Below are 461,373 nucleotides of genomic sequence, written 5' to 3' on the forward strand. Positions count from 1 at the left end.
TTATTTGAACGAGGTTTGCGTCATGATCGTGCAATGAAGATGCTAGTGGATGCGAAGCCTTACCCTGCGCAATTATTATATGAGATAGGATGGGCTATGCGTGTTTTTGAAGGCTCAAAAGAAGATGCCTTGAACGATTTTATTGAACATATGCGAAAAATTCATCCTTCTGTTCATAAAGCTTATAAGGAGATTGAGCTGCGAAAGTGGCGTGAACGAAATATGTATGAGCGTGTGATGGAAGAAGTTCGTACCTGTGCAAAGTTGTGGGAAAGTGAAGCACACCATCAAGCGGTTAATAATTTCTTGACAAAGAAGAATAATAAGTAATGTATAAAGACAGTGATGAGAGTAAAAACATCATCTCTGTCTTTTTTCATGCAATGATTCTATTTTGTTTGCTTTTGCATATAGTAGTAAAAAATGCGAGGGTGATAGATTATGGAATTGAAAAAAAGAAAAGATCAATGGACAAAGGAAGATGATGAAAGACTAGCAGAAATCGTATTGCATAATGTGCAAAATGGCAAAACACAGCTAGAGGCCTTTGAAATGGCGGCCATAGAACTAGGTCGTACAAAACAAGCGTGTGGTTTCCGTTGGAATAAAACATTGCGTGGTCAATATAGCCAGTCACTATTAGCTGTGCGAAATCAGCCCCAACAATCTATGCGAAGTCATTTGAAATTAGCGTTGACAAGTTTTGATGAATTAACGGAGGCTTATCAAACGCTTGAAATGAAGCATCGTGAATTGCAAAATGAGCATGAGAAGCTAGTGAAATGGCTTCAGCAAGGTTATTCATTAATGAAAGATTAAAATTATGATTACGTGGCTTTTGGAACATGAATTACATTGCTTTTCTTTTATGGACATAAAACCCTTTCTGTATATCGTCAATAATCAGTCTATCCTGTATAATAAAAGAACCTGCATAGAAGGTGCCTTAGATGTATTCTAAGGCACCTTATTCTTATAGTTTTAAGAATATATGCTATTCAGAGGTGAAGCATCAGATGGGGGTTTTAAAGTCTGCTGATTTAGGGGGCGTGCCAAAAATGCGTCACCCTCTTTGATGGTGTGAATAATAGCGTGTTGCTCCGAAGTATCACAGCGTGTCTCCAGTATTTTTGGAACAAACTGGATGTAATGACGTCGAGGTAACATTGATCAGTAAAGTTGGAAAGGGTGTAGACAATGAAAGTAGCAATAATTGGGGCAGGGGCAGTTGGTCAATTAACAGCAAGTTTTTTAGCGGAGTCTGGTGTATTAGTAACGTTGGTTGCCAGAAGGCAGGAACAAGTAAATGAACTAAATGCCAAAAAGTTAACACGTATCAACGTTGATGGAACTAAAGCTGTGCAAAGAATTGTTGCTACGACAGATTTGACTAATCTACCAAAGCAAGATTTATTAGTGATTGCTGTTAAATACGGACATTTGCAAAAGCTCTACAATCAATTAGCCTTATTCTCAAGTGATATGCCGTTGCTTTTTATGCAAAACGGCTTAGCGCATTTTGAGGAGGCGCTACTTTTGCCACAAAAAAATATCGCCTTTGGTTCAGTGACCTTTGGAGCTCAATTGTTGGACCAATCAACGGTTCAGCATAGAGGAGTAGGACTATGTAAAATAGCGATAGAACGAGGAGAACACTGGGCCTTTCAACAGTTATTACAATTACAACATTCCTTATTTCCTATTGAATTGGCTAGTAATGCAGAGCAAATGCTTTTTGCAAAAGCGGTACTTAATAGCTTAATTAATCCATTGACAGCTGTTTTGCAAGTAAAGAACGGAGAGTTAGTGGCTAATCAACAAGCATTTTTACTGCTAGAAAGTATTTATCGAGAACTTACGGAAGCTTTTGAACTCACCATATCTTTTAGTGATGTGATAGACTTATGTAGGAAAACGGCCAACAATACTTCGTCTATGCTAGGGGATCGTCTGCAGGGGAGAAAAAGTGAAATCGAAACAATTGTTGGTGTCATTCTAAATAAAGCTTTAGCAAACGGTCATAATTTACCTACTTTGCGTACTTTATATCATCAAGTGCTTGCAATAGAGGAGAGCGGTGAAAGAAGTTGAAAGACCTTTTACATATAGTTATTAGTATCATTATTTTTTGTCCAATTGTTCTTTTCATAATTGTTTATCTGGTTGGCAGGAAAGTTAAAATTCGTGGCACACATGCATTTGGTGCAGCCTCTGATGTTACGACATTGTGCTTGTTTTTTTCTGTTCCGTTAGCCGTCGGCGTACTTTGGCGTGTGAATGTTGGGGCTCTTTTGGTGATACTCGCGATAATGATGGCCATGATTTTTACATATATTGATTGGCGAACTAAAAAGGAAATAGAAGTAAAGCCGTTATTAAAGAAAATTTGGCGTTTTTTATTCTTAGTACTTAGTACAGCTTATCTAGTCATATGTATCGTGGGTGTTATTCAATCCATTATGGAATATTTACAGGTTGTCTAAGCATTTTCTTTTCATGTTGAAGCTTTAAGCGTTAAAATAATAGCATTAAAATAGTTATAAAAATCATTCTATGGGGATGAGAATATTGATTGCATTCATAAACCTTCGTAACTAGAAGCGTAGTTCAGTGACATGAGGAAGTGAACCAGCACATGTTTTTTGTACCGAAAGCAAAGTTAGGTATAGAAAATCCTTCTCGAGGGAGAGCGATGGCTTTTAAATCGAAATGTCTGCTGCAAAATTGTTGCCTCAAAGCCGCTAATAGATGCCGCAGATTTTTTTGAGCAATTTGAATGTCAAGGCGACATTGAAAGCCTCATGTGCATAGTATGAATGAAATTCAATTTCTTGTTATGAGTAAGGAAATGATTTAGTGAGTAGAGGAGTTTATGTTAAATGAAACTGGAGTCAATCCAAGTACCTATAAAAAATCATGTACTAGCAGATTACTGGTCGCCAAATACTGCCATACATCAATTTTTTGAGTATGAATACAATGATCAAGCTTTTGAGAAAAGAGCGGAGCATTTAGCGCGAAATTCCCGTGATCAAAAAGAATTAACAACAATCATCCGTCAATTTATGGAGCCACTGGGGTTATCAAAAAAAGCGAATGAACATTTAGAACAACTAGAGCAAGGAGCTATGGTAATAGTTGGTGGACAACAAGCAGGTATCTTAACAGGCCCTCTTTACTCCGTTCATAAAGCTATTTCAGTTATTGCATTAGCGAAAGAGCAAAGTACGAAGCTTCAACAGCCTGTTATTCCTGTTTTCTGGATCGCTGGAGAAGATCATGACTTAGAAGAAATTAATCACACCTATACGGTTCATGGGGAATTGCTGAAAAAAAGAGCTTATGGAGAGCGATCTAGACGTAAAACGATGGCTTCTGCAACAGCCCTAAACAAAGAGTCGATGACGCAATTAATTAATACTATTATTCGTGATATTGGAGAAACAGAGTATACAGAAACGCTGATTAAGCAGTTAGTTGACGCATTGAATAATAGTGAAACATTTACAGATTTCTTTGCCTGTCTAATGAATCAATTGTTCAAAGAGGAAGGTTTATTATTAATCGATGCCGCCAACTTTCAATTCCGTCAATTTGAACATAAATATTTTGCTCAAATCATTCAATCCAATGAAGAAATTGCTAGAGTAGTAACGGAAAAGGAGCAAGAGCTTGAACGTGCTGGCTATGGTAAGCCTATTTTAGCAACATATGAAGCCGCTAATTTATTTTACGTAGAAGATGGGGAGCGACATCTTTTAGAAAGAAAAAATGATCTGTTTGTTAATTTAGCGGCAAACCTTAAATTTACACAAGAAGAGCTATTAGAAGTGGCGCATAATCATCCTGAACGTTTAAGTAATAACGTAGTAACTCGCCCTTTGATGCAGGAGATGACATTACCAGTATTAGCGTTTGTCGGAGGTCCAGGAGAGCTAGCTTATTGGGCGACACTGAAAAATGCATTTTCAGTGTTAGATTTGCAAATGCCGATTTTTGCTCCGCGCCTACATATTACTATTATCACTCGTCATGTAGAGCAATTATTACGTGAGCATCAACTAACTGTTACTGACGTATGGGAAGGGAAAGCATTACAACTGAAAGAACGTTTTATTGCAGATGTTCAGGACAGTGAAGCCAAACGTCAAATCCAAGCTATGCAGCAGTTGTTAGTAGAAAAATATGAAGAGCTAGCCTCCTATTTAGAGAACCAGCATCTGCAATTAGATAAGATTCTTGAGAAAAATCATGAAAATCATGCGAAACAATTTGACTATCTACAGCAAAAAATTGAACAAACTGTATTAGGTAAGCATGAAACGACGATTCGTAAATTTATGACACTGCAAAATGAATTATATCCTAATGATGGTTTCCAAGAGAGATCCTTTAATCCATATCAATATTTCAATGAGTTTGGACCTATGTTAATTACTGAAATGCTGAAGCAAAATTATAGCATCGGTAAACACCACTATTTACTTTATTTATAAAATTAATAAATAGATACTTTTTACCTAAGTAGTAATTTGATATCCTGTAAATTTGATGAATAATGTCGACATAAATAGTATTTAAAGAGCTATCCTACTAGGGGTGGCTCTTTTTTTATATCATTTAGCATATGTCGAAAAAATTCCTAAAGGTCTAATTGCATATTAAGCGATAAAATGTCAAGTTTTTTTTAAAAAAAGTGGAGGAAAGTGGGGGGATGTGGTACATTATTTAATAAAGTGGGGTGAGTAGTATGTTCATGGGAGAATATCAACACTCCGTTGATGCGAAAGGGCGATTAATCGTACCGGCAAAATTTCGTGAAGCTTTAGGCGAAACGTTTGTTGTCACAAGAGGTCTCGATAACTGTCTATTTGGCTATCCTATGAATGAATGGCGAAAACTCGAAGAGAAATTAAAAGGTTTACCAATGACCAAAAAAGATACACGAGCATTTGCGAGGTTTTTCTTTTCCGGAGCAACAGAGGTAGAGATAGACAAGCAGGGGCGTATCAATATCCCAGCTACCCTTATGCAACATGCGCATCTAGTAAAAGAATGTGTGGTGCTGGGTGTTTCAAATCGAATCGAGATTTGGGCTAAGGATGCTTGGGAAGCTTACTTTAGTGAGTCTGAACAATCTTTTAATGAAATTGCAGAAAATATGATTGGCTTTGATTTTTAACTTGTAATAGGCATTACAACGTGATAGTTGAATGAGGTTAAGGCCTGAGAGGAGCGAGTGGTATGTTCGATCATACAACCGTGTTATTAAAAGAAACTGTTGATGGGTTGAACATAGATCCTGATGGTGTATATGTGGACTGTACACTTGGCGGTGCGGGACACAGTGAATATCTAGTACAACAATTATCAGATAAAGGCCGTTTAATTTGTTTTGATCAAGATATGACGGCTATTGAAAATGCGAAAATTCGATTAGCACCTTATATAGAGCGTGTTACATTTATCCATTCGAATTTCCGTTACTTAAAAGAAGAACTATTAGCTCATGGCATTAAGCAGGTTGATGGTATTTTATATGACTTAGGCGTATCTTCTCCACAATTAGATACACCTGAGAGAGGCTTTAGTTATCACCACGATGCACCACTTGATATGCGTATGGATCAAACTGCAACTCTGACAGCATCAGATGTTGTTAATCAATGGGCATACGAAGATCTTGTTCGTATATTTTTCCGTTATGGAGAAGAAAAGTTTTCTAAACAAGTTGCCCGTAAAATTGAAGAGGCTCGAAAAATAGCACCGATTGAAACAACTGGTCAACTTGTAGAATTAATTAAAGAGGGTATTCCAGCAGCGGCACGCCGAAAAGGTGGACATCCGGCAAAGCGCATTTTCCAAGCAATAAGAATTGCTGTTAATGATGAGCTAGGCGCAGCAGAGGATTCATTAGTCGATGCGATTGATATGATTAACGTAGGGGGGCGCATTAGTGTCATTACGTTCCATTCATTGGAGGACCGCCTATGCAAGACAATCTTTAAGGAAGCGTCATCATTACCGGAATTACCACCAAATTTACCTGTAATTCCTGATGACATGAAGCCAACTTTAAAGCTTATTACTCGAAAGCCTATTATTCCTTCTGATGAAGAATTGGCAGTTAATAATCGTGCGCGGTCAGCGAAGCTTAGAGTGGTGGAGAAAATTAACGACAAAGGGCGTGAGTAAATGGCAGCAGTTCGTGTAAGGCAACAGCACCAACATCAACAAGTGCAACAACCGATAACACCACCTAGTCCACAACCCACTATCATACGTCGTAAAAAAACGAACCAGAAGTTTGAAAAGACAATGCTAATTGTTTTAATTGGCATTATTGCTGTACTAGGAATACTTGTATTAAATAAACAAGCAGCGATTCAAACAACAAGTATAGACATTCAAAAAATCGAATCAGAAGCAGAAGAGATTGCGAAACAGAATGTTGACTTAACGGTTCGTGTAAGTGAACTTTCTACATACGAAAACATATGGAAAAAAGCCAAAGAACTCGGTTTAACTCAAAATGAGAAAAATGTAAAGGTAGTGCCGGGAGAATGAAAAAAAAGAGATTTCGATTCCAATGGGGAGCCTTTCTATTATTAATTTTTTATGGAGGGCTCTTTTTTCTATTATTCACAAGAATGGTGACATTACAGGCTACAGGTGAAGTGGAAGGACAAGAGCTTGCAGCGAGAGCAGCAGCTAAGTATGGTAAGGAAAGTGTAATTACAGCTAATCGTGGAAAGATTTATGATCAAAATGGACAAGTAATTGCAGAAGATACATTAAGTTATCGCATGATTGCCATTGTAAGTGAAAAGGCTACAACAGATCCTAAGAATCCCCGACATGTAGTGGATTCGGAGAAAACGGCAAAAGTACTAGCGAAATATATTCCAGCGATGAAAGAAAAGGAAGACGAGATTGTTAAAAAATTGAACAATCGATATAGAAGTGATGGTGAACCTTTATATCAAGTTGAGTTTGGTAGTGCAGGCCGCGGCATTAGTCACGAGGTCATGAGTAAAATAAAGGAAGAAAAATTACCAGGGATTCTCTTTGTGAGTGACTTAAAACGGTATTATCCAAATGGTGTATTTGCTTCTCATTTAATTGGCTATGCTCTCAAAAAAGATAATGAAGATGGCACGGTTACGACCAAGGGAGAAATGGGTCTAGAATATACGTATGATAAAGAATTAACAGGCGTTAATGGCAAAGTGGAATATGAGACAGATGCTTTCCGCTATTTGCTTCCAAACAGTGAGAAAATGATTACACCTGCAAAAAATGGGGACGACATTTATTTAACACTTGATAAAACAATCCAAAGCTTCTTAGAGGAAGCAATGACAAAGGTTGAACAGGAATATAATCCTGAGTCCATGACCGCGGTTGTAGCAGATCCGAAGACTGGAAAGATTTTAGCAATGTCACAGCGTCCTACATTTAACCCAGAAACACGTGATAGTCAAAATATGAAGTGGCTGAATGAAGTGATTGAGGAGACAATTGAGCCTGGCTCTACGATGAAAACTTTCACGCTTGCTTCAGCTATAGATACGGGAAAATGGACACCGAATGACCCATTTAAATCAGGTTCATATACAGTATTTGACCGTACGATTCGAGATCACAATAGATATGGTTGGGGTTATATCACTTATTTACAAGGGTTCCAACGCTCTGCTAATACTGCTATGGCCCATTTATTAACAAAGATTGGCGATGATGTATTTATTGATTATCTGGACCGCTTTGGTTTTGGGCACAAAACGGGTATTGATTTACCGAATGAAGCAACAGGTACTATTTTAACAAAGTACCCTATTCAACGAGTAACAACTACCTACGGTCAAGGTTCTACAGTAACACCTATTCAGCTAATCCAAGCGATGACTGCTATCGCGAATGATGGCAAGATGATGCAGCCGTATGTTATTGACCGTATTGTTGATTCTTCTACAGGGAAAATTATTCAAAATCATGAGCCTGTTGAAAAAGGACAGCCGATTAAAGCTGATACAGCGAAACAAGTACGAGAAATCCTAGCTTCAACGTTAACATCAGAATATGGTACAGCTAAGGATTTTATATTGGAGGATTATGAGGTTGCAGGGAAAACGGGGACTGCCCAAATTCCAAAAGCTAGTGGTGGATATCTTTCAAACCAATACCTTTATTCATTTTTAGGCTTGGCTCCTGTAGATGATCCACAGCTAATTGTATATGTCTCAGTGAAAAAACCTAAGCTGAACAATGAGCTTGGATCGGTACCAGTATCAAAAGTCTTTAATCCAGTTATGTTAAATAGCTTAAAGCACCTTAATATCAACCCAGACGATGTTCAACATGTCAATAAAGTCAGCATTCAGGACTTTACAGGTCAAAGCGCTGAAGCGGTTGAAGTAGAATTAGCCAATGATGGCTTACAACCAATTGTTGTTGGTAATGGTGGTAAAATTATTGAACAATATCCAATGAACACTCAAAAACTGGTAAAAGGTAGTTTTGTATTTTTAAAGACAGATGGCGAGGTAACATTGCCAGACTTTACGAATTGGTCATTACGTAATTTACTAGTCTTCAAATCTATGACTGGACTAGAGATGGAAATATTCGGCGAAGGTTTTGTAGCAAGTCAAAGCGTTTCAGCTGGAACCGTCATCACTGATAGTTCCCCGATTGTTGTTAAGCTTAAAACACCTGCCGAAAGCTTTGTACAAGACGTGGAAGCTGCCTCTGAGGGTGAAGTTGAAGAAGTAGAGGATGAATAATACTGAATAGAAGTCCACTTTATTTCATACGTTGTAAAAAACAAGGTGTGATGTCGAATGAAGTGGATTTCTATCCATTCTAAAAAGCGTTTACGTATTTTATATGTGTTGTTTATGTGTGTAGCATTGGCAATTGTTGTTAGGTTATTCTTTTTGCAAGTGCTAGATCAAAAAGAATTGACTACCAAGGCAGAGGAGAACTGGGACAGGGAAATTCCATTTGCGAATGAACGAGGACATATAACAGATCGAGACGGAGAGAGTATTGTAACTAATAAGCTAGCGCCTACATTATATTTCATGCCTTCACAAAGCAATGATATTGAAGGAGCTGCTGAAAAAATTGCCCAGGTTCTCGAAGTGGATAAGGCGAAGCTATTAGAGAAAATGCAAAAAAAAGCTTACTTAGTGAAACTAGCACCTGAAGGCAAAAATATACCTTATGAAAAAGCAGTAGAATTACAAGGCATGCAAATTGAAGGGTTGTATAGTGGTGTTGATTATTCTAGGGATTATCCTTACGGCACGCTATTATCTAGATTTTTAGGTTTTACAGGGTATGATGCCCAAGGATTAGCTGGAATTGAATATGAATATGATAAATTTCTGCAGGCTAATTCTTCTGCGATCCGTCTCTTTACAGATGCAAAAGGTAATAATTTGCCTAATGTTTCAAGTGCTTGGAAAGCAGGAGAGGATGGTGCTACGATCGAGCTAACAATTGACGTTGATGTACAGCAAGTCGTGGAGCGTGAAATATCGCAAGCAATGAAGCGCTATGAAGCTGACCAAGCACTAGCGATTGCGATGAATCCAAACACTGGCGAAATTTTGGCATTAGCCTCTTATCCTACTTTTCATCCAGCTGAATATCAATTAGTAGAGCCAGCCATCTACAATCGAAATTTACCTGTATGGATGACGTATGAGCCAGGTTCTACTTTTAAAATTATTACCCTTAGTGCTGCGTTGGAAGAAAACCTAGTGGATTTGGAGCATGAAACCTTTTATGATCCAGGTTATACAATGGTGGCGGGAGCAAAGCTTCGCTGTTGGAAACGTGAAGGACATGGGCATGAAACATTTTTAGAGGTGGTTGAGAACTCCTGTAACCCAGGCTTTATAGAATTAGGACAGCGTCTAGGCAATGAGCGACTACTACAATATATTAAAGACTTTGGTTTTGGACAAAAGACAGGGTCTAATATTGCTGGTGAAGCATCTGGTATTTTATTTTCTAAGGATGCCTTTGGTCCTGTTGAGCAGGCCACCACTTCATTCGGGCAAGGGGTAGCCGTGACACCTATTCAACAAGTTCAAGCAGTAGCTGCTGCCATAAATGGAGGCAAGCTTTATACGCCATATGTTGTGAAAAAGGTATTTAATCCAAATACAGGAGAAGTCATACAGGAAACGCAACCAGTTGTTAAAAATCAGGTAATTCGTGAAGAAACCTCTGCTAAGGTTCGAGGTGCTTTGGAATCAGTAGTAGCGAATGGTTCAGGTCGACAAGCCTTTCGAGATGGACTGCGAATTGGTGGTAAAACTGGAACAGCACAAAAAGTTGAAAATGGCCGTTATAAAAGTGGAGAATACATCGTATCTTTTATTGGCTTTGCACCAGCAGACAATCCGCAAATTGTTGTCTATGTAGCTGTTGACAATCCGAAAAAGACAACCCAGTTTGGTGGTGTTGTAGCAGCACCTATAGTGGGGCAAATTATTGAGGATGTTGCGCCTTTTGTAGGTATTGAAAAATCGAAGGAACAACTGGAAAAGGATTATCGTTATGGTGACCCAATTACTGTGAAGGTACCTAATTTTATTGGTCAAACAAGGGATGATATTGCCAAGCAATTTTATCCATTCCGTATTGAATGGCATGGGGAAGGGACTAAAATTGGCAATCAATTACCTGAAGTGGATAGTGTTATCAAACAAGATGGTACCATTCATTTATATTTGGAGAACTAAAATAACTTTACCTTTAAAAAATGGGAAAGAACCACTATTATTATGAAGGGTAGTAATAATAAAATGAAAGTTAATGCTTTTTTCTTAAAGAAGAAAGTGAAACAAGATTTAAAGGAGATTTTTCAATGAAACTCGCAACAACACTTACCATTTTAGCTCTTGCTTTTATAGTAACAGTTATCCTGGCACCAATTAGTATTCCACTTCTTCGTCGTCTAAAGTTTGGGCAAAGTATTCGAGAAGAGGGACCAAAATCACATATGAAAAAAGCTGGTACACCAACAATGGGAGGAATCATTTTCTTAATATCCATTCTCCTAACAACTGTTGGTGTAGGTAGCTTTTTAGATTTATTAACGACACATACCGTAGTACTTTTATTAGTGTTAGCAGGATTCGGCTTAATAGGTTTATTAGATGATGGTTTAAAGGTTGTATTTAAAAGAAATTTAGGTTTAACCTCTCTTCAAAAATTGATTGGTCAAATTGTTATTGCTATTCTTGCGTATTTCCTTCTACATGTAGGATCGTTTGATACAACGTTAGCTATTCCATTTACGGAGTGGACAATTGATCATGACGTATTCTATGTAGCCTTTTTAATTTTCTGGTTAGTAGGCTTCTCCAATGCAGTGAATTTGACAGATGGTCTAGACGGGCTAGTGGCAGGTACTGCCTCCATTGCCTTTGCAGCATTTGGTGTTATTGCGCTATTCCAAAGTCAGGCAGATATTGCACTATTTTCGTTTGCTGTAACAGGTGCTTTATTAGGCTTCTTATTATTTAATGCAAATCCTGCAAAGGTATTTATGGGGGATACGGGGTCATTAGCATTAGGTGGAGCATTGGCTATGGTATCTGTCTTAGTAAAAGAAGAATTCTTGCTTTTACTAGTTGGCTTAGTGTTTGTTATAGAAACACTTTCCGTTATTTTGCAGGTAGGTAGCTTTAAGCTTCGAAAAAAGCGTATTTTTAAAATGAGCCCTATTCATCATCATTTTGAATTATCGGGTTGGTCAGAATGGAAAGTAGTGCTTGTCTTCTGGTCAACTGCCTTAGCAGTAGCATTAATTGCAGTCTTATCGGAGGCGTTCTAATGAAAAACTATACAGATTTACAACATAAAAAAGTACTTGTGTTAGGTCTAGCAAAAAGTGGTGTGGCCGCTGCGGAAATTTTACATGAGCTTGGTGCATTTGTAACAGTAAATGATTCAAAACCATTTGATGAAAGTCCAGATGCACAAGGGTTATTACAGAAGGGGATTACAGTAATTTGTGGTCGCCATCCTGAAGATTTACTTGATGAAGGCTTTGAGTTAGTGGTAAAAAATCCAGGTATACCTTATAGCAATCGAATTGTGGCTGATGCCCTTAGTCGAGAGATTCCAGTCTGGACAGAGATTGAGCTAGCTTTTTTAATTAGTGATGCACCATTTATTGGTATAACAGGCTCAAATGGCAAAACAACGACGACAACTTTAATATTCGACATGTTAAGTAAAGGAAGTAAAAATCCGTTAATTGCTGGAAATATTGGGACAGTTGCTTGTGGCGTCGCAAAAGAAGCGAATCAAGATGACATCATTGTAACAGAACTGTCCTCATTCCAATTGATGGGGATCAAAACGTTTAAGCCTAAAATTGCTATTTTGACGAATCTTTATGATGCGCATTTAGACTATCATGGAACATTTAATAACTATGCTGAAGCGAAGTTTGGCGTAACTCGTAATCAAGATGACAGTGATTATTTTATTTATAATGCCGACCAACCGATTGTGGTTGGATATGCAGCACAATCTCATGCACAGAAGATTCCATTCAGTTCGAAGGGACGTACTGCAAATGGGATTAGTGCAGATGAAACTACAATTTATTGGCAAGGGGAACCATACATGGATCGCGCGAACATTGCCTTGCCTGGTAAGCATAATTTAGAAAACATCTTAGCAGCCGTGGCAGCCTGTATTTTAGTTGGCTGTGACAAAGAGAAGATGGAAGAGGTTTTAGCGACATTTGGTGGAGTTAGACACCGTACACAATTCGTACGTGAATGGAACGGTCGAAAGATTTACAACGACTCTAAGGCAACCAATTGTTTAGCGACAAAGAGTGCTTTAGATGCTTTCCAAGCTCCTGTCATTTTACTCGCAGGTGGCTTAGATCGTGGACATTCTTTCGAAGAACTTCGCCCTTGTATGAGTCATGTAAAGGGTGTTGTTGCGTTTGGAGAAACTGGCTTACGATTTGTAGAATTTGCAAAATCGTGTGGTGTCCAACAAACCGTCATTGCTCAAAATGTAGAAGACGCTGTTCAATATGCAGCACCGATGTCTGCAGAAGGAGATGTTATTTTACTATCTCCAGCATGTGCAAGTTGGGATCAATATGACAGCTTTGAAATACGTGGAGATGTTTTTATTGATGCTGTAATGAAGCTGTAATGAGCCTGTAACTATTTTAGAATATACTTGACTTGGAAGGATGGCATTACTGAGAGGTAAAGAAAGCTACTTATTGCTCGTCACAACTTTGATGCTATCAATAATCGGCATTATTTTCGTCTATTCTGCAGGTACCTACTGGAGTGCCGTTCATTATAGTGGAAAAATGCCGTTTTATTTGAAGCAAAGCGTATACTTTGTGGTAGCCATTGTCGTATTTTTAATCACGATTCGATTAAATATTTTGAGAGAGCAGTCCTTTTGGAAAATGGCCTATATATTTTCGTTAATTTTACTCGTTCTCGTACTGATTCCTGGTATAGGATTGGTGCGAAATGGTTCGCAAAGCTGGATTGGTGTAGGTCCATTAACAATACAGCCAGCAGAGCTAACGAAAATTACCGTCATTGTGTACTTGAGCCATATATTAGCCCAACATAAAACGGGCACTCCTGTTGTTAACTGGCGACATGGTTTTATCCTGTTACTTCCTGTTGTTCTTATCATGTTGCAGCCGGATTTTGGCTCAGTATTTATTCTCGTTGTATCTGTGTTTTTATTGTTTTTTGTCGCTGGCTATCCTCTAAAACTATACGCCATGATTATGCTAGCTGGTGTCGCTGGATTAGTAGGTCTCATAGCGACAGCACCATATCGTCTAAAGCGTATAGAAGCATTTCTTGATCCATGGGCTGATCCCTTGGTTAGTGGGTTCCAAGCGGTGCAATCTTTAATGGCTATCGGTCCAGCAGGGATTTTTGGGCATGGCTTTGGACAAAGCCGACAAAAGTTTCTGTATTTACCAGAGCCTCAAAATGATTTTATTTACGCCATTATTTTAGAAGAAGTCGGATTGATTGGTGGCCTCGTTATTTTAGCGCTTTTTATACTAACGATCTATGCAGGCTATAGATTTGCTGTACAGGCTAAAAACCGAACGTCCTATTATGCGATTATCGGGCTAGTCACAATGCTTATGGTGCAGGCTTTTCTAAATATAGCTGTAGTAATAGGTTTAGTGCCAGTAACGGGTGTTACATTACCTTTTATTAGCTATGGTGGAACATCTTTAGTAACAATGTGGTTAATAATAGGTATTATTTATCAATTAGCGAAATAAATATAAAGGAGGAGTACTTTTATGGAGAAAGTAATTGATATAGAAGAACGCATACCTACGCTAAAAAAGCGACGAAAAAAGCGTACAAACCGGAAATTTATAGTGCTAATATTACTTTTCTTTATTGTGTTAGCAGTACTCCTTTATTTTCAATCTCCATACAGTAACATCAATAAAATCACTGTCAATGGTGCTAAGCTAGCGAATGACCAATATTATTTGGAGGCAAGTACTCTTGCACCAGGAAAATCAATGTGGAGTTTCAAAGTGGAAGATATTGAGCAGATTTTATTAAAGGATAAATGGGTAAAAGAAGTACATGTTAACCGTAACTGGTTACAAGGCGTAGCAATTGATATTAAAGAGTGGAAAAAAGTTGCGTACTTAGCTGGAGACGGGACTTATTATCCTTTGCTAGAAAACGGTAAGCGCTTTGAACAAAAGGGAAATGATACACCCATTGATGCACCTGTTTTTATCGGGATAACCGGTGAAAAGACAATTAATAAGCTTGTTGAACAGCTAGCACAATTAAAGCCCGAAGTATTAGCTTTAATTTCTCAGGTTAACACGAATAGTAATGAAGCAAATCCAAATGCAGTCAAGCTTTATATGAATGATGGCTACGAAGTACGTGCTGTTATTCAGACACTAGCGGAAAAGTTAAATTACTACCCCTCTATTGTCGCACAAATTGCTAACTTAGAAAAAGGTGTGATTGATTTAGAGGTTGGTTCATACTATCGTCCTTTTAACGAGGAATACAACAAGATTAGTATTGACATGGAAGCAAATGCAGATGGTGAAATGGTTAACCAGGAAGTGACAGAAGATGAACAACAAGAAGACGAATAGCAAAGGTAGTTTTTTTACTAGAAAACAATTCGAATTACTAATTGTTTGTATAACAACAGGATTTATCATCGGCTATTCATACAACCAGGCGAAAGATAATCGAGAGGCAGGCACTATTAATTCTGAGCTTTTTGAGCAAGAAGATTCTTATCGTGAGGAGTTAATCACTCAACAAGAGCGTAATAAAGAACTCACGGAAGAAGTAAATAATTTACAAGAACAAATTCGAAAGTATGAAAAATCCTTTGCATCAAACGAAAAGGACTATAAGAAGCTTGTTGAGCAAGCAGAAGATTTACGGTTTTTACTCGGTGAACTAAAGAGTGAGGGGAAGGGCATACGCATAACCCTTCAAGATGGAGACTATGATCCAAAATCCTTAAATCCAAATGACTATATTGTTCATGAAAGTCATGTATTTAAATTGTTAAATGAACTAAAAATTTCAGGCGCGCAAGCTATTGCTATTAATGGACAACGTGTATTAGCGAGTTCTTATATTCGCTGTAATGGCCCAGTAATAACAATTGATGGTACACAACATCCAGCTCCGTTTGTGATCGAAGCGGTTGGTGATTCAGATACATTAATAGCTTCTTTAAACTTAAACGGGGGCGTTGTAGATCAATTATTAAATGACAATATTGTGGTGTCACTTGAAGAAAATCAGAAGCTTACCATGCCAAAAGTAAAAATAGAAAGTTAGGACAAGTTCTATACTTTAAACTTCATGTTTAATTTAGCCTCCAGTTATATAGTCGATTGTAGAAAATTATACAATTCAAAGTCGTATTCTGAGGGGCATACGATACGTCTAGGAGGGGCTATTTTGAAAAGAAATATGTACACCCGAATAACGATCGTGCTATTTATTATCGGTTTGATGATAGCGGTACAATACAATACCATACAAAAACCAGCTGAGCGAGATACACGAGATATTTGGGCAATAAGAGAGGAATTAGCACAAGAAAAACAAAGACATTCCGCACTACTGGCAGAAATTCGCTCACTTCATGAAGTAGTGGATCGCTATGAGCAATCTGAAAAAGTAAATCAGCAAGCAGCCTTAAATGAAACATTAAATCGTTTAAAGCTACAAGCAGGATTAACAGAAGTTATAGGGCCAGGTGTTGTACTTCGAGTTGAACCTGCACCTGAACTGATAGAAATGGGCTATGAAATTAAAGAGATTTCACCCGATTTGTTAACTCAATTATTGAATACCCTTTTTAAGAACAATGCTACTAATGTCTCAATTGATGGTAACCGTGTAGTACAAACAACAGCCATACGGGATATCAATGGTAAGACAACAGTAAACAGTATACCACTGTCTTCGCCTTCATTTGAGATATTTGTTGGGACAAGCGATTATAAAGCAGCGCAAAAAATGTATAATTCCTTGCAGGCCTCAACATTTATAGACTCATTTTATTTAGACAATTTTAATTTAGTAATCGAAGAACCAATTGAACAGTTACAACTTCCAGCATTTGATCAGCCGTTGACAAATGATTATTTAGCAGAGGTAAAAAAAGGAGATTAATATATGTGGCTACCATTTTTAGGTTTGATATTTGGACTTGCCCTTGGCTTGTTAACAAATATACAAATCCCCTCTATGTATGAAAATTATCTGTCAATAGCTGTTTTAGCAGCTTTAGATACATTATTTGGAGGTATTCGTGCTCAATTACAGCAAGTTTACGATGATAAAGTTTTTGTATCAGGATTCTTTTTTAATATAGTTCTAGCAGCAGGATTAGCTTTTATAGGAGTGAATTTGGGGATAGATTTGTATTTAGCAGCGATTTTCGCTTTCGGAGTACGTTTATTCCAAAATATAGCAATCATTAGGCGTATATTACTAACTCGGTTAGATGAGAAACGTCACAAGCGGAAAAAAACTTCCATAGAATGAGAGAAAAATTGACCAAAATACTCGATTTGCTTAGACATTATGCCAAATTTACAATAGAATGAAAATAAGAGCATTTTTCAAGGAGGTGCAGCGAATTGAATCAGCAAGATTTATACATTTCCCTTGATATTGGATCCTCCTCTGTCAAGGTATTAATAGGTGAAATGAGTGACGGGCAATTACATGTAATTGGCGTCGGAAATGTAAAGTCGAATGGAGTTCGAAAAGGTGCAATTGTTGATATTGATGCAACAGTACAATCTATTCGAAAAGCAATAGAACAGGCCGAACGAATGACTGGTTATCAAATCCATGAAGTCGTTTTAGGCGTTCCAGCTAACCAGACGATGTTACAGCTAGTTAAAGGTGTTGTCGCTGTAAATAGTGAAAATAGAGAAATTACAGATGATGATTTAGACAGAGTGGTAGAATCTGCACAAGTCATGTCAATACCTCCTGAACGTGAATTAGTTAACATCATTCCAAGACAGTTTATTGTGGACAACCTTGATGAAATTAAAGATCCTCGTGGTATGATTGGCATCCGTCTTGAAATGGATGCAACAATGATAACGACATCCAAAACGCTTTTACACAATGTTCTTCGCTGTGTTGAGCGAGCGGGTTTAAGTATACGAGAAATATATTTGCAGCCATTAGCATCAGGCTACTTTGCATTAACAGAAGATGAAAAAAACCAAGGAACTGCCTTTATTGATTTAGGTGGCGGATCTACAACAATTGCAGTTTTTGAAGAGGGATTATTAACGCATACGGGTGTCATACCAGTTGGTGGTGATCATATAACGAAAGATATTTCAATCGTTTTAAAAACACCAACAGAACAAGCAGAACAAATTAAACACCAGTTTGGACATGCCTTTTATGATGACGCATCAGATGACGAACTCTTTGAAGTGCCTGTCGTGGGTACAGATTCTACTGATCAGTACAGCCAACGTTATATATCGGAGATTATCGGTGCTAGATTAGAAGAATTACTAGAGTTAGTTATAGATGAATTAGCACGTTTAGGTGTTAGAGATTTACCAGGCGGTGTAGTTTTAACTGGTGGTGTTGCAAAGCTTGAGGGGATTGCCCAATTAGCACGTCAAATTCTACAAACGCGTGTTAGAATCTATACACCTGATTATATCGGTGTTAGAGAGCCTTCATTTGCGACGGCAGTTGGACTTATTCGTTACGCCTATTTAGAAGATGATTTTTACGGTAAAAGTACGAATACGCAGCCTGTTGAATATGCAGTTGTAGGGGCTCAACCAGCTATAAGCAAAAAGCAAGAGTATTCTGCACCTTCAGAACCAAAAGAAAGCGTAATTGGGAGAGCAAAAAAATTATTTGATAAGTTTTTTGATTAACTAGAATGCGTAATGAATGATACAGAGTCGAGTTACCGTGGGAGGAAAAAGAGATGTTAGAATTTGATACAAGTGTTGATGAACTTGCAGTAATAAAGGTCATAGGTGTTGGTGGCGGCGGTAACAACGCTGTCAATCGAATGATAGAACATGGTGTACAGGGTGTTGACTTTATCGCAGTTAACACGGATGCACAGGCATTAAATTTATCCAAAGCGGAAGTAAGGCTACAAATTGGGGCTAAATTAACGCGTGGATTAGGTGCAGGTGCAAATCCAGAAGTAGGAAAAAAGGCTGCTGAAGAGAGCAGAGAACAGCTAGAAGAGGTTTTACGAGGCGCCGATATGGTATTCGTGACTGCTGGTATGGGCGGCGGAACAGGTACTGGTGCAGCTCCAGTGATTGCACAAATTGCGCGTGAATTGGGAGCCCTAACAGTAGGTGTTGTTACACGCCCATTTACTTTTGAAGGTCGTAAACGTCAAACCCAAGCAATCGGTGGCATTGGCGGTATGAAAGAAGCAGTAGATACACTGATTGTGATACCAAACGACAAGCTACTACAAATAGTTGATAAATCAACACCTATGTTAGAAGCCTTTAGAGAAGCCGATAATGTATTACGTCAAGGTGTACAAGGTATTTCAGATTTAATTGCTACGCCTGGTCTTATTAACTTAGACTTTGCAGACGTGAAAACGATTATGTCCAACAAAGGTTCAGCTTTAATGGGAATTGGTATTGCAACAGGTGAAAACAGAGCTTCTGAGGCTGCAAAGAAAGCTATTTCAAGTCCATTGCTTGAATCATCCATTGATGGTGCTAAAGGTGTCCTTATGAACATTACAGGTGGTTCAAATCTTAGCTTATTTGAAGTACAAGAAGCAGCAGATATCGTAGCTTCGGCATCAGATGAAGAGGTAAATATGATTTTCGGTTCTGTAATTAATGAAAATCTTAAAGATGAAATCATTGTTACAGTTATTGCGACAGGCTTCACAGAGGAAGCTTTACAGCAACAACGACCTACAGCAAAACCGACACTTAATATGAACAGACAATCTGCTCCACAGCAACAAGCACCTATTCGTGAACAACGACAAGAAATGCATGTTCAACATGAGCAGCCACGTCAAAATCAGCAAAATTATGCACAGGATGACATGCTTGAGGTTCCGGCATTTTTACGTAATCGCAAAAATCGTGGTTAATTAACTTCTAAAAAGCTCGTATTTTACATATGTAAAATACGAGCTTTTTATATTGACTGCCATAATGTTCAAATGTGTAAGGAAACCATGTTTTTTGTCAAAACATTTTTAGGAAATGATGCGATTGTTTGACAATATTTGTGGGAGTAACGTGCTAACTTTGTATGTAGGAGGCGGCTGTTATGTATGGAGAATGGCTGGTGCTCATTAATACGCTTTTTAATCTAGCGATACTCACGTTTACGGCAAGAGTAACAGGAGTCCTTGTAAAAAATTCAAGATTATTAATGAGTTCTATTTGTAGTAGTTTTGTAGCTGTCATTGGCGGTCAAATGCTGTGGACGACAATTCTTAGTTTTATATTGTTAATTGGTATAGCGTTTCACTTTAAGATTCGAAGCTTTCAGAAGCAAGGACCGATTGTGTTAACAGCAACGATCGTTATTGGCGGATTGTTAACAGCTCTACAACCTTTTTTAAAAAATCTTTCTGCCACCCATTTCATAATGATTTGCTTTTTGCTTGCAGTTTTAAATCTTATTGCATTTTATAAGCAATGGGGTTTTGTAAAGTTAGAACGCTTAAGTGGTCAATTTGTATTTGATACAACTTTAACAATCTTTGGGGCAAAGATACCGCTTTCGGCCTTTGTAGATACAGGAAATCAAGCCATTGAGCCATTATCAGGAAAGCCGGTTCATTTTGTTTCCTATACTGCTTTGAGACCACATTTACCTTCAGCGTTCCGGGAATCATTAATGGAATGGCAAGAAACAGATCCGTACAATGTATCTATGTTTTCAGAAGATTATCAGCGTTATATACGATTTATTCATGTCAATACAGTACAGCAGCAAACCGTTGTCCTTGGTTTTCGCTTTGATGAGTGGCATATAAAGGGGGAGCCTTCGCAAGTGAAAATAAATGAATATATCGTATTAACCAAAAAAGCTAAAAATTTTCCACATAGCACAGCAGCAATTTTACATTTTTCAGCGCTTTCAAATAACTCATAGAGGGGGAGAACTATTGCTTCTTAGGCTACTTGCTAGCTTGAAAAAATTATGGAGTAAGTTTCGGAGTCGTGAAACGTACTATATAGGGGGAAATGATTCATTGCCAGTGCCATTAAGTCGAGAAGAAGAAGTTACAGTCATTGCATCCTTTATGAATGGTGATTTACGAGCTAGAGACACACTAATTGAACGTAATTTACGTCTTGTTGTTTATATTGCTAGACGTTTTGATAATACGGGAACGCCAATCGAAGACTTAATTAGTATTGGCTCCATTGGTTTAATAAAGGCAATTGAGACGTTCAATACCGATAAAAATATTAAGCTTGCAACATACGCATCACGCTGTATTGAAAATGAAATTTTAATGCATTTACGAAAAACAAGTCGTATGAAGGGTGAAGTATCCTTAGATGAGCCACTAAATTCTGATGCAGATGGAAATGAATTACTACTGTCTGATATTTTAGGAACAGAAGAGCATATTATTTTAGATAATGTGGAGAAAAAAATTGAACGTCAGCATATGTTCCACGCTATTAATTTACTAGGTGCGCGTGAACGTTATATTATGGAATGTCGCTTTGGTCTCAATGGAAAAGTTGAAATGACACAAAAAGAAGTTGCAGATCATTTAGGCATATCGCAATCATATATTTCCCGTTTAGAAAAGAAAATTATTCAAGATTTACGTGAAAATTTAAATCAACCAATTTCTTAGAAAGGGAAATTTATCCTACCTAAAATTGGTCGCAGCTTTTGTGCATATTCTTGTTTCTCTCGGACAAACTGATGTCACGGTTTAGTCAGAGAATAACATCCGGAGGAATCGAATATGCGAACAAAAGTAGATCTTTGCGGCTTAGATACATCGACTTTGCCAATTCTAAAGCACGAGGAAATGAAGGAACTCTTCATCCGATTACAAGCTGGAGAAACAGAGATTAGAGAAGAGCTTGTGATGTGCAATTTAAGGTTAGTGCTTAGTATTGTCGGTAGATTTGCCTATAGAGGTGAACAGGCAGATGATTTATTTCAAGTAGGCTGTATTGGCCTCATGAAAGCCATTGATCATTTTGATTTAAAGCATAATGTACGATTTTCGACATATGCTGTACCAATGATTATTGGTGAAATTCGTCGCCATCTGCGTGATCATCATGCATTACGTGTATCTCGCTCTTTAAGAGATATAGCTTATAAGGCAATGCAAGCAAAAGAACAATGGATAACCGATAATTTGCGAGAGCCAACGATTGAAGAAATTGCTGAGATGATTGACATGAAAAAGGAAGACGTTTTATTTGCTTTAGATGCCATTCAAGATCCAGTTTCGTTACAGGAACCCATTTATTCAGATGGCGGAGATGCTGTTTATATGATGGACCAATTACGTGATGATGATGTATCAGAGGATCAATGGGTTGCCTATGTGTCGGTAAAGGAAAGCTTGCAAAAGCTAGATGAACGTCAGCAAATGATCGTTGCCAAACGATTTTATTATGGAGAGACCCAAACTGAAATTGCCAAAGAACTAGGGATCTCTCAAGCACAAATTTCACGTCTTGAAAAAAATGCAATTGAAACAATGCAAAAAGATTACAAATAAAAAAGTGCGCATCGTATAATTCGGTGCGCATTTTATCTTCATTCAATGAACAAATGATACATAAATATAAAGTAACTGCAAAATTTGATGGTAGTAGAAATGATTATACGAAAGTAAACAATAGAGGAGGTATGTCATTGCGTTTTTCGATGTTACAACAAAAAGAAGTCATAGAAGCAGGAAATGGACGATTTATAGGCTTTGTAATAGATGCTGAAGTATCAAAAGAAACAGGCTATGTGACAGCATTTTTGATTGCAGAGCCTCGCAAATATCTTGGTTTTTTTAAAGGTGAAGAGTCTGTGAGAAAAGTGTATATGAAGGATGTGCTTGTTGTTGGTAAGGATGTCATTTTAGTCAAAGCCCTTTCCTAAGACATAGGCTCATTGAAATTGTGAAATTGTATGCTGACATAGGTCAGGCTATTCATTGATAAATCAAGCATTGCTTGTTACAATAAAAGAAACTATTGTTGTAAAGTTGGGAAAAACAGTGACAAAAATCTTAACAAATTTAAACAAACTAAATGATTTAATAACAGCAGCAGAAAAAAAAGGGAATCGTGAGGGCGAAAAAGTCCAAATAATTGCCGTGACGAAGGAAGTTTCTGTTGAAAGAACACAAGAAGCAATTGAAGCAGGGCTCATTCATTTAGGTGAAAACAGACCAGAGGGCTTACATCGTAAAATTACTGATATTCATGCTAATGTTCATTGGCATTACATTGGGTCGCTTCAAACACGTAAAGTAAAGCAAGTGATTAACAGCATTGATTATTTACACTCCTTAGATCGTTTGAGTTTGGCAGAAGAAATTGAAAAAAGAGCCGAACAACCTGTTAAATGTTTTGTACAAGTAAATGTTTCTGGTGAAGAATCAAAACATGGTTTAACTATCGAAGAAGTCTTGCCTTTTGTAGAAGCATTAAAAGGTTTTACGAAGATTCAAGTTGTAGGTTTAATGACTATGGCACCAAACACCGAAAACGAAGCAATTATTCGCTCTGTTTTCAAGCAATTAAAACAATGTCAACAGCAAATAGCCGAGCAAGGATTCGCACACGCACCTTGTACCGAGTTATCAATGGGCATGTCTAATGACTTTGAAATTGCGGTAGAGGAAGGGGCTACTTTTGTTCGAGTCGGAACGGCTCTTGTTGGAAATGAAAGAGGGGAACAGGATGAGCATGAAAAATAAGATTAAAAACTTCTTTTACCTTGAAGAAGAATTAGAAGAAGAAATCACGCAAGCTCCTATTCAGCAACAACAACCCATACAACAACAGCAACCGATTCATTCAGTTAAGCCAAAAAAAATGATGAAAGAACGCAAAGCACCTATTCATGAAATTATGCCACAAAGCACAGCAACTCCTAATAACATAGTCAGTTTACAGGCAGCTATGAGTTCTAAGGGAGCAAAAGTTGTTTTAATAGAACCGAGAGTTTATGCAGAAGCACAAGATATCGCAGAGCATTTAAAAAATAAACGTGCAACAATTGTCAATTTGCAACGTATCGAAAGAGAACAAGGTAAACGCATTATTGATTTTTTAAGTGGCACAGTTTATGCTCTTGCTGGAGATATTCAACGTATCGGTAAAGATATCTTCCTTTGTACGCCAGATAATGTAGAAGTGACTGGTGAAATTACAAACTTTATTTTAGACGATAATTAATAGCGAGGATTGTAGTTTATATGACTTTTTTTATTATACTTGGTTATGTATCATTAGCATTTAAGATTTACTCATTCATGCTAATTGCATATATCTTAATGTCTTGGGTGCCTGCCGCTCAAAATTCAGCCATTGGTCGCATGCTTGAAAAAGTTTGTGAGCCATATTTAGGGATTTTTAGGAAGTTCATTCCTCCTCTTGGTATGATTGATATTTCGCCAATTGTGGCCATCTTTATGCTGAATTTTATTGAAAGAGGGCTTTATATAGTCATTCAGAAAATATATTTTATGTTCGCTTAGAAATAAATCCTCACGTTTTGGTGGGGATTTTTTATTTATTTTAATGATCTCCGCTATTAAAGCGACTAATAAAAAATTTTAAAACAATGAGGTACAAACGTCATTAATTGGGAATACTAAGTTTCCAACTAACAAAGCAAAAAGGAACAGTGAAAGAGGAGACAACAAGATGGAACACTTAATCCAGCATTTTCGCAAAGATGAACAGCCCTTTATTGAACAGGTAATAAGCTGGCAGCGTGAGGTTGAAGATCGTTATGCGCCTAAGCTGACAGATTTTCTTGATCCAAGACAACGTTTTATTGTGACATCGATTATCGGGCAAAATGATACCCTAAAAACTGCATGCACAGGTTTATTTGAAGAGGCGGAGAGGCAGCGTATGCTTATTTTTCCAACTTACTATGAAGCGATAGAAGAAGACTTTCAGTTAGTGGCATTTACGATTCAATATCCAGTGAAATTTGTCCAATTACGACATCCTGATGTTTTAGGTGCGTTGCTTTCATTAGGTTTAAACCGTGGCAAATTTGGTGATATTCGTGTAAATGATCAGCAGGTGCAATTTGTTGTAGCTCAAGAGGTAGCAGAATATGTTCGGTTACATTTAACAGGTATTGGTAAAGTTAAGGTGCATATTGAGTCTTTAAAAGAAGCGGATTCCCTTATTGTAAATGAGGAAGAATGGTTGGAGGAATCTCATACAGTATCTTCCATGCGCTTAGATGTAATTATTGCGACTGTATTAAATGTATCACGCCAAAAAGCTCAAGCTTTAATTACTGGGAAAAAAGTTCGTGTAAATTGGACAGAAAGAGATACAGTTGCTTTTGAATTACAAGAGGGAGATATTTTATCGATACGTGGAAGTGGTCGGGTGAAAATTATTATGACTGAAGGCCGAACAAAAAAAGATAAAATCCGTCTTCAAGTCGGTCGATTGGCCCAAAAAAGCTGAAAGTGAAGTAAATTTCATTAATTTTTACTGCTAAGTTGTCGGAACAATTGTATAATAGGAATTACGAATGTACATGTAAAGGAGAGAAGGATTGTATGCCATTATCACCTATTGATATACATAATAAGGAGTTTACAAAAGCCTTCAGAGGTTATGCTGAAGATGAAGTAAATGAATTTTTAGATCAGATTATTAAAGACTATGAAATTCTGCTTCGTGAAAAAAAAGAGGTTGATAAGCAATTAGAGATGGCTTTAGAACAAGCGAGACATTTCAACACCTTAGAAGAAACTTTGCAGAAATCTATTGTCGTTGCACAAGAAGCGGCTGATGAAGTGAGAAGAAATTCTCAAAAAGAGGCAAAGCTCATTGTAAAAGAAGCTGAAAAAAATGCTGATCGCATTGTCAATGAAGCGTTGACGAAGGCTCGTAAGGTGACGATTGAAATTGATGAGCTTAAAAAGCAATCTAAGGTATTTCGTAATCGTTTCAAGATGCTTGTAGAAGCACAGCTGGATTTACTTAATGCAGATGACTGGGATCATTTGCTGCAATATGATATCGATTTAACAGAAATTCAAGCATCTGTTGAAGAAGCACAGGATTCTGAGGATATTTAACTTTTCTTTTTAATTGCTGTAATTGACAAATGAAACTTGACGCGATTGTTTGAATTTCATATACTTTGTAATAGTAATTATTTTGAACAGATATGCATAAAAGCAGAGACGAAGACAGTATTTGTTAGGCGTTGTTAAGCGATTTGGGGACAGTGAGAGCCCAAACATACAACTAGCATTGAACATCACTTCTGAGCTAAATAACTGAAAAAAGTAGGTTATTTCGTGATGCACGACGTTAAACGTGCTTTTAAGAGGTAGTGCAAATTTTTGTACTACAATTAGGGTGGTACCGCGAGTAGAAGCTTCTCGTCCCTTAGTGGGATTGAGGGCTTTTTTTGTTTGTTTCCGAATCGTTTTAGATAATTTTGCCAATAACTGTCTTATGAGAAAAATGTCTACCTGTTTGTGTAAAATAAAGGAGGAATTTTAATGGTTGAATACAAAGATACTTTATTAATGCCAAAAACAGATTTCCCAATGCGTGGAAATTTACCGGCAAATGAGCCAAAAATGCAAGAAAAATGGAATGGTATGGATATTAACAAATTACAGATGGAGCGTACGGAAGGTCGACCAGAATTTGTTCTACATGATGGTCCTCCCTATGCAAATGGTGATATCCATATCGGCCATGCTTTAAATAAAGTATTGAAGGATATGATTACACGTCATCGCTCCATGACTGGCTACCATGTCAATTATATTCCAGGTTGGGATACACATGGTTTACCAATTGAGCAAGCATTGACTAACAAAGGTGTAAAACGTAAAGAAATGTCAGTAGCAGCATTCCGCCAACTTTGTGAAGAGTATGCTTATGAGCAAATTGACAATCAACGTACCCAATTCCGCCGTCTAGGCATTCGAGGTGATTGGGAAAATCCATATATTACATTAAAGCCTGAGTTTGAAGCTCGTCAAATTGAAGTATTCGGTAAAATGGCGGAAAAAGGTTATATCTATAAAGGGTTAAAGCCGGTTTATTGGTCTCCTTCTTCTGAATCTGCTTTGGCGGAAGCTGAAATTGAATATAAGGACATCAAATCTCCATCCATTTATGTAAGCTTTGCAATTAAGGATGCGAAGGGTGTTGTTCCAGCAGATGCTAAATTTATCATTTGGACAACAACACCATGGACATTACCAGCAAACTTAGGGATTTCTTTGAATCCTGAATTTATCTATGTAGTAGTTGCAGTGGCTAATAAAAAATTCATCATTGCCAAAGAGTTATTAGAGTCAGTGGCAACTACGCTTGGATGGGTAGACTATGAGGTTGTACAAGAAGTAAAAGGAGAGGCATTAGATCGTATTGTAGCACAACATCCATTCTACGATCGTGAATCGCTTATTATGGTAGGTGAACACGTAACTGCTGAAGCGGGTACAGGTTGTGTTCATACAGCCCCAGGGCATGGTGAAGACGATTATCATATTGGTAAACAGTATGGTTTAGGTATTCTTAGCCCTCTTGATAATAGTGGGTGCTATACAGATGAAGCGCCTGGCTTTGAAGGCGTGTTTTATAATGATGCGAATAAACTCGTCACAGAAAAACTAAAAGAAGTAGGAGCGTTAGAAAAGCTTGATTTCTTTACGCACTCCTATCCACATGACTGGCGTACGAAAAAGCCTGTTATTTATCGTGCGACGCCACAATGGTTTGCATCTGTTGAAGCATTCCGTGGGGAGCTATTAGAGGCTGTAAAAGCAACAGCATTTACACCAGCTTGGGGAGAAACTCGTCTTTATAATATGATTCGTGATCGCGGAGACTGGGTAATTTCACGTCAACGTGCGTGGGGTGTGCCGATTCCGATTTTCTACGCTGAAAATGGTGAACCTATTATTACGCCTGAAACAATTAGTCATGTCTCAGCATTATTCCGTGAGAATGGATCAAATATTTGGTTCCAAAAAACAGCAAAAGAGTTATTACCAGAAGGCTTTACACATCCAGGTAGCCCGAACGGCGAATTTACAAAAGAAAATGATATTATGGATGTATGGTTTGATTCCGGTTCATCACACCAAGGTGTACTAGTAGAGCGTGGTATGAAATATCCAGCTGATCTCTATTTAGAGGGCTCTGACCAACATCGTGGTTGGTTTAATTCATCTCTTATTACATCTGTAGCTATTAACGGCTATGCACCATACAAAGGACTTTTAACACATGGTTTTGTTCTTGATGGTGAAGGACGTAAAATGAGTAAATCTTTAGGGAATGTGATTATTCCACAAAAAGTAATGGATCAGTATGGAGCAGACATACTTCGTTTATGGGTTGCTTCTGTTGACTATACAGCAGATGTGCGCATCTCGATGGATATGTTAAAGCAAGTATCTGAAGTGTATCGTAAAATTCGTAATACTTTCCGTTTCTTACACGGCAATATTGCTGATTTCGATCCTAAGAAAGATCGTGTAAGTTATGCTGAGCTTCGTGAAATGGATCAATATGTATATATGCGCTTACAGGATGTCTTAAAAACTGTGCGTGCTGCCTATGATCGCTATGATTTTGCTGCTGTCTATCATGTAGTCAATAATTTTGTTGCTGTAGAGTTATCTTCATTCTATCTTGATATTGCCAAAGATGTAGTCTATATCGAGGGTCATGACAATAAGGATCGTCGTGCGATGCAAACAGTTATTTATGATACATTGATGACATTGGTAAAAATCATGACACCAATTATCCCACATACAACGGATGAAATGTGGTCTTATCTACATGCTCAAGGTATTGTAGAAGAAGTTTCTGTGCAATTAACAGATTTCCCAGAGGTAGATGTTCAAGCCAATTTTGACAGCCTACGTACAAAATGGGAAAAAATTATTGATGTACGCGATGATATTTTAAAAGCATTAGAGGAAGCACGTAATGCGAAAACAATTGGTAAATCACTTGAAGCAAAAGTCACTGTCTATGCGAAAGAAGATGTTGTCGCATTATTGAACGATGCCAACATTGACTTTGCACAACTTTCCATCGTTTCAGCTTTTGAGGTAGCTGCCATCGAAGAGGCACCTGCTGAAGCTTTAACACTTGAGCATGTTTCCATCGTTGTTGAGAAGGCTACAGGTGAGAAATGTGAGCGTTGCTGGTCAATTTCTGAAACAGTTGGTTCAAATCAAGCACAACCTACAGTATGTGCTCGCTGTGCAGAAGTTGTAGAAAAGTATTACGTTTAATCTATAAATAACAAGAATCTGCATTTTAATGTAGAGGATGTGCAAGTCTCCTTGATGGAGGCTTGCTTTTTTCATGGAAGTTTTTTGCAGATTCTTTTCTATTATTTAAATAAAATTTCTGTCGTATTGCGATAATCTGTTGGAGAGATACCTACATATTTTTTAAATGTTAAACTATAGTAATTTGGTGTATTGAAGCCACAGGTGGAGGAGATTTTTTCTATGGTGTAGTCGTACTTACGTAAAAAAGGTAAGGTTTTGATAATGCGTGTATAAGCAACATAGTCAACAAAATTGCGACCTGTTTCTTTTTTAAATAGTCTACTAAAATGAGTTGGGCTAAAGTTAATATATTTTGCAACATCACGAATGGTCAGTTGTTCGTCGTAATGTTCTTCAATATACTGAATAGCTTTTTGAAGCTGCTCATGCTTTGTTAAATCTTCGTAATATCTGATGTGTATATTATGGATAGGTGGTTTTCTACGCGCTTTTCTAGCCTGACTATAGGATTCCTTCACTTGCATAGCATCCTGAAATACACCTCCAACCCCCATAAAAAGATGAATAGAACAATCCCTTTTTAGGGTCTCGATAACCTCTAATAAACTGGCTTCACCCTCGGTCCAATGTTTGAAAGAGTTGTACTCACTAGGAATTCGCATAAGAAGTAATAAATAGCGTTCAAAATGTAAAAAGGATAAGGAGGCTTTCTCAGCAAAGTGCTGACGAAAAACAGTTGTAATACTACTACTTGCATCGTATGGGACAGCTTTCTTATTAGCCCCATCAATATAGCCTTGAATTAAAAATACAATATTAGGTATACAGCTTGTCGATAAAAATGAAGCAGATTGTATTATTTCTTGTTCATTGTCAATTTCTCCACGGATCAGGCGTTTTAAAAATGCTTCTCTAAATGGAGAGGTATGTTGTTGGGATACTTGTTGTGATAGCTCAAGCATTGTAAGTGTACTCGCCTTTTTTTCCTGATAGAACGTATACAGCTTTTTTACGATTCGTAAAAATTTTGATTTTTGTAATGGTTTTATGAGAAGTGCAGGTAAAGCTAATTCAATTGCTATACCAGTCGAGTAGGTAAGGTGTTCTGTAACAAACGGGACAATAATACTATTAGGATAATTTCTTTTTAATCGATTAATCTTTACCCAATCAAATAACCGATTGACTTCATAGACAATAATGACCTCATCTTCTGGCTTTGGCACTTTACACTCCTCTAAAGCGTTTGGTAAAACCTCTTTTAACCATTCACTCATTTGCTGCTTGTCAAATGAGCTTTCCATATACCATACCACCTTTAAAATGCTATCAGCCCCCTACGAATAAAAAGATAAAAATATTTTAACTTAAAATAGCAATTTTTTGTACTAATACAGCAATATTTTATATCTATATTGAAGTTGAAATAGAATAGAATAATTGTAGTGAATAATAATTTGAAATTTCAGACAATTATTCATTTATCAGAAAAGGGGGAGTTAGCTTATGGCGGAAGTAGGCAGTCATGATTATGACTATGTAGAAGCAGGAACAATTGATGTGAAAGATCTACCACCTTTAGATGCAACAACAAACAAAATTATGAAAGATGAATTTACAACAGGTTTAGGTTTATCGATATTTTACTTTATTTTGATTTTTAGTATCCCTGTTATGAATTGGTTTGCGCCAGCATTTGCGTTTAAGAAGATGTGGGGTGGTATGACAGTCACATGGTTTGTGACAACGATTGTAATGATGGCTATGGCATTTATTATTGCATATGTTCATACGGCCATGTACGAGAAACGTCTAAAAAAATACGATATAGCAAATAAGTAGTTGGAATAAAGGGGGAAATGTTGAATGATGGAAGCTCTATTAGAACCAAAGATGTTAATGACCATTGCTTTAATGGGAACAATTGTATACATTACGTATTTAACAAAAAGAAATGCAACAGCATCGGATTTCTTTGTAGGTGGCCGAAGTTTCGGATGGTTTACAAATGGTTCTGCCATTGGTGGGGATTACTTAAGTGCAGCAACATTCCTGGGCATCGCAGGGTTAACATTTCAACTTGGATATGATGGTGCTTATTATGCGTTTTGCTTCTCCATTGGGCTAACATTATTAGCGATTTTTGTGGCAGGTCCTTTAAGACGCTTTGGTGCATTTACCGTTGCAGATTTTTTAGGCTATCGTTTTCATAGTAGACGAGCACGCCTTGTAGCGGTAGCGGTGGTTTTAGCAATTTCTGGATTTTATGCAGCTCCCCAATTATTAGGTGCTGCACAAATTTTAAGTATGTTTTTCGGTACTTCTTATGAATTCGGCATTATATTTACTTGTGTTGTTATGATTTTTTATGTGGGTATTGGTGGTATGAAAGGAACAACTATCAACCAAGCACTAGAGTTGTGGATTCGTCTTGGTGCGTTTATCGTGATGTTAATTGCAGCAGTTTATGGCGGTTTACATTATGATAAAGTTTTAGCAGCCATCCATTCATTTAGTGGTCCAATCACAGGCACTTCACCATATGCTTTAGATGGCAATGATATCAATTTTGATGGTGCTGCTTGGACAGGCACTGGCTTCTATTTCCCCACGTTCTGGCAAACAATTAGTATGACGATTGGGCTAGCGCTAGGAACAATTGGACTTCCACATATATTATTGCGCTTTTATACAAATCCAAGTGCTAAAGCAGCCCGGAAATCTGCACTCATGGCTATTGGGATTGCAAGCGCGTTCTTCTTGTTAGCTGTTTATTTAGGTGTTGTAGGTCGATCTATTTTCATTTCTGGGACAGCTAGTGAGGAAGTTATGCGTGATTTAGTGCTGGGTGGGAATAATATGGTGATTCCTACTACAGCCCTTGCACTAGGTGGCAAATGGCTACTTGGATTAGTTATTGCAGGAGCATTTGCAGCTATTTTCTCCAATCTTTCAGGATTGTTTATTACAAGCTCAGGTGCACTAGCTCATGATTTATATGCCAATATCATGAAAAAGGATATTACACAAAAACAACGAGTGATTGCTGGGAAAGTGGCTATTGTATTATTAGGTATTTTATATGGAGCATTGGGTTTACTTGTAAAGGATGCATCCATTGGTCATTTAGTGGCGCTCGCTTTTACTGTCGCTGCAAGTACATTTACCCCAATATTCATTTTAGGTATTTGGTGGAGAGGCATGACAGAGAAAGGAGCCATTGCAGGATTATTAATAGGACTTGGCGTGTCTATGTGGATGATCTTTTTACCAGGAACATTACCAAGCTTCTTGCAGTTTAAAATTCCAGGTATTGTGACAGTGCCTGTGGGCTTTTTATCTGTTATTATCGTGTCATTAATAGATCGCAAAGTTCCTGCTGATGTTAATGACTTCATGAAGCGAGTACATTCAAAAGAATCTGAAACTGTCTAACCAATAAGTTATGGCTATTTCTATTGCTTAAACGTAATAGGGATAGCCTTTTTATATTTCTTGGAGAGATTTAGAATCAGCCATATTTAGATATGATATTAGTTATTGTGAATGGTACTGTTATGGTAGAATAGGTAAGATGTTGAGTGAACGGAGGAATGTCTGTGTATAAATATTATGGATTAGCTGCTTTTGTCGTTTTACTGGATCAATGGACAAAATGGCTGATTGTGAAAAATATGGAATATGCTGAACGCATTGCTATATGGGACCCCTGGTTTGGTATTTTGTCTCATCGAAATAGAGGGGCAGCATGGGGGATGCTAGAGGGGCAAATGTGGCTGTTTAGTATTGTCACAGTTGCTGTTATCTGTGCGATTGTCTATTTCTATCATAAAGAAGCAAAGGGAAAGCCTATTTTTCAAGTTGGCTTAATGCTCTTGCTTGGTGGTGCAGTAGGAAACTTTATTGACCGTTTATTTAGAGGAGAAGTGGTCGATTTTGTAGATGTTTTAATTCCAATTATTAATTATGATTTCCCTATTTTTAATGTGGCAGATGCTGCATTAACAATAGCAGTTGTCGTGCTGATGATTGGCTTAATTATGGAAGATAAAAAAGAGAAGAAACAGGTGAAACAATGACGCAAGTAACATATACAATCGAAGAACAGCAGCAAGGAGAGCGCATTGATAAAGCACTTTCCAGCTTACAATCTGAGTGGTCACGTACGCAAATTGGGAACTGGATTAGTGATGGAGTCATTAAAGTAAACGGTGATGCTGTAAAGGCAAAATATAAGGTTAAAGCTGGTGACATCATCGCTATTGATGTACCAGAAGTGGAAGAATTGGATGTTGTCCCGGAAAATTTAGATTTAGATATTGTTTATGAGGATGCAGATGTTCTTGTTGTGAATAAACCAAAGGGTATGGTGGTACATCCAGCACCGGGCCATATGGGAGGTACACTAGTAAATGGGTTAATGTATCATTGTAAAGACTTATCCGGGATTAATGGTGTACTACGACCAGGGATTGTGCATCGTATCGACAAAGATACATCGGGTTTATTGATGGTGGCTAAAAACGATACGGCTCATGAATCATTAGTCAATCAATTAGTTAATAAAACAGTTACTCGTAAATATATTGCTCTTGTCCACGGGCATATTGCACATGATAAGGGGACAATTGATGCACCAATTGGACGTGACCAAAAAGATCGCCAAAAACAGGCAGTTGTCGATAATGGTAAACATGCTGTCACACACTTCCAAGTTGTTGAACGTTTTGGTGACTATACGCTTGTGGAATGTCGTTTAGAAACGGGACGTACACACCAAATTCGTGTGCATATGAATTATATTGGTTTCCCACTTGTTGGAGATCCAAAATATGGACCTAAAAAGACAATCGACTTTGGGGGACAAGTTTTACATGCAGCGACTTTAGGATTCGATCATCCTTCATCTGGAGAATATTTGGAGTTTGAAACACCACTTCCAGCTGATTATGAACAATTATTAAACGATTTACGAAATAGGCATTGACGTATACGAAAAGAAAGTCTATACTAACGACAGTGAATGAACAACATAACTAAATATTCACCTTTAATGGCAGTCCAGAGAGGCTGAGAAGGGACATGTGATAGTGTTGTGAAAATTTGTGCTGCAAATTTTTCCAACATGCTTTTTCGACACGTATACAACCCTCTCAGGCTATTCGCCTCGAGAGGTTTTTTTATGGACACATGGCCGATAATAGATTGAAGAGAGGAGGATACGAATATGGCACAAAATGAATTATTAGATGGCCCATCAATGACACGAGCATTAACACGCATTGCCCATGAAATTATTGAACGTAATAAAGGAATCGATGAATGTATTTTAGTTGGCATTAAAACACGAGGTGCCTTTCTAGCCAGACGTTTGGCGCAGCGAATTGAAAAAATTGAAGGTAAACCGATTCGTACAGGGGAACTTGATATTACACTTTACCGAGATGATTTAACAACGAAACATGAAAACGAACAAGCACATGTAGAACAAGTTGATATCGAGTATCAAGTGAAAAATCAAAAAATCATCTTAGTGGATGATGTACTTTATACAGGTCGAACAGTACGTGCAGCTCTAGATGCTGTAATGGATTTAGGAAGACCTGCACAAATTCAGCTAGCTGTTCTAGTAGATAGAGGACATCGAGAGCTACCAATTAGAGCAGACTATGTGGGAAAAAACGTTCCAACTTCTGGCTCTGAGCGCATTGTTGTCAATTTACAAGAAGTAGACGGAGAAGATTGCGTCATTATTTACAAAGAAGACGAACAATAAAGTGAGGAAACAGTATGTCAAATGCAGTTTTAGATATTAAGGATAAACCGACCCCGCTCCAGCTAGTGACATTAAGCTTCCAGCATATGTTTGCGATGTTTGGTTCAACGATTTTAGTACCGCAGTTAGTAGGTCTTAGTCCAGCGATTGCCCTTTTAACAAGCGGAATTGCTACATTATTCTTCCTATTAATTACGAAATTCCAGGTACCAGCTTATTTAGGCTCATCCTTCGCCTTTATTGCACCAATCCTACTTGCTGCAGGTGGTTTAAATGAAGACGGTTCGAGTGTAAACCCAGGCAATGCCATGATCGGTGCTATGGCTGTCGGCATTACGTACGGAATTGTATCCTTAATCATTTGGAAAAGTGGTTATAAGTGGATTATGAAAATCTTGCCACCGATTGTGGTAGGTCCAGTAATTATGGTAATTGGGCTTGGACTTTCTGGTACGGCTGTGAATATGGCAATGAACATTAATGGAGAGTATAGCTTTTTACACTTCTCAGCTGCTTTAGTTACGGTCTTTACAGCTATCATCTTTACGATTTTCTTTAAAGGAATTTTAAGCACTATGCCAATTTTGATAGGCCTAATTGTAGGTTACATTTACTCCATGATAATTGACATAGTAGACTATACACCGATTGCCAAAGCAAAATTCTTCGCTTTGCCTGATTTCTTAATACCGGGTGTGCATTATGAGTTTGAAATAACAACAAAAATTCTACTTATCATGGTACCGATCGTTATTGTAACAATTTCAGAACATATTGGTCATCAACTGGTATTAGGAAAAGTAGTAGATCGGGATTATATTAAAGAGCCAGGACTACACCGTTCGCTACTAGGTGACGGACTTGGCACATTTGTGAGTGCTTTAATCGGAGGCCCTCCGAAAACAACGTATGGTGAGAATATTGGTGTACTAGCTATTACGCGAGTATACAGTATTTACGTTATTGCAGGTGCAGCAGTGGTTGCTATCTTACTATCATTCTTCGGGAAAGCAATGGCAGTAATTGCAACGATTCCAACCGCAGTACTTGGTGGAGTTTCCATCTTACTCTTCGGAATTATCGCGGCAAGTGGCTTACGTATGCTAGTGGATAATCATATTGATTTTGGTAACAGTCGTAACCTAGTAATTGCTTCGGTGATTCTAGTCATTGGTATTGGCGGTGCCAAATTTGTTATCTCAGAATCATTGAGTGTTGAAGGAATGGCACTAGCGGCGATTATTGGTGTGCTATTGAATGCGATTCTACCAGGTAAAAAAGAAGCTGATATACCCGTACAATACAATCAAAATAAAGATTCATAGTAGTACCTTTTAATGAATTGTCCAGAGAGGCAAAAAAAGGGAAGTTGTGGACAGGCTGAAGTAGGATATATGTCTTGCTGTAGTTTGTCACGCCTCCTCATGCCTCGTTGATGACATCAACGGGGCTTTTACTTTATATACAGAGAACGTCATATATAGACGTTCACGATTCACAACCTAATGGAGGTCACATGATGAAGAACTTATTATCGATGGAACATTTAACAACAGAAGAGATTAACCAAATCCTAGATCTTGCGCAAGCATTTGAAAATGGTGAAACATCATCGTTATCTCGCACACACAAAGTGGCCAATTTATTTTTTGAACCAAGTACTCGCACAAAAACAAGCTTTGAAATGGCAGAATACAAAATTGGCTGTCATGTTATCCCTTTCGATGCAGGGTTTTCGAGTGTTACGAAAGGGGAAACGATGTACGATACTGTCAAAACATTGGAAATGATTGGTTTAGATGCTGTCATCATTCGGGCGTCAGAAGATGAGTATTACAATGAGCTGCTGGATGGTATTAATGTAGGGATTATTAATGCAGGGGATGGTGCTGGGCAACACCCTTCACAATCCTTATTGGATCTTTATACCATCAAAAAGGAGTTTGGCTATTTCGAAGGGTTGAATGTCACTATTGCAGGAGATATCTCCCATAGTCGAGTAGCGAAATCAAATGCAACAGCATTACAAAATTTAGGGGCAAATGTTCATTTCCTTTGTCCAGAAGAATGGTCTGGCGGTTTTGAAGCCCATCATTCATGGGATAATCTGATCGAAATAAGTGATGTCATTATGTTACTACGTGTGCAACATGAACGTCATAAAGTAAATAAAAGCTTCTCAAAGGAAGGTTACCATCAAGAGTTTGGTTTAACAATTGAACGAGAAAAGCAAATGAAAGAATCAGCCATTATTATGCATCCAGCACCCGTCAATCGTGATGTTGAAATTGCCTCTGAATTAGTTGAGTGTGAGCGCTCTCGGATTTTTGAACAGGTGCGGAACGGTGTTTACACACGGATGGCTATTATGGAAACCATTTTAAAGGGGAGAGAATAACATGACAAAGGTACTTCAAAATGTACAAATGCTAGATGAACAAGGTGAATTGAAGACAGTCAATATTGCAATGGCAGACGGAAAGATTACGGCTATTGGTCTAGACGTGACTGTAGCAGGTGCAGAACTGATTGAAGGACATGGTTTAATCGTAGCACCAGGCTTTATCGATGTTCATACACATTTACGAGAGCCAGGATTTGAGCATAAGGAAACCATTGCAACAGGCTCGGCTTCAGCAGCAAAAGGTGGCTTTACGACAATTTGCGCAATGCCTAATACAAAGCCAGTACCTGATTCGGTTGAAAACATGCAACTCATCAATGGGCTCATTAAGGACAGCGCGGTTATTCGAGTACTCCCATACGGTTCCCTAACAAAGGATATATCAGGTGAGGTTCGAACAAATATTGAAGAACTAAAAGCACATGGAGCAGTGGCATTCTCAGATGATGGTGTTGGTATCCAGCTAGCCTCAACGATGTATGAGCAAATGAAAGATGCGGCCCAGCACGATATGGTCGTTGTAGCCCATTGTGAGGACAACTCATTAATCTATGATGGTGTGATGCATGAAGGAACGCGTAATAAAGAGCTAGGCCTCCCAGGAATACCTTCCATTTGTGAATCCGTACAAATTGCACGAGATGTCCTACTTGCAGAAGCAGCAGGCGCTCGTTACCATGTTTGTCACGTATCAACGAAGGAATCTGTGCGTGCGGTAAGAGATGCAAAGGCTGCAGGAATCCGTGTCACAGCAGAAGTTTGTCCACATCATTTATTACTAGAAGAAATGGATATTCCATCTGATGATGCTAATTGGAAAATGAACCCACCATTACGCGCAGCGGATGATAAAGATTCTCTACATGCAGCACTACTTGATGGCACAATCGACTGCATTGCAACAGATCATGCGCCACACACAATAGAAGAAAAATGCTGCGGTATGGTTGGCGCACCATTTGGTATTGTAGGTTTCGAAACAGCTTTCCCACTACTTTATACACAGTTTGTAGAAACAGGAAAGTGGACGTTAAAACAATTAGTTGATTGGATGACAGTGAAAGCAGCTGAGATTTTTGATCTGCCATATGGCACATTAGAAGTGGGTGCTTCAGCGGATATGATTTTAATTGATATTCAAAAAGAACAAACGATTGATGCAGAAGGCTTTGTATCAAAAGGTCGTAATACACCATTCAACGGCTGGGTGGCAAAGGGTTGGCCAGTACTAACGATTTTTGAAGGCAATATCGTATATCAGGAGGCAGAGTAATGAAAAAACGTTTACTAGTTTTAGAAGATGGCACAGTATTCACAGGTACAGCATTTGGTAGTGAGCGCGCTTCACAAGGTGAGGTTGTATTCACAACAGGGATGACGGGTTATCAGGAAACGATTTCAGATCCTTCATTCTATGGACAAATTGTCACTTTAACTTATCCTTTAGTTGGTAATTACGGCATTAACCGTGATGACTTTGAATCGATTACGCCAGCCATTCGTGGATTTGTTGTACGTGAATTAGCTAAAAATCCTTCAAATTTCCGCTGTGATTTAACTTTAGATGACTATTTGACATCAAAGGATATCCCAGGAATTGAAGGGATTGATACACGAAAATTAACACGTATTATTCGTAGTAAAGGTTCAGTAAAAGCGATTTTGACAGCTGCTGATGAAGAAGTAAATGTAGATGAAATAGTGGCACAATTACAAGCAACGCCAGCCATTACGCACCATGTTCGTGAAGTATCACCAAAAGCGGCCTACCCATCTCCAGGACGTGGTAAACGAGTTGTCCTAATTGATTATGGAATGAAGCATGGGATTTTACGTGAATTAAACAAACGTGATTGTGATGTGCTAGTAGTACCTTATAATACGTCAGCTGAGGAAATTTTAGCTTGGCATCCAGATGGTATCATGCTGTCGAATGGACCAGGAAATCCTGAAGATGTTCAAGAAGGCATTGAAACAGTACGTAACTTAATTGGAAAAGTGCCAATGTTCGGTATTTGTTTAGGCCATCAAATCTTTTCTTTAGCAAGTGGTGCGAAAGCCTTTAAATTACCATTTGGTCACCGTGGTGGTAACCATCCAGTAAAAGATTTACGCACAGGTCGTACAGATTTAACATCTCAGAACCATGGCTATGCCATCGATATTGAATCATTAAAAGATACCGATTTAGAATTAACACATATCGCGTTAAATGATGGAACATGTGAAGGTGTGCGTCATAAAAAATATCCAATTTTCACAGTGCAATATCACCCAGAAGCATCACCAGGTCCAGAAGATTCAAACCACTTATTTGACGAATTCATCGAAATGATGGAAGTAGAAGCAGGGAAGGGGAAACAACATGCCTAAACGTACAGATATTGAAACTATTTTAGTAATCGGCTCAGGCCCAATTGTTATCGGACAAGCAGCAGAATTTGACTATGCAGGAACACAAGCATGTCTTTCATTAAAAGAAGAGGGCTACCGCGTTATTTTAATCAACTCAAACCCTGCTACAATCATGACAGATACAGAAATTGCAGACAAAGTCTATATTGAGCCAATTACTCTTGATTTTGTATCGCGTATATTACGTAAAGAACGCCCAGACGCGATTTTACCAACACTTGGTGGTCAAACGGGCCTAAATATGGCGATCGAATTAGACAAATCAGGTATTTTAGATGAGCTTGGGATTGAAATCCTTGGTACTAAATTAGATGCCATCCATAAAGCAGAGGACCGTGATTTATTCCGTAATTTAATGTATGAGTTAGGAGCACCAGTTCCTGAATCTGATATTATTCATAACTTAGATGAAGCGAAAAGATTTGTTGCGAAAATTGGCTATCCTGTCATTGTTCGACCTGCCTTTACACTTGGCGGTACAGGGGGCGGTATTTGCTATAACGATCAAGACTTAGAAGAAATTGTGACATCGGGTTTAAAATATTCACCTGTAACGCAATGTCTATTAGAGAAATCAATCGCAGGCTATAAAGAAATTGAATACGAAGTAATGCGTGATGCAGCTGACAATGCCATCGTTGTATGTAATATGGAAAACGTTGACCCAGTTGGAATTCATACAGGTGACTCAATCGTTGTTGCACCAACGCAAACACTATCCGATCGCGAAAACCAAATGCTACGTAATATTTCACTCGATATTATTCGCGCATTAAAAATTGAAGGTGGCTGTAACGTACAGCTTGCACTTGATCCATATAGCTTTAATTACTATGTGATTGAAGTAAATCCACGTGTCTCTCGTTCATCTGCTTTAGCATCAAAAGCAACAGGTTATCCAATTGCTAAGCTAGCCGCTAAAATTGCAGTAGGCTTAACGTTAGATGAAATTAAGAACCCTGTAACTGGCTCAACATATGCTTGTTTTGAGCCTGCACTGGACTATATCGTAGCAAAAATTCCTCGCTGGCCATTCGATAAATTCGAATCTGCTAAACGTAATCTTGGTACGCAAATGAAAGCTACTGGTGAAGTAATGGCGTTAGGTCGTACTTTTGAGGAAGCTATGCTAAAAGCGGTTCGTTCTCTTGAGACAGGTCAAGTACACTTAGAGTTAAAACATGCTGAAGAAAATTCAGATTCTTGGATTGAAAAACGTATACGCAAGGCTGGGGATGAACGTCTATTCTTCATCGGTGAAGCTTTACGTCGAGGTGTAACAATTGAACAAATTCATGAATGGTCAGCAATCGATCTATTCTTCTTAAATAAATTTAAAAATATTGTGGATATGGAACAAACGCTTGCCGACAATAAGAATGACCAAGATGTACTACGAACAGCTAAACGTTTAGGCTTTGCAGATAAGAAAATTGCTGAGCTTTGGGAAACAACACCAGAAGAACTGTATGCTTATCGTAAAGAGCATAGTATTATGCCAGTCTATAAAATGGTGGATACATGTGCAGCAGAATTTGAATCAGAAACACCATATTTCTATGGCACATATGAAGACGAAAATGAATCGATTAAGTCAGAAAAACCTTCTGTGGTGGTACTTGGTTCAGGTCCAATCCGTATTGGCCAAGGGGTAGAATTTGACTACGCCACAGTACACTCAGTATGGGCGATTCAAGAAGCGGGTTATGAAGCGATCATCATTAACTCAAATCCAGAAACAGTGTCAACAGACTTCTCAATTTCCGATAAATTATACTTTGAACCACTAACAATTGAGGACGTTATGCATATTATCGACTTAGAACAACCAATTGGTGTAGTTGTTCAATTCGGTGGTCAAACGGCTATTAACCTTGCTGATAAATTAGCTGCTAATGGCGTGAAAATCTTAGGTACGTCTCTTGAGGATATAGATCGCGCAGAAAACCGAGATAAATTTGAGCAGGCGCTACGTGAATTAGATATTCCACAACCTCAAGGAGAAACAGCGGTTTCTACAGAGGAAGCTCTTGTCATTGGTGAGCGTCTAGGCTTCCCAGTGCTTGTTCGCCCTTCTTATGTACTTGGTGGACGTGCAATGGAAATTGTTTATAACCAAGAAGAATTACAGCACTATATGGAAAATGCGGTAGAGGCATCTCCAGATCATCCAGTATTAGTAGACCGTTACTTAACAGGACAGGAAATTGAAGTAGATGCTATCTGTGACGGTGAAAATGTGTTAATTCCAGGAATTATGGAGCATATCGAGCGTGCAGGAGTTCACTCTGGTGACTCGATCTCTGTTTACCCACCGCAAAAATTAACACAAGCACAAAAAGATACATTAGTTGACTATACAACTCGTCTTGCGAAGGGGCTAGGCATCATCGGCTTAATGAACATCCAATATGTGATTTCACAAAACGAAGTATTTGTTATCGAGGTGAATCCACGTTCATCACGAACAGTACCGTTCCTAAGTAAAATTACAAATATCCCAATGGCTAATATTGCAACAAAAGCAATCCTGGGCAAATCCATTGTAGAGCAAGGCTATCCAACAGGCTTAGCAGCTGAGCAAAAAGGCGTATTTGTTAAAGTACCAGTGTTCTCATTCGCTAAATTACGTCGTGTAGACATTACATTAGGACCTGAAATGAAATCTACTGGTGAGGTAATGGGGAAAGATGCAACATTAGAAAAAGCCCTTTATAAAGGCTTAGTTGCAGCAGGTATGGAAATTCGAACTGAAGGTACAGTATTATTCACTGTATCTGATAAAGATAAAGAAGAAGCAATCGCATTAGCAAAACGTTTCTCAACAGTAGGGTATCGCATTGTAGCTACTGAAGGTACAGCAAAAGCATTTGAAGCAGCAGGCGTACGCACAGATGTTGTCGGCAAGATTGGAGCGAAAGGACAAACATTGATTGACCTTATTCAAAATGGAGAAGCTCAGCTTGTTGTCAACACATTAACAAAAGGCAAGCAACCAGCTCGTGACGGCTTCCGAATTCGTCGTGAGTCTGTAGAAAATGGTGTACCTTGTCTAACATCTTTAGATACAGCAGAAGCAATGGTACGTGTTATCGAATCTATGACATTTACAGCAGAACAAATGCCAAAAGCGGAGGTAGTACACTAATATGATACGTCAAGAGAAAATGACGGTCGTCTCTCAAAAGCAAATTGCGACAAACATTTTCGAACTGACACTTCATGGTGAACTGGTTCAGGAGATGACTCCTGGCCAGTTTGTCCATGTAAAGGTGTCGGATTCACTGGAGCCGCTTTTACGTCGACCAATTAGTATTGCAAATATTGATAAAGACAACAATGAGTTTACAATGATCTATCGTGCTGAGGGGCGTGGTACGAAAGTTCTGGCAACAAATCGAGAAGGTCAGCTGGTCAACGTACTTGGACCAATTGGGAATGGTTTCCCAGTAGAAGCGGTGCAAGAGGGAGGTACTGCACTACTAGTTGGTGGTGGCATTGGTGTCCCTCCATTACATGAGCTAGCTAAGCAATTGAATGCACGTGGTGTGAAAACAATCCACGTCTTAGGCTTCCAAACAAAAGACGTTTGCTTTTATGAGGATGAATTTAGTGCACTTGGTGAAACGCATTATGTTACGGTGGATGGCTCGAAAGGTACAAAAGGCTTTGTAACAACGGTTTTAGAGTCGCATGCTCCTGAATTTGATGTTTTTTATTCCTGCGGACCCTTACCAATGTTAAGAGCATTAGAAGGCTTTTATCCTGAAAAAGAGGGCTATTTATCATTTGAAGAACGTATGGGCTGTGGTATTGGAGCTTGTTTTGCATGTGTATGCAAAACAACTGATCAGGTTGAAAAAGACTATGTTAAAGTTTGCTCTGATGGTCCAGTTTTCCCGAAAGGAACGGTGGCACTATGAGTCGTTTAACTATTCAAATACCAGGCTTAGATTTAAAAAATCCTATTATGCCAGCCTCAGGTTGCTTTGGCTTTGGTCGTGAATATGCACAGCTTTATGATTTATCTATACTAGGGGCTATCATGATTAAGGCAACAACGGTTGAAACGCGTGCAGGTAACCCTACGCCACGTGTTGCCGAAACAGCAGCGGGGATGTTAAATGCCATTGGTCTACAAAATCCAGGCATTGAAAAAGTGATGAATGAGGAATTAAAATTTTTAGAGGATTATAATGTGCCCATCATCGCCAATGTCGCTGGAACAGAGACAGCAGACTATGTAGAAGTAGCACGCCGTATTTCAACAGCTTCAAATGTTAAAGCGTTGGAGCTGAATATTTCGTGCCCTAATGTGAAATGTGGTGGTATTCAATTTGGAACAGATCCTGCCACTGCACGTGAGCTTGTCAAGGCTGTCAAGGCTGTGTCAGAAGTGCCAGTCTATGTAAAGTTATCACCCAACGTGACGAACATCGTTGATATTGCCCTAGCTGTTGAAGCAGGTGGAGCAGATGGAATTACCATGATTAATACATTGGTTGGTATGCGTTTAGATGAGCGTACAGGTAAGCCAGTCATAGCTAATGGTACAGGTGGACTGTCGGGTCCTGCTGTAAAACCTGTAGCAATACGAATGGTTTATGAGGTGTACAAGGCTGTCAATATTCCGATAATTGGTATGGGCGGTGTAACGGAAGCACAGGATGTCATTGATTTTATGTCCGCAGGTGCTTCAGCTGTAGCAGTAGGAACAGCTAACTTTGTTGACCATTTCGTTTGCCCGAACATTATTGAAGAATTACCAGCAAAGCTGGATGCATTAGGTGTAGAACATATAACAGAGATTATTGGAAGGAGCCATCGTTGATGAATACGAAACCTATACTAGCTCTAGATTTTCCAGGAGAAAAAGAAGTATTCGATTTTCTTAAAAAATTCGATGAGCCTCTTTTCGTGAAAATTGGAATGGAATTATATATGCAAGAAGGACCTGATATCGTACGCAAAGTAAAGGATTTAGGTCATGATATTTTCCTTGATTTAAAATTACATGATATCCCAAATACAGTAGGCTCTGCGATGAAGGGGCTAGCAAAATTAGGGGTAGATTTAGTCAATGTCCATGCTGCAGGCGGACGTGCTATGATGGAAGCAGCTCTAGAAGGACTTGAAGCAGGAACACCAACAGGCAAAGAACGTCCTGCACTAATAGCCGTTACGCAATTAACATCCACAACAGAAGAACAAATGCAAGCAGAACAAAAAATTGCTCTTTCATTGCAAGAGTCTGTCCTACACTACGCAGGGCTGTCAAAGGAAGCTGGCTTACAAGGTGTTGTTTGCTCTGTCCATGAGGCCAAGGCGATTGCTGAGGTGTGTGGAGATGGGTTTCTACGTGTCACACCTGGAATTCGTTTAGCTGGAGGTGCTGCACACGATCAAAAACGTATAGCAACACCTGATGGGGCAAAGCGTGATGGTTCATCACTCATCGTCGTTGGCCGTGCTGTAACAGGTGCACAGGATCCAGTAGCAGCATATAAAATCGTAAGTGAATTATGGGAGGCATAAATTATGACATTACAAAATGAAATTGCACACGCTATGTTAAAGGTTGGAGCAGTAGAATTAAATCCTACAGAGCTATTTACATGGGCTTCTGGTATTAAATCACCTATATACTGTGATACACGTTTAACAATTTCCGATCCAGTTATTCGTAAACAATTAGCAAATGGTTTAGCCTCTGTCATCAAAGAAAACTTCGGAGCGACAGAAATTGTAGCAGGAACAGCTACAGCAGGTATCCCACATGCGGCGTGGGTAAGTGATATTTTAGAATTACCAATGGTTTATGTACGCTCTAAAGCGAAGGAGCATGGCCGTGGTAATCAAATTGAAGGAAAATACGCAGCAGGACAAAAAGTAGTGGTTGTGGAGGATATCGTCTCTACAGGTGGTTCTTCCATTACAGCAGTAGAAGCATTGCGTGCAGCAGGCTGTGAGGTGCTTGGAGTTGTTTGTGTTTACACCTATAATCTTCCACGCGCTGAACAAGCATTTGATGAGGCTGGCATCCAATACATTTCATTAACAAATTTTGATTATCTGATTGAAGCAGCAAATGAATCAGGCGCTATCAAAGAAGAAGATATTCCATTCTTAAAAGAGTGGCATGGAAAGTTAAAGGCTGGAGAGCTGTAATTGCAAACTGTTCCATAGGTCATAGTTGATGATCTATGGAACAGTTTTTTCTTCCTATTAAATAGGAAACAAATAAGTTAAAATTGGATACTAAAGCCATTAAAGTGGTGAATTCCTGTACCAAATCGTACAAGGTTATTTTTACGTAGCATTTTAACTGCCGTTTTTACTTCTAATAAGATAGAAGGATCAACTCCTAGTGTATGATGTGAGCCGAAAATTTTTGTTAGAGAAGATAAGTTAGCGATTCTTTCTAAAGACTGAACTAAGTCCTCTGGGCTAGTTGTCGGGAAAAAGGCATAGATAGGCGCTTGATCATATAGTAAATCTCCCGTGAATAAATAACCATATTTATAATCCAAAAGCGCAATATGTCCTGGAGAATGCCCTGGGGTATGTAGTACAGTAAGCTTTCGGTTTCCTATATCCAAAACATCTCCATCTTCTAGAACACCAGAAGGCTGCCCTTGAAAAGGTTGGTAGGTCGATGGATCGAACGTTATTGGTGTAGGTAACGTGATGTTACGGCCAACATCTCTTCTAATCTGGTCGATAGATAGTTTAGGTATTCCATTAATTAGCCAATCTACTTCATCTTTATGAACATAAATATCATCAAACTGCCCATGACTACCAATATGATCCCAATGAACATGAGTTGTAATAACTGTAATAGGCAAAGAAGTTAATTGTAGGATAATTCTATTAATATTATCAATTCCCAAACCTGTATCAATCAGAATCGCACGGTTGTCTCCTAACAATAAAAAGGAATGCACTTTTTCCCAATGTCCATACTCACTTATAGCGAATGTTTCATTGTTTATTTCTTCTACTGTAAACCAAACATCATTAATTTTTACCATAACTGACACCCCCCTTTTCTATATCCGTAAACTGATACAATATTTGATAATACTATTTTATTGAAAATTTTAACATAAAAACATGTAATTGCCTCATATAATATTCTAAATAGTATTTCTATATTTGAAATTAAAGAAAAAAGTAAACAACTTGAGATATTAAGAAGTATGTAAGATAGCAATAAATTATAATTGTTAAATTATTTTTTTAAAGTAATTTGAAATACTAGCACTTTAAAGCCTAAAATTATTTATTGAAAACAAAAATGAATAAAATATAACTTTTTCATAAAAAGTAATTTTTAATTTTAGCTTTAAAATACTGAATTTATTGAATTTTTGGGTATTTAATTTCTGTAAAAAATATAGTAAGAAATTCTATTTATTATATTTATAAAATATTTATTTGAAGGAAATGTAACTTTGAGAATAAAAAGTAAAATGTTTCTGAAATCGAAATAATAAAATTACTATTTTTTTGAGAGAGAGGTATGGTGGAAATTTATATTTTGGTTTGTAATAATTTGAAAAAGGTACTTGCGTTTATACATGTTTTCTAGCTAAAATAATATCACGGTTTAATTTTCAGATAATTCTATCAGTGATTTAATGATTTAAAGCAAAAAAAATATTAAATTCACGCTTATCTAATAGAAAAGGAGTGGATAGGAGAGAAAAGTTAAATATGATTCTGATATAAGTATCAAGTTTTATTTTCAGAATATTGAATAATAGAGGAGAGATTGTTTGAATACAGCAAAAGACTTATTAACAATATCTAATTTGACTACAAGTTTTCGAATTAAAGATACATACCACGCTGCTGTAGATGATGTCTCACTTTCGCTAAAAAAAAATGAGGTATTAGCAATAGTTGGAGAATCTGGTTGTGGTAAAAGTACTTTAGCGACTACAATTGTAGGCTTGCATAATGAAGTAAATACAAAGGTATCTGGCGATATTTTTTATAATAACCAAAATTTAGCTAAATTGAATGAACAACAATTTAATAACTTACGTGGAAATGACATAGGATTTATCTTTCAAGACCCACTTTCAGCACTTAATCCATTAATGAGGATTAATGAACAAATTGAAGAAGGATTAATCTATCATACTAAGCTTACAAAACAACAGCGTGAAGAGAGAGTTTTAGAACTATTAAATCAAGTTGGTATCGCTAACCCAAACCGTGTGGCTAGACAATTTCCACATCAGTTATCTGGTGGTATGCGTCAGCGGGTCATGATTGCTATTGCCTTATCATGTAAGCCTACTATTTTAATTGCAGATGAACCGACAACAGCTTTAGATGTTACGATTCAGGCTCAAATTTTAGATCTATTAAAAACATTGCAGACTGAAACGGAGACAGGCATTATTCTCATTACTCATGATTTGGGTGTTGTAGCAGAGATGGCTGATCGAGTTGTAGTTATGTATGCAGGGGAAGTAGTTGAAGAAGCTCCAGTTCAGGAACTATTCAATAATCCAAGACATCCTTACACTCGTTCGCTATTAAATTCAATTCCACAAACACATAGCGAAAATGAAAGACTAGAAGTCATTAAAGGGATGGTACCATCTTTAATAAATTTACCTCGAGAAGGTTGTCGTTTTTCAGGACGAATCCCATGGATTGATGCATCTTCACACGAGACAAAACCACAATTACATGAAATTGCACCAGGACATTTTGTGAGATGTACCTGCTGGAAACACTTTCATTTTGAAGGTGAAGAAGGGGGCGGGACTGTATGAGCTTTATGCAAATTAAGGATTTAAATGTTCATTATCCAATACGTGGTGGATTTTTTAATACCATTGTTGATCGAGTTTATGCAGTAGATGGTGTGACAATGGAGTTTGAAAAAGGGAAAACCTATGGACTAGTAGGAGAATCAGGATCTGGAAAGTCTACTACAGGCAAAGCAATTATAGGTTTAGAAAAAATTACCTCTGGGCAAATCGTTTATGAGGGCGAAAATGTGACAAATCAACAGAGAAAACGCGATTCTGCCTATAACAGAGATATTCAAATGATTTTTCAAGATTCTCATTCGAGTATGAACCCTAGAAAACGCGTTCTTGATATTCTAGCAGAGCCCATTCGAAATTTTATGAAGCTTAGTGATCAAGAGGAGCGCAAACGTATTAAAGAGTTGCTTGCAATTGTAGGGATGTCAGAGGACGTTTTACTCAAATATCCCCATGAATTTTCAGGTGGACAAAAGCAGCGACTTGGCATTGCACGAGCGGTTGCATGTAACCCTAAAATGATTATCGCTGATGAACCTGTTTCTGCGTTAGATTTATCTGTACAAGCACAGGTCTTAAATTTTATGAAAGATATCCAAAATGAATACGGTCTTACTTACTTATTCATTTCTCATGATTTAGGTGTTGTTAAACATATGTGTGATTATATTTCTATTATGTATAAAGGACGCTTTGTGGAAACTGGTACAAGACATGATATTTATAAGAATCCTCAGCATATTTACACGAACCGCCTTTTATCAGCCATTCCAAATATCGAACCAGAGACTAGGGATGAACGTAAATTAATTCGACAAAAAGTAGAAGAAAATTATCAAAAAGAGCAACATAAATATTATGATGAGCATGGAAAAGTCTACCCACTGAAATCCATTTCAGACACACATATGGTTGCAATGTCAGGGGGAATGTGAAATGTGGAAAACAATTGTTAGAAGAGTAATTTTAATGATCCCTCAAATGTTTGTACTAAGTTTAATTATTTTTGTTTTAGCAAAACAAATGCCAGGTGATCCTTTTACAGGGTTAATTACTCCAGAAACTGACCCTGCACGAATCGAAGAACTAAGGATTCAAGCGGGTTACTATGACCCTTGGTATATTCAATATTACCATTGGGTAATCAATGCCTTTCAGGGGGACTTTGGACAAAGCTATACATATAAACTTGCAGTGTCCACATTGATAGGTGAGCGTGCATTAAACACATTCTGGCTCGCTTTGCTTAGCACTATTCTTGTTTATTTAATAGCTATTCCATTAGGAATGATAGCGGGACGTAAACAGGATACTTTGTACGATAAGTCGATTACTTTGTATAGCTTCATAAGTTATGCAATACCTACCTTTGTGTTGGGTTTAATTTTCTTATATATTTTTGGATATCGTTTAATGTGGTTTCCGACAAGTGGAACTGTTGATGTAGGTGTAGAGCCGGGAACGCTCGAGTATTATTGGAATCGCTTGTATCATTTAATATTACCTGCGATGACATATGCAATACTAGCTACAACTACAATTATTCAGTACTTACGTTCAGAAATTATTGATGCCAAGACACAGGATTATGTTAAAACAGCACGTAGTAAAGGTGTACCAATGAAAATAATCTATAGAAGACATATTTTCCGTAACTCCTTATTACCAATTGCAGCCTTTCTTGGCTTTACAATAACAGGATTATTGGGTGGCTCAATATTCATAGAGACAATTTTTGGCTTCCCAGGTATGGGGCAATTATTCATCCATTCTGTAACAAGTCGCGATTATAGTGTTATTACCGCTCTTGTCATGCTTTATGGCTTCTTAGCGTTATTAGGTAGTCTATTGTCAGATATAATTATGAGCATTGTTGATCCACGTATCCGCATAGACTAGCAGCTAAATTGAACGCATAAGGAGAGGTGAATAAAATGGAGCAAAAAAATGATGTAGTGAAAGTTGAAAGTAATCCACCAACAGGAATTCAAGTTGTAATACGTGAATTCAGAAAAGATAAATTAGCATTATTTTCATTTATAGGTATAACTTTACTTATAGTTGTGATATTAATTATGTCTGCTTTTATGAATCAGGATGAGATATTACGGATTAAATTATTAGAGCGATTTACAGAACCCGGTGTTAATGGATATATTTTAGGGGCTGATGAAGCTGGGCGTGATATGTATGGACAGCTTATTATTGGTGCCAAAAACTCTATTTTAATTGCAATTGCGATCACGCTTATTGCAAATGCTTTAGGAATTGCACTAGGAATAATAATGGGCTATTATGGTGGCTTTATTGATAACCTATTTATGCGTATCATTGATTTCCTTATGACATTACCAACATTAATGATTATCATTGTATTAGTTACAATTATTCCGAAATATGGTGTTTTAGAGTTGATTTTGATTTTAAGTGCCTTTCAATGGATAAGCACTGCGCGCCTCGTTCGAAGTAAAGCTTTATCCGAAGGGCGTAGAGATTATGTGAGTGCCTCGAAAACAATGGGGACTAGTGATTTTGCCATTATGTTTAAAGGGATACTACCAAATTTAAGTTCGTTGCTAATAGTAGAGTTAACGTTAAACTTTGCTGGAAATGTGGGTATTGAAACAGGTCTATCATTTTTAGGCTTTGGATTACCCCCTTCTACACCTAGCTTAGGGACATTAGTAAGCTATGCAACAAACCCGATAGTATTATCTACAAAATGGTGGATTTGGTTGCCCGCATCATTATTAATTTTAGTTTTGATGCTTGGTATAAATTATGTTGGTCAAGCGCTAAGACGTGCGGCTGACGCAAAACAACGATTAGGATAAAAGGGGAGGATTTACACATGAAGAAGAATTGGTTATTCCTATCTATACTTTTTGCATTCATGCTAATTTTAGCAGCCTGCAATGGTGGTGGAGGCAGTGGGTCTGATAAAGGCTCAGGAACAGATAACACAGAAAAGTCGGGTGAAACAGAAAAATCCGGTGAATCTGAGGCAACTAATGATTCATTACTTCCAATGGAGGTAACAAATGAAGGAGACGCAATCCAAGGTGGTACATTACGTGTAGGACTTGTAGCAAGCTCTCCATTCCAAGGGATTTTCAACTATGAGCTTTATGAAGATGCCTATGACTCAGATATTTTAGCATATATGACAAATTCAATATTTGACGTTGATGGTGACTTCCTTATTACTGATAAGGGCGCTGCAAAATTAGAAGTTGACACTGATGCTAAAACAGCAACAGTCACATTGCAAGGTGATTATAAATGGTCTGATGGTACACCAGTAACAGCAGAAGATTTAATATATCCTTACGAAATTATTGGACATCCTGATTATACAGGTGTACGTTACGATGATGACTTCAGAAATATTGTAGGGGCAGAAGAATATCATAATGGCAAGGCTGATACAATCTCAGGTATTACAAAAGTAGATGATAAATCAATTAAAATTCAATTTAAAAAAGTATCACCTGCAATTTATTATGGTGGGGATGGCTTATGGGGTTATGCAGAACCAAAACATCAATTAGAGTCAATTCCAGTAAAAGATTTACTAGCTTCAGATGCAGTACGAAAGAATCCGGTTACTCTTGGCGCATTTAAACTTGATAAAGTTGTTAATGGTGAATCTGTACAACTTGTAGCTAACGAACATTACTTTAAAGGAAAGCCGAAAGTTGATAAAGTTGTAATCGAAGTTGTTCCACCAACTTCAATTGGTGAGGCGTTAAGAACAGGGAAATATGACCTAGCAACATCTTATCCAACTACTCAATTTGATAGTATTAAATCTTTAGAAAATATTTCTGTACTTGGTCGACCAGAATTGTCATATTCTTATATCGGCTTTAAGTTAGGAAAGTATGATACAACAGCAAAAGTAAACGTGTTTGATGAAAAATCAAAAATGAACAATGTAGAGTTACGCCAAGCAATTGCCTTCGCAACAGATGTTGAGGGAGTTGCTGAAAAATTCTATCAAGGCTTGCGTGTACGTGGCAACTCTTTAATTCCACCAGTATTCTCATTCTATGATGAAACATTAGAGGGTTACCATTACAATCCAGAAAAAGCAAAAGAGTTATTAGATAAAGCTGGTTTTAAAGATGTTGATGGTGATGGAATTCGTGAAGATAAGGATGGTAAAAAATTCTCTATTCGTTTAGCTTCTATGGCTGGGTCAGAAACGGATGAAGCAATTGTTGAATACTTCCGTCAAAATTGGAAAGAAGTTGGTTTAGATGTACAGTTAACAACTGGACGTCTTATCGAGTTCAATGCATTTTATGATAAAGTACAAGCAGATGATCCGGAGATCGATATGTTTATGGCAGCTTGGAATACAGGAACAAATCCATCTCCAGCGGGTTTATATAGTGTAGGTGCTGAATTCAACTTTAGCCGCTATGTATCACCTGAGTTAACAAAATTATTAGCAGCGATCGACTCAGAAGATGCTATGGATCAAGAAAAACGCTCTAAAGCTTTCCGTGAATGGCAAGAATATATGAGTGATAAAGCAATGGTAGTTCCAACATTCTTCAGAACTGAAGTTATTCCTGTTAATAAGCGCGTGAAAAATTACAATGTTGATTATGCAAATCCTACACAATTACAAGATATTGAATTAACAGCAGATGCTCCAATAAAATAATAGGTATCAAAGAAGCAGTCTTTCTTGATAGAAGAAAGGCTGTTTTTTCAAAACCTATTTCAGGATGCTGTGAATGAAAGAAGAAAAGTTAATAAAATTTACTGTAAACATTCAATAACAATTATGAAAGTCTGGTATAGATGCCTTATATAGAGAATTACTTATTATGCAGGTTTAGACTACAGTTAAATGAGGGTATAAATTAAAAAAACTCCCATCACAGTTTTTATACTGTCGATAGGAGTTATAGCTTTTAGCGATTACCAACCCAAGTTTTTACTAGATCAGCAGTACCATAAACATAATGCTGGTCACCTACTTCATGGTAGGTTGCACTTTCGTCAACCTCTGTATGCTTGTACTGAATACGTTGACGGCGCTTCTCTGACATTGGATCAGGAAGTGGGATAGCTGATAATAAAGATTTTGTATACGGATGAACAGGGTGATTGTAGATATCATCTGCTTTACCGATTTCCATGATTTTACCGCGGTACATTACAGCAATACGGTCACTGATGTATTTTACCATAGATAAGTCATGGGCAATGAAAAGATATGTTAAGCCACGTTCTTTTTGTAGTTGTTTTAGTAAGTTAACAACTTGCGCTTGGATGGATACGTCTAGCGCAGATATCGGCTCATCCGCAATGATAAACTTAGGATCTAAACTTAGTGCACGGGCAATCCCAATACGTTGACGTTGACCACCAGAGAATTCGTGTGCGTAACGATTCGCGTGCTCTTTGTTTAAACCTACAGCTTCAAGTAACTCTTGGATTTTTGCACGACGTTCTTTTTTATCCTTGTAAAGGCCATGAATATCAAAGGCTTCACCAATGATCTCACCAGCCGTCATACGAGGGTTTAAAGAAGCATAAGGATCTTGGAAAATCATTTGCATTTGACGGTTAAATTTCTTCAACTCAGTTTTGGATTTTTTTCCATGGACATTTTCACCATCGAAAACAATCTCGCCACCTGTAATATCATATAATCGAATGATTGAACGACCAGTTGTTGACTTACCACAACCTGATTCACCCACAAGACCAAGTGTTTCACCTTCGTAAACATCGAAGCTGATACCATCTACAGCTTTAATAGGATTACTTGGCGAACCAAAATGCTGCTGTAAATTTTTGATTTCAAGAATTTTTTTCGCACCAGTTTTAGTCATTTTCTTGTGCCTCCTTTGCTAAATACCCTTCAATACGTTTAGCAACCGCATCTGGAAGAGGAATCTTTGGTGCATCAGGATGCAACAACCAAGTCTTTGCAAAATGTGTTTCACTTACTTGGAACATTGGTGGCTCTTGTTCATAATCAATCGCCATAGCATACTCGTTACGAGCTGCAAATGCATCACCCTTAGGTGGATTCGTCAGATCTGGTGGTGAGCCTGGAATCGTACGTAATAGCTCATCCGTATCATTATCTAAATCTGGCATTGAACCAAGTAAACCCCATGTGTAAGGATGCTTTGGATTATAGAAAATATCATTCACAGTACCATATTCAACGATTTGTCCAGCGTACATTACTGCTACACGGTCAGCGATATTCGCCACTACACCTAAATCGTGTGTAATGAAAATGATAGATGTTTTCGAGTTTTTCTGAATTTCTTTCATTAATTCTAAAATTTGCGCTTGAATGGTTACGTCTAGAGCTGTTGTCGGCTCATCTGCAATTAATAGCTTAGGATCAGCTGCAAGGGCAATGGCAATAACAACACGTTGACGCATACCACCTGAAAATTCATGAGGGTATTGGTTATAGCGTTTTTCAGGGAAGGGGATACCTACCTGTGTTAAAAGCTCAATCGCACGTTTTTTCGCTTCATTTTTAGAAACTTTTTTGTGTTGCAAAATGACTTCAGTTATTTGACGTCCGACCTTCATTGTTGGGTTCAAACTTGTCATAGGGTCTTGGAAAATCATTGCAATTTCATTTCCGCGTACTTTAGACATTTCTTTATCAGTTAATGGAACTAAATCACGACCATTAAATAAAATTTGTCCTGACTCATAAATACCAGGTGGCTGTGGAATTAGTTTCATTAATGCATTACTCGTAACACTTTTACCAGAGCCTGATTCACCTACTATAGCGAGTGTTTCACCCTCCTTTAAATCAAAGTTAACACCACGCACAGCATGGACAAGTCCTGCATAAGTTTTAAAGTTAATTCTTAAATCTTTTACTTCTAGAATTGTTTTACTCATTTCGGCCACCTCCTTATTTACGTAGTTTTGGATCTAGAGCGTCACGTAAGCCGTCACCAACTGCGTTAAACGCAAAGATTGTTAGTGAGATAAATACTGCTGGGAAAATCAAGCGCCATGGAGCATTGGCAATAGCTTTATTACCATCAGAGGCCATTGTACCCCAAGAAGCTGTCGGAGCAGGCACTCCAAGACCAAGGTAGCTTAGGAATGATTCAGTGAAAATAGCAGATGGAATTGTTAACGTCATCGTTACTAAGATTGCACCAAGAGCATTCGGAACTAAGTGTTTAATAATTAAATGGCCTGTACTAGCACCTAATGTACGAGCGGCAAGAACATACTCTTGATTTTTAATAGATAGTACTTCACCACGAACGATACGTGCCATGTTAATCCATCCAGTGATGGACAGGGCAATAATCATAGGAATTAAACCAGGTTGCATAACAACTAAAAGTACGATTACTACTAAAAGGTAAGGTACAGCTGTTAAAACGTCAGCAATACGCATCATGATGTTATCAACGCGACCGCCTGCTAAGCCTGAAATACTTCCCCATAAAACACCGATAATTAAGTCAATAATCGCTGCTGCAATTCCGATAAATAGGGAAATACGAGCACCTTCCCATATACGAACGAAAATATCACGACCAAGGTCATCCGTTCCAAACCAAAATTGTGCAGAGGGTGGTGCATTGTAAACACCTAGCTGATCACTTGCTTTATATTGAGAAAGCATTGGTACGAATGTAGCCATTAAAATAACAATGATTAAAATGATTATCCCAATGATGGCTAATTTGTTATGAGAGAAACGGAGAAATACTTCTTTCCAAAAGGAGACTGATTTATCAGCTAATTTTTCCGTTGCTTCATGATTTCCACCAACAATTTTAAACTTATCTTTTTCAATTTGTTGCTGTGTCATTATTTTTTCGCTCCTTTCAGTTTAATACGCGGATCAATCACACTGTATAGAATATCAACGATTAATACCGCAAATAAAAGGATGATGGAATAGAACACCGTCGTACCCATAATTACTGTATAGTCACGGTTTGTAATACTTTGAACGAAGTGCTTCCCAAGTCCAGGAATAGCGAAAATTTGCTCAACAATGAAACTACCTGTTACAACACCAGCTGTTAATGGACCAAGGTATGTTACGACTGGCAGAAGGGCATTTCGTAATGTATGACGGAATACGATTGTCCATTTACCAATACCTTTTGCACGAGCCATTTTTACATAGTCACTATTGTTTTGTTCAAGCATACTTGAACGTGTTAATTTTGCGATAAAGCCCATGTGTGAGAAAGCGATTGCAAGGGCTGGTAAAATACTATAAATAAAGCCCTTCCACCCACTAATAGGGAACCAGCCTAGCTTAAAGGCTAAGAAATACTGCATTAAACCTGCTAAGATAAATGAAGGTACTGATATACCAAGCACCGCAAAGGACGTTGCCAAATAATCCGGGAACCTATTATGATATAGCGCGGAAACTACGCCAATTAATACACCGAATCCAACTGCTAATAGCATAGCTTCAATCCCTAATGTTAATGAAACAGGGAAACTTTCAGAAATCATATCATTTGTAGAACGCGCTTTATATTTCATTGACTCACCGAAATTGAATGTGGCCGTATCGATTAAATAATCTTTATATTGAATATACCAAGGGTTATTTAATCCATACGTTTCGTTTAACTTCTCCTCAATTTGAGGTGGGAAATTACGTTCACTCGCGAAAGGACTACCAGGAGCGAGACGCATTAAGAAAAACGTAACCGTTACGATGACGAAAAGCGCGAGAAGTATATACATCAGCCTTTTCAAAATATATTTAATCACATAAAACTCCTCCTTCTATTTGTCAATTTTCAGACAAATATATGCCTTCGTATTTTAAAAAGAGCTGACTCGCGCCGAAGTGGCTACGAGGCAGCTCTTCGCTGTAGAGCTAAATAAGCGAATTATTGTTGATTATTTCTCTACTTTAACCTCTTTAAGAGAGATGTTACCAAGGATGTCTGCCTTCATGTTTTTCACATAATCTTGTACTACAGATAGGTTCGTGTAGTAGTAGATTGGAATAACTGGGAAATCATTCACAGCAACTTTTTCAGCTTGTTTTAAAAGCTCAAGACGTTTAGCAGGATCTGCTTCAACGTTAGATTGATCTAATAATTTTTTGTATTCTGCACTTTCCCAACCAGTATCGTTGTTACCGTTTGCAGCAGTGTCATACATCTCTAAGAATGTATAAGCATCGTTGTAGTCACCAACCCAGCCCATACGGCCAACTTGGTAATCTAATTGGTTAAGTTTTTCTAAATATACTTGCCATTCAGAGTTATCTAGACCTACAGTGATACCAAGGTTTTTAGTCCAGCCCTCTTGAACGTATTGAGCGATAGCAGCGTGTGCTTCACTTGTGTTGTAAGAAAGGTTAATTTTGATATCTGCTGGGTTTGTAATTCCAAGTTCTTTCATACCAGCTTCAAGTGCTGCTTTAGCACCTTCGATATCGTTATCTTTGAAGTAACCACGGTCTTCTTCAAAGCCATGAACGGCGATAGGAACCATACCTAATGCAGGTTTTTGCTCACCTTTAGTAATGTTGTCAATTAAACCTTGACGATCAACTGCTAAAGCTAACGCTTTACGGATGTTAGCGTTTCCAGTGATTTTATCTTTTGTATTAAGCTTGTACCAGTAAACAGAAGCTTGGTCATTGATATTTAATGAACCATCAGCTTTGAATGCATCGATTGAATCAAGTGCCACAGATTGGAATGGTGCACCTAAGTAGTCAATTTCTCCAGCTTTGAAGCTTGTTGCTGCAGTTGCTTCAGACTCAACCATACCGATATTAACAGTTTCTAAAGAAACTTTATCAGCATCCCAGTACTCTGGGTTTTTCTTTAATACGATTGTATCATTGTGTCTCCATTCAGCTAATGTGAAAGGACCGTTTGTTACATAGTTTTCACCAGCATCTGCATACCACTCATCATTACCTTCAACTACTTTTTGGTTTAATGGTGCATATGTTTTGAATGCTGTTAATTCTAAGAAGTAAGGTGTTGGGTTTTCTAAAGTTACTACTAATGTTTTTTCGTCTTGTGCTTTAACGCCTACATCATCAGCAGAACCTTCACCGTTGTTATATGCTGCAGCACCTTTAATTGGGTAAAGGATTGAAGCATATTCAGAAAGATTGTCTGGGTTTAATGCCCATTTCCAAGCGTATTCGAAGTCACCAGCTACTACTGGATCTCCGTTTGACCATTTAGCATCACGTAATTTGAACGTGTATGTTTTTAAATCTTCACTAACTTCCCAGCTTTCAGCAGCAGCTGCAACTGGACGAGCGTCTGCATCAAGTGTTGTTAATCCTTCAAAAGTATTTGTAAGAATAACACCAGAAGTTGTATCTGTTGCTAATGCAGGATGAAGTGATGGCGGCTCAGAAGCTACTACAACATTTAATTCGCCACCTGATGAAGTTGTTTCTTCTGAAGAACCAGAATCTTTTCCTTCGTCTTTTGATTTGTCAGACGAATCTCCACCGAAGCCACATGCAGCAAGTACTAAAGAAAATACTGCAAGAACTGTTAATAATAAAAACTTTTTGTTTTTATTCATGTGAATCCCCCTTATACAATTTTTAAGCCTTTTGTGAAGCTCCTATTTAATATACCAAAAAAATCATTGTGTACAAAATAAAAAAGATTCGAATTTATATAGTATTATCTGACATTTAGGAGAATAATAAATTTTTCCGATTTATCACACTAAAGAGGGAAAGTGTATATATATTAAAAATTTGATATTTACTTATTATGAATATCAAAAATAAAGTAAAAACAAAAAAATGATTTACTATACGGAAAATTCCTATTTTTTTGATAATATTATGGATATTTGAAAAATGAATCAAAAGTCATGGATGTAATACCTTGAGGAATTTGTATAGATTTGTAGAAAATCTATGTAAAACTCAGTGAATTAGTTTCTTTTACAGGTAATTTCTTGTAATTTACTATCGCAAAACATGAATATTTATATCTATTAATGATATATAAGAAACTTGTTTTGTATTTTTCTAAGATTATCCATTTGTGGGGAAGGAAAAGAAAAAAATGAGCATTTGTATGAAAAAAGGTACCCATACTAAGAAAAAATTGGATTTAGTGACAAGCTAGTTTATGAGATTAAGTTTTTTTGAAATAATTTTAGAACCAGTTGTATATACATGCATATATGCAGTTGGTTACTGTTTTATTCATCAGTCAAAAAATAAAAGGAATGCTTCAATTCGTCCTATATTCTTCCAAAGAGAACCGTTTTAATCATATTGTTTTTTTGAGGATGTCATTTGTCTTACTGAAGAGGATTGATCATGCAAATAATTACTAAAAATCTGTTTATTCATCGAATGAAAACGTTATCAATAGCTATTCAGAAGGATATTCTTCCACTTTTTAAGTGGTGTACTATGAAAAAAATATAAAAAACAGTGCATCCCATCTATAAAATGCACTGTTTTCTATTTAAAGTTTAAATTGATTGATTTGATTCTGTAAATCTAAGGACTTTTCGCTTAAATCTGCGGCAACTTGGTTTACTTGTTGTACTGTTATAGATTGTTCTCTTGTTGCTGAAGCTACAATTTTTGTATTATCCGCGCTCGTTGAAGCACCATGGGCGATTTCTGCAACTGACGCTGCAACCTGTTCAGCACTAGCTGAAATTTCTTCAGAGGTAGCTGATATATCTTCAATCTGATCTGTCATCGTATTAATGGCTTTCACAATTCCTTCAAAGGCTTGTCCAGCATGTCCGATGATTTTAACGCCCTCTGTGACAGAATGAAGTCCATCAAAGACTGCCTTTTCTACATTATGTGTATCCTGTTGAATATCTAGCGTTAAGGCAACGATTTGGTTGGCTGATTGTTTGGATTCCTCAGCTAACTTACGAACCTCATCTGCTACAACCGCAAATCCTTTACCATGCTCTCCGGCTCTAGCCGCTTCAATTGCTGCATTGAGTGCCAGTAAATTTGTTTGATCTGTAATGGCTGTAATGACAGCTGTGATCTGACTAATCTCATCTGATTGCTTACTCAATTTTTGAACAAGATTATTAATCATTTGTGTTGATTCATGGATAACATTCATTTGTTGCTGAGCTTCTTCTACCGTCTCGTTTCCATTTGTTGCTAATTCTGAAGTTGTGATAGCATTCTGATGTAGTTGTTGAGTTGCCTCAGCTATTCGTTGAACACCTACAGCCGTTTCATCCATTGCGTGTGCGCTTTCGTTAGCTGCTACTGTAGCTGTCACTGCAGCATCAGCTGTTTCATTAATCCGTATTGTTATTTCATCAGCAGTGGCAGTTATTTCTTCAGTGGAGGCAGAAAGTTCCTCTACTGAAGCTGTTAAATGCTCTGCATTGTCCTGTATATGCGTTAATAAATTTTTCAGATTACCCTTCATGGCATTAAAAGCTGTTGAAAGCTGACCAATTTCATCTTTTGATTGATGGGTGATATCTGGATGAATTAATTCACCATTAGCTACATGGCTGGCTGCCAGAACGACAGATTTTAAAGGGCGTGAGATTGTCCGTTGTATATAGAAAATAAGGAAAATACCTAGAGCGATACCAATAATGATTGCGATAATGGAAATAAGTTGGGAATTAAATACAGCCTGTTTAGATTCTTTTGTCACAATATCTAGTTGTTCCTTTTGATAGTTTCCAATTTTATCGGATACATCTTGTATACCTTTATTCGTTTGTTGTACTTCACCATTTACCTTTTGCAAAGCACCTTCTAGATTACCAGCTTCAAATAGAGCTATTGCTTCGGTTGCTGCCTTGTTAAAAGTATCATTATGAACTTTTAATTCCTGTGCATATGTTTCCATTTCAGCTGAATTTGATTTTTCAATGATTTCTTCCACATGTGTGTCGAGCATACTTGCATATTTTGAGAAACTCTCTTTGTTAGCAGGTTTGTCTTCGATGATGATGGCACGAATGAAAAGACCTTGCATAGCCATTTCGTATTGAATATCATCTGCTAATTCTACAAGGGCAACATGTCCTTCTAATGCATTTTCAATCTTTTTTTCAATGTTTGAAAATAACAGAAACATAATGAACAAAGAAATGATTAATGTGAGAATAATTGCAAAGAAACCAAAGCTTAATTTTTTACCTACAGACATATAGATACGCCCTTTCCTTAAATGCTCTATAAAATTTTTTATACTTTAATTTAGCGTTTCTCAGTAGTAGAAGTCAATATTCGTTGAAGGAAACAGTGCAGATTATTCATGTGCTTTTATATTGTTATTATAATAAGGAAGATTGTCTGTAAAAATCAATCAAGATAAGGTTGTTTTCATCGTTTTATAGTACGGATTACGTGTACGCGTTATAAAAAAGAAGAGGCTGGGACATAACTAGCTTCAATAAATGAGAAATCCTAATTTGAATGAATTCAAATTAGGATTTCTCTATTTTTTATGCCGTCTCCATACTTACTGGCTGTGAACTTTCTTAAATTCACGGCCAGTAATGCGAGCCCCATTTCATTTCCTACCCTCGATTTCCCTCGTACAGAAAATCGAGTGAAACCCAAATTAGCCTTCAAGAATCCAAAAACTGGTTCCACGTCAATTTTGCGTTGACGATAAATGGTACTCGTTTTTTCTTCTGAAAGCGTTGTTCTTACATATTCTTTTTGCTGTTCCCACTTCTCATTCACTAGTAACTTACGATTATTTCCTTCTTTTGCTTTTGTACATAATGAACGGAATGGGCATCCGGAACAGTCTTCACATTCGTATACCTTAAACTCTCGCGTAAATTCATATTGATCCGTTTTCATGGTACGATATTTAAATACAAGGTGTTGTTGGTTCGGACAAGTGTATTGATCATTTTCTTCATCATAATCCCAGTAGGCTGTATTGAATTCGTTTTGTTTATACTTTTTCTTTTGTTCTTTTAAATACAAGTTATACGTAATTAAGGCTTCTCGTTTACGATTCAAAAGAATATCATCATAATTTTGTTCGCTGCCATATCCAGCATCTGCGACGATGTGTTTTGGTAAATCAAAATAATGTTGTTCGATTTCATCTAAAAACGGGATTAAGGTACGTGTATCCGTTGGATTCGAATAGATACTGTAGGCAAGCACATATTGACCTTCTGTTGCGACTTGGATGTTATAACCTGCTTTCAATTGACCATTGTTCATATAGTCATCCTTCATTCGCATAAATGTGGCATCTGAGTCCGTCTTGGAATAACTATTTCGCATGCCAAAGATTTCAAAGTCTTTTTGATATTTTAGTTTACGTACAATATAGTCGATTAATTGTTTGCGAGCGTGCTTTGGGAATTTCCGTTCGGCTCTTAAAGCTTTTCGCTCAGCTACATCCGATGAATCCTCTATTTTTTGATCATACTCAGAAATCACTTCGTCTACTTTCTCTACCATCTGGGCGAGTTCTTCTACTGCTAATTCTTCTACATTTTCGCGTTCAATTTCGGGTATGATTTCTTTCTCGAGTAGCTCATCATATAACTGGTTTGATTTTTCAATTAATCCGTTATGATATTTCTCGATGGATTTTTTCCACACGAAAGTAAATTTGTTCGCATTGGCTTCGATCTTTGTTCCATCAATAAAAATAGCTTCCTGATCAATTAATTCTTCTTGGACCAACTGGCAACGGAATTGGACGAAACATTGGCGGATCAACTCTTTCATTTCTGGTTGAACACGGAAACGGTTGATCGTGCGATAGCTTGGTTCATACCCTTGAGCTAGCCACATCATCCGAAGACTATCTTTTAATAGGGCTTCAATTTTACGCCCTGAGAAGACAGATTGTGTATAAGCACATAAGATAATTTTAAGCATCATGCGTGGATGGTAGGCGGGACAGCCCTCATTTCGAAGAAATGGTTCAAACGCTTCTGACGGGATACTTTCAACTAAATGGTGGACATGGAAGGAGATATCACTTTTTTGTATTGTTACTTCTAAATCTAAAGGCAAAACTAATTGATTCATGTTATAATTTTTAAACATAAGGATCCTTCTTTCTGTATAATTTTGTTGTGGTGACTTAATTTTATCAGAAGTGATCCTTATTTTTTATGAAAAAATTTAAAGCCTGTGAAATTTTACTGATTGTAAAATTTCACAGGCTTTTTAATTTAGAGGTGGGTTTTGTCCCAGCCTCTTCCTTTATGACTGTTTCTTTAACTGTAAAATGACTGTCTCATCAGGGTCAATATACAGTGTCTTTTGTTCAAAATAGATGACGAAACCAGGTTTGGCACCATTTGGTTTTTTGACCTGTTTTATTTCGGTATAATCTACAGGCACAGAAGAGGATTCTCTGGCCTTAGAAAAATAGGCGGCTAGTGTGGCAGCTTCTCGCAACGTCGTTTCATCTGGTTCACTTGAATGAATGACAACATGAGATCCAGGAATATCTTTTGTGTGTAACCAAATATCAGTCCGCTTTGCTAGTTTAAATGTCAGCATGTCATTTTGTTTATTGTTTTTTCCAACAGAGATTATTACACCTGTAGAAGAAACATAGCGTTCTGGTTCAGGTTTCGCTTGTTTTTTCTTTTTCTTCGCATGACGTAGTTTTAAGTAACCTTGCTCTGCTAACTCTTCACGAATTTCCTCAATATCTCCAGGAGAAGCCTGCTGAACTTGCTGTGCCAGCATTTCGAAGTAAGAAATTTCATCAGTCGTTTTTTCTAGCTGCTCTTGAACCATGACCAAGGCATTTTTTGCCTTTGTGTACTTTGTATAATAGCTTTGGGCATTTTCAATCGGTGTTTTACGTTCGCTTACTGGAATCGTTATTTCTTCGCCAGTTTCACTATAGTAATTTGTGACAGTAACTTCCTTGACTCCTTTTTCAAAGGCATAGATATTAGCCATTAATAGCTCACCATATAGTTGGAATTGATCGAGCTTGGAGGCACGTTCATAATCTTTCGTTAACTTTTTTGTTTTTAAAGCTAGTTTGTCAATCTCATTTTGTAGCCAGCGCTCTAAATCGCCTGCTTGTTGTTTTACACGATCTCGCTCTGCACGTGCAAAAAATACACGATCAAGAAGCTCATGGACATTAGGATAGATTGTTATATCCCCATCGTGCAAGTGCGTTAATTCGATAGGGGAAAAGTGTACTTTATGATTGAAGAGTACGTACATTGGCTTCATTCCACCGTTAGCAAAGGAGGTCATAAAATCCTTGAAACAAGCTAGCGTATTTGAAGTCTTTTTCATTCGATACAATAATTCTTCCGCGTGGAGAGGTGAAAAACCAGCTAATTGTTGCACTAGCTCTTTAGAGGTTTTCCCTTCAGCAAAAAATGCTGTTAGCTCTTCATCTGTCACTGTTAAAGGATTCCATTTGTTTTGTGAGGGTGGTGCAATATACGGTTGCCCTGGTAGTACAGTACGGAAGCTATTGACTGAAGGCGGTAGATGTTTTAGGCTGTCAATAATTTTTCCCTGCTCTTGATCAATCAACAGTAGATTACTATGTCTACCCATAATTTCAGCATGTATTTCTCTTACAATTGGATCTCCAATTTCATTTTTACTTTCAATTTCTACTATTATAATGCGATCAAAATCACGCTGTTTTATGGAAGCAATAAAACCACCCTCTATATGCTTACGCAAAAGCATACAAAACATTGGCGGCTCTGCTGGATTTTCAATCACGTGTTCAGTAAGGTGTACACGTGCATAAGAAGAGTGGATGGAAAACAGTAATTTATGATTCTTTCCGTTCGCTCGCACATGTAAAATAACCTCTTGTGCATTAGGTTGGTGTATTTTGGTAATCCGACCAGTGACTAGCTGTTGTAAGTCGGCAGTTATTGAATAAGTAAATAAGCCATCAAATGCCATATGAATTCCTCTTTCCAACGATATCAAGCATCTTGGTACTTTCGTATTTTTTTCTTAATGTATCTGCATTCACTATTTTTAAGCTTCTGCAAATACTCTTTTGGTATGTTTATCATAGCATTTTTTAGGTGAATATTAAAATATAGCTTCAATTGTGGTAGAATTAGCTTTTACTTTATCCAAATTTTTTTGGAGAGTCGTCATAATCGACAAAGCTTATGTTATAATAATCCCAGTATGCAAAGAAAGGTGTGACGAACCTTGGTGCGTAGTATGACTGGTTTTGGCAGAGGTGTCACAACAACTAGAGACTTTCAATTAACCGTGGAAATGCGCTCGGTCAACCATCGTTTTTTAGAAATTAATGCAAAATTTCCGAAAGAATGGCTTGAAGCTGAAATATTTGCAAAGAAACTAATTTCTCAAGCTTTGTCACGCGGCAAAATTGATGTGATGGTATATGTGAAGGACTTAGAGAACGTAGAGCAATCTATTGAGATTAATTGGTCATTAATTGAAGCGTATCGTAAGGCAAAAGAGCAATTAGCAAGTAAAGTACCACTTGAAGAAAAATGGACGATGCAAGAGCTTTTATCGTTAGAGCAGGCACTTGTACAGCAAAAACCCCAGCTTACACCAGAGGATTTGCTCAGTGCTGTTGAACAAGCGATTTCACAAGCGATTGAACAGCTCGTTCAAATGCGTGAGCGTGAAGGGCAAGAATTACAAGAGGTTGTTGTACAATATAAAGAACAGTTAATGGAGCAAGTCAATCAGATTCGTTTGTGTTCTTCGCTTGCTGTTGAAAAATATCGTACACGATTAATAGAGCGAATTAATGAAGTTGCAAATGGCACATTGCTAGAAGATCGTTTACTAGCGGAAGTAGCAATTTTTGCAGAACGAGTAGACATCTCCGAAGAATTAGACAGATTAGATAGTCACTTCAATCAACTGAAGGAAACATTACTTGAAAAGATTTCGGTTGGGCGTAAATTGGACTTTTTAATGCAGGAAATACATCGCGAGATTAATACGATTGGTTCAAAAAATCAATCTACAGAAGCAGCGGTTGCTGTTGTTCAGGCGAAAACAATTTTAGAAAAGATGCGTGAGCAAGTGCAAAACATCGAATAACTTGCACGTATCTGTTATAAATTAAGGGAGATATAGAGAATAAATGATAAAAGAACGTGGATTATTAATTGTTCTGTCTGGCCCCTCTGGTGTAGGTAAAGGGACAGTGCGAAAAGAATTATTTTCTCAGCCGAATACGAATTATGAGTATTCCATCTCGATGACAACACGAAATCCTCGCGAAGGTGAAGTAGATGGTGTAGACTATTTTTTCAAGACACGTCATGAATTTGAAGTGTTAATTGAACAAGGTGGCTTGTTAGAGCACGCTGAATTTGTCGGTAACTATTATGGAACACCATTAGCTTATGTAAATGAAACACTTGATGCAGGTCGTGATGTATTTTTAGAAATCGAAGTGCAGGGTGCAGCACAAATTCGTAAAAAAGCACCAGATGCCTTATTTATTTTCTTAGCCCCTCCAAGTTTAACGGAATTAAAAGATCGTTTAGTTGGACGTGGGACAGAAACGGAGGATATCATTGCCAAACGAATCGCTACTGCAAGTGAAGAGCTTGAAATGATGAGCTTGTATGATTATGTTGTGGAAAATGATGAAGTGACGAATGCCTGTGATCGTATAAATGCGATTATTAAAGCCGAGCATTGTCGTAGAGAACGTGTTGAAAAAAGATATTTGTCAATGTTGAGAGGAGAATAAAACAATGCTATACCCATCAGTAGACGCTTTAAAAAAAGAAATCGATTCAAAATATTCATTAGTGAGCCTTGCTTCTAAACGTGCTCGCCAAATGCAAGAAGAGCAAGACACAGAACGCTTACACAAGTATGTTTCCCATAAATATGTTGGGAAAGCACTTGAAGAAGTAGCGGCAGGTGTACTTACGAAAGTATCACAGGATGAGTCAACTGTGTATGAGGACGAAATCTAACATCATGTAAAGAGCTTTACTATGTTTACATGCATGCTAGTCTAGTTAGCAGTAGATTTTGATTATACAGAATGCCGAAAGCTCCCAGGGAATCCTTCTTTGGGAGCTTATCATTTGAAAGGACGACACCTAGCATGAATAAAAATATTTTACTTTGTGTTTCAGGCGGGATTGCCGTATATAAGGCTGTGGCACTCGTAAGCAAGCTATCACAAGCAGGAGCCAATGTAAAAGTCATCATGACAGCCTCTGCTAGACAGTTTGTAAATCCATTAAGTTTTCAAGTGATGTCCAAAAATGATGTTTATTTTGACACGTTTGATGAAAAAGATTCAAGTGTGATTGCTCATATAGACTTAGCAGACTGGGCTGATTTAATTTTAGTAGCGCCCGCTACAGCAAATATAATAGGAAAAATGGCCAATGGTATAGCAGATGATATGATCACAACAACCCTGCTTGCTACGACAGCACCTGTATGGATTGCACCAGCCATGAATGTACACATGTACGACCATCCAGCGGTAAAACGTAATTTGGATAGGCTATCAGCTGATGGCTACAAATTTATTGAGCCTTCCGAAGGTTTTTTAGCATGTGGCTATGTCGGGAAGGGCCGTCTAGAGGAGCCAGAGAAAATCACTGCACTTGTTCAAGATTTTTTTTCGAGAAAAACAAAACCACTAACAGGTAAAACAGTCATAGTGACTGCGGGTGCCCTGCATGTACCATTGGATGAACAGCATGTAATTAGTCCACAGGCAAATGGAGCCATAGGCCGAGCTTTAGCACATGAAGCAAGAATGCTAGGCGCACATGTAATTGAAATAGAAAATTCTAATTTGTTTGATGCTATACAGCAACTGGAGGCTTATAAAATCCAATACCCTCAGGCAATATTAATCCATGCAGCAAATGTGCCGACTATAAAGGAAACGCCGATCATTTCGGTAGAAGGCATAAAAGCGATCACTTTCGGGCAAAAAGTGCAAGGAACACCAATGCTTAATATACTTTCTGAGAGATGGATTGATTTTAGCGAAAAAGCGCAGCTTAACGGACAGTTTTTGGCGACAATGAACCCACAACTTTTTGCTCAGGCATTATGGTCATATATTATAAAGGGTGAGGAACAATGAGCTTCTTGATAGCAGAGGTCATTGTAGATGTCTCTACTTACCATGTAGACCGTCCATTTGATTATCAAGTACCTGTAAAATGGATTAGTGTTATCGAGTTAGGAAGTCGTGTGAAAGTGCCATTTGGTCCAAGGAATGTCCTGGGTTTTGTTGTTGGATTGAAGCAAGAAACAGATGTACCGTTAAATAAACTAAAGGCAATCAATCAAATTTTAGATATGGAGCCAGTCCTGACAGAAGAGATGTTGCGAATGGCGAAGTGGTTGAAGAACGATACGATTTGCTATGAAATAGATGCCTTGCAAGTGATGTTACCATCTGCACTTCGAGCCAAGTATGAAAAAATGATTAAGCTACAACAAGGTCAACAATTGCCACTAGAGGTACAGGCTATATTCGGGAAGCGTCAACGAGCAAATTTTAAAGAATTTGAGCGAGCAGGTTTACTACCCTTATTGAAACAATTGGTTGCAGATAACATTGTTACAATCGAAAATGTTGTGAAGCAACAGGGAAATGTGAAAGAAATTCGAATGGTTCAAATAACAGCAGACCCACAACTTATTGAACGTGCCTTAGAGCAGTCATCCAGGGCAGTTAAACAACGGCTATTATTGCAATGGATGTGCCAACACTTAGGAGAGGTTTTTACTCCCCAACAAATTTGTGACGAAGCAGGGGTCTCTATATCAGTATTAGAGGCAGTAATTGACAAAGGAGCTGCTCAATTTATTCAAGAGGAAGTATTTCGTGATCCATTTACGAAGGAAGTTTCACGTACACAAGCCTTACAATTAACGGATGAGCAGCAGGTTGCTCTCCAAGCTATTACTACAGCTATGGATCAGCAAATGGCGCAAACCTTTTTATTACATGGTGTGACCGGGAGTGGCAAAACAGAGGTTTATTTGCAGGCTATTCAAAAGGTATTAGAAGAAGGAAAAGAAGCCATTATGTTGGTACCTGAAATCTCTTTAACTCCACAAATGACCGAACGATTCCGCAGTCGCTTTGGTGAGATGGTTGCTGTGATGCATAGTGGATTATCTGTAGGTGAGAAATATGATGAATGGCGTAAAATTCAACAAGGCAAAGTGAAGGTCGTAGTTGGAGCTCGTTCAGCTATTTTTGCTCCCTTTACGAATATAGGGCTTATTATATTGGATGAGGAACATGAATCAACTTATAAGCAAGAAGATTCACCGCGTTATCATGCAAGAGATGTAGCCATCTGGCGTAGCGAATTTTATAAATGTCCTATTATTTTAGGGAGTGCAACACCAGCATTAGAATCATTTGCAAGAGCTAAAAAGGGAGTATATAAGCTACTCTCCTTAAAACACCGTGCTTTACATCAGGCTTTGCCGACTGTTTTTATTGCAGATATGCGTGAAGAGCTGAGACAAGGTAATCGTTCGATGTTTTCCCAATCATTGATAGAAGCAATCCGTTTAAGACTTGAGAAAAAAGAGCAAATGGTGCTGTTTTTAAACCGTCGTGGCTATTCATCATTTGTACTCTGCCGAGATTGTGGAACAGTTGTCCAATGTCCAAATTGTGATATTTCATTAACCTATCATCGAACAACTGAAAAATTGAAATGTCATTATTGTGGTTACGAGGAACATGTTCCACAAATATGTCCGCAATGTCAAAGTGATCATATCCGTTATTTTGGTACAGGTACACAAAAGGTGGAAGAGGAACTGTATAAGTTGTTTCCTGAGGCAAGAGTATTACGTATGGATGTAGATACTACGAAGCATAAAGGGGCACACGAAGAAATATTGGAGATATTTGGGGCAGGGCAAGCAGATATTTTGCTTGGTACTCAAATGATTGCAAAGGGTCTAGATTTTCCAAATATTACGCTAGTTGGTGTACTTAGTGCTGATACATCCTTACATTTACCTGATTACCGCGCAGCAGAGCGAACATTTCAGCTATTAACACAGGTAAGTGGACGTGCTGGGAGACATGACAAGCTAGGGGAAGTCATCATTCAAACGTATACACCTGAGCATTACGCAATTGAATTAGCTAAATCCCAAGAGTATGAACCATTTTATGAACGTGAGATGTTTTTACGTCGCAGATCCAACTATCCACCTTATTATTTTGTAGCTCTTATTCAATTATCCCATGAAGATGTCATGATGGCTGCTGAATATGCTGGCCGGGTGGCTGATTGGTTACGAGGAAACTTATCGAATCAAGTCGCAATAATAGGACCAACAACTGCGAGTATTGCTCGTCTCCAAAATAGATATCGTTATCAATGTTTGATAAAATATAAAATTGAACCAAATCTAATTCCTGTGTTACAACGTCTACTTGCCATGTATAGAGCAGAGTGGATTAAGCAAGGAATATTAATGACGGTAGATTTAGATCCATCTACTATATAGTTAGCGTGTAATAGTAGCACGATTTTTAATAAAAGTATCAATTAGCTAGTGGACTAGCTTTAAAGCAGAAATGAGGAAATAATCATGGCTATAAAAAAAGTAATTGAAAACCCTGCAAAGGTACTATCAACACCGTGTGCTGAAGTGACAGAAATAAATGATGAAATAATTACGTTACTTGATGATTTATATGACACAATGGTGGAATATGATGGTGTTGGAATTGCGGCACCACAAATAGACGTAGGGTTACGGGTAGCAATTGTTGAACTAGGTGAAGAACGTGATATTTTAGAAATGATTAATCCAACTGTCGTTGAAACGGACGGAGCAGAAGTAGATATTGAAGGATGCCTGAGCTTTCCAGGTTTATATGGAGAAGTAGAACGTCCTAGCTATGTCAAAATTGAAGCATGTGATCGTGAAGGACGTGTTTATGAATTAGAGGCAGGTGGCTTTGATGCACGTGCGATCTTACATGAAATTGATCATTTAGATGGTGTGCTTTTCGATTCAAAAATCAAGCGTATTGTCACAGCAGAAGAACTAGAAGAAATGTACGCCGAAGAGGAGGAATAAAATGACATCTATCGTTTTTATGGGGACACCTGACTTCTCCGCACCTATTTTGCGTATGCTACATGATGAAGGATATGCTATTAAAGCAGTTGTAACACAACCAGATCGTCCAGTTGGGCGTAAACGAGTACTAACACCGCCGCCAGTAAAGGCAACAGCGTTGGAACTTGGCTTGCCAATTATTCAACCCGAAAAATTACGTGGCTCCGAGGAGTTACAGCAGATTCTTGCTCTACAGCCTGATCTAGTGATAACAGCAGCATTTGGACAGATACTACCCAAAGAATTATTAGATGCACCAGCTCTAGGCTGCATTAATGTCCATGCATCACTATTACCAAAATATCGTGGAGGTGCTCCAATTCACCAAGCCGTCATGGATGGTGAAAAAGAAACAGGAGTAACGATCATGTATATGGCAGAAAAGCTTGATGCGGGAGATATTATCTCTCAAAAAGCAATCCCTATTGAAGAAGATGATCATACTGGTGGACTTTTTGATAAGCTAAGTATGGTTGGCTGTGAATTACTCAAGGAAACACTTCCTTCTATTATAAATGGTACAAATAATCGTACAGTTCAAGATGAAGAACAAGTTACCTTTGCAAGTAATATTTCAAGGGAACAAGAACGGATCGATTGGACAAATGATGCTATTACTTTATACAATCAAGTGCGCGGTCTTCATCCGTGGCCTGTTGCTTATACCACTTTTGAGGATGGTAATTTTAAAATTTGGTGGGCAACGATTGGCAAAAGTAAGCATGAGGCGAATCCAGGTACAGTTGTTGCCATTGATAAAGATCATTTTGAGGTAGCAGCTGGCAACGGGACAACTTTAGCATTATATGATGTGCAACCAGCTGGGAAAAAGCGCATGACCACAGAGGAATATTTACGTGGGACAGGTTCTAAATTACAGATTGGGGACCAATTCAAATGAGTAAAAAAAGTGTAGTGATTTGGGATGGCAATGTACGAGATGCCGCATTGTCAATTCTATTAGCAGTTGATAAAAATCAGGCTTATAGCAACTTATTGCTAAATGAAACAATTAAACGACATAAAATTGAAGCAAAAGATCGTGCTTTATTGACTGAAATAACGTATGGAACTTTACAGTATAAAATGACACTTGATTATTACTTAGAGCCATTTATTCGCAGTTCAATTGATCATTGGGTTCGCTGGTTATTAAGAATCTCGTTGTATCAAATCCATTATTTAACACGTATCCCTCCTCACGCTGCAGTAAACGAAGCAGTAGAAATTGCCAAGCGTCGAGGACATCGTGGAATTGCTTCTATGGTCAATGGCATCTTAAGATCCGTGTTACGCAGTGGTGTCCCTTCAACAGATGATATAGCAGATCCAATTGAGCGTCTTTCTATAGAAACAAGTCATCCAATGTGGTTAGTTCAAAGATTTGTTGATAACTACGGTCTTGAAGTAGCGACTGAAATGTTGCATGAAAATAATAGACCGCCTGTGCAGACTGTGCGTGTTAATACAACAAAAGCAACTGTAAAACAAGCAATTGCTGAGTTAGAGGCAGAAGGATTAACGGCTATTCAAAGCGATGTTATACCAGAGTGTTTATACATTACAAACGGTCAACCAGCTCGTACAAAAGCCTTCAAAGAAGGTATGATTACTATTCAGGATGAAAGTTCAATGATACCTGCTAATGTGCTAAATCCATCTCCAGGTATGCGTGTCTTGGATATGTGCGCGGCACCTGGTGGAAAAACAACACATATTGCCGAAATAATGCAAAATGAAGGATCTATTTTAGCAACAGACCTTCATCCACATAAATTAGATTTAATCGACCATAATACAGAGCGTCTAGGGCTTGATATTGTTGAAACAGCCCCAATAGATGGACGGAAAGCACCAGAATTTTTACAAGCAGCGTCTTTTGATGCTATCTTAGTCGATGCACCATGTAGTGGACTAGGCGTTATGCGACGTAAGCCAGATATTAAATATACAAAGCGAGAAGAGGATTTAGAAAGTCTTCAAAAAATCCAATTAGCTTTACTTGATGCAGCAACGAAAGTTTTGAAAACAGATGGTAAGCTTGTATACAGTACGTGTACAGTAGACATACAAGAAAACGAAGGCACTGTGAAAGCCTTTTTAACAGCACATCCAGAAATGGAAGCTATACAACTAGAATCTTTACCAACAAAATTAGCGGAAAAGCAAGCTAATGGCATGCTTCAAGTCTTTCCACAAGACTTTGGCAGTGACGGTTTCTTTGTCGCCGCCTTTCGTAAAAAAGGAGAATCCAACTAATGGTGGATCAAGAGAAATTTAATGAACGTATTAACGATTTAGTCGAAGAAGCAGAAGAAAAGCCCGTTCGACGCGTAAAAAAAGAAAAGCCAAATTTAAAAGAATCCATTTATTCGTTACAACCTCATCAATTAGAAGAATGGCTAACGGAAAATGGCGAAAAGCCTTTCCGTGCTGCTCAAATTTTTGACTGGCTGTATAATAAACGTGTAAAGACATTCGAAGAAATGTCAAACCTTTCAAAGGGATTACGCGAAAAACTAACTGCAAATTTTGCATTATCCACACTATCAACCATTATTAAACAAGAATCTAAAGATGGTACCATTAAATTTTTATTCCAATTACAAGATGGCTATTCTATAGAAACTGTGTTAATGCGCCATGAATATGGAAATTCTGTCTGTGTAACAACACAAGTAGGCTGCCGAATTGGCTGTACGTTTTGTGCATCCACTTTAGGTGGTTTGAAGCGACATTTATTAGCAGGAGAAATTGTGGAGCAAGTTGTCAAAGTACAGCAAACATTAGATGAATTGGGCGAGCGAGTATCTCATATTGTCATTATGGGTATTGGTGAACCTTTCGATAACTATGATGCAATGATGAATTTCTTAAAAGTGATCAATCATGAAAAAGGTTTAAATATCGGAGCACGTCATATCACGGTTTCAACATCGGGTATTGTACCTAAAATTTACCAATTTGCGGATGAACAATTACAAATTAACTTTGCTGTTTCTCTGCATGCGCCAAACCAAGAAGCACGTCAAAAGCTAATGCCAATTGCCCGTGCTTATAAATTGGAAGAATTAATGGATGCTGTGCGATACTATACAAAAAAAACAGGTAGACGAGTGAGTTTTGAGTATGGGCTGATGTCTGGTGAAAATGATTCAGTAGAAATAGCAGAGGAACTATCTGCTTTAATTAAAGGAATTAAATGTCATGTCAACTTAATTCCTGTAAACTATGTACCGGAACGTGATTATGTTCGTACATCTCGTAGTCAAATTTTTGCTTTTGAAAAAACATTAAAGAAAAATGGTATTAACGTAACGATCCGCCGAGAGCAAGGTTCAGATATCGCTGCTGCGTGTGGTCAATTACGTGCACAAGAGAGATCTGAAGAAACGAGGTGACCAGTATTGGAATACACAGTCGAAAGTGATATTGGTTTAAAACGATCCATTAATGAGGACCGTGCTGCATTCTTTAAACGTCCAGATGGGCTTGCACTAGCACTTGTAGCGGATGGCATGGGTGGTCATAATGCTGGTGATGTAGCAAGTGATATGGCAATTCAACAAATGGAATCCTTTTTTTTACAGGCAGACACACATCATTTTGAATCCACAACATCAAAAAAAGAATGGTTATTACAAACAGTTAAGCAATTGAATAAAACAATATATGACTATTCTTTATCACATGAAGACTGTAAAGGAATGGGCACGACATTTATTGCAGTGTTAATCGAAGAACAACATTGCTTCATTGCACATGTGGGGGACAGTCGTGTGTATTATTTCTTTGAAGATGGTGCACAACAAATAACAAGAGATCATTCATATGTGAACGTCTTGGTCGAAAATGGTGAGATAAGCGAAGAAGAGGCTTTGACACATCCAAAGAAAAATTTCATCTTAAAAGCGGTTGGGACAGAGGACACAATCGAACCAGACTTTTATGAAGTAGATTTAGCATCAGAATCGTATTTACTCATTTGTTCAGATGGATTAAGCAATAAACTAACTGTTTATGAAATGGCATCGATAATTACGTATCCAGACTCCATTAAGGAAAAGGGACGTAAACTTGTAGAATTAGCAAATGCCAGCGGGGGAGAAGACAATATCTCCCTCGTGCTATTAACAAAAAGGGATGAGGAGGTGTAAGAATGCTTGTAGGTAAAAGAATTAGTGACCGTTATAAAATTTTAGAACTCATTGGTGGCGGAGGTATGTCCAATGTTTATTTAGCACACGATATGATCTTAAATCGTGATGTAGCCATTAAAATATTACGCTATGATTTTTCCAATGAGGATGAATTACATCGACGTTTTCAACGTGAGGCACTGTCTGCTACAAGTCTTACACATCCAAATATTGTTAGTGTTTATGATGTAGGTGACGATGGAGATCTACACTATATTGTGATGGAATATGTTCAAGGAAAAACATTAAAGCAGTACATACAAGAATTTGCACCAATTTCTCCTGCTAGAAGTGTGCATATTATGAAGCAATTAACGTCTGCCATTGCTAATGCCCATGAAAACCATATTATCCACCGTGATATTAAACCGCAAAATATATTAATGGATGCGGAAGGTAATGTGAAAATTACGGATTTTGGTATTGCGATGACGTTAAGTGCTACATCATTTACTCAAACAAATTCTGTGCTTGGTACAGTCCATTATTTATCACCGGAGCAAGCTCGCGGCGGTACAGCTACAAACAAATCAGATATTTACGCTCTCGGTATTGTATTATATGAATTATTAACAGGTGAACTTCCATTTTCTGGTGAATCTGCTGTTTCAATAGCACTTAAGCATTTACAAGCTGAAACGCCTTCTGTCCGTGCTTTTGATGCAACGATTCCCCAAAGCTTGGAAAATGTAGTATTAAAGGCTACTGCCAAAGATGCATCCCATCGTTATACGACAGTGGAAGAAATGTATGAAGATTTGGAAACCGTACTAACACCATCTAGAATCAATGATCCCAAATTTGTCATACCTGTGGATAATGATGTAACGAGAGCTATTCCCATCATTAAAGAGCAGATGCATAAAAAAGACGAAGATCTAACTAAAACAAGAGTTATTGAACCGATTATGGAAGCTAAAGCACCTTCTCAACCACAACCTAAAAAGCCTGTAGAAAAGCCAGTTCCTGTAAAGGCAAAGAAGAAAAATTGGCCCAAATATGTTGCAGGACTATTCATTGCAGCGGTTGTCATTTTCTTATTCTTTATTTTTGCAAAAGATTTATTTAGCCCGAAAAAAGTGGCTATACCAGATGTAGCCAATTTAACAATAGAGGAAGCGACAAAAAAATTAGAAGCAGATGGATTTGTTGTTGGTGAAGAGCATCAGGAGCGAAATCATGAGGAAATAGAGAAGGGGAAAGTTATTGAAACGGACCCATCAAAAAATTCATTACGTGAAAAAGGCTCAGAGGTAGACTTAATCGTTAGTTTAGGTGTAGAGATGACGACTGTTGATAATTATGTAGGACAAAATTATAGTCAAGTTGAAGCTTTAATAAAAGGAAAGTATAAAGACGTAATAAAAGAGGATGTCCCTTCTAATGAGCCAGAAGGAAGAATTATTGAACAAAGCATACCGCCAAATTCTGAGGTAGTAGCGAAAGAAGAAACAATCACGTTTAAAGTTAGCCAAGGAGTTAGAATGGTAAGGGTTGAAAATGTTGTAAATTATACGAAAGCTGATATGGATGACTATGTGAAAAGAGCAGGTCTCAATTGGCGTATATCTCGTGAAGAACATCATGAAACCATCCCAGCTGGCAGTGTAATTTCGCAATTGACAAAAGCGGGTACTATGGTAGAAGAAGGTTCTATGATATCGGTTGTAATCAGTAAAGGGCCAGCAAAACAGCCCGATAAACTACGTCTCATACCTGTAGTCATTGAGTATAAACCTACAGAAGAGGGAATAGCTCAAAATATTCGAATTGAAATTCAAGATAAAAATCATACATTGTCTGAACCTGTTGAAGTATTTGAAATTTTAAGTGATACGCCATACAACATTCAGCTTACAATTGAAGATGGCAAAGATGCGAGTTATAGAATAATTCGTGACTCAGAAATAATTTTAGAAGGCAAAGTTAATTATAATGATGTCGATTAAGGAGGAATTGGATGGCGCAAGGCCAAATAAGAAAAGCATTAAGTGGTTATTATTATGTATTTGATGGACATCAACTGATTCAATGTCGAGGACGTGGGGTATTTCGTAATCGTGGCGAATCCCCACTCGTAGGCGATATTGTAGAGTATACAATGGAAACTGAAGGCTCTGATGGGACAATACAAAAGATTTTTGAGCGTCAAAATGAATTAGTACGTCCGCCAATTGCGAATATTGATCAAGGTATTTTGGTGTTTTCTGTAAAGGAACCGAATTTCAATACCATTTTACTGGATCGTTTTTTAGTTGTGTTAGAATCCTTCCATGTACACCCGATTATTTGTTTAACAAAAATGGATTTGCTAGAAAATGATGAACGTGAGGAATTACAAAATTATATAGCAGATTATGAAAGCATGGGCTATACAGTTTTGCAAACATATAAAGATGAAGAAGAATTAGTAGAACGATTACGTCCTATTTTAAAGGGAAAAACCACTGTTTTAGCTGGCCAATCGGGCGTTGGGAAATCAACTTTACTTAATACGCTCATTCCAGAGTTGAATTTAAAAACGGGTATTATATCCCAAAGCTTAGGACGGGGGAAACATACCACTCGTCATGTTGAACTGATAGAGGTCTGTGATGGTTTATTGGCAGATACGCCTGGGTTTAGTTCCTTAGATTTTGACGAAATTGAGAAAGAAGAATTGGGGGTATGTTTTCCTGAGATGGCAAGAGTGGCGGATGATTGTAAATTTAGAGGTTGCTTACACTTGAAAGAGCCAAAATGTGCAGTAAAGGCAGCGGTAGAAGCAGGGGAAATTCGAGACTACCGCTACAAGCATTATGAACAATTTATGCAAGAAATTATGGATAGAAAGCCGAGGTATTAATGATGATACAAATAGCCCCATCAATTTTAGCAGCAAATTTTGCAAATTTAGGTGAAGAAGTAAAGGAAGTAGAGCAAGCAGGTGCACAACTTATTCATATTGATGTAATGGATGGTCACTTTGTACCGAATATCTCATTTGGTTCCATTGTATTGGATGCTATCCGTCCATTAACGAAGTTACCATTAGATGTGCATTTAATGATAGAAAATCCAGATCAGTATATCGAACAGTTCGCAAAAGCTGGAGCAGACTATATTACGGTACATGTAGAAGCATGCCATCATTTACATCGAACAATTCAATTAATCCGTTCTTTTGGTGTAAAAGCGGGTGTCGTATTAAATCCACATACACCGATAGAATCAATTCAACACATTTTAGAAGATATTGATATGGTATTATTAATGACTGTTAATCCTGGATTCGGTGGACAAAAATTTATCCATTCTGTTGTATCTAAAATTGAAGCATTATCAACAATAATTAAGGAGCGGGGCTTAGATATTGCCATTGAAATTGATGGTGGTATTACTGCTGAAACAATTGTGCCATGTGCACAGGCTGGAGCGACAATTTTTGTAGCTGGGTCAGCCATCTATAGTAAAGAAGATCGAACAGCTGCTCTTCAAGAAATTTTATTAGCTGGCGAGGCAGCGATTAAAGGATGACGACAGTCGTTGTTTGTGCAGGTGGTCCAAAAAATGAGCTTTGTTCATTTTCATCGTTTCAGCAACAACAGGATGTTGTGTTTATCGGGGCTGATCGTGGCGCCTTATATTTAATTGAGCACGGAATAACGCCCGATGCCATTGTAGGTGATTTTGATTCTTTAACAGATGAAGAATATCGACAAGTGATGGCACAAACCAATAATCAACAACGCTTCCAAGAAGAGAAAAATGAAACAGACACGGATTTAGCATTGCTGAAAGCCTATACGTTTGAACCACAAGAAATTATTTTGACAGGTGTGACGGGTGGGCGTTTAGATCATTACGAGGCAGCTGTCCGTTCTATTTATCGGTTACAAAAAGAGCATCCTCAAATTGAGTTAAAGATAATCAATCATACTAATATGTTGCAATTTTTACTACCAGGCACACATACAATTTATGCAGATGCTCGATACCGTTACTTGTCTTTTTTTGCTCACGAGGAGCCTATTCAAGGTGTAACATTACGACAAGTAAAATATGAAACAACGAATGAGGAAATTTCCTTAGGAACATCTCGATTTACAAGTAATGAAATAATAGGAACTTCAGGGTCTATATCTTTCTCGCAAGGCATATGTTTAATGATAAGAAGCATAGATTAGCGTAAGGGGGAGAGAGTCCTGAAAGTATATACGTTCCAATTGCCGAAATTCGTGAGTAGTATCACGCGTACGTGTATTAACCTATTTAAAAAAGATAAGAAAGTAAAAAAATCCGACTAGTGTTAGTCGGATTTTTTACTTTCTTATAGAATACTAATCAAGAAAAAAATCGATTGCGCTCAATGCGAAATCGATTTTTTAGAAGCAGCGATTAAACGCGCTCGATTTTACCTGATTTTAATGCACGAGCAGAAACCCATACACGTTTTGGTTTACCGTCAACTAAGATACGAACTTTTTGAAGGTTAGCACCCCAAGTACGTTTGTTAGCGTTCATAGCGTGGGAACGGTTGTTACCAGTACGAGCTTTACGTCCAGTGATTACACATTGTTTTGGCATGTTGTATTCCCTCCTTACTGTTGATGCTGAAAGATTATTATTTCAGTTCGGTATTTCACATACCATAATAATTTAACATACGATGGCGTTCAGTGCAACAGTTTTCACATAACCTTTCAAGAAAAAAACCTTTACAGACATAAAACGTTTATGAAAAGTAGTGAAGTTTAAAGGAGAATAGTTCTCTTATCCTTTTCCTCGATAACCAAGTTTTAGCGATACACGTCTACCAGTATCAACTAATCGCTCAATTAATGTATTAATATGATCTTGAGAGACATTAAAGTTTACAAAACCAATACTAACTGCTCCTATCACTTCACCAAAACCATCTAAAATAGAGACAGCAATGGATGAAGTACCTGCAGTTCGTTCTCCATGACTTATTGCATAGCCTTGTTGCCGAATTTGATGAAGCTGCGCCTCTAATTCGGCCATTTCATCTTTAGTTACTAGTTGCTCTAGAATTTCTTTGGATTGTATTGCTGACATTGAGGCAAGTATGGCCTTATTGGCCGCTCCGATATGCATAGGTATGCGGATACCCAATTGATCATAAATACGAATCGGATTTGCTGCACTGTCTATCCGTTCTATAATAATCGTATCTAATCCAGCTGGTTTACTTAAATAAACGCTTTCTTCAACCTCCCTGGCTAATCGTTCTAACTCAGGTCTAATTTTGCTAATATAATCCATCGTATCATACACTTGTAAGCCAAGTTCCATCCATATGGTTCCAAGCCGATAATATTTTGTCTGTTCATCTTGCTCAATCATCCCTTGTTTAATCATGGCTTTTAAAATTCTATGTAAAGTACTTAGCGGTAAATCGCATTTTGTAGAAAGCTCTGAAATGGACAAGCTACTGTCGTTTGCATCAGCAGCTAAAACCTTGGCAATTGTCATTGCCCGCTCTAATAATTGCAATTTGTCCCACCTCCCTTCATCCTATTTTATTTTTATTCTCCACCTACGTCTAGTTCCAATATTCCCGTACAAATCAGAAGTCTAAACAAATGCTTTATTTTTAATACACGAAAGCTACAAAAAGATCCTTTAAGGCCTATTTAATAAATGTTAATACAGCTTTTTTTCCAAGGGTGAATGCAATCTAGATTGAAAGAAAAATAAAAGTTTTCTAAATATATTGACAGTATAGCATAAAACGAATATATTCTTCATATAAACTTTCCTCTTAACGGAAACGTTTTCCACTACACGGAAATGAGGTGAAAGGAATGCATTATTGTTCATCAATGTATGCGCCTTTGAAACACGTTATTGTAAAAGATCCAAAAGATGCTTTCCAAAGCCAAACACATCTTAGTGAGGAATGGAAAACATTTAACTACTTATCTGAGCCTAATTATGAAGAAGCTCTAAGGGAATACGCTGAATTTATTGGGATTCTTGAAAAGTATGTGGAGACTATTGAATATCTGCCTATAGCAGATGAAGTAGGATTAGATTCTCTCTATGCACATGATCCAGTTAAATTCACACCAAATGGTGCCATTATACTGAAGTCAGGCAAAAAATTAAGACAACCAGAAGCAGCAGTATACAAGGACTTTTTACAGCAAAAAGGTATTCCAGTAATTGGTGAACTTACTGGAGAGGCAGTTTCAGACGGTGGAGATATTGTTTGGCTAGATAATCGAACGCTCGTTGTGGGTAGAGGTTATCGAACAAACGATGAAGCCATTCGTCAGTTAAAGGAAATGACAGCCGATATGGTAGATGAATTTATAGTTGTACAACTACCACATGATCTTGGTGAAGCTGAATGTTTACATTTAATGTCTTTCATAAGTATGGTAGACCGAGATTTAGCTGTTGTGCATTCGCGTTTAATGCCAGTATTTTTCAGACAACTGCTAATTGAGCGTGGCATCCAGCTAGTAGAAGTACCTAAAGGTGAATATGATTCGTTAGGCTGTAATGTGTTAGCGCTTGCACCAAGGGTATGTGTGATTCCTCAAGGCAACAAAAAAACAAAGCAACAGCTACTTGATGCTGGAGCAACTGTGTACGAATATAAAGGCGATGAAATTACTGTTAAAGGAACAGGTGGGCCGACTTGCCTAACTTGCCCAGTAGTAAGAGGATAAAGGAGAAGATGAATATGTTTAAAAATGTTATTGTTAAAAATCCAGGAAATAGTTTTGTAAACGGTTTAACAACTAGTGATTTAGGAAAGCCCATTTTAGAAAAATTATTTGAACAACATGAACACTATGTAGAGGCTTTAAAAAAATGCGGTGTAGAAGTTACACAATTACCAGCAAATGAAGCATTTCCAGATTCAACATTTGTAGAGGATACAGCTGTATTAACGCCTGAATTTGCTATTATCTCGAATCCTGGAGCAGCAGCTCGTAACCGCGAAATTGAAGAAATCGAACCAGCTGTAAAGCAATTCTATGAAAAAATTTACTATATTAAAGGTTCTGGAACACTTGATGGTGGAGATGTACTACAAGCAGAGAAAAAGTTTTACGTAGGGATCTCAGAGCGCACAAATGAAGAAGGCGCTCAGCAATTTAAAGAGATTGTTGAACAAGAAGGTTATGAAGTAACTATTATTCCATTAAAAGAATTCTTTCACTTAAAAACTGGAATTGCCTATGTTGGGGAAAATCGTATGGTGCTAGCTGGTGAATTTGTCGATCATCCTGCATTTGAATCTTACGAAAAAATCGTGATTCCTAAAGAGGATGAATATTCAGCTAACTGTATTCAAGTAAATGATTATATTATTATTCCAGCTGGCTATCCAGAAACAAATCGTAAATTACTGGACCTTGGCTATCAAACAATTGAACTTGATATGTCTGAATTTAGAAAACATGATGGTGGTTTAAGCTGTTTATCATTACGTTTTTAAGTAAATCTACCAATACCCAATCAATTTAAAAGAGAAAATTGATTGGGTACTTTCATTCTTGAAAAATCAGAATATTTAATATTTTTACATTATATGGGAAGTAGGGATGGATGTTGAATAAAGGGGATCAGCTTCACGATAATCAATTAAAACGTTCGATGAAAAGTCGCCACTTGTTAATGCTTTCACTTGGTGGTGTTATTGGAACAGGCTTATTTTTAAATGTAGGCTATACCATTAATCAGGCAGGACCCGGAGGCGCACTGATTGGTTACTTATTTGGTGGCTTAATTTTGTTTATGGTCATGAATTGTCTTGGGGAATTGGCTGTTTACATGCCTGTTACAGGCTCTTTCCAAACATATGCAACACGTTTCATTAGTCCTTCAGCTGGTTTTTCATTAGGTTGGATGTATTTTGTCGGGTCTGCTGCCACAGCAGGCGTTGAATTTACGGCTGCAGGTATTTTAATGCAACATTGGTTTCCTAGTGTACCAATTTGGATATGGTGTGCTGTGTTTATGGTTCTTTTATTTGTCTTAAATGCTTTAACAACGAAGGGCTTTGCTGAAGCAGAGTTCTGGTTTGCTAGTATAAAAGTTGTTGCAGTGATTGCATTTATCATTATTGGTGGAGCGGCAATCTTTGGTTTAATTCCATTAGCAGATCGTCCTACTCCACATCTCACAAATTTAGCACCTTCTGGTTTATTCCCAGCAGGTATTACGATTATTTTTGTAACAATGATGAATGTAATTTTTTCTTATCAGGGATCAGAGCTGGTGGGTATTGCAGCAGGGGAGACCGAGAACCCTGAAAAAAATATTCCACGAGCGATTCGTACAATTCTATTCAGAATCATCGTTTTCTATATTGCTTCCATTATTGTATTATCAGCAATATTCCCAGCATCAGAGCTTGGGCTTATGGAAAGTCCATTTGTCACGTTAATGAATTTAGCTGGTGTACCATATGCCGCTGGTATCATGAACTTTGTTATTTTGACAGCTATTTTATCAGTCGGTAATTCATGTTTATATGCATCAACACGTTTATTATTTTCCATGTCACAAGAGGGGATGGCGCCCAAGTTATTTGGTCGATTAACGAAAAACAAAGTACCATTAAATGCGCTTATTTTTACGATGGTATTCTCACTCTTATCTTTATTAACTAGTGTAATGGAAGCCGATGCTGTATTTGTATTACTAATGTCAGTAGCAGGTATATCTGTCACAATTTCATGGATGGGGATATGTGCTTCTCAGTTAATGTTCCGTTATCGCTATGTGAAGTCGGGAGGAAATGTGGCTGATCTAAAATTTAAAACACCACTATTCCCGTTGATTCCAGTATTTTGTATAATCTTTTGTGTTTTAATTTTAGTATTTTTAGCGTTTGATCCAACACAAAGGATTGGTTTACTATACGGGATTGGCTTCTTTATTGCCTGTATGATCTTTTATCAATTGAAATTAAAAAAAGCCGCGACTGCTGCTACAGATAGCAAAAATGAAGAAACACTAGAAGTTCGTTAATCGTACCTCTAACGAATGTGAGTAAAGGAGAATTTTATGAATACTTTTATGTGGGATACACCCGAAAAACTACGTGCCCTATTATGTGAACTTGTGAGCTGGGAAAGCCGGACATTAACGGAGGGCGAAAATAAATTTGCCTTTCGCTTAAAAGATAAATTGTTAACGCTTCCATACTTTGAAAAGCATCCAGACTTGATTGAATTACATGATGCAGGGCTTGGCAGAAATGCAGTGACAGCCTTCTATAAGCATCCAACGGCAACAGAAACCGTTGTGTTAATCAGTCACTTCGATACCGTGCATACGGAGGAATATGGTGAACTAGAGCCGTTAGCCTTTTATCCAGAAGAACTAACGAAAAAGCTAATGGAACCTAAATACCTAAAAGATTTACCAGAGGCAGCTCGGATTGATTTGGCGTCTGGTAATTATTTATTTGGTCGCGGCACAATGGATATGAAAATGGGTCTTGCCTTACACATGCAGTTGATCGAAAAGGCAAGCTTAGAGCAATGGCCGATTAATTTGATTTTAACGACGGTTCCTGATGAGGAAGTCAACTCTGCTGGTATGAGAGCGGCTGTTGTGGAACTGGTGAGACTGCGGGAACAGCACGGTTTAACTTATAAATTATTTTTAAATAGTGAGCCATCGTTTTCACAAGGGCCATCGGATACGAATGAATATATTTATTCAGGTACAATTGGTAAAATCATGCCTGCTGCTTTGTTCTACGGAAAAGAGACACATGTTGGTGAGCCATTAAAAGGGATGACGGCTCCCTTTATCGCTTCCTATATGACACAGCATATGGAGTGGAATCCCCTTTTCCGTGAAACAGATTTAGGTGAAAGTACACCACTACCTGTTTCTCTACAATTAAAAGATTTAAAAATGGAGTATTCTACACAAACACCATACCGTGCGGCGGCACTTTACAATGTCTTTTTGTTAAAACGGACAGCGGCAGAGGTAATGGCTATTTTTGAGGAAGTTGCGTTACAGGCAATGGCTGCTTGCAATGCGCACTATCAAGACATTTGTACAAGAGAAAATGTGCAGGGTGTGGGCAAGGTAAAGGTCTTACGCTACGAGGCATTATTGGAGCATGCGATCCGTAAATTAGGTGCTGAGGAAGTACAAGCGATTAAGCAGCAGGTTCAGCAGCATCGTGTATGGGATGATCGTGAAAAATCCATTCGTATTGTGGATCAGCTCATGATTCGCTGTCAGGAATTAGCACCTGCCACAGTCCTGCTATATGCACCCCCTTACTATCCAGCCATTAATTCATCCAATCACCCATTAGTGAAACAGTCGATTGAATTAATGAAGCAAACAGCTCAAACATTTGATATTGAGGTGGAGCAGATCCACTACTTTAACGGAATTTGTGATTTAAGCTATGTCAACTATTCAGATGCATCCAATGAGTGGCTAGCATTTGAACGGAACACACCTGTATGGGGCGATACGTACCATATTCCATTCAAAGAGATGGCAGCATTACAAGGTCCTGTATTAAATGTCGGACCATTTGGTAAGGATGCCCATCAAAAAACAGAGCGATTGCATGTGGATAGTGCGTTTAAAGAGATGCCTGTTATGATTGACACGCTTATTAAAAGTCTATTTTAGCCATATAAATTTTTCGATATTTAATTGAATACAATGTAAAAAGTTGATGCTATAAAGGTATCAACTTTTTTATTTATCAGAAAAATTTAGATTGACTTGTATTTTTCGTTATCATGACGATACATATAGGACATTATAATTATTTGAAAGTGGACATGAGGAGAGAGCATGATGGAAAATCAAGAAAAATTAGCTTTTTCTATTCGCGAAGAAATGGTTCAGTCGAATTTAAAAGGGATGAGAATAGTTGCTTGGACACTCATGTATGTATCAGCCATTATTTCGTTAATACATTATGGAGAGGTATTTTTTGTGAAGGCGGAAAGAGCCATGGTTCCCGTCTATATTGCCATTCATATCGCCTTGTTTTATATAGATGTTGCAGTATTATTATTTATCCGAGAAAAGCGAATTCATATTACTCCTGTTACTATACAGAAGTATGAACGGTTGGTTGTTGTTTATATTTACGCAATAATGCTTTTGATTACTGCGATATCGGTACTGGATGTTTACTTTTTCCGTCATGCAGCACTGTATGAGGTTATTTTAATCATTATTTGTACAGTGTTCGCGTTACCTTTACGAAAAATTGTTTGGATTATTTTGCTTTCTGCATCAGCCATTATTGTGAGTGCATATATGAGTGCTGGAATAGCGAGTGAAAATATAAAAATTATATTACCCATGTCATTATTAATACCTATTGGTGTAATGATTCAATATCAGACCTATAAGGTTCGTAAACAAATCCACACCCAGCATATTTTATTGAATGAGGAAATGACCAAAACGAAGCGACTATCAAAATTGTTGGCAATTAAAAATAATGAATTAGCAGAGCAAGCATTAAAAGATTCTTTAACGAATCTACCTAATCGACGTGCATTTAATCAAAAATTGAATAAGATAGGACAGCAACTTTCTCAAACACAGCCTTTAACAGTCATAATGATTGATATTGATTGCTTTAAAAAATTTAATGATTATTATGGTCATTTGCAGGGAGATGCTGCAATTGTCAAAGTCGCATCTCTATTGGAGGAAATTGCAGGGAAATATAATGCATTTGTTGCCCGTTGGGGTGGCGAGGAATTTGTTATGATAAGCCAGCATACTCATAAGGTTGCTGAACCCGTATGTGAAGAAATCTTAGAAGAAATTCGACAACTTAATATCCCACATTTACAATCTACTATTGCCCAACAAGTTACTGTTAGTATTGGAATGTGTCAAGCTAAAATCGCAAAATATGAGCATTTACAAACATGTTGTGAATTAGCTGACCAAGCGCTATATTTGGCAAAGCAAAACGGACGAAATAACTATTTCTGCAAAATGGCAATTTTTGATGAAGAAGCAAATGCGTCTATTTGAAGTCAGAAAACGTTGCTACGAAGCCCTTCAATACCCCCTTAGGTTGCTTAAATTATAATGAAAGTGTTACAATATAGTTTAGTCAAAAAGAGCCAAGGGGGCATTTCTATGTCAATTGAATTAAACAATGAATTCGGCCAAATTGATATTTCAACAGATGTACTTGCACAAATTGCTGGTGGAGCTGCTGTAGAATGCTACGGTATTGTTGGCATGGCATCTAAACATCAAATTCGTGATGGTCTAACTGATATTTTACGTAAAGAAAACTTCGCAAAAGGTGTTGTAATTCGACAACAGGACGACGATTTACATATAGATATGTACATTATTGTTAGTTACGGGACAAAAATTTCGGAAGTGGCTTATCAAGTACAATCGAAAGTGAAATATACAGTAGATAAAACATTAGGTATGAGCGTAAAATCTGTCAATATCTTTGTACAGGGCGTTCGTGTAGCGAATTAAGAGGAGGAACTAAATCGAATGCAGTCTTTAGACGGTATAAAGTTTGCTGAAATGGTACAAATGGGGGCGCATCACCTATACCAAAATGCAAATTATGTAGATTCATTAAATGTTTTCCCCGTTCCAGATGGTGATACAGGTACAAATATGAACTTATCAATGACATCTGGTGCAAAGGAAACAGAGCATGCTGCTTCAGAGCATATTGGTAAAACAGCACAGGCATTATCAAAAGGCTTGTTAATGGGAGCGCGTGGGAATTCAGGCGTTATTCTATCTCAGTTATTCCGTGGTTTTGGGAAGTTTATTGAGAAGGAGTCAACAATTGATGCAAAGGGCTTTGCTGGAGCATTCCAAGCGGGTGTTGATACGGCATATAAAGCTGTTATGAAGCCAGTAGAAGGAACAATTTTAACAGTGGCACGTGAAGCTGCGAAAAAAGGTGTAGAAGTAGCAGAAACTGAAAACGATATCATTGCCGTAATGGAAGCTTTTACAGCAGAGGCAAAGGCATCGTTGGATCGTACACCTGACCTACTGCCTGTTTTAAAAGAAGTGGGTGTGGTAGATAGTGGTGGTCAAGGCTTACTATTTGTGTATGAGGGATTTTTAGCTTCCTTAAAGGGGGAGGCTCTTCCGGAGAAAAATGATGCGACGCTAGATGATTTAATCAATGCAGAACATCATAGAGCCCAAGATTTCATGAACACGGCTGATATTGAATTTGGTTACTGTACAGAAATAATGGTACGCTTAGAAGAAGGAAAAGAACCTTTTAATGAAGAACAATTCCGTAATGAATTAAATCCTTTAGGTGATTCTTTACTTGTTATTTCAGATGAGGAAATTGCGAAGGTTCATATCCATTCCGAGCAACCAGGTTCTGTTCTATCAATTGGCCAAAAATACGGTAGTCTTATAAAAATTAAAGTTGATAATATGCGTGAGCAGCATTCAGCAATCGTTGGCGAGGAACATAAAGCCCCTACGCCTGCTAAAAAAGTAGAAAAACATCCATATGCTATTGTAACGATTGCTATGGGTGAGGGTGTGGCAGAATTATTGCGCTCTATCGGTGCTTCCTATGTCATTGAAGGCGGTCAAACAATGAATCCTTCAACTGAAGATATCGTGAAGGCTGTACAAGAAATCGGAGCAGAGAAAGTATTAATCTTACCGAATAATAAAAATATAGTGATGGCAGCGGAGCAAGCGGTTGAACTATTAGAAATTGATGCAGCAGTAGTTCCTACGAAGACGATTCCTCAAGGAATGGCAGCGATTTTAGCGTTTAACCCAGAGGCGGCTGTTGATGTAAATAAAAGAACAATGTCAGAAGCATTTACAAATGTGAAGACAGGTCAAGTTACCTATGCAGTGCGTGATACATCTATTGATGGTGTTGAAATTCACAAAGATGATTTTATGGCATTGGCAGAAGGAAAAATTGTCCTTTCTACACCAGCACTAAAGGATGCAGCTGAAAAAGTAATTAAGGATTTAGTCGATGAAGATGCTGAGATAGTTACAGTGATCTATGGGGAAGATACAACTGAACAAGCTGCCTCTGAGTTGGTAGCTTTCATAGAAGAGAACTATCCGGATGTAGAAGTTGAATTATTTGATGGTAAACAAGGGTTATATCCATATATTATTTCAGTAGAATAATTACATGCTACTTTGCTATTCCGTAAAGAAAGCAGTGCACAAAACGTGTACTGCTTTTGTTTATGCTACAAAGAGAATGTTGGATTAAATTTATTAAAAACGTACTAAATATGAATCATTCAATGTACGTATCCACAGGATATAAAATTTGGAAATATTGAAATAGCATAGCTTTCATAGTTGTGTATATATGGTGCGGACAATAAATAAGCATAAATATTTACTATAAATTATAGTAGTGGTAATTTTCTGAAAGTTGATAAATTAAATGCTTTACTTTTATAGTACCTATCAAGCATGATATAAATAAAATTAAATATTATTATACGGATAGAATAGAGGGGTGTTTGTATGAAGTTTACTTCAGTATTTGATATTATTGGACCAGTCATGATTGGGCCTTCCTCCTCTCATACGGCAGGAGCAGCTCGCATCGGGCGTGTTGCAAGGGATTTATTTGGTAGACAACCTAAATGGGCAAAAATTCATTTATATGGATCATTTGCAGAAACGTATAGAGGGCATGGTACAGATGTTGCAATTGTAGGAGGCTTATTAAATTACGATACATTTGATGATCGTATTAAAACGGCATTTGAAGATGCCAAAAAAGCAGGATTAGAATACGAATTCATTCCTGAAACAGCTAATACCGAGCATCCAAATACGGCTCGACTTGTCATTGGAGACGATGAAGGGGAAATGTCAGTAGTCGGTATTTCAATTGGTGGCGGAAAAATTGAAGTCAGTGAAGTCAATGGCTTTAAGTTACGTTTAACTGGTGGTATGCCAGCTATTCTTGTTGTTCATGACGATCGTGCTGGCTGTATTGCCAATGTAGCCAATTGCTTGGCGATGCATGAAGTCAACATTGGGCATATGGAGGTATCACGTATCGAACGTGGTTTAACTGCTTTGATGGTGATTGAAGTTGATCAAAACATTGAGGATAAGGTGCTACAGCAAATATCTTTAATTCCATATATTACAAAGGTCTCAAAAATTAATAACTAAGGAGGTGTCCCGTGATGGACGTTTTATTTCATAATGTTCGTGAACTTGTTGAACGAGCAGAGAAAGAAGATAAATTAATATCAGAAATTATGATTGAACAAGAAATATTGATAACTGGTAGAACGCGTGAAGAAATCATCCAGCAAATGGATCGAAATTTAACAGTGATGGAAGAAGCAATTGAACGTGGATTACAAGGTGTGCAATCAGTAACAGGTTTAACTGGTGGGGATGCCGTATTACTTCAAAATTATATTGCACAAGGAAAGTCACTTTCAGGTGATTTATTATTAGATGCAGTAAGTAAAGCGGTTGCAACTAATGAAGTAAATGCTGCAATGGGAACAATCTGTGCAACACCAACAGCAGGTTCAGCAGGTGTAGTACCAGGAACACTGTTTGCAGTAAAAAACAAACTAAATCCAACTCGTGAGCAAATGATTCGTTATTTATTTACGTCAGGAGCATTTGGATTTGTGGTAGCCAATAACGCTTCCATTTCTGGGGCTGCTGGTGGTTGTCAGGCAGAGGTTGGTTCAGCTGCAGGTATGGCTGCAGCTGCTATTGTCGAAATGGCTGGAGGTACACCACAGCAATGTTCAGAAGCGTTTGCCATTACACTAAAAAACATGCTAGGTCTTGTTTGTGATCCAGTGGCAGGCTTGGTTGAAGTGCCTTGTGTCAAACGTAATGCAATGGGTGCATCTAACTCCCTAGTAGCGGCGGATATGGCACTTGCTGGTGTAACAAGTCGTATTCCATGTGATGAAGTAATTGGTGCTATGTATCGCATTGGACAATCTATGAGTCCTAATCTTAAAGAGACGGCACGAGGCGGTCTAGCAGCAACACCAACAGGGAAGGCGATCAGTAAAGCCATCCTTGAAAATGGTGGCTTACAAAGCATTAAAGCACTTCAATAAAAAATAAGAAACATGCTATCTAAATAGGTAGCATGTTTTTATGTTGGTTGATAACTTACTGGAAAGAAAAAACCTCTTACGTACATAGTCGATTTAAGTATAATTAAATTTTAATAAGGAAATGTATTTATCTTAATTATATAGCAGGGACGTGAATAGAGATGGATTTGCGTAATTTGAAAACATTTCATGTTGTTTCAACTTACCTCAACTTTACAAAAGCGGCTGAAATTCTTAATTATAGCCAGCCTACAATTAGCCAACAGATTAAAGCGTTAGAGGAAGAGTTAGGGCATATCTTAATTAATCGAATGGGTAAGAAAATGTTTCTTTCTCAAGTAGGAAAAATAGTAAAGGAACATACAGATCAATTATTTGGGATTATTGAGGAAATGGAACAGGATTTGAAGAATTTCGAAAAGCCATTTGGTCATTTGACAATCGCTGCACCAGAGTTTTATTGCGGCTATTATTTATCACATATTATCGGCTCGTTTTTAAAACAGTACCCTCAGGTAAACCTAAAACTTCTTTGTGCCAATAGTAAAGAAACAGCCAAACTTGTGAGTTCAAACCAAGCAGATATAGGTTTTGTAGCTGGATCCCCTAGTTACGCTGGTGTAGAGGGGATTTTATTGGAGGAAGAGGATTTAGTATTGGTTGGAAATCCGCTTATTATAAAGGATCATACTGTGCAGGAAATATTTGATGACTATCCCTTTATAACCTATGGAATGGATGACTGTATTGTCAGTTGCCTGCAAGAAATTAAGTGTAAGCCACAAACAATAGTGGAATTTGGAAGCGAGGAAGCAATTAAAAGAGCAGTATTGGAACAAGTAGGTCTAGCGTTGTTGAGTGATATTATTATTCAAAAAGAGGTAACCAAAGGGAGTCTTCAAGTTCTGTACCGATTCCCTAAAAAGTTACCTACTTATTTAATTTTTCCTCAAAATGCTAAAACATTTAGTAATGTAAGCACATTTATTGATTTAGTTAAAGACACATGGAAAACAATTTAATTAGTTTGTATATCGAAAAAATGAAAAGAATGTTACAGCCTGGTGAAACCACAGGGATGTAACGTTCTTTTTCATTTTTGGATGTATCCCGATGAATTTATATGTAAATTTATCAATAGTAACTATTCAAAATAGTAATTTTTTATTTATTTTTTTATCAATTACAATGAATAAGACGGAAATTTCAAAAAAAGGGGGTGGCTTTTTATGTTGGAGAGATATGTTACGTATTGATAGTGGTCATAAAATTTATTTCTATTCAATGATTCAACTAAGGAGGATGGCGGATGAGTAAATTTATAGCTAATAAAGAAATAGAACAACAAAAAGGAATTAATGTTTATGTGTTAATCTTTTGCCTTATTGTTGTATCATCCATTTTAACGTATTTTATTCCAGCTGGTTCATTTCAACGGGAAGAAGTTAATGGACGTCAAGTGATTCAACCTGGGACATTTAGTTTTACAGATATGAACCCCATTGGCTTTTTAGATATTTTTAGCAGTGTACATTCTGGCATGATGCAAGGAGCAAGTATTATTTTCTTCGTATTGATAGTAGGAGGTACCTTTGGAATACTATCAGCCACAGGAGCATTAGAATCCTTTATCGCCATGCTATCTGTAAAAATGGCTAAACGCGAAATGTTAATAATACCAGTATTAATGTTGTTTTTCGCCTGTGCTGGGTCATTAATGGGGATGTCTGATGAAACGATTGTATATGTAGGGATTCTTGCACCGCTTGCTGTTGCCCTAGGGTTTGATGCAATTACGGGTTTTGCTATCGTTATTCTAGGTGCATCTGTCGGATTTTCGGCAGCTGTTATGAATCCGTTTACAGTAGGAATAGCACAAGAGGTTGCAGGCTTGCCATTATTTTCGGGAATTGCTTTTCGAATTGTCATTTTTATTGTCTTATACACAGTAGCAACAATATATGTTTATCGCTATGCAAAAAAAGTGAAAAACAATCCTGAACTTGGCTTTTATGGGAATTTCCGCAATGATGAGGGTGATTTCGTACAGGGGAATGCGAAAATGGAAATCAGACATAAGCTTGTTATGGGTACATTTCTTTTGAATTTTATCGTATTGATGTACGGGGTTGTAAAACTAGGTTGGTACATTACTGAAATAGCTGGTTTATTTTTATTGTTTGGTATTTTAATGGGGCTTATTGGAAAATTATCACCTTCGCATATTGCTAATTCATTTATGAAGGGTGCAGGGGATTTAGTTGGTGGCGCTCTTATCATTGGATTAGCTCAGTCTATTTTAGTGATTTTCAATAACTCAGGATTGATTGATACAATTCTCTTTTACACATCTGCATTGCTTGATTCAGTTCCACCTGCACTAAATGCAGTAGGGATGTTTATTTTCCAGTTATTTTTAAATTTTTTAGTACCATCAGGAAGTGGACAGGCTGCCTTAACGATGCCAATTATGGCACCTTTATCAGATATGATTGGTGTTACAAGACAAACAGCCGTACTTGCCTATCAATTTGGAGATGGTATGTCGAATATTATTTTCCCAACAGTAGGTTTTTTAATGGCGGGATTATCAATTGCGGGTATTCCTTGGGGTAAATGGATAAAGTGGATTTTTCCGTTTATGCTTATTCAAGTAACAGTTGCGGTAATATCGCTCATTATTGCACAAGTCATACAATACGGACCTTTCTAAAGGAGTTTAACAATGGAAATAATGAATATAAAAAAATTAACAGAAAAGGCAATAGAAGATCGCCGTCATCTGCACCAATACCCAGAGCTTTCAGGTGAAGAATATGAAACAAGTGCGTTTATTCGCAAAAGACTAGAGAAGTTAGATATAGAAATTCTAGATTACGAACCTCCAGGTGTAGTGGCATTTATAAAAGGGACAAAGGGAACAAAAACTATCGCATTACGTGCCGATATAGATGCCTTACCTATAAAAGAAGAGGGAGACAAACCGTATATTTCAGATAGGCAAGGTGTTGCTCATATGTGTGGCCATGATGGTCATACTGCGATTTTATTAGCAGTTGCAACATGGGTAAGCTTAAATAGAGAGAAAATCGAGCCGAATATCAAGCTTATATTTCAATCGGCAGAGGAAATCACCCCAAGTGGTGCTGATTTATTAATTCAAAAAGGTGTGTTGGAAGATGTAGATGCTATTTTTGGCATTCACTTATGGCAAGGTTTAGAGAAAGGAAAGATAGGTTTAACACATGGGCCGATGATGGCCTCTATTGATGATTTTGAAATTATAATTCAAGGGTATGGTGGCCATGGATCAATGCCACATGAAACAATTGATCCTATTTATATAGCCAGCCATTTAATGCAAGCTTTTCAAAGTATCATAAGTAGAAATGTCAATCCTATCGATGCGGGTGTCATTACAGTTGGTAATATACAGGCGGGAACCACTTATAATATTATTCCTGATACAGCAAAATTAACTGGAACGATCAGAGCATTGACACCGAACACTGTAAAAATCATTAAAACGAAAATGGTAAGTTTAACAGAAGGAATTTGCAGAGCATTTGGAGCAGAAGGAAAAATCGATTTTATTTTAGGAACACCTCCGCTCGTCAATGATCCAACACAATCGCGATTTATTGAATCGATTGTACGGGAACAATTTGGAGATACCGCATTTAAGATAGTCGAACCAGTCATGGGTGGTGAAGATTTTTCTTATTATTTACAACATAAGCCTGGAGCATTTGTTTTTGTAGGTATGGGTGGTGAAAAAAGCCAATATCCACACCATCATCCACGATTTGATCTAGATGAAGATGTTTTCCCTGATGCGATTCAACTATTTATAAATATTATCTTGCAACATAAATAATCAGACTATTTATTCGAAAAGGAGTTTTACATCGTGATAAAAAAGATTGAAGTGTTTGCAGCACGTTTACAATTAAAGGAACCATTTGTTATTTCTTATGTTCATTTAGATGATATGCCAACTATTCTTACCAGAATCGAGACGGATGAGGGTGTAGTTGGCTGGGGCGAAGCTGTGCCTGATCAAAATGTGACGGGTGAAACTTGGGAGAGCACGTATCACGTTATTAAACATGAACTAGCACCATTACTGATTGATGAAGATCCATTTGCAGTAGACCGTATTCATAAAAAGTTTAATGAAAAAATTGATGGAGTCCCTTCAGCAAAAGCCGCATTGGACATTGCACTCTACGATTTGATGGGGAAAATGACTGGTCAACCAGTTTATCAATTAATTGGTGGAAAAGCACATGAGGAATTACAGGTGCCAAGAGTAATTAGTATTAAGAGTCCAGAGGAAATGGCTCAAGATGCAAGCGAATTTGTAAAAGCGGGTTTCCGTAATATTAAAATTAAGGTTGGTACAAATGCTGATTTAGATATTGCTCGTATTCGTGCTGTAAGAGAAGCAATAGGTGAGGAGGTGCAACTGCGAGTAGATGCCAATCAAGGTTGGAATAGAATGGAGACACTAAAAGTAATAAGAGAAACTACGGCTTGTCATGTAGACTGGTACGAGCAACCAGTAAAAGCACATGATTTAAGAGCGTTAAAAGAAATCAGAGTCCTTTCACCTTGTAGTATTATGGTAGACGAGGGTGTTCATAGTATTTATGATTTAGTCGATGTCATAGAAATGCGTGCTGCGGATATGCTAAATATAAAATTAATGAAATCAGGTGGAATCTATCCAGCTCTAGCTCTTGCAAGTCTTGCGGAGGCTGCAGAGATGCCTTGTCAAGTAGGCTCTATGGTTGAATCAGCAATCGGAACAATGGCTGGGGCTCACCTAGCCATCAGTAAGTCGATTATCCATACAAACGAGATGGTCGGACCATTAATGTTTGTAAAAGATGTGGCAAATGTTACATACTATAAGGACATCCTGCAGTTAAGCGATAAAGCTGGATTAGGAATAGAGGTTGATGAGCAATATGTAAAAGAAATTACATGTTTCTCCTGTGAAATTAAATAATCAAAAGTGTAACCCTATCAATCATTGGTAGGGTTTTTGCTTATGTGTAGGGTTAGGGAAATAATTTATGGTACATTAGATAGAGAGAGTATACCACTACATAAACAATCAATGAAGGGAGTTGTGGGATAAGATGACTGAATTATATGGACCCGTCAATGAATTAAAAGGCGTCGGGAAAGAAACAGCAGCCCATCTTGAATCACTAGGAATCAATACAATAGCTGATTTATTATGGACGTTCCCACATCGACATGAAGATTTTCGTTTAAAAGATTTAGCACAAACACCACATAACGAACGGGTTACAGTTGAGTGTAAGGTGGAGCGGGAGCCTACGATTTTATTTTTAGGTCGCAATAAGTCAAGACTCCAAGTAACTGTTTTAGCAGGAAGACATTTAGTGAAAGTCGTATTTTTCAATCAGGGCTATTTAAAGCAAAAGCTTGTACCTGGTTCCATTATTACGGTGACTGGTAAATGGGATCGTGGTAGACAAGTAATCAATGGTACTGCAGTTACATTTGGTCCTAAAACAGATCAAGTTGACTTTGAGCCTGTCTATAGTCTGAAAGGTTTGATTCCCCAAAAAAGATTTCGAAAATATATGCGACAAGTGTTAGACGATTGTGGGGAAGTACTGCCAGAGACCATTCCATATTATTTACAAGAGTCGTATAAACTTGTTTCAATAAGAGAGGGCTTGGAGGGTATTCATTTTCCACTGGATGCTGAACATGCTAAACAAGCAAGGAGACGCTTTGCCTATGAGGAGCTATTAAATTTCCAATTGCGTATTCAAGCTTTACGGAAAATAAGGAAGGATAGTGAACACGGTACAGTTATTCAATTTAATGTGCATAAGTTACGAGATTTTATCGCTTCCTTACCCTATGAATTAACGAATGCTCAAAAGCGCGTGGTGAATGAAATTTGTAAAGATTTGAAGGAGCCTCATCGAATGAATCGCTTGCTACAAGGGGATGTAGGTTCAGGTAAAACCGTCGTAGCAGCAATAGGGCTATATGCGGCCGTAACAGCAGGTTTTCAAGGAGCCTTAATGGCACCAACTGAAATATTAGCAGAACAACACTTAGAGAATTTGAAAGAATGGTTCCAGCCATTTGGCGTTCGTGTTGCACTCTTATCCGGATCCACTAAAACAAAAGAGCGACGTGCGATATTAGCTGATTTGGCAAATGGAGATCTTGATATTGTTATTGGTACACATGCTCTAATCCAGCCAGATGTTATTTTTCATAAACTTGGCTTTGTCATCACGGATGAACAGCATCGCTTTGGTGTGGAACAACGACGTATTTTGCGTGATAAAGGGGAGAATCCCGATGTGCTTTTTATGACAGCTACCCCGATACCACGAACATTAGCTATTACTGCATTTGGGGAAATGGACGTATCAATGATTGATGAAATGCCAGCAGGGCGTAAGCAGATTGAAACACATTGGATGAAGAAAGAACAATTCGGCTCCGTTTTATCTAAGCTAGAATTAGAATTAGCTGCTGGAAGACAAGCCTATGCGATTTGTCCGCTTATCGAGGAATCCGATAAGCTTGATGTTCAGAATGCTGTGGAAATTTATGAGCAGCTAGCGACTTATTTTAAAGATCGTTATCATGTTGGTTTAATGCATGGGCGTTTATCAGCTGATGAAAAAGATGCGGTTATGCGTGCTTTTAGTGAAGGGACTATTCAAGTTTTAGTTTCTACAACCGTTGTAGAGGTAGGAGTAAATGTACCAAACGCTACCTTTATGATTGTCTATGATGCTGAACGCTTTGGCTTAGCACAGTTGCATCAGCTTCGAGGTCGCGTTGGTCGTGGTGAGCACCAATCATACTGTATTTTACTTGCTGATCCTAAGTCTGATGAGGGGAAAGAACGTATGCAATCGATGACAGAAACAAATGATGGTTTCCGTTTAGCTGAAAAAGATCTTGAATTAAGGGGGCCAGGAGACTTTTTTGGTAGAAAGCAAAGTGGTTTACCTGATTTTAAAGTAGCTGATTTAGTACATGATTATCGTATTTTGGAGACCGCTAGAAAAGATGCCTCAGAAATGCTTGAAACAAAAGTATTTTGGCAGGATGACGACTATCAATACTTGCGTAAAATGTTAGAAGATACTGGTGTTTTACAAGGAGAGCGCTTCGATTAATGGGGAAGCTTGTTAGCAAAGAAAGAATGTAAGTACTTGATTTCAAAACAAGTCTTGCATTCTTTTTTTATACTCTATATACTGATATTAGTACCAAGTGCTAATAACAACTCAAAAGGTGGCGAATGAAGTTGAGACGAACGAAAAAAGAGCGACAGCGACTACTATCTGAAACGATAGCTGAAAATCCATTCGTCACAGATGAACAGCTAGCAACACAGTTTCAGGTAAGTGTCCAAACAATTCGTTTAGACCGTATGGAATTATCAATACCAGAATTACGCGAGCGAATTAAAGACGTTGCTTCAAAAAGCTATGAAAATGAAGTAAAATCTCTCCCGATTGATGAGGTCATTGGGGAGATAGTAGATATTGAATTAGATCATCGAGCACTCTCGATTTTTGATGTACAAGAAGAGCATGTTTTTCAGCGTAATGGCATCGCGCGTGGGCATCATTTATTTGCGCAAGCAAATTCATTAGCGGTTGCAGTAATTGATGACGAACTAGCATTAACCGTACATTCCAATATTACGTTTGTGAAACCTGTACGAGCTGGAAATCGTGTTATTACAAAAGCGATTGTAATCGGACGAGATGAACAAACACATCGAACAAAAGTTGAGGTAACATCTACCGTTAATGGTGAAACCGTTTTTGTTGGTGAGTTTGATATGTACCGCACGAAAGGTAAAGGTGAATAACAATGAAATTAGCGCTTGATGGAATGGGTGGAGACAATGCACCAAAATCAGTTGTTGAAGGTGCACTTATAGCATTAGAGCAAATTCCGAACTTAGAAATTCAACTATATGGTCATCAAGATAAGCTGGAACCATTTTTAAAACAACATGATCGACTAAAGGTTATACATTGTGAGGAAGCAGTAGAAGGAACTGATGATCCTGCCCGTGCTGTTCGTAGAAAAAAGGATTCTTCCATGGCACGTATGATGGATGCAGTAGAGGAGGGTAAAGCAGATGCTTGCCTTTCTGCAGGGAACACAGGGGCCCTGATGGCGGGTGGCCTATTTAAAGTAGGTCGCATTGAGGGAATAGCTAGACCAGCATTAGCTACAACGCTACCAACATTAGACGGTAAAGGGTTTTTAATGCTTGATTTAGGGGCAAATGCAGATGCTCGCCCAGAGCATTTAGTGCAATATGCCATTATGGGTGATATTTATGCTAAAAAGGTTGGAGGTTTGCAAAAACCACGAATTGGCTTATTAAATATCGGTACCGAGGATAAAAAAGGGAATGAATTAACAAAAGCTGCCTTCGAATTATTGAAGGAAGCAGATTTGAATTTTATTGGAAATGTAGAAGCACGTGATTTACTTGAGGGAGTAGCTGATGTTGTTGTAACAGATGGCTTTACAGGAAATATGGTGTTGAAGTCTATTGAAGGGACAGCAGGTGCTTTATTTTCTATGTTAAAAGAGGCCTTTATGTCTTCAACGAAAACGAAAATTTCAGCAGCGCTCATGAAAAATAATTTACGTGACTTGAAAAATAAAATGGACTATACAGAGTATGGTGGCGCAGGATTGTTTGGCTTACAAGCACCTGTTATTAAGGCACATGGATCATCAAATGCGAAAGCGATTTTCAGTGCCATTCGACAAGCCAATACGATGGTGGAGCATACGGTTATTTCGACGATTACGGAGACAGTACGCCACATAGAAATTGATTAAGCAAAGGGGATTATTCAAATGACAAAAATAGCATTTATTTTTCCAGGACAGGGTTCACAAGTAGTTGGAATGGGTCAAGAGTTTGTTGAAAATGCTGCAGAAAGTAAAGCATTTTATGATCGCGCAGATCAAGCTCTTCAATTTGAATTATCTAAATTAATGTTAGAAGGTCCAGCAGAAGAGTTAACACTGACATATCACGCACAGCCAGCGCTACTTACTACTGGTGTAATGGTGGCTGAAAAGTTACGCGCAGCAGGTATTCAACCACACTACGCAGCGGGTCATTCACTTGGAGAATATGGTGCATTGGTGTTAGCAGGTGTTATGTCATTTGATGATGCTGTGTCAATCGTGCATAAACGAGGTCTTTATATGAATGAAGCTGTGCCAGCAGGTCAAGGCGCAATGGCGGCAATTTTAGGAATGGAACTAGAGGCATTGAACGAGGTAACAGAGCAGGTATCAGCATCAGGTGACTCTGTTCAGGTGGCTAATGTGAATTGTCCAGGACAAATTGTTATTTCGGGCACTAAAGAAGGTGTGGATAAAGCAAGTGTTGCTGCCAAAGAAGCTGGTGCAAAACGAGCAATACCTTTAGTTGTAAGTGGTCCCTTCCACTCTGATTTAATGCGTCCATCTTCAGAGAAACTGCAAGCAGCATTGGCAGAGATTTCTTTATCTGCACCTGAAATTCCTGTAATTGGCAATGTGATGGCGAAGGAATTAAAAGATGTAGCAGCAATACAACAAGAGCTAGTTGAACAGGTATACAGTGCTGTTCAATGGGAAGCTTCTATGCGTGAAATGCTTGCGCAAGGTGTTGACGTCTTTATCGAATGTGGACCTGGTAAAGTATTAAGCGGTCTCCTGAAAAAAATTGATCGCTCTGTTGCAACTTATTGTGTTTATGATGAAGCTTCGTTAGAAGCAGTTTTAGAAGCGTCGAAGGAGTGGTCAATTAATGCGTAAATTAGAAGGAAAAGTAGCTGTTGTAACAGGAGCTTCAAGAGGGATTGGACGTGCTATTGCTTTAAAGCTTGCAGAAGAAGGTGCTAAGGTTGTTGTGAACTATAGCGGCTCTCAGGCAAAAGCAGAAGAAGTAGTAGCGATGATTCAAGAAAACGGTGGCGAAGCAATTGCTGTACAAGCTAGCGTCTCTCAGACAGAAGAAGTGACAGCATTAATGGATGCTGCTGTGAAAACATACGGCTCCCTTGATATTTTAGTGAATAATGCTGGTATTACAAGAGATAACTTGATCATGCGTATGAAAGAAGACGAATGGGACGATGTATTAAATACGAACCTTAAAGGTGTTTTCCTTTGTACAAAAGCGGTCACACGTCAAATGATGAAGCAACGTGCAGGTCGCATTATTAACATTTCTTCCATCGTTGGTGTAGCGGGTAATGCTGGTCAAGCCAACTATGTTGCGGCTAAAGCAGGTGTTATTGGACTAACGAAAACGACGGCAAAGGAATTAGCTTCTCGTAATATTTTAGTTAATGCTATTGCACCAGGTTTTATCGAAACAGAAATGACAGAACAATTGCCAGAGGATATCAAACAAGGTATGCTAACACAGATTCCTCTTGCGAAACTTGGTCAGCCAGAGGATATCGCAAAAGCAGTAGCTTTCCTAGCATCGGAGGACGCAAATTATATGACTGGACAAACGCTTCATATTGATGGCGGTATGGTTATGTAATTTCAATTAGGCATATAAGCTGATTTTTTGTATAATCATTTGAGGGGAGGTGAATCATTTGTCTACAGTATTAGAACGCGTAACAAAAGTAATCGTGGACCGTTTAGGTGTGGAAGAAAGCGAAGTAACGCTTGAAGCTTCTTTCCGTGATGATTTAGGTGCTGACTCATTAGACGTAGTTGAGCTTGTAATGGAGCTTGAAGACGAATTCGATATGGAAATTTCTGATGAAGATGCTGAAAAAATCTCAACAGTAGGTACTGCAATCTCATACATCGAAAGTAAATTAAACTAATTTCGTTAAAACTTTATTTAGTGAAAATAGATCACCTCTAATGGTGTAATGGTCATCGTAATCATACAATGGTTTTATGGTAGCTTGAATAAAGTAGAAATTACTTTTTCTGCATCCCTTTTTTGAAGGAGCAGATTCAATGAATGAAGATGTATTTAAAGGGGACGAAATGGATCGGTTTTCGATCTATTAACGTCCCTTTTTTATGTTAAAAATCTAATGACCAGTCAGCTTCAGACTTCTCTCTAATGGGAGATGCATGCTGTATGAAGAGGAATTTTCGGGAAAATTTCCAAAACATTGTGTTTAAGCCGAAATACTTTTGCATAAACGCCCTGAAAAAGGTACACTAAAACGGTAGAAACTATTAGGAAGGCAGATTTGTTCAATGGCTATGAAAAGAAAAGGAACTATGCAGAAATCTGGCGTACTTCCTGAAAAAGTACGCAACCAATTTGAGCTGTTACAGCATGAATTAAATATCACATTTATTAATAAAAATTTATTGTATCAAGCATTCACGCATTCATCTTATGTGAATGAGCATCGCCGTAAATTATTTACGGATAATGAGCGTCTTGAATTTTTAGGAGACGCAGTACTTGAACTGTCTGTTTCTAAATATCTTTTTGAGAAATACCCAAATATGAGCGAGGGTGAGTTAACAAAGCTAAGAGCTTCCATTGTATGTGAGCCATCACTAGTGATTTTTGCTAACGAGCTAGGCTTTGGACGCTTTGTATTACTTGGAAAAGGTGAAGAATTAACAGGTGGTCGGGAACGTCCAGCGTTGCTTGCAGATGTCTTTGAGTCATTTGTAGGTGCACTCTATTTAGATCAAGATTTACAGACGGTCGTGTCATTTTTAGAACGAGTCGTGTTCCCAAAAGTAGAAGTCGGTGCTTTTTCGCATGTGATGGATTTTAAAAGTCAATTGCAAGAAATGGTACAGCAAACGAATAATGGACTTCTTCATTATGAGATTATCGATGAAAAGGGCCCAGCACATAATCGTACCTTTGTATCAAGCGTATTATTAAATGGACAAGAGCTTGGTATTGGTCGTGGAAAATCAAAAAAAGAAGCCGAGCAGCAAGCTGCACAATGTGCAATGCGGATGATGCGTGAAGAAGCTGCAAAAGAGGAGGCTTAATAGATGTTCCTAAAACGACTAGAAGTGATTGGCTTTAAATCTTTTGCGGAACGCATTGGAATTGATTTTGTACCTGGTGTTACAGCCGTTGTTGGACCAAATGGCAGTGGAAAAAGTAATGTCACAGATGCGATTCGTTGGGTACTTGGGGAGCAATCGGCAAAGTCGTTACGTGGAGCAAAGATGGAAGATGTTATTTTCGCTGGGAGTGACTCACGTAAGCCACTCAACTTTGCAGAGGTAACACTTATTTTAGATAATACTGACGAGCAACTTGCTTTTTCTTATACAGAAGTCAGTGTAACAAGACGCGTATACCGTTCAGGTGATAGTGAATATTTATTAAATAACCAACAGTGTCGCCTGAAGGATATTACGGACTTGTTTATGGATTCAGGACTTGGGAAAGAGGCATTTTCTATTATCTCTCAAGGTCGTGTTGATGAAATATTAAATAGTCGACCTGATGATCGTCGTTCTATTTTTGAAGAGGCAGCTGGCGTTTTAAAGTATAAAATAAGAAAGAAAAAAGCTGAGCATAAGCTTGTTGAAACAGATGAAAATTTGTATCGTGTATTAGACATTCTCCATGAATTAGACAACCGATTAGAGCCGCTTGAAATGCAGGCATCTAGTGCAAGAGATTATGTACAAATGTCTTCTGAGCTAAAGGATTTCGATATTGCAATTCTTGTGCATGATTTTAGAAATTGTGCACAATCTTTGCATGCGCTTAAAGAGGAATTTACGGAGCTTTCTGCAACAGAGCTAGAACAAGCTCAAAATATTTCAATGATTGATAAACAGACCGCTAATATACGTAAGCTATTAAAAGATCTAGATGATTATTTAGATGTTTCGCAGGCTGAGCTAGTCAATGCCACTATGGAGGTAGAGCGTTGGGATGGTCGTAAGGCATTAATGGCTGAAAAACGCCAAAATGCATCGAATCAACTACTACAGCTTAATACGACATTACAAGAGGCTAAGGCAGAAGTAGAATTACTCCTGGTTCAAGAACAGGAGAAAAGAGAAGTGTTCTCTGAGAAGCAACAAGCCGTATCAGTATTAAGGCAGAGCATCAAGCAGTTAGAACAATCATTAAATCGATCTGTGACAGAAATCGAGGAAGAAATAGAAGACTATAAAAATCGATATATTGATTCATTAAATGAAGAAGCAACAGTCAAGAATGAATTGAAAAATATCGATCAGCAATTAGCTCAACAAAAGGCAATGGCGGCAAAAATGTCCGATCAAACAGATGAAATTGGACAAGAGCTTATGCAAATCATTGCTGAAAAAGAAAAGCTAGTGGTTGAACACGCCTTGACAACCAATAATTTACAGAAAAAAGTAGAGCAATATGAAACCTTACAAATACAGTTGAAAAATGTCAACATTTCCTTTGCTGAAAAGCAGGATATGTTGTACAAAGCGTATCAACACCAACAACAACTAAAGGCTAGAAAAGATACATTAGCTGAACTCGAAGCTGATTTTTCTGGGTTCTTCCAAGGTGTTAAAGAAGTCTTGCTTGCTCGAGATAAAGGTGATTTACAAGGTATTGAGGGTGCTGTAGCAGAGTTAATCCAAGTTGAAGGAAAGTATTCACAAGCGATTGAAACAGCTTTAGGTGCTGCCTCTCAACATATTGTCACAACCAATGAGCGCCATGCGCAACAGGCTATTCACTGGTTAAAACAAAAACGGGCTGGACGTGCTACTTTTTTACCGAAAACAGTCATGAAATCACGCAAAATTAATCCAGGAACTATTCAGCTAGCAACTGAACATCCTGCCTTTGTTCAAATGGCAGATGCACTTGTCACTTTTAATGAAGACAATCGAACAATTGTTGAAAATCTATTAGGGAATGTCATCGTGGCATCAAATTTAGAAGGCGCAAGTCAAATTGCCCGATTATGTGGTTTCCGATACCGAGTTGTCACACTTGAAGGAGATATTGTTAATGCAGGGGGTTCCTTAACAGGTGGTGCACTGAAACAGCAATCCTCACTCTTTACAAGAAAAGCAGAGTTAGATGATTTAATCATTAAGCTAGAATCGTTACAGGCTTCCATTTATAGTGCTGAACAGGCTGTTGCAGCCGAAAAAGAGAAGCTTGCAGTACTGCGAGATCAAGTAGAGCAATTAAAGCTTGAAGGAGAGCAATTACGAAAAGATGAGATGCAACAGTCAAGTCGTATTCGTGAGCTAGAAGTCGTAGAAAAAAGCTTATCGGCTAGAGTAACCTTTGCTTCAACTGAAACAAAAGATGTAAAAACACGTGAGGAAGCATTGTTAACACAAAAGCAAGCAGCAGAGGAGCGCTTAAATACCCTTGCTGTAGAGCTTGTCGAAATCAATGAAACTGTCGAACAATTAAGTAAGGTAAAGTTACAGGGGGAGACAGAGAAAGATGTCTTACGAGAGCAGCTTGCCGAAAAACGTTCACAGCTAGCGGTTATGCAAGAACAAATGTCACAAGTTCAAATTACGACTGCTGAACTGGCACTACAATTAAACAAAGCACAACAAAAAGTTAAAAATATTTCTCAGGAAATAATGTGGCTGCAATCTGATGAATCGACAAATCATTTAAGTGATGAAGAGGTCGAGGAACAGGTTGTGACATGGAAAGCAAGAAGAGATGCCTTACAAGAGACTATTTCTGAAAAGAAAGAGCAGAAAATAGGACAACAACAAGAACTCTCTACATTAGAAGAACAACTCAAGGAACTGCAACGTATTCATAAAGGATACCTTGAAGCAATTCGTGCCAATGAGTTAAAACGTAATCGTGTAGAATTTGAAATGGATAATTTTATCGAACAACTCGAAGAAAATTATCAGTTAACATTCGAAGAGGCTGAAAAAGAAGCTCTGGCAATAGAAGATGAAGAGTTTGTGCGAAGACGTGTTAAATTGTTAAAAAGATCCATTGAAGAGCTAGGACCTGTTAATTTAAGTGCGATTGAGGAATATGATAGAGTACTAGAACGTCATACTTTCTTAACTGAACAACGAGAGGACTTGCTTGCTGCACAGGAAACATTACATGAAGCAATCAAAGAAATGGATGAAGAAATGACGTTGCGCTTTAGTGAAACGTTTTATGCTATTAGAGAGCAATTTAAACGTGTTTTCCGTGAATTGTTTGGCGGGGGGCAAGCTGATTTGGTTTTAATTGACCCACAAAATTTATTGGAAACAGGCATTGAAATTGTAGCACAGCCTCCAGGGAAAAAATTGCAGAATTTAAGTTTGCTTTCTGGTGGTGAGCGTGCACTTACGGCCATTGCTTTACTATTCTCCATCTTAAATATTCGACCTGTACCATTTTGTATTCTGGATGAAGTAGAGGCGGCTTTAGATGAAGCGAATGTTGTGCGTTATAGCCAATATTTGAAAAAGTTTAGTCTCGACACACAATTCATTGTGATTACTCATCGTAAAGGAACAATGGAGGGAGCTGATGTCTTGTATGGTATAACAATGCAAGAATCAGGTGTGTCGAAACTTGTATCAGTAAAACTAGAAGATGAACCCGTACTTGCGGAGCAAAGGAGCGAACAAGCATGAGTTTTTTTAAACGTTTAAAAGATAAATTAATGGGTAATCCAGCAGAGGAAGAGAAGCTAGACGCAACCGACAACGAACTGGAATCTGACCATTCGGAGCCGGAGTTTAAAGAATCAAACGAACCTGCTGCCATTGAGACCGTTGATCTAAAAGTGTCTGAACAAGATGAAGAATCACCAGAAATGGCGATTGTGAAAGAAGTCGACGTGGAAGCCGAGCCCTCACCTGAAATAGAAGAAGCACAGCTAGATCTTCAGGAGCTAGCAGTAGTAGAGGATGAACCACTGGAAGAGAAAAAGCCTTCTGCTTGGTCAATAACACAAAAATTCAAGGCTGGTCTTGAAAAAACACGTAATTCCTTTACATCAAAAGTGAATGACCTTGTGGCACGCTATCGTAAAGTGGATGAGGATTTCTTTGAAGAATTAGAGGACTTATTATTACAGGCTGATGTTGGATTTGAAACTGTCATGGAACTCATGGATAAACTGCGTTATGAGGTGCAACGTAAAAATATTAAAGATACAAATGGCATCCAAGCAGTGATTTCTGAGAAGCTTGTAGAAATTTATGAGCAAGGTGAAGAAGATATAATTGAACTAACTATGCAGCCAGATGGTGAACTAACGGTTATTCTATTTGTTGGCGTAAATGGTGTTGGGAAAACAACAACGATAGGTAAGCTAGCGCACCGTTTAAAATCTCAAGGGAAAACGGTTGTATTAGCTGCGGGTGATACGTTCCGTGCAGGTGCTATTGATCAATTACAAGTATGGGGAGATCGTGTTGGTTGTGAGGTTATTAAACAATCAGAAGGCTCTGACCCAGCGGCAGTCATGTATGATGCGATTCGTGCAGCAAAAAACAGAAAAGCGGATGTGTTGATTTGTGATACAGCTGGACGCTTGCAGAACAAAGTGAACCTAATGAATGAGCTTGAAAAAGTTCATCGTGTTATTTCACGTGAAATTCCAAATGCTCCACATGAAGTATTATTAGCATTAGATGCAACAACTGGCCAAAATGCGCTTGTTCAAGCACAAACATTTAAAGAGGCAACGAATGTGACAGGGATTGTTTTAACAAAGTTAGACGGTACTGCTAAAGGGGGTATTGTTCTTGCTATTCGTAACAAGCTGCACATTCCTGTAAAATTTGTGGGTCTTGGTGAGAAAATGGATGATTTACAGCCATTTGATGCCGAACGATATGTCTATGGACTATTTGCTGATGGTTTGGATAAGGAACTACAGAATAATGATGAGTAACAGCTAACAGTGGCTGAATAGTTTTAAATTGATTGCCATGTATGTCTTCTATTGAGAAAGCTGGATGCTTAGTTTGCTTCAGTTTTTGAACAAAATTGGATAAAATGACACTGACACATAATAGATAAAAACGCTCGATTGTGTATTGGATAATTGACTTGTTTAAAAGCGTAATACTAGCCAAAGGCAAAAAATGCCTGAAAGGTGCAATTTAGGCTTTTAGACAAGGAGATTACCTTGACACAGACGGGCGCTTTTCGTTATGATACAAATGACTAATAGCGGGAGGAGAAACATTCGATGCTACTTGAAAAAACAACACGCATGAACTTTCTCTTCGACTTTTATCAAGCATTATTAACAGATAAGCAAAGAAGTTATATGGAGCTATACTATTTGGATGATAACTCTCTAGGAGAAATCGCTGAATCGTATGGTGTTTCACGCCAAGCTGTTTACGATAATATTCGTCGAACTGAAGCGATGCTTGAGGAATATGAAGAAAAATTATGTTTACTTGAAAAATTTAAACAACGTACCCAAATGCTGTTACAGCTAACACAGGGGATTACAGAAAAAAGTATGACAGCTGAAGAGCAGTTAGCACTTATTGAGCAGCTGAAAGAATGGGATTAGGAGGCGAAAGCAATGGCTTTTGAAGGATTAGCGGAACGACTCCAAGGAACGATCCAAAAGATTAAAGGCAAAGGGAAAGTATCAGAGCAAGACGTTAAAGAAATGATGCGAGAAGTCCGATTTGCTTTAATTGAGGCGGATGTTAACTTAAAAGTAGTCAAAGAATTCGTGAAAAAGGTAAGCGAACGTGCTGTCGGTGTTGATGTTATGCAAAGTTTAACACCAGGTCAGCAAGTTATTAAAATTGTACAGGATGAACTAACAGAATTAATGGGGGGCGAACAAAGTCCCATTAAGTTTAATACGAAGCCACCCACTGTCATTATGATGGTTGGTCTACAAGGTGCGGGTAAAACGACCACTACAGGTAAATTGGCAAATGTTCTACGAAAAAAATATAATCGTAAACCATTATTAGTTGCCGCTGACGTTTATCGTCCAGCAGCTGTCCAACAACTACAGACATTAGGAAAACAGTTATCACTACCTGTTTTTGCGTTAGGTACTGAGGTATCTCCTGTAGAAATTGCACGTCAGGCAATTGAATTGGCAAAGGAAGAGCATCATGATGTAGTGATTATCGATACAGCTGGTCGACTTCATATCGATGAAGACCTAATGCAAGAGTTAAAGGATATTCGTTCATTAAAAGAGCCAGATGAGGTTTTCCTAGTTGTTGATGCCATGACGGGTCAAGATGCAGTCAATGTAGCAGAAAGCTTTAATGAAGCAATCGGTATTACTGGGGTTGTTTTAACAAAACTTGACGGTGATACGCGTGGTGGTGCTGCATTATCTATCCGTTCTGTGACACAAAAACCAATTAAATTTGTCGGGATGGGCGAAAAAATGGATGCGCTTGAACCATTCCATCCAGAGCGTATGGCATCTCGTATATTAGGTATGGGCGATGTTCTGTCTCTTATCGAGAAGGCTCAGGCAAATGTAGATGAAGCCAAGGCAAAAGAATTAGAAGAAAAGTTTAAATCTCAAACATTCACTTTTGATGATTTTGTCGAGCAATTACAGCAAGTCAAGAAAATGGGCCCTCTTGATGAAATTTTAAAAATGCTACCAGGTGCTAACAAAATCAAAGGCTTAGATAATGTAAAAGTTGATGATAAGCAAATGGGTCGTGTAGAGGCCATTATTTACTCGATGACGCCTGCTGAAAAGACCAACCCAGAAATCATTAATGGTAGCCGTAAAAAGCGTATTGCGAAAGGCTCTGGGACATCTATTCAAGAAGTGAATCGTCTCATTAAACAATTCGATGAAATGAAAAAAATGATGAAACAAATGACTGGAATGGCAAGTGGTAAAGGGAAGAAAAAAATGAAATTACCAGGCTTTGATTCATTGTTTAAATAATAATTTTTAGGTGTTAAGAAAAAACACTTTACAAACAACCTAAACATTGATAATATACTATCTTGTGTGAAACTTATTCGGAGGTGCTATTAAAATGGCAGTTAAAATTCGCTTAAAACGTATGGGAGCTAAAAAATCTCCTTTCTATCGTATCGTAGTTGCAGACGCTCGTTCACCACGTGACGGTCGTCAAATCGAAACAGTTGGAACTTACAACCCACTAACTCAACCAGCTACTGTAAACATTGATGAAGAGAAAGCTCTTAAATGGTTAGCTGACGGTGCAAAACCATCAGATACAGTACGTAACCTGTTCTCAGAACAAGGTATCATGGAAAAATTCCATAACCAAAAATTCAGTAAATAATCGGGGGCGACGTCTTTGAAGCAGCTGATTGAAGCAATCGTTTTACCGTTAGTCGATTATCCAGAAGAAGTTCGTATTGAGACGGATGAAAATGCAAATCGAATTGTTTATAAACTTTTTGTTCATCCAGAGGATAGAGGGAAAGTCATAGGCAAGCAAGGGCGAGTAGCAAAAGCGATTCGTACAATTGTTTATTCAGCGGCAGGTAGTCACCATCAAAAGAAGACCTACGTCGATATATTGGATTAATAGAAAAGATTTTCACGCTCTTGCAACAAGTACTAGTGAGTCCTGATAGGTGTGTTTACATGTCGCTTAGGAGTTCGAAGTGGCCTTTTAGTATAAAGCGTAAAATCTGGACGAAAAAGGAGGGAGCTTGTAGGTTCCTTCCTTTTTTTATCTTTTTTTAGCATCAGCATATCGCTATGATCTGTTTAAGTGGAAAATAAAGCTTAAATAAGGAGTATAGCTAAAGGATATTGCTTATATTATTGTTGACAAGACAAATGCGTCTTAGCTAAAACTACATTCTTCCAAAGCACATCTGCAAGAACGGAACCTTATTGGGATGAGCCAGATGCTTTGTGAAGATAAGCATGTTTTTACGAGGTGAAATAGAATGGAATGGTTTAATGTAGGTCGAATTGTCAATACGCATGGTATTCGTGGTGAGGTACGTGTATTATCGACAACAGACTTTGAGGAAGAGCGCTTTACAGTAGGAAATAAGCTTGCTGCCTTTAAAAAGGACGATAAGAAGCCAACCTGGGTAACGATTGAATCTGTGCGTCGTCATAAAAACTTTATTTTATTAACTTTTGAAGGCATGAACAATATCAACTTGGTTGAGCCACTTAAAGAAGGCATGCTGAAAGTGACAAAAGATCAAATGAGTGATGATCTTCTTGAAGAAAATGAGTTCTTTTTCCATGAAATAATAGGCTGCACAGTTATTTCTGAAGAGGGCGAAACAATCGGTGTTGTAGCAGATATCCTGCAAACAGGGGCAAACGATGTATGGGTAGTGAAAGGGACTAAGAAAGAACACTATATCCCTTATATAGAAGATATCGTGAAAGATATTGATGTTATGGACAAAAAAATAGTCATTCATGTTATGGAAGGCTTATTATGATGAATATTCATGTATTGAGCCTGTTCCCTGATATGTTTTCAGGCGTTTTTGGTGCATCTATTTTAAAGAAGGCCCAAGAAAAGAGAGCTGTAAATTTAGAGGTAACGGATATTCGTACATTCTCAGGGAACAAGCATAATCAGGTTGACGACTATCCATATGGTGGTGGTGCAGGTATGGTATTAAAGCCTGAACCGATGTTTAGTGCAGTAGAGGCTATTACTGCAGGTAAACAGCCACGTATCATATTAATGTGTCCCCAGGGTGAACGATTTACGCAGAAAAAAGCAGAGGAGCTAGCGCAGGAAACAGAGTTAGTGTTCCTGTGTGGTCATTATGAAGGCTATGATGAGCGTATACGGCAGCACCTCGTGACAGACGAGATTTCCATTGGCGATTTTGTCTTAACAGGTGGAGAATTAGGCGCTATGACTGTTATTGATAGTATAGTGAGATTGTTACCAGGTGTCTTAGGACAAGAGGATTCTCATATCCAGGATTCTTTTTCAACAGGTCTCCTTGAGCATCCACATTATACACGTCCTGCGGAGTTCCGTGGCATGAAGGTACCTGATGTTTTATTATCGGGGAATCATGCTAAAATCGAGCAATGGCGAGAGGAACAGTCGCTGAAGAGAACTTTTGAGCGCCGTCCTGACTTACTGGAGCAATACCCATTAACAGACAAGCAAAAATTGTATCTAGAAAAACTAAAAAACAATCGTCTAGATGCTTGATTGCCGAATCTATTTATGATAACATCTAATCTGTACTTCTATGTGGAGTACTGAATTACGGTGTTCCGCTGTGGCATATGATTGCGTGCATGAGCATCTGTCTAAGGAGAGAAAACAATGTCAAACATTATTGCAGAAATTACAAAATCTCAGCTTCGCTCTGATCTACCAACTTTCCGTCCTGGTGATACTGTTAAGGTACACGTGAAAGTAGTAGAGGGTACTCGTGAACGTATCCAAATTTTCGAAGGTGTAGTAATTAAACGTCGTGGTGGCGGAATTAGCGAAACTTTCACAGTTCGTAAAATTTCTTACGGTGTAGGTGTTGAGCGTACATTCCCTGTACACACACCAAAAATCGCTAACTTAGAAGTTGTACGTCGTGGTAAAGTACGTCGTGCTAAACTTTACTACCTACGTAACCTACGTGGTAAAGCTGCTCGTATTAAAGAAATTCGATAATTATGACTTAAAAGTGAGGGGCTTGTGTTCAAGCCTCTTTTCTTTTTGCTTGTCATCTTTATTGACTATCATCTAAAATGGTGTTAGACAAGGGGGCAATTCTCAATGGAAAAACAAGTGAAAGAAAAAAATGAATTATGGGAATGGACAAAAGCACTATTAATTGCATTTGCGATTGCTGCAGTTATTCGATATTTTTTATTTACACCCATTGCAGTTGATGGAGAGTCCATGATGCCAACCCTTGAAGATGGCGACCGAATGATTGTGAATAAAATTGGTTATAAAATAGGTGAGCCTAAACGTTTTGATATCGTTGTATTTCATGCACCTGAACAAAAAAATTACATAAAGCGTGTAATTGGATTGCCAGGAGATACACTAGAGTATAAGGATGATCAATTGTATATAAATGGTGAGCCAATTGATGAACCCTATTTAGATGCCTATAAAGCGCAAATCACAGAGGGCACTTTAACAGAAGATTTCACCTTAAATGACATTGATGTTTCCTTGGATAGCAATACCATTCCTGAGGGGTATATCTTTGTTATGGGAGATAATCGTCGATATAGTAAAGACAGTCGACATATTGGCCTTGTGAACCAAAAAGAAATTATTGGTAATACCAGTCTGATTTTCTGGCCATTTAGTGACATAAAAATTGTAAAGTAATGTATGAAAGGGAGAGCATAATCACTCCCTTTTCTTTTAGTTTAGGAGGTATAGCTGTGACGATACAATGGTTTCCAGGGCATATGGCTAAAGCCCGACGTGAAGTAACTGAAAAATTAAAGCTTGTCGATATTATCTTTGAATTAATAGATGCACGTTTACCGCTATCCTCACGTAATCCGATGATTGACGAAGTCATTAACCAGAAACCGCGTCTTTTGATCTTAAATAAAGCGGATATGGCAGATGAACAAGAAACACGGAAATGGGTAGAGTATTTTGCAAAGCGTGGCCATAAAGCTGTAGCCATTAATTCACTTGAGGGTAAGGGCTTACAGCAAGTCACAAAAGCGGCGCAAGAGATTTTAAAAGAAAAATTTGATCGCATGAAAGCAAGAGGAATGAAGCCTAGAGCTATTCGTGCCATGATTGTGGGTATTCCAAACGTGGGAAAATCCACATTGATTAATCGATTAGCGAAAAAAAATATCGCTAAAACGGGCAATACACCAGGTGTGACAAAGGCACAGCAATGGATCAAAGTTGGTAAAGAGCTTGAACTATTGGATACACCAGGTATTTTATGGCCAAAGTTTGAGGATCAAGAAGTAGGCTTTAAATTAGCTTTAACTGGAGCTATTAAGGATACTATTACAAATATGGAAGACCTAGCTGTCTATGGGTTGCGATTCTTATCTAATCATTATCCAAAGCGTATGGATGAGCGTTACGGTCTCGAATTTATCCATGAGGAGTTAGTGGATACTTTTGACCATATTGGTAAGCTACGTCGTGTATTTGGTCCTGGTGGAGAAATAGATTATGACCAAGTAGCTCAACTAATTGTTCGAGATATCCGAGGATTACAATTAGGTAAACTTACCTTTGATTTTGTGGATGAGCAGTTAGAAAAAGAAACTGAACAATTATAAGTATTTAAAACTGTCACACGTTCTTTTGTGACAGTTTTTCTTTTAGGAATACATTTTTTAACCGATAATGACTATAGAGAGGAAAATAGTTTTCAAGTTAAAGAGACTACATAAGAACTGAACATGCTATAGTTTGAATGAATAGAAGCAAGAAGGAGTACACAATGAAAACCATTAAGGAAATTACAACTGCATTGAAAGCTGCTGAGGAATGGCAAGATTGGATGAAAGAAATTACAGCAGATGAAAGAGCAGGTGTACAAAAGGCATGGCTAACTTGGCAAAAGAGACAAGATAAAAAACATCAATTACTGCAAGAGCATCAAAAAAAAGTTGCATTCGATTTAAGCTATGGGAGAACAGATACATTTATTGCTGGTGTAGATGAAGCAGGACGGGGACCGCTAGCAGGGCCAGTCGTAACGGCAGCAGTAATTTTACCGACAAATTGTGAGGCACTTGTTGGTCTGAACGACTCAAAGCAATTATCGAAGGACAAACGAAACTGCTTTGCAACATTAGTTAAAGAGCATGCCGTAAGCTATTTTATTCACTTTCAATCTGCCCAACAAATTGATGAACTGAATATATATGAAGCAACAAAACAATCTATGAAGGTAAGTGTTGAATCATTGTCGACAAAGCCTGATGTTGTTTTAGTAGATGCTATGACATTACCTATTACAATTCCTCAAGATTCGATTATAAAAGGAGATGCAAAGAGCTTAGCGATAGCAGCCGCATCCATTTTAGCTAAAACGGCACGGGATGAGTATATGGAGCAATTAGACGAGGAATTTCCAATGTATGGCTTTGGTCAACATGCGGGGTATGGGACAAAGCAACATTTAAAAGCGTTAGAGGAATTTGGACCGACTATTCACCATCGTAAATCATTTGAACCAATAAAATCTATGTTTTCATAAAGCTAAAAAACAATAGACAATTACACGAAGGAGTAATTGATGAAAGGAGTATGTATATGACAGCCACATCATTTAATCCAATTCAACTGCAGCAAAATGCAATGACTTCGACAAATCAACCACTTGCTTTAAAACAAGGACAAGTATTTCACGGAACAATTAAGCAATTATATCCAGATCAAATGGCAGAAATCCAAGTAGGTAATCAAAAATTTATAGCTAAACTCGAAGTGCCGTTAAAAGCTGGGGATGCCCATTTCTTTCAGGTAACAGGGACAAATCCACAAACGGAATTGAAAATAGTGACTGGACCGATGGCGCAGGCATCTACACCAAGTCAGCAAATTAATCAGTTATTAGAATCCATGAATTTACCTAAATCACCAGAGATGCAGCAATTATTAGGGCATTTTATGAAAGCGCAGCTACCCATTTCTAAAGAACAAATGCTGCAAGCTGAAATGTGGTTAAAGGCATTACCAGAGGGTATATCAAAAGTAGATGCTCTACAAACCATTCAAAAAATGATAGAGCTAAAAATGCCTATGATAAACGATGTGTTTCAAGCATTGATGAGTGGTCAAAAGACATCTGGTATGACCGCTATCATGGATAACTTTGCTCAACTTTTAGCGAAGGATACAACTCTATCTGAGTCATTGAGGCAAAATTTATTGCAACAAGTACAAGCGATTGCCAAGCCCTTTGAAGTTGAAACAGGTAGTGCAGTGCTTGCAAGGCTTTTACAAAGTTTAACGAATAGTGCTGCAACAGTGAATGAAAAAATGCAAGCTTTATCAATGCTAAAAGAGTCGGGGATTCTTCCTCAGCAGGCTACATTGCAAAACTGGTCAAAAATAGAAGCAAAAGCCTTTCAGCCAATACAGCAAGCTGGTCAAGTTATTCAAACCATTCTTGCTACAAAGCCAGAAAATGCTAGTCAACTGGTGGAACAGCTTAAATCATGGACCGGAAGTCAAAATTTATTAACGAATGAGCAAAAACAGCATATCAATCAGCTGGTGGATCGTTTTAATCAGTTACCAGTATCAAAACAAACGCTAGAGGTTTTTGCTAAACAAATGCAGGATCAGTTATTAAAAGCATTTACTCAAAATACAGCTGATCGTTTATTTACACAGGACGCCCATGCACTTTCAGTGAAAGATCATTTGTTATCCCTATTTAAGCAAGAGGCCAATTCTCCTTCACAGAATGAGGCACTTATGCGCAATCTGGTGAAAAATAGTATTAATTCTTCGCAATCATTTATACAGCAAGTTGTGACACTAGCAGATGCACAAGTACAAAATTCAATGGATAGTAAAGCGATGGAGCATGCACTTAAAACGGTGTTGAAAAATTTAGGAATTAGCTATGAGGCAACACTAGGAAACAGGTCGGCTGATTTACAAATGATTGCGCATCAGCTAAAGCCACAACTCCATACATTATTGCAGGAAACTAATATACCACCTCAAATGAAGGAAGCGGCAGAGATGCTTATGACGCGTATGAATGGAATGCAGTTATCTTCAGGAGAAAATGGTCATCAACATCAGCTCATCATGCAAGTCCCACTTGAATTTTTTGGAAAGAAGATGGATGCAACCTTACAATGGAATGGTCGCATGAAAGATAATGGCAAAATTGATGCTAATTATGCACGCGTATTATTTTATTTACAAATGGCATCTATGCAAGAAACAGTGATTGATATGCAAGTTCAAAATAGAGTTGTCACAGTAACGGTCTTTAATGAAAATTCGGAAATTCAATCACTTGCTGAGCCGTTGAAGGCTGCTTTAAAAATTGGGCTGGCTGAAAAAAATTATCAACTTTCAGGTGTGTTTATTAAACAATTTGACAAAGGGCAAACGGAAAAAGTAGGTCCTGTAGTAGAACAGCGAGAGGAGCAGAGTGGGGTGGATATCCGCGTATGAGCGAAGAAAAATTTACTCGGAAAGAGGCAATTGCGCTTACGTATAAGCTTGGTCAATTTGATAGTCCCACTGTTGTAGCAAAGGGGAAAGGGAAAATTGCCGAGAACATTTTGGCAAGAGCAAATGAGCATAATGTGCCGATTTATGAGGATCCTAACCTTGTGCAGTTGCTTGGTCAATTAGATTTAAACGAGTCTATTCCGGAAGAATTATATCAGGCAGTAGCAGAAGTTTTCGCATTTATTTATCGTTTGGACCAACAACATGCGCAAAAATATAGAAAAAATGAATTATTCTGATTATTTTTACAAGCTGTTTTAGTACACAAAATAGAAAAAAGCGTCATAATAAGAGAGAAAATTCGAACTAAAGACAAAGTGTAGACTTTATCAGAATCTTTCGTTAGAATAGTCTATGTTAGTAAAACAATTCTATGCAAATGTTTGATGGGAGGATGTATTATGAATATCCATGAATATCAAGGGAAAGAGATTCTGAGAAAATATGGTGTAGCTGTACCAAACGGAAAAGTTGCTTTTTCCCCTGATGAAGCAGTAAAAGTAGCGAAGGAACTTGGCTCAAACGTAACAGTAGTCAAGGCGCAAATCCATGCAGGTGGACGCGGTAAAGCAGGCGGTGTCAAAATCGCTAAAAACCTTGACGAAGTGCGCACATACGCAAAAGAGTTATTAGGAAAAATTTTAGTGACTCATCAAACAGGTCCAGAAGGAAAAGAAGTAAAACGTTTGTATATTGAAGAGGGTTCTGATATCCAAAAAGAATACTATTTAAGTCTAGTATTAGACCGTGCTACATCTCGTGTAACAGTGATGGGATCTGAAGAAGGCGGTATGGATATTGAAGAAGTAGCAGAAACAAATCCGGAAAAAATCTTCAAAGAAGTAGTAGATCCTGTTGTTGGATTAACAAGCTTCCAAGCACGTCGTATGGCGTTTAATATGAACATTCCAGCAAACCTTGTAGGGAAAGCTGTTAAATTAATGTTAGGCTTATATCAAGCATTTATCGACAAAGATGCATCAATTGTAGAAATTAATCCACTTGTGGTAACTGGACAAGGCGAAGTAGTAGCATTAGATGCTAAATTCAATTTTGATGCCAATGCATTATATCGACATAAGGATATTGTCGAATTACGCGATTTTGACGAAGAAGATGCAAAAGAAATCGAAGCTTCAAAATATGACCTAAGCTATATTTCATTAGATGGAAATATTGGCTGTATGGTTAACGGTGCTGGTCTTGCCATGGCAACTATGGATACAATTAGTTATTATGGCGGAAGCCCTGCTAACTTCCTAGATGTAGGGGGCGGTGCTACAGCTGAAAAAGTAACAGAGGCTTTCAAAATTATCCTTTCTGATTCAAACGTAAAAGGCATTTTTGTCAACATCTTTGGTGGAATTATGAAGTGTAACATTATTGCTGAGGGTGTTGTAACGGCTGCTAAAGAGATTGGTTTAGCTGTGCCATTAGTTGTACGTTTAGAAGGTACAAATGTTGAACTTGGGAAAGAAATTTTAAATGCATCTGGTTTAAACATCGTTGCAGCGGATTCAATGGCTGACGGTGCACAAAAAATTGTGGGACTAGTAGGCTAAGGAAGGCAGGGAGAACAATGGCTGTATTTATTAACAAAGATACGAAGGTAATTGTACAAGGGATTACGGGCGAAACAGCTCTTTTCCATACGAAGCAAATGCTTGAGTATGGTACTAAAATCGTAGCAGGTGTAACACCAGGTAAAGGTGGGCTTGAAATCGAGGGAGTTCCTGTTTTCAATACAGTAGCAGAAGCTGTAGCTGCAACAGGTGCTACAACTTCAGTTATCTATGTACCTGCACCATTTGCGGCAGATGCAATTTTAGAAGCTGTTGATGCTGAATTAGAATTAACAATCTGTATCACAGAGCATATTCCTGTCCTTGATATGGTTAAGGTTAAACGTTATATGGAAGGCAAAAACACTCGCCTAGTAGGTCCAAACTGCCCAGGTGTTATTACAGCTGATGAATGTAAAATTGGTATCATGCCTGGTTATATTCATACAAAAGGCCATGTAGGAGTTGTTTCTCGTTCTGGTACATTAACATATGAAGCAGTACATCAATTAACACAAGCTGGAATTGGTCAAACAACTGCAGTAGGTATTGGTGGAGACCCTGTCAACGGTACAAACTTCATTGATGTGCTTGAAGCCTTTAATAATGATCCAGAAACTTACGCAGTCGTTATGATTGGTGAAATCGGTGGTACAGCTGAGGAAGAAGCAGCTGCATGGATTAAAGCAAATATGACAAAACCTGTTGTAGGCTTTATTGGTGGACAAACTGCACCTCCTGGCAAACGTATGGGTCACGCTGGAGCAATCATTTCTGGTGGTAAAGGAACAGCAGCGGAGAAAATTAAAGCAATGAACGAAGCTGGTATTGAAGTTGCAGAAACACCTTCTGTAATTGGTGAAACATTGATTAAAGTAATTAAAGAAAAAGGGCTATACGAAAAGTGTAAAACCCATTAAAATGGAAGATGTAGCCATTACGGCTACATCTTTTTCATTACTTATACACTGTTTATCATACTTCATTCAACAATTACCTACTTACTTATGAAAAAATCAACAATTTTGGGGCAGATTTTATAAATAATAATGCAATGTTGTGTTGAAAATTATCATGCGGTCATTTAATTTCTTCTATTATAAAAGGAGGTTTATTGAATGATTCTCGCAGTAGATACGCAGAGATTACTAGCCTTACATTATGTATACCCATTACCACTTCAGAAACTTCAGCAACTGTTGTCCCCTGTGAATATTTTAAGCTCTTTTGAAGACATTCATTATGACGACATCGCAAAAGTTTTACAAATATCGGCACATAAAGCACATCAACTTTCTCAGCGCTTTCGACAAATTATGACAACACCACTTGAAGAGGCCTATGCACAGGCTAATATTTTTCCCATCCCGTTTTATCATCCCTATTTCCCGGCGCAATTATTTGAAATATCAAGTCCACCTACTGTATTGTATGTGAAAGGTCAATATTCCCTGTTAACAAACAAAAAACAGATAGCTATTATAGGCTCTAGGAAGGCGACAGCGTATTCAAAAAGAGCGATAGACTTAATTGTCCCGCCGCTTATTCAACGTGATTATACGGTTGTTAGTGGGCTTGCAAGAGGTGCAGATACAATGGCACATAGGGCGACTATCGATATGGGCGGTCATACAATAGCAGTGCTTGGACATGGTTTTAATTATCTCTATCCATCAGAAAACCGCATTCTTGCTACACAAATGGCAGAGCACCAGTTATTAATGACAGAATATCCCCCTTATATGAAGCCTGAAAAATGGCATTTCCCAATGCGTAACCGGATCATTAGTGGTTTATCTCGAGCATTAGTTGTGACAGAAGCGGCATTAAAAAGTGGCACGCTTATTACAACAGAGCTTGCATTAGAGCAAGGAAAAGACGTGTTTGTGGTACCAGGACCTATAGACGCAACTCAATCAAAAGGGACAAATCAATTGCTTTTTGAAGGAGCAATTCCCATAGTGAATGGTCATCAAATCATTGAAACATTAGACCTCTTTTCTAACAAAAATTGAAAAAAAGTTGCATTATCTTAAAATCTGTTATACATTTTGCAACAGGTAACTTAAAAAATTAGTAATAGACCTCGCTAAGGGGGAGACATAGATGGCGGATTATTTAGTGATTGTAGAATCACCAGCAAAAGCAAAAACAATTGAACGTTATTTAGGAAAGAAATATAAGGTGAAAGCGTCGGTTGGACACGTACGGGATCTTCCACGTAGTCAGATGGGCGTTAGCGCGGAAAATAATTTTGAGCCTAAATATATTACGATACGTGGTAAAGGACCTGTGTTACAGGAATTAAAGTCTGCAGCTAAAAAAGTAAAGAAAGTTTATCTAGCGGCCGATCCAGACCGCGAGGGAGAAGCCATTGCTTGGCACCTTGCGACTGCATTAAATATTGATATTCACTCAGATTGTCGTGTTGTATTTAATGAAATTACTAAAGATGCAATTATAGAGTCTTTTAAAAATCCACGTCCAATTAACATGGACTTAGTAGATGCGCAGCAAACAAGACGTATATTGGATCGACTTGTTGGCTATAACATTAGCCCAATTCTATGGAAAAAGGTGAAAAAAGGTTTATCAGCAGGTCGGGTACAATCTGTAGCACTACGCATGATCATTGATCGTGAAAATGAAATTAAAAACTTCCAACCTGAAGAATATTGGACAATCGAAGGAACGTTTGAAAAAGGAAAAAAATCATTTGATGCCCTTTACTATGGGAATGGTAAAGACAAAATAAAATTAACAAATGAAGCACAAGTAAAGGCAATTTTAAAAGATGTTAAAGGAACAAACTTTGATGTTGTCAATGTAACGAAAAAGGAACGTAAGCGTAATGCTGCACCAGCCTTTACAACATCATCTTTACAGCAAGAAGCAGCACGAAAATTAAATTTCCGTGCTAAGAAGACCATGATGCTAGCTCAGCAATTATACGAAGGTATAGATATTGGAAAAAAAGAGGGGACAGTCGGGCTAATTACTTATATGCGTACTGATTCCACACGTATTTCTGATACGGCAAAAGCAGAAGCGGTTACGTACATTGAGGGCAAATATGGAAAAGAATACATTGCAACAGATATAAAACAAACAAAGAAAGCTTCAAATGCACAGGATGCGCACGAAGCAATACGTCCAACAAGTACAATGCGGACACCGGATGAATTAAAGGCGGTACTTAGCCGTGATCAGCTACGCTTATATCGCTTAATTTGGGAGCGCTTTATTGCGAGTCAAATGGCACCAGCAGTACTTGATACTGTAGCTGTAGATCTTCAAAATGGTGATGTTTTATTCCGTGCAAATGGTTCACAAGTTAAATTCGCAGGCTTTATGAAACTATATATTGAAGGTACTGATGATCAAACGGAAGAGACGACAAAACTTTTACCTGAGATGGAAATTGGTGATCAAGTAAAATCGCTTGAAATCGAGCCTAAACAACATTTTACACAGCCACCACCACGTTATTCTGAGGCGCGACTTGTTAAAACAATGGAAGAACTAGGAATTGGGCGCCCGTCCACATATGCACCGACCCTCGATACAATTCAGCGCCGTGGCTATGTTGTATTAGATGCTAAACGCTTTATGCCAACAGAGCTAGGAGAGATCGTACACCAACTCGTACTAGAATTTTTCCCAGATATCATAAACATCGAATTCACCGCACAAATGGAACAAGATTTAGATGATATTGAAGAAGGCAATCGACAATGGAAAAAAGTTGTGGAAGAATTTTATAAGGACTTTGAAGTCCATGTAAAACATGCAGATGAAGCTATGGAAAAGGTTGTCATTAAAGATGAACCTGCAGGGGAAGACTGTGAGCTTTGTGGATCTCCAATGGTCTTTAAGCTTGGACGATATGGCAAATTTATGGCTTGTTCTAATTTCCCAGATTGTAGAAATACAAAAGCAATTATGAAGCCTATTGGTGTGAAATGCCCTTCCTGTGAAACTGGCGAGATTGTGGAGCGAAAAAGTAAAACAAAGCGTCTATTCTATGGTTGCAATCAGTATCCTGAATGTGAATTTGTCTCATGGGACAAGCCAATTAATAGACCATGTCCAAAATGTAGTGCATTATTAGTAGAGAAAAAGATAAAAAAAGGTGTGCAAATTCAATGTACGAAGTGTGACTATGAAGAAGCACCAACTCAATGATAGGAAGATGGTAAGAAACATGACTGAACAAGTAGTAAATGTTATTGGAGCAGGACTGGCAGGTAGTGAGGCAGCTTGGCAAATTGCTAAGCGGGGTATAAAAGTGAAACTTTATGAAATGCGTCCAGTAAAGCAGACTCCAGCGCACCATACTGATAAATTTGCAGAACTTGTTTGTTCTAACTCATTGCGGGCAAACGGTTTAACAAATGCTGTAGGCGTTATAAAAGAAGAAATGCGTATGTTAGATTCTGTTATCTTAAAGGCAGCAGACCAATGTTCAGTACCTGCTGGAGGGGCCTTAGCAGTAGATCGTCACGAATTTGCAGGGTATGTAACTGATACTGTGAAAAACCATCCACTTGTGGAGGTTATTCATGAAGAAGTCACAGAAATTCCAGAAGGTATTACAGTTATTGCAACAGGACCTTTAACTTCAAAAGCTTTAGCTGAAAAAATTCAAGGTTTAACAGGTTTAGATTATTTATACTTTTACGATGCAGCAGCACCTATTATCGAAAAAGATAGTATTGATATGAATAAAGTTTATTTAAAATCTCGTTATGATAAAGGGGAAGCGGCTTATTTAAACTGTCCTATGACAAAGGAAGAATTCGATCGTTTCCGCCAAGCATTAATCGAAGCTGAAGTTGTACCATTGAAGGAATTTGAAAAAGAAATTTACTTTGAAGGTTGTATGCCAATAGAAGTCATGGCAGCTCGTGGAGAGAAAACTATGTTATTTGGTCCGATGAAGCCAGTAGGTCTTGAGGATCCAAAAACAGGAAAACGTCCATATGCAGTTGTTCAACTTCGTCAAGACGATGCAGCAGGCACGCTTTACAACATTGTAGGCTTCCAAACGCATTTAAAATGGGGGCCACAAAAGGAAGTGCTACAGCTTATTCCTGGGTTAGAGAATGTAGAAATTGTTCGCTATGGCGTCATGCATAGAAACACCTTCATTAATTCACCGAAAGTTTTAGAAAAAACATATCAACTTCGTGAGCAAAAGAATATTTTCTTTGCAGGTCAGATGACTGGTGTAGAAGGCTATGTTGAATCAGCAGGTAGTGGATTAATTGCAGGAATAAATGCAGCTCGTTTAGCATTAGGACAAGAGCCCGTTATTTTCCCATTCGAAACGGCATTAGGAAGCATGGCGCGTTATATAACAGAAGCGCAGTCGAAAAACTTCCAGCCTATGAATGTAAACTTCGGTATTTTCCCTGACTTACCACCTGGTCGTCGTTCTAAACCAGAGCGTGCGGAAATGCATGCAGCACGCGCAATAAGCACAATTCGAAATTTTGTGAATTCACAAACAATTTAATTGCCAAAAGCCTCTAAAAGTTGTTATACTCTTAGAGGCTTTTTCTTTTTGTAGACAAAATGCTTAATTAGACGTATTTTATTATTTTGTATGGAGTTTTTCTCAAAATATAACTATTTACACTTGCTATATTATGAAGATAGGTTTAGTGTCAATATGTATGTTTATTAATGATAAGAAAAACGATACAAACTTGTAAGAGATGACAAAGAATTGTATATCCGTTATATTACAAGTGTCAGTCATTTAAGAAAATTATTAATAAATTATTGGTGGTGAATCTTTCTGTGTTAGTTTCGTCCCAAGATGCACTCGAACAGTTCATGCTTTACATCCAAGTTGAAAAGAACTTCTCTGTTCATACAGTGCGAGAATATGAATCAGACCTGCTAGATTTTTTAACCTTTTTACAAACGGAGGGAATCGATGATTTAGCAAGTGTTGAATATATACATGCACGTCTTTATGTAACAAAGTTGTACGATGAGAAAAGGGCAAGGGCTTCTATTTCAAGGAAAATTTCCTCGATACGCTCCTTTTTTCGCTTTCTAAATAGACAGTACGGATTAGATGACGGAGCATTTCGTTCGCTTTATCATCCGAAAAAAGAATCACGTTTACCTAATTTTTTCTACGAAGAGGAATTGAAACAGTTATTTGATGCGAATACTGGTGATGATTTGAAATCATTAAGAAATATAGCTATATTAGAGCTGTTATATGCAACAGGTATTCGTGTGAGTGAACTGACATCAATTCAAGTAGAGGATGTAGATTTTCATTATTCGATTATACGAGTAATGGGCAAAGGTCGAAAAGAACGAATCATTCCATTTGGTCAATTTGCGAGTTTAGCAATGCAGGACTACATAGAGCAAGCTCGTCCACGATTGATGAAAAAAACGAATCATCTGCAGTTGTTTGTCAATATGCGTGGTGGGGAACTTACTCCTAGAGGGGTACGTCATATTTTAAACGAAATGATTGACAAGGCCTCACTCCATACAAAAATTTACCCACACATGCTTCGCCATACTTTTGCTACTCATTTATTGAATAATGGCGCAGATTTGCGGACGGTGCAGGAGTTATTAGGTCACTCACATTTATCTTCTACACAAGTTTACACACATGTAACAAAAGAGCATCTTCGTCAAACATATATGAATGCTCATCCAAGGGCATAATAGAGCTAAGGAGGAAGGTAGATGGGACAAATTCATGCAACAACGATATTTGCGGTTCATCATAACGGAGGCTGTGCCATGGCTGGTGATGGTCAAGTAACATTGGGAAATGCAGTTGTGATGAAGGGTACAGCAAGGAAGGTCAGACGTCTGTTTAATGGGCAAGTCCTCGCTGGTTTTGCAGGTTCAGTTGCTGATGCCTTTACACTTTTTGAAATGTTTGAAGGCAAATTAAATGAGTATAACGGTAATTTACAACGCGCAGCCGTTGAGGTAGCGAAGCAATGGCGTGGTGATAAAATGCTGCGCCAGCTAGAAGCGATGCTACTAGTAATGGATAAAACGACTTTATTACTCGTTTCGGGTACAGGAGAAGTGATTGAACCTGATGATGGCATTTTGGCCATTGGTTCTGGGGGCAATTATGCATTGTCTGCAGGTAGAGCATTAAAAAAATATGCAGGTGAAACAATGACTGCTCGTGAAATTGCTGAAGCGGCATTAGAAACAGCTGCTGAAATCTGTGTATTTACAAATCATAATATTATCGTGGAGGCGCTGAACTAATGACACAAAAAAATTTAACGCCAAGACAAATTACTGAGCATTTAGATCGTTACATTGTTGGGCAGAATGAAGCTAAGCGAGCAGTAGCTATTGCGTTACGAAACCGCTATCGTCGTTCGTTGTTAAATGAAGATATGAAGGCTGAAGTTATTCCGAAAAATATTTTGATGATTGGGCCAACTGGTGTCGGTAAAACAGAAATAGCCAGAAGAATTGCAAAGCTTACCAATGCCCCTTTTGTAAAAGTTGAAGCGACAAAGTTTACTGAAGTAGGCTATGTGGGTAGAGATGTTGAATCAATGGTCCGTGACTTGGTAGAAGCTTCTCACCGTCTAGTTAAAGAAGAAATGATGGAGTCTGTGAAGGAACAAGCAGAAGAATTAGCAAATGAAGCAATCGTGAAACTTTTGGTGCCTTCTTTACGTAAAAAACAGGCGATGCAAAATCCGTTTGAAATGCTATTTGGTGGGAAAGAACAACCAACAAATGATGATTCATCAGCAGATGATGGAGAAGTTCGCTCGAAACGTGCTCAAATTGCCATTGATTTACGCAATGGTAAGTTAGAAAATGAGTGGGTTACTGTAGAGGTAACAGAACAAAATCCATCCATTTTTGATGCGTTACAAGGAACAGGAATGGATATGTCTGCGAATAGTGGTATGCAGGATATGCTATCTAGTTTAATGCCTAAAAAACAGAAAAAACGCCGTGTGCAAGTAAAAGACGCGCGTCGTATTTTAACAATAGAAGAAGCAAATAAGCTGATAGATGCTGATGAAGTAGCACAGGAAGCCATTAATAGAGCTGAGCAAACGGGTATCATTTTTATTGACGAAATCGATAAAATTGCTAGTAAAGAAGGAAATACTTCGGCGAATGTCTCCCGCGAAGGAGTTCAACGTGACATTTTACCAATTGTAGAAGGTTCTACTGTCACTACGAAGTATGGTGCAGTGAAAACAGATTATATGCTGTTTGTTGCTGCTGGGGCATTTCATATGTCAAAACCATCAGACCTAATTCCCGAGTTACAAGGCCGTTTTCCAATTCGGGTAGAGCTTGAAAAATTAACAAAACAGGATTTTGTCCGTATTTTACAAGAACCAGATCAATCATTAATTCTGCAATATAAAGCGCTTTTAGAGACAGAAGGCGTAGAAATTCATTTCACGACAGATGCTATTGAACGGATTGCTGAGATAGCAACTGAAGTGAATCAGGAAACAGACAATATTGGAGCTCGTCGTTTACACACGATATTAGAACGTTTACTGGAAGAACTATCGTTTGAGGCATCTGAGATTGCGCCAGCGAGTATCCCAATCAATGCGGCGTATGTGGATCAAAAACTTGCGGGAATTGTAAAAAACAAAGATTTGTCACAGTTTATACTGTAAGATAAAGCTGATTAGTATCATTCAATAGTAAAAACCTTTAGAATATTTAGTAAATACTCTTCGGATTATTTATAGGAGGAACATATAATGAATTTATTAGAAAAAACACGTAAAATTAACTCGATGCTTCAAGCTTCTGCTGGTAAGCCTGTAAACTTTAAGGAAATGGCAGATACACTAGGAGATATCATTGATAGTAATGTCTATATTTTAAGCCGTAAAGGTAAATTATTAGGTATTTCAATTCACCAACAAATTGAAAATGAACGTATGAAAAAAATGTTTGAAGAGAGACAATTCCCAGAAGAATACACACATAGCTTATTTACGATCTCTGAAACATCTTCAAATTTAGATATTAATAATGAACATACTGCTTTCCCAGTAGAAAATAAAGATTTATTCCAAAATGCTTTAACAACAATTGTACCAATCGTTGGCGGTGGTGAGCGTTTAGGCACATTAATTCTTGCTCGTTTATCTTCACAATTTGAAGATGATGATCTAATTTTAGCTGAATATGGTGCAACAGTAGTTGGTATGGAAATTTTACGTGAAAAGTCTGAAGAAATTGAAGAAGAAGCTCGTAGCAAAGCTGTCGTGCAAATGGCTATTAATTCACTTTCGTACAGTGAGTTAGAGGCAATTGAACACATTTTCGAAGAACTTGATGGTAATGAAGGTTTACTAGTTGCTTCTAAAATTGCTGATCGAGTGGGTATTACACGCTCAGTGATCGTAAACGCATTACGTAAACTTGAATCAGCTGGTGTCATTGAATCTCGCTCTTTAGGCATGAAAGGTACTTATATTAAAGTGCTAAACGATAAATTCTTAAATGCTTTAGCAGAAATTAAAATGAAATAAATACTTCTTTTAAGAAGCTAATGAAAGCGTCTATGGTAAACATAGACGCTTCAGACTGTAGACAAACTCAATGAATTTTGAGTTTGCCTACAGTCTTTTTTCTTTTACAATAAAATAAAGTAAAGCCGTTGATTTCCACTACGGGCGGACGCTTTCCGCGGGCGGGGTCGAGCTGCTTCCCTCGCTCCACTCAGTCCAGGATCTCGACTTTCCCGCTTTTCCCGCAGGAGTCGCCACCATTCGTTCCAATCAACTTCTACATAAAGAATTCCTTATTCATCTATTGATAAAAAGTACACTTTCGAGGTGATCAACCATGATGACGAAAAATCAAATCAATGAACGTGAACAATTAGAAATGCTAACGATTGATCAATTAGTTCCCCAAGATCATTTAGTACGAAAACTAGAGGCGGCTATTGATTTTTCATTTATCTATCCTTTAGTAGAACATCTCTATTCACCTAATGGGCGTCCTAGTATTGATCCTGTTGTTCTCTTTAAAATGACGTTTATTCAGTACGTTTTTGGTATACGGTCCATGCGTCAAACCATCAAAGAAATTGAAACGAATATGGCGTATCGTTGGTTTTTAGGATTTGGCTTCCATACAGAAGTTCCGCATTTCTCTACCTTTGGTAAAAATTATGTCCGTCGCTTTCAAGATACTGATCTATTTGAGCAGATATTCTATCGTATATTAAAAGAGATTATGCATCAAGGACTCCTCCATGCAGACCATTTATTTATCGATTCTACGCATGTGAAAGCGAGTGCGAATAAACGAAAGTATGATAAAAAAGTTGTGCGAAAAGAAACACGGGCTTATGAAGAGAAACTTCAATTAGAGTTAAATATTGATCGTGAGGAACACGGAAAAAAGCCCTTTTCCCCGGAGAAATTTGAAAAAGAAGAATGGAAAGAAATAAAGGAAAGCACGACAGATCCTGAAAGTGGCTATTACGTGAAGGATGAACGTACAAAACAGTTTGCGTATTCTTTTCATGCAGCGACAGATGAAAAGGGCTTTGTCTTGGGTGCCATTGTGACTCCGGGAAATGTGCACGATAGTCATGTATTACAGCCACTTGTGGAAAGAGTCATTAAAAACGTTCAAAAACCATTAGCTGTTGCGGCAGATGCAGCCTATAAAACACCCGCAATTACAAACTTTTTATTAGAGAATCAAATGTTGCCTGTTCTTCCTTATACACGTCCTAAAACGAAAGATGGTTTCTTCCGAAAGCATGAGTATATATATGATGAGCACTATAATTGTTATCTTTGTCCACAAGGACAGATATTGAAGTATACGACAACGACTAAAGAAGGGTATCGTCAATATAAATCGAATCCTTTGATTTGTGCGAAGTGTCCGAGCCTATCCCAATGTACAGAAAGTAAGCAACATCAAAAACTCATTCAACGTCATATTTGGGAATCATATGTAGAGGAAGCAGAACATTTACGTCATTCCAATGAAATCAAACAAATCTATGCAAAGCGCAAAGAAACGATTGAGCGTGTCTTTGCCGATGCAAAGGAAAAGCATGGTATGCGATGGACAACCTTAAGAGGTCTAAAAAAATTGTCCATGCAGGCGATGCTTACTTTTGCTGCCATGAATTTAAAGAAACTGGCTACTTGGACGTGGCAAGTAGCTTAAGAGAGCAACTATGCTCGAAGCGTATGTTGGATTTGGCAATGTATGACCAAATATCAAGACGACATAGGAAGAAAAATGACAAAAGCCCTCGAGAGTGAACTTCTCGAGGGCTTTTGTCTACAGTCTGAAGCGTCTATGGTAAACATAGACGCTTTTTATGTTGTTGAAAAAGATAATTTGAAAAAGACCTTTTAGAAAGGTGAGGGGGTGCATTAGGGTTCGTCATCGTCCATTTTAGAGGCGTGGACAATGAATCCGTTAGTCGACCATGAGGAAAAGTGACCTTTCAGACTAGCGATCGTAATTTTTGCTTTTAATGTAGAACGGTGGAGTAGAAGGCTAATTGATTCCCTTGTGAGAAAGGGGAGACTTTAAACAGAGCGGTAGTTTTGTACACCTGCTTAAGTAGTTTAAACTGAGTGAGAGAGAAGTGTAGTGGCAAGTATGTAGCGTGGAATGAAAGCCTTTTTCATCTTTCGTAAAATGTATTGTTTTTCAAAACTATGATGCTGTCTATGGTAAATATAGACGTTTTTTTGTGTATTTTCGAAATTTTAGGGCACTTATTTTTTAGAGTATTAATACAAAAACATGGATTTCGTTGCTTTTATCCTAAAAATGTTCGATAATTTGTCACGACGATTAGCATATAAAAAATGCTGGTATGTTACTTTGGAATAATGGTGAATAAACTTATGGTCACTCTATAAAAAATACTCCCACAGTGATCGAACTAGTAAAAAGGGACCTTTATTTAAAAGGATTAAAAAAGGCGATTAACCTCATAAAAAGGCATTTTTCACAATAAAATCGTAAACACTGTCGAAATGGTGTAAAATAACTAGATGATTATTAATCCTTACTGAAGCCTAGAGACACAAAGGATGGGGAAGTTTTGTCATGGTTAAGGAGTAGAAAAAATAGGGCGTATAGACTATTAAAAAGTGACAAAAGACAATAGACACTAGGTATCATCTTAATTACAATTGTATTATTGGATAAATTAACAAGTACATAGATTTTAAATAAAATGAGGTGAGCAGTTTTGAATTTATTTGGAGGAACTATTAGTAGCCTGGAAAATGGACTTTCCTATGCCACTTTAAATCATAAAACAATCGCAAATAATATCGCGAATGTCGATACACCTAATTATAAGGCGAAAAATGTTAGTTTTAAGGATATGTTGGAAGAGCAGAAGAGCATAGCTATTTCTGCATACCGCACTGATAATAGACATTATGATTTCACGTTTCGACAAGCTACACCAGGTGTCAATATTGTTGAGAACTTGCGATATAGAAACAATGGGAATGCTGTAGATATGGATGCTGAGCAAGCGAAATTAGCAGAGAATCAAATTTATTATAATGCTCTAATCGATCGTGTTAATGGGAAATTAAACACATTGAATACTGTTATTAAAGGAGGTAAGTAATAGATGTCTATTTTTCATGGGATGAATACCACTGCCTCCGCTTTAACAGCGCAGCGTTTACGTATGGATGTTATTTCTTCTAATATGGCTAACATGGATACAACTCGCGCTCGTCAAGTAAATGGGGAATGGGAACCATATCGACGTAAGTCCGTGACGCTGTCAGCACAAGAAGGACAATTTTCAAATTTTTTGAATGTAGCACTAGGTAAAAATGCAAAAAGTGGTGTTGGTAATGGTGTAAAAATTACTCGAATCTCAGAAGATCAAGAAACACCTTTCAAACTTGTATATGACCCAACTCATCCAGATGCAAATGCAGATGGTTATGTAAACATGCCCAACGTCGACCCATTGAAAGAAATGGTTGATTTAATGTCGGCTACTCGTTCTTATGAGGCTAATATAACTGTATTTAATGCGAATAAATCCATGCTTACAAAGGCTTTAGAGATTGGTAAATAAATTTAAGTAGAAAGGAAGATACATACATGGCCATTTCGTCCATTTCGCTAATGACACCTACTCAGGTTGTAAATAACACGAATAAGCTGAATGCTACACCTTATGAAGCGCAACAAAGCTTCGCGAACTCGTTAAAAGAAGCAATTGCAAAGGTAAATGATCAACAAATAACTTCTGATAAGTTTACTCAGAAGCTAATTAAAGGTGAAGATGTGGAGTTGCATGAAGTGATGATTGCTTCGCAAAAGGCAAGCATTACCCTAAATGCAACAATTGAAGTTCGCAATAAGGTGATTGAAGCTTACCAAGAAATAATGCGCATGAGTGTTTAATTTTATTGTAAAGAGTAAGTAAACTCTTTTCAATATAGATTAACAACCACCACTTAGAGTGGCTCATTATGTTCGCAAATTATTGATGGCTAGGTTATTCACTATAACCGGAGGATTCATAATGAATGAACGATTGACAAAAATAAAAAACGACACCAGTCAATTTTGGACAAGTCGAAGTAAAAAGCAAAAAATAGTTATGATTGGCTCCGTAGTAGGTGTAATCGCATTAGCAGCAATTGTGACATTTTTTGCTTCCAAAACTACATATGTTCCACTTTATAAAGATTTATCAACACGGGAAATTGGACAAGTAAAGGAAGCGCTAGATTCCCAAGGTGTGACCTATCAAATTGCTCCAGGTGGAACATCTATTTTAGTGCCAGAAGAGCAAGTTGACTCCTTATTAGTGCAATTAGCTTCAGAGGGGTATCCACAAACAGGTTCAATCGATTACTCATTTGCTAATAGTTCAGGATTTGGTATGACTGATAATGAATTTAACCTATTAAAAAAAGCAGCTACTGAAACTGAAATTGCTAAACTTTTCAAAAATTTGGAAGGTGTAAAAGATGCAAAAGTGATGATTACTGTTCCTGAGGAAGGTGTATTCGTAACGGATGTTCAAGGAGAGGCAACCGCATCTATCGTTTTAAATACTGATCCTGGCTATAAATTTACAGAACAGCAAATAACTACAATGTACAATTTAGTGTCAAAAAGTATTCCGAATTTAAAGACTGAAAATATCGTGATCTCTAACCAATTTTCAGAGTACTTTGATCTGAATGCCGCAACAGCTGATGGTACTTCCACAACAACAGCTGAAGGCCAATTACAAATGAAGAAATTGGTAGAACGAGATCTACAACGTCAAGTGCAAAATATGCTTGGAACGTTGATGGGACAAGATAAAGTAATGGTTTCTGTCACAACGGATATTGATTTCAAGAAAGAAAATCGTGAAGAAAATCTTGTGACACCTGTTGATGAAGAGAATATGGAAGGTATTGCCATAAGTGCTCAGCGAATTACAGAGCAATATTCTGGTACAGGAGCAGCTGCCGCTGCTGGAACCCCTGAAGCTGAAACAACTACTGATAACTTCACAACTTATAATGAAGGTGCAGCAGGAAATGGTGATTATGAACGTACGGAAGAGACAATTAATAATGACGTGAACCGTATACGTAAGGATATTCAAGAAGCTCCTTATAAAATTCAGGATATTGGGATTCAAGTAATTGTTGAACCACCGACAGCAACTGACGCAGCGTCATTACCAGATGGTGTTCAAGAAGATATTGAGAAAATTTTAAGTACAATTGTACGTACAACAATTTCCAAAGACGTAGCAGCAGAACTTACTCAAGAGCAGATCGATGAAAAAGTGGCGGTATCTGTACAACCATTATACGGTAAGGCAACAGAGGTAGCTGATGAAAAACCAATCATTCCATGGTGGGTTTGGGTTATCGGGGGTATCTTGTTAGCTGTTATCTTATTACTAGCATTCTTCATTATCCGTTCACGTAAACGTGCGAAGGAAGAAGAAGAGTTAAGTATCCTAGAAGAACAAGAAGAATTAATGGTTGATGATATTAATGAAGAAATTGAAACGGAAGCTACAATGCGTCGTAAGCAGCTAGAAAAAATGGCCAAAGAAAAGCCAGACGATTTTGCAAAGTTACTGCGTAGTTGGATTGCTGAAGACTAACTAGGAGGTTCGGCTGTGTCCAAGAAAGAAAAAGAATTAACCGGAAAACAAAAGGCCGCTCTCTTGTTAATTTCATTAGGGCCTGAAGTTTCAGCTTCTGTCTATAAGCATTTAACAGAGGAAGAAATTGAACGTTTAACATTAGAAATTTCAAGTGTTAAAAAAGTAGAATCAAATGTAAAAGAAGAAATTATTGAAGAATTTCACAATATTGCTCTCGCGCAGGACTATATCACACAAGGTGGTATTGGCTATGCAAAAACAGTATTAGAAAAAGCACTTGGCGTAGAACAAGCACAAACAATCATCAATCGACTAACATCTTCTTTACAAGTACGCCCGTTTGATTTTGCTAGAAGAGCTGATCCATCGCAAATTTTTAACTTTATCCAAAATGAACATCCTCAAACAATTGCCCTAATCCTCTCTTATTTAGAGGCAGGGCAAGCAGGGGTTATTTTATCTTCTTTACCACAGGAAGTACAAGCTGACATTGCTAAACGTATAGCGGTCATGGAATCGACTTCACCAGAAGTGATTAGCGAAATTGAATCTGTGTTAGAGCGTAAATTATCCTCAACCGTAACGCAGGATTATACAGAAACTGGTGGTATTGATGCAGTCGTTGAAGTTTTAAATGGAGTAGATCGACAAACAGAAAAAACGATACTCGATGCACTGGAAATACAAGACCCAGAACTTGCAGAGGAAATCAAAAAACGTATGTTTGTGTTCGAGGATATTGTTACACTCGACAATCGTTCCATTCAGCGTGTTATTCGTGATTGTGAAAACGAAGACTTACTGCTTTCAATGAAGGTATCAAGTGAAGAGGTAAAAGATATTATATTCCGTAATATGTCACAACGTATGGCTGAAACATTTAAAGAAGAAATGGAAATTATGGGACCTGTACGTTTACGTGACGTAGAGGAGGCACAATCTCGTATTGTTGCTGTTATTCGTCGTCTAGAGGATGCTGGAGAGATTATTATTGCTCGTGGTGGAGGAGATGACGTCATTGTCTAGAATCATCCGTTCTATTTACACTAAGTCTGATAGCGATAATGTCAAAGAAATACAGATTCGTGATATGTTTGAAGCGGTGGAAGAATACCAAGAAGAAGGACCTCCTCAGCATCAATTAACGTTGGATGAAGTCGTGGCAGAGCGAGATCGTTTACTTACTGAAGCAAGAACTGCTTTGCAAGCTGAACGAGAGATGTTTGAACAGGAAAAACATAGGCACTTTCAAGAGATTGAACATTTAAAGCTAAGTTGGGAGGAAGAGAGACCCAATCGTGTTCAAGAAGCTTATGATGAAGGATTTGGACAAGGCTATGAAGATGGCGTGAATAAGGCCACTGAAGCAATGGCTCAGTCACTTCAAACAGCGAACGAAATAATGATGTTAGCGAAAGAAAATGCTCAAAAATATATTGAGGATCAAGAAGCGGTAATTTTAGAGTTAGGTTTAACTGCTGCAGAAAGAATTATTGGTACTTCGTTAGAACAGGATAACGAACTATTTCTATCGATTGTGCGTAGAGGGCTGAAAGAAGCAAGAGAAATGAAGGAAATTAAAATTTATGTTTCACCAGCTTATTATGCTTTAATTACGACCAACCGAGATGAATTAGCAGAAATGTTCCCAATAGACGTACCATTTATGATTTTTGTAAATGAAGATTTAGATAATGAGACAGATTGCTATATTGAAACAAATCATGGGCGAATTATGGTTAGTATCGATGAGCAATTAAATGCACTTAGATTAAAGTTACATGAAATATTAGAGAGTAAGGAATGATCTTGATGAAAGCGGCTCAATTAATTGAACAAATTCCGCATATCCCAACTTTTAAAAAGTTCGGTAGGGTTACTAGAGTTGTTGGCTTAATGATTGAGTCGCAAGGTCCAGATAGTTCTATAGGTGATGTCTGTAAAATTCATGTGGAAACTGTAAATCACGGTCACCAGATTATTTTAGCAGAGGTCGTTGGTTTTAAAGATGAAATAGTCGTCTTGATGCCTTTTACCTCCTTACGTGAAATATCTATTGGCTGCCTTGTCGAAGGGACGGGAGCCCCACTGGAAGTAAAAGTGGGTCCTGAGTTAATCGGCAAAGTATTGGATTCTATGGGGAATCCAATTGATGGCACTCTATTACCTAGAGGTCTCATGACAGTCCCTACAGAGCAAGATCCACCAAACCCACTAACTCGTCCACCGATTAATGAAAGGCTTGAAGTGGGAGTTAAGGCTATTGACGGTATGCTAACAGTTGGAAATGGACAACGTGTTGGTATTTTCGCCGGTTCTGGGGTAGGTAAAAGTACTTTACTGGGTATGATCGCAAGAAATACACAAGCAGATTTGAATGTCATTGCGCTAATAGGCGAGCGTGGTCGTGAGGTTCGGGAATTCATCGAACGTGATTTGGGTGCTGAAGGCTTAAGTCGATCGATTGTTGTTGCAGCCACATCCGATCAACCAGCATTAATGCGGATTAAAGGGGCATTTACAGCAACAGCAATCGCCGAATATTTTAGAAATCGAGGCTTAAATGTCATGCTGATGATGGATTCCGTGACACGTGTGGCTATGGCACAACGTGAAATTGGACTTGCCACAGGAGAACCACCAGCACAAAAAGGTTATACGCCTTCGGTTTTTGCGATATTGCCTAAATTACTAGAACGTACAGGCACCAATGAAAAGGGTTCTATAACAGCATTTTATACTGTTTTAGTAGATGGTGACGATATGAATGAACCCATTGCGGATACTGTGCGAGGGATATTAGATGGTCATATTGTATTGGATCGAAATCTTGCCAACAAAGGGCAATATCCAGCCATAAACGTCTTGAAAAGTGTGAGTCGTTTGATGAATCATGTTGCAGAGCCAACTCATAAGAAAGCTGCTGAACGATTAAGAGAACTCTATTATACTTACGACAAATCAGAGGATTTGATCAATATCGGTGCTTATAAAAGAGGAACCTCTAAAGAGATTGATGAAGCAATTCATTATGAACCGCTCATTACTGCTTATCTTAAACAGGGTTACTTAGATAAAGTGACACTTGAAGAAAGTGTCAATGAGTTAATAACATTATCGAACGGTGGTGCGAAATAGATGGTCAGTTATGTGTATCGTTTTGAAAAAGTGTTAACTATTCGCGAGCAAGAAAAAAACGAAACCGAAATGGCTTATAAGGAATCTGTCCGTTCTTTTGAAGAAATAGCAACGAAATTATATGACTTGCTAAAAAAGAAAGAAGATTTAATTACATTTCAGCAGGAGCGTTTAATGGTTGGTTCATCCATAGATGAAATTCATCATTATAGTCGTTTTATTGATAGTCTCGAAAAAACAATTGCAGATGTACAACAGAAAGTGATACAAGCTCGTGCTAAGATGAATTGGCACGAAGAAAAACTATTAGAAAAAAACTTGGAAGTACGTAAATTTGAAAAAATGAGAGAAAAGGATTTTAAGCATTTCCAACAAGAGCAAGATCGTATAGAAAGCCTTTTTTTAGATGAAATTTCATTACAAACGTATAACAAGAAAGAAATCAGGTGATTTCATGGCAAAGAAAGACAATCGATTAGCAACAGAATTAGTAGAAGAGCAACCAAAGAAAAAATCTGGGGGCTTTCTTAAGTTTTTTACTTGGATTGTACTGCCGATTATGTTTGTAGTAGCGGTTTTGCTTGTTGTGGCAACTTTAATGAATACAAATGTCTTTGATTTAGGAAAAAAGGCAATAGGTAGTTTACCCTTTATCCCCTCAGAAGAACAACAAGCAAAGGATGCTGTCGTTAATAACGACTCTAAAATAGTGAGTTTACAGGCAGAGGTACAAGAAAAAGAAGCAGAGATTACCCAGCTTCAAAAAAAATTAGATTCAACAATTACTGAAAAAGAGAAGCTGCTGACAGAAAAGGAACAGCTTCAATTTGAAATTGAAAAATTAAATCGTGAACAAGATGATGTGAAGCGTGACTTTAACGATATTTTATCAACATTTGATAAGATGTCGCCGAAAGCTGCGGCACCTGTGTTAATCAATATGAGTGATACAGAAGCACTGCGGATTTTAACGAATTTAAAGCCAGATAAATTAGCAGCTATTTTAGAGAAAATGGATGCAAAAGATGCAGCAAAATATACGGAACTTATGGCTAAACAGTAGGATAATTGAAAGGAGGTGAAAAAATAGTGGATGTAGCGATGATGCAAATGATTAATAAAACAGTACCTACTAAAACTGCAGCAACAAAGTCAACAACAGTTGGTAACGCTGAAGGAAAAATAGGCAGCACACCGAAGAAAGAAAATTTATCAAAGTTTGGTTCAGTTTTTGGGCAAGTATTAACTTCTTCAACTGAAACAACTCAATCAACAAAAACGACTTCATCAAATGAACTTGCGGATTTACAAGCGTTATTAAATGCTGACTCAATGGAGGAAGTACTAGATTTACTGGGGATTTCTCACGATGATGGCTTATTAATGCTTCAACTTGGAGAAGACGGTAAGGCAGTGGCAATGGATGAAATGCTTCATTTAGAAAATATATTAAATGCATTAGCTATTGATGAAGAGCAGCTTCAAAAAATCATCCAACAGTTACTAGGAGAAGAAAAGGAAGCAAGTGATGTTTGGGAGCTCTTAACATTAGTAGATGCCCAAGCGCCGGTACTACAGGCGAATATAAGCACTGCTTTACAAGGAGAAGGTCAAGTGACACCAAAAGAGGCATCACAACTTCTTCAAGTGTTGAAGTTAGTGCAATTAGTAGGGCAAAAGACAGACTTAACAGCACCCCAAGAAGACCTATTAACGACGGTGAGAAGCCTATTAACGACTTTACAAACGCAGGTAGAAACTTTGCAGGTAACAACAACTAAAACAACTGTTACATTGCCATTACAAGGCTTCCAGCAAGTTGTTCAGCAAGTCCAAATGACGAAACAAAGTGAAACAAATACAAATGACATGGTTACGCCACAAACTGTACAAACGAAACCAGACACATTCCATGTAACGTTACCAACGGCTAAGCCTGCTCAATCCGAAGCTTTACTAAAAGAAATGCAAGCCATTATCAATCGAGCGCAGATTTCAAATGCTCAAGGTATTACACGCTTAACCATAAAATTGTATCCAGAAAATCTAGGGACAGTTCGTATTGAACTTGTACAAAATGATGGAGTTCTTACAGCCCGTATACTGGCTTCTACAGCCCATGGACGTGAATTGCTTGATAACCAAGCACACCAGCTAAAACAGGCATTTGCTCAGCAAAATATACAAGTAGATCGCCTTGATATTGCACAATCATTACAAGATGCTGATCGTCAACAACGTGATCAAAGCTTCTTCAATAATTTCTTTAAACAGCAGCAGGACGAAGAACAGGATCAAAAAAGTGATGACGAAGATGAAGGAATGTCCTTTAGTGACTATTTAATAAGTGAGGAGGTGTAACAATGGCAGATACTACAACAAAAGTGACAAATACATCCATAACGGATGATCTTTATTACTCAAATTATAAAAAGCCAACGAAGCAAACAGGCAATAGTGAGCTAGGTAAAGACGCTTTTTTAAAATTGTTGATTACACAATTACAGCATCAGGACCCTACAAATCCAATGGACGACAGGGAGTTTATTTCTCAAATGGCGCAGTTCTCTTCTTTGGAACAAATGCAAAATATGACAAAGGCAATGGAATCATTATTGTCATCACAACAACAATCACAAATGATGAACTATGCAACCTTTATTGGCAAGGAAGTCAAATGGCATGAAATAACAGAAGAAAAAGATGAAAAAGAAAATCCTGTGGTCAATGAAGGCATAGGTGTAATTGAATCACTTAAATTTGTAGATGGTAGTGTTGTTTTTAAATTAGCAGATGGAAAAGAAATCTCACCTGGTAATATATCTGGAATTTTAAGTGGAGCTGGCAATCCTAGTTCAAATGGCAATAATAATGTACAAGAATCTCCGTTAGTGAAGGCTAGCCAATTAATTGGAAAGAATGTAACGTATAAAGACGGTGACCAAGAGCTAACAGGACGAATTGTCTCTGTTTCTAATAAAGATGGGGTCATTAATTACGTACTAGACAATGATAAAAAGCTAACAGATAAAGATTTTACAGTTATTAGTGAATAAAGGTGGAGAATCGTGATGGATAAGTTTTCAATTCATCGTGTACCCTTGCATCCATCTATTCGCACAGTACAGCCTAAGCCAATCAATACACAACAATCGTTTAAAGCTCATTTACAGGAAGCTTCTAGACAAGAGCTAAAAGTGAGCAAACATGCGCATGAACGTATCATGGAGAGAAAAATTGATATCTCTGAACAAGAATGGCAGGTTGTATCGGATAAGGTATTTGAAGCACACTCAAAAGGTGTCAAACAACCATTAGTCTTGATGGATCAAGCAGCTTTAATTGTCAGTGCTAAAAATGCTACTGTCATTACAGCAATGGATCGCACGGAAGCAAAGCAACAGTTATTTACTAATATTGATGGCACAATTGTGCTTTGAAGGCTGGACCTTCTTAAGTAAGGAAGCCTTGGTGAGCTGACTGATAGAGGCTCACCCTATATAAAACGAAGGGAGAACGAAAACATATGTTACGTTCTATGTACTCAGGTATTTCAGGTCTTAAAAACTTCCAAACAAAGTTGGATGTAATTGGTAATAACATAGCGAACGTTAATACAATTGGCTTTAAAAAAGGGCGTGTAAATTTTAAAGATTTAATGTCTCAAACGCAGGCAGGTGCATCCGCAGCAACAGCTACGCGAGGAGGAGTGAATCCACAACAAGTTGGTTTAGGTGCCCAATTAGCAGCAATTGATACAATACATGGTGGTGGCTCATTACAAGGGACTGGTCGAGGACTTGACTTAGGGATTGAAGGAGATGGTTTCTTCATGGTCGCCGATGCAAATGGAGCTCCAGACCCAGATAGTGGCTTTATAGATGAAGAGGGCTTCAACAATACCCTATTTACTCGTAATGGTGTGTTTTATATGGATAGCAATGGCTATTTAGTTAATGCTGATGGTAAATATCTAGTAGGTGTATCTGCTGGAGATGAAATTGTAATGGAAGCTGATGATGATGGTATCAATCCAGAGGATGCACCAATTGCTTCAGGTGATGAAGGTGCAAATTTATTTGACGATGATGGTGTATTAGCCCCTGATGCTGGAGATGTAGGTCCGATACGTATCCCTACGACTGCTAAAGAGATTAGCATAGGACCAAACGGTACGATTGAATATGTTGACCTAAACGGTAATCGTAAATGGGCAGGACAGCTGATTATGGCAAAATTCCCGAATGCTGGGGGTTTAGCTAAGGTAGGAGGAAACTATTACCAACAAACAGCTAACTCAGGAGCTGCTTATGCACAAGTAGCCACTGTTGCAGGTATGGGTAAAGTAGTACCTGGGACAGTAGAGATGTCCAATGTTGATTTATCAGAAGAGTTTACAGAGATGATCGTTGCACAACGTGGTTTCCAAGCGAATACACGTATTATTACAACTTCAGATGAAGTGTTACAAGAACTAGTAAACTTAAAACGATAATAATATAGTCCTTTCAAAAACGGACATTTTAACAAACATATTTTTCATATGAGGGAGGGTCGGGCCGGCTCTCATGCTAGACCCGGCCCTAATTCATGATTGAACTAACACGTCTAAATGGCAAAGCATTTACATTAAATGCTTTATACATAGAAACAGTCGAATCATTTCCCGATACGACTATTACATTAACATCTGGAACAAAATTAATTGTTTTAGAGAGTGAAGATGAGGTGCGACAAAAGGTAACTGCCTTTTATAACAATATACAAATACTATCCAACCCGCATCTACGAGGTGAAGAAGATGAAGAATAATAAAATGCTAACAATGATTATTATTTTACTAGTAGCAGTCATTCTGATTGGGGTTATTTTGTTTGTATTGCTTACGCAATTTAATAAACCCACAGGAGCTGTTGAGCCGTCCATTGATGAGATTGTAGAGGCAACAGTGGAGATACCAGAGATCACGACAAATCTTGCAGATAAAAGAGTTGTGCGCTTGTCATTGAAAATTCAAACGACAAGCAAAGATGCTGCTGCAGAATTAACAAAGCGCGTTTTCCAAGTGCAAAACATCGCCATTCAAGAGCTTTCTGAAATGGAGCAAAAGGACTTAGAAGGTAAGCAAGGGAAACAAATTTTCCAAAAATCATTAAAAACAAGATTAAATGAGTTAATGCAAGAGGGAGAAGTTCAGGAAGTATATTTTACCTCCTTCATTACTCAATAAAACAGAAACTGCTTGAATTGGAGGTGGGCAAATGGCAGGAGATGTGTTATCTCAATCCGAGATAGATGCGCTGCTTTCCGCTATATCGACAGGGGAAATGTCAGCGGATGACATAAAAAAAGAGGACGAGGGACGTAAGGTTAAAGTTTATGATTTTAAACGAGCACTTCGCTTCTCAAAAGATCAAATCCGAAGTTTGACCCGAATACATGAAAATTTCGCACGACTATTGACAACCTTTTTCTCTGCACAGCTTAGAAGCTATGTACAAATTACGGTTGCATCAGTAGACCAAATACCATTTGAAGAGTTTGTTCGTTCCATTCCAAATATGACACTCATTAATGTATTTGAAGTGCCACCATTAGATGGTAATATATTGATGGAAATTAATCCGAACATTGCCTATTCGATGTTAGATCGCCTAATGGGCGGTAGTGGGGCAAGTCATAGTAATGTAGATAACCTTACGGAAATTGAAACAAAAATTATGACAAACCTTTTTGAACGCTCATTCGACAATTTACGCGAAGCATGGGAAAATGTTGCGGAAATAGATCCAATATTAGTGGAACTTGAAGTAAATCCACAATTTTTACAAATGATTTCACCTAATGAAACGGTTGTCGTGATTTCGTTAAATACGATAATTGGTGAGACAAGCGGTATGATTAATATTTGTATTCCGCATGTTGTATTGGAGCCAATTGTTCCAAATCTTTCGGTTCGCTATTGGATGCAAACCAATACGAAAGAGATGTCACCAGAGCAAACAAAAATGCTTGAAACCCGTGTGAAACAAGCCCAATTACCACTCTCAGTTGAATTAGGATTAACGGACATCACCATTGAAGATTTCCTAACAATGCAAGTTGGAGATGTCATACAGTTAGATCAAAAAATTGAAGCGCCATTACTACTAAAAGTAGGTACATTGCCGAAGTTCACTGTTCAACCAGGTAAAAAGGGCGAAAAATTAGCAATCCAGATTATCGACCCTTTGAAAGGAGGAGACGAAGATGAGTGATGAAATGCTCTCCCAAGAAGAAATTGAAGCGCTATTAAGGGGCGAGACGTTGGGAGATAAAAACAACGACACTGATGCTTCAACAAATGAAGAAATAAATGAGATACGAGTGGAGGATTACCTTGATTCGTTTGCACAAGATGCATTAGGAGAGGTAGGTAATATATCCTTTGGTAGCTCTGCCACAGCTCTTTCAGCGTTATTGGGTCAAAAAGTAGATATTACAACTCCAAGTATTTCAATGATTAATCGTAATAAATTAGAAGAGGAATTTCCTCATCCATATGTAGCTGTACAAGTTGAATATACAATTGGTTTGACAGGTATGAATTTACTTGTAATTAAACAATCTGATGCAGCAATTATCGCAGATTTAATGTTAGGTGGCGATGGATTAAATCCGAAGCCAGACTTAGGTGAAATTCAGCTAAGTGCTGTTCAAGAGGCTATGAATCAAATGATGGGCTCAGCTGCTACATCTATGTCGACAGTCTTCAACAAAAAAGTAGATATTTCTCCACCGACAATTGATTTAATGAACATCTCGCAAGATGAAGGTCGAGAAAATATTCCAGAAGACGATTTGCTGGTGAAAGTTTCATTTAGATTAAGAATTGGTAATTTAATTGATTCGAATTTAATGCAATTATTACCGCTTAAATTTAGTCAAAATATTGTAAAATCATTATTAGGTGAAACAGGAGTGTTTGAGGAACCTGTGGCAGCAACTATTGCACCTGAGGCTCCACCAGTTACACCACCGCCTGTTCAACAGCAAATACCTGTAGCACCACCATCTGAACAACCAGTTTATCAACAGCAGTCAGCACCGATGCAGCAACCGATTTATCAGGAGCCACAACAATTTGCACAACCGGCAAGACCTGCACAACCTGCACAACCTGTAAATGTGCAACAAGCCCAGTTTGCTAGCTTCGATTCAAATGTAATCTCTCAATCTGAAGCTAGAAATTTAAATATGCTACTTGATATTCCATTGCAAGTTACTGTAGAGTTAGGACGTACGAAACGTTCTGTTAAAGAGATTTTAGAACTATCAAGTGGTTCAATCATTGAACTGGATAAATTAGCAGGAGAACCGGTTGATATTTTAGTCAATAGTCGTTTAATTGCTAAAGGGGAAGTCGTTGTTATTGACGAAAACTTTGGTGTCCGTATTACAGATGTTTTAAGTCAAGCAGAGCGTTTAAATAATTTAAGATAGTTTCAATTGGAGGAGTTAACCATGTCTAAAAGAATTTTGATTGTAGACGACGCTGCATTTATGCGCATGATGATCAAGGATATTTTATCAAAAAATGGATTTGAAGTTGTTGGAGAGGCAGCAGATGGTTTACAAGCTGTCGAAAAGTACAATGAACTAAAACCAGATTTAGTAACAATGGATATCACAATGCCAGAGATGGACGGTATTGCAGCTCTTAAAGCAATTAAGGGAACAGATCCAAGTGCAACTGTAATCATGTGTTCAGCAATGGGGCAACAAGCAATGGTAATCGATGCGATTCAAGCTGGTGCGAAAGACTTTATCGTAAAACCTTTCCAAGCAGATCGTGTAATTGAAGCGATTCAAAAAGCGCTAGGATGATTGCATGAAAATGTTAAAATCATTTCGTTTAACGATGATTTTCGCATTTCTTGTATCCTTCCTGTTTTTGTACCCGACACCGACTTCTGTCTATGCAGACGCTGATACAAATAGTGTCACGGATTGCATTAAAGATCCAGAAGCTTGTAATGGAGATACGACTGATCCAGCTGCTAAACAAGAAACAACTGTAACAGCAGCTGGAGATATATCTGCATGGGAATACATAAAAATGGTTTTGGCGCTTATTTTTGTTGTAGCTTTATTTTATGGATTGATGAAGTTTTTAAATAAACGAAATTTAAACTTCCAACGTAATCAAATGGTACAAAATTTAGGCGGTTTATCGTTAGGTGCGCAAAAGTCAGTTCAGCTTTTACAGGTAGGTAAAACATTGTATTTAGTTGGGGTCGGAGAAGACGTTCAGCTTTTACGAGAAATTACAGATCCTGAAGAAGTTGAAGCTCTTTTAGCCCTATATAACGAAAGGCAAGAATTTGCAGCAACATCACCGTATATTGCAGAAGTATTTTCTAAGTTTAAGAGAAAAGATAGCGCGAAGGTGCAAAATGAGCAGCAAAAGCAAGATTCATTTGGCAATCTATTCGAAAAAAAGCTATCCGAAATAAAACAGGAGCGTAGTGATGAGATAGAGAGATGGAAGCAGAAGGAGAAGGATGGTAAATGAATGATTTAATCAATATTTTTTCCAACAGCGATCCAACGAATGTCTCTACATCTGTAAAGCTCTTACTTTTACTAACAGTTTTATCACTTGCACCTAGTATTTTAATTTTAATGACATCCTTTGCTCGTATAGTCATAGTCTTATCCTTTGTGCGTACAGCATTGGCAACACAGCAAATGCCCCCAAATCAAGTGATCATTGGGCTGGCACTATTTTTAACATTTTTTATCATGGCTCCAACCTTTCAAGAGGTCAATAAAGAGGCATTACAACCATTGTTTGCTGAAGAAATAGGTATAGAAGAAGCCTATGACCGTGCTAGTGTGCCATTTAAAGAGTTTATGAGTAAACATACTAGGCAAAAAGATCTTGATTTGTTTTTAACATATAATCAAGCAGACAAACCAGCATCAGTGGAGGAAATTCCACTGACTATGCTTGTACCTGCCTTTGCTTTAAGTGAAATTAAAACAGCATTTCAAATTGGTTTTATGATTTTTATTCCATTCCTTGTGATCGATATGATTGTCGCGAGTACATTAATGTCGATGGGGATGATGATGTTACCGCCAGTAATGATTTCATTGCCATTTAAAATATTATTATTTGTACTGGTTGATGGCTGGTATCTCGTTATGAAATCGTTACTACAAAGTTTTTAGGGGATGATACAGTATGACAGGTGAGTTGGTTATTTCCATTGCAGAGCGTGCTATAATGATTATCCTTCTAACAAGCGGTCCGCTACTATTAGTTGCTTTAATCTCGGGTTTAGCGGTAAGTATCTTTCAAGCCACAACGTCGATACAAGAGCAAACGTTAGCATTTGTACCAAAAATTATTGCTGTCTTAGTGGCCATCGTATTCTTTGGCCCCTGGATGCTATCTCAAGTTACAAGCTATGCGAGAGACATATTTGAGAATTTAACGCGTTATATAGGGTGAGTACATGAATGAATTAATTCCGCATTTAACGGTTTTCTTATTAGTACTTGTACGTGTCTCAGCCTTTTTTGCAACGGTTCCTTTTTTTTCCTATAGAACCATTCCACCTCAAGTCAAAATTACTCTCGCACTGGTTTTAGCTTGGATGATGTACTATACAATTGATGTTGAGCCATTTGCATTCAATGATGATTACATATTATTAGTGATGAAAGAAGCACTAGTTGGACTTTTACTTGGTCTAATGGGCTATATCATCATGTCCGCAATTCAAATTGCAGGAAGCTTTATCGATTTTCAAATGGGTTTTGCCATTGCCAATATAATTGACCCGCAAACAGGTGCTCAAAGTCCATTAATCGGTCAGTTTTTTAATATGCTAGCACTACTTTTATTGTTAGCGATTGATGGCCATCATATGATTCTTAATGGAATCTACTACAGCTATCAATTTTTCCCGATGGATCAATTCCCTAGTTTTATGAACGAAAACTTTCCTCAATTTATTATCACAACTTTCACAGCAGTCTTTGCCATAGCATTCCAGATGGCTGCTCCTGTTGTAGCGACCTTATTCTTGGTTGATTTAGCTTTAGGGATCACTGCAAAAACAGTACCGCAATTAAACATATTTGTTGTCGGCTTTCCTATTAAAATTGGTGTTAGTTTTTTAGTGTTATTTACAATGATGGCCGTTATGATTCAAGTTATTCAAAAGCTTATTACGATTATGATTTATGGGATGCGTGATTTAATGGCCATTTTAGGTGGTGGATAATATGAGACTACTACTGAATTTAGAGCTACAATTTTTTGCGGGTGAAAAAACAGAAAAGGCAACCCCTAAGAAACGACAGGATGCTCGAAAAAAAGGGCAAGTTGTCAAGAGTCAAGATATTTCTAGTGCCATTGTAATGTTAATGGTATTTATCTTTTTGTTTTTCTTTGCAGGCTCTTTGCGTGACGAGCTATTAGCTTTTTTCAGGCAAACCTTTATTCATAACATACGCATCGAATCACTGACTATTGATAGTGTGATGCACATATTTACAGAAACTTTGATTCAAATGGCTTTTATCATTGTGCCAATCATGGCAATTGCATTTGTCGGAGCACTTGCAGGTAACTTTATGCAATTTGGTTTTCTTTTTACGTTAGAGCCAATGAAGTTTGATTTGAAAAAGATGGACCCTATTAAAGGGTTAAAAAAGATATTTTCTGTCAAAGCCATTGTGGAGTTAATAAAGTCTGTTTTAAAGATTGGTTTTATTGGAAGTGTTACAACAATTATTATTTGGTCAAACTTACCAGAAGTTTTGGCGTTATCGTTTAAAAGTCCATGGATGACTCTCATTACGGTAGGGAAGCTTGTTGGTATTATGGGTATAGCAGCTTCTTTAGTATTACTTTGTGTATCCGTTTTAGACTGGATGTATCAAAAACATGAGTATGAAAAAAATCTTAAAATGTCTAAACAAGATATTAAAGATGAATATAAAAATAGTGAGGGTGACCCCCTAATCAAATCAAAAATCAAACAACGCCAACGTGAGATGGCGATGAGACGTATGATGTCAGAGGTTCCGAGTGCGGATGTAGTTATTACCAACCCTACTCACTATGCAATTGCCCTCAAATATAATGAGGACAGTATGGATGCCCCTCGTGTTATTGCGAAGGGGACAGACTTTATTGCTCAAAAAATTAAACTGATCGCCAAAGAACATGATGTAATAATGGTTGAAAATCGACCTTTAGCACGTGCTATGTATGACCAGGTAGAAATAGGCGATCAGGTACCAGAAGAATTTTTCAAAGCAGTAGCAGAGATACTCGCTTATGTTTACCGTATTAAGCGAAAAATTTAAGGCTTTTTGTAGGAGGGACACAAATGAAAGTTCGCGATATTGGGGTTTTAGGTGCGGTTATTTTAATCGTTGCGATGCTCATCATCCCTCTTCCTCCGTGGATGTTAAGTTTTTTAATTGTCATTAATATTACATTAGGATTAATTGTACTACTCACAGCAATGAGTATGAAAGAAGCATTGGATTTTTCTATTTTTCCTTCGGTGATTTTACTATTAACTTTGTTCCGATTAGGACTAAGTGTTTCCACAACTCGTGCCATCTTAGCAAATGGAGATGCAGGTTCGGTCGTTGAAACTTTTGGTGATTTCGTAGTTGGAGGAAATATTCTTGTTGGTTTAGTTGTCTTTTTAATTCTAGTGTTAATTCAGTTTATTGTTATTACAAAAGGTGCAGAGCGTGTAGCTGAAGTTGCAGCACGTTTCACACTTGATGCGATGCCAGGTAAACAAATGAGTATTGATGCTGACTTAAATGCAGGGATTATTTCCGAAAAGGAAGCACGTGAACGTCGTGAAAAAGTATCAGGAGAAGCCGACTTCTACGGGGCGATGGACGGTGCTACAAAATTCGTAAAAGGGGATGCCATTGCCTCGATGGTAATGGTTATTATTAACCTATTATTTGGTATCATCATTGGGGTTGTCCAAATGGGGCTTCCATTTGCAGAAGCGGCAACACATTTCTCTAAGCTAACTGTTGGGGATGGTATTGTCTCCCAAATTCCTGCTTTGCTTATTTCAACAGCCACTGGGATTGTTGTAACACGTGCCTCTTCTAAAGGAAGTCTTGGCCAGGACATTACAGGTCAATTATTTGCTCAAGCTAAGCTGCTTTATGTAGCAGGTGGTACCATTGTATTACTAGGGTTATTTACGCCAATACCAAACTGGGTAACGTTGCCAATAGGTCTTTCGTTAATTGCTGGAGCTTATATGATGGAACGTAAGAAGCCAGAGGATGAAGAGGAATTACAGGAGATTGAGGAAGAAGTGGCTACTGATGGCATGAAGAGCCCTGAGAATGTTGTGAATTTATTAAATGTGGATCCAATTGAATTCGAATTTGGTTATGGATTAATTCCCTTAGTAGATGCCGCTCAAGGTGGGGATTTATTAGACCGTGTTATCATGATTCGTCGACAGCTTGCCTTGGAGTTAGGTATCGTGATCCCGGTAGTCCGCATTCGAGACAATATTCAGCTGCAACCAAATGAATATCGAATTAAAATAAAGGGGAACGAAATGGCACGAGGCGAACTTTTACTAGATCATTATTTAGCGATGAGTCCTGGCGACGATGATTCTATTGAAGGTATTGATACTGTCGAACCATCATTTGGATTACCAGCTAAATGGATTACAGAGCAAGTAAAAGAGGACGCGGAAATGTATGGTTACACAGTTGTGGACCCACCAAGTGTGGTGTCAACACATTTAACTGAAATCATTCGAGCAAATGCTCATGAGTTATTAGGCCGTCAAGAGACAAAGCAGTTAATCGATCACTTACGCGAATCCCATCCAATTTTAGTAGAAGAATTAACACCTGCACCTTTATCTACTGGAGAAATCCAAAAGGTACTGGGTAAGCTTCTTCGAGAGAATGTATCAGTGCGTAACTTACCAATTATTTTTGAGACACTTGCAGACTATGCAAAATTAACGAGTGATACAGATATCTTAGCTGAATATGTGCGTCAAGCATTAGCTCGTCAAATTACAGCGCAGTATGTTGGGGATAGTTCAGTATTAAAGGTGATTACGGTTTCAGGTAAAGTAGAAAAAATGATTGCTGATAGTATCCAACAAACGGATCACGGAAATTATTTAGCTATGGACCCACAAGATTCTCAAACAGTATTAGAAACTATTGCAGCGGAAGTAGAGCGTGTTTCGTTTATGGAGCAATCAGCTATTATATTATGCTCTCCAGCAGTTCGAATGTATTTACGACAACTAACGGAACGTTATTTCCCACAAATTCCGGTTCTATCTTATAATGAATTGGATGCTTCGGTTGAAATTCAAAGTGTTGGGGTGGTGAATGTTCAATGAAAATGAAAAAGTATTATGCATCATCCATACCAGAGGCGATGAAGCAAGTGCGAGCAGAATTAGGTGAAGACGCAGTCATTTTAAATTCAAAAGTCGTCATCACAAAGAAATTTTTTGGCATGATAAAAAAGAAGAGTTTTGAAGTGGTTGCGGGTATTGATGTAATGGAGCCACAGCAAGTGGCTTCAGTACCAACACCAGCTGTACTGCCTGTAGTAAAAAAAGAAAATGCAAAGTTGCAAGAGATTACTAATGCTATTCAAGCAAAAATACATCAGGAACCACCCCTTGATGTAGCAGCAGTACATGAGGATGCTAGCATGTCAGAAGAATTAAGAAAAGAAATTGCTGATTTAAAATCATTAATGCAATCGATGCATAAAAAGACTACCCAAGCTCAATATCCCGATGAACTCTTACCCTTCATTGAATACTTAAGACAGCAAGAGCTAAGTGAAGAGCTCATCACAACGATAGGTGATGAGCTTTTTATGCATTTTAAAGAAGCATCCGAAATAAATTTTTCACAATGTAAATTGATAGCAAAAAATTTACTACGTAAGAAGCTGGAAGTTCTTCCAGTCGGAGGATTATCCTACGAAAGAAAATATATAAACATTTTAGGGCCAACAGGGGTTGGTAAGACTACAACCATTGCCAAAATGGCTGCTAGAGCTGTGTTAGAAAAAAAGAAAAAGATTGGCTTTATTACGACAGATACTTATCGGATTGCGGCAATAGAGCAGCTTAAAACATATGCTGGTCTTTTACAAGCTCCTGTAGAAATTGCTTACAATGCAACAGATTTTGAACAAGCGATCCAGAGATTATCACATTTAGATTTGGTTTTTATTGATACAGCTGGTCGAAATTATAAAGAAGTCAAGTATGTTGATGATCTCCAACGCCTCATAAAATTCGATGATCATGCAGAATCTTATTTAGTGCTTGCAATGACAACGAAAGAAAGGGATATGGAGAATATTGTAGATCAATTTAAGCAATTACCAATTCAAAAATTTATTTTTACAAAAATTGATGAAACAAATTCTATTGGCACAATGATCAATTTAATGATTAAATATAATAAAGGACTTGCTTACTATACGAATGGTCAAGAAGTACCAGAAGATATTGAAGAAGCTGATTTAGAAGCAGTACTTAATTTGTTTTTTCAAGGTGAAGAAAAATGAGAGACCAAGCTGAAGCATTACGCTTAAAAATGATGAAACAGCAAGGCGAACTAGGTAGAGCGATTGCAGTTGTAAGTGGCAAAGGTGGAGTAGGTAAAAGTAACTTCACAATGAACTTTGCCATGACTTTAGCCCAAAAGGGAAAAAGAGTTGTCATTGTAGACATGGATATTGGGATGGGGAATATCCATATCTTAATTGGGAAAAATGCTTCTTATAGTTTAAAAGATTACTTAGAAGGAAATAAGCTACTAGATGAGGTAATATTTGAAGGACCTTACGATTTAAGGTATATTTCAGGTGGGTCAGGTATGACGAGTGTGCTTGATTGGTCTCATAGTATGTTTGAACGACTTATTCAAGCATTTGAAGAACTTCAAAAAAACTATGATTATATTTTATTTGATATGGGCGCTGGTGCTACTAATTGGTCGTTAGATTTACTCAAGTCCATTGATGAAATTATCGTCATTTCAACAGCGGAACCTACTTCTATTACAGATGCGTACTCCATGATGAAATATATTCATGTTCGAGATCCAGATAAGCAGTTTTATATTCTCTGTAACCGCGCTCTCAGTAAAGAAGAAGGATTAGAAACGAATGAACGTTTACAGTTAACAATGAAACGTTTTTTAGACAAAGAAACGATCATTCTTGGTTCATTACCTGAAGACCCTGTTGTGCGTAAGGCAGTGCGCGAGCAAGTGCCATTCTCACTTGCTTATCCAGACGCATTAATATCAAAGACATTGCAACTTATAGTCGTTCGTTTTATGGAGCAACGTGCGGGGGAAATACATGCACATGATCAAACAACGAAAAAATTTTTATCGAAACTTAGAAGTATTTTCTCGAAAGGGCGTGATTAATTGGACTTTTTGCATAAAAGCAAGCTTTTAGTTGTGGATGATTCTGCTTTTATGAGAAAGCTAATTAGTGACTTTTTTGTTGGCAACTCGAAGGTGGAAGTAGTTGGAACAGCTCGAAATGGAAAAGATGCGATCAAAAAGATACAATCGTTGAAGCCAAACGTTGTGACAATGGATATTGAGATGCCTGAAATGAATGGGCTCGATGCTTTAAAAGAAATTATGAGACAATGTCCAGTTCCTGTAGTAATGCTCTCAAGTACCACTCAACGTGGGACAGAAAATGCAATTGCAGCAATTGAGGGTGGGGCAGTCGATTTTGTTGCCAAGCCGAGCGGTACCATCTCCCTTGATTTACATAAAATTCAAAATGAACTTGTGCACAAAGTGGAACAAGCTGCAACGGTGCCAATTTCCAAATTGAAAAAACCTTCTGGTAGTAAACGACAACAAGAACAAGTGACAAGGGTGAGTACCGTAATAAAGGAACCACAACAGTATGGACGAACAAATACGTCTACTAATGTTGTTTCTACTAAGGTAGCCGTAACTAAACCAATGGTAGAATGGAGTAAAATAGGAAAGAAGCTTGTGTTAATTGGCACATCAACAGGAGGACCTCGTGCACTTCAGGAGGTTATTACTAAAATTCCTAAGTCTATTCAAGCTCCTATATTAATTGTTCAGCATATGCCTGCTGGATTTACTAAATCGCTTGCTAATCGACTTGATCAGCTAAGTGAAATTTCTGTTAAAGAAGCTGAACAGGGCGATATTTTGCAAAATGGAGTAGCTTATATTGCACCCGGTGGATATCATTTAAAACTTAGAAAAGTAGGAACAACCTTTGGCATTGTTCTTGATAATCAAGAAGCACCAAGATCTGGCCACCGACCTTCTGTAGATGTAATGTTCGAAGATGTTAGTCAATATAAAGATTTTGATAAAGTAGCAGTGATTATGACAGGTATGGGCCATGATGGCTCTAATGGTCTAAAAGCATTAAAAAATACTGGCAATGTCATTGCTATTGCAGAATCAGCAGAAACTTGCATTGTATATGGTATGCCAAAAGCAGCAGTAGAAACGCAACTTGTTGATGAAGTTGCAGATGTAGATGATATTGCACAAACAATAATGAAATATTTGCCTTAAAAGGGGTGTCCTCTTATGGAAGTCAATCAATATTTAGAGATGTTTATTGAAGAAAGTAAAGAGCATTTACAAGCGTGTAGTGAACATTTATTAGAATTAGAAAAAAATCCAGATGATTTGGCAATTGTTGGGGAAATATTCCGCTCTGCACACACATTAAAAGGTATGTCTGCCACAATGGGCTTCGAAGATTTAGCAGATTTAACCCATAAAATGGAGAATGTTTTAGATGCCATCCGTAATGAGAAGATTCATGTTACACCTGAAATTTTAGATGTTGTATTTGAATCTGTTGATCATTTAGAAGAAATGGTGATGGATATTGCTAACGGTGGAGATGGTAAGCGTGATGTTTCCTCAACTGTCGCACAACTAAAGCGTATAGAACTAGGTGAGGAAGCAGTACCAGAGGTGGTAGCAACGGTTGCTGCACCGGTTGTTGAAAGTGTATTAGAATATGATTCGTTTGAACAAACAGTCATTACACAATCGGCTGAACAAGGCTTTAATGCTTTTGAAATTTCAGTAACATTACGTGAGGATTGCCTTCTTAAGGCAGCGCGTGTATTTATGGTGTTTGAGATTTTAGAAAAAGATGGGGATGTCATTAAATCAAGTCCATCTGTTGAAAAGCTAGAAGATGAGCAGTTTGATCAACAATTTTATGTAGCTTTTGTCACAAAAACAACAGCTGAGGATATGCAGAAAAAGCTAATGAAAGTTTCTGAAGTTGATGAGGTTATTGTGACTACAATTGACCAAAGGAAATTTAGTGAAAAAGTATTTGAAGCGCAGCAAGAAGTAGCAGCAACTGCAACTGCAGTGACTGAGGTAGCCGCTATACCAACAAATACGCCTGCTGCAAAAGCCGAGCCTGTTGCAAAGCCTGCTAAAGAAGCTGCACCTTCCAAGGCTGACAAAAATCATGGACCTGTAGGTAATAAAACAATTCGTGTAAATATTGAACGTCTAGATATTTTAATGAACTTGTTTGAAGAGCTTGTCATTGATCGTGGTCGATTGCAGTCTATCTCTACGGAAGTAAATCATGGCGAACTAAATGAAACAGTAGAGCGTATGAGTCGTGTGATGGGTGATTTGCAAACTATTATTTTAACAATGCGAATGGTACCTGTAGAAACAGTGTTCAATCGTTTCCCGAAAATGATTCGTCAGCTATCACGTGATTTAAATAAGAAAATCAACCTTGAAATTATTGGTGCTGAAACCGAACTAGATCGTACAGTAATTGATGAAATTGGAGATCCGCTTGTTCACTTGATTCGTAATTCTGTGGATCATGGCATTGAAAATCCAACTGCTCGTCGTGCAAAAGGCAAGCCTGAAGAAGGAACTGTCGTATTGCGTGCCTACCATAGTGGAAACTACGTCTTTATTGAAATTGAAGACGATGGCGCGGGCATAAATCGAGAAAAAGTGTTAGCGAAAGCTATTTCAAAAGGTATTGTTACACAAGAACAATCCTATTCAATGTCTGATAAACAAATTAATGAACTTATTCTAGCTTCAGGCTTCTCAACTGCAGATGTTATTTCCGATGTATCTGGTCGTGGAGTAGGTTTAGATGTTGTAAAAACAACGATTGAATCACTAGGTGGCAATATTTCAATTGAATCAACACAAGATGTTGGATCCATCTTCTCAATTCAATTACCACTGACATTATCAATTATTTCAGTTATGCTTGTGGAGATTGAAAAGGAAATTTATGCAATTCCACTATCTTCTATTATTGAAACATCTATTATCCGTTCATCAGAGATTATGAATGCGCATAATCAAAAAGTAATCGACTTCCGTGGCAAAGTTGTGCCGTTGGTATTCTTAGAGGAAATCTTTGAGGTGCCTCGTCAAGAGCAACAAGATGAAGAATTCCACTCAGTAGTGATCGTCCGTAAGGGTGAAAAACTTGCTGGTTTAGTGGTGGATTCATTCATTGGCCAACAAGAAATTGTCTTGAAGTCTTTAGGAAATTACTTAACAAATATCTTTGCCATTTCAGGAGCAACAATCTTAGGCAATGGTAAAGTAGCCTTAATTGTAGATTGCAACGCACTAATTAAATAAGGTGAATGAATAAGAGAGGTGTAAAGTATGACAAATGCAGTGGAGCAAGAAAGTATTAAAGTAATAGTTTTTCAATTAGCAGATAAAGAATATGCAATTCCTGTGTCCCATGTTCAAGGAATTGAGAAATTAATGCATATCACACGTGTACCGAAAACAGCGAAATATGTAAAAGGTGTAATCAATCTACGAGGTGTTGTCACACCAATTGTGGATTTACGTGAACGTTTTGAATTACCTATTTCTGAACATGAGGAAACAACACGCATTATTATTATTTCATTAGAAGATATGGAAGTAGGCTTTGTAGTGGATTCCGCTAACGACGTTATTGATATTCCTGCAAGTGCTATTGAACCGCAACCAGAAGTCGTTGGCTCACTTGAAGAAGAATTTATTTCAGGCGTTGCGAAAGTAGAGAAGCGATTATTAATCTTATTACATTTAGAAAAAGTATTAAATCCACTAAAGTAGGGATCGATAATGACATTTAATCAAAAAATTACATCACTACATTTAGATGTATTAAAGGAGATTGGAAACATCGGTGCTGCGCATGCCGCGACAGCACTTTCCAATTTACTTGGGAAAAAAATTGATATGCGTGTTCCAAAGGTAGAGATGGTGTCCTTTAACGATATGATGGAGTTGGCTGGGGGATCAGAAAACGTAGTTGTTGGCATTTACCTTCGTATTGAAGGTGATGCAGAGGGAAGTATGTTCTTTATTTTACCTATCGAACAAGCAAACCGCTTTATACGTCGACTTATTTTCGATGACTCTTTTGACTTTAAAAAACGACCTGTTTCAGAGTTAGGTTTATCAGCTATGCAAGAAATGGGTAATATTTTATCGGGCTCCTATTTATCTGCCTTATCGGATTTTACTAATTTAAAAATTTATCCAACTGTGCCAGGTCTAAGTGTTGATATGTTTGGAGCTATAATAAGCATTGGTTTAATAGAATTATCTCATGTCAGCGATAATGTTATTGTTATAAATACATCCATTTTTGAAGAAGGTGTGGAAGACCATGAAACGGTGAGGGGTCATTTCTTCCTACTACCAGATCCTGACTCATTTGATGCCATTTTTAAAGCATTAGGGGTTTCGTGATATGTTAACCAATAGTAGTGGACAAGTGATTAAAGTGGGAATTGCACAAATGGATGTAGTAAAGCTACCTAACACGATTCGAACTTCTGGTCTTGGTTCATGTGTTGGTGTTATTTTGTATGATGAGTCAAAAAAAATTGCTGGTTTAATCCATGTGATGTTACCAGATTCAAGTTTAGGAAGAGCTGAGTCAATCAATGTCGCGAAATTTGCAGATTCAGGGATTGCTGCAATGATTGATTTACTAAAGTTAGAAGGCGTTCAAAAATTTAAACTCAAGGCAAAAATTGCAGGGGGTGCGCAGATGTTCCAATTTACTTCTGACAAAGATACAATGCGTATTGGTCCCCGCAATGTAGAAGCTGTCAAAAATGAATTAAAGAGGCAGGGCATCCCTTTAGTGGCCGAGGATACTGGTGGAAATAGTGGTAGAACGATTGAATTTAATCCTGCAACGTCGATATTACACATCCGAACAGTTAACCAGGGAGTGAGTGAAATCTAATGTTTGGTTCTATATTTTACAACCTATGGGGAGCATTAATTGCCTTTTCTATTTATTTTTTTAGTACATTTCAAAAACCATTTACGCCTCTGCGAATCCTGGTTGGCTCTTTTATTGTAGCAATCATCGCATTTTTTGTAATGTTTATTGTACGTTTTCTAATTGCTTACATCTTGTTTACACCAGAGGAAGATGAGGAAGCGGTTGAAGGCGATATAGAAGAAAAGGAACTTGAATCAATAGAAGGCGTAATACAAGAAGTGCCAATAGCTAATTCTACGGTTGAATTTCAAGATGAAAATTCCGAGGAAATTGCACAAGTAGTAAGAACGATGATGAATCGAGAAGAAGATCAACAAGTAAATGCGTAAAAGTAAGAGTCGTGAATAACGACTCTTTTTTATTGTGGCTGTGGAGTTTGTAGTATACGAAAAACTTAAGTGAAATTAATTATTTTTATTTTATTCATATATAGTCCTCATGTTAGCATATTTATACAAAGGAAAAAGCTTTAAATCTAAAAGCTCCAAATTATAAAAATGTAGCTTGTTCTGGGAATCTATCAACAGAAAAGATATTAATTATGGCACCATTTACTGGTCTTGTAGAAGAAACAAGTGAAGTGGCAGCGTTACTAGCTCATCATGGTATTGACATTACTTCGTCTGTTCCATTGGATCATACCATTCCTATTCCGTTATTAGATCAAAAAGGTGTTCAAATCTCTTTAACTCAAAGCTTAATCATATCCAACTGTATCCAAGTGTCATTACACAATCAGGATACAGTTTTTCTATGTCTTTCAAAAACAAAGGAATATATTAGAGACTAAGAGAAACAAATGAAATTATAGTCGATTCTTGTTATAATATAGGAAAGATGGCAACTGCTTATCGGGCTTTAACTACTCAGGGTTCACGTCTAGATTAGCTTAAATGTGGATTTTTATAAAAAAAACTGAGAAATCCTGTTGAATGAAAAATTTTAAGAGCGCAAGTAGTCGTTAGTAAACAGGCGTGAAAAAGCGTTTTTTAGAGAGGTGGATTTCATGACACAACCAATTCTGAACGATGAGCAAAAACTGTGGAATCGCTGGATACATGAGCGTGATCCAGATGCTGGCGATTTACTTATAAAAAAATACATTTCTTTAGTATCCTATCATGTCCAACGTATTGGTGCAGGTCTGCCAAAAAGCGTATCACGAGACGATTTAACGAGCTTAGGGATGGTAGGACTTTTTGATGCATTAAATAAATTTGACATTAACAGAGATTTAAAATTTGATACATATGCTTCGTTTAGAGTAAGAGGAGCTATCATTGATGGTTTACGAAAAGAAGACTGGTTACCACGGTCAGCGCGTGAAAAAGCCAAAAAATTAGATGCACAAATTGAACAACTAGAACAAAAATATATGCGTCATGTAACACCTGAGGAACTTGCGGAGCATATGGAAGTATCTGTTGAAGATGTCTATCAAACTGTGCAAGAGCATTTTTTTTCAAATGTTCTTTCTATTAATGAACAACAAGACCAAGAAGAAACAGATGGCAAGACTTTTGTCATACGAGACGATACAACAAAAACACCTGAGCAAGCTATCATTAAATCAGAGTTGTTAGATGATCTTGCGGAAAATATTCAGAAACTCAATGAAAAAGAACAGCTTGTCCTTAGTTTATTTTACACGGAGGAGTTAACTTTGACAGAAATTGGTGAAATGCTTGAACTATCAACCTCTCGTATTTCACAAATTCATTCAAAAGCGCTATTAAAGCTACGAAAGCTATTATCTAGTGAAATGATTAATGCGTAAATATCCTTGAGGGAGAGATTCCAATGAGTTTAAAAGGTGTCGAGTTACAGATTGCTATTCCAAAAACATTTGAAGCAGGAAAAATGGCGGATCAGGCACAGCAGCAAGTATTGGCTCAGCAAGCACATGCAAATGAAGCATTAAAAAAAGAAGTAGAGCGCAAGCAAAAAATTGTCAACACATCAGAAGGTATGGATGAAATTAGTGAGGATGAAGATGCCGGTGGTGAGTATTTAACAGGGATTCATAAAAAGAAAAAAAAGGATCAACAGGAAAAACAGGCACAACATCCGTTTAAAGGGAATTTCGTGGATTTTAGTGGATAGGAGTTTACAATGACAACCATTCTAATAGCGGTGCTATTCTTTTTACAGCTAATTTCATTTTACTTTCTTATCATTTTAAATACAAAATTAGCAAAGTTTAAAGATTTGGAAAAGAAGCAAGAACGATTAATGAGGGAAATGGACGACACCATTAGTGTGTATTTAACGGAATTGAAAGATGAAAATGACCGTCTTATTAAAGAGCTACAAAATGTCTCTCAGTCAGAAATAGCTGCTAGTAGCTTGCAGCAAACGGAACAATATATGACACCTCAGGAGCAACCATCTTTGCCAGTAGCACACGAGGTGAAAAGTGATAGTTCTCTATCTTTAGAGAAGGATGCTCGTATCTATGTTCCTAAAAATATAGTCGCAAATGCTTATTCACGTCAGCAACATACAGGCTCGAAAATGGTGAAAACAGCTCCAACTCTAAAAGTAGAGGAGCAAAAAGAAGCTGAAAAATTGCTGACAGTGGAACAACAGGTTCTAGAATTAGCAAAGCAGGGAAAATCACCAGAGGAAATAGCGAAACAACTGCAAAAGGGTAAAACAGAAATCGAGCTTTTACTGAAATTCCATCACTAAATTGTTGCGAATCGTTCAAAGCTATGATATAGTTGCAAATGGTGTTATTACTACACACGCATTTTGATGCAGTAAGTGGTGCTCTAAGCTTAGGGTAGCTTGTTGTAGATGATAAATGCGGAGGATAAAAACCAAAATATTAGGAGGAAATTCACATGTCAGTAATTTCTATGAAACAATTACTTGAAGCTGGTGTACATTTTGGTCACCAAACTCGTCGTTGGAACCCAAAAATGAAGAAATATATCTTCGTTGAACGTAACGGGATCTACATCATCGACTTACAAAAAACTGTTAAAAAATTAGAGGAAGCTTATGACTTCATGCGTCAAGTTGGTCAAGATGGTGGTAAAGTTCTTTTCGTTGGTACGAAAAAACAAGCACAAGAAGCGATCAAAGATGAAGCTGAACGTTCAGGCAACTACTACATCAACCAACGTTGGTTAGGTGGTACTCTTACAAACTTCGGTACAATTCAAAAACGTGTTGCACGTATGAAACAAATCGAAAAAATGGAAGAAGAAGGAACTTTCGAAGTTCTTCCTAAAAAAGAAGTAATCCAACTTAAAAAAGAACACGAACGTCTAATCAAATTCTTAGGCGGTATCCGTGATATGCACGATCTTCCAGACGTAATGTTCGTGGTTGACCCACGTAAAGAACGTATTGCGGTTGCAGAAGCTCGTAAATTAAACATCCCTCTAGTAGGTATTGTTGATACTAACTGTGATCCAGATGAAATCGACTACGTAATCCCTGCTAATGATGATGCTATTCGCGCTGTTAAACTTTTAACTGCTAAAATGGCTGACGCGTTAATCGAGTCAAAACAAGGTGAAGAAGAAGCTCCAGCTGTAGAAGCTGCTGCTGAGTAATTCACGTTTACAAAAAGGTGATAAGTGGCTCAAAACCCTTATCACCTTTTTTAGAACCTATCATTAAATTATGTTCAACCAATTGAGGAGGAAACACTAAATGGCAAACATTACTGCACAATTAGTAAAAGAATTACGTGAAAAAACTGGCGCTGGTATGATGGATTGTAAAAAAGCGTTAGTACAAACTGATGGCGACTTAGAAGCAGCTATCGACTTCCTACGTGAAAAAGGTCTTTCTTCAGCTGCTAAAAAAGCTGACCGTATCGCTGCAGAAGGTACAACTTACATTTTAGAACAAGGTAACGAAGCAATCATCCTTGAAGTAAATGCTGAAACTGACTTTGTTGCGAAAAACGACAAATTCCAAGTATTAGTTTCATCTTTAGCTGAGCAATTACTTGCTGCTAAACCTGCTTCAGTTGAAGCTGCTTTAGAGCTTGTAAATGCTGAAGGCGTAAAAATTGTAGATCAAATCTCATCTGCTATTGCAACAATTGGAGAAAAAATTACACTTCGTCGTTTCGAAATTAAAACAAAATCTGATGCAGATGCATTCGGTTCATACTTACACATGGGCGGTCGTATCGGTGTGTTAGTAACTTTAGAAGGTTCTACTGATGCAGCAGCTGCTAAAGATGTTGCTATGCACATTGCAGCAATTAACCCAACTTATGTTTCTCGCGATGAAGTTTCTGCTGAGGAAGTTGAACGTGAGCGTAAAGTATTAACTGAACAAGCTCTTAACGAAGGTAAACCAGAAAATATCGTTGCAAAAATGGTTGAAGGCCGTCTTGGTAAATATTTCGAAGATGTTTGCTTACTTGACCAAACTTTCGTTAAAAACTCAGATCAAAAAGTACGTGATTTTGTAGCTTCAACTGGTGGTTCTGTAAACGGCTTTGTACGTTACGCTGTTGGTGAAGGTATCGAAAAACGTGAAGATAACTTTGCAGAAGAAGTAATGAGCCAAGTTAAAGGTAACTAATTTAGCTTGCATTTGATTCTAATCAAATAATATCTAGATTATCTAGACAAAAAAATGGGGAACACAACATAGCGTGTTCCCTCTTTTTCCGAAGTGAATGAAAAAGTGAAGATAATTTTCTATTCTGCCTTATTCACAACTAGCAATTATTGTTAGATATACTATAATGGAAAAGGGAATAGGGATGTTTTAAATAAAGTCTTACGGAGGTTTACAATGAGTGTACCGCAATATAAACGAGTAGTTATTAAACTAAGTGGTGAAGCGTTAGCTGGAGAAGCGGGCTTCGGTTTATCACCAAAAATAATCAAGTCTGTTGCAGAAGAAGTAAAAGAAGTAGTAGATCTTGATGTAGAAGTTGCTGTTGTTGTAGGTGGCGGTAATATATGGCGTGGAAAAATAGGTAGTGAGATGGGAATGGATCGTGCTGCTGCGGACTATATGGGCATGCTGGCAACCGTAATGAACTCCCTAGCTTTACAAGATGCACTTGAAAAATTAGGCATTGAAACACGTGTTCAATCTTCTATTGTGATGACTCAAGTAGCGGAGCCATACATTCGTCGTAAAGCAGTTAGACATCTTGAGAAAAAGCGTGTCGTTATCTTTGCAGCAGGGACAGGTAATCCGTTCTTCTCTACTGATACGACTGCCGCATTACGAGCAGCAGAAATTGATGCTGATGCAATTTTAATGGCTAAAAACAATGTCGATGGCGTTTATTCAGCGGATCCTAAAGTGGATGAGACAGCCATTAAATATGATACACTCACATACTTAGACGTTATCCAACAAGGCTTACAAGTAATGGATTCAACGGCTTCAACTTTATGTATGGATAACGATATCCCGCTAATTGTTTTCTCAATTACGGAGCCGGGTAACATTAAACGTGCTGTACAAGGCGAAAAAATCGGAACAGTTGTTAGGAGGAATGTATAATGGCTAAACAAGTATTAGAACAAGCTAAAGAAAAAATGAACAAAACAATCGCAGCTTTCTCACGCGAACTAGCATCTATTCGTGCAGGTCGTGCGAACGCATCTCTATTAGATCGTATTTCGGTTGATTACTATGGAGCAGCAACACCAATTAACCAACTTGCGGGTGTTTCTATACCTGAAGCTCGTTTATTAGTAATTACACCTTACGATAAATCAATTTTAGGTGATATTGAAAAAGCAATTATGAAATCAGATATTGGTATCACACCAACAAATGATGGTTCTGTCATTCGTCTTATGATTCCTGCTTTAACAGAAGAGCGTCGTAAAGATCTAGTAAAACAAGTGAAAAAAGAAGCGGAAGATGCAAAAATTGCTGTACGTAATGTTCGTCGTGATGCAAATGATGATTTGAAAAAACTTGAAAAAGCTGGCGAAATCACAGAAGACGATCTACGTGGCTATGGAGAAGATATTCAAAAGTTAACAGATGAATTCATTGTGAAAGTAGATCAAGTAGCGAAAGATAAAGAAAAAGAAATTTTAGAGGTGTAAATAAACTTTTTACACGTCTATGATGGAACTTTTTGATGAGATGAAGGCGTCCTATACTTAACAGGACGTCTTTTCTCTTTATTATTCATAGCCAAATTGCTTACTCAAATAGAGAGCATGCATGAATGTGAAAAGGTCATTAATGATACAATCAATTATTATTTAACAAACTCATTCTTTAATATGTGTATAGTTCTAAAATAAGCTAGTACATACATAGTCAATTTAGAGGGAAAAAAAAGACAAAAGGCGCTTTTGTTTGATATGATAGGTTAGTATACGTCCGATTAGTTGTAGTGGGGGAGTTAGCATGTTTAAAAAGCTATTAGGTAAACAAATAAATATGGATACACTATCATTGGAGGAGCGTGTGGCCCTAGCTAAAAGCGAGCCGATTCCTGCCCATGTAGCGATTATTATGGACGGAAATGGACGTTGGGCCAAGAAAAGAGCTATGCCACGTGTGGCTGGTCATCATGAAGGAATGAAGACGGTGCGTAAGGTGACGAGATTTGCGTCAGACCTGGGTATTAAAGTCTTAACTGTCTATGCATTTTCCACTGAAAATTGGAAGAGACCAAAACCTGAGGTAGATTTTCTTATGCGGCTACCTGTTGAATTTTTAGGTTCCTTTTTACCAGAAATGATGGAGCGTAATGTACGTGTCGAAATGATTGGAGACCCATCTTTATTACCTGCCCATACACAAAAAGCGTTGTATGAGGCAATGGAAGAAACGAAGCATAATACAGGGCTTATTTTAAATTTTGCGCTGAATTATGGTAGTCGCTCTGAAATGGTCAATGCCATGAAAATGATGCTTCAAAAAGTGCAGGATGGTCAATTAACAATGCAAGACATAACAGAAGATTGCTTAACTTCTCATTTAATGACGGCCCATTTACCTGAGCCAGATCTTTTAATTCGTACAAGTGGTGAAGTGCGATTAAGTAACTTTATGCTATGGCAGCTCGCCTATACAGAATTTTGGTTTACAGATACATTGTGGCCAGATTTTAGTGAGGAAAACTTACTCGAAGCGGTGGAAAACTATCAAAAACGTAATCGCCGTTACGGTGGGTTGAAGGGAGAAGAAACAACTTGAAACAACGAATTATTACCGCAATAATTGCAGCAACACTTTTCATTCCATTCGTTATTTATGGAAAAGTACCATTTGCCATACTTGTGCTAGCAATGGCTATTGTCGGTTTTTATGAAATACTTAAGATGAAAGGTATTTCCATCTTTTCTGTGCCTGGCTTCTTAGGACTGATCACTTTAATTTTACTGGTTATCCCGAAGGACTGGAGTGAAAGGGTTGTAGAATTAATAGGCTATTCGTCTAATCTAATGGTAGTCTATGGTCTAATGATGCTACTTCTTATTTACGTGGTTTTAGTAAAAAATAAAATTACTTTTGACGAAGTTGGCTTTATTTTATTAGGCGCATTTTATGTGGGATTAGGATTCCATTATCTAATTGAAACTAGAAATGTTGGATTAGAGTATGTTGTCTATTGCTTATTAGTTGTTTGGACAACGGATTCAGGTGCATATTTTGTAGGTAGAAAATTAGGGAAAAATAAGTTATGGCCAGAAATTTCGCCTAAGAAAACGATCGAAGGCTTTATAGGTGGAATACTCATCGCTGTTATTTTTGCAGTAGGTATGCAACTCATTTACCCATTCGCAAATGGTTATATATCACTTGTTTTTGTAACGATTTTTGCCTCAATTATTGGTCAAATGGGCGATTTAGTAGAATCTGCTATTAAACGTCACTTTGATGTAAAAGATTCAGGCAATATTTTACCAGGGCATGGGGGAATTTTAGATCGCTTTGATAGTCTATTATTTGTCGTGCCTCTACTTCATTTTTTACATTTATTTGGTAATTAATTGTATAGGAAAAGACATTTTGCTAAATCATTTGCTTAGATAGAAAAAGGGGACAATTTGTTGTGAAAAAAATTAGTTTATTAGGTGCAACTGGTTCAATTGGTTGGCAAACCTACGATATCTTAAAAGAACAACGTGATGCTTTTCAATTAGTAGCTTTTTCATCAGGAAAGAACTTAGAGAAAACGCGAGAAATGATTGAAACATTAAAGCCCGAATTAGTTTCTGTGCAATTAGAAGAAGACGCACTAACACTAGCTAAAGAGTTTCCAAATATCCAATTTACGTTTGGAGCAAAAGGACTTGTAGAGGTAGCAACACATCCAGATTCAACTGTACTTGTCAATGCTGTGCTTGGAAGTGTAGGCCTTGAATCAACATTAGCAGCCATTCGTATGGGTAAAACGATTGCTATTGCTAATAAAGAAACGCTTGTAACTGCTGGTCATTTAGTGATGGCAGAGGCCAAAAAATACAAAGTAGCCATCTTGCCTGTAGATAGTGAGCACTCTGCAATCTTCCAATCGATGAATGGTGAGAATCCGAAAAATATTGAACGTTTGATTATTACCGCTTCTGGTGGTAGCTTCCGTGATAAAACACGAGAACAATTAAAACATGTGACGGTTGCAGATGCACTGAATCATCCGAACTGGTCTATGGGTGCAAAGATTACGATAGATTCCGCTACAATGATGAATAAGGGATTAGAAGTCATTGAAGCACATGTTTTATTTGATATGCCTTATGATAAAATAGATGTACTTTTGCATAGAGAAAGTATTATTCACTCTCTAGTTGAGTATCATGATACTAGTGTTATTGCTCAGCTAGGTACACCAGATATGCGTGTGCCCATCCAATATGCTCTAAGCTACCCAGACCGTATACCATTACAAAATGGTCAGCGACTAAATTTAGCGCAAATTGGTCAACTACATTTTCAAGAGATGGACTTTGAGCGATACCCTGCTTTGCGTTTAGCGTATGAGGCTGGTCGTATGGGTGGTACGATTCTGACAGCGATGAATGCAGCCAACGAAGCGGCAGTTGCAGCCTTTTTACAAGGGAAAATCACATTCCTTGAAATTGATGAGACGATTGAACGTGTGATGCAGGCACACCAAAACATTGCAGTACCAGATTTACAAACCATATTACATGTGGATAGTGAGACAAGAAAAATAGTGTTAGACATGGTAAAATAACGAAAGCACTGTATCGTTAACTAATCGCTATTAAAGGTGGGGTATTATGCAAACAGCCATTGCATTTATATTAATATTTGGTATGCTCGTCTTCTTCCATGAACTTGGACATTTCTTATTCGCCAAACGTGCAGGTATCTTAGTACGTGAATTTGCGATCGGAATGGGTCCCAAAATTTATGGAAAAACGCATGGAGAAACAATGTATACTATTCGATTATTACCAATCGGGGGATACGTACGGATGGCCGGCGAGGATATGGATGGTACGGAATTACAGCCAGGCTACCGAATAGGGCTTATTGTGAATGAGGATAATGTTGTTAAAAAAATTATTTTCAATCAAAATAATAAGCAGTTACCAGATTTATTATTTTTAGAAGTTGAACGCGCTGATTTAGAGAAGGAATTATTTGTAGAGGGTTACGATGAAGAAGAACGTCTAGTTCGTTATCAAGTTGCTAGAGACTGTGTGCTTATGGAAAATGGTCGTGAACTTGTCATTGCGCCACAGGATCGTCAATTTAATGCAAAAACAGTCGGCCAGCGAGCAATGACTATCTTTGCAGGCCCTTTGTTTAACTTTATTCTCGCGTTTGTGATTTATTTAGTGATTGGATTGATCCATGGTGTACCAACATACGAGCCAATTATCACGGAAGTAGTAGAGAATGATCCAGCTGCACAGGCAGGGATGCAGGCAGGAGATAGAGTAACAGCTATTAACGGACAAGCAGTTGAAAAATGGCAAGATTTAGCTGCAATCGTGCAAGATCATCCAAACGAAGATATTGCCGTGACAGTTGAACGAAATGGACAATCAGTGAACTTAAATATGACTGTTAAGGAAATCCAGCAGGATGGCGAGAAATATGGTCAAATAGGTGTACGCTATGAAAGTCCAAGAGAATTTAACCCATTAAAGGCAGTTGTATATGGAGCTCAGGAAACCTATAATATGACTGTGAAAATATTTGAACTATTAGGTATGCTAATTACCGGTAAGTTCACAATAGACGCACTTTCAGGTCCTGTAGGTATTTATAAAGCAACAGAGCAAGTTGCCCAATATGGTATTATGAACTTAATGAATTGGGCCGCAATGCTAAGTATTAACTTAGGAATTATGAACCTACTTCCATTACCAGCACTTGACGGAGGCCGTTTATTATTCTTTGGCTTTGAAGCTTTACGGGGTAAACCAATTGACCGTCAAAAAGAAGGTATTGTACATTTTGTAGGAATCGTCCTACTCATGATTCTAATGGTGGTTGTTACATGGAACGATATACAACGATTTTTCTTTTAATTCATTTACAGTTAAATGAAATTTGATTTCCTAGCTTTGAGCGCAATTTCGATGAAACATTGCGCTCAAAGCTAAATTTGTTTATGCTATTGAGAGTATAAACTTATCTATTGAAAAAGGTGGAACACTGAATGAAGCAAAGTAAAACATTTATCCCAACGTTACGTGAAGTACCTGCTGATGCTGAGGTAAAATCGCATAAGCAATTACTACGTGCAGGGTTTATTCGTCAAAATACAAGTGGGGTATACTCGTATTTACCGCTTGCAAAACGTGTGCTAACAAAAATTGAAACAATTATTCGAGAAGAAATGGAAGCTATTAACTCCATTGAGCTACTAATGCCATCTCTACAATCTGCTGAGCTATGGCAGGAATCAGGTCGCTGGGAAAAATACGGACCTGAATTAATGCGCTTAAAAGACCGACATGACCGTGATTTTGCATTAGGGCCAACACATGAAGAAGTCATTACAACTTTAGTCCGTGATGAAATTAAATCATATAAAAAATTACCGCTAACATTGTATCAAATTCAAACGAAATTCCGTGATGAAAAACGTCCTCGCTTTGGCTTACTGCGAGGAAGAGAATTTATCATGAAGGATGCTTATTCTTTCCATGCATCACGTGAAAGTTTAGATGAAACATATGAAGATATGTATCGTGCTTATTCTAATATTTTCTCCCGTCTCGGCTTAAACTACCGTGCTGTTATTGCAGATGCAGGTTCGATTGGCGGTAAAGGAACACATGAATTTATGGTCCTTTCTGAAATTGGGGAAGATACAATTGCGTACTCAGATACTTCTGATTATGCAGCAAATATCGAAATGGCTGAAGTAATTGTTGACTATCAACCATCTGATGAAGCTTTAAAAGATGTAGAAAAAGTAGCAACACCAGAGCAAAAAACAATTGAAGATGTTTCAGCATTCTTAAATGTAGAACCTGCTAATGTCATCAAATCTCTAGTTTTTGATGTAGATGGAGAGCTTGTTGTAGTCCTTGCTCGTGGGGATCATGAAATTAATGATATCAAATTGAAAAATGCACTTGATGCAGGATCTGTGGAACTTGCAAGTGAAGCAGCGATTCAAGAATTATTAGGATGTGGCATTGGCTCAATTGGTCCAGTGAAATTACCAGTAGACGTAAAAGTAGTAGCAGACCATGCTATTAAATCTATCCGTAATGGTATTGCAGGTGCCAACGAAGATGGATTCCATTTAGTCAATGTTAACCCAGAGCGTGATTTTGCAGTTAATGACTATTTAGATATTCGTTTTATTCAAGAGGGAGATCCTTCTCCTGATGGACAAGGTAACATTAAGTTTGCAGAAGGTATCGAGGTTGGTCATATTTTCAAATTAGGTACTACATACTCTGCTAAAATGAATGGTACTTTCTTAGATGAGCAAGGTAAGGCTCAACCATTTATTATGGGGTGCTATGGTATTGGTGTTTCTCGTATTCTAGCTGCTGTAGCGGAGCACTTCCAAGATGACAATGGCTTTACATGGCCAACACAATTAGCGCCGTATGATATTCATGTTGTGCCAGTTAACACAAAAGATGAGGCACAAGTGGCATTAGCAGAGGAGCTTTATGGCTTATTAAAATCATACCGTTATGATGTGTTACTAGATGATCGTCCTGAACGTGCGGGTGTAAAATTTGCTGATGCTGATTTAATTGGTTTACCTGTTCGAGTAACTGTTGGTAAAAAAGCAACAGAAGGTATTGTAGAAGTGAAATTCCGTCAAACGGGTGAAACATTTGAATGGAAAAAAGAAGAAGTAATTGATCGCCTGAATGAATTTTTCCGTAAAAATTAATGACGAGCTAAAAATTGGTGATCATTAGAATTGGATGCTTTTAATAGAGGCTTTCGTATAATTTTGATAAGATAGATATAAATAATTCGCGACACTTCTGCGGGACAGTGAGCCAAGCAAGCAACAACAGATGGTAAAATATCTGTTAAACTTGAAGAGCGCCCGCAGTGTGGGAGCGAATTTTTTTCTTGAATTCATCATGCGTTTGAGACGAATTAGAACATGAGGCTAAAGAAATTGCCTCTTTCTGAAAGTAGGTGTCATTAGATTGGAACAGCAACAAGAGGCAAGAATGAGACTTCGAATGCTCTTGCAACAACTAGAGTTAACAGATGATGTATATATGTCATTTTTTGAGGAAGGTGAACTATCACGCCTGACAGTTCATAAAAAGGATAGACTTTGGCATTTCACAATTAAGTTAAAGGATATATTACCGTTTCCGTTATATCAGCTTTTCCGTACGCATTTGACAGAGAAATTTTCAGCGATTGCACAAGTTAATACAACATTTGAAACATTAGAAAAAAATGTCACAGAGGAACTGGTGCAGGCGTACTGGCTAAATGTTGTGGAACAAATTGATGAGATGGCTCCAACGCTTAAAAATTGTCTCATCACCCAAATACCAACGTGGAACGGCCAAAAAATGACTTTATCCTGTATGCAGGAAATGGAATTTATGATGCTCAAAACGAAGTATGCGGACAAACTAGCAGAAAGCTATGGTCAATTTGGTTTCCCTCGTATGGCAATCGACTTTGTGCTACAAGAAGAAACGGAAGAAATGATCGCGGCACAAGAAGCATTTATGGAGCAGAAACGTCTGGAAGAAGTGGCTCTGGCACAGCAAGCGATGCAAGATTTCCAAAAGCGTGAGCAAGAGAAGAAAGACAATCCGGCACTGGCCAACCTTGGCGACCGTCCATTCCAACTTGGGATGCATATTAAAGATGATGAAATCATGGAAATTAAACGGATTGTTGAAGAAGAACGCCGTGTTATTATTGAAGGATTTGTTTTTGATACGGAAATAAAAGAATTAAAAAGTGGACGCTCCTTATTACAAATCAAAATTACCGACTATACAGATTCCATCATTGTTAAAATGTTTTCTCGTGACAATGATGATGCTGAGTTAATGCAACATCTGAAAAAGGGCATGTGGGTTAAAGTTCGAGGCTCTGTTCAAACCGATACGTTTATTCGTGATTTAATCGTCATGGCGAATGATATTAATGAAATCAAAAAAGAAACACGACAAGATTTAGCACCAGAGGGTGAAAAGCGTGTTGAGTTACATTTGCATACACCAATGAGCCAAATGGACGCTGTTACACCTGTTGATCGGCTTGTTGCTCAAGCTGCAAAGTGGGGGCATCCAGCAATAGCTATTACAGATCATGCGGTGGTGCAATCTTTCCCTGAAGCATATGCAGCGGGCAAAAAACATGGCATTAAGATTATTTATGGTCTGGAAGCAAATTTAGTGGATGATGGTGTACCAATTGCCTATGCTCCAGAGCATCGTTTATTGGCAGACACAACGTATGTAGTTTTTGACGTAGAAACGACAGGGCTATCAACGGCATATGATACCATTATTGAATTGGCTGCAGTTAAAATTAAAGATGGACAAGTGATTGATAAATATGAAAGTTTTGCAAATCCACATCATCCACTTTCGGCTACTACCATTGAATTAACAGGTATTACGGATGATATGGTTCGAAATGCACCAGAGGTAGAGCAGGTCATTAAAGAATTTCATGCCTTTATTGGAGATGCAATCGTTGTCGCTCATAACGCATCATTTGATATAGGCTTCCTATATACAGGCTATAAAAAATTTGGTCTTGAAGACACAGTCCATCCTGTCATTGATACATTAGAGCTAGCAAGATTGCTTTATCCTACAATGAAAAACCATCGCTTGAATACACTGTGTAAAAAATTCAATATTGAATTAACACAGCATCACCGAGCAATTTATGATACAGAGGCGACAGGATATCTACTGCTGCAGCTATTAAAGGATGCTGATGAGCTAGCTATTAAATACCATGATGACTTCAACAAGCATATTGGTGGTGGGGATGCTTATAAAAAAGGTAGACCTATGCATTGTACAATTTTAGCGGTAGATAATGCAGGTTTAAAAAACTTATTTAAAATCGTTTCACACTCTCATACAAAAACATTCTATCGTGTTCCCCGGGTGACACGCGCTGTGCTTGAACAATATCGTGAGGGTTTATTAGTTGGATCAGGTTGCAGTAATGGTGAAGTATTCGAAACAATGATGAATAAGTCTCCAGAGGAAGCAGAGAAAGTCGCTCGTTTTTATGATTATATTGAGGTGCAACCGAAGGCTGTATATGCACCATTAATCGAACGCAATGTTGTACGTGATGAATGGACATTAGAAGATATTATCCGTAAACTTGTTAAACTCGGGAAGAAGCTAGATAAACCTGTTGTTGCAACTGGAAATGTTCATTATTTAGATCCGACAGATGGGATGTTTAGGCAAATACTTATTGGTTCACAAGGTGGAGCAAATATTTTAAATCGTTCTAAGCTACCAGAAGTCCATTTTAGAACAACTGATGAAATGCTGAAAGAATTTGATTTTTTAGGACCGGATCTTGCGAAAGAAGTGGTTGTGACGAATGCTCAAAAAGTAGCTGCAAGTATTGGGGACGTTAAACCGATTAAGGATGACCTATATACACCAAAAATTGAGGGTTCTGATGATGAAGTAACCAATTTAACTTATGAAATGGCCCATCGTATTTATGGTGAGGAGTTACCGGAAATTGTGAAAGCTCGAATTGAAAAAGAGTTAAAATCGATTTTGGGACACGGTTTTGGTGTAATTTATTTAATTTCTGCCAAGCTAGTGAAAAAATCATTAGCTGATGGCTATTTGGTAGGGTCACGTGGTTCGGTCGGTTCCTCATTAGTAGCCACTTTTATGGAAATCACAGAGGTTAACCCATTACCTCCTCACTATATTTGTCCTAGTTGTAAACATTCCGAGTTTTTTGATGATGGATCTGTCAGCTCAGGCTTCGATTTACCAAATAAAGACTGTACGGAATGTGGAACACCTTATAAAAAAGATGGACAAGACATACCATTTGAAACCTTCCTTGGTTTCAAAGGTGATAAGGTACCAGATATCGACTTGAATTTTTCGGGTGAATATCAGCCTCAAGCACACAATTATACAAAGGTGCTATTTGGTGAGGATTATGTATTCCGTGCTGGAACAATTGGTACCGTGGCCGAGAAAACAGCATATGGCTATGTGAAAGGCTATGCAAGTGATCATAATTTACATTTTCGAGGAGCAGAAGTTGATCGTTTAGTTCAAGGCTGTACAGGAGTAAAACGTACAACTGGGCAACACCCTGGAGGAATTATTGTTGTTCCAGATTATATGGACATTTATGATTTTTCTCCAGTGCAATTCCCTGCAGATGCGCAGGATGCAGAATGGCGTACAACCCATTTTGATTTCCACTCTATTCATGACAATATTTTAAAGCTAGATATACTTGGACACGATGATCCAACGGTGATCAGAATGTTACAGGATTTATCGGGAATCGATCCTAAAACAATCCCGACCGATGATCCTGTCGTCATGAAAATTTTTAGTTCTCCTGAATCTTTAGGCGTTACGGAAAAGCAAATTGGCTGTAAGACAGGGACATTAGGTATACCAGAATTCGGTACGCGTTTTGTACGTCAAATGCTAGAAGATACGAAACCTTCGACATTCTCGGAGCTTGTACAAATTTCTGGACTTTCCCATGGAACAGACGTATGGCTAGGGAATGCACAAGAACTAATTCAAAACGGTACATGTGTGCTAAAAGAAGTAATTGGTTGTCGTGATGACATTATGGTGTATTTAATTTATCAAGGTCTAGAGCCGTCACTAGCCTTTAAAATTATGGAATCTGTTCGTAAAGGGAAGGGATTATCAGAAGAATTTGAAGCCGAGATGCTCGCCAATAAAGTACCAGGTTGGTATATTGAATCTTGTAAAAAGATAAAGTACATGTTCCCGAAAGCCCATGCCGCAGCATACGTGCTAATGGCAGTAAGAATTGCCTGGTTCAAGGTACATTTTCCAATCCTTTATTATGCAGCGTATTTCACAGTTCGAGCAGATGATTTTGATTTAATTGCAATGGTGCAAGGATCGCAAATGATTCGAGCACGGATTGATGAAATCAATATGAAGGGCTTAGATGCCTCCACTAAAGAGAAAAACTTATTAACGGTGCTGGAGCTTGCATTGGAAATGTGTGAGCGAGGTATGAGTTTCCAAAAGGTTGACCTATATCGTTCCCAAGCTAGTGAGTTTGTCATTGATGGGAATTCACTCATCCCTCCGTTCGATGCAATTCCGGGTCTTGGAACCAACGTGGCGAAAACGATCGTAGCTGCTCGTGAAGAGGGAGAGTTTTTATCCAAGGAAGATTTACAACAACGTGGTCGTGTTTCCAAAACACTTATTGAATACATGGACCAGCTTGGTTGTTTAGAAGGCATGCCTGATGCTAATCAGTTATCGCTATTCTAGTATTGCAATTGTTTTGCATTGAAAGGTCACAATGTAAATTCAAATTCCTGACACAATATGGTTATCTATAATGAAGGAAATTTGCATTGTGTCGAGAACTGTGCTATTCTTATGGTAATAATTTGTTGATATTTTTCCAGCAAAAGAGTGGGGCATACCCGCTCTTTTCTGTTGTTTAACCGTAGCAAAACAAATTTTGACTAACAGCAGGTAAGACCGTAAAATTTCACCAAAGCAACTGGTGGAATTTCTGTTTTATTATGGTGCATCACTGCGTTATCTTGATAGTGATGAACAATTCATACGCTAGAATTTGATAAATACAGGAGGAAATAATGAGCAAAGTACCATCTTTAATTGAAGAGCTCGCTAAACCAATTGTGGATGAGTTAAATCTTGAGCTAGTGGATATTGAGTTCGTAAAAGAAGGACGAAACTGGTTTTTACGTGTCTATGTTGATACACCTGAGGGTGGAATTGACATCGATCAATGTGCTCAAGTGAGTGAACGACTAAGCTTGTTATTGGATGAAAAAGATCCAATTACACAAAACTATTATTTAGAAGTTTCTTCGCCTGGAGCGGAACGTCCATTAAAAAAAGATACAGATTTTGTCAAAGCAGTTGGCAAGTTTATTTATGTAAAAACCTATGAGCCCATCAAGGACATGAAGGAATTCCAAGGCTACTTAACGTCATACGATGAACATACATTAGTGATGGAAGTGCGTATTAAAACACGTAAAATAACAGTAACAATTGAACAAGAAAAAATCGCATTGGCACGACTTGCCATTGATTTTTCAGCATAAAGCATATTTAGGAGTGAAAACAAAATGAGTAGTGATTTGTTAGATGCGCTGAATGCGCTAGAAGAACAAAAAGGAATTTCAAGAGATGTGTTAATCGAAGCCATTGAAGCGGCATTAGTTACAGCTTACAAACGCAACTTTAACCAAGCACAAAATGTTCGAGTAGACTTAAATTTAGATAAGGGCTCAATTCGTGTATTTTCACGTAAAGATGTTGTGGAAGAGGTAGAAGATGATCGTTTGCAAATCTCTTTAGAAGATGCAAAAGTCATTAATCCAGCCTATCAGCTAGAGGACATCGTGGAACAGGAAGTAACACCGCGTAACTTTGGACGCATTGCTGCACAAACAGCAAAGCAAGTAGTTACACAACGTGTACGTGAAGCGGAACGAGGTTTAATTTATGAGCAGTACGTAGATCGTGAAGATGATATCGTAACTGGCGTTGTTGAACGTTTAGATGCTCGTAATATCTATGTAGGTTTAGGGAAAGTAGAAGCAGCATTGCCTGTTAATGAACAAATCCAAGGTGAATCTTACCATCCACATGATCGTATTAAAGTGTATATTACAAAAGTGGAACGTACAACTCGTGGACCTCAAGTGATTGTGTCTCGTACACATCCTGGTTTATTACGTCGATTATTTGAGATGGAAGTACCTGAAATTTATGAGGGTATTGTAGAGATTAAATCAATCGCACGTGAAGCTGGAGATCGCTCTAAAATTTCTGTTTTCGCTCATAATGAGGAAGTGGATCCAGTTGGTTCATGTGTTGGGGCAAAGGGAGCTCGTGTACAAACGATTGTCAATGAACTAAATGGTGAAAAAATTGATATCGTAGAATGGTCTGAAGACCCAGTTATATTTGTAGCTAATGCATTAAGCCCATCAAAAGTATTAGATGTACAAGTGAATGAAGAAGAAAAGTCGACAACAGTCGTTGTACCAGACTATCAATTATCTCTAGCTATCGGTAAACGTGGGCAAAATGCTCGCCTAGCAGCGAAGCTTACTGGCTGGAAAATTGATATTAAGAGTGAGACTGATGCTCGTGAATTAGGTATTTATCCTTCGGCTACAAGCACTTTCATCCCTGCTGATGATGAAGAAAGTGATTTTGATGATGTAGCAGTTGACTTATATCAAGACGACGAAGAATAAGTAAGAAAGCCCGTGTGACAAGTTAGCTGACAGTATTCAGTGGGCCCCCTACGCCGACTGAATACTGTCAGAGCGTCAAGTAGAGCATGACTTGTCCACCTCTTACGACAAGCTTCAGAGAGGAATGGTGATTCTTATGGCTGTAAACAAAAAAGTACCTCTTCGTAAATGTGTAGCAACTGGAGAAATGCTACCAAAGAAAGAGATGATACGTGTTGTTCGTTCGAAAGAGGGCGAAGTAAGTGTAGATGTCTCCGGGAAAAAGCCTGGGCGTGGTGCCTATGTCTCTAAATCAGAGCAGGCAGTTGACCTTGCGCGTAAGAAAAATGTATTAGGGCACCAACTTGATGTGAAAATTCCTGAAGAAATATACGAGGAACTTATTTTGCTGATTCGTAGGGAGTCAATTTTATGATAAATCAAGCAATATTTAATTTGCTTGGAATCGCAGCAAGAGCACGTAAGGTGATTTCAGGAGAAGAGTTAGTAGTAAAGGAAGTCCGCAATGGCAATGCTAAACTAGTACTGCTTGCAAACGATGCTTCTAAAAACTCTAGTAAAAAAATTCAAGATAAGTGCACGTACTACAACGTTGAGTATCATGTAATTGGAGATCGATATGATCTAGGACATGCTACAGGTAAGGAGGCCCGAGTGGCTTTAGCGATTACCGATAAAGGTTTTGCAAGTAAATTGTCTAGTCTACTCAACGAAAACTAATCGGGGGTGAGCAGATGACCAAAATCAGAGTTCATGAATATGCGAAGCAAGTGAATAAAACGAGTAAAGAGGTTATTGAAGCACTAAGTAAATTAAATGTGAGTGTAACAAACCATATGTCTATGTTGGAAAAAGACGCTGTGGCAAAGTTAAATCAAACATTTAAAGCAACACCTGAAAAAAATGTAGCAAAACAATCAACTCAAAATATGGCACAAAAACCTCAATCAAATGGCCAGCAAAAACCACAGCATTCGGTGAAAAAGCAAGAAGGACAAAGGCAGCAATCTGCTACTTCTAAGCCAAAAGCAAACAATCAGCAACATGCACAGCAAAACTCAAATTCGTCTAACGAAAAATCTAAGAATACAAAAGGTAATCAAAATAGAAATATGACACAAAATAATAATAATAACAATAATAATCGTAGAGGTGGCGGTGGTTACAACCAACGTCCAAAACCAGGGATTCACGGAGGCAAACGTCGCCATCCAAAAACGCATCAACCATCAATTCCAGTGAAACAAAAGGAACTTCCAGAAAAAATTACTTTTGTTGAATCATTATCAGTTGCAGAATTAGCAAAAAAATTACACCGTGAGCCATCTGAAATCATTAAAAAATTATTCATGCTTGGCGTAATGGCAACAATTAACCAAGAATTAGATAAGGATGCAATTGAATTAATTTGCGCAGACTATGGTGTAGAAGTGGAAGAGGAAATTCGTGTAGATATTACGGATTTAGAAACACACTTCGAGCAAACAGAAGAAGTAAACGAGGCAGATTTATCAGAACGTCCGCCAGTTGTAACAATTATGGGTCACGTTGACCATGGTAAAACAACTTTATTAGACTCTATTCGTCATACAAAAGTAACAGCAGGAGAAGCTGGTGGTATTACACAACATATTGGTGCATACCAAGTTACAGAAGGCGACAAGAAAATTACATTCCTTGATACACCAGGACATGCGGCTTTCACAACAATGCGTGCACGTGGTGCAAAAGTAACGGATTTAACAATTTTAGTTGTAGCTGCTGATGATGGTGTTATGCCACAAACAGTAGAAGCGATTAATCACGCCAAGGCAGCTGAAGTACCAATTATTGTGGCTGTGAATAAAATGGATAAACCATCGGCAAATCCAGATCGTGTGATGCAAGAATTAACAGAACATGGCTTAGTTCCTGAAGCATGGGGTGGAGATACAATTTTCGTTCCAATTTCAGCGTTAAAAGGTGAAGGCATTGATACATTGTTAGAAATGATTTTACTTGTAGCTGAAGTTGGAGAGCTTAAAGCAAACCCAGAACGTTTAGCACTTGGAACAGTAATCGAAGCGCAGCTTGATAAAGGTCGTGGCTCGGTTGCTACGCTTTTAGTACAAGATGGAACATTAAAAGTAGGTGACCCAATCGTTGTAGGTCATACGTATGGTCGTGTACGTGCGATGGTAAATGATAAAGGTCGTCGTGTAAAAGAAGCTGGTCCATCAACTCCAGTTGAAATTACAGGTTTAAATGATGTACCTCAAGCAGGTGACCGTTTCGTTGTCTTTGAAGACGAAAAAACAGCGCGCCAAGTTGGGGAAACAAGAGCAATGTCAGCGATTCAAGCACAACGTTCAGAAAAACAACGTGTAACGCTTGATAACTTATTTGAACAAATGAGCCAAGGCGAAATGAAAGAGCTTAACTTAATTGTGAAAGCTGACGTTCAAGGTACTGTTGAAGCAATGGCAGCCTCCCTAATGAAAATTGATGTGGAAGGCGTAAATGTGAAAATTATTCACACAGGTGCTGGAGCTATTACCGAATCTGATATTTCTCTTGCAGCAGCTTCTAATGCGATTGTTATTGGATTTAACGTCCGTCCGGATGTTAACGCAAAACGTGCTGCAGAAGAAGAGGGCGTAGATATTCGATTACACCGCATTATCTATAAAGTAATTGAAGAGATTGAACAAGCAATGAAAGGTATGCTTGATCCTGAATTTGAAGAAAAAATTATTGGTCAAGCAGAAGTTCGTCAAACAATTAAAGTATCAAAAGTTGGTACAATTGCTGGTTCATATGTAACTGAAGGAAAAGTAACACGTGATTCAGGTGTACGTGTGATCCGCGATAATGTCGTTATTTTCGAAGGTGAGTTAGATACGCTTAAACGCTTCAAGGATGAAGTAAAAGAAGTGGCAAAAGGATACGAATGTGGTATTACAATTACAAACTTCAACGATATTAAAGAAGGCGATATTATTGAAGCCTATATTATGGAAGAGATTAAACGCGCCTAATGATCGTGTATGCAGAGGTTGAATTTATCATTCAAACTGCCCATTCGTTAAAGGAAAAACGTGCTGTCTTACAGCGTATGATTACCCGCACAAAGCAGAAATTTAACGTTTCAATTGCGGAAATTGACCATCAAAATGTATGGCAGCGAACGAAATTAGCACTTGTTGCTGTTTCATCATCAAAAGAAGCAGCTGAACGGGAAATTAATCACGCGCTCCATTATTTACAGTCAAATCCGTCATGGGAACAGCTTAATGTGTGGCGAGATTATTTATAAGTAACAGTAGATAGTTGAGAAGCATGCACCGCAATAAAATAGCAACTATCTGTACATCGAAATAGAGGTGACAAATTATGTCTCTACGTTCAAACCGTGTTGCCGAGCAAATGAAAAAGGAGCTTGGTGATATACTTGGCCGTAAAATAAAAGATCCGCGTGTTGGTTTTGTGACTGTTACAGGTGTTGAAGTAACGGGTGATTTACAGCAAGCGACAATTTATATTACATCTTTAGGCAATGAACGTGAACGAGAGGAAACGCTTAAAGCTTTAGTAAAAGCTTCGGGCTTCATTCGCTCTGAAATCGGATCACGCATTCGTTTACGACGTACACCAGAATTAATCTTTGAATTTGATTCATCGATTGAATATGGGAACCGTATTGATTCATTGCTTAGAGATTTACACAAAGAATAAGCTAAAAAAGTCTGCCACATGCATGTTTATGCAGGCAGACTTTTTATCTATGGAAAAGGTTATATTGCCGATGAGTAAATAAATTATAGAGTAGGCAATTTGGGAGGAGCTATATGAACGGTATTTTACCGCTTTGGAAAGAAAGAGGCATGACAAGCCATGATTGTGTCTTTAAATTACGCAAAATTTTGCGGACAAAAAAAGTTGGGCATACAGGTACACTGGATCCAGGTGTTGAGGGCGTACTACCAATTTGTATTGGCCAAGCAACTCGAATAGCAGAATATTTAACTGACGCAGGGAAAACCTATGAAGCAATCATTTCAATCGGTCGTACCACGACAACCGAGGATGCAGAAGGTGAAACCGTTGAAGAAGATCTTACGATAAAAAAATTTTCTCGTGAACAGTTGTTAGAGGTTTTAGCTTCATTGACTGGAGTTATTGAACAAACACCACCCATGTTTTCAGCAGTAAAAGTTAATGGGAAGCGCCTCTATGAATATGCGCGAAAAGGTGAAAGTGTTGAAAGACCAACTCGCCAAGTAACAATTTATGATTTAGAGCTACTTGATGAGCTAGCACATTATGAGGGGCAAGAAATCACATTTCCAGTACGTATCGCTTGTAGTAAAGGGACATATATTCGAACATTAGCTGTGCAAATTGGTGAGGCTCTTGGCTATCCAGCGCATATGAAAGAGCTTGTACGAACTGCTTCGGGTACTTTTACACGGGAAAACTGTTTTACGTTAGGGCAGGTTGCTGAACTAATGGAGGCTGAGCAAGTAGCTACCTGTATTTTACCTGTCGAGTATGCATTAGCAGACTATCCATATATTGAGATTACGAATGCCAATGAAAAAGAAATTTTCAATGGACAAGTGCTTCCAGCAGATGCATTATTAAATAGTCATGATAAAATTGTGTATGGAATCAATGGAAAGGCAGTTGCGGTTTATCAAGCTCACCCAACAAAGGATGGTTTGATGAAGCCACATAAGATGTTTCCGACGATAGAGTAGGAGGATTTTTCAATGGAGGTCATTCATTTAAAATACCCACATCAATTACAGCAACGAGAAAGCATGCAGCCGTATTCATTAGCTCTTGGCTTTTTCGATGGTGTACATAGAGGGCATCAAGCAGTTATCAAGGCAGCTAAGGAAGAGGGCAACAAGCGACAAATTCCAACTGCAGTGATGACATTCGATCCACATCCTTCATTAGTCCTTGGTGGACGTAACGAAAAGGTTTTTTATATTACACTCTTACAACAGAAATTACAGCTGTTTGAAGAACAGGGTGTGGATACGGTATTCGTTGTCCACTTCACTTCAGATTTTGCCAAACTTTCACCAGCGGCATTTATTGATACATTTATCCGTGGGTTAAATATTCAGCATGTGACAGCTGGCTTCGATTATTCGTTTGGAGCATTTGGTAAGGGAACAATGGAAGATATGCGTTTATTAAGTAATGGTGATTATGGCGTTACAATTGTTGAGAAGAAAACAGATGATGTTGAGAAAATCAGCTCTACCCGTATACGCAAGCTATTACAAGAAGGCGATATGGAAGAAGCAACAGTTTTATTAGGGAGACCGTTTGAAATCAATGGGATTGTTGTCCATGGTGATAAACGTGGTCGTACTATTGGTTTCCCTACTGCAAATGTCCAAGCATTAGAAGGAACGTTTATTCCAGCTAGTGGTGTTTATGCTGTTCGTCTGCTTGTACAAAATAACTGGTATGATGGTGTTTGCAACGTGGGCTATAAGCCAACTTTCAAAGATCCAAATGATAAGCAATTATCGATTGAAGTCCATATTTTAAACTTTGATAAAAATATCTACGGTGAAGAAGTACATGTGGCATGGTATAAACGTATACGAAGTGAACGGAAATTCGATGGTATTGAGGCCTTGAAAACACAAATTGAAAAGGATAAACAAGAAGCAATCCGTTACTTTAACCAGCTATAAGAAGTACTTCATTACTGTAGTCACATTAGCCAAGTCGACGTTTTACTTGCTTGACTATGTGATTTATGGTAATATTCATAAGTGCATAAATGCTTAACCTTAGCTCGGTATATCGATGACTCCAACGTTTACTGTGCTAATGGGGATTAATTATAATTTAGGAGGTCCATACAAATGGCTATTACAAAAGAACGTAAAAACGAAATTATCGCTGAGTACCGTACTCACGAAAGTGACACTGGTTCACCAGAAGTACAAGTTGCAGTATTAACAGAGGAAATCAATGCTCTAAATACTCACTTACGTACTCACAAAAAAGATTTCCACTCTGAGCGTGGTCTTCTTAAAATGGTAGGTCGTCGTCGTCACTTATTAAAATACCTTCGTGAAACAGACGTACAACGTTACCGTGAATTAATCAACCGTTTAGGCTTACGTCGCTAATTAATAGCAAAAGTAATCCTATATTAGACTGTAGACAAACTGATGTTTGTCTACAGTCTTTTTTTTGAGATAATCTTGTTAATTTTGTTCAACAATAAGCCATAACTTTTTTACACTACGATGAACGATAGATAAAAATGATTTGATACTTGATAAAAGGGTGATATATTCTAATCACATTTCACAGCCCATTTATAGTCATTGCGTTCATCATTTGCAAGTGTAATTGAAGTAGATAAATTGAAGGCTAGATTGCTATTATATTTCATGAAATACAATCCAGCAAATTATAGGGTAGAGGCTCAACAAGACAATTGGTACATAAGCGTCAATCATACAATCTAAATGCTATCATTGGATACTCGTAAACGATGGCTATGGGTTAGAAAATAATAGTTGGTGAAATGTAAACTAAATCATTTAGAAGGGTGAGTAGGATGTTTAACCAATTATTAAGAGAGAATAATATTGTTGCAGGTATTTTAACAGTTATTCGTGTTTATTTAGGCTGGCATTGGCTTACAGCAGGTTGGGGAAAACTGTTTAATGGCTTTGATGCATCTGGCTTTTTAGCCAATGCTATTGCAAATCCAGTGACAAGTGGAGAAGAGCTCGCATACCCACTGTATGTAAAGTTTATTGAATCATTTGCTTTGCCAAATGCTGAGCTAATTAATATTCTGGTGCCTTGGGGAGAGTTTTTAGTAGGGCTAGGATTAATTTTGGGATGCTTAACGACATATGCTGCATTTTTCGGTATGGTCATGAATTTTGCCTTCTTAATGGCAGGTACTATATCTAGCAACCCTTGGGATATTTTACTTGCAATCTTTATAGCCATTGCTGGTTACAATGCTGGAAAATTCGGGCTTGACCGCTTCATTATGCCTATCATAGGTGAAAAGATGGCGAGAAATAAGAAAAAAGAAGTTGTTCAACCTGTTTCTAAAATTACATAATAAACGTTTTACATATCTTATATTATATTAGGAGACTACTCATTAGCTGAATATGAGGCTGGGACATAACTAAGTGGGACCTTCTTAAAGCCGAATAGTCTCTAAATTAACAAAACATGATAACTAGAAAAACCGAACTATTCCGAAACACTTCGTGAGCATTTCAGTGGATAGTTCGGTTTTTTTGTTGGCTAAAACACTTTTGTCCCAGCCTCATTCATGTTGTTGAGAAAAGAAATGTTACTAGCAGAAAAGCCCTTCTTGCAAGGTGATGGGGTGATTTCCATTCCACTGGGCGTCCGATACTCGCTTACGCAACTTTCACAAAAATTTTATTGATGATTTTGTTCTTCAACACTATGTATATCCGACTATTATTTGCCTGACTTACTAACTTTCCATGATGATCCGACTTTCTTTTACCTTATAGGATGTTGTATGATAAGCTCCATGTTATAATAAGTCTATTGTTTAAACTTGTACGTGAAAAACTAATGTTAGCGAAGCAGTTATTTCCATTTACATACATTACTTTTCGTCAAGAAGGAATCAATATAAAAAAATCCATATACCAAAAATGCTTTTTCAATAAAATAAAGAAATAAATCTTAAATAAATTGGCAATAACTGAATTTAAATGTATGATTATTTCATGAAATATTATTTAGCATAGAACAAGCATTTTTGGTACACTTACTATTAGTACATACAGACGAAGTAAGTGTTTTTATAATAGAGAGGGGTTCATTGAATGAACGAAAAGAAAGTCTATTCCTATGAATGGGCTGGCCGTCCACTTGTAATTGAAGTAGGACAGTTAGCAAAACAAGCAAACGGAGCCGCATTAGTACGCTATGGCGATACTTCTGTACTTGCTACAGCAACAATGTCAAAATCACCTAAACCACTTGATTTCTTCCCATTAACAGTCAACTATGAAGAGCGTCTATATGCTGCAGGTAAAATTCCTGGCGGCTTTATTAAGCGTGAAGGACGTCCATCTGAAAAGGCGATTTTAGCAAGCCGTTTAATCGACCGTCCGATTCGTCCGATGTTCCCGGATGGTTTCCGTAATGAAGTACAAGTTATTTCTATGGTTATGTCAAATGATCCTGACTGTACATCTGAAATGGCAGCAATGGTTGGTTCATCATTAGCATTAGCGATCTCTGATATTCCATTTGATGGGCCAATAGCAGGTGTACAAGTTGGTTATATTGATGGAGAATTCATTGTAAACCCTACAGTAGAGCAATCGAATCGCTCAACAATTCATTTATCTGTAGCAGGGAACAAAGATGCTATCAATATGGTTGAAGCGGGTGCACTTGAAGTACCAGAGGAAATCATGTTAGAAGCAATTATGTTCGGTCATGAAGAAATCAAAAAAATCATTGCTTTCCAAGAGCAAATTGTGGCAGAGGTTGGTAAAGAAAAGTTACCAGTGACACTATTTGAAATTGACGAAGCAATTCAAGCCGATATAAAAGCAGCTTGTGAGACTGATATGCATGACGCAATTCAAACGGCAGAGAAACATGCTCGTGATGAGGCAATTCAAGCTGTTAAAGAGCGTGTTATCGCTTCCTACGAAGAGCAAGAAGCAGATGACGAAACAATGAAACAAGTGTACACAATTCTTGACAAGATGGTAAAAGAAGAAGTACGCCGTCAAATCACGGAAGATAAGATTCGTCCAGATGGTCGTAAGCTCGACGAAATCCGACCACTTTCTTCTGAAACAGGCTTATTACAACGTACACATGGTTCAGGTTTATTTACACGTGGACAAACACAAGCACTTTCTATTTGTACATTAGGTGCGCTTGGTGATGTACAAATTATTGACGGTTTGGGTGTGGAAGAGTCAAAACGCTTTATGCACCATTATAACTTCCCTCAATTTTCTGTAGGGGAAACGGGTCCAATCCGTGGGCCAGGTCGTCGTGAAATTGGTCATGGTGCGTTAGGTGAGCGTGCACTTGAAGCAGTAATTCCTGATGAATCGATCTTCCCTTATACAATTCGTTGTGTATCAGAAGTACTTGAATCAAATGGTTCAACATCTCAAGCTTCTATTTGTGCGTCTACATTAGCCATGATGGATGCAGGTGTCCCATTAAAAGCACCAGTTGCAGGTATTGCAATGGGTCTTATTAAAAAAGGTGAACATTATTCTATTTTAACGGATATTCAAGGAATGGAAGACCATTTAGGCGATATGGACTTTAAAGTTGCTGGTACAGCTAAAGGTGTAACAGCTCTACAAATGGACATAAAAATTGACGGTTTATCTCGCAATATTTTAGAAGAAGCACTGACACAAGCAAAAGTTGGACGTATGCATATTCTAGAATCAATGCTTGCTACACTGCCAGAGCCTCGTAAACAATTATCTGCGTTTGCACCAAAAATTGTTATTGTAAAAATTAATCCTGATAAAATTCGCGATGTAATTGGACCAGGTGGTAAACAAATTAATAAAATTATTGAAGAAACGGGCGTTAAGATTGATACAGAGCAAGATGGTACAATCTATATTTCTTCTGCTGACGAAGCTATGAATGCACGTGCAAAACAAATTATTGAAGATATCGTACGTGAAGCAAAAGTAGGGGAATACTACTTATCAACAGTGAAACGTATTGAAAAATTCGGCGCCTTTTGCGAAATCTTCCCAGGGAAAGATGGCTTGCTTCACATTTCTGAAATTCAAGAGGAACGTACAAAGCAAGTGGAGGACGTCTTAAAACTTGGCGATCAATTACTTGTGAAAGTGATTGAAATCGACAAGCAAGGTCGTGTGAATTTATCTCGCAAAGTAGTAATTCAAGAGGAAAAAGAGCGCGCTGAACAAGAAAAATAATATCGATTAAAAGGCTGCGTAAATTGCGCAGCCTTTTTCGATAGTAGCAAGAAGAAAAGTAGAGGATTTTTATAATTGGGGGAGATAGTTTGGTTCAAGTACATACATGTCAGAATGGTGTTCGTATTGTATCAGAGCAAATTGATCATGTAAGATCAGTGGCATTAGGCATTTTTGTGAATGCGGGCTCTCGCTACGAGCTACCTGAAGAGAATGGTATTACACATTTTATTGAGCATATGTTGTTTAAAGGGACAACAACTCGTTCAGCTCGTCAAATTGCTGAAGAATTTGATCGAATCGGTGGAGAGCTAAATGCCTTCACATCGAAAGAAAATACATGTTACTATGCTAAAGTTTTAGATCATCATGCGGAGCTTGCGGTCACTATACTAGCAGATATGTTTTTCAATTCTACATTTGCGGAAGAAGAATTAGAAAAAGAGCGACAAGTAGTATTAGAAGAAATTTTAATGAGCGAAGATGCTCCTGATGACGATGTTCATGAGAAGCTGTGGGGTGTCATGTATCCGAATGATGCACTCGGTCGTCCAATACTAGGCACTGCTGCTACATTAAAGACATTTACAGCAGCTGCTATACGACAATACATGGATAAACATTATGGGCCAGAATCCGTTGTAATTTCTATTGCAGGTAATATTTCATCTCAGCTTATGCAAACGATTGAAGATTTATTTGGTCACTATCAACCTTCACCACATGCTATGGCACCTGTGCTGACAAACCCTTCATTTTATCCAGGAGAAATTACAAAAATACGCGATACAGAGCAGGCACACGTCGCGATTTCCTATCCAGCAATCGGTGTAAAAGATCCAGATATGTATAGCTTTATTGCGCTTAACAATATTATTGGCGGGAATATGAGTTCTCGATTGTTTCAGGAAGTACGAGAAGAACGTGGGCTAGCCTATTCTATTTTTTCCTATCAATCATGTTATGCCGATGTAGGTGCTTTTACGATTTATGGTAGTACTAGTCGACAGCAATTAGCACAGCTTCAGCACACGATCGATGCTACTTTATTAGATATTGTAGCGGGTGGTGTGACAGAGGAGGAGCTTGATAATGCGAAAGAGCAGCTTAAAGGCAGCTTTGTCCTTGGGCTAGAAGGTACTGGGGCTCGTATGAATCGTAATGGAACAAGTGAACTTGTCCATCGCAAGCATCGAACAGTAGACGAGGTTCTTAAATCGATCGATGCCGTATCGATGGAGTCGGTGGATCGGCTGATCGCTAAAATTTTAAAAGCAGAACCAGCTATCTCAATCATAGGTCCTAGCGAATAAAGATATTTTAATAAGATAGCATTTGTTCCAGCTATAAAAGGTAACACTTTACGGGGTGCGCGGAAGGTACTTGACTCCCGTGGGATAGCGAGACATGTCAGCCTCTAAACGGAGAGGTAGCGAAGGAAGCGGCTCTGCATGCACGTAGGAAAGCAAGTAGCCTGCAACGGAAAGCCATTCCTTTTGTTTTGTTATTCAACACGATTAAAAATAGGCTGCCAAATAAGGCAGCCTATTTTTTGATGAATGTTTAGCAAATTTCCTTTGCCATATATAAATAAAGACATTTGTGAAACACAAGAAAAGTGATGAGGATACTAACCAGTGTTGGTATGAGTAAGATAATTAAATTTGCAGCTACTAGTGATAAATAGTAATGAATAACAAAATTCAGCAGAATGATAAGCACAATAGCTGTAAGCATTCTAACCGTTCGCATTCCCTCTGTTTCATCAAGATACTGAATATAAAATTGACTACAGATGAGGAAAGAGGCGCTACTTATATAAGCAAAGTACATAGCAAGATGCTCGATAAAATTTTCAGATGCATCAGGTTGTGAGAAATACATAGGCGCAAGGATAATAAAGAGCAATGCAATAAGGCCATAGCAAAATAAAAAATCGGATTGCAATTGTGTTTTCTTTGATAGAGGTAACGTATTGACATACATTGTCCATTTTACTTGACGGTCGCCTCTATATAGATTATCTACGATGTTGGCTGAAATAACGACAACAAATAATCCGATAGAAGGACTATCTACAAAAGGTAAATGTACAAAATGAAGAAGTACACATATCGTCATTGTAAAAAGAATAGTCCATTTTTGTACGACAATTCTTTGTAACAACAGTGCTCGCATGAGATCCCTCCTAAAACTCTTTTCTTTTATAAATAGCAGTAGAAACTAGAGAGGAGAGGCAGAGCAGTATTAGCCCGCCCAAAGGTGCTAAATAGACATATTGCTTTAAATATAAAAACTTTTGAGTCATATCAGGGATATATTCTTTAAACATCCCCGTTAAGAAGCCAGGGATAAAACAAAACGCTATGAGGACTATTCTTCCTTTAATAGAGCCAAATTTAATATAGATAGGTAGTAATACGGCTAATAAACAGAGCGCCGATGTTACGATCAAATTAAACGTTAGGAAAAATTCTGAAGTAATGTCGTTATTGGTAAAAAAATTGATGAAAAATAGGATAGGTAATGCCATAACAAGTCCGAAAATCATTAACATTACACTGAGTATATATTTACTAAAAACGATATCCGCTTTAGCAATTGGTAAAGTATTAGCGTATTTATCCCACTTACTTTGTTCATCGTAGCTAAGGGCAGTTATCGCTTGTATTGTAACAATAAAAACAATAACAGCTAGAAGCATTGCGCTTTGCTGCATAAAAATCGCCATCACAAGAAGAAATATAAGAACAAATGCTTGTGCTTTCATTTGTCGTTGAATGGTCATTAAATCTTTTAGGATAAGTCCTACCATATTTAAACACTACCTTTCACGAAAAATAGCATGATATCTTCTATAGAAGGTCTTTCAAGTCTGAAAGCCTCATTTACTTCATTTTTCAGAACTAATGCTTCTATTCCAAACGCGCCAGGACGGGTTCTTAGAATCGCATGCTCTGGCAAGTCGTTTACTTCCTCACTGTTACCTTTGAAAATACCATATTCATATAATAGAGCATCTTTACTCTCGCTCAATAAAATCTCACCATTATGAATTAACGTAATATAGTCAGCAATTTTTTCTAAATCGCTTGTAATATGCGAAGAAAATAAAATGCTGTGCGTTTCGTCCTGCATAAATGCTAAAAATAAATCCAGAATTTCATCCCGAATAATAGGGTCTAATCCACTTGTTGGCTCATCTAAAATCAATAATTTTGGATGATGTGCCAATGCTAAGGCAATTGATAGCTTCATCCTCATTCCTCGTGATAGTTCCTTAATCTTCTTCCTCTTTGGCACCTTAAATTGAGCTAATCTTTCAAAATAATAGTCTGAATCCCATGTTTGAAATACTTTTCTCATAATTTTGTCGAGTTGCGTCGCATTTAGCGTTTCGGGTACATGTAAATCGTCAAATACAACGCCGATGTCGTTTTTTATCGATAGTTCGTGTTCGACATGATCTTTGCCAAATAGCAAAATTTCGCCATATTCTTTTTTTATTAAATTCAGCATGCATTTTATCGTTGTTGATTTGCCAGCCCCGTTTTCTCCAACAAAACCCATTACAGTGCCTTGAGGGACGGAAAAACTTATATCTTTTAGAAAAAAGCCTTCAAAGCCCTTATGTAGATCATGAATTTCAATGGCATTCATATTACTTATCCTCCTCTAACATTAAAGATAGTAGTTCTTGTAATTCTTCACTAGAAAGTCCAGCGGTTTTCGCTATTTTTGCTGCCTTTTGCAAGTGCCCCTCTACCTGCCGTAATAGCTCCTCACGTAGAAAGTCTTGATTTCGTTCTGTGACAAAGCTCCCTTTCCCAGCGACTGTTTCAATGAAACCATCTCGCTCTAAATCAGCATAGGCACGTTTAGTGGTCATCACACTTATTTTTAAATCCTTTGCTAAAGCGCGGATAGAAGGTAGTGCATCACCTGCCTGTAATTTATTAGCTAAAATAGCCTCTTTGAGCTGTATGGTGATTTGCTCATAAATAGGTTTTTCACTCGCATTACTTAAATGGATATGCACAAATCATCACCTCTTATAACTGTATATATACACTATATACAGAAGGCGGTGAAAATGCAACATATTCGTACTTTAGGTAGGGGTCACGATTTGCAAAAAGTCCGCATATATTGAGGTAACGGCTCAAGGAGGGAGATGAGGCATGCTACTATCTGAGATGGTGGATAAGGAGTTAATTCAAATTGAGGGTGGCGTACATTTTGGCATCCTGGCACATACAGAATGCCTATTAGATGTGCAAACAGGGAAAATACATGGTTTTGAAATTGTGAAAGATAAACTACCATTCCAAAAAAAGAAAATGAAAGTTAGTGAAATGATACCTTGGCACGAAATTATTTTAATTGGTGAAGATCGTATTTTATTTAATAAGACATCAACAGTACAGTCAGAATATTTACAGTGAGGTGAGCTTTTGGAAAACGAAAAATGGCTTGTTATCGGTGAGGACTCCCGATTAAAGGAACTAGCTACAATGCTAAGAAGTCCATCGAGAACAGTATTTTATAAAAGAACGACCGTATGGAACGAAGAGTTAAATAAACTTGTTTTAGAATTCCAGCCTAATAAAATCGTATTACCTATTCTTCCATTAAAAATAGAAGTTGAGCAGCTCTATGGTATATCACAAGTGAAATTTTATACGGGTCGATTAACAATGCATTGGAAGCAATTACTAGAGAAAAATGAATCTATTTGCTATTTACAACAAGAATCATTTATTTGGCAAAATGCTCGATTAACAGCGGAGGGATTTATCGCCACGTTTTACGGACTCGAGCAAAAATGTATTTACGGACAAAATTTCACAATCGCAGGTTTTGGTCGCATTGCAAAAATGCTCGCCTCTTTACTAGTTAAGATGGGAGCGAATGTTCATATTGTTGCACGTTCAGTTGTACAAGTGAGTGAAGCAAAAGCATATGGTTATAAAGCCACGAATTTAGATGATCGCCAATGGTCTATTACAGATGGCATTTTTATTAATACAATTCCTGCTAAATGGATTACAGAGTCATTTATAGAGCATGTTCCAACTGTTTTATATGACTTGGCATCAGAGCCAGGATGTTTAGATATAGATTCTGATCAATTACAAACATATGTACTATTGCCATCATTGCCTGGGAAATACTTTGCACATGATGCTGCTACAATATTGTGCAAGGCAATAGAGGAGGAAGAAAATTGTTAACGGGGAAACGAATTGGCTTAGGTATTACTGCTTCTCATTGTACGTATGAAGATGTAGTACCTAAAATCCAAAATTTTATTGATGTCGGAGCAACAGTTATTCCAATCATTACCCATTCCGTTTTACATGCAGCTACACGCTTTGGTACAGGTGAAGAGTGGATTGCCAAAATAGAAGCTTTGACAGGAGAAAAAGTTATTTCTTCTATAAAAGAGGCGGAGCCATTTGGCCCATCCAATCCATTAGATGCAATGGTCATAGCCCCCATGACAGGCAATAGCATAAGTAAATTTGCTAATGCAGCAACAGATAGTCCTGTGTTAATGGCAGCAAAGGCAACTTTGCGTAATGGTTCGCCTGTAGTTTTAGGTATTTCCACAAACGATGCACTAGGCTTAAATGGCATAAATATTATGAAACTGTTAAATGCCAAAAATATATATTTTATTCCCTTTGGTCAGGATGCCCCTCACTCCAAACCAAATTCTTTAATTGCTGATTTTGAGCAAATGGTGGATACTGTTCATGCAGCAATTACGCAGAAAAAGCAATTACAACCGCTGTTGATACAATATTTCAAATAAATAAGAGATTACACACAATTTTCAGTATTTTTGTGATACAATAGCACACATTATGGAACATGTATTCAAGGAGAGATGACAGATGACAAAGCAGTTAACAGTTGCGGTTGTTGGGGCAACAGGTGCAGTAGGATCGAAAATGATGGAGCAGTTGATTAAACGTAAATTTCCGATTGGACATATTAAATTTTTAGCTTCTGCTCGTTCAGCAGGAAAATCAATCGAATTTAATGGGGAAACATATACAATTGAAGAAGCGACACCTGAGGCTTTCGAAGGCGTCAATGTCGCTTTATTCTCAGCTGGTGGTTCAGTATCAGCTGTGCTTGCACCAGAAGCAGCTAAGCGTGGTGCAGTAGTTATTGATAATACGAGCCATTTTCGTATGGATCCAGAGGTACCGCTTGTCGTGCCTGAAGTAAATCGAGGCGACTTAGCGAAGCATAAGGGAATTATTGCGAATCCAAACTGCTCGACAATTCAAATGGTAGCTGCACTTGAACCAATTCGTCATGCATTTGGTTTAACAAAGGTAATCGTTTCAACTTATCAGGCAGTATCAGGTGCGGGGATTTCTGCGATTCAAGAATTAAAGGCACAAAGCGAAAACTGGGATGCAGGTAAAGATGTAGAAGCAAATATTTTACCGTCTGGTAGTGATAAACGTCATTACCCAATTGCTCGTAATGTCATTCCACAAATCGATAAATTCACAGATAATGGATTTACATACGAAGAAATGAAAATGATTAATGAGACGAAAAAAATCATGCATGCACCAGAGCTAAAAGTAGCTGCTACTTGTGTTCGTGTGCCAGTCGTTTCAGGTCACTCTGAATCTGTTTATATTGAGGTAGAGAAAGAAGCGTCAATCCAAGAGATTTTCGAAGTATTACGCAATGCACCAGGTGTGGTATTACAAGATGATATTGCAACACAAACTTACCCAATGCCTATTTATGCAGAAGGGGAAGACGCTACTTTTGTAGGACGTATCCGTCAAGATTTAGACAACAGCAAAGGGTTCCATCTATGGATCGTTTCTGACAATTTATTAAAAGGCGCCGCATTAAACTCTATCCAAATTGCAGAAGCAATGCTTGAGGATAACTTACTATAAGAGGGGTGTAAGGATGAATTTAGGTCGAATTGGAACGGCAATGATTACGCCGTTCAAAAATGATGGCACGATTAATTATCCAGAACTAGAACGTATTATTAATCATTTAATAGACAATGGTACTGATTGTATTGTTGCTTGTGGAACGACGTCTGAAAACCCAACTATGTCTACAGAAGAGAAAATTGAAGTTGTACGCTTTACAGTTGAGAAGGTAGCAGGTCGCGTACCAGTTATTGCAGGTACTGGGGATAATGAAACAGCTTACTCTATCGCAATGACACATAAGGCAGAAGAAAACGGAGCAGACGGCATTATGCTTGTAGCTCCCTACTATAATAAGCCAAATCAACGTGGGATTTATGCTCACTTTGAAACCATAGCTAAACAAACGAATCTCCCTGTTATGCTTTATAATGTTCCAGGGCGTACTGGGGTCAATGTTGCCTATGAAACTTCTGTTGCCTTAAGCAAGATTCCTAATATTGCTTGGATTAAAGAAGCGAGCGGTAACTTAGATCAGATGGGTGATGTTATTGAGAATGTTGATCCAGCTGATGATTTCTTAGTGTATAGTGGGGACGATGGTTTAACACTCCCACTAATGGCCATTGGCGGAGCAGGTGTTATTTCTGTAGCTGCCCATGTGGTAGGCAATGATATGCAATTAATGATTAAAGCGTTTGAAGAAGGAAATCATCAGCTAGCAGCCCAAATTCACAGAGCCTTATTACCTTTAGTACGTGCGCTGTTCGCTCAACCCAACCCTTCACCGATTAAATATGCGATGACAAAATTAGGATTTGATACACTCAATGTTCGTTTGCCGATGATGGAAATGACAGATGAAGAGAAAGCTAATTTTGACCGAATTTGGGATACGTATCAAGAAAAAGCGAAAAGTTTTAGATAAATAGCAGCGAGGCTGATAGCATTTCAGCCTCGTTTTTTATATTTTATAAAATAAAAAGTATTTACCAAATTTGTAACTTGTCGTCCTTACAAATACTTATTTAGCTCTATTTATACAGGATAGCCAATTTTTGTTTTCCATCTGCTAGTAATAAGCAAATAGCAGGAAAATCTATTTCCAACGTGAAACATGTATTTTTAATTTGTGCAAAAGCTTTGCAAACCGTATAATAAATGTTAAGTGGTTGCTGTTCGGGATATTTTTTAGGAGGAAATAAATTGACAAAAAAGAAAAATGAATTAATCCGCATCATCCCTCTTGGTGGTGTAGGCGAAATTGGGAAAGCCATGTACGTAGTAGAAATTGATGAAGAGCTATTTGTGGTGGATAGCGGCTTAATGTTCCCAGAAGATGAAATGCTAGGTATAGATATCGTGATTCCTGACATTACTTACTTAGAAGAAAATAAAGAACGTGTGAAAGGTATTTTCTTAACACATGGTCATGAAGATGCAATTGGTTCTATTGCCTATGTATTACAAAAAATAAAGGCACCTGTGTACGGTTCGAAATTAACTATTGCATTAGCAAAGGAACATTTAAAAGAATTACCTGCACCACATCAAGTAAAGTTTTTTGAAGTAACAAACCGTAGTCGTATGAATTTTAACTCAACGTATGTAACATTCTTCCACACAACACATAGTATTCCCGATTCGTTAGGGGTAGTGTTCCATACATCTGAAGGCGCGATTGTTCATACAGGAGAGTTTAAATTTGATCAGTCAGCGACAGGTAAATTTAAACCTGATTTAGCAAAAATGGCACAGCTAGGTGAAGACGGCGTTTTCATTCTATTATCTGAGTCTTGCGAGGCTGAGCGACCAGGATATACGACATCAGAGATTGTCATTGAAGAACAATTATCCAAAACATTCCACTCAGCACCGGGTCGTATTTTAGTAGCTGTTTACGCATCGAATTTTATTCGAATTCAACAAGTATTTGCTCAAGCTCAGAAATCATTCCGTAAGGTTGTAATTGTAGGCAAGCCATTGGAAAAAGCGGTTGATTTAGGCGTACAGCTTGGTTATTTAACAGTTGAAGAAGATACAATTATTCCGATCTCGGAAATGCAAAAATATCAAGATGATGAAATTATTATTATTGCAACTGGCAACAGAGGCGAACCTCTTGATGCTTTAGAAAAAATTGTCCGTAAGCACCATCGTGATATTAAAATTAAACAAGGTGATACGGTACTAATCACGTTTACACCTTCTCCTGGCATGGAAGTTCAAATGGCGAATACAATGAACTCAATGTCAAAAGCAGGCGCTGAAATTTTGACTTCTAGCAAAAATGTCCATGTTTCAGGACATGGTAGCCAAGAAGATTTAAAGCTGATGTTAAACTTAATGCAGCCAAAGTATTTTATTCCTGTACAAGGAGAATACCGTATGCTAATTGCGCACTCTAAATTAGCACAACAGCTAGGTATGCAAAAATCCCAAATTTTTATCGCTGATAAAGGGGATATCGTAGAATATAAAAATAATAAAATGCGCATGAGTGGTCGTGTACAAGCTGGTAATGTCTTAATTGACGGTATTGGTGTAGGCGATGTAGGTAATATTGTACTTCGTGACCGTAAATTATTATCGCAGGATGGTATTTTCATTGTGGTGGTAACATTAAATCGAGCACAAAAGAAAATTGCCTCTGGGCCAGAAATTTTATCACGAGGCTTTGTCTATGTACGAGAATCAGAGGAATTAATGATTGAGGCTTCTGACATAGCGAAGAATGTGATTGAAAAGTACGTTGGGAAAGAAACCTTTGAATGGACGAATATTAAACAAGAAATTAGAGATACGCTAAATACGTATTTATTCCAAAAAACAAAACGTCGCCCAATGATTATTCCTATTATTATGGAATATTAATTGAACAAGCTCATCGTATATGCTTTGAGGAAAAAATAAATGAAAAAGGATTTTCTCCCAATTGCGGTGGAAAATCCTTTTTTTGAAATATTCAAGTTCTACATGTGATGATTCGCTACATATATAGAATGGATTGCAGAAGAAGGTGAATTAGATGGCAGTTAGTAAGAGAAAAAAAGTTACTAAAAGTAAAGCGACAACAGAAAAAAAAGACATGCATCCGCTTATGTACGAAATATTAGGGTTGCTCTTAATTGCATTAGCAGTCATTATGATTTTTGAATACGGCATGATCGGGCGGATTCTACAAACAATCGCCATGTTCCTTTTTGGTAATTTACATTTTGCTGTTCCATTTATGCTTATATTTGTTGCATTGTTAATGATGATTGGTCGTAAAAAAGTTGGGATAAAGGATCGATTAATACTTGGCATGTTCCTCATTGTTATGAGCTTAACGATTTTTAGCCATGGCATATTATTTGAACAACTATCCAAATCAGGTGGTCTACTATCTGATTCTGTGCTACGTGAATCATGGCGAATTTTGATTAATACAGATGGTATCATTCATCGTAGTAATGCTTTGGGAGGGGGCATGATTGGTGCCCTACTCTTTAGCGGGCTTCATGTGCTGTTTGAGGCCTCAGGGGCAAAAGTTGTTGCTTGGGTTATTTTCTTTATTGGTTTAATTCTTGTCACTGGTAAAGCATTAGTGCCTTATTTAGCAGAAAAAACGCCAGATATATTTGGTAAATGGAAAAAAAAGCACCGAGATAAGAAAAAAAATACACCGAAGAAACCAAATAATCGTCGTTCTAGAGTAGAGAGTGGGGATGAAGTAGCAGCCGTTAATCAATCTATAGATATGCCTGAACAAGAAGAAGAAATACCACATGAACCGATTATTTCTGCTTTTACACAGAATGTTTCACAGGAAAGAGAAGTGTTGGATACAACTCACTTGGTGGAAAATGAACTAGAAGAAGCAACGGATGATGTCCAGATTCAGGGGACAGATGCAGTAGAAAATGCAGATTATCAGCTCCCATCATATAATTTATTACAATTACCACCACAACATGATCAAAGTGGTGAATATTCAGTGATTCAAGCAAATGCCAAAAAGCTTGAACAAACATTACAAAGCTTTGGCGTAAAGGCAAAGGTCACACAGGTGCATTTAGGTCCTGCTGTTACGAAATACGAGATTTTACCAGATATCGGAGTGAAAGTAAGCAAAATTGTCAATTTGCAAGATGATCTTGCATTAGCATTGGCAGCTAAAGATATTCGTATGGAAGCGCCAATTCCTGGGAAATCTGCGATTGGTATAGAAGTACCTAATAGTGAGGTAGCCATTGTAACACTTCGTGAGGTATTAGAATCGAAAGATGGTGCTAAGCCTGAAGCATTATTACAAGTAGCATTTGGTCGTGATATTACAGGACAAGCTGTATTAGCAGAGCTCAATAAAATGCCACATTTACTTGTAGCTGGTTCTACAGGAAGTGGGAAAAGTGTGTGTATAAATGGCATTGTTGTTTCCATACTAATGCGTACAAAACCGCATGAAGTGAAGCTCATGATGATAGACCCAAAAATGGTTGAATTAAACGTTTATAATGGGATTCCACATTTATTAGCGCCTGTCGTAACGGATGCACGTAAAGCTTCTCAAGCACTGAAAAAAGTGGTATCTGAAATGGAACGTCGCTATGATTTGTTTTCTCATACAGGTACAAGAAATATTGAGGGCTATAATGCACATGTCCAAAAGGTTAATGATCAAACAGAGGAAAAGCATCCAAAGCTACCTTATATTGTGGTTATTGTAGATGAGTTAGCGGACTTGATGATGGTCGCATCAAGTGATGTAGAGGATTCGATTACACGTTTAGCACAAATGGCAAGGGCGGCTGGCATTCATTTGATTATTGCCACACAACGACCAAGTGTAGATGTTTTAACAGGTGTCATTAAAGCAAATATTCCATCCCGAATTGCTTTTGCCGTTTCTTCCGCGATTGACTCAAGAACAATTTTAGACATGGGTGGAGCTGAACGATTATTAGGACGAGGCGATATGTTATTTTTACCTGCTGGAGCTTCTAAACCGAAAAGGGTGCAGGGTGCCTTTTTATCTGATCAAGAAGTGGAAGCAGTCGTTCATTTTGTTATAGAACAGCAAAAAGCTCAGTATCAGGAGGAGATGATTCCTACTGAAGAAGAAACCATATTAGAGGAAACAGATGATTTATACGATGAAGCAGTCCAATTAGTTGTCAATATGCAAACAGCATCTGTCTCTATGCTTCAACGTCGCTTCCGTATTGGTTATTCAAGAGCTGCACGTATTGTTGATCAGATGGAGCAACGCGGTATTGTTGGGCCTCCAGAGGGTAGTAAACCTCGTCAAGTACTTGTTCACCAATACGATAACTAAGCAAAAAATGAAGATGAAAATGGTGAGAGCAATTGTATTTTTGTCCAAAAATTTGCAGAAAAAATAAAGAAAGAATGAATTCTATAACAGATTTTACTCAAAACTGTTTATTTCATTCTGCAAAAATGTTATATTTATGAACGATTAGTAGGAATGTTGTACATCAGATGTCTGATCTCTAGTTTTGGTGGTGATATATGTGACTATTAAAGCAGATCATCGTCATCTCTATCTTCAAGTAATCGATCGTTTAAAATCTGACATTGAGGCTGGCATTTTTAAAGAAAATGAAAAGCTGCCTTCAGAATTTGAATTATCGAAATCACTAGGAGTCAGTCGAGCAACACTTAGAGAAGCACTTCGACTGTTGGAAGAGGAAAATGTGATTGTGCGCCGACATGGGGTTGGGACTTTTGTTAACCCGAAGCCGTTGTTTACATCAGGCATCGAGCATTTATCTAGTATTTCTTCTATGATCGAGGCAGCAGGTATGGAGCCAGGTTCGCGATTTTTAAAAGCGACTGAGCACGTGCCTTCTGAGGAAGATTTAAAACGCTTCCAAAGTGATGGCGACGATAAAATACTCACGATTGAACGTGTCAGAACAGCGGATGGTGAGCCAGTAGTATACTGCATAGACAGGCTACCTGCAAGCTTCCTGCCTACTGACTTTGTCGAAAAAAAAGAAGTTTCACTGTTCTCTGCACTTGAGCAATCTGGCAAAATTCATGTAGCTTATGCTGTAACCTATATTGATCCAATTGGGTATCATGAACAAGCCTCACCGATTTTAAATTGTGGACGTGAGACAGCTCTTTTAGTGTTAAAGCAATTGCATTATGATGATCATGATCAAGTAGTGCTCTATTCAAAAAATTATTTCCGAGCTGATAAATTCAGCTTCCATGTAGTTCGTAAACGGGTGTAGAACATTTCTAAATTTTTTCCTGCTAATTACAATACCTTTGGGGGGTTAATTAAATGAAAAAACGTAAATTTGGTTTAGTATTAACATCAGTATTAGCGGCAAGTGCTATTTTAGGTGCTTGTGGTACGAAAGACGACGAAAAGCCAGCGAAAGAAAATGACAATGCTTCAGGTGGCGAAAGCACAGAAGAAGCTTTCTCAGTAGCGATGGTTACTGACGTAGGTGGCGTTGATGACAAATCATTCAACCAATCTGCATGGGAAGGTGTACAAGCTTACGGTAAAGAGCACGATTTATCAAAGGGTGATGGTGGTTTTGACTACCTACAATCAGCTTCAGATGCTGACTATGAAACAAACTTAAACAACTTAATTCGTCGTGACTTTAACTTAGTATTTGGTATCGGATTCATGATGGCTGATGCAATTGATGCAGTTGCTTCTGAAAATCCAGATAACCACTTTGCATTAATCGACGCTGAAGTAGAAGCAGACAACGTAGTAAACGTACTGTTCAAAGAGCAAGAAGGTGCTTTCTTAGCAGGTGTTGCTGCAGCGAAAACATCTAAAACAGGTAAAATCGGCTTCGTAGGCGGCGTTGATATTCCAGTTATTAACCGTTTCCACGCTGGTTTCGTTGAAGGGGCTAAAGCAGTAAACCCGGATATCGATATTCAAGTAAAATATACTGGTGCGTTTGATAAAGCAGATCTTGGTAAAATTACAGCGAACAGCATGTATTCTTCAGGTGTAGATGTAATCTTCCACGCTGCTGGAGCAACTGGTAACGGTGTATTCTCTGAAGCAAAAGAGCGTAAAGCGAAAGATCCAAATGCTGATGTATGGGTTATCGGTGTAGATGCTGACCAATACGAAGAAGGTAAAGTAGACGATAAAACAAACGTTACATTAACTTCTATGTTAAAAGGTGTTAATACAGCAGTAGTAGATATTTCAAATAGAGCGAAAAATGGTGATTTCCCAGGTGGAGAAACACTTGTTTACGGTTTAGCTGAAGATGGCGTTAAACTTGCGGATTCTCGCGGTGCGATTCCAGAAGATGTACAAAAAGTAATCGACGAATATAAAGAAAAAATTGCTAAGGGTGAAATCAAAGTTCCAGAAAAAGTGGAAAAATAATTCATCTTTTGATCATCATAAGGGACTCTTAGAAGGACCTTATGATGATTTTTCAATCTATCGTTATATTTAGATTATTCGCAATACTCTATTTAGCTAGATTTATAGGAACCTTATAGAGGTAGTAATTATGATTTGAATAATGATGGTAACAAGTTAATAGAAGAAAGGTTTCTAACGATGACCTTTCCTGTATTAATTTAGCAAAACATCTACCTCTATAGGTGGGATATTAAATCGGTAATAAAATATAGCCTCTAGTAGAAAATTTATTACTGGACGTATGGCTTATCTGTACCATCCATCATGTAGCAGCAGATACTATACGCTAAGATGAAAATACTTAATAATAGTGCCTATTAAGGGAGTGACAAATTTGGATTATGTGATTGAAATGCTAGGAATCCGTAAAGAATTCGGTAATTTCGTGGCGAATAATAATATCACCCTCCAACTGAAACAAGGCGAGATTCATGCATTGCTAGGTGAAAATGGTGCAGGTAAATCGACTTTGATGAACGTCCTTTTTGGTTTGTATCAACCAGAGGGTGGCGAAATTCTTGTACGTGGGAAGGCTGTAAAAATTACAAACCCGAATATTGCCAATGATTTAGGGATTGGCATGGTGCATCAACATTTTATGTTGGTAGAAAACTTTACGGTAACAGAAAATATCATTTTAGGCACTGAGCCTACTAAAATGGGAATTGTGAATATAAAAGATGCGGCTAAGAAAGTACAAGCACTTTCTGAAAAGTATGGATTAGATGTTGATCCGAACGCCAAAATCGAGGATATCACGGTTGGTATGCAACAGCGTGTAGAAATATTAAAAACATTGTATCGTGGTGCCGAAATTTTAATTTTTGATGAACCAACTGCATCATTAACACCGCAAGAAATTACCGAATTAATTCAAATAATGCGCCGTCTTATCGCAGAGGGTAAATCCATTATTTTAATTACGCATAAGCTAAAAGAAATTATGGAAGTGTCAGACCGAGTGACGATTATCCGTAAGGGAGAAGGGATTGGCACTGTTGTAACCGCTGCCACAAATCCTGATCAGCTTGCTGAAATGATGGTTGGACGTCAAGTTGAATTTAAAACGGAAAAAACGGAGGCGACACCGACTGAAGAAGTGCTTTCGATTGAGAACTTGTTTGTTACAGACTATCGAAATATTGATAAAGTTAAAGGTCTTAATTTAAATGTTCGTAAAGGTGAAATCGTAGGTATTGCTGGTATTGATGGTAATGGTCAATCCGAGTTAATAGAAGCCATTACAGGTCTACGCAAAATTAAAAGTGGTAAAGTCAAGCTGAATGGTAAAGATATTACTAACATGAAGCCTCGTAAAATTACAGAGGAAGGCGTAGGACATATTCCACAAGACCGTCATAAGCATGGATTAGTTTTAGATTTCCCAATTGGGCATAATATTGCATTACAAACTTATTACCAATCTCCAATAGCGAAGGGCTTTGTGATGGACTATAAAAAGGTGTCAGAGAAAGCTCGCCAAATCATTAAAGAGTATGATGTGCGTACTGGTAATGGGGAGATGACACCAGCTCGTGCATTATCTGGTGGTAACCAACAAAAAGCAATTATTGGTCGTGAAATTGACCGTAACCCTGATCTATTAATTGCTGCTCTACCAACACGTGGACTTGACGTAGGAGCTATTGAATTCATTCATTCTCGTATAATTGAGCAACGTGATAAAGGGAAAGCCGTTTTGTTAATCTCATTTGAATTAGATGAGGTGATGAATGTTTCGGATCGAATTGCTGTTATCTATGATGGACAAATTGTCGATGAGTTAAATCCGAAAGAAACGACTGAACAAGAGCTAGGCTTACTAATGGCAGGACAAAGAAAAAAAAATATAAAGCGTGATGCGAAGGAGGGGAACGACTAATGTCAAATCGTGTCATTAATATCCTCGTTCCTATCATCTCTATCATTATCGGTTTAATTGTAGGGGCTATCGTGATGGTAGTCAGTGGCTATGACCCAGTGCAAGGTTATATCGCTCTTTGGACAGGTATTTTTGGAGATTCATATTCAATCGGGAACACAATTCGTCAAATTACACCATATATTTTAGCAGGTCTTGCGGTAGCATTTGCATTCCGTACAGGGCTCTTCAATATCGGTGTGGAAGGTCAGCTAATTTTAGGTTGGTTAGCCGCTGCTTGGGTAGGTTATGCGTTTGAACTTCCTAAAATCATTCACTTACCATTAGCATTGCTTGCGGCAGCTGCTGCAGGTGCATTTTGGGCCTTTATTGCAGGTTTCTTAAAAGCGAAATTTAAAGTTCACGAAGTTATTGCGACAATTATGCTGAATTACACTGCACTTTATATTGCAAATGCAGTGATTAAAAAATTGTCCGATGGCAGCTTTAAAACAGAACGTATCCACGAGTCAGCTTCTTTACGTTCTCCGTTTTTAAGAGAGCTTACAGACAATTCAAGTCTTCACTATGGGATCATTGTTGCACTTTTAATGGTAGTTGTGATGTGGTTCATTTTAGAAAAAACAACACGTGGCTACGAGCTAAAAGCAGTAGGTTTTAACAAAAATGCTGCTGACTATGCAGGTATGAGTGTCAATAAAAATATTATTTTAGCTATGACGATTTCTGGTATGTTCGCAGGCCTTGGTGGTGCGATGGAAGCTTTAGGGACATTCCAAAACGCATCCATTAAACCTGGCTTTACGGGAATTGGTTTTGACGGTATCGCCGTTGCGCTACTTGGTGCCAATACACCACTTGGGGTAGTGTTTGGAGCATCCCTTTTTGGTTCTTTAAAATATGGTGCATTAAATATGCCAAATGCTGCGGGTATTCCAGAAGAAATTGTATCCATTATTATTGCGTTGATTATCTTCTTCGTTGCATCAGGCTATATTATTCGAGTAGGCTTACAAAAGCTGAGCAAGAAAAAGGAGGGACAATAACATGAGCTTTTTAGAAATGTTATATTTCATCATCCCTTCAGCGATTCTTTATGCAACACCTTTGATTTTTACGGCCATCGGTGGGGTATTCTCTGAACGCTCTGGTGTTGTCAACATCGGGCTAGAAGGCTTAATGATTGTCGGTGCTTTTGTTGGTATTTTTGTCAATTTAGAATTCGCTTCATCATTAGGGGCAGCAACAGTTTGGGTGGCAATGCTAGCAGCTGTTGTGATTGGTGCTGTGTTCTCACTTTTCCATGCTGTAGCTTCTATTTCTTTCCGTGCCGATCAAACGGTATCAGGGGTAGCTATTAATTTACTTGGTTTAGCTGCAACCGTATTCTTAGTAAAAATGATTTATGATAAAGGTCAAACAGATATGATTGACCAACCAATTCGTCGTTTTGGTGTCCCTTACTTAGAGGATATTCCGTTCTTCGGTCGTTTACTGTTCCATGATGTTTACAGTACATCAATTTTAGCTTTTGCTATAGCATTCGGAGCATGGTTTATCATTTATAAAACGCCATTCGGCTTGCGTTTGCGTGCTGTGGGTGAACATCCAATGGCAGCAGATACAATGGGTATAAATGTAAATAAAATGCGCTATATTGCTGTGATGATTTCTGGGGCATTAGGTGGTCTTGGTGGTGCAGTGTATGCACAAACAATTACACACGACTTCTCACACGCAACAATTGCTGGTCAAGGTTTCATGGCTATTGCCGCAATGATTTTCGGGAAGTGGCATCCAATTGGAGCACTAGGTGCAGCCCTATTCTTCGGTTTAGCACAAACATTAAGTATTGCAGGAAATCAAATTCCGCTAATCGAGAATGTTCCAGCAGTTTATCTACAAATTTTACCGTATGTGTTAACAATTCTTGCTTTAGCAGGCTTTATTGGTAAAGCAAATGCACCAAAAGCGAGTGGACAGCCTTATATTAAAGGTAAACGCTAAGAAAAGCATTTTAAGGACTGGGCAAGCTATGCTCAGTCCTTTTTCTATATAATTGGCGTAATTTTTAATTTTTCCCATACATACTTTGGATTCCTTTTGCAATTATAGACAATAGACATGTATAGTATGTGTAGTACATCGTTATATTAAGAAGGATAGGAGGGTTTCATATGTTTAAAACAATACCTTTTGCAAAAGGTGTCAATTTGCATATCCGACAAACGACCCAATTTAAAACCGTAAATTTTTCAATTAAATGGAGAAGAGCATTAACGGCTAAAAGTGCATCAGAGCGTACAGTGTTAACAAATGTACTGCAGCACAGTAATGCTAAATATAAGACAACTGCTGCTTTTCGAAGCTTTTTAGATGACTTGTATGGTACAGTTTTGTATTTTGATACATCGAAGCGTGGAAATGAGCATACAGTTCTTATGAATGTAGAGACTGTTAATGATCATTATCTAGCGAATACGAGTGTCTTAAACGAAGTCCTTGGTTTATTGCATACAGCTATTTTTGAGCCTAATCTAGAAAATGGTGTCTTTAAGGAATCCGTTGTTGAGCGTGAGAAAAAGACAGTTATTCAACGTATTGAATCTATTTTTGATGATAAATCTCGCTTTGCTCAATTCCGTCTACAACAAATCCTGAGACCAAATGAGCCAGCATCAATTTCAGCGAATGGTAGTGTCGAAGAAATTCAAAAGATTACCCCTTCCTCATTATTTGAGGCTTATCAATCGATGCTAGCTAACGACAAAATCGATATTTATGTAGCTGGAGACATTAATGAAGAGGAAATGGTTGAGAAATTAAAAAAAGCGCTACCATTTAATGATCGTACTCCTGAGAAAGTACCAGCAGTACTCCCACAACAACATCCAGACAATGATTATGTAAGAGAACAGCATGAAATGAAACAAGGTAAACTTCATATTGGCTTTAGTACACCTGTTAGATTTGGTGATGCAGATTTCTCTAAGATGCAAATTTTTAATGGCATTTTTGGTGGATATCCACATGCCAAGTTGTTTATGAATGTTCGCGAAAAAGAGAGTCTTGCTTATTATGCTTCTAGTTCCTACGCTTCGCATTACGGACTTTTATTTGTTGTATCTGGGATTGAAGCTAAAAATGAAGCAAAAGCGCTATCTTTAATTAAAGAACAACTTGCTGTCATGCAGGCTGGAGACATTACAGATTTAGAGCTGGAGCAAACAAAGGCTATGCTGACGAATCAGCTAAAAGAATCCTTAGATTCGGCACGAGGTCAAATTGAAATTTTTGATCAATATAAGGATTTACCTGAGGAATTCTCAGTTCAAGCCTGGGCAAATAAGTGGAAAGCTGTGACAAAAGAAGATGTTGTTGCAATGGCAAAGCAAGTGCAGCTTGAAGCGGTCTATTTCTTATGTGGAAAGGAGCAAGCCGCACAATGAAAACAATAGAATTTAAACAATTAGATGAAATACTTTATTATGAAAAACTAGACAATGGCTTAGATGTTTATATATTGCCGAAAAAAGGCTTTTCCAAAACATTTGTTACATTTACAACAAAGTACGGCTCTGTCGATCGTACGTTCGTGCCAATTGGTGAAACAGAAAGTATTACTGTACCAGATGGTATTGCACACTTTTTAGAGCATAAAATGTTCGAAAAAGAGGATGGAGATGTTTTCCAAAAATTTAGCGAATATGGTGCTTCTGCGAATGCATTTACATCGTTTACGCGTACAGCTTATTTATTTTCATCTACTGACAATATTTATAAAAGTACAGAAACTTTATTGAATTTTGTCCAAGAACCATACTTTACAGAAGCTACTGTCAATAAAGAAAAAGGAATTATTGGGCAAGAAATTACAATGTATGATGATCAACCAGACTGGCGTCTATACTTTGGCACAATCGAAAATATGTATCATCATCATCCTGTAAAAATTGATATCGCTGGTACAATAGAATCGATTGATGGCATTACAGCGGAGCATTTATATACGTGCTACAATACGTTTTATCACCCTTCGAATATGTTGTTATTTGTGATTGGTGCTGTTGAACCAGAAGAAATGATGACGTTTATTCGTGAGAATCAGGGTAAAAAAGAATTCCCAGAACCAACGCCAATTCAACGTTTCTTTGATATAGAACCAACAGAGGTAGCCATTAAAGAACGTACATTAAATATGGATGTTCAAAAACCAAAAATTTATGTAGGTTTAAAAGCGAAAGACACTAATTTATCAGGTCAGGACATGTTAAAGCATGAGTTGTCGGTTCAAATTGCACTTGAACTTATTTTTGGACGTACCTCTGATTTTTATGAACGTGTTTACGAGGAAGGTTTAATTGATGAGACATATGCTTTTGATTTTACTTTAGAAAATGGCTTTGGGTTTGCCATGATCGGATCAGATTCAGCAGAGCCTGATAAATTGGCAAAAACAATTATGGATGAACTAGCAAAATATGAAGGAAATAGTCAATTTGATCGTGCTGGTTTGGATCGTATAAAACGCAAAAAAATTGGGTTCTTCCTACGTGCACTAAATTCAATCGAGTTTATCGCAAACCAATTTACACGATATTCCTTTAATGACATGAATTTATTTGATGTAGTACCAGTACTTGAGACATTAACCGTGGAGGATTTACAAAAAGCATTTGCTTCTATCCAAGGTGAAACGCAGCAAACAGTCTTTAAAATTCTGCCAAGTAAGCAGGATGCACAGTGAAAAAATTTGCCCTTGTTTTAGGTGCATCAGGTGATATCGGTCATGCCATTTGTCAACTCTTAGCTGAGGACGGCTGGTCCATCTATGTCCATTATTCAAACAATCAAAATGCGGCACAGAGGTTATGTGAAAGGCTTTCCGAAAATTTCCCTGCACAAGAATTTATGCTTGTACAGGGCGATTTTTCAATCGTTAATGGAGCAGAAATGGTAGCCGCACAAATTTTTAATGTGCAGGCTATTGTTTTTGCCAATGGACAAGCCCATTATTCATTGCTTGAAGATACGACAGTGGAGGATATGGATGCTTTATGGCGGGTTCATGTTCAAAATCCTATGAGATTGACAGCTTTACTTTCTGGTAAACTTCGCAAGCATGAAGTAAGCTATGTACTATTTATAGGTTCCATTTGGGGAGAGGCTGGCTCAGCTGGAGAGGCACTTTATGCAACTGTTAAGGGTGCGCAACATGCTTTTGTCAAATCCTATGCAAAAGAAGCGGCATTATCTCGGATTAGAGTAAATGCTATTGCTCCTGGCTTTATAAATACCTCAATGAACAGCCATCTAAATCAAGAAGAGCTTCAATACATTTTGGACGATATCCCACTAGGCTCCATTGGACAAACAAAGGATGTGGCTGAAATGGTACGTTTTTATTTGTCTGGTAAAGCTGATTATGTGACAGGACAAATCGTACGATTAAATGGCGGTTGGTACATATAATAATCTCTTTTGCACATACTACTTGTGTAAAGGAGGAGGAAGAATATGACCATTTTAGAAAACTGGCAAAAATGGACATCGTTTTTAGGACAAAACGTCATGCAAGCTGAATCAAGCGGTATGCCGAAGAAAATGATTCAAACGGCTGCTGTCCAAATTGGGGAATATTTGGCGACTAATGTCGATCCTAAAAACGAACAAGAGCGAGTGCTGTCGGATTTATGGGGCGTTGCCTCTGAAGATGAAAAACATGCATTAGCGAATTGTGTCATTAAGCTCGTACAAAATAAGCATGTGCAGTAAATAAAAGAGGAGAGCCAATCTCCTCTTTTTGCTATACTATAAACTTTTTATCTGTGAAAACGGGAACGTATGTAAGCCTATTTAACAGTCATCAAAAAAAATTAGTAAATAACGCTGTAATTCCATGTATTCTAACTTTCCATTACATAAAAAATCAGCTATGATGGAACTTATAAAGGATTTTTTACGTTAACTAATAGGAAGGGAACGAGTGTGTTGAGCGATTGGTACTTTGAATATGAAATTCAGGTGAATCGCCCTGGATTATTAGGAGATATTGCTTCACTTTTAGGGATGCTTCGTGTCAATATTATATCAATAAATGGTGTAGATGAGGATCGACGTGGTATGTTAGTGCATACAGACAATGATGAGGCAATTGAGCGTTTTCGTACAATTGTTTCGACAATGGAACATATTAACGTAACCAAATTTCGACAACCAAAACTTCGTGACCGTTTAGCCATTAGGCATGGTCGTTATATTCCTCGAGATGCAGATGAAAAAAACACATTCCATTTCGTAAGAGATGAACTAGGTATTTTAGTCGACTTTATGGCAGAGCTCTTTAAGAAAGAGGGTCATAAGCTGATTGGTATTCGTGGCATGCCACGTGTTGGAAAAACTGAATCCATAGTAGCCGCCAGTGTCTGTGCCAATAAAAAATGGATCTTTTTATCATCTACAATGATTAAGCAAACGGTTCGTAATAAGCTTGTGGGAGATGAATTTAGTCGGAACAATATTTTTATTCTAGATGGTATTGTGACTCGACGTTCATCCGATGAGAAACATTTGCAATTAGTGCGTGAAATGATGAATATGCCTTGTATCAAAGTTGTAGAGCATCCAGATATGTTTGTTCAGCATTCCGAATATAAAATAGAGGATTTTGACTATATTATTGAACTACGTCATCACACTGATGAAGAAATTACTTATGAAATAATGGAGAAAAATCATATGTCCGAATCCGATTCTTTTGGAGGATTTAATTTTTAATTTGATGTTAAAGTAGGTGTTATTAGTGGCAGAATTAGGGACTCGACTGAAAGAGGCGAGACTGTCTAAAGGCTACAGTTTAGACGATTTACAAGAAATAACGAAAATCCAAAAACGTTATTTAATAGGAATTGAAGAGGGCAATTATTCCATTATGCCTGGTTCGTTTTATGTACGAGCTTTTATTAAACAATATGCAGAAGCTGTTGGTTTGGACGCGGAAGAAATTTTAGAGACATATAAAAATGAACTACCGAGCACTCCAAACGATCAAGTAAGTCAATCAATAACGAATAGCCCTAGCAGAAGAAAAGTAACGAAAGGCCCTTCGAATAAAATGATGGAGGCTATGCCCAAAATCATTGTTGCTTTATTTATTGTAGTGATTATTGTGGTTATATGGGTGCTATGGCAATCAAAAAACAGTCCAGGGACAAGCGAGGAAAACAATTCTACTCCTGAAATTGAATATGACACAAATGTCAATCCAATTGATAGTGAGAAGGATAAAAAGGAACAAGAAAATAAAGATGCACAGAAAAATGATAAAGAAGATAAAAATTCTACAACACCAACTGATGAAGATGACACGGATCAAACAGAAGAGATGAAGCAAACAATTTCCGCAGGTGCTGTTGAAGCAGATGGTGCGACAACATCTTATACGTTAACAGGTACGGATACAATGAAACTGAAAATCGAAGTATCAGGCCCAACATTTGTTGGTATTCGCAATCAACAGCAACAAGAAATATTAACAGATACACGCGTCTACAATGCTGGGGAAGTAGTTGAATTTGACGCTTCAACACAAAACTATGTTCGTATTCGTCTCGGTAATTCAACGCAAGCTAAAATCTATATTAATGACGAACTTTTAACGTATGCACAACAAATTGTAACGCAAAATATCGTCATCAATTTCAATAAAGAACAGTAGTCATCACATGATGACTACTTTCTTTCATCATGAAAGGTGTTAGAAAAATGAACATTCCAAATAAAATTACCATCTCTCGAATCTTGCTTATTCCATTCTTTGTCATTGTTATGATGTTTGATTTTGGCTGGGGAACATTATCACTTTTTGGTGCAGAGATGCCAATCCATCATTTTATAGGTGCACTTATTTTTATCTTTGCTTCAACAACCGATTGGGTGGATGGTTATTACGCACGTAAGTATAATCTTGTAACGACATTTGGGAAATTTTTAGATCCCTTAGCTGACAAGTTACTTGTCTCAGCAGCCTTTATTTTAATGGTCGAGCTTAAGATGGCACCTGCCTGGGTAATTATCATTATTATTAGTCGTGAATTTGCTGTAACGGGTTTACGTTTGATTTTGGCAGGTGGAGGAGAAGTCGTAGCTGCCAATCAGCTTGGTAAAATTAAAACTTGGGCACAAATTGTAGCGATTGCTGCTGCTCTTTTACACAATACAATCTTTACATTGGTTGGTATTCCATTTGATACAATCATGCTCTATGTTGCATTGTTCTTTACACTTTGGTCAGGGTGGGATTATTTCTATCTAAATCGACGTGTATTACTTGAGTCTAAATAAGAAAGGTCTTGGGGTTCATGAATGCTGAAATTCTTGCGGTTGGCTCAGAACTATTATTAGGTCAAATTACAAATACAAATGCGAGATTTATCTCAAGCCAGCTATCCGAGCTTGGCATCAACGTTTTTTATCATACCGTAGTAGGCGATAATGCAAAGCGATTAGAACAAGCGATCGAAGTGGCAGAGTCTCGTGCAGATCTCATTATTTTTTCGGGAGGACTTGGTCCAACAAAAGATGATTTAACGAAGGAAACGATTGCACGTCATCTTGGTGTTTCTCTTGAGTTTGATGAAGTAGCATTGACGTATATTGAGCAATTTTTTGCTAAACGAGGACGTCCAATGACGGAAAATAACCGTAAACAGGCATTAATTTTAGCTGGGAGTGAAGTATTAGCTAATCACCATGGAATGGCTCCAGGTATGATCTTCACAAAAAATGATCGCACTTATATGTTATTACCAGGACCTCCAAAAGAGTTAGAACCAATGTTTCAATTTGAGGCTAAACCTAAACTTGCTGCGATGCTTAATGATGGAGGGATCATTGCATCACATGTTATGCGATTTTATGGAATTGGTGAGGCCGAGCTTGAAGTACAAGTTCAAAATATTTTAGATGCACAAACCAATCCAACAGTTGCTCCACTTGCTTCTGATGGTGAGGTAACGTTACGCGTAACAGCTAAAGCAGCAACAGAGCAGCAAGCTAGGCAGCTTATTAAGGCAAAGGTTGCAGAAATCCAAGCCCTTGTTGGTGATTATCAATATGGTATAGATGATGATTCCCTTGCCTCAAAAACGGTAGAAATGCTACTGGATAATGAGCTAACAATTGCGGCTGCAGAAAGTTTAACTGCTGGTTTATTTCAATCTGAGCTTGCGGAAATTCCTGGGGTAGGCAATGCGCTTATAGGAGGCGTTGTTACCTATGCAGCAGATGCGAAAGTAAAACAGCTAGGCATTTCACAAGAATTAATTGATACACATGGTGTTGTGAGTGCTGAATGTGCAGCGGCAATGGCAAGTGCTGTTCGTGAGAAATTTGCTACAAATATTGGGATTGGCCTTACAGGAGAAGCAGGTCCCACTGCGCATGATCATCAGCCAGTAGGTACGGTTTGGATTGGTATTGCCATAAATGATGAGGAGCCGCTTACATATTTACTTCATTTATCAGGCATGCGTAATACGAATCGACTCCGTGCGGTGAAATTTACATGCCATTATTTAATGCAGCTTTTAGAAGAACGTGGCTACACAAAACGTTATTAAAATAGAGTAAAACATAGGAATTTGGGTAGAGGAAAACTATCCAAATTTTTATTTTGAAGAAAAAACGAATAAATGTTCGCTTTTTTCTTGCGCGTTTTCTCAAAAACAAGTATAGTAGAGATAGATAAAAACAGTGAACAGTTTTCGAAGGAGGAAAATGAATGAGTGATCGTAAAGCAGCCTTAGAACAGGCTCTAAAACAAATTGAGAAGAATTTTGGTAAAGGTTCCATCATGAAACTTGGTGAAAAAACCGATTTAGAAATTGCAACATCTTCAAGTGGGTCACTAGCACTTGATGCTGCATTAGGAGTGGGTGGATATCCACGTGGACGTATTATTGAAGTATACGGTCCCGAATCGTCTGGTAAAACAACAGTTGCTCTACATGCCATTGCTGAAGTACAGGCATCAGGTGGACAAGCAGCATTTATCGATGCGGAGCATGCATTAGATCCAATCTATGCTCAAAAATTAGGTGTGAATATTGATGAGCTATTATTATCACAGCCCGACACAGGTGAGCAAGCACTTGAAATTGCAGAAGCATTAGTGCGTAGTGGAGCTATTGATATTATCGTTATTGACTCGGTTGCTGCCTTAGTGCCAAAAGCAGAAATTGAAGGGGATATGGGTGACTCTCATGTCGGCTTACAAGCTCGTCTAATGTCTCAAGCTTTACGTAAACTTTCAGGTGCGATTAATAAATCAAAAACGATTGCTATTTTCATTAACCAAATTCGTGAAAAAATTGGTGTCATGTTTGGTAATCCAGAAACAACACCAGGTGGACGTGCGCTTAAATTCTACAGCTCTGTCCGTTTAGAAGTGCGTCGTGCAGAAGCTATTAAGCAAGGTAATGATATTGTTGGTAACCGTACTAAAATTAAAATTGTAAAAAATAAAGTAGCACCACCTTTCCGTACAGCTGAAGTAGATATTATGTATGGAGAAGGGATTTCTAAAGAAGGCGAGACAGTCGATTTAGGCGTGGAATTAGACATTGTGCAAAAAAGCGGTTCTTGGTATGCATATGGCGATGAGCGCTTAGGTCAAGGACGAGAAAATGCTAAACAGTATTTAAAAGAAAATACTGCTGTCCTAGAAGACATAGCAAATAAAATCCGAGCTTCTTATGGTATTGCGGCTTCTTCTTATACAATTGCTGCCCATGATGATGAAGAAGAGATGGATGAAGAATTAATGTTACTTCTGGAAGAAGAATAATTAATGATTGCATTGTTCCCACTTTATTGAGGGGGCAATGCATTTTTTTGTCTATATTCTTAAATTTTTACACATAATAAGAGAGAGGCTATGTGTTTATTTCTTATGTACTGTTTTTTTATTAATTGTATTGAACATGAAAAAGTTTCTAGTGAAATAGTAATAGGGAAAAAATTCACTGAATGGATAGGACTTACTTTTTTTGGCTTAGATGGCGAACAGACGCCTGACTATCCTTGACAGAGCTTGAGGCTAGCTATACAATTAAATATGTATAATTTCTGAATTATGACTTTAAATAGGCAGTACATTTTATCCTCATTTAGCAAATGTTTTATAGTGAAATATCCTTTAAAATGGATGTCTAAACGCCTACTGGATGAAGATAATGCCTTTGGCCAATGAAACGGGTTTTGCATAAATTCTCCCAAAATCTGGTGCATTTTAGCTAAGGCGACATAGATGTATGCGCCGACTGAAACTGTAATACCCAAATAGCAAGAGGAGGTGTTCATATGGATGGAATTACTATCATCTCCGCTTTGCTTGGACTCATCGTTGGTGCCGCTGTTAGCTATATCTACATGAAAAAAGTGAATGACTCAAAAATCACTGGTGCTAAACATGTCGCTGAAACAATCGTTGAAGAAGGAAAACGAGAAGCGGAGGCAATGAAGAAAGAAGCACTACTTGAAGCCAAAGATGAAACTCACAAATTTCGTACTGAAGCTGAAAATGACATTCGTGAACGTCGTTTAGAACTTCAAAAACAAGAGAACCGTTTATTGCAAAGAGAAGAGAATCTTGATCGCAAAGATGATGCTCTAAATAAGAGAGAAGCTGGCTTAGAGCGCAAAGAACAAGCTCTAGCTGAAAGACAACAGCATATTGAACAGATGGAGAGCAAAGTGGACGAGCTCATGGCATCACAAAAAACAGAGCTAGAACGTATTTCTGCTTTAACTAGGGATGAAGCTAAATCAATTATCCTTAATGAAGTAGAAAAAGAGTTATCAACTGATATTGCTGTGATGACGAAAGAAGCTGAAACACGTGCGAAAGAAGACTCGGATAAAAAAGCACGTGAAATTTTATCATTAGCACTACAACGCTTTGCTGCAGATCACGTAGCAGAAACAACTGTATCTGTTGTGAACTTGCCAAATGATGAAATGAAGGGACGTATTATTGGTCGTGAAGGCCGTAATATCCGTACATTGGAAACGTTAACAGGAATTGATTTAATTATTGATGATACGCCAGAAGCGGTTATATTATCAGGCTTTGATCCAATTCGCCGTGAAACAGCTCGACTTGCACTTGAAAAACTTGTACAGGATGGTCGTATTCACCCAGCTCGTATTGAGGAAATGGTGGAAAAAGCTCGACGTGAAGTGGATGAACAAATCCGCGAAACAGGTGAGCAAACTACATTTGAAATTGGTATTCATAACTTACATCCAGATTTAATGAAAATTTTAGGCCGCATGAAATATCGTACAAGCTATGGACAAAATGTTCTAAAACATTCAATTGAAGTCGCTCATTTAGCAGGATTACTTGCTGCTGAACTTGGTGAAGATGTGGCATTGGCTCGTCGTGCAGGCTTATTACATGATATTGGAAAAGCAATCGATCATGAAGTTGAAGGAAGCCACGTTGAAATTGGTGTGGAATTAGCAACAAAGTATAAGGAACACCCAGTTGTCATTAATAGTATTGCTTCGCATCATGGTGATACTGAAGCAACATCTGTTATTGCGGTATTAGTCGCTGCAGCTGATGCATTATCAGCAGCTCGTCCAGGTGCACGTAGTGAAACACTTGAAAACTATATCCGCAGACTTGAAAAGTTAGAGGAAATTTCAGAAAGCTATGATGGCGTAGAAAAATCTTATGCGATTCAAGCTGGACGTGAAATTCGTATTATTGTACAACCTGAGAAAATTGATGATTTAGCATCTCATCGTCTTGCTCGTGATATTCGCAAACGTATTGAGGAAGAACTCGATTACCCAGGTCATATTAAAGTAACAGTTATTCGCGAAACACGTGCTGTGGAATACGCGAAATAAATAATAAAATAATAGGCATCCCTTGAAAAAAATCAGGGGATGCCTTTTTGTATGTGAAGAAAATTCGATGTGATCTACCGAGTAAGAATAAATGGATGATTCCAACAATATAGTATGGAATAAAGCATAGTGAACTAGCCTCAGCATGAATACCCTTTTAAAAATTAATCAGCCTAGTTATACTCCATTTTTACAACTGGTTTATGTTTTGACAAGGAGTGAAGAGCTTTGAAAGAAACAATCACATTACAAGATATGTTGAAAATAGTCCGAGAAAACTTTCTTTTTATCATAAGTTTTACACTTTTTGCAGCGTTGGTTACGGCCTTTATTAGCATCTTTGTGTTAAAACCTACCTATGAGGCAGAAACGCAAATTTTAGTTAATCAAAAAAATATAGAGCAACCACATTTAGGTGTACAACAGGTTGAAACAGATCTCCGACTTATTAATACGTATAACATTATCATAACAAGTTCTGCTATTTTATCTAAAGTTATAAATAAGCTAGATTTGGATGTCACACCTGAAGTTTTAATGGATCAAATTACTGTATCCAGTGCCAATAACTCACAAGTTGTCAATATTAATGTTGTAGACAAGCAAGCAGAGTTGGCTGTCGATATTGCCAATACAATAGCAGATGTGTTTCAAGAGGAGATTCAAGTTTTAATGACAGTTGATAATGTTAATATTTTGTCAGTTGCACAATTAGATAAGGAACCTGTACCGATTGCGCCAAATAAAACCCTTTATATAGTAGCAGCCTCGTTTATTGGTTTTGTTATAAGTGCTGCTCTCATAATCATACTAGAGAGCTTAGATACTACAATCAAGACGGAGCAAGATATCGAAGAGCTAGTAGGGTTACCAATTATTGGCTTGATTAGTCAAATTAGTGATGCTCACCATAAAAGCACTAGGGTAAAATCTCGTAAAATGAGGAGAGGATCATAATGTTTTGGAAAAAAAAGAAAAAGAAGAAGTTAGTGAAAATGGCACGAAAACTTGTGACGATTGCCAATGGTCATTCTTTTATTTCAGAACAATTTCGAACAATCCGAACAAATATTACTTTTTCAATGCCCGATAGAGAGATTAAAACAATATTAGTGACATCTGCAACACCAGGTGAAGGAAAGTCAACCAATGCAGCCAATATAGGAGTTGTTTTCGCACAAGAAGGAAAACGAGTCGTCATCGTAGATGCAGATTTGCGAAAACCAACAATGCATTATACGTTTCTATTGCAAAATGCTAGAGGACTATCAAATTTACTAACAAGGCATTTTACAATTTCTGAAGTCGTCAATAATACAGATATTGCTAATCTATATGTCTTGACAAGTGGGCCTATCCCCCCCAATCCAGCAGAGTTACTAGCTTCTACCTTAATGGGGAGTGTAATGGAGGAACTAAAGAAAGAGTTTGACATCATTATTTTTGATGCGCCACCATTGCTATCTGTAACAGATGCTCAAATTTTGTCCAATAAATGTGATGGTACATTATTAATTGTGAACAGTGGAGTTGCAGAAAATGAAAATGTATTAAAAGCAAAGTCATACCTTGAAGCCTCAAAAGCAAATATTTTAGGCGTAGTATTAAATAACTATAAAATGCCACTCCATCAATATTATGAGCAATATTATCGTTAATTCAAGTATCTAGACAGGGAAGTGAAGTACAGTGATTGATATGCACAGTCATATATTATTTGATGTCGATGATGGTCCGAAAACGCTTGAAGAGACACTTTGTTTATTTGAGCAGGCCATTTTGGAGGGGATTTCAACGATTGTTTCCACTTCGCATGCTTTACATCCATTGTATAATGTCCCCTTTGATGTCGTGAATGAGCAAATTGTACAGTTGCAAATGACAATTGACCAACGTAACATGCCGTTAAAACTTTACACGGGACAAGAGATACGCTTGGCAGGTAACATTCTAGAATTGTATGAAAAAAAACAAATACATACATTAGCAAACTCCAATTATTTGCTGTTGGAACTTCCCTCTAATCATATCCCAAAATTTACAAAGGATATCATTTACTCGTTATTAACAGCAGGCATAACACCAATTATTGCACACCCAGAGCGAAATAGAGTCATTTCAGAAAATCCAAGACATTTGGAACAAATTATACGTGTGGGGGCACTTGCACAAATTACATCAGGAAGTTTAGCAGGATTGTTTGGAAAAACGATCCAAAAGCTTTCACTAAATTTAGTGCGCTCGAATCTTGTCCATACATATGGCTCGGATGTGCATAATTTAAGTACACGTCCTTTCTTATTTGAAAAGGGACTTAGATTTTTAGAAAAACAAAAAGATTTGGATGTAGTAGATTTTTTGCTTGAAAATAACGAACGAATTATTAATAATCAGCCATTAATTGTATATGAACCAGATGATACTTTCACAAAAAAATGGTGGAAGTTTTTTTAAAATGGGAAAGCATCTTTAAGTTGTAAGGACATAAAAGGTAGCAAAAAGTAGCTGAAGCGCTAGAGACATTCAGTGTTTAAGGGGGTCATATGAGATGCGAGTTGTTTTTATGAGGAGTAACCCTGTTTCTCCAGATCCAAGGGTTGAAAAGGAGGCACATTGCCTTGCAAAAAATAATTGGAATGTACACATTTTAGCTTGGGATAGAGATAAAAAATATAAAATAAAGGACCAACTGTTAGAAGGTGAACATGCAATTCGTATTACAAGGTTTGGTATTCCGGCAACATTTGGAGAAGGTTTGAAAAAGAACTTAGTCCCATTTATAAAATTTCAACTTAAACTTTTTCAATGGTTACTTCGCCATAAAAATACGTATGATATGATTCACGCTTGTGATTTTGATACAGCGCTAGTAGGTACAATATGTGGGAAATTACTTCGGAAAAAAGTAATCTACGACGTATTTGATTCGTATACATCACCATTTTATGGACCACAGAGTATTGGAAAGGTCATTGCTAGTATAGATATATGTCTTATGAATAGTGTGGATGCAGTCATTATATGTACAGAAAAGCGCAAAGAACAGATTGCTAAAGCTTCACCTAAAAAAATAGAGGTCATATACAATACTCCACGTGATATAGATTCAAATAATTGCTTAGATTTGAATCCGAAAAAAGTAAAAATAGTTTATGTCGGTATACTTACTGAAAATCGATTGATTAGTGAATTGGTTGAAGTTGTAAAGAATACGCCAAGTTATGAGCTGCATATTGGCGGATTTGGTAAGTTTGCTGATACTTTGCTGGAAACTTCGAAAATGCATGACAATATACACTTTTATGGTAAGTTACCCTATGAAAAAACAATAGAGTTAGAAAATAGTTGTGACATTATGACGGCTATTTATGACCCTACTATTTCTAACCATTATTATGCTGCACCCAATAAATTCTATGAAGCATTAATGCTTGGTAAGCCTTTGATTATGGTGAAAAATACGGGAATGTCAGAAGTAGTTGCAACAAATAATTTTGGAGAACTTATTGATTACAATAGAGAGAGTTTACAAAACGGAATTGAGAATTTGGTAAAGCGTAGGAAAGAATGGCCAGAAATTTCTCGTGAAATGAAGGCGCTATACGAAGAAGGTTATAGCTGGGCGAAAATGGAGAAACGGATAACAGATTTATACAGTAATTTATAAAAGCTATGCGGAGCGTGAGCAGCAAAGGGAATGGCTCGTAGCGGCTATCGATCCGTTTTTTATCCACAAACGTAAGAGCAATATGAAAATTTACAGTAGTATTTTTAGGGGGACTAATATGAAAATATTATTTGTTGCACAAAATTTTCAAATGGGTGGTATCCAAAAGGCGCTAATTAATATGCTAAAAGAAATATACCTCTACGAGAAATATGAGATAGATGTTTTCACATTTAGTGGAGGGGAATTAATGAACGATATTCCTTCCAATGTGAAGGTAAATACAGGGAACTTACTGTTACAACTAATTGCTACACCTTTTGCTGAAGTGAAAAAAAGAAATAACATATGGCATATTATTTTACGTATTGTGTGTATGATAGTTGTTCGATTAATAGGTTCCCACAATTTCTATTCGATGCTTTTAAAAAAACATCGCAATAATTGTCATTATGATATTGCCATTTCTTATTTTAATGATGTACCCAATCAATATTTCAATAAAGGGACCAATTTATTTGTAGATCAATTTGTGATAGCAGATCGTAAGTTCGCATGGATTCATACAGATCCCATTAAAGCGAATTTTAATTATGAAGCTTGTGTCAAAACCTATAAAAATTTTGATCGATTGTTATGTGTTTCAGAAGCATGTAAGGAAAATTTAATAAGTTTCCTTCCAGAATATCAACATAAAATTCAAGTGGTTTATAATTTTTTTCCAATCGAAGAGATTAAAGAACTGGCATGTCAATATACACCGTTTCTTAAATGCGAGTTGGATTTAATATCTGTTGGGCGAATTGAAAATAGTACAAAAAGGTTCGACCTTATTCCACATCTGTGTAAGTTGTTAAAGGAAGCTTCTATAAATAATTTTCGCTGGCGCATTTTAGGTGATGGACCAGATCTACTTTCGAATCAGCAATTAGCTTTGCAACTAGGTGTAGAGGATGTAGTTGAATTTGTAGGGGAAATGAAAAATCCCTATCCATTTATAAAATGTAGTGATGTATTCATTTTAACATCAGCCTACGAAGGCTATCCAATGGTCATAGGGGAGGCATTAATTGTACAAACGCCTGTTATTACAACAGACTTTGCCGCAGCAGGTGAACAAATTTGTCATGGTCATAATGGATTGATAACAGGCTTTAACATGAAAGACATCTTTCACGTCATTTCTAGTGTTATGAAAAATACAGAATTACTACACAATATGAAAAATTACATAGAAGAAAATCACTACACAAACGAAAAAGCTCAAGAGCAACTTGTATTGGAGTTTGATGCTACATGATAGTGGAATCTAAGAAATTTAGTGTGCTCACTTGTATAATTTCAAGTATCTTTGTCGTAATCAAAATATATACAGGTCATAATCTATTTCTCTGGCTCTTCTTCCTTTTAACCAGTATAGCGATGCTGCTAGATAAGCAGCAGCATCGAATTGACTATTTATTGTTTTTTATTTCGTGGGTTTATGTCATTAAATTCGATATATCAGGATATTCACTACTTGTTGTACTTAGTTCTTTCTATATTTTGTTAAGTATTCTGACGCTCTTTTTACAAAAGCAAGGTATTTCAAAACGACTGTTATTGACCTATTTTTTATTTGCATTTTATACGGTGGCCGTAACGTTAGTTAGTGGTGGTAATCTTATGGCAGTTTTAGGCTTTGTGTTGAATTATAGTGTGCTCTTTTGTGCAATATTGACCCTCAATGATAAGGCATATTTCAGAAGGTATACGTATATCTATACATCGGGTTTACTAGCTGCTTCAATCGTGCGCTTGATCAGTTATTCCGTTCCAGAAATCGATCATTTTATAGAATCAATGACCATTGTGAATACAGTGAAGACAATGAACTCGATTAGTACAAGATTTACGGGTTTAGATTTAGATCCAAATTACTTTAGTTTGCAAATATTAATAGCTATGGCTTGTTTATTAGTACTTTTTAATCTGGATGGAAAAAAGGAAAAAAAGTCAATTGTATTACTCTTAATATTAGCTTTTTTTGGCATACTGACATATTCCAAAATGTTTATTATTACATTAGTCGTTTTTATTATGATGACATTTATTGTCTTCATTAAAAATAATGTGAAGACAGCTATTAAATTTTCGTCTTTTATCGTGATTATTTGTGGGGTTGCTCTCTACTTTTTTTACGAGAAGTTATTGGAAATTTATTGGATTCGGTTTTTTGGGTCAGGAATATCGACAGATGCCATTACCACTGGTCGAGTGAGTAGTTGGGGCCTATTTATAAATGAAATCTTTCAAAACACGAAAGTATTTGTTTTGGGAGCAGGATTTGGCACAAGCTTTGCGAAGGTGAAAATGGCACATACAATGTACTTATCAACCCCTTATTATATAGGTTTAATTGGCGTGGCCTTGTCAGTATTATACATTTCTAGCCTCTATAAAGTACTTAGAGAGAATGTTGGAATTATGAATACACCAGGCTTTCAAATCCTCTCAATTAACGCTATTCCTCTCTATATCGTGTTAATAGCGAATATAGGACTTGATTCATTTGTCATGGATTATTTTCCATATCATATTTTATTAATTATGTTTGCACTGACTATGAGTAAAAGTAAGGGAACTACTATGAATGAGAGGTGAGGTGAGTGCCATTTTTAAGCATTATTGTCCCCGTCTATAATACAGAACCTTACTTAAAAATGTGTCTTGATAGTATTTTGAGACAGAATTTCGTAGATTTTGAGTTGATATTAGTAAATGATGGCTCGACTGATAACTGCTCGGTAATCTGCGATGAATATGCCGAATCTGATCCAAGAATTACCGTCATTCATAAAGCAAATAGTGGTGCTGTCAGTGCCCGTAAAGCAGGGCTAAGGGTCGCCAAAGGACAGTATGTTGGTTATGTAGATAGTGATGATTGGATAGAAGTTGATATGTATAAATCATTATGTAATACTGCACGTATTTTTGATGTAGATATTGTTATTTGTGACATTGTAGAAAATTATCCATTCCAAGAAGTGAAGAGATCACAGCTTGTCGCGCCCGGTTTGTACAGGAAGGATAGGATGGAAAAAGAAGTATATCCAATTATGCTATATTCGGGCGAGTATTACCGTTTTGGATTATATCCATCTTTATCTAATAAAATATTTAAAAGAGACCTATTAGAGAAAAATCTATTTGATGTGGATGATCAAATTTGCATGGGGGACGATGCTGCTTGTACATATCCTAGCTTACTTGATGCAGAAAGTATTTATATATTAGAAAATCAGTATCTCTATCATTACCGTCAGCATTCTTCTTCCATGACAACTAGTTATGATCAGTTGTTTTTTAAAAAAATACTTGTGTTATATGAACATTTGAAAGTTTTAAAGTACAGAAAAGCAGACCAGGTTCCTAATTTTGCTGAACAACTTCAGTATTATTTTACTTATTTAGTGATGGCAGCGGTGAATAATGAATTGAATAGATTCAACCATAAGCGTTTACATGAAAAGCGTACCTTTATTAAGAAAATGTTGATTCATGAAGCGATTCATGGATCGTTGCATGCGATTCGAGTGACAAATATGCCGCTCAAATTAAAGGTCTATACTTGGCTATTAAAGAAAAAACAAATTCTTTTACTTTTTATGTTGAATAGGCTTAATCGGCGGATCAGTGATTGCAAAGGTTTAATTCCTACTTTTACTAAAAGAAAAGGTGCTTACCAGCATGAGAACTAAGAGAGTAGTTTTAAATTTAATGTCTAATGTATTACTACAAGTTGTTGCAGCGGTTATTAATTTCATTTTACCTCGACTATTTATGACAACATACGGCTCTGCTACAAACGGGCTTGTTTCGTCGATTAAGCAATTTTTAAGTTACTTAAAAATAGTAGAAGCTGGGGTTGGTAATGCATCTATAGTGGCACTTTATAAGCCACTAGCCAAGGGTGATAAAGACCAAATAAATGGAATTCTTTCAGCGACTAATCGTTTTTATAGACGTTCGGGTTATGTCTTTGTTGGATTAGTCGCCATTTTGGCTATTTGTTATCCGTTATTAGTAGGAGATGAAGTGAATACGCGTACGGCTCTTTACATGGTACTTATTTTGGGAATTAGTGGCGTGTGGGAGTATTTTTTTATAGGAAAATATTTAGTTTTACTGTCGGCAGATCAAAAAAGCTATGTTATTTTTCGCATTCAAACAATGTTGCTTTTTGCGAGTGCATTATTGTCAGTTACTTTGATAGCATTTGGTTTTTCCATCGTCATTGTTGTTGCTAGTTCAAGTGCCTTATTATTACTGGATGTTCTTTTTTTAAGGTTGTATGTTAAAAAGAAATATCCATATTTCAATTGTAAAAAACAAGCTAATCCGTTAGCAATTAAAGATAAATGGGATGCTTTAATTCATCAAATTGCCTCGTTAGTGGTATTTAACACACCGTTTATTTTAATAACGATTTTTCTGGGCTTAACAGAAGTCAGTGTATTTACAGTTTATAGTATGGTGTTTAATGCAGTCACATTGTTTATATCCACTTTTTCAGGGGCGATATTAGCAGCTTTTGGCGACATTCTTGTCAAAGAGGATAAGGACGTTCTTCGAAAGTATTTTCATTATTTTGAATATATTTTTTATGGCATCATTGCTTTTAGTTACACATGTACAGCTATTTTAATATTGCCATTTATAACGATTTATACAGCAGGTATTGAAGATGCCAATTACATAAGGCCCTGGTTGGCAATATTGTTTGTCATTGTAGGAGTAGCGAACACAATTCGGATTCCTGCAAATACGTTAGTGAACGCTGCAGGACATTTTAGAGAGACGAAAAAACATGCCATTATGGAAGCATTAATTAACCTAGTAGTTTCTCTTGTTTTTGTACAGTATTTTGGCGCAGAAGGAATATTACTGGGCGGAATTTGTTCATACGGCTATCGTACTTATGATTTAATCATTTATTCTTCAAAAAAGATTTTACACAATTCACCTAAAGATACTGTCAAAAAAATTGTGCAAAATAGTATCTTTGCCCTTACTGCAGCGACACCATTTATATTTTTTATCGAGCTCCATATTACATCTGCAGGTTCATGGCTTGTAGCCGCTATATGTATTTCCTTGTGGACGATGTTTATTTTATTAGTAGGTAATTTTATTATTGAGCCTCAAACAATGCGAGATATTTTGGTGCAATTAAAGCGAACAATTACCGATAGTAAATAATTTTATCCCTGCATTTAGTAAGATAAGTAGCATAATTGAAAGGCAAATTGATTCCTTTGAAATGGCAGGTGAGGGTGATGAAGCGAGAAATCAAAGAAATATATTTACTACGATTCGTTGCTTGCTTAGGGATTGTGTTAATGCATAGTGTTACGTTGGCATTGAACATGTATGACTTAGAAGAAGGTCCACTATTCGTAATCCTGACATCTATTCAGCTGATCTTTATGTTCGGGACACCTCTTTTTATATTTATCTCAGAGTTTGTCATTGCCTATTCCTATTCAGATCGTTTGCCGAAAAAGTTTTATGTAAAACGTTATAAATATATGTTAACGCCATTTCTTTTTATTGGACTACTTGATGCCGTTCTTAAATCCATCGAATCGCCTTCTATGGAATTTGCCAAAAAACTACTATTAAATTATTTGGAAGGTGATTTCCATGGTTATTTTATCGTGATCATTTTTCAATTTTATATCATACATCCATTTTTTGTTAAATTTATTGTATCGAGATACCCTGCCTATAAAGTAATAATGACTGCGTTTTTCATTAATTTTAGTTACTTAGCCTTTTTTAATTTTTTAGATCCATTTAAGTATTTTCCTGATTTAGCGTATACTAGTTTACAATGGGATTTTTTTAATAAGATGCCATTTCCTGCGTGGATTGCTTATTTTGTAGTAGCTTATTACTGTGGAAAAAATTATAATAAATTTCTATCGTGGTTACAGCGTTTTCGTTATTTGTTACTAGCAGTATTACTAATCACAGTAAGCATTTTGCTAACCTCTCAATTATCAGGTATTATTGCGGAAGTTCATTCAAAGAGAATAGACGTTATCCTTTATACATTCAGTGTAGCTTTTCTGTTATTTTTCATCGCGAGTAATAGAAGAAAAATGCCGAAATTTATCATTTTTATTAGTCGTTATTCCTTCGGTATATATTTATTACATCCCCTAGTTAATAGCCTATTTAAAATTTTTTTAACGAATTTTATCGAAACATTAAGTGTATTTTCTGTTATTGCCATTTCATTTATTGTCAGTCTCAGTTGCTCCATTTGTATAACATATATAATGAGTAAATGGAAATTCGGCGCGTTTTTTATAGGGCAACTCAATCCCAATGGGGACTCCTCTAATAAAAAAGATGCACAATTTCCCATCCAGCAATCCTAGATAAACTGGTACTAATCAATAAGATGATAATAGTATTTAAACGTGTAAATTGAGTAAGGCTTGCGTTTTTACTTTGCGATTGCCAAAGCAAAGATGGTAAACTAAAAGATGTTATTTAGAGAAAGTGTGGTCTTGCATAATGAAAGTTCTATTTATTGGTGATATTGTTGGTTCAATTGGTCGAGATGCGGTGGAAAAATATTTACCTCGCTTAAAAAAGAAGTATAATCCAGATGTTGTGATTGCAAATGGGGAAAATGCTGCGGCAGGCCGAGGGATTACTCGTAATATTTATAATAGCTTGCTACAAATCGGTGTAGATGTTATTACAATGGGTAATCATACATGGGATAATAAAGATATTTTTGATTTTATTGATGACGCGGATTACTTAATCCGTCCGGCAAACTTTTCAAGTGAAGCACCTGGTAAAGGTATGGTCCAGATTTCTAAAAATGGCGTGACATTATCTGTCATTAATTTACATGGTCGCGTATTTTTACCACCACATGAGGATCCGTTTGCCATGGCAGATCAATTGATTGCAGAGGCTCGACAAATATCTCCACTTGTCTTCGTGGATTTTCATGCTGAAGCGACTAGTGAAAAAATCGCCCTTGGTTGGCATTTAGATGGAAAGGCTTCAGCGGTTGTTGGGACACATACACATGTGCAAACAGCAGATGCAAGAATTTACCCGCAAGGTACAGCTTATATCACGGATGTTGGTATGACAGGGCCGTATGATGAAATTTTAGGTATGACGAAGGAAAGTGTCATCTATAAATTCCAAACAAACATGCCATCTCGTTTTGAAGTTCCGAAAAAAGGGCGAGAGGTTTTAAGTGGTTTCTTTGTAGAGATGGATGATCGAACAGGAAAGGCTATAGCCTGTGAACGCATTTATATAAATGAAGACTATCCATTTCAAGGGTAGATAAGTCGAAGAATGTTTTTTTACGTTTCTTTTACGGGGATATAGGTTTCTTTGTCAAACTAGTCTATTTCCGTTTTGCGGAGCATAAAATGTGCTACGGACAATAACTTGAGGTCCAAAAGGGGGACATAAGTTGTTGAGCGTAAACACTATTCGCGAAACGGGGAGGAATAATTGTGGATTCATTAAAAGTATCATCACGCTCTAATCCAAATTCAGTTGCAGGTGCATTAGTCGCGGTAATCAGAGAAAAAGGGCAGGCAGAAATGCAAGCAGTTGGGGCAGGTGCACTTAACCAAGCCGTGAAAGCAGTGGCCATTGCACGCGGATTTGTAGCGCCAAGTGGCACAGATTTAATTTGCGCGCCGGCGTTTGCCGATATTTTGATTGCTGGAGAAGAACGAACAGCATTAAAGCTGTTAGTGGAAAAACGTATTCGATAAAAAAGTAATGAAGTAAAATGCTCTGTCACATACTATTGTGACGGAGCATTTTTTCGTTTTCCTGTTTTACATATGATAGATGTCACTTGAAATAGGGGCGTGATTTTGCTTAGATTTGAAAATTACAACTTTATGAACAGGATTTTCAGTCAAAGGTCTGATTTTCGCCTAAATCGTGGAGAAACAATAGTCCAGACGGTTTCTTCGTGTTAAACTTATGAAGGAAAAATAATAGTACACATTGGATTTAAGGAGTTGTTGACATGTTACATCAGCTTTCATGGAAAGTCGGTGGGCAACAGGGTGAAGGGATTGAGAGTACAGGTGAGATTTTCTCAATGGCAATGAATCGTCTAGGTTATTTCCTATACGGTTATCGTCACTTCTCTTCTCGAATTAAAGGTGGCCATACGAATAATAAAATTACAGTTCGTCCAACAGAAGTACGTTCAATTGCGGATGATTTAGATATTTTAGTGGCATTCGATCAAGAAACAATTGATGTCAATTATAAAGAGCTTACAGAAAAGGGTATTATTTTAGCTGATGCAAAATTTGATCCTGTTAAACCAGAGGATTCAAAAGCACCATTATTTGCAGTACCGTTCACAGAAGTAGCAGCAGAGCTTGGTACTTCGTTAATGAAAAACATGGTGGCTATCGGAGCAACTGCGTCATTGCTAAATCTAGAAGATGCAGTATTCCAAAATGTTGTCGATGATATTTTTGGTAAAAAGGGCGAAGAAGTCGTTCAAAAAAATATGGAAGCCATTACACGTGGTCGTCAAATTATGAATGAGCTTTTAGTTGATCGTATAGGCGAATGGGAGCTTGCACCTGCGGATGGAAAACGTCGTATGTTTATGATTGGGAACGACGCAATAGCACTTGGCGCAATAGCTGCTGGGACACGCTTTATGGCAGCATACCCAATTACACCTGCTTCTGAAATCATGGAATACTTGATTAAAAAATTACCGAAATTCGGTGGTACGGTAATCCAAACGGAAGATGAGATTGCAGCAGCAACAATGGCTATTGGCGCTAACTTTGGTGGCGTACGTTCCTTTACCGCTTCAGCTGGTCCTGGTCTTTCATTGATGATGGAAGCAATCGGTCTTTCAGGTATGACAGAGCAACCTTTAGTAGTAGTGGATACACAACGTGGCGGCCCTTCAACTGGGTTACCAACTAAGCAAGAACAATCTGACTTGATGGCTATGCTTTACGGTACACATGGAGAAATTCCTAAGGTAGTCATTGCACCTTCTACAATGGAGGAAGCTTTCTTTGATACGATCCAAGCATTTAACATTGCAGAGGAATTACAATTACCAGTAATCTTAATGACAGATCTACAATTATCTTTAGGAAAACAATCTGTAGAGCCATTTGATTATAAGAAAATTGAAATTCGTCGCGGTAAAATTGTGATGGATGATCTTGAGGAAGCGGCAGATAAAGCCTACTTCAAGCGTTATGAAGATACAGAAGATGGCATTTCACCTCGTGTATTACCGGGTACATTACATGGTATTCACCACGTTACAGGTGTTGAACATGATGAAACAGGGAAGCCATCTGAGGCAACAGGTAATCGCCAAACTCAAATGGATAAACGCTTCCGTAAATTAGAGAGTTTGAAATTTGATAACCCAGTCTTTGTCAATGCACCACATGAGGAAGCCGATATTTTATTAGTAGGCTTTAACTCAACAAGAGGTGCTATTGAAGAAGTGCAAGAGCGACTGAATGCGCAAGGAATGAAAGTGAATCATGCACATATTCGATTAATTCACCCATTCCCATCTGCAGAAATAGCACCTCTTGTTGCACAAGCGAAAAAGGTGATCGTTGTAGAAAATAACTATACAGGTCAATTAGCTAATATTATGAAAATGAATGTTGGTGGTCACGATAAAATCGTGACAATCACTAAATATAACGGTACACCATTCTTGCCAGGTGAATTAGAAAATCGTGTGAAGGAGTTGACTCGCTAATGGCAACATTTAAGGATTTTCGTAATACAGTGAAACCAAACTGGTGCCCAGGCTGTGGAGACTTCTCAGTACAAGCAGCTATCCAACGTGCTGCTGCAAATGTCGGCATTGAACCAAATGAACTTGCTGTCATTTCAGGAATTGGTTGTTCAGGTCGAATTTCAGGATATATCAATTCTTATGGATTCCATGGTATTCATGGCCGTGCACTTCCGATTGCACAGGGATTAAAAATGGCTAATCGTGATTTACATGTTATCGCTTCTGGTGGTGATGGTGATGGATTTGCTATTGGTATGGGGCATACAATTCATGCCATCCGCCGTAATATTGATATAACTTATATTGTAATGGATAACCAAATTTATGGTTTAACAAAAGGTCAAACATCTCCACGTTCAGCTGCTGGATTTATTACAAAATCTACACCAGGTGGAGCGATTGAGCCATCATTGAAACCATTAGAGGTAGCGTTAACAAGTGGTGCAACATTTGTGGCGCAGGGCTTCTCTACAGATATTAAAGAATTAACAGCACTAATTGAAGCTGGTATTAACCATAAAGGTTTCTCATTTATCAATGTCTTTTCACCTTGTGTAACGTATAACAAAGTGAACACATATGATTGGTTTAAAGAAAATTTAACAAAATTAGCAGATGTTGAAGGTTATGATCACTCAGATCGTGGTATGGCAATGCGTACAGTGATGGAACACGAGGGCTTAGTAACAGGCATTATTTATCATGATACTGAAACAACGTCGTATCAAGAAAAAGTACCTGGCTACTCTGAGTTACCATTAACAGATATCGATATCAAAATGAGCGAAAATGATTTTAATGATTTAGTAAAAGAATTTATGTAAAATTGATAGGATCGAAGCATTTGGAATGAAGTCATTCCAAATGCTTTTTTTATGCTTTAGTAATCGATCGCAAGTAAGTAATTGTTATGGAATCCTTATAAAATCCTTATATTTATTTTTTACACTAAGGTCATCGAAAGGATGATGCCTAATTATGAAAGATTTGATATTGAAAACAAACAATCTGAATAAAGCGTTTAAAGGACAAAACATTGTAGCTAATTTATCGTTAGAAATTAAACGTAATTCAGTTTATGGCTTACTTGGACCTAACGGAGCGGGAAAATCTACAACCTTAAAGATGATAACGGGCATGCTACGACCTAATGCTGGAGAGATCATTTTTAATGGACATCTATGGTCAAGAAAAGATTTGCAGGATATCGGGGTCTTAATTGAAACACCACCCTTGTATGATAATTTAACAGCTAAAGAGAATCTAAAAGTTCGAACGATAGCGTTAGGCATACCACAAAGTCGGATTGACGAAGTATTGGAGATTGTAGATTTAACGAATACGGGGAAAAAACGAGCAGGTCAGTTTTCTTTAGGGATGAAGCAACGATTAGGTATAGCAATTGCGCTGTTAAACAAACCGAAACTGTTAATTTTAGATGAGCCGACAAATGGTTTGGATCCAATCGGTATACAAGAGCTTCGTAAGCTCATTCGCTCCTTGCCAGAACAAGGTATCACTGTTATATTGTCTAGTCATATTTTGCATGAGGTAGAACAAGTCGTGGATGATATTGGCATTATTGCTGGTGGCAAGCTTGGCTATCAGGGACCAGCTCCACAAGGTCATGAATTAGAGTCACTCTTCATGCAGGTTGTCACTGCCAACAGAAAGGTAGGTCATTAGTATGTTAGCCATCATGAAAGCAGAACAATTAAAATGGAAGCGAACTTTTATTCCCAAACTACTGTGGCTTACGCCACTTATAACCTTACTTATAGGCGCTGTACTGATGGGAGGTGAATATTTTCAAACAGGAGCTTATAACTGGTGGTATACGATGCTTCTGCCAGGTGCACTGACGATTTGCTGTGCCTTAGTGATCGAAAAAGATAAGAAGTTGAAATACCATAGTATACTTGCACTACCACTTGGCCTCAAAAAGGTTTGGTTGGGAAAAATACTTTCATCAGGTGTATGGCTTTTCATTATCACTAGTATGTTCTTTGGAGGAATTACAGTAGGGGGCTGGCTATTTGATCATAGCTTACCAATAACAAGCAGCTTATTAAGTTCTCTAATTATTTTCGTAACGTTTTTGTGGCAAATTCCCTTATGTCTTTTTCTGGCAGCTAAATTAGGAACCTATTTGGCTATTTTGCTCAATGTAGTTGCCAATATCGTAGGGATTGTAGTATTTGCTGATGGAGAGCTATGGTATTGCTATCCTTTTGCAATAGGTGCACGTCTATTATGCTCAACTCTCGGTATATTACCAAATGGTCTACCAGTACCTGAGGGTAGTTCTTTACTCAATAACGATGTTATATTTCCTGGATTATTGATAACGATCACTTGGTTTATCATAATCACTTCACTCACGACAAAGTGGTTTCAAAAAAGGGAGGCCAAATAGCAAATGGACATGTTACGATTATTGAGAGCAGAAAGTCTTAAAACAAGACGAACTCCATTACTACTTACACATCTACTTGTCCCCATTGCTATTTCTGGATTGTTTTTAGCTTACTATTCCTATTCACCATGGGATTTTCACGGAAAAGTAACTGCCTATTTTCAAGGCCTAGCGTGTGGACTACCTATGATTATAGGATTAGTATGTGCAATGGCATCCGATCAGGAGGCGAAGGCAGGTCATTATCAAAGCATGCTAGTCTCAACAAAAATAAAAATAAAGGCATACTTGAGTAAGCTTATATTATTATTGATGTATAGCTTTGGAGCCATCTTTATGTCTGTAGCTATTTTTAGTATGGGCTTTAGAGAATTATTACATGAAGTAGATTTTGACTATTTATTTTATAGTGTTGCTACCTGTATTTTATTCAGCAGTCATATTATTTTTTATATTTTACATTTATTTGTAAGCTTCCAATTTGGAAAAGGTGCTTCGATTGGTTTAGGCATTGTAGAAGCCCTGCTGGTCGCTTTGTTGCTTACTGGTTTAGGTGATGCTATTTGGCCCTTTTTACCGTATGGATGGAGCGGTCACTTTGTTTCTTTATGGATTTTAACTTCGGCGGGCACAAATTTAACATTGCTCGAAGGAAGTATCCAAACTAGTATAATATGGTACTTAGCTGGAAGCATACTAGCTTTTGCATTATCTTGCCTATGGTTTTGGAGATGGGAAGGTAGAGCAGCTGAATAGTAGGAATGGATGGTTGAGGATAAATTATGGCAAATATATTAGTAGTTGATGATGAAATTGATATTTTAATGCTGGTTAAAAATGCACTACATAAAGATAATCATTTAGTAAATATTGTGTTTAATTCGACAGAGGTAGAGAAGATGGATCTAGGCTTCTTTGATCTAATCTTACTTGATGTGATGATGCCTGCTATTGATGGCTTTACGCTATGTAGGCAAATTCGCCATGCTGTAGATTGTCCGATTCTTTTTCTTACCGCTAAAACCTTAGAGGAAGATATTATGTTTGGTCTTGGCTTAGGTGCAGATGACTATTTAATCAAACCTTTTAGTATTGGCGAACTACGGGCAAGGGTAAATGCTCATATTCGACGTGAAAATAGAGAGAAACGGAATGTTCTTTATCATGGTAAAGTTCATTTTAATCTTTCTGGTAAAGAACTATTTGTTCAAAATGAGAGGATTCCGTTAACCAAAAGTGAGTATGAAATATGTGAATTTTTAGCACGTCATCGCGGGCAAGTTTTTTCTAAAGAACAAATATACGAAACGATTTTTGGATTTGATGGCAAAAGTGACAGTACAGCGATAACAGAGCATATTAAAAATATTCGTTCAAAGCTGCATGCATTTGATATAGAAGTCATTGATACGGTTTGGGGGATTGGCTATAAGTGGAAACCGTAAAACCGAGGAAAGGAACACGTCTGCATACATTTTTTCTGAGATATTTATTTTTTCTGTGCATTGGCATCATTCTTTTAGTGGCACTATTAATAGGTCTATTTATGTTTGCCTTTTCAGCTAATATTATTTTACCTGCAAATTATGCAGAGGCACAAATCACGTTAGCAAAAGATCGAATTGCTACAAGCAGCTCGGTAACGGATGAGATGATCCCTGACCTTGTAGAATATGCAGTGGTTTCAAACCAGGGAGAGTTTATTTCAGGCAATTTAACTAAAGAAGAGGCTTCCTATGCATGGCAGTTAAAACAAAAAGGAGAAAAGCAGGGAAGTTCTCGATTTTATGCATTTATTGAGCGCGAACAGGAAGTATGTATTTTACGCTATAGTTTAGTACCTGAGTATCGCTCTGCTATCATAAGAAATTATTTACCTAATCCGCAATTAACAGTTTTATTAGTTTTTATTATTGGAGTTGTTGTACAAGCAGCGGTACTTGCTGTTCATTTTGGCAGAAGACTAAAACAAAAAATGATGGGCTTACAAGAAGCTATTGAAAAAATACAACATCAAAATTTGGCATTTCATTTACAACCGTCTGGAATCCAAGAAATTGATGATATTGCTCTTTCTTTTGAACAAATGAAGGAAGCATTAAATACTTCTTTGACACAGCAATGGCGGGCAGAAAGATTGCGCAGAGAACAAATATCAGCACTGGCACATGACCTGAAAACACCATTGACGATTATTCGGGGAAATGCCGAACTTTTATTGGACACCGCCCAAGATGAAATGCAAAAAGAATTTAACCATTATATATTAAAAAATACGGTTGAAATTGAAAAGTTCACAAAGCAATTAATGGATCTTTCGAATGTGGAGCAAGGTATTGTCACCTCAAAATCAAATGTCGCCATGCATTCTTTTATTCAACAGGTCGAACAACAAATGAAAGCTCTTGCTTTAGAAAAAAATCTTGAAGTTAGTGTAGAAATGGTCAGGCTACCTACTTCCATTATGATAGAGGAAGAGCTTTTTTATCGGGCTCTATTAAATGTGATTGTCAATGCAGTTGAGCACACACCAAATAACGGCAAAGTCACTTTATCTGTTGAAGGAAAGGGGGATGTTATTCATTTTACTGTGAAAGATAGTGGTACTGGTTTTTCAGCAAAAGATTTAAAAGAGGCTACCAAACAATTTTATCGTGGAGACCCAAGTAGAAATACAACAGATCATCATGGTATGGGCCTTTATATTGCAGAGTCAGTTATTAAAAAGCATGATGGGGTAATAACACTCGCTAATGATTCGATAACGGGTGGAGGAAAAGTGACAGTCACTATTCCTGTTATGAGGATGGAGTAACAGTTTATTTTTTCCAATTTACTGCGGGTAGAAATCAAAGTCATTGCTCTAATGAAGTCCTTCATGTTACCCTAGTAATAAATTTAGTCCTTTTTATTGGAAGTAAGGTTTTACAACTAACTATCCTTATAAAGGGCTTTTTTTATAGAAAAAAGTTTTAAGGGTACTTAAATGGAGGAGTTTTTTTTATGGCAGAAAGAGGTAGACCAAAAGGCGCAAGTGGAGAAGAAAGTCGCGCATTATTACTTGAAATTGCAGCGAAAGAGTTTGCGCAGCATGGATATCATGAAACGAAGGTGAGTACGATAGTAAAAAGTGCATCATTAAGTCAGCCTACTTTTTACCTGTATTTTAAAAATAAAGAGTCCATTTTTGAAGAATTAGAGAATCTTTTTCGTTTACGAATGATGGATTTAGCCAAAAAAAGCCGCTTACAGCCTGCATTAGAGCAAGCAACAGTAAAATCACGTATTATCCATAATGTTAAGGAATTATTAGCGTTTTTTGCTAAAAACCCAAATTTAACAAGGATTGGATTATATTTATCGACAAAGGCTGATGAAATAAAGGCACAAATCGTCAAGCAAATTAAAGAGAATCTGGATTATGAAGTAGATGCTGGCTATTTTCGGAAAGATTTAGATACACATATAGTTGCAGAGAGCTTAATAGGTATTATTGAGCGATTAACATTTGTTCAATTACTGCCAAAGCAAAAAAAGCCAGAAGAGATAGCCACTGATATTGTGAATTTATTAATAGATGGTATGTTGGATAGGGGAAGTCATGACTAATAATCAACCACTTCATAATTTTAAAAAAAGAAAATACTGATTTTTTCTTTTTTTAAAGTTGAATATTACTTTTGAGTAATATAATATTAGGAATATGTAGTGATTACCATTAGTATTTCAAATGGTTCACTCAATTAAAGAAGAAAAGAGGAGGTGAATGGAATGATGTATCCACCAATGCCATATGTAGGAGATAAAGGTGGCCGTATTACTGTTAAGTAATTATTACTTAAGGGTCTGGCTTATTTAGTCAGACCTTTATCTTTTAAATGGAGAGACTGTTTAATATGCTTGAACAGAGTAAGTTAGAAAATGTAACTTTCTACTACAGAAAAGAAGGTATAAAGCAATTGATTGGTCAATTAGCAACTGTAGATGGATTAGTGAAATTTCAGGGGACAAGGGGTGTTTTTGGAAAGATTTAGTTACACATATGGGTTTCAGAGTGTTTTAGTGAATTGATTGAATGATTAGCATTCATTCAATTGTTGCCAAAGTAAAAAGCCAAGAGATAGATAATTGTAACTTTAGTAATAGAAAGGATATTTACTAGAGAAAATAGAGGAAATAACTATATAAAAGAAAATGATTTTTCTTTTATATAGTTGGATATTACTTTTAAGTAATATAAAATTGCTTATTGTTATTTTATATCAAGATGTAGAAAGAAGGATCTATGAGTACCAAAATAACATCTCTGTTAACGTTCATCCAGATTTTTTAGGATCAAATCAAACCTTCTAAACTACTGTAAAAATCGATGGGGCTTTAAATAGACATAGTGAATGAGTGACACCATTAAGAAGAAGGGAGATTGTACATGGGATTGATGTTTAATGTTTAATATGTAAAATTAATCCAAAATAGAGTCGCATTTTGCTTTTATAGCAATTTAAAATTTTTAAATAATATAATTATCGTATATGTTTGTTATTCGTATATGCATTAGAACATGATTGATGTAAGAGAGTGCTCCTATTCTTTTTCAATCACATATTGGTAGAAGTAAAATGTATAGAAAGAGGAGAATGCTATGAGAAAATGGCAGCAGGCAGTATCGGTATTTGTCATCTATTTGTTAATGGCACAGATTGTAGTTGGTAGTTTCCCAGTGTATGCTGAAACGAATGATCATGAACAGCCCATACTAACTGTCACACTCACAACAGATGGAGAGCCTTATATAGATGGTGACATTGCTTCAAGTCCTGTTACTATTCAAGCGACAACAACTACAGTTGATAGTGCTAGTCTACAGATAGAGACTTCTAACGACAAAGGAAATACATGGACAGTATTCAATACTTTAACGCCACTTGTTTTAAAAGATGCAGGGGACTATCATATTTGGTTTAGAATCATTGGGCAATCCGCCATTAGTAAGCACGTAATTCGCATCGCAGAACAAAAGCCATCGTTATTGTCAGCAGGTAACTCTATTATTTATGTGGACGCAACTGCTACTGTTGGGAATAATGATGGTACAAGTTGGGACAATGCATTTCAAGATTTACAATCCGCTTTACATAGCGCACTAAGTGGACAGCAAATCTGGATTGCCCAAGGAACATACACACCAACTAGAAAAATGGATGTAAATGATTCACGCAGCGTAGCATTCCGAATGAGAAATGGTGTGGAAATTTATGGCGGTTTTAAAGGTGATGAAGAGACATTAGCGCAGCGAGATTTTAACACATACAAAACTATACTAAGTGGAGCACTTCCTAGTGGAGAAAATGCCTATCATGTATTTTATCATCGATATGACCCTGATGTAAGTGTATTAAATGAAACAGCCATTCTCGATGGTGTCACCATTACGGGAGGTTTTGCTAATAAGGGGACGCATATGTATGGTGGTGGGATGTACAATAGCGATGGCAATAACCCACTCTTAAGAAATGTCCTATTTACCGGGAATAAGGCACAGGGAGATGGTGGAGGCTATGGAGGTGCTATGTATAATACTAGAGGAAGTAACCCGATTTTAACAAATGTTCGATTTAGCGGAAATGAAGCGTACCTAGGTGGCGCTATCTACAATGCTAGTAGTAGTCCAAGATTAAGTGGTGTCAAATTTGATGGAAATAAAGCGACTGGCTATGGAGGCGCTATCTATAATGGTGGTAGCAGTAGTCCGACTTTAACAAATATAACATTTACTAGCAATGAAGCAGTATACGGAGGTGGTATATACAACGGTAACGTGAGTAATCCCATCTTAACGGAAGTTGAATTTAATAGAAATAAGGCAACTCAACATGGTGGTGGCATGTACAATTATGCCAATAATCCAACTTTAACAAACGTAACCTTTAATGAAAATGAAGCTACTTTTTATGGAGGTGCTCTATACAATGATGCTAGCAGTCCCAACTTAATGGAGGTAACATTTAGCGAGAATAAGGCGGAGTATGGAGGAGGGATGTTTAATACTGGTAGCAATAGTAGTCCACTATTGAAAAATGTGCTATTCAATAAAAATCAGGCAAGTCAGTTAGGAGGAGGGATGTTTAATACGAACTATAGTATCCCAAGCTTAACTGATGTAACGTTTGATCAAAACAATGCAATCAATGGGGGCGGCATGCACAATACCAATAGTAGCCCGATGATGACAACTGTAACATTTCGTGAAAATAAGGCCGGTTATGGTGGAGGGGCTATGTCTAATGATGGTGTCAGTAATCCAATTTTAACGAATATGCTATTCATTGGAAATGAAGCGTATATTGGGGGCGGTATGTTCAATGATGGCAGTAGCAGCCCCAATTTAAGAAATACGTTATTTACTGGCAACAAGGCAGATTTTGATGGTGCTACTATAAGTACTGACTCTCCAACTAGTAATATCATCTTAACGAATGTGACCATCATTGGCGATATTCCGAAATATGGAGTGGGTGCTATTTCTGGAGGTGGCTCAGCTAGTAAAATTCAAAATAGTATTATTATCGGAAATAACAAGAAAATTGCCTTTTATAATTATAAAGGTAAAGTTGAAAATAGCTTGCTCGATGTGGAAGTAGGAAAGAACATAAGAGGGAAACTATTTGATACGACTGGGACGGCTGTTGATACGCCCACTTATCTGCCAACAGATGTGTTTATGGATTCAAGCAAGAAAGATTATCGTTTAAAAGCAGATTCTCCAGTAATAGATCAAGGGAATGCTAGTTATCCTGAATTAGCAGATATAACGACAGACCTTGCTGGGAAAAAACGTGTGCAAGGAGCGGCGATTGATTTAGGCGCGTATGAAGTGCCAAATTATTATAACATTATCTACGATGCAAATGGAGCAACGGGAGGCAGTGTGCCACAAGATGATCAGAAATATGAAGAAAATGCCCTTGTGACAGTGAAGGTTAATAGCGATAATCTTGTGAAAACAGGCTATACCTTTAAAGGCTGGAATACACAAGCAGATGGTAAAGGCACAGCATATGCAGTGGATGATACCTTCCCAATGGGTACAGATAATATTATATTGTATGCGGAGTGGGTAGCTAACCAAACATATACAGTCAAATATGATGCAAATGGCGCAACAAGTGGTATAGTGCCACAGGATAGTCCATTATATGAGGAAAATGAAAAAGTGATGGTACAAGGAAATAGTGGAAATCTAGTAAGAACAGGCTACACATTCAAAGGCTGGAATACACAAGCAGATGGTAAGGGAATATCCTATGCCGAAAATGCAACCTTTCAAATGGGAAAAGCCGATGTCATCTTGTATGCCCAGTGGACAGCGAACCCAACTTATACAGTCATATATAATGCAAATGGTGCAACAAGTGGGACAGTGCCAAAGGATAGTACATTATATGAAGAAAATGAAACAGTAATGGTACAAGGAAATAGTGGAAATCTAGTAAGAACAGGCTATACTTTTGCGGGCTGGAATACAGCACAGGATGGTAAGGGTATAGCCTATATAGCAAATACGCCTTTAACAATAGGTGAGGCAGATATAATTTTGTATGCTCAATGGATAGCGAATTCTTCAACACCTGGTGGAGGTAATGCCAATGGTCCTTCAATGCCGGATGGAGGTAGTGCTTCTCATCCATCAACGTCTATTCAAATATCCTTCGAGACAAATGGTGGCCTATCTTTAGAGGACATGGAGATTACCTATAATACAAGAGTCAGTGATTTACCTGTACCAACAAAGGAAGGTTTTCGTTTTGACGGTTGGTATATAGATAAAGCGCTAACGATACAATGGGCTGAAGATACGCTTATGAGGGAGAATTTAACGCTCTATGCAAAATGGATAATATTGCCAACAGAAGAACCGAAAGAACCACAGCAATCCCCACAGTCAAAGCCTTCCGTGGTGACTTTCGAAGATATCGAAAACCATTGGGCACAGGATATGATTGAGGCATTAGCAACGCAGGGCATTATTAAAGGATATGAAGATGGTACTTTCCGACCGAATGAATCAATTAGCCGCCAGCATGTTGCCTCATTATTCACACGTGCTTTTGAATTCGAGGTGATCCGCCCAACAGCAGCCTTTTCGGATGTAGCACCAAACCATATGTACTATGATGCGATTATGACCTTACAGCAGGCAGGCATTATTGATGGAGCGGATGGAGCATTTCGTCCAACAGACAATATTACACGGGCACAATTAGCTAAAATTTTAGCAAATACACTACAACTGAAATCAGAAGGTAAGAGTTCTTTTAAGGATGTAGATAGCAATCATTGGAGTGTTGGCTATATTGCGGCATTAGAGCGAGCAGAGATTACATTAGGGGATAATGGCAAGTTCCACCCTGAAGCTTCTGTGACAAGAGCCCAATTGGCGGTTTTTATATACCGAGCAATGCAGCAATAAAAATGATTTTTTAGGCGTGAGGCTATCTAACAGCTTCGCGCCATTATACTATGAAAGAGTAATATTTTTGTTGAATATTACTTTTGAGTAATATAAAGTAGTGAATAGATAGTGAGGGTAATTCTGATGAATCACTAAATAAAGAAGAAGGAGGGATTCGATGCAACAACCGTTAAAAAAGTGGAAGCTATTGTTAGTCACTAGTGTTGTTATTATTTTATGTAGTTTGGGCTTGTTACCAGATGCAACAAAGGCAGCAGAAATTACAGTTAATGGAGAGGTTCTATCCTATATCCAATACCTAGAAGGAGATTCTGCAGGGATTCTTCATATATATAGTGGAGATTATTTAACAAAAAATTTTACCGATAGAGATAGTTTACCGACAGATGCGAAATGGATAACATTTTTTCCAATTACTCTGCCATTAGATAATGGTATAGAATACATGTTTAGTCGTGATGGAAAATCTGTAGAAAAGCAGTATGTTCACAATTGGACTGATATTCCTTCTGATGTTAAGTGGATAACAGTAAGTAATTTTGATGGTGATATTGGGGGTGGGAAAAACCCAATAACGAATCAAAAATACCGCTATAGTGTAGATGGTGTAAATGTTGTGGAAAGTGCTACCGTTCCTGCTAATGCTTTATGGGCTAATTTAAGCTACTATGAAACCATTTCTAATGGAACACATAAACGTTTAAGGTATGAAAAAGTGAATTACACATTAAAATTAAATCCAACACCACCAGTGATCAATTTAACAAAGTCCCCTACAGGATGGACAAATGGTGATGTTACAGTTACGGCAAATATTAGTAGTGAAAGTGATTTGAAGATTCAAAAGTGGGATTATGGCATTCAAAATGAATCATATTTTAATACAGCTGGAAACTCATTAGTAGATTCTTTTGTTAGTATAGATCAAAATCGAACGATTACGTGGTATGCAAGGGATATTTTATTAAATTCAACTGTTCAAACGATTACTATTGATAATATCGATAAAGATGCACCAATCATTACAAGTGGCAATATGACCATAATTACCAATCAGAAATTAGAAGTTCCAATTACCATTACTGATAGTAAAAGTGGAGTGAAAACGAAGAAATGGGCATTTGGAAATCAAAATGAATCTTATTTTTTGACGGGAGGAAATCCGTTCACTGAGAATAAAATTGTTGTGGATAATTTTGGGACATATACATTGTTTGCGGAAGATCATGCAGGAAATAAGTCAATCTCCACCGTGCATTTATATTCAGCGGATTTAGAGGGCTTACATTTAAATGAAGGAACGCTTTCTCCACAATTTTCTAAAGAAATACTTTCTTATGATGTCAATGTAATGAACACAGTTTCAACCGTTACAGTGATACCAAATGCTATAGATTCAACTGCAACAGTTAAGGTTAATGGGAATCTAGTCAGTAGTGGTGCAACATCAGCTACAATTCCCCTTAATGTTGGAAGTAATACAATATTAATAGAAGTAACAGCTTTAAATAGCACAAAAAAGACATACCAAGTGAAAGTAACGCGGGCGCTATCAAGTAATGCTAATCTAATTAGTCTTACTTTAAGCTCAGGAATACTATCTCCTGAAATTAGCTCAGGAGATAGCAATTATACAGCAAGCGTAGAGAATGCCATTACTAGTTTAACAATAACACCAACAACAGCAGATGCTACAGCTAAAATAAAGGTGGACGGGCATGCGGTGAGTAGTGGCATAGCATCAAATCCGATTCCGCTGAATGTAGGACAGAATACGGTAACAATCGAAGTAACAGCAGAAGATAACACAACGCAGAGGACCTATACAATTACGATAACGAGATTCCCATCGAATAATGCTAACCTGAGTGATCTCACTCTAAGCACGGGGTCATTCCTTCCTGTATTTAATGGGGGAGATTTCACCTATACAGCAAGCGTAGAGAATGCTATTACTAGTTTAACAGTAACACCAACAGCAGCAGATGCCACAGCTAAAATAAAGGTGGACGGGCATGCGGTGAGTAGTGGCACAGCATCAGATCCGATTCCGCTGAATGTAGGACAGAATACGGTAACAATCGAAGTAACAGCAGAAGATAACACAACGCAGACCTATACAGTAACGGTAACGAGATTCCCATCAAGTAACGCAAATTTAAAAAGTCTAACGTTGAATTATGGAAATTTGAAGCCGTCATTTGATTCTCAAATTGAAAAATATTCAGTTAATGTTGATGTAAATGTGAATAGTATAGATTTAACACCAATACTGGATGACCATGATGCAACGCTGATGATTAATGGAATACCAAGCAGCAGTGGAAAGAAAATGACAGTGTCACTAAACTTCGGGGCAAATACTATTTTACTAGAAATAACAGCACCAGACGGGGTTACGAAAAAGAAATACAAAGTTGAAATATATCGTGAGCAGCTACCAGCACCCGTAGATTCACCACAAATTCCAGGAAACTCAGCGCCTGTAGAGCCAGCAGCACCAGCACCAATAGAGCTTCCTCAGCTGGTACCGACTGATCCTAAGCAACCGCAAGAGCCCATTACAGATATTATCTTTTCAGACGTGCCCGTGCATCATTGGGCTTACACAATGATTGGTGATTTTGCTAAACGTGGATATATTACAGGGTATGTGGATGGTACTTTTAAACCAAATGATCCGATTTCTCGTCAGCATGTTGCGTTAATATTTTCCCGTATTTTTAAACTAAATCCCATACAGGAAGCACAAACATTTAAGGATATTCCACTAAATCATCGGTATTATGAAACCATCAAGTTGGTGCAACAAGCTGGTCTGTATCAAGGTATTAACGGATACTTTAAGCCAGATGAAAATATGACACGTGCTCAAATAGCGAAAGTATTAGCTATAGCATTAAACTTATCACCAACGAGCACACATACATTTAAAGATATTCCATCAACACATTGGGCACATGACTATATTATCGCTCTGGCGGCAAATGATATTGCGTTAGGGGATAACGGTTACTTTAAACCAGAATCTTCAGTAACACGTGCCCAATTTGTAGCATTTTTATACAGAGCCTTACAACAATAATAAAATCCAACATGGTTCATATTTGTATAATTTTGTTAATCAACATGTGTGATTATGGGATAAAGGGGATGTTATGAGAAGAACATGGCAACAAGTGGTTTCGTTATTTGTCATCTGGTTGTTACTTATACAACCTGTGTGTGGTAATGTGACCGTATTTGCAAATATAAATGAGACACTTCATTTTACAATTACAACAGAATCCATCATCAGGTGACAATAAATACAAATGGTGGTACAATACTTCCGCCATTAGAGGTTGCTTATAATACAAAAATAAGTGATTTACCTTTGCCTACCAAAGATGGTTTTCGCTTTGGAGGCTGGTATGAGGATGCAGCATTTAAAATTAAGTGGGATGAAGATACAGTTATTCGAGAGAATTTGGTAATATATGCAAAGTGGATACCTTTGCCAGTGTACGAATCAGACACACCGCAGCACTGGTAAGGTTCGATGATATGGATAGCCATTGGGCAAAAGAGATAGTCGAGGAACTAGCGACACTAGAGATTATCCAAGGTTATGAACATGGCACTTTCCGTCCGAATGAACCAATTAGTCGAATGCATGTAGCAGTATTATTTGCACGCACCTTCGAGTTTGAATCAATTCGCTCAGCAAAAGTCTTTTCTGATATAGCACCAAAACCTATCTACTATGAAGAGATCAACACGCTACAGCAAGTGGGAATTATTGATGGGTGGGGTGACACATTCCGACCATTAGAAGCTATTACATGTGCACAAGTAGCAAAAATTTTAGCAAAAACATTACAACTAACTTCTGAGGGTACAAGTTCATTTAGTGATGTTTCTAGTAATCATTGGAGCACGGATTATATTGCAGCACTAGAACAGGTTGAGATTGCATTGGGGAGTAATGGTGAATTTTATCCCAAAACGCCAGTAACACGTGCCGAGCTAACGACCTTTTTATTCAGGGCACTCCAATTTTAACTATCTTTTGTGTAATCTAACAGCTTCACATCGTTATGAACACTGTAAAGTCGAATATTACTTTAAGTAATATAGATTAGCGATGAATAGATATTTTTATAATCACATTTGAAAGCTCATTAATTTAAAGAAGAAAAGTAATGGATATTACGTATAGCAACAAAGGGTAAAAATATTTTCTATTTGTAAATAGTCCAATAGATAGAAGAAATTATAAGTTAAATTAGTCTATTATTAGAAGTAGAAAAAACTGATTTTTCTATTTTTCTAGTTGTATATTACTTTAAAGTAATATAGAATCAAAAATAAGCAGTGATTATCATTAGCTTATCTGATGGTTGTTCACTCAATAGAGAAAAGAAAGTGAGGTGAAAAGTAATGATGTTTCCTCCAATGGGTTTCCCAAAAGGCGATACAAAGCCATTCGGTAAATAATTATTACCTCAAGGTCTGACTTTTTAGTCAGACCTCATCTTTTGAAATTTAATCAGGGAAGGCTGTTTACCATGCTTGAACCAATATATGAATTAGAAAATGTAACTTTCTACTATAAAAAAGGTAAATTTAAAGCAAATAATGGCATTTCATTGACTATATATAAAGGTGAAATAATTGGGTTATTAGGCCCGAATGGTGCAGGAAAAACGACATTGATAAAGCAAATGATAGGACAGCTAGCACCAACAGAGGGATCCGTGAAATTTCATCAACAAGAAGTATCTAAGAATCCGAAGTATGTATTGAAACAGACTGCTTATTATTCACAGGAGACTTTTGCTTTATCATTTTTAAAAACATGGGAAGCCATTTATTTTACGGGTAGATTAAAGGGGCTTTCCAAAAAAGAGTCGAAGCAACAGACAGATAATATTTTGCTGAGGTTAGACATGGAAGCTTATCGAGATAAGCTACTGTCAAAGCTTTCGGGTGGTCAAAGAAGACTCATTAGTTTAGGAGCAACTTTGATTGGTCAGGCATCTGTTATGATTTTGGATGAGCCTACAAATGAGCTGGATCCATTAAAACGGAAATTAGTATGGGACATCATTCGTGAGCTTAACCAAAAGGGTACAACAATTATTTTAGTCACTCACAATATTTTGGAAGCTGAAAAAGTTGTTCATCGTGTAGCTGTTATAGATAACGGAAAGCTTTTAGCCATTGACCATGTCGAAAAGCTAAAGAGAAGAGTAGACCAAAGAATGCGTTTAGAAATTTATGCGCAGGAGGCCTCTATTCACAATATCAAAGACAGACTGAAAGATTTTGGACAAGCAGAATTAGTAGAGGATACAAAACTCACGATGTTAATCGAGAAAAATATGGTTCGTACTATTGTTGAAATAATACAGGATGAGACATTGAACATTAACCAATACTCTCTGTTTCCACCAAGTCTAGAAGATGTCTATTCACTACTTCAAGAACAGCAAAGGAGTGAATAGTTAATGCATGCCTTTAGTCAATTCTTTGTTGAATTACTTATTTTATTTCGTATACAAATAGCCATCGTAAGGCATCAATTATTATGGATTATTGCAATGTCTTCCATTTTTCCAATAGTTACTTTAGTGTTTCTCGAATTTTTACTGGGTGAATCTAGCTCTGAACAATTGGCACGATTAATTATCGGTAATATGATTTTTAGTATTCTATTAATGGGGATGAATATTCTAGGGCAGGATATCTCGTATCAAAAATTTGGGGGCTATTTTACATATTACTCCTCCCTTCCCATTCGAAAGGTTAATTTTATTTTATCTTTGTTGTTTTATGGTATTTTAACTTCCTTACCTTCGTTTATTATTGTATTTACGTTTGGTCAGCAAATTTACGGGGTCAATCTTCATTTTGAGTGGCTTCTACTACCAGTCGCTTTATTGGCGATTTTTAGTGTAGTAGGCATTGGTGTATTAATGGGGTTTTTATCTCCAAATCCTCAATTTACAAATATTGTAGCGCAATTTTTGTTGATGTTTGTTACTTTCTTAACACCAGTTATGATTGAGCTGAAAGACCTTCCCATCGTTCTGCAGTGGATTTCCTACGTGTTACCAACAACATATGTAGCGAATGTATTACACGGTATGCTAACGGTTGGATGGACCAATTCTACAGTCATAGATGTTCTAATCTTACTCATTTTTTCCTGTTTTTCTTATCTATTAATCAGTAAAAAAATACATTGGCGTGTTCAATAAATTATTTGAATAGGGAGTTAAATTTAAAATGAAAACTTTTGAAACTAAGTTAGAGCAGTACGCGGAATTGGTCATAAAAGTAGGGATTAATATTCAACAAGGACAGACTTTAGTGATTTCTGCCTCAATGGCTGCTGCCGATTTTGTTCGAAGGGTTTGCCGACATGCCTATCTCAATGGTGCACATTATGTTTATATAAAGTGGATTGATGAAGAGCTTGCTCGAATTGAATATGAATATATGACAGAGCAAGGCTTAGCCTATACACCAGATTGGCTTGTGAAGGGGTATGAAGAAATGGCGAGTAGTGGTGCCGCTTTTCTTTATATTATTTCACCCCACCTGCAAAATATGGAGGGAATAGACCTTGTTAAGGTAGAAAAAGCAGAGTATGCTTCTGCACTTGCTTTTCGTTCTTTTACCGAAAAATTGATTAAAATGCAAGTTAGTTGGACTGTTATTGTTTATCCGACGGAGCAATGGGCAGCATCTATTTTCCCTGACTTAGAGCCCAAAAATGCTCTTGAGGAATTATGGGAAAAGTTTTTTGAAATACTAAAATTAAGTGAAGAGAGCCCACTACAAGCCTGGGAAGAGCATGTTGATACATTAAATAAAAGGGCCACATTATTGAATGAAAAGTATTTCCGTTATTTACATTTCATTAGCGAAGAAACAAATTTAAAAATAGAGCTACCACAAAATCATCGTTGGGTTAATGGCTTGGAAACGAATGACATGGGAAGCTCATTTATTTGTAATATGCCGACTGAAGAAATTTATACAACACCACTCAAAAAAGGAGTAAATGGCATAGTCAAAAATACAAAGCCATTAGTTTATGAAGGGCAGATCATTGATCAATTTACACTTACATTTAAAGATGGTGAAATTACTGATTTCTTTGCAGAAAAAGGGATGGATGCATTACAAAGTATTCTTCAAAAAGACGAGGGTGCTAGATATATAGGTGAGGTTGCATTGGTTCCTCATGATTCTGCAATCTCTGCGAGCAATCTACTATTTTATCATAATTTATTTGATGAGAATGCATCCAGTCATTTAGCCATTGGGCAAGCCTATGCTTCAGGCTTGAAAGAAGATGGTGCAAACCTAGAAAACATAAATAATAGTATGATCCATATTGATTTTATGATAGGCTCACAAAAATTACAGGTGAATGGAATACGAGAGGACGGTACTGCCGAAGCAATTTTAGTGAATGGTAAATGGGTAATTAAATAAGGGGGAAGATGAATGGAAATAGTGCAGTGTAAGACTGATAAGGATTATGAAAAATTCGCTGTTTTCTTTTTGCAAAATAGAAATATATTTGATGATATGTATCCGATTTTAGATACACTTGGTAGTTTATATGTCATGATAGAGGAAACAAATCTGCTCCTCTTTCAAAATACACAGCAGGAAGTATTTGCTGCAGCAAGCTATACATTGGGTGTAAGAGAAGATCAATTTAAAAATAAACATATCGTTTTTATTGATTGCGCACTATTAAAGAAAGAATATCAAAATAGTCGATCCTTTGTTAAGGGTTTTCTACAAATGCTAAAACATATTTTAGAAGAACATCCAGAAGTGAAGGAAGTCCAATTTTATGCTTATCGCCATCATGGCTATATTCACCGTCTATATAAAAAGTTTGCCACTATTATAGATGAAAAAGAAGGATATTTTGGAATGCAAGATGTCTTCTCTGTAGAATTTCACAAATTGACTACTTTTTTAGAGGAATTTAATAAAAAACAAACCATTTAAACAGAATGGATAAAGGGCTATTTCAGGCAATGTTTCTATAAAAAATGCTACAATAAAAGAAAAAAAGAGGCGATGTACGTGAATAACGTCATTGATTTTATTGCAAAAAAAAAGGAGCGTGAAGACCGAAAGCGTGCTCAGGATTTAGAACGTTATGTAGCTACACAATGTAATTTTCAACACCCTGAAAATATTGATGCTCTTGTAGAGGACAAATTGATTGAGGTTAAAGATCATACGTTATTTCTTGGCTTTCTATCTATTTTAAAGGATGAGCAAATAGAACCGTTAGATATTTTTCAAGATGTCTTTTCATTAGAGCCCCCTCGTTTTGAAATGACCTACAATATGAGATGGTGGTCAGTTGTGCAATTGGCATTTACATTTTTAACAATTCTCAAGGAAAATGAGCCGCATACCTATGCTGATTTTTTAGGTCTCTCCAAATAACCTAAGTATGTGTACGTCTGTAAAGCAAATGTACACATACTTAGGTTTTTCCGTATCTACCCTCGCTAGCTTTACAAGCCTACTATATTTATTCATTAAATTCATAGATTTTTATAATTCCTCAATAATTTTTACTAAATATTCTTAACACCTCCATACTTGCTTAATGTTTGTTTTATAACATTACGTTTGTAAGCAAATAAAAATAAAGCAAAACAAATGGAGGGTCCAACACATGACAATTCAAAAACTGTGGAAAAAAGGTCTAATTGGTGCATTAGCTATTTCCATGTTGGCAGCTTGTTCTGACAGTTCATCTAGTGCAAATGAGGTAAAAAAGGACTTATCGCTTGAGGACATTACAGAAAAAGCAAAGGAAGAAGGCATTGTTAATTCTGTCGGTATGCCAGATACATGGGCGAACTGGGTGGAAACATGGGATGAACTTGGGACCGAATATAGTATCAAACACAAGGATACAGACATGTCGAGTGCTGAGGAGTTAGCGAAGTTTGAAGCAGAGAAGGATGATGCTACGGCAGATATTGGAGATGTCGGGATTGCTTTTGGACCAATCGCTAAGGACAAGGGCTTAACATTACCATACAAAACGTCTTATTGGGATGAAATACCTGATTGGGCTAAAGATGATGAAGGACACTGGATTGTTGGCTATACAGGAACCATTTCTTTTTTGACAGATAAAAATAATGTGAAGAATGCTCCAACATCATGGGAAGACCTAAAAAATGGAGATTACACAGTAAGTATTGGGGATGCATTAACAGCTAACCAAGCACAGTTTGCCATCTTAGCAGCGGCTATGGCATTTGGTGGAGATGAGTCCAACATCCAGCCAGGTATAGATTTCTTTGCTGAATTAGCGAAGCAAGGACGTCTACAGGGAGATCCATCAGTAGCAAACCTAGAAAAAGGTGAAATAGATGTTGCGATCTTATGGGACTTTAATGCATTAGGTTATCGTCATCAAATTGATGAGGACCGCTTTGATGTAGTGATACCTAAGGAGGGATCTGTCACTTCTGGTTATGCAACGGTAATTAATAAATATGCCAAAAACCCACATGCTGCCATGCTAGCACGTGAATATATTTTATCTGATGCAGGTCAAGAAAATTTAGCAAAAGGCTATGCGCGTCCAATTCGGGACGGAGTGAAATTACCACAGGATGTAAAAGATTTACTATTACCTGCTGATATGTATACGAATGCACAACCTGTTAAAGACCAAAAGAAATGGGAAGATACAACAAAGCAAATCCCTCAACTCTATCAAGAGCAGGTGTTAATCCATGCAAAATAACAAAGTGGTTCTCATTGTTATCGATGCCTTGCGCTTTGACACAGCCTGCACACATATGGGGTTCTTGCACCATTTAGTCGAGCGTCAGGTAGCTGCTCGCTATAAGGTTTGCTCAGAGGTGCCTTCTTTATCAAGACCATTGTATGAGACGATTTTAACAGGTACACCCCCTATTGTACATGGCGTTACCAGCAATATGACAGTGCGTTTATCGAAAGGGCAAAGTGTCTTTCATATCGCAAAGGAGCATGGTTTAACTACAGCAGCCTCCGCCTATTATTGGGTGAGTGAGCTTTATAATAGAGCGCCATTTAATCATATGGAGGACAGGCTACAACTCGATACACATTTACCAATTGACAATGGTATGTTCTATTTTGAGGATCATTATCCAGATAGTCATGTATTTGCCGATGCAGCATGGTTAATGGCTCAAAAGCAGCCTGATTTCCTGTATATTCATCCAATGAATGTTGATGATGATGGTCACAAATTTACGGCAGATTCTGCTCAATATCGCAATCGAGTTTTAGCGATGGATGCTTTACTATCCTTGTTTATTCCAAAGTGTATGGCGCTGGGCTATGAGGTTATCGTTACGGCTGATCATGGCATGACAAGAGATGGTAATCATGGCGGTACCACACATGAGGATCGTCATGTCCCGCTATTTGTCATTTCAGATGCTGTAAAGGCTGGCATAAAAGAAGGCATTATTTCTCAATTACAAGTTGCACCACTGTGCTGTCATTTATTAAATATCAAGCCTGCTGAAGATATGGTACCACTCCTGTTAGAAGGTGTCTTTACAGCAAAAGAGGTTTAAATAATAGTAGTCGCTCTTATTATAAGGAGCGGCTATTATCCCCATGAGCCGCAAGTCATTTATAGAAAGAAGTGAGTGTGTTGATATCGAAGCGGCAATCCATTGCTTGGCTTTCGCCTTTTCTTGTATTACTATTACTGTTTTTCTTAGTACCGCTCCTATATATGCTCATTACAAGCTTTCAAAATAGTGAGGGCTTTACTCTGAAGCAGTATGAATCAATTTTTACGAACGACTACATTCTTCAAGGTTTTAAAAATAGTATTACTTTATCTGTTATCTCAGCTATGATTGCGTTACTTATCACCTTGTTTGCAGTTTATGCCATGATGAAGTTTTCAGAGCCAGTACGGGAGAAGATTTTAATACTTACGAACTTAACCTCCAATTTTTCAGGTATTCCGCTAGCATTTGCTTTTATCGTTTTACTTGGCAATAGTGGTTTATTTACACTGTTATTTGACAAATGGGATATTGAGGCGTTGACATCCTTTTCATTATACAGTTGGAGCGGTTTGTTACTTATTTACATTTACTTTCAGCTGCCATTATCACTAATGCTTCTATATCCCATTTATGATGGAATTCAGCAACAGTGGAAGGAGGCGGCAGCTCTTCTTGGTGCATCTAGCTGGCAGTTTTGGATGAAAATTGGTCTCCCTGTTATGCTCCCAGGAATTGTGGGAACCTTTAGTGTATTGTTCGCCAATGCAATGGGCGCGTATGCCTCTGCTTATGCATTAACAAGTAGTAATTATAATTTAGTGGCGATTCGTATAGGCTCCTTAATAAAAGGTGATATTTTTGCTCAGCCAGAGCTAGCCAGTGCCATTGCAGTTATATTAGCAGTGACAATGGTAACGGCCATGCTGATCAGTGAGTGGAGCATCTCTAAAACAAGGAGGAAAGTAAAATGAAAAAGCGTGGTTTGGCTGATTTCTTTTTCCTTCTGCTCGTGGGATATTTACTATTACCAGTGTTAGCAACAATGCTCTATGCGTTTGCAACAAAATGGAATAAAACGATATTGCCAGAAGGACTCACATTAAAATGGCTTTCCACATTGTTTCGTGATACTGATTTTATTCAAGCATTCGGCCGTTCAGTTCTTTTGGCAGGGGGTGCCGTTAGTATCGCGCTCCTTGTCATTGTGCCAGCCATTTTCGTCATCGTCCTATACTTTCCAAGATACGAAAAATGGATACAGATGGCAGTGGTGATGGTGTATTCTTTTCCAGGAATTATTTTAGCTGTAGGGCTTATACGCGTTTATAGCCAAATAGGTATACCGATGATATTTGTTGTTTTAGGTGCTTATGTTGTGGGGATTCTTCCTTATATCTATCAAGGTACACGAAATAGTTTAAGAAATATAGATGCGAGGCAACTGCTTGATGCGGCTCAATTGCTAGGCGCATCAAAAAGGCAGGCATTCACAAAAATTTTACTGCCTACCGTTTATCCAGGCTTATTTGCGGGGGCATTGTTATCCTTCTCGGTCTTATTTGGTGAGTTTGTCTTAATTAATCTTGTTGTAGGTTCTCGCTTTGAAACCGTTCAAATTTATTTAATGAAAAAGCTTAGCACAAGTGGACATATTGCTAGTGCTGTTGTTTTCATCTATCTCGTACTAATGGGTCTTTTAACATTCGTCATTGCTATCGTAACGAAACGATCGAAAGGTGCTACAATTCTATGAGTTATCTTGTTATTGAAGGGCTTCATAAAAAATATGGACAAGTATCTGTTTTAACCAATATTCACATGGAAATTCAAAAAGGCGAATTTATCACACTATTAGGTCCTAGTGGCTGTGGAAAGAGTACGATTTTGCGTATTGTTGCAGGTTTAACAGATGCATCGGCAGGTAAGATTTTGATTGAAGGAAAAAATATGAGTGGCGTACAACCGAAGGATCGTCAAGTGGGTATGGTCTTTCAATCCTATGCACTTTTTCCTAATATGACGGTGCTTGAAAATGTTGCTTTTGGTTTGCGTATGCAAAAAGTTAATAAGGCAGATATAGAGCAGCGTGTTCATGAAATGCTAGCGCTTGTTCATCTAAGTGAGAAAGCTAATGCGTACCCGAAAGAATTATCGGGAGGTCAACAGCAGCGTGTTGCTCTAGCTCGTGCATTAATTGTCCGTCCTAAAGTACTGCTATTAGATGAACCACTTAGTGCGCTTGATGCTCAAATTCGCAAAAAACTACAAGCAGATTTACGAGCAATTCAACGAAAATTAAATATGACAATGATTCTAGTTACGCATGATCAGGAGGAGGCAATGGCTGTTTCGGATAGAATATTTGTCATGAATAATGGCAGCATTGCCCAAAACGGTACGCCAACGGAAATCTATATGAGACCAAATAATGAATTTATTGCTAATTTTATCGGTCATTATAATGTTTTTCCACGCCAAACTTTAGAAAAAATGCTTGGAGCATCTTTAATAGAGCAAGCCACGAAATTTGCAATACGCCCTGAGGCATTACATCTCGAGCAACGAGATGGAGACTTATGTCTCTCTGGGGTTGCCAAACAATCATTAATGAGCGGCAATATTATTCGTACTACATTTGAAGGAGAAATGGCGTTTGCAATGGAACAACTGCATCAACAAGGGTATTCGATTGAAATGGGAAAATCCTATAAATGCTATGTCGCACAAGAAGATGTGATTGCGCTATCATGACTTACGCTAAACTGGAAAGATTTGATTTTATTTTAAAACAATTAGATTCTGAAGGGAAAATTATTGTTGCCAATATTGCTGATGCCCTTCAGGTAGCACCAGAAACAATTCGCCGAGACTTTGATGAATTAGAGCAACAGCATTTATTATCAAGAGTTCATGGTGGGGCTATTAAATATACGAATGTACGTAATGAACCGGTATTTTTACGCAAGCTACAAATGCACAAGGACGCAAAGAGACAAATTGCTCGTATTGCTGCAAAACGCATTTGCGACGGCGATACTATTGCAGTAGATACAGGTACTACAACAGTACATATAGCCGATTTTTTACTAGCTGTGGAAGATATAACAGTTGTAACGAATTCAATTGCAGCAGCTATTCAATTTAATTTAGCCATAGAAGAACGACGCATGACAGGCAAGGTCATATTACTAGGAGGTACGGCGAATCCAAAACAATCTTCTGTTGCAGGTGCTATGACGTTAGAAATGCTAGATAATATGAATTTTGATAAGGCCTTTTTATCGTGTGGTGGCATGAGTGAGGGCATTGTTTATGATTACGATTTGGATGAATCTCTTATTTCAAAGAAAATGCTCAAGCATAGCAAAGTGAGTTATTTATTAGCCGATGCATCTAAAATTAATGGCAAATCATTTTTTCAAATCTGTCATCTTGATGAATGTACAGAAATTCTTTGCGAAAGCACTTGTCCATTAGAATGGCAGGCTTATGAGGAAAAATGGACGATATGTAATGGAGGGAAGAGTGGATGACAATAGATTATCACGTACATTTAGAAGAGGGACCTTATTCATTTCGCTGGCTAGAGCGTACATCGCAGGCACTGGAGTTTTTTTATCCGGATGATGAAACGGAAAAAGGCTCCAAACAACAAATAACTTGTCATTTACAGCGTCTAGCAAGGCGTGTGAAAAATGGCTGTTATAGTGAGGAATGGTTGGATTTATATCTTGAACAGGCAAAGCAGCTCGGCTTACGTGAGGTGGGGATTGTCGATCACTTATATCGTTTTCAAGAAACGCGTGCCTATTTTGAGCGATTTATGAGGCTGGATGAAAGTAAAATTGGACAAATTCAGCGCTATTGGCTGGATCGTGTGATGACAGAAAATATGGATGCTTTTGTGACGACCATTCAGCAGGCAAAGGAAAAATGGCGTCAACATGGCATTACACTGAGACTTGGTATAGAGGCAGATTATTTTGTTGGTGGTGAGGAGGAATTAACTGCTTTGCTAGCAGGTTATCCTTGGGATTATGTAATTGGTTCTGTTCATTTTGTTGATGGGTGGGGCTTTGATAATCCACAAACAAAGTATCTTTTTGAGCAAATGGATCAACCCTCTTTACAACAAAATTATGAGCGTTTTTTTAAAGTAGTAGAGAAAATGATTCTTTCCAATATGTTTGATTTTGTTGCCCATTTAGATAATTTTAAAGTATTTAATTATCAGGTGGAGGATCGTGCGTTTCTTGAAGTTTGGTATAAACGTATTGCAAAGGCACTAACGTCTACTGAAACCGCCACTGAAATCAATGCCGGGCTGTATTATCGTTACCCTGTACAGGAAATGTGCCCGGGTCCTCGTTTTTTACAAACCTTACTTGAGCATGGAGTTGCTTTTACTGTATCCTCTGATGCACATTTCCCAGATGATTTAGGTAAATATACATTTGCCAATACAGAGCTGCTAAAGGGTTATGGCGTTCAAGCTATTGCCTCCTTTGAACAGAGAGTGAAAAAAATGATGACGTTATAGGTTGAGTAAAGGGCACTAAAGCTTCAATGTAGTGCCTTTTATTCGTATTACATAAGTACAATTTTACTCGCATACAAATGATTAAATTCATATTTATAATGTGAGGCGAATCAAATTGACATCTATTAAAGAACAACCCTTTTTACCTATTATTATACAATCGGGTCAGCATGCGTACGGGGTAGCACGCTCATTTTATGCAGCCTACCGCATGAAAAGTCTTGTCATTGAGCCAGCAAAAAAAGGGAGGACGATGCGCTCACTCCTTTTGAAAGGCTCACAGGGAATTGCCACGCAGAATAGCGGTATTCTGGATTTTCAATACGTTGAACATTTAGATGATCCTACCCGTTTTGTACAAGCGCTAGTGGGATTGGCCATGCAGTGCCAACAAAAGAAATTGATTTTATTAGTTTGTGACTGCTACTATGCAGAGCTTATCATTGAAAATAAAGAGCAGCTTGAAAAGTACTTTATTTTACCTTACATTGATCAGGCTTTACTAAATAGGGTGCAAACAAAGGAGAAGTTCTACAGGCTTTGTGATAAATATCAGTTAAAATACCCCAAAACCATCATTATAACAAAGGAACATCATCCAAATAGAGAAATTCCAATCCAGTATCCCATTATTATTAAACCCTCCAATACCGTTGCCTATACGAACTGTTCCTTTCCTGAAAAGAAAAAAATATATCTAGTGCATGATGCAGATGAGATGCAGCACATTATTCGCTGTATTTATCGTTCTAGCTATCAAGACACCTTAATCGTTCAAGAATTTATTCCAGGCGACGATTCCTATATCCGTGTTCTAGATGTATATGTAGGAAGAGATCGAAAAGTAAAATTAATGTGTCTTAGCAACAAGCTACTCGAAGATCCATCTCCACAAAACAAAGGTATTTCTTTAGCTGTTATGATCGATTATGATGAACAGCTAATGGAATCCATTCGGCATTTTTTAGAGGACATCGGCTATACGGGCTTTGCTAATTTTGATATGAAATATGATGCAAGGGACGGGAAATACAAGCTATTTGAAATGAATTTGCGAGCAGGGGCTTCAAGCTACTATGTGACCGCAAGCGGGTATAATTTAATGCAATATGTGGTGGATGATTATTTATACCAGGTTAATCATGAACGAACATATGTCCAGACGAAGCATGTATGGTCACTACTTCCTTCAAAAACACTATTTAAATACATGAAGAATGAAAAATTAAAAATAGAAGCCAAGCGATTAATGAAAGAAGGGCAATACACGGATGCATTACTATATAAAGAAGATATGAATATAAAACGCTGGATAAAGCTGAAATTGTATCATTCATATTTACGGGTAAAATACAGCAAGTATTTTAACAAAAGCAATGGTTAGCATATGTGAAATGAAGGATAGGGCTTTAAGATTCGTATTTATTATTTCATTTTTGTTAAGTGATTTAGATATTGAAAAGCGTTATGAGACATTAAATTTAGGTATAAAAAATGCTTTAATAAGAATGAATCAAAGAAAGGATTATCTTTTAGATGAAATTGTTTTAGAAAGCTTTGAATAGCTGATAAATAAAAATTGGTACCTTCAAATATAGTAAAAAATATTGTAGTACTTTATTGGAAATAACGGATGAATTGCGCAAAAATAAAATTGAAAATGATGGGTATTTCAATTTGTTAAAAATAATTAGTGAATATAATATTGATTATGCTTATAAAATCTTTTAATAGCGAGTTCACATGTGTATGACAATAGGGTTAGGAAAGACCCTTTTGAGAGCGCTGTGGATAATATCGAACAATTAAAAGCTATAGAGTATTTTCATAAATTGTATAAATCAGAAATCAAATTATTTAAAGTTTATCTAATGAATTTAAAGATATAAAGATTGATTTGTTGACTTTAGAAGAAAAACTAAACCAACAGTAGGAAAAGATTTAACCAATAATCTTATTAATATTGAAATGATATCAACGAAAACATCTCAAAGGTTTTTTCGATAACTAAGGTAAAGCTCCCTTTATTTTTAATGCAAATAATAGTAAAGTACTTATTGAAAAATTACTAGTTCTTGATGGAGACTTAATTCGCTTAATTGATTATCTAAGAGAAAGTAGCTATTCAGATTACAGATATAACAATTATGTATCTGATACAATACATTATATAGTTGCTGCGGCTTTTAAAAAAAGTCACTTAGATATCAAATAAAAATAGTGGGGCACTAAGGTTATTTTGAATTACTTCAAATATATTCGCTTTTAGAAGGAAGTGGAGATAGAGAGAAATGTAGAGAATTATTTAGTTTCCTATAAAATTAGTAGAATTATTGGTCTTTTAAAGAAATAATTTTTAAAAATGAAATGATAGAATCTAATCTAATCTTATCTTTACAGACTGTGCTTTTTCTTTTGGTTATTTATTGCAATAACAGTTTCGGAATATTCAAACATATTTTGATGAGAATATTTAAATTTTACCGATTTATATTTGCCGAATCGACAAATCATACTTATAGCTCAATCTCTTATCACCTCTTAAAAAGGTATATTTGTTATTTTAAGTTATTCTTTAATCCCCACTATTATCATATCAATTTATGTTTAAATGACAAAATATATAAGTGAAAATGAGTGTGTATTTTATGGTAATTTTATGACATTGTAAATATAGTGTAGTATAAGAAAAGGCGTGTGCGCACGTGACCTAGAATAGCATAAAAAAGAACACTCATTTGTTTTTAACTCTAAAACAAATGAGTGTTTTTTCAGCTTTCATCGTTCTGAATAGTAGTCTGATTCAGAGGTTCTGCTCATTCCCTCACTTCAAAAAATAACAATGTTATTTAATGAAATAGTGCAGAATACAATAGCACTAAAAAACTAAGTAGAGTGAAACTAAATAGAATTATTAGAGGTAATTTCTCTTTACGTTCTTTGATTCGATTCATTCTAAGAAATAGTACAATACAAAGGGTGAGTGAAATACCAAAAAGAATAATAGGAACTATAGATAACACAACTATCCCCCTTTTTTAATAATTAACATTGAGAACCTATCCAGAAAGGATCTGGATTTACTGTACCTGTCCATTTAATCCATAATCCACAGTCCTTAACGCTTGATAAGTTTAAGGCAGTTGCCCCAATATCAATTAATCCTATTGCAATAATAGTAGCTAATCCAAGAGGAGGAGCAATAAAGGCAGCGATAGCAGCTCCAAGTGTAGCTATTCCTGCTCCAATTTGAATATAAGTTATTATCTTGGAAGCTTGACAACTATCAAAGTAAGTATAGAATCCAACTGAAGTCTTTTCATACTTACTTTTACCGTTACATGCAGCTAACGGCTGGACAGAAATCATTAATTCAAAGTCTTTTGTAGTAGACTCAATTAAGTCTTCAGATACATTTTCTTTTCTAGTTGACTCTTCATCAAAATAAAAACCATTTTCATCATATGTTACAAATGGCTGTATAGCCAATGTATCGTTTATTATTTGATTATGTTCATTTACTTTTGATATTGCAAGCTTGATATCAGAATCTGTTGCACCTTGTTTTTTTGCTAAATTAGTATCTATAGCAATATAGTCTCCATCGAAACCTATTGTTTTATCAAATTCTTTATCTAATTCTAATACACTTGTAAGAATAGTCGTATTCATTAGCTTTAGTTTTATAACTTTGAGGGTGTTGCTTCCAAAATTATATTAGTATAGCCTGTTTTGATTGTAGAACAAATAATCTGAAGACAAATTGTTCGACACAGTTTTACCATCAACAATAACAGTTTGAGCTAAAGCCATTATATATTTTGAACCGCCACCTTCTTTAGCTAAAAGGGGTTTAAATTCTTCACTTGTAACCTTTGATAACAATGCAATCTGTCTAAAGCTGTGCCTCCATTTACAACTAACAATTCATCTTTTGCAGTTGAATGTAAGTCATAAATTGAAGTAATATCATTATCTACTCAAAAATACCCTGGTTTGTACTCAAAATTACTTATGTCGGGTTTTCCTTCAAGATCGTTTGTAATTCCACTGATTTGTCAGCTACAACAGTAAAGCCTATAACGCCTAAACTACTTTGTTTTATATAAATCAATAATAACAAAGGTTTGGAATTATTTATAAACTATTCTAATTATTGTTATAACTATTGAGAAAGGTGAAGTTTCATCTATTATAAAGGATTAGTAAAAATTATTTGTATGGACAGGAAATGTGACGTTTTAGTTTTGTAACAATTACTTTTTGCTTATTAATGATAAAACATAAAAATAATTGTATAATTCATTTGTGAGGAAGGAGCGTCCGTTTAGTGAGTGAAGAAATGAGAACAGGTAAGAGTGTTTTTGAATTAGAGCAAGAACAACTAAAAACATTACCGAAAAATAAAAATAAAGAATCAGAAAAAGATTATTCAACATATTTTCAAGGGCCATCAATGATCGATGGAAAAAAACGTAAAACAGTAGCTGAACATATTCAATATGCTTTAGAAAACGGTTTCCGTGGAATAGGTGAGGGAAAAAGTTATCATATCATGACTTATGGCTGCCAAATGAATGAGCATGACACAGAAGTAATGGCTGGGATTTTTATGCAGCTAGGCTACACACCAACAGAGGTGATTGAAGAGGCTGACGTTGTCTTGCTAAATACATGTGCTATTCGTGAAAATGCAGAAAACAAAGTATTTGGAGAACTTGGTTTCCTGCTGAAATATAAACGAAAAAACCCTGAGATGCTAATAGGGGTTTGTGGCTGTATGTCGCAAGAGGAATCTGTGGTTAATAAAATTTTAAGAAGCTATCCACATGTTGATATGGTGTTTGGTACACACAATATTCATCGTCTGCCAAACATTTTAAAAGAAGCCTACATGTCTAAAGAAATGGTCATAGAGGTTTGGTCTAAAGAAGGCGATGTTATTGAAAATCTGCCGAAGAAACGTCTTGGCTCCATTAAGGCTTGGGTTAATATTATGTATGGCTGCGATAAATTCTGTACGTATTGTATCGTTCCATATACACGTGGTAAAGAGCGCAGTCGCCGACCAGAGGAAATCATTGCTGAAGTTCGTGAGCTAGCGGCAGCGGGCTACAAAGAAATTATGTTATTGGGACAAAATGTCAACGCTTACGGCAAAGATTTTGAGGATATTGATTATCGTCTTGGCGATTTAATGGATGAATTAAGAAAGATCGATATTCCACGTATTCGATTTACAACGAGTCATCCACGTGACTTTGATGATCATTTAATCGAAGTTCTTGCAAAGCGTGGCAACTTAGTGGAGCATATTCATTTACCAGTACAATCTGGCTCGAATGACGTGCTAAAAATTATGGCGCGTAAATACACACGCGAGCATTTCCTTGGTTTAGTGGATAGAATTAAAGCGGCAATACCTGAAGTAACCTTAACAACAGATATTATCGTTGGCTATCCAAATGAAACAGAGGAGCAGTTTGAGGAAACATTGTCCTTATACCGTGAAGTTGGCTTTGACGCAGCGTTTACGTATATTTATTCGCCACGTGAAGGTACACCAGCTGCAAAAATGATTGACAATGTACCTGAAGAGGTGAAAAAAGAGCGTCTTCAACGTTTAAATGAAGTGGTAGGTGAATACTCTCGCAAAGCATTGGAGCGTTTAAATGGTCAGGTTGTCGAAGTTTTAGTTGAAGGCACAAGTAAACGACGCGACGATGTGTTAGCGGGCTATACGAGGAAAAATCGTTTAGTTAACTTCAAAGCACCAGCAGAAGTAATTGGTCAATTAGTGAAAGTAAAAATAACAGAGACTACATCCTATTCACTTACTGGTGAATTTGTGGAAGTCGTAAAAAATGAAAAGGTGGAAGCATAAATGACACAAGTCTTATATACAAAAGAAGATTTAATTAAAAAATCACATGAAATTGCACATATGATTGCAAATACGCCAGAGGTTGAATTTTTCAAAAAGGCAGAAGCGCAAATTAACGAAAATCAACAAGTACGTGAACGTATTGCAAGCTTAAAAAGCTTACAAAAACAAGCGGTTAATTTCCAGCACTTAGGGAAAGAAAAAGCATTAAAAATGATTGAAGATAAAATTGCTAAAATCGAGGAAGAAATTAATGCCATCCCAGTTGTGCAACAATTTAAAGAATCACAAGGCGATGTAAATGATTTATTGCAACTTGTTTCAAATACGATCGCAAATAATGTTACAAATGAAATTATTCGCTCAACTGGTGGCGATGTTCTTCGTGGTGAAACGGGTTCATACGTAGAAAATACTCAACCAGGTAGCTGCTCTTAACAGATTATAGAAATCAAAGCTCGAATGCTGTCATTCGAGCTTTTTTTACGTCTTCTTCTATTGAAGCATTCAGCTGCTATAATAGACCTCTCATCGAAAAGTTTTAAATGATCCATTTCATTCTCTAAAAATATATGTTCACCCAATGGGCGCTATCTGCATATGATGGAGTGAAAAGAGTCGAAGGAGGAATTGCGCTGAAACGTTTACGACAAATCGTGACGAAAGCAGTAGTTGCCAAAGGGAAGAAGAGAACGGAAGAACGTGTAACATTATCACCAACAAATAAACCGACAAGTATTTTAGGATGCTGGGTAATCAATCACACTTGCTCTGCAAAAAGAGTCGGGAAATTTGTAGAAGTAACAGGGAAATTTGATGTCAATGTTTGGTATGCCTATAGTAATCATTCGAAAACAGCTGTGTTTTCTGAAACGATTCACTATAAAGACAAAGTGAAGCTTCACTATCGAGACGGTGAAATTAGCGTTGGTGATGATGTTCGTGTACGTGTGATACAAGAACCAAATTGTATTGAAGCGATTATCTCTCCATGTGGTACAAAGTTTGAAATTGTAGTGGAACGTGAAGTAGTTGTTGAGGTAATGGGTGAAACAACAATTTGTATTAGTGTCCATCCACTAGACTATGAAGAAGATTGGAGCCTTAATGATGAAAGTTCATCTTCATCCTCATCAAGCTCTAGTTCTAGCTCCTCTTCAAGTCCTGAAGGAGAAGGCAGGTATGTGTTAGAGTCTTCATCGTTTCCTGATGAACGACCAAGATAAGTCTAAAAAACATCATTTTTTGATACATGCGAAATGCTAGCATCTTAAAAAAGGTGAATGAAGCGTTTCGCATGTATCTTTTGTTATAATAAATATATCTATAAGGCAAGAGCGAGGTAAATAGTGATATGACAACATATACACCAATGATGCAACAGTATCTACAGGTAAAGGAAGATTACAAAGATGCCTTTTTATTTTTTAGATTAGGTGACTTTTATGAAATGTTTTTTGAGGACGCAATCAATGCCTCACAAATTTTAGAAATTACATTAACAAGCCGAGATGCAGGCGCAAAAGAGCGAATACCAATGTGCGGTGTGCCGCATCATTCGGCTAAAAATTATATTGAAACACTTGTGCAAAAAGGCTATAAAGTGGCTATTTGTGAACAAACAGAAGATCCAAAGCAAGCAAAAGGTGTGGTCAAACGTGAAGTGGTTCAGCTTATCACACCAGGAACAATTATGGAAGGAAAGGCTCTTGATGGTAAATCGAATCATTTTATTGGAGCGGCAGAGCAATTAGATGACACAACATTTGGCTATGCTTATTTAGATTTATCCACAGGTGAGGCAGTAGCATCTTCTATTGAAGGCGATGGCAAAGCCTTATTAATGCAAATGCAGGCTTACGGAATTCGAGAGCTGATTGTAACGGATAGTTTGCAGCTATTATTAGCAGAGCATGCCGTCAATGCTGGGATCGTACTTTCAATTGAAGTGAATGAAATGCCTATGGACAAAGCAGCAAGTTATCTAGAAGCTGTACCAAAACCGTTACAAATTGCGTGTCTTCGATTGTTAGCTTATATTGACCAAACGCAAATGAGATCTTTATCACATATTCAGGCATTCACGTTTAATGAAATTAAAAATTATTTACGCATTGATTCTAGCTCAAAGCGCAATTTAGAGCTGATTCAATCGATTCGTGGTGGCGATCAAAAAGGTACACTCTTATGGCTATTAGATGACACCGTGACAGCGATGGGTGGACGGAAATTAAAGCAATGGCTACACCAACCGCTTGCCACACGTTCAGCAATAGAGGCTAGACTAGCGATTGTTACGGATTTGTTGGAAGAATATTTTGTACGAACAGAGCTTCAAGCATCCTTAAAACAAGTATATGATTTAGAGCGTTTGGCTGGTCGTGTTGCTTTTGGCAATGTGGGTGGACGAGATTTAGCCCAATTGCGTGATTCTTTACGCCAAGTGCCGACTATTCAACAGCAGTTGATGGGGTCAAATAAAGAAACATTACAGCAATTAGGTGCGGAACTTGATACATGCTCAGATGTCGAGGCATTATTAGCAAAAGCGATTACAGATAATCCCCCTATTACCATTAAAGAAGGGGATGTTATCCGTGACGGCTATAATGAACGCTTAGACGAACTTCGCTATGCCGCTCGTAATGGTAAGGATTGGATTGCCCAACTGGAACAAGAAGAGCGTGTGAAAACGGGTATTAAAAATTTAAAAATAGGCTATAATCGCATTTTTGGTTACTATATTGAAATAACAAAATCAAATATTCATTTAGCGGATTTAACACGCTATGAGCGCAAACAAACACTGGCGAATGCGGAGCGCTATATTACACAGGAACTAAAAGAAAAAGAAGCATTGATTTTAAATGCAGAAGAAGAAAGCTTAACATTGGAGTACAACCTATTTGTAGAAATCCGTGATGTATTAAAAGCTTATATTCCGCGTGTCCAAGCACTGGCAGCAAATATTAGTGAATTGGATGTTTTACTAAGCTTTGCAAGTGTCTCAGAAAAATATCGCTTTACGAAACCGCAATTTCATGGTGGACGTGCCCTAGAAATTATAGAAGGACGCCATCCTGTCGTTGAAAAAATGCTGAATAAGCAAATGTATGTACCAAACGATTGTGTGCTAGAAGAGCAGAACAATATGATGCTTATTACAGGGCCGAATATGTCAGGTAAAAGTACTTATATGCGCCAAGTTGCATTAATTGTTGTTATGGCACAAATGGGCTGCTATGTACCCGCTGAAAAAGCGAAGCTGCCTATTACTGATCAAATTTTTACTCGGATTGGGGCGGCCGATGATTTAGCGGCAGGGCAATCTACATTTATGGTGGAGATGCTTGAATCGCAACATGCAATTACGCATGCAACAAAAAATAGCTTGATGCTATTTGATGAAATTGGACGTGGAACATCGACCTATGATGGAATGAGTTTGGCACAATCGATGATGGAATATATTCATGACAAAATTGGGGCCAATACGTTATTTTCTACGCACTATCATGAATTGACAGCACTTGAAAAGGATTTGCCACGCTTACAAAATGTGCATGTTTCAGCCACTGAAAAAAATGGTACGGTCGTTTTCCTGCATAAGGTGAAAAAAGGAGCGGCTGATAAATCCTATGGTATACATGTGGCACAGCTTGCTCAATTACCTGAGGAAATTTTAGCTAGAGCACGTGTATTACTTGAGAACTTTGAGGCAGGGAAAGAAGTAGTTGCCGAAACACAGGTGATAGCTGAACAACCAATACAGATGTCTTTATTTGCAGAGGACGAACCGATTTCCCCAGCCGAGACACAGGTGCTAAAGAAATTAGAAAAGGTAAATATTCTAGGTACTTCACCAATGCAGGCAATGAATATTTTATATGAGCTACAGCAAGAACTAGTGAACGTTAAAAAATAAAGGAGTGATACGTTAGTGGGAAACATACAAATTATGGACGAATGGCTATCCAATAAAATCGCGGCAGGAGAGGTAGTAGAAAGGCCAGCTTCTGTTGTAAAAGAGCTAGTGGAAAATGCTATTGATGCTGGGAGTACGTCCATTGATGTTTTTTTACTAGAAGCAGGTCTCACTTCCATTCAAGTAATAGATAATGGTAGCGGTATGGATGAAGAGGATGCACTAATGTCATTCTCTCGTCATGCTACTAGTAAAATTCATCAGGAACATGATTTATTTCGTATTCGAACACTTGGCTTCCGTGGTGAGGCTTTAGCATCCATTGCCTCTGTTTCTAAAATGACATTGATTACATCAAATGGTGAATCCGGAACACATTTAGAACTTGAAGGTGGACATATCCTCACTCATAAACCTGGTCCATTGCGTAAAGGAACTGATTTAACAGTCTCCCAGCTATTCTTTAATACACCCGCCCGTTTAAAATATATGAAAACCATTCAAACCGAGCTTGGGCATACAATAGACCTGATGAATCGCCTCGCACTTGGTAACCCACAAATAGCATTCAGATTATTGCATAATGGTCAACAATTACTGCAAACAAATGGCCGAGGAGATGTACAACAAGTGCTTGCAGCTATTTATGGAATACATAATGCCAAGAAAATGGTGTCATTCCAAGGCGAGTCACATGATTATCGAATTTCTGGCTTTGTATCCTTACCAGAGGTAACACGTGCTTCTAAAAATTATATGACTCTATTTGTCAATGGTCGTTGGGTCAAGCATTATTTAGTACAAAAGGCTATTGTAGATGCTTACCATACGTATTTACCTATCGAGCGCTTCCCAATAGTTGTTCTATATATAGAGGGTGATCCTTACTTAACAGACGTGAATGTGCATCCTGCAAAACATCAAATTCGTTTAAGTAAAGAGGCTGATCTTTTGAAGTTAATAGAGGAAACCATTCGTGAAACAATACGCAACATTATTCGAGTCCCACAAATGGAAAAGAAAGAAAAAATAGTTAAACCAGCTACTGAGCAATTAAACATTTGGAAGCCTGCTCCGAAGATTGATGTGGAGAAAATGAATGCCATCGTAGAAAAATTATATGATGTCCAAACCATTCAAGAAAACAATCTTGAACAGATAGATGAGCCTAAGCCAATTTCTACGGTTCGAGAGGAAAGTTGGCAGCTTACACCACAAATAGAGGCTGAAACAATTGATGAAGTAACAATAGCTGAACAGTCGGAAATATTGGAAGAAATGCCTACGAAGGAACCCTTTCCTGAACTCGAAGTAGTGGGGCAAATCCATGGCACATACATTGTCGCACAAATGGAGGATGGTTTTTATTTAATTGATCAGCATGCTGCTCAGGAACGCATTAAATACGAATTCTTCCGTGAAAAAGTCGGTCAAGTTAATCCTCATGAACGTCAGGCATTATTGTTACCACTAACATTCCATTATGCAGCCGATGAAGCACTGATCTTACGAGAACACAGGCATGAATTAGAAGCTGTAGGCGTATTTTTAGAGGAATTTGGACAGTCATCTTTTGTTGTACGTGAGCATCCGAGTTGGTTCCCACAAGGGGAGGAACAGGAAATCATTGAGGATTTAATTGAACAGGTGCTGACAACTAAAAAGGCTGATATCAAAAAACTACGTGAGGCAGCCGCGATTATGATGAGCTGTAAAAAGTCAATCAAAGCCAATTATTATTTAACAAAAGAGCAAATGGAAACATTGCTGCGAGATTTACGCAATGCAGATAATCCATTTACATGCCCACACGGACGTCCGGTGCTTATTCACTTTACATCATATGAAGTGGAAAAAATGTTCAAACGGGTTATGTAAGGGAGAGGGGGAAAATAGATGGGTGAATTTATTTTAGCGATTGATCAAGGAACGACAAGTTCAAGAGCCATTTTATTTGATAAAAAAGGTCAAATTGTTCATGTAGCACAAAAAGAATTTCAACAAATCTTTCCAAATGCTGGCTGGGTAGAGCATAATGCCAATGAAATATGGGGTTCTATCTTGTCCGTTATTGCGGCGGTATTAACCGAAAGTGGCCATGAAGCAAGTGAGGTTCATGCGATCGGCATTACCAATCAGCGCGAAACAACAGTGGTGTGGGATAAACACACAGGTCAGCCAATTTACAATGCGATTGTCTGGCAATCACGCCAAACACAGGACATTGTGAATACCTTAAAAGAACAAGGACATGAAGAACATTTTCAGCAAAAGACAGGGCTTCGCTTAGATGCTTATTTTTCAGCGACAAAAATTAAATGGATTTTAGATAATGTTGAAGGCGCTCGTGAAAAGGCAGACAATGGGGATTTATTATTTGGAACGATTGATACATGGCTTGTTTGGCGATTATCAAAGGGAAAGGCTCATGTGACCGATTACTCAAATGCAGCTCGAACAATGCTCTACAATATTCATGAATTGAAGTGGGATGAGGAACTTTGCGAGCTTTTAGCTATCCCAATGTCCATGCTTCCAGAAGTGAGAAATTCATCAGAAATATACACAGAAACGGCTCCAAGTATATTTTTTGGAGAAAAAATTCCGATAGCTGGGATTGCGGGTGATCAGCAAGCCGCACTTTTTGGACAAACTTGTTTTAGCAAAGGAATGGCTAAAAACACGTATGGCACTGGCTGCTTTATGTTATTAAATACAGGAGAGCAAGCAGTGACATCAGAAAATGGTTTATTGACAACCATTGCGTGGGGAATAGATGGGACAGTGACCTATGCATTGGAAGGTAGTGTATTTGTAGCAGGATCAGCTATTCAATGGCTACGCGATGGACTAAGGATGATTCGTACAGCAGAGGATTCTGAATCCTATGCTAGAAAAGTAGATCATACTGATGGGGTTTATGTTGTCCCTGCCTTTGTTGGTCTAGGTACACCTTACTGGGATACAGATGCACGTGGCGCCATTTTTGGGTTAACCCGTGGAACATCAAAAGAACATTTTATTCGAGCAACACTAGAATCATTAGCCTATCAAACGAAAGATGTACTAGATGCAATGGAAGAAGCAGCAGGTACTCCGATTGAAGTACTCCGTGTAGATGGTGGAGCTGTCAAAAATCAATTTTTAATGCAGTTCCAAAGTGATGTTTTACAGCTACAAGTAGAGCTAGCAAAACTGAATGAGTCAACAGCACTCGGTGCAGCCTATTTAGCGGGGCTGGCGACAAGCTTCTGGCCAAACCAAGAGGCTTTATCGGCATTATGGGTGAGTGGGGAAACCTATCACCCTCACATGGATGAAGAACAAGCCACAGCTCTGTATACAGGATGGCAGAAGGCTGTAGAGGCAACACGAATTTTTAAATCATAGCTATTGGGGGAGAAAGGTATGTTTTCATTTGAGCAGCGACCAAAAATTTTATATTATCTAGAGCACTATAGCTTTGACGTATTAGTCATTGGTGGTGGTATTACAGGTGCAGGAATTGCATTAGATGCCGCATCAAGAGGCCTTTCTGTCGCATTAATTGATATGCAGGATTTTTCAGCTGGTACGTCGAGCCGTTCAACCAAATTGATTCACGGTGGTCTACGTTATTTAAAGCAATTTGATGTAGGAGTTGTAGCCGAGGTAGGGCGAGAGCGTGAAATTGTTTATGATAATGCTGTACATGTCACAACGCCTGAAAAAATGCTATTACCTTTATATAAAAAGGGTTCACTCGGTCCCTTCACAACATCTATGGCATTAAAGGTCTATGACCGCTTGGCGGGCGTCAAAAAACATGAACGTAGAACGATGTTAAATGCTCAGGAAACCCTGGCATTAGAGCCTTTACTCAATCCAGATGGCTTAGTCGGCGGTGGCTATTATGTAGAATACCGTACAGATGATGCCCGTCTAACAATTGAAGTATTAAAAAAGGCAGTAGAATATGGAGCGCTTTGCCTCAACTATGCTGAAATGACGGAATTTATTTATGAAAAGAAAAAGCTTGTTGGCATTAAAGTGAGGGATCATGTGACGGGGAAAATGCTCAATGTTCATGCCGCCCAAATTGTGAATGCAACAGGTCCCTGGGTTGATGACGTACGACAAAAAGATAAGGTAGCAGATAACAAGCAATTACGTCTAACAAAGGGCGTTCATATTGTCTTCAAACAAAAGGATTTCCCGCTAAAGCAAGCTGTTTATTTTGATATTGCTGATGGTCGTATGGCCTTTGCCATTCCACGAGATGGTAAAACCTATGTAGGGACTACGGATACTGTCTATGAAGGTAATCCTATACATCCAGTGGCATCACAGCAAGATGTGGATTATCTAATGGAAGCTGCAAAAAAGATCTTTCCAACTGCTACTATCACAAGAGACACAATTGAATCCTCTTGGGCAGGGGTCCGACCTCTGATTTATGAAAAAGGCAAGGATCCATCAGAAATTTCAAGGAAAGATGAAATTTGGACAGCGCCAAGTGGTTTAATGACGATTGCGGGTGGTAAGCTTACGGGCTATCGCCAAATGGCTGAAACGATTGTGGATAAAATTGTGAAGGCCCGTCGCTACAAGCATGCAAGTGGCTGTTTAACACGTGAGCTAGCACTTTCTGGTGCAAAGGGAATTAACGCTATTAATTTCCCTGACTATATTGCCTATAAAGCACGGGAAGGCGTACAGTATGGCTTAAATTATGATGAAGCCAAGCATCTCGTACAAAAGTATGGCACGAATGTAGATGCCTTATTTGATCGCGTGAAATTTTTACATGAACATGGCAGTACAATGCCTCTTGCCTTACATGCGATGCTACTGTATGGCATTGAAGCCGAAATGGTCTATACACCAAGCGACTTCTTTATCCGTCGGACTGGTTTATTATACTTCGATATTGAAGCAGTAAAGCTTTATAAACAGCAAGTGATGCAAGTGATGCAACAACGCTTAAATTATACGGAGGAACAAAAAAATAGCTATATTGCTGAATTAGAGCAAGCCATTAACGATGCAACAAATTTTGTGAAAGAAGGGGAGTAAGGGATGGAGCGTTATATTCAAATGTCGGATGAACAATTTGTCTTCACTCGAACATCGGAGCCTTCAACGCCATGTATTGGACATATTCACATTTTGCATGGCATGGCCGAGCACAGCGGTCGCTATTTAACATTTGCGAAAACTCTCAACGCAGCAGGCTATGTTGTGACGATGCACGATCACCGTGGGCATGGTGAAACGGCAGCATATAATGGGACATTGGGCTTTTTTGCTGAAGAAAACGGCTTTGAGCGTGTTGTAAAAGATGCTCATGAAGTGATTACACAACTTCACGTACCATACGCTAATGTACCATTAATTCTCTTTGGCCATAGTATGGGTTCCTTCATTACTAGACGCTATATTCAATTATATGGAGAGCAAGTAGATAATGTTATTCTCTGTGGCACTGGAAATGTGACAGCCTTGCATGCTGTAGGAAATCTAGTAGCCAAGGCTTTAGCTAAGGGACTAGGAAAAGAAACTGAAAGTAAGCTGTTAAATCAATTGAGCTTTGGTAGCTTTAATAAGCAATTTCCCAATCCGAAGACTGCCTATGATTGGTTATGTTCAGTACAACAAGAGGTGGAAAAGTATATCGATGATCCCTATTGTGGCTTTATTCCAACGAATCAATTTTTCGTGGATTTGACAACTGGCTTTGCCACACTAAATCGTAAAAGAGAATTAGCAAAAGTAAGAAAAGACCTCCCTATTCTCTTAATTAGTGGCAGCAAAGATCCAGTTGGTGAACAGGGGCTAGGCGTTTACAAAGTTGCTGAACAGTTAGCAGCAGTGGGTGTAGAGGATGTAACGGTTTATTTATTCGAGGAAAAACGACATGAAATTTTAAATGAAGACAATCAAGAAGCGGTCTTTCAAGTTTTATTACGGTGGTTAGAAAAATATGATAGAAACTAAATTGCAGCAGGCAGAGGTCGTAGCAATAGTGGGGCCGACTGCCTCTGGTAAAACGGCATTAAGCATTGAACTGGCAAAAAAATATAACGGTGAAGTCATTAATGGTGATTCCATGCAAGTTTATAAAGGGCTCGATATTGGGACAGCTAAAATTACCGAAGAAGAGATGGAGGGCGTTCCTCATCATTTACTAAGCTTTTTAGAGCCTACAGAATCTTTTTCGGTAGCAGATTATCAAAAATTAGTACGTGCGAAGATCGCGGAAATTCAATCTCGTCAAAAATTACCTATAATAGTAGGGGGCTCTGGCTTATATGTACAAGCTGTCCTCTATGATTTCCAATTTACTGATGAAAAAGTAGATGTAGAAGCACGAAAAGCCTACTATGAGGAATTAGAAAAGCTTGGCCCTGAAGCAATGCATGACAAATTAAAAAAACTAGACCCTCAAACAGCGGAGACAATCCATCCTAACAATACACGTCGTGTTATTCGTGCATTAGAGATGCTGGAATTAAGCGGTGTATCAAAAGCAGCTGAAGCGCAAAATCGAGGAGAAGTCCCCCTTTACAACCATGTTATTTTAGGGTTAGGTCAAAACATGTCTCGAGACGTGCTATATGACCGTATTAATCGTCGTGTTGATTTAATGATGGAAAATGGTCTTCTGCAAGAAGTGAAGGGATTATGGCAGCGAAATATCCGCGGTGTGCAGTCTATACAAGCCATCGGGTATAAAGAATTATATGATTATTTAGATGGTAAATGTACCCTAGAAGAAGCCATTGATAGCCTAAAACAAAATTCCCGTCGCTATGCAAAAAGACAGCTTACTTATTTCCGTAATAAAATGGATGTCCATTTTATTACGCCTGATGATCGATTATAAGAATAAAGAAAAATTTCTAAAAATTACTAATTGATAAATTGGTAGAACATGCTACTATAGGAATGAAGAGGTAGAAAGTTAGTAGGGAGGCTATTTGATGAAATCAATCAATTTGCAAGATACGTTCTTGAACCAACTACGTAAAAACAGTGTTTTTGTAACTGTATTTCTGTTAAACGGATTTCAGTTAAAAGGGACTGTGAAATCATATGATAATTTTACAGTATTACTACTTGATGCTGAAAATAAGCAGCACCTAATTTACAAGCACGCCATTTCTACATTCGTACCAGCAAAACAAATTGAGTTTTTAGAGACAGAAGTATAATAAGTTTGTTAAACAGTTAGTGTACTCACACTGGCTGTTTTTTTTGCTACAAGCTATAATGATAGTGGAATTTTATATTTTGGAGGACAAAGTTTATGAAAACAATGGAAACAACACAATTATTAGATCTGTTAGATGCAAATGAGGACCTATATATTATCGATGTTCGTGAAGAGGATGAAGTAGCACATGGCATGATCCCAGGTGCTCAACATATTGCACTCGGAACTATCCCTGAACGTTTAGAGGATTTAGATGTAGAAAAGCCATATATTATTGTATGTAAGGCTGGAGCTCGTTCTGCCAATGCATGTGCTTACTTAGAGGCACAAGGATTTGATGTAACAAACCTTGAAGGCGGCATGCTGGCTTATGATGGAGAATTAGAATTTAAATAAACCATGGAAAAAGAAAGAGTGTATACTCTTTCTTTTTTCATGGTTTATTTTTCAGGGCGTCCATGATAAAATTAAAATTTTCTTCAAAGTTTTTGTAGATATTAACGTTTTTTTGTCCCTGCACTTTTGAAGCATAACTAGCAAAGTTTAGACCAGCTCCATAAATTTGTAGTGCTCCATTCGCCAAATCCCCCTTTTGGAGAAGCTCAATGCCATCTTTCAAGAAATTTTGGCTCTCCTCCAAATGACATTCCGTCAAGTATTTATCACCACTATGAAATAACTTTAAATTTTCCAGTATTTTATTTGCTGTCTCTTCACTGATCGAAGCGTCGACATTGATTAACAACTGATTAATCGGTTTTACGAGTTGGGCATAGAGGCTATCGTGTGTTTCACAGGTTTCAGCAATAGCATTTCTTAATTCTTCTGCATTCATTATATCTTCCCCTAACTTTTTAACGTTTTATTACTTTTGATACTTACCCAATCTTCAATCAATTCAATACTGAAGTTTCAGAAATAATTTATGTTTACATTGAACAGATTATAAGGGCTTTTCAATTTTATGTTTAACATTTCTTAGAGAACTGGAAAAATACAAGTTTTGGAAGGTGGAAATGGAGTTAATTTGTGATTTATTTGTTAGGACAATTGATGTAGCCGATAGTTTTTGTAACAAGCCGAGTTTTAGGCATAGAGAATTCTAAAAAGCACTAATTAAGGAAGACTTGGAATCCAAGTGAAGGATTCCTTTATTGTTATAAGCTCTTGATAAGCTCCTAAATTGTTTGAATAGCTGGTTGTACTAAGTTAACACTCAAAAAAATTTTTCCTCTTGACAATAAAAAAGTTGTAAAGTAGATTTATCATAATTACATAAAAGCAATAGGTGCCCATTAGGGAGAATAGGGAATAAAGTGAAAAGCTTTAGCGGACCCGCCACTGTATAAGGGAATTTCATAGTGTATGCCACTAGCAAATTGCTGGGAAGGTACTATGAGGTGTTGAACTTGAGCCAGGAGACCTGCCTACATGCTTTAGAAGATATAGATGATGGAAAAGTCTGTAGTTTATTTGTCATGACAATAAACTACAGACTTTTTATTTTGTCTTAATGAGAACGAGAGGAGAAATAATCATGCAATTATTACAAGACACGATTCAAAACATTCCAGGGGTTGATATGAAAAGTATGGAACAAGCCAGAAAGCGGATTGATGCGCTTTGTAAGCCCCCGGGTAGCTTGGGTAAACTAGAATCAATTGCCGTACAGCTCTCTGGTATAACCGGACAATTATATCCGACAGTCGACAAAAAAGTGATGATTGTCTGTGCTGCAGATCATGGTGTTTGCGAGGAAGGTGTAACCACGAATCCACAAGATGTTACGCTCTTTCAAACATTAAATTTTCCTAAGGGTGGTACAGGCGTTTGTGCGATTGCGGGCATTACCAATGCAAAGGTGGTCACAGTAGATGTTGGGGTAAAAGAAGATATTCCACTTGATGCAGGAGTCCTTATTCATAAAATTAAATATGGTACCGATAACATGGCACAAGGTCCAGCTATGTCCAAACAAGAAGCCATTCAATCGATAGAAGTAGGAATCCGTGTGGCCACTGAGGAAATCATAAAAGGTGCTGATGTACTTGGGACTGGAGAAATGGGCATCGGCAATACAACACCAAGTGCTGCAATATTAGCAGTTTTGACGGGATACGACCCTATCGAAGTAACGGGGTTTGGTGCAGGAGTAGGCCAAGGAGGCATTGCCTATAAAGCAGCAGTTATTGAAAAAGCAATTACCTTAAATAAGCCTAATCCAAATGATGTTATTGATGTTCTGGCTAAGGTTGGAGGATTAGAGATAGGGGCGATGACAGGTATTATTCTTGGCGCTGCTGCCCATCGTAAACCCGTTGTCATTGATGGATTTATTTCGACTATAGCTGCCCTCATTGCTTATAAGCTCGAACCAAAAGTAATTGATTATATTATTCCTTCCCATGCTTCAGAGGAGCCAGGGGCAAAAATTGCCGCTGCGTTACTAGGCATTGAACCGATGTTGCATATGAATATGCGTTTAGGCGAAGGTTCTGGAGCAGCCTTAGCCTTTCCTATTTTAGATGCAGCTTGCTCGATGATGAAAAACATGGTGACTTTAGAAGAATCCATGCAGTTGTTAAAAAGGTAAGTTAAATGTCTTTTTTTAATCATATAAGGAATGAAACATTAGCTAAAACAATAAAACAGCCAATGACTTAATTTTTGGTCATTGGCTGAATGGTGTTTATGCTCGATTTAATTTACGTAATGGCAAGCGCCACTTCATCATATAGGAAAGAATACGTAAAGCTGTAATCACTGCGAATAAAATATAAAGGAAAATGTCCCCTGTAAAAACCTCGAAGCCGATTAACAGTCCAGCAAGAGCTGCCCAAACGCCATAAACTTCATCACGGAGAACTAATGGTTTTCTTCTAGCTAATAAATCTCGTACAATACCACCACCTGAACCTGTCAAAACAGCAGCTACAATGACTGCGCTCACTGGCATATCAAGCTTGACAGCATAGAGTGCGCCTTGAATAGCAAATGCTGATAAGCCAATCGCATCTGTGAAGTTACCCCAACGATGCCAATGTTGAATCAGATGATGTGGAAAAATAAAGAATATCGTAATCGCAGCAAGCGCTATTTGAAACATCATATCCTGTCCCCAAAGTGTTGTGACAGGTAGTCCAATGAGTAAATTTCGAATAGCTCCTCCACCAAAAGCAGTCACAATACCAAGTATATATACACCGAATAAATCGTATTCTTCTTCCATGGCAATAATTGCCCCAGAAATAGCAAAGGCAATTGTTCCTATGATACTAAAAACCTCCCAAGCCATCCCGTTCACCCCTTCTATCAATAAATAAACTTTTTAAAAGTTAAAAGACGTTTTACGTAACAGAATCTATGAATTTAATAGCCAAAATCGGTCATTAAATACGCTTCTTGAATTGAGTCCGCACATTAGCTTAGCGTAAAATCCTCTTAGAAACAATAGGCAAGTTTTACAGGTGCACATACAAATTGATAAAATGTGATTAAAATAAAGAAAAACATTCGTCAAATGCGTTCATATACCAGTAGTTGGTTAGGGAATTCTAGAGTGATTGAAGTCAATTTAGATAGTCAATAAATCTTACTGATTGAAATGCGAGACATTGTGAAATGGAGAAGAAAGAATGACGTTTACATCAAATTTATCAACAGAAACGCTATCGTTAGTGGCAAAAGTAGAGGAGCAAGTTCGGTCTTATCATGCCAATGTAGAAGAAATGGCGTTCTACAATCAGCAGAAGGTGCTAGCAGCTTTCAGAAAGCATCAAGTAAGTGATTATCATTTACACCCATCAAACGGCTATGGCTATGATGATGAGGGGCGCGATAATCTAGAGCGTGTTTATGCGGAGGTATTTGGTGCAGAGGCAGCCATAGTCCGACCACAAATTATTTCAGGCACACATGCAATCACGCTTAGTCTATTCGGTGTTTTGCGTCCTGGTGATGAGCTGCTTTATATTTCTGGTCAGCCATATGATACATTGCAATCCATTGTCGATGGTGGTGATAAAGATACAGGTTCACTGAAAGATTATAAAATCGGTTATCGACATGTGGATTTACTAGATAATCAGGTTATTGATTGGGCAGGTGTAGAAGAGGCCATTACAGCACAAACCAAAATGATTGCGATTCAGCGTTCAAAAGGCTATGCCACACGTCCATCCTTTACAATTGAAGAAATTGCAGAAATGTGTGTAAAGGTACGTAAATTAGCTCCGAAAGCTATTATTTTTGTAGATAACTGCTATGGCGAGTTTGTAGAGGCCCAGGAACCTACAGAGGTTGGGGCTGACTTAATGGCAGGCTCGCTCATTAAAAATCCAGGTGGAGGCTTGGCTAAAATTGGTGGCTATATTGCTGGCCGAGCAGATTTAGTGGAGAAATGTGCCTATCGTATGACATCTCCAGGTATTGGAGCAGAAGCGGGGGCCACATTAAATACACTAGGTGATTTTTATCAAGGGTTTTTCCTAGCACCACATGTTGTATCGCAAGCACTAAAAGGGGCAATATTTACAGCTGCAATGCTTGAGGAAATCGGCATGAGCACTTCTCCGAGCTATCACGCGAAGCGTACAGATTTAATTCAATCAGTATCGTTCCAAACGGCTCAGCAAATGATTGATTTTTGTCGTGAAATACAAGCGAACTCACCGATAAATGCCCATTATGCTCCTGAACCAGCCTATATGCCAGGCTATGAAGATGATGTCATTATGGCAGCTGGAACATTTATTCAGGGGTCCAGCATTGAGCTAACAGCGGATGGCCCAATACGACCTCCATATACAGCATTTATCCAGGGGGGACTAACATATGAACACGTTAAATTTGCTATTTGCAGTGCGGTTCAAGCCATTCAAAAAGCATAACAAGACAATAGATAAAGCCTAAATATGAATAGTTTTTTACAATTTTTAATCGAATTGAAAAAAATAGTGCCAACCATGTTAGATAACCTTACATGGTTGGTTGACAGTAAAAAAATTTCATTATATGATAAGCGGGTATTGGAGGAGGACTTAAATGAGTCGTGAAATTAGACGAACTATGCCGTTATTATCGATGAGTATCGTGATGCAATTAACAGAGCTTTCGGCAAGACAAATTCGTTATTATGAAGAACACCATTTAATTGAGCCGCACCGAACAGAAGGCAATCGACGTATGTTTTCACTAAATGACGTCGACACATTGCTTGAGGTTAAAGATTACTTAGAACAGGGTATGAATATGGCGAAGATTAAAAAAATATTTGCTAAAAAGCAAAATCCTGTTGCAACAACTGATGAGCAAGATTTAAGTGATTCAGAATTACGCCAAATTATGCGCGAAGAAATGCGTCAAGCACAGCGCATGCAAAAATCGTCCATCCGAAGAGGGGATTTATCTCGATTCTATTAATAAATAGGGTAGGGTAAACATAAAAGCTAGACAAATTATAGGAGTGTGGAAAACTGTGGGTAAATACACAAAAGAGGACATTAAACGTCTCATCGAAGAAAAAAACGTAAGCTTTATTCGTTTACAATTTACGGATATTCTTGGCACTATCAAGAATGTTGAGATTCCTGTAAGTCAATTAGACAAAGCACTTGAAAATAAAATGATGTTTGATGGCTCATCTATTGAAGGTTTCGTTCGAATCGAAGAATCTGATATGTATTTATATCCTGATCTTGATACTTTCGTAGTATTCCCTTGGACTTCTGAAAAAGGGAAAGTAGCACGTTTTATCTGTGATGTATACACTGCGAAAGGCGAACCGTTTGCTGGTGACCCACGTAACAACCTAAAACGAATTCTTAAAAAAATGGAAGAAATGGGCTTCTCAAGCTTCAATTTAGGGCCTGAGCCAGAATTCTTCTTATTCAAATTAGATGCAAAAGGCGAACCAACATTAGAAGTAAATGACCATGGTGGTTATTTCGATTTAGCGCCAACAGATCTTGGTGAAAATTGCCGTCGTGATATTGTGCTAGAGCTAGAAGAAATGGGCTTTGAAATTGAAGCATCACACCATGAGGTAGCTCCAGGACAACACGAAATCGACTTTAAATATGCGGATGCTGTTACTGCATGTGATAACATTCAAACATTCAAATTAGTGGTTAAAACAATCGCTCGTAAACATGGCTTACACGCTACATTTATGCCAAAACCACTATTTGGTGAAGCGGGCTCTGGTATGCACTTTAACGTGTCGCTATTTAAAGGTAAAGAAAATGCGTTCTATGATGAATCTACAGAATTAGGTCTTTCTGAAACAGCTATGCAATTCATGGCGGGTGTTCTTGCACACGTACAAGGTTTCACAGCTGTAACAAACCCAACAGTTAACTCTTATAAACGTCTAGTACCAGGTTATGAAGCACCATGTTATGTAGCATGGTCTGCACAAAACCGTTCACCATTAATTCGTATTCCATCTGCGCGTGGCCTTTCAACTCGTGTTGAAGTACGTTCTGTAGACCCTTCTGCAAACCCATATTTAGCGATGGCGGTTATTTTAGAAGCAGGTCTTGAAGGTATTCGTCAAAGCCTAACTCCACCTGCTGCTATTAACCGCAACATCTATGTGATGTCGGAAGAAGAGCGTCAAGCAAATGGTATTGAAAACCTACCTGCAGCACTTGATGATGCACTAACATTACTTGCTAAAGATCAAGTAGCACAGGAAGCACTAGGTGAGCATATTTATGCAAACTTTAAAGAAGCAAAAGAAATCGAGTTCGATATGTACCGTACAACTGTTCATCAGTGGGAACGCGATCAATATTTAAAAATGTATTAATCATAAAGATACCGAGTCCCTGATAAAGGTGACTCGGTTTTTTTCTGAACATATATTAGGAACGGTGGGGTCATATGACAACCCCATCGTTATTTTAGTATTAGCGCATATGTTTATGATGGTGTGGCATAGGCATATGGCAAGGGTTAGGTGGCATACCACACATTGTATGTGTTTCACAGCATTCATTCACGACAGATTCCGTGCATGGGAAATAGTACTGATGATCAATCATATGTTTGTTGACTGTTGTAACATGTGCAGGTTGTACGTGTGGAACAACCGTATGAATATAATTTGTGCGTACATATTGCTCTGGTGGCAAAAATTGTGGTGGATCATATTGCATTGGCATCATTTGTGGCGGACAGCAGTGTGGACCTTTTGCCGGATGGCGTCTTCGTTGAAACATGTTATTACCTCCTGTTTTGATAAGTTGTAGTTCATTATTAAGATATGAGATATACGTCGATAGGGTCTATTTATTTGCCTATTAATGCATAGGTAAATCTAACAAGTAACTAAAATAGTAGAAAATCTATAATCAATTTGCCTACGTCTTTGAGTGAAATGAAAGCATGACATATTGTTGAAAAAAGATGATGTCAACGGCGGGAAAAGCAATTTTGCGGGCGAGGCGTTTTCCGCTCCATCATTGTCCTTTCCAAAGGGCGATGATCCTCCCCTCAATCATACTGCAACACTTCTTTCATACTAACAGTAGTGAACAAAATAGCACATATTTTCGAAGTGAAGAAGAAAAAGAATCTAACAACCATCCACTTGCTTTTTTTCAACGCGATGAATAGGTTTTTTAAATAACGTTCTTCCTAGCGGCATAATGTAAAATAAATTTTTATTAAAAAAGTATGTTTTTTGAAAAAATAGATATTGTCAATTAAACAATCGTACAGTATACTCTTTAATTGATAATGATTATCGTTGTCGATTATTTCTTAGGAGGAAATGTATGCCAAAATTATCACTTCAGAAAAAGAACTTTTTTGTACTTTTCACACTACTATTAACCTTCGCATTATTATTAGTTGGGTGTGGGGAGAAAACATCGAACTCCAGTAGTTCACAAGAGAACGACAAAGCAGAAGAAAGTAACACAGAATCAGCATCTTCTAGTCGTGAGATTACACATGCAATGGGTACTACAACGATTGAAGGCACACCTACAAAAATCGTTACACTATATCAAGGCGCAACAGATGTTGCAGTAGCTATGGGCATTAAGCCAGTTGGGGTAGTAGAATCTTGGGCTGAAGCGCCTGTTTATAATTATATGAAGAATGAGCTTGATGGCGTTGCAATTGTAGGACAAGAAACACAACCAAACCTTGAAGAAATTGCAAAGCTTAAACCAGATTTAATTATTGCTTCTAAAGTACGTCATGAAGAAATTTATGATCAGTTATCGCAGATTGCCCCAACAGTTGCTCATGAAACAGTTTTTGATTTCAAAGGAACAGCGGAAATGATGGGTCAAGCAATGAATCAAGAAGATAAGGTGAAAGAATTACTTGGCGATTGGGATACGCGAGTAGCTGATTTCCAAACAAAAATTAAAGAGAAGCTTGGCGATAAATGGCCATTCCATGTTTCTGTTGTCAACTTCAGAGCAGACCATGCTCGTATTTATGTGACAGGTTATGCGGGTTCTATTTTATCTGAGCTTGGATTCCAAGGTCCTAAAAATTTAACAGATGATTCTTTAGAAATTGTGAAGCTAACGGACAAGGAAAGTATTACACAAATGAATGCTGATGTTATTTATATGTTTATGGAAAATGATGAGACAGTGAAAAAAACTTATGAAGATTGGACAAACCATCCACTTTGGAAAGAGCTTGACGCAGTGAAAGCGAATCAAGTTTATCAGGTAGATGAAATCAATTGGAATCTAGCAGGTGGTATTACTAGTGCTAATTTAATGCTGGATGATATTTATGACAAGTTTGAATTAGAAAAATAGTGAATGAAGGATGGGCTGTTAAAAGTGTTAGAGAATACTTGAATAACAGCCCTCTCATTGTAGTGTTTGAGCATAATTAAAACCTACATCAGATAAATTGTGGATCAAGAAAGTTGGCATAACATGAGAATTATTCTTTCCAGTAGACCGATGAAACAAATAGGTTTACTCATCAGCTGTTTGATTCTTTTGCTGGCATTTATAATCAGCATAGCTATTGGTCAAACGTCCATACCTTTCTCGTCAATCTATGATGCTATTTTTCATTTTGATGCTGCTAATAAGGAGCATGTCATTATTCGAACATCTAGATTTACAAGAGCTGTGATCGCTACAGTAGTTGGCGCAAGCCTTGCCATTGCGGGCGCATTAATGCGAGCATTAACAAGAAATCCTTTAGCAGCTCCTGATATTTTAGGTATTAATGCAGGGGCCATATTTTTTATTGTCAGTGCCATTACTCTTTTTTCCGTTCAATCTTTAATGAGCTATATGTGGATTGCCTTTTTAGGGGCAGGTGCAGCGGGTGCAATGGTTTTTTTCCTAGGCTCATTAGGAAGAGATGGGTTAACACCGATTAAAATAGTATTAGCTGGTGCAGCGATTACAGCTCTATTTGTCTCGTTTACGCAGGGGCTTTTAGTCATCGATGAACAAGGTTTACAAAGTGTCCTGTTTTGGTTAGCAGGCTCTGTATCGGGGCGTAGTATTGAAATGCTTGTGCCTGTCCTACCGTTTGTTTTAGGAGTGACAGTGGTGGCAATATTTATGGGGCGTTCAATCAATATTTTACAATCAGGAGATGATATTGCCAAAGGATTAGGACAACGAACAATGCTCACGAAAATCGCGCTAGGCATAATTATTATCATACTTGCAGGTAGTTCAGTAGCTGTTGCAGGTTCAATAGGCTTTATTGGCTTGATTGTCCCTCATATGGCGATCCATCTTGTTGGCACAGATTATCGCTGGATTATTCCCTACAGTGCCGTGTTGGGAGCAATATTGCTACTGTTGGCAGATATTGCGGCAAGATATGTGATTATGCCATTGGAAATGCCGATTGGTGTCATGACAGCCTTAATCGGAGCTCCTTTCTTCATTTATATTGCACGAAAGGGGTTAGCAAAAAATGCCTAATTATGTGTCGGTTCGAACTAAAACTAATCGTATATCTTTTCAAATTGCTAAAAGAACGGGTTGGATACTATTACTATTAAGCTTATTATTAGTCATCATAACGGTTCTGGGTTTATCTGCTGGTAGTGAGTTTATTCATCCAGTGACAGTGGTGAAAGAATTGTTGGGCTATGGGAATGGAGAGTATGATTTTGTCTTACATACATTAAGGCTCCCGCGTGTCTTAATGGCCTTATTAGTTGGTGCTGCGCTGGGAGTTGCCGGTTTAATTTTACAAGGAATTATCCGTAATCCTCTTGCTGCCCCCGATATTATTGGTGTAACGAGCGGAGCATCGATGGGTGCAATTATTTTTATCGTGTACTTTATGGGATCAGTCAGCATTCAATTTTTACCGTTAGCTGCTATATTAGGTGCTGGTATTGTCTCGTTCATCATTTATCTACTGTCATGGAGAAAAGGTGTCACACCCATTCGCATGGTACTAATTGGAATTGGCATCTCAGCCTTAGCAAAGGCGGTTGTGACGATGCTGCTTGTGATCAGTAATGTAGCTGCTACAACGAAGGCTTATTTATGGCTGACAGGTAGTTTGTATGGGGCTAATATGCAGGATGTCTATTTGCTATTACCATGGCTAGTCATTTTAGTGCCTCTAACATTTATTTTAGCAAGAACGGTGAATGTGAAGGAATTAGGCGATGAAATAGCGATAGGGCTAGGTGTTAAAGTACAAGTGTATCGTGTACTATTTCTACTCATTAGTGTCATGCTAGCTGGTTCAGCAGTAGCTTTTGCTGGTGGCATTGCCTTTGTTGGATTAGTGGCTCCTCATATGAGCAGAATGCTTGTAGGGCGTTCCTTTGCAGGATTAATTCCTGTGACAGCTATTATAGGTGGAATCATAGTCATTGTAGCTGATATTGTGGCACGCACAGCCTTTTTACCAAAAGATTTACCAACAGGTGTATTTACTGCTGCTATTGGCGCACCATTCTTTATTTATTTATTATTTAGAACGCGCAATCAATAAAGTTTCATGATGATAAAAGTTAAAAGCAGGAGAAGAAGGTGACAGGATTTTGAAAAATGTCTTAGAAGCACAAAGTTTACATGTAAGCTATGGAGAAAATCTTATTTTAGAGGATTTGAATCTTCAAATACCAAAAGGAAAAATTACAGTACTAGTGGGGGCCAACGGTTGTGGAAAATCTACACTACTTCGGACATTTGCACGACTACAAAAAGCGAAGTCGGGTGAGATTTTTTTAGATCAGAATAAACTAGACGCCATTTCAACGAAAGAGGTGGCGAAACGTTTAGCTATTCTGCCGCAGGGCCCTGTTGCACCAGAAGGATTAACTGTTCAGCAATTGATTAAGCAAGGTCGTTATCCACACCAAAGTTGGTTAAAGCAATGGTCTACGGAGGATGAAGAAATTGTAAACAATGCGCTTGCAGTAACGCAGATGACTGAATTTGCTGATCGCCCTGTAGATGCATTATCAGGTGGTCAGCGGCAGCGTGTATGGATAGCTATGACATTGGCTCAAAAAACAGATCTTATTTTACTAGATGAACCTACAACTTATTTAGATATGGCTCATCAAGTAGAAATTTTAGATTTACTATTTGATTTAAATGAAAATGAAGGGCGTACCGTCGTTATGGTATTACACGATTTAAACTTAGCCTGTCGCTATGCCCATCATATTGTGGCTGTACGTAATAAACAGGTTTATGCCCAAGGAAAGCCAGAGGAAGTGGTGACAGAAGAGATGGTTCAGGCTGTTTTTTGTATGGATTGTACCATTATTAAAGACCCGCTCTTTGGTACACCTTTATGTGTGCCACATGGCAAGGGGCGAACAGTTCAAACAGTGAAATTAGAGGAGGTAGGGATCTGTTGAGCCTCACACTGTCAGCTGAAGAAACATCCGTGTTACTAAGAGACTATCGATTGGCGATAGAGCCTGCAGTAGATGCTACCTACTCTTTATATGCCAAAAATTTATTGGACAATGAACAAGCTCTAAATTATTTACAGAAAATTGCCCATTTCTTTCAATCACCCTCTATCCTAGTGACGGCATCGTTATTTGCGAAGCGCTATAGCGTCTTAACGATAGCTTCAGCATTCTATGCTATGTCCAGATACGATAAAGGACTACATTGCAGAATTGAAAATATGTGGGTAGAAGCGGAATATACAAAGCCTTGGCTTCCTAAAATTCGGCTAATCAATCGCACAGTGTCAATACCTACTGAAGACCGAGAAAAATGGCGTGATGAGGTTCTTAGAGAAATCTTTGCGAATAATTTAGCGAAGGTGTGGCAGTCATTAGCGAAAATAAGTAAAATCCCAAAAACAATCTTATGGGAAAACACAGCTATTTATGTGAATTGGCTCTATGAAACGAAAATAGTGGAAGGAGCCAGCGAGCAAGAAAAGGCTCGTATAAAAGAGGATTATCACTATATTGTAAACCTAGCACCAGGCTCTATTTTTGGAGAAAGAAAAAATCCTTTGACGAACTATTGTGGTCCTAAAGTGACAATTATGGAATCGGAGCAACCTGTACGCTTGAGAAAAACATGTTGTTTCTATTATCATACCTCTGATGAAGCAAATGATTTTTGTATCTCCTGTCCAAAAATAAAAAGATGATCGTAGCAACAAAATTTCTAACCACCAAAAGTGAGTAAACACTTCTATCATTTCACAAGTGTTTATTCACTTTTATTTTTGACCATCAATACCTGCCAATAAATAAGGAATTGCAGGTTTGATAAATTCTTCAGGCTGTATCACCTGATTGCTAGTTCTCCATTCTATGGAAGCGCCATAGATTCCCCAGCTTAATATTACAGCAGTCATTTTTAGCGCTTCGTTCTCTGTCGCGACATTTTGTTTCAATAACATTTTGTAAAAGATAATTTCAAGCTGCTCTCTAATAATTCGAGCAATTGTCTCCTCATAGCCTCTATGACAACGATTAGACAATGACTTTTGAAAATTAGTTATCGCTTTAAAGAGAATAATAAAAGCTTCTTCATTAAGTTCGTTATGTTGTAGAAAGTCATCATTCAAATTAATTAATAATACTTCTGATAGGACCTTCTCTAACAAATCATATATATCTTCAAAGTGATAATAAAAAGTCGCACGATTAATCATGGCCTCTGTCGTAATATCCTTAACCGTTATATCCTTGAACTCTTTTTTACTAGACAGTGCAATGAAAGAATCCATGATTAATTTACGAGTCCGTATAACACGAAGATCTGTCTTAGATGAGGTCATTACTTAGCACTCCTTTTTAAACAAATTCTTCAAAGTGTTGCATAAACAACAATTCAAATAAATTATTGGTTTAATGATGATTTTATTATGAATAAAATACAACTGTAAGGCAAATAAGAGCGTTATATATTTATTCTTAACGAAAGTAAGAAAAGGGGATAGTCAATTGAAGAATCATCCAATGGTTTGTGATTTAGAGACAGGTGTATGTGGAGTAGCTAGTGAGGATGAATGGGGGATGATTGATTTTAATCAACCAAAGAAATCCGTTGAAGTATATTATGTAACGGATCCAATATGTTCTCATTGTTGGGCACTCGAACCCGTTCTTCGACGTTTTATCGAGCAGTACGGACACTATTTTAACTTTCATACGATTATGGGGGGATTACTAGAAAAATGGGGTGATGGTCCAGTAGACCCTGCAAATGGAATATCAGGACCTGCGGACGTTGTAGGACACTGGAGAGAAGTTGGAGCATATTATCGCATGCCAATAGATGGAACAGTCATGATGAATAATCCAGTGCAATCATCCTATCCGCCATCTCGTGTTTTTAAAGTGATTCAAAAAAACCAACATAATGCTATAGCATTTGAATATTTGCGCAGAGCAAGAGAAGCGTTATTCATGTTTAATCAAAATATTGCAGAGGAATCCGTTATGATTGACATTGTAAATAAGCTGGGGCTTGATGGAGGGGCTATTGTACATGAATCAGAACAAACAAGCGGGCAACAGTTATTAAATGAAGATTTTGATCTTGCAAGAAATCTAGGCGTAAGAGGATTTCCCACTATTATTATGATGAATGAGGATAAGAAAGGCTTGAAAATTGTTGGTGGACGTCCATTTGTAAACTATGTGGAAGGACTCAAACAGGTTCTCCATTTGGAAGAGTTGCAACCAAAACAACAGCCATCTCTTTTAAGCTTACTTGAAAAAGAAAAGCTTCTATTTTCCAAAGAGATTGAAGTCATGTATGATTTGGAAAAGTCAGAGGCTATAGCCTATGTGAAAAAAGAGCTTTCATCAGATCAATATGAAATGAAGGAAATGCTCGGTGAATGTTATATTACTACTAAATAATGAGGGGAATGGCTATGACATACGTATTACAGGTAGATTTTAAATTGGATGGACCATTTGGTGATGAGATGGCAGAAGCGTTTTCTGATTTAGCAAAAAGTATTTATGAAGAGGAAGGACTTTTGTGGAAAATTTGGACAGAGAGCCCGGAAACAAACGAAGCAGGCGGCATCTATCTATTTGAATCGAAACGCACAGCTGAACAATATATAGAAATGCATTCCAAAAGGCTAGCTGAATTTGGAATGACTACTATCAACGCAAAAATCTTTGCTATCAATTCAAAACTGACTGAAGTCACGAAGGGTCCAGTAAAACAATTAAAAAAAGCTGATGCATAGTAGAATTGCTAGCTAAATCAAAGGAGTCTAATTTCGAATTAAGAAGTTAGGCTTTTCTATATTTAAGAATGAATAAATATTCAGAATATTGTGAGGTTGAACCAAATATGTTGTAGCGTTTACAATAGTTTTATAACACGTTTATGGTATAAAAACATGAATAATGTGAGTGTTATTCTATTTAATGCTCAATACTTCAAAGCTTTTAAAATAGTCCTATAACAGAAGGAGGGATGAGATAGTGAATGAACACAACATATTTGCTTGCTTGTATAGTAGTACAACGATGGATAAATAAATGTTTCTTATAAACACTATTTTAATTGTTGTAATGCAAAATACATAAATTATTGAGATAAAAAGAGATGAGGTTTTAGAAAAAATGAAAAAGTATTCTGTTGCTACCTATTTTTACTTCATTATTCCTTCTTTAATTGGTATCTTTCTATTTATGACCCCCCTTTTAACAGAAGAGGGCTGGAAAGTGCCCATTGCCATACTAGCCAATGTTTTAGCGGGGATTGTGGCTCCAATCATAAGCTATTTTACAATTGGAATGTTTGCCATCTCTGCGATTGGTGCACTGATAGCGAAATTTATCCCTCGTAAAAATGCTAAAGAACCTAGTATTTTAGATTCATTGTTTTATGTTAATTGGTTTTGGACAATCACTCGTTTTATCGGTTTAGCCTTTGCTTCAATGGTGGTCTTCAATTTTGGACCTTCTGCCATCAATAATGAAAATACGGGTGGACTCCTCATGGATCCAAATGAGGGACTTGTGACGTTTTTATTTACCATTTTTTTGTTTGCTGGTTTCCTTTTACCATTTTTAACAAACTTCGGTTTACTTGAATTTTTCGGGACAATGATGGTGAAAATTATGCGGCCACTGTTTAAAAGTCCAGGGCGTTCTTCAATTGATGCTCTTACGTCATGGGTTGGTGATGGCACAATAGGTGTGTTAATGACCAGTAAACAATATGAGATGGGGAACTATACAAAAAAAGAAGCTGCGATTATTGCCACAAGTTTCTCCGTAGTGTCCATCACATTCTGTATCGTTGTGTTGGATACTGTGCATTTGGCACGCTATTTTATTCCTTATTATTTGACAGTAGTCCTTTGTGGAATTGTATTAGCCATTATTATGCCTCGAATCTATCCACTTGCGAAAAAAGAAGATACGTATATAGATGGGACACCAGTAGATTATTCACGTGAGAAATTACCAGAGGGCTATAATTCTGTCTCACATGGCTTAGCGAATGCACTTGCTATTGCGCATGCAAATCGTGATCCTCGACAATTTTTCAAAGATGGCTCTAGAAATGTAATTGATTTATGGGTGGGTGTGGCCCCTATCGTTATGGCTTTTGGGACAATTGCCTTAATGCTTGCTGAATTTACAAGTATTTTTGTGATTTTAGGAAAACCGTTTGAGCCAATTTTAACTGTCCTTGGCTTGCCTGAAGCGGCTGAAGCAGCGCAAACAATGGTCGTTGGCTTTGCCGATATGTTTCTACCTTCTATTTTAGGTGCAGGGATTGAATCGGATGTTACTAGATTTGTTATTGCAGTTGTTTCTGTGTCACAGCTGATCTATATGTCTGAGGTAGGTGGACTTATTTTAGGTACAAAAATTCCATTGAAGTTTTTGGATTTAGTCGTCTTATTTATACTACGTACGCTTATTTCTCTTCCAATCGCTGCATTGGTTGGTCACCTACTCTTCTAACTAAAATGCCAAGTCTTAAATGGACTTGGCATTTTTCATATATTTAACTATTTGGATTTCTTTGAGATCTTTAAATCAGCATGAATGCTTCTGTTTTCTACGTTTCTCTTTAAATAAAGCTAATAATGAGCCAAGGCTTAATGCCAAACCACCGAGTATACTTGTCATATTAGTTGTATCACCACTTGTTTGTGGAAGTACTCTAGAAACATCTGGTGTTCCTTGCGCTGTGTGAGTTGTTGGTGAACCAGATTTGTTTGGTGTTTCTGGTGAAGTTGGAATAGTTGGTACAACTGGCTTATCATCCTTTGGCTTATCACTCTTAACCTCATGATAAACGTATGTCACGTTTGTTGTGCCTTCTACAACTTCACCTGTTTCGTCTCCAACTGTCTTAGTTGGAACAAGCTCATAAGTGCGAACATCTTCAGTTACGATACGGGTTGGTTTGTTAACAGGTGTGTCGGCTGTACCAACTGGTGTTTTCGCTGGAGTGTCAATATTGTTTGGTGTTTCTGGTGAAGTTGGAATAGTTGGTACAACTGGCTTATCATCCTTAACCTCACGATAAACATATGTCACGTTTGTTGTGCCTTCTACAACTTTACCTGTTTCGTCTCCAACTGTCTTAGTTGGAACAAGCTCATAAGTGCGACCCTCTTCAGTTACGATATGGGTTGGTTTGTTATCAGATGTGTCGTACGCTGTACCAACTGGTGTTTTCGCTGGAGTGTCAATCTTATCAGGAGCGATTGGGTTACCATTTTCATCTTTGTAATGAACGATAACTTCACCAACAACTGGGGCGTAGTAGTAGTTAACAGCTTTCTGCTGATCACCTTCCACTTTACCTTTTTCATCATCACCATCATTTTTAACCAGACGGTAGGTCACACCATTGTACTCGATTTCTGGAACCTTGATATCTTCAGTTGTTGTATCATAAGGATCATCAACATCACCATTTTCGACAACAGGATTTGTTGGTTTGATCGTCAGTTTATTGCCATTAACATCTAAAATCTCTTTACCATCGGCATCGAGAGCAAAGTAGTTAACGACGACATTACCTGTTACAAGACGATAGATGTAAGTCACGTTTGTTGTGCCTTCTACAACTTTACCTGACTCTACATCACCTTCCTTCACTTGTGCAAAAGCATAAGTTTTACCGTCCTTGATGATTGTTTGTGGTTTTTCTGTGTCATCTTGAGCTGTATCGTATTGAACTGTAACAGGATCACCATTATCATCAATAAGATCAACTAAGTTAGTGTCGGTATAATCCTCTTTGATAGGTTCGTCTTTTTCATTGACATAATGAACAAGGACTTCACCTTTAGTCTTAACAACTGGGATATAGCGTCCGTCCATTGTATTGGTTTGTTCTGAAACATTTCCATCTGTCTCATCAGTCCAACCAGTTGTCTTACCATTCAGGTCAGCACGACGGATCGTGATACCTTCTGCCTTACCAACAAAGTCAGCCTCTGGAACAAATTCAACAGCAACATCAGTACCATTGTCAGTAATCTTATATTTACCCTCACTAGGGACAACATAATAGCCTTCTGCATCCAGGGTAACGGGTTGCCCGTTGCTATCAACGATATAGGAAGCCTCAGCAGTATCAATGACGTTAGTTGTCTCAGTTCTAGCTACCTGACCAAAAGCTTCAAAGCTAACTGTTGCTGTTTGGGTTTCACCCCTGTAACCAACAGTGATTTCTTTAGAACCTTTTGGTGGATGAACAACGTCAATTTGGAAGTCTTCGACCTCACCGTCAGGTGCAGCACCTGTTGCTTCCAAAATAGATAGGGAGTCGGTTGAAATACGGATACGAGTAGCCAGCTTGCTAATGTCTGTATCCGTGACTCTGACATTATCACCAGACCAAGTCAAGGTGATGTTTTGGTTTTGTCCTGTAACAACCCCGAGGCTAGATTTTTCATCATCAGAGAAGACCCCGTCGTTGTTAAAGTCAATCCAACCATAGACATAGGCTGTTGCTGTGGAATCTTTATTGTCGTTATTGGCAATAATATCTAAGGAGTAACTTATTGTAGAACCATCATGGATAACATACGTATTGCCAACACCCACTAATTGCTCTTCGCCCTCGTCAGCATGATTCTCTAAATCATCTCCAGCATATGGATCAGCTTCGCTATTTTCAATCATATTGAGGTCTGGCTCAACTGTTCCTAAGTAAGGTTTAGCAGCCGTCTTTGAAGCTGGAATAACGTGGGATGCTGTACCGTATGATATCGGTGCATCACCGTCATCGTGGAAGATAAAACCAAAACGCATATTTTGTTGGGCAGGTGAGTTCCAGTAGAAGGAGAACTCACGGACATTATTAGATAGCCAGAGTGGGTTTCCATATTGATGTACTTCTGAATAGTTACCAACGGTTTGAGTACCAGCTCCGACGACAGCAGCAGAATGAAGTTTTTTATACGCAGCCAATACTGCGTTCAACTCATCGAGTTCTCCTACACTATTAGGATTCGCAATTGCTGCTTCCGTTTCTGCAATTTTTTCTGCATAGTAGGCTACAATGTCTTCATTACCGAAGGTGGTGTTGTCTAGGACATCCCAGTAACCCATTTCCTTATAGTTGGCAATGATGTCCCCATCAGCATTGGTTGCATTGAGATAAGGCAAAGAGGTATTTTCTTCTTTGTTTCTATTTCCCCAAAGAGCGAACTTCTTGGGATCGGTTGTTCGGTCATGGACAAGTTGTCCAGAAATATCAAGCAGCTCTCCATCAACGTTGGTAAATTCTGTAGCACCTGAAATATCCAATAAACTCCAAGGTGTACCGTCTGTGACCATAGCGATAAATTCACGAAAACGAACTTCTTCCCCGTCAGCTGCAATGAGGTTAACTGGAGCAGGTTTACCCCCATAAGTCGCACTTAACTCTAGGGTTATACCAGCGTTAATTACGTCAGAATTTGGTGTTTTAGCAATAACATATTTACCATCGCTATCCTCAATAGCATAGTCAGCCGCCTGTAAAACGTTATAGCCGAGCGGAATACTAGCATTAACATAAGTAACAGTTCCATCTTCATTTACTTGAGGAACCTTTGTTGATTTGTTTCTCATGTCAAATTGTGATGGTCCAACACCAGAACCATTTCCAGTCACATTGACAGTGTTCTCAATACCTTCAGGAAGCGTGTAAGAGGTGCCATTAGCAGCATTGTATTTTGCAAGCATTTCAGCATAGGACTTTGAAGTGACAAATGGTGCCAATTGTTTGACCTTAATGGTCAATTCATAACCGTCCTTAAGTGTAGTTACCAAGACTGAGTCAGTTGTTAAACTACCGTTTGCATCAAGGTTTGTAAAACCGCTAAAGTCAACCCAGTGGATTTGACAAGCATAGGTTCCGGAGTTATCGTTACGTCCAATGTTATGTTCTGCAGCGGTTTCCGCTTCTTCTGTAGGCTGAGTAACAGTTTCATCACTACGTTCTTCCACAACATTCGTTGAAGGTTCTTCCACAACATTCGTTGAAGGTTCTTCCACAACATTCGTTGAAGGTTCTTCCACAACATTCGTTGAAGGTTCTTCCACAACATTCGTTGAAGGTTCTTCCACAACATTTGTTGAAGGTTCTTCTACAACATTCGTTGAAGGTTCTTCCACAACATTTGTTGAAGGTTCTTCATTTACTTCTGAATTGTTTTCTGGCACAACTGTGTCAGACGGTGCATTTTCTTCACTCACCTCAGTAGAATCATTTTTTTCTACAGTTTCACTATTAGGCTGTGGCTGATTTTCTCCATTATTCAGAGTTTCATTAACCGTTAATTCTTCGTCATTCGTTGGCGTTTCCTCACTAACATTTGTGGTATCAGCTGTACTAGAGACTTCTGTTGGAACTGATGAAGTAGGTTCTTGGGCATTAACCGTAATACCTGCTCCAAAGTAAATGGCACATCCTAAGAAGCAAGACACAATACCAATACTCAATTTTTTCAAACCGTACTTTGGTTTTCGATCTTCTTCATAAAGAAGTGTATTCTTTTTCCCTCTATACTTGTAATTCATCTCTAAGCTTCTCTCCTATTATATATTTGCTTGATATCCCCATTGTATTGCATATAACCTCAATAAACTGTAAAATTCTGCAATGCAACGTATACTTTTTGTTACAACAATTTACTCAATATAAAAAACTCAAAAACCTCCTTTCTAGTTAGAGGTTTTATACAATATAATCAGGATATTTTTTATTTTAATATAGAAATTTACGTTTCATGACAAAATATGATGAAAAAGAACTAATTATACAACAATATATCGCTATATACTTTGATGAATGCTCTAAATTGGGTCTTGATTTTTAGTCTTGTGAGCATTTGACAAACCAGAAAAATCTTTTATACTATAATTCTATTAAAGAATGGAAACAGAAAATGACCGTGATGTCATAAAAGAAAGGGAGGGGGAAGAAAGTGTGGCACTTTCTATGGAAAACATACAAAAATTAAAAAGTGTAAATAATCGCTTTATTTTTTCTATTACCATCTATGAAAAGAATGGAACCGTTTTATTCTTTGAGGAATTAAAACCTCCGAAACTGCCCCCTTATCCTTTGTCTTTGACATTCAATAAAAAACACAAACTCTCCATACAGTATGGAAAATTCAATGAGGTGTTTTTCATCTTTCCGTTACAGGAGCTGTTTGTTTCCATGGGGCCTATACTGAATAGTCAGAGTATTCCGAAAAATGCAATAGAAATCAGTCCTTCTTCCATGCAAGGCTATCTCGAACAGCTTCCCGTATTTTCTTCGGAGCAGTTCAGAGATTTGCTTGTTATCATTGATCATTTATTTTCCTTGCAGTTAGAAAAATATTATGTAAAATACATTCAGCTTCTCACAAAAGTTCAAAAACAGAAATTAGAGAAATTCAATCATCCTTTATCAAAAGACGTTTTAACATCCTATACAACATTATTCCATTTAGAACACCAGCTTATGGAAACAATGGCAAAAGGAGATCCTGCACAATTACATAAATTAGTCCGTCAAACACCTTTAGGTATTCTTCCTATTCCAGAAACCAATGACATCCGCAATGAAAAAAACTACTGTATTATTCTTATGGAAAAAATCTCCTGGTTTGCGATTCAAATGGGTGTGGACATTATGAAATGTTTATCCTTGAGAGATTACTATATACAAGAAATCGAAAAACAAACGCAGGTGATGAGTGTATTGACCATACGAGATGGTGCAATCGTCTATTTTACGGAACTGCTACACGAAATATCGATGAACTCTTATTCTTTGCTTATCCGTCGGGTGATCCAGTATATCAACATGCATATCTACGATCCTTTACAGCTTGCGGATATCGAAAAACATTTATTTATATCCAACGCTCAATTACGACGTTGTTTCAAAAAGGAAGTTGGTATCAGTATTGGAGAATATATTAAAAAACAAAAAATGATTATGGCGAAATATTTACTGATGATTCAAATACCGCCTTGTACCGTTGCGAAAGAATTACACTTTTATGATCTCTCTCATTTTACAAAAGCCTTCAAAAAACATACGGGACTTACACCTCTTCAATTTCAAAAAACACATCCCTATCCCCAGGATCACAAGGGAAGGGAAGAAGAGAACAAAGGATCGGATTCATGAACAAAAATAGAACAATGCTTCAACTTCCAGACAAAGGAATCACGTACAAAAAAGAACAAGAAAATGCCTCTCTTGTTCTTTTTTTGCGCCGTAACGACCTTACTTAAAATGATGTTGTGTCAACCATCTTGAAAACGTTGAATGGCTGACATGCAATTTCTCAACCCCTTCCCGAAGACTAATGCTTTCCTGCTCCCATAACCTTGCCACTTGTAAAAAGTTTTCGGGATATTGCTTGGGCAGTCTGCCATAACAGATGCCTTTTTTCTTAGCTTCCTGTATGCCCTGCATTTGTCTTTGGGAAATCTGTTCCCTTTCAATCTGTGCCACCTAGGATAACACCTGCAAGACCAAATCAGCTAAAAACTTTCCTTTAATCCCCTGTACCGGCTGATGGGTAGCCAATCACGTAAAATTCATCAATTTGTTTCACGGTGGTTAAATAACGCCATTGTGCTAAAATCTCCTCATAATTTCTTCCCAGTCGGTCAATATTTTGATTCCTGCTGGAAACACGGGTATAACCATATTGTTTCATTCAAGATTCCTCCTTCCATAAAAATTTTAGAGGAATCTTAAACATCATTTTTTATAAAGAAATCATGGAAGGAAAAAGCTTCCTTCACTTTGTATGTTTGAAAATAGTTTGCATCACAAAATATTATTAAAAAATACTAGTAACTTGGCGAGAATTCCATTTTTGCATATGTGTCACATAACCACTATGCATATACTGTGGCAAGAGGGGGGGAGGTGAGCTTTTATGAGAATTAATTGGAAGGTTCGTCTTCAACATATTCCATTTCTACTAGGGCTATTTTCATTGTTGCTCTTACTCGCACAACAAATGGCTGCAATTTTTGGCTATGATTTTACAGGTGTGATGAGTGAGCAAATATCAGCTATTTTAAATACAGTCTTATCCATTCTTGTGTTAATGGGGGTCATTGTCGATCCAACCACACGGGGTACTAGTGATAGTGAACGTGCCTTAATGTATCGGAGACCGAGATAAAATAAACGAAAAGTGTAATTTTACAATAAGGATAAATATGTTATAATGTTAGAAAATTGATAAAGTGGGGAGGATGATTGAATGTCCCTTGAATTGGAGCGCAGAATTGCGAAGCTCGAGGAGGAAATGGCAGATTTACGTCAGGAGTTGTCAGTATTAAAAGGTTCGCAAAGCATTGAAAAAATTAATACTCTTGATGCCAGACAGTCGATGATCAAGCAATCAGAACCAATTAAACCAAAACCAGTACGGGAGCCGAAGCCTATCCCGACTAAAGTAGCGGAAAAAGAAGTGCAACCACAGCCATCGATGGAGGAACGTGTTATGTGGGCACTTCCAAAAGTATTCATGGTTATTTTAGTAATGGGCGTACTTTGGGGTCTAAAACTTGTCAGTGACTATGGCTATTTATCGGATGGCGTGAAAATCATCCTTGCCTATGTACTATCGGTGGGATTGGCGGTTATTGCCTATGTACTAGAGCGTAGGAAAGTAGGTTCATCGGCTATAACGATTTCTTTATATGGTGGGGCATTTATTGTTGGTATTTTAACAACCGCAGCGAGTGCCATATTGTATGAAATCATTGGTCTTATCCCAGCACTAGGCATTACGCTGCTTTATATTGGTTATGGTATTGCCATTAGCTATTTGAAGAAAAATGAAGCACTAACTGTTTTTGTTGCCTTTACATCATTATTACTACCTTACTTACTAGAATATATGGATTTTAGTGCTGTCATTATCTTATTATTTGTGGTCGTATTGTTTGCTGCATTGCAATTAGTTATTTATCAGCACAAGCAAAAACTAGCCCTTTATATTGCCACATTCTTTTCAGTGCTAGCAGTGAGTGTTGTAGCATTTATGAATAGTGATCAGCAAATAGTTTTTGCACTTGGCTTACTTGTGATTCTAGCAATCTTTTATGCAATATGGTGTTTACTGTATAACGCACAATCCAAATGGAAGCCACTTCACATTGGACTCCAATTTTCTTTAGGCTCATTTAGTTTATTACTGTTGAACCTAATCATTCGTACTCTAGAAAATGGAGAAATGCTACTCCTCATTTTAATGGCTTTATTTGGCGCTGTAGCGTTTTATAGCTATCGTCAAAAATGGCAGGAGGTACTGGATAGTGCTGTGACACTCGTCTTTATCACCTTCTGTAATATGATACTTCTATTGAATATTCCGAATAAAGTGGATGATTTATTGTATCCGTTGATTGCATTTGCAGGCGTGATGATGAGCTTACGAATACGTGCAAGTATGATGAAGGTCGTTACTTCACTTTCCCTTGTGATGACATTTACACTAAACTTTGTTTTCCATGAACCCAATCCATTTTTCAGCATCGATCATTTAAGCTTATTTATGCCAATCATCTATTTCATCATTATTTATTTATATGCAAGACGTCCAAAAGAGACACTTTCACCTTTTGAAAAGGTCATGAAGGATTTGTACGTAATCGATATTTTAGCAGTAGTCACAGCTGGCTATTTCTTAGCCTATATTAGCAAGCTAGATGCCGTATACTTTACAGCCACAAATGGCATTCCATATATGGTGTGTATCGTATTAGCTGCCTTATTTACTGGTTCTTTATTTGTAGAGGAAACTTACAAAGGACGTGCTTTAACGCCAGTACTTGGCGCATTTTTCCTACTAGTCTCCTTGATGATTAGCACTAAAGTGACAATGTTGGAAAGCTTAAACAGTATCACTAGATTAATTTATATAGCAGTGATTGTAGCGGTTGTCGCTGATGTGCTTGTAAAAGGAATTATTTATCGATTGTATGAGGACCGTCTGGGGAAATATGTGGACGCCATTGTAAGTACGGGGATCGTGCTCACGATGGTTTCGATATGGGGGCTGATCCATCAGTTCACGTTTAACAACGCCCTTGATTGGAAGTTAAGTATCGCCCTTACAACTATTACATTATTCTTAACAGCTAGTGTTTCACTATGGATTAGTTCCACACAACATTTAAAAACATTGCGCACAACAGGCTTTATTATTTTAGTTATCGCATTTATTAAGCTAATTTTCTTTGACTTATCTGCCCTTGATTTATTAATTCGAGCTGTTCTATTTATTACCATTGGTGGTATTGGGATGCTGTTGTCGGGTAGATTGTTGAGGAAAAATGAATAAAGTTAGTGTGTATAGGTATCAGTAAATGGTAACAATAAAAATGTCAAAGCGTAGTTTAAACAGCGCTTTGACATTTTTGCTATTAGTTCCTCAGCTCAGAACAATTAACAAGTATCGTCTAAGCAATTACTAACAAAAAAGTTTTGCTTATGAAATTAAGTAAGACGAAAAACAGCCATGCAAAAAATTCTCATGGCTGTTTTGTATGTCGCATTAATTTTCAATCATACTTGTTTCCTCAGTCCAGAAAAGATTATCTTTTACGTTTGGAGTAGGGTAATCTGATGTTTCTGTTTCAGGTACAACACCTGGAGGTAGAGGGGTAGCAGGTCCTCCATAAGTGATACTAGTACCTCCACTTGAGGATATATTATTTGCAACTACAATACCTGTAATATTTCCCCCTCCTTTCAAATTAATAGTGGCATTCGGTGCAATTATATATTGCCCATTAGTTTGCATGCCTCCACTAATTTCTATGCTTCTACCTCCTGAAATAATATTTCCGTAGATAGCAGCTCCTGATGTTAAAACCATGTTTGAGCTTTTATTTATAATAGATCCAGCGATTTTTGAGTTAGCATTAAGATTTATTGTAGATGATCCTTGATGATAAATATTTAATTGAGATGGATTCCCATTTTGGTTGAAGGGGCCAATGAAATTACTTATATTTTTTGCATATATATTTAGCTTCCCGTTCCCTTTAATAAAAATTTTCCCGTTTTTAATATTTAAATTATCTATATAAATATCAACCTCTTTATCTCCTACATCAATTGTGAAATCATTCCCTGTAGCCACAGTGAAATTTCTAAACTTAATACTTGAAGATCCTGTAGAAAGGTTTAACGTATATTTTGGATCTCTCCATGTATGGGGAGCGTTATAGTTTCCTTGATTGTCAATAACATCATACGGATTCCATTGATCTCCTATTGTTTGTTTAGATGCATAAGATATATTGTTTGCAGCTAAAAACTTATCATCTGGAAAAAATGTTGCGGGTAGATAACTTTTCGGATCAATATTCAGCTTCGGGACGGTAGTATACGAAAGCCAGTGATCCGCAATTATATTATTTGGATTTTCTAAACTTATGTCTCCATTAACTTTTGCTCCACCTTTAAGGGTAAATGTACCGTTTTGTAAACTTACATTTCCTGTAACAGAACCACCCTCTGTAATGGAGATATTTCCTGAAACAATGGAGGCATAGCCATCAGGGAAGCTACCAGGTGGTTGTTCATTATTATTTTCACCAGTGCCATCACCACTGTCATCGTCCTCCGAAAACGGAAGACGAGGTTCAATTTCGATTTCTTGCGTTACCTCACGTTCTTTGGCGCCATCAATGCTGCCCTTTGATACAATATTAATTCGATACGGCAATCGTGTTCCATCTGCTGGTAATTCAGTATCTAATGTAATGGAAGCCACTTTTCCTGTCGAAATGGCATGTGATTCTAGTATAGAAGGGGCATTTTTAAGAGCTTTAAATTCACTATTTAAAATTCTTCTGTATTCAGCCTCAGCCTCAGCCTTTTTTAAACGTGGAAGCTGAGGTCGAGCGCTTTTTCTTCTTGTATTTTCCCTATCAATCCATTGCGTAATTTGCTGATAGGACCTACTTTGAATTTCTGTTAATTCTTTTTTTACTTCTAATTTCGCTAAACTCATCCCCGCCTCAGCAATATAAAAGACAGCCTGATCTTTTCTCTCGTAGTCTACTTGTTTTAGACTGTTAGAAGAGACACTGAGTAAAGAAATACCAAGAATGGAGATAATCACAACTAAAAATAATGCAAGGGCAAGTGCTGAACCTCGTTGATTTTTCATTTGTTTACTCATTATTTTCCTCTCCTTTGAGTAATATCTGTTGCTGCTGTTTGACCATCTTCACTTCTAATTTCAATAGTCCCTCCACTGATCGTAAATGAAGATATTTTATATGCAATGGCTTCTTCTCTACCATTTGAATTGCGAATAATTTGATTATTTTCTAATCTATAAGTTGATACAACTTCCTCACCTAACAGTAAGGTGTGTAATTCTGTCGGAGGGTCTGTTGTATCATCAGATTCTGTTATCAGGTTATCACTTTTTCGAAAATCCTTCGTAATTACTTTTAATGCAAAGGATAAATCCTTAATATCACGATTATGAGTACTTTGCTCGAGTTGTTGCTTTGTAGCAGATGTTACGATACTAATACTCAGCATGGATACGATGGCAAGAATAACAACGACTGTGAGTACTTCAAATAATGTAAGACCTTTGCTATTTCGGAGCCATTTCATCTTATTTTGCCCCCCCAAGTATATACACATTTTCCATTGTTGCTTTACTATTTGTACTGTTTTCAATAACTTCTAGATGTACATAAACCGCATTTTTATAAGCGGTATCTGCAGGAAATGTTTCTAATATTAAATAGTAAGTAAAACGATCTTCTTCGTGTGGTAGATATTTATACACTTGGTTAGTGGGTAGAGAAGATGAGGTCGTTTTAGCATTCTCTTCATCTAATTCATAGCCACCTGCTAAATCTTCATAAGTAACAGCTCCACCAGACGTATTATAAATCTCCTCCATCTTTACTTGTGCGGCATAAGTAGCATCCATAATATCATTTGATTTGTGTGTTGTCTTATTTGATTGAACAAGCAAGCCAAAAAATGAAATTAACACAATGCCTATTATTAAAAGGGCGGCAACAACTTCGATCAAAGTCATGCCTTGATTATTTTTAAGATATTTTATCAAAATCAATTCCCTCCCTATATTACTATTGATATATCAATAGCTTGGGTTATGTTGAGTAACCGAAAAATATTTTGTACGTCTATATTTAGCTTTATTTTGTTGTATTAATTTATTTTACAATGTCTTTGTCCACTTCAAGGTTAATGTGGACTTCATGGAGCTACGCTTTATCAATAAATTTACCACTAACAAATCTTTCATCATTTGATGTTCATAAACATAGATTTCATATAAGGTATGTAAAACCTCCTAAATATTATAAATATTTTTAATGCTAAAGATATAGTTGGCTTCAATTTATTATAAAATAAAAATTTCTTAAATATGTAAGTAAATTCAAAAAGATAATGAATGATAATAGTCGATTAAGGCTATTATAACAAATTGTAAATATGTATCGAATAGAATTTAAGGTTATTTGTAGTTCTTTGTGACTAATCATTGAATTATTTTTTAATTTTCGTGTAAAATATCTAGTCAAAATCGGAACAAAGTTGCATTTTAGTAGTGCCAGAATACCATAGTTGTAGTATGATTTGTATATAAATAGAAAACCACTAAGTTAAATAAAGGATGATGTGGATGAAAACATACATAAAAATAATTAGCTTGTTTTTGGTAATTGTTCTAATTGTGGGATTTTTTGTTCCATCATTTGTGCTAAATGACACAGTTTTTGCTAAAGAAGGTCCTAAATCTTCAACCATTGGAGGTATTGAGATCAATGATGTGAAAACCGCAGATTTAGCAACTACGCTACAAAATGCAATTTCAGAATGGCAAGGTACCGAAATGGAAATTGTTAGTGAGGGTATAGTCAAAACCATTGACTCGAAACAAGTTGCTTTTGATCCATCAGCAGCTATTGCTCAGTACGAAATGCTGACAAAAAAGCCTTGGTATGCTTTTTGGCAAAAAGAAAAAGTAGTTCATATTCCCATTCCTGTTACCGTCAATGAAGCAATTACGCAGCAAATAGATGAAGCAGGTGTTTGGGATACAGATAAAACACTACAAAAACTAATCTTACAAGCCAGCTATTTGAAGGAGCATAAGGTTGAAGCTGTTATCAATGAAGATTCCATGCAAACCGGGGAAAGGATTGCCTTTCAGATTGCCGAGCTACCAGCAAATAGTCAAGGAGTAGCAAAAATCATTCCGTCATTAAATAATGTAAATCTAGTTCCAAATCAATCCATCTCGTTGCTTACACTTTTAGGTGAACAGGCTGGGGTTGTCAATGATGCAGGTTTAGATTTTGTGGCCTCAATGCTATATAGTGTAATTCTTCAAACGGATTACGAAATTTTAGAAAGACACTCTCAGGAAATAAATCCAAGCTATTTGCAGCAGGGAATTGAGGCAGATATCAATGCAGCATTAGCAAAAGACTTACAATTTATTAATCGGTCTGAGCAGCTCGGTAAACTGAAAGCATCTATAGAGGGTAATCAATTAAAGATAGAAGTTTTTGCAGCCGCGAAAGACAAGGACATCACAGTACGTGTTAGTAAGGATAAAATTGTAAAACCACGCATTATTTACCGCTATTCGGAGGATTTAAAGGCTGGACAGGAACGAGTAGAGCAAGAGGGTAAAGAGGGGTCAAGAGTCGAAGTTTATCGTTCCATTGTAGAGAATGGAGCAACAGAGGAACAATTCATTAGTAGAGATTATTATGCGCCTCAAAATCGAATTGTTACGCGTTCTTCGCAGGCGCCTGTTATCATCACAACGCCTACTCAGAACGTTGGGGCTGGTGCATCAGATCCGGATTTAGAAGTGGATTTAGATGGCAATGGCTTGCCTGATGTGGAACCTTCAAAACCAGAGGAAACAAAGCAAGAAGATGGACCAGAAATTGTCTATGGTTACTATGATAAGGGTGGTAATTTTGTACAAACAAGTCCATAACGATGGGAGGTATGTTTATGGCAATGAAGCCAGGGCGTAAACGTTTAGGGGATTTACTGGTGGAATCAGGTGTTATCACAGCTGACCAGCTAGAGTACGCATTAACTACTAAGATGAAAAATGAGAAGCTTGGAGATTTCCTTATCAAAGAAAATTTCCTAACAGAGCAGCAGCTTATTGAAGTCTTAGAATTCCAGCTGGGTATCCCTCATATCAGCCTGAATCAGTTTTCAATTAGTCCCGAATTATTACAGCTAATTCCAGCGGAGCTTGCAAAGCGGACAAATATTATGCCGATTCGCAAAGAAAAAAATAAATTATTTATTGCAATGGAAGACCCGATGGATTATTTCGCCATTGAGGAAGTTCGTATGACAACAGGCTGTCAAATCGAGACAAGTATTGCGGCTAAAGATGATTTATATCGGACGATAACAAAGTACTATGATTTACAGGAATCAATGGATGCGGCCATGTTGGATTTGGCTGCGACTAGTACGGAAACACAAGAAGAAATCGAGAATGAGGATTCACCTATTGTTCGTTTAGTGAATCAAATTATAGCCAATGGTGTCGCACAGCGCGCTAGCGATATCCATTTTGATCCACAAGAAACAGAGCTTCGTGTCCGCTATCGAGTAGATGGTGTGCTACGTACTGAGCGATCCTTGCCAAAGCACATGCAAAATGTCGTATTGGCTCGTATTAAAATTATAGGGAATTTAAATATTACAGAAAATCGTATTCCACAAGACGGACGTATTAAAACCAATGTTAATTTTAGACCTGTCGATATCCGTTTAGCGACACTACCAACAGTTTATGGTGAAAAGGTAGTTATGCGTATTTTAGATTTAACCAATTCAGCCAATGATATTGATAAATTAGGCTTTAGTGCAAGTAATGAAGCACTTTTCAGGAAAATGATAGCCCATCCAAACAGTATGATGCTGATTACTGGACCAACAGGCTCAGGTAAGTCCTCTACGTTATATGCAGCACTTTCTCATTTAAATGAAGAAGGCGTCAATATTATTACGGTTGAGGATCCAGTGGAATATCAGTTAGATGGTATCAATCAGATTCAAGTAAAAGAGGAAGTCGGCTTAACATTTGCGGTAGGGTTACGCTCAATTTTACGACAGGACCCCGACATTGTAATGGTAGGGGAAATTCGTGATCTTGAAACAGCTCAAATTGCTATCCGTGCTTCACTAACAGGCCATTTAGTATTAAGTACACTGCATACTAATAGTGCTATCGAATCTATCTCACGGCTCCATGATATGGGGATCGAGCCATTTTTATTATCCTCTTCTCTTGTAGGAATCATGGCCCAACGTCTTGTCCGAAAAGTTTGTCGTGATTGTGCGGAACCATATATATTCACTTCTCGTGAGCTTGAAATACTTGAGGAGAATGGGCTGGAAGGCGTAACACATGGTAAAAAAGGGCGTGGATGTCCTGCCTGCAATCAAACAGGCTACAGAGGACGGATGGCGATTCATGAAATCCTCCCTGTTGATCGCCAAATAAAGGATATGATTTTAAATCGTGTTGGTGATCGCGGCCTCCGTGATTATATGAAAGAAAAAGGCTACCATACCCTATTAGTGGATGGATTACAAAAGGTTGTAGCAGGCCAAACAACCACATCAGAAATATTACGTGTTGCAAGTGCAGACTAGGGGTGAAAAAAATGACAGCATATTCAATCGTTGAATTATTAACACGTGCATTTGAAGAAAAAGCATCTGATCTTCATTTAACAAAAGGTATTCCACCTGTATATCGTGTCCATGGGCAACTGGAGCATTATGGCACAGACCCACTTGAAACAGAGGATTTGAAGGCAATGGTAAAGGTCATTCTTCCTGTCCATAAACAACAGGAATTTGAAGATAAGGGAGAAACGGACTTTAACTTTTCATTGCCTGGGAAATGTCGTTTCCGTGTCAATGCATACCATCAGCGAAATGAAGTGACGATTGCGGCTCGTTTAATTGAGGCTAAAATTCCTTCTATTGAAGCACTCAATATGCCACAGGTGTTATATAAGCTTGCGGAAAAACCACAAGGCTTAATTTTAGTAACTGGCCCAACAGGCTCAGGGAAATCAACTACCTTGGCAGCAATGATAGATCATATCAATGAAACAAGATCTAAACATATTATTACGTTAGAGGATCCGATTGAATATTTGCATACACATAAGAAGTCTGTCATCAATCAACGTGAGATTGGTGTCGATACAATGAGCTTTGCCAATGGTTTACGTGCATCATTACGTCAGGATCCAGATATTATTTTAGTTGGGGAGATGCGAGATTATGAAACCATTTCAACGGCTATTACAGCTGCTGAAACAGGGCATTTAGTCATGGCTACACTGCATACAAGTAGTGCACCGACGACGATCGACCGTATTATCGACGTATTTCCACCACATCAGCAGAGTCAAATTCGTGTGCAGCTTGCGAATGTACTACAAGGTATTGTTTCTCAGCGTTTATTTGTACGTAAGGATGTAAAAGGGCGTATTGCTGCGACAGAAATTTTAGTACAGGCACCTGCTATTTCAAATTTAATTCGTAACGAAAAAATTCACCAAATTCCAAGTGTGATGCAGACAAGTAAAGCTTTGGGTATGCACACATTGGAGTATTCCATGCAGCACCTAATTACGACAGGTAAGATTTCACTAGAGGATGCAAGACCATATATGAACGCTGGTGATTATAGTTGACGATATTCCGTTATAGTGGTCGTACCAAAACAGGAGCACCTAAAAAGGGCATGATCGAGGCACCGAATAAAAAGGTAGCCATGGAAAAGCTTCGAGCACAAGGAATTAACGCACGAGAACTTCAGGAGTCAAATAGCATTTTACATAAAGATATTGCTTTTGGGACAAAAGTAAAGCACCAGGAATTTGTTATTTATTGTCGACAATATGCGACATTAATTCGTGCTGGCGTTCCCGTTGTTGAAGCGACCCATATTTTGGGTGAGCAAACACGGAGTAAACCACTAAAGCGAGCATTGATGCAGGTTGAAGAAGATATTCGAAATGGTATGGCATTTTCAGATGCAGCAGGCAAACACCCCAAAGTGTTCCCATTGCTATTTGTCAATATGATGCGTGCTGGTGAGGCTACAGGGAACGTCGACGATACATTAGATCGTCTTGCAAGCACACTTGAGAAGCAATACAACATTAAGAAAAAAATTCAATCTGCGATGACCTATCCAGCGATTTTATCGCTTTTAACACTAGTGGTTGGTATGTTTTTAATGGTGTTCATTGTGCCAACCTTTATGGATGCATTTAAGGAAATGAATTTGGAAATGCCGTTAATAACGGTCATTGTAGTGGGTATTAGTGATTGGCTCATTCAGTTTTGGTACTTTGTGATTTTAGGGCTATTGATATTAGTAGTGGGCCTACACTATTTCTATAAAAATAATAAAGAGTTTCATTATGCTGTCAATGTATTTTTACTGCGTATGCCAATCTTTGGACAGCTTTTGCAAAAGGATATTATCGCGAGAATGACAAGAACCTTGTCAACACTCTTTAGCAGCTCCGTACCAATCTTACAAGCCTTAACAATAGTCGAAAAGGTTGGTGGTAATCCGGTAATGGGTAAAGTGGTACTGGAAGCGCGCGATAATTTAGAAAAGGGTGGCACATTATCAGAGCCACTTGAAAAAAGCTGGCTATTTCCACCACTCGTTACACAAATGACCTCAATTGGCGAGAAAACAGGCTCCTTGGATTACATGCTCGAAAAGATCGCTGATTTTTATGAAGAGGAAGTAAACCGTGCCGTCGATACCATGAAGTCACTCATCGAGCCTTTAATGATTGTGGTACTGGCTCTAGTTGTAGGAGTCATCGTTGCGGCTATATTCTTACCAATGTTCCGACTATATGAAAATATGTAATGTTTACAATATTTATATGGATGCCCTTTTGTTCCGCTTAATGGAAAATATCTACTTAGATTTGCTAACAAAAGGAAGCGGCAAGTAGGTATCTTCATGGTTAAGTATTAAAGGAGAGACTGGACATGGAAATTAGGGTAAAGAACGAAAAGGGCTTGACATTAGTCGAGTTATTGGCAGTCATTGTTATTCTAGCTATCGTTGCTGCTATTGCAATTCCAGCTATAGGTAATGTCATTGATAATTCACGTTATAAGGCATTAAAGGCAGATGCCATCAATGTTATTCATGCCGCGCAGTTTTATTTTATGGAGCATCCAACCGCTGATCAATGGCAAATCGTCGAAGTGGAAAAATTAGTATCCGACGGGTATTTAGACAGTGCAGGCAAAATATTAGAGGCAGATAAAGAAGGTCAGAGTGCCAATGTCCAATTTATCGAGGGCACCTACTACTTCAATGCGCATGCGATTTATTACAGCAACGGAAAATATATAAATTTTGATAATGCCACCTTACAGCATATTGCAGATGATATTCGCAAGGGCAGCAAGGGAACAGGTGGCAAATGTATTGGGCGAGATTGTGCAGCTTCGCCATAATGTTCAGAAGCGCGTGTACACACACTTCATATATAACTACTAAGGAGGATTTCATTATGTTAAAAAAATGGAAAAATAAAAAACTATTGAAAAATGAGAAAGGTTTAACATTAGTTGAACTATTAGCTGTAATTGTTATCCTAGCAATTATCGCAGCAATCGCTGTACCTGCAATTGGTAATATTATTAATAAGTCGAAGGACCGTGCGATTTTAGCAGAGGCCTCAAATATTCTAGCGGGAGCTAAAATTGCTTATATTGATGGGGCATGTGTGGATAATTCTTGTAGTAATACTGAGTTAAAAGATTTTGTGGATGGTATAGAGCTACAGTCTGGTGATAAAGTAGAATATGATGAGGCTAACAAAGTGTGGAAAATAACTTACAAAAGGTTAGGCGATGTAAAGTTACAAGAGTTTAAGGAAAATATCTCTTCAAATCTTATAACGGAAGCTAATTTAAATAAAAACTTGACAAAGGCTGGCGTTACAACAAATCAATAATTAGTCCTCCCAACCCACTCAGAAGCGTAAGAAAATTTGCGTTTCTGGCTGGGAAATGGATGACTAATTGAAAAAAACAATTATACTGAATAGGATAAGGAGGTCTTTTCACATGTTTAAGAGAAAAAGAAAGTCGCATGTTTCGATTGAACTGAAGGATTATGTGCTCCGTGCGATTGTGGCGAAAGGACCAGAGCCTAATCAGTGGCAGGGCTATGAATACCCTTTAGCAGCTGGAATCGTTGAAAATGGAACGATTATCGATGAGGTAGCTCTTTTTGAGGTGATTAAAGAGCAAGTAATGAAATGGACAGGGAAAAAACAGGCTGTTCGCATGTTTGTCCCTGATACGACGGTTCTATTAAAAAACTTTGAGCACCCTAAAGATGTAAAGCCTCAGGAATTACGAGGCTATGCTGAAATGGAATTGGGACATTCCATTCATTTACCATTTCAGGACCCTTTAATTGATGTGTATGATGCAGAGGCCGAGGATGGCAAGGCTATCTTATTTGCTGCGCCTTCTGAAGAGATTACGAAACTGGTAGGGATGCTGTTAGATGTTTCATTAGAACCCGAAGCTGCCGATATACGTGCGCTTTGTAATATACGCTTATTAGAGCACATGTCCTTATTAATGCCAAATAAAACATATTTAATAGCAGAATGGTCGATTAATGAACTCTCGATCAGTATTTTTTCCAATGGCCAAGTGGAGTTTTTGCGCTATCAAACCATTGAAGTAGATATGACGCAATGGCAGGGGAAGAAAGAGAATGAATTTAGCTATCAATTTATTTATAATGGCGAATCAGAGAATTATCAAATGGTTGTAATGGATCAGGTTCTAGAGATTGATCGGATGATGAATTTCTTTAAGTTTTCTTTACATAAAGGTGAAAAAACAGTGGATGAAATTATCATGCTTGGCGATAACCCCCTATTGAAAGCAATTGGGAACTTACTCGCTTCTAATTTAGAACCACCACTGAGGGTTGTCGATGGGAAAAAAATTGAGAAATCGTTTCCTCGCTTTAAGCGAGAATTTTCAACGTTGCTTGGCTTAGCTTTGAAGGAGGTTCGTTAATGGTTCCAGATATAAACCTCTTACCACAACTTGAAAAAAGAACCACCTCTCCCAAGCTTTTTTATAGCTTGGTGATTGTCATTGTGGGACTTATTGTAGCTTATTTACTTTTTTTATTTTTTACATCAAAAGGTGAATTATCACGATTGACTGCAGAGGAACAGGCATTAACAACACAGCTTGATCAATTGCAGCAGGAGCTAGACGCACGACAAAGTGTCGATCAGGGTTCGTTGGAGGAGTCTGTGACTTTTATTCAAAGCGTTTCTTATCCTGTAACACCGTTAATTGATGAAACAAAAACTTTATTACCAACTCATTCCTATTTACGTAGCTATGTTTTCGGAGAGAACTCGGTGAATATTGAAGTGGATTTTGAAACGATGACAGATATATCGAAATATGTTGAGCGACTTTTAATGAGTAGCTATTTTACAGATGCTCAAATTAACACGGTCTCAAACTTTGAAATAGAGCTAGGTGAACAAAGGGCGTTAACACCACAACAAAAATTTAAAGAAGTACCGCGATATTCAGTGTCCATCACAGCAACAATCGATTTTATGTATTTAGCTGGAGGACGACGCTCATGAATAAAATAACAAGTAGTAAAAATTCATCTATGATCTTGTTACTGGCGCTGATAGCTGCTATTTTATTTGCGCTGTATTATTATTTACTGTCACCAAAATTGGATGAGGTGAATGAAAAAAAGAATCATGTATTGCAGGTGCAGCAAGAATTAGCTAATGTCAAAGAACAACTAGCACAATTAGACAAGGAGCAGGGACAGCCTACTATCAATATATTAGCCTTAAGACAAAAGCTACCTGCCACAAGAGCCGTTGAAAAGATTATTCTTGATTTAGCTGAGATTGAAGAGGTGACAGGAACTCGTATACTGTCTTTAACGGTTCAAGGTGAGGGCGGCACTGTGACACCTTCTGAGGTATCGAATGATCTCAACATGTTGGAGCAGGCTGAGGCAGAGGTCAATGGTGATCAGCAGAACAAAGAGAGTATTACACCGATTGCCTCTCTTTCGGAGGACTCTTTACCAACTAATCTAAAGCTTATTACGTTTATATTAGAGGTGGGTGCGCTTGATTTTAATTCTCTTGAAAGCTTTTTACAGGAGGTTGAACAATTAGAGCGTGTCATGAAAACCGATAAGATTGAATTTAAATTGCCTGGAGAGCAGGCACAGCTTGAGAAAGATGCAGATCTTACGTTAAAGGCAACAGTGCAAGTGACGACGTTCTATTACGAAGAACAACAATAACTTTATTTTATAGGCGCACCATACTTCAATTGTATGGGCGCCTATTGGTTTAGGAGGACATGAAATTGGAAATGGCTTATACGATCTTTATTTTTTTATTTGGACTTGTCTTTGGCTCTTTTTATAATGTAGTTGGCTTACGTGTACCACAGAAGGAGTCGATTGTACATCCTCCTTCACATTGTCCAAAATGTCAGAGACGACTGACGGCGCTTGATTTAGTACCAGTTTTGTCTTATGTATTTTTAGGAGGAAAATGTCGGGGGTGTGGCAATAAAATTTCTTGGGTTTACCCAGTCATAGAATTAATGACAGGTGTATTATTTGCCTTTGCTTATTGGCAACTAGGCTGGGGCATAGAATTGATAGTAGCGTTCCTTTTTATCTCCTTATTAGTTATTATCGTTGTGTCAGATTTGGCCTATATGCTAATTCCTGATAAGGTGTTAGTATTCTTTTTACCTGTGCTAGTTATTGGACGAGTGCTGTCACCATTAACACCGTGGTGGGACTCTCTTGTGGGTGCTGTGGTTGGTTTTGGCATATTATATATCATTGCTGTGCTATCGAACGGTGGCATGGGTGGAGGCGATATTAAATTATTCTTTTTAATTGGTCTCGTTCTGGGTACGATTGATACACTGTTAACGCTATTTTTAGCTGCAGTGATTGGTATGATTGTCGGGATTACCATGTTATCGAAAAACAAACAGGGGAGAAAAACACCCATTCCGTTTGGGCCATCTATTGCATTGGCCGCAGTTATTGTTTTTTTCTATGGCGATCGATTAATCAATTGGTATCTAGGCTTTTGGTAATTGTTCAATTTTCAGGAATATGGAGGGAAGCAAGTGAAACCGATTATTGGTATTACAGCCTTTGTTGAGGATGATTTATCCTCTCGATTAAATGTGGCTTACAGCAAAAGCATCATTGAAGCTGGTGGAATTCCATTGATTATTCCAATTGGGGTAGAAGAAGAGGCAGCACAGATTTTAGCCCTTACAGACGGTTTATTATTATCTGGTGGTTATGATGTGCACCCATTTCTATTCGGGGCTGAGCCTTCATTAAAGCTTGGGAAAATTCACCCCGCGCGAGATACGGTCGAGTTAGCATTAATTGAAGCCGCATTCCAACGGAAGATGCCTATTTTCGGGATCTGTCGAGGAATTCAAATGCTAAATGTTGCTTTAGGTGGTACCTTATATCAGGATATTGATAGTGATCATTTTAGCACTAAATTACTTCAACATATGCAACAATCAGGTCGAGCTGTAGCTACCCATTCTGTACAGATTATTGCTGACAATCTATTAGCGACTATCGTTGAACAAGAGAAGATAGCAGTGAATTCATTTCATCATCAAGCGGTGAATGTGTTAGCAGAAAAATTAAAAGTAGCAGCAAAATCCAGCGACGGTATTATCGAAGCGGTAGTTCATGAGGAGATGCCATTTTGCTTGGCTGTTCAGTGGCATCCTGAGGAACTAGCCATAGCAGGAGATGAGAGTGCCCAAAAGCTATTTTCAGCCTTTGTGGAAGCGAGCATAAAATTTAAGAAGGAAGCTTAGAAGAGGCATTGTACAAAGAATCCAATCGGAGGTGGATTCTTTTTTGCGTAAAAAAGAGGATACATGCTCTTAAAAGGAACATAATCCTCAAAACCTGCTTTAATCGTTAATGTACACGTCTGTAAAGACCTACAACTTGTCCTAAAATAGAAACTTGATCCACTATAATAGGTTCCATAGAAGAATTTTCAGGCTGTAAACGGAAATGGTTTTTCTCTTTAAAGAAACGTTTTACAGTTGCTTCATCTTCAGCTGTCATAGCTACAACAATATCCCCATTATTAGCTGTTGCCTTTTGTTTTACAATGACTAAATCTCCATCTAAAATCCCAGCTTCAATCATTGATTCTCCCATAATTTCTAGCATGAACAATTGATCTTCACTTGTGCCGTACGTATCGGGTAATGGGAAGTATTCTTCAATGTTTTCAATTGCTGTAATTGGAGAACCAGCTGTAACCTTCCCGACAAGTGGAACATGGATCACCTGTTGCTTTTGGATGGATTCTTCAGGCTCTAAAATTTCAATTGCACGTGGCTTTGTTGGATCTCGACGAATAAAGCCTTTTTGTTCTAATCGAGCTAAATGTCCATGAACAGTTGAACTGGAAGCAAGTCCAACTGCTTCACCAATTTCGCGTACTGATGGTGGATATCCTTTAGCTCGTACCTCTTCCTTAATGAAAGCTAAAATGTCCTCTTGTCTTTTCGAAACTTTTTTCATGAGTGCTCACCTCTTTTTTTTCTAAAATCATCTTCTTATTTGATAGTATAACAGAATGCGAACACGTATGCAAACATAGGTTCGAAAAGTGTTTGACAAAAACGTTTGTTCGCTTTATTATGGGAACATACATTCCGAACAAACATTCTTAAAAAGGGGTAATGATTATGACATGGTTTAAGAAAAACACACATATCTCAATTTTAATAGGAGCTTGTTTATTATTTGCAGCATACCTTTACATTACAGATCCAGGAAAAGTTAGTTACGCAGAAATTGAAATTGAACATGGGGATAGCTTGTGGTCGTTAGCCGAGCAATATCGTGGTAAAATGAGTACTGATGATTGGATAAAGCTTGTAAAAACTGAAAATGAACTAGCAGATATTAAAATTGTAGCGGGAAAATCTCTAGTTATTCCTGTAGTGAGTGATCAAGCCAGTCCCATCAATACTATCGAAATTGCGAGAAATGAACAATGATAAATAATCAACTATCGGCTGTTGTCTATTGTCGCGTAAGCACTGAAAAAGAAACACAAAGCTCCTCATTAGAGCGCCAGCAGGAAGAGTTGCTGCGCTATGCTAAAGAGCAAGGCTATGCGGTGAAGGGCGTGTTTAAAGATCAACATAGTGGCTATGATGTAGAACGTGAAGGCTTACTAGAAATGCTTGATTTTATAAAAGACAAGAACATTAATGCTCTTTTTGTCCAAGATGAAACTCGTTTAGGACGAGGCAATGCAAGGATGGCTGTATTACATTTATTACAAAAGTCAGCAACTGATGTTTTTTCTATGCGTGATGCAGGCCCAGTCCAATTAAATGAAATGGATACGATGCTGCTTGAAATTTTAGCAATCGTAGAGGAATATCAGCGTAGAATCCATAATGCTAAAATTCGACGAGGTATGCGACGTGCTGTAGAAAATGGTTATCGTCCAGAAAATAATTTATCGAACCGAGGTAATCCGCAGGGGCAGGAGCGAAAAGATCTACCTGTAGAGGAAATTGTGAAGCTACGCAAACGTGGATTTACCTTTGAAGAAATTTCTATAACGCTTAGAGGGTTAGGCTTTGAGGTAAGTAAGGCGACTGTACATCGTCGTTTCCAAGAGCACCAAGAAAGATTAGCAGGAAAGTAATATTCCTGCTAATTTTTTTCTGTAAAAAACTACTGAATGGAAGAAAAGCTTTCGATAATAACATGATTAGGCAGTTGGAAAGGGTGCTCTTTATTTATTCGGTCATAAAACATGATGCCATTTAAATGATCGATTTCATGCTGTACAACGATGGCCCCATAGCCCTGTAACTGTACAATGCTTTCATGTCCATCGATGTCGTAAGCTTTGACTTTAATTCTCTCATATCTCGGTACAAAACCAGGGACAGGTCGATTTACAGATAGACAGCCTTCTCCCTCCGGTAGATAAATCATATTAAGGGAATGACTGATTATTTTAGGGTTAATCAGCATCATTTCTTGGTCATCAAAGAGTACAGCAAACATGCGTTTATTTACGCCAATTTGATTAGCAGAGAGTCCACTTCCAGGGCGAAGTTTATATTTTTTTGCTAGCGTTGGATTTTGGCTATTTTTCAGATATTGTAGCATGGCTAGGAGGGTATTACGGTCCACAGTGGTCACGGGTATCGGCACTTCTTGAGTTTGTTTTCTTAAAATTGTCGAGTGTTCTTTCACGAAGTCCTTCATTGTAATCATATAATTTGGGTGAAATTTAGTCATAGATAAATACCTCATCAATACGGCTATTGAGAACCTTAGCAATCTTAAAAGCTAATTCTAGGGTCGGATCATATTTATCATTTTCAATACTATTAATGGTCTGTCTCACAACTCCACATTCTTTTGCAAGAGCAGCTTGTGTTATGCCTAATTTTTTTCTTAAAATTTTGATAATGTTCTTCAGAATTATCCCTCCATTTTGTCTAAAGTATTAGACATATATCATAAGATAAGAATCGAAAAATGTCCAACTGATTGGACATTTTTCAGTGTGAAAAACAAAACAGTCAATTGAAGGGTAGAATGGATTTCCGTTGCAGGCTACTTGCTTTCCTGTGGCACGCTGGCGGAACGGAAATCACCCCACAGCCTTGTTAAAAGGTCTCATTCTACTAATGACATCATTTTTCAACAACATGAAATGCCCGATTAATTGGACATTTGGGTTTTAAATCATCACTTAATACCAATTTTCATCAAAATTTAGCTTTAACGCATGCCCGAAACAAATACCGAAAGGAATAAAACCTCTTCCTCTTGCTGTAATGATATTTCCATCTTGTACCACTAGTTCATCTGAATAGTTATGAAGCTCAAAGCACCCTAACTGCTTCATACCATCAAAAGGTAGTCCTACTGTATATTTCTTGTTTTTTTAGACACCTGCTTTTGCCAAGAGGTAAGGGGAGCTAGAAATACTGGCAATCATTCCTCCTTTTGCAGATAGATAACGAATGAAATCTAGTAAGCTCTCTTCAAGTTGTAATGTAGAAATATTCATACAGCCTGGTAATAGTAGACTATCAATATCGTCAAGCTCTATTTCATTCACGGATAAATCAGCTATACAATTTAAACCAGATTCTCCTCTGATAGGTTTGGTATTCGATCCTAGTGTGATGATGGGTTTACCGCCTTGCATTAATATGGACAAAGCAACACTCAATTCATATTCACTAAATTGTGGGTATAATAACACCGCAGTTTTCTTCATTTCACACACCTCTTAGCTTTAGATCGTTCCATTCTTCCTCTAAAATAGCGTAATAGTATTCATCCCACCAAGTCTCTCCATGAGGTATGCATTTTTTAAAAAATCCTTCTTGGCGCATCCCGATTTTCTCCATGACTCGGTAAGAAGCAATATTCTCTGGCTGGCATGTGGCAATAATTCGATGAAGTTTCATTTTATTAAAACCGTGATCTAATAGGGCCTGAGCAGCTTCAGAAGCATAACCATGATTGTGATAGGCAGGATTCATAACCCATCCAATTTCATACGTATGGTCGCCAAAGTATTTGTGGAAAACAAGATGACCAATGACTCGCTGTTGTTCACATAAAACAATGGCGAAATGTTTTGCTTGCTCGTTGCTATTCTCTGTTATGAAATGTTGAACCTGATCTTCATTCAACACACCTTCTGGCATATAGTGCATGACCGTTTTGTCGGACATATAGCTATAAACAGCCTGCCAATCTTGGGCTTCAAATGTTCGAATAAGTAGTCTAGGTGTTGTGATGTTCATGGTAGCTCCTCCTATTATCTATCAAATTTTTCCTATTATTATTAGTTATACACCTCTAACTTCTGGAAGTCATGTAAATAATGGCTAAGAAGTGTTTTTAAGGGTTGGTATAACTGCATTTTAAGGGAAACCATGCTATACTTTGCATACTGAGGTCATTAAGCTAGGTACTGAAAGGTGTGTAACCATGTTATCAAAGGAAAAAATTAACCGAATTAATGAATTATCTGCTAAAGCGAAAAGCGGACAATTAACAGAGGAAGAAGCAAAGGAGCGCACAGCGCTTCGCAAGGAGTATTTAGATACGTTTAGAGCAACGATGCGAGATACGATTGAAAACGTTAAAGTGGTCGATGCCGAAGGAAATGATGTAACGCCTGAGAAGGTAAAACAAGCACAAAAAAATAAATTTCTAAATTAATGTGACACAATTCAATAAAGTATGTATGAAAACGCAAATAGTATAACAAAAAGCATTGTTTTCTAAAGCAATGTTGACTAAACTGTAAAAGAACAATATATAGGACGAGAAAGGATGTCACAATATAATGACTCAACACGCGGATCTTTTAGCAATTAATGCTATCCGAACTTTGTCAATCGATGCTATTGAAAAAGCAAATTCTGGTCACCCAGGTTTACCAATGGGAGCAGCGCCAATGGCTTATACGCTTTGGACAAAACAATTACGCCATAATCCAGCAAATCCAAAATGGTTTAACCGTGATCGTTTTGTACTGTCAGCAGGCCATGGTTCAATGCTTTTATACAGCTTACTTCACCTTGGAGGCTATGGTTTACCAATGGAAGAAATTCAAAACTTCCGCCAATGGGATTCATTAACACCAGGACATCCTGAATATGGTCATACAGTAGGGGTAGAGGCAACAACTGGTCCTCTTGGACAAGGAATCGCTATGACTGTTGGTATGGCAATGGCTGAGCGCCATTTAGCGGCTACTTACAATAAACCAGGTCATGACATTGTTGACCACTACACATTTGCGTTATGTGGCGATGGGGACTTAATGGAAGGTGTAGCAGCAGAGGCGATTTCATTAGCTGGTCACTTAAAACTTGAAAAATTAATCGTGCTTTACGATTCTAATGATATTTCTTTAGATGGTGACTTAGAAAAGTCATTTTCAGAAAACGTTCAAAAACGCTTTGCATCTTATGGTTGGAATTATTTAAAAGTGGCAGATGGTACAGATGTAGATGCTATTAATGCAGCCATTGAAGAAGCCAAAAAATCTACTGGCAAGCCAACATTAATTGAAGTGAAAACAGTGATTGGTTTTGGTTCTCCAAATAAATCTGGTAAAGCAGATTCTCACGGTGCACCTCTTGGTACAGATGAAGTTGTCTTAACGAAGGCTGCTTATGAGTGGGCACATGAACCGTTCCAAATTCCTGCAGAAGTTTACGATACATTTAATGCGGCTGCTGAAGTGCAAGGCGCACAGCCAGAGGAAGCTTGGAATGCAAAATTTGCTGCATACAAAGAAGAATTCCCAGCGTTAGCAGCTCAATTCGAGAAAGCGATGAATGGTGAATTACCAGAAGACTTTGCTTCTGAGTTACCAGTATATGAAGCAGGTAAATCTGTAGCAACTCGTTCTTCTTCAGGCGATGCAATTAATGCTATTGCGAAGAAAACACCTTCATTCTTTGGTGGTTCAGCTGACCTTGCTGGCTCCAATAAAACAACGATGAAGGGTGCAGGAGATTTCTCAGCAGACAACTATGCTGGACGTAACATCTGGTTCGGTGTTCGTGAATTTGCAATGGGTGCTGCTATGAACGGAATGGCTCTTCACGGTGGTTTAAATGTATTCGGTGGTACATTCTTCGTATTCTCTGATTACGTTCGTCCAGCAATTCGTCTATCTGCATTAATGGGTCTTCCTGTAACATATGTATTCACACATGATTCGATTGCAGTAGGGGAAGATGGCCCAACACATGAACCAATCGAACACCTTGCATCATTACGTGCAATGCCAAACCTCTCTGTTATTCGCCCTGCGGATGCAAATGAATCAGCAGTTGCGTGGGAGCTTGCAGTAGCAGCAGAAAAAACACCAACTGTTCTTGTATTATCTCGTCAAAACTTACCTGTTCTTGACGCTTCTATTGAAACCGTACGTGAGGGCGTAGCAAAGGGTGCTTACACAGTGTCTCCAGCTACAAAAGAAGTGGCAGATGCTATTTTAATTGCAACAGGCTCTGAGGTTTCCCTTGCTGTCGAAGCACAAAAAGCATTAAAAGCAGACGGTGTAGATGTAGCAGTGGTTTCTATGCCATCTATGGATCGCTTCGAAAAACAAGACGCCGCTTACAAAGAATCTGTTCTACCAAAAGCTGTTACAAAACGTCTTGCAATTGAAATGGGGGCATCATTCGGCTGGCATAAATATACTGGCTTTGAAGGCGATGTTCTAGCAATTGATAAGTTCGGTGCATCTGCTCCGGGTGAATTAGTAATGGAAAAATACGGCTTCACTGTTGAAAACGTAGTAGCAAAAGTGAAAGCACTATAATTTATAACAAATACCACAACACTCAGTGAAAAAAACATCAACTGAGTGTTGTGGTACTTTTTTTAGCGGCAAACACAGTATGTAAAAACTCCATAAAAAGGGTGAGCGAATGAAGAACTATAAAGTTGTGTTATTTGACTTAGATGGAACATTATCTGATCCTAAAATAGGAATCACTAAATCAGTGCAGTATGCTTTACAGAAAGCGGGCGTCATGGTGAATGATTTGAATGAACTGGAACCATTCATCGGACCACCATTACAGGTATCTTTTCAAGAAATCTATGGCTTCAATGATACACAAATAACGCAAGCAATTAGAGATTACCGAGAACGATTTACGGAAAGGGGAATGTTTGAAAATAAACTCTATGAAGATATTCCAGCTTTGTTAGCTCATTTAAAGCAACGAGGATATATTCTGACTATTGCCACATCAAAACCAACTGTCTTTGCAGAACAAATCGTAAAGTATTTTCAGCTAGAGTCCTATTTCGATCTTGTCGTAGGCAGCCACTTAGATGGTTCCCGGTCTGACAAAAGTGAGATTATTGAAGAGGTGCTTCAACAGTTTGACTCCTATCCAAAAGAGCGATTTATTATGGTTGGGGATCGAAAATATGATTTAATGGGCGCTCGGGAAAATCAAATCGATGCCATCGGTGTGACATATGGTTTTGGATCACTAGAAGAGTTAAAAAATGAAGAGCCTACATATATTGTGGACCATGTAAATGATCTCCTAAAATACCTCTAAAAACACGAAAAACTGCATGTCAGCATGCAGTTTTTTTATGTAGGGTTATTTAGCAAGTCCATTTTGGAATGCGTAGACGACGGCTTGTGTACGATCTTGAACTTCTAGCTTTGCTAGAATATTACTAACATGTGTTTTTACCGTTTTCAAGGCAATATATAGCTCATCAGCGATTTCCTGATTGGCTTTACCCTGGGCCATTAGCAATAATACTTCCATTTCACGTTCAGTCAATTGTTCGTATAGTGGCGTACTATTGCCGTGGCGCATGCGGTGCATCATTTTGGAAGTGACCTCTGGCTCTAATACCGTTTCGCCACCCATCGTTTTTCGAATAGCATCTGCAATTTGTTTGGCATTAGATGTTTTTAAAATATAGCTTACCGCGCCAGCCTCTAAGGCAGGATATACTTTGTCATCATCTAAAAAGCTAGTCACCATCATGATTTTTGCCTCAGGCCATGCTGCTAATATTTCCACTGTTGCCTCTGCCCCTGTCATAACAGGCATCACATTATCCATTAAAATAATATCTGGCCTTAGCGCTAGGGCACGTTCCACAGCCTCTTTACCGTTCTCAGCCTCACCTACAACCGTAATATCTGGCTGTGCTGAAAGATAGGCTGATACACCAATCCGTACCATTTCATGATCATCCACTATGAGCACTTGAATCATCGACATTGACCTCCTCCTTATGTAAAGGAATTTTAACCTCTACAATTGTTCCTTCACCAGGCACTGATACAATTTTATAGGTGCAGCCAATTTCAACTGCTCGTTCAGCTATATTTTGTAAACCGTATGATGTGGATTTATCTTCCTCCACATTAAAGCCTAAACCATTATCCTGAATTCGTAAAATAGCTAAGTCGTCTCGTGCCACAAGAAGTAATTCCACCTCACTTGCTTTGGCATGACGCAGCGTATTGGAGAGAGCCTCCTGTGCAATACGAAATAAATGATCTTCCTCTGCTTTAGTTAAGGCCATTTCTTCTAATTCATATTCTATATGGAAATAAACTTTTTGCTGAAGTTCAATAATCAATTCCTCTAAGCCTTGTGCCAATGTTTTATTGTGTAAAGCTACAGGTCGTAAGTGTAGCAGTAATGCACGCATTTCTAGCTGTGCCTGCTGAACAATTTTCTCCACCTGTTTTAAGCTAGTAGCATGTTCGTCATTTTCAGTTAACGCGGAGAGTAACATAGAGGCAGCAAATAGTTGCTGTGACACAGAATCATGGAGTTCTCTAGCTAGTCGTTGGCGTTCAGCAATAATACGCTCCTGAATAATTTTATCATTGGCCTCAGCCCGTTCATTGGACAAGCGCTGTAGACTTTTACGTTGCGTATCGATTAATTCACTCGTTTGGACAATTGCCTTTTTTAACGATTTCGGAAGAGCTTGTTTTTTAGGAAAAACAAAATCAGGCTCGATCAATTGTTTCACTATTCGTGTTGCCTGCGCTTCTCGTGCCCTTGCAGTCATACTGATCCAGCTGGCAAACAGGAAGCTAAGTATAAACAGGCTAACTATGATGATGCCACCTAGAGGGATATTATCGTAATTCTGCTGCCATAAGGGCTGCCATGTTTTTTCATCAGGATTGCCCCATAGTGCAACAAGAAGACCGAAAACAGCACTCATTAAAATAAAAAATAATGTAAATAATCTTGAGATAAAGGCTATCATTTTCGTAGCACCTCCAAATCTCCAAGCCAGGTTGCGACATGAATAATTAGTACACGTTTAGCATCTTCAGGGTTGCCGTCTGAGAAAGTAATACTTTCATTTACTATACGTTGCGGCCCTACGTGTAAGCAGGAGAGCTCACCAAATAACGTCGTATACTGTAAACGGAATGGAATTTCATAAGGAACATAGATTTGAACTTTACCGATACCTTGTCGAATTGTAATAAGACTAGTGCCAGCTGGTAAAATCGTTTGCGTTGTATCAATGGTAATATCTCCAGCGAGGCGCTGAATTTGTACATCTTGCCATTTATAAGCTTCTGTAGGCGCTGGCATTGTGCCAATTAAGTCATTTTTAATTGCAGGAAGCTTTTCAAAAAGCTCTGCACCAACTACTTTTGGCTCGTTTTCTCTTTGCAAGTATTGATAGAGCATATATAAGAGCATGATGACGATAAATAAACGTAAGCTCCACATCGTGAACAAAGCAATGGCAATAAAGAAAATTCCTGTCCATTTAAAAAATCGAACTTTTTTGGAAAAACTTAAATAAAGAAGTACAGCCCCAATCAATAAACAGAAGGCACCACCATTATTAAATATAGTTAGCTCCACAAAGACGAGTAAAAAGAAGCAAAGTACCCAAAATGTGAGCTTATTTGTTGTGAAATTTTGCATGAGGGTCACCCTTCCTTCTACTAATAGTATAAGAGAGGGAATGGGACCCTCTATTCTTAAACGTGAAAGAATGCGCCTTTTAATGTTGGCGCATTGCTTTCATTATACCATGTTATTTATTTTCAATTAGCAGTGGTGAGCTTTCTTCTACTGCTTTTTTTTCTAATTCTGCCAGTCTTGCCTCAAAAGTTGTAAGCTCATGGTCTTTATCGATTTGATAAGCTAATTTATCGATATATGCTTCTAAATCTTCAAAGTTTGTTTTATTATTTTTGGCAATCATTCCATCCATTTGATGATGGGCACGAGTTACATTTTCTTTCCCCATCAGCTGTAATTGACGTACTTTCATATCTTTAATTTTATGCTTCATTGTTTCAAATTTACGCTCGAGCTCGAAGTATTCACGAGTACTTGCTTCAATGCTCGCTTGTAATGTAAGGTTACGAGCTGAATAAGCTGTTACTTCATCCGTAGCGAAATCAATTAAATCCTGCTCTCCGCTAGATTTTGCTAATGCTAATTGAGATTCACGTTTCGCTAGTAAATCAGCGTTTTCTTTATATTCTTGCTCTAGCTTTTCTTTTAATTGCCCTTGTCGCTCTAATAATTTGCCTGTTTGTTCTGTTTGTTTTTCTGCTTCACGAATGTATTGATTTAACATCGCAATCGGATTTTTTTGTTCCTTCTTATCAAATAATTGATGTAAGTCTGCCTCTACTGTATATCTAAAACGTTGAAATAAGTTCATTTAAAATCGCTCCTTTTATTTTGTTAAATTTGACCATTCTTTTTCGAAGTTTGTAAACGGATCTTCTTCTTTTGTTCCTTCAATTGTTGGAATTTTTACATCTTCGCCATTCCATTTTTTATAGATAACATAGATAATGGCGATCGCAGCAAGACCAACCATTGCTGGAATGTTAGACACTGCTGATAGGACACCGATTAGACCAACTGTAAACCAGAAAATTTTACCGAAAGATGACTTACTAGCAATGTAGAAGTGCATGCCCAGTGCTACAAATAATCCAGAGAATAATAGCCCTGCCAGTGGTCCAATTAACGCTAGTGCAACACATGCTGCAATGACGCCTCCAGTTAATAAAAGAAATTTTTTCATTTGTTTTAGCTCCTTTCGTTTGTACCTTTATGTTACCTATTTACAAGATTGTCTAAAACGGACTCGAAATTGATTTTGAACTAGGTCTTGAGGCTGAGAGTCATCTAAGCAACCGCAATAAAAGGTTTTTGGCCGTGTTTAACAAGCTTTTTTTCTTGTTTTTGGAAAAATATTAATTATTTTTGGTTGAAAATACCATTTGTCATAAAGTCATTTATAGACCCGAAACTAGAATTTTTTCGACAAAAATAGAAGAGAGATCCCTCCTTCGTTTGACAAATAAACAAGATTGAATGAGCTATACTTATGAAAAAGAAACTAAGCGAAGGAGGATTTCTGGTGAGAACCTATTCTATATATAAGATAAAAGAAGAGCATTTAACGTTTATTTTTGGCAGAGAGCGTAAGTTGTTAGAGATGATGCAAGGTTGTGAAGATGCCAATGAGAAATCCTTAAAAGAGCTTGCATATATATGTGAATCCGTTCGTTTTGAGGAGATTGCAGCCATGTTAGAGCATCAACTTGATTCCAAATATGCACACCTAGAAAGAGCTCGTAATGCTTTGTTTTTAGAACATCCGATAAAAGGTAAAATGGCTATTTATTTAGTAGATCGTAAAATTTGTGTTTATTGTGAAGGTTCGCGAATGCTAGATTTAGATTTATTTCAAATGCTTGCTAAAATGAGTGAACGTTTTATTGCTTTTAATAAACAGGATAATGAGTGTGGGTGGTTAAAGCCGATGAAGTATACAATGCACTAGGAAAATTCACTACAATATATAGTAACACGCTATTATTTGGTGTATAATGGAGCGTGGAGAGTTTTTTCTCGGTATATTGTAGTGGAGGAGGTTGGTTGTATGCCTACATGGGGCTGGATTATTATCGTAATTATCGCATTAGCAGCGGGCGCAGCACTTGGTTTCTATTTCGCTCGTCAAGCTATGATGAAATATTTGAAAGAAAACCCACCTATTAATGAGCAAATGATTCGTATGATGATGGCGCAAATGGGTCGTACGCCGTCTGAAAAGCAAGTACGTCAAATGATGGCGCAAATGAATAAATTCCAGAAGTAATTTGGAATGATCAGAGCAACTAGTTCAAGCTTAACTAGTTGTTTTTTTATTTTTAATAGTATTTGAATAATTCTTAAAAATCATACAACTCTATCGGGAAACTATGTATAATGGAGTTACTATATGGAAGGGAGTTGTGTATTTTGCAAAAAGAAAAAACAAATGTAGAAAGTTTTGATCTAGATCATACAAAAGTGAAGGCACCTTATGTTCGTTTAGCAGGTGTGAAAACTGGCAAAAATGGCGATGAAGTATATAAATACGATATTCGCTTTAAACAGCCAAATAAGGAGCATATGGAAATGCCTGCATTACATTCTTTGGAGCATTTATCTGCTGACATTATCCGTAATTACTCTGATAATATTGTTGATTTCAGTCCAATGGGTTGTCAAACAGGCTTCTATGTGTCCTTGATCAATCATAATGATTATGAGGATTTATTAGCTATTTTAGAGAACACATTTACAGATGTGACAAAGGCAACCGCAGTGCCTGCCTGCAATGAAGTGCAATGTGGCTGGGCTGCTAGCCATAGTTTAGAAGGGGCTCAAGCATTAGCAAAAGAGTTTTTGGCGAAACGTGATGAATGGCATATTATTTTTGAAGATTAAATAAAATAAAAACCTTGCGAGTAAAATGACGCAAGGTTTTTCAATGCCCTAAAAATGGAATGGAATGACATTGGAAGAAGAAGAATCTCGATTGATTTTTTGATAAATAAAATTGTCTAAAAAATCATGAATTAAATCCTCATATTCATCCATATTTTCATTAAAGGACTGTGCATGTGCTCCCGTATCAAAAAGTTTTAATTTTTTTGGACCAGATTTTTTATTGTAGAGATCAAGTGACATGGAAGCTGGAATAAACGTATCGGGAATACTATGGATAAAGAGCACAGGTTTTTCAATATGTGTGACAGCTTCTGCAGGTGTTACACTTTTAAATGAGTAACCATCTCTAAGACGAACAAAAAAGTCAGCAAAACGAATAGGAATAATGGAGCCATATTTAAATTCAGTTTTTGCAATTTGTTTGAGTAACATAGAAAAGTCGGAGAACGCACAATCTGAGATATAAAAATCAGCGCCATCCTCGACTGTTCCTGCATAGAGGAGCATGGTTGCAGCACCCATCGATTCCCCATGAATACCAAGAATAGCATCCTCCCCAATCATGGCTTTTACTGTTTTCACTACAGCATCAAGATCGTTTTTCTCATAGTAGCCATAGCTTGTTGTCTTACCTCCAGATTCCCCATGACGGCGGTGGTCAAATATAACAGAATTATAGCCAAGTCTTTCAAAAAGGCGAGCATATTTCACGGAATTTATTTTATTTTCGGTAACACCGTGGCAAATGATGATCGTGTTATTTGTTTGCAATGGCTGAAACATAATGCCTCGAATTGTATAGCCATTTGGAGAATCAATATTCAGTTCACATTTCAAGTTTTTATTGTACCAAGCCTCATCAAAGCGCTTTGCGGTCGTTTCTCGTTCCCGTATAAATTCAGGGTCTTTTTGTTGGATATACATTAATTTATTGGAAAGCGCGAAGCCGAACAGACCTGTTGCAGCGGCGGCTAGCGTTGTTGTAATACCAGAGAATAAAAGCATCTTCTTTTTCATCATAAAACACCTCCACATGCTGTTTCTTATTTGTAATGTTCCCAACTAAGATTGTTTAAAACACGTCAACATTTTACAATATCTTTGGCAAAACTGCGATTATTTCTATTATCGAAAATCGTCATAATATTTGTTAAAATATACATATCTGCTAGTAGCATATGCATGCAGTGTTGATTCTTGAACGGGGAAAAGGGGAGAATGATTATGACAAACGAGGTAGTAATCGTGAGTGCGGTGCGTACAGCAATCGGCTCATTTCAGGGGACATTAAAAGACGTACCAGCGACAACGTTAGGTAGCATTGTCATTAAAGAAGCATTAGCGCGTGCTGGCGTAGCAGGAGAACAGGTCGATGAGGTCATTATGGGGAATGTTTTATCGGCTGGACTTGGACAAAATCCAGCTCGTCAAGCGGCAATTAAAGCGGGGTTACCTCAAGAGGTATCAGCTTTAACAATTAATAAAGTATGTGGATCAGGTTTAAAGGCTGTTCATTTAGCAACACAGGCGATTATAGCGGGAGATGCAGAGATTGTTGTTGCAGGTGGATTTGAAAATATGAGCCAGGCTCCATACGTCTTAAAAAATGCACGAGAAGGCTTCCGAATGGGCGACCAAAAGGTAGTAGATACAATGATTCAGGATGGCCTATGGTGTGCTTTCAACGATTATCATATGGGCATTACAGCTGAAAATTTATGTGATATGTATCAAATCTCTCGAGAAGAGCAGGATGCTTTTGCAGCTCGTTCTCAGCAACGTGCAGAGGCAGCGATTGCAGCGGGCAAGTTTGAAAATGAAATCGTTGCTGTTGAGATTCCACAGCGCAAGGGAGAGCCACTGCTTTTTAATAAAGATGAATTTCCACGAGCAGGTGTGACAGCTGAATCATTAGGTAAGCTACGACCAGCATTTAAAAAGGATGGCTCTGTCACAGCAGCGAACGCGTCTGGAATTAATGATGGTGCGGCAGCGGTAGTGGTGATGTCAAAGGAAAAAGCACAAGAGCTAGGCATTCAACCAATGGCGATCATTACAGCGAATGCTAGTGCTGGTGTAGATCCTGCAATTATGGGTACAGGTCCTGTAAAAGCAGTACAAAAAGCGCTGACAAAGGCTGAGATTACTTTAAACGATATCGATTTAATTGAAGCAAATGAAGCATTTGCAGCACAATCAATTGCTGTAGATCGTGAATTAAGCTTTAATCATGATAAACTAAATGTTAACGGGGGTGCCATTGCTCTTGGTCACCCAATCGGTGCTAGTGGTGCTCGGATTTTGGTAACGCTATTACATGAGATGGAAAAGCGTGATGTGAAAACGGGCTTAGCCACATTATGTATCGGTGGTGGACAAGGCGTAGCAACAGTTGTGAAGCGCCCTTGATGTCAATAAGAAGGTGAATAGAAATGGGAAAGAAACGAAAACAGCAGCAACAACATACTGACAATAGCGTAACAGCTAGCCTACCTAAGCAAGAGGCCGTTACATTAGCAGATCAGCTAGGTGGGGATGTGCTAGCAAAATTAAAAGCAGCGAAGCAAGATTTAACTGCTAAAGAGCAGGCGGCAGAAGAAGAGCGTCAGGCAAAATTAGCTTTTGAACGTAAACAACGAGAAAAAAACAAATCGTTTGAAGAACTTTTGAACGAATACGGCGATAAAGGTACTAAATATTAAGAGAGAACAGTGAATTCACATAGGTGGGTTCACTGTTTTATATTTTACAGCATAAAATCTATATGGTTGTGGTCGATATATAGGGAGTGATTTTTGAAATTAAGGGAACGGGAGACGCTGCCAATAACATATACCTAATTGTAGTTTAGTATCAATTAAATTATGTTAGGAGAACAACATGGTAGAATTACAGACAGAAAGAATAAGATTAATTCCTTTAAACGCCAAGTATCTAAAGTTACTAATAGAGCATGAGGAGCAAATGGCGGCGGAGTTGTCATTGAGTAAAGGTGTAGGGGGTTTAGATTGCGAGCTTAAACAAGCGTTGTATTTTAGACTTTCCAAAGTATTAGAAGATGAGCAAAATTATCTGTGGCACACGAATTGGTTACTTGTATTAAAAGAAAAAAATTGTGCTGTTGGTGGCATCATGCTAAAAGGTACGCCAAATGAGCAAGAGGAAGTTGTGATCGGGTATTATACTTTGCCTCCTTATTGGGGGCAGGGCTATATGACAGAATCAATCATAGCTCTTAAAGACTGGTTACTCCATCAGCCAAATGCAAAATACGTTATCGCGGACACGGAAAAAGAAAATATGGCTTCCCATCGAGTTTTGGAAAAAGCAGGGGCTGTCTTGTTTAAAGAAACGAAGTCTCTCTATTTTTGGCGGTTCCACCTTTAAAATAAAAGACAAAAGGCTATAATTGAGCCTTTTGTCTTTTGTTTTTGAGTATTTTTCTTGCTGCAACAACGAGACTAACAAAAACAATGGCTCCAGCTGTATCGACAAGCACATCTTGAGCACTCATAGTACGACCTGGCGTAAAGCCTTGACGAAATTCATCAAGCACCGCAATTATAGCTGTTCCACCGATAGCAATACTTGCTGCAAAACGTCTTTTTCCCCAGGCGATGTAAAGGCCAAGTGCGATGCATCCAAATCCCATGAAGTGTGTCAATTTACGAATTAAAAATTCTACAAATGGAAAATAACCTCGCTCTTCCACTGAAACGATGGTTCCCCAATAGGGAATTTTTAAAATAGATAGTTGTTTTTCAAAAGGTTTATTGGCGAGCAAATCTTCTAATTCTGGTAGTATACTCTGTTGCTCATAGGTCAAACTAGAGGAGATTACTAGTACAACTAGACAAATGAGTAAAAGTAGCCATTTTTTCATCGATGTTCTTGATAGTACTCATTTTTTGTTAGCTCATTAGCTATCTTGAAATCTGTTATTGAATTAATTTTCTCGTAGGAAGCAAGCGTTTGTGCTAGTTGTTGTTGTGAGCTTGCACCAATGACCGTAGAAGCGATTGTTGGCTCTTTCAGATTAAAAGCGATAGCCAAAGCATGCAAATCATCATAGTGTAAAGCTAAGTCTGTTAACGTTGATGTTAACTCCTCAGCGGTATAGGTGTTAAAACCATTAACATGTTGTAGACGTTGTTGCCAGCTATTTGTTAATAAGCCCTTTGCCACTGTGCCACGTGTGACAACAGAAGCACCCTGTTTCGCAATAAAGTTAAACCATTCTTCAGGGCGGCGATCGAGGGCACTGTATTGCATCATGACGCTTCTAGCCGAGCTTGCAGGTAAAAATCGCTGCAATACATTAGGACGAATGGAGGATATACCATATTCACGAATGAGCCCTTCTTTTTTCAGTCCTTCAAATGTGTCAATTATCCCGTCCCAATCATCTTCGATTGTGCCACCGTGTAATTGATATACATCAATGTAGTCTGTTCCTAAACGTCGTAAGCTAGCATGGACAGCTTCTTTTATATAGGATGGTGATGCATCCCAATGCCAGCCATCTACCCCTTCTGCCCACCGATTACCTACCTTTGTTGCTAGGATGACATCGTGACGACGTTTACCTAACGTTGCGCCGATAATCTCTTCATTTGCACCATAATCATATAAATCAGCTGTATCAATATAGTTAATGCCAGCATCTAATGCCATATCGACAATGGCAGCTGCTTGTGTTTTATCTGTCGAAAGAGACATGCCTCCTAAACTAATCTCTGAAATAAACAATTCACTTGTACCAAGCTGTCTTTTTTTCATATGAACGACCTCCTTCGATTTCTCTACTTGTAATGGTACAATGAACATATCTGAAGAACAAGCGAGGTTATCGTCAATGAAAAAGTTTGAGGAAAAAACAACGAAAACGACACCGATCTATGACGGTAGAATAATAAAACTACAAATTGATGATGTCACTTTACCAAATGGACAGGTTGCAAAACGTGAAATCATTAAGCATCCAGGTGCCGTAGCAGTGATTGCTGTTACGGACGAGGGTAAACTAGTGTTAGTAGAGCAATATCGCAAAGCGCTGGAGCGTTCTATTATTGAAATTCCGGCTGGAAAGCTTGAGCCAGGTGAGGAGCCAGTGATGACAGCACGTCGAGAATTAGAGGAAGAGACAGGTTATGGCGCGCATCAACTTACTTTTTTACAAACATTTGCAACATCACCAGGCTTTGCGGATGAAGTTATTCATTTGTTTGTGGCGAAGGGATTATATACAATAGATAATAAAGCAGATTTAGATGAGGATGAATTTGTCGAACTATTAGAAGTTTCGTTGGAAGAAGCACAAGTAATGGTGGCTGACCAGCGTATATATGATGCTAAAACAGCATTCGCAGTACTATGGCTAGCTGCAAATTTAGAAAATAATCTTTTAGCATAATAGAGACGGACGAGCATAAGCTGTACAAACCTTGATAGAAAAGGAGCATGTTTATGTCTCGTACGGTGTCTATTTTTTATCACGCTTCCATCATTGCAGTAAGTTTTGTTTGTGGCGTTATTTTCTTTCATATTATTGGTGGACCGAAAGCGGAACCCTTTATATTATTTATAGAGCCTCGTTTAGCAGATGGGGACAGGCAATCCATTTTTCGTTTAGTACTGCCTGTTGCTATTTCCATAGGTCTTATATTATTACTAGCAACACATAGCGTCTTAAAGGTGTTAGTGCGTGTGACTGTAGCCATGCGTGCCACTTTTTTTGGCTTTAGTTCGGTTTTTTTATTACAAAAACTTGAAGCTTTTTGGCTTTATACGATTTGGTGGTTTCCATTTCAGCTCATCTATTGTATATTGTTGCTAGTCCTATGCAATTTACTTGTACCCGCTTGGTCAAAGCGAAAAATCGGGAAACAAGTATCTGGTCGGACAATTTTGTTGAATTTTATCGCATTTTTCATCATAATAGTTGCTGAGTTTATTGTTATTTCTTATGTGTTAAAATGATGGATTGAATAGACCAAAATTGTGATCAGATAAAAAAGTAGAAGCATGTTAGAAATCTATTCACTATCTTGTAATAGGATTTACTCCTTTGGTATAATGGAAAGAGTTTAGGGGGGCGTCACATGGAGAGCCGAATTGATCGTATAAAAAAACAGTTGCATAGTGCTAGTTACAAGCTGACGCCGCAGCGAGAAGCGACAGTTGCTGTTTTGCTTGAGCACGAAGAGGACCACCTAAGTGCTGAAGATGTTTATCTTTTAGTAAAAGAAAAAGCACCTGAGATTGGTCTAGCTACTGTTTATAGAACGTTAGAATTATTAACTGAGCTCAAAATTGTCGACAAAATCAACTTTGGCGATGGCGTATCGCGCTATGATTTACGCCAAGAGGGAGCTGCCCATTTCCACCATCATCTTGTTTGTATCGAATGTGGTGCTGTTGATGAAATTCAAGAAGATTTACTTGAAGATGTGGAAGCCGTTGTTGAAAAACGTTGGAACTTTATTATAAAAGATCACCGACTAACTTTCCACGGCATATGCTGGCGCTGTCATGATAAAAACGACGAATCGAATGAAGAAAAATAACGAAAAACTGTCTGTTTTAATCTTTGGTATAGATTGAATCGGGCAGTTTTTTGTTTTTTTTATTGAAGTATAGACACCATTAGGGTTGGTGGTTTATGTCGAATGGAGGGTCCTTTAGCACATTTCTTAAGGCCATGCTAAAATAGAGAATAATTGACAGTGAGGGGGCGTTGTGATGAATGAATTTCAATATGCAGTAGAGGACTATATCCATTTTATTCAGGTGGAAAGGCAGTTATCTGTTAATACATTAGCATCCTATCGCCGAGATTTAGAAAGCTATGTACATTTTTTAAAGGAAGCAGAAGGTATGTCTGATTTTAGTGTGGTGGAACGGACAACTATATTACGCCATTTAGAGCAATTGCGGGCACAGGGAAAGACAAGTCGTACCGTTGCCCGTCATATTTCATCGATTCGGAGTTTCCACCAATTTTTACTACGAGAAAAGCGCGCAGAAAATGATCCGACAGTCCATTTGGAGATGCCGACAATTGAGCAAAAGTTGCCTAATATTTTATCTATCCAAGAGATTGAAGCTTTACTAACAGCTCCAAATAAAAGTAAGCCACAAGGTATACGTGATCTTGCCATGCTGGAGTTACTATATGGGTCTGGTATGCGCATCAGTGAACTTATTGCACTGGATTTAGCTGATATTCATTTAACCATGGGCTTTGTACGTGTATTTGGGAAGGGTGGTAAGGAGCGAATCATTCCACTCGGCAAAAGCGCACTTTCGGCAATAAATGCCTATTTAAATGGTGCTCGTAGTCAATTACAGGGAAAGTACCCCAAGACAGATGCGTTTTTTATTAATCAAAGAGGGAAACGTTTAACAAGGCAGGGTTGTTGGAAATTAATGAAGGAGCATGCGTTAAAGGCAGGCATCCAACATGAATTAACACCACATACATTGCGTCATTCCTTTGCCACTCATTTGGTTGAAAATGGAGCCGATTTACGAGCGGTGCAGGAGATGCTTGGCCATGCAGATATTTCTACTACGCAGATTTATACACATATTAGCAAAACAAGATTATCTGAGGTCTATAAGCAATTCCATCCACGTGCTTAAAAGTTAATAGGAAAAAATTATATTTCAGTCGGATGTCTGACCTTTATTTTTCGCATTTTTTTGGTAAAATAGAGTCATGAGATTAGGAGGCAACCATTATGAATAAACCATTTAACAAAATCCATGTTGTTGTCATGGATTCCGTAGGTATTGGTGAAGCGCCAGACGCTGCAAATTTTGGGGATGTTGGCGCACATACACTAGGACATATCGCTGAAAAAATGAATGGGCTTACAATGCCAGTAATGGAGTCATTTGGTTTAGCGAATATTGAACCATTGCATGGAATGCATGCAACTACTGACCCTAAAGCATACTACGGTAAAATGCAAGAAGCATCAGTTGGTAAAGATACGATGACTGGCCATTGGGAAATCATGGGGTTAAATATTGATAAACCATTTAAAGTGTATCCAGATGGGTTTCCAGCAGAGCTAATTGATGAGCTAGAGAAACGTACAGGTCGGAAAGTGCTATGCAATCAGCCAGCAAGTGGTACACAAGTAATTGAAGATTTCGGGAAGGAGCATATGGAAACAGGTGCGATTATTGTCTATACATCAGCCGATCCTGTTTTACAAATTGCTGCTCATGAGGAAATCATTCCACTAGAAGAGTTATATAAAATTTGCGAAATTGCTCGTGAATTAACATTACAGCCTGAATATTTAGTAGGTCGCGTCATCGCACGACCATTTGTGGGTACGCCTGGAAACTTTACTCGTACATCCAATCGTCATGATTATGCGTTAAAGCCATTTGGTCGTACAACAATGAATGTTTTGAAGGATGCGGGATTAGATGTGATTGCAATTGGAAAAATCTCAGATATTTTCAATGGTGAAGGTGTGACAGATGCTGTACGTACAAAAAATAATATGGATGGTATGGATCAATTTGCAGAAGTTGTACGTCGTGACTTTCGTGGTCTAAGCTTCTTAAATTTAGTCGACTTTGATGCCAATTTCGGCCATCGACGTGACCCTTTAGGCTATGGACAGGCATTACAAGAATTTGATGCACGTCTACCAGAAATTCTAGAGGCAATGTCAGAAGACGATCTATTAATCATTACAGCTGATCACGGCAATGATCCAACCTTCCCAGGGACAGATCATACACGCGAATATGTACCACTAATTGTCTATTCACCACGTTTCAAAGGTGGTGCGGAACTTGCGCTTCGTGAAACCTTTGCAGATATTGCAGCAACAGTTGCAGAAAACTTTCATGTAGACGCACCGCCATTCGGTAAAAGTTTCTTACATGATTTGAAATAAGGGGGTTTTTTGTATGAATATGGTTCAATTGTTTGAAAAGAAAAAACAAGGATTAGAGCTTTCTCAAGCTGAAATTCAGTATTTTGTTGAAGGCTATACGACTGGCTCTATCCCAGATTATCAAGCAAGTTCTTTATTAATGGCGATACGTTTACTAGGCATGTCTGATGATGAGACATTTTATTTAACAAAGGCAATGATCGAATCAGGCGATGTCATTGATTTAACATCTATTGAAGGCTTTAAAATTGATAAACACTCAACTGGAGGGGTTGGTGACAAGGTTACACTTGTGGTTACGCCAATTATTGCTGCTCTAGGAATTCCTGTTGCGAAATTTAGTGGTAAAGGCTTAGGGATTACTGGGGGGACAATTGATAAACTTGAATCCATTCAGGGCTTTAAAACAGAGCTTTCATCACAGGAGTTCATTGATAATGTCAATCAGCATAAAATTGCGGTTGCTGGACAAACAGGTAATCTAGTACCAGCCGACAAAAAATTATATGCTTTGCGTGATGTGACAGGTACTGTCGATTCTATTCCACTAATCGCAGCGTCGATTATGAGTAAAAAAATTGCAAGTGGTGCCGATGGTATAGTCCTCGATGTAAAATGTGGCTCAGGTGCGTTTATGAAGACGCAGGAAGAAGCACAGCGTTTAGCAGATACAATGACGGCTATTGGAGAAAAACTTGGCCGTAAAGTCATCGCACACATCAGTGATATGGATAATCCTTTAGGGAAAATGATTGGTAATAAGCTTGAGGTAGTGGAGGCTTATGCCCTATTAAGTGGACGTATGGAAGAAACGCATGAAGATTTGGTTGATGAATGTGTTGTCATCTCTTCCTTGATGTACCAAATTGCGGCAGGTGTGAATGAATCGGAAGCGACAGCTGCTGTTAAGCGAGTGCTAGCAGATGGCTCTGCAGCTGCAAAATTCGAGGAGTTTATTGTGGCGCAAGGAGGAGTAGTCTCTGATATTGTTCAAAATGACACAGCTCATAAAGTAGCAGTGACAGCGGTTTCAGAGGGCACGGTGGAGACGATTAATGCTTTATTAGTTGGAGAAGCAAGTGTTAGTCTAGGCGCTGGACGTTTAACGAAGGAGTCACAGCTTGATTATGATGCAGGAATTCAGCTAATCGCCAAAAAAGGTGATCATGTTAATAATGGCGATACGATTGCTTATTTGTATTCCAATCAGCCAATTGACGAAGAGACAATTAATAAAATTCAGCAAGCTTATACAATTGCATAAAGATTATTAGCGAGAGCCCTTACTTATGAGGGTTCTCGCTTTTTTTGTGTGTTCGATGAATCGCCAAAATTTAGAGCTCGATGGCGTTTAGAAATTGTAGATTTATCCCATACTGCACTTAACCTAAAAAGCTATAAGTATGTCGATTAGACACTATTTCGGAAGACTTTGCACTAGTTCTGTCAGCCACAAGGATTCAATCTATTGAATGTGGAATTGCACGAGGAGGAGGCGATGTTCATGCATTATCAATTAGAAATGGTCACAAGAGAGACAGTCGTTATACGTTTGTTTGGGGAGCTCGATCATCATGCCGTTGAACAAATTCGAGCGAAAATTTCTGCAGCAATTTTTCAAGGCACTGTGACGACCATCATTTGGAACTTGGAAGGACTATCTTTTATGGATAGTTCGGGAGTTGGTTTAGTGCTTGGTCGTATGCGTGAGTTAGAGGCAGTTGCTGGGCGAACTATATTATTGAATCCATCGCCAACAATGCGAAAAGTATTTCAATTTTCAGGATTAGGACCGTGGATGATGGATGCAACAGAGGAACAAGCGATTGATCGCGTAAGGGGGATTGTAAATGGATAACGAAATGACATTAACTTTTTTGGCACTTAGTGAAAATGAAGCTTTAGCGCGTGTAGCTGTTACAGGCTTTATTGCACAATTAGACCCAACTATTGATGAGCTATCAGAATTTAAAACAGTTGTCTCAGAAGCAGTTTCCAATGCTATTATTCATGGCTATGAAGAAGATGGTAAGGGTGTTGTGACAGTTCATGCTAAACGTGAGGATGATATTGTGACAGTATCTGTCATGGATAAAGGGATAGGAATTGAAGACGTTAGTCGAGCGATGGAACCATTATTTACAACAAAAAGTATGATGGAGCGTTCGGGTATGGGCTTCACGATTATGGATAGCTTCTCAGATCAGCTGACAGTTATATCAAAATGGCAAGAAGGAACAACTGTAACATTCACGAAGAAATTTTACACAGTTCGCACAGCGGTAATGTGAGGTTAAACCCGTGAAGCCGTTAGAACAGTCGTCCGATAAGCTATTGTCTCAGGAGGAAATGCGTGATTTAATTGCACGCGCACAGCAGGGCGATCACGAGGCTCGTAAACGAATGGTAGAAGGCAATACGAGACTAGTGTGGTCCATTGTTCAACGTTTTACAACGAGAGGTGTTGAGCTTGAGGATTTATTCCAGATTGGCTGCATAGGGCTTATGAAATCTGTGGATAAATTTGATTTAACCTATGATGTGAAATTTTCAACCTATGCTGTGCCGATGATCATTGGAGAAATTCAGCGCTTTTTAAGGGATGATGGCATGGTGAAGGTGAGCCGCTCTATTCGTGAGCTCAATTTTAAAATCCGTCATGCTACAGATGAATTTATTAAAAAGAACGAACATCCACCAACCATTCAAGAGCTTGCTCAGGTGCTTGGTGTGACAACAGAGGAAATTGTTACCGCATCCGATGCATTGAGAGACCCTGCCTCTCTTCATGAGCAATTGTATGAGAGTGAGGGGGATTCCATTACACTAATGGATCAAATGAAGGATGAAAAATCGGAGCAACCCTTTGATTACATCCCATTAAAAGAAGTTCTAACGAGACTTGAGCCAAGAGAGCAGTCTATCATATATCTTCGCTATTTTTCAGATTGCACGCAAACTGAAATTGCAAATAGATTAGGTATATCGCAGGTACAGGTTTCCCGATTAGAGAAAAAAATCCTTGCCCAGCTGAAAAGTTGGATGGCAACTAGTGCAACAGTGGAGCAGGAAGTAATAAAAAAAGACATCTAAGAAAATGGTGACAGCATGACAAATAAATTATTTAACAGCTTAGAAGAAGCCGAAGATTTTCTTATAGAACAATTTGGTGACGGCGAATCGTTTGACGTTGGTATTAAACACTTATTTGTCAAAGATTTGCCGGTCCTTTGTGCATATATTAGCGGGCTTGTAGATGGAGAAGCTTTAACACAGTTGCTGTCTAGCATGCTGCCAGATGAGGACATTGAAATTGATGTAGAGGATGAGAAGGAATATTTTGAGTCTTACTTTAATTTCCATGGACGTTCAGAAGAAACAGAGCGTAAAGCCTATTTACTAGCCATTTTAAGTGGACAAGTCACCTTTATTACTAAAAGTGGCTATTGCTATGTTGCAGAGCTTAGAAACTATCCAGGACGCTCTCCAGAAGAGCCAGATAATGAAAAAGTTATCCGTGGATCAAGGGATGGCTTTACAGAAGGGATTTCTCAAAACACAGCCTTAATACGTAGGCGAATTCGTAATAGTAATCTACGTTTCGAGCTACATAAAATATCCAAAATCGGTCAAACCGACGTGGCGATCGCGTTTATGAAGGATGTTGCCAATGAAGATATGCTCGAAAGTTTACGACAGCGTCTTGGACAAATAAATCATGATGGCTTGACGATGGCCGATAAATCATTAGAAGAATGGCTCTTTAAACAAAAGTTCCACCCAGTTCCATTTGTACGTTATACGGAGAGACCTGATATTGCTGCAGCTCATCTACTTGAAGGGCATATAGCTATATTAGTCGATACTTCTCCATCCGTTATTTTAGTACCTGTTACAGTGTTTCATTTATTGCAGCATGCAGAGGAATATCGTCAGGCACCCACAGTAGGGACGTTTGTACGTTTTATGCGATATTTTGGCTCTGTAATGGGTTTACTTTTATTGCCATTGTGGTATGTATTTGCAACGAATGAATCCCTACTTCCAGATGCCCTCTCCTTTTTAGGTACGGAGGAGAAATCGCATGTACCTTTATTACTACAAATTTTGATTGCAGATATTGGAATAGAGTTTTTGAGGATGGCCGCCATTCATACTCCGTCACCATTGTCCACAGCGATGGGATTGGTTGCGGGGGTAATCATTGGTCAAATTGCGATTGATGTTGGATTATTCTCTTCTGAGGTGGTTCTCTATACAGCAGTTGCAGCCATTCTTATTTTCATTATTCCATCCTATGAGCTTAGTATCTCCATTAAAATTTTTAGGTTACTGCTACTTCTGATGACGGGTCTCTGGGGTGTCAATGGGTTATTTATTGGTTTATTTTTATTGTTTACGTATTTATGTTCATTGCGACCAATGCAGGCACCTTATTTATGGCCGCTTGTTCCATTCTTTCCCACCGCAATGCTTCGCGTCATTATACGCTTCCCAATGACTGCGGATGCACTCAGACCTTATGTAGTCGCTTCCAAACAGCGAAAAAGATCATAGGAGCCGTTGCACTCGTTTTTTTCATGTGATAAAGTTCACATATAGTATTTTGTGATTTTTGCAAAAATTATTTTCATTCAAGAAAAAGCAAGTACTATACATTTGTTTTTTATATGTGAAGGAAATAATTTTTTTGATGGAATGGTTCTAATATAGTAAAGAACCCTTCCACTTTCAAACCGTAAAAATAACAAGATGGAACGATGTGAAAAGGGAGAGATGCACATGCATTTATATGGAACACAAGCGATTTCTGAAGATGGTCATTTAACAATTGGACAGGTAGACACATTAGAGCTAGCAAAAGAGTATGGTACACCACTTTTCGTGTATGATACGGCACTTATTCGTAAGCGTGCGCGCAGCTTTATCGATACGTTTAAAAAACTAGGTGTAAAAGCAGAAGTAGCTTATGCTTCAAAAGCATTTGCATGTGTAGCGGTGTATCAATTAGCAGCAGAAGAAAATTTATCATTGGATGTTGTATCTGGTGGAGAATTATTTACGGCCTTAAAGGCTGGTTTCCCTGCAGAGCGCATTCATTTTCATGGTAACAATAAAAGCATTGCTGAAATAGAGCTAGCTTTTGACTCCAAGATTGGATGTATTGTTGTAGATAATTTCTATGAAATACAGCTTTTAAAAGATATTTCGGAGCGCCGTCAGCAAAAAATGCGTATATTATTACGTGTTACACCAGGTGTTGAAGCACATACGCATGATTTCATCACGACAGGTCAAGCAGATTCAAAATTCGGCTTTGACTTAAACAATGGTCAAGCAGATGAAGCATTCCAACAAACATTTAACCATGAATTCCTAGAGCTACTTGGTTTACATTGCCATATTGGCTCACAAATTTTTGACACTGCCGGTTTTGGATTGGCTGGAGAAAAATTGATTGACAAAATTTCTGATTGGAACAAGACTCACGGATTTACATGTACTGTGTTAAACTTAGGTGGGGGCTTTGGTATTCGTTATACTGAAGAAGATGCACCGCTTGAACCACAAGTATATGTAGAGGATATGATTACAGTTGTCAAAAATAAAGCAACTGTTCTTGGACTGAAGATGCCGGAAATTTGGATTGAACCAGGTCGATCACTTGTAGGTGATGCAGGAACATCTCTTTATACAATCGGTTCACAAAAAACTGTGCCAGATGTGCGAAAATATATTGCTGTCGATGGAGGTATGAGCGATAATATCCGTCCCGCATTATACGACGCTAAGTATGAGGCAGTCATCGCAAGTAAGGCGAACGAGCCGAAAGATGAGCTCTATACAGTTGCTGGTAAATTATGTGAATCAGGCGATAAATTAATTATTGATGCTAAACTACAAGATGCTGCTTCAGGTGATGTGTTAGCCATCTTCTGTACAGGTGCGTATGGTTATTCGATGGCTAGTAACTATAATCGTGTACCAAGACCTGCAGTTGTATTTGTAGAGGATGGACAGCATCAACTAGCTATTCGCCGCGAAAGTTATGAAGATATTGTGCAAAACGATCTCCCGCTAACTTTAAAAAAGGGTGAGTAAATTTGAGGAAAAATAAGTGGGTATTACTAGCGTCCATTACAACATTTATTTTATTATGGGGCGTAGTCTATTGGGTGTTGGCGTCAAAAGGTATTCTCGGACCTGGTTCGTAAGACAGAAATTGGCTTGCGGTAAAAGTACAAATCGTGTAGGATAGTCAAAGATTATGTACAGCTAGAAAAAGAGGGAATAGACAAATATGTTAATTCGATATAAAAAAGCTTTAGAGAAAATAGCAATGGGGCTACTTTCATTTATGCCTAACGAAAAAGACGTAAAAAAGCTGACAGAAACCATCCACTCCTATGAAAATGACGATAATTGGGTTTTATACTTATGGAAAAAGAATGATGAATATGTTGGCATTGTAGGGCTTGTTGTTGATGAGCATAATATAGCCACAATCCAGCACGTGTCGGTGATCCCTTCCTATAGAGGAGAGGGCGTAGCAACGGAGATGCTTCAAGAAGTGGCGGAACTTGGCCAATATGAAAGTATGCGTGCTACAGATGAAACACGTAGTTTTGTTCAAAAATGTATTCATTGTATCGATGAAAAAGCAGACGATTAACAACGTCTGCTTTTTCTTTGTTTGCTTTCTTGTCGCTCTGCAAGAATATGTGAGCGATCTCGAAGCATATGTTTATGAAGAAGATAATTTGAGCTATTTGATGGCAAAAGCTTTATACGTGCTAGGGCTAAATCCAGCAAGTGAGGTGAAAGAGGGAGCTGGAAAGTTTGAAAGGACTTGCCCGTTTTAATCGAAGTGATAGCTTTTGTTATTTGTGTTAGGAGTTCAAGATAATCAATTTCTTGGAAAAAAACATGCCCTTCATTTTCTTGAAAGTTATGAAGTGCTTTTTCTAAAATTCGTTTAGCACCAGTATTGTTACCACGTCGCCAATGATAGAAACCTGTTGCCAGCTGCACATAGCCGACAAGTGGATGCATTTTATCGCCAGGTGCAATTTCCTTCCAATATTCCTCTAGCACTTCATGGCATTCAAAAAAATCTTGATTGCCATTAAAATAGGCACAGTAATCGATAAATAAAGTATGATGCTGTGGATGCATTTTGGACTCCTTTCCACTATACTAAAAGAACATAGAATCTCAGGGTGGTAAAATAATGTCTTATGAAGTAAAATTAGAAGCCTTTTCAGGACCTCTTGATTTATTATTGCATTTAATTCACAGATTGGAAATTGATATCTATGATATCCCAATGGCTGAAATTACACAACAATATATCGACCATATACACGCAATGCAAGTACTAGAGTTAAATGAAGCAAGTGAATATTTAGTGATGGCAGCAACGTTACTGGCAATTAAAAGCCGCATGTTATTGCCAATTCACGAAGGAGAGATGGAGGACGCAGAATTAGAAGTGGACGGCCCTGACCCTCGTGAAGAACTGGTGCAACGCTTAATTGAATATAAAAAATACAAGGAAGCAGCTAGTAATTTGCAGGAGCTTGAAACAGACCGAGCACAGGTATTTACGAGGCCACCTGCTGATTTAACAGGATTAGCCTCAGAAGAACAGATGGCTTTATTTGATTTGAATGTGAATATCTATGATATGCTTGGCGCATTTCAAAAATTGATGCGTCGCAAAAAATTAAAAAAACCATTAAAAACCACTGTAGCAAGGCAGGAGCGATCAGTAAGAGATCAAATGCGCTCTGTTGTGGATTCGTTACGATTAACAGGTGGACGTGCATCATTTTTCGAGCTTTTTCCCTATGAAGATAAGCCAACACTTATTCTGACGTTTGTATCTCTTCTTGAACTGATGAAACGTCAGGTCGTCATCGTAGAGCAAGATGGTAACTTTGAAGAATTAACGGTTACCTTACAGAAGGAGGAATGGGAAGATGACGAAAACATCAATGTTACAGAGTAGAATTGAAGCCTTATTGTTTGTTGTGGGAGATGATGGCTTAACGATTAAACAACTCGCACAACTTTTAGGAGAACAGGAAGAGTTGATCCTTCAAACAATGAATACATTAAGGGAAGCGTATGATGAAGATTTAGCAAGAGGAATTACGGTGAAAGAAATTGCAGGCGTCTATCAGCTTATTACAAAATCTGAGTTTGCCGATACGATTCAAAGATTAGTAGAAAATCCAACTGCACAATCCTTATCTCAGGCCTCCCTCGAAGTGTTGGCAATAGTGGCATACAAACAGCCCATTACACGTGTAGCGATAGAAGATTTGCGCGGTGTCAAGTGTGAGCGTCCAATCCAGACGTTAGTTTCGCGAGGATTAATTAAAGAGGTAGGTCGGTCAGAAGGGACTGGACGTGCCATCTTATATGGAACAACAAAAGAATTTTTACATTATTTTGGCTTAAATAGTATAGAAGAAATGCCTCCTCTACCTGAAGAGGATCTTGTTGAGTCAGAACAAGAAACAGATTTATTTATGACCAAATTCCAAGAAACATTTAGTGTGACAAAATAATGGTTATAATGCGTTGTCTTCAACATAAATATAAATCTATAATTTCCTATCACATTGAATAAGGAGTGGCTCCTTGCTTCGGTTATTTCGTTTAACACTGTTTATGATCATTGTGTTAATGGTAATGCTTCCTCAGACTAGTTTAGCAAGAGGAGGAAGCGGCTATGCTGTCTTAGATGGCGAGACTGGACGGATTTTAATAGGGTCCAATAGCGATGAACGATTACCTATTGCTAGTCTAACGAAAATTTGGACAGCACTTGTGGCAATTGAAAATAGTGACTTGCAGGAAGAAGTTGTCATCTCTCCGAAGGCTGCTATGGCTGAGGGGAGTTCTATTTACTTACAGGCTGGTGAAAAGGTGACAGTTGAAACGTTATTGTATGGCTTAATGCTACGTTCCGGCAATGATGCTGCAACAGCTTTAGCCGAGCATGTAGGAGGGTCTGTAGAGGGATTTGTCAAATTAATGAATGAAAGAGCTGTTATTGCAGGTCTTACCAATACCGTCTTCATGAATCCTTCTGGTCTTCATCATGATGAGCATTTATCGTCTGCAAGGGATACTGCTGAGATGTTAAGACTTGCGTTGCAAAATAAAACATTTGAGAAAATTGCTTCAACGGTACTTTATCGGGCAAATACAGTAAACGGTATGCTATGGGAAAATAAACACCGTCTATTAAGAGAAGGTTCAGGAATGGCGGCAGATATAGATGATGAGACAGAACAGCCTGTTAGTTCCTTAAAGTCAGCCACTGGTACTGCTTTCGCTGGAAAAACGGGCTTTACTAAGGTTGCTGGACGAACACTTGCAACGGCCTTTCAAAAGGACGGGCAAATATGCATTGTCGTTACATTAAATGAATCAGATGATTGGAATGTACACCGAGGCTTATCCAATAAAGTATGGCAAGATTATAGTCTTGAAACAGTAGTGAAAAAGGGTAAATACAATGTCAATAAAAAGTTGGCTATTCGTTTACAAGAGCCCGTTCGACTACAGTTAAATAAAGAGGAAAAAGAACAGGTGAGGCAAGTATTACATGTTTCAAGGAAACGCCAAGAAGCAGTCTTGTCGATCTTTATTGGAGAAGAACGTATTTATGCAACGCCAGTTAAAGTGGAATCAGCGGATCGTTAAAAACGATTGGCTGATTTTTTACATTATTTGATTAATTGGTGTTAAATTTGGAAAAATGGTGAGGGAATGGAGGGATGCTTCTATGGAAAGTAATGGTAGACAAATTCAATTTGGGCTAATCATTATCGTATTCTTATCAAGTTTAATTGTCCATGTCATTCAACTATATCCAATTCGACCAATAGAATTTTATTATTTTGCACCTTATTTGAATGCTTATATTATCTTTATGGTCTCTTTATTTGTCATGGCCCTCGTACTACGAATCAATTATTTGATCATACCTAAAACGAAAAAAAGCAAGAATATTCAACGTGGTCTGGTGTCTGCTTCCTTATTAATTGCCTTAGGTTTCATCGCATTAAGCTTTAATGCTTATAAATGGATAGATTCAAGAGGTATTCATATGAATCCATTTTTTAGTTTAAAAGTAAATTTTGTCGAGTGGAAAGAAATAGTGAAAGTTGAGCAAGTTAATCAAGAAAAAAGTGGTATGACAAAGCCTGATCATCTGGGTTTTTACATTTCAAGATGGTTCCACAATTGAAGAACCTTTGGCAGGCAACATGCTACTGGCTAAAAACTATATCGCCAATGAGTTAAACCAACGCGGTCTAAATTTTTACAAATAAAAGCTGCCGAATGGTAGCTTTTTTCTGTCAAAATAAACATTTTACAATCGATTCGCATGATTATCAAATGAGTATACTGCTAGTAAACAAAACAAAATCTCGGTTCAAATGTTAAGAAATTAACGAATGAGAAATTAGTCGGAATACTTAATTAAAAAATGTGAAATTTGTTTTTCTTTAATAATGTCTAAAAGTATGACATAATTTTCACAGATTAGCGGGAAAAATAACCCTATTCATTGGATCGAAATCGAATGATGACGAACGTGTCAATGTGAAAGAAAACTAGAGGTGAAAAAATGGAAAGATTACAAAAGGTCATTGCCTATGCAGGCGTTGCGTCAAGGCGCAAGGCAGAGCAATTGATTTTAGAAGGTAAAGTTAAAGTAAATGGTGTAGTGGTTCGTGAGTTAGGAACAAAGGTATCTAATTCCGATACAATTGAAGTAGAAGGTGTAAAACTAGAAAAAGAAGATAAGGTATATTTCTTACTTTACAAACCACGTGGAACAATTTCTGCAGTTACAGATGATAAAGGACGCAAAACTGTCACAGATTTATTTCATCATATTCCGCAACGTATTTTCCCAGTTGGTCGTCTTGATTATGATACATCTGGATTATTGCTATTGACAAATGATGGAGAATTTTCCTATATGTTGACACATCCGAAATTTAAAATTGACAAAACATATATCGCTCGTGTCAAAGGTGTGCCGACAATTGAAGGGTTAAAAAAGCTTCAACGAGGGATCAAATTAGAGGATGGTAAGACAGCACCTGCTAAGGTAAGTATGACATCTTTCGATGAAAAAGCGGGCAAAGCTATTTGTGAAATCACGATTCATGAAGGGCGCAATCGTCAAGTTCGTCGTATGTTTGAAGCGATTGGAACACCCGTTGTTAAATTAAAACGCGAACGCTTTGCTTTCTTAGATTTATTTGGTCTTGCTCCAGGAGAATATCGTGAATTATCAAAGCATGAAGTAAAGCAACTACGTGTGTTAGCAGAAACAGGAAAGCTTGATTAATGCAATGTTGCCAGAAGAAAGTGTGGATACCAATAGAGGTATTTGGATGTTTACACTTTCTTTGTGGTGAAATCGTTCATAAATCATTCATAATTAATAGCTAAGTGTTTTTGTATCATTTTGCTATAATAGGTGAGAATAGTACACCTAGTAGCAGTTTGTTCAAAAAAGCTGTAACACATTTAATCCGGTATTGTTGACGTCAATGTGAAAGAAGCTTTTACATATTTATAGACGTATAGAGAGTGAAAAAGTTCTATTTGTTTCTTCAATATGTAAAAGCAACGCAAGCCGTAATTGATAGGGGGTTTATTAACTTGGAGAAAAAGAAAAAACGTCTTGTACTGCGAACTGTCATTTTAGCTGTGTTAGCGTTGGCAATCGGGTACACAGTATATGGAACAGCAACAAAGGAAAAAGTAGAGTTAGTAGCAGTAGGCTCTGAGGCACCTGACTTCACGTTAGTAGATTTAAACGGTGAAAAACATAAATTGTCGGATTATAAAGGGCAAGGGGTATTTTTAAATTTCTGGGGAACTTGGTGTAAGCCTTGTGAGAAGGAAATGCCCGCAATGGACAATCAGTATCAAGAATTTAAAGATCACGGTGTACAAACATTAGCTGTCAATATTGCTCAAACAGATTTTGAAGTACAGAATTTTGTCGATCGATATGGGTTGTCATTTCCAGTAGTTATCGACAAAACAAAAAGTGTTATGACTGCTTATAATGTAGGACAATTACCTGCAACAGTGCTAATTGATCCAGAAGGCAAAGTGGCCAAAATTATTACAGGTGAAATGACGGAGAAAGATATTGCTTCGTACATGGAATTAGTGAAGCCAAATAAGGAGTAAATGACGATGGAAAAAATCATTTGTGCTTGTGGTCATAGTAATCCATACGGCACGAAGCTTTGTGAGAAATGTGGTCGTCCTTTAACCGAAGAAGAAAAACAAAATAAGGTTGTTGATATGCGCTATGATGGTATGGCCATTCGCTCCAAAACATATAACAAATCATTTGTTGATAAAATATGGAATTTCTTCTCAAGTGTTAAAGTGGGTATATCCTTAATTATTATCACATTAATTGCTGCTTCAGTCGGAACATTACTACCGCAAGAGTTTTACGTAAAAGCTTCTGATATGGAGAAGGGGGCTTACTACGCAGACGTATATGGTACATTCGGTAAAATCTATTATACGTTGGGGCTTTCGGATTTATATAGCTCATGGTGGTTCCAGATTTTGGTTGGTATGCTAGCAGTATCGATTATAGTGGCAAGTCTTGACCGAGGCATTCCACTTTACAAATCATTAAAGAATCAACGAGTTAAAAGACATGAAAGCTTCATGAAGCGTCAGCGCATTGTTGCAGAAGGACAAGTGTCAGCGAGTGCGGAGGAAACGCTTGATAAAGTGGCTCAAAAAATGACTGAGATGAAGTATTCTGTTCGTCGAGATGGTAGCGCTCTCTTAGCTGAAAAAGGACGCTTTTCTCGTTATGGTCCGTACATAAACCATGTAGGTCTCATCATTTTTTTAGGTGGGGTCATGCTACGTCTAGTCCCAGGTTTCTATGTTGATGAATCGATATGGGTGCGTGAAGGTGAAACACGTGCTATTACTGGAATGGAAGGCTATTTCATTGAAAACCGTGATTTTGTTTTAGAAACACATGATAATACACCTCAAGGTGAGCAAGTTAAACAGGGTGTGAATGTAGTGGCTAAAAACTTCCAAACCGATATTACACTATACAAGCAACCTGAAGACGCATTGCCTGGGGATACGGAAAATCTAGAAAAAGTAAAAGACTATTCCATTCGTGTAAACCATCCTTTGAAAGAAGATGGCTTTGCTCTTTACCAGATGGATTATCGTCTAAATGAATTAAAACAGATGAACTTTGAATTAATTAATAAGACGACAGAGAAATCATTAGGTAAGGTAGAGATTGATTTAACAAATCCTAAAAAAGAATATGATTTAGGGAATGGTTCATCCGTTCAAATTCTTGTCTATACACCTGATTTTGATGGATTTGAAAATGGAGAACCTCAGACTAAAACGTCTATTCCAAATAATCCTGCATTTTTATTTAAAATGACTACACCAGAAACTCCTGAAGGAGAAGTAAGCTTTGTTGAAATTATGCAGCCTCCTTTAGAACCACTGGGTGAAAATAAATACAGAATGAAATTTGCTAGTGCAGAGATGCGGGATATGTCAGGTATTACGGTGCGAAAAGATAGCACCATCCCTATTCTGTTTGTTGGTGGGGTCATCTTTATGATCGGTGTTGCCATTGGCTCTTACTGGAATCATCGTCGTTTATGGCTTCAAGTGGAACCAGACGGCCGTGTGTTAATGGCTGCCCATGTCAACAAAAATATGTTCAGCATGAAAAAGGATTTAGATGCTGTTACAACCTTTGCTGCATTGCCTCCGTATAAAGATCAGTTAGAGAAAGATGAGGCTGGCGAAGAGTCCACTACTGGTGGCATTAAAGAAAAGGAAGGTGACAACACCTTATGAGTTTGATTGACTTAAGTGGAAACTTACTATTTGTTGCGTTTATTGCTTATCTAGTTGCGACATTATTATTTGGTGGTTCAATTAAGCAAGGTAATGCTACTGGTAAAAATACTGGCAAATGGGGCAAGTTTGCCATTGTGGTTACTATTATTGGTTTCCTATCACAGCTTGGCTATTTTATTACGCGTTGGATTTATACAGGACATGCGCCAGTAAGTAATATGTTTGAATTTACAACTGCCTTTGGTATGTTCATTGTCGGCGCGTTTATCTTAATTTATTTTATTTATCGTTTGACTGCACTTGGATTAGTGGCACTGCCTGTTGCGCTTTTGATTATTGCTTATGCAGCAATGTTCCCGAAAGAAGTAAGTCCATTAGTGCCTTCATTACAAAGTCATTGGTTAACAATTCACGTTATTACAGCAGCATTAGGGCAATCTATTTTAGCCATTAGTGCTGTGGCAGGACTTATTTACTTATTAAAAGTAGTAGATTTAACAAAGCCCTCTAAACAACGTTTTTGGTTAGAAGCCGTTATGTACTGTCTTGTAGTAGTTGTTGGATTTGTCGCGGTAACATCTACATTTAGTGCTATGGATTATGAGTCTAGCTATAATTATGTGGATAAAGAAGGTACTACTCGTAAAATTATTTACAATTTACCTCCAGTATTCGGTATGAATGAATATGAAGTGATAGAAGAACATGGCATGTCGCCATTAGTAGAAATGCCAGCGTTAATTAATGCTAAAAAATTAACAACCGTTGTTTGGTCATTATTGGTAGGATCTGTGTTGTATTTATTAATTCGTTTAATTGCTCGCCGTCGAATTAGTGCCATTTTCCAACCACTTGTTAAACGTGTCAATTTACAATTACTTGATGAAATTGGTTATCGTTCAGTGCTGATTGGTTTCCCTGTATTCTCCCTTGGTGCTTTAATCTTTGCGATGATTTGGGCACAAATTGCTTGGAGTCGTTTCTGGGGTTGGGATCCAAAAGAAGTATGGGCTCTTATTACATGGTTATTCTATGCAGCATTCCTGCATTTACGTCTATCAAAAGGCTGGGAAGGTCGAAAATCTGCTTGGTTAGCACTAATTGGTTTTGGGATTATTTTATTCAACCTAATTGCTGTTAACTTAATTCTTGCAGGTTTACACTCCTACGCGTAACCTGTGAAGCAACAAGCCTTTTCGCTGTAGCGAAGAGGCTTTCTTTTCTTTTCAATATGTGTCACACCATGTACAATAGAAGTTAGAGAAAGATGGAAGAGAGGGATCGTGAAAGTGTCAGAAAATATTTCAGTATTAGTAGTAGATGACGAGGATCGTATTCGCCGCTTATTAAAAATGTATCTTGAGCGAGAAGGATACCTTGTTGACGAGGCCGAAAATGGAGAACAAGCGATCGAGAAATCTTTAGAAAAAGAGTATCACTGTATTTTACTTGATATTATGATGCCTGAAAAAGATGGGCTAGAAGTGTGTGCAGAAATTCGAGAGCGCGCAGCAACACCAATTATTTTATTAACTGCCAAAGGCGAAGAAGCGAACCGTGTACAAGGCTTTGAGCTTGGTGCAGATGACTATATCGTAAAACCATTTAGTCCTCGTGAGGTTGTGTTACGTGTGAAGGCTATTTTACGTCGTTCACAGGCTTTCTCACCAACGACTAATGCATCTTCTTCAAAAGATTTAGTGGTGTTCCAACACTTAATGATTGACCATGATGCACATCGTGTGACTGCAGAAGGCATTGAGGTTAATTTAACACCGAAAGAGTATGAATTGCTGTACTTTTTAGCGAAATCGCCAGACAAAGTATTTGACCGTGAACAACTACTAAAAGAGGTATGGCATTATGACTTCTTTGGTGATTTACGTACAGTGGACACACATGTAAAACGTTTACGTGAAAAGCTCAACCGAGTTTCTGAAAACGCTGCTAAAATGATTGTGACGGTTTGGGGCGTTGGATACAAATTTGAGGTTGTCAATGAATAGAATATGGAATAGTGTTGTCGGGAAGCTATGGGTAACCATATTGCTTCTCGTTTCATTTGTATTATTTGTTTTCACGGTATTAATGCTTGAATTTCTTCAAAATTACCATATGCAGCAAGCAGAAATTTCATTGCGACAAACAGCAGCAACGGTAGCAAGTATAGTAGATGACAATGAAACAGCCGAATCTACCTCTGAATTATTAAAAGATATTTTACCTACAGGGACGAATGCATTGATCGCTATCAGTCATGTTGAAGTGTCCTTTGCGATGCAAGAGGGTGTCAATAAAAAAGAAATACAAGATACTATATTAGCCAATAAATCTTTTCATGAAGTGTTTCAATCAGATGAGCCGATTATTAAAGAAATGATGATGCCTTCTTCAACTGATCAAGAAAAGATGGAATCTTATGTCGTACTTGGTTTTCCCCTAAATGTTGAAAATGCAGTACATGGAGCTGTCTTCATCTACCAAAGCCCAGATGCGCTACATAAAACGTCTAAGGAAACTACGAAAATTGTCTTTTTAGCAGCCTTCATAGCATTTGTGTTGACGACATTCTTCGCATTCTTCCTTTCTTCACGTATAACTTCGCCATTAAGAAAAATGCGTGAATTAGCTTTTGAAATTGCAAAAGGGAATTTTGAAGCGAAAATGCCTACTACCCAAAATGACGAAATTGGTCAGCTTGCCGTTGCCTTCAACCAAATGGGCCGTCAATTAAAGCATAATTTAGAGGTTATCAATCAAGAAAACGAACAGCTTTCTAATATTTTGACATCTATGACAGATGCAGTGATTACGTTTAATAGAGATCGTACAATATTATTAAGTAATCCACCAGCTGAACGTCTAATGCAAAAGTGGTTTGTGAATAAAGGTTCACAAAGTGCAAAACCTATCCCGCCAGAGCTTTATCATATGCTTGATCATGTACTGATGTTTGAGGATAAACTAGAAGAGGAAATTGAAATGGATGGCAGCTATTATACATTTACTATTAGTCCCCTTTATAGTGGTGAAATGATACGTGGCGCTGTGGCTGTAATTCGTGATATGACAGAACAGCATCGCTTGGAAAAACTAAGATCCGATTTTATTGCCAATGTCTCCCATGAGCTCCGAACACCGATTGCCATGCTTCAAGGTTACTCAGAAGCATTAATGGATGACGATTTTATTCAGGATCAGGAAGAGCGAAATGAGATTACCAAAATTATTTATGATGAATCGAAGCGAATGGGTCGCCTTGTGACAGATTTATTAGATTTGGCACGTATGGAATCAGGGCATATGACGCTTTATAAAGATGAATTACCAATTAATTCTACTTTTGAACGTATTACACAAAAATTTGCACAGGTAGCAAAAGAAAAGCACGTTCGTCTGCTGTTTGAGAGTGAATTTAATGACGAGGCCATGATTAATATAGATGAGGATCGCATTGAACAAGTGCTTACAAATTTAGTTGACAATGCCCTGAGACATACAGATGAAGGGTCTGTGACTGTAAAAGTAGAGCAGGAGCCGACATTTGCTAAAATATCTGTTCAAGATACAGGACATGGCATCCCTCAAGAGGACTTACCCTATGTCTTTGAACGTTTTTATAAAGCAGATAAGGCACGTACTCGTTCCAAGGGTGGAACTGGTCTCGGCTTAGCCATTGCTAGAAATATTGTCAAGGCACACTCAGGTAATATTATGGTAGACAGTGTGTTGAAAGAGGGTACGACCTTCACGTTTTATTTACCGTTCGATTAATAACAAGTATTGCTATTAATTGGCTGTAACTTCTATGAATGTAAGACGACAAATATTATAGAACGGGGGTGGAGTGCTTTGAATGACTCCGTGTTCCATCGACTATACGATGCATATCACCAAGACGTGTTTCAGTTTTTAATATATTTAGTAAAAAACCGTACACTTGCCGAAGATTTAGCACATGAAGTTTATGTACGAGTGTTGCGCTCATACGATCAATTTGCAGGCAATAGTAGTGAGAAAACTTGGCTATTTGCTATTGCTAAAAATGTAGCAATTGATCATTTTAGAAAGCAAGCTGTACGTCAAAAGCATTCACATGATTTCTTTGACTGGGAAACGGAACAGCTCCATTCAACCACGCCATCACCGGAAGATATGCTACAGGCCAGTGATGAATTTATGCAGGTAGAATCAGCACTTGAAAACTGTACAGGCGACCAAAAAATGGTCATTATTATGCGCTATTTTCAAGATTTATCGATTGCAGAAACAGCGCAAATACTAGATTGGACAGAAGCTAAGGTAAAAACGACCCAGCATCGAGCCATTAAATTTTTAAGGCAACAGCTACAGCCGATTAGAGAACAGGAGGCGAAACGGCAATGACGCATAAGCCATTTGATGATGAACAGCTTGAACATGTCTTGAACAATGCCCCTAAGCTTTCTGACCGCCGTTCAAAAGAAGAAATATTAAATCGGTTAATGGCAGATGCTCGCTTGCAGGATAATAGTCACCTACAAGAAGCGATACAACAACCTATAGAGAATGAAGAAGCACAACAAGCAAGTAAATCTTTAATACAAGATGAACGACCATCACGATTTAAGTTCCGAAAAATGCCGATTTTTACGAGTGTAGCAGCAGTTTTCGCGATAACGGTACTCGTTGGCTTCATGTTCATGAATAATGACGCTAGCCAAAAAGATCTAGCTAGTACGCCAGAAACGGCTAATTACGCTACGTTACAGGAAGATCGTTCTGCTAAAGAGGCAGCTACCCAGGATGAGGCACTTCAATCCAGTATTGTATCGGAGCATGAGCGTATGCTATCTTTACGGTCGTCTGTCTATGAGGAAGATGTGAAAGATGCTGTCGTTTTCCGTATTGGTTTGGCAGGACGCGATGCAGAAAGTGTTCCAATGACATATGTGATACCAAATGAGCGTGTAGCAACTGATTTTGGAACAGAAAAGCCTTCTACCCTACAGATGTATGAAAAATATGCTCCTCAAATAGATGAAGAAGCCAAAGGGTTTACGGATTATCATCCTTTTAAAGGTGAACTGAAGGAGAAGGAAGACAAGCTTGTCCACGTATTACCAAAGGACAATGACTATGATGTTGCATCAGCTACCGTTAATGAATACAAAGGGACTTTAGAGGATACCTTCTCGGATTCTGAATATACGGAAGTTGAGATTCAAAATGAAGATGGCACACCTTATGAGTTTTCTCAGGAGGGTGAGCCAAGTCAAGCCATGTCATTAACAAACGCCAAGCATTTTAATTATTATTTATACCAAGATGGTAATGGGGCAGAATACCTGTCACCAGATTTCCGTCAAACATTTGCTAATGTTACAGAAGCACTTACACTAATGAAAAACAAAAATGATGATGTTTATGTAACAGTGGTTCCTGAAAATGTAACATATACCGTGAAAGAGGAAGCAGAAGGTGTAGTCGTAACATTCGATATTCCCTTAGATTTAGCATCAATGGAGCCAATTCGCGCTACCCAATTGATTGAAGCTATGATGTTAACTGCTGCTAGCTTTGACCAACAATTACGATTGGATAATGTGGTCCAAGAAAGCTGGGAAGGATTCGATTTAAAAACGTATTTGCCCAAGCCTGTGGGGCCAAATAAACAATATATGCCTTAGTCAAAATCAAAAATGGAGCATTCCTGTAACATGGAATGCTCCATTTTTACAATACTTACAAATCTAATCGGAATTTTTTAAGCAGAACTATTTACTTTTTCTTAATAATTAATTATAGTAAGGTTGTAGTATAAAATAATATGATTCATCTTCGGGGCAGGGTGAAAATCCCGACCGGCGGTAATAGAGTGGTGAACCGTTAATGTTTCCATTAACTCGAATGGTTTATGCTTCGCTCTTCAGCCCGCGACCTGTGCAAATTTATTTGCATGGCTGACTTGGTGTAATTCCGAGGCCGACAGTTAAAGTCTGGATGGGAGAAGATGGAGGTACGATCGTCATTCATTGTTATGAAATAAACTATGACCGAGCGCTTTTTTTGTATGGCTTTTTAAACGGTGCTCAAAAATAGTTTAAATTGACGCTTATTCGTCATGCCTTTCTCCCTTGTGCTCTTCATGCATAAGGGTTTTTTCGTGCTAACAATTGAAAGATCGTCACCTTTCTTCTTGCGAGATTGAATCAGCAAAGAGGAGAGAGTTTTCTATGAAGAAAAATGTTAAACTCCAATCGTTTATTACGATTGGTATGCTGAGCAGTATTTCGTTTTTATTAATGCTTTTTAATTTCCCAATTCCACCATTCCCAGCATTTTTGGAAGTGGACTTTAGTGATATGCCTGCATTAATAGCAGCCATCACAATGGGGCCTGTAGCTGGTATTTTAGTAGAATTATTTAAAAATGTATTGGATTGGATTTTCTCTGGAACGCCAACAGGTGTGCCAGTAGGTCATATGGCCAACTTTGCAACAGGTATTTTATTTATTTTACCAGTAAGCCTTATTTTTAATCGCTTTAAAACAATTGCTGGTCTTGTTGGAGGTTTAGCGACAGGAACAGTCGTAATGGCAGTAGGGATGAGTATTTTAAACTACGCAGTATTTTTACCGATGTACACATACTTCTTAGGAATGGAACCTGTTGTAGGTGACTCACTTTATAAAATGATTATCGCTGGGATTTTACCATTTAACATTGTGAAAGGTATTTTATTAACGGCTATTATGGCGTTTTTATTTACCACAATGCGCAAATGGATCGACCGCCAGCGTTCTATCTATATAACAAAATAATTTTTACTAACCTCGGGTCAATATACCTGAGGTTTTTTTGTTGGAAGGAACAATAGATAGGAAAAAGTGTGAAGAATAGAAGAACAAAACTAACGGATAAATACAGAAAAAAGTAATAGGGTAAAATAGTTAACTAGTACTTTATAATTATAACCTAGTCGAAAGCTACATTTTCATGTAAAATAGAGAAGAGTTTAGAATGTTTGAGGAGTTTGAAGAGATGAGTGGAAAAAAAGGACAATGGTCTAGTAAATTAGGTTTTATTTTAGCATCAGCTGGTGCGGCGATCGGACTAGGGGCAATTTGGAAACTTCCCTATGTAACAGGACAAAGTGGTGGAGGAGCATTTTTCCTTATCTTTGTGTTATTTACCTTGTTAATAGGACTACCAATGTTATTGTCCGAGTATGTGTTAGGACGTGGTACACAATCCGAGGCTGTAACAGCGTATAAAAAAATTGCTCCAACTAAGCCAGGCTGGGCTTGGATTGGTCGAATGGGCGTGCTAGGCTGTTTTTTATTATTAACTTTTTATAGCGTAGTCGGAGGTTGGATCTTTATTTATAGCGGGCTAGGTGTAGCTGGCGCGGTAATTGATCCAGCAGTAGATCCAGCTGAATTATTTGGAAAAATTATAGGCACGCCATGGATTACGCTAGTTGGTCTAGTGTTGTTTACATTGGTCAACGTACTTGTGATTTCATTAGGTGTACAAAATGGGATTGAAAAGGCCAATAAATGGATGATGCCGTTACTTTTCATAATGTTCATTGTCCTTGTTGTGCGTGCTGTTACATTAGATGGGGCAATGGAAGGGGTAAAATTCTTCTTATGGCCTGATTTCTCGAATATTACGGGTAAGGCATTATTAGAAGCCCTCGGGCAATCGTTCTTTGGGTTAGCAGTTGGCTTTTCTTGTCTAGTTACATATAGCTCTTATCTAAAAAAAGATGTCAGTCTTCCGAATTCAGCAGGTTCTGTAGTGCTGTTAACCGTGCTTGTTTCATTTTTAGCAGGTTTAGCAATTTTCCCTGTTGTGTTCGCCTTTGATTTAGAGCCAGCAGCGGGTCCGGGTTTGCTATTTATGGTGCTACCAACAGCTTTTAGTCAAATGCCATTCGGTGAAGTGTTTTTAGCTATGTTTTTATTGCTATTTTTATTTGCTACATTAACGTCATCATTTAGTTTATATGAGATTATCGTCGCGGCATTTATGGAGCATAGTCAGAAATCCCGTCCAATGTGGACGCTTATACTTGGTATAGTCGTATTTATTGCAGCTATTCCAGCAGCACTTTCTTCGAGTGTTTTATCGGATATAATGATTTTCGAGAAAAGTATCTTTGATGCAACCGATTTTTTAGTGTCAAATATCATGCTTCCACTAGGGAATTTATTCATTGCTATTTTTATTGCCTATGTAGTAGATAAAGAATTTGTGAAGAGAGAATTGCTAACGGGTAGTCAAATGGGACAAGGCTATTATTCGACATATCGTATGTTAATGCTAGTTGTTGTACCGATTATCATTCTAGTTGTGTTTGTTAATATGCTACTGCAGTATTAAAGAAAAGGTATATTCTGCCATAGGAAAAATACCTTCTCTTAGTGTTAAAAACATAACAGTCAATAGAAAGGTAGAAATGGATTTCTATTGAAGGCTACTTGCTTTCCTGTGGGCGAGTGCTAGCAGCTTCCTCCGTGTAGGGGCTCACCTGTCTCGTTAACCCACGGGAGTCAAGAAGCCTTCCACACCAACCCAAAAAATCTCAATCTTTTTAGTAAAGGTTTTCAAATAAAGTAAAGGAGTTCATTACTCTTTATGAAGAGGTGTTGTCACTCAGCACTTCACCGCATTGAAAATAAGAGCCTATCCCCTCTAAGAATCCAGATAATGGGTGATTTGATCACTATGCTACTATGAGGTAAAGACACTTTGGAGAATGGTTGATAGCGTCACTCCTATGGGATTTAGCGGCTCATCGGACGCCCCCCTGGAAAGGACGCTGGCGGAACGGAAATCAACCTCTCGCCTTGCAAAGTTGCTATTTCTACCGTTGACTTCTTCTTTTTTTAACAACATAAAAAGGTGTATTCCGTCTAATAGGAATACACCTTTTATTATGATTATAGAGATTAATAATCGTTAAGTGATAGCTCACCTAGCCAATCTTCTTTAATAATCTTCCTTGCTTGTTCTTCACTTTCGGCAATAGGGAATACTTTATCAACCTGTGAAATAGCGAATAAGTTGCGAATGAAATCATCGACGACAATAATGGCGATTTTCTTATCTTTTACAGACACCTTCTTAGCGAAATTAACGATCATACCGAATCCAGTACTATCAATATTTGTTACCTTTTGCATATTGATAATGTATCCGTGTTTTGTGTCTAAGCTAAGTGTTTGAAGCTCTGACTTTATTTCTTCAATCATCCCGTATTCTAAATCGCCTGTAAACGCAATCACTATATAATCAGCCTTTGTGTCAATATTCATTGCAATTTTCTTCTGATTCATCCTATAGCGCCTCCATTTTTCTTTTCTTGTTTGGGGAGTTATTCAAACTTAAATTTATTCACTTCATTTTGTAATTTATCAGCAATTGATGATAACTCATCTGAGCTTTGTGTAATTTCTGCAACAGTCGCATATTGTTCTTCTGAGGTTGCGGCAATCTCTTCTGTAGCTGCTGCAGCATCCTCGATGATGCGAGAAATATCTTGGATAGCCTGTTGCACACCTAAGGAGTTGTCGTTAACATGTGTAAATGCCACTTTCATTTGTTCCACACCTTCTTCAGTTTCGACAACTTTCTCCACAATTTCTTTTAAGGCACTTCCGCCTTTATTGATGATTGTTACTTGCTCCTCGACAGCTAGTAAATTACTTTCCATTGTCCGTACGGTCACAGATGTTTCCGCTTGGATATCATTAATAAGATTAGTAATTTGTCCAGCTGCTAAACTTGACTGTTCAGCTAACTGACGAACCTCTGATGCAACGACAGCAAAACCTTTTCCTTGATCACCTGCTCGTGCTGCCTCGATGGCCGCATTGAGTGCTAACAGATTCGTTTGTTCTGCGATGCCAGTGATAACGGTAATAATACCACCAATTTCTTCAGAGCGCTTGCCTAATTTTTGGATAGAATCAGTTGCATAAGACACTGTTTTCGTAACATCACTTAGATGCATAATCGCTTCATTGATGGCTTCTTCTCCTTTACGCGCGATATGTGTGGATTCGATAGCACTGTTTAAAGTGATTTCGGCCTTTTGTAAGCTCTTTGATACTTCTTCAATCGTTTTTTGCATCATTGAAACTATTCGCTCAGCCTGATCAGATTGAGTGGTAGTACCCACGGCGATTTCATTCATTGTTAGTGCGATCTGATTAGATGCTTCACTTGTTTGGTGTGATGATTCTGCCAAAGTGTGTGACGACTTTGCAATTTGATGTGCACTACCAGCCACAATCTTTATCGTCTCTGTTAAATGATTTTTCATACTACTAAATGCGCGTGCTAATTCAGCGATTTCATCTTTGCCTTTAGGGTTTAACAGTTTAACATTTAAATTTAGTTCTGCTAGTTCCTTGGCATTGGTACTTAGAATGTTAATAGGATTAACAATTTGCTTTTGTAAGAACCAACTAATTCCTCCGATCATTACAATGGCGATTACTAAGGAAATCGCTACATTCTCCAGTGCTGATTTTGTGGCAATGCTTATATAGGGAGCAGTAGGAACAGCGGTTGCCCATACACCGATAACCTCGCCTTGACTATTTACAATCGGATCATAGGCTGCTTGATGCAAACTTCCTAAGACATTTGCAGAACCGATAAAGCGCTTTTTTTCTCCTAGCACAACAGTAGCAACCTCGTCAGAAACCTTGGTATTTAAAGCGCGTTGACCATTATCCACTATATTGGTACTTATACGCGTATCGTTTTGAAAGATGGAGACAGCATTCCCATTTGTGAGTTCTCCAACTTTATCAGCTACCTCAAAGTTTTCTACCATATTGATATCGCCCTTATAGAGTTGGTTGTTTTTAATGGACCATTCTCCAGGATATTTAGCGTCTAAATATTCATAGCTTAACTGTATATCTGATAAAAGCTTTGTATCAGCACTTTCTAATAGATTGTTCTTGGCAACAAAAAAATTGACTCCTGCTAAAAGGGAGGTAAGTAAAATAATACACCCAAATATAAGCAGATTCATTTTCTTTCGTATAGATAACTTCATTAAAACGCCCCCAATTTTACGTTTACTTTATAGATGAATCTTTTTGGAAATACCAACTAAAAATTTTGTTTTAGAAATATTTTCGAACCAAATATGGTCGACCATATTTTTGACAAAAAATAAACCGCGTCCACGATCAGCATAATCAAGTTTGTCTAAATCGAATTGAAGAACTTTGTCCCAGTCCTTTTCGTCAATGCCTTTTGCTTCGTCAGTGACTGTTATTTTTATTTCTTCGTTTGATTGGGCTACATGTATTTGAATCTCCTTTTGAACGGGTGTATTAATTTTTCCCATAGCCTCTATGGCATTGATGACTAGTTCATGAACAACAAATCTTAATTCTCGTTTATAAGGTAGATTATATAAATCTGTATAATTCTCCATAACTTGATCAATAAAGGCTATAGCTTGTGTATCAGGATTTACATTGAGTGTGAATTCCATCTTCAATCACCTACCCTTTAATGTAATTGTTATTGAAACGACTGTGATGTCATCGCTGTAATCATTATCAAATAAATTGTACTTTTGAGAAAACTTTTGTAGTGCATAGCTGTTATCCTGTGAAGCATAAGCGTAGAAAAAGTCCATATCAATTGAGTTTTGCTCGTTCAATGTTAATAGTCCATCCGTATAAAGAATAATACGATGCCAGCCTGATAAAGGTATTGTTTTTTTATTTATTTGAATAGTAGGGAATAGTCCGAGGATAGGCGTATTCGCTGGGAGAAAGACTGTTTCTCCATATTTTCCAAATAAAAAACCAGAAGGATGAGCCGCATTCACATAGTGCAAAGTTCCGTTTTTTGTATCTAGAAGTATGTAGATTGCTGTCATTAAAAAACGGTCCATATCTTCATCAGAAAATAGCTCGTATATTTGGCGGTTAAGTTCTTGGATTACTGCTACTGGATCAATTAACTTAGTAATCATTCCTTTTAGTAATGATCTGATGGACATAGTAACGAGTGATGCAGCTATGCCATGCCCCATTGCATCGTACAGAAGAATGGCGGTTAAATGGTCATTAATCTTAAACCAACAGTACATGTCACCTCCTAGTGTATTGGATGTTACATAAAGACCATCAACCTGAAGTTGCTCAAGATTTAATGGAGGAGATAGTGCGTTCTTTTGGAATTTTTTTGCAACAAACAAATCTTTTTGAATCATACTTTCTTGCTGCTTTCGAAGCTTGGCTTCCCTCTGATATTTTAAGGCTACTTGAATTCGAGTCTTAAAATGAGTAAAATCAAACGGCTTTAAAATAAAATCGAAAATTCCTGCTTCAAAAACCCTATCGATTGTTATGTTTTTTTCGTAGGTAGTAGATAGTAGGATAGGGACATCTATCCAATTTTTAAGTACATGAATGTGCTGACAAATTTCCTCGCAATTGCTGAGTGTCATTTTAGTGTCAAGTACGATTAATTCCAGCTCATCTTTCAAAGATGAATCTACTAAATAGTTCATTGCTGCTTCCGTTGTTGAAAAGCAATGAATATTTGGGATGCTTATACGATGAAAATACTTTTGCAGACGTAGCACATCATTACTTACGCTGCCAATAATTAATACTGACATGCCTACTAAATTCACCGCCTTATGTATCTATAACTAAGTATTTCCTGGAAGCCAACATAATGTTTTCTAACCATAATTATATACTCCGTATTTACTTATAATATGAATAAAATAAAATTCTAATTTGCTATAAATTTACCAATAAATATCACATTATACAAGGCTTTTGTGATATAAAGTAAAACTTAATCAATAGGATTTTTGACATCTTGGTTCTTGGATCGTGTTCACGGGTTATCTTTTTAACGATGTTCTTGATATACCTATATTTGATGTATGCGGAAGAAATGAATCCCTCCTCTCTAGTCATGATACTAGACTGTTTGTTTTTAGAGGCACGGAGAAATTTGTAAGACTAAAGGCCTTTTATAAAAAGTAGTAATTTTGCCCTTATTTAAAGATGAAAAATCGCTATTTGTGATGGAATGTGGTTAGAAAAATTAATCTAAAATAGGGATTAATGTATTCGATAAAATGCATGTTATAAAACCTTACATACATATTGCTTATTCTAAAAAAATAATGTATTTTAAGATCAGTTACAAAAATACGTGTTAATTAAAATTACATTGGAGTGGTGAAGAATGAAACATTATACCAAAGAAGATATTATACGCCGAGTGAAGGAAGAAAATGTGAAATTTATTCGCCTACAATTTACGGATATTTTAGGGACAATCAAAAATGTGGAAGTTCCTGTCAGCCAATTAGAAAAAGCGCTAGATAATAAAGTTATGTTTGACGGCTCTTCAATCGAAGGCTTTGTGCGTATTGAAGAATCAGATATGTATTTAAAGCCTGATATCAATACCTTCGTGATTTTTCCTTGGACTGCTGAAAAGGGGAAGGTAGCTCGTTTTATATGTGATATTGCAAGACCAGATGGCACACCGTTTGAAGGAGATCCGCGCTCCAATTTAAAACGCGTATTGAAGGAAATGGAGGAGCTGGGCTTTACGTCGTTTAATTTAGGGCCAGAGCCTGAATTTTTCCTATTCAAGTTGGATGAAAAGGGGTATCCGACACTGGAATTAAATGATAGTGGGGGCTATTTTGATTTAGCGCCAACTGATTTGGGAGAGAACTGTCGTCGTGATATTGTTTTAGAGCTAGAGGGAATGGGCTTTGAAATTGAAGCGTCTCATCATGAGGTAGCACCAGGCCAGCATGAAATCGACTTTAAGTATGCGAGTGCTATTGAGGCATGTGACAATATCCAAACATTTAAACTGGTGGTAAAAACGATTGCTGCACAGCATGGTCTCCACGCAACATTTATGCCAAAGCCACTATTTGGTGTCAATGGATCAGGAATGCATTTTAATCTCTCATTATTTGAAGGTGATAATAATGCCTTCTACGATGAACATGCAGACTTGCAATTAAGTGCAACCGCACGTAGCTTTATGGCAGGAATTATGAAGCATGTGCATGGCTTTACGGCTATCACGAATCCACTTGTCAATTCCTATAAACGATTAGTACCTGGCTATGAAGCCCCTTGCTATGTAGCGTGGTCTGCTCAAAACCGCTCACCATTAATTCGTATTCCAGCAGCACGTGGACTATCTACACGAATTGAATTGCGTTCAGTTGATCCAGCAGCAAACCCTTATTTAGCAATGGCTGTTATTCTAGCATCTGGGCTGGATGGCATACGAAAAGATTTAACGCCACCAGCTGCGGTAGACCGTAATATTTATAAAATGACAGCAGCAGATCGGGAGTTGAACGGGATTGATAGTTTACCATCCTCATTAGAATTTGCGCTTATCGAATTAGAGATGGATGCCATTGTTCGTGATGCATTGGGTGACCATATTTACGATAAATTTACAGCTGCCAAAGAAATTGAATGGAATAAATATCGCACACGTGTCCATAACTGGGAGCGTGAGGAATATTTAACGATGTACTAAAGGTGTTGGGGCTTTTTTAGCTCCAACTTTTTTGTGTGACATGTACTTCTTTTTGCTCTATCATAAGATTAAAGGAGTGTGGACAATGACACAGATAACTCAAGTTGTGACAATTCAAAACAATGATATTGTGCAATTTGAACTTGATATTAACCGAGCTTTAGTAGATTTAAAAGGCTTTTTCATACTTGATATCAAATACAATACGCTCTTTATTGGAGAGCAGACGGTCATCCATTCCGCTTTAATTATTTATCAGCAAAACGATTACACCATTTAACAAGAGGGTCATGTCGATGAGACGTGACTTTTTTTTATTTAAATAACGATAAGAGAAATACCCGATCTTCTGGAAATGTTAGGGGTAAAAGTGCTACTTCCTCTTTAGATTTCCATGCTATGTCATATATTAATTCATCGGGATCATGTATCATCATTTGTCCACCTGTTAAGATGGTTTGAAAATAGCGAACTTCCACTACTTCATTGTCCTTATAATAAATTTCCTTAATAATATCTACTGTATAGCCTGTTTCTTCATAAACTTCTCGTATACAGCAAGTCTTAAAATCTTCCGTGGCCTCTTTTCCACCTGATGGCACAGTCCAAGTTTTCTCTTCATCAACAGTTCCTTGTAAAACCATTAATAACTGATTACTTTCATTCAAACAAATAGCAGCAGCACCTAGCCATTTCATCGCAAAGTCCCCCTATATCTTCTCTTATCCCGTTTTACCATTTAATAGAAACTATTGTAAATATATTTTAGAAATATTTTGGATGTTTTTTTGATTTTTACTACAATGGAATTTTAAGAAAAAATAGTGAGTGTGATAAGAAATTAAAAGTGGGGAGCTAGTCAAAAAATGCTTTCCATTTAACCTGTCCGAAGTTAGCATAAAAAGACAGGTTATGCAGCAATATCTATTTTAAGATGGAATCAAGGAGTGAGAGCAATGAGTTGGGTTGAGTCGATACAGAAGGCCATTAATTATATGGAGGAACATTTATTAGAGGATATTACGATTGAACAGATTGCACAGGAGGTTAATTCCTCTGTCTTTCATTTTCAGCGAACATTTGCCATTTTGACAGATATGTCTATTGCTGATTATCTACGGCGAAGAAGATTAACGTTAGCTGCACAAGAATTGCTGGGTACTGAACAAAAAATAATCGATCTCGCCTACAAATACGGCTATGAAACTCCTGAAGCCTTTACTAAAGCGTTTCGAAAACAGCACCATGTAACGCCTAGTGAAGCAAGAAAGAAGCAAGGACCATTACAATCATATAATCGCCTGGTCATACAGGTAAGCTTGAAGGGAGCAGAACCAATGAAATATAAAATTATTGAAAAAGACAAGTTTCAAATTGTGGGTGTAAAAAGAACATACAACTGTCAAAATGGAGAGAACACAACGGAAATACCTCTATTTTGGCAAGAGATAAACCAAAGTGGCTTTGATCATCAGCTATATCAATTAAATAATGGCACAGTCAATGGCGTATTAGGTGTTTGTGTACCAAATACTGAACAGGAAAAAAAGGGCTTCATTGATTATTGGATTGCTACTGATCATGTAGGAGAAGTAGGAGAAGATCTCTTAACAATGGAAGTACCTGCATCCAAATGGGTTATCTTTGAAGTACATGGACCTATGCCTGATGCAATGCAAAATACGTGGAAACAAATTTATTCAGAGTGGTTCCCATCCAACCCATATGAACCAGCAGGAACAGCGGAGTTGGAGGTTTATCCTGAAGAGGATGCTTATAGCCCTGATTCGTATTCAGAAATTTGGATTCCAATAAAGTAAAGATGAAATGGATTTAGTCAACGAATAGTTGACCAAATCCATTTTTGTTGTAATGATGCTTTATGGAATATAGTTCAATACAAGATGCTAAGCTTTATTAAATGAATTAAATAATTGTATCTTTTCAAACACAACTCTTTCGATAGCATCCATACCTGTCTTTAAAATATCTGGTGGGTTATATAAATTTTGATTATTTGTAAGTATTTCACGAATAGCTTGAGCCCATGCTTGATTACATTCAGTATTTACGTTTATTTTAGCATGGCCATATTCAATCGTTTGAATAATTTGATGCTCAGGAATACCGGAGCCGCCATGTAAAGATAAAGGAATATCGTTTAGATGTTCAGAAATTTCTTTCATTAAATCAAAGGCAAGCTGTGGTTCGCCTTGATAAGGTCCGTGAACTGAGCCTAATGCAGCTGCTAGTACATCGATATTTGTCGATTCAACTAACTGATAGCATTCGTTTGGATCTGCATACTTAATACCTGAAGTAACACCATCTTCTGTTCCACCGACAGAACCGATTTCTGCCTCTACTGAAACGTTATACCTTTTGGCATAATCGACAACTTCACGAGTTGTAGTAATATTATCCTTTAAGGGAAGCTTAGAGCCATCATACATAACAGAACTATAGCCTGCATCAATGGCTTCCATGCATCGTTCAACTGTAAAACCATGATCTAGATGGAGGGCTACGGGTACTGTAATGTTCATCTCTTTTATCATTCTATCGGCTGTAGCAGAGATTAATTTAAATCCACCGAGATAATCAACGATTCGATCTGATGATGCTAAAATTACAGGTGATTTCTGTTGTTCAGCAGCACGTAATATGGCTTCTATCCATTGGAAACTATTAATGTTAAATTGTCCAATAGCATAATGGTTTTTTTTTGCCTGTGGCAATAAATCCTTTAATGTGACAAATCCCATAACATTCACCTCGTCTTCTAAAAAACTATTATTTATTTTTAAAATTAGTATTGTTGTGCTGCTTCACGATGATGTTGGTTTTCTTCATAAGCTTTTTGAATCTTTTCATTGTTTGATACTTCAGCTACACCAACATTCCACCAAGATTCGTAGCCATCTGTCATTGTTTTTGGTAATACCTTCATTTCAATTAACGTGGAAACAGTTTGCTCTTTAGCATCTTCAATTGCGAATTTCAATTCTTCTACCGTGTTAGCACGATAAACCTTTGCGCCATATCCTTCTGCGACCTTTGCATAATCAATATTTAATATTTGATTATTAGCTGTACGGAATTCAGTAAAGAAGCTACCGCTACCATGGCCCATTTGTAAGTTATTAATGCAGCCAAAGCCGGAGTTATCGAATAACATTACATTAATTTTTTTATTGTATTGCAAAGCGGTTACAAGTTCTGAATGGAGTAAAAGGAAACTGCCATCACCAACCATTGCATAAACTTCTTTGGTAGGTTCTGCTAGTTTAGCACCTAATGCACCTGCAATTTCATAGCCCATGCAAGAGTACCCATATTCCACGTTATAAGTATTTGCTGACTTAGGATTCCAAATGCGTTGCATGTCACCTGGTAAAGAGCCGGCTGCTGTCACCACGATGGCAGCATCATCAATCGCATCGTTGATCGTGCATAATGCAGTGGTTTGAGCGAATGTCGTATTTAATGCATCAGCATACTCATTAATAGTAGATTGTGAGAAATGGTTTTTAATTTCTGGATCAAAACCTTCACGTGTATATGTCACATTACTTAAGCGATTGCGTTCTTTCGTCCATTCTTCTTTTAATTCCACAATTCGTGTGCCGAAAGTGGATTGGTAATCATGTAATTCTGCCTCTAACAGTTCAAGTGTTGCGCGAACATCTGCTACAACTTGGAAGGCATCTAATTTATAAGCTTGAAAACGATTAATGTTAATGTTTAAAAACTTAGCGTTATCAAAATCAAATGCCGTTTTTGATGCTGTCGTAAAATCTGTGTAACGGGTCCCTAGGCCAATAATTAGATCAGCTTCTTTGGCAGCTTTGTTTGCTGCTAGAGTACCTGTAACACCTAAGCCACCTAGGTTATTAGCGAAATTTGCAGCAATAGTCGATTTACCAGCCTGTGTTTCAACTAAGGGGATATGGCATTTTTCGGATATACGCGCTAATACTTCTTGAGCTTCGGAATATTTAGCGCCGCCTCCAATTACAAAGACTGGTCGTTTACTTTTTTTAATAAGTTCGAGGGCACCTTGTTTTTCACGTGCTACTGGTGCTTTACGATCTAAATAATGGACTCGCTTTTTAAAGAATGCTTCATCGTAATCGAATGCTTCACCTTCTACGTCCTGTCCAATACAAATAGTTGCTGGGCCTGCAGTTGCTGGATTTGTCATTACTTCAAATGCACGAATTAAGCTAGACATCAATTGTTCTGGTCGTGTAACACGATCCCAATAGCGGGAAACAGCGCGTAATGCATCATTAGTAGAAATATCTGCACTGTGCTCATGTTCTATTTGTTGTAAAACAGGATTTGGCTGTCTACTGGAGAAAACATCACCAGGAAGAAAGAGTACAGGGATATTATTTGCTAACGCTGTTCCAGCTGCTGCTGCAAGGTTTGCAGAACCAGGGCCTACAGAAGTAGTCACTGCGTAAATTTGTTGACGCAGCTTTTGTTTACTGAAGGCAATAGCTGCATGTGCCATGCCCTGCTCATTTTTTCCTTGATAAATTTTTAAATCCTCCCCATATTGTTCTAATGCTTGTCCGATTCCTAAAACATTGCCATGCCCAAAAATGTTAAAGATCCCATCTACGAATCGAAATTCTTTTCCATCAATATGGATATATTGCTGTTTCAAAAACTTTACTAGTGCTTGCCCTGTTGTTAGACGAATCTTTTTTTTCATATATTAAAACCTTCTTTCTAAAATTAATAAGCAAATAAAGATGACAATCTACTATTCTGAGGCATACTAGTTTAATTAAGAACGATCTTTAATAAGATCTTCAATGTCTTGTACTGTTGGCATGGCTTCAGATGAACTATGCTTACTAACGACTATTGAAGCGGAAGCACTACCATACTTTAGGGCGGTTTCATAATCTTTTCCGTTAACGATGGCATATAAGAAAGCAGATGCATATGAATCACCAGCACCGAATGTTTTTAATACTTGGGTTTTATAAGCTTGACCATGATATGTGGCTCCGTTTGGTTCGTAAGCGTAAGAGCCATCAACACCATGTTTAATGACAACTAATTCTGCATCATGTGCAAATAAATGTTTTACGGTGTCATCATTGTTACCTGGTGTAGCTAAATTCTCCATTACATCGTACTCATCACGAGTACCAATCACAACATTTGAAAGCTGCGCTACTAAGGAATAGTAAATGGAAGTTTCTACTTGTGAATGCCAAGTGTAAGGACGATAATCTAATTCGAAAACAACTTTAACAGCATGTTTTTTAGCTAAGCTAATTGCTTTGAATACCGCTTCACGAGAAGGGCTAAGTGCAAGAGCTGTACCTGAAACGAGTAAAATTTTGGTATTTTTAATGTAATCTTCGTTTACTTCAGAAGGCTCTAAATATAAGTCCGCTACATGATCACGATACATTAATATGCTACATTCACTAGGGCTAAGAATTTCTGTGAAAGCTAAGCCTGCTTTACGGCCCTCTGTGTCAAACACCATATTGGAAGTGTCCACACCTTTTTCACTCATATATTGTTTAATAAAACGACCATGTTGATCTTGCGGGATTTTACCAATAAATCCAGCCTTCAAGCCAAGTTTACTACTACCAATTGCGATATTGGCGGGTGAACCGCCAACGTATTTTGTAAAAGTCATCGTTTCTTCCATTGGGCGATTGTATTCGTTTGCATTTAAGTCGATACAGGCACGGCCAATTGCAATAATATCAAATTCTCTATTTTGATTAAATATCAGTACCATTGGGGTCTCTCCTTTTATTAGATGAAATAAATAATACAGTTTTATGGACGGTGAATAATCCATTCATGATCTTTATCATTATTGAATTTCCAAATACGAGTTGGACCAGCCATAACATTTAAGTAATAAGAAGTATAACCATCAGGAACTCCTACAGGGTGATAACCTTTTGGCACAAGAACCATATCCCCGTTTTCCACAGCCATTGTTTCATCTAATGAACGGTCATCAGTGTAAACACGTTGAAAAATAAAACCTTGCTGTGGATTGATTTCGTGGTAATAGCTTTCTTCTAAAAATGATTCTTCTGGCAAATTGTCTTGATCATGTTTATGGGGAGGGTAGCTTGACCAATTAGCTGTTTCTGTAATTACTTCTACAACAAGCAAGCTATTTGCTGATGGATTTGAATCAGGTAAAATATTATGAACTAAACGTTTATTATTGTATTTACCGCGATTTTCAATGCCATTATCAGATGCTTTAATGAATTTTGTAGGTAATTCTTGATCAGATGGGGCATAGCAAAGAGCGACGCGTGCTTTTGTGTTCGCTGTGATTTTCAATGATTTATTATGTGAAATATAAACACTATCTGTTGGTATTCTTTCGAAAACAGAATGACGTGTTCCAATTTCTTTATAGCTTTCTTGGCCATCTGTTACAGTGATTTTTCCAGTTAAAGCTACAATACATAGTTCTAAATCCGTTAATGTTTCTTTGTAAACTGCGTGTGGCTCTAAATCTAGTATTTTAAAACCAACATAGACTAATTCAGAGTTTTCTTTTGTTACCTCATGCACTAAAGTTACACCTTCAGCAATTATTTTATTGTCAGGTTTTCTAAGTAATTGACTCATTTATCGTCTTCCTCCTATTTAGAAAGGGTTTCCAATTAACCTGTAGAAAAAAGAAGGGAAGTGGGGGAGACTTCCCTTCTTTTTTTGTTTCAATTATGAAAAATCGGGTTCGTTGTAACGAGCAGTTACTACTTTTTTACGCGTATAGAAATCTACTCCGTCTTTTCCGTTTGCATGTAAAGTTCCGTAGAATGAAGACTTCCAACCGGAGAACGGGAAAAATGCCATTGGCGCCGGTACGCCTAGGTTGATACCCAACATACCTGCATCAATATTTTCACGGAAGTAACGAACAGATAATGCACTTGTCGTAAATAGACATGCTCCGTTAGCGAATTCTGATTGGTTAGCATATTCAACGGCTTCTTTTAAGTTTTTCACACGTACGATTGATAGCACTGGTGCGAAAATTTCCTCTTTCCAAATCGTCATATCTTGTGTCACATTTTCGAATATTGTAGGACCTAAGAAGTAGCCGTCTTCATTTTGTTCACCACGTCCATCACGTAGAAGCTTTGCTCCTTCAGCAATACCTTTTTCAATGTAATTTAATGTACGTTGCTTCGCTTCTTCTCGGATAACAGGACCTAGGAAGATACCATCATCTAAACCATTACCCATTGTAATTTCATCAGCTGCTTTTTTTAGTCTAGCTATTAGCTCGTCAGCAACTGATTCTTCTACAGTAACAACTGCACAAGCCATACAACGTTCACCAGCAGAACCGAATGCAGCACTAATAATTTCTTTTGTAGTTAAATCTAAATCTGCGTCAGCTAGTACAGTTGTATGATTTTTTGCACCTGTTAAAGCTTGTACACGCTTTAAGTTTTGGCTTGCACGTTTATAAACATATTCACCAACTGGCTTAGAACCAACAAATGATACAGCTTTCACAACTGGATGATCTAAAATACCATTTACAACATCATGAGCACCATGAACAATGCTAAATACACCTTTTGGTAAACCAGCCTCATCTAATAGTTGTGCTAATCTTTCAGCAAGTAATGGCGTTTTTTCAGATGGTTTTAAAATAAATGCATTACCAAGTGCGATTGCCATTGGGAACATCCAACATGGAACCATCATTGGGAAGTTAAATGGTGCAATACCGCCAACTACACCGATAGGGTAACGAAAATTTGTTGCCTCGATATCAGAAGCAATTGTTGCAAGAGAATCACCCATCATTAAAGTAGGAGCACCTGCTGCAAATTCTACATTTTCAATACCACGACCAACTTCACCAAGCGCTTCTGTATAACTTTTACCATTTTCTTTTGTGATTAAAGTAGCAAGTTCTTCTTGATGTTCTTGTAATAAGTTATGGTATTTGAACAAAATACGCGCACGACGTACAACAGGTGTTTTCCCCCAATTTTTTTGTGCTTCTTGTGCTTTTTGAACAGCTTCTTCAAAATCTTCTGGAGTGGAAAGTGGTACTTGTGCTAATACTTCTTTCGTTGCTGGATTATATACATTTTCATATTTATCTGTTCTACTTTCTATCCATTCACCATTAATAAAGTTTTTCAGTTTTCTTGACATGATAAGGACCTCCTCTTATTCAAAAAAATTAGTATTTTGTATATAGAATGTTTTAAAAATATTTCAATCATCGTACATCATTTAAAAACAGCACTTTTTCAAAATCAATGTGCCATTTACCTGCACCAGTAGTAACAAAACTTACCATTACATTTTTGAGTAAATGACACTATTAACCTTGAGTGCTGATGTTAATAAATAATAGATGGAATTCTCCCCTATTTTATGTGTACGAAGATGGTAAAGATAACGACTTTATCATTTCGTTTAAATTCAAGTCCATATCCTCAATAACCATTTGTAGGATCGTGTTGTGTAACAATTTGATATTGAATGTTCTATGATTTTGAAATGCTTTTAAACTAACGTGATTGTTACATCTCAAAGTTGTCTTAACGCTACTTAAGTTCGCCCTTTGTTTTAACTAAAGGTATTTCCCCACTCCCTTACTACATTCTAATAGGCAAACAATAATCATTGCATCTAGCGAATCAAGATAAAACAGAATATTTATTATTGACTTTAAATTCAGTTTTCTTGTTTCTTGAGACGAGTATAGCATATAAAATTCAAAAAGTTAACAATAAAATGATTACTTAATGATATATTTTGGGTTAAGTTTGATTATATTGTGGTGAATTTTAATAATTAATAGAGGATTAGAGATTTTTAAAGGGGAGGTAATTGAACGATTTGGATATGTTTTGGATATATTTGATAGCAGTGAGTTGTAAAAAAATTAATAGATACAGAAAGTGCATCTAGAACATAATTGCATAATAATAGGCTACTTGGAGAAAAGAAATAAAAATATAGATGATTGTCAATTTTATTCTATGATATAGTATGTAAAATAATAAAAGCTACTAAAGGTATTAGAAATTGGTAAACAAATGAGTGCATTTTGGTAGTAAATAATATATAAAAGAGGAGAATGCCCTATGATGAAGTCACAAAGGATAAAGGCGATTTTAGACTATGTTAGGCAACAAGAATCTGCATCAATCGATGAGCTTGTGGAAGTATTTAATGTTTCCAAAAATACCATTCGACGCGATATTCAAGAGTTAGCTGCAACTGAAAAAATTACCAAAATACATGGAGGTGTATCGATTTCTAATTCTCAAACGGTGCCTTATCAAGATCGTAAGGTGAAAAAGCTTCATGAAAAGAAACAATTAGCTCAGCTGGCAGCACAATTTGTGGAGGATAACGATATTATTTTTATTGATTCTGGTACAACAACACTGGAAATGCTTGAGTTTATTAAAGATAAAAGAATTACCATTATCACAAATAATCTTGATTTTACGTTGGATGCAACATACTATCCGAATTTAAGTATTTATTCAATGGGTGGAATGTTTGAACGTTCTACTCGATCTTATGTAGGTACAGAGGGGGTAGAAAACCTTTGTAAATATAATTTTAATAAAGCTTTTATGGCATCGACAGGTATTTCATTGCCAAAGGGAATTACAAATTCCGCTCCATTAGAAACACCTATCAAAGCGAAAGTCATTGAGAGAAGTGAACAAGTTTTTGTGCTAGTGGATCATAGTAAATTTGGGAAATATTCATTAACTACTTATTGTGATTTTAATCAAATTGATTACTTAGTGACTGACCGAAAACCAGACAACATATATTTGCATCATAGTAAAGAATATAATTACAAAATTTTATATCCTGAAAAATAATCATTTATTTATAATGAATGATTAAAAGTATACGGAGTGATAAGGTGAAGAGATGGGATCAATTGCTATTTTTAGTTATTGCTTTTATCTTTTGGTTTGCTCATTTTTTATATATTCCGATGTTATCTCCGTACATTGAGCATCTGGGAGGAACATTTACCTTTACTGGTATTGTGTTAGCTAGTTATGGCTTGATGCAATTTTTATTTCGTGTGCCGACGGGTATTAGCTCGGATTTATTAAATAATCGGAATGGCTATTAGTACAGCAAGTTGTTTAGCCTTTGCTTTAACAGAAAGCTTAGAATGGGTATTAATTTCCCGTGCACTAGCTGGAATTGCTGCAGCAACATGGGTTGCTTTTACGATTTTATTTTCTAATTATGCTACAGATGACAAGCTACATAGCGCAATGGGAAATCTATCATTTGCATTTGTGTTTGCACAATTGCTAGGAATGGCGCTTAGTGCTTGGCTTGTTGAGGAGTTAGGATGGGATGCGCCATTTTGGATTGGTACAATATTAGGGGGTATTGGGCTATTGCTTTCTTTCTTTATCTCAGAAGAGAATAAAAAACCAGTAAATAAGCCTATTAAGTTGCGTGAATTGGGCACGGTTGTAAGAGAACCGATGTTATTGAAAGTTTCTCTACTTTCTATATTTGCTCATAGTATTATTTTTACAACAATGTTTGGATTTACGACAGCATATGCATTATCTAAAGGATTACGACCAGCTGAAATCAGTCTTGTTGTATTTGCCTTTATGATTCCCCATGCCATCGCTACATTAATGAGTGGGAAACCATTTATCTTGAAACTGGTAAGTGGCGTATATTGCAGCTAGCCTTTTTAACAACAGCTATATTTACGATGCTGATGGCTCTTATCGAAACGAAAATACTATTCTTATTTTTACAAATGATGAATGGCTTTGCCTTAGGTTTGCTATTCCCATTATTTTTAGGAATGGCGGTAGAGAAAATACCGCATGCCAAGCGAGCAACAGCGATGGGGGCTTATCAAGCTATTTATGCAATAGGAATGTTTGTAGGGCTGTTTGTAGCAGGATTGCTCAATACTTCATTTGGCTCAGAAGCAAGCTTTTATTTTTCAGGCTGTATCAGCATATTAGGATTTATATGTAGCCTTATATGGTCTAGAGAGATAAAACCAATTACGATGGAATAAGGAGTGTTAACTATGGTAAAAAAAGTACAACGCTTTATGTGAATCCAATTGGTTTTGGGGCGAATGCAGTAGGAGGGCATAATTTATATCCAAATTTAGATGAGGCAGAGGGACGTGAATTGGTACATACAGTGCTTCAACAAGGGGTCAATTTTATTGATACTGCCTTTATCTATGGTCCAAAGCATTCCGAGGAGCTGATTGGTGAAGTAGTAAAGGAGCAGGGGAATCGAACAGAAACGATTATTGCGACAAAAGCTGCCCATAGATTAAATCATGAAGGGGAACAATTTAATAATCATCCTACCTTTTTAAAAACGGCTGTGGATGAGGCTCTTGGACGACTTCAAACCTGATTATATTGATCTGTTTTATATACATTTTTCGGATAAGGATACACCAAAAGATGAAGCGGTTGGTGCACTAAAAGAGTTAAAGGATGCTGGGAAAATTCGTGCAATTGGTGTATCAAATTTTTCATTACAGCAATTGCAAGAGGCAAATAAAGATGGCTATGTAGATGTTGTACAAGGTGAATATAATTTACTGTCGCGTGACGCGGAACATGAGCTATTCCCATATTTAAAAGAACAGCAAATTTCATTTGTGCCATATTTCCCTCTAGCATCAGGCTTGCTAACAGGTAAATTTAATGAACAGGCAACTTTTAATGAATTTGGAAACTTTCAATGTACCATTAACAGATAAAGAAATTCAAGTTATAGATACGATTTTTAACAAGTAAATAATCAGCTATGTTAAGAGAGATGTATATAACCCGAAAAATAGTTAATATATCATATGTTGATTATTTAATCTGTGGAAAATATAGGAGGAATGCTCTGAGAATTGCAACTATTTGACGTTGAATAAATATCGATATCAAATGGTTGCATTGTCCTTTTTTATAATTTTTTACTGCGTGTAGATCCTATCGAGTTTATTTATTTGCACCATGAGTGTGTTCTATATTTGCATGTTTAAAGCTAAAGCTGTGATTTATCTGTTCGTGAAAAAATGAATGCTGAAAATTGGTCTTTGCAAAAGTAGTAATAGAGGATATTACGTGTGAGCCAGAAAAAGTGTCTTCGATTTGGAGCATTTGTTTAGGTGTTAAAAGACATAGATTATAACGATTGGGCGGTTGTGGAGCAGGATATAAATTCTGCTCCTTTTGATAAATCATTCCCAATTGTCAAAAGAATATATGATCATATTAGTCGTTTAATAGAAGGATAAGAAAGAATGATCGTTAGTGGGATGCTTGCAGATAAAGATATATATTTTTTCTGCACGTGAATTCAACAATTTACATAAGAGTGTTGATAAATAATTTGTTAAAAAATGATTATCTTATTGTGAAATTGAATGAATAATAGTTATTTTTTTTGGAGATATTGATTGCAATTATGGTTAATTTATATCCGATTACGGTTAATTTGTTAGTATAAATTGATAAAGTTATGGTTTTTTAAAAAAGTTTAATGAGAATTAAATTTTATTAGTGTAATAATTATAGTAGTCTGGTTATTTCTTAGAAATACGACCTTGTATTGAAAATACTAGGTATTTAGAAAGTTTATAGTAGTTACCACTAATTATTTTTACTATTTCGGTAAAGTTAAAAATGGTTTAAAAGAGAAAATTTTGCTATTTACGAGAAAATTATATATTGATTTATTTTTCGCAATTTTGTAATATTCAATTTAAGTAAGCGCTTAACTAGATTTATTTTCCTATTATTATAAAGAGGTGATAAACATGAATTGGGGAATTATTAGTGCTGCTAATATTGCATTTGATGAGGTTGTTCCAGCAATTCGCCGCTCGGCTAATTCTAAACCATATGCACTTGCTACCAAAACAAAAGAAAAAGCACAACGTTTTCAAATTGATAATGTCTATGCCACATACGGAGACCTATTAGCTGATGAACATGTAACATCCGTATATATCCCCCTACCAAATGCATTACATCATGATATGGTAATCAAATCATTAAAATCTTATAAGAATGTGTTAGTGGAGAAGCCAGCTACGATTTCATTAGAAGAAATGAAACAAATTGCAGCAACTATACAAGAAACAGGTCATTATTTTTTAGAAGGTTTTATGTACCAATATCATAAGCAGCATAAAAAGATGCGTGAATTATTGCCTCTAATTGGAGATATTGTACATATTAAATCCCATTTTTCATGGTTATTAGAAAATGAGCAGGATATTCGATTAAATTCAGCATTAGGAGGAGGAGCGATGTATGATGTTGGCTGCTATTGTATGCATGCAATTACACAGTTAATTGGCTTTAAGCCCGCAGTCATTAGCATGGTAAGCAATACTCTTTCTGAAACAGATGTTGATCGTACTAGTGTTTGTACAATGTTTGATAAACATGGGAAAATGGCAACCTTTACTTGTTCGATGGAAATGCCATTTCTTGATTACTATGAAATTATTGGAGAACAAGGCTTGTTAAAAGTTTCACATAGTTTCCGTCCTGATGTTTCGAAAAGTGGCGTCGGAATTGTAGAACGCTACAATAATGCAGGAGATTTGTTAGAACAGCACAAAATTCAGGATGATCAATATTTGAGACAAATTGAACACTTTGAACAGCAAGTGGATAGTAAAGTGTCCTCTGAAAAAAATTTGCAGCAATCACTTGAAATGTCGCATTATTTAGAGCAAGCCTATAAATCAGCTTATAAAAATGGAGAATTTATCAGAGTGGAGAATATTTATTATGCTTAATGTAGCTGTTATTGGATTAGGAAGATTAGGTCGTTGGCATGTGCTTAATTTACAGAAAATTGAGTATATTAATATAATTTCAGTTTGTGATTATTCTTTAGAAGTTGCACAAGCTGTTGCAACAGAATCTGGCATTCCACTTTTTACGAACAATGTAGACGAAATTATGAACAATGAGCAAGTTCAAGCGGTAGTAATTGTTACTCCTACAAGTACACACTATGAAATAATCTTAAAAGCGATTGCAGCTAAAAAAGCTATTTTTGTAGAGAAACCATTAACAATTGACATGAAAGAATCTTTGTTAATTCAACAGGAGATCGACAAGAGTGGCGTATTTTGTCAAGTAGGCTTTATGAGACGCTTTGATCAGGATTATGTTGAAGCCAAGAGAATGATTGAGGAAGGAGCAATTGGCAAGCCACTTTATTTTAAAGGGATTAGTCGAGATCCAGTTGCACCAGATTTAAGCTTTATTCCAGGTAGTGGCGGTTTATATATCGATTTATGTATTCATGACTATGATTTAGCACGCTTTTTAATGGGAGCAGAAGTGCAAGCCGTTTCTGCCTTTGGTTGTAATATCAAATATCCTGAGTTTGCACAATATGATGATGTAGACCAAGGCTTTACACATCTACAATTTGCAAATGGTGCTGCGGGCGATATAGAAGGAAGCCGTTGTGCGTATTATGGCTATGATATTCGAACTGAAATTATTGGTTCAGAAGGTACACTTCTTATCGGAAGTACAAAAAAATCAAATGTCAATATTTTAACACCTAAAGGAAATCTGCATGAAATTATTCCTGCATTCCCACAGCGTTTCGAGTCTGCTTATGTCAATGAGTTAAGCGCTTTCGCTGAGGCGGTTATGAATGGGGCATTGTCACCTGTAACTGTTGAAGATAGTATTAAGGCCCTACAGATTGCTTACACAGCAACGGCTTCATTTAAAGACCAAGGAAAAATAATAACAATCGAGCACTAGAAGGGGAGAGTGTTGACGATGCCTGAAGAAATACTTGTAATGAAAGATGTTTATAAAAGCTTTCAAAGTAACCATGTATTAAAAGGGGTGAACTTAGGTGTTCGACGCGGAGAAGTACACGTGTTATTAGGTGAAAACGGTGCTGGAAAGTCTACACTGATAAAAATTATTACAGGTGCCTATGCAATGGATAAAGGTGAAATGATTTGGGAGGGGAAGCCTGTTCGTGTTACTGGACCAATAGCATCCATGGAGCTTGGTATTGCAACCATTTATCAAGAGCTAAACGTTATTCCAGAGTTAGCCGTATACGAAAATATCTTTTTAGGGCGAGAGCTAAAAAAAGGTGGTAAGTTCGGAATGCTTGATCGATCGACAATGATTAAGCAAGCAGAGGAGTTATTAGTACGTTTAGGACAAGATCCAAAATTAGCGACAGTTCAGCTAAATAAATTAGGTATTGGTCAGCAACAGCTTGTTGAAATTGCAAAAGCACTTATTTTAGACGCTAAAGTGTTAATTATGGATGAGCCGACATCGAGTTTAAGTGGTGTAGAGGTAGAACAGCTCTATAAAATTGTTGAACAGCTAAGAGGAGAGGGAATGGCCATTGTATTCATTTCACATCGCTTTGAAGAAATTCAACGTTTAGGAAATCGTATTACTATTTTACGTGATGGACAAGGTGTGGAAACTGTAGAAGTAGCTACAACTCATCAAGATTATTGGATTGAGTTAATGGTTGGCCGTTCTCTTGATGAGAAATTCCCGAAAAAAGAATTTGTGCGAGGCGAAATAGGTTTTAAAATTGAGAATTTTAAAGTGACTGCCAATTCACCTGCTTTAAACATGGAAGTTCATTATGGAGAAATTTTGGGTGTTTCTGGTTTAGTAGGAGCGGGCCGAACAGAATTAGCGAGAGCAATTTTTGCTGCTGATAAACGACATTCGGGAGAAATCTACATTGATGGTGTGAAGCAAAAAATTACTAACCCTCGCCAAGCAATTGAAGCAGGCATTGCGTTTATTACCGAGGATAGAAAATCAGAGGGGCTATTGTTAGATTTACCACTTGACTTTAATGTCTGCTTAGCCAATATGAAGGCATTTAAAGGATCTAGAAAGCTATTAAACCCAGCTAAAATGCGCAAAGAGGCAGCAAAATATGTGAAGGAATTGCAAATTCGGCCTGGCAGCATTGAGTTAAATGCACGCAACTTTAGTGGCGGAAATCAGCAAAAAGTAGTCATTGCTAAATGGCTTTGTACGAAAGCTAAAATTTTCATCTTTGATGAGCCAACAAGAGGAATCGATATTGGGGCAAAAGTTGAAGTATATCGCTTAATGAATCATTTAGTGGATGAAGGTGCGCTTGTACTAATGATTTCATCAGATCTTCCAGAAATTTTAGGAATGTGTGATCGAGTTTTAGTAATGAATCAAGGGGATATTACAGCGAATTTACCAATTGCTGAAGCAACACAAGAAACCATCATGAAAGCAGCAACAATAGGGGCATAGCGTTTAAAGGAGGAATAAGATGAGTGAATTAATTGAAACTTTGAAAGTAGAAAAAAAAGAACAAGGCTGGAAGAAGCTATTAAGTAAATTTGGTTCGCTTTTAGCATTAATTATTTTAATGGCTGTTTTGACAATGACGACTGATAAATTCCTTACTGTCAGCAACCTCATGAATATTGCTAGACAATCATCTATAAATGCTCTACTAGCAATTGGGATGTTACTACCAATTTTAACAGCTGGTATTGACTTATCTGTAGGTTCGATTTTAGCGGTTTCGATTATGGTTATGGGGATTGTGTCAGTTAACATGCAAATGGGTGCAGTCGCTGGTATTGCCGTTTGTTTATTGATTGGCGCAGGATTTGGTTTATTAAATGGTTTACTATTAACAAAACTACGCTTACCGCATCCATTTATTTCAACATTAGGAACGATGAATATTGCGCGAGGTATCGCATTAATTATTACGGCAGCTGCACCAATTGCGGGCTTTCCGTACTTAGTTCAATTTTTAGGTAGTGAATTTGTAGGGCCAATTCCAGTAAGCTTCTTATTAGTTATTGGTGTGTATATTATCTTCCATATTTTCCTGACACGTACTCAAACAGGACGTTATATTTATGCGATTGGCGGCAATAAAGAAGCAGCGCGCTTATCAGGGATTAATGTAGATCGTGTTTTAATTATTGTTTATACAATTAGTGGTTTTATGGCAGCTTTAGCGGGTTTAGTAATGGTAGGACGTGTAAACTCCGCTTTCCCATTAGCAGGACTTTCTTATGAATTAGATGCAATTGCCGCTGTTATTATTGGTGGTGCTAGTTTCTTCGGTGGAGTAGGAACTGTATGGGGGACGTTAATCGGAGCATTGATTATAGCGGTCCTTCGTAATGGGCTGAATTTACTGAATGTTTCGGCAGATTTCCAAATGACCGTAATTGGTGTAGTAATTATTGCCGCAGTTTTCGTAGATGTTTTACGTCAACGTAAATCTAAAGCTAATTAATGTGTGTATGAAAAAATAAATAGAAAAGAATATGGAGGCTATTAATTATGAAGAAAGTTTTAACGCCATTTCTATCTTTTGCCTTAGTGAGTTTGTTATTTTTAGCAGCATGTAATGATGATCAATCATCATCTTCAGGCTCAAATACGGATGCTGATAAAAATGTTTCAGTTGTATTAAAAACGACATCAAGTCCCTATTGGAAATATGTAGAGGCGGGTGCTAAAAAAGCAGGTGAGGATCTAGGTATCAATGTGACAATTGTTGGGCCTTCAGCTGAGTCTGAGGTTATTCAGCAAGTAAATATGCTAGAAGATCAAATTAGTCAATCGCCTGATGCGATTTTAATTTCCCCAACGCAGCCAGATACAGTAATTCCTGCATTGGAAAGAGCAGCAAAAGATATTCCAGTGGTATTAATTGATTCAGATGCAACATTTAACGGTAAAACTACATTTATCGGAACAGAGAACTTTAGTGCAGGACAAGAAGGCGGCAAACAATTAGCAAACATGCTTCAAAAAGGTGATAAGGTAGTTCTTATTTCAGGCGCGCTAGGGAATCCAGCAACAGATGAGCGAATTAAAGGTGCTAAAGCAGCGTTAGAGGAAGCTGGAATGGTTATTGTATCGGAGCAACCTGCAGATAGTGATAAAACAAAAGCGATGTCTGTTATGGAAAATATCTTAGAAAAAGACCAAGATATTAAAGGTGTATTTTCAGCAAATGATGATATGGCACTGGGCGTATTACGTGCTGTACAAGCAAAAAATTTAGATATTAAAATATTTGGTACAGATGGTACAGAAGAAGCTGTAAAATCAATTCTTGATAATGGTTTAACAGGAACAGTTGCACAAAATCCTTACAATATGGGTTATCAAGGTGTAGAAACAGCTGTCAAAGCAATATCCGGCGAATCTATCGATAGCCGTATAGATAGTGGCATTACTATTATTACAAAAGAAAATGCGCAAGAGCATTTAGATTTCTTAAAATCTATTAGTAAATAAATAGATATTATAATATGATTGCGATTATAGGTTATAAGGGCATCATTAAATAAAAGGAGTATTCAATGAAAAAATCAACTATTTATGATGTGGCAAAAAAAGCGAATGTATCGATTGCTACTGTTTCAAAGGTAGTAAACAACAAAGGTCAAATCAGCGAAAAAACCCGTAATCATATTAAGGAAGTAATGGAAGAAATGGATTATGAGCCGAGCATTATTGCTAAAGCATTGTCAGGAAAAAAAACGAAAACGCTTGGTGTAATAGTACCGAATATAGCAAATCCCTTTTTTGGAGAAATTACGCGCGCTTTAGAAAATAAAGCGCGTGAAATTGAATATGCCATTATTATTTGTAGTACGTATAATCAGTCAGAAAGAGAAGAGGAATATATTAATTTACTGTTAAAGAAACAGGTAGACGGTATTATTATTGCAACAGAGCAGCTTGATAGTGATGTATTAAAAAAAATTAATAAGCGTAATACACCAGTGTTAAAGTTCTCTGTATATGCAGATCCGAATGAAACTGCCAGTGTGACAACTAATAATTACGAAGGTGGGTATATTGCAGCTCGTTATTTATTAGAAAAGGGCCATCATCATGTGGGAATCATAGGTGATTTATCAAGGGATAGTGAACAAAAGCGTATTCAAGGCTTTTGTAACTATTTTGAGGTACATCAATCTGCTGTTCAACAGTCCAAGATTATTTCATGTAATTCTGAGTTAGCTGAAGCAAAGATGGCAGCTGAGCAATTGTTGGCTTTCGAGCCGCATCCAACCGCGTTGTTTGCGACAACGGACTTCTTCGCTATCGTTGCAATTAATGCAGCGTTAGAGAAAGGTCTAAAAGTGCCAGAGGATTTATCGGTTATTGGCTTTGATAATACCATTTATGCGCAGCTATGTCAGCCACAGCTTACAACCATTGAGCAGCCTGTCGAAGAAATGGCGCAGCTTGCGATCTATCAATTATTAAAAATTATTGAAGAAGAGAAATGTGCACCGTTTGAACAGATCGTTTTAGCGCCGAAATTAATTGAAAGACAAAGTGTAAAATCATATAACCAAGATTGAAGGATTTATATTGAGGTGCAATATTTCATATAAGTCCTTTAAAAAGTTGTTTGAGTTAAGCGGTTACCTAAAAAGGAGAGAAAAATGATGATTAATATTGGAGTTATTGGAGCTGGCCGTATTGGACAACTCCATATTGATAATTTAGTTACAATGCCAACGATTAGGGTAAAGGCAGTTGCAGACGTATATATTGATAATGTTCGCGAATGGGCAGAGCAAAGAAATATTGAATATATTACAAATGAACCAATGGATATTATTCAAAATCCAGAAATTGATGCCGTATTTATTTGTAGCCCAACGACTACACATAGTGAGTTAATTAAAGCTGCTGCACGTGCTAAAAAGCATATTTTCTGTGAAAAGCCTATTAGCTTTTCAACTGAAACAACGCGAGAAGCATTAGAGGTTGTTAAAGAAGAAGGCGTTAAGCTACAAGTAGGATTTAATCGTCGCTTTGACACCAACTTCCGTACAATTCAAAATCAAGTTGCAAACGGGGCGATTGGTTCTACGCATACGTTACGCATTACGTCACGTGACCCTCAGCCACCACCAATTGATTATATTAAAACTTCTGGCGGCCTATTTATCGATATGATGATCCATGATTTTGATATGGCTCGTTATATCATGCAGTCAAATGTTGTGGAAGTACATGCTAAGGGTGCTGTACTAATCGATGAAAAGATTGGTGAAGCTGGCGATATTGATACAGCTATTGTGTTATTAACATTCGCCAATGGAAGCATCGGAACAATTGAAAATAGTCGTAAAGCCATTTATGGGTATGATCAAAGATTAGAAGTATTTGGCGATAAAGGTGCGCTAGTTACTGAAAATAACCGTCCATCAAATGTTACCTATTTCAGTGAAGACGGTATCATGACAGACAAACCATATCACTTTTTCTTAGAACGTTATACACAAGCTTATATTTCTGAAATAGAGCAATTTGTAGCGGCCATTGTCAATGATACAGAAGTAGTCTGCTCAGGAAATGATGGATTACAAGCAGAACTGATTGCTGAAGCTGCAAAAAAATCAATGGAAACAGGTCAGTCAGTAAAAATTGCTTCTTTATTAGAAGTGTAAAATAGGTTCAGATATGTTGATTGTCCATTTTTATTAACAATATTTGAAATGGGTTCTTCTTATTTCACAAGTAAGTCATATATTTGCTGGAAATAAAGGGCCTCTAAAAGTTATTTAGGAGAGGTTTTTCAAGTGAATTGAAAGGCTACTCCTATTTTTTCTAGTAATAAAGAGATACATATAAATTTTCAAATCGCTTATATACATGGAGGAGGTTCATTTTATGTTAAGTAAAGAAAATATTAAATTAGGTATCGCTCCAATTGGCTGGACTAATGATGATTTACCAGATTTAGGGAAAGAAGTGACATTTGAACAATGTATTAGTGAAATGGCTTTAGCGGGATATACCGGCTGTGAAATAGGTAATAAATTTCCGAAAAATCCAGAAATTTTACATTCATATTTAGATATACGCGGTTTACAAGTAGCATCTGCTTGGTTTAGTGCATATTTAACGACTGCACCATATGAGGAAACAGAGCAGGCATTTTTAAAGCATTGTGATTTTCTACATGCTATGGACGCAAAGGTTATCGTTGTATCTGAGCAAGGTAAGAGCATTCAAGGCAAGCTGGATGTAGGTGTTATTCGTAATAAGCCTGTATTTAATGAAGAGGAATGGGGATTGCTTACTAAAGGGTTAGAGCAACTTGGTAAAATTGCCAAGAAAAAAGGCATGCGAATTGTTTATCACCATCATATGGGGACAGGTATTCAAAATGTATCAGAAATTGATCGCTTAATGGCAGAGACAGATCCAGACCTGGTATCACTATTATTTGACTGCGGTCATTTATATTTTGCAGAACAGAATTACTTAGAAGTATTACAAAAGCATGGAGAACGTATTCATCATGTGCATTTAAAGGATGTACGAGCTGAAGTTCTTCAGACGGTAAAAGAGAATGACTTAAGCTTTTTAGAGGCAGTAAAGGCAGGGGTGTATACTGTACCTGGCGATGGGAATATTGATTTTGAGCAAATTTTTCAAGTGTTAAAGGAGATTGATTATAAAGGCTGGTTTGTTGTAGAGGCTGAACAAGACCCTGCAAAGGCAAACCCATTCCAATATGCAAAAATGGCTCGCATCTATATTGGGGAATTAACAGGGTTATAAGAATAGTTCTATGATATTTGTTGAAGTGTAGCAAAATCTAGTAAAAGGTCTACAGGTAAGAAAGTTTAGTATAGGGGAGAAAGAAATGAGCAGAGATTATGGTTTATGTTTATGGTCATTTGGAGATATTTCGCTTGAGGAAAAATGTAAATTAGCAAAGGAAATTGGTGTAAGTGGCGTAGAAGTTCAAGGAGATTTAACACAACACCCGGGAGAATTGGCGACTATTTTAGCTAAATATGACTTGAAAGTATTGTCAGTTACACCTGATAATGTAGATATTTCTAGTGAAGATGAAGAGATACGTTTAAAGGCAGTGCAATACTTTTTAGATTTATTAAGCTGGGCAAAAGAGTTAGGAGCAAGCCGTATTTGTTTGCATGGTGATGTAGGAAAAATAGCGGGATGTGGAGAGGTAGAGAAAGATTGGCAGCTCCTTATTGATAGCTCCAAAAAAGTGATGGAGAAGGCAGACACTTTAAATATTGACGTTGTATTTGAAGTGCTAAATCGTTATGAAAACCACCAAATTGTAACAGGACAAGAAGCTTTAGCATTAATTGATGCAGTAAATAGTCCTCATTTATATGTTTTATTAGATGCATACCATATGAATATTGAAGAAGCTAATCCTATCGAGGTCTTAAAAAAAGTAGGAAGCAAGTTAGGTATGTATCATATAGCAGATTCTAATCGTCAAGCAATTGGAAATGGTCATGCTGATCTAAAGGGACAAATCAAAGCTTTACATGAAATCAACTATACAGGGCCGATTATTATGGAGATGATGGCAGAGGGACCAAATCCTTTTACAGCCGTTAAAGGAGAAGACTATCTTCAAGTGCTGGCCGGTTATTATAAAACCTCATTAGCAAAGCTCAAAGAGTGGGATAATTAGAAGTAATAAAGTTTTTAATAACATAAGACACATCAACTGATATAGAGGATATATTGGAATCAGCTTCCACGCTTAGGAAATTAACAGAGCTAAAAACAACTTCCTGTATAGGTACCACACCCCAAAAAGTTAGAGTTAAAATCTAACTTTTGGGGTGTTTTTATGTGGAAATAGAGAAATGAAATATTGTGAAAGAATATTTAGAAGCTACTTTAGGCTATCCATTATTACCTATAAAAACTACATATAAATCGGACAAAGCGAGTTTATACAATTCAAGTTAGCTGTATTAAACAACCTATATATGGCGATTGATTTTAACATGAATAATCTCATTCGAATATGCCTCTTAGCCAAATTCATATTTTAGGAACAGTAGCATTTATTTAATCGTTACATAATTTCATGAGGGGGTTAAGAAATGATGAGAGGTACGATTCAAAACAAGCGTGTAGAAATTTCACAAGAGGAAGCACAGCAATACTTAAAATTGGGAAAAGTGGCGCATGTTGCAACAGTTGATGAGGAAGGTTTTCCTTATGTTATTGGGCATATTGTAAGGATTGAAGAGGAATCTAAAAAAGAATGGTTCTTTGATGCGTTACTGGAGAAGTATGGCAATCCTGAATGGACATTTGAAAGAGAAGGCTATCCGATTATGCCAAAAATTGAACTATTTGAAGTACAAATAGAAAAGCTGACAGGGAAAATTAATCACGGCATGTATCATTAATTAAAAAGGCTAAGTATTGGTTGAATTCTACCATGCTTAGCCTTTTCTTATTACGATTTTGTTAAAGTGTAAAGTTGTAGAGTATCTTCAGTATTGTGCTTCTCTTGGTAAATGAAGTTCAATTTTTTTAAAACCTTGATTGAATTGATATTGGCAGCCTCAACTTTTGCCACAATTGTTTCCATTTTTAAGTGCTTAAAGGCATAATCAATTAAAGCAGTTATAGCTTCTGTTGCATAGCCTTTTCCCCAATATTCCTTGCTCAAATCATAGCCAATCTCTGTTAGAGCATTGTCATAATCAAGCAGATTAAATCCACATGAGCCAATGATATGGTCGGATGCCTTTTCAAAAATAGAGAAGCGGATTGCCTTGTGTTGCTTAGCTAATTGTTCTAGAAGTTCAATCATTTCCAAGGCCTGCTCTTCTTGTGTAAACTGGGCAATATTCATATACTTTGTTACATCAGGATCAGACCAAATGGCAAATAAGCTTTTAGCATCAGCTTTCTCCATTTTTCGTAACTGCAATCTTTCCGTGTCGATATTTTCAATCAATACTTTTACCTCCAAAATTATGTTGATGTTGGATGAAAAATATTGCTATCTGTGCATAATTCAGTCCCTTCATATAAATTAAGTTTATTATAATAGAAATGATACATACTGCAAAATACTGGAGGAATTTACATGAAGACTGTCACGGAAGAACATTACCCACTTATAAAACAAACAATAAAAACAGCTCCAACATTTGTTCATAGTATACTAGATCGAATGATAGAAGGAACTGTCTATACGGATACAGTTGCTTACCAAACGTTATTATTCCACACGAAATCAGGTATATATTATGTATATGGTGATGAAAGTAAGACTTCGATTGATCATCAGCTTGCCTATTGTTTTCAACAGGCTATGGAACAACATAAACGGTTTACCTTATTTTCTTATTCTGAACAGTGGAATATTAAAATCGAACAATTGTTAAATGATCAGCTGAGAAAGCTAGAACGCTATACATTTACATTTCATGAAAATATTTATAATCATAGAGAGAAGCATGGGAAACGTGATTACGAAGTCAAATCTATTACTGAACCCTTGATTAAAAATTCACTGGAATTTGATCAGACATATTATGAGGAATATTGGGATTCTACCTCTAATTTCCTCAAAAATGGCTTTGGCTTTTGTTTCGTACATAAAGAACAAATCATTAGTGAAGCAGTCTCTATATTTAAATCAAATGAGTATGCAGAAATTGATATTATGACAGATTCGAAATTTAGAGGACAAGGATTAGCAAGTAGCATTGCAGAAGCATTTATAGACCATTGTCTTGTCAACCAGCTAAAGCCTTGTTGGGATTGTGATATTTCGAATACAGGATCCATTCACCTAGGCACAAAGCTTGGTTTTACGACACCACAAAAATATACTATCTATACAAAAAGCTAGCCCACGCGGTTATTAAAAACATCGTGAGCTTTATCTGCTTTTAAAAGAAACGATTGCGTAATTCAAAAACTCGATAGAATAGTCTAGCGTCTCTAGCCATTTTATTTGGAGTGTTCATATGGGGACGGAGGCATTGTTGAAACAATTCATCACAGTATTTTGTGCTACCGTGGCGTTCATAGCATTCATCATGCAGTTTACAGCAAGCATCCACTGCATTTGTAGGCGTACCTGGTCCTGAGCAGCCAGGACCACAGTATCGGTAGCCGGGATAACAAAAACCAAGCTTGCGATTTCTATTCATCTCCTAAACCTCTCTTTTCGATGTTTTTACTATAAAATATGTAATATTTCATCGTAGAAGAGGATAAAAAACTATAAGACTATTCTTTTTGATTTGTAAGGTTCCTGTAAGCTTAAAAATAATTAGTTGTAAGGATGGGGAGTTATGCTAGCTATAGCATAAAAGATAAGGAGTTTTTCAACATCAAGCCATCCGTTACACAAAAAGAACGAATCGTTTCCTTAGATATTATACGAGGATTAGCGTTATTTGGTATTTTATTTATTAATGTAGGTGCCTATCAGCTCATAATAGAGGGTGCACCAATGCCTGATATGAGTGGAATCAATGGGGTTATTGATTCACTTATTAATATTTTTATAGAAAAGAAATTTTTCTCAATCTTTTCATTCCTATTTGGGGTTGGCTTTTATATTTTTGCTACACGTGCAGAAGCGCGAGGCGATAGACCGAGAATGCGCTTTGCAAGACGCTTATTGGCTTTATTGGTTATAGGTATTATTCATATTTTTATTTTCTGGGGCTCTATCCTAGCCATTTACGCAGTGATTGGGTTTTTATTGCTACCATTTTACTCTGCGAAGGTTTCAACCATTTCTAAATGGTTGTTTACGATTATCACACTGCATATTCTGGCATTATTAGGACAAATGTATATGCCGTCTAATGCGGTTTCGTCAGCTATATTTGGCTTTTTAGGCAATGATGCCGTAGCCATCTTTATTATGTTTTTAAGTGGATTTTTAGTAGCAAAAGCTGATTGGATTGGGCATATTGGAGCGCATAGTCAAAAAATAAAACGGCTGCTTTACAGTACTTTCCCATTCTTTATTGGATTTTCATTATGGATTTGGTTTGCCTCACAAGCAGATGACCAACAGCTTCAATCTATCATTGGCTTAGGGGTTGTTCCAACAACGTATTTTTATCTAAGTTGTTTGTTTATTCTATTAGAACATAAAACAATAGCGAAGCTACTTCAGCCAATTGGACGTGTGGGGCAAATGGCCTTTACAAATTATTTAGCGCAAAGCTTTATTGGAACTGCCATCATTTCATTAATGGGGCTAGAAGTAGTTTCACCATCAGATATTGTAGTGATAGCGAGTATTACGTTTATCATTCAAATAATTTTTAGCGTGATTTGGTTTAAGTTCTTTACAATAGGACCATTTGAAAAATTATGGCGATATATGACTTATGGAAAAAAAGTCGTGTCCAAACAATCATAAAATACTGTAAATCCCAAACAATCCTACTGTTTGGGATTTTTTCTGCTAAAATAAATTGTATGTTTTTGTAAAAAATGAAACCTAAAATAGGAGATAATCGTAAACTAGGTACTCGAAATAAAGGAGCGTTTATAATATGGTAAAGCAAATAAAAAAATATATGGCTGTGACAACAGCATCTTTGATGGCTGTACAGCTAGCAGCATGTGGAAATAGTGAAACTCAAACAGCAGAAGAATACCCTTTAACTACTTCTAATCAGATAACTGAAGATCAAAATCAAGCAAATACAAGTGATGAAATAGAAAGTGTTTACAATAGTGAAATGGCTGATGCCTGTGATGAATGGCAAGAAGGTGAAGATGGTTCCTTTGAATGTATCGATGAAAATTCACCTTACTATGCACAGCATTTCTTTAATGGTTTGATGTATGCAACGGCTGGAGCCATGATAGGAAGTGCGATATACAAAAGTCGCAATTTAAAAAATGGTACAGATCGATATGAGCAAAGCAATGGTGGCGGCTCAGCAGTGCCACGATCGTCATCAAACGCTAAGGATGAAAGTAAATCAACAAATGGTATAACAAACAGTACGCAAAATAAGGCTAGCTCAACCTCAGGTAGCTCAACTTCAAGTGGATCAAATTCTTATTCGAGTGGACAACGCTCCTATTCGACAGATAGTTCATCTAAGAGTTCCAATTCCTATTCCAATAGCTCTTCCTCAAGCACAGGGAAATCGGGCTTTGGTTCTGGTGGGGCATCTCGTGGGGGCTCGTCCTCCTCGTAAGGTTTGGATAGGGAGTGAAGAACATGATGAATCACACACAGCGACGACAAGTATTTTACTCAAATTTCCCTGACTTCTTTCCTGACTTTGAGGATTTAGAGTATGCATTATATGATGTTATAGAATTGCCAAAGCAACAAATTGATCAACTTCATTATGCAACACAAATACTTTGGCACATCTTTTTAAAAGTTGGGAAACAATTCAAACATTTATCGGTCGATCAGCTCTTAGCCTTAGGTATTCGACCGGAAATGATCCCATATATTCAATTAGATTATTTGCAGCAGCAATCAATTCTGGCACGCTTTGATTTTATTTGTACAGAGGAGGGCTACATTAAATGTTTAGAGTTAAATGGAGAAACACCTTTTCTTGTACAAGAAACCTTCAAGATGAATGGCGCACTATGTCAGCATTTTGGCTATAAAAATCCAAATGATGTAACAGCCTTACAAAAAGCATTGTCGGGCGCTCTTTTTGCTGCCATCCAATACTTACATAATGTCAAAAAACCAAAGATTGTCATCACAGGAAAAACAGCGAAAGAGGACTACGAAGAGTATTGCCAGGTACAGTTTATCAAGTCCTGTATTCCTTTTGACATTGAGTATGTGCCCATTCAAGAACTTATCATCTTTTCTAGTGACACGTCTGAGGTAGCACAAGGTCTTTATACACCTACAATGGAGAAAATTGATATTTTATTTAGACCCGCACACCCTGTAGAGTTTTTAATAGATGATGTCGCAGCGGATGGTGATCGCATTGGATTGCATCTTTTAGAGCTTGTCAAAAAACGACAGCTGGCAATTATTAATCCACCTGCTGCCTATGTATTACAATCGAAAATCTTATTATGGTTAATATGGGAGCGGAGAAATGATCCATTGCTCTTTACTTCCGAGGAACGAGCAGCTATTTTGCAATATATGCTTCCTACATACCTTACAGCAGAACCATTTATTCGAGATGATGTACCTTATGTCAAGAAGCCTGTTTATTCACGTGAGGGAAATACAGTAGAAATTTACGAAGGAAGTGGGCGGAGAGTAAATGCTTCCACATCCAAACATTATGATGATAATTTGTTTATTTATCAACAATATGTGGAGATGCCTAGCATAACAGTGCAGTTAAAAGAAGGATATAACGCTAAGAAGTGGCTAATTGGCTCATTTGTTGCTGATAATCGAGCATGTGGTTTAAGCTGTCGGGTAGGCAATCAAATTACAGAATGGGATTCACATTGGTTAGCCGTTGGTTACAAGGAATAACAAATCTATAGTGCTGAAAAACAAAACCACCCATAAAATTTTTTTAGAAGGTGAAAATGGATTGCCGTTGCAGGCTACTTGCTTTCCTGTGGGCGAGCGCCGAACCGCTTCCTTCGCTCCGCTCCGTGCAGGGTTTCGCCTGACTCGCTATCCCACGGGAGTCAAGTAGCCTTCCACTCCAACCTACAAAGGTGTTATCTTTTTAGCAAAGGTTTTCAAATAAAGTGAAGGTGTTCACTTCTTGTCACTCATCACTTCTCCACATTGAAAATAAGAGCTTATCCCCTCTATGAATACAGATAATGGGCGATTTTATTACTATGCTACTATGAAAAAAGTAAAGACACTTTGCAGAATGGTTGATTGGAGAGGAGCCAGCGTCACTCCTAGGGGATTTAGCGTCACTGATGAAACCCTGGAGCGAACGGAAGTGAGAGAAGCGGCTCATTGGACGCGCCCTGGAAAGGACGCTGGCAGAACGGAAATCAACCCTTACCTTGCCAAAAGGTATTATTTCTCCTAGCGATATTATCTTTTTTCAACAACATGAATTGGCGAGACTTTTAAAAGTATCGCCAATCGTTTGGTCCTTATTCATTCCAGCCTTTACAGACATCAATCCATTCTTTATAGGGAGCATATGTTTCAAGTTCTGAAATGGTTACCTCAATGGCTGAATTACTACTACCGCACGCTGGAAATACTGTAGTAAAACGTTTTAAAGATTCGTCTAAATAAATGGCTACGCCCTCGTTCACACCAAAAGGACATACACCTCCGACATCATGGCCAATCATCGTCTCTACATCATCTTTGGATAACATCTTTGCCTTCGTACCAAATACGGCTTTATATTTTGCATTATCGATCTTAGCATCACCAGCTGCCACAATTAAGATCGCTCCATCGTTTACAAGAAAAGATAAAGATTTTGCTATGCGCTCTGGCTCACAGCCAAGTGCCTGTGCTGCTAATTCAACTGTTGCGGAGCTTTCTTCTAATTCTTGTATTTTGTGTTCTACATGCCATTGTGCTAAATGGCGACGTACTTTTTCGATTGCCATATGTACATCCTCCTACTTATATCAATTATGCCTTAGCATAGTTGTCAAGATTTTTGAGATTATTCGAAAAGCTTCTTTTTCTATAAAGAGCGTTTTCTATATTTGATATACCACATTCGTACAAAAAGCATTCATTAAAATCAAGACAAAATTAATTTTACCATAATTTTCAGAATATATAGTTGTGAATGCTTTAGCTTTCGGGTACCATTGGTGTAAGGAGTGTAAAATTACACTAGGGAGGTCTTTGTATGCTTAAGTTTATACAAATAGTATCGATACTAATTGGTTTATCCGTTGTGACATTAATGGTTGCATTCATTATCACATTAAGTGGTGGGCTGCATTTAATTAATTTGGTCTTTACTATACCCGTTTGTTTATTTGTCTGGATTGTTTGTAGCATGTTTAAATGGACCAACACAAAAAAACGAAGGGGCTTGCTATTTGGTGTCATGGGAATCGCCCTGTTGATTGCAGCCATTAAACCGATTCAACATTATTATAAAATGAGTATTCCCACTGTTGATGCGGAAATTGATGTAACAGTCTATCAGCCATTTGTCCCTGGCAATGAAATAGTGAAAAATAAAGCTTCCTTACAATTGACAGAGTCATTACCACGACTAGATGGTGCAACAGCCATGTACCCTTTATATGCGGCTTTTGTGGAGGCTACTTATCCCAAAGGGGAATATCCTCCATATAATAGTAGAGTTCAAGTAAGTCGTACACCAGAGGCCTATCAAAATTTAATAGCTGGAGATGTTGATTTGATCTTTGTGGCAGCCCCGTCCACCTCACAAGAATGGCAAGCAGAAAAGGAAGGACTTACATTTGATATGACGCCAATTGGTCGAGAGGCATTTGTCTTTTTTGTGCATCGTAAAAATAAAATCGATAATTTAACACTTGAGCAGGTCAAAAAAATATATGCTGGAGAAATAACTAATTGGCGTGAAGTGGGTGGGGAGGATGAGGCCATTCGTGCTTTCCAACGCCCAGCAGATAGTGGAAGCCAAACGACACTAGAAAAGCTGATGGGCAATACGCCAATCATGGAGGCACCCACTGAAGATGTTGCATCAGGAATGGGCGGAATCATTCGTGAAGTGTCGCAATATCGAAATTATAAAAATGCCTTGGGCTTTACGTTTCGATATTATTCTACAGAGATGGTTGGTAACAAAAAGATCAAATTACTATCCATTGACGGAGTAGCACCAACAAAAGAGAATATTCAAAATGGTACATATCCTTTAGTGTCTGAATTTTATGCCATCACAGCAGGAACGGAAAATCAAAATGTACAGAAACTGATTGATTGGATACTTTCTGAGGAGGGGCAGGCAATGGTAGAAAAGGTTGGCTATGTACCAGTGGAAAATCATTGAATAGTTTGCTATACTAAGAGTAATAATCGAATAAAAGTTTTCTAGGGTTCCGTAGCGCTTGCTAGTCTGGTCCGAGAGAAAACCACAAATTGATTTTGTGACACGGAAGGATAAAAGCCTGGGAGATACTGTTTAAAGACAGTTTCTTCAGGCTTTTTTGTTTGGCTAAAATCAAGTCATTTGACGAATGCTGAAAAAGTAGTTGGATCATCCAATTAGTCGGCCGTGTCTTATAAAACGGAGGGATTTATGATGAATAAACAATGGATCAGCGTCATTATAGCGGCTTGCTTTGAAGTTGGCTGGGTCATTGGGTTAAAGCATGCAACAAGTGTACTAGAATGGATTGGTACAGCAATTGCCATTTTTATTAGTTTTTATTTGCTCATTAAAGCAGGTGAGCATCTACCAGTTGGGACCGTTTATGCAATCTTTGTCGGATTAGGAACAGCTGGTACTGTATGTGCGGATAGCTTGCTATTTGGAGAGCCGTGGAAATTAGCAAAAATCATATGTATTGTTGTGTTACTTGCAGGAGTTGTAGGCTTAAAGCTAGTAACAGGAGAGCCTAAGGAACAAGAGGTGAGTGAATAATGGCATGGATGGCATTAGTTGTTGCAGGGGTATGTGAGATGTTGGGCGTATATATGATTAGTAAATATAATAAGACGAAGAGTATGAAAAATTTAGGACTGTTGATTGGTGCATTCACCTTAAGTTTTGCAGGCCTTGCCTATGCGATGGAAACATTACCAATGGGTACTGCCTATGCGATCTGGACAGGGATTGGTGCAGCTGGAGGAGCACTGCTAGGTATGCTGTTTTTTAATGAATCTAAGGACTGGCGACGCATCGTTTGTATTGTCCTTGTATTAGGAGCAGCAATCATGTTGAAATTGCTATCATAATTAAACAGGCACTCCTCTTATGCAGGAGTGCCTGTTTTTATATTATTTTTTTACGTCTTTTGTCCATTCAGCCACTTTATCAGGATTAGCATCAACCCATTCTTTCGCAGCATCTTTTGGATCCTTACCATCCATTACTTCTAACATAACACTTTCTAAATCTTCTGCTGTCCAGTGGAAGTTATCGAGTACTGAATATACAGCTGGTAAATCTTCTTTTAAGCCTTTACGTACGAATGTATTAATCGTTTCTTCTCCACCATATACACCTTTTGGATCTTCTAAGTATTTAAGATCATATTTCGCAAATTTCCAGTGTGGTGACCAGCCTGTGACAATAATCTCTTCCTTATCTTTCAGTGCTTTTGATAATGCTGTTGTCATCGCGCCAGAAGAAGAAGTAATAAAGTTCCAATCTGCTAAATTATCATATTCTTCTAATGCTTTTTCTGTAGCAGCAGTAATGCCCGCACCTGGCTCAATACCAGTGATTGTATGATCTGCTTCATTAGATAAATCTTCAATTGAATTGACATTCATATAGCTTGGTACAACTAAACCGATTTTTGCACCAGCAAGGTTTTCACCTAGCTCATCTAAATCAGCTTTATATTTTTCATATTGTGAAGCATGTGTATGTGGTAGCCAAGCAGCAACCATTCCATCAGCCTCTCCTTTGGAGACAGCCTCCCACATGATCGCATTATCCAAAGGAGTTAATGTTACATCATAACCTAAATCTTCGAGTACCTGCCCAACAACATTTGTTGAGGCAATTTCTGTATCCCACTCAACATAGGCTAGGTTTACCTCCTTAGAATCACTGTTTTTTCCAGAACTTGAGCCTGAGTCGCCTCCACTACATGCAGCAAGCATGAAGCCTAGACCTAGAGCCATTCCTAACTTTGATAGTGTTTTCAGTTTCATCGAATCTCCCTTTCTCTTCATCATTTTGTATCAAACTGCCGACATCCATCGGAGGATGGATGGTAGCAAGAAAGATGCCATTTCTATAATGCTTTCTTTTTATTGAAGCTTTGTGTTAAACGGTCAATAATGATCGCGAAAATAACTAAACCTAATCCTGCAACGAAGCCATTCCCAACTTGGGTACGTTGTAGGGCTGTTAATACTTCACGTCCTAGACCAGGAGCTCCGATCATAGAGGCAATAACTACCATAGAAAGTGACAGCATAACGGTTTGGTTAATCCCTGCCATAATGGTTGATTTAGCAAGTGGAATTTCTACTTTAAATAATTTTTGGCTAGCTGTACTACCATAGGAGTCTGCAGCTTCCACTAATTCTTTTGGTACTTGACGAATACCGAGGTTTGTCATACGTACAGTAGGGGGTAAAGCAAAGATAACGGATGCAAAGACTCCAGGTACAATACCAATACCAAAAAAGGCAACAGCCGGAATTAAATAGACAAAGCCAGGCATTGTTTGCATGAAATCTAGTATTGGTTTAATAATGTTTTCAGCTACCGTTGATTTTGACATTAAGATACCTAGTGGAATACCGATGATGATGGATATAATACTGGAAAAGATCACAAGCGTGGTTGTTTCCATAAGATGAGTCCATAATCCTTGGTTATAAATAAACAACAAGCCGATTAATGAGAATGCAGCAAGCCCTAACTTTTTGCCTGAAACGAAGAAGGCAAATATCACGACAAGAAGTATAAGAATAATGGCTGGGATACTAATTAATAAATCAGTGACCTGATTCATGAGTAGTTTTCCGAATTGCTGAATAGAGTTAAAGAACGCTGAAAAATTACTCGTCAACCAGTCCATAGCTGATTCTACCCACTGAGCTAGTGGCAATGTTGGAATATTATCTAAAAAGTTATTCATGTGCTTCGGCCTCCTCATCGCTAGTTGACAGTGCTTGGATGACAACGCCCCTAATTAGTACACCAAGCAAGCGACCATCTTTCACAACGGCAATAGGAGTAGGAGAATTATAAATCATCCCTAAAATATCCTGTAGTAGCATATCTGGTGGAACGGTTAACACTTCCGATTGCACAATAGAATGGACGGTTTGCTCTTGTTTCTTCGCTGCAGCCAGTGCATCGTCTGCAGTGATATAGCCTTTTAAATGTCTATTTTTATCAACAGCCATTAATAAACTAACAGCCTCTTGACGCATACGCTTTAGTGCCACTTTAGGGCCATCTAAGTCTGTATTGACATAAACTGGACGTACCATGACATTTTCAGCTGTCAATACTTTAGAACGATCCACATCTTCCACGAATGTTTTAACATAATCATTTGCTGGGTTAGTTAATATTTCTTCTCCCGTACCAATCTGAATGATAGAGCCATCCTTCATAATGGCAATGCGATCCCCGATGCGTAATGCTTCATTTAAATCATGTGTGATAAATAAAATTGTTTTTTTCAATGTTTGTTGTAGATCGAGTAGCTCATCTTGCATTTCCTTGCGAATCAATGGATCAAGGGCTGAAAATGCTTCATCCATTAGTAATATTTCAGGATCATTAGCAAGGGCTCGTGCTAAACCTACACGCTGTTGCATACCACCTGATAACTGATTTGGATACTGGTCTTTATAAGCGAGTAATCCGGCATTTTCTAAAGCCTGTTCAGCTTTTGCTTGCCGTTCTTCTTTTGAAATACCCCGAATTTCAAGGCCATATTCGGTATTTTGAAGTAATGTACGATGGGGGAATAAACCGAAGTTTTGGAAAACCATGCTCATTTTGTTTCTTCTTACAGACCGTAGACTTTCTTTTCCCATGGTAGAAATATTTTCTCCATCGATATATATGTTTCCGCTCGTTGGTTCAATTAGGCGGTTTAAAAGCCGTATAAGCGTGGATTTGCCACTTCCTGACAATCCCATAATAACGAAGATTTCTCCTTCGTTGACAGTAAAGCTTGCATCGTATACACCAACAGTTGCACCTGTTTCTTTTAAGATATCAGTCTTACTTTTTTGTTGCTTAACGAGTTCTAGTGCTTGGGGAATATGTTTGCCAAACACTTTTGATACGTGTTCTATTTTAATTTTTTCCATAGAAGCACTCCTTTCGTAGATTATTACTATGTGAGGATAATGATACCCAAAAATAAACAAGTAACAACCTTACTGTAGCAAAGGGTTGTTACTTTTGTCAAATCGACAAATAAGAAAAAATCCGCTTAAACGCTGTTATATCAGCGCTTAAACGGATTTTAATTTGGGTATAAAAAGCTTTGAACTCTAGCGAAACTTTCATCATTTCCAACAAAATAAATAATGTCCCCCTCTTCAAATGAGACATAAGGACCGGGGGATAGTAATAATTCATTGCCACGGCGAATACCTACGATCGTACTAGAAGTATTTTGCCAAAAATTTAAAGCTTGTACAGTTTGATGAATGCATGGACTATCAGCTGTCATTTCTAATTGATAAGGAATGAACGGATTGACTGATCGGTAATGCTCTGTGCGGCTAATGAGTTGCTTTGCCTTGTCTTGTAAATTAATCAATTCATGATGTTGCTTTTGAATACTTGTCAAAAGCTCATTTTGTATTTCATGAATCGATTGTACATCATGAAACTGTCTGACGAAATGAGCCGCTTTTTCATACGATTTTATAATTACACCGCTACCTTTTGAAGCTTCAACAATTTCTAAGTCTTGCAAAACGGCAATAGCTCTTCTTGCAGTCTCAGCGGAAACATTATATTGACTGGCAAGAGAGGATCTTGCATATATTTTATCGCCAATGCTGTATTTTCTTTCAACAATCTTGGAGGCGAGATCAATGGCTATTTGTTGATATTTTGGTTGCTTTAGTTGAACATTTTTTTCTAAGTTCATGTTAAACTTCCTTTCGTCATTACTGTACCAAAGCTTATTATAGACTAGCCTGCACAGAAAAAATAGCATCTCCATAAGCTAGTAGTATATGATGAAAAAGTAATAATAAAATTCTCATCTTTAATAATTATAATGAAAGAGTAATAGCTGTTGATTGACACTTTTTAGTTATTATTATAAACTAAGTTACGTTATGTAAGTGGTGTGAAAATACATGTGCTCAGTTGGTGAATTTAGCCAACTGTTTCTATAGAAGGTTGGAGATTAATATGACAATTACGACTAAAGTGATGGACTTAGTGAAAGATAAAATGACATTAGTAAAGCATACAAATACAGAGAATATTTGCCTAGTTGGGCCAGTGAAATTACCTGTAAAACAAGGTGATTTTTCTGCAACTTTTCAATGGTATAACTGGCTTAAAATTGATGCGGATTTAACTAAAGAAGAAATCATTGATGGATTAGCCGCTGCCAATTTAGCATTTTTACAACAATCCTCTGTGCTTGTATATGGTGATTTTACCCATTCAGAAGGTGCTTTAATCCGAATGCATAGTATTTGTCACACAGGCGACATATTTGGTAGCCAGCGTTGTGATTGTGGATACCAGTTGCATGAATCTATGAAAATGATAGTTGAGCATGGCTGTGGAGCTATATTTTATTTAGCTGATCATGAAGGTCGTGGTATTGGACTATTCTCTAAATCTCTTGCTTATTTATTGCAAGAGGAAGGGCTCGATACAGTTGAAGCAAACCATGCACTTGGCTTTCCAGATGATACACGATCCTATGACGAAGCACTTGCGGTATTAGCTACACTGCGTACCAAACCAGTAACACTCATTACAAATAATCCGAAGAAATTGGCTGCATTACAGGCTCGTGGCATGGCTGCGGAAGGGCATGTTCCTTTATGGGGCGGTTTGACAGAGACGAATCGTTTTTATTTAGAAACGAAAGTTGAAAAATCTGGACATATACGTGAAAAGCAATAGGTGGAGGTTGCGATGATGATGAATGTAGATGAAAAGTATATGCAACTGGCTTTGGATTTAGCAGCTAGTGCTAAAGGAAATACGAACCCTAATCCACTTGTTGGAGCTGTAATCGTGAAGAACGGTGTGATTGTAGGCACAGGTTTACACAGAAAAGCAGGGGAACCACATGCTGAAGTGCATGCTTTTCGAATGGCTGGAGAGCATGCAATGGGTGCTACATTATATGTAACATTAGAGCCTTGTTCACATTATGGTAAGACACCACCTTGTGCCAATTTAGTGAAGGAATCTGGTGTCAGTCGAGTGGTAGTTGCTATGCAAGATCCAAATCCAGCTGTAGCAGGTCGTGGCATCCAATTGCTACAAGATGCTGGAATAGTGGTCGAAGTAGGGGTTTTAGAGCAACAAGCGCGCCGTTTAAATGAGCGTTTTATTCACAATATGCTTACACACCGTCCATTTGTTATTTCAAAATTTGCTATGACATTAGATGGGAAAATTGCTACGCATACAGGACATTCAAAATGGGTAACTGGAGAGGCTGCACGTGAGGATGTTCACAATATTCGTCATGAAATAGATGGAATTTTAGTTGGCGTAGGTACAGTCATTGCTGATAATCCTTCTTTAACAACAAGACTAAAACAAGGATATGGAAAAAATCCAACACGTATTATTATGGATAGTTCTCTACGTACACCTGACAATGCAAATGTCTTAAATACAGAGGATGCACCAACGATTCTTGTTTGTAGTGACGACGTAAGCCAAGAAAAGATTCATTTATTTACAGAAAAAGGTGTTACAGTTTTACCTGTACAAAAAAATGAATATGGACTACAGATTGATGAGATGCTTGAAAAACTTTATATGCACGGTATAACAGATATTTTGCTAGAAGGTGGAAGTAAAATAAATGCTTCCTTTTTACAGCAAGGTGCAATCGATAAATATGTAGTATATATAGCTCCTAAAGTTTTGGGTGGAAAACTATCGTTAACGCCGTTTGCTGGCTATAATCCCTCTCTCATGGATGAGGCATGGAATGTTGAGTTTGCCTCATTTGATAAAATAGGCGAGGATTTGCGTATTATTGCTTATCCAAAGCAGGGTGAAGAAAAGTGAACTATCAAGCAGATGTCTGTATAGTAGGGGCAGGGCCTGCTGGTGCATTGTTATCCTACCTACTTGCTAAAAAAGGGCTGTCAGTGATTTTATTAGAGCAAAATGTAGCACTTGGTCAGGCATTTCGTGGCGAGCATTTAAATGAGGAGGGGGAGGCTGTTTTAAAAAGCCACCATCTTTTTGAAGCAGTCGAGGCACTCGGGATATTACGAATGGAGAAGCTCGAGTATTATGCTGGTGGCAGAGCATTTAAAACAATTCATCCAGATGAAGCAATAGGACATTTAGGCATTCATGTACCACAGACAAATTTATTAAAAGGAATTTTACAAAAAGCACAGCTGTTCCCTAACTTTACATGCCTGCTACATACAAAGGTTACAAAGCTAATTGCGGATGCTACAGGTCATTATAGAGGCGTTATGGCGATAAAAAGCGGAGACCCTATAAAAATCGATAGTCAGTTAATTATCGGTGCGGATGGTCGTTATTCTACTATTCGTAAGCAAGCACATATTGATGTTCAGAAACAGAAGCATGGCTTTGATTTACTGTGGGCTAAAATCCCTGCACCAGCTGATTGGGAACCATCTATAAAAATGGCACTCATCGATGATAAGCAGCTGTCATTGTTTACACAAGTTGGTGGTTATCTTCAAATAGGCTGGAATATTGAGCAAGGTAGTTTCCCTCAGCTTCGAAAACTAGCATTTACACCCTTTATCCAGCAGCTTGTGGAGGCATTTCCAGCATTAACGAAGACAGTACAGGAACAAATAACCTCCTGGCAGGATTTTGTTTTGCTTGATGTCTTTAGTAGCCATTGTAATAGTTGGGGGACAAAGGGCCTTGTCTTGCTAGGGGACGCCGTTCACACAATGACACCAACAGGCGCTTTTGGGCTGAATAGTGCACTAAAAGATGCAGATTGTCTTGCATCCTTGCTAAATAAAGACACACTAGCACAATTTAACGTACAATATTTTCAACAAATGCGTGAGCAAGCCATTGAGGAAGTATTAGCAAAACAAATTGAAAAAGAGCAGACATTTGCTTCTAACTTTATAAACAAGGCTTCGTGAAAGGACGAACAACTAGATGAAGTTTGGCTTTGATATAGATGATACATTAATTGATTTACGAGCACATGCCTTTTCACTTTATAATAAAAAGCTTGGCAAAAATGTTTCCTTTGAAACCTTTCAAGCGATACAACGAGTAGAAATTCATGAACCATTTGGATTAACGGATGAGGAAGGTTCAGCCATGTGGAATAGCGCATTGGAAGAAATCTATTTTACGGACTGTCCATCTTTTGATGGTGCATTAAAAACCCTCCAAGCTTTAGCAGAGCAGGGACATGACATTTACTATATTACATCTCGTCCAAAACAATATTGTGCGCAAACAAAAGCTTGGATGGAAGCACAGGGCTTTCCAATAACAGACGGTCATTTTTTCTGTGGCATGCAAGATAAAGAAAAAGTAGCCATTATAAAAGAGCTTGCTTTAGATATTTATGTAGATGATAAACCAGCAGTACTTGAGACACTTCATGATGTGACAACTAAGGTAATCTTAAAGAATCAATATTATAACCAGCATGTAAATTTTCCACGTTTATATGATTGGCAACAGTTTCAAACAATGTTAACAAAATAAAGGATTGGTGCAACGTCTAACCGTTGTACCAATCCTTTTTTGCTAAAATCGACTAAGTTTAAAGGGAGATAAATCTTGTTTACTTTTGCCTTCTACAATTAAATCTGCAAGAGCTTCCCCAACGGCACTACTAAATTTAAAACCATGACCAGAAAAACCTGCAGCAATCACAATATTCTGATGTTCAGGTAAAAAGTCGATAATGAAATCTTCATCTGGTGTCATCGAATACTTACATGTTTTTCCGTATTTAAGCGTTCCATGCTGAGGCATAAACTGATCAATGAAGTTTTGTAAGTCAACAGCATCAGACGCATCAAACGGACGTAGAGGGTCGTTTGGATTCACCACATCACCACCATCGTGTCGTCCAAGTTTTAACCCCGCTCCATCAATACTTGGAAAACCGTAGTAGGTTGAATCGGCAAATTCAAAGCAATAGGCTGGAAAAACTTCATCACGATACAGCTGCTCATCTGCCTCAAACCATGCAAAGGTTTTCCGCGTTGGTGTAACGGGTATGCTCACGTCCACTGTTTGTAGTAGCTCTGTTGCCCATGCACCCGCCGTTACTATTAATTGCTTTGCTTTATAGCTATTATGTACTGTTTGTACCTGTACAATATCACTAGCTTGGATAGCCAATACTTTTTCATTTGTTCGGAGGCTTGCACCCGCTTCTAAGGCTAATTTTTTATAGGCTTGGATACATGCTTCAACACGAAGGACACCAGCAGTTGGTTCAAAGCAAGCAACTAAATTTTTTGGTAAGAATAACCCTGGCCATTTGTTCATCGCCTCAGCAGGTGAATAGTGTTCAAGTGCTAAATTATAGAGCGCAGCACTAGCCTTCACATTTTGAATAAAGGCACATGTTGGCGCACCAATATTAACTACACCAGTTTGTAAAAATAAGCTTTCATTTGCTAATGACTCTAGCTCTTGCCAAAGCTCGCCAGCTCTTTTTACAAAAGGTACATAGCTAGCTCCTTCACCATAAGCAAAGCGAATGATTCTTGTATCCCCATGATGACTACCTTCTTCATGTGGTGGCGTAAAGGCATCTAGCATAAGTACATTTTTCCCTTCCTTTGCTAAATAGTAACCAGCCGCCATCCCCATGGAGCCAGCACCAACTATTATGACATCATAGTCCATTCTAATCCCTACTTTTTTTGCTCTAGTATAACAGATTTATAGAAAAGGAAACAGAAATTTTAGAAAGTAAATAGACACAGCACCTGCAATCCGAATGGACTAAAGATGCTGTGTGTTGTAGATAGCTACTATTTTGAGCTTGGTAAAATTTTATTAAGGAAAATCGCTACGAGCGCAGCGGTTGCAATAGGCGAACCAAATAAATACTGCACAGTTGTAGGTAAGGAATACAGGAAATCATCAGGCAATAATGTCAATGCTAACGTTAAAATAACAGGAATCGCGATGACATACATTTCCTTTTCACCAATATGTTCATTTTTCATGACCTGTAAACCACTAATGGCTATTATGCCGCAGACGATCACAAATACACCACCGATAACAGCTGAAGGAATGGCTGAGATGAGTGCTGCTAGTTTACCAGAGAAGCCGAAAACGATAAACCAAATACCTGCTGCTATAAAGACACGACGGCTCGCAATCCCAGTAATAGAGATAACACCTGCATTTGTTGAGTAACCCGTAACAGGAGTGGAACCAAATAAAGAAGCAATAAAGCAGCCAATTCCTTCACCAATCACACCACGATTAATTTGTTTATTTGTCAAAGGTTGGTCGATGACATTGCTGATAGCAAACCATGTTCCTGTTGTTTCTGCCATTAAGACAATATATATAATGACCATTGTGATAATAGCGGAAAAATTAAAGCTAAAACTAAAATCTGCAAATGGAATTTGTGGCATGCTAAACCATTTGGCTTGCGATACAGGAGATAAATCTAAAACACCCATGATATTTGCTGCAATACTACCAGCAATTAAGGCAATGATGACAGAAGCAATTCGGAATAGACGTCCTTTTTGATGGAAGACTGTGCCTAACATGACACAAATAATTAACACGAATGCTGTGATCAGCGCTAAATAAATGTTTTGATTTATGGATGCACCTGCTCCATTAAAAATATTATCACTTAAACCAACAGGCATTAAGGACAGTCCTACTACAAAGATAATCGTTCCACCAACAATTGGTGGAATAAATGTTTGGACAATTTTATTGAAGATTCCTGTATAACCTAAAATAATAACCAAAATGGCTCCAATTAAACTAGCACCTAGCACCGTATTCCAGCCTAAATCACCACTACCACTTGCTGCATAGATCCCAACAATGGCACCAAGTGGAACATAAGATGGACCTTGTGCCATCGGTAATTTCATACAAAAATGTGTTTGCACAATTGTCGCGATCCCAGCAGCAATAAAGGTTGATTGAATCAATGCGCTTGCCTGACCAGTTTGTAGACCGATTAGCATGGCAATTAAAAAAGGCACCACATAAACATCCATAGCCATAACATGCTGTAAACCGAGAAGAGCAGACTGACCGAGCGAAATTTTTTCATCTGGTAATACGGTTAATTGTGTTTGTTTTGTTTGATTAGTTAGTTTTCTATGTTGTGTTTCCACGATGTTGTACACCTCAAAATGATAGATTTTTATTAGAGATTAAGAGAATGATTAGCCTCTCGTATGAACTTTATTTCCTTGCACCCATACCTCGCGGATATTTTCTGGGCGTACAAGATACATGATTTTTTGGAATATATCGTGTAAATCTTCATTTTGATCAAAAATCGGAAGCCTAGCAGTAGGAATTTTTGTATCGATAATTTGTACATCCCATGTATAGTTTTCCTGTAAACGGCCAATTGGAAGACTTAAGCTTTCTCCACCACCAGCTGTCGCAAGATAGAAGGCCTCATTTATTGTAATGCGTGAATTTGGGACACCACGCTTTTCGGCGGAAATAGTTGTATCTACACCATCCTCTAGCATTCTCGATGACATAACAGCTTGTCTTGCATTATCAAAAAGACTTGGAGAAAATCCGCCTGAAACATCTGAACCTAGTCCAATATCAACGCCCATTGCATGAAAGCGGGCGATTGGAATCACGCTGTTAGCAAAATAGGCATTAGAGATTGGACAATGGCCTATGGCCGTGCCAGTTTCAGCAAATAATCTGGCATCCTCATCGCTTAAGAAATTACAATGAGCCATGACAGATTTATCACCTAACAAACCAAAGTCATGTAAGGCAACGGCATCATTTTTGTTGAATCGTTCTTTGACGTAGCTGTGCTCCCAGTCACTTTCACTACAGTGTGATTGAATATGTGTATCGTATTTCGCAGCTAATTCACCCAAACCCTTTAAGGCACCGTCTGTACAGCTTGGAATAAAGCGAGGAGTGACAACAGGATAAACACCCTGTTTAGTCGTTTTGGCTAAATTTTTTACAGCTAAAATAAATTCCTCCGTATCCTGTAATGCGGTTTTTGTGTTTTCATCTCGATAAAAATCTGGATTCTGTTCCGGATCGTCCATGACTACTTTTCCGACTAATCCTCGCTGCCCCTTTTCAGCACAGATTTTCGCTAAAAGTACACTGGCCTCCTTATGAACTGTCGCGAAATATAATGAGGTAGTTGTACCATTGGCAAGTAGTGTGCTTACTAAATCCTCATAAACTTCTTGAGCAAATGCTAAATCGGAGAATTTTGATTCGATAGGGAAAGTATATGTGTTTAACCAATCGTAAAGGGGAATGTCTAAAGCTGTCCCAGATTGTGCCCATTGAGGTGCATGTACATGCAAATCGACAAATCCTGGTAGGAAATATTGCCCTTCAGCTAATGCGTGGAAGTTATTTTGATCTTGATATGTAATTAATAGTTGTTGGTAATCAGCTTGTTCAGGAGCGACAGTTTTAACAATCATGCCGTCAGCATTAATGAAAAATAAATAATCCTTTAAAATGTGAACGTCAGTAGCAGATTTACTAGTAAAAGCTGTTCCTTTGAAAATATGCGTATATTCAGACATAAAAACCACCTTAATGTTCGTTTATTGATAATAACACGGATTATTATAGGCTATAAAAACTATTAAGTCTACAAAAAAACGAATATTAGTAGGGTGACTAAAGAAATACATGCACCTTTTTAACTACATTTTTACAGCTTTGACAAGCGTTGATAGATAACAAAAGAAGGCACCTTTTTGAGAGTGCCTTCTTACTACATGATGGATTCATTGATGATGTGAAGAAAGTTATTAAAGGATGTGGAGTGATGCAATTCATTTTTTCTTGTACAAAGGTAGATCGGTCGTTGGATATCAATGTCCTTAATAAAAACGCGGGCAACTTGCTGCTGTAGTATAAAGCTAGAAGCTGCTATGGATGGTGCTAGCATCGTACCAAAACCTGCTGCAATGGCATGTATGGATTCATTAATCCCGTCTAGTTGTAAACCTACTTTCGGTGGAGGAATTTTATGCACTTTACATAGGGCATTTAAGTATTCTTTTGTGGAACTACCATCCTCCCTTGTGACGAAGGGCTGCTGCATAAGTTCGGCAAGGGACACTGTTTGACCTGCCAGATGATGATTGTACGGCACAATAAACCAATAATCCAAATTCATTAGAAATTGATAATTAATATCAGCATGATGTCCATCTTCTTTGACGATAAAAGCTAAATCCGCTTTATAATGAAGTAAATCCTCAATCACTTGCTGGGAATTGGCGGTCTTTAAATGAATATGTGTTGCTGGATAAACTTGTTTAAATCGAGCTAACCATTTAGGTAGTAAAAAATGGGAGGGAACATGTGTGGAGGCAATTTGCAGTTCTTCATAGCCCGTATTTTTAAGCTGTTCAACTTTATTTTCAATATCAGTTTCTAGATCAAATAAGCGCTGTGCCTGTTTGTATAAAAAAGTACCATTTTGTGTTAGCGAAATGCCCCTACCTTTGGCTTCTAGCAGTGTCAAGCCTAGTTCTTTCTCTAAATTTCGAATTTGAATGGTTACAGCAGGCTGACTAATCATAAGTGTCTGTGCCGCTTTGGAAACACTATTGAGCTCAGCCACCTTTGTAAATAAACGGAGAGCATGTAAATTCATGTCGTTACACCTTTCATAAATTTTTTTTATGCTTTTATATACATTATATATTAGATTTATTAATTTACGCTCTGTATCCTTTTAATTACAGTAGAATAATATGAGGGGGGGGTTCATCATGAATCGACAACATGTAGGAATTGTCTTTGGAGGAATTTTGTTATTGGTTGTCGCAATGGGGATTAGTCGATTTGCCTTTACACCGATTCTTCCCTTTATGCGTCATGATGTAGGATTTTCATTGGAAGTGGCTGGGTTTTTAGCTTCAAGCAATTATATTGGTTATTTCATTGGCGCATTATGGGCAGGGTTCATTTATCGTCAACGTAAAAATGTTTTAATGGCAAGTGTTGTTACCAATGTCCTATCTGTTATATTAATGGGCTTAATAGAAGTGTATAGTGTCTGGCTAGTTCTGCGTTTAATTGCTGGCATTACAGGGGGCCTTATTTTTGTGTTAACATCGAGTATTATTATGGACTACTTGGCAAAGCATTCATTATCACGATGGTCTGGCTATGTATTTAGTGGTATAGGCTTAGGGATTGCTATTTCAGGTTTATGTGTACCTGCTATAGAAGCAAGATTTGCTTGGCAGGGTGCATGGTTGGGCTTAGGGATTTTATCAGCAATTTTTTTATTTATTACCTCTTATTTATGGAGAAGTTTAGTGGTGCAGGACAGCACAAAAGTTACGAAATCTCTTGATACAAAAATGACAAAGGGTTTTATGCCATGGCTGATTTTATCCTATGGCTTAGAGGGGTTAGGCTATATTATTACAGGTACTTTTTTAGTCGATATTATTCATAATATTCCTTCTCTTCAAGCTTACTCTTCCTATAGCTGGGTTATTGTGGGGCTAGCGGCTATCCCATCAGCTCCTGTTTGGACGGTCTTATTAGAAAAGTTTTCAGCTATAAAAATTTTGTTTGTGGCGTATATACTGCAAGTGGTTGGTATCCTTTTACCTGTTTTTGCACAAACGGTATGGAGCGTTTTACTAGCATCGTTTTTATTCGGATTAACCTTTGTAGGGATTGTCACGCTAACTACTTCCTATGCACGACAGCTTTTCCCGACAAAGAGCGGATTCGTTGTTTCCTTATTAACAACCTTTTATGCTTTTGGACAAATTATCGGACCGATCATCGCAGGAAAACTGGTTGAAGTTTATAGTAGCTATAAAGCAGCACTTATATTTGCTGGTGTCATTGTGTTTCTTGCATTGCTCGTTATGGTAATTGGTAGATGGTTAACTGTAAAAAAAGAAGCTGTTGCTGAACATACAGTTTCTATATAACGCATAAAAGCCAGAAATCCAAATAGGATTTCTGGCTTTATCATTTACTTAAAGAAGCCGTGCCTCTATCTACATGATATTAAAAAATAAAATAAAAGTCTATATATTTTTTTCTTTATATGGAAAAATAGACAAGTGCACAAAGGACGTAACGTTACGATTTTACTTTGAAATGGGGTCTTTATATGAACACAGAACAAGCTATTCAACGCTGGAATCGATTTGCGGAAAGGTATACAGCAAACTACGATGAGCAGGGTGATATTCATCGTGTCGTACTGTTGAATCCCTCTATCTTTTCTTTGCTAGGAGAGGTAGATGGAAGGCATCTATTAGATGCAGGATGTGGAGAAGGCTATTTAAGCAGATTACTGGTAAAGAAGGGTGCAAGAGTAACAGCCGTTGATTTTTCACAAAAAATGCTAGACATTGCTATGGAAAGAACACAACAGCAGGAAGCTATTCAATTTTTACACGGGAATTGTGAAAATATATCATTTCTAGCTGATGAACAATTTGATGGTATTGTTTCAAATATGGTTCTTCAAGATTTAGAGGATTATCAGGCTGTTCTATGTGAGATGTATCGATTATTAAAACCTAATCGTACTTTTATTTTTTCGATTTTACACCCATGCTTTGTGACACCAAATAGTGGATGGATGAGACATGAGCAGCTGGATCAACAATATTGGAAAGTCCAACGTTATTTTTATGAAGGGGAGTATCACCAGCTAGATGCTGACCCACCGATCGTTCTATACCATCGAACATTAACAAGCTATGTGCAAGCAATTAGGCAAGCTGGATTTACTATTGAGGCTATTGTAGAGCCTAAGCCATCACAAGACATGCTAGAGAAGTATCCTCAATTTGTGGAAGATTTGCATTGTGCAGATTTTATTGTTTTTAAATTAAGGAAATAAAGGAGAAGTAACCATGCGTTTATTTCATGTCAGTGAAGACCCTACTATTATGATTTTCCATCCTCGACTACCTGAGCGACGAGATTTAGATGCCAAAAAAGGGCTAGTATGGGCAATCAACGAAAGATGCCTGCCAAACTATTTAACGCCAAGAGATTGTCCGCGTGTCTGCTTTCATGCAGGAAATCAAACAACAGAGCAGGACAGACAGCAATATCTATCTCAAGCTTCACATGTAGTAGTCATAGAAAACAAGTGGTTGGAAGTATTGAAAACTACAAGTCTTTATCTATATGAGTTTGATAGTAATGGATTCACTTTACAGGATGATATTGCGGGCTATTATACGAGTGAAATAACACAAATGCCCATCAATGTCTCTGAGGTCAACAATACAACAAAAGCATTAAGAGAACGGAATGTTGAATTGCGAATCGTAGATAGCTTATGGGAAATACATGATGAAATCCAAAATACAAGCTTAAATTGGTCGATGTGCAGAATGCGCTTTGCACAACCAAGATTCTAAAAACAAGCCTCGTTATGCACCTATTGCATGGACGAGGCTTATTTTTTATTAGACAGTCGATGTTTGTTCAATTGGTGCTGAAGAGATATTGACTAATTTCTTGTCTTGATAGGTAAAAATATAATCATAGTTAGTTGTTTCATTGAGCATCTTAGGTAAATAATATTTTAAGTCCGCAATCCCTACATTTTCAGGGTGGAAAATCCAAGTAAGCTCCTTCCAATCAAGAATGCCCTCTGCCACCTTTATCGGTGTTACATATGGAAAAGATTCAGGTAGTTCCGCTATAAACGCATACATACAGCCATAATTAACAACGCCATCTGTCCAGGTTATTTTACCCTTATAGGTAATATCCTCAACCGTAATGCCTGTTTCTTCCTTAATTTCTCGTAAGGCTCCAGCTAATGGCGTTTCATTCTGTTCAATTTTGCCGCCTACACCATTCCATGCTCCCATCCATTGTGGCTTGTCTCTATTTAGTAAAAGGATATCATCACCCTTCTTCAGAAAACAAATTGTAAATTCAGCCAAGTTTGTTCCTCCTTTTTAGTTATCTGAATTGGCAGGAGACCAGCCAGTCTGCTGACGCCAACGATTTGCTTGTTTTAAAATTTCCCATATAATTGATTCTTTCGATTTTGTATAGTGTTGACGATTAAGTTTGTATTTCTTAGCCAATTCATATTTTACCTGCTCATAGCGATGACAGTAATCTGGATGACAGCGCAAAAAATCTCGAACTAATAAGGCTAGCTGCTCTGCCCAACTACCAGCTTGTCGAACATGAATATGTACTCGTTTATCTCTTGGAGCCTCTCGAAAATAGCGTTTAGACTTGTCTGGATTTTCTGCTCGATAACTAAAACCTAGAGATTCTAATGGAATTTTAAATGCTGCCAATGGTGTAAACGATGCGGCGGATATTTGTATATCAATTACAGGTTTTGCTGCTACCCCTGCTACAGCGGTTGAGCCAATATGATTCCTAAGGCCTTCCGCAATTGACAGCCTATGCTATGAAATTACTTAGCCCATTCATCTGTATAAGGTAAAATCAAAATAGGATCAGGCATTTTATCTCCTCCCGTAGTCCTCATAAAATTATTGTAGCACGCGTGTTATAGTGGAATAAAGATAGTAGAGGGAGTGAGAAAACGATGATTTTAATAAGTGCTTGCTTAGCAGGTTTAAATGTTCGTTATAATGGCACAAACAGTCTAGATGAAAAAATACAAAAGCTTGTGTTAGAAAATAAAGCTGTCACGGTTTGTCCAGAGCTGATGGGAGGTTTTTCAACGCCCCGTGAGCCCGCTGAAATTGTGGGAGGCAATGGACAAGATGTACTTGATGGCAACGCAACAGTGGTTGAAAGTTCTGGACAAGATGTCACAGATTTATATCTGAAGGGAGCCTATGCAACCTTACAAAAAGCGCTTGAGGTGGGGGCAACTCATGTCATTTTAAAGGAATATAGCCCATCCTGTGGCAGTGCAAAGATTTATAATGGTAGGTTTAATGGAACAAAACTAGCTGGTGAAGGAGTAACTACGGCATTGCTGCGAAGAAACAATATTATCGTGCTATCTGAAGAGAATTTTTTTGAATGATTAAAGGAGAGGCCCCTAAACTAGTAGGGGCCAAAATGATTTATTCAACAATTAATATGCGAGGCGACGTTTTAGCAATTACTTTGGTCGAAATCCAGCCGCCAAAAATGGCAGCTATCACACTTACAAAGCTTATACCGATACTTGTTGGCCAGGTGATAACAAGCGGTAGTTCGAGTAAGCCATAATCTAAAATAATCGACTGAAGAGCAAGAGGAATTAATTTTATCCCGATAAAGATTCCTGCTAATGCACCTATTATGGATAGAATTAAAATACCTATTGTAATCGACCATCTAATATTTGTAGAGGTCATTCCAATGGATTTATAAATGCCATACGTGCTACTTTCTTTTCTAACATTAATTCGCGATACACTAAAAATAATAATGCAGGTTACGATGATAAATAAAATACCAACGATTGAAAGGGGAATGACTAAAACGGCCACGACTTCTTTAAAGACAGCATCTAATAATCGCTGTTGTGTGACAGCTGATACAGAACTTTTAAAGTGCGTATTTAAATCCTCAACGAATGGCGTAGCGACTGTTTCATCTAAAAGATTAATCATACTTACTTCTGAAGTAGTGTAGGTAGTATGATAAACTTTAATAACATCTGCTGTAATCCTTGCTGAATTCGACATATTTGCTATAGATTGATAGATTCCCGTCACAATAAGAAAATGCTGTTTCCCTTCAAGATAAACTTCTACCATATCGCCTATATTTTTATTTAAAGCGCGAGCGACATTGAGCCCAATCGCGATTTCGTTCTTACTGATTGGATTACGACCAGACATAGTCACATAGCCAGCGACATCAAAACTACCCTCAATCACATTGACATTAATATTTAATGGGGGATGGCTGTCATTAGGGAGTACGCCTGTGAATTGATCAAGCCATACATGATCTTTAACCCGTTCATCAGCCATTAAAAAATCTTCAAATTTTTGTTTTGTAAAGGTTTCTTTATTAGATACAGTTACGACTACATGTGAGGCATCATATCCCCATGAAGGAGATGTTTCTTTGATCGAAATAAAACTATTTAATATGACTACACTAAAGACTAGTATGGCAGACGTAATCGAAGTAAGTGTAATAACAAGAATAGAACTTTTAATGTTTTTGGTGATACTTTTAAGACCAATTTGAAGTTGAATCGGTAGACTACTTAATCGAAATAATCTATTCGAGCTGTTTCTGCGCTGATTCATTTTACTATTTGCACTTTCTGACATCCCATATTTGATGGCTTGGACAGGCTCTACATTTCGCGCCTTGTGTGAGTAGAAATAGGCGGTGAGTAGCACAATGCCAAATAAGATGAGAGCAATCACCATGTTGAGCAGAGTATCTTGATGTATGGTTAAATGATTTCCTGCCTTCATATAGGATAAGGAGCTTTCTATAATTATTCTGGAAAGGAATTTACTAATGATGATGCCAGGTATAATCGCGACAGCAGATAACAAACCGAATTGTAATACATAAGTGATACTTATCTCTCGAGAAGAAAGACCCAAAGATTTTATAACGCCTATTGTTCTGTAATTTGTTAAAATGGCATCGGAAATGCTAAAACCAATAACAAACAAGGAAACCAAAAGCATAGCTATACCAAAGGCAATCATAATAAAGCCAATGATTTTATTAATAATCAGATAAAAAGAAGCTATTTCTTCATATTCCATTTTAGATTCAAGATAAGGTCCCTGCAGATATTTTTCAAAATCAGCCCAATAATTGGTGTTTTGCTGATAGTCATTAAAGCGTAATGCCATCATGTACTGATCAGAACCTGTTATGGTTGCTAAATGTTGTTGATAGTCAGTATTGTTCATCCAGATACGAGCATTTGTTGTAAAAGGGCCTCCGTATGGCATATCAACCACAATACCTGACACTGTTAAATGAAACGTGCTCTCACCTGTATGAAATTCAATTGCATCACCGAGCGAAATGGTAGCGCTTGATGCCAATGATGTGGGAATCCAAATCGTACCCTCAGGAGGAGAGAGTTGCTTTTCACCCTCAGAAAATAGTAATTGATCAATCATAAACGGTGTATTTGGCGTATTCATCATAAATAAATAGATATTGGATATTTCTTTCCCATTGAGGGTAAATCTAGATAAATTTCTATAGGGTATGAGACTGGAGGTAGTCACGCCTGGTTGCCCCTGCCACCAATCGTTTACAGCGATCGGGTTATGAATATTGTTACCCATTGTTAAAATTTGATGGGCACCATTTGAATCATGATGGGCTTTTTCAAAAATATTGTTTGTATTGGTCAGTATAGTGACAGAAGTCGCCAGTAAAAGTGTTGATAGAAAAATAAGGACAACCATCAGTCCATTTTGTATTTTCCGTTTTCTTATATAGGAAGAGCAAAGGGTAATAATCGCGTACATTTTTTACTCCTTCCCAGCAACATAAGAAAAGATAATGTGTTCCCGTTCTTGTATGTTGGTATGATCATATTTTTCGAAGTTTAAGATCCCATCTATCTTTCCATCCTGAATGATGATTAGGCGATTCGCACGACAAGCTGCCTTCATATCATGTGTAATCATGACAATGGATTGCCCATTTCTATTTAAATTCGTTAAGGTATCTAACACTGCTACACCTTGATCAAAATTTAAACTACCAGTAGGTTCATCTGCAAATAACACTTTAGGATTGTTGACCAATGCTCTAGCAATGGCAGCTCTTTGTTGCTGTCCACCTGATGTTTGAGAGGGTAATCGATTTCTTTGCTTTTCAAGTCCCATTAAACTTAGTAGTTGCTCCGCTTTTTGTATGACTTCCTTTTTATTTTTTTTCGCGATGTATCCAGGAAGAGCAATATTCTCTAGTAACGTCATATCTGGAATGAGATTGCTACTTTGATAGATATAGCCAACCTTCTGTGAACGAAAGGTAGCTAACTTTCGTTCAGAAAAGGAATCAAGTTTTTCTCCTTGAAAATAAACTTCACCTGCTGTAAGGGCATCAAGCCCACTTAAAAGATAAAGAAGCGTTGATTTACCAGAACCAGAATTCCCCATAATAACGGTGAAATCCCCTTTATAAATGTCGACATTCATATTCTTAATAGCATGGAATTGTTCGCTGCCAGTTGAATAGGTTTTACATAAATTTTGGGCTCGAATCAGTATCTCTTTTTCCATAATAAGGCCTCCTTGACTCATTTTCTTTAGTGTAATATGTAATTATTAGTAAGTCCTTATGAAATTATTAATAAATTCTTACAGAAGAGTAACCTTTCTTAATAGTAAACGTTATAATATGCGATTTAATAGATGTAATAAATAAGGAGGTTAGAGATATGCCCTTAACATTTGCTCATCCAGCGGCAGTCTTACCTTTTTCTCGAAAAAGTAAATATATCCATTTTTCTGCATTGGTTTTAGGAAGTATGGCTCCAGATTTTGAATATTTTTTAAGAGGTCGGCCGATAGGGGAAATTGGTCATACCTTTGCAGGGTTCTTTTTATTCAATCTTCCGCTCGTTCTTTTCATCTACTTGATTTATCAAAGGTTTATCCAACAGCCAATCATGAGCCATTTACCACAGTTTTTACAAGCTACAGAAAGCCATCAAATTGCAGGAAATAACATATGGAAAACCTTTGTTTTTGGCTACTCTGCATTGCTGGGCATGTTAACACATGTCATATGGGATTCATTTACACATCAAAATGGGCTTATGGTGACAAAACTTCGAGTTCTTACTCAAACATATACTTTCTTTGGCTATCAAATACCGATTTATAAATTTCTACAACACGGGAGTACCTTGTTTGGCATTGTGTTAATCTTTGGATATGTATATTACAGAGCAACTTTAAGCAAAGATAAAAAAACACCAGCTATATCTTCACGGAAAAAAATCATCTTTTGGAGTTTACTAGCTGTTTTAACGCTCGGATATGTATGTCTATGGCAGCTTATTAACGGCATTCCTTTAAGAAATTATGGAATATGGGTTGTCCGTATTATCGATTCATTTTTTGGTAGTATACTTACCCTTTCTTTGTTTTTAGCATATAAGAAAAGAACGTTGAAAGAAAAAAAGACTTCCTAAAACGGGAGTCTTTTTACGAGATGGGGAGTATAAGTGTAAAGGTAGTGCCTTCATTAGGCTTACTATGAAATGAAATGGACCCATGGTGCGCTTCCATAATATGCTGACAAATGGATAGGCCAAGTCCTGCTCCTTCATTTTTAATGACTGATTCACTTCCAGGCTGCCGACCTCTAAAGTAACGTTCAAAAATAAAAGGCATATCTTCGGGAAGCATCCCATTTCCAGTATCTATTACTTGGATATAGAGTGATTGATTTTCGATATAGGTAGTAATGGTGATGGTATCTTCATGAGAAGAATGTTTTAACGCATTGGTAATAAGGTTGGAGATCACCTGCTCTAGTCGATCCGCATCTACTAGAATAAGGACATTAGGAATCCTAGTAGGTCTTATAAAATGAATATTGGCTGTTTGGACATAATATTGAATTGGTTTCAGAATGTTTGTAAGAACGTCTTGGCTATATTGTTCTTTTAAATGGATCGGGATATGACCAAGCTCCTTTAAGGTATGAATAAATAAATCATCAACTAGCCTCGACATCTTATCCGTATTAGACTGCATGATTTGAATATAGGCCATAAGCGAATCTTCATCTCGACAAATACCCTCTGAAATAGCGTCTAAATATGCTTTGATTGTGGTTAAGGGAGTTCTCACTTCATGAGATATATTAGATATGAGCTTCTTTTGAGTTTGCTCTTGTTCATTGTGCTGGATGGCTAACTGTTTAATCTCTAATCGCATTTGATCAAATACCGCATACAATTCACCAACCTCATCCATTTTCGAGTGGATGGTGATTTGATCGTAATTTCCTTTTACAATTTCCTCTGTATTGTCCTTCAGCTCATGTAAAGGCTTTAAAATATCTTGATGAACTTTCCTTACTATGAATAGGGCAAGGCAAATGATCAAAAGACTCAAGAAGCTAATAAAGATTAATAAAATAATCGAGCTGGAATCCGACTGTTTTAAAGGAAAGAGAATGTCTTTGCTCAGGGAAAAAATAGCATTACCTATTTGTTTATTGCTTTCTCCATTCATAATCGGAAAGGCTATATTAATCTTTCCTGGCTCTTGTTGTGAGGTGAATAAATCATAATGTATATCATTTTTAATATGAATAGTTGAAACATCATTTTTAATTGAAGTGTAACTTACTGTTCCATCTAGTTGAACTACTGTAATATCAATATTCTTGTCATCACTCATTTGTTGTAGTGTGCTACGTATAGCTGAATCTAAAGCTAAATTTGGAAAATGATCTTCTATGTACAATAATAATGGATTTACTGATAAACGAATTTGATTAATAACATATTTATCTTGTGATTCTTCTTGAGAAGGCTCTGCTGCAAAAAATAGTGAAAGGACAACAACAAACAATAGTACAACACAAATTAATAGGGCCCATATCCACTTACTCATCCAATTTTTTAGGTACATTTGATTCTCCTATGAGTGATTGGCTGTACTGAATTTATAACCGACTCCCCAAACCGTTTGAAGATAAACAGGATGAGAAGGGCTGACTTCAATTTTTTCTCGAAGCCTTCTAATATAAACCGTAATTGTATTTTCATCTCCATAGGTCTCATAACCCCAAACGGCATCAAGTAACTGACCTTTAGAGAAAACTTGATTTCTATTTTTAGCTAGGAAAAATAGCAGTTCAAACTCTTTTGCTGACAGTGGTATTGGCTTGCTATCACGTAAAAAAATATATTCCTGTTTATTTATGACCATATTATCTATGTGAATGACATCTACTCCCATTTGACCATCATTATGCTGAAGCCATCTATCCTGTCTTCGTAAATGAGCGTTTATTCTCGCGACAAGTTCACTTAAAGAGAATGGTTTTGTCATATAATCATCTGCTCCAAAACCTAATCCCAGTACTTTATCTGTATCACTTCCTCGAGCACTTAAAATAAGAATGGCAACATTGCTATTTTCACGGATTTTACGACATATTTCAATGCCATCACAATCTGGTAGAGAAAGATCAAGGATAATGAAATCAGGTTTAGATTCTTGCAAATAATGGATTGCTTCATGACCTGTTCGAACAATATGTGAATCGAACTGATTAACACTTAAGTAGTCCCTTATAATATTAGCTATATCATTTTCGTCTTCAACAATTAGTACTGTGATGTTCCTGTTGCGCATACATACTATCTCTCCTTAGTAAGATGTCTAAATCATTTTCTTCGGTTGACTAGGAAAAAAAACAAAACAATGATAAGGAATGCATACATTATAATCCATGTGTATTGCCAATAAAAAACATTGGGTATTACTTCAATTTGATCGCCCACACTCATCATTTCTAATGAAAAATGAAGAGGAGGAAGTAACCAAAGAAGTCCAGTTAGAATAGAATCTTTTAAAGTAGCGATAACGACAGAAATAATAAGGATGCCTATTACACCCCACCACGTATTTCTTCTATTTTTCACGAGTTCCCTAGTAAATAAAGCAGTGAGTGCAATGGCAAGTAACGATAAACTAAAATGAGACAAGAAACCAAGTAAAATATGTAATAGTTTGGGCTTCTCAAAAAATGCCTCTATTAGGATTGGATAGATGACAGAAACACAGCTTAGGCTAAAGGCAAGCAGCCCACAAATGATGAATATCCCTAAATTGTAGTCTAATGTTTTTTTCGTATGAAGGGTAGTAATCATTTTTTGTCCTTCATCTTCAGCATGAAATAATGTAACAGTAAACCAGCCCATTAAAAAAAAGAGCACAAGAGATGTAAATGAATAACTATCTAATATTGGATTAGGGACAAAAGTATAATTAACGATAAGGCATAGAATGAAGATTGTAAAAGGTGGAACGTATTGATAGGTTCTTAAATAATTTATCAATTGATAACGTACTAAACTGCTCATCTTTTTCGATTCCTCCTTTCAAAAATGAGAAGAGAATTGTTCTTTTTTGTAGTGGACAGTAGCTAAATATTTAATTGAAGCATTTTGTTGTAATAATTTCAGTAAAATTTGATCTGAATCCTTTGCTGGAACAATCGTCACTATTTCATAATGTCCATTCACTAAAAGTTGTTGTTGTTGAATCTCTATCGAAGGTATGATTTCATCGAGTAATGATAGGCTAGCAATCTCAAAAATTAATCGATGTGTTGGATTGCGATCGAAATCCTCTATCTGAATGATCGTATTCTCTTGAATAAGTAAAACGGAGTCTACAAGGTTTTCGAGTAATTTGGTTTCATGACAGGTTAAGAGGATACTGAGTCCTTTGCTTCTTACTCTAGCTAAGATTTGTTCGAAATCATTTTGTGCCTTGGCATCAAGTCCTGACAATGGTTCATCCATTATCAGTAGATCAGTTTCTTCTAGCATCGCCTGCATAATCATCACCTTTTGCTTCATCCCTTTAGAGAAATGGACAATCCTTGTATCTTTTTCCTCTTTTAGTTGAAACATCTCAAGTAATTCTTCTATCTTCTGCAAAAGCTGCTTTTTAGCCATACCTCGTATACAGCCCATGTGATAAAGATATTCTTGAGGCGTAAATAAAATATGAGTAGGAGTTATTTCTGGTACATAGCCAACTTTTAATGATGTTTTACGCTTCACAATAGAACCACTGTCTGGTTTAATGAATGCTGCAATCATCTTGAGTAAAGTGCTTTTTCCAGAACCATTTTTCCCTACTAGAGCAATGATTTGATTGGACGCAATTGAAAACGATACATTCTCTAAAATTTTTTTCCCATTGTATTGTTTACAGATGTTTTGTACTTCCAAAATAGTAGTCATCTTCACACACCTTTATTTTTGGATAATTCTTCTCCATAAAATAATTATAATGAAAATCGGCCATTCACTTCAATTAAATTGGTTATATTTCCTGTTTTTAGTTATTTCAATTACATAAAAAAGCTCTGCCTTTCAAATAGCAGAACTTTTAAGGATTGATTACAACGAACGATATTTTTTTAAACTGATAATATTTAATGTAATGAAAACAATGGCAAAACAAGTAAGAATGCTGAGATTCACTATAATATCAGGAAGTGAATAACCTTTATACATCACACCATTCAATGCGTCCGCAGCATAGTATAGAGGCATGATACGCCCAATATTTTGAAGCCATTCCGCCATACTATCCAGCGGGAAAATACCCGAAAAGAACACTTGAGGAACAATAACAAGCGGAATAAATTGCATCATTTGAAATTCTGAAGCGGCAAAGCTAGATAGCAACGCACCTAAGGATAACGAGACAAGAGCGACCATCATATTGATGAGTAGGACAAGCCAGATGGAGCCTACATGAACAATATCGAGCACATAAATACCAAACAGGACGATAATAATTGTTTGCAGGAACGCAAATAAACCATAGCCAACCATATAGCCTGCTACAATTTCTGAACGTTTAATCGGTGTCGCTAGTAAACGCTCCAATGTTCCAGAAGTACGCTCCTTTAATAAGGCAATGCCAGTAATTAAAAAAACAAAGAAAAAAACAAAGAAGCCAATGAGCATAGGACTAAATATATCAAAAATAGCCGTATCCTGATCTCCATAAACATAGTCCGTTTTCATACTACCTATAGAGGCTTGTGTAGGCTGTAAGATTTGAGCAAGTTGCATCGTTAAAGCCTTTGCACGAGAAGGATCATCATTTAATAAAGTTAACTTACTAGTATTTTGCTCTACAGCTAGCCAACCACTATACTCTTTATCTTGTAGCTGTTTTTTTGAAAAACCATTGTCCACGATAATGGTAAGATCAGCCTCTTTTAATTTGTCGATTAATGGGGCGGGCGCATTAGAGACAACAAGTGTGACGGAAACCTCGTTACTATTAAAAATAAAATACATTAAGGACAAGACAAGAAGTGGAGCTAAAAATAATAGAGCAAGTGTCCGTCTATCTCTTTTCATTTGTTGGATGATTCTTGTGATGATAGCACCTATTCTCATTGAACGTCACCTCCAGCTTTTACAAACACCTCATCAAAGTCTTTTGCTTGATAATGATCTTTTAACTCTTGTGGGGTACCCTGTGCAATAATATGCCCACTTCTTAGCATGGCCAATTGATCACATCTTTCCGCTTCATCCATCGCATGTGTCGTCACTAAAATGGTTTTTTGTTCTTGATCTTTTAAACGAATAAGTTCTTGCCAAATTTCCTTTTTTAAGACAGGATCTATCCCCACCGTTGGTTCATCCAAAATGAGTAATTTAGGATTTTGAATAAGGGCAATAGCAAGAGATAATCGACGTTTCATTCCTCCCGAATAATTTTCCACTTTTAGTCGTAAGTCATCTGTTAGACGAACGAGGCTTGCCGCATAGGCTACTCTTTCTATTCGTTCCGCCTTTGCTAAGGAATAAAGCTTTGCAAAAAAATGTAGATTTTCTTCTCCAGTTAAATCTGTATAAAGTGCATCTGATTGTGCCATATAGCCAATGTCATTTAATAATTGTTTATGAGGAACATTCAAATCTAACACTTGAATAGTACCACCATCAGGTTTCAGCATGCCCATAATCATTTTGATTAGTGTTGTTTTCCCACAGCCTGACGGACCGAGTAAGCCCATTAACTGTCCTCTAGGAACATCCAAAGATAGGGGAGCAATAACTTGCTTATGTTGAAATCGTTTTTCGAGAGATTGAATAGAGATTGCCTGGTTGCCCATATGGTCCTCACTCCTTCACTGAACACAATGTTGATTTGATAAAAATTTTACGGTAGCATGTGAGCAAATACAATCAACAGTTTGCCAGCAAGTGTTAAGTAAATGGAGGGGAATATATGTCTGTACATGAAAAAATGAATTTTGAAACGAAGCAAGCCATTAAAAATGCTTTTATCCAACAAGTAGAGGAGGTAGGCTTTGAGCGTGTGACTGTAAAGAATTTAGCGTTAGTAGCTGAAATTAATCGTGGCACGTTTTATTTACATTATTCAGATAAATATGATGTGATGGAGGATTTGCAGCAAGAGCTATTAATGGAGTTAGAGCGCTATGTCAAACATGTTCAGCCGTTGGATGCTTTTCAAACGCTAAAAATGGGGCAACTCTATCAGCCATTTATCAAGGTGATAACGTGTATAAAAGTGCATGCACCAGCTTTTCGTATGTTATTAGGAGAGCAGGGGAGCCCTAGCTTTACACAAAAGGTGAAAATGATCTTTGGGAGTCATATTTTGGACAGATTATCGCTTATACGCAAGGAAGCACAAGATCCCGAGTTTCAGCAATATTTACAAGCCTTTATAGCATCCGCCATTTTAGGGGTCATTCAGGAGTGGTTGGACAAGGGGAACGAGAACTTAACGGTAGAAGAAATGGTCGCTCTACATTTTCGATTAATACGTTTTTTAGGAAATGTAGTAGGTACTATTTAATGGAAAACCGCTACAGCACTTGCTCTGTAGCGGTTAGGAATTATAGATGTAAATCTCGTTTTACAAAAAAACGAATTGCTAAACTATAGCAAAGCAAGCCAATGAGGAAAAGTGTACCGAGCATCCACCAGCAGGAGCTATTTTGTTGGATTAATTGAACGAAATCGAACAATGAATAGATTGTGAAGTATTGTAATTTGTCATAGGTAAAATAATTGTTGGTTTAAATATTCCCACTAAAATTGGACTAATATTCGCCTGAAAATAGATAAGATTAACATTACTTTTCAGGTTCACATCTTTTAGTTGTTTCGCTAAAATAGACCACATTCTATCCTCTTTAGGCACTACTACACAATTTCTGTGTATTTTTTGATATACCTCGGTATACATACAAAAACCATAAGCTTATTCTAACAGCGCCAATTAACCAAATCACAAATATAATGTACAAAAATTTCTGATAAGGACATAGTGTTTTGTTCAACAATAGGTAATTGTTGAAATGATAAAAAATCCTGCTCTTTTTCGAGCAGTAGAGGTACACTCAATATAAGAAATACAGGTACTAGAAAAAAGAAAAGGGCTAACTTTCTATTCCAGTAATACCATTTAGCAGTAAGTACCTCTCTTGATAGAGTAGTAATACTATATGAAAGAATGAAAATACTACTGCCAGTGATTGATAAGGTCACTACTATATTCAACCATTCATCCATTTACTCACCTACTTCTCTGAAAGCCAGTGTTTCAATTCATCTAATTCATCATCCGTTACTTTCTCATCGTAGAGTGTTGCTAAAAAAATTTTCACAGACCCTTGATACATCGTATCTAATAATCTTTTCGCTTCTCTTTATTTATCATTCTTTAAATGTTACACAAGGGTTATAATGATTCACACGCCATTTTCCTCTTGTAACATTCAATAATCTTTTATCAACTAATTTAGATAAAAAGTATTGATTGTTTGTCCTTGCCAAGCCTTCTCTGAAAAGATTTCTAATAATTCACTTGATGTAACCGAACGATTCAAGTTCTAAATAACTTGCATAACTTCCATTTCAGTATCTGTTAATTTGTGGAGTTCAGGAAAATTATTCACCTACTTTCTAAAATTATATATTTGCTATTCTCACACTATATTGTTGTAGTGAATGTTACTATATACTTGCAGTTATTGTCATTGTATGATGTTGAATTAGATATATCTAAAGTAACTAACCACCTTAAGAAGGTGATTACAATCATACTTAGTAATAATGACGTTCATGTATTTCTTTTAAAACTTTTAATTAAAATTTTAAAAAAATATGTCGAAATTTGTAATGAAAAAAGTATTTACTTTTCTAAATTCATTATGTTAATATCTTAACCAAGAAAATGCGCAATTTCTAAAATTTATAAAAAAAGGAGAAATTTCCACAAAAAAATTTATAGAAATTATTTTCTTATCAGCTTTATTTACATTTTCTGCAAGTGTTTTTGCTAGTGCTGAAAGTGTAGATTCCATAGTAGAAGAAATAGATGTGGTGTCCTTTGAAGCTCAAGACTTTGAAACTCAAGAAAATGTAGGTGTATCTGCCCTAGAAGAAACAGTTGAAGTTACTCCTTATGGTGTATTAAAGCCAAGTTCATCTTCTGTTTGGAACCTTTATACTCAAGGTAGATATGATTTTAGCGGAAACGCAACTGGTTCTGATTTATACACGAATTATTACTTAACTGGAAAAAGTTCTGTGAAAATAGTAATAACAAATCATAGTAGTAAAAATAATTTAGAAGTATCGTTCATGCAGCTTAACACTTTTTTGGACACTACAATCAAGAACTATACTGTAACCCCAGGTGCTACTTTAACTGCATACCCTCCTACAATCAGTAGTAGCGAAAAGTATTACCTTTTATTTAAAGGACCAAGTAACTTTAGTGGATACATCGAATAATTGTTTACAAAAGGGTATGGTTTGTTCATACCCTTTTTAATTTACTTAAGGAGATTTTGATAAAATGAGTACAACTACATTAAAAGTAATTGCACTATTTGCAATGGTGATTGACCACATTTATCACTTTATACCAAATACTCCTGAATGGTTTGGATGGATTGGGCGAATTACTGTCCCTATTTTTATTTATACACTCGTAATGGGCTTTCAATATACCTCTAATCGAAAAAAATATTTAACACGATTGTATTTATTTAGTTTTGGAATGTCCTTAATGAATATGTTGGTAAATTATATTTTTAGAAATTATGCAGTTGAGGATTTAAGTAATAACTTTTTTGTACCATTATTTCTTACTGCTTTTATCTTATCCATACTTGAAAAAAAACAGCCAAAATACCTAGTTCTTTTTGGTGTATGGCAAATTATCTCGCTATTTCTTTGTGTTTTTTTAGCTGATATAATTCAATTCCCTAATTTCCAGTCAACTGGAGCTAATGGTCTTATTTGGGGTGCTATACTTGGAAATATTTTTTTAGCGGAAGGTGGACCTCTATTCATCATTATGGGAGTATCTCTTTACCTAGTTCGAAATAACAAGGCACATATTGTGATGGTATATACTTTCTTTTCTTTATGTTGTTTCTATGTATCTTATAAATGGGGGCATCTCATGAATATTTGGAACAAGCTGTTATTTCCATTTACAGATTATCAATGGATGATGTTAGCAGCCGTCCCATTCATATTACTATATAACAATAAAAAAGGAGCTGGACTGAAATACTTCTTCTATCTTTTTTACCCTATACATATTGTCATTCTATACCTGATAGGGTTTTATCTTAATGGAGGATTTTCAGCATTGCTTATAAAATAGTCTTTTTTAAATATCATTAATACAAATATGTTTGTATTTCAACTTTGATTAGTATTTCAGAAGTAGCTAAAAGTTGATTATGGATTAATTGTTTAAAATTTTATGAAGAAGATTTGATAACATGAAGAATATTGTAAAAAATTTATCACTATCTGCTTTATTTGTAGTTTCAGCAAATACTTTTGTTAGTGCTGAAAGTGTAGATTCTGTAAAGGAGGAAGCAGAAGAAAATGATGGTGTATCACCTATAGAAGAAATAAATGAGGGTATAACTAATTTTAATTTTTATGGAATAAACCAGTGTCAATTCCTTCAAATACCATCGCATAGGAGCTTTTTTGAATAGTGGCATTATAATGATTTAGTTCATCTCGTACCTCAGAGCTTGTTTCAGCATAGGTCTTTTTCAAAAAATCAAACAGCGCATGATATTGCTTCGTAAGATCAACTTTAATTTTCATAATCTGTTCATAACGCTTAAAAATATCAGGCTCTGCTAAATCAATTTGGCGATTAAGAGCCTCGGAGAATATAGTAGTTGTATAGTCATATAAGAAAAGATATAAATTTTTTTTGCTACCAAAATAGTGAAATAAAATGCCCTTTGAAATACTGGCATTGCTCACTATTCTATTTGTTGAAGCGGTAGCATAGTGATTGATTGAAAACTCCTTTAAGGCAGCATTAATAATTGCTTGGCGCTTTTCTTCGGTTAAATTCATAAAAGCTTGATACAATTTTTTACTCCTTTCCGTCATATTTTATGCCATTATATAGAAATTGACTACTGTGGTCAATGTGATTTGGGAAAATAAAAAAGAACATGATTGTGACCATTTCCAATAGTCTCACTCATGCTCTCCATTGTTCCAGTTTACTTATCATAATAATCGTTCAATGCAATTTCTAAACGTTCTTCTAAATGCTTTGAAATATAGCTTAGAACGAATTGCTCTTTGTCCATTTCAATTTGTGCGGACTTAAAAAATTTGGTGAAAAAACCGACTTTATGATTTTGGGAATATTGCTGTAATGCTTCTGTTCGTAATGTAGAAACGATTTCATTTTCTATATGACGCTCTCTAATCTTTTGTACAATGTCTTTCACGCTATTTTCTTGCAGCTCGGTAATTTGCTTTTGAAGATGTTCATTTTCCTGCTTTAGTTCCAACGTTTCTTTTTGAATTTCTGCCACTTGAAGGGCAGAATCGGTCGAAAAACGTTGAATGTTTTTGTCAAGAAAGTCCTGATTAATGTTAACTTGTAACGTCCCTTGCTCTTCATTCGGCAAAATCTGAAAAAGACCTGTTTGAATCATCTGCTGTAGCACGTTTCCAAGCAAATCAATTTTATGTGATAAATCCTCAGAATCCATGGTTGTTGCGGTAATTTGGTGCTTCAGCAGCTGTCCGTTATCATCAATACCTAGCAATAATTTAATCCCCCTGACACGATACTCATCCTTCAATAATAAAATCATGCGCAATCTCAATATAGCAGGTAGGTTTAAACGAATATTACTATTTGTATTGGGCGAAGCATTGTCAAAAATATACTGTTCAAATGGCTTTAAATAGTAGCGAAGCATGGCGTCCGTAATATCAAACCAGCCCGCGACTTCTGCAATTGTATAGTGTTTCGATTCATCGATCTCTGCTAAATACCCATCATTATAGAGGTTTTCCTCTAAAGGCGTATGTTGCAGTGCCACAAACAATGGGTCATCTTGCACAATTTCAAGTACCATTTCTTTTGCATCATTTACTTTAAGCATCCTTACACACCCCACTTTATTTTTCCCGTGACTAAATGTTCTCTATATAGGTTTCTATTCGATTGGCAGCAATTGTATGCCTATTTCATGTAGGAAATAGTCATTAGAACGAAGTACCTTTTAATCTTTTATGAATCTTAAGTGAAATTGTACTGATGTTCAGGAGGAAGTTAATACAGAAGAATTACCGTCCTATACATTTTATTTTTTATAGATAAAAGATTATTTTTAGTGTAAAATTACACTTAAATAATCATATTATATTTTTGTGGAGGTGTAGCTGAAATGAAAAGATTTATTCAACGTATGTTGTCGCTATCTCCATTTCCGTTTTTATTTCATTTTTATGAGTATAATAGCCACCTCTCAAATCAAGAGGCTAGCTTCTTATTGCCATTATTTCTTTTTTTCATCATTGGAGTAGGCATAGTATCCAGAAATGATTATCTACCTTTGTTCATTGTCCTAAATTTTTTAATGACTGCTTTGTCTTTAATGTTAGGCTATTTTTTTAAATGATGATGGAAGTTGGTTTAAGCCTTTTGGAAGAGATGTAGCCATTATCTTTGTGTCATTTTTTTATGTTTTAGGGCAATTAATTATAAGAGGGATTAGTAACGGATTCAATGGAAATAAAAATGATTAAAATAACAATTTGTTATATAAGAAAGGATCATGTCTTTATACTGCTGTTAAGAAAAGAGGATACACCTAAAAATGAAGATTATATTGCGTTCAATCATCTTGTGAGGAGAAGAGCACGAAGAACAAGCTATGAAAGGGCCAACAGTTTTTAAAAATGTTGAATCTGTGATACAGATGTTTAAATTATAGGCTTTGCTGTCGTTGGTATTGAATGTGCACCTTCATTCCATTCTTTAATAGAGTGTCAATGATGAGCGAAAAATGAAGATGAATATAGAAATTAGGCATTTAAGTCACTCATGAATGAAAGTGAGCGACTTTTTTTGTTTTCACCATATGGTATCGTGTTAATCTACTAACTAAATAATGTCAATTATTAAGAAAAAGTTAAGAATTCTCCTTGCAAATCTTTAAGAAAGTCTCTTTATAGTTAAAACCATCAATAAAGCAAAGCGAGGAGACAACGAAATGCAGCTTATCACCTTCCTTACTGAATTTATAAAGCATCCAAAAACAATAGGCGCCATATCACCTAGTTCTAAGAAATTAGCGCATAAAATGGTGCAACCTATTTGCTTTGAAACGGCTCAATGCATTATAGAGCTTGGCCCAGGGATGGGGGCCTTTACAAAGGAGCTTGTGAAAAGAAAAAAGCCAGCTACATTGCTTGTTCTCATTGAACATAATGCGATTTTTTGTGAGAAACTGCGTAGGCAATTTGCTCATGTAGCTAATGTTGTAGTGATCCATGGTTCAGCAGAAAATTTGAAGCAATATTTGACGAACTTAAATATCGAAAATATAGATTATGTTATTTCTGGACTGCCATTTACATCGTTAAAGGCGGAAGTATCGTGTTGTATTTTAAGAAATGTGAGGGATTGTTTGTATAATGGAAAATTCATTACTTTCCAATATTCACTTGTGAAAAAATCATTTTTTCAAACCTATTTTCAGGATATTTCACATGAGAAAGTATGGATCAATATGCCACCAGCGTATGTATTGAGCTGTAGGTTAGGAAATACGAGGGTCAGCTAATGGAGCTACAGGATCTTTTATTATTTATAGAACAATATGGCTATTTTGCTTTGTTTTTTAGTTTATGGCTAGGGATCATAGGCATGCCGCTACCAGATGAAATGATTGTCATGAGTGGTGGTTTGCTATCGTCGCTAGGAAAATTGGTCATATGGAGATCTTTCTTACTTACTTATTTAGGCGTTGTTTCAGGGCTTTCTCTAGGATTTATACTTGGAAAACTGTTTGGTCATCGTGTACTCGATAAACTTGTGAAAAAGAAAAAGGCAAAGTACTTATCTAAATCAAAAAAATTGTTAGATCAATATGGACGTTTTGCATTAGTCCTTAGTTACTTTATTCCAATTGTTCGACATATCCTCCCTTACTTGGTGGGAATGAATAATATGCCTTTTAAAACATATGCCTTATTTTCCTATACAACAGGCTTTGTCTGGACATTGATTTATTTTACACTAGGTTTATTGTTCGGCAGTCAAATTGAATATATTTCTGTGATTGCTACGAAATATGGTATTTACTTTGGGTTATTCATCGTGACTGTTAGCTGTATTTATTATTTTTATATACGGAAATTTAAAAAATAGCTAAAATGGAGGAACATTATGAATGGAAAATATTTGATTAATGGTGGGATTAGATGAGTAATGAAACAATTTTAATTGTAGATGATGAAAAAGAGATAAGAAATCTGATTTCAATTTATTTGAAAAATGAGGGGTTTCAGGTGTTAGAGGCATGTGATGGAGAAGAGGGTTTACAGTTAGTAAAGAAGCATAAAGTACATTTAATTGTATTGGATTTAATGATGCCTAAAGTAGATGGCATTAAAATGTGTATGAAGGTAAGAGAAGTAGCAGAAATGCCTATTATTATGCTAACTGCCAAATCTCAAGATATGGATAAGATTGGTGGTTTAACAATAGGTGCTGATGATTATGTGACGAAGCCCTTTAATCCGTTAGAGCTGATTGCCCGCATTAAATCACAGCTTCGTCGCTATCTGAAAATGAGTGGCTTACATAGCAGCAATAAAGAGGAGCTGGAAGTTGGTGATTTACGTATCAATACAGCGACACATGAAGTTTTTGTTAACAATGAAAGAGTAAAGCTGACACCTAGAGAGTTTGCTATTTTGGAATTGCTTGTTAGTAATCCTGGCATTGTCATGAGTGCAGAGCAAATCTATGAAAAAGTTTGGAAAGAGGAAGCATTTCAATCGGAAAATACTGTAATGGTACATATTCGAAAAATTCGAGAGCGAATTGAGACAAATTCAAGGAATCCACAATATATTAAAACCGTATGGGGAGTAGGGTATAAAGTTGAAAAAGTTCTTTAGGCCAAGGTTTCTAAAGCATATTGGTGTGAAAATAAAAAATAATATTCAACGTAGCATTCGTATCCAACTATTTACAACGTTTTTATTATGTGCACTTGGCAGTTTTTTAGTGGCACGTGCAATAGTGCCATTTTTTGAGAATATCAATGAGACAGTGATTGTGGATTATAGTGGTAGTATGAAGATGATGTATTATCATGCACAGGATACAGCAGCAATGGCAACTCAAGAAAATAGTGTTAAAGCATTAAGAGAATTGATCGATCAAGAAAATGGAAAAATAGAAAATGAGGATAATGCATTAAAAATAGTTGTCACAGATGAGACAGGGAAGGTCTTATATAAAACAAAGCAGGTAAAGGAGCAACAAATCGATTTGCACGAAGAAATAAGGCATGTCATGGACTTTACAATGAATCAACCTTTTGAAAATGCCTATCATGTGATCGAAACGTCTCGTGAGGAGTTTACAACAATAGTGCCACTAACTTTACAAGATAAAAATTATTATTTCTTTGTTAGTGGGCTTCCACAAGGAGAAGCCATCACAAGTACGAATGAAGGCCCCATACCTTTTTTCATTGGTGTTATGTTGTTTATCGTATCATTTTTCTCAATAACAAAACGCAAAATGAATCAAATTGAGACATTAGCGGAGGGGGTTATGGAAATCGCAAAAGGTAATTTAGCCTTTCGTATTGAGAAAAAAGGCCAGGATGAAATTGCTTTACTCACGGATAATGTTAATCAAATGGCAGAAGAAATTATGACAAGTATCGAGATGGAGAGGAAAATTGAACAACAAAAAAACGTGCTCATTTCAAATGTTTCACATGACCTTAGAACGCCTCTTACCTCAATCATGGGTTATTTGCGTTTATTAAGAGAAGAGAAGTATGAGACGAAAGAGCAATATGACGAATATTTGAAAATAGCCTTTTCTAAATCCGAGCAATTAAAAAATTTAATAGACGATTTATTTGAGTATACTAAGCTCACGAATGACAAAAATACTTTAATGCGACAACAAGTTTGTGTAAATGAGCTGCTCGAACAACTAATAGAGGAATTAGTACCATTAGCAGAGGAGAAACAACGTATTTTTATAAAACATTTTCCAGAGAAACGAATTTTTGCTGCCCTGGATTCGGAAAAAATTGTACGAGTATTTGATAATCTACTCATCAATGCCATCAATTATAGTACAGCTGAAGGAAAAATTATGGTTTCCCTTGAAGGACAAGCAAACCATGTGCGTATTTGTGTAGCGAACCAAAGTGATGCCTTTACATCGGTTGAGCTTGCTAGTTTATTTGAGAGATTTTATAAAAAAGATCAATCGAGAACAAATGTAACCGAGGGCTCAGGGCTTGGACTAGCGATTGCCAAGAGCATAGTGGAGCTTCACGGAGGAACGATTCACGCAAAATACAAAAACGAGACACTGTACTTTATTATCACATTGCCATTAGCAGCTTCATAACTGACTACAATGGAAGAATAGTAATGGCATGTTGTATTTGTTTATGTTGTGAAAGCATATCTTGTAGGGTAGCTAGGGTAGCTGTGTTTCTGATTAATAATTGGATTTCTGTCTGCTTGTATTGTCGTTGAAAGTCCAGAATATAATCTGCAATAATATGTAAATTATATTGATTTTTAATCTCTACTTCGACGAAAAATGGCAGTGTTAAATCTGGTAGCTTAATACTACCGCCACGTCGAATCCAAATTGCTTCCTGCACATAGTAGCGGATAGGTAATTGGCAATTACTGGCGATAAAAATATCCATAGAAAACTCCTTTCTACTGTCTAATTATAGCCTAAAGGAAATGTATTCAGCCGTCAAAAAAAACATGAGAAAATCTTATGAAAGATTTTCTCGTGTTTTTTTTGTTTGTTTTTTGTTGAATTTGATTTGAATATGTCCGTTTTTTGGACTAATTGTAAAGGGCGTGTAAACATTAAATTAATCCATTGTAAATGATATGTACAGCTAGCTTAAAACTATTAATAATAAAGTCTGACAACAAGGAAAGGGTTGAATGGATTGGCTATCAATATACAGGAGATGATTTTCCAATTTCTTGGAGGGTTAGGCTTATTTCTTTTCGCTATTAAATTTATGGGCGATGGCTTGCAGAAGGCTGCAGGTGATCGACTAAGAGATATTTTAGATAAATTTACAACAAACCCATTAATGGGTGTACTAGTTGGTATTGTAGTTACAGTTCTCATACAATCAAGTTCAGGTACGACTGTTATTACCGTTGGACTAGTGAGCGCAGGACTTATGAAACTGCGCCAAGCAATTGGCGTGATTATGGGTGCTAATATTGGGACAACCATTACAGCATTTATTATAGGAATAGATGTGGGTGCTTATGCATATCCAATTATGGCAGTGGGCGCAATATGTTTATTTTTCTTTAAGAAAAGTTTCATTCAAAATATGGGGCAAGTATTATTTGGCTTTGCAGGTTTATTTATTGGTTTAGAGCTGATGAGTGGTGGAATGAAGCCGCTTAGAGATTGGCAACCATTTTTAGATTTGACAGTACAAATGTCTGATGTGCCGATCTTAGGCGTATTAGTAGGAACAATATTCACCCTGATTGTTCAATCTTCTTCGGCTACAGTAGGGATATTACAAGGGCTTTATGCTGAAGATTTAATAACTTTACACGGGGCATTACCTGTCTTGTTTGGAGATAATATTGGGACAACGATTACAGCAATTCTAGCCGCTTTAGGTGCTTCTATTGCAGCAAAACGAGCAGCTGCCACTCATTTGCTATTTAATGTAGTGGGTACAATTATCTTTATGCTCATATTAGGGTTATTTACAAACTATGTGGAATGGATTGCAGGGGTGCTGAATTTAGAGCCGAAAATGCAAATTGCCTTTGCACATGGAACGTTTAATATCCTTAATACAATCATTCAATTACCATTCATAGGTGTTTGGGCTTATGTCGTCACAAAACTAATTCCAGGCGAAGATTCAGTTATTGAATACAAACCAAAATTTTTGGATAAAAATTTGATTATCAAATCACCATCAGTGGCATTAGGACAAGCAAAGATGGAAGTAGTTCGCATGGGTGAGTATAGTATTCAAGGTCTAGAAGAAACGTTAAAGATTTTGAAGACGGATGATGCTAAGTTAATAGGTAAGGTCGGCCAATTGGAAGAAGCCATTAATAATTTAGATCGCAAATCAACGGAATATTTAGTGGAGTTATCAAAACAATCTTTATCAACCCATGATTCCCAAGTGCACCATGCCTTATTTGAAAATATTCGTGATATCGAACGAATTGGTGATCATGTAGAAAATATAATTGAGCTTCTGCAATACAAGGATAGTAATCGCGTTCGGTTAAGTGAACAAGCGATGAAGGAATTAGAAGATATGTTTGTTTTTACATTAGATACTGTGAAAATGTCTATCGAATCCCTTGATAAGCGTGATCTTTCATTAGCACAGCAAGTGATAGAAAAAGAAAATGAAATTGATAATATGGAGAGACGTTTACGTAAATTGCATATTAAGCGATTAAATGAAGGAGTTTGCTCAGGTTCAGCAGGTATTGTATTTGCGGATATTGTGAGTAATTTAGAAAGAATCGGTGATCATGCTTCTAACATAGCGGAAACCGTTATTGCCTAATATAAAGCTGTTCAGAGGAGATAATCTGCTGAACAGCTTTTTTATTCGGGGAAGGATAGAATTATTAAACGGACGGAATAAATTCCTAAAATTGACGGATAGAACCCTCAAACTGTCGGATAGTTATAAGCTTCTATAGCTTCTAAAAAATACATTAGGATGGGGGATTGTACTTCGTCCTTACGATAAATAAACCATGTAGGAATATGTGCCTGCTTGTTCTTTATCTTGTGCAATGTTAATGCTTGTATTGCCATATGTTTTTCTGCAATGGCACGTGGTAGTAAGGTAATACCTAACCCAGCAGTAACACAGCCAATAATACCGTCAAGCGTACCAAGCTCCATTCGATTTTGTGGTTGAACTCCTTCTTCATGTAACCAATGTTCCAGGATGGCTCGATAGGAACAGCCATGGCGGAATGTAATCACGGTGCTTCCCTCTAAATCTTGGAGATGCTTAATAGGCTTATGCTTGCTAGAAGTGAGAATAACAAGCTCTTCACAGACAAACTCTTTCATCATTATATTTTCTCTATAAATAGGTCCAGTAACAAATGCGCCATCTAGTTCATAGTTCTCAACCCGTTCAATATTGTGCTGAGAAGGGCTTGTTAATATGGTGATATCCACTTGTTCATACGCTTGATGAAATGTGCTTAACAAAGTTGGTAAATGTAATGCAGCAGTTGTTTCCATTGAACCAATTCGTAAAACGCCTCGTTGTTCCTCCGTATCATGTATGATCTCAAAGGTTTTTTCATAGAGATGAAGCATTTTTAGGACTAACTCGTAGAATTGTTCTCCTTTTGGTGTTAGCTGTATCCCTCGATGTCCACGATAAAAAAAGGTTGTTTCGTAGAGTGCCTCAAGACTTTGTATTTTCATAGAGATGTTGGATTGCGTGTAATTAAGTGCCGTGGCAGCTTTAGAAAAGCTACCTGTTTGGACGACTGTTCGAAAAATTGTTAAATCATTAATATTCATATGTCCTCCAGCTATCAATTTTATTGATACTTATTATAAAGAATTGGATCTATTTTTGATACCTAGATATTCGATATAGTGAAATAGAAGGAGTGATGATATGCACAAGCAAACTGTACGTTATTTAATCGGGGGCATTTTTGCTTTAGTAATCGCTATGGGGATCGGCCGTTTTTCGTATACGGTTATTTTACCTTATATGCAAGAAGCTTTTGAATTTAGTCGAGCAACAGCAGGTTACTTAGCAACGAGTAATTACTTAGGCTATTTGGTTGGAGCTTGGGTGGCAGGCCGTTTACCAATAGGGAATAAACGAATCCTCTTTTTGCAAATTACCCTTGTTATCAGCATTTTAACAACAGCCTTCATGGGCTTTACAAATGCAATCATCATTTGGTATTTATTACGATTTATCTCGGGGGTTGTGAGTGCTTTTATTTTTGTTGTTATAACAAGCCTAATACTAGACCAGTTAGCTAGCAGTAGTCATATGCATCTATCGGGGCTGTTCTATAGTGGGGTGGGAGTAGGGATTGCATTAAGTGCGGTGATTGTTTCACCAATCCAAGCAGTTTTCCGTTGGAATGGAACTTGGATCGTATTAGCTTTATTTAGTATTGTATTGTTTGTCTTGATTGTGCTATTCATCAAGCCTATTACACCAAGTAAACAACTAGTGGAAAGCCAGATAATTTCACAGAAAACGCCTCCTCAGTCTTGGATGAAATGGTTAATCATCGCTTATAGCTTAGAGGGACTTGGCTATATTGTCACAGGCACATTTATTGTATCAATTGCACAGGAGTCGACAAGCTTTCATGGAGATGCAGCCTTTGTATGGTTTGTTGTGGGTGTTGCAGCAATTCCCTCATGTATCGTCTGGTCTAAGCTAGCACAGCGTTATGGCTATGTGAAAATTTTGCTCATCTCTATGCTACTGCAAGCGATTGGTATTATTTTACCTGCGCTAGCTACAAATTCGATGACCCTTTATGCTAGTGCCTTTATTTTCGGGGCAACCTTTATGGGAATTACAACTGTTTGTACAACATTAGCGAGGAAACTTGCACCAGTTAATAGTCATCAAATGATAGGCTATTTAACCGCTGGCTATGCGCTCGGACAAATGATTGGTCCATCCATTGCAGGAACACTTGCAAGCTACACAAATAGCTATCAGTACGCCTTAGTTGGGGCTTCCTTCGTTGTAATGCTGGGAGGATTATGTTTAATAGGTGGCATAAAATATGATAGAAGCAACTAAAAAAAGTAAGTAAGGTATGTTGCGCCTTACTTACTTTGAAATTAATGGATATCTCGTTTCTTAAAGTTACCACCACGAACTTCTGACACATCAGAAATGACAACAAAAGCGCCTTCGTCGATGTCTTTAATAATCGAAACTAATTTATTTTCTTCCATACGGTTAATGACACAGTTTAAGATTTCTGTTGGTTCATTGGAGAAACCACCACGTCCATGTGTATAGGTAACACCACGGCCTAAACGGGCTTGAATAGCGTCTCCAATCTCCTCGGATTTTCCACTAACCACACGAACTTCTTTTGATTTTTCTAAACCAACTTGGATTATATCGATAACATTTTTGGCAATATAGTAAGTTAACGCTGAGTAAAGAGCACTCTCTAAGCCAAAGATAAAGCTTGCCCCTATGAAAATAAAGGCATTGATAAATAATATAATATCGCCGACTGAAAATGGAATCTTACGTGACAATAGTACAGCTAAAACCTCTGAGCCATCTAAAGCGCCACCATTTCGTAGGACAATCCCAATCCCCACACCAAGAAGCATACCACCAGATAAAACAATTAGGAGGGGGTCATTTGGGCCTAAAATGGTTTTGACGTCATGTAAAAGCACTGTAGAAATCGATAAAGCTGCAATACCAGCACTACTCATTAAGGCAAAGGTTTTTCCAACTTGCTTGTAGCCAATATAAATGAACGGGATATTTAATACAAAGAGCAGTACGCCTAATGGGATACCAAAGAGGTGCGCGCCCATAATACTAAGACCTGTTACACCGCCATCAATGACAGCATTCGGAATTAACACGGCCTCTAGTCCATAAGCGGCTATAACTGCCCCAATAATGATCATAATTAATTTTCGTATATTTTCTAGTGACTTTCCTTTTTTCATAAATCTTCTCCATTTCTTTACGTCAATAGTACCTATGGTTTTGGAATAATATTTAAAGCAATAGTTTTAGTTTCAAAACCTTTATCTGAGTCGGTCATATTATAGTATTTAGTTAATAAATCGTTTAATTCAATTTCAAAGTTTTTGAATTGATCGTCCGTTAACGTTAAGTCGATTAAAGAAAAAGTTGCTAAATCTGTTGTGCTTTCTTTTTCATCAAGTGAATGTAAATAATTTTGATATTGTGATAGTAAAGCCAATTGATAGTAGGAAATATAATTTAATTTTTGCTTGGTTGTGAGTTGCGTCCAATCCTCCTTACTAAGTTTTGCTGCTCCTTCATTTAATGCATAAAACTTCTCTGTAACAGAACGAACTTTTCGCTCTTTCACAATTTTAATAATATTTTCATCGACTAAAATTTGGATATGACGATATAGAGTGGCTTGTGGTACATCTTTAATAATAGAAATCATCTCCAATGTGCTTAAACCCTCTTCTTTATTGTGCATCAGAGCTTGTAAAATTTTCATTCTCACAGGGTGCATTAATACCTCTGCTTTATTACGCATAAACCGATCCTCCTACCAGAAAATGAGATAGTATCAAGGGAAGCATTCAAATGTTATCAATTTGAGAACATTATCAAAAAATATACTATAGCGTTTTTTAAAAGATGTACAGTAAAAAGGTAATGAAATTTTTTCATTCTTTTGTTATCATTATTGATAATGATAATGAAAGGGGTTATAAAAATGAAATTACACTATGGTTTTGAAGACTTAAATCAAATTGATTGGGCAAGCATACTACCAATCCTTTTACCATTTGTACTCGTAGGTTTTTTACTTATCACTGTTGCACTCATAGATTTATATAAACATAGAGACAGCAGAGAAAACATACTAATGTGGGCCATTATTATTTTGTTCTTTAATACAATTGGTTCTGTTCTATATTTCGTGATAGGTAGAAAGGATGTCAATAAACGTGCGCTTAGAAATTAATAATATAACGAAAAAATTTAAACAGAAAACGGCAGTAAGTAGTTTTTCAATGGTTATAGATTCGAATGAATGTGTAGGGCTTATTGGACCAAACGGGGCAGGGAAATCCACATTAATTCAGATTATTGCTGATATTCTTCATGCAGATGAAGGGGGCATTGTACTTGATGGACAAAAAATTTCAAAGATGAAAAATCATATTGGTTATTTACCACAGTATCCTAATTTCTTTTCGTGGATGACAGCATCTGAAACTTTAGCCTTTATGGGGACACTTTCTGGTATTTCGAAAAATCAATTACAAAAAGATATTCCAATTCTTCTGGAAAAGGTGGGCTTAGGAAAAGAAGCACATGCTCATGTTGGAACATTTTCAGGAGGTATGAAACAGCGTCTTGGTATCGCACAAGCTTTATTACACAAGCCAGCTTTCATCATTATGGATGAACCCGTATCAGCCCTAGATCCAATCGGTAGACGTGAAGTGCTGAATCTATTAAAAGACATAAAAAAAGAAACGACCATACTACTTTCTACACATATTTTAGGCGATGCGGAAGAAGTTTGTGAGCGCTTTGTGGTCATTAAAAATGGTTACAAAATAGAAGATGCAACAAAATTAGAGTTACTTAATCGCTATCAAGATTCAGCTATCTTTTTGGCGGTTCAAAAGAAAGATGTTAAGTGGCTAACAACGATTGAACATTTACCTTATGTAAAGAGAATCGAAAATTGTGGGGATGGTTTTAAAGTATATGTCAATCACTTGGAAGCAGATGCCCATCGATTGCTACAGTACGGATTGGATTCAAATGTACTATTTACAAAGTTTGATCTTGGCCTTCAAGAAAGCTTAGAAGAAATATTTTTAGAATTGGTGGTGTAATATTAAGTGAATACGTTTATCGCACTAAGTAAAAAAGAAATGAATCAAATGACAAAGGAATATAAAGTCGTTTGGCTACCAATCGTCTATATCCTCCTAGGTTTAACTCAGCCGATTATGATGTATTTCTTGCCTGCTATTTTACAATCAATGGGTGGTATAGAAGGGATTATAATTGATCCAACAATGGCAAAGCCAAGAGGAGAAGAAGTGCTTGCTTCAACCCTTAATTCGCAATTTGATCAATTAGGTATAATCATACTTGTTATTGCAACGATGGGAATTATTCAAGGAGAAAAAGCCAATGGGATGATGGCATTTATTTTAACAAGGCCAGTATCAATCACATCCTACTTAAACAGTAAACTGCTTACTCATTATGTTTTAGCTGTCCTATGTATTACGCTTGGCTATGTAATGTCCCTTGGCTATACGTCGTATTTATTTACCTCTGTACCGATAACACGCGCATTGATAGCTTTAGCATTTTATTGTATTTGGCTGTTGTTTGTCATTACATTTGTTGTCATGATGAGTACATTTTTTAATAGTACTCCATTTATTGCTTTAATCAGTATTGGGGTCTTATTTATTTGTCGTTTTTGTGCTGGCTTACATCCATTCTTAGATGTCATAAATCCAGCTAGTAATAGTTTGTATGCTACAACGATAATAATGACAGGTGACATAGAAACATGGTATAGCTTTCATATTGTTGTCACACTATTACTTGTCCTATGCATGATGGCTATCATGCATCATTTGATTGCCAAAAAGAAATTTTAATATGGAGGAAATCCTCGACAAATGAATGTAAAAGTAAATCGAAGAAGCAAAATTCCATATTATCAACAACTCGCACAGCAGCTGCTTTTATCCATAGCGACTGGAAGCTTAAAAAAGGGGGACCATTTGCCTTCTATTCGCCAGCTAGCGGCACAAACAAACCTCAATCTGCATACAGTTCATAAAAGCTACAAAGAGCTTCAAAAAAAAGGGATCATCACCATTAAACCTCATTCTAGAGCATTTGTTATCGTAGATCCTAATAAAGCTACGACTGTTTCATTTCACCAAATAGCTATGAATGTGGAGCAATTATTGTTAGAGGCTTATATTTTAGGCATGAAAAAATCTCAACTAAAAGAAATGTTTTATGACATTTTACAAAAGTATTATACGGAGAGTGAAAGAGATGGCTACTGATAATCTAGTGACCATCTCTTTACAATTTTATCGAATTAAATCAAAAATACAGCAACTATCGTTGTCACAATCAGACCAATGACTACAGGAATTAAATTTCGTCTTGCTAGCTCAAATGGGCTGACATTACAAATAGCAGCTGCTGGGATTAAAGCCCAAGGAATCAGTGTGCCACCACCAACCCATATAGCTGTGATTTGTCCTAAAGCAGTTAAAGTGGCTGTTCCCCCACCAATGGCATTCCCGAATAGACTACCAACCGAACCTGCTAAAGAAATACCTGAAAAGCCAGAACCATCTAATCCTGTAATAGCGCCAACAACTGCTAGTGTGACAACAGCAATTTCCTTTGTTAACGGAACTATTGCTGCAAGACCGACACCCAGATCATTGACAATACCGTGTGAAGTAGCGGGGAGGTGATCTCCAAGAATTTGTGTAAAGCCAGCATCTCCAAGATAGAAGAAAGCAGCAATTGGAATTACAGGTCCGAAGACTTTAAAGCCGAATTGAAATCCTTGAATCAAATAACTTGTTGTCTTTTCTAATCCCGCTGATTTATGAGCAACCATACTAAGCAACAATAAAATAAAAACAGAGGTTCCCCCGATTAAAGCCGTTGCATCGCCGCCCGTTAAATTGAATACTGACATAGCGATAACGTCTAAGATAAAGGCAATAGGAATAAGGACGGCGAAGAATCGTTTTTGCCCAATTGACAGTAAGTTTTCCGCAGTTTCTTGTTCACCATCCTCCTCCTCATTGTTGCCAGTATTTACAAGTAGCGTTCCTCGTTTCATATCACGTCTTAAAAAAATATAAGCACCAATTGTCGTTACAACGCCCATTGTGATCACAAGCGGAATACTGGCTGAAACAACATCTCCAACAGGGATACCAGCAGCATCGGCCGTTAATTTTGGAGCCCCTTGAATGACAAAATCACTCGATAATGCAATACCATGCCCAAATAAGTTCATCGCCATGGCAACCCCCAGTGCTGGGAGGCCCGCCCGAATCGCAACAGGCAAGAGCACGGCTCCTAATAGCGCTACTGCAGGTGATGGCCAGAAAAACCAAGAAATAAACATCATTAATAGTCCAATCGTCCAATAAGCGAGTGCGGGTGTTTTAATGATCTTTGTGAAAGGGGCCACCATAACCTCATTAATACCTGAAGACATCATGACCCGACTCATCGCCACGATAATCGAAATAATAAGAATCGTTGATAGCAGCTCAGTTATGGCATAAATAAAGCTGTTAAACACACCACTTATGGACGAAGTAAAATCACCAGTTGCAACTATCGCTAGCATAAAGATGCCTACTACACAAATGAGGGTGGTATCGCGACGTTTAACCATAAATCCGATGATGAGCACAATAAAAACCACGTAAATCCAATGGAGAGCTGTGAATTCAATCCCCATACGTTTCCCCCTCAATATTCTGATTCTATAGAATATGAAGAGAAAAAAAGATGGTGCTGATTTTAAAAAATTTAACTTAGGCGAAAGCTAAACAACACCAAAAAGGTATTTAAAGTTATACCCAAAACAAGATATTTGAAAGAAATGAGTTTATAGATTAAAATACTTTTATAGATTATCGATAATCTATAATCCATAATATATAACGCTTTTAGCTAATCACCCTATACACTGAACTATGTTAAAATAAAAGGATATAAATTTATTGGAGTGGTTTAATGGGGTTTGATGAAAATTCAATTTCAAAAAAAACAATTTCTGAGCAAATAGCTGAACGATTATTATTTCGCATATTTTCTGGTTACTATGAACAAGGTCAGCGCTTAATAGAGGCAGAAATTGCAAAGGAGTTACAAGTAAGTCATGCACCTGTCCGTGAGGCTCTATATCTTTTACAAAAAGATGGTGTAGTTGAAAAAGTACAACATAAAGGTGTAAGAGTGAAGATTATAACGGATCAGGAATTAAAGGATTATTTGGAAGCGCTTTATCATCTATTGGATATTGCACTAACCAAGTGTGAATCTAAATGGACTGCCGATTTGCAAAATGAACTATTATTTCGATTTGAAGCTATGAAACAAAGAAAGTCTGCTGAAAATATTTATGAATATGTTGTTTCGTTTGCCCACTTGTTACAATTGTTTTTTGATGTTACAGGAAATATTGCTATGCTACGATTCTTTAAAGAAACAATATTTGTTACAAATGTAGCTGCACAAACCAAATGGAAGATGAATCTAGTTGAATCCTATCATATGTCCATCAATACTTTTATCAAGTGTATAGAAGTGTCGGATTTTGATCATGCACGAGTAGCTATTAAGGATGTTATTTTATGGTACCAATTTAAATAATTTTATGGGGGTAACATAAATGAAAGCTGCAGTTTGGCATGGTGTGAAAGATATTAGAGTTGAAGAGGTTGAATTACGTGCTTTAAGAGAAGAAGAAGTGAAAGTAAAAGTAGCGTGGGCTGGTATTTGTGGAAGTGATTTGCATGAATACGAAGAAGGTCCAGTTTTCGTACCAGTTAATGAAAAAGCTGATTTAACAGGTGAAGTGGCCCCACTTACAATGGGACATGAATTTGCTGGTATCATCGAAGAAGTTGGCTCTAAGGTTACTGACTTTAAGGCTGGGGACCGAGTGGTCATCAATCCTACATTAACATATAGAAATAAACATGAAGAAGTCGATCGTTATGATGGATTTAACTTTATCGGTTTACATGGAAACGGTGGATTTGCGGAATATGTTAATGTCCCTGTAACGAATATACATCGTTTAGCAGATAACTTAACATTACAAGATGGTGCACTGGTAGAACCAATGGCAGTTGCTGTACAAGCTGTTAAAGATGCTGGGGTTACATTAGGTGATTCTGTTGCTGTATTTGGAGCTGGACCAATTGGATTGTTAACAGTAATCGCTGCAAAAGCATCAGGTGCTAGTAAAGTTATCGTATTAGATTTATCCGATGATCGATTAGAAAAGGCAAAAGAATTAGGTGCAACCCATGCTATTAATTCAGGTAAAGAAAATCCTGTACAAGCAGTTCGGGCGATTGTTGCAGATGGGGTTGATGTATCTTTTGAGGTGGCAGGAGTTGCTCCTACCTTTAAACAAGCAATTGATGTAACAAAACCCCGTGGTAACATGATGATTGTTTCGATTTTTGCAAGACCAATCGAATGGAATCCAATGCAACTTACAAACACAGGTGTTAATGTATTATCATCCATTGTTTATACACCGTCAATTTTCCAAAGAACAATTGATGCAATGAGCGCTGGTCAACTAAATCCGCAAGGGATCATCACAAGTCAAATTGACCTAGATGAGATTGTTGAAAAAGGATTCAAAACGTTAACAAATGACAAAACACAATCTAAAATTTTAGTCGAAATAAGCGGGGAAAATTAATAAAATTAAGAGGAGTATGGCTGATGACAGCCATGCTCTTTTTTTATAGCCTCGAAGAGTCTGGAGCTTAAGAAAAAATGACAAAAGGAATCGAGAATGAACTTCTCGACTCTTTCAGTAACTTAATCTCTTTCTCTAGCTCTCTGTGTGTCTCTAATATTCTTTTGAACCGTGATGGATGCAAATAAACTTAGAACAAATGACATACCATAGAACCCTTTTTCGCTTAAAACAATACTTCCAGCATTATATAACCCAATGCCCATTAATGAAATAGATACAATAAGTGCAACCCAGCTAATACCATAATAAATACTAGTAACTGGTATTCCCTCTTCTTTATCTCTTACTGCTTTTTGTAAGGATATTGCTGAATAGAGTCCAAATACTAAAACAGCTATGTAATATCCTTTTTCGTTTAGTTGCATCGTTGCATTAAACAAGCCTATAAAATATGCCGTAACACCTACTAACAATGCTGCCCAGGAAGCCCCCTTGAAAGCAGCAGTTGGTTCTCCCTCTTTTCTTTCTACTTTAATTTTCGGATCAGGCTGTTTTTCCTTATCTAATGAAGAATCATTTTGATTAGACAATATCTTTCTCCTCCTTCTATCACTGTATAAAAACATTCTATCATTCTACAGGGAGGTTATGAGAATAGAAATTTCTCTAATTCTCGTTCTTCAATATTCTCCTTAAAGGAGGCTGCTTTAATTTGGCTTTTATTTTGCTGGATAAGAGTCAATATGGCTTCATCAAATGTGAAGGCTCCCTTATCATTCCTTGATAAAATTGTGTCCTACACCGAGAACCTTTTTGCTGCAATTATTTTGTACAAATAAGAGCTACGTGTCTAACTTTTTTTCATATTATTCAAATAGACAGCTAAATATGTTAGGTGTATATGTCTGCCTGTTGTTGCTGTGTCCACCGCTTATTACGATTTGTGCCAACGATGAAAAAAAAGTGAAATGGTTGATAAAGCTGTGAATACCACCGTTTTTAGATGAAATTAAATCGCTAATCCGATCACTTAGAAAGTGATTGCGCCACTGTAACCAACTTTTTTACTCCTTCTCTTAGCTGTTTTTCGTTTGCATAGGAATAGCTTAAACGTATCCAAGAGGATAGTTGTTTTAATGGATCACAAACTTGACCTGGCACAAAGGAGATCGATTGTTCGATGCTTCTAGATAATAATAATTCAGTTGGAAGATCGTCTGGGAGCTGTACCCATAAATTTAGACCGCCTTTTGGACTGTTCCATCGCCAGCCTGTTACAGCTAGCTCTTCCTCCATAATTTCCTTTCGAATCTGTAGGGCAATCCGGATTTTCTCCAAATGTTGTTGCAATCTTAGTGAGGAGAAGTAATGGAGAAAAATTTTTTGATTGAGAAGTGGTGAGCCATTATCAGCTAGCGATTTTTCTGTTAATAGTGATTTCATTAATGATGATGGACAAATAACAGTTGCAATTCTCAAACCAGGAGAGATGTATTTGCAAAAGCTTCGGATATAAATGACTGTCCCAACACTATCAAATGTGTAAATTGGAGGTGGTGGGGCTTGGTCAAAATAAATGTCGTGATAGGCATCGTCTTCTATTATTAGAAACCGATAGTGCTCAGCTAATTCCACTAATCTTTTGCGCTGCTCAACAGAAACCGTATAACCAGTTGGATTATGGAAGGTAGGGTTGAGATAAAATAGGCGTGGCTTGTATTTTTTAATATAGTATTCGACCTGTTCTAAATCGTAGCCCTCAGGGTGGATATCCACCGTAACAATCTGTGCTCCTTGTGCTTTAAAAATATCAATCGCAGCACTATAGCTTGGACGTTCAAATAAAACGACGTCTCTTGGCTTAATAAAAGCTTGAGCAATTAAGTGAATGGCTTGCTGTGAGCCAGATGTTATTAACAGTTCATCTGGACTCAAATGTGTTTTATAGTGGTTGATAAAATATTGGGTCAGTGTCTCACGTAGCTCTAAATCACCCTGCACCGTTGAGTAGGTTGCCAGTACTTTCGGATATAGGTCAAACACTTCCTTCACGTAATTTGAAAAATAGTGATTAGGCAAAAGATTGGGATCAATCAATGCCTGAGAAAAATGATAGGAAACAGATGGCTGATGGATTTCGGATAAATGATTTTTTTTTACATATGCTGAAACTATGGGATTGTCCTGATCTAGATATTCAATATATTTTGTTACAGTTGATTGGACAAAATAGCCTGATTTATCTTTTACATAAACTTTGTCATGCTGTTTTAATAGTTGATAAGCTTTTAATACCGTTAGCCGATGGACATTCATTTCAGATGCTAATTGCCGGACGGAGGGAAGCTTTTCATGTTCTTTCCATTCTTTACGCTCTATTCGGTGCAGTACATCATCATAGACTTTCTTAAAAAGATAATCTTCATTTTGATTTGCTTTGCCCACATCGATTCCTCCTATTCAAACCGATTGTACCACGAACCAAATTGATCTGTTCTATCCTTTTTAATCTGTTCTATCCTACTTCTTTTATGATAGAAAAAGAGGAGGAGTTTGATATGGTAATGATTAATTATTTATTTATGTGTTTGATTTTTGGGACAACATTTTTAGCAATTAAAGTTGGTGTTGATGCAGGAGTTCCTCCGTTTTTATCAGCTGGTCTTCGTTTTTTCATTGCCGGTTTACTCCTATTTAGTTTTATGGTTTGGTGCGAAAAAACGACAATCCGGTTATTATTTCGAAAAGAAATGTTTTTTACAGGAGTGGCCTTAACCTTTGGAACGTTTGCCACATTATATTGGGCAGAACAGTATGTGACATCTGGAATCGCAGCTGTCTTATCTGCTACAGGTCCAATGATGATTATTGTTATTCAGACATTTATATTGAAGCAAAAAGGAGACCGAAAATCATTTATTGGTTGTGTTGTCGGAGTCATTGGTGTTACCTTCTTAATCTTACCTAGTTTTGCAATTGAGATTAGTCCCTTCTGGATGGTTGGTTGTTTCGCTATTATTTTAGGTGAAGTTTTCTATGCATCTGGAACAATTTATACGAAGCATGTCATCCAAAAATTTGGAACAACATCTCCAATTGCTTTAAATGCAGCACAAATGATGCATGGAGGGATTTTATTAATCATTTTGTCACTTTTTACTGAGAACATTCAGCTTCATTATCTTTTAAGTCCAGCTTCAATTGGTTCTCTTTTTTATTTGATTATTTTTGGTTCAATGATTGGTCACAGCATTTATTATTGGCTTGTGTCACGAACAAATCCTGTTTTTCCGTCCACATGGCTGTATATTTCACCAGTAATTGCCGTTATATTAGGTGTTACCTTCTATCATGAATATATTTCGTGGTTAACAGGAATAGGTACGCTGACGATTATTGTTGGAACGATTCTAGTCAATTTTGACACATTGAGAGAGTTGCTTTGGCGGAAGAGGACTGTTCTTCAGGATGTAAAAGAATAATAAAATCTAATCATAAAGGGGAAGAAATGATGAAAATTTCTAGGGGAGTAGAGATTCTGGAGCTTAAATTTAACGGAGCCTTCATTTTTCCAACGCTTTTATGGGATCAGGAGATGGCTGTTTTAATTGATACTGGATGTTCAGGTCAAATGGAAGATTTACGTATAGCAATGGAAAAGGTAGGCGTGTCGTTCAATCAACTCAAAGTTGTGATTTTGACACATCAGGATATCGATCATATAGGCAGTCTTCCTGACATATTGCAAAATTGCGGTAGTCATATAAAAATTTATGCGCACGAACTAGATAAGCCTTATATTCAGGGAGATTTACCGCTTTTGAAAGACGGGCACATAGAGAATCCACCCAAGGGGAAAGTGGATGAGACCTTGAAAGACGGTCAAGAACTACCATATTGTGGAGGAATACGAGTTATCCATACACCAGGGCATACGCCTGGCCATATTAGTTTATATTTGAAGCAAAGCAAAACGCTTGTTGCAGGCGATTCGATGTATAGTGTAAATGGTATATTGGGAGGGATTCATGTTCCAACCACTTTGGATATAGAGGTTGCTCAACAATCTTTAAAGAAATATGCAGACCTAGACATTGAATCGGTGATTTGTTACCACGGAGGATTATGCAAGGTGGATATTAAAGAGCAGATTCAAAAGCTTTGAATCTTAAAAATATTGATTAAAGATGAAGGTTCCATAGAATGCCAAGTGCTGGGAGGCTAGCTCGAATCGTAACATGCAAGAGTACCACCCCTAGCACTAGTCAAGGGCTTGTCAAACATCTATTTTAATGTGAGTCAGGTCATGTTATAATGAGGCACTTAAGATACTTAAGCACTTTTTTATAACGGATGCCAAGAAAAGCCTCCGCAGAACGATCAAATATGGAGGTGTAAGGAAATGAATAAACGTTGGACGATTGATGAAATTCAGAAATTTGTTGCGAACAATTCAGAAAGTAAGTTGCTAACGACTGAATACCATGGTTTTTCTCAAAAGCTACTATTTAAATGTGCATGTGGTAGTAACTTTGAAAAAACATTTACGAAATTTAAAAATAAAAACCAACGAAAATGTGATGTATGCCAACCGCCAAAAGAGTCACGCTAAACGTTTGCGACCGTTCTAATAATAGTAGTGAACATTAAAAACATCTCACTTCTATATTCTTTATAGAGGGGAATGTTTTTTTGATTGGATTATCAGAATAAGATTGATCATGCTGAAGAAAATTGAGAAAAAATATTCAATTTAACATTCTTTATTAATGAAATACAAAGATAAAAGCCAAGCCCTTGATACATGCGGGTTTTGGCTTTTTTATCATTTCTAAAATTAGACTTTTCTCTACTGGAGGATTCATTATTAACGAAAAAAAGATTGTAAAATAACAATCAGTGATATATATTGGAGATTATGATTTTTTTCGACATCTCAAAATCATAAACAAAATTTCATCAAGACAGTTTTGAGAGGGAAGTGAATAATCAAGATGTATCTTTATCCCCTATTAGTAGTGATTGCAGCTAGTAGTTTTGGTATCGTTTCAACTATTATAAAACTGGCAATGCGTAGTGGCTTTTCTGTATCTGAGGCAGTTACAAGTCAGTTTTTTATCGGCTTTTGTATAGCAGTATGTATTTCCTTAGTTACAAATCGATCAAATTTTAGCTTTAAAGGCGTTAAAATTCTTCTATTTGCAGGTATGCTAACAGGGTTAACAAATATTTTATATGGTCATTCTTTAAACTTTTTGTCTGCTTCCTTGGCAGTAGTATTACTGTTCCAATTTACATGGATTGGTATGCTGATTTCTTGTATTATAAAACGGCAAGTTCCAAGTAGAATTGAATTCATCTCTTTAATTATATTAGTAGCTGGAACGATACCAGCTGCAGGCATAATTGATGTTGATTTGTCTCAAATACCTTTTCAAGGGTGGTTATGGGGTTTAGCAGCTGCTCTTTGTTACTCCTTATTTTTATATGTAAACGGAAAGACAACAGCAAGTATGACAACCTCTAATCGCTTAGTATTGGTTTCTTTCTTTGCTTTCATGACGACTGCGGCTTTTCAGTCTCCAGAAATTATTTGGAATGGCACTTTGTTTAACGAAGGACTGTGGATTTATGGTTTAGCATTAGGGTTATTTGGCATGATTATACCGGTTTTCTTATTCACAATTGCAGTGCCTAAAGTTGGATTAGGTATGTCATCCATATTGAGTGCTGTTGAATTGCCAATAGCGGTGATGGTATCAGTTATCCTCTTAAGCGAAACGGTTACAACTTTGCAAATAGTAGGTATTGTAACAATTGTTATCGGTATCAGTTTACCAACTTTGCTTGATAAAGATGGATTGTTAAGAAACGTCAAAACTAAATATAAAAAATCCGACAAAGTCGCAAAAGGATCTTCGATTTGAAGATCCTTTTTTCATGTCAATTAAGCAATGTCATAGCAAAAGAATCATTAGGTACTTTCTGTATTTATTGAATGACGTACTATTTTTTTGTTCATAAGCTGTTCATATTGTTGTCATAGGCAGTACACCTTCATTGTATAAGCTATCCTTAGCGGTTTATGAAAGTAGCCGAGATAAATTGATAGGGAGAAGAGAGTATGAAAGGGAGGTGTGGCACGAGAAGAAAGGAAAACACAGTTATCGCTTGCTGTTCTATACCCTCGTGCCAAAATAATGAAAAAAACGATAACCTTTATAAGTAGAATAGTAGTAGGTTTAATTATAGCCATATTACTTTTATTAGCGGTTGTTTTCGTTGTTGATATTGTTTGTAGCAAAATGGAGCAAGGAAAACTAGAAACTTATGGTCAGTCTGTCACCGTAGATGGGAAAAAAATGAATGTCTTTATCCAGGGAGAAGGAGAAGAAACCGTCGTACTCTTACCTGGTTATGGAACAGCAGCACCAGCACTTGATTTTCAACTACTAGTAGATGAATTATCTCCATTTTACAAGGTTGTGGTCATTGAGCCTTTTGGTTATGGATTAAGTGCTCTTACCGAAAAAGAAAGAAGCACTGAGAATATTGTTAGTGAAATCCATGAAGCATTACAGCGCCTTCAAATTGAGCGTTATATTCTAATGGGTCACTCCATTTCAGGCCTTTACGGATTGGATTATGTGAACAAATATCCAAACGAAGTAAGTGCATTTGTCGGGCTGGATAGTAGTGTTCCGACAATAAGTGAAAGAAAGATTGAACCTTCAGTAATAACTACTTTAAAACTACTAAAAAAATCAGGTTTAGCTAGATTGCAGGTGAAGCTTAGTGATGACCCATATGTCGAACTACCCTATGATGAGAAAACAAAAGAACAACAGAAAATTCTTAAGCACAAAAATATGTATAATCTCAGCCAGTTAAATGAAGCTGAAATGATGTATGCTAACTTTAAAGCGGCTGAAAGTTTAATATTCCCTAAAAATCTTCCAGTTATTTTCTTTATACAAGAGAAGCATCCAGTAACGGACAGATGGGTACCAGAGCATAAAAAACAAATAGCTAATTCTGTCCATGGGAAAGTGATGACATTTGAAGGGGATCATTTCTTATATCGTACAAAAGCAAAAGACATCGTTGAAAACTTTAGAGAATTTATGAAAGAGATAAAGTGAATGTTCTAAGAAAGATTTTTCATTTCTAAATGGAAAAAAACAGATTTAACTATTGTATGTGCAGCAAGCATATTATTCTGCACTTAATTATAGGAAGTTTTAACAAATAACCAGGCGCTCAAATGAGCGCCTGGTCTTTTTTACTGTTTGTGAACCAATATGCTTTAAGCCTCATCTTTAGCTCTCAGAACGGAAGTTATTACCAAGGTTGCTACCCAAACCAAAGTAATGACGAAAATTATAAATGAGTGGACTCCATTTATTTGGATCAATATGATTTTGGTCCATAATTATTTCTTCGTGGGCATGTACTTGTGTCGTTTGGGTCTCGACGATAGCAAAATTAGGAGAATAATCTGGAATACGTATATGTTTTACCTTTGCTTCGATTTGAATAGGACACTCCATAATTCGAGTAGGAATAACCGTTGTAGACCCAATAGGTGTTAAGCAACTAATATCACATTTCTCTTTTCTAAATGTAAAACCGATCTGTTTCTTAAAATCTGGAACTGGATTTTTACCTGTGTAAGGAGCTAACTGTTCCACGTTTTCCCATAGAGAGGGGTCTGGGATATTTATGACACATTCAGGATGATGTTCTAAGTTTTCAATCGCCTTTCCTCCAAGACCAATCCCTAATACAATACAGTCTCCTAATACCCAAGAAGAAGATAAAGGGCTAATATTTACTGTTCCATCCTCATTTAACGTACTTAGTAAAATGACAGGAAATCCATAATATAAAATTTTAGGATTTATTATTTTTGTATTTGGCATTTGTTTCATTATTTTCATTTTTAGTTCCTCCCATCAATGTTTTCACTGTCAGACTCATTGTAAAATATAAATATTTCGACGTTCATCGAAGTGTTGATTACAGAATTAGTACTTCAAACTAATAATATTGTGCAAAGAAATTTAAAGTCTCCATATTGCAAAAGTCCTGAGTTCGACGCTTGATCATTTTGTAGAAATTTATGAAGCAAAATTGTTATAAATAGTAGCTTTATCTGGGAATCAAAGGTTTACAGAAGCCTTCCCCATAAAATCTTTTTCACAAGAAATAGAGAAGATTTGCAAGGAATGGCTTTTAGGAAGAGGACAAAAGATAGAGAAATGAAATGAGTGAGGTTGATGGATCGTTCAGGTATAAGAGGGAGGCTCTAACTTAATTGACAATGATAATCGTTATCGATAAGGTAGGGATAGGCAAGAGCTTTCATCCCTACCTTTTCATATTTTTAGTAATGAATATGATGAAAACTATAATTGAACCCAACTACCGAGGACTACACCTTGAAAAAAAGTAACTTATTATGTTATTTGCTGTTTGCCGTATGACAAATCTTGGTTTTCCAAGCAAACTATTATTGAAATGAGGTATATAAGTATGAAAATCGACGTAAATCAGCTTGCAGAGCATTTAGCAAACACGCCTTTCCAAGTAAAAGGAATCTATCGATATTCTAGCTATACAGGTGTACCTTACGCTGATTATACAGATTCTTTTCCAGGATTTGTTTTTCCCCTTTCTGGAAAAATAGAATTTCAATTTAATGGTACCCCTTATATCTTTTCACCAGGAAAAGTTGTGCACGGGGGAGCGAAGATGAAACTAAATCAAAAAAATTTTGATGATACAAATTGGGAATATATTCTGGTTTTGTACAGGATATGTACGGAGAAATTAGCAGAGACAAGCTATTCACATCAGCATTTTGAATTACCGATAGGACATTCTCCCCGTCTTATCGAGTTAATTATGCGTCTATGGCATGTATATAATCAGCGTGGAGGTATATCAATGTTTCAGACCGAAATGCTATTTCGTGATGTATTGAATGAAGCCATATTATGTGTAGCTAATCGACAAAATAGCTGTGAATCACACACTCTATTCGAACGAATAACTACTTATATTCATGCAAACTATTATCAAAGCCTTTCCATTACCTCCCTTGCCGAACAATATAATGTTAATCGAAATCGACTATCTTATATATTTAGAAAGCATGCAGGGATGGGTCCAGCAGAATATTTATTAAACTATCGTATAAACATGGCTCAAAAAATGTTATTTACAAGTGATGTGCCTGTACAACAAATTGCAGAAACGGTGGGAATTACTGACCCCTTTTATTTTAGTAGAGTATTCAAGAAGCAATTTGGCATCTCTCCTACTGAATATCGAGATAAGTTCATCAATAATCCATGCTAAGTTCACCAAGCATCCATTCTCCACCAAACATGACTTTACTATACTAAGTGTATATCAGAGATTTTATGTTGGAGGAATTTTAATGCAAAAGATTAAAGGACTGTTATTTTTAATGCTACTACTAGCAGGTATATTGGGAGGTTGTCATAAATCGCCTGCTGAAGATAAAGCGTTTACTACAGAAGACATATCTTCATCAGCAGTTAATGTAGAAGAAACTGCTTGGCCTAGAACAATTAAAGATGCCCTAGGTAAGGAATTTGTCATCGAGAAAGAACCAGAAAAAATTGTTTCATTATGGTATTTTTACCCTGAAATTTTAGTTGCATTAGGTGAGCCACCTGCAGCTTCTACTGATAAAGAATATCTATCCACTTTGTCTTATTTAAACGGTAAGCTAGATTCAACAGAGGAATTAGGTGATAAATTGTCTCCTAGTATTGAAAAAACGCTATCGATTGGTCCTGATTATATTTTAGCAACAGAACATCATGAAAAATTGTATGAATCCCTAGAAAAAATCGCCCCAGTCATTACGTTGCAATCACAGGACATCTACGAAGACTGGCAATACGGACTTCGTACAGTAGCCGAGATTATCGGAAAAGACGATGAGGCGGAAAAAGTAATTGATAAAATGATGAAAGCTATCTCAACAGGACGTGAAGCATTAAAGTCAATTCAAGGAGAGTCTGTAGCACTTATTTTGTCTTGGGATGGAAAAACGTTTAATGTTATTGGTGAAGATAACCCTGTTTATACACTTGCTTTTGATAAAGAAAAGGGCTTGGGTCTAACACCAGATCATACATTTAAGGGGAATCATAATCAATTTGCTGCATTTGAAGGCATTTCAACTATTCAAGCAGACCATATTTTCCTTATTGGTGATATTACAAAAAAGGAAGCATTAATGAGTGAGTTAAATCAAAGCAATGTCTGGAATAATATGAATGCCGTAAAAAAAGGTAATATTCATTTAATGGATACTTCTGCTATTACAGGAGGTCCATTAGCTATCGAGTACGCTTTACAAAATATAACAGAAGCCTTGCAAAAGGACGAATAATAGGAAAAATCTTTTCCAAAAGAAAATAAGGAGAGATAAATATGCAAGATCAAGTTATCCATATAAATGAGAAATTATCCGAATTAAAAGAGCTTTGGTCACCGAAAATTATTGGCGAAATACACGATTTTCAATTCAAAGTGGTGAAGATTGCTGGGGATTTTATATGGCATGAACATCAAGGGGCTGATAAGGTATTTATTGTGCTCGAAGGGGAGATGTTCATTGCTTTTCGAGATGGCCAGGTGAAAATATCCAAAGGTGAGATGTTTATTGTTCCTGGAGGAGCGGAACACATGCCCTTTGCTGAAAAGGAATGCCATATTATGCTTGTGGAGCCTAATGTTGCAAAAGGTAACTGATATTGAGCCTGAATAACCAACGGCAGAAGCTACTGATATTTTGTTTTTCCAACATAATAAAACAAAGGAGATCGTTTAGGTTATGTAAACGATCTGCTTTTGTTGTTCCTAAACTGGTACCTCAGCTATTCATGCATTAGTATTTTCTTCTATGTCATTTTATTTAATCTAATTTCACTATAAGATGTAGTTCGACTATCAAGTAATTGCTTTATTAGAGTGAAATTTTAGAGGTATAAAAATGAGTGTTTGAAAGAAAACTTATTATTATATCAGAAAAACAATAGAACAAAATTGAATAAAAATGTAGTTGTTTGTAAAATTCATCCAAAGGGGTAGTTTTGTCGGACTTTGAAATATTATTTCCTTATTTTAGAATTTTTTTATGAAAAGATTCCCTATATAACCAATGCAGTATTAAAATTACCTTATTTTTAGCGTTTATTTATTGGTAATGAAGTTATATTATTGTCTTGTAAAGCAAATTACAGTTTGATTGGGATATTTAATCATGAAAAATTTAGAAGATTGCTTTACATATAATTGGTTGGATTATTATTTGTGGGAACGATTTATACATATTTTTATAATCTTATAATTAAATAGCGCGATAATATTGTTCTCACAGAATAATATAATTTATTAAAATTCTGGAGGAATATACTATGACAAAACAAAACAAAGGTCGTAAATTTTTCGCAACTACAGCTACAGCAGCACTTGTAGCATCAGCAATCGTACCAGTAGCATCAGCTGCTGAATTTCAAGATGCAGCTAGTATTTCATCTTGGGCAAAAGAAGCTGTACAGTTTTTAACTGATAAAGGCTACATTCAAGGCGATGAAAAAGGAAACTTCAACCCAGCTGGTACACTTACACGTGCAGAAGCGGCTGAAATTTTATCAAAAGCATTAGATTTAAAAGCTACTGGCACTGAAGATTTTTCTGATGTTAGTGAAAATGATTGGTTCTATAATGCAGTACTTGCAACTTCACCAGAATTATTTGATGGTATGGGCAATGGCAAATTTGAGCCTAAAGCTCAATTAACAAGAGAACAAGCTGCTAAAGTTATCGTTCAAGGCTACCAATTAACAGGTAAAGCAGATCTTAGCCAATTTGCAGATGCTTCTAAAGCTTCTAAATGGGCTGTATCTTACTTAGAAACAGCTGTAGAAAATGGTGTAATCAATGGAAAAGGCTCTTTATTAGCACCACAAGATAAAATTAGCCGCGAAGAATTCGCTACAATGGTAAAACGTACGATTGATGCAGTTCAAGAAGTAACACCAGCTGTAGAAGCTGTAAAAGGGCTTAATGCAAAAGAACTTGAAGTGAAATTCAACACAGCTGTTGATGCAAAAGATGCAGCAATCACAACAAAATATGCTGTTGAAGGTGTAGCAATCACGAACGCAGTAGTATCTGAAGACGGTATGACTGTTATTTTAACAACAGATAAAGAAGTAAAATTAACAAATGGTAAAGTAACTGTAAAACCAATTAAAACAAAAGCGGATGCTAAAGTTCTAACTGAAGAGTTTAACAAATTAATCACATTTGCAGATACGACTCCTGTAAGCGTTAATTCTGTAGAAGCGAAAGGCACTACAGCTGTTATCACTTTCGACGAGCCTGTACAAAGTGAAGGAACAATCAGCTTAAATGGTACTGAACTTTCAAAAGATCGCTATACTTTAACTGGTAAGAAATTAACAATTACTGGATTAACAGCAGAACAATCTTACAAAGTAGACATTGTTGGTGCAACTGACTTTGCTAATAATATCGCAAATCCTATCGCAGTTAACTTCACAGTTTTGAAAGCAGACGTTGATAATTCAAAACCAACTGTTTCTACAGCAGTGAATGGTACAGAAATTACGTTTGATTTCTCTGAAGAATTAATGAAACAAAATCTTAATGCAGATGCAGAGACTAAAGAATATGCAAAAGTAACAGTAGGATCAACTGTATTCTATTTAACAGATGCTGATATTAAAGATACTGAGGATAAAACTGTATTCACGATTGATGCTAAATCTGCTTTAGGTACAGCTACATTCATTAATACAAACATTAAAGTTGAAGGACAAAAAGATTTAGCTGGTAATGCAGGTGATGCATTTGAGTTCAATGCTATTCTTTCAAAAGATTTAACACCTGCTACACTTGTTTCTACTGCTACTAAAATGTTAGTAGCTGATGATGTAAATGCTACTACAGACGTTGATGCATTATACCTTACTTTTAGTGAGCCAGTAAAAGTAGAAGGAAAATTAACTGTTAAAACACAAAATGGTATTGCTTACACTACTGGAAAAGAAACAGCAGTAAAAGCAGATGCTGGTTTCGATGTAGATGGTAACGGTAAAATCGAGGGTGCAGAGAAAAACACTGTAAAAGTTGACATGGATCTAGATAGCAATTCAACATACACTTTCGAGTTATCTGCTAAAGCAGTAACAGATTTAGCTGGCAATGTAACTGCTGATACTGTTACGTTCAATGTAACAACAGGCGTATTTGAAGCTACACCTGAAACACCAACAGATTCATTAGTATTCGGCGCTACTCCAGTTGTTGTAACTGACAATAACGTATTCACAGTTGAGTATGCTAAAGATGTGACTGCAACAGCTACAAATGCTGCTAACTACACACTTGGAGGAAAAGAACTTCCTGCAGGTACGCAACTTCAGTTTGTAGATGGTACTAAGAAAGTAAGATTCACTTTACCAGAAGGTTCTATCACGGCTAATGGTAATTATGTACTTGAAGCGAGCAATGTAGTAGATACAAAAGGTAACACGCTTAAAGGTGGAAAAGTGACAGCTCAAGTAGCACTTAAAGAAAATATTGTTCCTGTTGCTACTAAAGTAACTGCAGTAGATAGCAAAACATTTACAGTAGATTTCTCTGAAAATATTGCTGATCAAGCTGCACCAACTGGTGTTACTGTTAAAATTGCAGGATCAACTGTAGAACTTGCGTCTATTACAGTAGCTGGTGGTAAACTTACTGCGACAACTAAAGCTGACTATGCATTAACAGACAGCATTGTAGTTGAATTCAAATCAACAAACCTAGTTGATGCTAATAACAACAAAGTAAAAGACGGTTCTATTACAAAATAATTAAATCGCTCATTGAAAAGCCCTGTGGAGATTTCCACAGGGCTTTTTTAGTGTTTAAACAAGATCATGCTAATAGGAGAGAAAGACCTTTAGGCAAGGCAAGAGGTTGATTTCCGTTCCGCCAGCGTCCTTTCCAGGGGGCGTCCGATGAGCCGCTTCACTCAATTCTGTTCGCTTTAGGGTCTCCTCTGTGACGCTAAATCCCCTAGGAGTGACGCTGGCTCCACTCCAATCACCCATTCTGCAAAAGTGTTTTTTCCTTATTTTTCATACTAGCGGTAGCGATCAAAATAGCCCATGATTTGCATGATTAGAAAAAGGAAAGGTTTTTATTTTTAATGTAGAAAAGTGATGCGTGACAACACCTCTTCATAAACCTTCACTTTATTTGAAAACCTTTGCTAAAAAGATAACACTTTTGTGGAGTGGAGTGGAGGGCTACTTGACTCCCGTGGGATAACAAGACAGGCAAAACGCTAAACGGAGTGGTAGCGGAGGAAGCGATTCGGCGCTTGCCCACAGGAAAGTAAGTAGCCTGCAACGGAAATTCATTTTTACTTTTTACAAAATATGAAACCCCTTGGGAGATTTCCACAGGGCCTTTTTAATTAGTTTCTTCTTATTTAATAATGCACTACAGAAGAAACACTAGTATTTCTGTAACGGTAAGCACAAAATAACAGGTTTTCAACTAAATACACAGCCAGTTGACCGAAACTAATCGACGACTGGCTGTGCATATTGAACGGCTATTTGTAAGGGAATTTGCTCGGGATAGGACCAAAGGCAATCCAATGGTACTTAAAGAATCTGCCCATCAATAGCACGACCATCCATGGAACAAAGAGGGCAAAAATAAAGCCCCCAATGCTCCAAAGATGATACAGAATACTATTACCACTAGTACTTAATTGTCTATAAAGGAAAAGGAAAAATGGATGTAGTAGATAGATGCCAAATGATACTGTTCCTAGATTGATTAAGCCATTTACAACAGCTTGGTTCCATTTATCATAGATCCAGAAAGAAAGCTGTAATAAGACAATACAGGCTGTAAAAGATTGTAGCTGAAAAACTAATTCAAATACGTTGCTGTTCACTAAATAGGATTGGGCTGAATAAACAAAGTAATATAAATACACATTATATATAGTAGAAATTAGCCATATACACCACAGAAAAAGTGTCGTGATAGGGGAATTTTCCCTTTTTAGCTGAAGCCATCCTTTGTATTTTTCAAAATAAATTCCTAAAAATGCCCCTGCTAAAAAATATAAGAGATACGAGAAAGCGATACTCCCTCTATAGGGATACTGCCAAAACTCTGCGTTTAATAGAATAAAGACCCATTGAAGAACAAACCCAATCCAAATTAAATAAGGAGATAGGGCTGGTTTTTTCTTTAAAATATATAGGAATAATGGAAACATAAGATAGAATTGGACGATTATAAATATATAGTATAGATGGGTATATGCTTTACCTAGCAATAGTTTTTCAAGAAATTGGACACTAAATAGGGAGCGCCAAGTGTCTGCTAAATCATGTGTTCCATAAAATTGCATAGCTGCATAATAAAAAATAGAAAAAAAGAGATAAGGAATGAGTATTTGGGTCACTCTTTTTTTATAAAAATGAATGATAAGCTCCTTTGTTAAATCCTTTTGCATATAATTGTAAAATAATACAAATCCACTTAAGAAAATAAAAGCAGGGACAGCGAATTTAGGGGCGATATTGAAAAATACATAAAGTGGATATAATTTTGAGTCACTAGATAAAGCCGTTACAGGTGTACTAGTAGAATGAATAAGAAGGACAGCTAGAATAGCTAAAGCCCGTGTAATAGCTAATTCATTAATATGTGCTCGCTTCATACGATCATCTCCAAAATAGTAATTATAGTATTGAATTCCCAGAATACTGTTTACATACTGTATTGGTATGCTTGTTAGTACTAATTTAGACAAGCTTTGTTGCCTAAATTTGTCTAAAGGAAACAGGTGGGTCGTTCATGAATTACTATAAAGCGCTTATATGTCAGAGAGATGTCAACAATAAAAAAGCTACTACGCTCGCTATGCGTAGTAGCTTTATGTTGTTATTGGGACAACTAGAATTATTTTCTGGGAAATAGAATGAAGAAGGAAGCTTGATTAAACTTCTGATAATGCAACAAGGATTCTACCTCTTGCTTGACCCTTCAGTAAAATAGGTAAAACATCAGGAAGTTGTTGTAGTGTTACCTCTTGCTGAATGAAATCATTAAGGTTTGCTGGTTTGAAATCAGTCGCTAAACGATGCCAAATGTTCAATCGAATGTCCATTGGGCAATAAACAGAATCAACTCCAAGTAAATTTACGCCTCTTAAAATAAAGGGAAATACACTTGTAGGAAGCTGTGTACCTGCTGTTAAACCGCTACTTGCAACAGCCCCACCATATTGAATTTGGCTTAATAAAGAGGCAAGTGGCTCTCCACCAACAGAATCAACAGCAGCAGCCCATTTTTGTTTTCCTAATGCTCTAATCTTTCCATCATAAACCTCTTCACGATTTACGATTGTAGTAGCTCCGAGTGATTGTAAATATTCATGTTCAGATTCTTTTCCTGTGCTCGCTTCAACTTGATAACCCAGTGTTGAAAGAATAGAGACGGCAAAGCTACCTACACCACCTGTAGCCCCTGTCACAAGAATTTTTCCCTTTTCAGGATGAATACCATTTTCCTCTAACTTTTGAACAGATAATGCAGCTGTAAATCCTGCAGTACCAATTACCATAGCCTCTTTAAGGGAAAGTCCTTTTGGAAGCGGTACAATCCATTGTGCTGGGATGCGGGCATATTCACTAAAGCCACCAAAATGGGAAACACCTATTTCATAGCTAGTCGCAATGACCTCGTCCCCCATTTTGAAGCGAGGATCCTCAGAAGAAACAACAGTCCCAGCTAAATCAATGCCAGGAACAAAAGGATAAGATGTAACGATTTTACCATCAGGAATAGAGGCAAGACTATCTTTATAATTAATACCTGAATAACTAACTTTAATTAATACCTCACCCTTTGGTAGATCTTCTAAAGTTAATGTGCTCACTTTCACTGTAAATGTATCATCTTTATTGACTACTAATGCACTAAAATGTTCTGCCTTCATCGTAAAAGTCCTCCTACAATTATATTCCATTAAACAGTATCAAAATTATTCTGACCGGTCAATATAAAATTGGATTGTTGCTACTCTTCATGTATAATAACTTCTATCAAGTTATCGGAGGCTCCTATGAAAAAGAAAGAGGAAGAACGCAAAAAACAGATTATGAAAGCAGCCTTTAACGCTGTTTCACAATTAGGTTATGATAAGGTTACACTACAAGACATAGCCAATCATGCCAGTGTGTCAAAAGGGGTAGTTCACTACTACTTTACAAGCAAACAAAACATTTTATTAGAATTACTTGAATCCACTACGAACAAAATCTACAGCTATGAAATACAAGAAATAGGCAAGCATCAAACAGCTATAGACAAGCTTCATGCCTACTTAAATGCTGTATTTGTATCCCCTATAGAAAATAAAAAATTTTATAGCGTTTATTTAGATTTTTTAGCTCAGGCAAATAGTAATGAAGAGTACAAAAGAATTAACTTAAAATTTTATGAGAATTGCTGGGGAATTGGACAAGAAATTATTGAATTAGGAAAAAGAGAAGGGGTCTTTAGTTCAGACATTGATTCCTTAACCTATGCAAAAATGATGCGGGCAATGATAGACGGTTCATTAATTCAGTGGTTAACATGCGATTTAGAAGAACAACATAAATTTTATAAAGAAACCTGTTTGAATAGTATTGTGCGATTATTAAAATAGGTAATTGAACAGCCTTATTACTATTGTAGTAAGGCTTCAGACTGTAGACAAACTCAATGAATTTTGAGTTTGCCTACAGTCTTTTTTCTTTTACAATAAAATAAAGTAAAGCCGTTGATTTCCACTACGAGCGGATGCTTTCCGCGGGCGGGGTCGAGCTGCTTCCCTCGCTCCACTCAGTCCAGGATCTCGACTTTCCCGCTTTTCCCGCAGGAGTCGCCACCCTTCGTTCCAATCAACTTCTACATAAAGAATTCCTTATTCATCTATTGATAAAAAGTACACTTTCGAGGTGATCAACCATGATGACGAAAAATCAAATCAATGAACGTGAACAATTAGAAATGCTAACGATTGATCAATTAGTTCCCCAAGATCATTTAGTACGAAAACTAGACGCGGCTATTGGAAACTGGCTACTTGGACGTGGCAAGTAGCTTAAGACAGCAACTATGCTCGAAGAGTATGCTAGATTTGGTTGTATATAACCAAATCTAAAAAAGAAATAGGAAGAAAAATGACAAAAGCCTTATTACTATTGTGAACTGACCCAAAAAAGTTAGACATATTTAGTTAAGCAACTGCTAAGACCTGAGTTCGGTACTCCACCGGGCTTAGGTCTTTTAATTTTTCTTTCATTCGTTTGTGATTGTAGTAGTAAATATAGTCGTTGAGTTCCTGTTCAAAATGTGCCATGGATTCAAATTCTTGTAGATACAGGAGTTCAGATTTTAATAAGCCAAAGAAATTTTCGATGACTGCGTTGTCCAAACAATTACCCTTACGGGACATACTCTGCGTAATTCCATGTTGCTTTAATGTTTGTTGATACTTTTTCATTTGATAATGCCAACCTTGATCTGAATGAAGAATGACTTGATCACTTGATTCGAGGCGCTCCAATGCTTGTTCTAACATATTATGGACTAGTTTATACACTGGACGCTTCATTACCGTGTATGCAATGATTTCGCCATTACATAGATCAAGGACGGGTGATAAATAGCGTTTCTCACCAAATAGATGGAACTCTGTCACGTCTGTTACCCATTTCTCGTTCATTTTTTCCGCTGTAAAATCGCGTTGTAATATGTTTGGGGCAATTTTTCCGACGTTACCTTTATACGAACGATATTTCTTCATGCGGACTTCACACTTTATGCCAATGGCATTCATCAAGCAGTTAATCGTTTTTGGATCGTGATGAATACCAAATTTTTTTAGTTCTTTGGTGATCCGACGATAACCATAACGTCCCTTATGTTCATGATAAATGGACTGAATTGCGACTTTCACATCAGCGTATTTATCATGACGATTCAAACGCTTTTCCCAGTAATAATACGTACTACGTGGAATATCAGCGACTTTGATTAATTCCACTACTTCATAGATTTCCTTTAGTTCATAAATTACTTGCGCTTTGATTTGATTGGTAATTTTTCTTGCATTTGAACTAAAGTATTCAACTTTTTTAAGTACGCATTCTCCATTTCTAATTGTTTAATTCGTGCTTCTAACGCCTCAACAGATCCTTCAGCTGGTGTTGATTTCGTTGT

General features: G+C 37.4%; 447 protein-coding genes, 2 pseudogenes, 3 riboswitches and 1 other annotated feature (2 of these 453 running past the window's edge). Of the genes and pseudogenes, 362 read left to right on the plus strand and 87 right to left on the minus strand.

The genetic code is table 11. The features are described 5' to 3' along the window. From LCP48_RS04865 to ileS, 29 genes are all read left to right on the plus strand, one after another. Nucleotides 1–330: the end of an enoyl-CoA hydratase/isomerase family protein gene (locus LCP48_RS04865; RefSeq protein WP_004224820.1), read on the plus strand. The gene continues 438 nt to the left of window position 1, outside the view; only the last 330 of its 768 coding nucleotides appear in the window; the start codon falls outside the window, past its left edge; the stop codon is at nt 328–330. A gap of 111 nt (nt 331–441) precedes the next feature. Continuing rightward, nucleotides 442–819, plus strand: coding sequence for a transcriptional regulator (locus tag LCP48_RS04870; RefSeq protein WP_004224822.1), 378 nt, complete (start codon nt 442–444; stop codon nt 817–819). A 378-nt stretch (nt 820–1,197) separates the two neighbouring features. Continuing rightward, nucleotides 1,198–2,091: a ketopantoate reductase family protein gene (locus LCP48_RS04875; protein ID WP_004224827.1), complete on the plus strand. Its 894-nt coding sequence runs from the start codon at nt 1,198–1,200 to the stop codon at nt 2,089–2,091. Continuing rightward, entirely contained in the window at nt 2,088–2,483 is a 396-nt protein-coding gene (locus tag LCP48_RS04880) for a DUF3397 domain-containing protein (protein ID WP_004224829.1), read from the plus strand. Before LCP48_RS04875 ends, LCP48_RS04880 begins: the two co-directional genes overlap by 4 nt. Nucleotides 2,484–2,879: 396 nt before the next feature. Further along, complete coding sequence (gene bshC / locus LCP48_RS04885; protein WP_216485584.1) at nt 2,880–4,496, plus strand: bacillithiol biosynthesis cysteine-adding enzyme BshC; 1,617 nt, start codon at nt 2,880–2,882, stop codon at nt 4,494–4,496. Nucleotides 4,497–4,750: 254 nt separating this feature from the next. Further along, on the plus strand, nt 4,751–5,182 hold the full coding sequence (gene mraZ, locus LCP48_RS04890) for a division/cell wall cluster transcriptional repressor MraZ (protein WP_004224832.1): 432 nt from the start codon (nt 4,751–4,753) through the stop codon (nt 5,180–5,182). A 62-nt stretch (nt 5,183–5,244) separates the two neighbouring features. Further along, nucleotides 5,245–6,195 (plus strand): 16S rRNA (cytosine(1402)-N(4))-methyltransferase RsmH, encoded by a 951-nt coding sequence (rsmH, locus tag LCP48_RS04895; RefSeq protein ID WP_004224833.1) that lies wholly within the window; start codon nt 5,245–5,247, stop codon nt 6,193–6,195. After that, nucleotides 6,196–6,567, plus strand: a complete 372-nt coding sequence (gene ftsL, locus LCP48_RS04900; RefSeq protein ID WP_004224836.1) for a cell division protein FtsL — start codon at nt 6,196–6,198, stop codon at nt 6,565–6,567. It abuts the gene before it with no gap. Further along, a complete protein-coding gene (locus tag LCP48_RS04905; protein WP_225340753.1) occupies nt 6,564–8,786 on the plus strand; it encodes a penicillin-binding protein in 2,223 nt (740 codons plus the stop codon). Before ftsL ends, LCP48_RS04905 begins: the two co-directional genes overlap by 4 nt. Before the next feature lie 57 nt (nt 8,787–8,843). Continuing rightward, nucleotides 8,844–10,760 (plus strand): stage V sporulation protein D, encoded by a 1,917-nt coding sequence (locus LCP48_RS04910; RefSeq protein ID WP_004224841.1) that lies wholly within the window; start codon nt 8,844–8,846, stop codon nt 10,758–10,760. A gap of 125 nt (nt 10,761–10,885) precedes the next feature. Then, on the plus strand, nt 10,886–11,857 hold the full coding sequence (gene mraY, locus LCP48_RS04915; RefSeq protein ID WP_004224845.1) for a phospho-N-acetylmuramoyl-pentapeptide-transferase: 972 nt from the start codon (nt 10,886–10,888) through the stop codon (nt 11,855–11,857). Beyond that, nucleotides 11,857–13,206: a UDP-N-acetylmuramoyl-L-alanine--D-glutamate ligase gene (murD, locus tag LCP48_RS04920; RefSeq protein ID WP_004224847.1), complete on the plus strand. Its 1,350-nt coding sequence runs from the start codon at nt 11,857–11,859 to the stop codon at nt 13,204–13,206. The genes mraY and murD overlap by 1 nt, the downstream gene beginning before the upstream one ends. Nucleotides 13,207–13,246: 40 nt before the next feature. Further along, nucleotides 13,247–14,326, plus strand: a complete 1,080-nt coding sequence (gene ftsW / locus LCP48_RS04925) for a putative lipid II flippase FtsW (protein WP_004224848.1) — start codon at nt 13,247–13,249, stop codon at nt 14,324–14,326. Between the two features lie 21 nt (nt 14,327–14,347). Next, entirely contained in the window at nt 14,348–15,181 is an 834-nt protein-coding gene (locus tag LCP48_RS04930; protein ID WP_004224849.1) for a cell division protein FtsQ/DivIB, read from the plus strand. Further along, the gene (locus LCP48_RS04935) at nt 15,159–15,887 is read left to right on the plus strand and encodes a DUF881 domain-containing protein (protein WP_004224850.1); all 729 of its coding nucleotides are present in this window, start codon (nt 15,159–15,161) and stop codon (nt 15,885–15,887) included. Before LCP48_RS04930 ends, LCP48_RS04935 begins: the two co-directional genes overlap by 23 nt. Nucleotides 15,888–16,010: 123 nt before the next feature. Then, nucleotides 16,011–16,730 carry a DUF881 domain-containing protein gene (locus LCP48_RS04940; protein ID WP_004224851.1) on the plus strand — a complete coding sequence of 240 codons (720 nt, stop codon included), beginning with the start codon at nt 16,011–16,013 and terminating at the stop codon, nt 16,728–16,730. A gap of 3 nt (nt 16,731–16,733) precedes the next feature. Beyond that, nucleotides 16,734–17,105, plus strand: coding sequence for a small basic family protein (locus tag LCP48_RS04945; RefSeq protein WP_004224852.1), 372 nt, complete (start codon nt 16,734–16,736; stop codon nt 17,103–17,105). Between the two features lie 95 nt (nt 17,106–17,200). Beyond that, nucleotides 17,201–18,484, plus strand: coding sequence for a cell division protein FtsA (gene ftsA, locus LCP48_RS04950; protein ID WP_004224856.1), 1,284 nt, complete (start codon nt 17,201–17,203; stop codon nt 18,482–18,484). A gap of 53 nt (nt 18,485–18,537) precedes the next feature. Further along, complete coding sequence (gene ftsZ, locus LCP48_RS04955; RefSeq protein ID WP_004224858.1) at nt 18,538–19,695, plus strand: cell division protein FtsZ; 1,158 nt, start codon at nt 18,538–18,540, stop codon at nt 19,693–19,695. A 182-nt stretch (nt 19,696–19,877) separates the two neighbouring features. Then, nucleotides 19,878–20,711, plus strand: a complete 834-nt coding sequence (locus LCP48_RS04960; protein ID WP_004227308.1) for a sigma-E processing peptidase SpoIIGA — start codon at nt 19,878–19,880, stop codon at nt 20,709–20,711. A gap of 13 nt (nt 20,712–20,724) precedes the next feature. Continuing rightward, nucleotides 20,725–21,432, plus strand: coding sequence for an RNA polymerase sporulation sigma factor SigE (gene sigE / locus LCP48_RS04965; RefSeq protein ID WP_009373518.1), 708 nt, complete (start codon nt 20,725–20,727; stop codon nt 21,430–21,432). Between the two features lie 114 nt (nt 21,433–21,546). Continuing rightward, nucleotides 21,547–22,320: an RNA polymerase sporulation sigma factor SigG gene (sigG, locus tag LCP48_RS04970; protein WP_004227313.1), complete on the plus strand. Its 774-nt coding sequence runs from the start codon at nt 21,547–21,549 to the stop codon at nt 22,318–22,320. A 131-nt stretch (nt 22,321–22,451) separates the two neighbouring features. Further along, nucleotides 22,452–22,694 (plus strand): PRC-barrel domain-containing protein, encoded by a 243-nt coding sequence (locus LCP48_RS04975; protein ID WP_225340754.1) that lies wholly within the window; start codon nt 22,452–22,454, stop codon nt 22,692–22,694. Nucleotides 22,695–22,812: 118 nt separating this feature from the next. After that, the gene (locus tag LCP48_RS04980; RefSeq protein WP_036219484.1) at nt 22,813–23,517 is read left to right on the plus strand and encodes a YggS family pyridoxal phosphate-dependent enzyme; all 705 of its coding nucleotides are present in this window, start codon (nt 22,813–22,815) and stop codon (nt 23,515–23,517) included. Continuing rightward, nucleotides 23,501–23,998, plus strand: a complete 498-nt coding sequence (locus LCP48_RS04985) for a cell division protein SepF (RefSeq protein WP_004227319.1) — start codon at nt 23,501–23,503, stop codon at nt 23,996–23,998. Before LCP48_RS04980 ends, LCP48_RS04985 begins: the two co-directional genes overlap by 17 nt. 20 nt (nt 23,999–24,018) lie before the next feature. After that, nucleotides 24,019–24,300 (plus strand): YggT family protein, encoded by a 282-nt coding sequence (locus LCP48_RS04990; RefSeq protein WP_004227322.1) that lies wholly within the window; start codon nt 24,019–24,021, stop codon nt 24,298–24,300. A 169-nt stretch (nt 24,301–24,469) separates the two neighbouring features. Next, nucleotides 24,470–25,258, plus strand: coding sequence for a YlmH family RNA-binding protein (locus LCP48_RS04995; RefSeq protein WP_004227327.1), 789 nt, complete (start codon nt 24,470–24,472; stop codon nt 25,256–25,258). 95 nt (nt 25,259–25,353) lie between these two features. Then, nucleotides 25,354–25,878 (plus strand): DivIVA domain-containing protein, encoded by a 525-nt coding sequence (locus LCP48_RS05000; protein ID WP_004227329.1) that lies wholly within the window; start codon nt 25,354–25,356, stop codon nt 25,876–25,878. 96 nt (nt 25,879–25,974) lie between these two features. After that, nucleotides 25,975–26,198, plus strand: a binding site (T-box leader). Between the two features lie 112 nt (nt 26,199–26,310). Then, complete coding sequence (gene ileS / locus LCP48_RS05005; RefSeq protein ID WP_004227333.1) at nt 26,311–29,079, plus strand: isoleucine--tRNA ligase; 2,769 nt, start codon at nt 26,311–26,313, stop codon at nt 29,077–29,079. Nucleotides 29,080–29,180: 101 nt separating this feature from the next. On the opposite strand, the gene LCP48_RS05010 is transcribed toward ileS, so the two are convergent. Beyond that, the gene (locus tag LCP48_RS05010) at nt 29,181–30,386 is read right to left on the minus strand and encodes a helix-turn-helix transcriptional regulator (protein ID WP_225340755.1); all 1,206 of its coding nucleotides are present in this window, start codon (nt 30,384–30,386) and stop codon (nt 29,181–29,183) included. A 202-nt stretch (nt 30,387–30,588) separates the two neighbouring features. On the opposite strand from LCP48_RS05010, the gene LCP48_RS05015 reads away from it, so the two are divergent. The 14 genes from LCP48_RS05015 to pyrE all read left to right on the plus strand — a co-directional run bounded on the left by LCP48_RS05015 (nt 30,589) and on the right by pyrE (nt 45,845). Continuing rightward, complete coding sequence (locus LCP48_RS05015; protein WP_004227342.1) at nt 30,589–30,924, plus strand: DUF485 domain-containing protein; 336 nt, start codon at nt 30,589–30,591, stop codon at nt 30,922–30,924. Nucleotides 30,925–30,948: 24 nt separating this feature from the next. Further along, complete coding sequence (locus LCP48_RS05020; RefSeq protein ID WP_225340756.1) at nt 30,949–32,517, plus strand: sodium/solute symporter; 1,569 nt, start codon at nt 30,949–30,951, stop codon at nt 32,515–32,517. A gap of 164 nt (nt 32,518–32,681) precedes the next feature. Beyond that, nucleotides 32,682–33,161, plus strand: coding sequence for a signal peptidase II (gene lspA / locus LCP48_RS05025; protein WP_318528169.1), 480 nt, complete (start codon nt 32,682–32,684; stop codon nt 33,159–33,161). Next, nucleotides 33,158–34,069 (plus strand): RluA family pseudouridine synthase, encoded by a 912-nt coding sequence (locus tag LCP48_RS05030; protein WP_004227348.1) that lies wholly within the window; start codon nt 33,158–33,160, stop codon nt 34,067–34,069. Before lspA ends, LCP48_RS05030 begins: the two co-directional genes overlap by 4 nt. Nucleotides 34,070–34,309: 240 nt before the next feature. Further along, nucleotides 34,310–34,858 carry a bifunctional pyr operon transcriptional regulator/uracil phosphoribosyltransferase PyrR gene (pyrR, locus tag LCP48_RS05035; RefSeq protein WP_004227349.1) on the plus strand — a complete coding sequence of 183 codons (549 nt, stop codon included), beginning with the start codon at nt 34,310–34,312 and terminating at the stop codon, nt 34,856–34,858. Between the two features lie 14 nt (nt 34,859–34,872). Further along, nucleotides 34,873–36,183 (plus strand): uracil-xanthine permease family protein, encoded by a 1,311-nt coding sequence (locus LCP48_RS05040; RefSeq protein ID WP_216485579.1) that lies wholly within the window; start codon nt 34,873–34,875, stop codon nt 36,181–36,183. A 194-nt stretch (nt 36,184–36,377) separates the two neighbouring features. Beyond that, the gene (locus LCP48_RS05045; protein ID WP_225340758.1) at nt 36,378–37,256 is read left to right on the plus strand and encodes an aspartate carbamoyltransferase catalytic subunit; all 879 of its coding nucleotides are present in this window, start codon (nt 36,378–36,380) and stop codon (nt 37,254–37,256) included. Between the two features lies 1 nt (nt 37,257). Beyond that, nucleotides 37,258–38,535: a dihydroorotase gene (locus tag LCP48_RS05050; RefSeq protein WP_216485577.1), complete on the plus strand. Its 1,278-nt coding sequence runs from the start codon at nt 37,258–37,260 to the stop codon at nt 38,533–38,535. Continuing rightward, the gene (gene carA, locus LCP48_RS05055) at nt 38,535–39,635 is read left to right on the plus strand and encodes a glutamine-hydrolyzing carbamoyl-phosphate synthase small subunit (protein ID WP_016994256.1); all 1,101 of its coding nucleotides are present in this window, start codon (nt 38,535–38,537) and stop codon (nt 39,633–39,635) included. Before LCP48_RS05050 ends, carA begins: the two co-directional genes overlap by 1 nt. Continuing rightward, nucleotides 39,628–42,825 carry a carbamoyl-phosphate synthase large subunit gene (carB, locus tag LCP48_RS05060; protein ID WP_216485576.1) on the plus strand — a complete coding sequence of 1,066 codons (3,198 nt, stop codon included), beginning with the start codon at nt 39,628–39,630 and terminating at the stop codon, nt 42,823–42,825. The genes carA and carB overlap by 8 nt, the downstream gene beginning before the upstream one ends. Nucleotide 42,826: 1 nt before the next feature. Further along, nucleotides 42,827–43,600, plus strand: a complete 774-nt coding sequence (locus tag LCP48_RS05065; RefSeq protein WP_004227355.1) for a dihydroorotate dehydrogenase electron transfer subunit — start codon at nt 42,827–42,829, stop codon at nt 43,598–43,600. Next, on the plus strand, nt 43,597–44,508 hold the full coding sequence (locus LCP48_RS05070) for a dihydroorotate dehydrogenase (protein WP_009373524.1): 912 nt from the start codon (nt 43,597–43,599) through the stop codon (nt 44,506–44,508). Before LCP48_RS05065 ends, LCP48_RS05070 begins: the two co-directional genes overlap by 4 nt. Continuing rightward, on the plus strand, nt 44,508–45,212 hold the full coding sequence (pyrF, locus tag LCP48_RS05075) for an orotidine-5'-phosphate decarboxylase (protein ID WP_009373525.1): 705 nt from the start codon (nt 44,508–44,510) through the stop codon (nt 45,210–45,212). The genes LCP48_RS05070 and pyrF overlap by 1 nt, the downstream gene beginning before the upstream one ends. Nucleotides 45,213–45,215: 3 nt before the next feature. Continuing rightward, entirely contained in the window at nt 45,216–45,845 is a 630-nt protein-coding gene (pyrE, locus tag LCP48_RS05080; protein WP_004227358.1) for an orotate phosphoribosyltransferase, read from the plus strand. A 77-nt stretch (nt 45,846–45,922) separates the two neighbouring features. Here the strand turns inward: pyrE and LCP48_RS05085 are convergent, their stop codons facing one another. Continuing rightward, nucleotides 45,923–46,711 carry an MBL fold metallo-hydrolase gene (locus tag LCP48_RS05085; RefSeq protein WP_009373531.1) on the minus strand — a complete coding sequence of 263 codons (789 nt, stop codon included), beginning with the start codon at nt 46,709–46,711 and terminating at the stop codon, nt 45,923–45,925. 747 nt (nt 46,712–47,458) lie between these two features. On the opposite strand from LCP48_RS05085, the gene LCP48_RS05090 reads away from it, so the two are divergent. Genes LCP48_RS05090 through LCP48_RS05110 form a run of 5 tightly spaced genes read left to right on the plus strand, consistent with a single transcriptional unit; the run spans nt 47,459 to nt 53,144 of the window. Next, complete coding sequence (locus LCP48_RS05090; RefSeq protein ID WP_004227360.1) at nt 47,459–48,472, plus strand: ABC transporter ATP-binding protein; 1,014 nt, start codon at nt 47,459–47,461, stop codon at nt 48,470–48,472. Next, the gene (locus tag LCP48_RS05095; RefSeq protein ID WP_115673211.1) at nt 48,469–49,404 is read left to right on the plus strand and encodes an ATP-binding cassette domain-containing protein; all 936 of its coding nucleotides are present in this window, start codon (nt 48,469–48,471) and stop codon (nt 49,402–49,404) included. Before LCP48_RS05090 ends, LCP48_RS05095 begins: the two co-directional genes overlap by 4 nt. Nucleotide 49,405: 1 nt before the next feature. After that, entirely contained in the window at nt 49,406–50,368 is a 963-nt protein-coding gene (opp4B, locus tag LCP48_RS05100) for an oligopeptide ABC transporter permease (protein WP_004227362.1), read from the plus strand. A gap of 35 nt (nt 50,369–50,403) precedes the next feature. Then, nucleotides 50,404–51,303 (plus strand): ABC transporter permease, encoded by a 900-nt coding sequence (locus LCP48_RS05105; RefSeq protein ID WP_004227363.1) that lies wholly within the window; start codon nt 50,404–50,406, stop codon nt 51,301–51,303. Nucleotides 51,304–51,320: 17 nt separating this feature from the next. Continuing rightward, on the plus strand, nt 51,321–53,144 hold the full coding sequence (locus LCP48_RS05110; RefSeq protein WP_225340759.1) for an oligopeptide ABC transporter substrate-binding protein: 1,824 nt from the start codon (nt 51,321–51,323) through the stop codon (nt 53,142–53,144). 253 nt (nt 53,145–53,397) lie between these two features. Here the strand turns inward: LCP48_RS05110 and LCP48_RS05115 are convergent, their stop codons facing one another. The 8 genes and pseudogenes from LCP48_RS05115 to LCP48_RS05150 all read right to left on the minus strand — a co-directional run bounded on the left by LCP48_RS05115 (nt 53,398) and on the right by LCP48_RS05150 (nt 65,363). Further along, on the minus strand, nt 53,398–54,324 hold the full coding sequence (locus tag LCP48_RS05115; RefSeq protein WP_004227365.1) for an ABC transporter ATP-binding protein: 927 nt from the start codon (nt 54,322–54,324) through the stop codon (nt 53,398–53,400). After that, the gene (locus tag LCP48_RS05120) at nt 54,317–55,372 is read right to left on the minus strand and encodes an ABC transporter ATP-binding protein (protein ID WP_009373533.1); all 1,056 of its coding nucleotides are present in this window, start codon (nt 55,370–55,372) and stop codon (nt 54,317–54,319) included. The genes LCP48_RS05115 and LCP48_RS05120 overlap by 8 nt, the downstream gene beginning before the upstream one ends. Nucleotides 55,373–55,385: 13 nt before the next feature. Further along, a complete protein-coding gene (locus LCP48_RS05125) occupies nt 55,386–56,306 on the minus strand; it encodes an ABC transporter permease (protein WP_004227369.1) in 921 nt (306 codons plus the stop codon). Beyond that, on the minus strand, nt 56,306–57,235 hold the full coding sequence (locus tag LCP48_RS05130; protein ID WP_004227372.1) for an ABC transporter permease: 930 nt from the start codon (nt 57,233–57,235) through the stop codon (nt 56,306–56,308). The genes LCP48_RS05125 and LCP48_RS05130 overlap by 1 nt, the downstream gene beginning before the upstream one ends. Nucleotides 57,236–57,367: 132 nt before the next feature. Then, nucleotides 57,368–59,032 (minus strand): peptide ABC transporter substrate-binding protein, encoded by a 1,665-nt coding sequence (locus LCP48_RS05135; RefSeq protein WP_004227373.1) that lies wholly within the window; start codon nt 59,030–59,032, stop codon nt 57,368–57,370. Between the two features lie 908 nt (nt 59,033–59,940). Beyond that, entirely contained in the window at nt 59,941–61,626 is a 1,686-nt protein-coding gene (locus LCP48_RS05140) for a methyl-accepting chemotaxis protein (protein ID WP_004227375.1), read from the minus strand. Nucleotides 61,627–61,943: 317 nt separating this feature from the next. Continuing rightward, nucleotides 61,944–63,506 (minus strand): annotated as a pseudogene (locus LCP48_RS05145) (IS1182 family transposase); the annotation flags it as partial. A 159-nt stretch (nt 63,507–63,665) separates the two neighbouring features. Then, nucleotides 63,666–65,363, minus strand: coding sequence for an Rqc2 family fibronectin-binding protein (locus LCP48_RS05150; RefSeq protein ID WP_202342365.1), 1,698 nt, complete (start codon nt 65,361–65,363; stop codon nt 63,666–63,668). Nucleotides 65,364–65,624: 261 nt separating this feature from the next. Here LCP48_RS05150 and LCP48_RS05155 point away from each other — a divergent pair, with 261 nt between their 5' ends. From LCP48_RS05155 to LCP48_RS05225, 15 genes are all read left to right on the plus strand, one after another. Beyond that, nucleotides 65,625–66,500, plus strand: coding sequence for a YicC/YloC family endoribonuclease (locus LCP48_RS05155; RefSeq protein WP_004227378.1), 876 nt, complete (start codon nt 65,625–65,627; stop codon nt 66,498–66,500). 43 nt (nt 66,501–66,543) lie between these two features. Continuing rightward, complete coding sequence (gmk, locus tag LCP48_RS05160; RefSeq protein WP_004227379.1) at nt 66,544–67,161, plus strand: guanylate kinase; 618 nt, start codon at nt 66,544–66,546, stop codon at nt 67,159–67,161. A gap of 4 nt (nt 67,162–67,165) precedes the next feature. Beyond that, nucleotides 67,166–67,393, plus strand: a complete 228-nt coding sequence (gene rpoZ / locus LCP48_RS05165) for a DNA-directed RNA polymerase subunit omega (RefSeq protein WP_004227380.1) — start codon at nt 67,166–67,168, stop codon at nt 67,391–67,393. Nucleotides 67,394–67,527: 134 nt separating this feature from the next. Next, a complete protein-coding gene (gene coaBC, locus LCP48_RS05170; RefSeq protein WP_004227381.1) occupies nt 67,528–68,532 on the plus strand; it encodes a bifunctional phosphopantothenoylcysteine decarboxylase/phosphopantothenate--cysteine ligase CoaBC in 1,005 nt (334 codons plus the stop codon). Next, nucleotides 68,529–70,940 (plus strand): primosomal protein N', encoded by a 2,412-nt coding sequence (gene priA / locus LCP48_RS05175; RefSeq protein ID WP_004227386.1) that lies wholly within the window; start codon nt 68,529–68,531, stop codon nt 70,938–70,940. The genes coaBC and priA overlap by 4 nt, the downstream gene beginning before the upstream one ends. An 84-nt stretch (nt 70,941–71,024) precedes the next feature. Further along, a complete protein-coding gene (gene def, locus LCP48_RS05180; RefSeq protein WP_004227388.1) occupies nt 71,025–71,519 on the plus strand; it encodes a peptide deformylase in 495 nt (164 codons plus the stop codon). A gap of 1 nt (nt 71,520) precedes the next feature. Next, on the plus strand, nt 71,521–72,462 hold the full coding sequence (fmt, locus tag LCP48_RS05185; protein ID WP_004227390.1) for a methionyl-tRNA formyltransferase: 942 nt from the start codon (nt 71,521–71,523) through the stop codon (nt 72,460–72,462). Further along, entirely contained in the window at nt 72,459–73,820 is a 1,362-nt protein-coding gene (gene rsmB, locus LCP48_RS05190; protein ID WP_004227391.1) for a 16S rRNA (cytosine(967)-C(5))-methyltransferase RsmB, read from the plus strand. The genes fmt and rsmB overlap by 4 nt, the downstream gene beginning before the upstream one ends. Further along, nucleotides 73,820–74,962 (plus strand): dual-specificity RNA methyltransferase RlmN, encoded by a 1,143-nt coding sequence (gene rlmN / locus LCP48_RS05195; RefSeq protein WP_009373537.1) that lies wholly within the window; start codon nt 73,820–73,822, stop codon nt 74,960–74,962. The genes rsmB and rlmN overlap by 1 nt, the downstream gene beginning before the upstream one ends. A gap of 6 nt (nt 74,963–74,968) precedes the next feature. After that, entirely contained in the window at nt 74,969–75,718 is a 750-nt protein-coding gene (locus LCP48_RS05200; protein WP_004227404.1) for a Stp1/IreP family PP2C-type Ser/Thr phosphatase, read from the plus strand. Between the two features lie 2 nt (nt 75,719–75,720). Next, nucleotides 75,721–77,709, plus strand: a complete 1,989-nt coding sequence (gene pknB / locus LCP48_RS05205; RefSeq protein WP_004227406.1) for a Stk1 family PASTA domain-containing Ser/Thr kinase — start codon at nt 75,721–75,723, stop codon at nt 77,707–77,709. An 11-nt stretch (nt 77,710–77,720) separates the two neighbouring features. Beyond that, nucleotides 77,721–78,605: a ribosome small subunit-dependent GTPase A gene (gene rsgA, locus LCP48_RS05210; RefSeq protein ID WP_004227409.1), complete on the plus strand. Its 885-nt coding sequence runs from the start codon at nt 77,721–77,723 to the stop codon at nt 78,603–78,605. A 2-nt stretch (nt 78,606–78,607) separates the two neighbouring features. Continuing rightward, entirely contained in the window at nt 78,608–79,276 is a 669-nt protein-coding gene (gene rpe, locus LCP48_RS05215) for a ribulose-phosphate 3-epimerase (protein ID WP_036219476.1), read from the plus strand. Further along, complete coding sequence (locus tag LCP48_RS05220) at nt 79,273–79,926, plus strand: thiamine diphosphokinase (protein ID WP_004227415.1); 654 nt, start codon at nt 79,273–79,275, stop codon at nt 79,924–79,926. The genes rpe and LCP48_RS05220 overlap by 4 nt, the downstream gene beginning before the upstream one ends. Nucleotides 79,927–79,977: 51 nt before the next feature. Further along, nucleotides 79,978–80,046 (plus strand): hypothetical protein, encoded by a 69-nt coding sequence (locus tag LCP48_RS05225; RefSeq protein ID WP_230874924.1) that lies wholly within the window; start codon nt 79,978–79,980, stop codon nt 80,044–80,046. 91 nt (nt 80,047–80,137) lie between these two features. On the opposite strand, the gene rpmB is transcribed toward LCP48_RS05225, so the two are convergent. Beyond that, nucleotides 80,138–80,326: a 50S ribosomal protein L28 gene (gene rpmB, locus LCP48_RS05230; protein ID WP_004227417.1), complete on the minus strand. Its 189-nt coding sequence runs from the start codon at nt 80,324–80,326 to the stop codon at nt 80,138–80,140. Between the two features lie 186 nt (nt 80,327–80,512). Continuing rightward, complete coding sequence (locus LCP48_RS05235) at nt 80,513–81,256, minus strand: IclR family transcriptional regulator (RefSeq protein ID WP_004227420.1); 744 nt, start codon at nt 81,254–81,256, stop codon at nt 80,513–80,515. A 311-nt stretch (nt 81,257–81,567) separates the two neighbouring features. Between LCP48_RS05235 and LCP48_RS05240 the strand changes: the two genes are divergently transcribed. The 104 genes from LCP48_RS05240 (at nt 81,568) to LCP48_RS05755 (ending at nt 188,415) form a co-directional block, all read left to right on the plus strand. Next, nucleotides 81,568–82,440 (plus strand): dimethylarginine dimethylaminohydrolase family protein, encoded by an 873-nt coding sequence (locus LCP48_RS05240; protein ID WP_202342354.1) that lies wholly within the window; start codon nt 81,568–81,570, stop codon nt 82,438–82,440. A 14-nt stretch (nt 82,441–82,454) separates the two neighbouring features. Next, the gene (locus LCP48_RS05245; RefSeq protein WP_004227425.1) at nt 82,455–83,216 is read left to right on the plus strand and encodes a dimethylarginine dimethylaminohydrolase family protein; all 762 of its coding nucleotides are present in this window, start codon (nt 82,455–82,457) and stop codon (nt 83,214–83,216) included. Between the two features lie 110 nt (nt 83,217–83,326). Next, nucleotides 83,327–84,754 carry an amino acid permease gene (locus tag LCP48_RS05250; protein ID WP_004227427.1) on the plus strand — a complete coding sequence of 476 codons (1,428 nt, stop codon included), beginning with the start codon at nt 83,327–83,329 and terminating at the stop codon, nt 84,752–84,754. A gap of 36 nt (nt 84,755–84,790) precedes the next feature. Continuing rightward, nucleotides 84,791–86,395, plus strand: a complete 1,605-nt coding sequence (locus tag LCP48_RS05255) for a M20/M25/M40 family metallo-hydrolase (RefSeq protein ID WP_225340760.1) — start codon at nt 84,791–84,793, stop codon at nt 86,393–86,395. Nucleotides 86,396–86,563: 168 nt separating this feature from the next. Continuing rightward, complete coding sequence (locus LCP48_RS05260) at nt 86,564–87,772, plus strand: GGDEF domain-containing protein (protein ID WP_225340761.1); 1,209 nt, start codon at nt 86,564–86,566, stop codon at nt 87,770–87,772. 108 nt (nt 87,773–87,880) lie between these two features. Next, nucleotides 87,881–88,240 carry an Asp23/Gls24 family envelope stress response protein gene (locus LCP48_RS05265; protein WP_004269431.1) on the plus strand — a complete coding sequence of 120 codons (360 nt, stop codon included), beginning with the start codon at nt 87,881–87,883 and terminating at the stop codon, nt 88,238–88,240. A gap of 18 nt (nt 88,241–88,258) precedes the next feature. Then, nucleotides 88,259–89,908 carry a DAK2 domain-containing protein gene (locus LCP48_RS05270; protein ID WP_225340762.1) on the plus strand — a complete coding sequence of 550 codons (1,650 nt, stop codon included), beginning with the start codon at nt 88,259–88,261 and terminating at the stop codon, nt 89,906–89,908. Nucleotides 89,909–90,259: 351 nt separating this feature from the next. Continuing rightward, entirely contained in the window at nt 90,260–90,922 is a 663-nt protein-coding gene (sdaAB, locus tag LCP48_RS05275; protein WP_004269429.1) for an L-serine ammonia-lyase, iron-sulfur-dependent subunit beta, read from the plus strand. A gap of 14 nt (nt 90,923–90,936) precedes the next feature. Next, nucleotides 90,937–91,845, plus strand: a complete 909-nt coding sequence (sdaAA, locus tag LCP48_RS05280; protein WP_004269428.1) for an L-serine ammonia-lyase, iron-sulfur-dependent, subunit alpha — start codon at nt 90,937–90,939, stop codon at nt 91,843–91,845. A gap of 161 nt (nt 91,846–92,006) precedes the next feature. Beyond that, nucleotides 92,007–92,867, plus strand: a complete 861-nt coding sequence (locus LCP48_RS05285) for a LysR family transcriptional regulator (RefSeq protein WP_004269427.1) — start codon at nt 92,007–92,009, stop codon at nt 92,865–92,867. Nucleotides 92,868–92,958: 91 nt separating this feature from the next. Then, nucleotides 92,959–93,162: a hypothetical protein gene (locus LCP48_RS05290; RefSeq protein ID WP_225340763.1), complete on the plus strand. Its 204-nt coding sequence runs from the start codon at nt 92,959–92,961 to the stop codon at nt 93,160–93,162. Further along, nucleotides 93,155–94,558: a YfcC family protein gene (locus LCP48_RS05295; RefSeq protein ID WP_004269425.1), complete on the plus strand. Its 1,404-nt coding sequence runs from the start codon at nt 93,155–93,157 to the stop codon at nt 94,556–94,558. The genes LCP48_RS05290 and LCP48_RS05295 overlap by 8 nt, the downstream gene beginning before the upstream one ends. 12 nt (nt 94,559–94,570) lie before the next feature. Further along, the gene (locus tag LCP48_RS05300; RefSeq protein ID WP_004269424.1) at nt 94,571–95,722 is read left to right on the plus strand and encodes a M20 metallopeptidase family protein; all 1,152 of its coding nucleotides are present in this window, start codon (nt 94,571–94,573) and stop codon (nt 95,720–95,722) included. Between the two features lie 33 nt (nt 95,723–95,755). Continuing rightward, nucleotides 95,756–96,859, plus strand: a complete 1,104-nt coding sequence (locus LCP48_RS05305) for a mandelate racemase/muconate lactonizing enzyme family protein (protein WP_004269423.1) — start codon at nt 95,756–95,758, stop codon at nt 96,857–96,859. Between the two features lie 133 nt (nt 96,860–96,992). After that, nucleotides 96,993–99,038, plus strand: a complete 2,046-nt coding sequence (gene recG, locus LCP48_RS05310) for an ATP-dependent DNA helicase RecG (protein ID WP_225340764.1) — start codon at nt 96,993–96,995, stop codon at nt 99,036–99,038. A 131-nt stretch (nt 99,039–99,169) separates the two neighbouring features. Continuing rightward, on the plus strand, nt 99,170–99,742 hold the full coding sequence (gene fapR, locus LCP48_RS05315) for a transcription factor FapR (RefSeq protein ID WP_202341667.1): 573 nt from the start codon (nt 99,170–99,172) through the stop codon (nt 99,740–99,742). Nucleotides 99,743–99,744: 2 nt separating this feature from the next. Further along, nucleotides 99,745–100,737, plus strand: a complete 993-nt coding sequence (plsX, locus tag LCP48_RS05320; protein ID WP_004269420.1) for a phosphate acyltransferase PlsX — start codon at nt 99,745–99,747, stop codon at nt 100,735–100,737. An 18-nt stretch (nt 100,738–100,755) separates the two neighbouring features. Next, the gene (gene fabD, locus LCP48_RS05325) at nt 100,756–101,709 is read left to right on the plus strand and encodes an ACP S-malonyltransferase (RefSeq protein WP_004269419.1); all 954 of its coding nucleotides are present in this window, start codon (nt 100,756–100,758) and stop codon (nt 101,707–101,709) included. Next, entirely contained in the window at nt 101,702–102,448 is a 747-nt protein-coding gene (gene fabG / locus LCP48_RS05330; RefSeq protein WP_004269418.1) for a 3-oxoacyl-[acyl-carrier-protein] reductase, read from the plus strand. The genes fabD and fabG overlap by 8 nt, the downstream gene beginning before the upstream one ends. A 58-nt stretch (nt 102,449–102,506) precedes the next feature. Continuing rightward, on the plus strand, nt 102,507–102,743 hold the full coding sequence (acpP, locus tag LCP48_RS05335) for an acyl carrier protein (protein ID WP_009371143.1): 237 nt from the start codon (nt 102,507–102,509) through the stop codon (nt 102,741–102,743). 388 nt (nt 102,744–103,131) lie between these two features. Further along, nucleotides 103,132–103,896 (plus strand): ribonuclease III, encoded by a 765-nt coding sequence (rnc, locus tag LCP48_RS05340; RefSeq protein WP_004269416.1) that lies wholly within the window; start codon nt 103,132–103,134, stop codon nt 103,894–103,896. A gap of 3 nt (nt 103,897–103,899) precedes the next feature. Beyond that, complete coding sequence (smc, locus tag LCP48_RS05345) at nt 103,900–107,481, plus strand: chromosome segregation protein SMC (protein WP_004269415.1); 3,582 nt, start codon at nt 103,900–103,902, stop codon at nt 107,479–107,481. Then, nucleotides 107,478–108,749 (plus strand): signal recognition particle-docking protein FtsY, encoded by a 1,272-nt coding sequence (gene ftsY / locus LCP48_RS05350; protein WP_004269414.1) that lies wholly within the window; start codon nt 107,478–107,480, stop codon nt 108,747–108,749. The genes smc and ftsY overlap by 4 nt, the downstream gene beginning before the upstream one ends. 300 nt (nt 108,750–109,049) lie before the next feature. Beyond that, nucleotides 109,050–109,385: a putative DNA-binding protein gene (locus LCP48_RS05355; RefSeq protein ID WP_004269413.1), complete on the plus strand. Its 336-nt coding sequence runs from the start codon at nt 109,050–109,052 to the stop codon at nt 109,383–109,385. A 12-nt stretch (nt 109,386–109,397) separates the two neighbouring features. Then, entirely contained in the window at nt 109,398–110,756 is a 1,359-nt protein-coding gene (gene ffh / locus LCP48_RS05360) for a signal recognition particle protein (protein ID WP_004269412.1), read from the plus strand. 94 nt (nt 110,757–110,850) lie between these two features. Next, the gene (rpsP, locus tag LCP48_RS05365; protein WP_004269411.1) at nt 110,851–111,123 is read left to right on the plus strand and encodes a 30S ribosomal protein S16; all 273 of its coding nucleotides are present in this window, start codon (nt 110,851–110,853) and stop codon (nt 111,121–111,123) included. Between the two features lie 15 nt (nt 111,124–111,138). Next, entirely contained in the window at nt 111,139–111,372 is a 234-nt protein-coding gene (locus LCP48_RS05370) for a KH domain-containing protein (protein ID WP_004269410.1), read from the plus strand. A 370-nt stretch (nt 111,373–111,742) separates the two neighbouring features. Then, nucleotides 111,743–112,258 (plus strand): ribosome maturation factor RimM, encoded by a 516-nt coding sequence (gene rimM / locus LCP48_RS05375; RefSeq protein ID WP_004269409.1) that lies wholly within the window; start codon nt 111,743–111,745, stop codon nt 112,256–112,258. Next, nucleotides 112,258–112,995 carry a tRNA (guanosine(37)-N1)-methyltransferase TrmD gene (gene trmD / locus LCP48_RS05380; RefSeq protein ID WP_004269408.1) on the plus strand — a complete coding sequence of 246 codons (738 nt, stop codon included), beginning with the start codon at nt 112,258–112,260 and terminating at the stop codon, nt 112,993–112,995. The genes rimM and trmD overlap by 1 nt, the downstream gene beginning before the upstream one ends. A gap of 117 nt (nt 112,996–113,112) precedes the next feature. Then, nucleotides 113,113–113,457: a 50S ribosomal protein L19 gene (rplS, locus tag LCP48_RS05385; RefSeq protein ID WP_004269407.1), complete on the plus strand. Its 345-nt coding sequence runs from the start codon at nt 113,113–113,115 to the stop codon at nt 113,455–113,457. A gap of 105 nt (nt 113,458–113,562) precedes the next feature. Further along, nucleotides 113,563–114,132, plus strand: a complete 570-nt coding sequence (gene lepB, locus LCP48_RS05390; protein WP_004269406.1) for a signal peptidase I — start codon at nt 113,563–113,565, stop codon at nt 114,130–114,132. A 56-nt stretch (nt 114,133–114,188) separates the two neighbouring features. Next, nucleotides 114,189–115,064, plus strand: coding sequence for a ribosome biogenesis GTPase YlqF (gene ylqF / locus LCP48_RS05395; protein ID WP_004269405.1), 876 nt, complete (start codon nt 114,189–114,191; stop codon nt 115,062–115,064). Nucleotides 115,065–115,228: 164 nt separating this feature from the next. Beyond that, nucleotides 115,229–115,990 (plus strand): ribonuclease HII, encoded by a 762-nt coding sequence (locus tag LCP48_RS05400; RefSeq protein WP_004229288.1) that lies wholly within the window; start codon nt 115,229–115,231, stop codon nt 115,988–115,990. Between the two features lie 56 nt (nt 115,991–116,046). Then, nucleotides 116,047–117,933 carry a hypothetical protein gene (locus LCP48_RS05405; RefSeq protein WP_004229285.1) on the plus strand — a complete coding sequence of 629 codons (1,887 nt, stop codon included), beginning with the start codon at nt 116,047–116,049 and terminating at the stop codon, nt 117,931–117,933. After that, nucleotides 117,930–118,232 (plus strand): EscU/YscU/HrcU family type III secretion system export apparatus switch protein, encoded by a 303-nt coding sequence (locus tag LCP48_RS05410; RefSeq protein ID WP_004229283.1) that lies wholly within the window; start codon nt 117,930–117,932, stop codon nt 118,230–118,232. The genes LCP48_RS05405 and LCP48_RS05410 overlap by 4 nt, the downstream gene beginning before the upstream one ends. Nucleotides 118,233–118,394: 162 nt before the next feature. Next, nucleotides 118,395–119,555, plus strand: coding sequence for an ADP-forming succinate--CoA ligase subunit beta (gene sucC, locus LCP48_RS05415; protein WP_004229281.1), 1,161 nt, complete (start codon nt 118,395–118,397; stop codon nt 119,553–119,555). 17 nt (nt 119,556–119,572) lie between these two features. Next, on the plus strand, nt 119,573–120,475 hold the full coding sequence (sucD, locus tag LCP48_RS05420; protein ID WP_004229280.1) for a succinate--CoA ligase subunit alpha: 903 nt from the start codon (nt 119,573–119,575) through the stop codon (nt 120,473–120,475). A gap of 198 nt (nt 120,476–120,673) precedes the next feature. Beyond that, nucleotides 120,674–121,570, plus strand: coding sequence for a DNA-processing protein DprA (gene dprA, locus LCP48_RS05425; protein ID WP_009371148.1), 897 nt, complete (start codon nt 120,674–120,676; stop codon nt 121,568–121,570). Nucleotides 121,571–121,661: 91 nt separating this feature from the next. Then, a complete protein-coding gene (gene topA, locus LCP48_RS05430) occupies nt 121,662–123,740 on the plus strand; it encodes a type I DNA topoisomerase (RefSeq protein ID WP_004229276.1) in 2,079 nt (692 codons plus the stop codon). Nucleotides 123,741–123,759: 19 nt separating this feature from the next. Then, nucleotides 123,760–125,073, plus strand: coding sequence for an FADH(2)-oxidizing methylenetetrahydrofolate--tRNA-(uracil(54)-C(5))-methyltransferase TrmFO (gene trmFO / locus LCP48_RS05435; RefSeq protein ID WP_004229274.1), 1,314 nt, complete (start codon nt 123,760–123,762; stop codon nt 125,071–125,073). A gap of 287 nt (nt 125,074–125,360) precedes the next feature. Then, nucleotides 125,361–126,260, plus strand: a complete 900-nt coding sequence (gene xerC, locus LCP48_RS05440) for a tyrosine recombinase XerC (protein ID WP_004229272.1) — start codon at nt 125,361–125,363, stop codon at nt 126,258–126,260. A 21-nt stretch (nt 126,261–126,281) separates the two neighbouring features. Next, nucleotides 126,282–126,827: an ATP-dependent protease subunit HslV gene (gene hslV / locus LCP48_RS05445; RefSeq protein WP_004229270.1), complete on the plus strand. Its 546-nt coding sequence runs from the start codon at nt 126,282–126,284 to the stop codon at nt 126,825–126,827. Further along, nucleotides 126,827–128,227 (plus strand): ATP-dependent protease ATPase subunit HslU, encoded by a 1,401-nt coding sequence (gene hslU / locus LCP48_RS05450; protein ID WP_004229268.1) that lies wholly within the window; start codon nt 126,827–126,829, stop codon nt 128,225–128,227. Before hslV ends, hslU begins: the two co-directional genes overlap by 1 nt. 87 nt (nt 128,228–128,314) lie before the next feature. After that, the gene (codY, locus tag LCP48_RS05455; protein WP_004229266.1) at nt 128,315–129,094 is read left to right on the plus strand and encodes a GTP-sensing pleiotropic transcriptional regulator CodY; all 780 of its coding nucleotides are present in this window, start codon (nt 128,315–128,317) and stop codon (nt 129,092–129,094) included. A gap of 316 nt (nt 129,095–129,410) precedes the next feature. Then, complete coding sequence (locus LCP48_RS05460; protein WP_225340765.1) at nt 129,411–130,760, plus strand: IS1182 family transposase; 1,350 nt, start codon at nt 129,411–129,413, stop codon at nt 130,758–130,760. 1,045 nt (nt 130,761–131,805) lie between these two features. After that, the gene (flgB, locus tag LCP48_RS05465; RefSeq protein ID WP_004269305.1) at nt 131,806–132,198 is read left to right on the plus strand and encodes a flagellar basal body rod protein FlgB; all 393 of its coding nucleotides are present in this window, start codon (nt 131,806–131,808) and stop codon (nt 132,196–132,198) included. A gap of 3 nt (nt 132,199–132,201) precedes the next feature. Further along, nucleotides 132,202–132,663, plus strand: coding sequence for a flagellar basal body rod protein FlgC (gene flgC, locus LCP48_RS05470; protein WP_004269304.1), 462 nt, complete (start codon nt 132,202–132,204; stop codon nt 132,661–132,663). 26 nt (nt 132,664–132,689) lie between these two features. After that, nucleotides 132,690–132,995: a flagellar hook-basal body complex protein FliE gene (gene fliE / locus LCP48_RS05475; RefSeq protein WP_004269303.1), complete on the plus strand. Its 306-nt coding sequence runs from the start codon at nt 132,690–132,692 to the stop codon at nt 132,993–132,995. Nucleotides 132,996–133,116: 121 nt separating this feature from the next. Beyond that, nucleotides 133,117–134,712 (plus strand): flagellar basal-body MS-ring/collar protein FliF, encoded by a 1,596-nt coding sequence (fliF, locus tag LCP48_RS05480; protein WP_004269302.1) that lies wholly within the window; start codon nt 133,117–133,119, stop codon nt 134,710–134,712. 15 nt (nt 134,713–134,727) lie between these two features. Then, entirely contained in the window at nt 134,728–135,741 is a 1,014-nt protein-coding gene (fliG, locus tag LCP48_RS05485; protein ID WP_004269301.1) for a flagellar motor switch protein FliG, read from the plus strand. Next, nucleotides 135,734–136,522, plus strand: a complete 789-nt coding sequence (gene fliH, locus LCP48_RS05490; RefSeq protein ID WP_004269300.1) for a flagellar assembly protein FliH — start codon at nt 135,734–135,736, stop codon at nt 136,520–136,522. Before fliG ends, fliH begins: the two co-directional genes overlap by 8 nt. 5 nt (nt 136,523–136,527) lie before the next feature. Beyond that, nucleotides 136,528–137,853, plus strand: a complete 1,326-nt coding sequence (gene fliI, locus LCP48_RS05495) for a flagellar protein export ATPase FliI (RefSeq protein ID WP_009371151.1) — start codon at nt 136,528–136,530, stop codon at nt 137,851–137,853. Beyond that, complete coding sequence (gene fliJ, locus LCP48_RS05500; protein WP_004269298.1) at nt 137,854–138,303, plus strand: flagellar export protein FliJ; 450 nt, start codon at nt 137,854–137,856, stop codon at nt 138,301–138,303. A gap of 4 nt (nt 138,304–138,307) precedes the next feature. After that, the gene (locus tag LCP48_RS05505) at nt 138,308–138,916 is read left to right on the plus strand and encodes a MotE family protein (RefSeq protein ID WP_009371153.1); all 609 of its coding nucleotides are present in this window, start codon (nt 138,308–138,310) and stop codon (nt 138,914–138,916) included. Between the two features lie 26 nt (nt 138,917–138,942). Continuing rightward, a complete protein-coding gene (locus LCP48_RS05510; protein WP_225340766.1) occupies nt 138,943–140,214 on the plus strand; it encodes a flagellar hook-length control protein FliK in 1,272 nt (423 codons plus the stop codon). Nucleotides 140,215–140,216: 2 nt separating this feature from the next. Beyond that, nucleotides 140,217–140,909 (plus strand): flagellar hook assembly protein FlgD, encoded by a 693-nt coding sequence (gene flgD, locus LCP48_RS05515; RefSeq protein WP_004269295.1) that lies wholly within the window; start codon nt 140,217–140,219, stop codon nt 140,907–140,909. Between the two features lie 15 nt (nt 140,910–140,924). Further along, a complete protein-coding gene (locus LCP48_RS05520) occupies nt 140,925–141,293 on the plus strand; it encodes a TIGR02530 family flagellar biosynthesis protein (protein WP_004269294.1) in 369 nt (122 codons plus the stop codon). An 86-nt stretch (nt 141,294–141,379) separates the two neighbouring features. Then, entirely contained in the window at nt 141,380–142,348 is a 969-nt protein-coding gene (gene flgG, locus LCP48_RS05525; RefSeq protein WP_225340767.1) for a flagellar basal body rod protein FlgG, read from the plus strand. Between the two features lie 95 nt (nt 142,349–142,443). Continuing rightward, nucleotides 142,444–142,665 carry a flagellar FlbD family protein gene (locus LCP48_RS05530; RefSeq protein ID WP_004269292.1) on the plus strand — a complete coding sequence of 74 codons (222 nt, stop codon included), beginning with the start codon at nt 142,444–142,446 and terminating at the stop codon, nt 142,663–142,665. Further along, nucleotides 142,655–143,083 (plus strand): flagellar basal body-associated protein FliL, encoded by a 429-nt coding sequence (gene fliL, locus LCP48_RS05535; RefSeq protein WP_004269291.1) that lies wholly within the window; start codon nt 142,655–142,657, stop codon nt 143,081–143,083. Before LCP48_RS05530 ends, fliL begins: the two co-directional genes overlap by 11 nt. 31 nt (nt 143,084–143,114) lie before the next feature. Then, a complete protein-coding gene (fliM, locus tag LCP48_RS05540; RefSeq protein WP_225340768.1) occupies nt 143,115–144,110 on the plus strand; it encodes a flagellar motor switch protein FliM in 996 nt (331 codons plus the stop codon). Next, entirely contained in the window at nt 144,103–145,335 is a 1,233-nt protein-coding gene (fliY, locus tag LCP48_RS05545; protein ID WP_004269289.1) for a flagellar motor switch phosphatase FliY, read from the plus strand. The genes fliM and fliY overlap by 8 nt, the downstream gene beginning before the upstream one ends. Nucleotides 145,336–145,356: 21 nt before the next feature. After that, a complete protein-coding gene (locus LCP48_RS05550; RefSeq protein ID WP_004269288.1) occupies nt 145,357–145,719 on the plus strand; it encodes a response regulator in 363 nt (120 codons plus the stop codon). Between the two features lie 10 nt (nt 145,720–145,729). Beyond that, the gene (locus tag LCP48_RS05555; protein ID WP_004269287.1) at nt 145,730–146,407 is read left to right on the plus strand and encodes a flagellar biosynthetic protein FliO; all 678 of its coding nucleotides are present in this window, start codon (nt 145,730–145,732) and stop codon (nt 146,405–146,407) included. Beyond that, complete coding sequence (gene fliP, locus LCP48_RS05560) at nt 146,404–147,069, plus strand: flagellar type III secretion system pore protein FliP (RefSeq protein WP_004269286.1); 666 nt, start codon at nt 146,404–146,406, stop codon at nt 147,067–147,069. Before LCP48_RS05555 ends, fliP begins: the two co-directional genes overlap by 4 nt. A gap of 13 nt (nt 147,070–147,082) precedes the next feature. Beyond that, nucleotides 147,083–147,352: a flagellar biosynthesis protein FliQ gene (fliQ, locus tag LCP48_RS05565; protein WP_004269285.1), complete on the plus strand. Its 270-nt coding sequence runs from the start codon at nt 147,083–147,085 to the stop codon at nt 147,350–147,352. A 4-nt stretch (nt 147,353–147,356) separates the two neighbouring features. Then, the gene (gene fliR, locus LCP48_RS05570) at nt 147,357–148,130 is read left to right on the plus strand and encodes a flagellar biosynthetic protein FliR (RefSeq protein ID WP_004269284.1); all 774 of its coding nucleotides are present in this window, start codon (nt 147,357–147,359) and stop codon (nt 148,128–148,130) included. A gap of 1 nt (nt 148,131) precedes the next feature. After that, nucleotides 148,132–149,220: a flagellar biosynthesis protein FlhB gene (flhB, locus tag LCP48_RS05575; protein ID WP_225340769.1), complete on the plus strand. Its 1,089-nt coding sequence runs from the start codon at nt 148,132–148,134 to the stop codon at nt 149,218–149,220. Between the two features lie 23 nt (nt 149,221–149,243). Continuing rightward, nucleotides 149,244–151,277, plus strand: coding sequence for a flagellar biosynthesis protein FlhA (flhA, locus tag LCP48_RS05580; RefSeq protein ID WP_004269282.1), 2,034 nt, complete (start codon nt 149,244–149,246; stop codon nt 151,275–151,277). Next, the gene (gene flhF, locus LCP48_RS05585; protein ID WP_004269281.1) at nt 151,274–152,470 is read left to right on the plus strand and encodes a flagellar biosynthesis GTPase FlhF; all 1,197 of its coding nucleotides are present in this window, start codon (nt 151,274–151,276) and stop codon (nt 152,468–152,470) included. Before flhA ends, flhF begins: the two co-directional genes overlap by 4 nt. Then, on the plus strand, nt 152,467–153,342 hold the full coding sequence (locus LCP48_RS05590; protein ID WP_225340770.1) for a MinD/ParA family protein: 876 nt from the start codon (nt 152,467–152,469) through the stop codon (nt 153,340–153,342). Before flhF ends, LCP48_RS05590 begins: the two co-directional genes overlap by 4 nt. Continuing rightward, nucleotides 153,343–154,497, plus strand: coding sequence for a protein-glutamate methylesterase/protein-glutamine glutaminase (locus tag LCP48_RS05595; RefSeq protein WP_004269276.1), 1,155 nt, complete (start codon nt 153,343–153,345; stop codon nt 154,495–154,497). Nucleotides 154,498–154,512: 15 nt separating this feature from the next. Continuing rightward, complete coding sequence (locus tag LCP48_RS05600) at nt 154,513–156,585, plus strand: chemotaxis protein CheA (RefSeq protein ID WP_225340771.1); 2,073 nt, start codon at nt 154,513–154,515, stop codon at nt 156,583–156,585. A 27-nt stretch (nt 156,586–156,612) separates the two neighbouring features. Beyond that, entirely contained in the window at nt 156,613–157,059 is a 447-nt protein-coding gene (locus tag LCP48_RS05605; protein ID WP_004269272.1) for a chemotaxis protein CheW, read from the plus strand. 9 nt (nt 157,060–157,068) lie between these two features. Then, the gene (locus LCP48_RS05610) at nt 157,069–157,701 is read left to right on the plus strand and encodes a chemotaxis protein CheC (protein WP_004269270.1); all 633 of its coding nucleotides are present in this window, start codon (nt 157,069–157,071) and stop codon (nt 157,699–157,701) included. A 1-nt stretch (nt 157,702) separates the two neighbouring features. Next, on the plus strand, nt 157,703–158,206 hold the full coding sequence (locus LCP48_RS05615; protein ID WP_004269269.1) for a chemotaxis protein CheD: 504 nt from the start codon (nt 157,703–157,705) through the stop codon (nt 158,204–158,206). Then, complete coding sequence (locus LCP48_RS05620; RefSeq protein ID WP_009371156.1) at nt 158,206–158,577, plus strand: hypothetical protein; 372 nt, start codon at nt 158,206–158,208, stop codon at nt 158,575–158,577. The genes LCP48_RS05615 and LCP48_RS05620 overlap by 1 nt, the downstream gene beginning before the upstream one ends. 212 nt (nt 158,578–158,789) lie before the next feature. After that, nucleotides 158,790–159,038: a hypothetical protein gene (locus tag LCP48_RS05625; RefSeq protein ID WP_004269267.1), complete on the plus strand. Its 249-nt coding sequence runs from the start codon at nt 158,790–158,792 to the stop codon at nt 159,036–159,038. A 216-nt stretch (nt 159,039–159,254) separates the two neighbouring features. Next, nucleotides 159,255–160,025, plus strand: a complete 771-nt coding sequence (locus tag LCP48_RS05630; protein WP_004269265.1) for a FliA/WhiG family RNA polymerase sigma factor — start codon at nt 159,255–159,257, stop codon at nt 160,023–160,025. Nucleotides 160,026–160,048: 23 nt separating this feature from the next. Further along, complete coding sequence (locus tag LCP48_RS05635) at nt 160,049–160,351, plus strand: hypothetical protein (RefSeq protein ID WP_004269264.1); 303 nt, start codon at nt 160,049–160,051, stop codon at nt 160,349–160,351. A gap of 9 nt (nt 160,352–160,360) precedes the next feature. Next, nucleotides 160,361–160,939 carry a DUF6115 domain-containing protein gene (locus tag LCP48_RS05640; protein WP_004269263.1) on the plus strand — a complete coding sequence of 193 codons (579 nt, stop codon included), beginning with the start codon at nt 160,361–160,363 and terminating at the stop codon, nt 160,937–160,939. A gap of 155 nt (nt 160,940–161,094) precedes the next feature. Continuing rightward, complete coding sequence (gene rpsB, locus LCP48_RS05645) at nt 161,095–161,814, plus strand: 30S ribosomal protein S2 (protein WP_004269262.1); 720 nt, start codon at nt 161,095–161,097, stop codon at nt 161,812–161,814. A 100-nt stretch (nt 161,815–161,914) separates the two neighbouring features. Beyond that, nucleotides 161,915–162,802: a translation elongation factor Ts gene (gene tsf / locus LCP48_RS05650; RefSeq protein WP_004269261.1), complete on the plus strand. Its 888-nt coding sequence runs from the start codon at nt 161,915–161,917 to the stop codon at nt 162,800–162,802. A gap of 216 nt (nt 162,803–163,018) precedes the next feature. Next, nucleotides 163,019–163,744, plus strand: a complete 726-nt coding sequence (gene pyrH, locus LCP48_RS05655; protein WP_004269260.1) for a UMP kinase — start codon at nt 163,019–163,021, stop codon at nt 163,742–163,744. Then, nucleotides 163,744–164,301: a ribosome recycling factor gene (gene frr / locus LCP48_RS05660; RefSeq protein ID WP_004269259.1), complete on the plus strand. Its 558-nt coding sequence runs from the start codon at nt 163,744–163,746 to the stop codon at nt 164,299–164,301. The genes pyrH and frr overlap by 1 nt, the downstream gene beginning before the upstream one ends. 310 nt (nt 164,302–164,611) lie before the next feature. Continuing rightward, nucleotides 164,612–165,406: an undecaprenyl pyrophosphate synthase gene (locus tag LCP48_RS05665; protein WP_004269258.1), complete on the plus strand. Its 795-nt coding sequence runs from the start codon at nt 164,612–164,614 to the stop codon at nt 165,404–165,406. Then, on the plus strand, nt 165,403–166,203 hold the full coding sequence (locus LCP48_RS05670; protein WP_216486726.1) for a phosphatidate cytidylyltransferase: 801 nt from the start codon (nt 165,403–165,405) through the stop codon (nt 166,201–166,203). The genes LCP48_RS05665 and LCP48_RS05670 overlap by 4 nt, the downstream gene beginning before the upstream one ends. A gap of 62 nt (nt 166,204–166,265) precedes the next feature. Continuing rightward, nucleotides 166,266–167,411 (plus strand): 1-deoxy-D-xylulose-5-phosphate reductoisomerase, encoded by a 1,146-nt coding sequence (dxr, locus tag LCP48_RS05675; protein WP_004269256.1) that lies wholly within the window; start codon nt 166,266–166,268, stop codon nt 167,409–167,411. A 46-nt stretch (nt 167,412–167,457) separates the two neighbouring features. After that, complete coding sequence (gene rseP / locus LCP48_RS05680; protein WP_004269255.1) at nt 167,458–168,720, plus strand: RIP metalloprotease RseP; 1,263 nt, start codon at nt 167,458–167,460, stop codon at nt 168,718–168,720. 131 nt (nt 168,721–168,851) lie between these two features. Further along, complete coding sequence (locus LCP48_RS05685; RefSeq protein ID WP_202341655.1) at nt 168,852–170,558, plus strand: proline--tRNA ligase; 1,707 nt, start codon at nt 168,852–168,854, stop codon at nt 170,556–170,558. Nucleotides 170,559–170,826: 268 nt separating this feature from the next. Then, on the plus strand, nt 170,827–175,158 hold the full coding sequence (locus LCP48_RS05690) for a PolC-type DNA polymerase III (protein ID WP_004269253.1): 4,332 nt from the start codon (nt 170,827–170,829) through the stop codon (nt 175,156–175,158). Between the two features lie 335 nt (nt 175,159–175,493). Then, the gene (gene rimP, locus LCP48_RS05695) at nt 175,494–175,970 is read left to right on the plus strand and encodes a ribosome maturation factor RimP (RefSeq protein ID WP_004269252.1); all 477 of its coding nucleotides are present in this window, start codon (nt 175,494–175,496) and stop codon (nt 175,968–175,970) included. 24 nt (nt 175,971–175,994) lie between these two features. Continuing rightward, nucleotides 175,995–177,134 (plus strand): transcription termination factor NusA, encoded by a 1,140-nt coding sequence (gene nusA / locus LCP48_RS05700; RefSeq protein ID WP_004269251.1) that lies wholly within the window; start codon nt 175,995–175,997, stop codon nt 177,132–177,134. Between the two features lie 136 nt (nt 177,135–177,270). After that, complete coding sequence (rnpM, locus tag LCP48_RS05705; RefSeq protein ID WP_004269250.1) at nt 177,271–177,549, plus strand: RNase P modulator RnpM; 279 nt, start codon at nt 177,271–177,273, stop codon at nt 177,547–177,549. Continuing rightward, nucleotides 177,546–177,854 (plus strand): YlxQ family RNA-binding protein, encoded by a 309-nt coding sequence (locus LCP48_RS05710; RefSeq protein ID WP_004225011.1) that lies wholly within the window; start codon nt 177,546–177,548, stop codon nt 177,852–177,854. The genes rnpM and LCP48_RS05710 overlap by 4 nt, the downstream gene beginning before the upstream one ends. Nucleotides 177,855–177,868: 14 nt before the next feature. Then, nucleotides 177,869–180,151: a translation initiation factor IF-2 gene (infB, locus tag LCP48_RS05715; RefSeq protein WP_004225009.1), complete on the plus strand. Its 2,283-nt coding sequence runs from the start codon at nt 177,869–177,871 to the stop codon at nt 180,149–180,151. Next, entirely contained in the window at nt 180,151–180,429 is a 279-nt protein-coding gene (locus LCP48_RS05720; protein WP_004225006.1) for a DUF503 domain-containing protein, read from the plus strand. The genes infB and LCP48_RS05720 overlap by 1 nt, the downstream gene beginning before the upstream one ends. Before the next feature lie 77 nt (nt 180,430–180,506). After that, the gene (rbfA, locus tag LCP48_RS05725; protein WP_004225003.1) at nt 180,507–180,848 is read left to right on the plus strand and encodes a 30S ribosome-binding factor RbfA; all 342 of its coding nucleotides are present in this window, start codon (nt 180,507–180,509) and stop codon (nt 180,846–180,848) included. 113 nt (nt 180,849–180,961) lie between these two features. Beyond that, nucleotides 180,962–181,873, plus strand: a complete 912-nt coding sequence (truB, locus tag LCP48_RS05730) for a tRNA pseudouridine(55) synthase TruB (protein ID WP_225340772.1) — start codon at nt 180,962–180,964, stop codon at nt 181,871–181,873. A gap of 12 nt (nt 181,874–181,885) precedes the next feature. Further along, a complete protein-coding gene (gene ribF / locus LCP48_RS05735) occupies nt 181,886–182,833 on the plus strand; it encodes a riboflavin biosynthesis protein RibF (protein ID WP_004224996.1) in 948 nt (315 codons plus the stop codon). A 174-nt stretch (nt 182,834–183,007) separates the two neighbouring features. Then, complete coding sequence (rpsO, locus tag LCP48_RS05740) at nt 183,008–183,277, plus strand: 30S ribosomal protein S15 (protein WP_004224992.1); 270 nt, start codon at nt 183,008–183,010, stop codon at nt 183,275–183,277. A gap of 437 nt (nt 183,278–183,714) precedes the next feature. Continuing rightward, on the plus strand, nt 183,715–184,236 hold the full coding sequence (locus LCP48_RS05745) for a DoxX family protein (RefSeq protein WP_004224988.1): 522 nt from the start codon (nt 183,715–183,717) through the stop codon (nt 184,234–184,236). Nucleotides 184,237–184,987: 751 nt separating this feature from the next. After that, nucleotides 184,988–187,102 (plus strand): polyribonucleotide nucleotidyltransferase, encoded by a 2,115-nt coding sequence (pnp, locus tag LCP48_RS05750; protein ID WP_004224987.1) that lies wholly within the window; start codon nt 184,988–184,990, stop codon nt 187,100–187,102. A gap of 89 nt (nt 187,103–187,191) precedes the next feature. Then, a complete protein-coding gene (locus LCP48_RS05755; RefSeq protein ID WP_004224986.1) occupies nt 187,192–188,415 on the plus strand; it encodes a M16 family metallopeptidase in 1,224 nt (407 codons plus the stop codon). Nucleotides 188,416–188,665: 250 nt separating this feature from the next. Here LCP48_RS05755 and LCP48_RS05760 read toward each other — a convergent pair whose 3' ends face one another. From LCP48_RS05760 to LCP48_RS05775, 4 genes are read right to left on the minus strand one after another with little or no spacing between them, the layout of a single operon-like run. Continuing rightward, nucleotides 188,666–189,280, minus strand: a complete 615-nt coding sequence (locus LCP48_RS05760) for an ABC-2 transporter permease (RefSeq protein WP_004224983.1) — start codon at nt 189,278–189,280, stop codon at nt 188,666–188,668. Between the two features lie 10 nt (nt 189,281–189,290). Then, on the minus strand, nt 189,291–189,917 hold the full coding sequence (locus LCP48_RS05765) for an ABC-2 transporter permease (protein WP_009371162.1): 627 nt from the start codon (nt 189,915–189,917) through the stop codon (nt 189,291–189,293). Between the two features lie 2 nt (nt 189,918–189,919). Further along, nucleotides 189,920–190,762 (minus strand): ABC transporter ATP-binding protein, encoded by an 843-nt coding sequence (locus tag LCP48_RS05770; protein ID WP_004224974.1) that lies wholly within the window; start codon nt 190,760–190,762, stop codon nt 189,920–189,922. A 1-nt stretch (nt 190,763) separates the two neighbouring features. Continuing rightward, nucleotides 190,764–191,141 (minus strand): GntR family transcriptional regulator, encoded by a 378-nt coding sequence (locus tag LCP48_RS05775; protein WP_004224968.1) that lies wholly within the window; start codon nt 191,139–191,141, stop codon nt 190,764–190,766. 142 nt (nt 191,142–191,283) lie between these two features. On the opposite strand from LCP48_RS05775, the gene LCP48_RS05780 reads away from it, so the two are divergent. The 60 genes from LCP48_RS05780 (at nt 191,284) to LCP48_RS06075 (ending at nt 257,158) form a co-directional block, all read left to right on the plus strand. After that, on the plus strand, nt 191,284–191,547 hold the full coding sequence (locus LCP48_RS05780; RefSeq protein WP_004224966.1) for a YlmC/YmxH family sporulation protein: 264 nt from the start codon (nt 191,284–191,286) through the stop codon (nt 191,545–191,547). Nucleotides 191,548–191,556: 9 nt separating this feature from the next. Further along, complete coding sequence (locus tag LCP48_RS05785) at nt 191,557–192,336, plus strand: NAD(P)-dependent oxidoreductase (protein ID WP_004224963.1); 780 nt, start codon at nt 191,557–191,559, stop codon at nt 192,334–192,336. Further along, the gene (locus LCP48_RS05790) at nt 192,330–192,920 is read left to right on the plus strand and encodes a dipicolinate synthase subunit B (protein ID WP_004224962.1); all 591 of its coding nucleotides are present in this window, start codon (nt 192,330–192,332) and stop codon (nt 192,918–192,920) included. Before LCP48_RS05785 ends, LCP48_RS05790 begins: the two co-directional genes overlap by 7 nt. A gap of 82 nt (nt 192,921–193,002) precedes the next feature. Then, nucleotides 193,003–194,040 carry an aspartate-semialdehyde dehydrogenase gene (locus tag LCP48_RS05795; protein ID WP_004224956.1) on the plus strand — a complete coding sequence of 346 codons (1,038 nt, stop codon included), beginning with the start codon at nt 193,003–193,005 and terminating at the stop codon, nt 194,038–194,040. A 13-nt stretch (nt 194,041–194,053) separates the two neighbouring features. Next, nucleotides 194,054–194,953: a 4-hydroxy-tetrahydrodipicolinate synthase gene (gene dapA / locus LCP48_RS05800; RefSeq protein ID WP_004224954.1), complete on the plus strand. Its 900-nt coding sequence runs from the start codon at nt 194,054–194,056 to the stop codon at nt 194,951–194,953. 278 nt (nt 194,954–195,231) lie between these two features. Next, nucleotides 195,232–196,899, plus strand: coding sequence for a ribonuclease J (locus LCP48_RS05805; RefSeq protein ID WP_004224952.1), 1,668 nt, complete (start codon nt 195,232–195,234; stop codon nt 196,897–196,899). Between the two features lie 154 nt (nt 196,900–197,053). Further along, on the plus strand, nt 197,054–199,345 hold the full coding sequence (locus LCP48_RS05810) for an FtsK/SpoIIIE family DNA translocase (protein ID WP_004224951.1): 2,292 nt from the start codon (nt 197,054–197,056) through the stop codon (nt 199,343–199,345). Nucleotides 199,346–199,544: 199 nt separating this feature from the next. After that, nucleotides 199,545–200,273 (plus strand): GntR family transcriptional regulator, encoded by a 729-nt coding sequence (locus LCP48_RS05815; protein ID WP_004224950.1) that lies wholly within the window; start codon nt 199,545–199,547, stop codon nt 200,271–200,273. 53 nt (nt 200,274–200,326) lie between these two features. Beyond that, nucleotides 200,327–201,412: a BMP family lipoprotein gene (locus LCP48_RS05820; protein ID WP_004224948.1), complete on the plus strand. Its 1,086-nt coding sequence runs from the start codon at nt 200,327–200,329 to the stop codon at nt 201,410–201,412. A gap of 376 nt (nt 201,413–201,788) precedes the next feature. Beyond that, nucleotides 201,789–203,336: an ABC transporter ATP-binding protein gene (locus tag LCP48_RS05825; RefSeq protein ID WP_009371165.1), complete on the plus strand. Its 1,548-nt coding sequence runs from the start codon at nt 201,789–201,791 to the stop codon at nt 203,334–203,336. Continuing rightward, nucleotides 203,336–204,382, plus strand: coding sequence for an ABC transporter permease (locus tag LCP48_RS05830; protein WP_004224945.1), 1,047 nt, complete (start codon nt 203,336–203,338; stop codon nt 204,380–204,382). Before LCP48_RS05825 ends, LCP48_RS05830 begins: the two co-directional genes overlap by 1 nt. A 1-nt stretch (nt 204,383) precedes the next feature. Next, nucleotides 204,384–205,343 carry an ABC transporter permease gene (locus tag LCP48_RS05835; protein WP_004224944.1) on the plus strand — a complete coding sequence of 320 codons (960 nt, stop codon included), beginning with the start codon at nt 204,384–204,386 and terminating at the stop codon, nt 205,341–205,343. Nucleotides 205,344–205,513: 170 nt separating this feature from the next. Continuing rightward, nucleotides 205,514–206,785 (plus strand): EF-P 5-aminopentanol modification-associated protein YfmF, encoded by a 1,272-nt coding sequence (gene yfmF, locus LCP48_RS05840; RefSeq protein WP_216486713.1) that lies wholly within the window; start codon nt 205,514–205,516, stop codon nt 206,783–206,785. Next, on the plus strand, nt 206,782–208,083 hold the full coding sequence (gene yfmH / locus LCP48_RS05845) for an EF-P 5-aminopentanol modification-associated protein YfmH (protein ID WP_004224941.1): 1,302 nt from the start codon (nt 206,782–206,784) through the stop codon (nt 208,081–208,083). Before yfmF ends, yfmH begins: the two co-directional genes overlap by 4 nt. Then, nucleotides 208,080–208,808, plus strand: coding sequence for an elongation factor P 5-aminopentanone reductase (gene ymfI / locus LCP48_RS05850; RefSeq protein ID WP_004224940.1), 729 nt, complete (start codon nt 208,080–208,082; stop codon nt 208,806–208,808). The genes yfmH and ymfI overlap by 4 nt, the downstream gene beginning before the upstream one ends. 45 nt (nt 208,809–208,853) lie before the next feature. Continuing rightward, nucleotides 208,854–209,111, plus strand: coding sequence for a DUF3243 domain-containing protein (locus LCP48_RS05855; RefSeq protein WP_004224939.1), 258 nt, complete (start codon nt 208,854–208,856; stop codon nt 209,109–209,111). 216 nt (nt 209,112–209,327) lie between these two features. Continuing rightward, on the plus strand, nt 209,328–210,113 hold the full coding sequence (locus LCP48_RS05860; protein WP_026023397.1) for a DUF3388 domain-containing protein: 786 nt from the start codon (nt 209,328–209,330) through the stop codon (nt 210,111–210,113). Nucleotides 210,114–210,129: 16 nt separating this feature from the next. Next, a complete protein-coding gene (locus LCP48_RS05865; RefSeq protein WP_225340773.1) occupies nt 210,130–211,053 on the plus strand; it encodes a helix-turn-helix domain-containing protein in 924 nt (307 codons plus the stop codon). A 47-nt stretch (nt 211,054–211,100) separates the two neighbouring features. Further along, nucleotides 211,101–211,679, plus strand: coding sequence for a CDP-diacylglycerol--glycerol-3-phosphate 3-phosphatidyltransferase (pgsA, locus tag LCP48_RS05870; protein WP_004224936.1), 579 nt, complete (start codon nt 211,101–211,103; stop codon nt 211,677–211,679). A gap of 17 nt (nt 211,680–211,696) precedes the next feature. Continuing rightward, nucleotides 211,697–212,956: a competence/damage-inducible protein A gene (locus tag LCP48_RS05875; RefSeq protein WP_004224935.1), complete on the plus strand. Its 1,260-nt coding sequence runs from the start codon at nt 211,697–211,699 to the stop codon at nt 212,954–212,956. Between the two features lie 161 nt (nt 212,957–213,117). After that, nucleotides 213,118–214,182 carry a recombinase RecA gene (gene recA / locus LCP48_RS05880; RefSeq protein ID WP_004224934.1) on the plus strand — a complete coding sequence of 355 codons (1,065 nt, stop codon included), beginning with the start codon at nt 213,118–213,120 and terminating at the stop codon, nt 214,180–214,182. 515 nt (nt 214,183–214,697) lie between these two features. After that, entirely contained in the window at nt 214,698–216,257 is a 1,560-nt protein-coding gene (gene rny / locus LCP48_RS05885) for a ribonuclease Y (RefSeq protein ID WP_004224930.1), read from the plus strand. Nucleotides 216,258–216,485: 228 nt separating this feature from the next. Further along, nucleotides 216,486–217,214, plus strand: coding sequence for a YveK family protein (locus tag LCP48_RS05890; RefSeq protein WP_225340774.1), 729 nt, complete (start codon nt 216,486–216,488; stop codon nt 217,212–217,214). Continuing rightward, complete coding sequence (locus LCP48_RS05895; RefSeq protein WP_004224927.1) at nt 217,214–217,915, plus strand: CpsD/CapB family tyrosine-protein kinase; 702 nt, start codon at nt 217,214–217,216, stop codon at nt 217,913–217,915. The genes LCP48_RS05890 and LCP48_RS05895 overlap by 1 nt, the downstream gene beginning before the upstream one ends. Nucleotides 217,916–217,955: 40 nt before the next feature. Continuing rightward, nucleotides 217,956–218,711 (plus strand): tyrosine-protein phosphatase, encoded by a 756-nt coding sequence (locus tag LCP48_RS05900; RefSeq protein WP_318528174.1) that lies wholly within the window; start codon nt 217,956–217,958, stop codon nt 218,709–218,711. 94 nt (nt 218,712–218,805) lie between these two features. Beyond that, nucleotides 218,806–219,924 carry a glycosyltransferase family 4 protein gene (locus LCP48_RS05905; RefSeq protein ID WP_202341645.1) on the plus strand — a complete coding sequence of 373 codons (1,119 nt, stop codon included), beginning with the start codon at nt 218,806–218,808 and terminating at the stop codon, nt 219,922–219,924. Nucleotides 219,925–220,042: 118 nt separating this feature from the next. Then, a complete protein-coding gene (locus LCP48_RS05910) occupies nt 220,043–221,224 on the plus strand; it encodes a glycosyltransferase (protein WP_004224922.1) in 1,182 nt (393 codons plus the stop codon). Then, a complete protein-coding gene (locus tag LCP48_RS05915) occupies nt 221,221–222,567 on the plus strand; it encodes a hypothetical protein (protein ID WP_225340776.1) in 1,347 nt (448 codons plus the stop codon). Before LCP48_RS05910 ends, LCP48_RS05915 begins: the two co-directional genes overlap by 4 nt. A gap of 5 nt (nt 222,568–222,572) precedes the next feature. Continuing rightward, nucleotides 222,573–223,664 carry a glycosyltransferase gene (locus tag LCP48_RS05920; protein ID WP_225340777.1) on the plus strand — a complete coding sequence of 364 codons (1,092 nt, stop codon included), beginning with the start codon at nt 222,573–222,575 and terminating at the stop codon, nt 223,662–223,664. Further along, a complete protein-coding gene (locus LCP48_RS05925; RefSeq protein ID WP_225340778.1) occupies nt 223,654–225,165 on the plus strand; it encodes a lipopolysaccharide biosynthesis protein in 1,512 nt (503 codons plus the stop codon). The genes LCP48_RS05920 and LCP48_RS05925 overlap by 11 nt, the downstream gene beginning before the upstream one ends. A 77-nt stretch (nt 225,166–225,242) precedes the next feature. Further along, nucleotides 225,243–226,352, plus strand: coding sequence for an acyltransferase family protein (locus LCP48_RS05930; RefSeq protein WP_225340779.1), 1,110 nt, complete (start codon nt 225,243–225,245; stop codon nt 226,350–226,352). Nucleotides 226,353–226,491: 139 nt separating this feature from the next. Further along, nucleotides 226,492–227,289, plus strand: a complete 798-nt coding sequence (locus tag LCP48_RS05935) for a TIGR00282 family metallophosphoesterase (protein ID WP_004224906.1) — start codon at nt 226,492–226,494, stop codon at nt 227,287–227,289. A gap of 176 nt (nt 227,290–227,465) precedes the next feature. Beyond that, the gene (locus LCP48_RS05940; protein ID WP_004224903.1) at nt 227,466–227,732 is read left to right on the plus strand and encodes a stage V sporulation protein S; all 267 of its coding nucleotides are present in this window, start codon (nt 227,466–227,468) and stop codon (nt 227,730–227,732) included. 263 nt (nt 227,733–227,995) lie between these two features. Then, nucleotides 227,996–229,735 (plus strand): 2-oxoacid:acceptor oxidoreductase subunit alpha, encoded by a 1,740-nt coding sequence (locus tag LCP48_RS05945; RefSeq protein ID WP_004224899.1) that lies wholly within the window; start codon nt 227,996–227,998, stop codon nt 229,733–229,735. After that, nucleotides 229,735–230,601 carry a 2-oxoacid:ferredoxin oxidoreductase subunit beta gene (locus LCP48_RS05950; protein WP_004224896.1) on the plus strand — a complete coding sequence of 289 codons (867 nt, stop codon included), beginning with the start codon at nt 229,735–229,737 and terminating at the stop codon, nt 230,599–230,601. The genes LCP48_RS05945 and LCP48_RS05950 overlap by 1 nt, the downstream gene beginning before the upstream one ends. A 154-nt stretch (nt 230,602–230,755) precedes the next feature. Next, on the plus strand, nt 230,756–231,463 hold the full coding sequence (locus LCP48_RS05955) for a lantibiotic protection ABC transporter ATP-binding protein (protein ID WP_004224894.1): 708 nt from the start codon (nt 230,756–230,758) through the stop codon (nt 231,461–231,463). Nucleotide 231,464: 1 nt separating this feature from the next. Continuing rightward, nucleotides 231,465–232,193, plus strand: a complete 729-nt coding sequence (locus LCP48_RS05960) for a lantibiotic immunity ABC transporter MutE/EpiE family permease subunit (RefSeq protein WP_004224892.1) — start codon at nt 231,465–231,467, stop codon at nt 232,191–232,193. A gap of 3 nt (nt 232,194–232,196) precedes the next feature. Then, nucleotides 232,197–232,949, plus strand: a complete 753-nt coding sequence (locus LCP48_RS05965; RefSeq protein WP_225340780.1) for a lantibiotic immunity ABC transporter MutG family permease subunit — start codon at nt 232,197–232,199, stop codon at nt 232,947–232,949. Between the two features lie 26 nt (nt 232,950–232,975). After that, a complete protein-coding gene (locus LCP48_RS05970) occupies nt 232,976–233,638 on the plus strand; it encodes a response regulator transcription factor (RefSeq protein ID WP_004224888.1) in 663 nt (220 codons plus the stop codon). Beyond that, entirely contained in the window at nt 233,626–235,008 is a 1,383-nt protein-coding gene (locus LCP48_RS05975) for a sensor histidine kinase (RefSeq protein ID WP_202341637.1), read from the plus strand. Before LCP48_RS05970 ends, LCP48_RS05975 begins: the two co-directional genes overlap by 13 nt. A gap of 188 nt (nt 235,009–235,196) precedes the next feature. Then, nucleotides 235,197–235,802, plus strand: a complete 606-nt coding sequence (locus tag LCP48_RS05980; protein WP_004224884.1) for a TetR/AcrR family transcriptional regulator — start codon at nt 235,197–235,199, stop codon at nt 235,800–235,802. A 287-nt stretch (nt 235,803–236,089) separates the two neighbouring features. Beyond that, entirely contained in the window at nt 236,090–236,227 is a 138-nt protein-coding gene (locus tag LCP48_RS05985; RefSeq protein ID WP_004224881.1) for a hypothetical protein, read from the plus strand. Between the two features lie 608 nt (nt 236,228–236,835). Beyond that, nucleotides 236,836–240,663, plus strand: coding sequence for an InlB B-repeat-containing protein (locus LCP48_RS05990; RefSeq protein WP_225340781.1), 3,828 nt, complete (start codon nt 236,836–236,838; stop codon nt 240,661–240,663). A 160-nt stretch (nt 240,664–240,823) separates the two neighbouring features. Further along, nucleotides 240,824–243,751 carry a cadherin-like beta sandwich domain-containing protein gene (locus LCP48_RS05995; RefSeq protein WP_225340782.1) on the plus strand — a complete coding sequence of 976 codons (2,928 nt, stop codon included), beginning with the start codon at nt 240,824–240,826 and terminating at the stop codon, nt 243,749–243,751. A 73-nt stretch (nt 243,752–243,824) separates the two neighbouring features. After that, on the plus strand, nt 243,825–243,968 hold the full coding sequence (locus LCP48_RS06000; protein WP_153802593.1) for a hypothetical protein: 144 nt from the start codon (nt 243,825–243,827) through the stop codon (nt 243,966–243,968). Continuing rightward, complete coding sequence (locus tag LCP48_RS06005) at nt 243,965–244,201, plus strand: InlB B-repeat-containing protein (protein WP_004225880.1); 237 nt, start codon at nt 243,965–243,967, stop codon at nt 244,199–244,201. Before LCP48_RS06000 ends, LCP48_RS06005 begins: the two co-directional genes overlap by 4 nt. 11 nt (nt 244,202–244,212) lie before the next feature. Continuing rightward, nucleotides 244,213–244,710 (plus strand): S-layer homology domain-containing protein, encoded by a 498-nt coding sequence (locus tag LCP48_RS06010; protein WP_225340783.1) that lies wholly within the window; start codon nt 244,213–244,215, stop codon nt 244,708–244,710. A 506-nt stretch (nt 244,711–245,216) separates the two neighbouring features. Next, entirely contained in the window at nt 245,217–246,155 is a 939-nt protein-coding gene (locus LCP48_RS06015) for an ABC transporter ATP-binding protein (protein WP_004225877.1), read from the plus strand. A 3-nt stretch (nt 246,156–246,158) separates the two neighbouring features. Beyond that, on the plus strand, nt 246,159–246,911 hold the full coding sequence (locus LCP48_RS06020; RefSeq protein WP_225340784.1) for an ABC transporter permease: 753 nt from the start codon (nt 246,159–246,161) through the stop codon (nt 246,909–246,911). Between the two features lie 28 nt (nt 246,912–246,939). Next, complete coding sequence (locus LCP48_RS06025) at nt 246,940–248,157, plus strand: aminopeptidase (RefSeq protein ID WP_004225873.1); 1,218 nt, start codon at nt 246,940–246,942, stop codon at nt 248,155–248,157. A 12-nt stretch (nt 248,158–248,169) separates the two neighbouring features. Then, the gene (locus LCP48_RS06030) at nt 248,170–248,688 is read left to right on the plus strand and encodes a hypothetical protein (RefSeq protein ID WP_004225870.1); all 519 of its coding nucleotides are present in this window, start codon (nt 248,170–248,172) and stop codon (nt 248,686–248,688) included. Between the two features lie 72 nt (nt 248,689–248,760). Further along, a complete protein-coding gene (locus tag LCP48_RS06035) occupies nt 248,761–249,138 on the plus strand; it encodes an ELKS/Rab6-interacting/CAST family protein (protein WP_225340785.1) in 378 nt (125 codons plus the stop codon). A 235-nt stretch (nt 249,139–249,373) separates the two neighbouring features. Beyond that, nucleotides 249,374–250,462 carry an ABC transporter substrate-binding protein gene (locus tag LCP48_RS06040; RefSeq protein WP_225340786.1) on the plus strand — a complete coding sequence of 363 codons (1,089 nt, stop codon included), beginning with the start codon at nt 249,374–249,376 and terminating at the stop codon, nt 250,460–250,462. Further along, on the plus strand, nt 250,452–251,288 hold the full coding sequence (locus LCP48_RS06045) for an alkaline phosphatase family protein (protein ID WP_048391489.1): 837 nt from the start codon (nt 250,452–250,454) through the stop codon (nt 251,286–251,288). The genes LCP48_RS06040 and LCP48_RS06045 overlap by 11 nt, the downstream gene beginning before the upstream one ends. A 71-nt stretch (nt 251,289–251,359) precedes the next feature. After that, nucleotides 251,360–252,205, plus strand: a complete 846-nt coding sequence (locus LCP48_RS06050) for an ABC transporter permease (protein WP_181574653.1) — start codon at nt 251,360–251,362, stop codon at nt 252,203–252,205. Beyond that, entirely contained in the window at nt 252,202–252,987 is a 786-nt protein-coding gene (locus tag LCP48_RS06055) for an ABC transporter permease (protein ID WP_004225862.1), read from the plus strand. The genes LCP48_RS06050 and LCP48_RS06055 overlap by 4 nt, the downstream gene beginning before the upstream one ends. Beyond that, on the plus strand, nt 252,984–253,985 hold the full coding sequence (locus LCP48_RS06060; protein WP_004225860.1) for an ABC transporter ATP-binding protein: 1,002 nt from the start codon (nt 252,984–252,986) through the stop codon (nt 253,983–253,985). The genes LCP48_RS06055 and LCP48_RS06060 overlap by 4 nt, the downstream gene beginning before the upstream one ends. Then, a complete protein-coding gene (locus tag LCP48_RS06065) occupies nt 253,982–254,767 on the plus strand; it encodes a DeoR/GlpR family DNA-binding transcription regulator (RefSeq protein WP_004225858.1) in 786 nt (261 codons plus the stop codon). The genes LCP48_RS06060 and LCP48_RS06065 overlap by 4 nt, the downstream gene beginning before the upstream one ends. Beyond that, nucleotides 254,764–255,774, plus strand: a complete 1,011-nt coding sequence (locus LCP48_RS06070; RefSeq protein WP_048391480.1) for a histidinol phosphate phosphatase domain-containing protein — start codon at nt 254,764–254,766, stop codon at nt 255,772–255,774. Before LCP48_RS06065 ends, LCP48_RS06070 begins: the two co-directional genes overlap by 4 nt. Nucleotides 255,775–255,889: 115 nt before the next feature. Then, nucleotides 255,890–257,158: a carboxylate--amine ligase gene (locus LCP48_RS06075; RefSeq protein WP_225340787.1), complete on the plus strand. Its 1,269-nt coding sequence runs from the start codon at nt 255,890–255,892 to the stop codon at nt 257,156–257,158. Nucleotides 257,159–258,819: 1,661 nt separating this feature from the next. Here the strand turns inward: LCP48_RS06075 and LCP48_RS06080 are convergent. Further along, the gene (locus LCP48_RS06080; RefSeq protein ID WP_225340788.1) at nt 258,820–259,446 is read right to left on the minus strand and encodes a hypothetical protein; all 627 of its coding nucleotides are present in this window, start codon (nt 259,444–259,446) and stop codon (nt 258,820–258,822) included. Nucleotides 259,447–260,104: 658 nt separating this feature from the next. Between LCP48_RS06080 and miaB the strand changes: the two genes are divergently transcribed. The 11 genes from miaB (at nt 260,105) to LCP48_RS06135 (ending at nt 273,174) form a co-directional block, all read left to right on the plus strand. Further along, a complete protein-coding gene (miaB, locus tag LCP48_RS06085; protein ID WP_004225844.1) occupies nt 260,105–261,658 on the plus strand; it encodes a tRNA (N6-isopentenyl adenosine(37)-C2)-methylthiotransferase MiaB in 1,554 nt (517 codons plus the stop codon). Then, a complete protein-coding gene (locus LCP48_RS06090) occupies nt 261,659–262,096 on the plus strand; it encodes a YlbF/YmcA family competence regulator (protein ID WP_004225842.1) in 438 nt (145 codons plus the stop codon). A 134-nt stretch (nt 262,097–262,230) separates the two neighbouring features. After that, entirely contained in the window at nt 262,231–262,884 is a 654-nt protein-coding gene (gene cotE, locus LCP48_RS06095; RefSeq protein WP_009371179.1) for an outer spore coat protein CotE, read from the plus strand. Between the two features lie 128 nt (nt 262,885–263,012). Beyond that, nucleotides 263,013–265,583, plus strand: a complete 2,571-nt coding sequence (gene mutS / locus LCP48_RS06100) for a DNA mismatch repair protein MutS (RefSeq protein ID WP_225340789.1) — start codon at nt 263,013–263,015, stop codon at nt 265,581–265,583. 15 nt (nt 265,584–265,598) lie between these two features. Continuing rightward, complete coding sequence (gene mutL / locus LCP48_RS06105; RefSeq protein ID WP_004225837.1) at nt 265,599–267,461, plus strand: DNA mismatch repair endonuclease MutL; 1,863 nt, start codon at nt 265,599–265,601, stop codon at nt 267,459–267,461. Nucleotides 267,462–267,479: 18 nt separating this feature from the next. Then, nucleotides 267,480–268,973 carry a glycerol kinase GlpK gene (glpK, locus tag LCP48_RS06110; protein WP_004225835.1) on the plus strand — a complete coding sequence of 498 codons (1,494 nt, stop codon included), beginning with the start codon at nt 267,480–267,482 and terminating at the stop codon, nt 268,971–268,973. Between the two features lie 18 nt (nt 268,974–268,991). Next, nucleotides 268,992–270,638: a glycerol-3-phosphate dehydrogenase/oxidase gene (locus LCP48_RS06115; RefSeq protein ID WP_004225832.1), complete on the plus strand. Its 1,647-nt coding sequence runs from the start codon at nt 268,992–268,994 to the stop codon at nt 270,636–270,638. 3 nt (nt 270,639–270,641) lie between these two features. Continuing rightward, nucleotides 270,642–271,559: an alpha/beta fold hydrolase gene (locus tag LCP48_RS06120; RefSeq protein WP_004225831.1), complete on the plus strand. Its 918-nt coding sequence runs from the start codon at nt 270,642–270,644 to the stop codon at nt 271,557–271,559. After that, nucleotides 271,546–272,448, plus strand: a complete 903-nt coding sequence (gene miaA, locus LCP48_RS06125) for a tRNA (adenosine(37)-N6)-dimethylallyltransferase MiaA (protein WP_004225827.1) — start codon at nt 271,546–271,548, stop codon at nt 272,446–272,448. The genes LCP48_RS06120 and miaA overlap by 14 nt, the downstream gene beginning before the upstream one ends. Before the next feature lie 97 nt (nt 272,449–272,545). Continuing rightward, nucleotides 272,546–272,776, plus strand: a complete 231-nt coding sequence (hfq, locus tag LCP48_RS06130; protein WP_004225825.1) for an RNA chaperone Hfq — start codon at nt 272,546–272,548, stop codon at nt 272,774–272,776. A 95-nt stretch (nt 272,777–272,871) separates the two neighbouring features. Next, nucleotides 272,872–273,174, plus strand: a complete 303-nt coding sequence (locus LCP48_RS06135; protein WP_004225823.1) for a rhodanese-like domain-containing protein — start codon at nt 272,872–272,874, stop codon at nt 273,172–273,174. A 37-nt stretch (nt 273,175–273,211) separates the two neighbouring features. On the opposite strand, the gene LCP48_RS06140 is transcribed toward LCP48_RS06135, so the two are convergent. Then, nucleotides 273,212–273,613, minus strand: coding sequence for a hypothetical protein (locus tag LCP48_RS06140; RefSeq protein ID WP_225340790.1), 402 nt, complete (start codon nt 273,611–273,613; stop codon nt 273,212–273,214). 434 nt (nt 273,614–274,047) lie between these two features. Then, nucleotides 274,048–274,223: riboswitch (cobalamin riboswitch) on the plus strand. Nucleotides 274,224–274,315: 92 nt separating this feature from the next. On the opposite strand from LCP48_RS06140, the gene cobT reads away from it, so the two are divergent. Further along, nucleotides 274,316–275,371, plus strand: a complete 1,056-nt coding sequence (cobT, locus tag LCP48_RS06145) for a nicotinate-nucleotide--dimethylbenzimidazole phosphoribosyltransferase (RefSeq protein WP_004225819.1) — start codon at nt 274,316–274,318, stop codon at nt 275,369–275,371. Between the two features lie 96 nt (nt 275,372–275,467). On the opposite strand, the gene LCP48_RS06150 is transcribed toward cobT, so the two are convergent. Continuing rightward, complete coding sequence (locus tag LCP48_RS06150) at nt 275,468–276,073, minus strand: trimeric intracellular cation channel family protein (protein ID WP_004225816.1); 606 nt, start codon at nt 276,071–276,073, stop codon at nt 275,468–275,470. A gap of 340 nt (nt 276,074–276,413) precedes the next feature. On the opposite strand from LCP48_RS06150, the gene LCP48_RS06155 reads away from it, so the two are divergent. From LCP48_RS06155 to glnA (LCP48_RS06165), 3 genes are all read left to right on the plus strand, one after another. Then, nucleotides 276,414–277,667 (plus strand): methionine gamma-lyase family protein, encoded by a 1,254-nt coding sequence (locus LCP48_RS06155; protein WP_225340791.1) that lies wholly within the window; start codon nt 276,414–276,416, stop codon nt 277,665–277,667. Nucleotides 277,668–277,821: 154 nt separating this feature from the next. Next, entirely contained in the window at nt 277,822–278,199 is a 378-nt protein-coding gene (locus LCP48_RS06160) for a MerR family transcriptional regulator (RefSeq protein ID WP_225340792.1), read from the plus strand. Between the two features lie 55 nt (nt 278,200–278,254). Then, the gene (gene glnA, locus LCP48_RS06165; protein WP_004225810.1) at nt 278,255–279,589 is read left to right on the plus strand and encodes a type I glutamate--ammonia ligase; all 1,335 of its coding nucleotides are present in this window, start codon (nt 278,255–278,257) and stop codon (nt 279,587–279,589) included. A 100-nt stretch (nt 279,590–279,689) separates the two neighbouring features. On the opposite strand, the gene LCP48_RS06170 is transcribed toward glnA (LCP48_RS06165), so the two are convergent. Further along, entirely contained in the window at nt 279,690–280,001 is a 312-nt protein-coding gene (locus tag LCP48_RS06170; RefSeq protein ID WP_004225802.1) for a CotD family spore coat protein, read from the minus strand. 558 nt (nt 280,002–280,559) lie between these two features. Here LCP48_RS06170 and LCP48_RS06175 point away from each other — a divergent pair. The 5 genes from LCP48_RS06175 to LCP48_RS06195 all read left to right on the plus strand — a co-directional run bounded on the left by LCP48_RS06175 (nt 280,560) and on the right by LCP48_RS06195 (nt 285,378). Then, entirely contained in the window at nt 280,560–281,570 is a 1,011-nt protein-coding gene (locus LCP48_RS06175; protein ID WP_004225800.1) for an ABC transporter substrate-binding protein, read from the plus strand. Nucleotides 281,571–281,693: 123 nt separating this feature from the next. After that, the gene (locus tag LCP48_RS06180; protein ID WP_004225797.1) at nt 281,694–282,710 is read left to right on the plus strand and encodes a FecCD family ABC transporter permease; all 1,017 of its coding nucleotides are present in this window, start codon (nt 281,694–281,696) and stop codon (nt 282,708–282,710) included. Further along, the gene (locus LCP48_RS06185) at nt 282,703–283,743 is read left to right on the plus strand and encodes a FecCD family ABC transporter permease (RefSeq protein ID WP_225340793.1); all 1,041 of its coding nucleotides are present in this window, start codon (nt 282,703–282,705) and stop codon (nt 283,741–283,743) included. The genes LCP48_RS06180 and LCP48_RS06185 overlap by 8 nt, the downstream gene beginning before the upstream one ends. A gap of 49 nt (nt 283,744–283,792) precedes the next feature. After that, a complete protein-coding gene (locus tag LCP48_RS06190) occupies nt 283,793–284,620 on the plus strand; it encodes an ABC transporter ATP-binding protein (RefSeq protein ID WP_004225784.1) in 828 nt (275 codons plus the stop codon). Beyond that, a complete protein-coding gene (locus LCP48_RS06195; protein ID WP_225340794.1) occupies nt 284,617–285,378 on the plus strand; it encodes an IucA/IucC family C-terminal-domain containing protein in 762 nt (253 codons plus the stop codon). Before LCP48_RS06190 ends, LCP48_RS06195 begins: the two co-directional genes overlap by 4 nt. Nucleotides 285,379–285,450: 72 nt before the next feature. Here the strand turns inward: LCP48_RS06195 and LCP48_RS06200 are convergent, their stop codons facing one another. Continuing rightward, nucleotides 285,451–286,014 carry a TetR/AcrR family transcriptional regulator gene (locus tag LCP48_RS06200; RefSeq protein WP_225340795.1) on the minus strand — a complete coding sequence of 188 codons (564 nt, stop codon included), beginning with the start codon at nt 286,012–286,014 and terminating at the stop codon, nt 285,451–285,453. Nucleotides 286,015–286,180: 166 nt separating this feature from the next. Between LCP48_RS06200 and LCP48_RS06205 the strand changes: the two genes are divergently transcribed. The 3 genes from LCP48_RS06205 (at nt 286,181) to LCP48_RS06215 (ending at nt 289,183) form a co-directional block, all read left to right on the plus strand. Beyond that, entirely contained in the window at nt 286,181–287,104 is a 924-nt protein-coding gene (locus LCP48_RS06205; protein WP_004225778.1) for a DsbA family protein, read from the plus strand. Between the two features lie 14 nt (nt 287,105–287,118). After that, nucleotides 287,119–287,445 (plus strand): monooxygenase, encoded by a 327-nt coding sequence (locus tag LCP48_RS06210; protein ID WP_216485279.1) that lies wholly within the window; start codon nt 287,119–287,121, stop codon nt 287,443–287,445. A 382-nt stretch (nt 287,446–287,827) separates the two neighbouring features. Further along, a complete protein-coding gene (locus tag LCP48_RS06215; RefSeq protein ID WP_225340796.1) occupies nt 287,828–289,183 on the plus strand; it encodes a YjiH family protein in 1,356 nt (451 codons plus the stop codon). A 75-nt stretch (nt 289,184–289,258) separates the two neighbouring features. Here the strand turns inward: LCP48_RS06215 and LCP48_RS06220 are convergent, their stop codons facing one another. Next, nucleotides 289,259–293,248: a MucBP domain-containing protein gene (locus tag LCP48_RS06220; RefSeq protein WP_225340797.1), complete on the minus strand. Its 3,990-nt coding sequence runs from the start codon at nt 293,246–293,248 to the stop codon at nt 289,259–289,261. Between the two features lie 355 nt (nt 293,249–293,603). Between LCP48_RS06220 and LCP48_RS06225 the strand changes: the two genes are divergently transcribed. Beyond that, entirely contained in the window at nt 293,604–294,857 is a 1,254-nt protein-coding gene (locus LCP48_RS06225) for a YSIRK-targeted surface antigen transcriptional regulator (RefSeq protein WP_050779478.1), read from the plus strand. A 99-nt stretch (nt 294,858–294,956) separates the two neighbouring features. Here LCP48_RS06225 and LCP48_RS06230 read toward each other — a convergent pair whose 3' ends face one another. Both LCP48_RS06230 and LCP48_RS06235 read right to left on the minus strand, forming a co-directional pair. Further along, nucleotides 294,957–295,187: a recombinase family protein gene (locus LCP48_RS06230; protein WP_036218897.1), complete on the minus strand. Its 231-nt coding sequence runs from the start codon at nt 295,185–295,187 to the stop codon at nt 294,957–294,959. 43 nt (nt 295,188–295,230) lie between these two features. Further along, complete coding sequence (locus tag LCP48_RS06235) at nt 295,231–295,395, minus strand: hypothetical protein (RefSeq protein ID WP_009370691.1); 165 nt, start codon at nt 295,393–295,395, stop codon at nt 295,231–295,233. A 225-nt stretch (nt 295,396–295,620) separates the two neighbouring features. On the opposite strand from LCP48_RS06235, the gene LCP48_RS06240 reads away from it, so the two are divergent. Together LCP48_RS06240 and LCP48_RS06245 are read left to right on the plus strand one after the other, a co-directional pair. Next, nucleotides 295,621–295,872: a phage holin gene (locus LCP48_RS06240; protein ID WP_004232094.1), complete on the plus strand. Its 252-nt coding sequence runs from the start codon at nt 295,621–295,623 to the stop codon at nt 295,870–295,872. 81 nt (nt 295,873–295,953) lie between these two features. Further along, nucleotides 295,954–298,041 (plus strand): DUF2339 domain-containing protein, encoded by a 2,088-nt coding sequence (locus LCP48_RS06245; protein WP_009370693.1) that lies wholly within the window; start codon nt 295,954–295,956, stop codon nt 298,039–298,041. Nucleotides 298,042–298,254: 213 nt separating this feature from the next. On the opposite strand, the gene LCP48_RS06250 is transcribed toward LCP48_RS06245, so the two are convergent. The 3 genes from LCP48_RS06250 to LCP48_RS06260 are packed head-to-tail and all read right to left on the minus strand — an operon-like array spanning nt 298,255 to nt 300,807. Beyond that, nucleotides 298,255–299,892: a hypothetical protein gene (locus LCP48_RS06250; RefSeq protein ID WP_004232097.1), complete on the minus strand. Its 1,638-nt coding sequence runs from the start codon at nt 299,890–299,892 to the stop codon at nt 298,255–298,257. Then, complete coding sequence (locus LCP48_RS06255) at nt 299,892–300,341, minus strand: PulJ/GspJ family protein (protein ID WP_004232099.1); 450 nt, start codon at nt 300,339–300,341, stop codon at nt 299,892–299,894. Before LCP48_RS06255 ends, LCP48_RS06250 begins: the two co-directional genes overlap by 1 nt. 1 nt (nt 300,342) lies before the next feature. After that, a complete protein-coding gene (locus LCP48_RS06260) occupies nt 300,343–300,807 on the minus strand; it encodes a type IV pilus modification PilV family protein (protein WP_004232100.1) in 465 nt (154 codons plus the stop codon). Nucleotides 300,808–301,389: 582 nt separating this feature from the next. On the opposite strand from LCP48_RS06260, the gene LCP48_RS06265 reads away from it, so the two are divergent. The 11 genes from LCP48_RS06265 to LCP48_RS06315 all read left to right on the plus strand — a co-directional run bounded on the left by LCP48_RS06265 (nt 301,390) and on the right by LCP48_RS06315 (nt 311,717). Beyond that, a complete protein-coding gene (locus tag LCP48_RS06265; RefSeq protein WP_225340798.1) occupies nt 301,390–302,721 on the plus strand; it encodes a G5 domain-containing protein in 1,332 nt (443 codons plus the stop codon). A 17-nt stretch (nt 302,722–302,738) separates the two neighbouring features. Further along, nucleotides 302,739–304,409, plus strand: a complete 1,671-nt coding sequence (locus tag LCP48_RS06270) for a GspE/PulE family protein (protein WP_009370696.1) — start codon at nt 302,739–302,741, stop codon at nt 304,407–304,409. An 11-nt stretch (nt 304,410–304,420) separates the two neighbouring features. Then, nucleotides 304,421–305,467 (plus strand): type IV pilus twitching motility protein PilT, encoded by a 1,047-nt coding sequence (locus LCP48_RS06275; protein WP_004232104.1) that lies wholly within the window; start codon nt 304,421–304,423, stop codon nt 305,465–305,467. After that, nucleotides 305,464–306,669 carry a type II secretion system F family protein gene (locus LCP48_RS06280; protein ID WP_004232106.1) on the plus strand — a complete coding sequence of 402 codons (1,206 nt, stop codon included), beginning with the start codon at nt 305,464–305,466 and terminating at the stop codon, nt 306,667–306,669. Before LCP48_RS06275 ends, LCP48_RS06280 begins: the two co-directional genes overlap by 4 nt. A 125-nt stretch (nt 306,670–306,794) precedes the next feature. Then, nucleotides 306,795–307,271, plus strand: coding sequence for a prepilin-type N-terminal cleavage/methylation domain-containing protein (locus LCP48_RS06285; protein ID WP_004232108.1), 477 nt, complete (start codon nt 306,795–306,797; stop codon nt 307,269–307,271). Between the two features lie 56 nt (nt 307,272–307,327). Beyond that, nucleotides 307,328–307,774: a prepilin-type N-terminal cleavage/methylation domain-containing protein gene (locus LCP48_RS06290; protein WP_004232109.1), complete on the plus strand. Its 447-nt coding sequence runs from the start codon at nt 307,328–307,330 to the stop codon at nt 307,772–307,774. A gap of 112 nt (nt 307,775–307,886) precedes the next feature. Further along, nucleotides 307,887–308,861, plus strand: coding sequence for a type IV pilus biogenesis protein PilM (gene pilM / locus LCP48_RS06295; protein ID WP_004232110.1), 975 nt, complete (start codon nt 307,887–307,889; stop codon nt 308,859–308,861). Then, nucleotides 308,861–309,454, plus strand: coding sequence for a PilN domain-containing protein (locus tag LCP48_RS06300; RefSeq protein WP_216485846.1), 594 nt, complete (start codon nt 308,861–308,863; stop codon nt 309,452–309,454). Before pilM ends, LCP48_RS06300 begins: the two co-directional genes overlap by 1 nt. Next, on the plus strand, nt 309,451–310,143 hold the full coding sequence (locus LCP48_RS06305; RefSeq protein ID WP_225340799.1) for a hypothetical protein: 693 nt from the start codon (nt 309,451–309,453) through the stop codon (nt 310,141–310,143). The genes LCP48_RS06300 and LCP48_RS06305 overlap by 4 nt, the downstream gene beginning before the upstream one ends. Before the next feature lie 65 nt (nt 310,144–310,208). Further along, nucleotides 310,209–310,961 (plus strand): prepilin peptidase, encoded by a 753-nt coding sequence (locus LCP48_RS06310; protein ID WP_004232114.1) that lies wholly within the window; start codon nt 310,209–310,211, stop codon nt 310,959–310,961. Nucleotides 310,962–310,994: 33 nt separating this feature from the next. Beyond that, on the plus strand, nt 310,995–311,717 hold the full coding sequence (locus tag LCP48_RS06315) for a gamma-glutamyl-gamma-aminobutyrate hydrolase family protein (protein ID WP_004232116.1): 723 nt from the start codon (nt 310,995–310,997) through the stop codon (nt 311,715–311,717). A gap of 106 nt (nt 311,718–311,823) precedes the next feature. Here the strand turns inward: LCP48_RS06315 and lexA are convergent, their stop codons facing one another. After that, complete coding sequence (lexA, locus tag LCP48_RS06320; protein WP_004232118.1) at nt 311,824–312,441, minus strand: transcriptional repressor LexA; 618 nt, start codon at nt 312,439–312,441, stop codon at nt 311,824–311,826. Nucleotides 312,442–312,608: 167 nt separating this feature from the next. On the opposite strand from lexA, the gene yneA reads away from it, so the two are divergent. Together yneA and LCP48_RS06330 are read left to right on the plus strand one after the other, a co-directional pair. Continuing rightward, nucleotides 312,609–312,923 (plus strand): cell division suppressor protein YneA, encoded by a 315-nt coding sequence (yneA, locus tag LCP48_RS06325; RefSeq protein WP_004232120.1) that lies wholly within the window; start codon nt 312,609–312,611, stop codon nt 312,921–312,923. Next, entirely contained in the window at nt 312,920–313,585 is a 666-nt protein-coding gene (locus tag LCP48_RS06330; RefSeq protein ID WP_004232122.1) for a YneB family resolvase-like protein, read from the plus strand. The genes yneA and LCP48_RS06330 overlap by 4 nt, the downstream gene beginning before the upstream one ends. A gap of 29 nt (nt 313,586–313,614) precedes the next feature. Here the strand turns inward: LCP48_RS06330 and def (LCP48_RS06335) are convergent, their stop codons facing one another. The 4 genes from def (LCP48_RS06335) to LCP48_RS06350 form a co-directional block, all read right to left on the minus strand. Continuing rightward, nucleotides 313,615–314,190 (minus strand): peptide deformylase, encoded by a 576-nt coding sequence (gene def / locus LCP48_RS06335; protein WP_004232124.1) that lies wholly within the window; start codon nt 314,188–314,190, stop codon nt 313,615–313,617. Beyond that, nucleotides 314,183–314,374 carry a helix-turn-helix transcriptional regulator gene (locus tag LCP48_RS06340; RefSeq protein WP_066036592.1) on the minus strand — a complete coding sequence of 64 codons (192 nt, stop codon included), beginning with the start codon at nt 314,372–314,374 and terminating at the stop codon, nt 314,183–314,185. Before LCP48_RS06340 ends, def (LCP48_RS06335) begins: the two co-directional genes overlap by 8 nt. Nucleotides 314,375–314,845: 471 nt before the next feature. Then, the gene (locus LCP48_RS06345; protein ID WP_225340800.1) at nt 314,846–315,184 is read right to left on the minus strand and encodes a DJ-1/PfpI family protein; all 339 of its coding nucleotides are present in this window, start codon (nt 315,182–315,184) and stop codon (nt 314,846–314,848) included. 1 nt (nt 315,185) lies between these two features. Next, complete coding sequence (locus LCP48_RS06350; protein WP_004232130.1) at nt 315,186–315,719, minus strand: GNAT family N-acetyltransferase; 534 nt, start codon at nt 315,717–315,719, stop codon at nt 315,186–315,188. Nucleotides 315,720–315,906: 187 nt separating this feature from the next. Between LCP48_RS06350 and LCP48_RS06355 the strand changes: the two genes are divergently transcribed. The 3 genes from LCP48_RS06355 to LCP48_RS06365 all read left to right on the plus strand — a co-directional run bounded on the left by LCP48_RS06355 (nt 315,907) and on the right by LCP48_RS06365 (nt 319,019). After that, the gene (locus LCP48_RS06355) at nt 315,907–316,140 is read left to right on the plus strand and encodes a DUF896 domain-containing protein (RefSeq protein WP_004232132.1); all 234 of its coding nucleotides are present in this window, start codon (nt 315,907–315,909) and stop codon (nt 316,138–316,140) included. Between the two features lie 127 nt (nt 316,141–316,267). After that, a complete protein-coding gene (tkt, locus tag LCP48_RS06360; RefSeq protein ID WP_004232134.1) occupies nt 316,268–318,262 on the plus strand; it encodes a transketolase in 1,995 nt (664 codons plus the stop codon). Between the two features lie 109 nt (nt 318,263–318,371). Beyond that, complete coding sequence (locus LCP48_RS06365; protein ID WP_225340801.1) at nt 318,372–319,019, plus strand: HAD family hydrolase; 648 nt, start codon at nt 318,372–318,374, stop codon at nt 319,017–319,019. Nucleotides 319,020–319,064: 45 nt separating this feature from the next. Here the strand turns inward: LCP48_RS06365 and LCP48_RS06370 are convergent, their stop codons facing one another. From LCP48_RS06370 to LCP48_RS06390, 5 genes are all read right to left on the minus strand, one after another. Next, nucleotides 319,065–319,697 carry a response regulator transcription factor gene (locus LCP48_RS06370; protein WP_009370700.1) on the minus strand — a complete coding sequence of 211 codons (633 nt, stop codon included), beginning with the start codon at nt 319,695–319,697 and terminating at the stop codon, nt 319,065–319,067. Continuing rightward, the gene (locus LCP48_RS06375; protein WP_004232138.1) at nt 319,672–320,712 is read right to left on the minus strand and encodes a sensor histidine kinase; all 1,041 of its coding nucleotides are present in this window, start codon (nt 320,710–320,712) and stop codon (nt 319,672–319,674) included. The genes LCP48_RS06370 and LCP48_RS06375 overlap by 26 nt, the downstream gene beginning before the upstream one ends. Continuing rightward, on the minus strand, nt 320,709–321,392 hold the full coding sequence (gene liaF, locus LCP48_RS06380) for a cell wall-active antibiotics response protein LiaF (RefSeq protein WP_225340802.1): 684 nt from the start codon (nt 321,390–321,392) through the stop codon (nt 320,709–320,711). Before liaF ends, LCP48_RS06375 begins: the two co-directional genes overlap by 4 nt. A gap of 112 nt (nt 321,393–321,504) precedes the next feature. After that, entirely contained in the window at nt 321,505–322,143 is a 639-nt protein-coding gene (locus LCP48_RS06385) for a PspA/IM30 family protein (protein WP_009370701.1), read from the minus strand. 15 nt (nt 322,144–322,158) lie between these two features. Beyond that, on the minus strand, nt 322,159–322,515 hold the full coding sequence (locus LCP48_RS06390) for a lmo0954 family membrane protein (RefSeq protein ID WP_004232145.1): 357 nt from the start codon (nt 322,513–322,515) through the stop codon (nt 322,159–322,161). Nucleotides 322,516–322,854: 339 nt separating this feature from the next. Between LCP48_RS06390 and sirA the strand changes: the two genes are divergently transcribed. From sirA to LCP48_RS06405, 3 genes are all read left to right on the plus strand, one after another. Then, entirely contained in the window at nt 322,855–323,280 is a 426-nt protein-coding gene (sirA, locus tag LCP48_RS06395) for a sporulation inhibitor of replication protein SirA (protein ID WP_004232148.1), read from the plus strand. 99 nt (nt 323,281–323,379) lie between these two features. Further along, complete coding sequence (locus LCP48_RS06400) at nt 323,380–323,598, plus strand: YneF family protein (RefSeq protein ID WP_004232154.1); 219 nt, start codon at nt 323,380–323,382, stop codon at nt 323,596–323,598. 110 nt (nt 323,599–323,708) lie between these two features. Then, entirely contained in the window at nt 323,709–324,212 is a 504-nt protein-coding gene (locus tag LCP48_RS06405) for an S-ribosylhomocysteine lyase (protein ID WP_051145727.1), read from the plus strand. 48 nt (nt 324,213–324,260) lie between these two features. On the opposite strand, the gene LCP48_RS06410 is transcribed toward LCP48_RS06405, so the two are convergent. Continuing rightward, nucleotides 324,261–325,232, minus strand: coding sequence for an alpha/beta hydrolase (locus LCP48_RS06410; protein WP_004232159.1), 972 nt, complete (start codon nt 325,230–325,232; stop codon nt 324,261–324,263). A gap of 207 nt (nt 325,233–325,439) precedes the next feature. Between LCP48_RS06410 and LCP48_RS06415 the strand changes: the two genes are divergently transcribed. The 3 genes from LCP48_RS06415 to LCP48_RS06425 all read left to right on the plus strand — a co-directional run bounded on the left by LCP48_RS06415 (nt 325,440) and on the right by LCP48_RS06425 (nt 327,602). Continuing rightward, nucleotides 325,440–326,624 carry an acetyl-CoA C-acetyltransferase gene (locus LCP48_RS06415; RefSeq protein ID WP_009370705.1) on the plus strand — a complete coding sequence of 395 codons (1,185 nt, stop codon included), beginning with the start codon at nt 325,440–325,442 and terminating at the stop codon, nt 326,622–326,624. A gap of 23 nt (nt 326,625–326,647) precedes the next feature. Next, nucleotides 326,648–326,917 carry a YqkE family protein gene (locus LCP48_RS06420; protein ID WP_004232162.1) on the plus strand — a complete coding sequence of 90 codons (270 nt, stop codon included), beginning with the start codon at nt 326,648–326,650 and terminating at the stop codon, nt 326,915–326,917. 178 nt (nt 326,918–327,095) lie between these two features. Then, on the plus strand, nt 327,096–327,602 hold the full coding sequence (locus tag LCP48_RS06425; RefSeq protein ID WP_004232164.1) for a GNAT family N-acetyltransferase: 507 nt from the start codon (nt 327,096–327,098) through the stop codon (nt 327,600–327,602). 16 nt (nt 327,603–327,618) lie between these two features. Here the strand turns inward: LCP48_RS06425 and LCP48_RS06430 are convergent, their stop codons facing one another. Then, on the minus strand, nt 327,619–328,098 hold the full coding sequence (locus tag LCP48_RS06430) for a VanZ family protein (RefSeq protein WP_004232165.1): 480 nt from the start codon (nt 328,096–328,098) through the stop codon (nt 327,619–327,621). After that, nucleotides 328,095–328,994, minus strand: a complete 900-nt coding sequence (locus tag LCP48_RS06435; RefSeq protein WP_004232167.1) for an aldo/keto reductase — start codon at nt 328,992–328,994, stop codon at nt 328,095–328,097. The genes LCP48_RS06430 and LCP48_RS06435 overlap by 4 nt, the downstream gene beginning before the upstream one ends. Nucleotides 328,995–329,070: 76 nt before the next feature. On the opposite strand from LCP48_RS06435, the gene LCP48_RS06440 reads away from it, so the two are divergent. The 12 genes from LCP48_RS06440 to LCP48_RS06495 all read left to right on the plus strand — a co-directional run bounded on the left by LCP48_RS06440 (nt 329,071) and on the right by LCP48_RS06495 (nt 339,812). Further along, complete coding sequence (locus tag LCP48_RS06440; RefSeq protein ID WP_004232168.1) at nt 329,071–329,628, plus strand: NUDIX domain-containing protein; 558 nt, start codon at nt 329,071–329,073, stop codon at nt 329,626–329,628. 53 nt (nt 329,629–329,681) lie between these two features. Continuing rightward, nucleotides 329,682–330,194 carry a hypothetical protein gene (locus tag LCP48_RS06445; RefSeq protein ID WP_004232169.1) on the plus strand — a complete coding sequence of 171 codons (513 nt, stop codon included), beginning with the start codon at nt 329,682–329,684 and terminating at the stop codon, nt 330,192–330,194. A 122-nt stretch (nt 330,195–330,316) separates the two neighbouring features. Next, the gene (fur, locus tag LCP48_RS06450) at nt 330,317–330,781 is read left to right on the plus strand and encodes a ferric iron uptake transcriptional regulator (protein WP_004232171.1); all 465 of its coding nucleotides are present in this window, start codon (nt 330,317–330,319) and stop codon (nt 330,779–330,781) included. Between the two features lie 175 nt (nt 330,782–330,956). Continuing rightward, nucleotides 330,957–331,859 (plus strand): site-specific tyrosine recombinase XerD, encoded by a 903-nt coding sequence (gene xerD, locus LCP48_RS06455; protein ID WP_009370707.1) that lies wholly within the window; start codon nt 330,957–330,959, stop codon nt 331,857–331,859. Nucleotides 331,860–331,957: 98 nt separating this feature from the next. Next, the gene (gene deoB, locus LCP48_RS06460; RefSeq protein ID WP_004232176.1) at nt 331,958–333,139 is read left to right on the plus strand and encodes a phosphopentomutase; all 1,182 of its coding nucleotides are present in this window, start codon (nt 331,958–331,960) and stop codon (nt 333,137–333,139) included. Nucleotides 333,140–333,152: 13 nt separating this feature from the next. Then, nucleotides 333,153–334,403 (plus strand): thymidine phosphorylase, encoded by a 1,251-nt coding sequence (locus LCP48_RS06465; RefSeq protein WP_004232179.1) that lies wholly within the window; start codon nt 333,153–333,155, stop codon nt 334,401–334,403. 240 nt (nt 334,404–334,643) lie between these two features. Then, a complete protein-coding gene (gene spoIIAA / locus LCP48_RS06470; RefSeq protein ID WP_004232181.1) occupies nt 334,644–334,997 on the plus strand; it encodes an anti-sigma F factor antagonist in 354 nt (117 codons plus the stop codon). Further along, on the plus strand, nt 334,990–335,430 hold the full coding sequence (gene spoIIAB, locus LCP48_RS06475; protein ID WP_004232182.1) for an anti-sigma F factor: 441 nt from the start codon (nt 334,990–334,992) through the stop codon (nt 335,428–335,430). The genes spoIIAA and spoIIAB overlap by 8 nt, the downstream gene beginning before the upstream one ends. 10 nt (nt 335,431–335,440) lie before the next feature. Further along, a complete protein-coding gene (gene sigF / locus LCP48_RS06480; protein ID WP_009370709.1) occupies nt 335,441–336,232 on the plus strand; it encodes an RNA polymerase sporulation sigma factor SigF in 792 nt (263 codons plus the stop codon). Nucleotides 336,233–336,247: 15 nt separating this feature from the next. Continuing rightward, a complete protein-coding gene (locus LCP48_RS06485) occupies nt 336,248–337,696 on the plus strand; it encodes a spore germination protein (protein WP_004232186.1) in 1,449 nt (482 codons plus the stop codon). A 225-nt stretch (nt 337,697–337,921) separates the two neighbouring features. Further along, the gene (gene lysA, locus LCP48_RS06490) at nt 337,922–339,241 is read left to right on the plus strand and encodes a diaminopimelate decarboxylase (RefSeq protein ID WP_004232188.1); all 1,320 of its coding nucleotides are present in this window, start codon (nt 337,922–337,924) and stop codon (nt 339,239–339,241) included. 199 nt (nt 339,242–339,440) lie between these two features. Then, nucleotides 339,441–339,812, plus strand: a complete 372-nt coding sequence (locus tag LCP48_RS06495) for a GNAT family N-acetyltransferase (protein ID WP_009370710.1) — start codon at nt 339,441–339,443, stop codon at nt 339,810–339,812. On the opposite strand, the gene LCP48_RS06500 is transcribed toward LCP48_RS06495, so the two are convergent. Beyond that, complete coding sequence (locus LCP48_RS06500; protein ID WP_048391294.1) at nt 339,809–340,315, minus strand: DUF309 domain-containing protein; 507 nt, start codon at nt 340,313–340,315, stop codon at nt 339,809–339,811. The genes LCP48_RS06495 and LCP48_RS06500 overlap by 4 nt on opposite strands. Nucleotides 340,316–340,370: 55 nt before the next feature. Here LCP48_RS06500 and LCP48_RS06505 point away from each other — a divergent pair, with 55 nt between their 5' ends. From LCP48_RS06505 to LCP48_RS06570, 14 genes are all read left to right on the plus strand, one after another. After that, nucleotides 340,371–341,150 carry a segregation/condensation protein A gene (locus LCP48_RS06505; protein ID WP_004232198.1) on the plus strand — a complete coding sequence of 260 codons (780 nt, stop codon included), beginning with the start codon at nt 340,371–340,373 and terminating at the stop codon, nt 341,148–341,150. Further along, complete coding sequence (scpB, locus tag LCP48_RS06510; protein WP_009370711.1) at nt 341,122–341,715, plus strand: SMC-Scp complex subunit ScpB; 594 nt, start codon at nt 341,122–341,124, stop codon at nt 341,713–341,715. Before LCP48_RS06505 ends, scpB begins: the two co-directional genes overlap by 29 nt. Before the next feature lie 73 nt (nt 341,716–341,788). Further along, on the plus strand, nt 341,789–342,859 hold the full coding sequence (locus LCP48_RS06515) for a D-alanyl-D-alanine carboxypeptidase family protein (RefSeq protein WP_004232205.1): 1,071 nt from the start codon (nt 341,789–341,791) through the stop codon (nt 342,857–342,859). 82 nt (nt 342,860–342,941) lie between these two features. Beyond that, complete coding sequence (locus tag LCP48_RS06520) at nt 342,942–343,406, plus strand: hypothetical protein (RefSeq protein ID WP_225340803.1); 465 nt, start codon at nt 342,942–342,944, stop codon at nt 343,404–343,406. Nucleotides 343,407–343,790: 384 nt separating this feature from the next. Beyond that, nucleotides 343,791–344,522 (plus strand): pseudouridine synthase, encoded by a 732-nt coding sequence (locus tag LCP48_RS06525; protein ID WP_004232209.1) that lies wholly within the window; start codon nt 343,791–343,793, stop codon nt 344,520–344,522. A gap of 317 nt (nt 344,523–344,839) precedes the next feature. Then, entirely contained in the window at nt 344,840–345,379 is a 540-nt protein-coding gene (gene resA / locus LCP48_RS06530) for a thiol-disulfide oxidoreductase ResA (protein WP_004232210.1), read from the plus strand. A gap of 6 nt (nt 345,380–345,385) precedes the next feature. Next, nucleotides 345,386–347,062: a cytochrome c biogenesis protein ResB gene (gene resB / locus LCP48_RS06535; RefSeq protein WP_009370714.1), complete on the plus strand. Its 1,677-nt coding sequence runs from the start codon at nt 345,386–345,388 to the stop codon at nt 347,060–347,062. Then, complete coding sequence (ccsB, locus tag LCP48_RS06540) at nt 347,059–348,240, plus strand: c-type cytochrome biogenesis protein CcsB (protein ID WP_009370715.1); 1,182 nt, start codon at nt 347,059–347,061, stop codon at nt 348,238–348,240. Before resB ends, ccsB begins: the two co-directional genes overlap by 4 nt. Before the next feature lie 114 nt (nt 348,241–348,354). Next, entirely contained in the window at nt 348,355–349,071 is a 717-nt protein-coding gene (locus tag LCP48_RS06545; protein ID WP_004232215.1) for a response regulator transcription factor, read from the plus strand. Then, nucleotides 349,064–350,839 (plus strand): ATP-binding protein, encoded by a 1,776-nt coding sequence (locus tag LCP48_RS06550; protein ID WP_048391287.1) that lies wholly within the window; start codon nt 349,064–349,066, stop codon nt 350,837–350,839. The genes LCP48_RS06545 and LCP48_RS06550 overlap by 8 nt, the downstream gene beginning before the upstream one ends. Before the next feature lie 78 nt (nt 350,840–350,917). Beyond that, a complete protein-coding gene (gene sigX / locus LCP48_RS06555; protein WP_009370717.1) occupies nt 350,918–351,451 on the plus strand; it encodes an RNA polymerase sigma factor SigX in 534 nt (177 codons plus the stop codon). Further along, entirely contained in the window at nt 351,448–352,734 is a 1,287-nt protein-coding gene (locus LCP48_RS06560; protein ID WP_225340804.1) for an RNA polymerase subunit sigma, read from the plus strand. Before sigX ends, LCP48_RS06560 begins: the two co-directional genes overlap by 4 nt. A 143-nt stretch (nt 352,735–352,877) precedes the next feature. Further along, nucleotides 352,878–353,063, plus strand: a riboswitch (FMN riboswitch). 217 nt (nt 353,064–353,280) lie between these two features. Then, nucleotides 353,281–353,868 carry an ECF transporter S component gene (locus LCP48_RS06565; protein ID WP_004232226.1) on the plus strand — a complete coding sequence of 196 codons (588 nt, stop codon included), beginning with the start codon at nt 353,281–353,283 and terminating at the stop codon, nt 353,866–353,868. A 220-nt stretch (nt 353,869–354,088) separates the two neighbouring features. Continuing rightward, nucleotides 354,089–355,435, plus strand: coding sequence for a sodium-dependent transporter (locus LCP48_RS06570; protein ID WP_225340805.1), 1,347 nt, complete (start codon nt 354,089–354,091; stop codon nt 355,433–355,435). Nucleotides 355,436–356,004: 569 nt separating this feature from the next. Here LCP48_RS06570 and LCP48_RS06575 read toward each other — a convergent pair. From LCP48_RS06575 to LCP48_RS06590, 4 genes are read right to left on the minus strand one after another with little or no spacing between them, the layout of a single operon-like run. Beyond that, entirely contained in the window at nt 356,005–356,391 is a 387-nt protein-coding gene (locus LCP48_RS06575; RefSeq protein ID WP_004232228.1) for an STAS domain-containing protein, read from the minus strand. 38 nt (nt 356,392–356,429) lie between these two features. After that, on the minus strand, nt 356,430–358,127 hold the full coding sequence (locus tag LCP48_RS06580; RefSeq protein ID WP_004232229.1) for a methyl-accepting chemotaxis protein: 1,698 nt from the start codon (nt 358,125–358,127) through the stop codon (nt 356,430–356,432). A gap of 27 nt (nt 358,128–358,154) precedes the next feature. Continuing rightward, nucleotides 358,155–358,574 (minus strand): ATP-binding protein, encoded by a 420-nt coding sequence (locus LCP48_RS06585; RefSeq protein WP_004232230.1) that lies wholly within the window; start codon nt 358,572–358,574, stop codon nt 358,155–358,157. 6 nt (nt 358,575–358,580) lie between these two features. Next, nucleotides 358,581–359,714 carry a response regulator gene (locus tag LCP48_RS06590; RefSeq protein ID WP_004232231.1) on the minus strand — a complete coding sequence of 378 codons (1,134 nt, stop codon included), beginning with the start codon at nt 359,712–359,714 and terminating at the stop codon, nt 358,581–358,583. A 584-nt stretch (nt 359,715–360,298) separates the two neighbouring features. Here LCP48_RS06590 and glnA (LCP48_RS06595) point away from each other — a divergent pair. Next, on the plus strand, nt 360,299–361,633 hold the full coding sequence (gene glnA / locus LCP48_RS06595; RefSeq protein WP_004232232.1) for a type I glutamate--ammonia ligase: 1,335 nt from the start codon (nt 360,299–360,301) through the stop codon (nt 361,631–361,633). 85 nt (nt 361,634–361,718) lie between these two features. Continuing rightward, on the plus strand, nt 361,719–361,913 hold the full coding sequence (locus LCP48_RS06600) for a hypothetical protein (protein WP_004232233.1): 195 nt from the start codon (nt 361,719–361,721) through the stop codon (nt 361,911–361,913). Between the two features lie 34 nt (nt 361,914–361,947). On the opposite strand, the gene LCP48_RS06605 is transcribed toward LCP48_RS06600, so the two are convergent. Continuing rightward, nucleotides 361,948–362,331, minus strand: coding sequence for an NUDIX hydrolase (locus LCP48_RS06605; protein ID WP_004232234.1), 384 nt, complete (start codon nt 362,329–362,331; stop codon nt 361,948–361,950). A gap of 258 nt (nt 362,332–362,589) precedes the next feature. On the opposite strand from LCP48_RS06605, the gene LCP48_RS06610 reads away from it, so the two are divergent. Continuing rightward, nucleotides 362,590–363,453, plus strand: coding sequence for an AraC family transcriptional regulator (locus LCP48_RS06610; RefSeq protein WP_225340806.1), 864 nt, complete (start codon nt 362,590–362,592; stop codon nt 363,451–363,453). Between the two features lie 87 nt (nt 363,454–363,540). Here the strand turns inward: LCP48_RS06610 and fba are convergent, their stop codons facing one another. The 5 genes from fba to LCP48_RS06635 all read right to left on the minus strand — a co-directional run bounded on the left by fba (nt 363,541) and on the right by LCP48_RS06635 (nt 369,823). Continuing rightward, a complete protein-coding gene (gene fba, locus LCP48_RS06615; protein WP_004232236.1) occupies nt 363,541–364,398 on the minus strand; it encodes a class II fructose-1,6-bisphosphate aldolase in 858 nt (285 codons plus the stop codon). Between the two features lie 44 nt (nt 364,399–364,442). Next, on the minus strand, nt 364,443–366,356 hold the full coding sequence (gene iolD / locus LCP48_RS06620; RefSeq protein ID WP_004232238.1) for a 3D-(3,5/4)-trihydroxycyclohexane-1,2-dione acylhydrolase (decyclizing): 1,914 nt from the start codon (nt 366,354–366,356) through the stop codon (nt 364,443–364,445). Nucleotides 366,357–366,431: 75 nt separating this feature from the next. Further along, a complete protein-coding gene (iolC, locus tag LCP48_RS06625; RefSeq protein WP_225340807.1) occupies nt 366,432–367,412 on the minus strand; it encodes a 5-dehydro-2-deoxygluconokinase in 981 nt (326 codons plus the stop codon). A gap of 41 nt (nt 367,413–367,453) precedes the next feature. Beyond that, nucleotides 367,454–368,272 (minus strand): 5-deoxy-glucuronate isomerase, encoded by an 819-nt coding sequence (gene iolB, locus LCP48_RS06630; RefSeq protein WP_004232248.1) that lies wholly within the window; start codon nt 368,270–368,272, stop codon nt 367,454–367,456. 93 nt (nt 368,273–368,365) lie between these two features. After that, the gene (locus LCP48_RS06635; RefSeq protein ID WP_004232250.1) at nt 368,366–369,823 is read right to left on the minus strand and encodes a CoA-acylating methylmalonate-semialdehyde dehydrogenase; all 1,458 of its coding nucleotides are present in this window, start codon (nt 369,821–369,823) and stop codon (nt 368,366–368,368) included. A 941-nt stretch (nt 369,824–370,764) separates the two neighbouring features. On the opposite strand from LCP48_RS06635, the gene LCP48_RS06640 reads away from it, so the two are divergent. The 15 genes and pseudogenes from LCP48_RS06640 (at nt 370,765) to LCP48_RS06710 (ending at nt 384,929) form a co-directional block, all read left to right on the plus strand. Continuing rightward, nucleotides 370,765–371,523, plus strand: a complete 759-nt coding sequence (locus tag LCP48_RS06640) for a DeoR/GlpR family DNA-binding transcription regulator (RefSeq protein ID WP_009370726.1) — start codon at nt 370,765–370,767, stop codon at nt 371,521–371,523. 44 nt (nt 371,524–371,567) lie between these two features. After that, nucleotides 371,568–371,786: a hypothetical protein gene (locus LCP48_RS06645; RefSeq protein ID WP_225340808.1), complete on the plus strand. Its 219-nt coding sequence runs from the start codon at nt 371,568–371,570 to the stop codon at nt 371,784–371,786. Beyond that, nucleotides 371,776–372,369 carry an MFS transporter gene (locus LCP48_RS06650; RefSeq protein WP_225340809.1) on the plus strand — a complete coding sequence of 198 codons (594 nt, stop codon included), beginning with the start codon at nt 371,776–371,778 and terminating at the stop codon, nt 372,367–372,369. Before LCP48_RS06645 ends, LCP48_RS06650 begins: the two co-directional genes overlap by 11 nt. Then, a complete protein-coding gene (locus LCP48_RS06655) occupies nt 372,360–372,713 on the plus strand; it encodes an MFS transporter (protein WP_232735583.1) in 354 nt (117 codons plus the stop codon). Before LCP48_RS06650 ends, LCP48_RS06655 begins: the two co-directional genes overlap by 10 nt. Then, nucleotides 372,710–373,388, plus strand: a pseudogene (locus LCP48_RS06660) (aldo/keto reductase); the annotation flags it as partial. The gene LCP48_RS06655 and the pseudogene LCP48_RS06660, both read left to right, overlap by 4 nt. Before the next feature lie 1,086 nt (nt 373,389–374,474). Continuing rightward, nucleotides 374,475–375,467, plus strand: a complete 993-nt coding sequence (locus tag LCP48_RS06665; protein WP_009370730.1) for a Gfo/Idh/MocA family protein — start codon at nt 374,475–374,477, stop codon at nt 375,465–375,467. Beyond that, the gene (locus tag LCP48_RS06670; protein WP_004232254.1) at nt 375,460–376,458 is read left to right on the plus strand and encodes a Gfo/Idh/MocA family oxidoreductase; all 999 of its coding nucleotides are present in this window, start codon (nt 375,460–375,462) and stop codon (nt 376,456–376,458) included. The genes LCP48_RS06665 and LCP48_RS06670 overlap by 8 nt, the downstream gene beginning before the upstream one ends. Nucleotides 376,459–376,476: 18 nt before the next feature. Next, nucleotides 376,477–377,979, plus strand: a complete 1,503-nt coding sequence (locus tag LCP48_RS06675; protein ID WP_004232258.1) for a sugar ABC transporter ATP-binding protein — start codon at nt 376,477–376,479, stop codon at nt 377,977–377,979. Between the two features lie 19 nt (nt 377,980–377,998). Beyond that, the gene (locus LCP48_RS06680) at nt 377,999–378,988 is read left to right on the plus strand and encodes an ABC transporter permease (protein WP_004232260.1); all 990 of its coding nucleotides are present in this window, start codon (nt 377,999–378,001) and stop codon (nt 378,986–378,988) included. 47 nt (nt 378,989–379,035) lie between these two features. Further along, complete coding sequence (locus tag LCP48_RS06685) at nt 379,036–380,001, plus strand: sugar ABC transporter substrate-binding protein (protein WP_225340810.1); 966 nt, start codon at nt 379,036–379,038, stop codon at nt 379,999–380,001. Between the two features lie 65 nt (nt 380,002–380,066). After that, on the plus strand, nt 380,067–381,080 hold the full coding sequence (locus LCP48_RS06690; RefSeq protein WP_004232265.1) for a LacI family DNA-binding transcriptional regulator: 1,014 nt from the start codon (nt 380,067–380,069) through the stop codon (nt 381,078–381,080). 87 nt (nt 381,081–381,167) lie between these two features. Beyond that, nucleotides 381,168–382,178: an inositol 2-dehydrogenase gene (gene iolG / locus LCP48_RS06695; RefSeq protein ID WP_004232267.1), complete on the plus strand. Its 1,011-nt coding sequence runs from the start codon at nt 381,168–381,170 to the stop codon at nt 382,176–382,178. A 223-nt stretch (nt 382,179–382,401) separates the two neighbouring features. Then, on the plus strand, nt 382,402–383,298 hold the full coding sequence (iolE, locus tag LCP48_RS06700; RefSeq protein WP_004232269.1) for a myo-inosose-2 dehydratase: 897 nt from the start codon (nt 382,402–382,404) through the stop codon (nt 383,296–383,298). An 85-nt stretch (nt 383,299–383,383) separates the two neighbouring features. Continuing rightward, the gene (locus LCP48_RS06705) at nt 383,384–384,196 is read left to right on the plus strand and encodes a sugar phosphate isomerase/epimerase family protein (RefSeq protein WP_225340811.1); all 813 of its coding nucleotides are present in this window, start codon (nt 383,384–383,386) and stop codon (nt 384,194–384,196) included. 421 nt (nt 384,197–384,617) lie between these two features. After that, complete coding sequence (locus LCP48_RS06710; RefSeq protein WP_225340812.1) at nt 384,618–384,929, plus strand: hypothetical protein; 312 nt, start codon at nt 384,618–384,620, stop codon at nt 384,927–384,929. Between the two features lie 50 nt (nt 384,930–384,979). On the opposite strand, the gene LCP48_RS06715 is transcribed toward LCP48_RS06710, so the two are convergent. After that, complete coding sequence (locus LCP48_RS06715; protein WP_004232277.1) at nt 384,980–385,486, minus strand: GNAT family N-acetyltransferase; 507 nt, start codon at nt 385,484–385,486, stop codon at nt 384,980–384,982. Nucleotides 385,487–385,618: 132 nt separating this feature from the next. Between LCP48_RS06715 and LCP48_RS06720 the strand changes: the two genes are divergently transcribed. Beyond that, nucleotides 385,619–386,389: a GNAT family N-acetyltransferase gene (locus tag LCP48_RS06720; protein WP_009370732.1), complete on the plus strand. Its 771-nt coding sequence runs from the start codon at nt 385,619–385,621 to the stop codon at nt 386,387–386,389. Between the two features lie 40 nt (nt 386,390–386,429). On the opposite strand, the gene LCP48_RS06725 is transcribed toward LCP48_RS06720, so the two are convergent. Beyond that, nucleotides 386,430–386,693 (minus strand): Parvovirus coat protein VP1-like protein, encoded by a 264-nt coding sequence (locus LCP48_RS06725; RefSeq protein WP_009370734.1) that lies wholly within the window; start codon nt 386,691–386,693, stop codon nt 386,430–386,432. Between the two features lie 182 nt (nt 386,694–386,875). On the opposite strand from LCP48_RS06725, the gene LCP48_RS06730 reads away from it, so the two are divergent. The 3 genes from LCP48_RS06730 to LCP48_RS06740 all read left to right on the plus strand — a co-directional run bounded on the left by LCP48_RS06730 (nt 386,876) and on the right by LCP48_RS06740 (nt 389,995). After that, nucleotides 386,876–387,925, plus strand: coding sequence for a DUF418 domain-containing protein (locus LCP48_RS06730; protein WP_009370735.1), 1,050 nt, complete (start codon nt 386,876–386,878; stop codon nt 387,923–387,925). A gap of 136 nt (nt 387,926–388,061) precedes the next feature. Continuing rightward, nucleotides 388,062–388,718 carry a hypothetical protein gene (locus LCP48_RS06735; RefSeq protein WP_009370736.1) on the plus strand — a complete coding sequence of 219 codons (657 nt, stop codon included), beginning with the start codon at nt 388,062–388,064 and terminating at the stop codon, nt 388,716–388,718. 23 nt (nt 388,719–388,741) lie between these two features. Beyond that, the gene (locus tag LCP48_RS06740) at nt 388,742–389,995 is read left to right on the plus strand and encodes a glutathionylspermidine synthase family protein (RefSeq protein WP_004232284.1); all 1,254 of its coding nucleotides are present in this window, start codon (nt 388,742–388,744) and stop codon (nt 389,993–389,995) included. Between the two features lie 590 nt (nt 389,996–390,585). On the opposite strand, the gene LCP48_RS06745 is transcribed toward LCP48_RS06740, so the two are convergent. Beyond that, the gene (locus LCP48_RS06745) at nt 390,586–391,059 is read right to left on the minus strand and encodes a YbaK/EbsC family protein (protein ID WP_004232289.1); all 474 of its coding nucleotides are present in this window, start codon (nt 391,057–391,059) and stop codon (nt 390,586–390,588) included. 251 nt (nt 391,060–391,310) lie between these two features. Between LCP48_RS06745 and LCP48_RS06750 the strand changes: the two genes are divergently transcribed. The 3 genes from LCP48_RS06750 (at nt 391,311) to LCP48_RS06760 (ending at nt 393,361) form a co-directional block, all read left to right on the plus strand. Next, nucleotides 391,311–392,453, plus strand: coding sequence for a PstS family phosphate ABC transporter substrate-binding protein (locus tag LCP48_RS06750; protein ID WP_004232291.1), 1,143 nt, complete (start codon nt 391,311–391,313; stop codon nt 392,451–392,453). A gap of 30 nt (nt 392,454–392,483) precedes the next feature. Further along, a riboswitch (guanidine-I (ykkC/yxkD leader) is annotated at nt 392,484–392,580 on the plus strand. A gap of 125 nt (nt 392,581–392,705) precedes the next feature. Further along, nucleotides 392,706–393,047 (plus strand): DMT family transporter, encoded by a 342-nt coding sequence (locus LCP48_RS06755; RefSeq protein ID WP_004232293.1) that lies wholly within the window; start codon nt 392,706–392,708, stop codon nt 393,045–393,047. Next, nucleotides 393,047–393,361 carry a DMT family transporter gene (locus tag LCP48_RS06760; RefSeq protein ID WP_004232294.1) on the plus strand — a complete coding sequence of 105 codons (315 nt, stop codon included), beginning with the start codon at nt 393,047–393,049 and terminating at the stop codon, nt 393,359–393,361. The genes LCP48_RS06755 and LCP48_RS06760 overlap by 1 nt, the downstream gene beginning before the upstream one ends. Before the next feature lie 42 nt (nt 393,362–393,403). Here LCP48_RS06760 and LCP48_RS06765 read toward each other — a convergent pair whose 3' ends face one another. The 4 genes from LCP48_RS06765 to LCP48_RS06780 form a co-directional block, all read right to left on the minus strand. Continuing rightward, complete coding sequence (locus tag LCP48_RS06765; protein ID WP_004232296.1) at nt 393,404–394,288, minus strand: glycine betaine ABC transporter substrate-binding protein; 885 nt, start codon at nt 394,286–394,288, stop codon at nt 393,404–393,406. Nucleotides 394,289–394,371: 83 nt separating this feature from the next. Continuing rightward, nucleotides 394,372–395,226 (minus strand): ABC transporter permease, encoded by an 855-nt coding sequence (locus LCP48_RS06770; RefSeq protein ID WP_004232297.1) that lies wholly within the window; start codon nt 395,224–395,226, stop codon nt 394,372–394,374. After that, a complete protein-coding gene (locus LCP48_RS06775) occupies nt 395,219–396,418 on the minus strand; it encodes a quaternary amine ABC transporter ATP-binding protein (protein WP_004232299.1) in 1,200 nt (399 codons plus the stop codon). The genes LCP48_RS06770 and LCP48_RS06775 overlap by 8 nt, the downstream gene beginning before the upstream one ends. A 158-nt stretch (nt 396,419–396,576) precedes the next feature. Further along, nucleotides 396,577–397,212, minus strand: coding sequence for a GntR family transcriptional regulator (locus tag LCP48_RS06780; RefSeq protein ID WP_004232302.1), 636 nt, complete (start codon nt 397,210–397,212; stop codon nt 396,577–396,579). A 269-nt stretch (nt 397,213–397,481) separates the two neighbouring features. Between LCP48_RS06780 and LCP48_RS06785 the strand changes: the two genes are divergently transcribed. Genes LCP48_RS06785 through LCP48_RS06800 form a run of 4 tightly spaced genes read left to right on the plus strand, consistent with a single transcriptional unit; the run spans nt 397,482 to nt 401,003 of the window. After that, on the plus strand, nt 397,482–398,213 hold the full coding sequence (locus tag LCP48_RS06785) for a GTP cyclohydrolase II (RefSeq protein ID WP_004232304.1): 732 nt from the start codon (nt 397,482–397,484) through the stop codon (nt 398,211–398,213). A 15-nt stretch (nt 398,214–398,228) separates the two neighbouring features. Further along, a complete protein-coding gene (gene ribD / locus LCP48_RS06790) occupies nt 398,229–399,341 on the plus strand; it encodes a bifunctional diaminohydroxyphosphoribosylaminopyrimidine deaminase/5-amino-6-(5-phosphoribosylamino)uracil reductase RibD (RefSeq protein ID WP_004232306.1) in 1,113 nt (370 codons plus the stop codon). Continuing rightward, the gene (locus tag LCP48_RS06795) at nt 399,338–400,423 is read left to right on the plus strand and encodes an FAD-dependent monooxygenase (protein ID WP_009370741.1); all 1,086 of its coding nucleotides are present in this window, start codon (nt 399,338–399,340) and stop codon (nt 400,421–400,423) included. Before ribD ends, LCP48_RS06795 begins: the two co-directional genes overlap by 4 nt. A gap of 16 nt (nt 400,424–400,439) precedes the next feature. Beyond that, on the plus strand, nt 400,440–401,003 hold the full coding sequence (locus LCP48_RS06800; protein ID WP_004232313.1) for a 5' nucleotidase, NT5C type: 564 nt from the start codon (nt 400,440–400,442) through the stop codon (nt 401,001–401,003). Between the two features lie 42 nt (nt 401,004–401,045). Here the strand turns inward: LCP48_RS06800 and solA are convergent, their stop codons facing one another. The 4 genes from solA to LCP48_RS06820 form a co-directional block, all read right to left on the minus strand. Beyond that, a complete protein-coding gene (solA, locus tag LCP48_RS06805) occupies nt 401,046–402,161 on the minus strand; it encodes an N-methyl-L-tryptophan oxidase (protein WP_004232314.1) in 1,116 nt (371 codons plus the stop codon). 128 nt (nt 402,162–402,289) lie between these two features. Next, nucleotides 402,290–403,639 carry a uracil-xanthine permease family protein gene (locus tag LCP48_RS06810; protein ID WP_004232316.1) on the minus strand — a complete coding sequence of 450 codons (1,350 nt, stop codon included), beginning with the start codon at nt 403,637–403,639 and terminating at the stop codon, nt 402,290–402,292. A gap of 51 nt (nt 403,640–403,690) precedes the next feature. Further along, nucleotides 403,691–405,058 carry a guanine deaminase gene (guaD, locus tag LCP48_RS06815; protein WP_004232319.1) on the minus strand — a complete coding sequence of 456 codons (1,368 nt, stop codon included), beginning with the start codon at nt 405,056–405,058 and terminating at the stop codon, nt 403,691–403,693. A gap of 194 nt (nt 405,059–405,252) precedes the next feature. Continuing rightward, complete coding sequence (locus tag LCP48_RS06820; RefSeq protein WP_004232321.1) at nt 405,253–406,143, minus strand: LysR family transcriptional regulator; 891 nt, start codon at nt 406,141–406,143, stop codon at nt 405,253–405,255. Between the two features lie 118 nt (nt 406,144–406,261). Between LCP48_RS06820 and LCP48_RS06825 the strand changes: the two genes are divergently transcribed. The 3 genes from LCP48_RS06825 (at nt 406,262) to LCP48_RS06835 (ending at nt 408,901) form a co-directional block, all read left to right on the plus strand. Continuing rightward, nucleotides 406,262–407,446 carry a YbfB/YjiJ family MFS transporter gene (locus LCP48_RS06825; protein WP_009370744.1) on the plus strand — a complete coding sequence of 395 codons (1,185 nt, stop codon included), beginning with the start codon at nt 406,262–406,264 and terminating at the stop codon, nt 407,444–407,446. A gap of 185 nt (nt 407,447–407,631) precedes the next feature. Then, nucleotides 407,632–408,372, plus strand: coding sequence for a class I SAM-dependent methyltransferase (locus tag LCP48_RS06830; RefSeq protein ID WP_004232325.1), 741 nt, complete (start codon nt 407,632–407,634; stop codon nt 408,370–408,372). Nucleotides 408,373–408,385: 13 nt separating this feature from the next. Beyond that, nucleotides 408,386–408,901 (plus strand): DUF6886 family protein, encoded by a 516-nt coding sequence (locus LCP48_RS06835; RefSeq protein WP_004232330.1) that lies wholly within the window; start codon nt 408,386–408,388, stop codon nt 408,899–408,901. A gap of 48 nt (nt 408,902–408,949) precedes the next feature. On the opposite strand, the gene LCP48_RS06840 is transcribed toward LCP48_RS06835, so the two are convergent. Both LCP48_RS06840 and LCP48_RS06845 read right to left on the minus strand, forming a co-directional pair. Continuing rightward, the gene (locus LCP48_RS06840) at nt 408,950–409,435 is read right to left on the minus strand and encodes an NUDIX hydrolase (RefSeq protein WP_004232333.1); all 486 of its coding nucleotides are present in this window, start codon (nt 409,433–409,435) and stop codon (nt 408,950–408,952) included. Nucleotides 409,436–409,450: 15 nt separating this feature from the next. Next, the gene (locus LCP48_RS06845) at nt 409,451–409,912 is read right to left on the minus strand and encodes a GrpB family protein (protein ID WP_253294175.1); all 462 of its coding nucleotides are present in this window, start codon (nt 409,910–409,912) and stop codon (nt 409,451–409,453) included. A 149-nt stretch (nt 409,913–410,061) separates the two neighbouring features. On the opposite strand from LCP48_RS06845, the gene LCP48_RS06850 reads away from it, so the two are divergent. Further along, a complete protein-coding gene (locus LCP48_RS06850; protein WP_004232337.1) occupies nt 410,062–410,511 on the plus strand; it encodes a 2-thiouracil desulfurase family protein in 450 nt (149 codons plus the stop codon). Between the two features lie 40 nt (nt 410,512–410,551). Here the strand turns inward: LCP48_RS06850 and LCP48_RS06855 are convergent, their stop codons facing one another. Together LCP48_RS06855 and LCP48_RS06860 are read right to left on the minus strand one after the other, a co-directional pair. Next, a complete protein-coding gene (locus LCP48_RS06855) occupies nt 410,552–412,936 on the minus strand; it encodes an ABC transporter permease (RefSeq protein WP_004232339.1) in 2,385 nt (794 codons plus the stop codon). Nucleotides 412,937–412,939: 3 nt separating this feature from the next. After that, entirely contained in the window at nt 412,940–413,698 is a 759-nt protein-coding gene (locus LCP48_RS06860) for an ABC transporter ATP-binding protein (protein WP_004232341.1), read from the minus strand. 158 nt (nt 413,699–413,856) lie between these two features. Here LCP48_RS06860 and LCP48_RS06865 point away from each other — a divergent pair, with 158 nt between their 5' ends. Then, the gene (locus LCP48_RS06865) at nt 413,857–414,615 is read left to right on the plus strand and encodes a DUF4184 family protein (RefSeq protein ID WP_004232343.1); all 759 of its coding nucleotides are present in this window, start codon (nt 413,857–413,859) and stop codon (nt 414,613–414,615) included. A 13-nt stretch (nt 414,616–414,628) separates the two neighbouring features. On the opposite strand, the gene LCP48_RS06870 is transcribed toward LCP48_RS06865, so the two are convergent. From LCP48_RS06870 to LCP48_RS06895, 6 genes are all read right to left on the minus strand, one after another. Next, complete coding sequence (locus LCP48_RS06870) at nt 414,629–416,068, minus strand: sensor histidine kinase (protein WP_009370747.1); 1,440 nt, start codon at nt 416,066–416,068, stop codon at nt 414,629–414,631. A 9-nt stretch (nt 416,069–416,077) separates the two neighbouring features. Continuing rightward, a complete protein-coding gene (locus tag LCP48_RS06875; RefSeq protein ID WP_009370749.1) occupies nt 416,078–416,797 on the minus strand; it encodes a response regulator transcription factor in 720 nt (239 codons plus the stop codon). A 32-nt stretch (nt 416,798–416,829) separates the two neighbouring features. Next, entirely contained in the window at nt 416,830–417,528 is a 699-nt protein-coding gene (locus tag LCP48_RS06880) for a hypothetical protein (RefSeq protein ID WP_004232350.1), read from the minus strand. 18 nt (nt 417,529–417,546) lie between these two features. Then, nucleotides 417,547–418,419: an ABC transporter ATP-binding protein gene (locus LCP48_RS06885; RefSeq protein ID WP_004232351.1), complete on the minus strand. Its 873-nt coding sequence runs from the start codon at nt 418,417–418,419 to the stop codon at nt 417,547–417,549. Nucleotides 418,420–418,578: 159 nt separating this feature from the next. After that, nucleotides 418,579–419,595 carry an ABC transporter permease gene (locus LCP48_RS06890; RefSeq protein WP_221680517.1) on the minus strand — a complete coding sequence of 339 codons (1,017 nt, stop codon included), beginning with the start codon at nt 419,593–419,595 and terminating at the stop codon, nt 418,579–418,581. Further along, a complete protein-coding gene (locus LCP48_RS06895) occupies nt 419,592–420,320 on the minus strand; it encodes an ABC transporter ATP-binding protein (RefSeq protein WP_004232353.1) in 729 nt (242 codons plus the stop codon). The genes LCP48_RS06890 and LCP48_RS06895 overlap by 4 nt, the downstream gene beginning before the upstream one ends. A gap of 116 nt (nt 420,321–420,436) precedes the next feature. Here LCP48_RS06895 and LCP48_RS06900 point away from each other — a divergent pair, with 116 nt between their 5' ends. Then, nucleotides 420,437–421,033 (plus strand): TetR/AcrR family transcriptional regulator, encoded by a 597-nt coding sequence (locus LCP48_RS06900; RefSeq protein ID WP_004232354.1) that lies wholly within the window; start codon nt 420,437–420,439, stop codon nt 421,031–421,033. 150 nt (nt 421,034–421,183) lie between these two features. Here LCP48_RS06900 and LCP48_RS06905 read toward each other — a convergent pair whose 3' ends face one another. Both LCP48_RS06905 and LCP48_RS06910 read right to left on the minus strand, forming a co-directional pair. Continuing rightward, nucleotides 421,184–421,363, minus strand: a complete 180-nt coding sequence (locus LCP48_RS06905; protein WP_225340813.1) for a M48 family metalloprotease — start codon at nt 421,361–421,363, stop codon at nt 421,184–421,186. Nucleotides 421,364–421,446: 83 nt separating this feature from the next. Then, a complete protein-coding gene (locus LCP48_RS06910) occupies nt 421,447–421,752 on the minus strand; it encodes a hypothetical protein (RefSeq protein ID WP_004232361.1) in 306 nt (101 codons plus the stop codon). Between the two features lie 810 nt (nt 421,753–422,562). Between LCP48_RS06910 and LCP48_RS06915 the strand changes: the two genes are divergently transcribed. Next, nucleotides 422,563–422,979 carry a hypothetical protein gene (locus LCP48_RS06915; protein ID WP_009370753.1) on the plus strand — a complete coding sequence of 139 codons (417 nt, stop codon included), beginning with the start codon at nt 422,563–422,565 and terminating at the stop codon, nt 422,977–422,979. Nucleotides 422,980–423,043: 64 nt separating this feature from the next. After that, the gene (locus LCP48_RS06920; RefSeq protein ID WP_225340814.1) at nt 423,044–423,862 is read left to right on the plus strand and encodes a TraX family protein; all 819 of its coding nucleotides are present in this window, start codon (nt 423,044–423,046) and stop codon (nt 423,860–423,862) included. Nucleotides 423,863–424,140: 278 nt separating this feature from the next. On the opposite strand, the gene LCP48_RS06925 is transcribed toward LCP48_RS06920, so the two are convergent. Beyond that, nucleotides 424,141–424,599: a TetR/AcrR family transcriptional regulator gene (locus LCP48_RS06925; protein ID WP_225340815.1), complete on the minus strand. Its 459-nt coding sequence runs from the start codon at nt 424,597–424,599 to the stop codon at nt 424,141–424,143. Between the two features lie 137 nt (nt 424,600–424,736). Continuing rightward, the gene (locus LCP48_RS06930; protein ID WP_036218917.1) at nt 424,737–425,636 is read right to left on the minus strand and encodes a hypothetical protein; all 900 of its coding nucleotides are present in this window, start codon (nt 425,634–425,636) and stop codon (nt 424,737–424,739) included. 1,113 nt (nt 425,637–426,749) lie between these two features. Here LCP48_RS06930 and LCP48_RS06935 point away from each other — a divergent pair. Genes LCP48_RS06935 through LCP48_RS06950 form a run of 4 tightly spaced genes read left to right on the plus strand, consistent with a single transcriptional unit; the run spans nt 426,750 to nt 430,147 of the window. Beyond that, a complete protein-coding gene (locus LCP48_RS06935; protein WP_004232390.1) occupies nt 426,750–427,322 on the plus strand; it encodes a class I SAM-dependent methyltransferase in 573 nt (190 codons plus the stop codon). Next, entirely contained in the window at nt 427,322–427,909 is a 588-nt protein-coding gene (locus tag LCP48_RS06940; protein ID WP_004232395.1) for a DedA family protein, read from the plus strand. Before LCP48_RS06935 ends, LCP48_RS06940 begins: the two co-directional genes overlap by 1 nt. A 53-nt stretch (nt 427,910–427,962) precedes the next feature. Further along, on the plus strand, nt 427,963–428,664 hold the full coding sequence (locus LCP48_RS06945) for a response regulator transcription factor (RefSeq protein WP_004232396.1): 702 nt from the start codon (nt 427,963–427,965) through the stop codon (nt 428,662–428,664). Beyond that, the gene (locus LCP48_RS06950) at nt 428,648–430,147 is read left to right on the plus strand and encodes a HAMP domain-containing sensor histidine kinase (protein ID WP_004232397.1); all 1,500 of its coding nucleotides are present in this window, start codon (nt 428,648–428,650) and stop codon (nt 430,145–430,147) included. Before LCP48_RS06945 ends, LCP48_RS06950 begins: the two co-directional genes overlap by 17 nt. 4 nt (nt 430,148–430,151) lie before the next feature. Here LCP48_RS06950 and LCP48_RS06955 read toward each other — a convergent pair whose 3' ends face one another. Continuing rightward, nucleotides 430,152–430,457, minus strand: coding sequence for a hypothetical protein (locus tag LCP48_RS06955; protein ID WP_004232398.1), 306 nt, complete (start codon nt 430,455–430,457; stop codon nt 430,152–430,154). Between the two features lie 279 nt (nt 430,458–430,736). On the opposite strand from LCP48_RS06955, the gene LCP48_RS06960 reads away from it, so the two are divergent. Beyond that, complete coding sequence (locus LCP48_RS06960) at nt 430,737–432,338, plus strand: Na/Pi cotransporter family protein (RefSeq protein WP_192807177.1); 1,602 nt, start codon at nt 430,737–430,739, stop codon at nt 432,336–432,338. Nucleotides 432,339–432,445: 107 nt separating this feature from the next. Here the strand turns inward: LCP48_RS06960 and LCP48_RS06965 are convergent, their stop codons facing one another. Continuing rightward, nucleotides 432,446–433,324 (minus strand): LysR family transcriptional regulator, encoded by an 879-nt coding sequence (locus LCP48_RS06965; RefSeq protein ID WP_004232400.1) that lies wholly within the window; start codon nt 433,322–433,324, stop codon nt 432,446–432,448. A 100-nt stretch (nt 433,325–433,424) separates the two neighbouring features. Here LCP48_RS06965 and LCP48_RS06970 point away from each other — a divergent pair, with 100 nt between their 5' ends. Next, complete coding sequence (locus LCP48_RS06970; protein WP_004232401.1) at nt 433,425–434,588, plus strand: YbfB/YjiJ family MFS transporter; 1,164 nt, start codon at nt 433,425–433,427, stop codon at nt 434,586–434,588. A gap of 41 nt (nt 434,589–434,629) precedes the next feature. Here LCP48_RS06970 and LCP48_RS06975 read toward each other — a convergent pair whose 3' ends face one another. Then, nucleotides 434,630–435,490, minus strand: a complete 861-nt coding sequence (locus tag LCP48_RS06975) for a YitT family protein (protein WP_004232402.1) — start codon at nt 435,488–435,490, stop codon at nt 434,630–434,632. A gap of 32 nt (nt 435,491–435,522) precedes the next feature. After that, nucleotides 435,523–436,062 carry a transcriptional regulator gene (locus LCP48_RS06980; protein WP_004232403.1) on the minus strand — a complete coding sequence of 180 codons (540 nt, stop codon included), beginning with the start codon at nt 436,060–436,062 and terminating at the stop codon, nt 435,523–435,525. Nucleotides 436,063–436,245: 183 nt separating this feature from the next. Between LCP48_RS06980 and LCP48_RS06985 the strand changes: the two genes are divergently transcribed. Genes LCP48_RS06985 through LCP48_RS07000 form a run of 4 tightly spaced genes read left to right on the plus strand, consistent with a single transcriptional unit; the run spans nt 436,246 to nt 438,589 of the window. Then, entirely contained in the window at nt 436,246–436,497 is a 252-nt protein-coding gene (locus tag LCP48_RS06985) for a PLD nuclease N-terminal domain-containing protein (protein WP_004232404.1), read from the plus strand. After that, nucleotides 436,481–437,383: an ABC transporter ATP-binding protein gene (locus LCP48_RS06990; protein WP_225340816.1), complete on the plus strand. Its 903-nt coding sequence runs from the start codon at nt 436,481–436,483 to the stop codon at nt 437,381–437,383. The genes LCP48_RS06985 and LCP48_RS06990 overlap by 17 nt, the downstream gene beginning before the upstream one ends. A 6-nt stretch (nt 437,384–437,389) precedes the next feature. After that, nucleotides 437,390–438,169, plus strand: coding sequence for an ABC transporter permease (locus tag LCP48_RS06995; protein ID WP_004232406.1), 780 nt, complete (start codon nt 437,390–437,392; stop codon nt 438,167–438,169). Nucleotides 438,170–438,190: 21 nt separating this feature from the next. After that, on the plus strand, nt 438,191–438,589 hold the full coding sequence (locus LCP48_RS07000; protein WP_004232407.1) for a GntR family transcriptional regulator: 399 nt from the start codon (nt 438,191–438,193) through the stop codon (nt 438,587–438,589). 35 nt (nt 438,590–438,624) lie between these two features. Here LCP48_RS07000 and LCP48_RS07005 read toward each other — a convergent pair whose 3' ends face one another. Continuing rightward, nucleotides 438,625–440,022, minus strand: coding sequence for a hypothetical protein (locus tag LCP48_RS07005; RefSeq protein WP_004232408.1), 1,398 nt, complete (start codon nt 440,020–440,022; stop codon nt 438,625–438,627). A gap of 278 nt (nt 440,023–440,300) precedes the next feature. Here LCP48_RS07005 and LCP48_RS07010 point away from each other — a divergent pair, with 278 nt between their 5' ends. Together LCP48_RS07010 and LCP48_RS07015 are read left to right on the plus strand one after the other, a co-directional pair. Further along, nucleotides 440,301–440,939 carry a GntR family transcriptional regulator gene (locus tag LCP48_RS07010; protein ID WP_048391171.1) on the plus strand — a complete coding sequence of 213 codons (639 nt, stop codon included), beginning with the start codon at nt 440,301–440,303 and terminating at the stop codon, nt 440,937–440,939. A 19-nt stretch (nt 440,940–440,958) separates the two neighbouring features. Beyond that, nucleotides 440,959–442,008, plus strand: coding sequence for a 2,3-butanediol dehydrogenase (locus tag LCP48_RS07015; protein WP_225340817.1), 1,050 nt, complete (start codon nt 440,959–440,961; stop codon nt 442,006–442,008). A gap of 122 nt (nt 442,009–442,130) precedes the next feature. Here LCP48_RS07015 and yiaA read toward each other — a convergent pair whose 3' ends face one another. After that, nucleotides 442,131–442,601 carry an inner membrane protein YiaA gene (gene yiaA, locus LCP48_RS07020; RefSeq protein ID WP_004232413.1) on the minus strand — a complete coding sequence of 157 codons (471 nt, stop codon included), beginning with the start codon at nt 442,599–442,601 and terminating at the stop codon, nt 442,131–442,133. Nucleotides 442,602–443,037: 436 nt separating this feature from the next. After that, nucleotides 443,038–444,456 (minus strand): aminotransferase-like domain-containing protein, encoded by a 1,419-nt coding sequence (locus LCP48_RS07025; RefSeq protein ID WP_004232415.1) that lies wholly within the window; start codon nt 444,454–444,456, stop codon nt 443,038–443,040. 113 nt (nt 444,457–444,569) lie between these two features. Between LCP48_RS07025 and LCP48_RS07030 the strand changes: the two genes are divergently transcribed. From LCP48_RS07030 to LCP48_RS07050, 5 genes are all read left to right on the plus strand, one after another. Then, nucleotides 444,570–445,493, plus strand: a complete 924-nt coding sequence (locus tag LCP48_RS07030; RefSeq protein WP_009370763.1) for a DMT family transporter — start codon at nt 444,570–444,572, stop codon at nt 445,491–445,493. Between the two features lie 29 nt (nt 445,494–445,522). Continuing rightward, nucleotides 445,523–446,176 carry an MBL fold metallo-hydrolase gene (locus LCP48_RS07035; protein ID WP_009370765.1) on the plus strand — a complete coding sequence of 218 codons (654 nt, stop codon included), beginning with the start codon at nt 445,523–445,525 and terminating at the stop codon, nt 446,174–446,176. A gap of 237 nt (nt 446,177–446,413) precedes the next feature. Beyond that, a complete protein-coding gene (locus tag LCP48_RS07040; protein ID WP_004232419.1) occupies nt 446,414–446,623 on the plus strand; it encodes a hypothetical protein in 210 nt (69 codons plus the stop codon). 382 nt (nt 446,624–447,005) lie between these two features. After that, nucleotides 447,006–447,938 (plus strand): EamA family transporter, encoded by a 933-nt coding sequence (locus LCP48_RS07045; protein WP_004232420.1) that lies wholly within the window; start codon nt 447,006–447,008, stop codon nt 447,936–447,938. A gap of 273 nt (nt 447,939–448,211) precedes the next feature. Further along, nucleotides 448,212–449,153 (plus strand): alpha/beta fold hydrolase, encoded by a 942-nt coding sequence (locus LCP48_RS07050; RefSeq protein WP_225341017.1) that lies wholly within the window; start codon nt 448,212–448,214, stop codon nt 449,151–449,153. A gap of 177 nt (nt 449,154–449,330) precedes the next feature. On the opposite strand, the gene LCP48_RS07055 is transcribed toward LCP48_RS07050, so the two are convergent. Further along, nucleotides 449,331–449,951: a flavin reductase family protein gene (locus tag LCP48_RS07055; RefSeq protein ID WP_202341501.1), complete on the minus strand. Its 621-nt coding sequence runs from the start codon at nt 449,949–449,951 to the stop codon at nt 449,331–449,333. Nucleotides 449,952–450,546: 595 nt separating this feature from the next. Between LCP48_RS07055 and LCP48_RS07060 the strand changes: the two genes are divergently transcribed. From LCP48_RS07060 to LCP48_RS07075, 4 genes are all read left to right on the plus strand, one after another. After that, complete coding sequence (locus LCP48_RS07060; protein WP_004232428.1) at nt 450,547–451,374, plus strand: helix-turn-helix transcriptional regulator; 828 nt, start codon at nt 450,547–450,549, stop codon at nt 451,372–451,374. A gap of 82 nt (nt 451,375–451,456) precedes the next feature. After that, nucleotides 451,457–452,443: an ABC transporter substrate-binding protein gene (locus LCP48_RS07065; protein WP_009370767.1), complete on the plus strand. Its 987-nt coding sequence runs from the start codon at nt 451,457–451,459 to the stop codon at nt 452,441–452,443. Nucleotides 452,444–452,484: 41 nt separating this feature from the next. Continuing rightward, nucleotides 452,485–452,805 carry a cupin domain-containing protein gene (locus LCP48_RS07070; protein WP_004232432.1) on the plus strand — a complete coding sequence of 107 codons (321 nt, stop codon included), beginning with the start codon at nt 452,485–452,487 and terminating at the stop codon, nt 452,803–452,805. Between the two features lie 665 nt (nt 452,806–453,470). Further along, nucleotides 453,471–455,942, plus strand: a complete 2,472-nt coding sequence (locus LCP48_RS07075) for an S-layer homology domain-containing protein (protein ID WP_225340818.1) — start codon at nt 453,471–453,473, stop codon at nt 455,940–455,942. A 749-nt stretch (nt 455,943–456,691) separates the two neighbouring features. Here LCP48_RS07075 and LCP48_RS07080 read toward each other — a convergent pair. Beyond that, complete coding sequence (locus tag LCP48_RS07080; protein ID WP_009370768.1) at nt 456,692–457,819, minus strand: acyltransferase; 1,128 nt, start codon at nt 457,817–457,819, stop codon at nt 456,692–456,694. A gap of 137 nt (nt 457,820–457,956) precedes the next feature. Here LCP48_RS07080 and LCP48_RS23295 point away from each other — a divergent pair, with 137 nt between their 5' ends. After that, complete coding sequence (locus LCP48_RS23295; protein WP_004232439.1) at nt 457,957–458,079, plus strand: hypothetical protein; 123 nt, start codon at nt 457,957–457,959, stop codon at nt 458,077–458,079. Between the two features lie 19 nt (nt 458,080–458,098). Here LCP48_RS23295 and LCP48_RS07085 read toward each other — a convergent pair whose 3' ends face one another. Then, the gene (locus tag LCP48_RS07085) at nt 458,099–459,100 is read right to left on the minus strand and encodes an NADPH:quinone oxidoreductase family protein (protein ID WP_009370769.1); all 1,002 of its coding nucleotides are present in this window, start codon (nt 459,098–459,100) and stop codon (nt 458,099–458,101) included. A 126-nt stretch (nt 459,101–459,226) separates the two neighbouring features. Between LCP48_RS07085 and LCP48_RS07090 the strand changes: the two genes are divergently transcribed. Next, entirely contained in the window at nt 459,227–459,814 is a 588-nt protein-coding gene (locus LCP48_RS07090) for a TetR/AcrR family transcriptional regulator (protein WP_004232442.1), read from the plus strand. 302 nt (nt 459,815–460,116) lie between these two features. After that, nucleotides 460,117–460,251 carry a hypothetical protein gene (locus tag LCP48_RS23300; RefSeq protein WP_009370770.1) on the plus strand — a complete coding sequence of 45 codons (135 nt, stop codon included), beginning with the start codon at nt 460,117–460,119 and terminating at the stop codon, nt 460,249–460,251. Nucleotides 460,252–460,387: 136 nt separating this feature from the next. On the opposite strand, the gene LCP48_RS07095 is transcribed toward LCP48_RS23300, so the two are convergent. Beyond that, a protein-coding gene (locus LCP48_RS07095; RefSeq protein WP_085986378.1) for an IS3 family transposase occupies nt 460,388–461,373 on the minus strand; the annotation gives its coding sequence in 2 pieces (ribosomal slippage) (nt 460,388–461,292 and nt 461,292–461,373; 1,359 coding nt in all) (it continues 372 nt past the right edge of the window).

Source organism: Lysinibacillus capsici, from assembly GCF_020217405.1.
Lineage (GTDB): Bacteria > Bacillota > Bacilli > Bacillales_A > Planococcaceae > Lysinibacillus > Lysinibacillus capsici.

Excerpts from the sequence above, each read along its gene's own strand:
- lexA (WP_004232118.1), bottom strand. The coding sequence starts at position 312,441 with ATGAAAAAAGTTTCGAAAAGACAAGAGGACATTTTAGCTTTCATTAAG.
- flhA (WP_004269282.1), top strand. The coding sequence starts at position 149,244 with ATGAAAGTTCGCGATATTGGGGTTTTAGGTGCGGTTATTTTAATCGTT.
- LCP48_RS05065 (WP_004227355.1), top strand. The coding sequence starts at position 42,827 with ATGATACGTCAAGAGAAAATGACGGTCGTCTCTCAAAAGCAAATTGCG.
- LCP48_RS06285 (WP_004232108.1), top strand. The coding sequence starts at position 306,795 with ATGGAAATTAGGGTAAAGAACGAAAAGGGCTTGACATTAGTCGAGTTA.
- LCP48_RS05040 (WP_216485579.1), top strand. The coding sequence starts at position 34,873 with ATGTCAAATGCAGTTTTAGATATTAAGGATAAACCGACCCCGCTCCAG.
- LCP48_RS05400 (WP_004229288.1), top strand. The coding sequence starts at position 115,229 with ATGAAAACCATTAAGGAAATTACAACTGCATTGAAAGCTGCTGAGGAA.
- LCP48_RS05070 (WP_009373524.1), top strand. The coding sequence starts at position 43,597 with ATGAGTCGTTTAACTATTCAAATACCAGGCTTAGATTTAAAAAATCCT.
- truB (WP_225340772.1), top strand. The coding sequence starts at position 180,962 with ATGAACGGTATTTTACCGCTTTGGAAAGAAAGAGGCATGACAAGCCAT.
- LCP48_RS05020 (WP_225340756.1), top strand. The coding sequence starts at position 30,949 with ATGATGGAAGCTCTATTAGAACCAAAGATGTTAATGACCATTGCTTTA.
- rimP (WP_004269252.1), top strand. The coding sequence starts at position 175,494 with ATGAGCAAAGTACCATCTTTAATTGAAGAGCTCGCTAAACCAATTGTG.
- miaA (WP_004225827.1), top strand. The coding sequence starts at position 271,546 with ATGATAGAAACTAAATTGCAGCAGGCAGAGGTCGTAGCAATAGTGGGG.
- LCP48_RS06390 (WP_004232145.1), bottom strand. The coding sequence starts at position 322,515 with ATGAAAAAATTTCTTTTATTAACTGGAGGCGTCATTGCAGCATGTGTT.
- flgG (WP_225340767.1), top strand. The coding sequence starts at position 141,380 with ATGTTACGTTCTATGTACTCAGGTATTTCAGGTCTTAAAAACTTCCAA.
- LCP48_RS06600 (WP_004232233.1), top strand. The coding sequence starts at position 361,719 with ATGACACAGATAACTCAAGTTGTGACAATTCAAAACAATGATATTGTG.
- LCP48_RS06430 (WP_004232165.1), bottom strand. The coding sequence starts at position 328,098 with ATGAAAAAATGGCTACTTTTACTCATTTGTCTAGTTGTACTAGTAATC.
- priA (WP_004227386.1), top strand. The coding sequence starts at position 68,529 with ATGAGCTTCTTGATAGCAGAGGTCATTGTAGATGTCTCTACTTACCAT.
- LCP48_RS06855 (WP_004232339.1), bottom strand. The coding sequence starts at position 412,936 with ATGTACGCGATTATTACCCTTTGCTCTTCCTATATAAGAAAACGGAAA.
- LCP48_RS06960 (WP_192807177.1), top strand. The coding sequence starts at position 430,737 with ATGATTTTCCAATTTCTTGGAGGGTTAGGCTTATTTCTTTTCGCTATT.
- LCP48_RS07080 (WP_009370768.1), bottom strand. The coding sequence starts at position 457,819 with ATGAAGCGAGCACATATTAATGAATTAGCTATTACACGGGCTTTAGCT.
- LCP48_RS05955 (WP_004224894.1), top strand. The coding sequence starts at position 230,756 with ATGAAAGATTTGATATTGAAAACAAACAATCTGAATAAAGCGTTTAAA.
- fliQ (WP_004269285.1), top strand. The coding sequence starts at position 147,083 with ATGACAGGTGAGTTGGTTATTTCCATTGCAGAGCGTGCTATAATGATT.
- LCP48_RS06780 (WP_004232302.1), bottom strand. The coding sequence starts at position 397,212 with ATGAACTTAGAAAAAAATGTTCAACTAAAGCAACCAAAATATCAACAA.
- LCP48_RS05820 (WP_004224948.1), top strand. The coding sequence starts at position 200,327 with ATGAAAAAACGTAAATTTGGTTTAGTATTAACATCAGTATTAGCGGCA.
- LCP48_RS05915 (WP_225340776.1), top strand. The coding sequence starts at position 221,221 with ATGATAGTGGAATCTAAGAAATTTAGTGTGCTCACTTGTATAATTTCA.
- LCP48_RS05685 (WP_202341655.1), top strand. The coding sequence starts at position 168,852 with ATGAAGCAAAGTAAAACATTTATCCCAACGTTACGTGAAGTACCTGCT.
- LCP48_RS05095 (WP_115673211.1), top strand. The coding sequence starts at position 48,469 with ATGAGCTTTATGCAAATTAAGGATTTAAATGTTCATTATCCAATACGT.
- LCP48_RS06740 (WP_004232284.1), top strand. The coding sequence starts at position 388,742 with ATGATGAATCACACACAGCGACGACAAGTATTTTACTCAAATTTCCCT.
- scpB (WP_009370711.1), top strand. The coding sequence starts at position 341,122 with ATGACGAAAACATCAATGTTACAGAGTAGAATTGAAGCCTTATTGTTT.
- LCP48_RS06245 (WP_009370693.1), top strand. The coding sequence starts at position 295,954 with ATGTCCCTTGAATTGGAGCGCAGAATTGCGAAGCTCGAGGAGGAAATG.
- LCP48_RS06865 (WP_004232343.1), top strand. The coding sequence starts at position 413,857 with ATGCCCTTAACATTTGCTCATCCAGCGGCAGTCTTACCTTTTTCTCGA.
- LCP48_RS06055 (WP_004225862.1), top strand. The coding sequence starts at position 252,202 with ATGAAAAAGCGTGGTTTGGCTGATTTCTTTTTCCTTCTGCTCGTGGGA.
- LCP48_RS04945 (WP_004224852.1), top strand. The coding sequence starts at position 16,734 with ATGTGGCTACCATTTTTAGGTTTGATATTTGGACTTGCCCTTGGCTTG.
- LCP48_RS05895 (WP_004224927.1), top strand. The coding sequence starts at position 217,214 with ATGTTTTGGAAAAAAAAGAAAAAGAAGAAGTTAGTGAAAATGGCACGA.
- LCP48_RS05990 (WP_225340781.1), top strand. The coding sequence starts at position 236,836 with ATGAGAAAATGGCAGCAGGCAGTATCGGTATTTGTCATCTATTTGTTA.
- LCP48_RS04910 (WP_004224841.1), top strand. The coding sequence starts at position 8,844 with ATGAAGTGGATTTCTATCCATTCTAAAAAGCGTTTACGTATTTTATAT.
- LCP48_RS06350 (WP_004232130.1), bottom strand. The coding sequence starts at position 315,719 with ATGAACATCACAACACCTAGACTACTTATTCGAACATTTGAAGCCCAA.
- fliE (WP_004269303.1), top strand. The coding sequence starts at position 132,690 with ATGGCCATTTCGTCCATTTCGCTAATGACACCTACTCAGGTTGTAAAT.
- LCP48_RS23300 (WP_009370770.1), top strand. The coding sequence starts at position 460,117 with ATGATGACGAAAAATCAAATCAATGAACGTGAACAATTAGAAATGCTA.
- LCP48_RS06670 (WP_004232254.1), top strand. The coding sequence starts at position 375,460 with ATGCTTAATGTAGCTGTTATTGGATTAGGAAGATTAGGTCGTTGGCAT.
- LCP48_RS06425 (WP_004232164.1), top strand. The coding sequence starts at position 327,096 with ATGGTAGAATTACAGACAGAAAGAATAAGATTAATTCCTTTAAACGCC.
- murD (WP_004224847.1), top strand. The coding sequence starts at position 11,857 with ATGAAAAACTATACAGATTTACAACATAAAAAAGTACTTGTGTTAGGT.
- yfmH (WP_004224941.1), top strand. The coding sequence starts at position 206,782 with ATGAAAACAATAGAATTTAAACAATTAGATGAAATACTTTATTATGAA.
- LCP48_RS06330 (WP_004232122.1), top strand. The coding sequence starts at position 312,920 with ATGATAAATAATCAACTATCGGCTGTTGTCTATTGTCGCGTAAGCACT.
- ffh (WP_004269412.1), top strand. The coding sequence starts at position 109,398 with ATGGCTTTTGAAGGATTAGCGGAACGACTCCAAGGAACGATCCAAAAG.
- LCP48_RS06270 (WP_009370696.1), top strand. The coding sequence starts at position 302,739 with ATGGCAATGAAGCCAGGGCGTAAACGTTTAGGGGATTTACTGGTGGAA.
- LCP48_RS06235 (WP_009370691.1), bottom strand. The coding sequence starts at position 295,395 with ATGAAACAATATGGTTATACCCGTGTTTCCAGCAGGAATCAAAATATT.
- pyrR (WP_004227349.1), top strand. The coding sequence starts at position 34,310 with ATGGCACAAAATGAATTATTAGATGGCCCATCAATGACACGAGCATTA.
- mutS (WP_225340789.1), top strand. The coding sequence starts at position 263,013 with ATGACAACATATACACCAATGATGCAACAGTATCTACAGGTAAAGGAA.
- LCP48_RS05085 (WP_009373531.1), bottom strand. The coding sequence starts at position 46,711 with ATGGTAAAAATTAATGATGTTTGGTTTACAGTAGAAGAAATAAACAAT.
- LCP48_RS06565 (WP_004232226.1), top strand. The coding sequence starts at position 353,281 with ATGAAGAAAAATGTTAAACTCCAATCGTTTATTACGATTGGTATGCTG.
- LCP48_RS06445 (WP_004232169.1), top strand. The coding sequence starts at position 329,682 with ATGTCTCGTACGGTGTCTATTTTTTATCACGCTTCCATCATTGCAGTA.
- hslV (WP_004229270.1), top strand. The coding sequence starts at position 126,282 with ATGGGACAAATTCATGCAACAACGATATTTGCGGTTCATCATAACGGA.
- LCP48_RS06300 (WP_216485846.1), top strand. The coding sequence starts at position 308,861 with ATGGTTCCAGATATAAACCTCTTACCACAACTTGAAAAAAGAACCACC.
- hfq (WP_004225825.1), top strand. The coding sequence starts at position 272,546 with ATGAAATCAATCAATTTGCAAGATACGTTCTTGAACCAACTACGTAAA.
- LCP48_RS06180 (WP_004225797.1), top strand. The coding sequence starts at position 281,694 with ATGAGAATTATTCTTTCCAGTAGACCGATGAAACAAATAGGTTTACTC.
- LCP48_RS05950 (WP_004224896.1), top strand. The coding sequence starts at position 229,735 with ATGGCAACATTTAAGGATTTTCGTAATACAGTGAAACCAAACTGGTGC.
- LCP48_RS06200 (WP_225340795.1), bottom strand. The coding sequence starts at position 286,014 with ATGACCTCATCTAAGACAGATCTTCGTGTTATACGGACTCGTAAATTA.
- trmD (WP_004269408.1), top strand. The coding sequence starts at position 112,258 with ATGAATATTCATGTATTGAGCCTGTTCCCTGATATGTTTTCAGGCGTT.
- LCP48_RS06255 (WP_004232099.1), bottom strand. The coding sequence starts at position 300,341 with ATGAAATGGCTCCGAAATAGCAAAGGTCTTACATTATTTGAAGTACTC.
- rseP (WP_004269255.1), top strand. The coding sequence starts at position 167,458 with ATGCAAACAGCCATTGCATTTATATTAATATTTGGTATGCTCGTCTTC.
- LCP48_RS06635 (WP_004232250.1), bottom strand. The coding sequence starts at position 369,823 with ATGTCAAGAAAACTGAAAAACTTTATTAATGGTGAATGGATAGAAAGT.
- ftsZ (WP_004224858.1), top strand. The coding sequence starts at position 18,538 with ATGTTAGAATTTGATACAAGTGTTGATGAACTTGCAGTAATAAAGGTC.
- fliJ (WP_004269298.1), top strand. The coding sequence starts at position 137,854 with ATGGTCAGTTATGTGTATCGTTTTGAAAAAGTGTTAACTATTCGCGAG.
- LCP48_RS06820 (WP_004232321.1), bottom strand. The coding sequence starts at position 406,143 with ATGAATTTACATGCTCTCCGTTTATTTACAAAGGTGGCTGAGCTCAAT.
- LCP48_RS06685 (WP_225340810.1), top strand. The coding sequence starts at position 379,036 with ATGAAGAAAGTTTTAACGCCATTTCTATCTTTTGCCTTAGTGAGTTTG.
- LCP48_RS06435 (WP_004232167.1), bottom strand. The coding sequence starts at position 328,994 with ATGAAAAAAAGACAGCTTGGTACAAGTGAATTGTTTATTTCAGAGATT.
- LCP48_RS05605 (WP_004269272.1), top strand. The coding sequence starts at position 156,613 with ATGACAAATGCAGTGGAGCAAGAAAGTATTAAAGTAATAGTTTTTCAA.
- LCP48_RS06500 (WP_048391294.1), bottom strand. The coding sequence starts at position 340,315 with ATGCATCCACAGCATCATACTTTATTTATCGATTACTGTGCCTATTTT.
- LCP48_RS05745 (WP_004224988.1), top strand. The coding sequence starts at position 183,715 with ATGTTTAACCAATTATTAAGAGAGAATAATATTGTTGCAGGTATTTTA.
- LCP48_RS07040 (WP_004232419.1), top strand. The coding sequence starts at position 446,414 with ATGAATAAACGTTGGACGATTGATGAAATTCAGAAATTTGTTGCGAAC.
- LCP48_RS05555 (WP_004269287.1), top strand. The coding sequence starts at position 145,730 with ATGTTAAAATCATTTCGTTTAACGATGATTTTCGCATTTCTTGTATCC.
- LCP48_RS06420 (WP_004232162.1), top strand. The coding sequence starts at position 326,648 with ATGGGAAAGAAACGAAAACAGCAGCAACAACATACTGACAATAGCGTA.
- LCP48_RS05945 (WP_004224899.1), top strand. The coding sequence starts at position 227,996 with ATGTTACATCAGCTTTCATGGAAAGTCGGTGGGCAACAGGGTGAAGGG.
- LCP48_RS06160 (WP_225340792.1), top strand. The coding sequence starts at position 277,822 with ATGAGTCGTGAAATTAGACGAACTATGCCGTTATTATCGATGAGTATC.
- LCP48_RS06985 (WP_004232404.1), top strand. The coding sequence starts at position 436,246 with ATGAAATTACACTATGGTTTTGAAGACTTAAATCAAATTGATTGGGCA.
- rpsB (WP_004269262.1), top strand. The coding sequence starts at position 161,095 with ATGTCAGTAATTTCTATGAAACAATTACTTGAAGCTGGTGTACATTTT.
- LCP48_RS06725 (WP_009370734.1), bottom strand. The coding sequence starts at position 386,693 with ATGAATAGAAATCGCAAGCTTGGTTTTTGTTATCCCGGCTACCGATAC.
- resB (WP_009370714.1), top strand. The coding sequence starts at position 345,386 with ATGGAAAAAATCATTTGTGCTTGTGGTCATAGTAATCCATACGGCACG.
- LCP48_RS04870 (WP_004224822.1), top strand. The coding sequence starts at position 442 with ATGGAATTGAAAAAAAGAAAAGATCAATGGACAAAGGAAGATGATGAA.
- def (WP_004227388.1), top strand. The coding sequence starts at position 71,025 with ATGGCTATAAAAAAAGTAATTGAAAACCCTGCAAAGGTACTATCAACA.
- spoIIAA (WP_004232181.1), top strand. The coding sequence starts at position 334,644 with ATGCATTATCAATTAGAAATGGTCACAAGAGAGACAGTCGTTATACGT.
- LCP48_RS05770 (WP_004224974.1), bottom strand. The coding sequence starts at position 190,762 with ATGAATGCCATTGAAATTCATGATCTACATAAGGGCTTTGAAGGCTTT.
- rny (WP_004224930.1), top strand. The coding sequence starts at position 214,698 with ATGGATGGAATTACTATCATCTCCGCTTTGCTTGGACTCATCGTTGGT.
- fur (WP_004232171.1), top strand. The coding sequence starts at position 330,317 with ATGGAGAGCCGAATTGATCGTATAAAAAAACAGTTGCATAGTGCTAGT.
- LCP48_RS05150 (WP_202342365.1), bottom strand. The coding sequence starts at position 65,363 with ATGGCATTTGATGGCTTATTTACTTATTCAATAACTGCCGACTTACAA.
- LCP48_RS06590 (WP_004232231.1), bottom strand. The coding sequence starts at position 359,714 with ATGTCAGTATTAATTATTGGCAGCGTAAGTAATGATGTGCTACGTCTG.
- LCP48_RS07035 (WP_009370765.1), top strand. The coding sequence starts at position 445,523 with ATGAAAATTTCTAGGGGAGTAGAGATTCTGGAGCTTAAATTTAACGGA.
- LCP48_RS06760 (WP_004232294.1), top strand. The coding sequence starts at position 393,047 with ATGGCATGGATGGCATTAGTTGTTGCAGGGGTATGTGAGATGTTGGGC.
- LCP48_RS06220 (WP_225340797.1), bottom strand. The coding sequence starts at position 293,248 with ATGAATTACAAGTATAGAGGGAAAAAGAATACACTTCTTTATGAAGAA.
- LCP48_RS07045 (WP_004232420.1), top strand. The coding sequence starts at position 447,006 with ATGTATCTTTATCCCCTATTAGTAGTGATTGCAGCTAGTAGTTTTGGT.
- LCP48_RS06570 (WP_225340805.1), top strand. The coding sequence starts at position 354,089 with ATGAGTGGAAAAAAAGGACAATGGTCTAGTAAATTAGGTTTTATTTTA.
- sdaAA (WP_004269428.1), top strand. The coding sequence starts at position 90,937 with ATGGACGTTTTATTTCATAATGTTCGTGAACTTGTTGAACGAGCAGAG.
- LCP48_RS06000 (WP_153802593.1), top strand. The coding sequence starts at position 243,825 with ATGAGAAGAACATGGCAACAAGTGGTTTCGTTATTTGTCATCTGGTTG.
- guaD (WP_004232319.1), bottom strand. The coding sequence starts at position 405,058 with ATGTCTGAATATACGCATATTTTCAAAGGAACAGCTTTTACTAGTAAA.
- gmk (WP_004227379.1), top strand. The coding sequence starts at position 66,544 with ATGATAAAAGAACGTGGATTATTAATTGTTCTGTCTGGCCCCTCTGGT.
- LCP48_RS05835 (WP_004224944.1), top strand. The coding sequence starts at position 204,384 with ATGAGCTTTTTAGAAATGTTATATTTCATCATCCCTTCAGCGATTCTT.
- LCP48_RS06385 (WP_009370701.1), bottom strand. The coding sequence starts at position 322,143 with ATGAACTTATTTCAACGTTTTAGATATACAGTAGAGGCAGACTTACAT.
- LCP48_RS05245 (WP_004227425.1), top strand. The coding sequence starts at position 82,455 with ATGTTTAAAAATGTTATTGTTAAAAATCCAGGAAATAGTTTTGTAAAC.
- LCP48_RS05720 (WP_004225006.1), top strand. The coding sequence starts at position 180,151 with ATGATCGTGTATGCAGAGGTTGAATTTATCATTCAAACTGCCCATTCG.
- LCP48_RS05240 (WP_202342354.1), top strand. The coding sequence starts at position 81,568 with ATGCATTATTGTTCATCAATGTATGCGCCTTTGAAACACGTTATTGTA.
- LCP48_RS06940 (WP_004232395.1), top strand. The coding sequence starts at position 427,322 with ATGGAGCTACAGGATCTTTTATTATTTATAGAACAATATGGCTATTTT.
- glnA (WP_004232232.1), top strand. The coding sequence starts at position 360,299 with ATGAAACATTATACCAAAGAAGATATTATACGCCGAGTGAAGGAAGAA.
- LCP48_RS06905 (WP_225340813.1), bottom strand. The coding sequence starts at position 421,363 with ATGTGGTCTATTTTAGCGAAACAACTAAAAGATGTGAACCTGAAAAGT.
- iolD (WP_004232238.1), bottom strand. The coding sequence starts at position 366,356 with ATGAAAAAAAAGATTCGTCTAACAACAGGGCAAGCACTAGTAAAGTTT.
- LCP48_RS05110 (WP_225340759.1), top strand. The coding sequence starts at position 51,321 with ATGAAGAAGAATTGGTTATTCCTATCTATACTTTTTGCATTCATGCTA.
- LCP48_RS05300 (WP_004269424.1), top strand. The coding sequence starts at position 94,571 with ATGGAAATAATGAATATAAAAAAATTAACAGAAAAGGCAATAGAAGAT.
- LCP48_RS06070 (WP_048391480.1), top strand. The coding sequence starts at position 254,764 with ATGACAATAGATTATCACGTACATTTAGAAGAGGGACCTTATTCATTT.
- LCP48_RS06030 (WP_004225870.1), top strand. The coding sequence starts at position 248,170 with ATGGAAATAGTGCAGTGTAAGACTGATAAGGATTATGAAAAATTCGCT.
- LCP48_RS06345 (WP_225340800.1), bottom strand. The coding sequence starts at position 315,184 with ATGAAGAAAACTGCGGTGTTATTATACCCACAATTTAGTGAATATGAA.
- LCP48_RS07065 (WP_009370767.1), top strand. The coding sequence starts at position 451,457 with ATGCAAAAGATTAAAGGACTGTTATTTTTAATGCTACTACTAGCAGGT.
- LCP48_RS05905 (WP_202341645.1), top strand. The coding sequence starts at position 218,806 with ATGCGAGTTGTTTTTATGAGGAGTAACCCTGTTTCTCCAGATCCAAGG.
- LCP48_RS07070 (WP_004232432.1), top strand. The coding sequence starts at position 452,485 with ATGCAAGATCAAGTTATCCATATAAATGAGAAATTATCCGAATTAAAA.
- LCP48_RS05520 (WP_004269294.1), top strand. The coding sequence starts at position 140,925 with ATGGATAAGTTTTCAATTCATCGTGTACCCTTGCATCCATCTATTCGC.
- ribF (WP_004224996.1), top strand. The coding sequence starts at position 181,886 with ATGGAGGTCATTCATTTAAAATACCCACATCAATTACAGCAACGAGAA.
- ileS (WP_004227333.1), top strand. The coding sequence starts at position 26,311 with ATGGTTGAATACAAAGATACTTTATTAATGCCAAAAACAGATTTCCCA.
- LCP48_RS06550 (WP_048391287.1), top strand. The coding sequence starts at position 349,064 with ATGAATAGAATATGGAATAGTGTTGTCGGGAAGCTATGGGTAACCATA.
- flgC (WP_004269304.1), top strand. The coding sequence starts at position 132,202 with ATGTCTATTTTTCATGGGATGAATACCACTGCCTCCGCTTTAACAGCG.
- lysA (WP_004232188.1), top strand. The coding sequence starts at position 337,922 with ATGCATTTATATGGAACACAAGCGATTTCTGAAGATGGTCATTTAACA.
- LCP48_RS06585 (WP_004232230.1), bottom strand. The coding sequence starts at position 358,574 with ATGGAATTCACACTCAATGTAAATCCTGATACACAAGCTATAGCCTTT.
- dapA (WP_004224954.1), top strand. The coding sequence starts at position 194,054 with ATGAATTTAGGTCGAATTGGAACGGCAATGATTACGCCGTTCAAAAAT.
- fba (WP_004232236.1), bottom strand. The coding sequence starts at position 364,398 with ATGGGATTTGTCACATTAAAGGATTTATTGCCACAGGCAAAAAAAAAC.
- LCP48_RS06135 (WP_004225823.1), top strand. The coding sequence starts at position 272,872 with ATGAAAACAATGGAAACAACACAATTATTAGATCTGTTAGATGCAAAT.
- LCP48_RS06920 (WP_225340814.1), top strand. The coding sequence starts at position 423,044 with ATGAGTACAACTACATTAAAAGTAATTGCACTATTTGCAATGGTGATT.
- recA (WP_004224934.1), top strand. The coding sequence starts at position 213,118 with ATGAGTGATCGTAAAGCAGCCTTAGAACAGGCTCTAAAACAAATTGAG.
- ftsL (WP_004224836.1), top strand. The coding sequence starts at position 6,196 with ATGGCAGCAGTTCGTGTAAGGCAACAGCACCAACATCAACAAGTGCAA.
- LCP48_RS23295 (WP_004232439.1), top strand. The coding sequence starts at position 457,957 with ATGAATTACTATAAAGCGCTTATATGTCAGAGAGATGTCAACAATAAA.
- LCP48_RS07075 (WP_225340818.1), top strand. The coding sequence starts at position 453,471 with ATGACAAAACAAAACAAAGGTCGTAAATTTTTCGCAACTACAGCTACA.
- LCP48_RS06355 (WP_004232132.1), top strand. The coding sequence starts at position 315,907 with ATGTTATCAAAGGAAAAAATTAACCGAATTAATGAATTATCTGCTAAA.
- liaF (WP_225340802.1), bottom strand. The coding sequence starts at position 321,392 with ATGCAAAATTTCACAACAAATAAGCTCACATTTTGGGTACTTTGCTTC.
- LCP48_RS06735 (WP_009370736.1), top strand. The coding sequence starts at position 388,062 with ATGGTAAAGCAAATAAAAAAATATATGGCTGTGACAACAGCATCTTTG.
- LCP48_RS06400 (WP_004232154.1), top strand. The coding sequence starts at position 323,380 with ATGCCTACATGGGGCTGGATTATTATCGTAATTATCGCATTAGCAGCG.
- LCP48_RS05765 (WP_009371162.1), bottom strand. The coding sequence starts at position 189,917 with ATGGTAGGACTTATCCTAAAAGATTTAATGACCATTCAACGACAAATG.
- LCP48_RS06010 (WP_225340783.1), top strand. The coding sequence starts at position 244,213 with ATGGATAGCCATTGGGCAAAAGAGATAGTCGAGGAACTAGCGACACTA.
- rpmB (WP_004227417.1), bottom strand. The coding sequence starts at position 80,326 with ATGCCAAAACAATGTGTAATCACTGGACGTAAAGCTCGTACTGGTAAC.
- LCP48_RS06170 (WP_004225802.1), bottom strand. The coding sequence starts at position 280,001 with ATGTTTCAACGAAGACGCCATCCGGCAAAAGGTCCACACTGCTGTCCG.
- rpsP (WP_004269411.1), top strand. The coding sequence starts at position 110,851 with ATGGCAGTTAAAATTCGCTTAAAACGTATGGGAGCTAAAAAATCTCCT.
- LCP48_RS04930 (WP_004224849.1), top strand. The coding sequence starts at position 14,348 with ATGGAGAAAGTAATTGATATAGAAGAACGCATACCTACGCTAAAAAAG.
- LCP48_RS06965 (WP_004232400.1), bottom strand. The coding sequence starts at position 433,324 with ATGAATATTAATGATTTAACAATTTTTCGAACAGTCGTCCAAACAGGT.
- LCP48_RS06895 (WP_004232353.1), bottom strand. The coding sequence starts at position 420,320 with ATGGGCAACCAGGCAATCTCTATTCAATCTCTCGAAAAACGATTTCAA.
- LCP48_RS06080 (WP_225340788.1), bottom strand. The coding sequence starts at position 259,446 with ATGAATACGACTATTCTTACAAGTGTATTAGAATTAGATAAAGAATTT.
- LCP48_RS06525 (WP_004232209.1), top strand. The coding sequence starts at position 343,791 with ATGGAAAGATTACAAAAGGTCATTGCCTATGCAGGCGTTGCGTCAAGG.
- LCP48_RS06935 (WP_004232390.1), top strand. The coding sequence starts at position 426,750 with ATGCAGCTTATCACCTTCCTTACTGAATTTATAAAGCATCCAAAAACA.
- LCP48_RS05030 (WP_004227348.1), top strand. The coding sequence starts at position 33,158 with ATGACGCAAGTAACATATACAATCGAAGAACAGCAGCAAGGAGAGCGC.
- LCP48_RS05135 (WP_004227373.1), bottom strand. The coding sequence starts at position 59,032 with ATGAATAAAAACAAAAAGTTTTTATTATTAACAGTTCTTGCAGTATTT.
- LCP48_RS05290 (WP_225340763.1), top strand. The coding sequence starts at position 92,959 with ATGAATTTATATGTAAATTTATCAATAGTAACTATTCAAAATAGTAAT.
- LCP48_RS05615 (WP_004269269.1), top strand. The coding sequence starts at position 157,703 with ATGTTAACCAATAGTAGTGGACAAGTGATTAAAGTGGGAATTGCACAA.
- ftsW (WP_004224848.1), top strand. The coding sequence starts at position 13,247 with ATGGCATTACTGAGAGGTAAAGAAAGCTACTTATTGCTCGTCACAACT.
- LCP48_RS05830 (WP_004224945.1), top strand. The coding sequence starts at position 203,336 with ATGTCAAATCGTGTCATTAATATCCTCGTTCCTATCATCTCTATCATT.
- LCP48_RS06580 (WP_004232229.1), bottom strand. The coding sequence starts at position 358,127 with ATGAAGTTATCTATACGAAAGAAAATGAATCTGCTTATATTTGGGTGT.
- flhF (WP_004269281.1), top strand. The coding sequence starts at position 151,274 with ATGAAAATGAAAAAGTATTATGCATCATCCATACCAGAGGCGATGAAG.
- LCP48_RS06885 (WP_004232351.1), bottom strand. The coding sequence starts at position 418,419 with ATGACTACTATTTTGGAAGTACAAAACATCTGTAAACAATACAATGGG.
- recG (WP_225340764.1), top strand. The coding sequence starts at position 96,993 with ATGACTGAATTATATGGACCCGTCAATGAATTAAAAGGCGTCGGGAAA.
- sucD (WP_004229280.1), top strand. The coding sequence starts at position 119,573 with ATGGCTGTATTTATTAACAAAGATACGAAGGTAATTGTACAAGGGATT.
- LCP48_RS06945 (WP_004232396.1), top strand. The coding sequence starts at position 427,963 with ATGAGTAATGAAACAATTTTAATTGTAGATGATGAAAAAGAGATAAGA.
- sucC (WP_004229281.1), top strand. The coding sequence starts at position 118,395 with ATGAATATCCATGAATATCAAGGGAAAGAGATTCTGAGAAAATATGGT.
- LCP48_RS06060 (WP_004225860.1), top strand. The coding sequence starts at position 252,984 with ATGAGTTATCTTGTTATTGAAGGGCTTCATAAAAAATATGGACAAGTA.
- LCP48_RS06215 (WP_225340796.1), top strand. The coding sequence starts at position 287,828 with ATGAAAAAGTATTCTGTTGCTACCTATTTTTACTTCATTATTCCTTCT.
- LCP48_RS06650 (WP_225340809.1), top strand. The coding sequence starts at position 371,776 with ATGGCTATTAGTACAGCAAGTTGTTTAGCCTTTGCTTTAACAGAAAGC.
- LCP48_RS05960 (WP_004224892.1), top strand. The coding sequence starts at position 231,465 with ATGTTAGCCATCATGAAAGCAGAACAATTAAAATGGAAGCGAACTTTT.
- LCP48_RS06675 (WP_004232258.1), top strand. The coding sequence starts at position 376,477 with ATGCCTGAAGAAATACTTGTAATGAAAGATGTTTATAAAAGCTTTCAA.
- LCP48_RS06825 (WP_009370744.1), top strand. The coding sequence starts at position 406,262 with ATGAATCGACAACATGTAGGAATTGTCTTTGGAGGAATTTTGTTATTG.
- LCP48_RS05530 (WP_004269292.1), top strand. The coding sequence starts at position 142,444 with ATGATTGAACTAACACGTCTAAATGGCAAAGCATTTACATTAAATGCT.
- LCP48_RS05050 (WP_216485577.1), top strand. The coding sequence starts at position 37,258 with ATGACAAAGGTACTTCAAAATGTACAAATGCTAGATGAACAAGGTGAA.
- pknB (WP_004227406.1), top strand. The coding sequence starts at position 75,721 with ATGCTTGTAGGTAAAAGAATTAGTGACCGTTATAAAATTTTAGAACTC.
- pnp (WP_004224987.1), top strand. The coding sequence starts at position 184,988 with ATGAACGAAAAGAAAGTCTATTCCTATGAATGGGCTGGCCGTCCACTT.
- solA (WP_004232314.1), bottom strand. The coding sequence starts at position 402,161 with ATGGACTATGATGTCATAATAGTTGGTGCTGGCTCCATGGGGATGGCG.
- carA (WP_016994256.1), top strand. The coding sequence starts at position 38,535 with ATGAAAAAACGTTTACTAGTTTTAGAAGATGGCACAGTATTCACAGGT.
- fliR (WP_004269284.1), top strand. The coding sequence starts at position 147,357 with ATGAATGAATTAATTCCGCATTTAACGGTTTTCTTATTAGTACTTGTA.
- dprA (WP_009371148.1), top strand. The coding sequence starts at position 120,674 with ATGATTCTCGCAGTAGATACGCAGAGATTACTAGCCTTACATTATGTA.
- fliF (WP_004269302.1), top strand. The coding sequence starts at position 133,117 with ATGAATGAACGATTGACAAAAATAAAAAACGACACCAGTCAATTTTGG.
- LCP48_RS06680 (WP_004232260.1), top strand. The coding sequence starts at position 377,999 with ATGAGTGAATTAATTGAAACTTTGAAAGTAGAAAAAAAAGAACAAGGC.
- rsgA (WP_004227409.1), top strand. The coding sequence starts at position 77,721 with ATGGCGCAAGGCCAAATAAGAAAAGCATTAAGTGGTTATTATTATGTA.
- LCP48_RS06495 (WP_009370710.1), top strand. The coding sequence starts at position 339,441 with ATGTTAATTCGATATAAAAAAGCTTTAGAGAAAATAGCAATGGGGCTA.
- LCP48_RS06520 (WP_225340803.1), top strand. The coding sequence starts at position 342,942 with ATGGAAAGTAATGGTAGACAAATTCAATTTGGGCTAATCATTATCGTA.
- LCP48_RS06765 (WP_004232296.1), bottom strand. The coding sequence starts at position 394,288 with ATGAAACTGAAAACACTATCAAAGTTAGGAATGGCTCTAGGTCTAGGC.
- yfmF (WP_216486713.1), top strand. The coding sequence starts at position 205,514 with ATGTTTAAAACAATACCTTTTGCAAAAGGTGTCAATTTGCATATCCGA.
- hslU (WP_004229268.1), top strand. The coding sequence starts at position 126,827 with ATGACACAAAAAAATTTAACGCCAAGACAAATTACTGAGCATTTAGAT.
- LCP48_RS05115 (WP_004227365.1), bottom strand. The coding sequence starts at position 54,324 with ATGACTAAAACTGGTGCGAAAAAAATTCTTGAAATCAAAAATTTACAG.
- LCP48_RS04995 (WP_004227327.1), top strand. The coding sequence starts at position 24,470 with ATGGAACACTTAATCCAGCATTTTCGCAAAGATGAACAGCCCTTTATT.
- LCP48_RS06175 (WP_004225800.1), top strand. The coding sequence starts at position 280,560 with ATGCCAAAATTATCACTTCAGAAAAAGAACTTTTTTGTACTTTTCACA.
- xerD (WP_009370707.1), top strand. The coding sequence starts at position 330,957 with ATGAATGAATTTCAATATGCAGTAGAGGACTATATCCATTTTATTCAG.
- ribD (WP_004232306.1), top strand. The coding sequence starts at position 398,229 with ATGATGAATGTAGATGAAAAGTATATGCAACTGGCTTTGGATTTAGCA.
- LCP48_RS05970 (WP_004224888.1), top strand. The coding sequence starts at position 232,976 with ATGGCAAATATATTAGTAGTTGATGATGAAATTGATATTTTAATGCTG.
- flgD (WP_004269295.1), top strand. The coding sequence starts at position 140,217 with ATGGCAGATACTACAACAAAAGTGACAAATACATCCATAACGGATGAT.
- LCP48_RS06465 (WP_004232179.1), top strand. The coding sequence starts at position 333,153 with ATGAATATGGTTCAATTGTTTGAAAAGAAAAAACAAGGATTAGAGCTT.
- LCP48_RS06605 (WP_004232234.1), bottom strand. The coding sequence starts at position 362,331 with ATGAAATGGCTAGGTGCTGCTGCTATTTGTTTGAATGAAAGTAATCAG.
- LCP48_RS05780 (WP_004224966.1), top strand. The coding sequence starts at position 191,284 with ATGCTACTATCTGAGATGGTGGATAAGGAGTTAATTCAAATTGAGGGT.
- LCP48_RS06290 (WP_004232109.1), top strand. The coding sequence starts at position 307,328 with ATGTTAAAAAAATGGAAAAATAAAAAACTATTGAAAAATGAGAAAGGT.
- yneA (WP_004232120.1), top strand. The coding sequence starts at position 312,609 with ATGACATGGTTTAAGAAAAACACACATATCTCAATTTTAATAGGAGCT.
- LCP48_RS05260 (WP_225340761.1), top strand. The coding sequence starts at position 86,564 with ATGATGGAAAATCAAGAAAAATTAGCTTTTTCTATTCGCGAAGAAATG.
- LCP48_RS06975 (WP_004232402.1), bottom strand. The coding sequence starts at position 435,490 with ATGAAAAAAGGAAAGTCACTAGAAAATATACGAAAATTAATTATGATC.
- LCP48_RS07030 (WP_009370763.1), top strand. The coding sequence starts at position 444,570 with ATGGTAATGATTAATTATTTATTTATGTGTTTGATTTTTGGGACAACA.
- codY (WP_004229266.1), top strand. The coding sequence starts at position 128,315 with ATGAATTTATTAGAAAAAACACGTAAAATTAACTCGATGCTTCAAGCT.
- LCP48_RS06250 (WP_004232097.1), bottom strand. The coding sequence starts at position 299,892 with ATGAGTAAACAAATGAAAAATCAACGAGGTTCAGCACTTGCCCTTGCA.
- LCP48_RS06040 (WP_225340786.1), top strand. The coding sequence starts at position 249,374 with ATGACAATTCAAAAACTGTGGAAAAAAGGTCTAATTGGTGCATTAGCT.
- LCP48_RS05255 (WP_225340760.1), top strand. The coding sequence starts at position 84,791 with ATGAATACTTTTATGTGGGATACACCCGAAAAACTACGTGCCCTATTA.
- cotE (WP_009371179.1), top strand. The coding sequence starts at position 262,231 with ATGTTCACCCAATGGGCGCTATCTGCATATGATGGAGTGAAAAGAGTC.
- opp4B (WP_004227362.1), top strand. The coding sequence starts at position 49,406 with ATGTGGAAAACAATTGTTAGAAGAGTAATTTTAATGATCCCTCAAATG.
- iolE (WP_004232269.1), top strand. The coding sequence starts at position 382,402 with ATGTTAAGTAAAGAAAATATTAAATTAGGTATCGCTCCAATTGGCTGG.
- LCP48_RS05505 (WP_009371153.1), top strand. The coding sequence starts at position 138,308 with ATGGCAAAGAAAGACAATCGATTAGCAACAGAATTAGTAGAAGAGCAA.
- LCP48_RS05410 (WP_004229283.1), top strand. The coding sequence starts at position 117,930 with ATGAGCGAAGAAAAATTTACTCGGAAAGAGGCAATTGCGCTTACGTAT.
- rbfA (WP_004225003.1), top strand. The coding sequence starts at position 180,507 with ATGTCTCTACGTTCAAACCGTGTTGCCGAGCAAATGAAAAAGGAGCTT.
- LCP48_RS05045 (WP_225340758.1), top strand. The coding sequence starts at position 36,378 with ATGAAGAACTTATTATCGATGGAACATTTAACAACAGAAGAGATTAAC.
- fabG (WP_004269418.1), top strand. The coding sequence starts at position 101,702 with ATGCGTAAATTAGAAGGAAAAGTAGCTGTTGTAACAGGAGCTTCAAGA.
- LCP48_RS05140 (WP_004227375.1), bottom strand. The coding sequence starts at position 61,626 with ATGTCTGTAGGTAAAAAATTAAGCTTTGGTTTCTTTGCAATTATTCTC.
- LCP48_RS05910 (WP_004224922.1), top strand. The coding sequence starts at position 220,043 with ATGAAAATATTATTTGTTGCACAAAATTTTCAAATGGGTGGTATCCAA.
- tsf (WP_004269261.1), top strand. The coding sequence starts at position 161,915 with ATGGCAAACATTACTGCACAATTAGTAAAAGAATTACGTGAAAAAACT.
- glpK (WP_004225835.1), top strand. The coding sequence starts at position 267,480 with ATGGGTGAATTTATTTTAGCGATTGATCAAGGAACGACAAGTTCAAGA.
- LCP48_RS05355 (WP_004269413.1), top strand. The coding sequence starts at position 109,050 with ATGCTACTTGAAAAAACAACACGCATGAACTTTCTCTTCGACTTTTAT.
- deoB (WP_004232176.1), top strand. The coding sequence starts at position 331,958 with ATGAATAAACCATTTAACAAAATCCATGTTGTTGTCATGGATTCCGTA.
- pgsA (WP_004224936.1), top strand. The coding sequence starts at position 211,101 with ATGAACATTCCAAATAAAATTACCATCTCTCGAATCTTGCTTATTCCA.
- rsmB (WP_004227391.1), top strand. The coding sequence starts at position 72,459 with ATGAGTAAAAAAAGTGTAGTGATTTGGGATGGCAATGTACGAGATGCC.
- LCP48_RS06065 (WP_004225858.1), top strand. The coding sequence starts at position 253,982 with ATGACTTACGCTAAACTGGAAAGATTTGATTTTATTTTAAAACAATTA.
- LCP48_RS05810 (WP_004224951.1), top strand. The coding sequence starts at position 197,054 with ATGGCAGTTAGTAAGAGAAAAAAAGTTACTAAAAGTAAAGCGACAACA.
- LCP48_RS05590 (WP_225340770.1), top strand. The coding sequence starts at position 152,467 with ATGAGAGACCAAGCTGAAGCATTACGCTTAAAAATGATGAAACAGCAA.
- LCP48_RS06755 (WP_004232293.1), top strand. The coding sequence starts at position 392,706 with ATGAATAAACAATGGATCAGCGTCATTATAGCGGCTTGCTTTGAAGTT.
- plsX (WP_004269420.1), top strand. The coding sequence starts at position 99,745 with ATGAAATTAGCGCTTGATGGAATGGGTGGAGACAATGCACCAAAATCA.
- iolC (WP_225340807.1), bottom strand. The coding sequence starts at position 367,412 with ATGGTACTGATATTTAATCAAAATAGAGAATTTGATATTATTGCAATT.
- LCP48_RS07010 (WP_048391171.1), top strand. The coding sequence starts at position 440,301 with ATGGGGTTTGATGAAAATTCAATTTCAAAAAAAACAATTTCTGAGCAA.
- LCP48_RS06690 (WP_004232265.1), top strand. The coding sequence starts at position 380,067 with ATGAAAAAATCAACTATTTATGATGTGGCAAAAAAAGCGAATGTATCG.
- LCP48_RS05105 (WP_004227363.1), top strand. The coding sequence starts at position 50,404 with ATGGAGCAAAAAAATGATGTAGTGAAAGTTGAAAGTAATCCACCAACA.
- LCP48_RS05295 (WP_004269425.1), top strand. The coding sequence starts at position 93,155 with ATGAGTAAATTTATAGCTAATAAAGAAATAGAACAACAAAAAGGAATT.
- LCP48_RS05600 (WP_225340771.1), top strand. The coding sequence starts at position 154,513 with ATGGAAGTCAATCAATATTTAGAGATGTTTATTGAAGAAAGTAAAGAG.
- LCP48_RS06720 (WP_009370732.1), top strand. The coding sequence starts at position 385,619 with ATGAAGACTGTCACGGAAGAACATTACCCACTTATAAAACAAACAATA.
- LCP48_RS06150 (WP_004225816.1), bottom strand. The coding sequence starts at position 276,073 with ATGGCTTGGGAGGTTTTTAGTATCATAGGAACAATTGCCTTTGCTATT.
- LCP48_RS05985 (WP_004224881.1), top strand. The coding sequence starts at position 236,090 with ATGCTTGAACAGAGTAAGTTAGAAAATGTAACTTTCTACTACAGAAAA.
- LCP48_RS06665 (WP_009370730.1), top strand. The coding sequence starts at position 374,475 with ATGAATTGGGGAATTATTAGTGCTGCTAATATTGCATTTGATGAGGTT.
- LCP48_RS06560 (WP_225340804.1), top strand. The coding sequence starts at position 351,448 with ATGACGCATAAGCCATTTGATGATGAACAGCTTGAACATGTCTTGAAC.
- LCP48_RS06275 (WP_004232104.1), top strand. The coding sequence starts at position 304,421 with ATGACAGCATATTCAATCGTTGAATTATTAACACGTGCATTTGAAGAA.
- LCP48_RS04975 (WP_225340754.1), top strand. The coding sequence starts at position 22,452 with ATGTCATTGCGTTTTTCGATGTTACAACAAAAAGAAGTCATAGAAGCA.
- LCP48_RS06875 (WP_009370749.1), bottom strand. The coding sequence starts at position 416,797 with ATGCGCAACAGGAACATCACAGTACTAATTGTTGAAGACGAAAATGAT.
- LCP48_RS05995 (WP_225340782.1), top strand. The coding sequence starts at position 240,824 with ATGCAACAACCGTTAAAAAAGTGGAAGCTATTGTTAGTCACTAGTGTT.
- LCP48_RS05220 (WP_004227415.1), top strand. The coding sequence starts at position 79,273 with ATGACGACAGTCGTTGTTTGTGCAGGTGGTCCAAAAAATGAGCTTTGT.
- LCP48_RS05015 (WP_004227342.1), top strand. The coding sequence starts at position 30,589 with ATGGCGGAAGTAGGCAGTCATGATTATGACTATGTAGAAGCAGGAACA.
- LCP48_RS06090 (WP_004225842.1), top strand. The coding sequence starts at position 261,659 with ATGACACAAGTCTTATATACAAAAGAAGATTTAATTAAAAAATCACAT.
- LCP48_RS05965 (WP_225340780.1), top strand. The coding sequence starts at position 232,197 with ATGGACATGTTACGATTATTGAGAGCAGAAAGTCTTAAAACAAGACGA.
- LCP48_RS06140 (WP_225340790.1), bottom strand. The coding sequence starts at position 273,613 with ATGAATGCAGAAGAATTAAGAAATGCTATTGCTGAAACCTGTGAAACA.
- LCP48_RS06705 (WP_225340811.1), top strand. The coding sequence starts at position 383,384 with ATGAGCAGAGATTATGGTTTATGTTTATGGTCATTTGGAGATATTTCG.
- LCP48_RS07000 (WP_004232407.1), top strand. The coding sequence starts at position 438,191 with ATGAATGTAAAAGTAAATCGAAGAAGCAAAATTCCATATTATCAACAA.
- LCP48_RS07050 (WP_225341017.1), top strand. The coding sequence starts at position 448,212 with ATGAAAAAAACGATAACCTTTATAAGTAGAATAGTAGTAGGTTTAATT.
- topA (WP_004229276.1), top strand. The coding sequence starts at position 121,662 with ATGGCGGATTATTTAGTGATTGTAGAATCACCAGCAAAAGCAAAAACA.
- LCP48_RS06370 (WP_009370700.1), bottom strand. The coding sequence starts at position 319,697 with ATGATTCAAGTGCTCATAGTGGATGATCATGAAATGGTACGGATTGGT.
- LCP48_RS07005 (WP_004232408.1), bottom strand. The coding sequence starts at position 440,022 with ATGGGGATTGAATTCACAGCTCTCCATTGGATTTACGTGGTTTTTATT.
- LCP48_RS05930 (WP_225340779.1), top strand. The coding sequence starts at position 225,243 with ATGAAGCGAGAAATCAAAGAAATATATTTACTACGATTCGTTGCTTGC.
- LCP48_RS04875 (WP_004224827.1), top strand. The coding sequence starts at position 1,198 with ATGAAAGTAGCAATAATTGGGGCAGGGGCAGTTGGTCAATTAACAGCA.
- LCP48_RS05620 (WP_009371156.1), top strand. The coding sequence starts at position 158,206 with ATGTTTGGTTCTATATTTTACAACCTATGGGGAGCATTAATTGCCTTT.
- rpsO (WP_004224992.1), top strand. The coding sequence starts at position 183,008 with ATGGCTATTACAAAAGAACGTAAAAACGAAATTATCGCTGAGTACCGT.
- LCP48_RS04990 (WP_004227322.1), top strand. The coding sequence starts at position 24,019 with ATGACTTTTTTTATTATACTTGGTTATGTATCATTAGCATTTAAGATT.
- rimM (WP_004269409.1), top strand. The coding sequence starts at position 111,743 with ATGGAATGGTTTAATGTAGGTCGAATTGTCAATACGCATGGTATTCGT.
- LCP48_RS06225 (WP_050779478.1), top strand. The coding sequence starts at position 293,604 with ATGGAAACAGAAAATGACCGTGATGTCATAAAAGAAAGGGAGGGGGAA.
- mraZ (WP_004224832.1), top strand. The coding sequence starts at position 4,751 with ATGTTCATGGGAGAATATCAACACTCCGTTGATGCGAAAGGGCGATTA.
- LCP48_RS05010 (WP_225340755.1), bottom strand. The coding sequence starts at position 30,386 with ATGGAAAGCTCATTTGACAAGCAGCAAATGAGTGAATGGTTAAAAGAG.
- rnpM (WP_004269250.1), top strand. The coding sequence starts at position 177,271 with ATGGCTGTAAACAAAAAAGTACCTCTTCGTAAATGTGTAGCAACTGGA.
- LCP48_RS06775 (WP_004232299.1), bottom strand. The coding sequence starts at position 396,418 with ATGGAAAAAATTAAAATAGAACACGTATCAAAAGTGTTTGGCAAACAT.
- LCP48_RS06850 (WP_004232337.1), top strand. The coding sequence starts at position 410,062 with ATGATTTTAATAAGTGCTTGCTTAGCAGGTTTAAATGTTCGTTATAAT.
- LCP48_RS05935 (WP_004224906.1), top strand. The coding sequence starts at position 226,492 with ATGAAAGTTCTATTTATTGGTGATATTGTTGGTTCAATTGGTCGAGAT.
- LCP48_RS06610 (WP_225340806.1), top strand. The coding sequence starts at position 362,590 with ATGAGTTGGGTTGAGTCGATACAGAAGGCCATTAATTATATGGAGGAA.
- LCP48_RS06240 (WP_004232094.1), top strand. The coding sequence starts at position 295,621 with ATGAGAATTAATTGGAAGGTTCGTCTTCAACATATTCCATTTCTACTA.
- LCP48_RS05760 (WP_004224983.1), bottom strand. The coding sequence starts at position 189,280 with ATGCGAGCACTGTTGTTACAAAGAATTGTCGTACAAAAATGGACTATT.
- pyrE (WP_004227358.1), top strand. The coding sequence starts at position 45,216 with ATGACATTACAAAATGAAATTGCACACGCTATGTTAAAGGTTGGAGCA.
- LCP48_RS06415 (WP_009370705.1), top strand. The coding sequence starts at position 325,440 with ATGACAAACGAGGTAGTAATCGTGAGTGCGGTGCGTACAGCAATCGGC.
- LCP48_RS04960 (WP_004227308.1), top strand. The coding sequence starts at position 19,878 with ATGTATGGAGAATGGCTGGTGCTCATTAATACGCTTTTTAATCTAGCG.
- LCP48_RS05625 (WP_004269267.1), top strand. The coding sequence starts at position 158,790 with ATGGCACCATTTACTGGTCTTGTAGAAGAAACAAGTGAAGTGGCAGCG.
- frr (WP_004269259.1), top strand. The coding sequence starts at position 163,744 with ATGGCTAAACAAGTATTAGAACAAGCTAAAGAAAAAATGAACAAAACA.
- LCP48_RS06365 (WP_225340801.1), top strand. The coding sequence starts at position 318,372 with ATGAAGAACTATAAAGTTGTGTTATTTGACTTAGATGGAACATTATCT.
- LCP48_RS06860 (WP_004232341.1), bottom strand. The coding sequence starts at position 413,698 with ATGGAAAAAGAGATACTGATTCGAGCCCAAAATTTATGTAAAACCTAT.
- LCP48_RS06870 (WP_009370747.1), bottom strand. The coding sequence starts at position 416,068 with ATGTACCTAAAAAATTGGATGAGTAAGTGGATATGGGCCCTATTAATT.
- iolG (WP_004232267.1), top strand. The coding sequence starts at position 381,168 with ATGATTAATATTGGAGTTATTGGAGCTGGCCGTATTGGACAACTCCAT.
- fliY (WP_004269289.1), top strand. The coding sequence starts at position 144,103 with ATGAGTGATGAAATGCTCTCCCAAGAAGAAATTGAAGCGCTATTAAGG.
- fliP (WP_004269286.1), top strand. The coding sequence starts at position 146,404 with ATGAATGATTTAATCAATATTTTTTCCAACAGCGATCCAACGAATGTC.
- LCP48_RS05285 (WP_004269427.1), top strand. The coding sequence starts at position 92,007 with ATGGATTTGCGTAATTTGAAAACATTTCATGTTGTTTCAACTTACCTC.
- LCP48_RS05550 (WP_004269288.1), top strand. The coding sequence starts at position 145,357 with ATGTCTAAAAGAATTTTGATTGTAGACGACGCTGCATTTATGCGCATG.
- LCP48_RS05460 (WP_225340765.1), top strand. The coding sequence starts at position 129,411 with ATGATGACGAAAAATCAAATCAATGAACGTGAACAATTAGAAATGCTA.
- LCP48_RS05630 (WP_004269265.1), top strand. The coding sequence starts at position 159,255 with ATGACACAACCAATTCTGAACGATGAGCAAAAACTGTGGAATCGCTGG.
- LCP48_RS06770 (WP_004232297.1), bottom strand. The coding sequence starts at position 395,226 with ATGAATAACTTTTTAGATAATATTCCAACATTGCCACTAGCTCAGTGG.
- LCP48_RS06800 (WP_004232313.1), top strand. The coding sequence starts at position 400,440 with ATGAAGTTTGGCTTTGATATAGATGATACATTAATTGATTTACGAGCA.
- LCP48_RS05665 (WP_004269258.1), top strand. The coding sequence starts at position 164,612 with ATGTTTAAAAAGCTATTAGGTAAACAAATAAATATGGATACACTATCA.
- def (WP_004232124.1), bottom strand. The coding sequence starts at position 314,190 with ATGACTAAATTTCACCCAAATTATATGATTACAATGAAGGACTTCGTG.
- sdaAB (WP_004269429.1), top strand. The coding sequence starts at position 90,260 with ATGAAGTTTACTTCAGTATTTGATATTATTGGACCAGTCATGATTGGG.
- LCP48_RS07055 (WP_202341501.1), bottom strand. The coding sequence starts at position 449,951 with ATGAAAATAATGAAACAAATGCCAAATACAAAAATAATAAATCCTAAA.
- LCP48_RS06955 (WP_004232398.1), bottom strand. The coding sequence starts at position 430,457 with ATGGATATTTTTATCGCCAGTAATTGCCAATTACCTATCCGCTACTAT.
- pyrH (WP_004269260.1), top strand. The coding sequence starts at position 163,019 with ATGAGTGTACCGCAATATAAACGAGTAGTTATTAAACTAAGTGGTGAA.
- LCP48_RS06035 (WP_225340785.1), top strand. The coding sequence starts at position 248,761 with ATGTACGTGAATAACGTCATTGATTTTATTGCAAAAAAAAAGGAGCGT.
- LCP48_RS05405 (WP_004229285.1), top strand. The coding sequence starts at position 116,047 with ATGACAGCCACATCATTTAATCCAATTCAACTGCAGCAAAATGCAATG.
- LCP48_RS04985 (WP_004227319.1), top strand. The coding sequence starts at position 23,501 with ATGAGCATGAAAAATAAGATTAAAAACTTCTTTTACCTTGAAGAAGAA.
- bshC (WP_216485584.1), top strand. The coding sequence starts at position 2,880 with ATGAAACTGGAGTCAATCCAAGTACCTATAAAAAATCATGTACTAGCA.
- LCP48_RS05610 (WP_004269270.1), top strand. The coding sequence starts at position 157,069 with ATGACATTTAATCAAAAAATTACATCACTACATTTAGATGTATTAAAG.
- flhB (WP_225340769.1), top strand. The coding sequence starts at position 148,132 with ATGAGACTACTACTGAATTTAGAGCTACAATTTTTTGCGGGTGAAAAA.
- LCP48_RS06640 (WP_009370726.1), top strand. The coding sequence starts at position 370,765 with ATGATGAAGTCACAAAGGATAAAGGCGATTTTAGACTATGTTAGGCAA.
- pyrF (WP_009373525.1), top strand. The coding sequence starts at position 44,508 with ATGAATACGAAACCTATACTAGCTCTAGATTTTCCAGGAGAAAAAGAA.
- LCP48_RS06015 (WP_004225877.1), top strand. The coding sequence starts at position 245,217 with ATGCTTGAACCAATATATGAATTAGAAAATGTAACTTTCTACTATAAA.
- LCP48_RS06410 (WP_004232159.1), bottom strand. The coding sequence starts at position 325,232 with ATGAAAAAGAAGATGCTTTTATTCTCTGGTATTACAACAACGCTAGCC.
- ccsB (WP_009370715.1), top strand. The coding sequence starts at position 347,059 with ATGAGTTTGATTGACTTAAGTGGAAACTTACTATTTGTTGCGTTTATT.
- LCP48_RS05855 (WP_004224939.1), top strand. The coding sequence starts at position 208,854 with ATGACCATTTTAGAAAACTGGCAAAAATGGACATCGTTTTTAGGACAA.
- LCP48_RS06890 (WP_221680517.1), bottom strand. The coding sequence starts at position 419,595 with ATGAGAATAGGTGCTATCATCACAAGAATCATCCAACAAATGAAAAGA.
- LCP48_RS06210 (WP_216485279.1), top strand. The coding sequence starts at position 287,119 with ATGACATACGTATTACAGGTAGATTTTAAATTGGATGGACCATTTGGT.
- LCP48_RS04905 (WP_225340753.1), top strand. The coding sequence starts at position 6,564 with ATGAAAAAAAAGAGATTTCGATTCCAATGGGGAGCCTTTCTATTATTA.
- LCP48_RS06115 (WP_004225832.1), top strand. The coding sequence starts at position 268,992 with ATGTTTTCATTTGAGCAGCGACCAAAAATTTTATATTATCTAGAGCAC.
- LCP48_RS06405 (WP_051145727.1), top strand. The coding sequence starts at position 323,709 with ATGGAGTTACTATATGGAAGGGAGTTGTGTATTTTGCAAAAAGAAAAA.
- LCP48_RS05640 (WP_004269263.1), top strand. The coding sequence starts at position 160,361 with ATGACAACCATTCTAATAGCGGTGCTATTCTTTTTACAGCTAATTTCA.
- LCP48_RS06440 (WP_004232168.1), top strand. The coding sequence starts at position 329,071 with ATGAAAAAGTTTGAGGAAAAAACAACGAAAACGACACCGATCTATGAC.
- nusA (WP_004269251.1), top strand. The coding sequence starts at position 175,995 with ATGAGTAGTGATTTGTTAGATGCGCTGAATGCGCTAGAAGAACAAAAA.
- LCP48_RS05265 (WP_004269431.1), top strand. The coding sequence starts at position 87,881 with ATGTCAATTGAATTAAACAATGAATTCGGCCAAATTGATATTTCAACA.
- LCP48_RS06025 (WP_004225873.1), top strand. The coding sequence starts at position 246,940 with ATGAAAACTTTTGAAACTAAGTTAGAGCAGTACGCGGAATTGGTCATA.
- LCP48_RS06265 (WP_225340798.1), top strand. The coding sequence starts at position 301,390 with ATGAAAACATACATAAAAATAATTAGCTTGTTTTTGGTAATTGTTCTA.
- LCP48_RS05270 (WP_225340762.1), top strand. The coding sequence starts at position 88,259 with ATGCAGTCTTTAGACGGTATAAAGTTTGCTGAAATGGTACAAATGGGG.
- spoIIAB (WP_004232182.1), top strand. The coding sequence starts at position 334,990 with ATGGATAACGAAATGACATTAACTTTTTTGGCACTTAGTGAAAATGAA.
- sigG (WP_004227313.1), top strand. The coding sequence starts at position 21,547 with ATGCGAACAAAAGTAGATCTTTGCGGCTTAGATACATCGACTTTGCCA.
- LCP48_RS07090 (WP_004232442.1), top strand. The coding sequence starts at position 459,227 with ATGAAAAAGAAAGAGGAAGAACGCAAAAAACAGATTATGAAAGCAGCC.
- ftsY (WP_004269414.1), top strand. The coding sequence starts at position 107,478 with ATGAGTTTTTTTAAACGTTTAAAAGATAAATTAATGGGTAATCCAGCA.
- rpe (WP_036219476.1), top strand. The coding sequence starts at position 78,608 with ATGATACAAATAGCCCCATCAATTTTAGCAGCAAATTTTGCAAATTTA.
- LCP48_RS06020 (WP_225340784.1), top strand. The coding sequence starts at position 246,159 with ATGCATGCCTTTAGTCAATTCTTTGTTGAATTACTTATTTTATTTCGT.
- LCP48_RS07085 (WP_009370769.1), bottom strand. The coding sequence starts at position 459,100 with ATGAAGGCAGAACATTTTAGTGCATTAGTAGTCAATAAAGATGATACA.
- fliI (WP_009371151.1), top strand. The coding sequence starts at position 136,528 with ATGAAAGCGGCTCAATTAATTGAACAAATTCCGCATATCCCAACTTTT.
- rplS (WP_004269407.1), top strand. The coding sequence starts at position 113,113 with ATGTCAAACATTATTGCAGAAATTACAAAATCTCAGCTTCGCTCTGAT.
- LCP48_RS05120 (WP_009373533.1), bottom strand. The coding sequence starts at position 55,372 with ATGAGTAAAACAATTCTAGAAGTAAAAGATTTAAGAATTAACTTTAAA.
- LCP48_RS05635 (WP_004269264.1), top strand. The coding sequence starts at position 160,049 with ATGAGTTTAAAAGGTGTCGAGTTACAGATTGCTATTCCAAAAACATTT.
- LCP48_RS07015 (WP_225340817.1), top strand. The coding sequence starts at position 440,959 with ATGAAAGCTGCAGTTTGGCATGGTGTGAAAGATATTAGAGTTGAAGAG.
- LCP48_RS06045 (WP_048391489.1), top strand. The coding sequence starts at position 250,452 with ATGCAAAATAACAAAGTGGTTCTCATTGTTATCGATGCCTTGCGCTTT.
- LCP48_RS04935 (WP_004224850.1), top strand. The coding sequence starts at position 15,159 with ATGAACAACAAGAAGACGAATAGCAAAGGTAGTTTTTTTACTAGAAAA.
- pilM (WP_004232110.1), top strand. The coding sequence starts at position 307,887 with ATGTTTAAGAGAAAAAGAAAGTCGCATGTTTCGATTGAACTGAAGGAT.
- LCP48_RS05710 (WP_004225011.1), top strand. The coding sequence starts at position 177,546 with ATGATAAATCAAGCAATATTTAATTTGCTTGGAATCGCAGCAAGAGCA.
- LCP48_RS06120 (WP_004225831.1), top strand. The coding sequence starts at position 270,642 with ATGGAGCGTTATATTCAAATGTCGGATGAACAATTTGTCTTCACTCGA.
- LCP48_RS06980 (WP_004232403.1), bottom strand. The coding sequence starts at position 436,062 with ATGCGTAATAAAGCAGAGGTATTAATGCACCCTGTGAGAATGAAAATT.
- LCP48_RS05900 (WP_318528174.1), top strand. The coding sequence starts at position 217,956 with ATGCACAGTCATATATTATTTGATGTCGATGATGGTCCGAAAACGCTT.
- fliL (WP_004269291.1), top strand. The coding sequence starts at position 142,655 with ATGAAGAATAATAAAATGCTAACAATGATTATTATTTTACTAGTAGCA.
- carB (WP_216485576.1), top strand. The coding sequence starts at position 39,628 with ATGCCTAAACGTACAGATATTGAAACTATTTTAGTAATCGGCTCAGGC.
- LCP48_RS05250 (WP_004227427.1), top strand. The coding sequence starts at position 83,327 with ATGTTGAATAAAGGGGATCAGCTTCACGATAATCAATTAAAACGTTCG.
- LCP48_RS06710 (WP_225340812.1), top strand. The coding sequence starts at position 384,618 with ATGATGAGAGGTACGATTCAAAACAAGCGTGTAGAAATTTCACAAGAG.
- LCP48_RS06485 (WP_004232186.1), top strand. The coding sequence starts at position 336,248 with ATGACAAATAAATTATTTAACAGCTTAGAAGAAGCCGAAGATTTTCTT.
- LCP48_RS05875 (WP_004224935.1), top strand. The coding sequence starts at position 211,697 with ATGAATGCTGAAATTCTTGCGGTTGGCTCAGAACTATTATTAGGTCAA.
- LCP48_RS05125 (WP_004227369.1), bottom strand. The coding sequence starts at position 56,306 with ATGACACAGCAACAAATTGAAAAAGATAAGTTTAAAATTGTTGGTGGA.
- LCP48_RS06970 (WP_004232401.1), top strand. The coding sequence starts at position 433,425 with ATGCACAAGCAAACTGTACGTTATTTAATCGGGGGCATTTTTGCTTTA.
- fmt (WP_004227390.1), top strand. The coding sequence starts at position 71,521 with ATGACATCTATCGTTTTTATGGGGACACCTGACTTCTCCGCACCTATT.
- lepB (WP_004269406.1), top strand. The coding sequence starts at position 113,563 with ATGGAAAAACAAGTGAAAGAAAAAAATGAATTATGGGAATGGACAAAA.
- fliM (WP_225340768.1), top strand. The coding sequence starts at position 143,115 with ATGGCAGGAGATGTGTTATCTCAATCCGAGATAGATGCGCTGCTTTCC.
- LCP48_RS06835 (WP_004232330.1), top strand. The coding sequence starts at position 408,386 with ATGCGTTTATTTCATGTCAGTGAAGACCCTACTATTATGATTTTCCAT.
- trmFO (WP_004229274.1), top strand. The coding sequence starts at position 123,760 with ATGACTGAACAAGTAGTAAATGTTATTGGAGCAGGACTGGCAGGTAGT.
- fabD (WP_004269419.1), top strand. The coding sequence starts at position 100,756 with ATGACAAAAATAGCATTTATTTTTCCAGGACAGGGTTCACAAGTAGTT.
- LCP48_RS06930 (WP_036218917.1), bottom strand. The coding sequence starts at position 425,636 with ATGCTTAAAGTAAATGATGCAAAAGAAATGGTACTTGAAATTGTGCAA.
- LCP48_RS06155 (WP_225340791.1), top strand. The coding sequence starts at position 276,414 with ATGACGTTTACATCAAATTTATCAACAGAAACGCTATCGTTAGTGGCA.
- LCP48_RS06575 (WP_004232228.1), bottom strand. The coding sequence starts at position 356,391 with ATGAATCAGAAGAAAATTGCAATGAATATTGACACAAAGGCTGATTAT.
- rnc (WP_004269416.1), top strand. The coding sequence starts at position 103,132 with ATGGCTATGAAAAGAAAAGGAACTATGCAGAAATCTGGCGTACTTCCT.
- tkt (WP_004232134.1), top strand. The coding sequence starts at position 316,268 with ATGACTCAACACGCGGATCTTTTAGCAATTAATGCTATCCGAACTTTG.
- cobT (WP_004225819.1), top strand. The coding sequence starts at position 274,316 with ATGCAATTATTACAAGACACGATTCAAAACATTCCAGGGGTTGATATG.
- LCP48_RS05925 (WP_225340778.1), top strand. The coding sequence starts at position 223,654 with ATGAGAACTAAGAGAGTAGTTTTAAATTTAATGTCTAATGTATTACTA.
- LCP48_RS05000 (WP_004227329.1), top strand. The coding sequence starts at position 25,354 with ATGCCATTATCACCTATTGATATACATAATAAGGAGTTTACAAAAGCC.
- LCP48_RS06910 (WP_004232361.1), bottom strand. The coding sequence starts at position 421,752 with ATGGATGAATGGTTGAATATAGTAGTGACCTTATCAATCACTGGCAGT.
- smc (WP_004269415.1), top strand. The coding sequence starts at position 103,900 with ATGTTCCTAAAACGACTAGAAGTGATTGGCTTTAAATCTTTTGCGGAA.
- LCP48_RS07060 (WP_004232428.1), top strand. The coding sequence starts at position 450,547 with ATGAAAATCGACGTAAATCAGCTTGCAGAGCATTTAGCAAACACGCCT.
- LCP48_RS05980 (WP_004224884.1), top strand. The coding sequence starts at position 235,197 with ATGGCAGAAAGAGGTAGACCAAAAGGCGCAAGTGGAGAAGAAAGTCGC.
- LCP48_RS06745 (WP_004232289.1), bottom strand. The coding sequence starts at position 391,059 with ATGGCAATCGAAAAAGTACGTCGCCATTTAGCACAATGGCATGTAGAA.
- rlmN (WP_009373537.1), top strand. The coding sequence starts at position 73,820 with ATGGTGGATCAAGAGAAATTTAATGAACGTATTAACGATTTAGTCGAA.
- LCP48_RS06750 (WP_004232291.1), top strand. The coding sequence starts at position 391,311 with ATGCTTAAGTTTATACAAATAGTATCGATACTAATTGGTTTATCCGTT.
- rpoZ (WP_004227380.1), top strand. The coding sequence starts at position 67,166 with ATGCTATACCCATCAGTAGACGCTTTAAAAAAAGAAATCGATTCAAAA.
- coaBC (WP_004227381.1), top strand. The coding sequence starts at position 67,528 with ATGAATAAAAATATTTTACTTTGTGTTTCAGGCGGGATTGCCGTATAT.
- LCP48_RS06505 (WP_004232198.1), top strand. The coding sequence starts at position 340,371 with ATGTCTTATGAAGTAAAATTAGAAGCCTTTTCAGGACCTCTTGATTTA.
- LCP48_RS06375 (WP_004232138.1), bottom strand. The coding sequence starts at position 320,712 with ATGATAGCCTTTATCTCAAGATTATTTACATTATTTTTTATTTTAATG.
- LCP48_RS06830 (WP_004232325.1), top strand. The coding sequence starts at position 407,632 with ATGAACACAGAACAAGCTATTCAACGCTGGAATCGATTTGCGGAAAGG.
- LCP48_RS05795 (WP_004224956.1), top strand. The coding sequence starts at position 193,003 with ATGACAAAGCAGTTAACAGTTGCGGTTGTTGGGGCAACAGGTGCAGTA.
- LCP48_RS06305 (WP_225340799.1), top strand. The coding sequence starts at position 309,451 with ATGAATAAAATAACAAGTAGTAAAAATTCATCTATGATCTTGTTACTG.
- LCP48_RS06185 (WP_225340793.1), top strand. The coding sequence starts at position 282,703 with ATGCCTAATTATGTGTCGGTTCGAACTAAAACTAATCGTATATCTTTT.
- rsmH (WP_004224833.1), top strand. The coding sequence starts at position 5,245 with ATGTTCGATCATACAACCGTGTTATTAAAAGAAACTGTTGATGGGTTG.
- infB (WP_004225009.1), top strand. The coding sequence starts at position 177,869 with ATGACCAAAATCAGAGTTCATGAATATGCGAAGCAAGTGAATAAAACG.
- LCP48_RS06785 (WP_004232304.1), top strand. The coding sequence starts at position 397,482 with ATGACAATTACGACTAAAGTGATGGACTTAGTGAAAGATAAAATGACA.
- LCP48_RS06900 (WP_004232354.1), top strand. The coding sequence starts at position 420,437 with ATGTCTGTACATGAAAAAATGAATTTTGAAACGAAGCAAGCCATTAAA.
- mraY (WP_004224845.1), top strand. The coding sequence starts at position 10,886 with ATGAAACTCGCAACAACACTTACCATTTTAGCTCTTGCTTTTATAGTA.
- LCP48_RS06880 (WP_004232350.1), bottom strand. The coding sequence starts at position 417,528 with ATGAGCAGTTTAGTACGTTATCAATTGATAAATTATTTAAGAACCTAT.
- iolB (WP_004232248.1), bottom strand. The coding sequence starts at position 368,272 with ATGAGTCAATTACTTAGAAAACCTGACAATAAAATAATTGCTGAAGGT.